Origin of the sequence: Serratia bockelmannii, from assembly GCF_008011855.1 — a bacterium.
Taxonomy (GTDB): Bacteria; Pseudomonadota; Gammaproteobacteria; order Enterobacterales; family Enterobacteriaceae; genus Serratia; species Serratia bockelmannii.
This window is the reverse complement of sequence record NZ_VOUX01000003.1, coordinates 115,344-576,716: the sequence shown is the minus strand read 5'-3', so window position 1 is coordinate 576,716 and position 461,373 is coordinate 115,344. Positions and strand designations below refer to the sequence as shown.

415 protein-coding genes, 6 tRNA genes, 2 other RNA genes, 2 pseudogenes and 1 riboswitch (2 of these 426 running past the window's edge) are annotated in these 461,373 nt (G+C 60.0%); of the genes and pseudogenes, 206 read left to right on the top strand and 219 right to left on the bottom strand.

Annotated elements, in window-relative coordinates:
* The 3 genes from glnD to FOT55_RS07195 form a co-directional block, all read left to right on the top strand.
* Positions 1-1,044, top strand: the end of a protein-coding gene (glnD, locus tag FOT55_RS07205; protein ID WP_147823294.1) for a bifunctional uridylyltransferase/uridylyl-removing protein GlnD. It extends 1,620 nt beyond the left edge of the window; 1,044 of the gene's 2,664 nt are visible here — the last part of the coding sequence; its start codon lies off the left edge, out of view; it ends in the stop codon at positions 1,042-1,044.
* Between the two features lie 42 nt (positions 1,045-1,086).
* Positions 1,087-1,911, top strand: coding sequence for a 2,3,4,5-tetrahydropyridine-2,6-dicarboxylate N-succinyltransferase (gene dapD, locus FOT55_RS07200; RefSeq protein ID WP_025304039.1), 825 nt, complete (start codon positions 1,087-1,089; stop codon positions 1,909-1,911).
* A 129-nt stretch (positions 1,912-2,040) separates the two neighbouring features.
* Positions 2,041-2,430 carry a DUF3461 family protein gene (locus FOT55_RS07195; protein ID WP_004931929.1) on the top strand — a complete coding sequence of 130 codons (390 nt, stop codon included), beginning with the start codon at positions 2,041-2,043 and terminating at the stop codon, positions 2,428-2,430.
* A gap of 57 nt (positions 2,431-2,487) precedes the next feature.
* Here the strand turns inward: FOT55_RS07195 and FOT55_RS07190 are convergent, their stop codons facing one another.
* The 5 genes from FOT55_RS07190 to FOT55_RS07170 form a co-directional block, all read right to left on the bottom strand.
* Positions 2,488-2,940 carry a flavodoxin gene (locus FOT55_RS07190; protein ID WP_033644870.1) on the bottom strand — a complete coding sequence of 151 codons (453 nt, stop codon included), beginning with the start codon at positions 2,938-2,940 and terminating at the stop codon, positions 2,488-2,490.
* 33 nt (positions 2,941-2,973) lie between these two features.
* A complete protein-coding gene (gene truC / locus FOT55_RS07185) occupies positions 2,974-3,744 on the bottom strand; it encodes a tRNA pseudouridine(65) synthase TruC (RefSeq protein ID WP_141998846.1) in 771 nt (256 codons plus the stop codon).
* A gap of 60 nt (positions 3,745-3,804) precedes the next feature.
* Complete coding sequence (gene pbpC, locus FOT55_RS07180; RefSeq protein WP_141998848.1) at positions 3,805-6,153, bottom strand: penicillin-binding protein 1C; 2,349 nt, start codon at positions 6,151-6,153, stop codon at positions 3,805-3,807.
* A gap of 49 nt (positions 6,154-6,202) precedes the next feature.
* On the bottom strand, positions 6,203-12,178 hold the full coding sequence (locus FOT55_RS07175; RefSeq protein ID WP_147823293.1) for an alpha-2-macroglobulin family protein: 5,976 nt from the start codon (positions 12,176-12,178) through the stop codon (positions 6,203-6,205).
* A 146-nt stretch (positions 12,179-12,324) separates the two neighbouring features.
* Positions 12,325-12,651, bottom strand: coding sequence for a YqcC family protein (locus tag FOT55_RS07170; protein WP_025304043.1), 327 nt, complete (start codon positions 12,649-12,651; stop codon positions 12,325-12,327).
* A gap of 178 nt (positions 12,652-12,829) precedes the next feature.
* Between FOT55_RS07170 and FOT55_RS07165 the strand changes: the two genes are divergently transcribed.
* The gene (locus tag FOT55_RS07165) at positions 12,830-14,068 is read left to right on the top strand and encodes an MFS transporter (protein ID WP_147823292.1); all 1,239 of its coding nucleotides are present in this window, start codon (positions 12,830-12,832) and stop codon (positions 14,066-14,068) included.
* Between the two features lie 608 nt (positions 14,069-14,676).
* Here the strand turns inward: FOT55_RS07165 and syd are convergent.
* The gene (gene syd / locus FOT55_RS07160) at positions 14,677-15,225 is read right to left on the bottom strand and encodes a SecY-interacting protein (protein WP_147823291.1); all 549 of its coding nucleotides are present in this window, start codon (positions 15,223-15,225) and stop codon (positions 14,677-14,679) included.
* Between the two features lie 63 nt (positions 15,226-15,288).
* Here syd and queF (FOT55_RS07155) point away from each other — a divergent pair, with 63 nt between their 5' ends.
* The 3 genes from queF (FOT55_RS07155) to xni all read left to right on the top strand — a co-directional run bounded on the left by queF (FOT55_RS07155) (position 15,289) and on the right by xni (position 18,503).
* Positions 15,289-16,134: an NADPH-dependent 7-cyano-7-deazaguanine reductase QueF gene (gene queF, locus FOT55_RS07155; protein WP_147823290.1), complete on the top strand. Its 846-nt coding sequence runs from the start codon at positions 15,289-15,291 to the stop codon at positions 16,132-16,134.
* A 192-nt stretch (positions 16,135-16,326) separates the two neighbouring features.
* Positions 16,327-17,691 carry a nucleotide 5'-monophosphate nucleosidase PpnN gene (gene ppnN / locus FOT55_RS07150; RefSeq protein ID WP_019455737.1) on the top strand — a complete coding sequence of 455 codons (1,365 nt, stop codon included), beginning with the start codon at positions 16,327-16,329 and terminating at the stop codon, positions 17,689-17,691.
* A 53-nt stretch (positions 17,692-17,744) separates the two neighbouring features.
* Entirely contained in the window at positions 17,745-18,503 is a 759-nt protein-coding gene (gene xni / locus FOT55_RS07145; protein WP_147823289.1) for a flap endonuclease Xni, read from the top strand.
* Between the two features lie 39 nt (positions 18,504-18,542).
* Here the strand turns inward: xni and rlmM are convergent, their stop codons facing one another.
* The 4 genes from rlmM to FOT55_RS07125 form a co-directional block, all read right to left on the bottom strand.
* Positions 18,543-19,646 carry a 23S rRNA (cytidine(2498)-2'-O)-methyltransferase RlmM gene (rlmM, locus tag FOT55_RS07140; RefSeq protein WP_019455735.1) on the bottom strand — a complete coding sequence of 368 codons (1,104 nt, stop codon included), beginning with the start codon at positions 19,644-19,646 and terminating at the stop codon, positions 18,543-18,545.
* On the bottom strand, positions 19,639-20,034 hold the full coding sequence (locus FOT55_RS07135) for a DUF423 domain-containing protein (protein ID WP_004931896.1): 396 nt from the start codon (positions 20,032-20,034) through the stop codon (positions 19,639-19,641). The genes rlmM and FOT55_RS07135 overlap by 8 nt, the downstream gene beginning before the upstream one ends.
* Positions 20,035-20,085: 51 nt before the next feature.
* On the bottom strand, positions 20,086-21,003 hold the full coding sequence (locus tag FOT55_RS07130; protein ID WP_025304049.1) for a transcriptional regulator GcvA: 918 nt from the start codon (positions 21,001-21,003) through the stop codon (positions 20,086-20,088).
* 385 nt (positions 21,004-21,388) lie between these two features.
* The gene (locus FOT55_RS07125) at positions 21,389-21,613 is read right to left on the bottom strand and encodes a YgdI/YgdR family lipoprotein (RefSeq protein WP_025304050.1); all 225 of its coding nucleotides are present in this window, start codon (positions 21,611-21,613) and stop codon (positions 21,389-21,391) included.
* A 196-nt stretch (positions 21,614-21,809) separates the two neighbouring features.
* Between FOT55_RS07125 and csdA the strand changes: the two genes are divergently transcribed.
* Together csdA and csdE are read left to right on the top strand one after the other, a co-directional pair.
* Entirely contained in the window at positions 21,810-23,015 is a 1,206-nt protein-coding gene (gene csdA, locus FOT55_RS07120) for a cysteine desulfurase CsdA (RefSeq protein WP_141998858.1), read from the top strand.
* 19 nt (positions 23,016-23,034) lie between these two features.
* On the top strand, positions 23,035-23,469 hold the full coding sequence (csdE, locus tag FOT55_RS07115) for a cysteine desulfurase sulfur acceptor subunit CsdE (RefSeq protein WP_049206161.1): 435 nt from the start codon (positions 23,035-23,037) through the stop codon (positions 23,467-23,469).
* On the opposite strand, the gene tcdA is transcribed toward csdE, so the two are convergent.
* Entirely contained in the window at positions 23,460-24,266 is an 807-nt protein-coding gene (gene tcdA, locus FOT55_RS07110; protein WP_025304053.1) for a tRNA cyclic N6-threonylcarbamoyladenosine(37) synthase TcdA, read from the bottom strand. The genes csdE and tcdA overlap by 10 nt on opposite strands.
* 84 nt (positions 24,267-24,350) lie before the next feature.
* Complete coding sequence (gene mltA / locus FOT55_RS07105; RefSeq protein ID WP_025304054.1) at positions 24,351-25,487, bottom strand: murein transglycosylase A; 1,137 nt, start codon at positions 25,485-25,487, stop codon at positions 24,351-24,353.
* Positions 25,488-25,703: 216 nt separating this feature from the next.
* Between mltA and FOT55_RS07100 the strand changes: the two genes are divergently transcribed.
* From FOT55_RS07100 to FOT55_RS07090, 3 genes are all read left to right on the top strand, one after another.
* Positions 25,704-25,780: transfer RNA gene (locus FOT55_RS07100), tRNA-Met, on the top strand.
* Between the two features lie 57 nt (positions 25,781-25,837).
* Positions 25,838-25,914 (top strand) — tRNA-Met (locus FOT55_RS07095).
* Positions 25,915-25,979: 65 nt separating this feature from the next.
* A tRNA-Met gene (locus FOT55_RS07090) sits at positions 25,980-26,056 on the top strand.
* Between the two features lie 90 nt (positions 26,057-26,146).
* On the opposite strand, the gene amiC is transcribed toward FOT55_RS07090, so the two are convergent.
* Positions 26,147-27,400 carry an N-acetylmuramoyl-L-alanine amidase AmiC gene (gene amiC / locus FOT55_RS07085; protein ID WP_004931882.1) on the bottom strand — a complete coding sequence of 418 codons (1,254 nt, stop codon included), beginning with the start codon at positions 27,398-27,400 and terminating at the stop codon, positions 26,147-26,149.
* Between the two features lie 241 nt (positions 27,401-27,641).
* On the opposite strand from amiC, the gene argA reads away from it, so the two are divergent.
* Entirely contained in the window at positions 27,642-28,967 is a 1,326-nt protein-coding gene (gene argA / locus FOT55_RS07080) for an amino-acid N-acetyltransferase (RefSeq protein ID WP_025304056.1), read from the top strand.
* Positions 28,968-29,005: 38 nt separating this feature from the next.
* Here the strand turns inward: argA and recD are convergent, their stop codons facing one another.
* The 12 genes from recD to rppH form a co-directional block, all read right to left on the bottom strand.
* A complete protein-coding gene (gene recD / locus FOT55_RS07075) occupies positions 29,006-30,856 on the bottom strand; it encodes an exodeoxyribonuclease V subunit alpha (RefSeq protein ID WP_147823288.1) in 1,851 nt (616 codons plus the stop codon).
* On the bottom strand, positions 30,853-34,404 hold the full coding sequence (gene recB, locus FOT55_RS07070) for an exodeoxyribonuclease V subunit beta (protein ID WP_147823287.1): 3,552 nt from the start codon (positions 34,402-34,404) through the stop codon (positions 30,853-30,855). The genes recD and recB overlap by 4 nt, the downstream gene beginning before the upstream one ends.
* On the bottom strand, positions 34,401-37,289 hold the full coding sequence (ptrA, locus tag FOT55_RS07065; RefSeq protein ID WP_049206156.1) for a pitrilysin: 2,889 nt from the start codon (positions 37,287-37,289) through the stop codon (positions 34,401-34,403). Before ptrA ends, recB begins: the two co-directional genes overlap by 4 nt.
* 232 nt (positions 37,290-37,521) lie before the next feature.
* Positions 37,522-40,893, bottom strand: a complete 3,372-nt coding sequence (gene recC, locus FOT55_RS07060) for an exodeoxyribonuclease V subunit gamma (RefSeq protein WP_147823286.1) — start codon at positions 40,891-40,893, stop codon at positions 37,522-37,524.
* A gap of 32 nt (positions 40,894-40,925) precedes the next feature.
* Complete coding sequence (locus tag FOT55_RS07055) at positions 40,926-41,279, bottom strand: prepilin-type N-terminal cleavage/methylation domain-containing protein (RefSeq protein WP_147823285.1); 354 nt, start codon at positions 41,277-41,279, stop codon at positions 40,926-40,928.
* Positions 41,272-41,718, bottom strand: a complete 447-nt coding sequence (locus FOT55_RS07050; RefSeq protein ID WP_147823284.1) for a YgdB family protein — start codon at positions 41,716-41,718, stop codon at positions 41,272-41,274. The genes FOT55_RS07055 and FOT55_RS07050 overlap by 8 nt, the downstream gene beginning before the upstream one ends.
* Positions 41,715-42,293, bottom strand: coding sequence for a prepilin peptidase-dependent protein (locus FOT55_RS07045; RefSeq protein ID WP_147823283.1), 579 nt, complete (start codon positions 42,291-42,293; stop codon positions 41,715-41,717). Before FOT55_RS07045 ends, FOT55_RS07050 begins: the two co-directional genes overlap by 4 nt.
* A complete protein-coding gene (locus FOT55_RS07040) occupies positions 42,287-42,790 on the bottom strand; it encodes a prepilin peptidase-dependent protein (protein ID WP_147823282.1) in 504 nt (167 codons plus the stop codon). The genes FOT55_RS07045 and FOT55_RS07040 overlap by 7 nt, the downstream gene beginning before the upstream one ends.
* A gap of 174 nt (positions 42,791-42,964) precedes the next feature.
* Positions 42,965-43,759 carry a thymidylate synthase gene (gene thyA / locus FOT55_RS07035; RefSeq protein WP_025304065.1) on the bottom strand — a complete coding sequence of 265 codons (795 nt, stop codon included), beginning with the start codon at positions 43,757-43,759 and terminating at the stop codon, positions 42,965-42,967.
* A gap of 7 nt (positions 43,760-43,766) precedes the next feature.
* Positions 43,767-44,639, bottom strand: coding sequence for a prolipoprotein diacylglyceryl transferase (lgt, locus tag FOT55_RS07030; RefSeq protein WP_016929919.1), 873 nt, complete (start codon positions 44,637-44,639; stop codon positions 43,767-43,769).
* A gap of 222 nt (positions 44,640-44,861) precedes the next feature.
* Positions 44,862-47,108, bottom strand: a complete 2,247-nt coding sequence (ptsP, locus tag FOT55_RS07025; RefSeq protein WP_043139841.1) for a phosphoenolpyruvate--protein phosphotransferase — start codon at positions 47,106-47,108, stop codon at positions 44,862-44,864.
* A 12-nt stretch (positions 47,109-47,120) separates the two neighbouring features.
* Positions 47,121-47,648 carry an RNA pyrophosphohydrolase gene (gene rppH, locus FOT55_RS07020; protein WP_147823281.1) on the bottom strand — a complete coding sequence of 176 codons (528 nt, stop codon included), beginning with the start codon at positions 47,646-47,648 and terminating at the stop codon, positions 47,121-47,123.
* A 696-nt stretch (positions 47,649-48,344) separates the two neighbouring features.
* On the opposite strand from rppH, the gene mutH reads away from it, so the two are divergent.
* The 4 genes from mutH to FOT55_RS07000 all read left to right on the top strand — a co-directional run bounded on the left by mutH (position 48,345) and on the right by FOT55_RS07000 (position 51,468).
* Complete coding sequence (gene mutH / locus FOT55_RS07015; protein WP_025304067.1) at positions 48,345-49,031, top strand: DNA mismatch repair endonuclease MutH; 687 nt, start codon at positions 48,345-48,347, stop codon at positions 49,029-49,031.
* 100 nt (positions 49,032-49,131) lie between these two features.
* Positions 49,132-49,848 (top strand): TerC family protein, encoded by a 717-nt coding sequence (locus tag FOT55_RS07010; protein WP_025304068.1) that lies wholly within the window; start codon positions 49,132-49,134, stop codon positions 49,846-49,848.
* Between the two features lie 155 nt (positions 49,849-50,003).
* Positions 50,004-50,222: a YgdI/YgdR family lipoprotein gene (locus FOT55_RS07005; protein ID WP_016929923.1), complete on the top strand. Its 219-nt coding sequence runs from the start codon at positions 50,004-50,006 to the stop codon at positions 50,220-50,222.
* 205 nt (positions 50,223-50,427) lie between these two features.
* Positions 50,428-51,468: an NADP(H)-dependent aldo-keto reductase gene (locus FOT55_RS07000; protein ID WP_060435062.1), complete on the top strand. Its 1,041-nt coding sequence runs from the start codon at positions 50,428-50,430 to the stop codon at positions 51,466-51,468.
* 33 nt (positions 51,469-51,501) lie between these two features.
* Here FOT55_RS07000 and lplT read toward each other — a convergent pair whose 3' ends face one another.
* Positions 51,502-52,686 carry a lysophospholipid transporter LplT gene (gene lplT / locus FOT55_RS06995; protein ID WP_043139832.1) on the bottom strand — a complete coding sequence of 395 codons (1,185 nt, stop codon included), beginning with the start codon at positions 52,684-52,686 and terminating at the stop codon, positions 51,502-51,504.
* Positions 52,686-54,839 carry a bifunctional acyl-ACP--phospholipid O-acyltransferase/long-chain-fatty-acid--ACP ligase gene (gene aas / locus FOT55_RS06990; protein WP_147823280.1) on the bottom strand — a complete coding sequence of 718 codons (2,154 nt, stop codon included), beginning with the start codon at positions 54,837-54,839 and terminating at the stop codon, positions 52,686-52,688. Before aas ends, lplT begins: the two co-directional genes overlap by 1 nt.
* A 929-nt stretch (positions 54,840-55,768) precedes the next feature.
* On the opposite strand from aas, the gene FOT55_RS06985 reads away from it, so the two are divergent.
* From FOT55_RS06985 to FOT55_RS06970, 4 genes are all read left to right on the top strand, one after another.
* The gene (locus FOT55_RS06985; protein WP_141998876.1) at positions 55,769-56,458 is read left to right on the top strand and encodes a fimbrial protein; all 690 of its coding nucleotides are present in this window, start codon (positions 55,769-55,771) and stop codon (positions 56,456-56,458) included.
* Positions 56,459-56,570: 112 nt separating this feature from the next.
* A complete protein-coding gene (locus FOT55_RS06980) occupies positions 56,571-57,281 on the top strand; it encodes a fimbria/pilus periplasmic chaperone (protein ID WP_025304073.1) in 711 nt (236 codons plus the stop codon).
* An 8-nt stretch (positions 57,282-57,289) separates the two neighbouring features.
* Complete coding sequence (locus FOT55_RS06975; protein ID WP_147823279.1) at positions 57,290-59,701, top strand: fimbria/pilus outer membrane usher protein; 2,412 nt, start codon at positions 57,290-57,292, stop codon at positions 59,699-59,701.
* 25 nt (positions 59,702-59,726) lie between these two features.
* Positions 59,727-60,281 carry a hypothetical protein gene (locus FOT55_RS06970; RefSeq protein WP_147823278.1) on the top strand — a complete coding sequence of 185 codons (555 nt, stop codon included), beginning with the start codon at positions 59,727-59,729 and terminating at the stop codon, positions 60,279-60,281.
* Here the strand turns inward: FOT55_RS06970 and FOT55_RS06965 are convergent.
* Positions 60,253-62,535, bottom strand: a complete 2,283-nt coding sequence (locus tag FOT55_RS06965; protein WP_147823277.1) for a molybdopterin guanine dinucleotide-containing S/N-oxide reductase — start codon at positions 62,533-62,535, stop codon at positions 60,253-60,255. The genes FOT55_RS06970 and FOT55_RS06965 overlap by 29 nt on opposite strands.
* 220 nt (positions 62,536-62,755) lie before the next feature.
* On the opposite strand from FOT55_RS06965, the gene galR reads away from it, so the two are divergent.
* The 3 genes from galR (at position 62,756) to FOT55_RS06950 (ending at position 64,586) form a co-directional block, all read left to right on the top strand.
* Entirely contained in the window at positions 62,756-63,775 is a 1,020-nt protein-coding gene (galR, locus tag FOT55_RS06960) for an HTH-type transcriptional regulator GalR (protein ID WP_028127674.1), read from the top strand.
* Between the two features lie 158 nt (positions 63,776-63,933).
* A complete protein-coding gene (locus tag FOT55_RS06955) occupies positions 63,934-64,278 on the top strand; it encodes a type II toxin-antitoxin system RelE/ParE family toxin (protein WP_147823276.1) in 345 nt (114 codons plus the stop codon).
* A 5-nt stretch (positions 64,279-64,283) separates the two neighbouring features.
* Positions 64,284-64,586, top strand: coding sequence for a helix-turn-helix domain-containing protein (locus FOT55_RS06950; RefSeq protein ID WP_025304078.1), 303 nt, complete (start codon positions 64,284-64,286; stop codon positions 64,584-64,586).
* A 27-nt stretch (positions 64,587-64,613) separates the two neighbouring features.
* On the opposite strand, the gene lysA is transcribed toward FOT55_RS06950, so the two are convergent.
* Positions 64,614-65,876: a diaminopimelate decarboxylase gene (gene lysA, locus FOT55_RS06945; protein WP_141998881.1), complete on the bottom strand. Its 1,263-nt coding sequence runs from the start codon at positions 65,874-65,876 to the stop codon at positions 64,614-64,616.
* 133 nt (positions 65,877-66,009) lie between these two features.
* Between lysA and FOT55_RS06940 the strand changes: the two genes are divergently transcribed.
* Positions 66,010-66,933: a LysR family transcriptional regulator gene (locus FOT55_RS06940; RefSeq protein ID WP_060422988.1), complete on the top strand. Its 924-nt coding sequence runs from the start codon at positions 66,010-66,012 to the stop codon at positions 66,931-66,933.
* Positions 66,934-66,960: 27 nt separating this feature from the next.
* On the opposite strand, the gene FOT55_RS06935 is transcribed toward FOT55_RS06940, so the two are convergent.
* Positions 66,961-67,869, bottom strand: coding sequence for a LysR family transcriptional regulator (locus FOT55_RS06935; protein WP_049206124.1), 909 nt, complete (start codon positions 67,867-67,869; stop codon positions 66,961-66,963).
* A gap of 108 nt (positions 67,870-67,977) precedes the next feature.
* Here FOT55_RS06935 and FOT55_RS06930 point away from each other — a divergent pair, with 108 nt between their 5' ends.
* On the top strand, positions 67,978-68,862 hold the full coding sequence (locus FOT55_RS06930; RefSeq protein WP_147823275.1) for an MBL fold metallo-hydrolase: 885 nt from the start codon (positions 67,978-67,980) through the stop codon (positions 68,860-68,862).
* Between the two features lie 68 nt (positions 68,863-68,930).
* On the top strand, positions 68,931-69,578 hold the full coding sequence (locus FOT55_RS06925) for a DsbA family protein (protein WP_038878652.1): 648 nt from the start codon (positions 68,931-68,933) through the stop codon (positions 69,576-69,578).
* 28 nt (positions 69,579-69,606) lie between these two features.
* Here the strand turns inward: FOT55_RS06925 and FOT55_RS06920 are convergent, their stop codons facing one another.
* Positions 69,607-70,314, bottom strand: coding sequence for a hypothetical protein (locus FOT55_RS06920; RefSeq protein WP_060435046.1), 708 nt, complete (start codon positions 70,312-70,314; stop codon positions 69,607-69,609).
* Between the two features lie 205 nt (positions 70,315-70,519).
* Here FOT55_RS06920 and FOT55_RS06915 point away from each other — a divergent pair, with 205 nt between their 5' ends.
* On the top strand, positions 70,520-72,247 hold the full coding sequence (locus FOT55_RS06915) for an ABC transporter ATP-binding protein/permease (protein WP_147823274.1): 1,728 nt from the start codon (positions 70,520-70,522) through the stop codon (positions 72,245-72,247).
* Between the two features lie 36 nt (positions 72,248-72,283).
* Here the strand turns inward: FOT55_RS06915 and agaF are convergent, their stop codons facing one another.
* Genes agaF through agaR form a run of 6 tightly spaced genes read right to left on the bottom strand, consistent with a single transcriptional unit; the run spans position 72,284 to position 76,964 of the window.
* Positions 72,284-72,718 (bottom strand): PTS galactosamine/N-acetylgalactosamine transporter subunit IIA, encoded by a 435-nt coding sequence (agaF, locus tag FOT55_RS06910; RefSeq protein WP_025304086.1) that lies wholly within the window; start codon positions 72,716-72,718, stop codon positions 72,284-72,286.
* Positions 72,719-72,728: 10 nt separating this feature from the next.
* Positions 72,729-73,622, bottom strand: a complete 894-nt coding sequence (locus FOT55_RS06905; protein WP_147823273.1) for a PTS system mannose/fructose/sorbose family transporter subunit IID — start codon at positions 73,620-73,622, stop codon at positions 72,729-72,731.
* A complete protein-coding gene (agaW, locus tag FOT55_RS06900; protein ID WP_019455697.1) occupies positions 73,612-74,391 on the bottom strand; it encodes a PTS N-acetylgalactosamine transporter subunit IIC in 780 nt (259 codons plus the stop codon). Before agaW ends, FOT55_RS06905 begins: the two co-directional genes overlap by 11 nt.
* A 14-nt stretch (positions 74,392-74,405) precedes the next feature.
* Complete coding sequence (agaV, locus tag FOT55_RS06895; RefSeq protein WP_019455696.1) at positions 74,406-74,882, bottom strand: PTS N-acetylgalactosamine transporter subunit IIB; 477 nt, start codon at positions 74,880-74,882, stop codon at positions 74,406-74,408.
* Between the two features lies 1 nt (position 74,883).
* Positions 74,884-76,167 carry a D-tagatose-bisphosphate aldolase, class II, non-catalytic subunit gene (locus FOT55_RS06890; RefSeq protein ID WP_043139785.1) on the bottom strand — a complete coding sequence of 428 codons (1,284 nt, stop codon included), beginning with the start codon at positions 76,165-76,167 and terminating at the stop codon, positions 74,884-74,886.
* 23 nt (positions 76,168-76,190) lie between these two features.
* The gene (agaR, locus tag FOT55_RS06885; RefSeq protein WP_004931804.1) at positions 76,191-76,964 is read right to left on the bottom strand and encodes a transcriptional repressor AgaR; all 774 of its coding nucleotides are present in this window, start codon (positions 76,962-76,964) and stop codon (positions 76,191-76,193) included.
* Positions 76,965-77,467: 503 nt separating this feature from the next.
* Here agaR and FOT55_RS06880 point away from each other — a divergent pair.
* Entirely contained in the window at positions 77,468-78,688 is a 1,221-nt protein-coding gene (locus tag FOT55_RS06880; RefSeq protein ID WP_025304089.1) for a CynX/NimT family MFS transporter, read from the top strand.
* Here FOT55_RS06880 and FOT55_RS25390 read toward each other — a convergent pair.
* The 3 genes from FOT55_RS25390 to FOT55_RS06870 form a co-directional block, all read right to left on the bottom strand.
* The gene (locus FOT55_RS25390; RefSeq protein ID WP_167324577.1) at positions 78,681-78,848 is read right to left on the bottom strand and encodes a hypothetical protein; all 168 of its coding nucleotides are present in this window, start codon (positions 78,846-78,848) and stop codon (positions 78,681-78,683) included. The two genes, FOT55_RS06880 and FOT55_RS25390, sit on opposite strands and share 8 nt — an antisense overlap.
* 23 nt (positions 78,849-78,871) lie before the next feature.
* Entirely contained in the window at positions 78,872-78,985 is a 114-nt protein-coding gene (locus FOT55_RS06875) for a YmiA family putative membrane protein (RefSeq protein WP_049232362.1), read from the bottom strand.
* 388 nt (positions 78,986-79,373) lie between these two features.
* On the bottom strand, positions 79,374-81,026 hold the full coding sequence (locus tag FOT55_RS06870; RefSeq protein ID WP_043139777.1) for a multidrug ABC transporter permease/ATP-binding protein: 1,653 nt from the start codon (positions 81,024-81,026) through the stop codon (positions 79,374-79,376).
* 178 nt (positions 81,027-81,204) lie between these two features.
* Here FOT55_RS06870 and FOT55_RS06865 point away from each other — a divergent pair, with 178 nt between their 5' ends.
* The 3 genes from FOT55_RS06865 to lldD all read left to right on the top strand — a co-directional run bounded on the left by FOT55_RS06865 (position 81,205) and on the right by lldD (position 85,214).
* Positions 81,205-82,125 carry a LysR family transcriptional regulator gene (locus FOT55_RS06865; RefSeq protein ID WP_141998885.1) on the top strand — a complete coding sequence of 307 codons (921 nt, stop codon included), beginning with the start codon at positions 81,205-81,207 and terminating at the stop codon, positions 82,123-82,125.
* A 323-nt stretch (positions 82,126-82,448) separates the two neighbouring features.
* Complete coding sequence (locus FOT55_RS06860; RefSeq protein WP_141998888.1) at positions 82,449-84,032, top strand: L-lactate permease; 1,584 nt, start codon at positions 82,449-82,451, stop codon at positions 84,030-84,032.
* Positions 84,033-84,074: 42 nt separating this feature from the next.
* The gene (gene lldD, locus FOT55_RS06855; protein WP_025304093.1) at positions 84,075-85,214 is read left to right on the top strand and encodes an FMN-dependent L-lactate dehydrogenase LldD; all 1,140 of its coding nucleotides are present in this window, start codon (positions 84,075-84,077) and stop codon (positions 85,212-85,214) included.
* Position 85,215: 1 nt separating this feature from the next.
* Here the strand turns inward: lldD and FOT55_RS06850 are convergent, their stop codons facing one another.
* Together FOT55_RS06850 and FOT55_RS06845 are read right to left on the bottom strand one after the other, a co-directional pair.
* Positions 85,216-86,025, bottom strand: coding sequence for a MoaF C-terminal domain-containing protein (locus FOT55_RS06850; RefSeq protein ID WP_147823271.1), 810 nt, complete (start codon positions 86,023-86,025; stop codon positions 85,216-85,218).
* A 35-nt stretch (positions 86,026-86,060) separates the two neighbouring features.
* A complete protein-coding gene (locus FOT55_RS06845) occupies positions 86,061-87,326 on the bottom strand; it encodes an MFS transporter (protein ID WP_049206126.1) in 1,266 nt (421 codons plus the stop codon).
* Positions 87,327-87,995: 669 nt separating this feature from the next.
* On the opposite strand from FOT55_RS06845, the gene FOT55_RS06840 reads away from it, so the two are divergent.
* Positions 87,996-88,913, top strand: a complete 918-nt coding sequence (locus FOT55_RS06840; protein ID WP_025304096.1) for a TIGR03571 family LLM class oxidoreductase — start codon at positions 87,996-87,998, stop codon at positions 88,911-88,913.
* Between the two features lie 158 nt (positions 88,914-89,071).
* Positions 89,072-89,503, top strand: a complete 432-nt coding sequence (locus FOT55_RS06835) for a VOC family protein (RefSeq protein WP_147823270.1) — start codon at positions 89,072-89,074, stop codon at positions 89,501-89,503.
* 6 nt (positions 89,504-89,509) lie between these two features.
* Here FOT55_RS06835 and FOT55_RS06830 read toward each other — a convergent pair whose 3' ends face one another.
* Positions 89,510-91,054, bottom strand: coding sequence for a BCCT family transporter (locus FOT55_RS06830; RefSeq protein ID WP_147823269.1), 1,545 nt, complete (start codon positions 91,052-91,054; stop codon positions 89,510-89,512).
* Positions 91,055-91,212: 158 nt separating this feature from the next.
* Between FOT55_RS06830 and betI the strand changes: the two genes are divergently transcribed.
* A complete protein-coding gene (gene betI, locus FOT55_RS06825) occupies positions 91,213-91,800 on the top strand; it encodes a transcriptional regulator BetI (RefSeq protein ID WP_147823268.1) in 588 nt (195 codons plus the stop codon).
* A gap of 17 nt (positions 91,801-91,817) precedes the next feature.
* Here the strand turns inward: betI and FOT55_RS06820 are convergent, their stop codons facing one another.
* Positions 91,818-93,587: an ABCB family ABC transporter ATP-binding protein/permease gene (locus tag FOT55_RS06820; RefSeq protein WP_147823308.1), complete on the bottom strand. Its 1,770-nt coding sequence runs from the start codon at positions 93,585-93,587 to the stop codon at positions 91,818-91,820.
* 181 nt (positions 93,588-93,768) lie between these two features.
* On the opposite strand from FOT55_RS06820, the gene FOT55_RS06815 reads away from it, so the two are divergent.
* The gene (locus tag FOT55_RS06815) at positions 93,769-94,626 is read left to right on the top strand and encodes an AraC family transcriptional regulator (RefSeq protein WP_043142553.1); all 858 of its coding nucleotides are present in this window, start codon (positions 93,769-93,771) and stop codon (positions 94,624-94,626) included.
* Positions 94,627-94,660: 34 nt separating this feature from the next.
* Here the strand turns inward: FOT55_RS06815 and actS are convergent, their stop codons facing one another.
* Together actS and ycaC are read right to left on the bottom strand one after the other, a co-directional pair.
* Complete coding sequence (gene actS, locus FOT55_RS06810; protein ID WP_049206129.1) at positions 94,661-95,410, bottom strand: amidase activator ActS; 750 nt, start codon at positions 95,408-95,410, stop codon at positions 94,661-94,663.
* Between the two features lie 188 nt (positions 95,411-95,598).
* Entirely contained in the window at positions 95,599-96,228 is a 630-nt protein-coding gene (gene ycaC, locus FOT55_RS06805) for an isochorismate family cysteine hydrolase YcaC (RefSeq protein WP_147823267.1), read from the bottom strand.
* Positions 96,229-96,417: 189 nt separating this feature from the next.
* Here ycaC and FOT55_RS06800 point away from each other — a divergent pair, with 189 nt between their 5' ends.
* The 3 genes from FOT55_RS06800 (at position 96,418) to FOT55_RS06790 (ending at position 98,455) form a co-directional block, all read left to right on the top strand.
* Positions 96,418-97,284, top strand: a complete 867-nt coding sequence (locus FOT55_RS06800) for a LysR substrate-binding domain-containing protein (protein WP_158523427.1) — start codon at positions 96,418-96,420, stop codon at positions 97,282-97,284.
* 127 nt (positions 97,285-97,411) lie between these two features.
* The gene (locus FOT55_RS06795) at positions 97,412-97,981 is read left to right on the top strand and encodes an HdeD family acid-resistance protein (RefSeq protein ID WP_043142563.1); all 570 of its coding nucleotides are present in this window, start codon (positions 97,412-97,414) and stop codon (positions 97,979-97,981) included.
* A gap of 135 nt (positions 97,982-98,116) precedes the next feature.
* Positions 98,117-98,455: a hypothetical protein gene (locus FOT55_RS06790; RefSeq protein ID WP_025304105.1), complete on the top strand. Its 339-nt coding sequence runs from the start codon at positions 98,117-98,119 to the stop codon at positions 98,453-98,455.
* A 173-nt stretch (positions 98,456-98,628) separates the two neighbouring features.
* On the opposite strand, the gene FOT55_RS06785 is transcribed toward FOT55_RS06790, so the two are convergent.
* A complete protein-coding gene (locus tag FOT55_RS06785; protein WP_043142565.1) occupies positions 98,629-99,237 on the bottom strand; it encodes an OmpA family protein in 609 nt (202 codons plus the stop codon).
* Positions 99,238-99,240: 3 nt separating this feature from the next.
* A complete protein-coding gene (locus FOT55_RS06780) occupies positions 99,241-99,717 on the bottom strand; it encodes a hypothetical protein (protein ID WP_004931717.1) in 477 nt (158 codons plus the stop codon).
* A gap of 389 nt (positions 99,718-100,106) precedes the next feature.
* Here FOT55_RS06780 and FOT55_RS06775 point away from each other — a divergent pair, with 389 nt between their 5' ends.
* From FOT55_RS06775 to FOT55_RS06765, 3 genes are all read left to right on the top strand, one after another.
* On the top strand, positions 100,107-100,721 hold the full coding sequence (locus tag FOT55_RS06775; RefSeq protein ID WP_225735536.1) for a 2OG-Fe dioxygenase family protein: 615 nt from the start codon (positions 100,107-100,109) through the stop codon (positions 100,719-100,721).
* Positions 100,718-101,950: a cysteine desulfurase-like protein gene (locus FOT55_RS06770; protein ID WP_147823265.1), complete on the top strand. Its 1,233-nt coding sequence runs from the start codon at positions 100,718-100,720 to the stop codon at positions 101,948-101,950. Before FOT55_RS06775 ends, FOT55_RS06770 begins: the two co-directional genes overlap by 4 nt.
* Positions 101,951-102,245: 295 nt before the next feature.
* Positions 102,246-103,238 carry a LacI family DNA-binding transcriptional regulator gene (locus tag FOT55_RS06765; RefSeq protein ID WP_043142708.1) on the top strand — a complete coding sequence of 331 codons (993 nt, stop codon included), beginning with the start codon at positions 102,246-102,248 and terminating at the stop codon, positions 103,236-103,238.
* Between the two features lie 120 nt (positions 103,239-103,358).
* On the opposite strand, the gene FOT55_RS06760 is transcribed toward FOT55_RS06765, so the two are convergent.
* The 4 genes from FOT55_RS06760 to FOT55_RS06745 all read right to left on the bottom strand — a co-directional run bounded on the left by FOT55_RS06760 (position 103,359) and on the right by FOT55_RS06745 (position 107,836).
* Positions 103,359-104,756 (bottom strand): c-type cytochrome, encoded by a 1,398-nt coding sequence (locus tag FOT55_RS06760; protein ID WP_147823264.1) that lies wholly within the window; start codon positions 104,754-104,756, stop codon positions 103,359-103,361.
* A complete protein-coding gene (locus FOT55_RS06755) occupies positions 104,753-106,405 on the bottom strand; it encodes a GMC family oxidoreductase (RefSeq protein WP_025304112.1) in 1,653 nt (550 codons plus the stop codon). The genes FOT55_RS06760 and FOT55_RS06755 overlap by 4 nt, the downstream gene beginning before the upstream one ends.
* The gene (locus FOT55_RS06750) at positions 106,402-106,989 is read right to left on the bottom strand and encodes a sugar dehydrogenase complex small subunit (protein WP_147823263.1); all 588 of its coding nucleotides are present in this window, start codon (positions 106,987-106,989) and stop codon (positions 106,402-106,404) included. The genes FOT55_RS06755 and FOT55_RS06750 overlap by 4 nt, the downstream gene beginning before the upstream one ends.
* A 376-nt stretch (positions 106,990-107,365) precedes the next feature.
* Positions 107,366-107,836: a NanQ anomerase/TabA/YiaL family protein gene (locus tag FOT55_RS06745; protein WP_025304114.1), complete on the bottom strand. Its 471-nt coding sequence runs from the start codon at positions 107,834-107,836 to the stop codon at positions 107,366-107,368.
* A gap of 573 nt (positions 107,837-108,409) precedes the next feature.
* Here FOT55_RS06745 and FOT55_RS06740 point away from each other — a divergent pair.
* Positions 108,410-109,360 (top strand): 2-hydroxyacid dehydrogenase, encoded by a 951-nt coding sequence (locus FOT55_RS06740; RefSeq protein ID WP_089196229.1) that lies wholly within the window; start codon positions 108,410-108,412, stop codon positions 109,358-109,360.
* Between the two features lie 87 nt (positions 109,361-109,447).
* Positions 109,448-110,758 carry an MFS transporter gene (locus FOT55_RS06735; protein ID WP_147823262.1) on the top strand — a complete coding sequence of 437 codons (1,311 nt, stop codon included), beginning with the start codon at positions 109,448-109,450 and terminating at the stop codon, positions 110,756-110,758.
* A 202-nt stretch (positions 110,759-110,960) separates the two neighbouring features.
* On the opposite strand, the gene FOT55_RS06730 is transcribed toward FOT55_RS06735, so the two are convergent.
* The 3 genes from FOT55_RS06730 to prfB form a co-directional block, all read right to left on the bottom strand.
* Positions 110,961-111,034 (bottom strand) — tRNA-Gly (locus FOT55_RS06730).
* 147 nt (positions 111,035-111,181) lie between these two features.
* Positions 111,182-112,699, bottom strand: a complete 1,518-nt coding sequence (lysS, locus tag FOT55_RS06725; RefSeq protein ID WP_004931697.1) for a lysine--tRNA ligase — start codon at positions 112,697-112,699, stop codon at positions 111,182-111,184.
* A gap of 9 nt (positions 112,700-112,708) precedes the next feature.
* Positions 112,709-113,807, bottom strand: a protein-coding gene (gene prfB, locus FOT55_RS06720) for a peptide chain release factor 2 (protein ID WP_096242572.1) whose coding sequence is annotated in 2 segments (ribosomal slippage) — positions 112,709-113,731 and positions 113,733-113,807 — 1,098 coding nt in all. Because the reading frame shifts where the segments join, the coding sequence is not laid out codon by codon here.
* A gap of 261 nt (positions 113,808-114,068) precedes the next feature.
* Here prfB and FOT55_RS06715 point away from each other — a divergent pair.
* Positions 114,069-114,455, top strand: a pseudogene (locus FOT55_RS06715) (type II toxin-antitoxin system RelE/ParE family toxin).
* Positions 114,448-114,792 (top strand): helix-turn-helix domain-containing protein, encoded by a 345-nt coding sequence (locus FOT55_RS06710; RefSeq protein WP_025304117.1) that lies wholly within the window; start codon positions 114,448-114,450, stop codon positions 114,790-114,792. The pseudogene FOT55_RS06715 and the gene FOT55_RS06710 overlap by 8 nt, the downstream one beginning before the upstream one ends.
* Positions 114,793-114,842: 50 nt before the next feature.
* On the opposite strand, the gene recJ is transcribed toward FOT55_RS06710, so the two are convergent.
* Genes recJ through xerD form a run of 3 tightly spaced genes read right to left on the bottom strand, consistent with a single transcriptional unit; the run spans position 114,843 to position 118,225 of the window.
* Positions 114,843-116,576, bottom strand: a complete 1,734-nt coding sequence (recJ, locus tag FOT55_RS06705; RefSeq protein ID WP_016929971.1) for a single-stranded-DNA-specific exonuclease RecJ — start codon at positions 116,574-116,576, stop codon at positions 114,843-114,845.
* Positions 116,577-116,582: 6 nt separating this feature from the next.
* Complete coding sequence (gene dsbC / locus FOT55_RS06700) at positions 116,583-117,299, bottom strand: bifunctional protein-disulfide isomerase/oxidoreductase DsbC (RefSeq protein ID WP_025304118.1); 717 nt, start codon at positions 117,297-117,299, stop codon at positions 116,583-116,585.
* A 26-nt stretch (positions 117,300-117,325) separates the two neighbouring features.
* Positions 117,326-118,225, bottom strand: a complete 900-nt coding sequence (xerD, locus tag FOT55_RS06695) for a site-specific tyrosine recombinase XerD (protein WP_147823307.1) — start codon at positions 118,223-118,225, stop codon at positions 117,326-117,328.
* A gap of 106 nt (positions 118,226-118,331) precedes the next feature.
* Between xerD and fldB the strand changes: the two genes are divergently transcribed.
* Entirely contained in the window at positions 118,332-118,850 is a 519-nt protein-coding gene (gene fldB, locus FOT55_RS06690) for a flavodoxin FldB (protein WP_147823261.1), read from the top strand.
* A gap of 37 nt (positions 118,851-118,887) precedes the next feature.
* Here fldB and creD read toward each other — a convergent pair whose 3' ends face one another.
* From creD to sdhE, 5 genes are all read right to left on the bottom strand, one after another.
* On the bottom strand, positions 118,888-120,252 hold the full coding sequence (gene creD / locus FOT55_RS06685) for a cell envelope integrity protein CreD (RefSeq protein WP_147823260.1): 1,365 nt from the start codon (positions 120,250-120,252) through the stop codon (positions 118,888-118,890).
* An 80-nt stretch (positions 120,253-120,332) separates the two neighbouring features.
* Positions 120,333-121,751: a two-component system sensor histidine kinase CreC gene (creC, locus tag FOT55_RS06680; protein WP_147823259.1), complete on the bottom strand. Its 1,419-nt coding sequence runs from the start codon at positions 121,749-121,751 to the stop codon at positions 120,333-120,335.
* Complete coding sequence (creB, locus tag FOT55_RS06675; RefSeq protein WP_025304122.1) at positions 121,748-122,443, bottom strand: two-component system response regulator CreB; 696 nt, start codon at positions 122,441-122,443, stop codon at positions 121,748-121,750. The genes creC and creB overlap by 4 nt, the downstream gene beginning before the upstream one ends.
* A complete protein-coding gene (locus FOT55_RS06670) occupies positions 122,443-122,865 on the bottom strand; it encodes a protein YgfX (protein WP_025304123.1) in 423 nt (140 codons plus the stop codon). The genes creB and FOT55_RS06670 overlap by 1 nt, the downstream gene beginning before the upstream one ends.
* Positions 122,846-123,112, bottom strand: a complete 267-nt coding sequence (sdhE, locus tag FOT55_RS06665; RefSeq protein WP_004931679.1) for an FAD assembly factor SdhE — start codon at positions 123,110-123,112, stop codon at positions 122,846-122,848. Before sdhE ends, FOT55_RS06670 begins: the two co-directional genes overlap by 20 nt.
* Positions 123,113-123,432: 320 nt before the next feature.
* On the opposite strand from sdhE, the gene ygfZ reads away from it, so the two are divergent.
* A complete protein-coding gene (ygfZ, locus tag FOT55_RS06660) occupies positions 123,433-124,425 on the top strand; it encodes a tRNA-modifying protein YgfZ (protein ID WP_049208207.1) in 993 nt (330 codons plus the stop codon).
* A 38-nt stretch (positions 124,426-124,463) separates the two neighbouring features.
* Here ygfZ and FOT55_RS06655 read toward each other — a convergent pair whose 3' ends face one another.
* Together FOT55_RS06655 and trhA are read right to left on the bottom strand one after the other, a co-directional pair.
* Positions 124,464-124,961 carry a DUF2165 family protein gene (locus FOT55_RS06655; protein ID WP_025304125.1) on the bottom strand — a complete coding sequence of 166 codons (498 nt, stop codon included), beginning with the start codon at positions 124,959-124,961 and terminating at the stop codon, positions 124,464-124,466.
* A gap of 150 nt (positions 124,962-125,111) precedes the next feature.
* The gene (trhA, locus tag FOT55_RS06650; protein WP_033639467.1) at positions 125,112-125,786 is read right to left on the bottom strand and encodes a PAQR family membrane homeostasis protein TrhA; all 675 of its coding nucleotides are present in this window, start codon (positions 125,784-125,786) and stop codon (positions 125,112-125,114) included.
* Between the two features lie 183 nt (positions 125,787-125,969).
* On the opposite strand from trhA, the gene FOT55_RS06645 reads away from it, so the two are divergent.
* Positions 125,970-126,578 carry an HD domain-containing protein gene (locus FOT55_RS06645; protein ID WP_147823258.1) on the top strand — a complete coding sequence of 203 codons (609 nt, stop codon included), beginning with the start codon at positions 125,970-125,972 and terminating at the stop codon, positions 126,576-126,578.
* Positions 126,579-126,617: 39 nt separating this feature from the next.
* Here FOT55_RS06645 and rbsK read toward each other — a convergent pair whose 3' ends face one another.
* The 12 genes from rbsK to FOT55_RS06585 all read right to left on the bottom strand — a co-directional run bounded on the left by rbsK (position 126,618) and on the right by FOT55_RS06585 (position 138,953).
* Complete coding sequence (gene rbsK, locus FOT55_RS06640) at positions 126,618-127,544, bottom strand: ribokinase (RefSeq protein ID WP_147823257.1); 927 nt, start codon at positions 127,542-127,544, stop codon at positions 126,618-126,620.
* The gene (gene alsK / locus FOT55_RS06635) at positions 127,541-128,449 is read right to left on the bottom strand and encodes an allose kinase (protein ID WP_141998908.1); all 909 of its coding nucleotides are present in this window, start codon (positions 128,447-128,449) and stop codon (positions 127,541-127,543) included. The genes rbsK and alsK overlap by 4 nt, the downstream gene beginning before the upstream one ends.
* 10 nt (positions 128,450-128,459) lie before the next feature.
* On the bottom strand, positions 128,460-129,131 hold the full coding sequence (gene alsE, locus FOT55_RS06630) for a D-allulose 6-phosphate 3-epimerase (RefSeq protein WP_033639463.1): 672 nt from the start codon (positions 129,129-129,131) through the stop codon (positions 128,460-128,462).
* A gap of 31 nt (positions 129,132-129,162) precedes the next feature.
* Entirely contained in the window at positions 129,163-130,197 is a 1,035-nt protein-coding gene (locus FOT55_RS06625; RefSeq protein WP_147823256.1) for an ABC transporter permease, read from the bottom strand.
* A gap of 10 nt (positions 130,198-130,207) precedes the next feature.
* Positions 130,208-131,194, bottom strand: coding sequence for an ABC transporter permease (locus FOT55_RS06620; protein ID WP_060434989.1), 987 nt, complete (start codon positions 131,192-131,194; stop codon positions 130,208-130,210).
* On the bottom strand, positions 131,187-132,704 hold the full coding sequence (locus tag FOT55_RS06615) for a sugar ABC transporter ATP-binding protein (RefSeq protein ID WP_147823255.1): 1,518 nt from the start codon (positions 132,702-132,704) through the stop codon (positions 131,187-131,189). Before FOT55_RS06615 ends, FOT55_RS06620 begins: the two co-directional genes overlap by 8 nt.
* Before the next feature lie 2 nt (positions 132,705-132,706).
* Complete coding sequence (locus FOT55_RS06610) at positions 132,707-133,690, bottom strand: substrate-binding domain-containing protein (RefSeq protein ID WP_141998910.1); 984 nt, start codon at positions 133,688-133,690, stop codon at positions 132,707-132,709.
* Positions 133,691-133,738: 48 nt separating this feature from the next.
* Complete coding sequence (locus FOT55_RS06605) at positions 133,739-134,557, bottom strand: DeoR/GlpR family DNA-binding transcription regulator (RefSeq protein WP_147823254.1); 819 nt, start codon at positions 134,555-134,557, stop codon at positions 133,739-133,741.
* Between the two features lie 311 nt (positions 134,558-134,868).
* Positions 134,869-136,194 (bottom strand): MFS transporter, encoded by a 1,326-nt coding sequence (locus FOT55_RS06600; RefSeq protein ID WP_043142622.1) that lies wholly within the window; start codon positions 136,192-136,194, stop codon positions 134,869-134,871.
* A complete protein-coding gene (locus tag FOT55_RS06595; protein ID WP_147823253.1) occupies positions 136,191-136,844 on the bottom strand; it encodes a DUF4286 family protein in 654 nt (217 codons plus the stop codon). Before FOT55_RS06595 ends, FOT55_RS06600 begins: the two co-directional genes overlap by 4 nt.
* Before the next feature lie 49 nt (positions 136,845-136,893).
* On the bottom strand, positions 136,894-138,240 hold the full coding sequence (locus FOT55_RS06590; RefSeq protein WP_147823252.1) for an amidase: 1,347 nt from the start codon (positions 138,238-138,240) through the stop codon (positions 136,894-136,896).
* Positions 138,240-138,953: a DUF2848 domain-containing protein gene (locus FOT55_RS06585; protein WP_025304139.1), complete on the bottom strand. Its 714-nt coding sequence runs from the start codon at positions 138,951-138,953 to the stop codon at positions 138,240-138,242. The genes FOT55_RS06590 and FOT55_RS06585 overlap by 1 nt, the downstream gene beginning before the upstream one ends.
* Before the next feature lie 162 nt (positions 138,954-139,115).
* Here FOT55_RS06585 and FOT55_RS06580 point away from each other — a divergent pair, with 162 nt between their 5' ends.
* A complete protein-coding gene (locus FOT55_RS06580) occupies positions 139,116-139,760 on the top strand; it encodes a GntR family transcriptional regulator (RefSeq protein WP_169540627.1) in 645 nt (214 codons plus the stop codon).
* 224 nt (positions 139,761-139,984) lie between these two features.
* On the opposite strand, the gene FOT55_RS06575 is transcribed toward FOT55_RS06580, so the two are convergent.
* The 4 genes from FOT55_RS06575 to FOT55_RS06560 all read right to left on the bottom strand — a co-directional run bounded on the left by FOT55_RS06575 (position 139,985) and on the right by FOT55_RS06560 (position 141,741).
* Positions 139,985-140,302: a BrnA antitoxin family protein gene (locus tag FOT55_RS06575; RefSeq protein WP_033639455.1), complete on the bottom strand. Its 318-nt coding sequence runs from the start codon at positions 140,300-140,302 to the stop codon at positions 139,985-139,987.
* Positions 140,265-140,588, bottom strand: coding sequence for a BrnT family toxin (locus tag FOT55_RS06570; protein ID WP_071845113.1), 324 nt, complete (start codon positions 140,586-140,588; stop codon positions 140,265-140,267). Before FOT55_RS06570 ends, FOT55_RS06575 begins: the two co-directional genes overlap by 38 nt.
* Before the next feature lie 76 nt (positions 140,589-140,664).
* On the bottom strand, positions 140,665-141,411 hold the full coding sequence (locus FOT55_RS06565; RefSeq protein ID WP_025304143.1) for an SDR family oxidoreductase: 747 nt from the start codon (positions 141,409-141,411) through the stop codon (positions 140,665-140,667).
* 96 nt (positions 141,412-141,507) lie between these two features.
* Positions 141,508-141,741 carry a hypothetical protein gene (locus FOT55_RS06560; protein ID WP_025304144.1) on the bottom strand — a complete coding sequence of 78 codons (234 nt, stop codon included), beginning with the start codon at positions 141,739-141,741 and terminating at the stop codon, positions 141,508-141,510.
* A 189-nt stretch (positions 141,742-141,930) separates the two neighbouring features.
* Between FOT55_RS06560 and FOT55_RS06555 the strand changes: the two genes are divergently transcribed.
* The 3 genes from FOT55_RS06555 to FOT55_RS06545 are packed head-to-tail and all read left to right on the top strand — an operon-like array spanning position 141,931 to position 144,540.
* On the top strand, positions 141,931-142,590 hold the full coding sequence (locus FOT55_RS06555; protein WP_025304145.1) for a response regulator: 660 nt from the start codon (positions 141,931-141,933) through the stop codon (positions 142,588-142,590).
* 4 nt (positions 142,591-142,594) lie between these two features.
* Positions 142,595-144,001: an ATP-binding protein gene (locus FOT55_RS06550; RefSeq protein ID WP_043142639.1), complete on the top strand. Its 1,407-nt coding sequence runs from the start codon at positions 142,595-142,597 to the stop codon at positions 143,999-144,001.
* Between the two features lie 11 nt (positions 144,002-144,012).
* Positions 144,013-144,540, top strand: coding sequence for a GNAT family N-acetyltransferase (locus FOT55_RS06545; protein WP_025304147.1), 528 nt, complete (start codon positions 144,013-144,015; stop codon positions 144,538-144,540).
* A 9-nt stretch (positions 144,541-144,549) separates the two neighbouring features.
* On the opposite strand, the gene FOT55_RS06540 is transcribed toward FOT55_RS06545, so the two are convergent.
* The 8 genes from FOT55_RS06540 to FOT55_RS06505 all read right to left on the bottom strand — a co-directional run bounded on the left by FOT55_RS06540 (position 144,550) and on the right by FOT55_RS06505 (position 155,044).
* A complete protein-coding gene (locus FOT55_RS06540) occupies positions 144,550-145,515 on the bottom strand; it encodes a quinone oxidoreductase family protein (protein WP_089181254.1) in 966 nt (321 codons plus the stop codon).
* 108 nt (positions 145,516-145,623) lie between these two features.
* Positions 145,624-148,503, bottom strand: coding sequence for an aminomethyl-transferring glycine dehydrogenase (gcvP, locus tag FOT55_RS06535; protein ID WP_147823251.1), 2,880 nt, complete (start codon positions 148,501-148,503; stop codon positions 145,624-145,626).
* A gap of 92 nt (positions 148,504-148,595) precedes the next feature.
* A complete protein-coding gene (gene gcvH / locus FOT55_RS06530; protein WP_060434977.1) occupies positions 148,596-148,982 on the bottom strand; it encodes a glycine cleavage system protein GcvH in 387 nt (128 codons plus the stop codon).
* 46 nt (positions 148,983-149,028) lie between these two features.
* Positions 149,029-150,126: a glycine cleavage system aminomethyltransferase GcvT gene (gcvT, locus tag FOT55_RS06525; RefSeq protein ID WP_004931631.1), complete on the bottom strand. Its 1,098-nt coding sequence runs from the start codon at positions 150,124-150,126 to the stop codon at positions 149,029-149,031.
* A 506-nt stretch (positions 150,127-150,632) separates the two neighbouring features.
* Positions 150,633-151,835, bottom strand: a complete 1,203-nt coding sequence (gene ubiI / locus FOT55_RS06520) for an FAD-dependent 2-octaprenylphenol hydroxylase (protein WP_147823250.1) — start codon at positions 151,833-151,835, stop codon at positions 150,633-150,635.
* A gap of 78 nt (positions 151,836-151,913) precedes the next feature.
* Positions 151,914-153,092, bottom strand: a complete 1,179-nt coding sequence (gene ubiH, locus FOT55_RS06515) for a 2-octaprenyl-6-methoxyphenyl hydroxylase (protein ID WP_147823249.1) — start codon at positions 153,090-153,092, stop codon at positions 151,914-151,916.
* A 1-nt stretch (position 153,093) separates the two neighbouring features.
* Positions 153,094-154,410 (bottom strand): Xaa-Pro aminopeptidase, encoded by a 1,317-nt coding sequence (pepP, locus tag FOT55_RS06510; protein ID WP_025304153.1) that lies wholly within the window; start codon positions 154,408-154,410, stop codon positions 153,094-153,096.
* Positions 154,411-154,465: 55 nt separating this feature from the next.
* A complete protein-coding gene (locus tag FOT55_RS06505; protein WP_025304154.1) occupies positions 154,466-155,044 on the bottom strand; it encodes a YecA/YgfB family protein in 579 nt (192 codons plus the stop codon).
* 319 nt (positions 155,045-155,363) lie between these two features.
* Here FOT55_RS06505 and zapA point away from each other — a divergent pair, with 319 nt between their 5' ends.
* The 3 genes from zapA to FOT55_RS06490 all read left to right on the top strand — a co-directional run bounded on the left by zapA (position 155,364) and on the right by FOT55_RS06490 (position 156,577).
* Positions 155,364-155,693 carry a cell division protein ZapA gene (gene zapA, locus FOT55_RS06500; RefSeq protein WP_004931621.1) on the top strand — a complete coding sequence of 110 codons (330 nt, stop codon included), beginning with the start codon at positions 155,364-155,366 and terminating at the stop codon, positions 155,691-155,693.
* A 40-nt stretch (positions 155,694-155,733) separates the two neighbouring features.
* Positions 155,734-155,916, top strand: a non-coding RNA gene (ssrS, locus tag FOT55_RS06495) — 6S RNA.
* Positions 155,917-155,968: 52 nt separating this feature from the next.
* Positions 155,969-156,577 (top strand): 5-formyltetrahydrofolate cyclo-ligase, encoded by a 609-nt coding sequence (locus FOT55_RS06490; protein WP_147823248.1) that lies wholly within the window; start codon positions 155,969-155,971, stop codon positions 156,575-156,577.
* A 47-nt stretch (positions 156,578-156,624) separates the two neighbouring features.
* On the opposite strand, the gene serA is transcribed toward FOT55_RS06490, so the two are convergent.
* The gene (gene serA, locus FOT55_RS06485) at positions 156,625-157,863 is read right to left on the bottom strand and encodes a phosphoglycerate dehydrogenase (RefSeq protein WP_025304156.1); all 1,239 of its coding nucleotides are present in this window, start codon (positions 157,861-157,863) and stop codon (positions 156,625-156,627) included.
* Positions 157,864-158,155: 292 nt separating this feature from the next.
* On the bottom strand, positions 158,156-158,812 hold the full coding sequence (gene rpiA / locus FOT55_RS06480) for a ribose-5-phosphate isomerase RpiA (RefSeq protein WP_025304157.1): 657 nt from the start codon (positions 158,810-158,812) through the stop codon (positions 158,156-158,158).
* Positions 158,813-159,016: 204 nt separating this feature from the next.
* Here rpiA and FOT55_RS06475 point away from each other — a divergent pair, with 204 nt between their 5' ends.
* Positions 159,017-159,910, top strand: coding sequence for a LysR family transcriptional regulator ArgP (locus tag FOT55_RS06475; RefSeq protein ID WP_025304158.1), 894 nt, complete (start codon positions 159,017-159,019; stop codon positions 159,908-159,910).
* A gap of 48 nt (positions 159,911-159,958) precedes the next feature.
* Here FOT55_RS06475 and FOT55_RS06470 read toward each other — a convergent pair whose 3' ends face one another.
* From FOT55_RS06470 to FOT55_RS06460, 3 genes are all read right to left on the bottom strand, one after another.
* Positions 159,959-160,690: an oxidative stress defense protein gene (locus tag FOT55_RS06470; RefSeq protein ID WP_025160209.1), complete on the bottom strand. Its 732-nt coding sequence runs from the start codon at positions 160,688-160,690 to the stop codon at positions 159,959-159,961.
* Between the two features lie 121 nt (positions 160,691-160,811).
* Complete coding sequence (argO, locus tag FOT55_RS06465) at positions 160,812-161,429, bottom strand: arginine exporter ArgO (protein ID WP_025304159.1); 618 nt, start codon at positions 161,427-161,429, stop codon at positions 160,812-160,814.
* A 124-nt stretch (positions 161,430-161,553) separates the two neighbouring features.
* Complete coding sequence (locus FOT55_RS06460) at positions 161,554-162,372, bottom strand: IclR family transcriptional regulator (RefSeq protein WP_025304160.1); 819 nt, start codon at positions 162,370-162,372, stop codon at positions 161,554-161,556.
* Positions 162,373-162,746: 374 nt separating this feature from the next.
* On the opposite strand from FOT55_RS06460, the gene FOT55_RS06455 reads away from it, so the two are divergent.
* The 12 genes from FOT55_RS06455 to FOT55_RS06400 all read left to right on the top strand — a co-directional run bounded on the left by FOT55_RS06455 (position 162,747) and on the right by FOT55_RS06400 (position 175,057).
* A complete protein-coding gene (locus FOT55_RS06455) occupies positions 162,747-164,300 on the top strand; it encodes a sugar ABC transporter ATP-binding protein (protein WP_147823247.1) in 1,554 nt (517 codons plus the stop codon).
* Entirely contained in the window at positions 164,293-165,375 is a 1,083-nt protein-coding gene (locus FOT55_RS06450; protein ID WP_016930014.1) for an ABC transporter permease, read from the top strand. Before FOT55_RS06455 ends, FOT55_RS06450 begins: the two co-directional genes overlap by 8 nt.
* 14 nt (positions 165,376-165,389) lie before the next feature.
* Positions 165,390-166,490 (top strand): ABC transporter substrate-binding protein, encoded by a 1,101-nt coding sequence (locus tag FOT55_RS06445; RefSeq protein WP_025304163.1) that lies wholly within the window; start codon positions 165,390-165,392, stop codon positions 166,488-166,490.
* Entirely contained in the window at positions 166,487-167,362 is an 876-nt protein-coding gene (locus FOT55_RS06440) for an SMP-30/gluconolactonase/LRE family protein (protein WP_170311444.1), read from the top strand. The genes FOT55_RS06445 and FOT55_RS06440 overlap by 4 nt, the downstream gene beginning before the upstream one ends.
* Positions 167,363-167,618: 256 nt before the next feature.
* Positions 167,619-168,617 (top strand): 3-dehydro-L-gulonate 2-dehydrogenase, encoded by a 999-nt coding sequence (gene yiaK, locus FOT55_RS06435; RefSeq protein WP_043142670.1) that lies wholly within the window; start codon positions 167,619-167,621, stop codon positions 168,615-168,617.
* Positions 168,618-168,630: 13 nt separating this feature from the next.
* On the top strand, positions 168,631-169,104 hold the full coding sequence (locus tag FOT55_RS06430) for a NanQ anomerase/TabA/YiaL family protein (protein WP_147823246.1): 474 nt from the start codon (positions 168,631-168,633) through the stop codon (positions 169,102-169,104).
* A 122-nt stretch (positions 169,105-169,226) separates the two neighbouring features.
* Positions 169,227-170,522, top strand: coding sequence for an MFS transporter (locus tag FOT55_RS06425; protein ID WP_025304167.1), 1,296 nt, complete (start codon positions 169,227-169,229; stop codon positions 170,520-170,522).
* A complete protein-coding gene (locus FOT55_RS06420; protein WP_089181259.1) occupies positions 170,522-172,012 on the top strand; it encodes an FGGY-family carbohydrate kinase in 1,491 nt (496 codons plus the stop codon). Before FOT55_RS06425 ends, FOT55_RS06420 begins: the two co-directional genes overlap by 1 nt.
* Positions 172,009-172,665 carry a 3-keto-L-gulonate-6-phosphate decarboxylase UlaD gene (gene ulaD / locus FOT55_RS06415; RefSeq protein ID WP_025304169.1) on the top strand — a complete coding sequence of 219 codons (657 nt, stop codon included), beginning with the start codon at positions 172,009-172,011 and terminating at the stop codon, positions 172,663-172,665. The genes FOT55_RS06420 and ulaD overlap by 4 nt, the downstream gene beginning before the upstream one ends.
* A gap of 1 nt (position 172,666) precedes the next feature.
* Positions 172,667-173,527, top strand: a complete 861-nt coding sequence (locus tag FOT55_RS06410; protein ID WP_043142677.1) for an L-ribulose-5-phosphate 3-epimerase — start codon at positions 172,667-172,669, stop codon at positions 173,525-173,527.
* Entirely contained in the window at positions 173,521-174,216 is a 696-nt protein-coding gene (gene araD, locus FOT55_RS06405; RefSeq protein ID WP_043142679.1) for an L-ribulose-5-phosphate 4-epimerase, read from the top strand. Before FOT55_RS06410 ends, araD begins: the two co-directional genes overlap by 7 nt.
* Positions 174,217-174,358: 142 nt before the next feature.
* Entirely contained in the window at positions 174,359-175,057 is a 699-nt protein-coding gene (locus FOT55_RS06400; protein WP_147823245.1) for an RluA family pseudouridine synthase, read from the top strand.
* 7 nt (positions 175,058-175,064) lie between these two features.
* Here FOT55_RS06400 and FOT55_RS06395 read toward each other — a convergent pair whose 3' ends face one another.
* Entirely contained in the window at positions 175,065-175,604 is a 540-nt protein-coding gene (locus FOT55_RS06395; protein ID WP_025304173.1) for a DUF2058 domain-containing protein, read from the bottom strand.
* A 317-nt stretch (positions 175,605-175,921) separates the two neighbouring features.
* Between FOT55_RS06395 and FOT55_RS06390 the strand changes: the two genes are divergently transcribed.
* The 3 genes from FOT55_RS06390 (at position 175,922) to FOT55_RS06380 (ending at position 179,493) form a co-directional block, all read left to right on the top strand.
* Positions 175,922-176,899: a DUF1852 domain-containing protein gene (locus FOT55_RS06390; RefSeq protein ID WP_025304174.1), complete on the top strand. Its 978-nt coding sequence runs from the start codon at positions 175,922-175,924 to the stop codon at positions 176,897-176,899.
* Positions 176,900-176,924: 25 nt separating this feature from the next.
* Complete coding sequence (locus FOT55_RS06385) at positions 176,925-177,956, top strand: methionine synthase (RefSeq protein ID WP_049206152.1); 1,032 nt, start codon at positions 176,925-176,927, stop codon at positions 177,954-177,956.
* A 187-nt stretch (positions 177,957-178,143) separates the two neighbouring features.
* The gene (locus tag FOT55_RS06380) at positions 178,144-179,493 is read left to right on the top strand and encodes an MFS transporter (RefSeq protein ID WP_049206153.1); all 1,350 of its coding nucleotides are present in this window, start codon (positions 178,144-178,146) and stop codon (positions 179,491-179,493) included.
* 82 nt (positions 179,494-179,575) lie between these two features.
* Here FOT55_RS06380 and mscS read toward each other — a convergent pair whose 3' ends face one another.
* On the bottom strand, positions 179,576-180,442 hold the full coding sequence (mscS, locus tag FOT55_RS06375) for a small-conductance mechanosensitive channel MscS (protein ID WP_025304177.1): 867 nt from the start codon (positions 180,440-180,442) through the stop codon (positions 179,576-179,578).
* A gap of 205 nt (positions 180,443-180,647) precedes the next feature.
* Between mscS and FOT55_RS06370 the strand changes: the two genes are divergently transcribed.
* On the top strand, positions 180,648-181,316 hold the full coding sequence (locus FOT55_RS06370; RefSeq protein WP_025304178.1) for a DUF1345 domain-containing protein: 669 nt from the start codon (positions 180,648-180,650) through the stop codon (positions 181,314-181,316).
* 55 nt (positions 181,317-181,371) lie between these two features.
* Here the strand turns inward: FOT55_RS06370 and fbaA are convergent, their stop codons facing one another.
* The 4 genes from fbaA to FOT55_RS06350 all read right to left on the bottom strand — a co-directional run bounded on the left by fbaA (position 181,372) and on the right by FOT55_RS06350 (position 186,089).
* Complete coding sequence (fbaA, locus tag FOT55_RS06365; protein WP_025304179.1) at positions 181,372-182,451, bottom strand: class II fructose-bisphosphate aldolase; 1,080 nt, start codon at positions 182,449-182,451, stop codon at positions 181,372-181,374.
* Positions 182,452-182,567: 116 nt separating this feature from the next.
* Positions 182,568-183,731: a phosphoglycerate kinase gene (gene pgk, locus FOT55_RS06360; RefSeq protein WP_025160206.1), complete on the bottom strand. Its 1,164-nt coding sequence runs from the start codon at positions 183,729-183,731 to the stop codon at positions 182,568-182,570.
* 70 nt (positions 183,732-183,801) lie between these two features.
* Positions 183,802-184,818: an erythrose-4-phosphate dehydrogenase gene (gene epd, locus FOT55_RS06355; protein ID WP_004931582.1), complete on the bottom strand. Its 1,017-nt coding sequence runs from the start codon at positions 184,816-184,818 to the stop codon at positions 183,802-183,804.
* Between the two features lie 311 nt (positions 184,819-185,129).
* Positions 185,130-186,089: a LysR substrate-binding domain-containing protein gene (locus FOT55_RS06350; protein ID WP_269149643.1), complete on the bottom strand. Its 960-nt coding sequence runs from the start codon at positions 186,087-186,089 to the stop codon at positions 185,130-185,132.
* Positions 186,090-186,171: 82 nt separating this feature from the next.
* Between FOT55_RS06350 and FOT55_RS06345 the strand changes: the two genes are divergently transcribed.
* The 5 genes from FOT55_RS06345 (at position 186,172) to FOT55_RS06325 (ending at position 192,885) form a co-directional block, all read left to right on the top strand.
* Positions 186,172-187,257, top strand: a complete 1,086-nt coding sequence (locus FOT55_RS06345) for a tartrate dehydrogenase (protein WP_025304181.1) — start codon at positions 186,172-186,174, stop codon at positions 187,255-187,257.
* 364 nt (positions 187,258-187,621) lie between these two features.
* Entirely contained in the window at positions 187,622-189,232 is a 1,611-nt protein-coding gene (locus tag FOT55_RS06340; protein WP_025304182.1) for a BCCT family transporter, read from the top strand.
* A gap of 26 nt (positions 189,233-189,258) precedes the next feature.
* Positions 189,259-190,383 (top strand): aromatic ring-hydroxylating oxygenase subunit alpha, encoded by a 1,125-nt coding sequence (locus tag FOT55_RS06335; protein WP_025304183.1) that lies wholly within the window; start codon positions 189,259-189,261, stop codon positions 190,381-190,383.
* Between the two features lie 46 nt (positions 190,384-190,429).
* On the top strand, positions 190,430-191,878 hold the full coding sequence (locus tag FOT55_RS06330) for an NAD-dependent succinate-semialdehyde dehydrogenase (protein WP_147823244.1): 1,449 nt from the start codon (positions 190,430-190,432) through the stop codon (positions 191,876-191,878).
* 41 nt (positions 191,879-191,919) lie between these two features.
* A complete protein-coding gene (locus FOT55_RS06325) occupies positions 191,920-192,885 on the top strand; it encodes a PDR/VanB family oxidoreductase (protein WP_147823243.1) in 966 nt (321 codons plus the stop codon).
* A gap of 30 nt (positions 192,886-192,915) precedes the next feature.
* On the opposite strand, the gene FOT55_RS06320 is transcribed toward FOT55_RS06325, so the two are convergent.
* From FOT55_RS06320 to FOT55_RS06305, 4 genes are all read right to left on the bottom strand, one after another.
* Positions 192,916-193,986 (bottom strand): ABC transporter ATP-binding protein, encoded by a 1,071-nt coding sequence (locus FOT55_RS06320; protein ID WP_043142690.1) that lies wholly within the window; start codon positions 193,984-193,986, stop codon positions 192,916-192,918.
* Positions 193,979-195,748 carry an ABC transporter permease gene (locus FOT55_RS06315; RefSeq protein WP_025304187.1) on the bottom strand — a complete coding sequence of 590 codons (1,770 nt, stop codon included), beginning with the start codon at positions 195,746-195,748 and terminating at the stop codon, positions 193,979-193,981. Before FOT55_RS06315 ends, FOT55_RS06320 begins: the two co-directional genes overlap by 8 nt.
* Before the next feature lie 78 nt (positions 195,749-195,826).
* The gene (locus FOT55_RS06310; protein WP_043142713.1) at positions 195,827-196,915 is read right to left on the bottom strand and encodes an ABC transporter substrate-binding protein; all 1,089 of its coding nucleotides are present in this window, start codon (positions 196,913-196,915) and stop codon (positions 195,827-195,829) included.
* A 164-nt stretch (positions 196,916-197,079) separates the two neighbouring features.
* Complete coding sequence (locus tag FOT55_RS06305; RefSeq protein WP_060434959.1) at positions 197,080-197,997, bottom strand: DMT family transporter; 918 nt, start codon at positions 197,995-197,997, stop codon at positions 197,080-197,082.
* A gap of 290 nt (positions 197,998-198,287) precedes the next feature.
* Here FOT55_RS06305 and FOT55_RS06300 point away from each other — a divergent pair, with 290 nt between their 5' ends.
* The 3 genes from FOT55_RS06300 to brnQ all read left to right on the top strand — a co-directional run bounded on the left by FOT55_RS06300 (position 198,288) and on the right by brnQ (position 201,068).
* Positions 198,288-198,620: a tRNA-binding protein gene (locus FOT55_RS06300; protein ID WP_147823242.1), complete on the top strand. Its 333-nt coding sequence runs from the start codon at positions 198,288-198,290 to the stop codon at positions 198,618-198,620.
* 30 nt (positions 198,621-198,650) lie between these two features.
* Positions 198,651-199,532 carry a 2OG-Fe dioxygenase family protein gene (locus FOT55_RS06295; protein WP_025304191.1) on the top strand — a complete coding sequence of 294 codons (882 nt, stop codon included), beginning with the start codon at positions 198,651-198,653 and terminating at the stop codon, positions 199,530-199,532.
* Between the two features lie 213 nt (positions 199,533-199,745).
* A complete protein-coding gene (gene brnQ, locus FOT55_RS06290; RefSeq protein ID WP_147823241.1) occupies positions 199,746-201,068 on the top strand; it encodes a branched-chain amino acid transport system II carrier protein in 1,323 nt (440 codons plus the stop codon).
* Positions 201,069-201,137: 69 nt separating this feature from the next.
* Here the strand turns inward: brnQ and tkt are convergent, their stop codons facing one another.
* Positions 201,138-203,132, bottom strand: coding sequence for a transketolase (tkt, locus tag FOT55_RS06285; protein ID WP_025304193.1), 1,995 nt, complete (start codon positions 203,130-203,132; stop codon positions 201,138-201,140).
* Positions 203,133-203,370: 238 nt separating this feature from the next.
* On the opposite strand from tkt, the gene loiP reads away from it, so the two are divergent.
* Positions 203,371-204,123, top strand: coding sequence for a metalloprotease LoiP (loiP, locus tag FOT55_RS06280; RefSeq protein ID WP_016930039.1), 753 nt, complete (start codon positions 203,371-203,373; stop codon positions 204,121-204,123).
* Between the two features lie 41 nt (positions 204,124-204,164).
* Here loiP and FOT55_RS06275 read toward each other — a convergent pair whose 3' ends face one another.
* The 14 genes from FOT55_RS06275 to FOT55_RS06210 form a co-directional block, all read right to left on the bottom strand.
* Positions 204,165-205,805 carry a thiamine pyrophosphate-binding protein gene (locus FOT55_RS06275; RefSeq protein ID WP_147823306.1) on the bottom strand — a complete coding sequence of 547 codons (1,641 nt, stop codon included), beginning with the start codon at positions 205,803-205,805 and terminating at the stop codon, positions 204,165-204,167.
* Between the two features lie 52 nt (positions 205,806-205,857).
* Complete coding sequence (locus FOT55_RS06270) at positions 205,858-207,327, bottom strand: aldehyde dehydrogenase (RefSeq protein ID WP_049208798.1); 1,470 nt, start codon at positions 207,325-207,327, stop codon at positions 205,858-205,860.
* 16 nt (positions 207,328-207,343) lie between these two features.
* Positions 207,344-208,138 carry an aspartate dehydrogenase gene (locus tag FOT55_RS06265; RefSeq protein WP_025304196.1) on the bottom strand — a complete coding sequence of 265 codons (795 nt, stop codon included), beginning with the start codon at positions 208,136-208,138 and terminating at the stop codon, positions 207,344-207,346.
* A gap of 15 nt (positions 208,139-208,153) precedes the next feature.
* Positions 208,154-208,948: an SDR family oxidoreductase gene (locus FOT55_RS06260; RefSeq protein ID WP_060434492.1), complete on the bottom strand. Its 795-nt coding sequence runs from the start codon at positions 208,946-208,948 to the stop codon at positions 208,154-208,156.
* Positions 208,945-209,763 (bottom strand): alpha/beta fold hydrolase, encoded by an 819-nt coding sequence (locus FOT55_RS06255; protein ID WP_025304198.1) that lies wholly within the window; start codon positions 209,761-209,763, stop codon positions 208,945-208,947. The genes FOT55_RS06260 and FOT55_RS06255 overlap by 4 nt, the downstream gene beginning before the upstream one ends.
* On the bottom strand, positions 209,763-210,287 hold the full coding sequence (locus FOT55_RS06250) for a cupin domain-containing protein (RefSeq protein ID WP_004937634.1): 525 nt from the start codon (positions 210,285-210,287) through the stop codon (positions 209,763-209,765). Before FOT55_RS06250 ends, FOT55_RS06255 begins: the two co-directional genes overlap by 1 nt.
* Before the next feature lie 168 nt (positions 210,288-210,455).
* Positions 210,456-211,712 (bottom strand): MFS transporter, encoded by a 1,257-nt coding sequence (locus tag FOT55_RS06245; RefSeq protein WP_043141251.1) that lies wholly within the window; start codon positions 211,710-211,712, stop codon positions 210,456-210,458.
* Positions 211,713-211,735: 23 nt separating this feature from the next.
* Positions 211,736-212,947 (bottom strand): NAD(P)/FAD-dependent oxidoreductase, encoded by a 1,212-nt coding sequence (locus FOT55_RS06240; protein ID WP_060434493.1) that lies wholly within the window; start codon positions 212,945-212,947, stop codon positions 211,736-211,738.
* Positions 212,944-213,885: a VOC family protein gene (locus FOT55_RS06235; RefSeq protein ID WP_060434495.1), complete on the bottom strand. Its 942-nt coding sequence runs from the start codon at positions 213,883-213,885 to the stop codon at positions 212,944-212,946. The genes FOT55_RS06240 and FOT55_RS06235 overlap by 4 nt, the downstream gene beginning before the upstream one ends.
* A gap of 109 nt (positions 213,886-213,994) precedes the next feature.
* The gene (locus FOT55_RS06230; protein ID WP_025304202.1) at positions 213,995-214,789 is read right to left on the bottom strand and encodes an IclR family transcriptional regulator; all 795 of its coding nucleotides are present in this window, start codon (positions 214,787-214,789) and stop codon (positions 213,995-213,997) included.
* A gap of 37 nt (positions 214,790-214,826) precedes the next feature.
* Positions 214,827-215,582 carry an SDR family oxidoreductase gene (locus FOT55_RS06225; RefSeq protein WP_147823240.1) on the bottom strand — a complete coding sequence of 252 codons (756 nt, stop codon included), beginning with the start codon at positions 215,580-215,582 and terminating at the stop codon, positions 214,827-214,829.
* The gene (locus FOT55_RS06220) at positions 215,579-216,622 is read right to left on the bottom strand and encodes an aromatic ring-hydroxylating oxygenase subunit alpha (RefSeq protein ID WP_147823239.1); all 1,044 of its coding nucleotides are present in this window, start codon (positions 216,620-216,622) and stop codon (positions 215,579-215,581) included. The genes FOT55_RS06225 and FOT55_RS06220 overlap by 4 nt, the downstream gene beginning before the upstream one ends.
* A 20-nt stretch (positions 216,623-216,642) precedes the next feature.
* Positions 216,643-216,951, bottom strand: coding sequence for a recombinase-like helix-turn-helix domain-containing protein (locus FOT55_RS06215; RefSeq protein ID WP_004937617.1), 309 nt, complete (start codon positions 216,949-216,951; stop codon positions 216,643-216,645).
* A gap of 2 nt (positions 216,952-216,953) precedes the next feature.
* Positions 216,954-217,271 carry a non-heme iron oxygenase ferredoxin subunit gene (locus FOT55_RS06210; RefSeq protein ID WP_004937614.1) on the bottom strand — a complete coding sequence of 106 codons (318 nt, stop codon included), beginning with the start codon at positions 217,269-217,271 and terminating at the stop codon, positions 216,954-216,956.
* A 398-nt stretch (positions 217,272-217,669) separates the two neighbouring features.
* Here FOT55_RS06210 and FOT55_RS06205 point away from each other — a divergent pair.
* A pseudogene (locus FOT55_RS06205) lies at positions 217,670-218,805 on the top strand (MFS transporter).
* 109 nt (positions 218,806-218,914) lie between these two features.
* On the opposite strand, the gene FOT55_RS06200 reads toward FOT55_RS06205, so the two are convergent.
* The 3 genes from FOT55_RS06200 to speA form a co-directional block, all read right to left on the bottom strand.
* Positions 218,915-219,067, bottom strand: a complete 153-nt coding sequence (locus FOT55_RS06200; RefSeq protein ID WP_004937610.1) for a Hok/Gef family protein — start codon at positions 219,065-219,067, stop codon at positions 218,915-218,917.
* A 335-nt stretch (positions 219,068-219,402) separates the two neighbouring features.
* On the bottom strand, positions 219,403-220,323 hold the full coding sequence (speB, locus tag FOT55_RS06195) for an agmatinase (RefSeq protein WP_004937606.1): 921 nt from the start codon (positions 220,321-220,323) through the stop codon (positions 219,403-219,405).
* A gap of 194 nt (positions 220,324-220,517) precedes the next feature.
* On the bottom strand, positions 220,518-222,494 hold the full coding sequence (gene speA / locus FOT55_RS06185; protein WP_004937600.1) for a biosynthetic arginine decarboxylase: 1,977 nt from the start codon (positions 222,492-222,494) through the stop codon (positions 220,518-220,520).
* A gap of 898 nt (positions 222,495-223,392) precedes the next feature.
* Here speA and metK point away from each other — a divergent pair.
* Positions 223,393-224,547, top strand: coding sequence for a methionine adenosyltransferase (metK, locus tag FOT55_RS06175; protein WP_016926681.1), 1,155 nt, complete (start codon positions 223,393-223,395; stop codon positions 224,545-224,547).
* Positions 224,548-224,670: 123 nt separating this feature from the next.
* On the opposite strand, the gene FOT55_RS06170 is transcribed toward metK, so the two are convergent.
* The 7 genes from FOT55_RS06170 to hrpB form a co-directional block, all read right to left on the bottom strand.
* Entirely contained in the window at positions 224,671-224,823 is a 153-nt protein-coding gene (locus FOT55_RS06170; RefSeq protein ID WP_004937610.1) for a Hok/Gef family protein, read from the bottom strand.
* Between the two features lie 305 nt (positions 224,824-225,128).
* A complete protein-coding gene (fhuB, locus tag FOT55_RS06165) occupies positions 225,129-227,117 on the bottom strand; it encodes a Fe(3+)-hydroxamate ABC transporter permease FhuB (protein WP_025304214.1) in 1,989 nt (662 codons plus the stop codon).
* Positions 227,114-228,022: a Fe(3+)-hydroxamate ABC transporter substrate-binding protein FhuD gene (fhuD, locus tag FOT55_RS06160; protein WP_147823237.1), complete on the bottom strand. Its 909-nt coding sequence runs from the start codon at positions 228,020-228,022 to the stop codon at positions 227,114-227,116. The genes fhuB and fhuD overlap by 4 nt, the downstream gene beginning before the upstream one ends.
* A complete protein-coding gene (fhuC, locus tag FOT55_RS06155) occupies positions 228,022-228,819 on the bottom strand; it encodes a Fe3+-hydroxamate ABC transporter ATP-binding protein FhuC (RefSeq protein ID WP_099817512.1) in 798 nt (265 codons plus the stop codon). Before fhuC ends, fhuD begins: the two co-directional genes overlap by 1 nt.
* A 47-nt stretch (positions 228,820-228,866) precedes the next feature.
* Positions 228,867-231,059, bottom strand: a complete 2,193-nt coding sequence (gene fhuA, locus FOT55_RS06150; protein ID WP_043141280.1) for a ferrichrome porin FhuA — start codon at positions 231,057-231,059, stop codon at positions 228,867-228,869.
* Between the two features lie 251 nt (positions 231,060-231,310).
* On the bottom strand, positions 231,311-233,803 hold the full coding sequence (gene mrcB / locus FOT55_RS06145; protein WP_025304218.1) for a bifunctional glycosyl transferase/transpeptidase: 2,493 nt from the start codon (positions 233,801-233,803) through the stop codon (positions 231,311-231,313).
* A gap of 118 nt (positions 233,804-233,921) precedes the next feature.
* On the bottom strand, positions 233,922-236,360 hold the full coding sequence (gene hrpB, locus FOT55_RS06140; protein ID WP_187181932.1) for an ATP-dependent helicase HrpB: 2,439 nt from the start codon (positions 236,358-236,360) through the stop codon (positions 233,922-233,924).
* A 189-nt stretch (positions 236,361-236,549) separates the two neighbouring features.
* Here hrpB and thpR point away from each other — a divergent pair, with 189 nt between their 5' ends.
* From thpR to folK, 6 genes are all read left to right on the top strand, one after another.
* Positions 236,550-237,092, top strand: a complete 543-nt coding sequence (gene thpR, locus FOT55_RS06135; RefSeq protein WP_025304220.1) for an RNA 2',3'-cyclic phosphodiesterase — start codon at positions 236,550-236,552, stop codon at positions 237,090-237,092.
* Positions 237,089-237,796 carry a DNA/RNA nuclease SfsA gene (sfsA, locus tag FOT55_RS06130; protein ID WP_004937572.1) on the top strand — a complete coding sequence of 236 codons (708 nt, stop codon included), beginning with the start codon at positions 237,089-237,091 and terminating at the stop codon, positions 237,794-237,796. The genes thpR and sfsA overlap by 4 nt, the downstream gene beginning before the upstream one ends.
* A gap of 183 nt (positions 237,797-237,979) precedes the next feature.
* A complete protein-coding gene (dksA, locus tag FOT55_RS06125) occupies positions 237,980-238,435 on the top strand; it encodes an RNA polymerase-binding protein DksA (protein WP_004937569.1) in 456 nt (151 codons plus the stop codon).
* A 72-nt stretch (positions 238,436-238,507) separates the two neighbouring features.
* Positions 238,508-239,419 (top strand): tRNA glutamyl-Q(34) synthetase GluQRS, encoded by a 912-nt coding sequence (gene gluQRS / locus FOT55_RS06120; RefSeq protein ID WP_147823236.1) that lies wholly within the window; start codon positions 238,508-238,510, stop codon positions 239,417-239,419.
* A gap of 61 nt (positions 239,420-239,480) precedes the next feature.
* Positions 239,481-241,028 (top strand): polynucleotide adenylyltransferase PcnB, encoded by a 1,548-nt coding sequence (gene pcnB / locus FOT55_RS06115; protein WP_071826146.1) that lies wholly within the window; start codon positions 239,481-239,483, stop codon positions 241,026-241,028.
* The gene (gene folK, locus FOT55_RS06110; RefSeq protein WP_019456064.1) at positions 241,028-241,528 is read left to right on the top strand and encodes a 2-amino-4-hydroxy-6-hydroxymethyldihydropteridine diphosphokinase; all 501 of its coding nucleotides are present in this window, start codon (positions 241,028-241,030) and stop codon (positions 241,526-241,528) included. Before pcnB ends, folK begins: the two co-directional genes overlap by 1 nt.
* A gap of 5 nt (positions 241,529-241,533) precedes the next feature.
* Here the strand turns inward: folK and qseC are convergent, their stop codons facing one another.
* Positions 241,534-242,892: a quorum sensing histidine kinase QseC gene (qseC, locus tag FOT55_RS06105; protein ID WP_147823235.1), complete on the bottom strand. Its 1,359-nt coding sequence runs from the start codon at positions 242,890-242,892 to the stop codon at positions 241,534-241,536.
* Positions 242,889-243,551, bottom strand: coding sequence for a quorum sensing response regulator transcription factor QseB (gene qseB, locus FOT55_RS06100; protein ID WP_004937550.1), 663 nt, complete (start codon positions 243,549-243,551; stop codon positions 242,889-242,891). Before qseB ends, qseC begins: the two co-directional genes overlap by 4 nt.
* A gap of 166 nt (positions 243,552-243,717) precedes the next feature.
* Here qseB and panB point away from each other — a divergent pair, with 166 nt between their 5' ends.
* The 3 genes from panB to panD all read left to right on the top strand — a co-directional run bounded on the left by panB (position 243,718) and on the right by panD (position 245,916).
* On the top strand, positions 243,718-244,512 hold the full coding sequence (gene panB / locus FOT55_RS06095) for a 3-methyl-2-oxobutanoate hydroxymethyltransferase (protein WP_004937548.1): 795 nt from the start codon (positions 243,718-243,720) through the stop codon (positions 244,510-244,512).
* Between the two features lie 23 nt (positions 244,513-244,535).
* Positions 244,536-245,390: a pantoate--beta-alanine ligase gene (gene panC / locus FOT55_RS06090; RefSeq protein ID WP_147823234.1), complete on the top strand. Its 855-nt coding sequence runs from the start codon at positions 244,536-244,538 to the stop codon at positions 245,388-245,390.
* A gap of 145 nt (positions 245,391-245,535) precedes the next feature.
* Positions 245,536-245,916 (top strand): aspartate 1-decarboxylase, encoded by a 381-nt coding sequence (gene panD / locus FOT55_RS06085; RefSeq protein ID WP_004937544.1) that lies wholly within the window; start codon positions 245,536-245,538, stop codon positions 245,914-245,916.
* A gap of 34 nt (positions 245,917-245,950) precedes the next feature.
* Here panD and FOT55_RS06080 read toward each other — a convergent pair whose 3' ends face one another.
* From FOT55_RS06080 to FOT55_RS06070, 3 genes are all read right to left on the bottom strand, one after another.
* A complete protein-coding gene (locus FOT55_RS06080) occupies positions 245,951-247,231 on the bottom strand; it encodes a polysaccharide deacetylase family protein (protein ID WP_049208402.1) in 1,281 nt (426 codons plus the stop codon).
* Between the two features lie 177 nt (positions 247,232-247,408).
* A complete protein-coding gene (locus tag FOT55_RS06075; protein WP_004937535.1) occupies positions 247,409-248,179 on the bottom strand; it encodes an ABC transporter permease in 771 nt (256 codons plus the stop codon).
* Entirely contained in the window at positions 248,176-249,099 is a 924-nt protein-coding gene (locus tag FOT55_RS06070; RefSeq protein ID WP_015379030.1) for an ABC transporter ATP-binding protein, read from the bottom strand. The genes FOT55_RS06075 and FOT55_RS06070 overlap by 4 nt, the downstream gene beginning before the upstream one ends.
* A 210-nt stretch (positions 249,100-249,309) precedes the next feature.
* Here FOT55_RS06070 and can point away from each other — a divergent pair, with 210 nt between their 5' ends.
* On the top strand, positions 249,310-249,966 hold the full coding sequence (can, locus tag FOT55_RS06065; protein ID WP_016930066.1) for a carbonate dehydratase: 657 nt from the start codon (positions 249,310-249,312) through the stop codon (positions 249,964-249,966).
* A gap of 38 nt (positions 249,967-250,004) precedes the next feature.
* Here can and hpt read toward each other — a convergent pair whose 3' ends face one another.
* The 4 genes from hpt to cueO form a co-directional block, all read right to left on the bottom strand.
* Complete coding sequence (gene hpt / locus FOT55_RS06060) at positions 250,005-250,541, bottom strand: hypoxanthine phosphoribosyltransferase (RefSeq protein WP_072269872.1); 537 nt, start codon at positions 250,539-250,541, stop codon at positions 250,005-250,007.
* Positions 250,542-250,631: 90 nt separating this feature from the next.
* Positions 250,632-250,907 (bottom strand): type II toxin-antitoxin system RelE/ParE family toxin, encoded by a 276-nt coding sequence (locus FOT55_RS06055; protein ID WP_049208401.1) that lies wholly within the window; start codon positions 250,905-250,907, stop codon positions 250,632-250,634.
* A 5-nt stretch (positions 250,908-250,912) separates the two neighbouring features.
* Positions 250,913-251,104 (bottom strand): type II toxin-antitoxin system RelB family antitoxin, encoded by a 192-nt coding sequence (relB, locus tag FOT55_RS06050; RefSeq protein WP_049208400.1) that lies wholly within the window; start codon positions 251,102-251,104, stop codon positions 250,913-250,915.
* 105 nt (positions 251,105-251,209) lie between these two features.
* Positions 251,210-252,853, bottom strand: a complete 1,644-nt coding sequence (cueO, locus tag FOT55_RS06045) for a multicopper oxidase CueO (protein WP_147823233.1) — start codon at positions 252,851-252,853, stop codon at positions 251,210-251,212.
* Between the two features lie 217 nt (positions 252,854-253,070).
* Between cueO and FOT55_RS06040 the strand changes: the two genes are divergently transcribed.
* The 3 genes from FOT55_RS06040 (at position 253,071) to speD (ending at position 255,229) form a co-directional block, all read left to right on the top strand.
* Positions 253,071-253,418, top strand: coding sequence for a YacC family pilotin-like protein (locus tag FOT55_RS06040; protein WP_004937515.1), 348 nt, complete (start codon positions 253,071-253,073; stop codon positions 253,416-253,418).
* A 125-nt stretch (positions 253,419-253,543) separates the two neighbouring features.
* Positions 253,544-254,407, top strand: a complete 864-nt coding sequence (speE, locus tag FOT55_RS06035) for a polyamine aminopropyltransferase (protein ID WP_060434522.1) — start codon at positions 253,544-253,546, stop codon at positions 254,405-254,407.
* Between the two features lie 27 nt (positions 254,408-254,434).
* Positions 254,435-255,229: an adenosylmethionine decarboxylase gene (gene speD / locus FOT55_RS06030; protein WP_004937510.1), complete on the top strand. Its 795-nt coding sequence runs from the start codon at positions 254,435-254,437 to the stop codon at positions 255,227-255,229.
* 32 nt (positions 255,230-255,261) lie between these two features.
* Here speD and yacL read toward each other — a convergent pair whose 3' ends face one another.
* From yacL to pdhR, 6 genes are all read right to left on the bottom strand, one after another.
* The gene (gene yacL / locus FOT55_RS06025) at positions 255,262-255,624 is read right to left on the bottom strand and encodes a protein YacL (protein ID WP_004937507.1); all 363 of its coding nucleotides are present in this window, start codon (positions 255,622-255,624) and stop codon (positions 255,262-255,264) included.
* Between the two features lie 139 nt (positions 255,625-255,763).
* On the bottom strand, positions 255,764-258,361 hold the full coding sequence (acnB, locus tag FOT55_RS06020) for a bifunctional aconitate hydratase 2/2-methylisocitrate dehydratase (RefSeq protein ID WP_038872455.1): 2,598 nt from the start codon (positions 258,359-258,361) through the stop codon (positions 255,764-255,766).
* Between the two features lie 516 nt (positions 258,362-258,877).
* On the bottom strand, positions 258,878-260,302 hold the full coding sequence (lpdA, locus tag FOT55_RS06015) for a dihydrolipoyl dehydrogenase (protein ID WP_004937500.1): 1,425 nt from the start codon (positions 260,300-260,302) through the stop codon (positions 258,878-258,880).
* 233 nt (positions 260,303-260,535) lie between these two features.
* Positions 260,536-262,419, bottom strand: a complete 1,884-nt coding sequence (gene aceF / locus FOT55_RS06010; protein WP_043141312.1) for a pyruvate dehydrogenase complex dihydrolipoyllysine-residue acetyltransferase — start codon at positions 262,417-262,419, stop codon at positions 260,536-260,538.
* Between the two features lie 13 nt (positions 262,420-262,432).
* A complete protein-coding gene (gene aceE / locus FOT55_RS06005; protein ID WP_025304233.1) occupies positions 262,433-265,096 on the bottom strand; it encodes a pyruvate dehydrogenase (acetyl-transferring), homodimeric type in 2,664 nt (887 codons plus the stop codon).
* 165 nt (positions 265,097-265,261) lie between these two features.
* A complete protein-coding gene (gene pdhR, locus FOT55_RS06000) occupies positions 265,262-266,026 on the bottom strand; it encodes a pyruvate dehydrogenase complex transcriptional repressor PdhR (RefSeq protein WP_004937490.1) in 765 nt (254 codons plus the stop codon).
* Between the two features lie 631 nt (positions 266,027-266,657).
* Here pdhR and FOT55_RS05995 point away from each other — a divergent pair.
* A complete protein-coding gene (locus FOT55_RS05995) occupies positions 266,658-268,034 on the top strand; it encodes an amino acid permease (RefSeq protein ID WP_025304234.1) in 1,377 nt (458 codons plus the stop codon).
* A gap of 63 nt (positions 268,035-268,097) precedes the next feature.
* On the opposite strand, the gene FOT55_RS05990 is transcribed toward FOT55_RS05995, so the two are convergent.
* From FOT55_RS05990 to FOT55_RS05980, 3 genes are read right to left on the bottom strand one after another with little or no spacing between them, the layout of a single operon-like run.
* Positions 268,098-269,333: a cytochrome c gene (locus FOT55_RS05990; protein ID WP_147823232.1), complete on the bottom strand. Its 1,236-nt coding sequence runs from the start codon at positions 269,331-269,333 to the stop codon at positions 268,098-268,100.
* Positions 269,330-269,884: a (2Fe-2S)-binding protein gene (locus FOT55_RS05985; protein ID WP_025304236.1), complete on the bottom strand. Its 555-nt coding sequence runs from the start codon at positions 269,882-269,884 to the stop codon at positions 269,330-269,332. The genes FOT55_RS05990 and FOT55_RS05985 overlap by 4 nt, the downstream gene beginning before the upstream one ends.
* The gene (locus FOT55_RS05980) at positions 269,881-272,670 is read right to left on the bottom strand and encodes a xanthine dehydrogenase family protein molybdopterin-binding subunit (RefSeq protein ID WP_147823231.1); all 2,790 of its coding nucleotides are present in this window, start codon (positions 272,668-272,670) and stop codon (positions 269,881-269,883) included. Before FOT55_RS05980 ends, FOT55_RS05985 begins: the two co-directional genes overlap by 4 nt.
* A 208-nt stretch (positions 272,671-272,878) precedes the next feature.
* On the opposite strand from FOT55_RS05980, the gene FOT55_RS05975 reads away from it, so the two are divergent.
* Both FOT55_RS05975 and FOT55_RS05970 read left to right on the top strand, forming a co-directional pair.
* The gene (locus tag FOT55_RS05975) at positions 272,879-273,463 is read left to right on the top strand and encodes a nucleotidyltransferase family protein (protein ID WP_147823230.1); all 585 of its coding nucleotides are present in this window, start codon (positions 272,879-272,881) and stop codon (positions 273,461-273,463) included.
* A gap of 8 nt (positions 273,464-273,471) precedes the next feature.
* A complete protein-coding gene (locus tag FOT55_RS05970; RefSeq protein WP_147823229.1) occupies positions 273,472-274,524 on the top strand; it encodes an XdhC family protein in 1,053 nt (350 codons plus the stop codon).
* Here FOT55_RS05970 and FOT55_RS05965 read toward each other — a convergent pair.
* Together FOT55_RS05965 and fumA are read right to left on the bottom strand one after the other, a co-directional pair.
* Positions 274,448-275,314, bottom strand: a complete 867-nt coding sequence (locus FOT55_RS05965; RefSeq protein WP_147823228.1) for a helix-turn-helix domain-containing protein — start codon at positions 275,312-275,314, stop codon at positions 274,448-274,450. The two genes, FOT55_RS05970 and FOT55_RS05965, sit on opposite strands and share 77 nt — an antisense overlap.
* A 150-nt stretch (positions 275,315-275,464) precedes the next feature.
* Positions 275,465-277,111, bottom strand: a complete 1,647-nt coding sequence (gene fumA / locus FOT55_RS05960; RefSeq protein WP_025304241.1) for a class I fumarate hydratase FumA — start codon at positions 277,109-277,111, stop codon at positions 275,465-275,467.
* A gap of 349 nt (positions 277,112-277,460) precedes the next feature.
* Here fumA and FOT55_RS05955 point away from each other — a divergent pair, with 349 nt between their 5' ends.
* The 6 genes from FOT55_RS05955 (at position 277,461) to ruvX (ending at position 281,664) form a co-directional block, all read left to right on the top strand.
* Positions 277,461-277,973, top strand: coding sequence for a SprT family zinc-dependent metalloprotease (locus FOT55_RS05955; RefSeq protein ID WP_004937462.1), 513 nt, complete (start codon positions 277,461-277,463; stop codon positions 277,971-277,973).
* 101 nt (positions 277,974-278,074) lie between these two features.
* Positions 278,075-278,770, top strand: coding sequence for a deoxyribonuclease I (gene endA / locus FOT55_RS05950; protein ID WP_025304243.1), 696 nt, complete (start codon positions 278,075-278,077; stop codon positions 278,768-278,770).
* 69 nt (positions 278,771-278,839) lie between these two features.
* Positions 278,840-279,571 (top strand): 16S rRNA (uracil(1498)-N(3))-methyltransferase, encoded by a 732-nt coding sequence (gene rsmE / locus FOT55_RS05945; protein ID WP_049194742.1) that lies wholly within the window; start codon positions 278,840-278,842, stop codon positions 279,569-279,571.
* Positions 279,572-279,581: 10 nt separating this feature from the next.
* Positions 279,582-280,532 carry a glutathione synthase gene (gene gshB / locus FOT55_RS05940; protein WP_147823227.1) on the top strand — a complete coding sequence of 317 codons (951 nt, stop codon included), beginning with the start codon at positions 279,582-279,584 and terminating at the stop codon, positions 280,530-280,532.
* A 146-nt stretch (positions 280,533-280,678) separates the two neighbouring features.
* Positions 280,679-281,242 carry a YqgE/AlgH family protein gene (locus tag FOT55_RS05935; protein ID WP_004937452.1) on the top strand — a complete coding sequence of 188 codons (564 nt, stop codon included), beginning with the start codon at positions 280,679-280,681 and terminating at the stop codon, positions 281,240-281,242.
* Complete coding sequence (gene ruvX, locus FOT55_RS05930) at positions 281,242-281,664, top strand: Holliday junction resolvase RuvX (RefSeq protein WP_025304246.1); 423 nt, start codon at positions 281,242-281,244, stop codon at positions 281,662-281,664. The genes FOT55_RS05935 and ruvX overlap by 1 nt, the downstream gene beginning before the upstream one ends.
* Here the strand turns inward: ruvX and FOT55_RS05925 are convergent.
* A complete protein-coding gene (locus tag FOT55_RS05925; RefSeq protein ID WP_147823226.1) occupies positions 281,661-282,683 on the bottom strand; it encodes a type IV pilus twitching motility protein PilT in 1,023 nt (340 codons plus the stop codon). The two genes, ruvX and FOT55_RS05925, sit on opposite strands and share 4 nt — an antisense overlap.
* Positions 282,684-282,703: 20 nt before the next feature.
* On the opposite strand from FOT55_RS05925, the gene FOT55_RS05920 reads away from it, so the two are divergent.
* From FOT55_RS05920 to hemW, 6 genes are read left to right on the top strand one after another with little or no spacing between them, the layout of a single operon-like run.
* Positions 282,704-283,411: a YggS family pyridoxal phosphate-dependent enzyme gene (locus FOT55_RS05920; RefSeq protein ID WP_025304248.1), complete on the top strand. Its 708-nt coding sequence runs from the start codon at positions 282,704-282,706 to the stop codon at positions 283,409-283,411.
* Between the two features lie 19 nt (positions 283,412-283,430).
* Complete coding sequence (gene proC, locus FOT55_RS05915; protein WP_147823225.1) at positions 283,431-284,252, top strand: pyrroline-5-carboxylate reductase; 822 nt, start codon at positions 283,431-283,433, stop codon at positions 284,250-284,252.
* Positions 284,253-284,283: 31 nt separating this feature from the next.
* Complete coding sequence (locus FOT55_RS05910; protein WP_084827144.1) at positions 284,284-284,838, top strand: YggT family protein; 555 nt, start codon at positions 284,284-284,286, stop codon at positions 284,836-284,838.
* Positions 284,835-285,125, top strand: a complete 291-nt coding sequence (gene yggU / locus FOT55_RS05905) for a DUF167 family protein YggU (protein WP_004948014.1) — start codon at positions 284,835-284,837, stop codon at positions 285,123-285,125. Before FOT55_RS05910 ends, yggU begins: the two co-directional genes overlap by 4 nt.
* Before the next feature lie 17 nt (positions 285,126-285,142).
* Complete coding sequence (locus FOT55_RS05900; RefSeq protein WP_147823224.1) at positions 285,143-285,736, top strand: XTP/dITP diphosphatase; 594 nt, start codon at positions 285,143-285,145, stop codon at positions 285,734-285,736.
* Entirely contained in the window at positions 285,729-286,871 is a 1,143-nt protein-coding gene (hemW, locus tag FOT55_RS05895) for a radical SAM family heme chaperone HemW (protein WP_147823223.1), read from the top strand. The genes FOT55_RS05900 and hemW overlap by 8 nt, the downstream gene beginning before the upstream one ends.
* Positions 286,872-286,908: 37 nt before the next feature.
* Here hemW and FOT55_RS05890 read toward each other — a convergent pair whose 3' ends face one another.
* The 5 genes from FOT55_RS05890 to trmB form a co-directional block, all read right to left on the bottom strand.
* Positions 286,909-287,343, bottom strand: a complete 435-nt coding sequence (locus FOT55_RS05890; protein WP_016930094.1) for a DUF29 domain-containing protein — start codon at positions 287,341-287,343, stop codon at positions 286,909-286,911.
* Positions 287,344-287,443: 100 nt separating this feature from the next.
* Positions 287,444-288,166, bottom strand: a complete 723-nt coding sequence (locus FOT55_RS05885; protein WP_043141352.1) for a YggN family protein — start codon at positions 288,164-288,166, stop codon at positions 287,444-287,446.
* A 30-nt stretch (positions 288,167-288,196) separates the two neighbouring features.
* On the bottom strand, positions 288,197-289,120 hold the full coding sequence (glsB, locus tag FOT55_RS05880; protein ID WP_047575480.1) for a glutaminase B: 924 nt from the start codon (positions 289,118-289,120) through the stop codon (positions 288,197-288,199).
* Positions 289,121-289,409: 289 nt separating this feature from the next.
* Positions 289,410-289,736, bottom strand: a complete 327-nt coding sequence (locus FOT55_RS05875; protein ID WP_019456098.1) for a YggL family protein — start codon at positions 289,734-289,736, stop codon at positions 289,410-289,412.
* The gene (gene trmB, locus FOT55_RS05870; protein ID WP_043141355.1) at positions 289,736-290,455 is read right to left on the bottom strand and encodes a tRNA (guanosine(46)-N7)-methyltransferase TrmB; all 720 of its coding nucleotides are present in this window, start codon (positions 290,453-290,455) and stop codon (positions 289,736-289,738) included. Before trmB ends, FOT55_RS05875 begins: the two co-directional genes overlap by 1 nt.
* A 177-nt stretch (positions 290,456-290,632) precedes the next feature.
* Between trmB and mutY the strand changes: the two genes are divergently transcribed.
* From mutY to mltC, 3 genes are all read left to right on the top strand, one after another.
* On the top strand, positions 290,633-291,733 hold the full coding sequence (gene mutY, locus FOT55_RS05865) for an A/G-specific adenine glycosylase (protein WP_187181931.1): 1,101 nt from the start codon (positions 290,633-290,635) through the stop codon (positions 291,731-291,733).
* Positions 291,730-292,002 (top strand): oxidative damage protection protein, encoded by a 273-nt coding sequence (locus FOT55_RS05860; RefSeq protein ID WP_004937404.1) that lies wholly within the window; start codon positions 291,730-291,732, stop codon positions 292,000-292,002. Before mutY ends, FOT55_RS05860 begins: the two co-directional genes overlap by 4 nt.
* A gap of 63 nt (positions 292,003-292,065) precedes the next feature.
* Positions 292,066-293,142: a membrane-bound lytic murein transglycosylase MltC gene (gene mltC, locus FOT55_RS05855; RefSeq protein WP_004937402.1), complete on the top strand. Its 1,077-nt coding sequence runs from the start codon at positions 292,066-292,068 to the stop codon at positions 293,140-293,142.
* 50 nt (positions 293,143-293,192) lie between these two features.
* On the opposite strand, the gene speF is transcribed toward mltC, so the two are convergent.
* On the bottom strand, positions 293,193-295,358 hold the full coding sequence (gene speF, locus FOT55_RS05850; RefSeq protein ID WP_147823304.1) for an ornithine decarboxylase SpeF: 2,166 nt from the start codon (positions 295,356-295,358) through the stop codon (positions 293,193-293,195).
* Between the two features lie 706 nt (positions 295,359-296,064).
* Between speF and FOT55_RS05845 the strand changes: the two genes are divergently transcribed.
* The 16 genes from FOT55_RS05845 to FOT55_RS05770 all read left to right on the top strand — a co-directional run bounded on the left by FOT55_RS05845 (position 296,065) and on the right by FOT55_RS05770 (position 315,125).
* Positions 296,065-296,140 (top strand) — tRNA-Phe (locus tag FOT55_RS05845).
* Between the two features lie 872 nt (positions 296,141-297,012).
* Positions 297,013-297,495, top strand: a complete 483-nt coding sequence (locus tag FOT55_RS05840; RefSeq protein ID WP_147823221.1) for an Hcp family type VI secretion system effector — start codon at positions 297,013-297,015, stop codon at positions 297,493-297,495.
* Positions 297,496-297,542: 47 nt separating this feature from the next.
* On the top strand, positions 297,543-298,025 hold the full coding sequence (locus tag FOT55_RS05835; protein ID WP_147823220.1) for an Hcp family type VI secretion system effector: 483 nt from the start codon (positions 297,543-297,545) through the stop codon (positions 298,023-298,025).
* Positions 298,026-298,061: 36 nt separating this feature from the next.
* Positions 298,062-298,922: a hypothetical protein gene (locus FOT55_RS25570; RefSeq protein ID WP_238476092.1), complete on the top strand. Its 861-nt coding sequence runs from the start codon at positions 298,062-298,064 to the stop codon at positions 298,920-298,922.
* Between the two features lie 930 nt (positions 298,923-299,852).
* The gene (locus tag FOT55_RS05825) at positions 299,853-301,148 is read left to right on the top strand and encodes a lysine N(6)-hydroxylase/L-ornithine N(5)-oxygenase family protein (RefSeq protein WP_025304263.1); all 1,296 of its coding nucleotides are present in this window, start codon (positions 299,853-299,855) and stop codon (positions 301,146-301,148) included.
* 50 nt (positions 301,149-301,198) lie between these two features.
* The gene (locus FOT55_RS05820; RefSeq protein ID WP_025304264.1) at positions 301,199-302,083 is read left to right on the top strand and encodes an ATP-grasp fold amidoligase family protein; all 885 of its coding nucleotides are present in this window, start codon (positions 301,199-301,201) and stop codon (positions 302,081-302,083) included.
* Between the two features lie 617 nt (positions 302,084-302,700).
* Complete coding sequence (locus tag FOT55_RS05815; protein WP_147823219.1) at positions 302,701-303,615, top strand: alpha/beta hydrolase; 915 nt, start codon at positions 302,701-302,703, stop codon at positions 303,613-303,615.
* A 427-nt stretch (positions 303,616-304,042) separates the two neighbouring features.
* Positions 304,043-304,453 carry a GNAT family N-acetyltransferase gene (locus FOT55_RS05810; RefSeq protein ID WP_019453029.1) on the top strand — a complete coding sequence of 137 codons (411 nt, stop codon included), beginning with the start codon at positions 304,043-304,045 and terminating at the stop codon, positions 304,451-304,453.
* A gap of 27 nt (positions 304,454-304,480) precedes the next feature.
* Entirely contained in the window at positions 304,481-305,170 is a 690-nt protein-coding gene (locus FOT55_RS05805; RefSeq protein ID WP_025304266.1) for a helix-turn-helix transcriptional regulator, read from the top strand.
* 20 nt (positions 305,171-305,190) lie between these two features.
* Positions 305,191-306,492 (top strand): cytosine permease, encoded by a 1,302-nt coding sequence (locus tag FOT55_RS05800; RefSeq protein ID WP_060434746.1) that lies wholly within the window; start codon positions 305,191-305,193, stop codon positions 306,490-306,492.
* A 530-nt stretch (positions 306,493-307,022) separates the two neighbouring features.
* Positions 307,023-307,637: a helix-turn-helix domain-containing protein gene (locus tag FOT55_RS05795; RefSeq protein ID WP_025304268.1), complete on the top strand. Its 615-nt coding sequence runs from the start codon at positions 307,023-307,025 to the stop codon at positions 307,635-307,637.
* Positions 307,638-308,534, top strand: a complete 897-nt coding sequence (locus tag FOT55_RS05790) for a queuosine precursor transporter (protein WP_004937338.1) — start codon at positions 307,638-307,640, stop codon at positions 308,532-308,534.
* A complete protein-coding gene (queF, locus tag FOT55_RS05785) occupies positions 308,512-309,351 on the top strand; it encodes an NADPH-dependent 7-cyano-7-deazaguanine reductase QueF (RefSeq protein ID WP_025304269.1) in 840 nt (279 codons plus the stop codon). The genes FOT55_RS05790 and queF (FOT55_RS05785) overlap by 23 nt, the downstream gene beginning before the upstream one ends.
* A 122-nt stretch (positions 309,352-309,473) precedes the next feature.
* Positions 309,474-311,618: a phosphocholine-specific phospholipase C gene (locus tag FOT55_RS05780; protein ID WP_147823218.1), complete on the top strand. Its 2,145-nt coding sequence runs from the start codon at positions 309,474-309,476 to the stop codon at positions 311,616-311,618.
* An 86-nt stretch (positions 311,619-311,704) separates the two neighbouring features.
* Positions 311,705-312,841 carry an ABC transporter substrate-binding protein gene (locus tag FOT55_RS05775; RefSeq protein WP_147823217.1) on the top strand — a complete coding sequence of 379 codons (1,137 nt, stop codon included), beginning with the start codon at positions 311,705-311,707 and terminating at the stop codon, positions 312,839-312,841.
* Between the two features lie 160 nt (positions 312,842-313,001).
* A complete protein-coding gene (locus FOT55_RS05770) occupies positions 313,002-315,125 on the top strand; it encodes a TonB-dependent receptor family protein (protein WP_049204435.1) in 2,124 nt (707 codons plus the stop codon).
* Positions 315,126-315,153: 28 nt separating this feature from the next.
* Here the strand turns inward: FOT55_RS05770 and FOT55_RS05765 are convergent, their stop codons facing one another.
* Positions 315,154-316,050 (bottom strand): LysR family transcriptional regulator, encoded by an 897-nt coding sequence (locus tag FOT55_RS05765; protein ID WP_025304273.1) that lies wholly within the window; start codon positions 316,048-316,050, stop codon positions 315,154-315,156.
* A gap of 272 nt (positions 316,051-316,322) precedes the next feature.
* Here FOT55_RS05765 and FOT55_RS05760 point away from each other — a divergent pair, with 272 nt between their 5' ends.
* The 8 genes from FOT55_RS05760 (at position 316,323) to FOT55_RS05725 (ending at position 327,331) form a co-directional block, all read left to right on the top strand.
* On the top strand, positions 316,323-317,639 hold the full coding sequence (locus FOT55_RS05760) for a M20 family metallo-hydrolase (protein WP_060434562.1): 1,317 nt from the start codon (positions 316,323-316,325) through the stop codon (positions 317,637-317,639).
* Positions 317,636-319,087, top strand: coding sequence for a M20 family metallopeptidase (locus FOT55_RS05755; RefSeq protein ID WP_025304275.1), 1,452 nt, complete (start codon positions 317,636-317,638; stop codon positions 319,085-319,087). The genes FOT55_RS05760 and FOT55_RS05755 overlap by 4 nt, the downstream gene beginning before the upstream one ends.
* A 100-nt stretch (positions 319,088-319,187) precedes the next feature.
* Complete coding sequence (gene abgT, locus FOT55_RS05750) at positions 319,188-320,714, top strand: p-aminobenzoyl-glutamate transporter (protein WP_025304276.1); 1,527 nt, start codon at positions 319,188-319,190, stop codon at positions 320,712-320,714.
* Between the two features lie 177 nt (positions 320,715-320,891).
* Positions 320,892-321,818, top strand: a complete 927-nt coding sequence (locus FOT55_RS05745) for an aminoimidazole riboside kinase (RefSeq protein ID WP_147823216.1) — start codon at positions 320,892-320,894, stop codon at positions 321,816-321,818.
* Positions 321,819-322,013: 195 nt separating this feature from the next.
* Positions 322,014-323,423 (top strand): carbohydrate porin, encoded by a 1,410-nt coding sequence (locus FOT55_RS05740; protein ID WP_025304278.1) that lies wholly within the window; start codon positions 322,014-322,016, stop codon positions 323,421-323,423.
* A 63-nt stretch (positions 323,424-323,486) separates the two neighbouring features.
* Complete coding sequence (locus FOT55_RS05735; RefSeq protein ID WP_147823215.1) at positions 323,487-324,857, top strand: sucrose-specific PTS transporter subunit IIBC; 1,371 nt, start codon at positions 323,487-323,489, stop codon at positions 324,855-324,857.
* Positions 324,857-326,266 carry a glycoside hydrolase family 32 protein gene (locus FOT55_RS05730; protein ID WP_147823302.1) on the top strand — a complete coding sequence of 470 codons (1,410 nt, stop codon included), beginning with the start codon at positions 324,857-324,859 and terminating at the stop codon, positions 326,264-326,266. Before FOT55_RS05735 ends, FOT55_RS05730 begins: the two co-directional genes overlap by 1 nt.
* A gap of 21 nt (positions 326,267-326,287) precedes the next feature.
* The gene (locus FOT55_RS05725) at positions 326,288-327,331 is read left to right on the top strand and encodes a substrate-binding domain-containing protein (RefSeq protein ID WP_060434570.1); all 1,044 of its coding nucleotides are present in this window, start codon (positions 326,288-326,290) and stop codon (positions 327,329-327,331) included.
* A gap of 55 nt (positions 327,332-327,386) precedes the next feature.
* Here FOT55_RS05725 and exbD read toward each other — a convergent pair whose 3' ends face one another.
* Both exbD and exbB read right to left on the bottom strand, forming a co-directional pair.
* The gene (gene exbD, locus FOT55_RS05720) at positions 327,387-327,809 is read right to left on the bottom strand and encodes a TonB system transport protein ExbD (RefSeq protein ID WP_004937307.1); all 423 of its coding nucleotides are present in this window, start codon (positions 327,807-327,809) and stop codon (positions 327,387-327,389) included.
* A 3-nt stretch (positions 327,810-327,812) separates the two neighbouring features.
* Positions 327,813-328,790 carry a tol-pal system-associated acyl-CoA thioesterase gene (exbB, locus tag FOT55_RS05715; protein WP_072269874.1) on the bottom strand — a complete coding sequence of 326 codons (978 nt, stop codon included), beginning with the start codon at positions 328,788-328,790 and terminating at the stop codon, positions 327,813-327,815.
* A 431-nt stretch (positions 328,791-329,221) separates the two neighbouring features.
* Between exbB and metC the strand changes: the two genes are divergently transcribed.
* Positions 329,222-330,418, top strand: coding sequence for a cystathionine beta-lyase (metC, locus tag FOT55_RS05710; RefSeq protein ID WP_025304284.1), 1,197 nt, complete (start codon positions 329,222-329,224; stop codon positions 330,416-330,418).
* A gap of 145 nt (positions 330,419-330,563) precedes the next feature.
* Positions 330,564-331,226: a DedA family protein gene (locus FOT55_RS05705; protein WP_025304285.1), complete on the top strand. Its 663-nt coding sequence runs from the start codon at positions 330,564-330,566 to the stop codon at positions 331,224-331,226.
* A 10-nt stretch (positions 331,227-331,236) separates the two neighbouring features.
* On the opposite strand, the gene FOT55_RS05700 is transcribed toward FOT55_RS05705, so the two are convergent.
* Positions 331,237-332,157, bottom strand: coding sequence for a LysR family transcriptional regulator (locus FOT55_RS05700; protein WP_025304286.1), 921 nt, complete (start codon positions 332,155-332,157; stop codon positions 331,237-331,239).
* A 107-nt stretch (positions 332,158-332,264) separates the two neighbouring features.
* Here FOT55_RS05700 and FOT55_RS05695 point away from each other — a divergent pair, with 107 nt between their 5' ends.
* Positions 332,265-333,293 (top strand): zinc-dependent alcohol dehydrogenase family protein, encoded by a 1,029-nt coding sequence (locus FOT55_RS05695; protein WP_060448055.1) that lies wholly within the window; start codon positions 332,265-332,267, stop codon positions 333,291-333,293.
* Positions 333,294-333,300: 7 nt separating this feature from the next.
* On the opposite strand, the gene FOT55_RS05690 is transcribed toward FOT55_RS05695, so the two are convergent.
* Positions 333,301-334,188, bottom strand: a complete 888-nt coding sequence (locus tag FOT55_RS05690; RefSeq protein WP_227255625.1) for an AraC family transcriptional regulator — start codon at positions 334,186-334,188, stop codon at positions 333,301-333,303.
* Between the two features lie 226 nt (positions 334,189-334,414).
* Here FOT55_RS05690 and yqhD point away from each other — a divergent pair, with 226 nt between their 5' ends.
* From yqhD to FOT55_RS05675, 3 genes are all read left to right on the top strand, one after another.
* Positions 334,415-335,578, top strand: a complete 1,164-nt coding sequence (yqhD, locus tag FOT55_RS05685) for an alcohol dehydrogenase (RefSeq protein ID WP_089181352.1) — start codon at positions 334,415-334,417, stop codon at positions 335,576-335,578.
* 287 nt (positions 335,579-335,865) lie between these two features.
* Positions 335,866-336,690: a 2,5-didehydrogluconate reductase DkgA gene (gene dkgA, locus FOT55_RS05680; RefSeq protein WP_046687817.1), complete on the top strand. Its 825-nt coding sequence runs from the start codon at positions 335,866-335,868 to the stop codon at positions 336,688-336,690.
* A gap of 143 nt (positions 336,691-336,833) precedes the next feature.
* On the top strand, positions 336,834-337,439 hold the full coding sequence (locus tag FOT55_RS05675) for a transglycosylase SLT domain-containing protein (RefSeq protein ID WP_025304291.1): 606 nt from the start codon (positions 336,834-336,836) through the stop codon (positions 337,437-337,439).
* Between the two features lie 63 nt (positions 337,440-337,502).
* On the opposite strand, the gene FOT55_RS05670 is transcribed toward FOT55_RS05675, so the two are convergent.
* On the bottom strand, positions 337,503-339,671 hold the full coding sequence (locus FOT55_RS05670; RefSeq protein WP_025304292.1) for a YgiQ family radical SAM protein: 2,169 nt from the start codon (positions 339,669-339,671) through the stop codon (positions 337,503-337,505).
* 80 nt (positions 339,672-339,751) lie between these two features.
* The gene (locus tag FOT55_RS05665) at positions 339,752-340,486 is read right to left on the bottom strand and encodes a GntR family transcriptional regulator (protein WP_043142111.1); all 735 of its coding nucleotides are present in this window, start codon (positions 340,484-340,486) and stop codon (positions 339,752-339,754) included.
* Between the two features lie 657 nt (positions 340,487-341,143).
* Here FOT55_RS05665 and FOT55_RS05660 point away from each other — a divergent pair.
* Together FOT55_RS05660 and FOT55_RS05655 are read left to right on the top strand one after the other, a co-directional pair.
* Positions 341,144-342,541, top strand: a complete 1,398-nt coding sequence (locus FOT55_RS05660; protein WP_147823214.1) for a purine-cytosine permease family protein — start codon at positions 341,144-341,146, stop codon at positions 342,539-342,541.
* Positions 342,538-343,470, top strand: coding sequence for a PfkB family carbohydrate kinase (locus FOT55_RS05655; protein WP_147823213.1), 933 nt, complete (start codon positions 342,538-342,540; stop codon positions 343,468-343,470). The genes FOT55_RS05660 and FOT55_RS05655 overlap by 4 nt, the downstream gene beginning before the upstream one ends.
* Positions 343,471-343,504: 34 nt before the next feature.
* Here the strand turns inward: FOT55_RS05655 and FOT55_RS05650 are convergent, their stop codons facing one another.
* Together FOT55_RS05650 and xapA are read right to left on the bottom strand one after the other, a co-directional pair.
* Positions 343,505-344,758 (bottom strand): nucleoside permease, encoded by a 1,254-nt coding sequence (locus FOT55_RS05650; protein WP_147823212.1) that lies wholly within the window; start codon positions 344,756-344,758, stop codon positions 343,505-343,507.
* An 81-nt stretch (positions 344,759-344,839) separates the two neighbouring features.
* On the bottom strand, positions 344,840-345,661 hold the full coding sequence (xapA, locus tag FOT55_RS05645) for a xanthosine phosphorylase (RefSeq protein ID WP_049204424.1): 822 nt from the start codon (positions 345,659-345,661) through the stop codon (positions 344,840-344,842).
* Between the two features lie 136 nt (positions 345,662-345,797).
* On the opposite strand from xapA, the gene FOT55_RS05640 reads away from it, so the two are divergent.
* Positions 345,798-346,709 (top strand): LysR family transcriptional regulator, encoded by a 912-nt coding sequence (locus FOT55_RS05640; RefSeq protein WP_043142098.1) that lies wholly within the window; start codon positions 345,798-345,800, stop codon positions 346,707-346,709.
* Between the two features lie 17 nt (positions 346,710-346,726).
* On the opposite strand, the gene ftsP is transcribed toward FOT55_RS05640, so the two are convergent.
* From ftsP to parC, 3 genes are all read right to left on the bottom strand, one after another.
* Positions 346,727-348,142, bottom strand: coding sequence for a cell division protein FtsP (gene ftsP / locus FOT55_RS05635; RefSeq protein ID WP_147823211.1), 1,416 nt, complete (start codon positions 348,140-348,142; stop codon positions 346,727-346,729).
* Between the two features lie 132 nt (positions 348,143-348,274).
* Entirely contained in the window at positions 348,275-349,009 is a 735-nt protein-coding gene (locus FOT55_RS05630; RefSeq protein ID WP_025304300.1) for a 1-acylglycerol-3-phosphate O-acyltransferase, read from the bottom strand.
* A gap of 246 nt (positions 349,010-349,255) precedes the next feature.
* The gene (gene parC, locus FOT55_RS05625; protein ID WP_147823210.1) at positions 349,256-351,529 is read right to left on the bottom strand and encodes a DNA topoisomerase IV subunit A; all 2,274 of its coding nucleotides are present in this window, start codon (positions 351,527-351,529) and stop codon (positions 349,256-349,258) included.
* 325 nt (positions 351,530-351,854) lie between these two features.
* On the opposite strand from parC, the gene FOT55_RS05620 reads away from it, so the two are divergent.
* Entirely contained in the window at positions 351,855-352,436 is a 582-nt protein-coding gene (locus FOT55_RS05620) for an NAD(P)H-dependent oxidoreductase (RefSeq protein WP_049204421.1), read from the top strand.
* A 33-nt stretch (positions 352,437-352,469) separates the two neighbouring features.
* Positions 352,470-352,778 (top strand): putative quinol monooxygenase, encoded by a 309-nt coding sequence (locus FOT55_RS05615; protein ID WP_025304303.1) that lies wholly within the window; start codon positions 352,470-352,472, stop codon positions 352,776-352,778.
* Positions 352,779-352,786: 8 nt separating this feature from the next.
* Here the strand turns inward: FOT55_RS05615 and FOT55_RS05610 are convergent, their stop codons facing one another.
* The 6 genes from FOT55_RS05610 to nudF form a co-directional block, all read right to left on the bottom strand.
* Positions 352,787-353,683 (bottom strand): LysR substrate-binding domain-containing protein, encoded by an 897-nt coding sequence (locus FOT55_RS05610; protein WP_060448052.1) that lies wholly within the window; start codon positions 353,681-353,683, stop codon positions 352,787-352,789.
* A gap of 81 nt (positions 353,684-353,764) precedes the next feature.
* Entirely contained in the window at positions 353,765-355,660 is a 1,896-nt protein-coding gene (gene parE / locus FOT55_RS05605) for a DNA topoisomerase IV subunit B (RefSeq protein ID WP_025304305.1), read from the bottom strand.
* A gap of 46 nt (positions 355,661-355,706) precedes the next feature.
* Entirely contained in the window at positions 355,707-356,291 is a 585-nt protein-coding gene (gene yqiA, locus FOT55_RS05600; protein WP_025304306.1) for an esterase YqiA, read from the bottom strand.
* Complete coding sequence (gene cpdA / locus FOT55_RS05595) at positions 356,291-357,118, bottom strand: 3',5'-cyclic-AMP phosphodiesterase (RefSeq protein WP_060434581.1); 828 nt, start codon at positions 357,116-357,118, stop codon at positions 356,291-356,293. The genes yqiA and cpdA overlap by 1 nt, the downstream gene beginning before the upstream one ends.
* A 27-nt stretch (positions 357,119-357,145) precedes the next feature.
* The gene (locus FOT55_RS05590; RefSeq protein WP_004937244.1) at positions 357,146-357,571 is read right to left on the bottom strand and encodes a DUF1249 family protein; all 426 of its coding nucleotides are present in this window, start codon (positions 357,569-357,571) and stop codon (positions 357,146-357,148) included.
* Positions 357,571-358,203: an ADP-ribose diphosphatase gene (gene nudF / locus FOT55_RS05585; RefSeq protein WP_043142088.1), complete on the bottom strand. Its 633-nt coding sequence runs from the start codon at positions 358,201-358,203 to the stop codon at positions 357,571-357,573. The genes FOT55_RS05590 and nudF overlap by 1 nt, the downstream gene beginning before the upstream one ends.
* A gap of 347 nt (positions 358,204-358,550) precedes the next feature.
* Between nudF and hasF the strand changes: the two genes are divergently transcribed.
* Together hasF and dhaR are read left to right on the top strand one after the other, a co-directional pair.
* Entirely contained in the window at positions 358,551-360,068 is a 1,518-nt protein-coding gene (gene hasF, locus FOT55_RS05580) for a multidrug efflux transporter outer membrane subunit HasF (RefSeq protein WP_025304309.1), read from the top strand.
* Between the two features lie 152 nt (positions 360,069-360,220).
* Complete coding sequence (dhaR, locus tag FOT55_RS05575; protein WP_147823209.1) at positions 360,221-362,170, top strand: dihydroxyacetone kinase operon transcriptional regulator DhaR; 1,950 nt, start codon at positions 360,221-360,223, stop codon at positions 362,168-362,170.
* Here dhaR and dhaM read toward each other — a convergent pair.
* Genes dhaM through FOT55_RS05555 form a run of 4 tightly spaced genes read right to left on the bottom strand, consistent with a single transcriptional unit; the run spans position 362,167 to position 366,473 of the window.
* Positions 362,167-363,597 carry a dihydroxyacetone kinase phosphoryl donor subunit DhaM gene (gene dhaM, locus FOT55_RS05570; RefSeq protein ID WP_147823208.1) on the bottom strand — a complete coding sequence of 477 codons (1,431 nt, stop codon included), beginning with the start codon at positions 363,595-363,597 and terminating at the stop codon, positions 362,167-362,169. The two genes, dhaR and dhaM, sit on opposite strands and share 4 nt — an antisense overlap.
* An 11-nt stretch (positions 363,598-363,608) precedes the next feature.
* A complete protein-coding gene (gene dhaL / locus FOT55_RS05565; protein WP_025304312.1) occupies positions 363,609-364,241 on the bottom strand; it encodes a dihydroxyacetone kinase subunit DhaL in 633 nt (210 codons plus the stop codon).
* Between the two features lie 9 nt (positions 364,242-364,250).
* Entirely contained in the window at positions 364,251-365,321 is a 1,071-nt protein-coding gene (gene dhaK / locus FOT55_RS05560) for a dihydroxyacetone kinase subunit DhaK (protein ID WP_025304313.1), read from the bottom strand.
* Positions 365,322-365,372: 51 nt separating this feature from the next.
* Positions 365,373-366,473, bottom strand: coding sequence for a glycerol dehydrogenase (locus FOT55_RS05555; protein ID WP_049296259.1), 1,101 nt, complete (start codon positions 366,471-366,473; stop codon positions 365,373-365,375).
* Positions 366,474-366,826: 353 nt separating this feature from the next.
* On the opposite strand from FOT55_RS05555, the gene FOT55_RS05550 reads away from it, so the two are divergent.
* Entirely contained in the window at positions 366,827-367,489 is a 663-nt protein-coding gene (locus FOT55_RS05550) for a DUF1190 family protein (RefSeq protein ID WP_025304315.1), read from the top strand.
* A gap of 3 nt (positions 367,490-367,492) precedes the next feature.
* A complete protein-coding gene (locus tag FOT55_RS05545) occupies positions 367,493-368,653 on the top strand; it encodes a glutathionylspermidine synthase family protein (RefSeq protein WP_025304316.1) in 1,161 nt (386 codons plus the stop codon).
* 48 nt (positions 368,654-368,701) lie between these two features.
* On the opposite strand, the gene ygiD is transcribed toward FOT55_RS05545, so the two are convergent.
* On the bottom strand, positions 368,702-369,484 hold the full coding sequence (gene ygiD / locus FOT55_RS05540; protein ID WP_025304317.1) for a 4,5-DOPA-extradiol-dioxygenase: 783 nt from the start codon (positions 369,482-369,484) through the stop codon (positions 368,702-368,704).
* Between the two features lie 325 nt (positions 369,485-369,809).
* Between ygiD and FOT55_RS05535 the strand changes: the two genes are divergently transcribed.
* Positions 369,810-371,342: an alkaline phosphatase gene (locus tag FOT55_RS05535; protein WP_147823207.1), complete on the top strand. Its 1,533-nt coding sequence runs from the start codon at positions 369,810-369,812 to the stop codon at positions 371,340-371,342.
* A gap of 53 nt (positions 371,343-371,395) precedes the next feature.
* Here the strand turns inward: FOT55_RS05535 and ribB are convergent, their stop codons facing one another.
* Positions 371,396-372,049, bottom strand: coding sequence for a 3,4-dihydroxy-2-butanone-4-phosphate synthase (gene ribB, locus FOT55_RS05530; RefSeq protein ID WP_004937218.1), 654 nt, complete (start codon positions 372,047-372,049; stop codon positions 371,396-371,398).
* A 109-nt stretch (positions 372,050-372,158) separates the two neighbouring features.
* Positions 372,159-372,319: riboswitch (FMN riboswitch) on the bottom strand.
* 145 nt (positions 372,320-372,464) lie between these two features.
* Between ribB and ubiK the strand changes: the two genes are divergently transcribed.
* Complete coding sequence (ubiK, locus tag FOT55_RS05525; RefSeq protein ID WP_004937216.1) at positions 372,465-372,740, top strand: ubiquinone biosynthesis accessory factor UbiK; 276 nt, start codon at positions 372,465-372,467, stop codon at positions 372,738-372,740.
* Between the two features lie 61 nt (positions 372,741-372,801).
* On the opposite strand, the gene hldE is transcribed toward ubiK, so the two are convergent.
* The 3 genes from hldE to FOT55_RS05510 all read right to left on the bottom strand — a co-directional run bounded on the left by hldE (position 372,802) and on the right by FOT55_RS05510 (position 378,500).
* Positions 372,802-374,232: a bifunctional D-glycero-beta-D-manno-heptose-7-phosphate kinase/D-glycero-beta-D-manno-heptose 1-phosphate adenylyltransferase HldE gene (gene hldE / locus FOT55_RS05520; RefSeq protein WP_019453075.1), complete on the bottom strand. Its 1,431-nt coding sequence runs from the start codon at positions 374,230-374,232 to the stop codon at positions 372,802-372,804.
* 77 nt (positions 374,233-374,309) lie between these two features.
* Positions 374,310-377,147 (bottom strand): bifunctional [glutamate--ammonia ligase]-adenylyl-L-tyrosine phosphorylase/[glutamate--ammonia-ligase] adenylyltransferase, encoded by a 2,838-nt coding sequence (glnE, locus tag FOT55_RS05515; RefSeq protein ID WP_147823206.1) that lies wholly within the window; start codon positions 377,145-377,147, stop codon positions 374,310-374,312.
* A gap of 45 nt (positions 377,148-377,192) precedes the next feature.
* Positions 377,193-378,500, bottom strand: coding sequence for a CYTH domain-containing protein (locus tag FOT55_RS05510; RefSeq protein WP_147823205.1), 1,308 nt, complete (start codon positions 378,498-378,500; stop codon positions 377,193-377,195).
* A 278-nt stretch (positions 378,501-378,778) separates the two neighbouring features.
* On the opposite strand from FOT55_RS05510, the gene FOT55_RS05505 reads away from it, so the two are divergent.
* Positions 378,779-379,399: a TIGR04211 family SH3 domain-containing protein gene (locus FOT55_RS05505; protein WP_016930153.1), complete on the top strand. Its 621-nt coding sequence runs from the start codon at positions 378,779-378,781 to the stop codon at positions 379,397-379,399.
* A 122-nt stretch (positions 379,400-379,521) separates the two neighbouring features.
* On the top strand, positions 379,522-380,766 hold the full coding sequence (locus tag FOT55_RS05500) for a multifunctional CCA addition/repair protein (protein ID WP_060448047.1): 1,245 nt from the start codon (positions 379,522-379,524) through the stop codon (positions 380,764-380,766).
* A 39-nt stretch (positions 380,767-380,805) separates the two neighbouring features.
* Here FOT55_RS05500 and bacA read toward each other — a convergent pair whose 3' ends face one another.
* Entirely contained in the window at positions 380,806-381,630 is an 825-nt protein-coding gene (bacA, locus tag FOT55_RS05495) for an undecaprenyl-diphosphate phosphatase (protein WP_147823204.1), read from the bottom strand.
* A 132-nt stretch (positions 381,631-381,762) separates the two neighbouring features.
* Positions 381,763-382,122, bottom strand: coding sequence for a bifunctional dihydroneopterin aldolase/7,8-dihydroneopterin epimerase (gene folB, locus FOT55_RS05490; RefSeq protein WP_004937203.1), 360 nt, complete (start codon positions 382,120-382,122; stop codon positions 381,763-381,765).
* A 107-nt stretch (positions 382,123-382,229) separates the two neighbouring features.
* Between folB and plsY the strand changes: the two genes are divergently transcribed.
* Positions 382,230-382,874 (top strand): glycerol-3-phosphate 1-O-acyltransferase PlsY, encoded by a 645-nt coding sequence (gene plsY / locus FOT55_RS05485; RefSeq protein ID WP_025304323.1) that lies wholly within the window; start codon positions 382,230-382,232, stop codon positions 382,872-382,874.
* A gap of 30 nt (positions 382,875-382,904) precedes the next feature.
* Here the strand turns inward: plsY and tsaD are convergent, their stop codons facing one another.
* Entirely contained in the window at positions 382,905-383,918 is a 1,014-nt protein-coding gene (gene tsaD, locus FOT55_RS05480; RefSeq protein WP_025304324.1) for a tRNA (adenosine(37)-N6)-threonylcarbamoyltransferase complex transferase subunit TsaD, read from the bottom strand.
* Positions 383,919-384,243: 325 nt separating this feature from the next.
* Here tsaD and rpsU point away from each other — a divergent pair, with 325 nt between their 5' ends.
* From rpsU to rpoD, 3 genes are all read left to right on the top strand, one after another.
* Positions 384,244-384,459, top strand: coding sequence for a 30S ribosomal protein S21 (gene rpsU, locus FOT55_RS05475; RefSeq protein WP_001144069.1), 216 nt, complete (start codon positions 384,244-384,246; stop codon positions 384,457-384,459).
* A 136-nt stretch (positions 384,460-384,595) separates the two neighbouring features.
* A complete protein-coding gene (gene dnaG / locus FOT55_RS05470) occupies positions 384,596-386,344 on the top strand; it encodes a DNA primase (protein ID WP_025304325.1) in 1,749 nt (582 codons plus the stop codon).
* 157 nt (positions 386,345-386,501) lie between these two features.
* Positions 386,502-388,343 (top strand): RNA polymerase sigma factor RpoD, encoded by a 1,842-nt coding sequence (rpoD, locus tag FOT55_RS05465; protein WP_043142056.1) that lies wholly within the window; start codon positions 386,502-386,504, stop codon positions 388,341-388,343.
* 55 nt (positions 388,344-388,398) lie between these two features.
* Here the strand turns inward: rpoD and FOT55_RS05460 are convergent, their stop codons facing one another.
* On the bottom strand, positions 388,399-388,842 hold the full coding sequence (locus FOT55_RS05460) for a nuclear transport factor 2 family protein (RefSeq protein ID WP_049204445.1): 444 nt from the start codon (positions 388,840-388,842) through the stop codon (positions 388,399-388,401).
* A 24-nt stretch (positions 388,843-388,866) separates the two neighbouring features.
* Complete coding sequence (gene mug, locus FOT55_RS05455) at positions 388,867-389,355, bottom strand: G/U mismatch-specific DNA glycosylase (RefSeq protein ID WP_147823203.1); 489 nt, start codon at positions 389,353-389,355, stop codon at positions 388,867-388,869.
* A 146-nt stretch (positions 389,356-389,501) separates the two neighbouring features.
* Between mug and FOT55_RS05450 the strand changes: the two genes are divergently transcribed.
* Positions 389,502-389,577 (top strand) — tRNA-Ile (locus tag FOT55_RS05450).
* A 106-nt stretch (positions 389,578-389,683) separates the two neighbouring features.
* Here the strand turns inward: FOT55_RS05450 and FOT55_RS05445 are convergent.
* Both FOT55_RS05445 and FOT55_RS05440 read right to left on the bottom strand, forming a co-directional pair.
* Complete coding sequence (locus FOT55_RS05445; protein ID WP_033651283.1) at positions 389,684-389,905, bottom strand: hypothetical protein; 222 nt, start codon at positions 389,903-389,905, stop codon at positions 389,684-389,686.
* A gap of 265 nt (positions 389,906-390,170) precedes the next feature.
* Positions 390,171-390,806: a hypothetical protein gene (locus FOT55_RS05440; RefSeq protein WP_147823202.1), complete on the bottom strand. Its 636-nt coding sequence runs from the start codon at positions 390,804-390,806 to the stop codon at positions 390,171-390,173.
* Between the two features lie 175 nt (positions 390,807-390,981).
* Between FOT55_RS05440 and aac(6') the strand changes: the two genes are divergently transcribed.
* From aac(6') to FOT55_RS05425, 3 genes are all read left to right on the top strand, one after another.
* Entirely contained in the window at positions 390,982-391,422 is a 441-nt protein-coding gene (gene aac(6') / locus FOT55_RS05435) for an aminoglycoside 6'-N-acetyltransferase (RefSeq protein ID WP_147823201.1), read from the top strand.
* A 290-nt stretch (positions 391,423-391,712) separates the two neighbouring features.
* On the top strand, positions 391,713-392,354 hold the full coding sequence (locus tag FOT55_RS05430; RefSeq protein WP_043142050.1) for a YbhB/YbcL family Raf kinase inhibitor-like protein: 642 nt from the start codon (positions 391,713-391,715) through the stop codon (positions 392,352-392,354).
* Between the two features lie 148 nt (positions 392,355-392,502).
* Positions 392,503-393,252 carry a helix-turn-helix transcriptional regulator gene (locus FOT55_RS05425; RefSeq protein WP_197538603.1) on the top strand — a complete coding sequence of 250 codons (750 nt, stop codon included), beginning with the start codon at positions 392,503-392,505 and terminating at the stop codon, positions 393,250-393,252.
* Positions 393,253-393,265: 13 nt separating this feature from the next.
* Here the strand turns inward: FOT55_RS05425 and FOT55_RS05420 are convergent, their stop codons facing one another.
* Entirely contained in the window at positions 393,266-393,982 is a 717-nt protein-coding gene (locus tag FOT55_RS05420) for an HPP family protein (protein WP_107227067.1), read from the bottom strand.
* A gap of 170 nt (positions 393,983-394,152) precedes the next feature.
* Here FOT55_RS05420 and yfcF point away from each other — a divergent pair, with 170 nt between their 5' ends.
* The gene (gene yfcF / locus FOT55_RS05415) at positions 394,153-394,788 is read left to right on the top strand and encodes a glutathione transferase (protein WP_004937171.1); all 636 of its coding nucleotides are present in this window, start codon (positions 394,153-394,155) and stop codon (positions 394,786-394,788) included.
* A gap of 73 nt (positions 394,789-394,861) precedes the next feature.
* On the opposite strand, the gene FOT55_RS05410 is transcribed toward yfcF, so the two are convergent.
* From FOT55_RS05410 to FOT55_RS05400, 3 genes are read right to left on the bottom strand one after another with little or no spacing between them, the layout of a single operon-like run.
* Positions 394,862-396,103 (bottom strand): aromatic amino acid transport family protein, encoded by a 1,242-nt coding sequence (locus FOT55_RS05410; RefSeq protein ID WP_147823200.1) that lies wholly within the window; start codon positions 396,101-396,103, stop codon positions 394,862-394,864.
* Between the two features lie 57 nt (positions 396,104-396,160).
* Positions 396,161-397,615: an NAD-dependent succinate-semialdehyde dehydrogenase gene (locus FOT55_RS05405; protein WP_038879538.1), complete on the bottom strand. Its 1,455-nt coding sequence runs from the start codon at positions 397,613-397,615 to the stop codon at positions 396,161-396,163.
* Between the two features lie 12 nt (positions 397,616-397,627).
* Entirely contained in the window at positions 397,628-398,893 is a 1,266-nt protein-coding gene (locus FOT55_RS05400; protein ID WP_048321975.1) for a 4-aminobutyrate--2-oxoglutarate transaminase, read from the bottom strand.
* A gap of 121 nt (positions 398,894-399,014) precedes the next feature.
* On the opposite strand from FOT55_RS05400, the gene pdxR reads away from it, so the two are divergent.
* Positions 399,015-400,505 (top strand): MocR-like pyridoxine biosynthesis transcription factor PdxR, encoded by a 1,491-nt coding sequence (gene pdxR, locus FOT55_RS05395; RefSeq protein WP_147823199.1) that lies wholly within the window; start codon positions 399,015-399,017, stop codon positions 400,503-400,505.
* A 15-nt stretch (positions 400,506-400,520) separates the two neighbouring features.
* Here pdxR and FOT55_RS05390 read toward each other — a convergent pair whose 3' ends face one another.
* Positions 400,521-402,140, bottom strand: coding sequence for an ABC-F family ATP-binding cassette domain-containing protein (locus FOT55_RS05390; protein WP_147823198.1), 1,620 nt, complete (start codon positions 402,138-402,140; stop codon positions 400,521-400,523).
* Between the two features lie 307 nt (positions 402,141-402,447).
* Between FOT55_RS05390 and FOT55_RS05385 the strand changes: the two genes are divergently transcribed.
* Positions 402,448-404,469 (top strand): oxidoreductase, encoded by a 2,022-nt coding sequence (locus FOT55_RS05385; RefSeq protein WP_147823197.1) that lies wholly within the window; start codon positions 402,448-402,450, stop codon positions 404,467-404,469.
* Between the two features lie 193 nt (positions 404,470-404,662).
* Here FOT55_RS05385 and rlmG read toward each other — a convergent pair whose 3' ends face one another.
* A complete protein-coding gene (gene rlmG, locus FOT55_RS05380) occupies positions 404,663-405,802 on the bottom strand; it encodes a 23S rRNA (guanine(1835)-N(2))-methyltransferase RlmG (RefSeq protein WP_060434619.1) in 1,140 nt (379 codons plus the stop codon).
* Between the two features lie 149 nt (positions 405,803-405,951).
* On the opposite strand from rlmG, the gene FOT55_RS05375 reads away from it, so the two are divergent.
* The 5 genes from FOT55_RS05375 (at position 405,952) to sstT (ending at position 410,942) form a co-directional block, all read left to right on the top strand.
* Positions 405,952-406,458 carry a M48 metallopeptidase family protein gene (locus FOT55_RS05375; protein ID WP_004937154.1) on the top strand — a complete coding sequence of 169 codons (507 nt, stop codon included), beginning with the start codon at positions 405,952-405,954 and terminating at the stop codon, positions 406,456-406,458.
* Between the two features lie 50 nt (positions 406,459-406,508).
* The gene (locus FOT55_RS05370) at positions 406,509-407,489 is read left to right on the top strand and encodes a Gfo/Idh/MocA family protein (RefSeq protein ID WP_147823196.1); all 981 of its coding nucleotides are present in this window, start codon (positions 406,509-406,511) and stop codon (positions 407,487-407,489) included.
* Between the two features lies 1 nt (position 407,490).
* Positions 407,491-408,222 carry a glutamine amidotransferase gene (locus tag FOT55_RS05365; RefSeq protein WP_060434620.1) on the top strand — a complete coding sequence of 244 codons (732 nt, stop codon included), beginning with the start codon at positions 407,491-407,493 and terminating at the stop codon, positions 408,220-408,222.
* 252 nt (positions 408,223-408,474) lie between these two features.
* Positions 408,475-409,443, top strand: a complete 969-nt coding sequence (locus FOT55_RS05360) for a TerC family protein (RefSeq protein ID WP_060434621.1) — start codon at positions 408,475-408,477, stop codon at positions 409,441-409,443.
* A 263-nt stretch (positions 409,444-409,706) separates the two neighbouring features.
* On the top strand, positions 409,707-410,942 hold the full coding sequence (gene sstT, locus FOT55_RS05355; RefSeq protein WP_141972438.1) for a serine/threonine transporter SstT: 1,236 nt from the start codon (positions 409,707-409,709) through the stop codon (positions 410,940-410,942).
* A 52-nt stretch (positions 410,943-410,994) separates the two neighbouring features.
* Here sstT and FOT55_RS05350 read toward each other — a convergent pair whose 3' ends face one another.
* Positions 410,995-412,482 (bottom strand): UxaA family hydrolase, encoded by a 1,488-nt coding sequence (locus tag FOT55_RS05350; RefSeq protein WP_060434625.1) that lies wholly within the window; start codon positions 412,480-412,482, stop codon positions 410,995-410,997.
* 20 nt (positions 412,483-412,502) lie between these two features.
* Positions 412,503-413,915 carry a glucuronate isomerase gene (uxaC, locus tag FOT55_RS05345; RefSeq protein ID WP_147823195.1) on the bottom strand — a complete coding sequence of 471 codons (1,413 nt, stop codon included), beginning with the start codon at positions 413,913-413,915 and terminating at the stop codon, positions 412,503-412,505.
* A 300-nt stretch (positions 413,916-414,215) separates the two neighbouring features.
* Here uxaC and FOT55_RS05340 point away from each other — a divergent pair, with 300 nt between their 5' ends.
* The 11 genes from FOT55_RS05340 (at position 414,216) to FOT55_RS05290 (ending at position 421,751) form a co-directional block, all read left to right on the top strand.
* Positions 414,216-415,514 (top strand): MFS transporter, encoded by a 1,299-nt coding sequence (locus tag FOT55_RS05340; protein ID WP_107227076.1) that lies wholly within the window; start codon positions 414,216-414,218, stop codon positions 415,512-415,514.
* Positions 415,515-415,632: 118 nt separating this feature from the next.
* Entirely contained in the window at positions 415,633-416,409 is a 777-nt protein-coding gene (gene exuR, locus FOT55_RS05335; RefSeq protein ID WP_025304350.1) for a transcriptional regulator ExuR, read from the top strand.
* A 186-nt stretch (positions 416,410-416,595) separates the two neighbouring features.
* On the top strand, positions 416,596-417,042 hold the full coding sequence (locus FOT55_RS05330; protein ID WP_025304351.1) for a hypothetical protein: 447 nt from the start codon (positions 416,596-416,598) through the stop codon (positions 417,040-417,042).
* 136 nt (positions 417,043-417,178) lie between these two features.
* Positions 417,179-417,859, top strand: coding sequence for a DedA family protein (locus FOT55_RS05325; RefSeq protein WP_025304352.1), 681 nt, complete (start codon positions 417,179-417,181; stop codon positions 417,857-417,859).
* Complete coding sequence (gene mzrA, locus FOT55_RS05320; RefSeq protein WP_147823194.1) at positions 417,856-418,230, top strand: EnvZ/OmpR regulon moderator MzrA; 375 nt, start codon at positions 417,856-417,858, stop codon at positions 418,228-418,230. Before FOT55_RS05325 ends, mzrA begins: the two co-directional genes overlap by 4 nt.
* 242 nt (positions 418,231-418,472) lie before the next feature.
* Positions 418,473-418,844, top strand: coding sequence for a DUF1090 domain-containing protein (locus tag FOT55_RS05315; protein WP_025304353.1), 372 nt, complete (start codon positions 418,473-418,475; stop codon positions 418,842-418,844).
* A gap of 164 nt (positions 418,845-419,008) precedes the next feature.
* Positions 419,009-419,314: an ElaB/YgaM/YqjD family protein gene (locus FOT55_RS05310; RefSeq protein ID WP_004937125.1), complete on the top strand. Its 306-nt coding sequence runs from the start codon at positions 419,009-419,011 to the stop codon at positions 419,312-419,314.
* Between the two features lie 2 nt (positions 419,315-419,316).
* The gene (locus FOT55_RS05305; RefSeq protein WP_015379160.1) at positions 419,317-419,718 is read left to right on the top strand and encodes a phage holin family protein; all 402 of its coding nucleotides are present in this window, start codon (positions 419,317-419,319) and stop codon (positions 419,716-419,718) included.
* A complete protein-coding gene (locus FOT55_RS05300) occupies positions 419,715-420,002 on the top strand; it encodes a YqjK-like family protein (protein ID WP_004937121.1) in 288 nt (95 codons plus the stop codon). Before FOT55_RS05305 ends, FOT55_RS05300 begins: the two co-directional genes overlap by 4 nt.
* A 295-nt stretch (positions 420,003-420,297) precedes the next feature.
* Positions 420,298-420,693: a DoxX family protein gene (locus FOT55_RS05295; RefSeq protein ID WP_025160115.1), complete on the top strand. Its 396-nt coding sequence runs from the start codon at positions 420,298-420,300 to the stop codon at positions 420,691-420,693.
* A gap of 71 nt (positions 420,694-420,764) precedes the next feature.
* Positions 420,765-421,751: a glutathione S-transferase family protein gene (locus FOT55_RS05290; protein WP_049208330.1), complete on the top strand. Its 987-nt coding sequence runs from the start codon at positions 420,765-420,767 to the stop codon at positions 421,749-421,751.
* A gap of 50 nt (positions 421,752-421,801) precedes the next feature.
* Here FOT55_RS05290 and FOT55_RS05285 read toward each other — a convergent pair whose 3' ends face one another.
* A complete protein-coding gene (locus FOT55_RS05285) occupies positions 421,802-422,698 on the bottom strand; it encodes a LysR family transcriptional regulator (protein ID WP_025304355.1) in 897 nt (298 codons plus the stop codon).
* A 107-nt stretch (positions 422,699-422,805) separates the two neighbouring features.
* On the opposite strand from FOT55_RS05285, the gene FOT55_RS05280 reads away from it, so the two are divergent.
* The 4 genes from FOT55_RS05280 (at position 422,806) to FOT55_RS05265 (ending at position 426,318) form a co-directional block, all read left to right on the top strand.
* Complete coding sequence (locus FOT55_RS05280) at positions 422,806-423,507, top strand: pirin family protein (RefSeq protein WP_043141999.1); 702 nt, start codon at positions 422,806-422,808, stop codon at positions 423,505-423,507.
* Between the two features lie 355 nt (positions 423,508-423,862).
* The gene (locus tag FOT55_RS05275) at positions 423,863-424,687 is read left to right on the top strand and encodes an abortive infection family protein (protein WP_142591202.1); all 825 of its coding nucleotides are present in this window, start codon (positions 423,863-423,865) and stop codon (positions 424,685-424,687) included.
* A 33-nt stretch (positions 424,688-424,720) separates the two neighbouring features.
* Entirely contained in the window at positions 424,721-425,161 is a 441-nt protein-coding gene (locus FOT55_RS05270) for a hypothetical protein (RefSeq protein WP_238476091.1), read from the top strand.
* Positions 425,162-425,289: 128 nt separating this feature from the next.
* Positions 425,290-426,318, top strand: a complete 1,029-nt coding sequence (locus FOT55_RS05265) for a hypothetical protein (protein ID WP_142591204.1) — start codon at positions 425,290-425,292, stop codon at positions 426,316-426,318.
* A 31-nt stretch (positions 426,319-426,349) separates the two neighbouring features.
* Here FOT55_RS05265 and FOT55_RS25565 read toward each other — a convergent pair whose 3' ends face one another.
* From FOT55_RS25565 to rsmI, 4 genes are all read right to left on the bottom strand, one after another.
* On the bottom strand, positions 426,350-426,583 hold the full coding sequence (locus tag FOT55_RS25565; RefSeq protein ID WP_238476090.1) for a hypothetical protein: 234 nt from the start codon (positions 426,581-426,583) through the stop codon (positions 426,350-426,352).
* A gap of 63 nt (positions 426,584-426,646) precedes the next feature.
* Complete coding sequence (locus tag FOT55_RS25560; protein WP_238476089.1) at positions 426,647-426,925, bottom strand: hypothetical protein; 279 nt, start codon at positions 426,923-426,925, stop codon at positions 426,647-426,649.
* 316 nt (positions 426,926-427,241) lie between these two features.
* An RNA gene (gene rnpB, locus FOT55_RS05255) (RNase P RNA component class A) lies at positions 427,242-427,619 on the bottom strand.
* A 41-nt stretch (positions 427,620-427,660) separates the two neighbouring features.
* Positions 427,661-428,524 (bottom strand): 16S rRNA (cytidine(1402)-2'-O)-methyltransferase, encoded by an 864-nt coding sequence (gene rsmI, locus FOT55_RS05250; RefSeq protein WP_004937108.1) that lies wholly within the window; start codon positions 428,522-428,524, stop codon positions 427,661-427,663.
* 62 nt (positions 428,525-428,586) lie between these two features.
* On the opposite strand from rsmI, the gene FOT55_RS05245 reads away from it, so the two are divergent.
* The 4 genes from FOT55_RS05245 to dolP are packed head-to-tail and all read left to right on the top strand — an operon-like array spanning position 428,587 to position 432,203.
* A complete protein-coding gene (locus tag FOT55_RS05245) occupies positions 428,587-430,626 on the top strand; it encodes a penicillin-binding protein activator (protein ID WP_043141990.1) in 2,040 nt (679 codons plus the stop codon).
* Entirely contained in the window at positions 430,623-430,976 is a 354-nt protein-coding gene (locus FOT55_RS05240; RefSeq protein ID WP_015379164.1) for a YraN family protein, read from the top strand. Before FOT55_RS05245 ends, FOT55_RS05240 begins: the two co-directional genes overlap by 4 nt.
* Positions 430,977-431,027: 51 nt before the next feature.
* Complete coding sequence (diaA, locus tag FOT55_RS05235) at positions 431,028-431,618, top strand: DnaA initiator-associating protein DiaA (protein ID WP_004937103.1); 591 nt, start codon at positions 431,028-431,030, stop codon at positions 431,616-431,618.
* A 9-nt stretch (positions 431,619-431,627) separates the two neighbouring features.
* Positions 431,628-432,203 (top strand): division/outer membrane stress-associated lipid-binding lipoprotein, encoded by a 576-nt coding sequence (gene dolP, locus FOT55_RS05230; RefSeq protein WP_004937101.1) that lies wholly within the window; start codon positions 431,628-431,630, stop codon positions 432,201-432,203.
* Between the two features lie 39 nt (positions 432,204-432,242).
* Here dolP and mtgA read toward each other — a convergent pair whose 3' ends face one another.
* From mtgA to mnmL, 4 genes are all read right to left on the bottom strand, one after another.
* On the bottom strand, positions 432,243-432,974 hold the full coding sequence (gene mtgA / locus FOT55_RS05225) for a monofunctional biosynthetic peptidoglycan transglycosylase (RefSeq protein ID WP_025304358.1): 732 nt from the start codon (positions 432,972-432,974) through the stop codon (positions 432,243-432,245).
* Positions 432,971-433,624 carry an isoprenoid biosynthesis glyoxalase ElbB gene (gene elbB, locus FOT55_RS05220; protein ID WP_147823193.1) on the bottom strand — a complete coding sequence of 218 codons (654 nt, stop codon included), beginning with the start codon at positions 433,622-433,624 and terminating at the stop codon, positions 432,971-432,973. The genes mtgA and elbB overlap by 4 nt, the downstream gene beginning before the upstream one ends.
* 237 nt (positions 433,625-433,861) lie before the next feature.
* Complete coding sequence (gene arcB / locus FOT55_RS05215; protein ID WP_147823192.1) at positions 433,862-436,201, bottom strand: aerobic respiration two-component sensor histidine kinase ArcB; 2,340 nt, start codon at positions 436,199-436,201, stop codon at positions 433,862-433,864.
* A gap of 92 nt (positions 436,202-436,293) precedes the next feature.
* Positions 436,294-437,232: a tRNA modification radical SAM protein MnmL/YtqA gene (gene mnmL, locus FOT55_RS05210; protein ID WP_089196283.1), complete on the bottom strand. Its 939-nt coding sequence runs from the start codon at positions 437,230-437,232 to the stop codon at positions 436,294-436,296.
* 691 nt (positions 437,233-437,923) lie between these two features.
* On the opposite strand from mnmL, the gene gltB reads away from it, so the two are divergent.
* From gltB to FOT55_RS05195, 3 genes are all read left to right on the top strand, one after another.
* The gene (gene gltB / locus FOT55_RS05205; protein ID WP_060434641.1) at positions 437,924-442,384 is read left to right on the top strand and encodes a glutamate synthase large subunit; all 4,461 of its coding nucleotides are present in this window, start codon (positions 437,924-437,926) and stop codon (positions 442,382-442,384) included.
* Between the two features lie 14 nt (positions 442,385-442,398).
* A complete protein-coding gene (locus FOT55_RS05200; RefSeq protein WP_043141970.1) occupies positions 442,399-443,817 on the top strand; it encodes a glutamate synthase small subunit in 1,419 nt (472 codons plus the stop codon).
* 164 nt (positions 443,818-443,981) lie between these two features.
* A complete protein-coding gene (locus tag FOT55_RS05195; protein WP_025304364.1) occupies positions 443,982-444,461 on the top strand; it encodes a hypothetical protein in 480 nt (159 codons plus the stop codon).
* Between the two features lie 62 nt (positions 444,462-444,523).
* Here FOT55_RS05195 and sspB read toward each other — a convergent pair whose 3' ends face one another.
* The 5 genes from sspB to zapE all read right to left on the bottom strand — a co-directional run bounded on the left by sspB (position 444,524) and on the right by zapE (position 448,236).
* Positions 444,524-445,024: a ClpXP protease specificity-enhancing factor gene (gene sspB, locus FOT55_RS05190; protein WP_025304365.1), complete on the bottom strand. Its 501-nt coding sequence runs from the start codon at positions 445,022-445,024 to the stop codon at positions 444,524-444,526.
* 5 nt (positions 445,025-445,029) lie between these two features.
* A complete protein-coding gene (gene sspA / locus FOT55_RS05185) occupies positions 445,030-445,671 on the bottom strand; it encodes a stringent starvation protein SspA (RefSeq protein WP_025304366.1) in 642 nt (213 codons plus the stop codon).
* Between the two features lie 325 nt (positions 445,672-445,996).
* Positions 445,997-446,389, bottom strand: coding sequence for a 30S ribosomal protein S9 (rpsI, locus tag FOT55_RS05180; protein WP_004937080.1), 393 nt, complete (start codon positions 446,387-446,389; stop codon positions 445,997-445,999).
* A gap of 15 nt (positions 446,390-446,404) precedes the next feature.
* A complete protein-coding gene (gene rplM / locus FOT55_RS05175) occupies positions 446,405-446,833 on the bottom strand; it encodes a 50S ribosomal protein L13 (RefSeq protein ID WP_004937079.1) in 429 nt (142 codons plus the stop codon).
* Positions 446,834-447,108: 275 nt separating this feature from the next.
* Positions 447,109-448,236: a cell division protein ZapE gene (gene zapE, locus FOT55_RS05170; RefSeq protein WP_147823191.1), complete on the bottom strand. Its 1,128-nt coding sequence runs from the start codon at positions 448,234-448,236 to the stop codon at positions 447,109-447,111.
* Between the two features lie 231 nt (positions 448,237-448,467).
* Here zapE and zapG point away from each other — a divergent pair, with 231 nt between their 5' ends.
* The 3 genes from zapG to degS all read left to right on the top strand — a co-directional run bounded on the left by zapG (position 448,468) and on the right by degS (position 451,562).
* Entirely contained in the window at positions 448,468-448,869 is a 402-nt protein-coding gene (gene zapG, locus FOT55_RS05165) for a Z-ring associated protein ZapG (RefSeq protein ID WP_004937074.1), read from the top strand.
* Positions 448,870-449,044: 175 nt separating this feature from the next.
* A complete protein-coding gene (gene degQ, locus FOT55_RS05160; protein WP_142591213.1) occupies positions 449,045-450,415 on the top strand; it encodes a serine endoprotease DegQ in 1,371 nt (456 codons plus the stop codon).
* Positions 450,416-450,503: 88 nt separating this feature from the next.
* Entirely contained in the window at positions 450,504-451,562 is a 1,059-nt protein-coding gene (gene degS, locus FOT55_RS05155) for an outer membrane-stress sensor serine endopeptidase DegS (protein WP_025304369.1), read from the top strand.
* A gap of 71 nt (positions 451,563-451,633) precedes the next feature.
* Here the strand turns inward: degS and murA are convergent, their stop codons facing one another.
* The 7 genes from murA to mlaF all read right to left on the bottom strand — a co-directional run bounded on the left by murA (position 451,634) and on the right by mlaF (position 456,445).
* Complete coding sequence (gene murA / locus FOT55_RS05150) at positions 451,634-452,893, bottom strand: UDP-N-acetylglucosamine 1-carboxyvinyltransferase (protein ID WP_004937068.1); 1,260 nt, start codon at positions 452,891-452,893, stop codon at positions 451,634-451,636.
* 55 nt (positions 452,894-452,948) lie between these two features.
* Positions 452,949-453,203 (bottom strand): BolA family iron metabolism protein IbaG, encoded by a 255-nt coding sequence (gene ibaG / locus FOT55_RS05145; protein ID WP_025304370.1) that lies wholly within the window; start codon positions 453,201-453,203, stop codon positions 452,949-452,951.
* Between the two features lie 140 nt (positions 453,204-453,343).
* Positions 453,344-453,646, bottom strand: coding sequence for a lipid asymmetry maintenance protein MlaB (gene mlaB / locus FOT55_RS05140; RefSeq protein ID WP_025304371.1), 303 nt, complete (start codon positions 453,644-453,646; stop codon positions 453,344-453,346).
* Positions 453,646-454,275 carry a phospholipid-binding protein MlaC gene (gene mlaC / locus FOT55_RS05135; protein WP_025304372.1) on the bottom strand — a complete coding sequence of 210 codons (630 nt, stop codon included), beginning with the start codon at positions 454,273-454,275 and terminating at the stop codon, positions 453,646-453,648. The genes mlaB and mlaC overlap by 1 nt, the downstream gene beginning before the upstream one ends.
* Positions 454,276-454,289: 14 nt before the next feature.
* A complete protein-coding gene (mlaD, locus tag FOT55_RS05130) occupies positions 454,290-454,838 on the bottom strand; it encodes an outer membrane lipid asymmetry maintenance protein MlaD (protein WP_147823190.1) in 549 nt (182 codons plus the stop codon).
* Positions 454,839-454,842: 4 nt separating this feature from the next.
* The gene (mlaE, locus tag FOT55_RS05125; RefSeq protein ID WP_004937059.1) at positions 454,843-455,625 is read right to left on the bottom strand and encodes a lipid asymmetry maintenance ABC transporter permease subunit MlaE; all 783 of its coding nucleotides are present in this window, start codon (positions 455,623-455,625) and stop codon (positions 454,843-454,845) included.
* 4 nt (positions 455,626-455,629) lie between these two features.
* A complete protein-coding gene (mlaF, locus tag FOT55_RS05120; protein ID WP_043141965.1) occupies positions 455,630-456,445 on the bottom strand; it encodes a phospholipid ABC transporter ATP-binding protein MlaF in 816 nt (271 codons plus the stop codon).
* A gap of 303 nt (positions 456,446-456,748) precedes the next feature.
* Here mlaF and FOT55_RS05115 point away from each other — a divergent pair, with 303 nt between their 5' ends.
* The 7 genes in view from FOT55_RS05115 to rpoN are tightly spaced (at most 52 nt apart) and all read left to right on the top strand, a layout consistent with a single transcriptional unit that may run on beyond the window.
* A complete protein-coding gene (locus FOT55_RS05115; RefSeq protein ID WP_033644493.1) occupies positions 456,749-457,726 on the top strand; it encodes a calcium/sodium antiporter in 978 nt (325 codons plus the stop codon).
* A gap of 16 nt (positions 457,727-457,742) precedes the next feature.
* A complete protein-coding gene (gene kdsD / locus FOT55_RS05110; RefSeq protein ID WP_025304376.1) occupies positions 457,743-458,729 on the top strand; it encodes an arabinose-5-phosphate isomerase KdsD in 987 nt (328 codons plus the stop codon).
* A 17-nt stretch (positions 458,730-458,746) separates the two neighbouring features.
* Positions 458,747-459,301, top strand: coding sequence for a 3-deoxy-manno-octulosonate-8-phosphatase KdsC (gene kdsC, locus FOT55_RS05105; protein WP_147823189.1), 555 nt, complete (start codon positions 458,747-458,749; stop codon positions 459,299-459,301).
* Positions 459,298-459,876, top strand: coding sequence for an LPS export ABC transporter periplasmic protein LptC (gene lptC / locus FOT55_RS05100; RefSeq protein WP_004937047.1), 579 nt, complete (start codon positions 459,298-459,300; stop codon positions 459,874-459,876). Before kdsC ends, lptC begins: the two co-directional genes overlap by 4 nt.
* On the top strand, positions 459,845-460,384 hold the full coding sequence (gene lptA / locus FOT55_RS05095; protein ID WP_025304377.1) for a lipopolysaccharide ABC transporter substrate-binding protein LptA: 540 nt from the start codon (positions 459,845-459,847) through the stop codon (positions 460,382-460,384). Before lptC ends, lptA begins: the two co-directional genes overlap by 32 nt.
* 6 nt (positions 460,385-460,390) lie before the next feature.
* A complete protein-coding gene (gene lptB / locus FOT55_RS05090) occupies positions 460,391-461,116 on the top strand; it encodes an LPS export ABC transporter ATP-binding protein (protein ID WP_004937040.1) in 726 nt (241 codons plus the stop codon).
* Between the two features lie 52 nt (positions 461,117-461,168).
* Positions 461,169-461,373 carry the start of an RNA polymerase factor sigma-54 gene (gene rpoN, locus FOT55_RS05085; protein WP_043141961.1) on the top strand. It continues 1,229 nt past the right edge of the window, so only the first 205 of its 1,434 coding nucleotides appear in the window; its start codon is at positions 461,169-461,171; the stop codon falls past the right edge of the window.

The following is a 461,373-nucleotide window of genomic DNA, read 5'->3' as shown; positions in this document are numbered from 1 at the left end:
CGAGAAACCCAACTGGTGGCTTGGCTGGTGCGCTGCCACCTGCTGATGTCGGTCACCGCGCAGCGCCGCGATATCCAGGATCCGACGGTGATCCAGCAGTTCAGCAGCGAAGTGCAGAGCGAAACTCGCCTGCGCTACCTGGTATGCCTGACGGTGGCGGATATCTGCGCCACCAACGAAACCCTGTGGAACAGCTGGAAGCAGAGCCTGTTGCGCGAGCTGTATTTCGCCACCGAGAAACAGCTGCGCCGCGGCATGCAAAACAGCCCGGATCTGCGCGAACGCGTGCGCCACCATCGGCTGCAGGCGCTGGCGCTGCTGCGCATGGACAACATCGACGAAGAGGCGCTGCACCGCATCTGGAGCCGCTGCCGCGCCGACTATTTCCTGCGCCACTCGCCGAATCAGCTGGCCTGGCACGCCCGCCATCTGCTTGCCCACGATTCCACCCAGCCGTTGGTGCTGGTCAGCCGCCAGGCGACGCGCGGCGGCACCGAGATCTTCATCTGGAGCCCGGATCGTCCTTATCTGTTCGCCGCCGTCGCCGGGGAGATGGATCGCCGCAACCTGAGCGTGCACGACGCACAGATCTTCACTAACCGCGACGGTATGGCGATGGACACCTTTATCGTGCTGGAACCGGACGGCAGCCCGCTGGCGCAGGATCGCCACGCGGCGATCCGTCAGGCGCTGCTACAGGCCATCACCCAACGAGAGTATCAGCCGCCGCGTGTGCGCCGCCCCTCTTCCAAGCTGCGCCACTTCAGCGTGCCGACCGAGGTCACCTTCCTGCCGACCCACACCGATCGCCGCAGCTACCTGGAGCTGACGGCGCTCGACCAACCCGGCCTGCTGGCGCGGGTGGGCGAAGTGTTCGCCGACCTGGGGCTGTCGCTGCACGGCGCGCGCATTTCCACCATCGGCGAGCGGGTCGAGGATTTGTTTATCCTGGCTGACGGCGAGCGGCGCGCGCTCGACCAAGAAACGCGCAGAAAGTTGGAGCAACGGTTGACAGAGGCCCTCACCCCGAACGATAAAATGTGATACAAGTAACTTTTTACCGACAACATCAGGAAAGAGAACAGCATGCAGCAATTACAGAACGTTATTGAAAGCGCCTTCGAACGCCGTGCGGACATCACCCCGGTGAACGTAGACACCGTAACGCGCGAAGCGGTAAACCAAGTGATCGGCCTGTTGGACAGCGGCGCCCTGCGCGTTGCCGAGAAGATCGACGGTCAATGGGTCACCCATCAGTGGCTGAAGAAAGCCGTGCTGCTCTCTTTCCGCATCAACGACAATAAGGTAATGGACGGCGCGGAAACCCGCTACTACGACAAAGTGCCGATGAAATTCGCCGACTACGACGAAGCGCGCTTCCAGAAGGAAGGTTTCCGCGTCGTGCCGCCGGCCACCGTGCGCCAGGGCGCGTTCATCGCGCGCAACACCGTGCTGATGCCGTCTTACGTTAACATCGGCGCCTACGTCGACGAAGGCACCATGGTCGACACCTGGGCCACCGTCGGTTCTTGCGCGCAGATCGGCAAGAACGTTCACCTGTCCGGCGGCGTCGGCATCGGCGGCGTGCTGGAGCCGCTGCAGGCCAACCCGACCATCATCGAAGACAACTGCTTCATCGGCGCGCGCTCCGAAGTGGTGGAAGGCGTGATCGTGGAAGAAGGCTCGGTGATTTCGATGGGCGTCTACCTCGGCCAGAGCACCCGCATCTATGACCGCGAGACCGGCGAAATCCATTACGGCCGCGTGCCGGCGGGTTCGGTGGTGGTTTCCGGTAACCTGCCGTCGAAAGACGGTTCTTACAGCCTGTACTGCGCGGTGATCGTCAAGAAAGTCGACGCCAAAACGCGCGGTAAAGTCGGCATTAATGAGTTATTGCGTACTATCGACTAAATTGAAATAGCGGGTGATTCACCCGCTATTTTTTTGTCTGCGTTTCGCTGGCAGTCACAGTCGCAGATCTCGCTTTCCGCCATAATCGCAGTCGTGGAATATAACGATCACATCTAAAGAGGGCGCAGTATGTACGATAACTTGAAGAGTTTGGGCATCAATCAACCGGAAGACGTCGATCGCTATAGCCTGCGTCAAGAGGCCAACAACGACATCCTCAAGATCTATTTCCGCAAGGACAAGGGCGAGTTCTTCGCCAAGAGCGTGAAGTTCAAGTATCCGCGCCAGCGTAAAACCGTGGTGGCGGACAACGCCGGCCAGGGCTACAAGGAAATTCACGAGATCAACCCGAACCTGCGTTACGTGATCGACGAACTGGATCAGCTGTGCCAGCGCGATCAGGTGGAAGTGGATCTGAAGCGTAAAATCCTCGACGACCTGCGCCATCTCGAGGGCGTGGTGTCGCACAAGATTGCCGAGATCGAAGCCGATCTGGAAAAACTCACCCGCGGCAAATAATGCGGATCGGCTGATCCGCATCATCGTTAAGGCGCCCTGTTACGGCGCCTTTTTACGTTATGACTGCAGCAGCGTGCCCCACTGCTCGACCCACGGGCAGGCGGCCACTTCCGGCTCCGGCTGTTCCATCGCATCGATTTCCAGCACTTCGCCAACGCGGGTGGCGCCCTGTTCCTGCAGCAGCGCATCGAACGTGCGCCCGGCGCCGCAGAAGTGGTCATAGCTGCTGTCGCCGAGGGCGATCAGCCCATAGCGCAGCTCCGGCTGATAGCCAACCTGATCGCGGATAGCGTGGAACAGCGGCGCGATGCTGTCCGGCAGATCGCCCTGCCCGGTAGTGGAGGTGATCACCAGCGCGTAGTGCTGACGATAAAACTGCCAGGCCTCCAGCGTGCCCTCTTCGAACAGTTTGACCTCATGGCCCTGCTCGCTGAGGATGTTTTGCGCCTCTTCCGCCACCAGCAGCGAATTGCCGTAGACCGTTCCCACGAAGATACCAACCTGAGCCATGGCTCCTACTCCCTTCATTACCTTTAAAAATTGTCAGCTATCCTGACCGTTAGCCGCGCTAAACTCAACCCCGGCAAGTTCAGGGAATACCCCCGCCCAGCCGAACTGCGCCATCACCCCTTGCCAGGCCTCGTCCCAGCGCGCCGTTACCTGCAGCGGCTCGCCGGTCACCGGGTGCGTCAGCTGCAGATGGCTGGCGTGCAGCATCAGGCGCGGGCAACCGAAATGCTGCGCCACCCCGCGATTCTGCCGCAGATCGCCGTGCTTGCTGTCGCCGATGATCGGGTGGCGCAGGTGTGCCATATGGCGCCGCAGCTGATGTTTGCGGCCGGTTTCCGGCTGCAGTTCCACCAGACTGTAACGCGCGCTGTCGTAGCGGCCGACGGCCACCGGCATCTCTACCTGCACCAACGGCCGGTAGTGCGTGACGGCCGGCTGCGGCCCCTTGTCGGCATCGGCATGTTTATCGGCGATTTTGTCCAGCTCCGCCGTCAGCGGGTAGTCGAGGGTCGCCCCCTCCTGCACGTAACCGCGCACCACCGCATGGTAGGTTTTCTGCACCTGATGCTGCTCGAACTGCTGCGACAGCAGGCGCGCCACCTCGCTGGAAAGCGCCATCAGCAGCACGCCGGAGGTCGGGCGATCGAGACGGTGCACGGTAAAGACGTGCTGCCCGAGCTGATCGCGCACCGTTTGCATCATAAAACGTGTTTCATGACGATCCAGCCAACTGCGGTGTACCAACCAGCCCGACGGTTTGTTCACCGCCACCAGGTGTTCATCCTGATACAAAATCTCAATCACATCGCTTTCCCAGGTCAATAGCCGTTTCGGGCGCGAGTATAACAGGCGTGCGGCTCAGCGCTAGTTTACCCATTCGATGGTCACCAGGCGCGTATCGGCGCGGCCGCGATCGTCCACCGCCCGAATGCGATAACGCCCGTTGTTGATCGGCCGCCAGTCGATCGGCTTTTTGCTGGCGCTGCTACCGAGATAGATATCGTCGACAAACCAGTACACCGTCTTGCTGTCTGCGTCCGTCACCGCATTGAAGGCGATTTTGTCCCGCCCCTGCTGCGACTGGCGCAGGGTATAGGTGGTATTTTTCAGCGGCGAAGTGATGCGCGGTGCGTTGCCGCCGACGGCGATGCCGTTATCCTTGCAGCGGTTAACCGGCGGCGTCCGTTTCGGCAGCCCGGCCTGGGCGAACACGTTGGCCAAATCGGAAGGCCAGAATTCAAAGATTTCGGTACGAGTCTGCGCCGCGTCATACGGCGGGCAAACGACCTCGCCGCTGTGAATATCCAGCACCACAGGCCGATAGACGCTGTCCACCTTGATCGGCGACTTGCCGGGAATGAACCAGGTCTTGCCCTTTTGCTGGCACCACGGCGTCGGCAGATCGCCGCTGGCGAGACAAATCTCCACCCGCCGCAGCCGTTGGGGGAACGGATGTTTCGGTTCCCGCAGGCCAGGGTAGCTGGCGTTGACGCTGTCGATGATATTGAAAAACAGCGGCGCGGCCGCCTCGGCGCCGACCAACGCATTGTTGCCGCGCCCGTCGAAGTTGCCTTCCCACACCACCAGCACGTAAGGGCCGAAGATTCCGACGCTCCAGGCGTCGCGAAAGCCCCATGAAGTCCCGGTCTTCCAATACACCGGCAGCGAAGAAGAACGCTGTGCCAGCGTATCGCCCGGCCGCCGGTGCTGGCGCAGCATATCCAGCGTGATGAAACTGGCCTCCTCACTCAGCAGCCGCACCGGCGTCGATTCGGCCTCGTTCAATCGCATGCGAAGCGGCCGCAGCTCGCCGCGGTTCGCCAGCAGCGCATACAGCTTCGCCAATTCCTGCGCCGTCACCTCACCGCCGCCCAATACCAGCGACAGCCCGTAGTGGCTCTCATTGGCCATATTGGCGACGCCGGTCAGGCGTAAGAACTGATAAAAAGTCGGCTGGCGCAGCTGCGAGGCGACATATACCGCCGGGATGTTACGGCTGAAGTTCAGCGCGTCGGTGGCGGTCACCGGGCCGAGAAAGCGCCGGTCGAAGTTTTCCGGCGCATAGGCGCCGAACGACGAAGGCACGTCTTTCAGGATAGTCATCGGATGCAACACGCCTTGCTCCATGCCCAGCGCGTAGATGAACGGCTTCAGCGTCGAGCCCGGCGAACGTTTGGCGTTGGTGCCGTTCACCTGCCCCTGGATCGGCCGATTGTAATAGTCCGCCGATCCTACCAGCGCGCGCACCCCCATATCGCGGCTGTCCACCAGCAGCACCGCGGCGTTTTGAATGCCGCGGCTGCGGTTGCGGGCGATAAAGGCGTTAACCTGCCGCTCGACCAGCCGCTGCAACCCGACGTCCAGCGTAGTGTCGACGCGAGTGTCGCGCTGCACCAGTTGCTGCGTCTGCAGGCGTAGCTGTTCGATAAAGTGCGGCGCAATATAGGGTACTTGCTCAGGCTGCCGCAGCGCCAGCGGCAGGCGGAACAGCGTTTGCTGGCTGGCGTCGGTCGGGTAAACCTGCTGCCAGCGCTGGAACAGACGGTTGCGCGCCTGCGTCAATGCGGCACCGAGCACGCCGGTTTTTGGCTCCAGACGGTAGCTGGGCGACTGCGGCAGCACCGCCAGCGTCAGCGCCTCCGGCAGGGTCAACGCCTTCGGCGACTTGGCGAAGTAGATCAGGCTGGCGGCGCCGATGCTTTCAATGTTGCGACCGTAGGGCGCGTAATTCAAATAGGCTTCCAGGATATCGCGCTTGGAGTAGCTCAGTTCCAGCTGCACCGCGCGCAGCACCTGCAGCAGCTTGCCGCCCGGCGTGCGGGTATTGAGATGCCAGCGCATCCGCGCCAGCTGCATGCTGATGGTCGATCCGCCCTGCATTTTGCCGCCGGCGACATAGCTGCGCCAGAAGCCGCGCATCAGGCTGACGGGGTTAAAGCCGGGGTTGTAGTAGAACCAGCGATCCTCGTGCAGCAGCAGCCCGCGCACCGCCAGCGGGGACACCTGCTCCAGCGGGGTCCACAGCCGGTAACGATCGTCGTTGGCCAGCGTGATGCGCAGCAGCGCGCCGTGCCTGTCATAATAAACGGAAGACTGCGGCAGCCCCTGCCACAGGGGCGGATGCGGCCACAGCCGAATCGCGGCCAGCAGCAGCGCCAGTAAAAACACCGCCATCAAGCCGTTTTGCAGCACGCGCCCGGTCAGGATCTTCATACGTTCTCAACATATCGGCGCCAGACGCTGGCCTGGCGCCGGATACGGCCTAGTCGTTGCCCGCCGGCACCACCACCAGCTTGCCGCCGCCGGCCGACATGGCCTGCACTTCACGGTCGTACATGGCTTCGCCGTAGGCCGGTGGAACAATAAAGCTGCCGGTATTGGTGGCCTTGATCTGATAGACGAACTCCTGCACCTCGGTGCCGGCGTTGCCGTAGATAATCACCCGATCTTCGCGGATATCGCTGTAATCCGGCGCCCAGGTAGAGCCGGTGGCGGCCAGCGGCGACTGCCAACCGCCGCGATCGTCGCTCTCCTCGCCGGTATCGGCCGGTTCCGGCGGCGTCTGCTGCACCACTTCGAACCCGCCCGGCAGCAGATCGACGATCGCCAGGTTGCTCTGCCCCTCTTTCGAGTTGGCGCGCACCTTCAGATGGACGTTGATCTTCTGCCCCAGCGTCACCTGCGTCACCGCTTTGCCTTGCTCGTCGGTGTACTCGCGGACGATCTCAATCCCGCGCGACAGCGCTTTTTGCGGCGCATTCAGATCGTAACCGGCCTGCGTCACCACATACCAGGCCGGCGCATTGCCGCCGTTGGTGAAGCGCACGGCGGTGGCATCGGCGTTAAACTGCCCCTGAACGAACAGCCCCTGCAGCTCACTGATGCGCTGCGGCTCGCCGCCGCTTTTGCCTACCTGCACGATGCCCAATGCATCCGCATTGGCGGACTGCGCCGCCACCTCAGTCGAATAGCTTTCCAGCGCCAGGATGCTCATTGCAGAGGAGTACGTGGTGTAACGCTCTTCTTTCAGTGCCTTGACCATATTCTCCAGCACCTGCGGCGGAATCGACGCCACCTTCTCAGGGAAGTGACGGGTAATCAAATACAGCCGCGTCGCATCCTGCACCAGCGGATCGAAATAGTTCTGCGTCCACCAGGCGCTGTCATAGGCTTTGCTCAGTTGCTGCCAGCTCGGTTGCAACAGCGCGGCGGCTTCGTCGTCCATCTTCAACAGGCGATAGGAAGAGGCCAGATACAGCGCGCTCAGGTCGGTTTTCCACTCCTCGCCATAGCGTTTTTGCAGCGTATCCTGCACCGCCGCCAGCGAGTTGGTGGTCACTTCGCCCTGCAGCGTCAGCAGGTAAACCGCCCAGCTGCGCAGGCGCAGCAGATACAGATCGTCGAACCCGCTGGCCGCCAGCTCGCGCAACGCGCCGTTGGCTTCATCCAGCATGCCTTCCGGCAGGGCGTAGCCCGCCGCTTTGGCTTCGAGCAGATATTGCACCACATAAGGCGTGACGAAAGGATCGGCATCCGGCGATGAACGCCAGGCGCCGATCGCCCCGCTGTCGTTCTGGCGCGCGCGCAGCACGCCAAGCAGGTTGCGCAGCTGCTTGCTGACTTCCGCCTGGCTCAGGCTGCTTTTCATCTCTGGGTGGCGGCTCTGCAGCATCAGCGGAATGGAACGGCTGACAATCTGCTCGGAACAGTAATACGGATAATCCGCCAGGTATTGCGCCAGCCCATTGGTCAGCACCAGCGGCGAATTCGACACCGCCGCCCGGCGCTGCGCGAAAGCGTCGAACATCTGACGCAGGCCATCGACGTTCTGACTGCTACCGCTCATGCGCCCCATCACCGATTGGGTGCGGTATGGCGCCGCCGGCCGCACCGAGGTGCTGACGGTGCGGCGGCTGGCCTGGTCGCCGTAACGGGCGTCGAATACCAGCGGCGCATCGCCCAGCACGGCTTTGGCGCGCAGACGGAAAGCGATCACGCCTTCGCGTTTTTCCGCCAGCGTCAGGCTTTGCGTCGCGTTGCCCACCACCTCCAACTGCGGCGGCGGCGTCAACAGAACGTTGATGGCCACCGGCTGACCGTTCAGCCCTTCGAGGTTGTTGCTGACACCCACGCTGACGTCAAACTCGTCGCCCGGTGCCACCATCGCCGGCACGTTCGGCGTCATGATGAAGCTGTCGCGCACCGTGGCAGCGGTTTGCGCCTTGCCGATTTTCTCCGGCGTCACCGAAATCGCCATGACGCGGATCTTGCCGTTGAAGTAGTCCGGCACCGGGTAGACGAACTGCTTCTCGCCGCTGACCTCGGTAATGCCGGACCAATAGGCCACCGGCTTGTCACGCTTGCGTTTGAACGGGTTGAGGTTGAGATCCAGCCCTTCGCCCGCGTCGCCGCCCGGCGCCGCGGTCAGCGCCATCAGCTTGCTGAACTCCGGCAGGATCAGATCGAGGATCTGGGAGCTGCTCACGTTCAGTTCGCGCTTGCTGAAGAAGAACTCCAGCGGATCCTTCAGGTGGTAGCGCGCCACCTGCAGAATGCCCTCATCGACGGCGAACAGCGCCACCTGCTGCGGCGCGTCGGTCTTGACCGTCATCGTCAGGTTTTCACCCGGCTTGATGACCGCCGGCGCCGTCACCTCAAGGCTGTTTTGGCGCGCCTTGGTGCTGATCTTGAACGGCATCACGCCGTAGCTCAGCGGGCTCATGAAGATCTCGCTGGAGTTGATGTCGCGCACGAACTGCACGTTGATGTAGCCGTTGCCCTCCATGCCGGCCGGCACGCGGATCGTCTGCACCGAGCTGGTGGTATCGCTGTGGAACCACTGCCAGGCGTAAACCTTGTCCTTCTCGATGGTGATCAAACCGCTGCCGGTATAGGGCGCGTTAATCGCCACCTCGATCTCCTCGCCCGGCTGGTATTCCGCCTGGTTCAGTTTCAGCTTCAGTTCGGCGTTGCGATCCAGCGAACGGCTCAGGTTGGCGTTGCCGGCCACGCTGTAGGCGACGCGGTTGAGCGTCTTGCCCTGCGCATCTTCAATCACCAGCACGAAGTCGCCCGGCTTATCAGTCGTCAGCCGCAGATCCGCGCCCTGCTCGCTCAGCGCCAGCGGCTGTTCCGACAGCTGCACTTCCTTCATCTTCGACTGGTATTTGTAAACGCCCGAATCCTGTTTGGTCAGCACCGAAATGTATTTCTGTTCGATCAGCACCTGCTTCAGATTCGGCATGGCGATCTGTTTCAGGGCCGGATCGATGGCGATCACATTCAGATGCCGCTCCGCGTCGCGATTGATGTAGCCCAGATCGCCGTCGGCCTTCACCCCAATCAGATAATCGTAAGGCGAAACCAGCGTACGGGCGGTAGCCGCCACCGAACGACCGCCGCCGGCGACGAACGCCTCCGACAACAGCTGCAGCTGATAGGTCGCGTCGGCGTAGGATTTCAGATCGAGCGGAATATCGGCCGCGCCATGCTCATCGGTGGTGCAATCTTCCAGCTCGGTTTCGAACCCGTCGCTGTTTTGCCGGTTTTCGTAGAACGCATAATCCGGGAAGCGATCGAAGCTCGGATACATCGGCCGCAGCGTCATCCTGGTGGTCACGCGGCGATCTTGCGCCGGGGTGCCGAACAGGTTCTGCACGTCGATGCTGGCCTTCAGCTCAGACGGTTTTACCCAGCCTTGCTGGCGGTCCGGCGTCAACGCCAGCTTCACTTTCAGCTGATCCGGTTCGAACTCCTTCACATTGACCGCGGTATGGCCGAGCAGCGTGGAGGTATCGTTGTTTTTGCCGATCAGATACAGATAGACGTTCCACTCGCCGGTCGGTGAGTTTTCATCGGTGGTATAGCTCAGCTCGTTGAAACCGCTGGCGCCCAGCGTCAGCGGTACGGTGGACATCAGCTTGTCGCGCGGATCGCGAATTTCGGCACGCACCGGCACGCCGGCCAGGCCAACGCCCCAGTCGGCGGCGCGGGTGATCAGGCCAATATTGAAAGTATCCCCCGGCCGATAAACGCCGCGATCGGAGAATAGATAACTGCTGAGGGTGCGCGGATCGGTCGGCGTTTGTTCACCGGCGACGTCGAAGCGCGAGAAGTCCAGCCCGCGATCGTTATAGCTACCGGTCGGCAGGAAGGAGACATCCCCTTCCTTTTCCACCAGGAACATCACCGGCTGGCGCTCGTTGGTGTATACATCGAGCGCCGGGAAACGCACGTGGCCGTCGGCACCGGTGGTTTGGCTGAGCAGCGTCACGCCGTTTTTGGCCACTACCGACACGGTGGCGCCGCTGACCGGTGCGCCGCTTTGGATCGACTGCACAAAGACATCGCGCGTCTTATCCTGCGAGCTCTTGGCGACGATGCCCAGATCGGTCACCACCACAAAGCGCGAATCGCCGACGTCGGGCTGCTCTTCCCCTTCGCTTTCATCTTGTTCCTGATCCTGCTCGGTGCCCGCCTCTTCCGCCGCCGGTTTTCGGTTCGGCTGCCATTCGGACAGCGTCAGCAGGAATACCCCGCGATGGGAGCTGGCGTTGGTGGAGAGATAACGGGAGAGATCGATGCCCTGATAGTTCACTTCCCCCGGCCGCTCGTTGTTGAGCGCCGTTTGGTATTTGAAATGCTCGGTGAAATATTCGTCGTTGAGACGGTTGAATTCCGTGGACGAGTAGTCCCGACTTTTGAAGGAGACAATGTGCTGCAGCTGGCTCGGGATCACCCGTTTGATGTCCAGCCGCAGGCCCGCCACGTTACGCGCCGCCACGCTGATCTGCTTGTCGCCGTTAACCGACAGCAGCGAGCCCTGCGACATGAACTGCAGCGATTTCGGGAACTCCGGCACTTCGACCACCCGATAAACCTTCTTCGGCATCTTGTAACCGCCGACAGAGACCAGCTGGTTGTCTATCTCGAGCAACACAAAGCGGTGCGCCGGAGCGTCGAAACGGAAGCTGAACTGCGGTTGATAGGCCTCTTCCGCCTCGTTAAGCGTCAACGGCAGTGGCGTCGCCTGCGCCAGCACGTTTTTGCCGACGCTGTCGACCGTCCATTGATAGAAGTCTTCGGCATCGTTGGCGGCCTCGGCATCGCTCGGATCATGCTGCGGCAGCAGCCAGGCTTTGGTGGCCCGCACCAACTCTTTATCCTTCACCGCATCGCTGAAACCGACCACCAGCGCACGCTGCCCTTGGCCGCCGTCGGTGTCCACGACCTGAGCGCTGGCGTCACTCAGCGCCAGGCTGTAGAGGGTGGGTACCTTGACCCAGTTGCTTTTCGCCTCTTCGACAGCGTTGCCGGCCGCCGTCGATTTAACGCCCTTACCGACGGTCAGATGCACCGCGCCGCCCTGATCCAGCGCCTGAAGCGGTTCGGAATGCACCCAGGCGTTCAGTTTTTTCTCGTCATAGACCAGAGAGAAGTTCAGCTTTTTCTCGGAGGACGTGCTGCCTTCCTTCAATCCCAGCGAAATCTGTTTTTCAAAGCTGGCGACGTCAACCGGCGCGTTGAACTGCAGATTGAAAATCGCGCTGCGTTTCTGTGCATTCTGTGGATCGCGGTAATACTCGGCCTGCCCCAGACGGTAATCGAACGCGGGCACGGTGAAGGCATAGCGGGTTTTGGCGAGCTTGACCTGCGGCGCCAGCAAGGTGGCGGGCTCCAGGGCCACCTCATATTTCGCCCCCATCGGCAGCGGTTTTTTCGGCGAGAACACCAGCGTTGATTCATTGCTCCACGCCCACTGCCCTTCCGCCGTCGGTTTGAGGGTGATACCGGCGCTCACGGTTTTACCCACCACGGCGATCGGCGCGACCGAGCCGCTGAAGGTCAGGCTCACCGTTTGCGGCGCCTGCCGGGCGGCGGCGTAATCTATCGGCTCGGGGTTGGCCACCTCGGCGCTGATCTCCTGAACCACCAACGGCGCCGGCTCGATGGGCTGGGGCCGATTTTGCCACCAGTGCCAACCGTAAAACGCGCCGCCCGCGGCCCCCGCCAGCAGCAGCAGGCCCAGACCGATCGCTTTCGGGTGTTTATCCACGCCGCTTTCGAGCCGCAAGAAACCGCGCGGCAGCGCAGCCCACCAGGCCGGCGCGCGCCAGCTGAGGTTGCCGACCAGCGGTCTCAGCAACCGTCCCAACAGCGACAACACCCCACCCAGCAGGCGACAAACGCCCTTAACCAGGGTAAAAGGCAAACGCAGGATAAACCTTAATAAATCCATTATTGCAGCACCTCATCATCCTAATGCAGCCCCCGGTCAACCGTCGCGGTTCAACCGAGCCGAAAGACACCGTCGGCTCTCCTGCCCGGCATCCGCGCGAGTACTCTACACTGCCGGACGGCAAAAATCTGCGCGCCGCCGGCGGATTACGGCTCTTTATTCAACATCAAATCCAGCTGTTGCAGCAGCACCAGCAGCGGCAGGCTGCTCGGCTCACGATCTTTCAGCGCCTCTTCGAAATAAGGCGTGATGGCGAAGCGCGTCGGCAGCGGCGCTTGGGCGTCCAGCAGCGCATACATGCGCGGCAGAAACACCCACTGCAGCCAGGCTTCGGCCGACATGCTGTCGATACAGAACGGCTCGGTGCTGGAAAAAGCCTCATGCTCAGGCGGCGCGGCCTGCCACAGCGCCAGATCGCGCATGGATTGTTCAATCGCCTGCAAACTGCGGCGCACCTGGTTATGTATACTCATCTGCATTCCCGATCTCTTTTCATTATGGTATTCAGCTCGCTGGCTGAAAGGCGGCAAAGCATAGCATTTTTATAGCCCAAATTTGGCGCGCCCGAGACCGGCTGCCGTTTTTATCTGGTGGCGATCGCCGCCGCGCGGCACAATAGGCCCACCGAATACACCACTCAGATAAAGATTCATGTCCGTAATAACAGAGAAAAAAAACCACGCGACGCCCGGTAAAGCCATGCTGGCCTCGGTCACCGGTTATGCCATGGACGGGTTTGACCTGCTGATCCTCGGCTTTATGCTGCCGGCCATCAGCATCGAATTAGGATTAACCTCATCGGCCGCCGGTTCGCTGGTCACCTGGACGCTGATCGGCGCGGTGCTGGGCGGCGTGATCTTCGGCCACCTCAGCGATCGTTTCGGCCGCATCCGGGTGCTGACCATCACCATTCTGATGTTTTCCCTGTTCACCGGCCTGTGCGCCGTGGCGCAAGGGTATTGGGATCTGCTGGCCTATCGCACCCTGGCGGGCATCGGGCTGGGCGGCGAATTCGGCATCGGCATGGCGCTGATCGCCGAAGCCTGGCCGGCGGAGAAACGCAACCGCGCTTCGGCTTACGTCGGCATGGGCTGGCAATTGGGCGTGCTGGCAGCCGCCTTCCTGACGCCGCTGCTGCTGGAACACATCGGCTGGCGCGGTATGTTCCTGGTCGGTCTGCTGCCGGCGCTGGCGTCATTCCTGATCCGCCGCACGCTGGGCGAGCCGGAGGCGTTCGTGCGGCAGAAAGACGCCGGGCGGCCGCTCTCCTTCCTGCAGCGTTTGCGCCTGCTGTTTAAGGATCGCACTACCAGCAAGGCCAGCATCGGCATCTTCATTCTCTGTTCGGTGCAGAACTTCGGTTACTACGGGCTGATGATCTGGATGCCGACTTACCTGGCGAAAAACTTCGGCTTCTCACTCACCAAGTCCGGCCTGTGGACGGCGGTGACGGTGGTCGGCATGACGTTCGGTATCTGGCTGTTTGGCGTGCTGGCCGATCGCTTCGCCCGCTGGAAGATTTTCGTGTTGTATCAGGTAGGCGCGGTAGTGATGGTGATCGGTTACGCCCAGTTGAGCGATCCGATGCTGATGCTGTTCGCCGGCGCCGTGATGGGCATGTTCGTCAACGGCATGATCGGCGGCTACGGCGCATTGATTTCCGATACCTACCCGGTACAGGCGCGCGCCACCGCGCAAAACATCCTGTTCAATCTGGGGCGCGGCGTCGGCGGCCTGGGGCCATTGGTGATCGGTGCGCTGGTGACGCAGGTGTCATTTACCGCCGCCATCAGCCTGCTGGCGGCGATTTACCTGCTGGATATCTACGCCACGCTGTTCCTGCTGCCGAAAAAACAGGGCGCAGGCGATACGCTGGGCGCGATTGGTTAACGCTGGCGATGGATTAAGCAGAGGAGCACGCACGGCGGGAGAGAACAAAAAGTTGGGGGCACTGCGTTAACAGTGCCCCCGGTTCGTTTTATAGCTATCCCGCTACACAGTGTGCTCCCTGCTCAATCCTTGAAAACTTTTCCTGCGGCCATCCTGACCAAGTGATCCTTGCATCATCCTGCAGCATCGTCCTGACGCGGTTCCTCAGCCTTCCTGACCCGCCGACAGTCCTGTGTCGGCTCTCAATCTCCGTCCTGGAGGTGTCCCTGGTTTCTATCCTGAAACATCCTGGGCATCTCCTGACGCCATCCTTCGCTCTGCCTGAGCGCATCCCTTTCTTCTTCCTGAAGCTGCATCATCCTGATGCTTTCCTGCTCCGCCGGTTCCGTTCCGGTAACGATAAGATCGCTTAAATTCCCCGGAATCACAAGGGTTTGGGAGGTGTCTCACACTAAATTAAGACTAAGAGTTATCCTAAAGAAATTCTAACCAATTGATCTGGATAACAATAATCTCATAGCCTGGAAAAAGGTGGGAAAAATTAAGAGCGATATCTCACAGCCCGTGTGAGAGATCTCTCACACGGGCGACGGCGAATCCGTCGCGATTCAGTCCAACACCGGGCGCAGCGCATCGAGGAAATTCCCGAGCGTCGCCGCCAACAAGGTGCGCTTATCGCTGCCGAACTGCTCCAGTACCACGTTGCCGCTGACGTTGCACAGCGACACCATCGTCATCTCGGATTCGGTGGTCGCCAGGAAGAGGGTCGGCGACAATTTGTGGCGCTTTTGCGTCACTAAATGGCCGATGAGGTTTTCCTGCAGGCGGATAAAATCCTCTTCGCTCCAGACCTGCAGCAGGCTCAGGCGATGCTCGCCGAACTGCGCGCTCATGTCGCCGGCGTATTGCTGCGTGTAGAAGCGATGCGCATCCGGCTGCAAACGCAGCTCCAGCGCGGTCTCTACCTTTTCCAGCGTCGCCGCCGGTTCGAAAGGCTGCGGCAACCACAGCACGTCGTCCTCGCGATTCTCCACGATGCAGGGCGACGGCACGCCGTACAGCGCCTCGCTGGCCGGCGCGTGGCCGCGCTCTTGCTGCCACAACTCGACATAGCGTTGAGTGAATTCACGCAGGGCGTGCGATACATCATGGTCCATATTCTTTCTCGCATACGTTAAACTGACGGCCATTGTACCTATCTCTGACCGAGGTGACAGCAGATGTCCTCATATCAAGACCACCAGGCCCTGTCGGGGCTGACGCTGGGCAAACCCACCGCCTACCGCGATCGCTACGACGCCACGCTGCTGCAGGCGGTGCCGCGCAGCATGAACCGCGAGCCGCTGGGGCTGTATCCCGACAACCTGCCCTTCCACGGCGCGGACATCTGGACGCTGTACGAACTCTCCTGGCTGAACGCCAACGGGCTGCCGCAGGTGGCGGTCGGCGAGATCAGCCTCAATGCCGACAGCCTGAACCTGATCGAATCGAAAAGCTTCAAGCTGTATCTCAACAGCTTCAACCAAACGCCGTTCGCCGATTGGGAAACGGTGCGCAGCACCCTGCAGCGCGATCTGTCCGCCTGCGCCCAGGGCGAAGTCAGCGTCACCCTGTTCAGCGTCGAGCAGTTGGAAGGCACGCCGATCGCCCGTCTGGCCGGCGACTGCATCGACCAACAGGATATCCGCATCGACAATTATGAGTTCAACGCCGACTACCTGCTGAACGCCGCCGGTGAAGAAGTAGTGGAAGAGCAATTGGTCAGCCACCTGCTGAAGTCCAACTGCCTGATCACCCATCAACCGGACTGGGGCTCGGTGCAGATAAGCTATCGCGGCGCCAAGATCGATCGCGAAGCGCTCCTGCGCTACCTGGTCTCCTTCCGCCACCACAACGAATTCCACGAACAGTGCGTCGAGCGCATCTTCAATGATTTGATGCGCTACTGCCGGCCGCAGAGCCTGACGGTTTACGCTCGCTACACCCGTCGCGGCGGGCTGGACATCAACCCGTGGCGCAGCAACGTCGCGTTCACTCCCGAGCACGGCCGCCTGGCGCGCCAATAAGTGCGAAACATTGCTCAACAACTGAGCTAACGAGCGGTTTGTGTTGGTAAAAGCGCAGGGACGGCGGTAAGGTTAAAACGAGGCTGCAGCCGGGCAGAACGCCCGTTGCACCGCAGCACGCCAACCATAACGAGATGCTGTTTTGCTGCGTATGGATTACTACCGCCCCGCACCGGGTGCAAAGGAGTTACCTTGATTACACACATCAGCCCGCTTGGCTCTATGGATTTATTGTCGCAGCTGGAAGTAGACATGCTGAAACGCACTGCCAGCAGCGACCTGTACCGCCTGTTCCGCAACTGTTCGCTGGCCGTGTTGAACTCCGGCAGCCAAACCGACAACAGCAAACAGCTACTGTCGCGCTATGAAACCTTCGATATCAACGTGCTGCGCCGCGAGCGTGGCGTGAAACTGGAGCTGGTCAACCCGCCGGAAGAGGCGTTCGTCGACGGCCGCATCATCCGTTCATTGCAGGCCAACCTGTTCGCCGTGTTGCGCGACATCCTGTTCGTGCACGGCCAAATCGCCAGCGCCGGCCGTTTCCAGCATCTGAACCTGGAAAACTCGGCCCACATCACCAACCTGGTGTTCTCGATCCTGCGCAATGCACGCACGCTGCATCTGGATGAAGATCCCAACATGGTGGTGTGCTGGGGCGGCCACTCAATCAACGAGAACGAATACCTGTACGCGCGCAAGGTCGGCAGCCAGCTGGGCCTGCGCGAGTTGAACATCTGCACCGGCTGCGGGCCGGGCGCCATGGAAGCGCCGATGAAAGGCGCAGCGGTCGGTCACGCACAGCAGCGTTACCGCAACAGCCGCTTCATCGGCATGACCGAGCCGTCGATCATCGCCGCCGAGCCGCCTAACCCGCTGGTGAACGAGCTGGTGATCATGCCGGACATCGAAAAACGTCTGGAAGCGTTCGTGCGCATCGCGCATGGCATCATCATCTTCCCTGGCGGCGTCGGCACCGCCGAAGAGCTGCTGTACCTGCTGGGTATCCTGATGAATCCGGAGAACAGCGAACAGGTGCTGCCGCTGATCCTGACCGGGCCGAAAGAGAGCGCCGACTACTTCCGCGTGCTGGACGAGTTCATCATGAACACGCTGGGCGACGCGGCGCGCCGTCACTACACCATTATCATCGACGATCCGGCGGAAGTGGCGCGGCAGATGAAGAAAGCCATGCCGCTGGTGAAGGAAAACCGCCGCAACACCGGCGACGCCTACAGCTTTAACTGGTCGATCCGCATCGCGCCGGATCTGCAGCTGCCGTTCGAGCCGACCCACGAGAACATGGCGAACCTCAATCTGTATCCGAACCAGCCGCCGGAGCAATTGGCCGCCGCGCTGCGCCGCGCCTTCTCCGGCATCGTGGCCGGTAACGTGAAGGAAAACGGCATCCACGCCATTGAACAGTTCGGCCCGTACAAGCTGCACGGCGAACCGCAGATGATGAAGCAGATGGACAGCCTGCTGCAGGGCTTTGTCGCCCAGCACCGCATGAAGCTGCCGGGCAGCGCCTATGTGCCCTGCTACGAAATCGTCGCCTGATCCTCAATCCTGGGCGGCGTAACGGCCGCCCTGTTTTTCTGACCTTGCCGCCCATGATGATACACCTACTGATTGTCGACGCCCTGAACCTCATCCGCCGCATTCACGCCGTACAGGGCTCCCCTTGCGTCAACGCCTGTCGCCACGCGCTGCAGCAGTTGCTTCAGCACAGCCGCCCGACCCACGCGGTGGCGGTATTTGACGAGGACGACCGCAGCGAAAGCTGGCGCCACCAAATTCTGCCGGACTACAAGGCCGGGCGTTCGCCGATGCCGGAAAACCTGCAACAGGAGATGCCGCAGTTGCGTGAGGCCTTCGCCGAACTGGGCGTCGCCAGCTGGCATTCACCCGGCAACGAAGCGGACGATCTGGCGGCCACGCTGGCGGCGAAAGTCGCCGGCGGCGGCCATCAGGTGACCATCGTCTCCACCGACAAAGGCTATTGCCAACTGCTGGCGCCGAACGTACAGATCCGCGATTACTTCCAAAAACGCTGGCTAGATATGCCTTTCGTGCAACAGGAATTCGGCGTACAGCCGCAGCAGCTACCGGACTATTGGGGGCTGGCGGGGATCGGCAGCAGCAAGATCCCCGGCGTGGCCGGCATCGGGCCGAAAACCGCCGTGCTGCTGTTGCAGCAGTCGGGCAGTCTGGACGGGATCTATCAGCACCTGGAGCAGGTGCCGGAGAAATGGCGCGGCAAGCTGGAGCAGCACCACGAGCTGGCCTACGTCAGCAAACAAGTCGCCACGCTGCGCACCGATCTGTCGCTGGACGGCAACCTGCAGCAGCTGCGCCTGCCGATACAATAAGGGCGCTGCAAGCAGCGCCCTTCATCAGGTTTAACGCGATTAATCGCGCTCGTCGCGCCGACCCGGCACCGCCGACCACATGCGGCGCACGTGTACGGTGATCTCTTCGCGGTCGTGATACAGCTGTTTGGCGTGCACTTCGACGCTGATGCCGGCAGCGCCCAGCGCTTCGCGGATGCTCATCAGGTTTTGCGACACTTCCTCATAGCGCTTTTTCATCGGCAGCTTGAGGTTAAAGATCGCTTCGCGGCACCAACCTTTCACCAGCCACTGAATCATCAGGCTGGTCACTTTCGCCGGTTTCTCCACCATGTCGCACACCAGCCAGTAGATTTTGCTGCTGTTCGGCTCGAACTTGAAGCCGTCGGCGCGGTGGTGCGTCACCTGGCCGGTTTCCATCAGGCTCGGCGCCATCGGGCCGTTATCCACCGAATGCACCATCATGCTGCGTTTCACCAGCTGATAGGTCCAGCCGCCCGGGCAGGCGCCCAGATCGACCGCGTGCATGCCGCTGGCCAGGCGTTCGTCCCACTCGTCGGCGGGGATGAACACGTGGAACGCTTCTTCCAGCTTCAGCGTCGAACGGCTCGGCGCATCGGCCGGGAAACGCAGACGCGGAATGCCCATGTAGAACGGCGAGTTGTTGTTGCTGTAGGAGTAACCGACGTAGCAGCAGCCCGGCGCGATAAAGAACACGTGCACCACCGGGCGAGTCGGGTTCTCCCGCGCCATCAGCACCTTCTGCTCGCGCATCGCGGCGCGCAGCGGCACCGTCAATTTGCGGCAGAATTTCATCAGCTCTTTGCTTTCGTTGGTGTCCGGCACTTCCACCCGCAGCTCGCCGCCGCGGTCAACCACGCCGATCAGCATGCCAACGATCGGCGATACCCGATCTTCCGGTGGCAGATCGCGCAGCAGCTCACCTACCACGATCATCTGGCGGGCGAAAATCAGTTCGCGGAACGGAATCTCCCGCGCCAGGCGATCGGCATCGTCCGGCTGATAGCATTCGAACAGCACGTAACCGCTGTGCTCTTTTACTCGTGCAAAGCCGTAAATCTCCAGCTGGGCGGCTTTGTCGGTGATCTCTGCCGCACACTCTTTTTCAAAGCCTGGGCGGCAGTACAACGCAATCTTATTCATGGCGCTCGGCCTTTTTCCTCAGACGCAAAGCGCCAATCAACATCAATATCCAGCCGATCAGGAAGCACACGCCGCCAACCGGCGTGATATATACCCAGACCTTCAGGTGCGACAGCGCCAGGCAATAGAGGCTGCCGCTGAACAACACGGTGCCGAACGCCAACAGCGCTCCGCTCCAGTAAAACCACAGGCTCACGCGGCGCTGCATCGCGACCGCCAGCGCCAGGATGGCCAGGGTGTGGAACCCCTGATACTCCAGCCCGGTACGGATCCAGGCCATTTCATTGGCGCCGAGCGTACCGCTTAACACATGCGCGCCGAATGCGCCCAACGCGACAAACACAAAGCCGCTGATAGCGGCGAAAACCAGCATGGAACGGCTGCTCATCGTGATCTATCCCATTAAAAATTACCGGCCGCGGCAAGGCGGCGGCCGGCCTTATTGTTCGTAGCGGAAGCGGAACTTCTCTTGTTCGCTGGCGGCGCGCGCCAGGATCCACTGCCGGAAGGCGGCTATTTTACCCAGTTCTGCCTGGCTGTCATGACATACCAGATAAAAAGCGTTTTTACTGACCAGCACATCGTTGAACGGGCACACCAGGCGACCGGCTTCAATCTCGGTTTGCGCCATCACGTTGTTCACCAGCGCCACGCCCTGACCGTGCACTGCCGCCTGCACCACCATGGCGCTGTGGCTGAAGATCGGCCCCTGCTGCACGTTGATGTGCTGCAACCCCAGCTGGCGCGTATAGGCCAGCCAGTCGCGGCGTGAAACGTCATGCAGCAACGTATGATAAGCCAGATCCTCTGCGGTTTTCAGCGGATGATCGCCGGTCAGCAGGCTCGGCGAACACACCGGCAGCAAATATTCCGCATACAGGCGCTCGGCGCGCAGTCCCGGCCAGTTGCCGCGGCCGTAGAAAATCGCCACGTCGACGTCGTCCGCCAGCTTGTCCTCTTCGCGGTCCACCGCCTGGATGCGCACGTCGATGCCCGGATAAGCTGAGTTAAAGCCGGACAGCCGTGGCACCAGCCACTGAATGGCGAAGCTCGGCGGCAGACTGACGGTCAATGCCCCCTTGGCGCTACGCGCCTGCAGCTTGCGCGTCGCCTCGTTGATCGAAGAGAAAATCTCCTTGATATCGAGGTAGTAACTTTGGCCCTCTTCGGTCAGCAGCAGCGAGCGATTGCGCCGGCGAAACAGCTTCAGTCCGAGAAAGTCCTCCAGCGACTTGATCTGGTGGCTCACCGCGGCCTGGGTCACGAACAACTCTTCCGCCGCCTTGGTGAAACTCAGGTGGCGAGCGGCCGCATCGAACACGCGCAGCGCATTGAGGGGAGGTAAGCGTTTAGACATTAAATTAGCTACTTTTGTGTAACATTAATCCGAATGATTCGGCGCCGAAAATCGGGCGGCTTTGTGTGGCAAGCCATCGGTAAACGCTAACGGCGTATTGCCATTAGTTTTTTTAATCCGAGCCATTATAATTTGTCCGTTGAGGATGCGCCAGCAAATACCTATAGTGGCGGCACTTCCCGGGCCGGAACGAAAAGGGAGTGGGTGTCGAGGACGCCGATGAACTTTTGGCTTGTGGTTGTGATGTTGTGTTTGCAAATTGTCCGGCGATTCCGGACATGGTAGCTAGGCTACTGTTTTTTCACTTCCTGTACATTTACCCTGTCTGTCCATAGTGATTTTATGCAGCACCGCAAAACTTGCGGTGCTTTTTTTTGCCTGACGGTTACTGGTTGCTTTCAACCATCTCTTTCACATCGGCGCGGTTGATCTGCTGCTCGACGCCGTTAGCGTCTTTATAGCTGATCATGCCGGTATCGTTGTCCACTTTTGGCTTGCCGTCAGCGACAATGGTGCGTCCGTCATTGGTATGCATCACGTAGTTGCTGGAACAGGCGGCCAGGGTGAACGTCAGCATCAGGGCAGAGAGAACTGCGGCTGTTTTCTTCATTGAGGACTCCTTTTTAGTTTTAAATGCTGATAAATACCTTTTATGTGTATAGATGCGATTAATAAGCGCACATTTAATAGCATAACAAACTTTTCCAATTTTGCCAGGCGATAAGTCCTAATAGGCAGGATCGCTTGTCTCCGGCGGCAAAATAGGACAGGATCACCCATCGACTCAAGCCAGTGACAATCAGGGTATGACGCCTTTTAACCCCAGCCTTTTTCGCCAACAGTTTCCCGCGCTCGCGCAGGATGGTATCTATCTGGACAGCGCCGCCACCGCGTTGAAACCGCAGGCGGTCATCGACGCCACGCAGCAATTTTATCGCGATGACGCCGCCACCGTGCACCGCAGCCAGCATCGGGCGGCGCAGGATCTGACTGCCCGCTTCGAGCAGGCACGCGGCCAGGTGGCGAAATTGATCAATGCGCCGTCGGCCGACGACATCGTCTGGACGCGCGGCACCACCGAGGCGATCAACCTGGTGGCGCAGAGCTACCTGCGCCCGCGTCTGCTGCCGGGCGATGAAATCCTGGTGAGCGAAGCGGAACACCACGCTAACCTGATCCCCTGGCTGATGGTGGCGGAACAAACCGGCGCGCGGGTGGTGAAACTGCCCATCGGCGCCGATCGGTTGCCGGATTTGACGCAGCTGCCCGCCCTGCTCAACGACAAAACCCGCCTTTTGGCGTTGGGGCAAATGTCCAACGTCACCGGCGGCTGCCCGGATCTGGCACCGGCAATCGCCATGGCGCATGCCGCCGGCGCGCACGTGATGATTGACGGCGCTCAGGGCGTGGTTCACGGCCCGGCCGACGTACAGCGGCTCGATATCGATTTCTACGCCTTCTCCGGCCACAAGCTGTATGGCCCGACCGGCATCGGCGCGCTGTACGGCAAAGCCGAGCTGCTGGCGCAGATGGCCCCCTGGCAAGGCGGCGGCAAGATGCTGACCCAGGCGTCGTTCGACGGTTTTACCCCACAAAAGCCGCCGCACTGTTTCGAAGCCGGCACGCCAAACATCGCCGGCGTGCTGGGGTTGGCCGCCGCACTCACCTGGCTCAGCGAACAGGACATGGCGGCGGCGGAGCGCTACAGCCGCGAGCTGGCGGATCAGGCCGAACAGCGGTTGGCGCAGCTGCCGGGCTTTCGCAGCTTCCGCAGCTCCGGCTCCAGCCTGCTGGCGTTCGATGTCGCCGGCATACACCACAGCGACATCGTCACGCTGCTGGCGGAGCAAGGCATTGCGCTGCGCGCCGGCCAGCACTGCGCGCAGCCGCTGATGGCGGCATTAGGCGTCAGCGGCACGCTGCGCGCGTCGTTCGCCCCCTACAATACACAACAGGATGTCGATACGCTGGTCAGCGCGTTGACTCACGCCCTCGATCTGCTGGCCGACTGACGTGATTTCCGGAGACACTATGCTCGCCCCCCATCCTTTTGGCCGAGAGATCACCGCCGAAGCCTTGATTGCCACCTTCAGCGCGCTGAAACAGTGGGAAGACCGCTACCGCCAGCTGATCATGCTCGCAAAACGGCTACCGCCGCTGCCGGAGGCCTTGCGCAGTGAAGAAATGGCGTTGAGCGGGTGTGAAAACCGTGTCTGGTTAGGGCACCAATTGCTGGAAGACGGCACGCTGCACTTCTATGGCGACAGCGAGGGCCGCATCGTGCGCGGCCTGCTGGCGGTGCTGCTGACCGAAGTGGAAGGAAAAACGCCGCAGCAGATCGCCGCATTGGATCCGCTGGCGCTGTTCGACCGTCTGGCATTGCGCGCGCAGCTGAGCGCCACCCGCGCCAGCGGCCTGGCGGCCTTGGGCTCCGCCGTCAAGGCGATCGCCGCCCGTTACGCCTGACGCGCCGCCTTCGCCACCATCTTTTTCAGCGCGTGCGATACGGCGACGAAACCGAAGGTGGCGGTAACCATGGTCGCCGCACCGAACCCCGCGCTGCAATCCATTCTTTTTGGCCCTTCCGCCGTGCTGCGCGAAGCGCACACCGAACCGTCCGGCTGCGGGTAAACCAGCGGTTCGCTGGAGAAGACGCAGTCGATGCCCAGCTTACCCTTACCGTTTTTCACCACGTTGAAATCGTGCTTCAACCGCTCGCGCAGCTTGGCGGCCAGCGGATCCTGGATGGTTTTGGCCAGATCGGCCACTTCGATTTTGGTCGGATCGACCTGACCGCCGGCGCCGCCGGTGGTCACCACCGGGATCTTGAAGCGGCGGCAGTATGACAGCAACGCCGCCTTCGGCCGCACGCTGTCGATCGCGTCGATGACGTAGCTGAAGTTATGGTCCAGCAGCTCGGCGACGTTGTCCGGGGTGATGAAATCGTCGATGCAGGTCACCCGGCATTCCGGGTTGATCGCCAGGATACGCTCCGCCATCACCTCGGTTTTCGATTGCCCGACATGCTGGCGCAACGCGTGGATCTGGCGGTTGGTATTGGTAACGCAGACATCATCCATGTCGATCAGGGTGATGGCGCCGATGCCGGTGCGCGCCAGCGCCTCAGCCGCCCAGGAACCCACGCCGCCGATACCGATCACGCAGACGTGCGCCTGCGCGAACACCGCCAGCGCCTGCTGGCCGTACAATCGCGCCGTGCCGCCGAAACGCTGCAGATAGGCTTCCGAATAAGCTGTGCTCATAACGCTTTAATTACCTTCGTAATGCAAATGATAAGGGCCGGAAAATCCGGCCCTTGCGGGTCAATCTTTTCACGTCGTATGCGTTTACCGAGTGGCCAGCAACGAACCGCCGCCGTTTGACTGATTGGCGCTGAACAACTGACCGCCACCGTTGTTCTTCAGCACCCAGACGCGGCCATAGTGGTTGTAGTATCCCGCCGAGTGGCCGGCATCCGGCCCGATGCCCTGATACATGTCAAAATGCTGGCCCTTGATGGCCCCGCCCACGTCGAGTGCGACCATCAGACGCATCTCGTATTTTCCCGTGAATTTACCCTTGTTGTCCAGCAGCGGCACTTCGGCCAGCAGCGTAGTGCCCGCCGGGATCAGCGAACGGTCGGAGGCCACCGAGGCTTTGGCGATCAGCGGCACCGCACTGGCGCCCTTCACCGGCGCAAAAGCTTCCGGACGGAAGAACACGAACGACGGGTTCTGCTCCAGCAGCTCACGCACCTCTGCGGCGCTGTGGGTATCCGCCCACTGACGGATCGCCTGCATCGACATGTCCGCCTTGGCCACTTCACCGCGATCGATCAGCACCTTGCCGATGCTGCGATAGGCGTGGCCGTTCTTGCCGCCGTAGCCGAAGAACACCAGCGGCTGGCCGTTGCCGTAGTCGACATAGCCACTGCCCTGGACTTCCATCATGAAGTTGTCCATCAGCGAGTTGGTGTAAGCGATGATATAGCGATCGTCAAGCGCGCCGGAATAGATGCCCGCGCGATCCGGCAAGCGGCCTCTGCCCTTCGGCGGCATGCGGTACAGCGGATAGCGGAACTCGCCCTGTTGGGTATAGCGCGCCTGCACCACCGGCGTATAGTAGCCGGTAAACTGCACGTTGCCGTAATTGTCGACACCTTCCATCTGGTAAGCGCTGAGGCCGTACTGGCTCAGCATGCGCGTGTCGGCGCCGGACGCCATCCAGCTTTGCACCGCCTGATAGGTGCTGTTGTTGCGGTTAAACAGCGAAGGCGACGCGTACTTGATCTCCATCAGCTGATCCGAATAATCCTTGGCGTTGACCGGCGAACCTTTGGCGTTGGGCTGATTGACCAGCTCCAGCGATTGATCCAGACGGCCGTCTTTATATTGCTGACCCCGATCGGTCGGCTTGGACGAACAGCCCGCCAACACCGCCACCAACAACCCGCCCAGCAGGTATTTGCCCCAACGTCCTTTCATCGCGCACACTCTCAAACTGATATGATCTACCGGCTGAACGATAACAAACGCTCATTGATAAAGGAATCGCTGCAAATAAAAAAAGCCGCACGGAGGATGGTGATGAAAAAGAAGGCAAATTGCGGGCAAATCCAGCAGAAAAACGGGTTTAGGCCAATAAAATGCAAAAAGGGTTTGCAACAAAACGCACGGAGAGTATAGTGCGCATCCATCGGACGCGGGGTGGAGCAGCCTGGTAGCTCGTCGGGCTCATAACCCGAAGGTCGTCGGTTCAAATCCGGCCCCCGCAACCAACCGATGCCGCATTGGCGGTATTTGCGTTTGGCTTCGATAACAAAGTATTATACGGACGCGGGGTGGAGCAGCCTGGTAGCTCGTCGGGCTCATAACCCGAAGGTCGTCGGTTCAAATCCGGCCCCCGCAACCAACCGAATGTCGTACCAGCGGCATAACATGAACGGTGGTTTCGTAGTAATACAGCATCAAGACGGACGCGGGGTGGAGCAGCCTGGTAGCTCGTCGGGCTCATAACCCGAAGGTCGTCGGTTCAAATCCGGCCTCCGCAACCAACTCTTGATGACAACAGATAAGCACCCTTCCGGGTGTTTTTTTGTATCTGCAATCCGCAAAAATAGCCGGACTCGCGCCCGGCCCTGCTTTTATCGGCTCGCCAGCGCGCCGCCGTTGGCGAAATAAGCCTTGATCCCCGCCAGAATCGACTCCGCCACCTGCTGCTGGAAATGGCTGGTGCGCAGCTTGCGCTCCTCTTCGATGTTGCTGATAAATGCCGTCTCTACCAGGATCGACGGGATATCCGGCGCCTTCAACACCGCAAAACCGGCCTGATCGACGCGATTCTTGTGCAACCGGTTGATTTTCCCCATCCGATTCAACACTTCCTTGCCGAACTTCAGGCTGTCGTTGATGGTCGCGGTCTGGATCAGATCGAACATGGTATGGTCGAGATAGCGGTCGCCGCTCTTGCTGACGCCGCCGATTTGGTCCGACGCGTTCTGCGTCTGCGCCAGGAACTTGGCCGCCGAGCTGGTGGCGCCCTTGGTGGACAACGCGAACACCGATGAACCGCGCGCGGCGCGGCTGGTAAAGGCGTCAGCGTGAATCGAAACGAACAGATCGGCGCGCTGCTTGCGCGCCTTGGCGACACGCACCTTGAGCGGGATAAACACATCTTCGTTGCGCGTCATGAACACTTTCATGTTCGGCTCGCGCTTGATCATGGCGCTTAGCTTGCGGGCAATCTGCAGCACGATATCTTTCTCGCGCGTCTTGTACTTGCCAATAGCGCCGGGATCTTCGCCGCCGTGGCCAGGATCCAGCATGATGACGATCGGCCGATCGCGCCCCGCCTTGCCGGCCTGCGGCGCTTCCGGCGGCAGCGTGCGCTCCAGATCGCCCTTGTTGTAATCTTCCAGTAACGCCAGTAGCGGATCATACTCCTCACCGCCGCTGCCGCCCTTGGTCGGGTAGAGATCCATCACCAGACGGTTGCGATACTCCGGTACCGGCGCCAGCGTGAAAATATGCGGGCTGACGCTCTGCTTGAGCTCAAGCACCAGCCGCACGGTATTCTGATCAAACTGGCCGACGCGCGCCTGCTTGAGATACGGATCGTCGGCGCGCACCTGCCCGGCAATACCTTTCAGCACGCTGTTGAGGTGGACGCCTTCGATATCCACCACCACGCGATCGGGATTGGTCAGGGCAAACTGCTTGTATTTCAGCTCGACGTTGGATTCCAGCGTGACGCGGGTATAAGTGGAGGATGGCCAGACGCGCACGGCAATCACGTGCGACGACGCGGCGAAGCCCGTGCGACTCACACTCAGCAACCAGCTGGCGGCAACGCCCTGTAATAAACGACGGCGGCCCAGATTGTGATTAGCGTTTGGCATGCGGCTCCGGCAGTAATAGCTGTTTACAACAGATTAAAAAAACACCAATAAAATGGGGGTGCCGAAAAACTTTAACCAATCATGCCAGCCCTGTCATCAGAAAATCTTTTTATGGTTTTTCAATTTATTAACGATTTAGCGCCCTTAGCTCGCTCTTCATGACGATTTCCCACTTGCCATTAGCGCCATAAAAGAATAAAAATACAAAAATATCGTATAAATATTCACAAGAGGTTTGCCCGTGAAGGAACGTAGTACAGAGCTGGTGCAAGGATTCCGTCACTCAGTCCCTTATATCAATGCCCACCGTGGCAAGACGTTTGTCATCATGCTCGGCGGGGAAGCCATCGAACACGAGAATTTCTCCAACATCGTCAACGATATCGGGCTGTTGCATAGTCTGGGCATCCGCCTGGTAGTGGTTTACGGCGCACGGCCGCAGATCGACGCCAACCTGGCGCAGCATAACTCTGAGCCGATCTACCACAAGCACACGCGCGTAACCGACGCCCATACGCTCGAACTGGTCAAGCAGGCCGCCGGTTTGTTGCAGCTGGACATCACCGCCCGCCTGTCGATGAGCCTCAACAACACGCCGCTGCAGGGCGCGCACATTAACGTGGTCAGCGGCAATTTCATCATCGCTCAGCCGCTGGGTATTGATGACGGCATCGACTATTGCCACAGCGGCCGCATTCGCCGCATCGATGAAGAAGCGATCCATCGCCAACTCGACAGCAACGCCATCGTGCTGATCGGTCCGGTCGCGGTCTCAGTCACCGGCGAGAGTTTCAACCTGACTTCGGAAGAAGTGGCCACCCAGTTGGCGATCAAACTGAAAGCGGAAAAAATGATCGGTTTCTGCTCCTCACAGGGCGTGACCGATGCAGAAGGCAATATCCTTTCCGAACTGTTCCCCAACGACGCGCAAAAGCGCCTTGAAGAACTGGAGGAAGGCGGCGATTACCATTCCGGCACCGTGCGCTTCCTGCGCGGCGCGGTGAAAGGCTGCCGCAGCGGCGTGCGCCGCAGCCACTTGATCAGCTATCAGGAGGATGGCGCGCTGGTGCAAGAGCTGTTCTCGCGCGACGGCATCGGCACCCAAATCGTGATGGAAAGCGCCGAGCAGGTGCGCCGGGCGACGATCAACGACATCGGCGGCATCCTGGAACTGATCCGACCGCTCGAACAACAGGGTATTCTGGTGCGCCGTTCACGTGAACAGCTGGAGATGGAGATCGACAAGTTCACCATTATCGAACGCGACAACCTGACCATCGCCTGTGCGGCACTGTACCCGTTCCTGGAGGAAAAAATCGGTGAGATGGCCTGTGTCGCGGTACATCCCGATTACCGCAGTTCTTCGCGCGGCGAGATGCTGCTGCAGCGGGTGGAAAATCAGGCGCGGCAGATGGGGCTGAAGAAGCTGTTCGTGCTGACCACCCGTAGCATCCACTGGTTCCAGGAACGTGGCTTTACCCCGGCGGAGGTCGACGTGCTGCCGATGCAGAAACAGGCGTTGTACAACTACCAGCGCCGCTCCAAAATTCTGCTGGCGGATCTGTAATCACAGTGGGCGCGGCCGTTGCCGCGCCCGTTCATCGCTTATTCCGTTGCCTGCAACCGTTCAGCCAATCCGCTGCGGCGCTGGGTCGGCGTGCGAATAGCCCGCAGCAGTACCGTCTCCGTAGCGTACAGTGAGAGCTGCTTACGCGCACGAGTGATCGCGGTATAGACCAGCTCACGCGTCAGCACTGGCAGGAAATGGTTCGGCAACACCAGAACCGTATGGTCAAACTCCGATCCCTGTGATTTGTGCACCGTCATGGCATAAGCGGTTTCATGCGCCGGCAAACGGCTTGGCTGTACCGACTTGATGCTGCCGTCGGGCAGTTGGAAATGCACGCGCAGATCGCCGTGCTCATCCGGCAATGTAATGCCGATATCCCCATTGAACAGCCCCAGTGCGCTGTCGTTGCGGCCGATCATCACCGGCCGCCCCCGGTACCAGCGGCCGAGCACGCCCGGTTTGCGGTCGATCAGGCCCGCACGCTGCAGCCTGAGCTCAATGCGCTCGTTCAGGCCGGCGACGCCGAACGGCCCTTCACGCAGCGCGCACAGCACCTGGAAACGGCCAAAAGCCGCCAGCACCGTCGCCGCGTCCGCGCCTTCGGCGGTCAGCCGCAGATAGTCGCGGTAGCCCGCCACGCAGGCATCCAACAGCGCCTGATACTCTTCGCTCGTCGCCAGCGCATAGCCCGCGACATCGCCGAAACTGCCGTTTAGTGCCGCCAGTGCGCGATCCCCCGCGCCGGCGTTGACCGCCAACGCCAGTTGGCCGATGCCGGAACGGGCATCGAAGCGATAGCTCTTGCGCAGCAGACACAGGCTATCGCGCACCACCGCTTCCGCGTCGGCCTGCCGCCCTTCGATCGAACAGCCGGTCAGGCGGCTCAGCTCTGCGGCACGCGCATCGCTGTATCCCTGCTCGGCAAAACGGCAAATATCCCCCAGCACCGCGCCGGCCTCTACCGAAGCCAGCTGATCGCGGTCGCCAAGGAAAATCACCCGCGCCCGATCGGGCAGCGCGGCAATCAGGCGCGCCATCATCGGCAGATCGACCATCGAAGCCTCATCCACCACCAGCACATCCAAATGCAGCCGGTTGCCGCGGTGATAGCGCATGCGCTGACTGTTCGGTTGCGCCCCCAACAGACGGTGCAACGTCGCCGCCTCCGTCGGGAACAACGCCTGCTGCGCCGGGGTCAACGCCAACTGACGGCTGGCGCTGCCAAGCGACTCCGTCAGGCGCGCCGCCGCCTTGCCGGTCGGCGCCGCCAGTTGAATTCGCAAGCGCGCGCTTTCATCCAGCTGCACCAGCGCCGCCAGCAGCTTGGCGACGGTGGTGGTTTTACCGGTGCCCGGCCCGCCGGAAATCACCGCGATACGCCGCGTAGCCGCCACCGCGGCGGCGATCTTCTGCCAGTCGGGTTCGTCACTCGCCGTGCCGAACAAGCGGTCGAGAATGGCGCGCAACGCCTCCTCCGGCACCGCCAGCGATTCACCTTCGCCGCCGATAAACGCCGCTACTTCACCTTCGTTTTGCCACATGCGCTGCAGGTATAAACGCGGCCCGCGCAGTACCAGCGGCGTTGCGCCGCTGCCATCCCCGACCGCCGCACTGGCCGCCAAACGCTGCTGCCAACGCGCGCTATCCGGTCGCCCGACCGCCTCCCACACCGCCAACGCCAGCGCCGGCTGGCGCCCTTCAAACAGCGTGTCCGCCTGCAGTTGCTCCAGCATCAGGCAGACATGACCCGCCCCCGCCTCTGCGCTCAGGCAGGCGGCGGCCAGCAAAATATCAGGCTCGTCTTCGTTCGCCACCACGCGGGCGAACTGCACGTCTAGCGGGCGCAGCGCGCCAAGCGCCACCGCCTGCTCCAGCAGTGCGATCATGATCCTTCCTCCGCCGCCGCAGCCTCGCCACTGAACAAGCGATCCATCCCCTCCACCAACTCAAACTCGGGGAGACAGGTGAAAATGCCATTGCCCGGGTGCGCCGCATCCACGCCGCGCAGGAACAGATAAATCACCCCGCCAAAATGGCGTCGGTAATCATAATCCGGCAACCGATGGCGCAGATAACGATGCAACGCCAGCGTGTACAGCTGGTATTGCAGATCGTAACGATGCTCCGCCATCGCCTGCTCCATCGCCGGCCGGGTATAGGCGCTGCTGTCCTCTCCTAGCCAGTTGGACTTGTAGTCCAGCAGGTAGTATTTGCCCTGCCAGCAGAACACCAGGTCGATAAAGCCTTTCAGCATGCCCTGCACCTGGTGAAAATCCAGCGCCGGACAGCGGGCGGAAAGCGGATCGTAACGCTTCACCAGGGAATCGAGCTCCTTCGCCTGCAACAGCCGATTAATCGGTAAATAGAACTGCAGCTCTGCCTGCTTATGCTGCGGCGTCAGCGCCGCCAGCGTCACGCCGCTGTCATCGAGCGGCGTATTGAGCAGCACCTGCATCCACGCCAGCAGAATCGGTTGCCAGTGTTCGGCGAACCCTTGCTGCTGTAGCTGTTCCAGCAGCCACTGTTCGTCGAGCGGCTGGGTGAAGTCCAGCGTTTCAAACAGGCTGTGCAGGAAGGTGCCGGGCGTTGCGCCGCGCGGGAAGGTATGCGGTGTAAGCGCTGGCTCACTTTCTTCCCCGCGCTCACCGGCCGCGTCGACATCCAGACGCGGCAGCAGATCCTGCATCAGGCTCGCGCCGTGCTGTTGCAAACCGGTATAGCTGGTCACCCGCCAAAAATCCTGGATCCGCCGGGTAAAGCTTTTCGCCTCCAACGCCTCGGTTAGCGAAGCCTGGGGGTGCCAGGGTTCTTCATCCGGCGGTTCAACCAGCGACAGCGCGATACCGCCGCCCGCTAATTGCTGCAGCCGCTCCTGCAGATACACGGCGTCACCGGCTTGCCCGCCCTGCACCAGATAACCCAATGCGCTGCGGTGCAGATCGGTATCGCCCTGTTTCTTGCGCGTGCCCTGGAACAACGGTGCGATGCCGATGCTGCAGTGGTACACCGAGCGGGTCAGCGCCACATACAGCAGACGCAGGTCTTCCGCTAATCGCTCCTCCTCCGCCCAGGCCTGGCTCTCTTCATTGGCGTCGAGATCCAGCAACGCCTGGAAACTGTGGCGATCGTGATACAGCGCCTGTTGCTGCTGGCGGAAGTTGCCGACGAACGGCAGCCACACCAGATCGAACTCCAACCCCTTAGACTTGTGAATCGTGATCACCTGCACCAGATGCCGGTCGCTCTCCAGCCGCAGCTGCTGATTATCGGACTGACGATTAGGCTGGGCGATCTGCTGCGCCAGCCAGCGCACCAGCGCATGCTCGCTGTCGAGCTGCGCCGCCGCCTCTTGCAACAGCTCCCCCAGATGCAGCACGTCGGTCAAGCGACGCTCGCCGCCGGCGCTGGCCAGCAGGTTCTCCGCCAGCTGGCGCGCTTTCATCACCTCGCTCAGCATCGGCAACACGCCGCGGCGCAGCCAGAGCGTGCGGTAACTGTCGAATTCATTAACCAGCGAGTCCCAGGCGCGCTCATCGCGGCTCAGGCCGTCCAACGTCGGCGCGTCCAGCCCCATCAGCCCGGTGGCCATGGCGCTGCGCAGCGTGCGCTCTTGCTCCGGCGCCAACACCGCCTGCAACAACCACAGCAGGTCTTTGGCCTCCGGGGTGTCGAACACGCTATCGCGGTTGGACAGATACACCGACGGAATAGAAAGCGCACTCAGCGCATCGCGCACCAACGCCGCCTCATTGCGGCTGCGCACCAGCACCGTGATATCGGAGGCTTGTACCGGCCTTGGCATCTTGCCGCCCTGCAGCCACGCCTGCCCCTGCTGCCCGGCGCTGAGCCAGTCGCGAATTTGCGTGGCGCACAGGCGCGCCATCAGCTGTTGGTAATCACTTACACCGGCGCCTTCCCCCTGCTGCAGCCAGAACTGCATCGCCGGTTGCGGCTTGCCGTGCAGGTCAAACGCCAGCCCTTGGTTCTTTTCCGCCGCGCTGACCTCGATAAAGGGGATTTGGCCGAACAGGAAAGGCTTTTCTACCTGAGAAAACAGGTGATTAACGCTGGCGACCATCGACGGCGACGAGCGCCAGTTGGTCTCCAGCGTATAGTGGGCGCTCACCTCTGAGCGCGCCCGCATGTAGGTAAAGATGTCGGCACCGCGAAAGGCGTAAATCGCCTGCTTGGGATCGCCGATCAGCAGCAGGCCGCAATCGGGCCGGCCGACGTAAAGTCTTTGGAAAATGCGGTATTGCTGCGGATCGGTATCCTGGAATTCATCGATCATCGCCACCGGGTAACGCTGGCGGATCGCCTGTGCCAGCTGTTCGCCACCACCGCTTTGCAAGGCGCCGTCCAGCCGGCTGAGCAGGTCGTCAAACCCCAGCTCGGCGCGCTGGCGCTTTTCTTGCTGAATGGAAGTGCGGATCTCGCTGAGCGCGCGCGCCATGATCAGGTCGCGCAGCGTCAAGGGTTCATCAAACAGCTCGTCGATCGCCGTGAACAGCGCATGCCGCGGCGGCTCGCCTTTCTTGGTCTTCTCCAGCAGCACCGACTGGCGAAATTTATCCAGTTCCTTCGGCAGCTGGTAGTCCTGAGTCTCCTGCCCGCTCCATTCGCCGACCTTGTTCAGCCAGTTCGGCAGGTGTTTGCTGCTGTAGCTGCGCTTATCGACACCGGACTGGGCGATTAACGCCTCCAGATCGCCCGCCGCCGCCCGCCATTGCGCCTTGATGGCGTCGATGCGCGCGACGATCTGCTCGTGGCGCATCAGGACGGTTTCTTCGTCCTTCGGCGGCCGACGCAGCGCCGGCGCTTCACCGTGCAGATAACCGGAAAGGTCGGCCAGCAACGCTTCCGGGCCGCTCCACTCCTGGCTGACCGCACGCGCCACGCCCAGTGGCAACGGATAGCAGTGGCGACGCCAGAAATCGGCGCAGGCCTGCCGCCGCAGCGGCAGTTCATCCTGCACCAGCGTTTGTTCAAACAGCATGCCGGACTCAAAGGCGTTGTGCGTCAACATTCGTTGGCAAAAGCCGTGGATGGTGTAAATCGCCGCTTCGTCCATCTGCCGCTCCGCCGCCAGCAGCTGCGAGGCGGCGTCGGTCAAATCGTCAATTTCAGCCATCAGCGCCGTAAACAGCGGGTTGGCGCTGATACCGCGCACGCAGGCGATGCGCAGCCCGTGGATATTTTCGCGGATGCGCCCGCGCAGCTCCTCGGTGGCGGCCTCAGTAAAGGTCACCACCAGGATTTCTTCGACCGTCAGCGGCCGGGGAAACGCTGCTTCACCGCCCAACCCCAGCAGCAAACGCAGGTACAGCGCGCCGATGGTAAAGGTTTTGCCGGTGCCCGCCGACGCCTCGATCAGGCGTTCACCAAACAGCGGCAGCGTCAGCGGCTCCAGCCTCTGCGGGGCGACTTCCGTCATGGCGTCGCCACTTTGCGCGGCAGGATCTGCTGCAATGCCGACGCGTTCGGATAGGTAACCCAATCCTTAGGCGCCGCGTAATCCGCCTTGTCTTGCCCGCTGCCGCTCACCTGCGACAGCACCGCCAGCCCCTGCGGTTGGATCACCGCCTGGTGGAAATAATCCGCCAGCTTGGCCGGCGTCAGCTGTTGCACCTGCGCAATCAGCTTCTGACGGGTATCGAAGGCGAAATTGCCGCGATCGAAATCGTTGGCGAACCGGCTGGCTTCTTCGCTCAGGGTTTGCGGCCGCTGCTTCAGCTCATTGATGAGCGCCTGTTTGTACTGCTCAAAGTCCGCCTCGCTCATGTCGCGCAAGCGCTTCTCGGTTTTCGGGTAGAAATCCTGATAGCGCTGGTACAGGTAGGCCGGCTGCTTGCTGTTGCTCTGCAGCAGGAAGCCCACGCCCCACTGGCGCCCCACCGACATCGGGAAGGCGAAGACCGCATACCCCAATTGCTCCTGAGTGCGCAGCTGGCTGTAGAACCACGGCTGAATGATCTGCCCCAGCAGCGAGCTGTAGGCCATGCCGGTCACTTCGTCGTAGCCGGTCGGCACATAGACCGCCGCCAGCGCCGAGTCGGTGCTGCTGCCCACCTGTTGCAGGTTGGCCAGCTGATTCTTGTCCACCACCACGTCTTCGCCGTGCCACCATTCGATGCCGGTACAGCCCAGACGATGTTTCAACGTCGACGCCAACGTGTCGACCTGCTGCTTGCTCATGTTGCCCACCACCAACAGCTCCGGCGTGGCCTCGGCCAGCAGGCTGTCGCGATAGGCCAGCACGTCTTTCAGCGTCAGCGTCTTCAGCACTTCGCGGCGCTCGCTGCGTTCGGAATACGGCACGCGGGAAACCATCTGCACCGGCTGAATGGCCAGCTCAAACGCTTTGCCCTTCTCGGCGGCGTCCAACTGCTCCAGGTACCAGGATTTGGCCTGCGCCAGCTGATCTTCCGTCGGCGTGAAGCTGGAATAGCCCTCGATCAGCGCCGTCAACAACTGCGGCAAACGCTGGGTAAAGCCGTTGGCGTTAAACATCAGGCCGTTGTTCGGCGACGTCGAGAAACTCAACCCGCCGACCGACGCCTGATAGCTCAGTTGATCCAGCGCGAGGCCGGCCAGATAATCCGTCAGCGAGAACAGCACCTGGTTGCGCGCGGAATCCATGGTCTTGGCGTTGCGGAAAGCGACGGTGACGTCGGCCTTCGGCTCGTCGGCGAAATAACGGCTCGGCATATACAGCACGCGCAGGCCGGGTTTATCCACCACCATTTCCGGCTTTTTGAACTCGTGCGACGGTTTGGTCAGGGTGAAATCATCCGGAATGTACGGGTTGAGCGCCGGCAACGACAGAGAAATGCCGCTGCCCAGCTGCTGCCACTGCGTAAAGCGCTGTGGCGTGATTTTGTCGACCTGGTAAGGCGCGTTGACGAAATAGGCCGTCTTGTTGTGCGGCTCATCGGGGCTGACGAACCAGATGCGCGCATTTTGCGGCGTCATGGCATCCAGACGTTCAGCGATCGCCTTGGGATCATAACGATCGGCCAGGTAGGGTGCGTCCAGCGCATGCTCAACCGGCACACGCAGCATCGTGTCCACCAGCCATTCGATGTAGTCCATGTCGCGCGTGATCGACGGATAACGGAAGTCCAGATTCAGAACATGCGAAATTTCGTCGAAATAACTCTGCTTGATGCCTTCGCTGCGCAGCATTTTCAGGTAGTTGAAAATGGCGGCGACGACCTCGTCGCGTTTGGCCAGACCTTTGTCGGTCAGTGAAACGCTGATGGCGAAGACGCCACCGTTGCGATCGACCATCGGATCCGCGCCGGCATTGATGGCGTCCGCCAGCCCCTGCTTCTGCAACCAGTCAGACAGGGTGTTTTTGCTGCGGTTGCCGATCAGGTAGCTGATGTAGGTATCGGTTTTGCTGCGAAACGCGGCGCTGTTGTTATCGATGCGGAACTCGACCTTCAGCTGCTTGCGCGGCTGTGCCGGCACATAGTGAATGATGATACCCTGCTGTTCCGGCGTCACGGCCGGCACGGTGATCGGCGGCACGCTGGCGTCGTGATTCGGCACGCGGCCAAAGGTTTTCGCCGCAATATCCGCCAACTGCGGCAGCGGCTGATTACCGTACAAAACGCCCATCATCAGGTTGGCGGAGTAGTAGCGTTTATAGAAGCCGGTCAGTTCATCATGCAACTTGCTGTCCGGCTTGTCTTTCAGCGTATCGAGATTGCCGCCGGAGAAACGCGCGCTCGGGTGCGCCGGGTTAAGGGTTTCCGCGCCGACCTGCGCCATGCGCATGCCGTCGCGCGAACGCGCCATCGTCAATTCGGCGTTCACCGCGTTGCGCTCACGATCGGCATTGCCCGGATCCAGCAGCGGCTCGGCAATGGCGTCGGCCATGCGATCGACCGCCGGCTCCAGCGCGTCATTCTCCACTTCCAGATAGAAGGCGGTGCGATAAGAGGCCGTGCTGGCGTTATGGCTGCCGCCGTGCTTTTTCAGGAATTCGGACAGGTTTTCCGGCTCTGGATAGCGTTTGGAGCCCATCAGCACCATATGTTCCAGATAGTGCGCCAAGCCAAGTTGGCTGTTCGGATCTTCGAGCGACCCGACCGGCAATGCCAGCGCCGCCAGCGATTTCGGCGCCTGGGCATCGGACACCAGCAACACCGTCATGCCGTTAGCCAACTTGATCGCCTCGTACTGACGCGGATCGTGTTCGCTCTTGTTGATCTTCTCCGCCAGCGGTTGCCATCCTTGCGCGGCCCAACTCAACGGTGCCCAACACATAGCCAATAATACCAGCCCGGCGATACGGGCCAACTGTCTGCGCATATCCAAAATAAACCCCTATTCTGACGTCGCTACGCCCACTCCCTGACGTTGGCGACGTGCATCAAAACCACATAACCAAATCGGTACTCGCCGGGTTCTTCGCCAATGTGGCGGTCCGAAACACGGCGGGTATATGCCTGTACGTTATGTCAGACCGGGAATTACCCCAATGGTTGAATATAACCTTCGTTATTTTTACCACCTCCCGCTGCACAGCACCACCGGGGGATTGTTACCCCAGGTTATGCCGCGCCACCGGCAGCAGATAACGCTCTGTTTCGGCCAGAATTTGCGCCAAGTATTCATTATCCAATTGGCGGAATACTCGCTGCACGTAGGGATCTTCCCCTTCTCCGGGAATGCGCTGATCGCCCTGCCAGGCCTGCAGCAATTTAGCGCGGGCCTTAATTTGCGCGTCTTCCTCCCAGTCGATTTGCTGCGTTTCCGGCAGATAGCACTGGCTCAGCCACGCCCAGCCGCTCTTGTTCAGCAACAGCAGCGGCTCACACAGACCGCGTTGATAGCCCGCCAGCAGCTCCGCCAACTGTGCCTGCGCCTCTTCTGGCGCCAGCGCGGCAAAGCGCCAGGCGGAGTTCTTGCGGCCATACATGCGGCTCTCGCCGGTGCCGCCGGCACAGCAATACACCAGGTGCTCCAGCCACAACAATATGCCGTCCACCGCCGACAGCGTAGCGGGCCGCCAGCGCAACAGGCCGTCATCCTGCACCTGGTGCAGCCAGCCACTGAGGCGCACGCCGGCGATATCGATATCCAGCTCCAGGCTATGGCTCTGCGCCCGTTCCGCACGCACCTGCTCGGCCAGTTCGCTCATTTCTTCCTGCTGCTTTTGCCAATAAATTTCGCCGAAGGCGCCATAGGGCAACCCACCGGCGGCGCGCACCCGCTGGAATAGCCGCTCGGGATCGTCGCCGTCGATAAGCGTATTCAGCAGTTGACTGTTGAACTGGTAACGGCTGAGGTTATCCAGCGTGAAGGGTTCTTCGTCCGGCAACTCGGTCTCTTCCAGGATAAAACTGACGCCCAAGCGCAGCTGGAAGAAGGCACGAATCGGATGGCGATAAAACCGCAGCAGCTCATCCAACGCTATTTGCTGCAGCGCTTCGGCGGGCAGCGGCTGGTTGAACGCCGGATGCGCCGCACCGCGACCATCGGCGGCGGGCAGCCACTCGGCGGCATAGCTTTGCGCCTCCGAGCCCGGCAAGAAATTCTCGGCGGCGAACGGCATGCGCGCATGCCACTTCAGCAAGTGCTCGCCCACTCGGCGGGCGCTGTCGTCTGCACTAAGTTCCTCGTCTCCCGGCAGACAATAGCTTTGCTCCAGGTACTCCAGCAGCTCGGTGACCAGCACCGAAGGATAGCGCGGGCTGTTGTCCTGAATGGAACGGCCGATGAAGCTGATATACAGCCGCTGCTGAGCGGACAAAATCGCTTCCAGGAACAGATAGCGGTCGTCATCCCGCCGGCTACGGTCGCCACGTTTGACCTGCTGCGCCATCAGATCGAACCCCAGCGGCGGCAGCGTGCGCGGATACACGCCGTCGTTCATGCCCAGCAGGCACACCACCTTGAACGGAATGGAACGCATCGGCATCAGCGTACAGAAGTTGATTTGCCCGGCGAGGAAGCGCTGACTGATGCGTTCCTGATCGAGGCGCGCCGCCAGATCGCCACGCAGAATGGTCAACGGCACCTCGTCGGGATAGCGCGCCGCCAGGCCAAAATTGATGGCCTGCTGCCACTGCTGTTCGATCAGCGCCAGCACGACTTCAGTGTCACTGTCCGCGGCGAAGAAGGCATCCAGCAGTTGCCGGCACAACGGCAGCCACGCCTCGAGCGGGCGCGCTTCGCTCAAGATTTGCCGCCAGTGGCTGAGCTGCGCCAGCAGGTCTGCCAACTGCCCCGCCAACTCGGCGGCCAACCCGCTCGATTCGTCGTAAGGTAAAATGCCCTGCCAATCGCCGGCATTGCTGTCCATCGCGTAGCCAAGCAGCATGCGCGTAATGCCGAAGCGCCAGGTATGCTGGCCAGTGGCGGGCAGATCCAGTTCGCGCACGTTATCGTCGTCCAGGCCCCAGCGAACGCCGGATTCACCAACCCAGTGACGCAGCAGGCGCAGCCCCTCTTCGCCGATGGCGAAACGGGTAGCCAGGGCAGGCACCTCCAGCAGCGCCAGCACCTGTTCCGAGGTAAAGCGGCTTTGCGGCAAATCGAGCAGTGAAATGAACGCCTGCAGCGCCGGATGCGCCTGCCGCGCTTTACGGTCAGAAATGGCGAACGGCAGGTAGCGCTCGGCGGGGGCGTTGCCGAACACAGCCTGAATATAAGGCGTGTAGCTGTCGATATCCGCTACCATCACGATGATGTCGCGCGGTGTCAACGACGGATCCTGCGCCAGCATGGTCAGCAGTTGATCGTGCAGCACCTCCACTTCCCGCTGTGGGCTGTGGCAGGCGTGCAGGCTGAGGGAGCGGTCATTCTCATCAAGCGGGCGTTTGCTGACGCTGCTTTCCAGCGTTTCCGCGGTAATACCGATCACCGCATGATCTTCCAACTCCAGCATGTCGCGCTGAACGGCGTGCAGCATGGTATCCGCCGGGATATCGACAAAGGCGTCGACCTCTTGCGCCCCTTCCATCTGCGACAGCAGATAGAGGTGATCGCGCCCCAGCTTGCCCCAGGAGGCCAGCAGCGGGTTGCTGAGCTGCTGCTGACCTTCGGCGTCAAACAGGCGCGCCGCGTCGGCCGGCTCGCGAAACAGCCCTTGCTCACGCGCCTGATGGTAATGACGACGCTTGCGGCTCTGCAAGCGGGCCAGGAAAGCGTAATCCTGAATGTCGCCCCAGTAATAACGACAGGGGTTGGTGAACATCAGGTGGATATCGATATGCCGCCCCAGCGCCTGCAGCGCCTCCAAATAGACCGGCGGCAACGCCGAGATGCCGCAGATAAACACCCGCGGCGGCAAACCGGGCGGGCACGTTTTTGCCTGCTCCAGCGCGTGGATAAAGCGGCTGTACAGATTAGCGCGGTGCCATTCCGGCTGCCCCAGTTCGCGCGTGTACTCTACCAACCGCGCCCAGAGCGGCGCCTGCCATTGCTGAGCCTCCGCCAGACCGTCGATGCGCTCACCGCGCTGCCAACTCTCCAGCCACTGCGGGCGATAAACCAAATATTGGTCGAACAGGTCGGCGACCCGGCCGGCCAGCTGATGAATTTTGCGCTTGTCGCCGTCATCGGTCAGATAGTGCTGCAGCGGCGCAAACGCCGGTTGGGTCAGCATCTCTGGCAGCAACCACATCAGCTTCCAGGTCATGGCGTCCTTGCTGAAGGCGCTCTCTTTCGGGATATCCGGCAGCACCCGGGTGAACATGTCCCAAATAAAGGTCGCTGGCAGCGGAAACGCGACATTGGCGGCGATGCCGAATTGTTCCGCCAGCTGCATCTGCAGCCATTGCGCCATCCCGGGGCTCTGCACCAGTACCACTTCCTGTTGAAAAGGATCGGCCAACGGATCTCTGGCTATCAGCGCGCTGGTCAGCGTCTTCAATAAATCCAGCTGATTGGAATGATAAACCGTGAACATGAACGCTCCTTTAAAACAAAAAACATACCGGCTCAAAAACGGGTGCAATACCAACGGCTCAGCGTTGCCCACTGCCGCTGCGGCGTTTGAACCCTGACCGTCAATCGACGGCAATCACTCTCCGCATCGTCAAGCGCCGCCTCACGTCGCCAGCCTTCCGGCGGTGGTTCGGCATCGAGCCGCCCGGTGACAGCGAACGCTTCCAACTGCTGGTGCGCCAGCGCCCAGGCTTGCCGGTAGTGCCACTGGCGCTGAAACGACTGCAACAGCACCTGATGATACTGTAACAAGCCAAGCAGCGACACCGAGAACAGCAAGGCTGCCACCAATACCTCCGGTAGGCTGAAGCCGTTGCGGGATAGCCGCCCTGCGCGAGCGTTAGCCATCGCAGTCAGCCAGCCTTTTCTCGGGGCAAAAATCCAGCCGCCCCCCTGGCTGCGCTTGCACCTTGCCAGCAGCCTCTGCATCGTCAAACACGCCCCATTGATACAGCCAAAGCGGCTCCCCCCCGTGCATCTCACCAAGGCCGCGTACCGTCACCACCCCCGCTCTGGTAGACAGCCGGGCGCAGGCCGTCAATTCCACGCGCTGCCTGCATAGCCAGGCCGCTGCACTCAGCTCGGCGCGCGGCCAGCGCTGGCTCATCCCCCAACTCAGCGCCGAAGCGGCCTGATTGTAAGCCTGAAGGTAACGCTGCTGATCGGCGGCCAGTAACAGCGTGTTATCCAATTGCCGATGCTGAGCATTGAGCAACATCAGCCCCAGCGCCAGCAGCAACATCACCGCCGCCAGGGTGCTACCGCCTCGCTGGGTGCGCCGCTTCATGGCAGCGCCGCCATTTCGACGCTCCCGCTCAGACTGCGCCTGATACGCGTATCGCTGGCGGAGCGCCCCGTCAGCGTCAGACGAGCCAACGCTGCGCCGTGATCGCCCCGCTCTATCGCCACATGAAACCGCTCAATGCGCACTTCGTCATGATCGAGTAGCCGCTCCCAGCCGCCGCCGTCGCATTGGCTTACGCCGCGCTGCCCTTCCAAGCCGCCATTGCGCAGCCGATAACCGAAATAGCCTACATCCTCGCCCGAGGTGAGCCATTGCCCGCTGCGGGTGATGTCGTAAGCGACGATAACGCAGCTGCCCGCCGCTTCTCCCGATGCCTGGCCGATCAGCAACGGACGGCCTGCGCACTGCCCGGCGCAAAAACCGGCGCGGCGCAGATCTTTCTCAATGCCGAACGCCAGCTGTCGCAGCGTTGACTCCAGCCGAAAGTGCTGACCAACGGCCACGTTCTGCTGGCGTAACAGCGGGTAAGTTTTTGCCGCGCCAAGCGCGATCACGCTGCCGAACACCAGCGCCAACATGACCTCCGGCAGAGTAAAACCGCGTTCGACAGTCAGCATGGCGCGATCCCCCTTATCCGGAGCCCTTCGCTGCATAAACGCAGCCGCCCTCGGGCAGACAGCACTAGCCGCAGGCCGCCTGCCTCATTGCTGAGCTGGATATGCCCCGCCTGCGCAGTATTGCGCAAACCGTAAAACCCGATTTCTTTGTCGGTATAACCGCTCAGCGCAACGTCACGATAAAACGGCAAAAAAACGGAGCCTTCGGCTGAACCGCAATCCGGCGGCGGCACGCCACCGCCCAGACACCAGGGCGTGCCGTTCTTGAACCACAGCAGCGCCGGGCGGTTACGCCAGTTGGCGTCCGCCTGCAGTCGCAGCAAAAACGCCAGCAGCTGTTGGGCCGTGTGTTCCAGCCGCAGCGCTTGCTGATGATAGCGCCATTGCCCGACGCCCCAGCCGGTGAGCATGCCGGCGATCAGGAGCGCCGCCAACAGCTCAATCAGCGTCATACCACGCTGGCGGTCATCGATGTTCGATAGCGTATTTTCGTTCATGCGGCCAGTGTAAGGGCCGTAACAAAGTGGTAAAGCCGCATGCGCAAGCCTTGCGGCAAGCTGCGCAATGTTTTCCCTATAGTGACAAATGGCGACAATAAAATGCGGCGCGGCGCGCAATGCGGATAAAAAAAGGGGCGCAATCGCTGCGCCCCTGGTGTGATGCGGTTAAGGTCAGATCGCGACCGGCGCCTTGATGGCCGGATGCGGATCGTAACCTTCGATCTCGAAGTCTTCGAAACGGTAATCGAACAGCGAAGCCGGCTTGCGTTTGATCACCAGTTTCGGCAACGGACGTGGTTCACGCGTCAGCTGCAGCCGCGTCTGTTCCATGTGGTTGCTGTACAGGTGGGTATCACCACCGGTCCAGACGAAATCACCCACTTCCAGATCGCACTGCTGCGCCATCATGTGCACCAACAGCGCATAGCTGGCGATGTTGAACGGCAGGCCCAGGAACACGTCGCAGGAACGCTGGTACAGCTGGCAAGAGAGCTTGCCGTCCGCCACGTAGAACTGGAAGAACGCGTGGCACGGCGCCAGCGCCATCTGGTCCAGCTCACCGACGTTCCAGGCGGAAACGATGATGCGGCGCGAATCCGGATCCTGCTTCAGCTGTTGGAGCACGTTGCTCAGCTGATCGATCTGACGACCATCCGCCGCCCCCCAGGCGCGCCACTGCTTGCCGTACACCGGGCCGAGATCGCCGTTTTCATCGGCCCACTCGTCCCAAATGGTGACCTTGTTGTCACGCAGGTAGGCGGTGTTGGTATCGCCGTTCAGGAACCACAACAGCTCATGAATGATCGAACGCAGGTGACATTTTTTCGTGGTCACCAACGGAAAGCCATCCTGCAAATTGAAACGCATCTGGTGGCCGAAAATCGACAACGTGCCAGTGCCGGTACGGTCGGCTTTAGGAGTGCCCTCGGCGAGCACCTTGTTCATCAAATCCAGATACTGTTTCATTTGTCCCTCACGACAGTTGTTGCTGCGGGCGACGACGGTACGCCCAAATCATCATAATAATACCGGCCACCACCATCGGGATGGACAGGATCTGCCCCATGCTGATCACGCCGTCGAACAGGCCAAGCTGGGCATCCGGCTGGCGGAACGCTTCGACGATGATGCGGAATGCGCCATAACCGATCAGGAACAGGCCCGATACGGCACCCATCGGCCGCGGCTTGCGGATGAACAGGTTCAGAATGATAAACAGCACCACGCCTTCCAGCAGCAGTTCATACAGCTGGGACGGGTGACGCGGCAGCACGCCGTACTGGTTCAGCAGCGGCAGCAGAGAAGGATCGGCGGCGGCGAGGGCCACGTCTTCGCTGCGCGAGCTTGGGAAAAGCATCGCCCAAGGGGTGTCGGTAGTCACGCGGCCCCACAGTTCACCGTTGATGAAGTTGCCGAGGCGGCCGGCGCCCAAACCGAACGGGATCAATGGCGCGATAAAATCGGAAACCTGGAAGAAGGTGCGTTTGGTACGACGAGCGAACCAGAACATCACCAGAATCACCCCCATCAAACCGCCGTGGAACGACATGCCGCCATCCCAGACCTTGAACAGATAGAGCGGGTTATCCAGGAACAACGGCAGGTTGTAGAACAGCACATAGCCCACGCGGCCGCCGACGAATACGCCCAGGAAACCGGCGTAGAGCAGGTTTTCCACTTCGTCTTTGGTCCAGCCGCTGCCCGGCTTGTTGGCGCGGCGCACCGCCAGCCACATGGCAAAAACGAAGCCGACCAGATACATCAGGCCGTACCAATGCAAAGAAACCGGGCCAATGGAGAAAATGACCGGATCAAATTTAGGAAACGCCAGATAGCTATTGCTCATCTATCACCACAACATGTCTGTTATTTTTCCCCATGCGGGGGCGGCAGGTGCCAAACGGCGACGGACATTACCTCGCGCCTTGCAAACGGCAGCATTGGCCGCTGCGGTTTGCAAGACGACGAACATGCGTCGCGCTGAGGTTGCGCATCATAACATAGGCTTAGCGTGGTCCGGGCCGGCAGCGCGGGAAAAGTTCTGTAAAAAAATCACATCGCGCGGCGATTATCTGCCGCCGCGAATCAACCCGCCCATGCCGCGTCGCTCCATAAACGCCGCCACCAAATGGCGCACTTCCGTGGTCATTTGGGTGTTCAACACCCGGAGCGCCAACACTTCCGCGTCGGCAAGGTCGATATGTCGCAGCAGGTATTTGATGCGCGCCACGCTGCGGCCGTTCATGCTCAGATTGCGATAGCCCATGCCCACCAGCAACAGCGCGCCCATCGGATCGCCGGCCAGTTCACCGCACAGGCTAAGCTGCAGCCCGGCCGCTTTCCCCTGTTCGGCGATCAGCTTCAGCACCTGCAGCATCGCGGGATGCAGACTGTCGTACAGCGAGGCTACCCGCGTGTTGTTGCGATCCACCGCCAGCAGGTACTGGGTCAAATCGTTGGTGCCTACCGAGATGAAGTCGACGCGCCCGGCCAAATGCGGGATCAGGAAAATCATCGACGGCACTTCCAGCATCACGCCGATTTTCGGTTTCGGGATCGCGTAGCCAAGCACCTCTTCCACCTCGCGCCCGGCGCGGTCAATCAGGCGCTTGGCCTCATCGACCTCTTCCAGGCTGGTGACCATCGGCAGCAAAATGCCCAGGTTGCCGGTGCCGGCATTGGCGCGCAGCATGGCGCGCACCTGTATCAAAAAGATCTCCGGCTGGTCCAGAGTGATGCGAATGCCGCGCCAGCCCAGGCAGGGATTTTCTTCGCTGATCGGCATGTAGGGCAGTTGCTTGTCGGCGCCGATGTCTAGCGTGCGCAACGTGACCGGTTTGTTGGGGTAAAGCTGCAACATACCTTGATACTGCGCGACCTGTTCTTCTTCGGAAGGGAAACCGCTTTGCAACATGAACGGAATTTCAGTGCGGTACAATCCCACGCCGTCCACCCGGCCGCCCAACAGCTGTTCATGTTCCGGGCTGAGGCCGGCGTTCAACATCACCTGAACGCGTTCGCCGCTTTTCAACTGCGCCGGCTGTTCGACGTCGTCTTCCGCCAGCTTGCTCAGTTCCTGTTCTTCGCTGATCAGCCGTTGGTATTCCTGCACCAGCACCGGCTCAGGATCGACCAGCAGTTCGCCGCGATACCCATCAACGATCAGCAGCCGCTGGCTGAGCAGAGAAGGCTGGATGTCGGCGCCCATCACCGTCGGCACGCCCATCGCCCGCACCAAAATCGCCGCATGCGAGTTGGCGGCGCCGTCGCGCACCACCACGCCGACCAGGCGATCCTGCGGCACTTCGGCCAGCAATGTCGCGGTCAGTTCATCCGCCACCAGCACAAAGCGCGCCGGCCACTGGGTGGCGCCCTGAGTGGTGTCGTCGAGGTGGAACAGCAGGCGCTGGCCCAGCGCGCGCAGGTCGCTGCCGCGCTCGCGCATATAGGTGTCCTGCAGTTTGGCGAACTGTTCGGCAAAGGCTTCTATCACCTGCTTCACCGCCCATTCCGCCACCGAGCCGTTATCAATTTCGGCGAACAATTCGCGCTTAAGGCGGGCATCGTTTAGCAGGTGAGAATAAAGATCGAAGATCGCCGCGCTCTCTTTTTGCGAGCTGGCGGCAAAACGCTTGCTGAAGCGACGAAATTCGGCGCCGGCCTCTTCCAGCGCCAACGTCAGGCGCTCGCGCTCGCTGGCGGTGTCCAGCGTCGACGCGCGGTAAACCTGATCGAGCGAAGGCTGGCTGCTGTCCTGCCACCCTTCCGCCACCGCCACGCCGGGCGAGGCCGCCAGCGCGCGCACGCGCGTTTGGCGATACTGGCCGAAAATGGCGTTAAGCTGCGACTGTGACAGGATCCCGGCCATCTGCGTGGCCAGGGTGACCATGAAAGACTCTTCGCTTTCGTCGAACTGGCGCAGCTCACGCTGCTGCACCACCAGCACGCCCAACAGCTGGCGCCGGTGAATGATTGGCACCCCGAGGAAGGATCGGAAACGATCCTCTTTCACCTGAGGGACATATTTGAAACTGGGGTGGCTTTGAGCATCGGCCAGGTTGATCGGCTCGGCCCGGCGGCCGACCAACCCGACGACGCCCTCGTCAAACGCCAATGCGATAGTGCGCCCGCGCGGCTTTTTCAGACCGCGCGTGGCCATCAGGTAGTAGCAGCGGCGATCGTTGTCCGCCAGGTAGATGGAACACACTTCGGTGTCCATCGCCAGACAGGTTTCATTGACCAGCAGATCCAGCGCATCCGTCAGACTGGCCGCCGCGGCCACCTTCTCTACAATTTCTCGCAAGCGCGTGAGCATAGTCGGCTTAACTTAACCTCTCTTTCGGCGATAAGCGGGGGCCTGCCGCGGCACCGCCTGCTCTTGCATCGGCATCACGGTCACGGCGAATTCTTTCATCACCCGGCGGTAAACGTCGCGTTTGAACGACACCACCTGGCGCACCGGATACCAGAAGCTCACCCAGCGCCAACCGTCGAACTCCGGCGTGCTGCTGCGCTGCATATTGATATCAGCGTCATTGCACAGTAGCTGCAACAAAAACCATTTTTGCTTTTGGCCGATACAAACCGGCTTTGTGTCCCAACGCACCAAACGTTTCGGCAATTTATAGCGCAACCAGTTGCGGGTCGAAGCCAGGATGCGCACATCCTTTTTACTCAGCCCCACTTCTTCGAACAGCTCACGGTACATCGCCTGCTCCGCAGTTTCGCCAGGGTTAATCCCACCTTGGGGAAACTGCCAGGAGTGCTGACCGTAACGGCGGGCCCATAAGACCTGCCCCTGACGATTACAGATTACGATACCAACATTCGGGCGGTAGCCATCATCATCGATCACCGGACTACCTCGATAAGCTTAAATTCGCATAGATGTCCTGATTGTTTCACACAAGCTACAGGCGGTAAACCACTGCTTTACGGTGCTGCGGGCCGGATAACATTGGGATAACTCACAGATATAGGCAAAGTTATAAACATACCCCAGCCTTTTAAGCCGGTTTTATTCACTTTTTCTGTGGATAGGTGTGTGCAGAACTCGAGGGATAAGCCGGTAAAACTCTCACCCCCTCAAATATCCCCTCATACCGAAAAACACATATTTACTTTAAAAACATATGATTAACCAACAACACGCAATGATGAACAGGTCAAAAATGTGATCTATGCACGGTAAGGATCTTACCCTGGCGAAAGATCCACCAACGCCGTTTTTATCCACAGATTATGCGGGCAAGTTACGCACAAAACGGACAAATTCGTAAAAAACCGCCTGAGTCAAGGCTGTAAATTGAACCAGTGATCGGCAAAAATTTGGGTTATCCCATAAATCTGTGGATAAATAGGTGTAAGATCCTGTTTATTGTCGGTGGCTTCAGGTGAACAAGCCCCGTGAGTGTATTGTCGACCACGTAAGGAAAGAAAAAAAGTCATGTAAAATCATGCTACTATTATTCTTTTCCCCAGGCGACAGCGGTTATCGCTCGCCGTGTATAATTGCAGTACATTTTTCAACCAAATTCGACAGGCTTGATTTATGGCATTTTTATCCCCTTTGCCGCCCCCGCCGGAAAATGAACGGCAGCTGTTCGAGCGCGCTCAGGCGCTGGCCGGCTTCAGCTTTGGTGAACTGGCCGCCCGTGCGCAATTGCCGATCCCCAAGGATCTGAAACGCGATAAGGGTTGGGTGGGCATGCTGCTGGAGCTGTATCTCGGCGCCATGGCCGGCAGCAAACCGGAACAGGATTTTCCCGAGCTGGGCATTGAGCTGAAAACCATTCCTGTCGACGCCGCCGGCAAACCGCTGGAAACCACTTTTGTCTGCGTCGCCCCGCTCACCGGCAACAGCGGCGTCACCTGGGCCAGCAGCCACGTTCGCCACAAGCTGGCGCGCGTGTTATGGATACCGGTAGAAGGCGAACGGCAGATCCCGCTGGCCCAGCGCCGCGTCGGTTCGCCGCTGCTGTGGAGCCCGAGCGCGGCAGAAGAAGAGAGGTTGCGCCGCGATTGGGAAGAACTGATGGATCTGATCGTGCTCGGTCACGTAGAACGCATCACCGCGCGCCACGGCGAAGTGCTGCAACTGCGCCCCAAAGCGGCCAACAACAAGGCGCTCACCGAAGCCATCGGCGAACAGGGGCAACCTATCATGACGCTGCCGCGCGGTTTCTATCTGAAAAAGGGTTTTACCGGCGCGCTGCTGGCAAGACATTTCTCAATCTAGGCGATTTCGTTTAACTCTGGTTTAGCTAACCCTGTCAGCGCCGCGATAAACGCGTATAATTCACACTTTGCATTTATTTAGTATTAAGGTGTGTCGGGCAATGTTCGAATGGATTATGGATCCCAATGCCTGGTTAGCGTTAGGTACGCTAACCATTCTTGAGATCGTACTGGGTATTGATAACATCATTTTTCTGTCGCTGGTGGTGGCCAAGCTGCCCAAAGCGCAACAGAACAAAGCTCGCCGGCTCGGGCTGGCCGCCGCCATGATTATGCGTCTGGCGCTGTTGGCCTCCATAGCCTGGGTGATCCGCTTGACGCACCCGCTGTTCACCGTGCTGGATCACTCTATTTCCGCCCGCGATTTGATCCTGCTGCTGGGGGGATTGTTCCTGATCTGGAAAGCCAGCAAAGAGATCCACGAAACCATCGAGGGGTCGGAAGAAGAGCACCACACCAAGGTGCACAGCTTCTTCGGCGCGATCGTGCAAATCATGCTGTTGGATATCATCTTCAGTCTGGACTCGGTGATTACCGCCGTGGGCCTCTCCGACCATCTGTTCATCATGATGGCGGCGGTGGTGATCGCCGTCGGCGTGATGATGTTCGCCGCCCGGCCGATCGGCGAATTCGTCAATCGCCATCCGTCGGTAAAAATGCTGGCGCTGGCGTTCCTGATCCTGGTGGGCTTCACGCTGATGCTGGAAAGCTTCCAGGTGCACGTGCCGAAAGGCTACATCTACTTCGCCATGTTCTTCTCCATGTCGGTAGAGGCGCTCAATCTGATGCGCAGCAAGAAAAACCGTTCGCCGGAATAACCCTACGCGGAGGCCGCCATAGGCGGCTTCCGCCGTTTCGTTGCCCCCTCATTTCACTTTTTCTTATCAGATAAAGACTTATCTGAGACGCCCCCGGCCAAGAGTTTGCTAATCTTGAAAGAACATTGTTTTCTGCATAATCGAGGATCCGCAGGATGAAAAAGTGGGTAATGGCAGTGTCTGCGCTGGTGATGGCCGCCGGTTTGGCGGGATGTTCCAGCGACTACGTCATGGCGACCAAAGACGGCAACATGATCCTGACGCAAGGCAAACCAGAGATCGACACAGACACCGGACTCATCAGTTATAAAGATGAGAAAGGCAACCACCGCCAGATCAACGGCGACCAGGTTTCCCAGGTTATCGAACGCTAATCACCGCTCGCCGGCTATCGCCCGCTCGAGCGCGGTAGCTCTCATTCGTGTCCGCACGGAATCCGCTTCCCCCATCTTCACCGCTTGGTTATAGTCAGGAAAGGCGACATCGCCGCCCGACGGACTTTGCGCCGTCTTCTGAATTGGGCTCCTGTTTCACCGGGCCGCACGGCCCGTCAGCGCTAACAAGAAAGGAAGGCCGTTAATGCAATACCACCGTATTCCCCACAGTTCTTTAGAAGTGAGCGTGCTGGGACTGGGCACCATGACCTTTGGCGAACAGAACAGCGAAGCCGACGCCCATGCGCAACTGGACTATGCATTGGCCGCAGGCGTGAACCTGATAGACACCGCCGAACTGTATCCGGTGCCGCCCCGCCCGGAAACCCAGGGCCTGACCGAGAGCTATATCGGCAGTTGGATCAAAGCGCGCGGCAATCGCGAAAAAATCGTCCTGGCCAGCAAAGTCTCGGGCCCGGTGCGCGGCACTGACAGCAGCATCCGCCCGCAGCAGGCGCTCGATCGCAAAAACATCCGCGCCGCGCTGGACGCCAGCCTCAAGCGGCTGAACACCGATTATCTCGATCTTTACCAATTGCACTGGCCGCAGCGCGCCACCAACTGCTTTGGCAAACTCAACTATCAATATACCGATGACAAAGCCACGGTCACGCTGCTGGAAACCCTGGAGGCGCTGACCGAGCAGGTGCGCGCCGGTAAAATTCGCTATATCGGGGTCTCCAACGAAACGCCCTGGGGCGTGATGCGCTATCTGCAGCTGGCGGAGAAACACGAGCTGCCGCGCATCGTGTCGATCCAAAACCCGTACAGCCTGCTGAACCGCAGCTTTGAGATTGGCCTGGCCGAAATCAGCCAGCACGAAGGGGTAGAACTGCTGGCCTATTCCAGCCTGGCGTTCGGTACGCTGAGCGGTAAATACCTCAACGGCGCTAAACCGGCCGGTGCGCGCAATACGCTGTTCACCCGCTTCAATCGTTATTCAGGGCAGCAAACCCAGCTGGCGATCGCCGAATACGTGGCGCTGGCCAAAAAACACGGGCTGGACCCTTCGCAGATGGCGCTGGCCTTCGTGCGTCAACAGCCGTTCGTCGCCAGCACCCTGTTGGGCGCCACCTCGGTGGAGCAGTTGAAAATCAACCTCGACAGCCTCGACGTGATTCTGGATGAGGACGTGCTGCAGGCGCTCGAAGAAATCCACACCCGGTTTACCATTCCGGCACCTTAATACCCTGAGGGCGCAGCCAGGCTGCGCCCCGTTTCACCGCCGCTGCGACCACCACAACGCGCAAATCGCCAGCGCAAACACCACGCCAAACCCTACGCCGACGCCCACTACCGGCACGCCCAGCTTCACGACCAAAGAATACAGGCCCAGCATCAGCAACATGGCGGCGTTTTCACCCAGGTTTTGCACCGCGATCGCATTGCCGGCGCCGACCGAATGTTTGCCCCGCTCCTGCAGCAACGCATTGAGCGGTACGACGAAGAAGCCTCCCAGCATGCCGATGATCGCCAGCAAGACGTAGGCATTGAGCATGGTCGTTTGCAGCGCAAATACCGCGACCGCGACGCCGATCAGGATCCCGGCCGGCATACAGCGTTTCACCGTCTTCAGCGTGACGAAGCGCGCGGCGGCACCCGCGCCCACCACGATGCCGACGGCCACCATGGCGTTCAGCAGCGTCGGCGTGGCGTTATCGGCGATACCCAGCGCCACCGGCACCCATAGCACCAGCAGAAAACGCAGCGTCACGCCGGCCCCCCAAAACAGGCTGGTGCCGATCAGGGAGAAACGCGTCTGCCCATCGCGCCACAGCGTAACGCAGGCGGTAAAGAAACTGTTCGTCATGGCCCGCGGCCGCCATGAAGCCCCCGGGCGCGCCGCCGCCAGACGCGGAATATACAGGTTGGCGACCACGGCCCCCGCGTAAACCAAGGCGCAGGCCGCCAGCGCCGCGACCACATGCCAGTCCGCCAGAATACCGCCGGCCACCGAACCGGTCAGAATGGCCGCGATGGTCGAGGCCTCGATCAGGCCGTTAGCCTTGACCAGTTTCTCGCCGCTGGTGATCTCGCCCAGAATGCCGTATTTGGCCGGTGAATATGCGGCGGCCCCCACGCCGACCAGGCTGTAACCCAGGAACGGGTTCCCCCCAAAACAGATCACCAACGCTCCCGCCAATTTTAGGGCGTTGGCGAACATCATCACCCGCCCTTTGGCAAAGCTGTCGGCGATCTGCCCGACGAATGGAGCCAGAATGATATAGGTGGCGACAAAGGCCATCTGCAGGATCGGCTGGCTCCAGTCTGGATACAGCTGCTGCTTGATCAACGCCAGCGTGGCGAACAGCAACGCATTGTCGCCGAACGCCGAGAGGAACTGTGCGCTGATCACCGCGATCATGCCGCGTGACAACAAAGGGGACTCGGTCGAAGGATTCATCAGGCACTCTCCGGCTGTTCGGCCATATGACGCAGGGTGACGAAATCGGGTTTGCCGCTGCCGAGCACCGGCAGCGTTTTCAGCAGGCGAATATCGCGCGGCACCGCCAGCTCCGGGCTGCCCAGTTCGCGCGCCACCCGCAGCAATGCCTCGCGGGTAATAGCGGGATCGGTGGTGAACAGCACCAACGCCTCCCCCTTGCTGCTGTCGCCTTTGACCGTGGCGGCATGCAGTTTTTCCGGCGACAGCCGTTGCGCCAGCAGTTCGACGCTCTCCAGCGACACCATCTCACCCGCCAGCTTGGCGAAGCGTTTCACGCGGCCGCGAATGGTGCAGTAACCCTGCTCATCCAGGCTGACGATATCACCGGTGTCATACCAGCCCGGCTGCAGTACACCATTCGCATCTTCCGCCGCCGGCGGCTCCAGTTCGCCGGGGCGCTCAACCCGCAGATAGCCTTTCATGATATTCGGCCCCCTCAGCTGCAGACGGCCCCCGTTATCAATACCCGGCACCGCGATCAGGCGCGCCTCCATCTGCGGCATGATGCGGCCGACGGTGCCCACCTTGGTCGCCAGCGGCACATTGATCGAGACCACCGGCGCGCACTCGGTCACGCCATAGCCTTCCAGAATGCGGATGCCGTATTTGTCCTGATAGATCTGTTTGGTGCTGTCCGCCAGTTTCTCCGCGCCGGCCACGACATAGCGCAGGCGGGCAAAATCATACGGATGCGCGAAGCGCGCATAGTTGTTAAGGAAGGTCGCCGTGCCGAACAGCACCGTGCAGTTACGGTCATACACCAGCTCCGGCACCACGCGATAGTGCAGCGGGCTGGGGTAGAGGAAAATGCGGCTGCCGGTAATCAGCGGCGTCAGCAGCCCCACCGTCAGGCCGAACGAGTGGAACAGCGGCAGCGACGACATGAAGCGGTCGCGCGGCGTGAAATCGGCGATGGTGCGGATTTGTTCTACGTTGGCCAGCAGACTGGCGTGCGAATGCACCACGCCCTTGGGGTGGCCTTCAGATCCAGACGTGAACAGGAGCAGCGCCGCGTCCTCCGGGCGTTGCGGCAACGCCGCGCGTTGCGGCTGCAGCAAGTGACGCAGGATCCACAGCTTATCCGCCAGCGTGACAGTGTCTTTCAGATCTTCCAGATATACCCAGTTAGCCTGCGGCACCTGTTCCGGCAGGTGGGTCAGCTTGCCCTTCTCCAGAAACTGGCGCGAGGTGACGATGGTCTTGATACCGGCGGCCGTCATCGCGCTGTTCAGTCCCTTGGCGCCGGCGGTGTAGTTGAGCATCGCCGGAATGCGATTGCGCAGCGAAGCGCCGAAGATCGCCGCCGCGGTGATAGTGGCGTTCGGCAACAGCAGCCCGACGTGTTCCCCTTCGGCGGTAAAGCGTTGCAGAATGCGGCTGACACCCAGCGATTTTTTGATCAGCGTCTGGTAGCTGTCTTCTTTGAAAGTGATGTCTTCGATACACGGTTTTCGGCGCCCATAGCGGTGCTGCGCCGCCAGCAAGGCATGGAACAGCGTCTGCGGTTCGCGCGTGTCCATCCGCGCCCGCATCATAATCTGCATCAGCCGATCGCCCGCCAACGCCCGGCGATCGCGCGCACGCGGCGCCTCCGGCATCGGCAGCGTGGTCGGCGGCAAGATGCGAATGTTGATTTGCGGGAACCAGCGGATCTTGAACACCCCAGCCATACGGCCGAACGGGCTGAATTCGGGGCCGTCGATCCGCACCGGCACCACGGTGGCGCCCGATTTGGCGGCGATAAACGCCGCGCCGTCGTAGATTTTCATCAGCGCGCCGGTCACGGTGATGCGCCCTTCAGGGAACACCACGATCGGCCGTCCCTGTTCGACCATCCGCACCAGCTGCTTGATGGCCATCGGCTTGGTAGGATCGAGCGAGACAAAATCGATGTAAGGCCGCAGCCAGCGCATAAACCAGCTCTCGCCGATGCTGGCGTAAACCGCAAACACCGGTTTTATCGGCAGGAATAGCGCCAACAGCACGCCGTCGAGGAAAGAGACGTGGTTCGGCGTAATCAGTAATTTTTGCCGTTCGAAGTGCTGGACGTCCCCTTCGACCCGAACCCGAAACAACAGGCGAAACAGCGCGCGCAGCAGTGAAAAGATCATGCCCTTCTCCCTTGGCCATGGAGGCGTAAATCGTTGTAGGGAAAAGAATACTATATGGCAGGCAAAAAAAAACCTACGCATCCGCGTAGGTTGGTGCAATTGAAAATGGCTTCAACATACAGAGTATGCTGATTTCTCACCAATCAATACCTCTGGGATCACCTACTCTAGAGAGATGTCGTGCAGGAAACTACCGCCGAATCGCAAGAGTTCTGCTCCAAATGCAACCAGCTGTAAATTTCCCGCGTTCTGTTGTAATAACTCAATGAAACTTAAATAATCCTCACGACGGAAAGATCAATAATGATGCGTCATCCGCAGGAAGCGAGTGAGGGGAGCAAAAAGACCATGCGCATATGCAGGTAAGTGCAGCACATGAGGGTTCGGCCTAATCGAGACTGAAGCAGATCCTTTAATCCCTCTTGTATCATCCACGCTAAAGAAATCAATTACGAAAACTATTCTCAAACGCAAGAGCCAAGTTAGACGTGATATCCAACGTGTCATTTTGATCAACGTATGCAATGCGTTTTCTTGCTTTTCAAGCACGGTAACAATAAAAAGACAAAGTCAAAAAGCGCCAGCTAACAACAGAGCCACCTCCAGACCTTGCTGTTATCGTGATCTCACGGTAAAAGTGCGCGCCGAGGATAATTAATTATTAATAATTAAAAGAACCGCAAGCAATAAAACCTATACACTAACAACCAAACAGAATTAATAATTAAAATTGAATAATAAAAACCAATCAATCAGAATATAAATCTATTTTGATGTAAATTTTTAGCAGAATATTGCAAGAATTGAGATTGAAAAATAAAATAACCCTGCATTGAATCGCTAGTAAAAAATTGCGACATCCTTGCTTTATATTTTCAAGCAATACGACTTTTATTTATTTAGTGGCATATTCTCAGAAGGAAACCTGAATGAAGAAATATTTATTTTTAGCCCTGCTACCTCTGTCGTGCACGAGCGTACTGGCCGCAAAAACAGCCAGTACGTCTGTAGATTTCTCCGGAGAAATTTACAATAACACCAGCTGCAGTATTGCTGCCAACACCAATAGCATTGATCTTGGCCGCCATTCCAGCGAAGCTTTTGATAAAGTAAATCCTGTCCAGTTGGAAGGCAACGGCATGGGCAGCATCCCGTTCACCGTAAACTGCACGGCACCGACCAGCATGGGCATTGAAGTTACCAGCGCCAGCGGCGATGCCGATTATCAATATATGGACAGAAGCTTCACCGCATCGCTGGCAAAAGACGCCAGCAATAAAGATATCGCCGTGCTGGGCCTTGCACTGTCAGATATCGCTATGGATGGTGAAACCGTGCGTGCGGCGCTGATTCCTGAAGGCGATGATATTTTTGATTTGACCAATGTAACTGACGGTGCAGATCACGAACAGGCTATTTTCTCTGTTGCCTCAGGTAATCGCTTTGCGGTCACATCAGATGCTAATTACGACAACATGGCGATCGGTCAGAACCTGAGCGGCACATTCAACTACCGTTCATTCCTTACCCCGCTTAGCTACATTGATGATAAAAGCATCCAAATGCAAGATAGCATTGCATTGCAAGCTTCTGTGAATCTTTCGGTTCACTACCTGTAATCACCAGGTGGGGACACTTCGCTGTCCCCACTTATTTCAGCCTCTTTGTTTGGCAAAATACCTTAACGTCCTTTGACTAGAGTTCGTTATTCTCCGCTATTCAGGAAATAAAATGAAAGGTCTCATCCATTATCTCACCGCAATATTTATATTGCTTACTCCATTTTATGGCCAAGCAACCATTAAACTGGAAAAAATAAGCCTTTTGGTCAATCAAGAGAAAGGAGAGACAACGGTAAGAGTCGATAATATCGGTAATTATCCTGTATTGCTATTCTCATCCGTTGTTAAAAATGCATTAAGCAAGCAAGGAGAAGATCCCTTATTCATTCTTTCTCCGCCAGCCGCGCGTATTGATCCGGGTAAATCTCAGCTGGTACGCGTCATGCTTGCCGATCCCTCGGGACTTGATAAAACCCGTCAGCAAATGCGCCATATCTATTTCCAGGAAATTCCCGATATGGGAGAAAAAAGCAACCAGCTTAAGGTGAATACTCGGCATAGGGTCGTCGCTATCGCCACACCCTCCGCGCTGGTGGAAAACAAATCTCCCTGGCAAACCTTGCATTGGCAACAAAATGGGCATTCTATACAAGTCAAAAATCTCAGCCCTTACGTTATCAGGTTAGCCCCTTCCATCACCGTACAACCCAGTAACCAGCAGTTTGTTTTAGAACAACCTTATTTGCTGCCTGGGCAAACGATCGGTACACGTAAGAGCGATAGGCTTACCAGCCCCCCCTCCCGTTTGCACTTCACGCCAATCAGTAACACGGGGCGCGCCATACCCGATATCACGGTCAACCTTGCCCCAATCCAGTGAGGCAGCCTTTGAAATTGCATATACCGCTACGTCTGCTGGCGTTTTGTCTGCCTATAGGCTATGCCTCGACCAGCCTGGCTGACTACGATATTGAAATGATGCGCGCACTTGGATTACCCAGTGAGATTGCTGATTACTTTTCCTCTGGAGCGAAATTCCCCGCAGGAAAACAAGCGCTATTCATCAACGTCAACGGACAAAATCATGGACGACATGAAGTCAACATAGACAAACAAGGCGAATGGCAATACGACGCTGAACTCGTAGAAAGCCTAGGGTTATACCCCTGCAAGCTCAACACTCAGGCAGATATGCTGATGAGCCAATGTTATCAAGGCAGCCGCATCGACAATGAAACCGGTAATAATCAATTGATTTTGCTGTTGCCCGAGCGCTATATCCGTCGACAACCGGCGGACTATGAATTTGGCGGCCATGCCCTGATGCTGAATTATACCGCTAGCCGATTCGACAGCCAAAATCACAGCAGTGATTACGCGGCGTTGGAAACCGGCTTTAACAGCAATAATTGGCTGTTTCGCCATAATGGCACCTATAACAAGTCAGAACGACATCAGGGGTACACGCCTTATAATAGTTATCTGCAGCGGACATTGACGGATCACGACGCCATGATGCGTTTGGGACGAGCGACGTTATCAGATTCGCTTTACAGCGGCATTACCTTAGATGGCCTGCAATGGCTGCCTGACTCGTCGTTGTCATTGAGTCAACGCAGTGATGTGCCGGTAGTCGAAGGTATCGCCGAGAGCCAAGCCAAGGTTGAGATTTTTCAGAATGGCAGATTAGTTTACGCTACGCAGGTGCAGCCGGGCACTTTCCGCCTGACCGATATCCCTGCGCAGTTCGACGCAGTCGATTTGTCCGTCACCGTCACGGAAAGTAACGGTAGCCGCAAACAATTCATCGTCCCTTATCTGACGACCTCAGGACGCTCTACTCCCCGCCAGGGCAGTTACTCCCTTGCTCTCGGGCGCACTCACAGCCTGGAAAAAAGTACAGAAATGCCTTTCATCACTGGCTCATTCTCTTTGCCATGGCTCAACCACCACCAGGTGAGAGGGGGAAGTTTCCTCAGCCGCGATTATCGCGGCATCGCCGCCGGTTATAGCATTGCCAATAGCGATTATCGTTTTACAGCCTTGAGCCACGTGGCGCAGTCGCCAAGTGGAAAGGGCACCAAGCTGCAGCTGAATAGTGCATTGCCCCTGATAAAAAACCTTAAGCTGAAAGCCGGTTACAGCATCCAGTCAGAGCGATACCGTTCGCCCACACAGCTTCGTTCTCCACGTAAAGATGACGGCGAAGGAACTTATTGGCCTGTATCGTACGGTGCATCATCTTCACACCAACGTCAAAGCTACAGCCTGGGCCTAGGCTGGCACCATAAATACATTGGAAATCTATCTTTAGGCGTTACACGCGCTGAAGGGGGAGATAAGCAACAAAATCAACGAGTCTACGCCTTCTGGAACCGTCAATTTGGCGCAACCACCGTTGGCGTTAGCCTGGAAAAAGAGCGCAGCCGCGAGGTTCGCGATAACGATACCAGGGTGTTCGCCACCCTTTCATTGCCTCTGGGAAAAAACCGACGTTATAGCGCCAATATGATAAGCAACGGAAGACATCGTAGCATCAGCAATTCGCTTTCCGGCCAAGCGTTGAATGGCGATCTGGCTTATGGACTCAATGCAACACAGGGCACCCAATCCAACAACGGCACCTACTCAGGCAATGTGAACTATTTGAGTCCGTTCACAACGCTTTCCGGCAGCTATAGCCATCTGTCAGAAAATCAGCAGGCATTTTACTACAGTGCCTCTGGCTCCCTGGTGGCAGACAGCAGCGGGCTAACGCTCTCACCACAGAAAATCGGCGATACCTTCGGCGTCTTGACGATACCGGGCCTCGCCGGAATCAGCGTGTCTACGCCAGGCGGAAAGGTGAAAACCTATGGCAAGCAAGGTAAGGCGGTCATCCCAAGGCTGCGTGAGTATCAACCAAGTCTGATTAACGTAGACACCAGCACCTTACCCCCCGGCGCCGATATCGATAACGGCGTGCGCAAGATCAATCTGGCACGTGGCAGCGTTAAACGTATCAATATCGGTGCCATTAATACATTGCGGGCCATTGTCCAGATTAGCTATGCAGACGGCACAAAACCCGCTATCGGCAGCATGATTTTGGATGAACAACAACGAGTAGTCGCTTTTACCAATGATCAGGGCGCAGCCTTCATTGAACATCAGAAAGCGCACCACGCGAAGAACGATGCGTCTTCACAACGCTTCAGCATGAAACACTCGTCGGGACAGGCATGTTATTTCGCAATTGCTGCCGACACCTCTTCCCGCAATCGTGCCGGCATCAGCCACTCCGAAGCCGTGTGTCGCTAAACGTTCATCGATATCAGGAGAACACATGAAAGTGATTTATTATGGGTTGGCAGCCATAGCCATCAGTTTTGGGGCTAACGCTAACTGCACGCTAACGACCACACAAAACAGCATTTATCTGGGGGAGCACAATATTGGGACACTGTCTCAGCAACCCACTCTGCTGCACAGCGCCCCATTGCAGTATCGGTTGACTTGCGATGAGCCAGTGCAGTTGCAGGGGTTCACTCTGCGGGAGAATAGAAACCTGGCAGAAGGAGGCGGCGCAACCGATGCTTCTAGCTATCTCAGCCTCACGGTTGATGAATTACGCAACGATGATGGTGAGCCCCTTTCCTTTTCACTCGCCCCCGGGCAACCACGCCAAAGACATCTACCCAACTATCGTTTATCCGTCGATCGGGAAGCATTACACATCCTTGTACCGGATAACGAGGTTGGGCAACACTTCACACTGTCATTAACAGTCTCCAGTTTCGCCGCGGCCGCGACACAACTGCGTCAACAGCAACGCGATAACATCCCGCTGTCGACCCAATTGCTGGTCAGCGCTAACTATCTTGATCCCGACGTTCGGTGAATGCGCTGACCTCCACCAGACAGCTCATGGCGTTCGGCCCCTGCGTCAGCGGCGAGGTGCCGATATCGAGCGTCAGCACGTTCGGGTTGCCCGCCTGCTCGACCGGCCGGCGCTGCGCGTCGTAACCCGGCTCGAACCAGGCGCCGGTCGCCATCAGCACCACGCCGCTCGTCACGCCATCGGTGAGCGATACCCCCGCCAGACAGCTGCCGCGTGCGTTGCTAACCAGCACTTCGGCGCCGTCCGCCACGCCGCGCGGCGCCGCATCGTCCGGATGCATGTACAAGGTTTCGCGCCCGGCAGTCTTGTTGTTCTGCGCCAGCGGCGCCGGATCCATCTGGCTATGCAGGCGATCGCTCGGTTGAATGGAGATCAGGTGCAGCGGCCAGTTTTTGGCCTGCGGCGCGCCCAGCCACTCCACCGGCGGCCGCCACTGCGGATGCGGCGCGAAATCTTCGTAGCGATAGCCGGCGATCCGCTCGCTGAACAGCTCTATCTTGCCGCTGGACGTTTGCAGCGGGTTAGCCTGCGGATCGGCGCGGAACGCCTCAAAAAAGACGAACTCTTTGGCCGGCGCGGGCAGTTCGACATAGCCCCGGCGCCAGAAATCCTCAAACTCGGGCCAGGCGACGCCGGCGCGCTGCTGCGCTGCGCCGCATTGCCGGTAGATAGCTTCGATCCAAGCCCGCTCGTCGCGATTCTCGGTAAAGCGCTCACGATAGCCGAGACGCTCCGCCAGATCGGCGAAAATATCGAAATCGTTGCGCGCCTGATGCTGCGGCGCAATGGCCTGATGCATCGCCAACACGTAGCGATCGCGCGACGAGCCGCCGATGTCGTTACGCTCCAGCGAACTGGTGACCGGCAGCACGATGTCCGCCATTTTGGCCGCCGCCGTCCACCAGATATCTTGAACGATCACCGTGTCCGGCTTCTGCCACCCCTCCACCAGCCGATTCAACTGCTGATGATGATGGAACGGGTTGCCGCCGGCCCAGTGCACCAAATGGATATCCGGATAATGCCGCGTCTCGCCGCAAAATTGATAGGCTTCGCCGGGGTGCAACAGCATGTCGCAGATGCGCGCCACCGGGATCGCCAGCCCGGCCGGGTTTTCTCCTACCGGCATGGTCGGCGCGGGGGTATCCACGCGCGGGTTGCCGACGCCGTTCATCGAGCCGTGGCCGAACGAGAAGCCGCCGCCCGGCAGCCCCACCTGGCCCAGCATCGCCGACAGCGCGATCATCATCCAGTACGGTTGTTCCCCCCGATGTGCGCGTTGCACGGAGTAGGAGCAGGTGATGAAACTGCGCACGCCGATCAGTTGCCGCGCCAGCAGCGCAATACGCGCCGCCGGAATGCCGGTAATGGCGCTGGCCCAGTCGGGGGTTTTCGCCACGCCGTCACCGGCGCCGTTCAGGTAATCCGCCAGCTGTTGATAGCCCACGCAGTGGCTGTGCAGGAAGGCTTCATCCTGCGCGCCCAGCCGCTGGATTTCATAAGCCAGCGCCAGCATCAGCGCCACGTCGGTATTCGGCCGGATCGGGATCCATTCCGCGTTGACGAACGCGGGGCAGTCGTCGCGCATCGGGCTAATGTTGATCACCGGCGTGCCCTTATGCGCCAGCTTTTGCAGCCAGGGTTTGAGCGCATGTTCCGCCGCGCCGCCGGAAGAAACCTGAGCGTTTTTCAGCGCCAGCCCGCCAAACGCCACAAACAACTCGCAATGCTCCACCACGCTCGGCCAACTGGTGACGCGCCCGGTCAAGGGCGAGAAAGTGCCGATCACATACGGCAGAAAGAACTGCGCCGCGCCCCAGCTGTAGTTGCCCTGCTGATCGACCCCGCCGCCGCCGCCGAAGTAGAACCGCCGCACCAGCGAGCGTGCATGGTGCAGCCGCCCGGCCGACGACCAGCCATAAGAACCGGTGAACAGCCCGGAGGCGCCGTAGCGATCGCGCACCCGGCGATTCTCTTCCGCCACCAAATCGAGCGCTAACTCCCAGCCCACCTCGACGAAATCTTCCCTGCCGCGCAGCGTACGGTCGCTGCCCTCGCGCTTTTGCAGCCACGAGCGGCGCACCGCCGGTTTGCGAATGCGTTTGTCGGAGTAGACCATCGGGACGATGGAATCGAGCAGCGGCGAAGGGTCGGGATCGTCGACGAAGGGTTCACAACGGATAAGCCGACCGTCTTCAACCACGGCGGTATAAGCGCCCCAATGGGCGAGCTGCGGATAGCGTTTAATGGACATGGCATTCTCGGCGCAAATCGGAATGCACAGACGTTACCTCAGCCCGGCGCCAGTGCCAACGTACAAATTGCGCTATCGTTCGGTCGTCGATGGTTATGCGTACAGACTCGAAGAGATTCTGCAACGGCCGCCACAAGTTGCGCACGAGACCGCTTGCAGCCCCGGTTTTTTTCCGCAAAACTGGGGGATGTAAGCGATTACCCAGGATGTGTTGACTGATATGGCTACGATAAAGGATGTTGCCAGGCTGGCGGGTGTTTCCGTGGCCACGGTATCCCGCGTGATAAACAATTCCCCCAAGGCCAGCGAAGGGTCGCGCACCGCGGTGCTGGCCGCCATGGAACAACTGCAGTATCACCCTAACGCCAACGCACGGGCGCTGGCGCAGCAATCCACCGAGACGCTGGGCCTGATCGTCTCCGACGTTTCCGATCCCTTCTTCGGCGCAATGGTCAAAGCGGTCGAGCAGGTGGCCTATGCCACCCACAATTTTCTGCTGATTGGCAACGGTTACCACGACGCCGAAAAAGAGCGCCAGGCGATTGAACAGCTGGTGCGGCACCGCTGCGAAGCGCTGGTGGTGCACGCCAAAAGGCTGAGCGATCAGGAACTTTGCGGCTGGATGCAACAGATCCCGGGCATGGTGCTGATCAACCGCACGCTGCCGGGCTTCGAAACACGCTGCGTGGCGCTCGACGATCGCTACGGCGCCTGGTTGGCGACCCGTCATCTGATCCAGCAAGGGCACCAGCGCATCGCCATCATCTGCTCCACTCACCAGATTTCCGACGCCACCGACCGGCTGCAGGGCTATCTCGACGCGCTGCGGGAACACGGTATCGCGGTGGATGAAAAGCTGATCGCCTATGGCGAACCGGACGAGATCGGCGGCGAACAGGCGATGACCGAGTTGCTCGGCCGCGGCCGTTCGTTCTCCGCCATTACCTGCTATAACGATCCGATGGCCGCCGGCGCGCTGTCGGTGTTGAGCGATAACAGCGTCGACGTACCGGGGGAAATTTCGCTGATCGGTTTCGACGACGTGTTGATTTCGCGCTACCTGCGCCCACGCCTGACCACCATTCGCTACCCTATCGTCGCGATGGCCACCCAGGCGGCAGAGCTGGCCCTGGCGCTGGCCAACCGGCAACCGCTGCCGGAAATCACCAACATGTTCAGCCCGACGCTGGTGCGCCGCCACTCGGTCGCCACCCTCAACAACGCGCACGAACAGCCGTAATGACATCGCTGCATGGGTGAGCAGTCACCCATGCGTTCATATTGCGTAGCCCGCCGCATTTCCCGCTTTTGGATTTTTTCCGCTCCCTGCGTTCGTGCATATTGTTCGAACAATAACCCTTACACTATATAGCATAAAAGCTATATTCTGAGCGCATCATGTGGCAAGTGGTGACCGTCGAACGGTTCGACGACTGGTTTTTAGCGCTGAACAACGCCCAGCAAACCAGCATCCTGGCGGCGATCTTCAAATTACAGACGTTCGGCCCGCAGTTGGCGCGGCCGCACGCCGATACGCTGCATTTTTCCGACGCGGCCCGGCAGTTGAAGGAGCTGCGCGTTCAACATCGCGGGCGCCCTTTCAGAGGGTTTTTCGCCTTTGACCCACAGCGGCAAGCGGTATTGCTGTGCGGCGGCGATAAAACTGGCGACCAACGCTTTTACCAGCGCATGTTGCCCATCGCCGCCATGGAGTTTTCACATTATCTGGCAACCCGGAGGTAGTGCAGATGGCCAAACCTTTATCCCAACTGATCGATAAACTCGATCCCGCCGTCGTTGCCGCAGCCAGGCAAAAAGCGGACAAGGAAATTTTCGAGCTGCGGCTGGCAATGCTGAGGGAAGAGCTGGCGGTCTCTCAGGTTGAATTGGCGAAGCGGCTCGGCATCAGCCAACCCTCCGTCGCCAATTTGGAAAAGCGCGGCAGCGAAATAAAGCTGTCGTCGCTCAAACGCTATATCGAGGCGATGGGCGGCACGCTGTCGCTGGATGTGCAATTGCCCAATGGCCAGCACCGCCGCATGACGCTGTGAAGCGGGCGCCAGGCGCCCGCCCGCTGATCAGATAAGTTCCAGCGCGATCAGTTCTTCGATGGTTTGGCGGCGGCGGATCAGGCGCGGCTCGCCGTTTTCGAACAGCACTTCAGGCAACAGCGGGCGGCTGTTGTAGTTGGAGGACATCGACGCGCCGTAGGCACCGGTGTCGTGAAACACCAGATAATCGCCGATCTGGACCGGCGGCAGTTCGCGGGTTTCCACGCCGCCGCCCGCCTGCTGGGTGAAGACGTCGCCGGATTCGCACAGCGGCCCGGCGATCACCGTTTCGCGCAGCGGTTGCCCCGAGGTAGCGCGCCCATCGGCCGGCAACAGTGAAATATGGTGATAGCTGCCGTACATTGCCGGGCGCATCAGATCGTTAAAACCGGCGTCCACCAGCACGAAGTGGCGGCTGCCCATGTCTTTCACCGCCCGCACCTCGGCCACCAAGACGCCCGCTTCCGCCATCAGGAAACGCCCGGGTTCAATCTCCAGCTGCACCGGATGCCCCAGATGCGCGGCGATGCGTTCACGCGCCCGGTTCCACAAACCGAAATAGTGTTCGGTATCGATCGCCTCTTCGCCGTACTGATACGGGATAGACAGGCCGCCGCCGGCGGAAATGGCGCTGATGTCATGACCGAGATCGATCACCTGCTGCACCATCGCATCGCAGACGCGCTCCAGGTGCTGGTAATCGACGCCAGAACCGATGTGCATGTGCACGCCGATCAGCTTCAGGCCGTAGCGGCGGATCTTCTCCACCGCCTGCGGCAGGTCGGCATACCAGATACCGTGCTTGCTGTTCTCGCCGCCGGTGTTGGTTTTCTGGCTATGGCCGTGGCCAAACCCCGGGTTAATGCGCAGCCACACCGGGTGCCCTGCGGAAACCTGGCCGAGCTGATCCAGCATGTCGATGGAACCGGCGTTGACCGGAATCTTCAATTCGCTGACGCGCGCCAGCGTGGCGTGATCCAACACGTCCGCAGTAAACACGATCTCGCTCGGTTCGCCGCCCGGCTGAAAACCGGCCCGCAGTGCCCGCTCAATCTCGCCCAGCGACACCGAATCCACCTTCACGCCCTGCTCACGCATCAAGCGCAAAATATGAATGTTCGAACAGGCCTTCTGCGCGAAACGGACGGTATCGAAATGGCGCAGCTGAGCGATGCGCTGGCTGATGATGTCAGCATCATAGGCCCAGACCGGGCAGCCGAAACGCTGCGGCAAGGCCAACAGGTTAGCGGCGTTCAACGCGGTGGAGGTGTCGTGCAACGGGCGTGGCATGGCGATATTCCCAATTCGAAAATGACGGCAGATAGAGCCATAGTGCCGCACGCTGAATCGGGTGGAAAATATCTATTTAGCCATAGTCTATTCATTTATGATATGGCTTTCCCCTTAATCGAGCGGCCTCACCATGCACAGCATCTCTTTGCGGCAGATCGAAATTTTTCGGGCTGTGATGACCACCGGCAACCTGACCGAGGCGGCGGCCCTGCTGCAGACCTCGCAACCGACCGTCAGCCGCGAGCTGGCGCGCTTTGAGAAGCTGATCCGGCTGCAGCTGTTCGACCGGGTGCGCGGTCGCTTGTCCCCCACGGTGCAGGGCCTACGGTTGTTCGAAGAAGTGCAGCGCTCCTATTACGGCCTCGATCGCATCGTCAACGCCGCCGCCGGCATTCGCCAGTTTCAGCAGGCGCAGCTGTCGATCGTGTGCCTGCCGGTATTTTCTCAATCGCTGCTGCCGGCGGTGTGTCGGCCCTTTATCGAACGTTACCCGGAAGTCAGCTTCAGCGTCATCCCGCAAGAGTCGCCGCTGCTGGAAGAGTGGCTGTCTGCCCAGCGTCACGATCTCGGGCTGACGGAAACCACCCTGACGCCGGCGGGCACCGAGCGGGTGACGTTGATGACGTTGAACGAAGTCTGCGTGCTGCCGACGGGCCACCCGCTGCTGGTGAAAGATCGGCTGACGCCGCAGGACTTCGCCGGGCAGAACTTTATCAGCCTGTCGAGCACCGACAGCTATCGCCACCTGCTGGATGCGCTGTTCGGCGAACAGGGCGTCGAGCGCCGCATGGTGATGGAAACGCACAGCGCGGCGTCGGTGTGCGCCATGGTGAGGGCCGGCGTGGGGGTGTCGATCGTCAACCCGCTGACGGCGCTCGACTATGCCGGCAACGGTGTGCACGTGCGGCCGTTCAGCATCGACGTGCCGTTCACCGTCAGCCTGATCCGGCCGCTGCACCGCCCTTCATCGGCGCTGGTCACCGCCTTTATCGACCACCTTCATCAGCAGGCCGCCGCCTTTGCCGCCCGGCTGGCCGCCGCCGTCAGGCGCTGAAAGCGGCGTGGGAATATTGCCGAAGTATCAGCGCAGCGTCGCCTGCCACTGCGGATCGGTGGCGAACCACTCCACCAGAAAGTCCAGCATGGTGCGCAAGGTGGCGGGCATCTGGCGGCGTGAGGTATAGATGCCGTAGATGCCCATCGACTGCGGCCGATAACCCGGCAGCAACTCAACCAGTTCGCCGCTGGCCAGCAGCGGCGCCGCCGAATAATAGGGTTGCATGGAAATGCCCGCCCCCTGCACCGTGCCGGCCATCAGCACCACCGATTCGTTGGCGCTCAGGTTGCCGCTGACCGCCACCGCCGATTTCACGCCCTGAGCATCGAAGTGCCACAGGCTTTTGCCGAAATAGGAGTAGGTCAGGCAGTTGTGCAACGCCAGATCCTGCGGCTGGCGCGGGGTGCCGTGCGCCGCCAGATATGCCGGCGCGGCGCACACCACCGATGCGCAGGTGGACAGCGGCCGGGCGATCAGGTTGGGATCCAGTTCGTTGGTGATGCGCAGCGCCAGATCGATGCGCTCCTCCACCAGGTTCACCGCCCGGTTGTTCATCTGCAGATCGACCGCCACCTGCGGGTGACGCTTCAGATACTGAGCGACGGCCCCCACCAGCGCCGTTTGCCCGAGCGACTGCGAACAGGTAATGCGCAGCAGGCCGCGCAGCTCGTCGCTCTGCCCTTCCTCCACCAGATCGATCTCCCCCGCCAGCGCCAGCATTTGCCGGCAACGTTCCAGAGTACGCTCCCCGGCGTCGGTCAGACTAAGCTTACGGGTAGTGCGGTGCAGTAAACGCGCCCCGGCCCATTGCTCCATCTGCGCCAGGTAGCGCGTCACCATCGCGCGCGACATCTCCAGCGTTTCCGCGGCGGCGATCATGCTGCCGCGATCGACGATGGTGACAAAAACCTCAGCGGCGGTAATGCGATCCATGATTAGTCCGATTTATGCAACGAATAATTGCTTATTATCCGGTTTTTCTATCGCTTTATGCAACCTAACATCATTACAACATTAACTGATACCTAAGGACCTCTGCCCATGTTTAAGAAATCACTGTTAACTCTGGCCTTCACCGGCGTCGCCACCCTGAGCACTTACGCCACCGCTGCCGATACCCTGACCATGGAAGTGTATAACCCGGGCGAGAAAAGCGTGTTCCCGGTGTCTTCCGAAATCGTCAGCGGCAAACACGAAGTGGCGCTGATCGACGCTCAGTTCCAGCGTAACGATGCCGAAGAGCTGGTGAAAAAGATCAAGGCGACCGGCAAGAAACTGACCACCGTTTATATCAGCCACTCAGACCCGGATTTCTATTTCGGTCTGGACGTGATCAAGGCGGCCTTCCCGGAGGCGAAAATCATCGCTTCGCCTGGCACCATCAAAGACATCAATGCGACCAAAGACGGTAAAGTTGCCTACTGGGGCTCGATCCTGAAAGACAACGCGCCGAAAACCGTGATCGTGCCGCAGCCGCTGCAGGGCGACAGCTTCACCATCGACGGCCAGAAAGTGGAAGTGAAAGGCCTGAACGGCCCGACCCCGGATCGCACCTTCGTGTGGATCCCGGCGCTGAAAGCGGTCGTGGGCGGCGTTGCGGTCGCCGGTGACAATATCCATCCGTGGATCGCCGACAACCAGACCGTGGAATCGCGCCAGCACTGGCAGCAGACGCTGAAAAATATCGAAGCGCTGAAGCCGCAGGTCGTCGTGCCGGGCCACTTCCTGCCGGGCGCCGCGCAAACGCTGGCATCGGTGCACTTTACCCAAAAATACCTGACCACGCTGGAAGCCGAGCTGCCGAAAGCCAAGGATTCCGCCGCGCTGATTGAAGCGATGAAAAAACACTACCCGACGCTGAAAGACGAGTCGAGCCTGGAACTGAGCGCGAAAGTGCTGAAAGGCGAGATGAAGTGGCCGCAATAAGCGCCCGTGCGTGATTGAACCAGCCCTGGCGCCGCGGTGAACTGCCGCGCGCCAAGCGAGGAGTAAAAATGACCGAAACCACTCTGCATTATATTTTCGATCCGCTGTGCGGCTGGTGCTACGGCGCCGCGCCGCTGGTGAAAGCGGCTCAGAGCCTCCCCGGGCTGAAGGTGGTGCCGCACGCCGGCGGCATGATGACCGGTAACAACCGCCGCCAAATCACCGACGAATGGCGCAACTACGTCATTCCGCACGACAAACGCATCGCGGAGATGACGGGCCAGCCTTTCGGCGAAGCCTATTTCAACGGACTGCTGCGCGACACCACGGCAGTGATGGATTCCGAGCCGCCGATCACCGCTATCCTGGCGGCGGAGAAACTGGCGGGACGCGGGCTGGACATGCTGCACCGCATTCAGCAGGCACACTATCAGGAAGGCCGGCGCATCGCCGACACGCCGGTGCTGGAAGCGTTGGCGAAAGAGCTGGGGTTGCCTTCGGCGGCGTTTATCGCCGAAATGCGCTTTAGCAGCGGCGCGCCAACCGCGCAACACATCGCGGAAAGCCGGGCGCTGCTGGCCAAAGTGCAAGGCCAGGGCTTCCCGACCTTTGCGCTGCAGGACAGCGAAGGCCGCCTGCATCTGCTGCCGGCCGGCAACTATCTGGGCAATGTGGAAGCCTGGAAAAACCTGCTGGGCGCCGCCGCGCTGGCGTAACCCTTCTCGCCCCGATCGCCGGGGCGGGTCATTCGACCCGCACGAACCGCCCTTCGGCCCGCACGTTGTGACCGAACCCGCAATCCCCCCGCGTGTGCATCTCCAGCGCTTGTTTGCCAAACGCCATTGTCACGTCGCAGACCTGCGCGCTTTCCGCTTCATGCTGGTGGTAGACAGCCTTGCCGTGTTCGATCGGCAGCTCGGCGGTGAAGTCGCCCATGTTCGGCCCGTAATACAGCCCCATCTGCGGCATGGCGTAGCCGGAAAACGCGATCAACCAGCGCTCGCCCTGCGGCTTCACCGTCACTTCGCTCCACACGCCGCGCCCGGCGTATTGCCAATACACGCCGGCCAGCCCCTGCGGCTGTGGCCACTGCGCCAGGCGTTGGCGCAACAGGCTCATGTTGTGCTGCGATTTGTCATCGTGCGGCGCCAGCGCCAGATAGGCCTGCGCCTTGAGCAATTCGCCGGCGTGCATCAGCGACAACGCCACGTTGTTGTAGGCCGTAGCGACAGCCTGCTCGCTCAGGCCGCAAAACTCGCTCCAAGCCGCCTGATCGCGAAAGATGTCGGCGGCTTTAGCGTAATCCTGCCGCTGATAGGCCTTTTTTCCCAGTTCGGCGTAGCTCGCCACCTTTTGGCAGTCGGCGGCGATGTCCGGCTCGTCAATGTGCGCCCAGGCCCGGACGCTGGCGAAGACGCCGCAGGTCAGCAACAGAGGAAACCAAGCCTTCATCGTTTATCCTTTCTGCAAAAATTCGGCGCCAGTATAACCGCCCGGCGCCGGAGTGTATGCCGCAATTGCGCCCAGCTGCACGCTGCCGGCGATTCAGCCGCTTTATTTCAAACGGTTAGCGGAGTTAAAACTGCTTACAGTCACGGTTTGTTTGTTACCGGCCCGCAGCCCATGCTGAACGAAATACCGCAATTATCGAGCCGTTATGAACGCAACCCCCTTGCAGAAACACGCCGTGTGGCAGCTGATCAAACCCTTTTGGGTGTCGGAGGAACGATGGCGCGCCTGGATGATGCTGATCGCCATCGTCATCCTGTCACTCGGCCTGGTCTATATCAGCGTGCTGATCAACCAGTGGAACCAGGTGTTCTACGATGCGTTGCAGAACAAAAATTACCCGGTATTCAAGGCGCAGCTGTGGCGCTTTACCTATCTGGCGCTGATTTTTATCGTGTTGGCGGTCTACAAGATCTACCTCACCCAGGGGCTACAGATGCGCTGGCGGCGCTGGATGACGGAAAAGTTCATGGGGAAGTGGTTGGCGCACCAGGCGTATTATCACACCGAGCAGCAACAGATCGTCGATAACCCCGATCAGCGTATCGCGGAAGATCTCAACGTATTGACCCAATATACCCTGTCGCTGTCACTCGGGCTGCTCTCCAGCCTGGTGACGCTGTTTTCCTTTATCGACATTTTATGGCACGTCAGCGGGCCGATGACCTTCGCGCTCGGTCAGCACGCCATCACGCTGTCCGGCTATATGGTGTGGTTCGCGCTGCTGTATGCGGTGCTGGGATCGCTGCTGATCTGGTGGGTCGGCAAACCGCTGGTCATGCTGGGCTTCAACCAGGAACGGTACGAGGCGAACTTCCGTTTCGGCCTGATCCGCATCCGCGAAAACAACGACGCCATCGCGCTGTACCACGGCGAACCGCGCGAGGCACAGCAGCTAGGCGATCGTTTTGACACCATTCGCAGCAACTGGTGGGCAATTATGCGCATCACCCGGCGGCTGAACATTGCCACCAACTTCTACAGCCAGTTCGCCATCGTGTTTCCCCTGCTGGTGGCCGCGCCGCGCTACTTCTCCGGCGCCATTCAGATGGGCGGCCTGATGCAGATCGCCTCGGCCTTCGGCCAGGTGCAGGGTGCGCTGTCGTGGTTTATCGACGCGTTTAACGATTTGGCGACTTGGAAAGCCTGCGTTAACCGTTTGGCCGGCTTCAACGCCGCCGTCGATCAGGTTCACCATCAGCCGCGCGGCATTCAGCTGCGGAAAGAGACCGCCCACCCGTTAACACTGGATAACCTCAGCCTGAACTTGCCCGATGGTCAGCCGCTGCTGGCCGGCGCCGAGATGACGCTGCAACGCGGCGATCGCCTGCTGATCGTCGGCCCTTCCGGCTGCGGCAAGTCGACGCTGCTGCGGGCCATCGCCGGTATCTGGCCTTACGGCGCGGGCGCCATCGGGGTGGCGGCCAACGCCAACACGCTGTTCCTGCCCCAGCGCAGCTACATTCCGATCGGCACGCTGCGCGAGGCGCTGAGCTACCCGAGCCTGGCGTCAGAATACAGCGACGAACAGCTGATGCGGGTGCTGGAAAACTGCCGCCTGAAGCACCTGCAGCGCTGGCTGGATACCGCCGCCAACTGGAGCCATCGCCTGTCGCCGGGTGAGCAACAGCGGCTGGCGTTCGCCCGCGCCCTGTTGATCCGCCCGAACATCCTGTTCCTCGACGAGGCTACCAGCGCGCTGGACGACGAAACCGAGCAGCTGATGTACTGCCTGCTGGTGGATGAACTGCCGGACGTGACGCTGATCAGCGTGGCGCACCGCAACAGCGTGGCGAAGTACCACCAGACCTGCTGGCGCTTCAGCCGCAGCGAAGATCAACCGGCGCGCCTGGCGCTGAGCCCGCTGCCGGTATAACCCGCAGAGCCGGGCGCTACCGTGCCCGGCGTTCGTTCAGATACCGTCGGTCTGCACGTCTTCGCACTTCACTCGGCGGCGCTCATGCCACAGGCTGGTCAGGCCCCGTTTGCCGCACGCCAGCGCCACCTCGCGAAACTCATCCAGGCTCAACCCGTCGCGCTCCAGCATCATTTCCGCCGCCAGCTGCATATTGACGCCGGTGAGCACTTCGCAATCGCCCTGCTCATCTGCCAGTTCGCAGGCACTGCGAAACGGCGAACCGCCGAGCATATCGGTCAGGAACACCACGCCGTCCGGCTGCATCACCGCAGCCAGCGCCGAGCGTAGGGCGTCCCTGAGCTGCGCGGTACTCATCTGTTCGGGGAAATCAACCGCCGCGCAGTGCCGCTGCGGCCCCACCACCTGTTCCACCGCCTGCAACAGCCCGGTGGCAAAACCGCCGTGGCCGGTAATCACAATGCCTGGCATCGCTCGCTCCTCACAAAATGCCGATAAATTTGCCCACTACGCCAATCGCTACGGTGACGCCTATCAGCTTCACCGGTGAGAATCCGCGCTTCATCAGGAAGAAAATAAGCAGCGTGAAACACAGCGGCAATAAATTGGGCATCAACTTGTCCAGCACGTCGGTCTGCAAGGCCACGCTGGCCTTGCCGGCATGCATTACCAGCGGCGTGGACAGGTGCACATACGACGCCACCAGCGCGCCGATCACCGTCATGCCAACGATCGACGCGGCGTGAGAAATGCGCCGGGTGTGGGTCTTCAGCAGCGCCAGCGCGCTGGTGCCGGCCTGATAGCCGTAGTGCGCCAGCCCAAAACGCAGGCCGAAATGAAACAGGTTGAACAGCAACAGGAAGACGATAGGCCCGAACAAGCTCCCTTCCAACGCTAGCGAAGCGCCTATCCCGGCACAGATCGGCAGCAGCGTCAGCCAAAATAACGCGTCGCCGATACCGCCGAGCGGCCCCATCAGCGCCACTTTCACCGCGCGAATGGTGGAGATTTTCTCCTTGTTCTGCTCCATCGCCAGCACCAGGCCGGACAGGAAGGTGACGTCGAACGGGTGCACGTTGATAAATTCCATGTGCATCCTCATCGAGTTGGCCAGATCCTGCGGGTTGCGGTGGATCTTGCGCAGCCCGGGGATCAGCTGATACAGCCAGCCGCCCGCCTGCATGCGTTCATAGTTGAACGACGCCTGCAGCAGCAGCGAACGCCAGGCCATGCGGTTGATGTCGCCGCGCGTCAGCGCCTCGGCGGGCTGGCTGTCCAGATAATCATCCTGCTCCACCTGGCTGGTGGCCAGCGCCTGCGCCATGCGCTGCTCGGCCTTTTGCGCCAGCAGATCGTCGGAATCGTTAAATGCCATCTTCGGCGTCCTCCTGCGGAGCGGGCCGGGCGGTCGCCTCTGCCGCGCCGCGTTGCGTGTTGAAGAAATCAATCAAAGCGATCGCCAGGGCGCCCAGCGCCACTGCCAGGATCGGCAGCTTGAGGAACGTGACCGAGATGAAACCGAGGATAAAATAAGCCACGTAGGTTTTTTTCATCATCACCTTCATCAGCAGCGAGAAACCGATCGCCGGCATCATGCCGCCCGCCACCGCCAGCCCGTCCAGCAGCCAGCCCGGCGCTTTCTGCACCATGGCGCTGGCCGCGTCGGCGCCGAAGTAAATCGGTAGGAACGCCACCACGAAATAGAAGATGAACAGAATGCTGATGCCGAGATAGTTCACCCGTTCGATGCCGCGCCAGTTCAGCTCTTTCACCATACGATCGCAGCGGTGCATCATCGGTGAGAACAGCGTAAACAGCAGCGTGATGCAGCCCTGCACCGCAATCGAGAACGGCACTGCCACACCGATCGCCACTTTAGGATCGGCCTTGGTCAGAATGGCGAACGCGGTGCCGATCACCCCGCCGATCACCACGTTCGGCGGTTGGGCGCCCGCCAGCGGCACCATCCCCATCCACACCAGCTCCAGCGTCCCGCCCACCAACAAGCCGGTGTAGACGTCACCCAAAATCAGCCCCACCAGCGGCCCCATCACCACCGGCCGGTGGAAGTGGGTTAGACCGTCGAACAGGTCAACCCCCGCCAATCCGGCCAACAGCGCAATCAATAACGCATCCGTCAACATGCTTCCCCCCAGGCTCAAAAGAGCAATTTGCCGATCGCCTCGCCCGCTTCATCCGGCACCCGGCGCACTTCGCACTCCACGCCCAGCGCCGCCAGCGCGCGGAACGCGGCCACGTCGCCGTCGTCCAGCGACACCGTTTTGTGCACCTGCCGCTTCCCCTCGGCGAAGTGCATATTGCCGACGTTGACGAAACGGATCGGCACCCCGCCGCGCACCAGCGTCAACACGTCCTGCGGTGTTTTGCACACCAGAAAAATCTTCTGCCTGTCCGCCGCCTTGTGGATCACGTCGATGGTTTTCTGCAGCGTGAAGTAGCGGGTCTGCACCCCTTCCGCCACCACCATGTCCATCAGGTTCTGCTGCACCGGATCGGCGGCGGCCTCGTCGTTGGCCACCACCACCAGGTTGGCGCCGAGGGTATTGGTCCAGGTCACACCCACCTGGCCGTGCACCAGGCGATTGTCGATGCGGGTCATTAAAATGTTCGGCATGTCAGCGGCCCTCCGGGTAACAGGCGGCGTGGTAATCGTCGAGCACCTGCGTCACTTTATGCAGCACCCACTCCTGCGGATCGGCGCTTAATTCGCCGGCGTTCAGCGCCCGCGCCTGATCCGGCAGGTACTGGCTGAGCAGCGCCAGCGGTGCCGGGCTGCGGCGCAGGTTGTCCAGCAACCCGTCGACGGCCTGCTGCACCTGCGGCTGCGGCCAGTAGTAACGCACCCGATCGCTCAGGCTGTAGTGGCGATCGAGATACTGCTGGTGCGGCGTGCCGTGGTAATAGCGGCTCCACTGCTGCGGCTGCTCGCGCATCACCTGCTCCAGCGTGGCGCACAGCTGCGCCGACTGGCGTTCCCCCAGCCATTCACGCTCGATGCGATCGAGGGCGAACAGCGCTTCGCGCAGCGCGAAGGTCAGCGCCGGCCCCACCTTCAGGATGGCGAAGTGATCGCGCACCAGTTGGCGGTAGGCCTGCGGTGGTTGGTAGTCCGTAGAGTGCGCTTCATAGATCATGCCCGGCTGCCTTTCGATGAAGTGGCTCAATGCGTCGGCGCGCTGCGGTTGGTAATGCTCAACGCTGTGGTGATCGAACTCGACGCCCGGCTGTACCACCAGCGCGATAGTTCGCTGCCAGGCATCGTTCAGCTCGGCTTTTTGCCAGGCGATGCGGTGCGTTTCCAGCGTTTGCGCCACCGCCTGCGGCGTGGTGACCTGCAGACCCGCCAGCGCCTCCTGCGCGCCGCCCGGGACCGGCACTTCGGTGCCGATTACATAGACCGGCGCTTCGCCGCCGCTCTGCGCCCAGGCCCGCTCCGCCACCGCGCACAGGCGCGCCGCACGCTCGGCGACCGTGGCATCCCCCAGGGGCGAGGGATCGCCGGCGCACGACATGGAACAATCGAGGTGAATTTTGCGAAATCCGGCGCGAACGTAATCGTCGATCAAGGTTTCCGCCAGCGCCATCGCCTCCTGAGCCGGGCGATCTTGCCAAGCGTTGGGCCCCAGGTGATCGCCACCCAGCCACACGCGCTCGCGCGCCAGGCCCACTTCATCCGCCAGGCGCCACAGCGCATCGCGGAACTGGGCCGCCGTTTGGCCGGTATAGCCGCCGAATTGATTAACCTGGTTGGACGTCGCCTCCACCAATACCGGCGTGCCGCGCGCTTTGGCCTGCCGCAGCGCGGCCTTCAGAACCCAGGGATGGGCGGAACAGACGGAAAAGATCCCGACCGGCATACCGGCCTTGTGCTGCTCGACAAGCTGTAACAACTGCTGCATGAAGCCCCCATGCAGGCGCCCTGCTACCGATCGGCGATGATGACCTCCACGCCCAGCTCGGTTAACGCCCGCTCGTAATCGTCCGGAAGACGGCTGTCGGTGATCAGCCGATGGATTTGTCCGGCTTCGCGAATCATGCAAAAGCTCTTGCGACCGAATTTGCTGGCATCCGCCACCGCGATAATCTCGCGCGCCACCTCGCACATCACGCGATTGAGGTGCGCCTCACCGGGGTGAGGCGTGGTGATGCCGGCGCTCAGATCGAACCCGTCGACGCCCAAAAACAGTTTGTCGAAGCGGTACTGACGCAATTGCTGCTCGGCAGCCGGACCGTAGAGCGAGTAAGAGTTGCGGCGCACGCTGCCCCCCAGCACCATGACTTCCACCCCGTCGTTTCCCGAAAGCTCGTAGGCAATGTTCAGCGCATTGGTCATCACCACCAGATCGCGCCGCCCCTTCAGGAACGGCACGATCTGCGCGGTGGTGGAACCGGAATCGAGGATCAACGCATCGCCATCGCGCACATAGCCGGCCGCCGCGTTGGCGATCAGCGTTTTGACGTCGCGATTCAACCGCCCTTTGTCCCGTAACGGCCGATCGAAAGCGAATTGCTGATTGAGCATTGCGCCGCCGTAAGCGCGCAGCGCACACCCTTTTCGTTCCAGAAAGCGCAGATCGTTGCGGATCGTCACCGTGGATACCGCAAACTGCTTACTGAGCTGCTCCACGCGCACGCTGCCGTGCTCGCATAACAGATCGATGATGTGTTCACGTCGCTTTGCGGTATTCACTGGCATGAGCTGCGGTCCTCAGGTTTCCGGCATCGCCGGGGAGAAGATGGCTTTCGCTCTACTGCGCTGGCATTACAGCAAAGCGAAAGCAATGAAATTGTGATCGGGCTTACAGCCCCGTTTTAGCAAAAAAACCGCCAAAAAACCTTTCGAATCGAAACGAATCGAAAAGCAAAAAGTGGAATGGGAGAAAAATGAAATGCCATGACGAGCGCTAACCCCCGGAGCGCTGAGACGTGGGCTGCACGGAAAGCGAAAGCGGCGCATGGTGCGCCCCACGCCATGACTTTTAGTTCACTCAGTGACCAGGATCACATAATGATAATTATCCTGCGGCCGGCGGGGATTAACCGCCACCATCCCGCCGGGCCATCCCCTTGTCAGTACGAGCCATCTTCCCTACACTTGCGATCAGATATCGGCCCCTTGTCGGTACGTAAGCGTTAACGTCAATCAACGCATCACGCCATGCAGCGCTGATTGACTGCATGCCCTGGTGCGAGGAACCCATGCCGCAACCCGCTTCATCCCCAGCGTCCACCGCGACCCCGCGTCGCCGGTTACACCGCCCTATTTTGCTGATCGTCGGCATTATGCTGATCGCGGCCAACCTGCGCGCCGCCCTGACCAGCGTCGGCCCGCTGCTGGAGCAGATCCAGCAACAGCTGGCGTTGTCCGCCACCGCCGCCGGCCTGATCAACTCACTGCCGCTGATCCTGTTCGCCATTCTCTCGCCGCTGACCCCAGCGCTGGCGAAACGCATCGGCATCGAGCGCACCCTGGGCCTGGCCCTCGCGCTGCTGGTCTGCGGTATCGTGCTACGTTCCCTGCCGCAAGACGCCATGCTCTGGCCGGGCAGCGTCCTGATCGGCGCCGCCATCGCCTTCGCCAACGTGGTGCTGCCAACGCTGGTGAAAAGAGATTTCCCACATCGCGCCGCCGCGATGATCGCTGCCTATGCGGCGGTGATGTCACTGGTTGCCGCCATCGCTTCCGGCCTGGCCGTGCCACTGGCCTCCCTGGCCAACCTCGGCTGGCGGTTCTCTTTGCTGTGTTGGGGTTTGCCCGCGCTGCTGGCGCTGTTGGTGTGGCTGCCGCAGCTGCGGCGCTCCGCCACCCCCGTCGCCAAAGAGCCGCAGCCAACAGAGCTGCAACGCTATCGCTCTCCCTGGGGCAGCGCACTGGGTTGGCAAGTAGCGATGTTCATGGGGCTGCAATCGATCGCCTTCTACACCATCATCGGCTGGTTCAGCGCCTTTGCCGCCAGCCACGGCACCTCCGCTCAGCAGGCGGGTTTCGAACTGTTCGTTTACCAGGTGGTGGCAATCGTCGCCAACTTTGTCATGGTGGTGATTTTGCCGCGTGCGCGCGATCAGCGGGCAATAGCGTTGGGCAGCTCGCTGCTGATCTTCATCGGCGTCGGGGGATTATTGGTGCAACCCGCCAGTTCACTGGTGTGGCTGACGTTTGCCGGGTTGGGGGCGGGGAGTTCGCTGGTGCTGGCGCTGTCGTTCTTTGGATTGCGCAGTCAGCATCATCATCAGGCGACGCTGCTGTCGGGTATGGCGCAATCCGTCGGTTATCTGTTAGCGGCGCTGGGGCCCACCCTATTTGGCTTACTGCACGATCTGACGGAAGGCTGGCGCTGGCCGTTGATCGCCCTGCTGTGCCTGACCGTCTTGCAAATGCTGTTCGGCGCGTTGGCCGGCCGCAGCCGCGTGATCAGCTAACGCTGCGGCGCGATGGGGGCCGCGCCGCCTCAGAGTCGGTGTCCTGCCATAAATCTTCAATAAAGGCGCGCTGCTCATCGCTCAGCACCCATGACGGCGGAATTTTGGACGGTGCGCGACGCTCAGCGCCCTCACGGTTTTTAGCCTGCTTTTTGTTCACGAATCGCCTTCCTGCTTAACCTGCTAACTCAGTAACCAGTAAATCACGGCGGCGGTTAACAGCCAGAATAGCCCGCTACCGATAAACACACACAGCCATGCTCTACGTTTGATATCAGATCCATCCTTGCTCACCACAGCGCCCCCAACCAATAGATTAAACCATTCAAACATTAATTATCGATCTGTTTTAACGATCAATAAAGTCGTTTTTTCCTATGGAAATTTAAAAAACAGCTGCTAGCCATAGATCTGCATTACCGCCCTGGTAAGAACGGCACCGTGGATATCACTGTTATCGGCAGGCGATAACTTGAATTGATAGGCGAACGAACGTGCAGTGTGTCATACCTTGAAAGGTCAAAATTAAACCACTGGTAAATAATTCAACTATCAATTATTTGACTGGCCGTAAGCCAAATCGACAACAGACAGCGCTAAAGGCGGGGGATAAAATGAAACGACATACTGGGATCATACGAAGAGAAGCACCGGCCCGCTTTGGTCTCGCCCGGGCCGGCGTGAGTTAACCGATTCTGCTGACGGAATCCCGGCTGGCATGTTCACGCTCGCTGCCGGTCAGCTCACGTAAATGACCCGAGCGCATCTCAAGCAACCGATCGGCGTATTCGAAATAGTGATCGTCATGGCTGATGGCAAACACCGTTTTGCCCAGCGCACGCAGTTCTGGCAATAGTTCACGATAGAAAATGCGCCGGAATTGCGGATCCTGATCCGCGGCCCATTCATCCAACAGCAAGATATCGCGCTGTTCCGCCACCGCCAGCAGCAAAGCCAGACGCTTGCGCTGCCCCTGCGACAGTTGCGGATTGGTCACCCTGGTGCCGTCGAACTGCAGTTTGCTTTTCATATTCAACCGCTCGAGCCAGGCGGCGACCAGCTTCGCATCGGGTTCACCGCCTTCCGGCCCTTGTAAACGATCGAACTGATGAAAATCGGTGAAAATCGCCGAAAATAGCCGGCGGTAGTCCGGCATATCCGCCGCGGTCTGGGCGACGCCATCCAGCACGATGTGGCCGCTCACCGGTCGGTACAATCCGGTCAACAGCATCGCCAGCGTTGACTTGCCGCTGCCGTTGCCGCCGATCAAAAAGACCAGCTCGCCACGCCGCAGCGTCAGATTAAGCGGCCCGACGGCAAAACCGGGCTGCTGTTCCTTATCTGCATAGTGAAAAACCACGTCACGCAGCTCCAGCGTCTGCCAGGAACGGCAGGCGGCGACAGGGAACGCCGGTTGGTACTCGGCCAAGTGCAGCGTCTTCAGCTTGTTGAAGGCGACTTCGGCGCTGACCAGCGTCGGAAACGCCCCCACCGCCTGCAGTAATGGCGTGCGCAAGAACAGCAGCGTCAGGGAATAGGTGGCAGCCACCGCCGAGTCCGCCCATCCCAGGCTGTTAGCCATAAAGAACACCAGCCCAATCGCGCCTAACATCATGATATTTGACCAGTTGAGCGCACTCAAATGGAAGGTATCGGCGCGAATGATATGGTGGCGGTAAGTTTGCGCATCGGGTTGATAGGTCTGTTCGTACAGCGCCTGCGCTCGCTTGCGGTTTAACGTCAGTTCCTTGCGACCGTCAATCACCGATTCGTAATGATGATAGAGACGCTCTTCCGACTCGCGCAAACTGGCCATATGGCGATAAACCCGCGAGACCAGGCAGCCGCTGCCCACCACGGTGACGGCGACCCACACCGCCGTCACCGCCAACATTTTCGGCGATAACCACCCCAGATAGGCTGCCGACCCCAAGGTTAAAATCACCCCTTGCACCAGTTCGGGCAAGCGCACGAAGGCGACGGTGATATTGCGGACATCGCTGGACAGGCTCGCCAACAATGAGGCGCTGCCTAACTGTTCAAGGCGTTCAATATCGGTATCCAGGATGCGCTTCACTAACTGCCCGCGCAGGCGGTAGACGAAGTAATGGCCCAATGTCGTCAGCGCCAATTGCGATCCCAGCGTGACCGCCATCAGCAATGCCAGCAGGGCGAGAAACATTGGCAGTACGGCCAACGCATCGCCGCCGGCGTCCATCAGGTATTGATTGATAAACGCAATAATACCGATGCCTAAGCCGGCGCTGGTCATGGTCAATGCCATAACCGCCAGAAATGGCCAACGATACTGGTGATAAACCACCCGTAGCAGTTCCATGAAAAAACCTCTGAAGTCGCGATCTGGCAGGCATTGTAAGCGGCACGAGAATGAGATCAAGACGAATTCTCATTGCTCGCGCAGCCTCTGATTTCGACGCCAAGGGCATTTTGATGATTGCTTATTGAAACGAGAGACTTACACTGACGCCTCTATCCGCTGAAGGGAACAGCCGATTATGCTCGCCACTCACGAATACGCCAACGACCTGATTCTGTTCGCCCTGATTGTCGACTACGGCTCGTTCAGCAAGGCCGCGGAGAGCGCCGGCATCACCAGTTCGGTGGTCAGTAAACGCATCGGGCGGCTGGAGAAATCCCTGGGCGCCCGGCTGCTGTACCGCACCACGCGCAGCCTGACGCTGACCGAAAGCGGCCAGGCGCTCTACCAACAGGCCAAAGAGATCGGCGCCAAAGTGCAGGAGGCACTGTACGCCGTCAGCGAAAAAAGCGAAGAATTAACCGGTACCATCCGCATGTCGGTGCCGACCATTTCGGGCGAGCTGCTGCTGAGCGAGAGCGTGGCGGAGTTTTGCGCACTGCATCCCAGTCTAAAGGTCGAAATGCGGCTGGAAAACCGCTTCGTCGATCTGGTGGAAGAAGGCATCGATCTGGCGATCCGTACCGGCACTATGCCAGATTCGAGCCTGATTGCCCGGCCGATCTTCGATTCCCGCTGGGTGATCGTCTGCTCGCCGGGCTATTTGGAAAGCCACCCGGAACCGCGCAGCGCCGAAGACCTGCTCGGCCACAATTGCCTGACCTACACCTACCAGGAGAGCGGCACCGCCAACTGGCTGATGAAACGGCCGGGGCGCAACGAAATCTACGAGCTGCAGGTTAACGGCAACCTGTCGGCCAACAATGCGCGGGCGATCCGCAAAGCGGTGATCGGCGGCCACGGCATCGCCATGGTGCCGCGCTGCATGGTGTATGAAGATTTGCAGGACGGCAAACTGACGGAGATCCTGGCCGGCCACTGCGGCAAAGTTTTGGGCATTTACGCCGTCTATCCTTACACCCGCAATCTGCCGTTAAAAACCCGTCTGCTGATCGAACATATCATCGGTTCCTACCAAAATATCGGCCATTACTTTTGAGTTTTCTTCTCTGATTATTTCCCCTCGGCCACAAAAGACCGCGGGGATTACGGCATTTTTGGACATAATCTATTGAACATTACGGCTTAATTAATGTGATATCGCGCATTCATCACACATAAAAACCTTCTATCAAACTGATTTTAAAGCAGTTAATTTACCCCCTCCCGTCGACCAATTTCCCGCCGCCAACGCCGTTCGCCGATGTTAAAAAATTACCGCATGGCATCGTCGCCATCGTTGTGATTAGAATGAAAATGTTGCGGTAATTAACCTTTCAGCTACATATCTCTGCCCATAAAAATAATAACCCTGAGGATCTTATGCCCCTGCTTTTTAGTATTGCGCCCATCGTCCTACTGATTTGGATGATGACCAAAAGGAATGGCGTGCCCTCTTACCTCGCCCTGCCGCTGACGGCCGCCGTGGTGTATGCCGTCCAGCTCCTGTGGTTCGATGCCTCGCTGCGGCTGCTGCATGCCAATATCATCACCGCGCTGGTGTCGACGCTGACGCCGATCACCATCATCGCCGGCGCCATCCTGCTCAATAAACTGATGCAGGTAAGCGGCGCGGAAAACGTGGTGCGCCGCTGGCTGGAAACCATCAGCCCCAATCCCGTGGCCCAGCTGATGATTATCGGCTGGGCGTTCGCCTTTATGATTGAGGGCGCCAGCGGCTTCGGCACACCGGCCGCCATCGCCGCGCCGATTCTGGTCGGGCTCGGCTTCAACCCGCTGCGCGTCGCCCTGCTGACGCTGGTGATGAACTCGGTACCGGTCTCCTTCGGCGCCGTGGGCACCCCCACCTGGTTCGGCTTTGCCAATCTCGGCCTGTCGGACGCCAGCCTGCTGGAGATCGGCCGGCAAACCGCGCTGATCCACTTTATCGCCGGCTTCGTTATTCCTCTGCTGGCGCTGCGCTTTATCGTTTCCTGGCAGGATATCCGCCGCAACCTGCCCTTTATCCTGCTCAGCGTGCTGAGCTGCACCGTGCCTTATCTGCTGCTGGCCCAGGTGAACTATGAGTTCCCGGCGCTGGTCGGCGGCGCCATCGGCCTGGCGCTCTCGGTGCTGCTGGCACGCGGCGGCATCGGTCTCGCCCGCAGCGACAAACTGCAGAACGCCGGGCAGGCGGTGCCGTTCTTGCAGGTGGTCAAGGCCATGACCCCGACCCTGCTACTGATTGCTATTCTGATAGTGACGCGCGTGCATCAGTTGGGCCTGAAGGCGCTGCTCAACAACACCACGCTGCTGTGGCAGGAAAACCTCGGCTGGCTCGGGGAGCTGCGCATTAGTCAGGCGCTGATCGTCGAACTGCAGCAGGTACTGGGCACCTCCGCCGCCGCCGGCTACAAAACGCTGTATGTCCCGGCGCTGATCCCGTTCCTGTTGGTGGTGGTGCTGTGTATTCCGCTGTTCCGTCTGAATGGCGGCCAGGTGCGGCAAATGTTCAGCGAAACCGGCGGGCGCATCGCGCGGCCCTTTATCGCGCTTTTCGGCGCGCTGGTGATGGTCAACCTGATGATGCAGGGCGGCGACAACGCGCCGGTGATCCTGATCGGGAAAGCGTTGGCGGCGCTGACCGGCGAGAGCTGGCTGCTGTTCTCTTCGTTCCTCGGTGCGCTGGGCTCGTTCTTCTCCGGTTCCAATACCGTTTCGAACCTGACGTTCGGCGGCATTCAGCAATCGATCGCCCAGAGCAGCGGCCTTGACGTCAATCTGACGCTGGCCCTGCAGTCCGTCGGCGGCGCCATGGGCAACATGGTGTGCCTGAACAACATTATCGCGGTCTGTTCGATCCTCGGGATCGGTAACGCCGAAGGCAAAATCATCAGAAAGACCGTGCTGCCGATGCTGGCGTACGGCGGGATTGCGGCCGGTATGGCAGCGATCCTCACGCTCTGACTGAACACTCGTTATCGCAAGCAAGACAAGAAGGTAAACACTATGATCATCTCCGCGTCAACCGACTACCGGGCCGCCGCCCAGGCCAAACTGCCGCCGTTTCTGTTTCACTACATCGACGGCGGGGCCTACGCGGAGCATACGCTGAAGCGCAATACCGCAGATCTGGCCGATATTGCCCTGCGCCAGCGCGTGCTGCGCAATATGTCCGAACTCAGCCTGGAGACCACGCTGTTCGGCGAGCAGCTGGCGATGCCGGTTGCGCTGGGGCCGGTGGGGCTGACCGGCATGTACGCCCGCCGCGGCGAAGTGCAGGCCGCGCGTGCCGCGGCCAAAAAAGGCATTCCGTTCACGCTGTCCACCGTGTCGGTCTGCCCGATCGAAGAGGTAGCGCCGGCGATCGATCGGCCGATGTGGTTCCAGCTCTACGTGCTGAAAGATCGCGGCTTTATGCGCAACGCACTGGAGCGCGCCAAGGCCGCCGGCGTGAAAACGCTGGTGTTTACCGTCGACATGCCGGTGCCCGGCGCCCGTTACCGCGACGCCCACTCGGGAATGAGCGGCCCTAACGCCGCCCTGCGCCGCGTTCTGCAGGCGTTTACCCATCCGCAGTGGGCCTGGGATGTCGGCCTGTTCGGCAAGCCGCACGATCTGGGCAACGTCTCGGCCTACCGCGGCAAACCGACCAGCCTGGAAGACTACATCGGCTGGCTGGGCGCCAACTTCGATCCGTCGATTTCCTGGAAAGATCTGGAGTGGATCCGCGAATTCTGGGACGGCCCGATGATCATCAAAGGCATTCTGGATCCGGAAGACGCCAAAGACGCGGTGCGCTTCGGCGCCGACGGCATCATCGTCTCCAACCACGGCGGCCGCCAGCTGGACGGCGTGCTGTCGACCGCGCGCGCCATGCCGGCGATCGCCGACGCAGTGAAAGGCGACATTACCCTGTTGGCCGACTCCGGCATCCGCAGCGGCCTGGACGTGGTGCGCATGATCGCGCTGGGCGCCGACAGCGTGCTGCTGGGGCGCGCCTTCGTCTATGCGCTGGCGGCGGCGGGCGAAGCCGGGGTGGCCAACTTGCTGGATCTGATCGACAAGGAAATGCGCGTCGCTATGACGCTCACCGGCGCGAAATCCATCACGGAGATCAACGCCGGATCGCTGGTCAGAAACGCCTGATTCACAGCGGCTGCACGCCCTCCGGGTACGCGTTGTAGCTCATCTTGCTGATGAATGCCCCGGCCGGTGACACCAGCACCCGGCCGGCGGCGTCCAGCCCGAGGAAGGTGCCGGTGCAGCGTCCGGAGATAAAGTCGAGGAAGAACACCGAGCACACCGGGATAATCTTTTCCCGGAAGGTGAACAGGAACATCTCATCCTCAAACTTGTAGTAAGTGGCGTAGTCCATGTCGCCGTGGCCGAACTGTTCGCCGCGCAGGTTTTGCCAGGCGTAGCGCTCGGTGTTGACGTAGAAGTGCTCGTAGTAATGGTTGGGGCTGTAGACGTTCAGCGTGCGATAGCCGATCAGCTCGCGGGTCAAATGCGGTGCGATGCCGCCCGGCGTGACGCCTGCAATCAGCCCAACGTGGAAGCTTTGCTTGAGGCGAGACCCCTTTTCTACCGCATGTTCAGGCAGTAGCGTGCTGCGCACCAGCAGCGCCCGGCCGCTGTCGCGGTTGAGCACCAGCGTCAGGCATTCGTTGCCCGGCGACTGCAGCGGAATATTGAAGAAATAGCGTGCGGCGGAGGTTTGCACCTCTTCGTAAGCGTCCTCGCCGCTCTCCCCGCCCCAGGCCCAGAGCACCCGTTGCCGATCGGCGCTGAAACGCAGCGTGAAGTCCCCGCCGTCTTCAAAGGCGATCTGCAACGTTTTGCCGCGCCAGTCCTGGGTGCCCGGCAGCCGGTTGGTGTCGATGCCGCGTGCGAAATCGTCGTAATTCTTCCAGTCCGGTTCGGCATTTTGATTCAGTACGGATTGTTCTGCTGACATCTTCGCTCTCCTTGATTGAATGGGATAAAACCGTCTTACACGTCGGCGACGCTCGCCGGTTTCACCGTTCTGCGGCTCACCACCGCGGGTGCAGTTTCATCGAGAAAACAGCTCAGTACGCCGGCGCAGACCGCGCCGGCAGCCGCCAGCCACATCACGCTGACCAGGCCATAGCGATCGGCGATCAGCCCGGCGATAAACGGCGCCAGGCAGCCGCCAATCACCTCGCCGATCCCCATCACCAGCCCTAATGCGGTGGCAATACGGGCTGGCGATACCGTTTCAGACGGGATGGTGGCCATAAACAGCGTGAAGCAGCCGAGGCCGGTATAAGACAGGAACACCAGCACGCCCAGCAGCCACGGGTTGTCGACGTAGCTCAGGAACAGCGGGCAGCACACCGCCAGCAGCGAAAAGAAAATCAGCGTCGGTTTGCGCCCAAGGCGATCGGAGATCGCCGGTACCGCCACGCCCCAGAAGACCCAGGCGGCGCCGATGGCGCTCATGATGCCGCCCATCGTGCCTTCACCGAAGCCACGGTCGGTCACCAAAAAGTTAGGGGTGAAGGTAATGATGATCATGAACCAGGTGACGAACACGCAGGAAATCAGAATGCACAGCGCCACGTTCTTGATTTTGAACAGCTCGCCGTAAGCGGCTTTGCCCGCCGCCTTACCGGTCGCCGGCGCGGCGATAAAGGCGGGATCCTTTTTGCCGTTCACATGGCGATAGATCAACCACGCCAGAATGATGCCCGGCACGGCGGTCAGGTGAAACGCCATGCTCCAGCCCCACTTCTGCGCCAGATAGATGATCAGCGGCGGCGCGATAATGCCGCCCAGCAGCCCCGGCGCCGCGCCCTGGATCAATCCCATGTTGAAACCGCGGCGCTGCGGCTGCGATTTTTCCACCATCAACGATTGCGCGATCGGCAAAACCGGCCCTTCGGCGATCCCCATCAGCGCCCGGAAGATCAATAGCATGGCAAACCCGCTGACCAACCCCGACAGCGCGGAGAACAGCGAAAACACCAGGATCGACAGGATCAGCATCGGTTTGCGGATATTAAAGCGATCGGCTATCGCCCCCAGCCCCGCGCCAGACAGCGCCCAAGTCAATGCCAGCACCGCCGACAGCGTGCCGAGATGCACGTTGCTGAGCTTGAGGTCGGCGGCAATCATCGGAAACAGAAACGAGATGGTCAGACGATCGACGAACACGCAGCCGAAGACGAAAAACAAAATAATCAGCAACCGGTTCTCTTCACTTAATGCGCGGCGAGGCCCTGGCGATGTATTCATAGCGTCATTTGTCCATAAGTTAACTTATGAATGGCGACCCGCCATGGCATAAGTGTATTAAGCACTCGGCCAAGAGAAACATTGGCCCTCCGTCACGACAACAACTCATTAACATATTAATGACATAAAATTATCGCAAGCCGGCGGTCTGTCAACCGGCGCTTTCTTAGAGACGAATGAAGTTTTTATCCGGTACTATTTTAAAATAGAATTATCACAATCAGATATTTTATCACTTTGTTTTTACAGACAATAAAATAATAACGAGTATTTTCCCGCGGTTAAAAACGCCTATTTTCACGCCATCTGTGAATAATCTCACCATTAACTCTTCAGGTTTATTAATTTGTCACCCCCTTTCAGTTAACGATAGGCAGCATTCGGATTCGTTTTTATCTATTGAATTATTTCGTTTTATTTCATGACCGCGCAACAAAATAACTCTTACGAGGGAAAGGCTATTGGCAGGGTTACATCATTTCATCTGGACAATAACAAAAGCGCAGAGCGTGACGTAAATCACGGCAATCATGCCGTATCCTGCAAAGTAATTATGCTCGCAACAGCAATTATCTATTGCGATTAGGGCTGTTTATCTCAATTAAGCGCCATGCAACACTTCGTGCCATCGTTCGACACCGCGCCGCAAGGCCAGAGACGGAGTGACACATGAGCATCGAAAAACTAACCCGGGAGCCGCTTTCCATCGGCATCGAGTTGCCGCTGGACAACGATTGGTCCACCAGCGGGCAGCTGAAACGCCAGCAGGATGGGCGACCGTTCGGCGTGCCGGACATGAGCGAACACGCTGCGCGCATCAAGCTGGCCGATGAGCTCGGCTTTCGCGCCGCCTGGGTTCGCGACGTGCCGCTGTACGATCCGGACTTCGGCGACGCCGCGCAGGTGTTTGAGACCTTTACCTACCTCGGCTACCTGTCCAGCCTGACGCGCAATATTCTGCTGGGCACCGCGGCCGTGGTGCTGCCGCTGCGCCAGCCGTGGCTGGTACGCAAAGCGGCTTCCACGCTGCAAACGCTGAGCGGCGATCGTCTGCTGCTCGGCGTCGCCAGCGGCGATCGCCCTGTGGAATACCCGCTGTTCGGCGCCGATTACGCCGCGCGCGGTGAACGCTTTCGCACCAGCGTCGGCATTCTCAAAGGGGAAGCCGACAGCGCGCTCCAGCCTGGATTGCGCCTGCTGCCGGCCACGCCGCCGCCGCCGCTGCTGGTCGCCGGGCTGGCGCAACAAACGCCTGAGTGGGTGGGAAAAAATATGGATGGCTGGCTGTCGTATCCCGGCACGCCTGCGGACCACGTTTCGCGGGTCAAACTCTGGCGTAACGTGGCCGGTGACAAACCCTACGTCAGCTTTATTCATCTCGACCTCACAGATAACGCCGACGCGCCGATTCAGCGCCATCGCTTCGGCATCAAGAGCGGCCGCAATGGGTTGATTCAGGAACTGAGCGCCATGCGTGACGCCGGGGTCAACCACATCGGCCTGCATTTCCGCCGCAACCAGCGGCCGCTGGAAGAGACGATGCAGGAGATCGGCCAACTGGTGTTACCGGAATTCCATCGCGCCTGACGCCCGCTTTAGCCCGCTATTCCGACCTGAGCTGGTCTTTGCCCCGTTACCGGGGCTTTTTTATTTCCGCCGCTGCTAGTTCATAACAACTCAGTCTAATCCCTACGGCCAAACGGCGGCATGATGACGGGGAAACGAGCCACCATGAGGAATGAGCAATGACGGCAAAACTGACAGAAGCGGGCTTTTGGCGCAAAACCGCCGACTCTTCATCGCTGCGCGAGCCGCGCGTGCTGATCCGGGTCTACGTCGACGAAGGCGAGATTGACCGCGCCATCGCGTTTTACGAGCAACTGCACGGCGTGGAAGCGGATATGCGTTTCGACTTTCCCGAGCATCGGTTGGTGCTGGCAGCGGTAGGACCGTTTCTGATCCTGGAAGGCGCGGAAGAAAACCTGCGCCCTTTTCGCAGCACCGTCGGCACGCTGCTGGTCGATGACATTTATCCCTACCACCAGCGGCTGCAGGCCGCCGGAGCCGAGATCTTCTTCGGTCCGGTGGAGGTGCCCACCGGCGCCTGTTTCAATGCGCGCCTGCCGGACGGCACGATTGTCGAATACGTGCATCACCGGCCGCGCACGGACGAATAAACCGCCTCAGGGGATCGCCGGCGTCATGGCGTAACCGCGCAGATCCTTGCGCAGGCTGATCATGTACAGCACGATCACCGCCGAGAACGGCAGGCCGCACAGCACCACCGCGGTCTGCATCGCGCTGAAACTGCCGGCGTACAGCAACCCGGCGCACACCAGCGTGGTGACCGCCGCCCAGAACACCCGCAGCCAGGCCGGCGCGTCATCGTGGGCGGACCCGCCCTGGCAAGAGAGGTTAGCTATCATCAGCGTGCCGGAGTCAACCGGCGTCAGGAACAGCACGAAGCTTATCACCACCACGAAACCGGCGGTCAGCTGGGTATAGGGCAGGTATTCGAACAGCTTGAACACCGCCATCGGCGGATCGCTTTGCGCCACCTGCCCCAGGATCGCCTGCCCGCCTTCCAGCACCAGGCTGATGGCGGTATTGCCGAAGATCGACAGCCACGCCAGCGTAAACCCGAGCGGGATCAGCAACACGCCGAAGATCAGCTCACGGATGGTGCGGCCTTTGGAAATGCGGGCGATAAACAGCCCGACGAACGGCGCCCACGCCACCCACCAGGCCCAATAGAACAGCGTCCAGGCGCCCTGCCATTGGCGCGCCTTGCCGTACAGATACATATCGAAGCTGCGGCTGACGAGCGAGGTCAGATAATCCCCGAGGTTCTGCAACATGCCGTTGAGCAGGTTCAGCGTCGGGCCGGCCAGGAACACGAACAGCAGCAGCAGGCACAGGAAGCCGACGTTGATGTTAGACAGCATGGCAATGCCCTTCTCGACGCCGGTGACCGCCGCCAGCGTGGCCACCACCATCATCACCACGATCAGCGCCAGCAGTACGCCGGTGCTTTGCGGGATGTCGAACAGGTAAAACAGCCCCGAGTTCACCAGCAGCGCGCCGATCCCCAGGTTGGTCACCATCGAGATAACCGTCACCAGAATGCCGAAGCTGTCCACCAGATGGCCGACGCCGCCGTGGATGCGCTCGCCGAAGATCGGGTACAGCGCCGAACGCAGCGCCAGCGGCAAACCGCGACAATAGGCGAAATAGGCAAGCGCGGTGGCGATCAGCGCGTACAGCGCCCAACCGTGCAGCCCCCAGTGCAAAAAGGTGAGCGCCATCGCCTGTCGCGCCGCCTGCACGCTGCCACCGCTGCCTTCCGGTGGCGACAGGAAGTGATCCAGCGGCTCATAGGCACCGTAATACACCAGCGCAATACCGATGCCCGACGAGAACAGCATCGCCACCCACGAGGGATAGCTGAACTGCGGCGGTTCGTCATCCTGGCTCAGGCGAATATGGCCGAAGCGCGACAGCGCCAGCCAGAACACGAACGCCATGCAGGCGACCATCAATAGCATGTAATACCAGCCGAACACGTCGGCCACCCAGCTTTGCGCAACATTCAGCCACTGTTTGCTGGCGGCGGGAAACAGCACGACCAGCGATCCCAGCAGCAGGATCACCGCCGCTGAGCCGAAAAATACCGGGACATTTAATCTGACAGGTTCTTCGTCAAGCGATGGGGGAGTTTTCATTGTCATTGGCAGGCTTCCATGATGCGAAAGACAGACGATTTAAACGTAACTTTTGGTTAACATATTACCGTCATTTATTTGACATTTTCGCAGCATATAGAGTATTGATTGATCGTTCAATCAATCAAATTCAAAGTGTGATTTGCCTATCAGTTGGGGAAAATATGTACCGCAGAGACATTCCTGAGCAGCGCAAGGAGCAGCTGATTAACGCCGCCTTCGAGACCATCAACGTTGTGGGGCTGGCCGGCGTCACCCTCTCTCAGGTGGCGAAAGAAGCCGGGCTGTCGACCGGCATCGTCAGCCACTATTTTGGCGATAAAGAAGGATTATTGAGCGCGACCATGCGCAAGATCCTGCGCGATCTGCGCGACGCGGTGGCCGAGTGCCGCGCTCAGGCGGCAAGCGACAGCCAATCGCAGCTGTGCGCCATCATTCAGGGCAACTTCCACCCCAGCCAAACCAACGCCATTTCCATGCGCGCCTGGCTCGACTTCTGGGCCGCCAGCATGCATCAGCCGGGGCTGCGCCGCCTGCAGCGCGCCAACGATCGGCGGCTCTATTCCAATATTTGCAGCCAGTTCCGCCGCGAGCTGCCGCTGCAACAGGCGCGCGACGCAGCGCGAGGGCTGGCGGCGATGATCGATGGGCTCTGGCTGCGCGGCAGCCTGGCCGGGGATGACACCGACCTGCAGCAGGATTACCGCATCGCCTGCGACTACGTGATACAACGGCTCAAGGCTGCGCCATGACGGAGTGAACGGCAGCGTCAGTGCGGTTCCTGATCTTCGCTGTACTGGGTTTGCCACATGGCGGCGTAGCGACCGTTCGCCGCCAGCAGCGCCTCATGCCCCCCGCGCTCGACGATCTCCCCCGCCTCCAGCACGATGATCTCATCGGCGTCCACCACGGTGGAGAGCCGGTGGGCGATCACCAGCGTGGTGTGGTTGCGGCTCACCTCACGCAGGTGCCCCTGGATTTCGCGCTCGGTCTGGGTATCCAGCGCGCTGGTTGCCTCGTCGAACACCAGGATGGCCGGATTTTTCAGGATGGTGCGCGCGATCGCTACCCGCTGCTTTTCACCGCCCGACAGCTTCAGCCCGCGCTCACCCACCCGGGTGTCATAACCGTCAGGCAGACCGACGATAAAATCATGGATATGCGCCAGCCGCGCCGCCCGCTCGATTTCTTCATCGCTGGAGCCGGTTTTGCCATAGCCGATGTTGTAGCGCAGCGTATCGTTGAACAACACCGTATCCTGCGGCACGATGCCGATCGCCTGCCGCAGGCTGGCCTGGGTCAGTTGGCGAATGTCCTGGCCGTCAAGGGTAATGGCACCGCCCTGCACGTCGTAGAAGCGGAACAGCAGGCGCGACAGCGTGGACTTGCCCGCGCCGGAAGCGCCGACCACCGCCACCGTGTGGCCCGCCGGAATGGTAAAACTCACTAGCTTGAGGATCGGCCGGCGCGTGTCGTAACCGAAGCTGACCGCGTCGAACCGCACTTCGCCGCGCTCGAGGCGCAGCGGCTGCGCATCCGGGCTATCGACGATTTCACGCTTTTCCTGCAGCAGATCGAACATATTCTCCATGTCGATCAGCGCCTGGCGCACCTCGGAATAAATAAAGCCGAAGAAGTTCAGCGGCTGATACAGCTGCAGCAGGTAGGCGTTAACCAACACGAAGTCGCCGACCGTCATCGTCCCCTGCGTAATGCCCTGCGCCGCCATGGCCATCATCACGATCAGCCCGATCGAAATAATGGCGGTTTGCCCCAGGTTGATCGCGGTAAAACTGAATTGGTTCTTGATGGCGGCGTATTCGTACAGCCGCCGCGACAGGTCGAAACGCTCGGCCTCGAACTCTTCATTGCCGAAGTACTTCACGGTCTCATAGTTCAGCAGGCTGTCGATGGATTTGCTGTTGGCGTCGGCGTTGGCCTTGTTGAGCTCGCGGCGAAAACGGGTGCGCCAGCTCACCGCCAGCACGGTAAACAGAATGTAGCAGCCGACCGTCGTCAGGATCGCCAGCGCGAACCAGCCGTTCAGCATATGCCACATGATCGCTGTGACCAGCGCCAGCTCGAACAGGATCGGCACGATGGAGAACAACAGCCGCGACAGCACCGTGGACACCGCCTGGGTGCCGCGCTCGATGGATAGCGACAGCCCGCCGGTCTGGCGCTCCAGATGGAAGCGCAGGCTCAACGCATGCAGCTGGCGGAACACCCGCACGCCCAGCAGGCGCGTGGCGTTCTGGCTGACGTGGATAAACATCACGTTGCGCAGCTCCTCAAACAGCGCGCCGCCCACCCGCGCCACGCCGTAGGCGATAATCAGCCCCAGCGGCACCGCCAGCATTTTCGCCGTCTCGCCGCTCAGCGCATCGACCATCGCTTTGTAGGCCAGCGGCACCAGCGTGGTGCTGACCTTGGCCGCCACCATAAACACGAAGGCCACCACCAGATACCCCCGCAGCCGCGGGTTGTCTTTCGGCCACAGGTAGGGCAGTAGGAATTTCAGCAAACGGGAACGGTCCATCATGTAATATTCATCTTCTCGGTCGGGCTCGCGGCGCATGGCCGCGCGGGGGTTATGAGTTTGGCCTGGCCGGCGGCGAACGCCTCAGCCATTCCGTTTTCCTGCGGTGGCAACTCAGCATCATCCGTCAGGAGAAGCAGCAGCGACTCGGGCAAAGTTCAGGCATGGAGGAGACAATCACATGACCCAGACGTATGCAAAGCGCTTTGCGCAGGTCTTTGACTATATCGACCGCCACCTGGACGAAGCGCTTACCGTCGACACGCTGAGCGAAGTGGCCCATTTTTCGCGCTTTCACTTTCAACGCCAGTTTAGCGCGTATTGCGGCATCTCGGTGTGGCGTTATATCCAGTGGATGAGGCTTAAACGCGCCTCTTACCGCCTGGCGTATAACCCGCTGGAGCCGGTGATTGACATCGCGCTGGACGCCGGTTTTCAAAACCCGGAGTCCTTCAGCCGCGCCTTCAAACAGGCGTTCAGCCAAACGCCGAGCCAGTTTCGCAAACAGCCGGCCTGGATCGATTGGCAGCAGCGCTTTCCCGAGCCGAAACACAAAAGGAAACAACCCATGAAGGTAGACATTGTCGATTTCCCGGCCACGCCAGTGGCGATGATCGAACATAGCGGCCCGCCCGCGCTGGTCAACGAAACCGCCGCACGCTTTATCGAGTGGCGCAAAACCAGCGGCCTGTCGCCGGTCAGAAGCAGCCGCACTTACGGCATCGCACCGCACGATCCGGCCACCACCGACGCGCAAGACTTCCACTTCTTCATTTGCGGCGAGGTCACTGCACCGATCCCGGAGGACAACGCCTCTGGCGTGGTGAACGGCACGCTGCCGGCCGGACGCTGCGCGGTGCTGCGCCATCACGGCTCGCTGGATGGGCTCTCGGAAAGTGCCCACTATCTGTACCGCGAGTGGTTGCCGGCCAGCGGCGAGGAGCTGCGTGACTTTCCGCTCTATTTCCACTACCACAACTTCGTGCACGAGGTGGCGGAATATGAACTGGTGACCGATCTTTATCTGCCACTGAAATAGCTGACATCCGGCCCCGTAAGGAGCCGGATTAATGTTAACAGGACGGCGACGATCCCTGCGGCGGCAGATAGCGCTGTGGATCGAGCGCGGTGGCGCGGTAGCGGATCTGGAAATGCAGGAACACCGAATCGGTGCCGGTGCTGCCCATGGTGCCAATCTTCTGCCCCGCTTTCACATCCTGGCCGTTGCGCACCAGCGTGGTGTCGTTGTGCGCGTAGGCGGTAATAAAGTCTTCACCGTGCTTAATCATGATCAGGTTGCCGTAGCCGCGCAGTTGGTTGCCGACGTACACCACTTTGCCCTTGGCGGAAGCATAGATCGGCTGGCCGCGCTTACCGGCGATGTCGATGCCCTTGTTGCCGCCATCGGCATTGGAGTACGCCTGCACGATCCGGCCGCTGGTCGGCCAGCGCCAGCAACGTGCGGCGCCCGGCGGCGGCGTTTGCTTGGCGATCGCGGAGGAAGACGTTTTACGGCGCGTGGCGGCGGTTTTGGTCGGCGCGCCGCCGCTCAGCCGCAGCTTTTGCCCCACTTCCAGGCTATAAGGCGGGCGTATCTTGTTGATTCTGGCCAGATCGCTGACTTCGCTGTCGGTGATCCAGGCGATGTAGTACAGCGTATCGCCCCGTTTGACGGTGTAAGACTTGCCGGTGTAGCTGCCCTTCGGCAGTTTGTCGTAGTCACGGTTGTAGGTATTTTTACCCGAACACCCAGCCAACAACAGCCCCAATGTCAGACACACCGCGATGCGGCGCCACCTCGCCAGCTTGCTTCCTGTGCTCAAATCCTGTCCCCAATCGTCTTTTCGGTTCTGATACGCGTCAGCCGCACAGTGTAACATTTGCGCCGGGTCAGTCAAAAAGCGGGAAAGAGGCAACTATCGGAAAACAACTGGCACGGAGGCCGCTGCGGCACGATCGGCGGGAGGAAAAATGGCGCCATAAGGCGCCAAATCATGCAGCGATGCCGGGGTTACTGTTTACCTGAGGTCAGAAAACTGAAGCTGGTCATCAGATTGCGATAGTCAGGGATATGTTGAGAGAACAGGTTCCCCAACCCTTCGATATCATTTCGCCAATCGCGGTGCAATTCGCACGCCGCGCCAAACCAACTCATCAGCTGCGCGCCGGCCTGGGACATGCGATCCCAAGCCGCATCGCGCGTAATCGCATTGAACGTGCCGGATGCGTCGGTGATGACGAAAACCTCATACCCCTCTTCCAACGCAGAGAGCGCAGGAAACGCCACGCAAACCTCGGTCACCACGCCGGCGATGATCAGTTGTTTCTTGCCCGTGGCCTTTACCGCCTTGACGAAATCTTCATTATCCCAGGCATTGATATTGCCGGGACGAGCAATATAGGGGGCGTCAGGGAACGTTTGCTTTAGCTCTGGCACCAAAGGGCCGTTCGGTCCGTTTTCAAAACTCGTGGTCAGTATCGTCGGTAAATTGAAGTATTTAGCCAGATCGGCCAGCGCCAAAACATTATTTTTGAATTTATCCGGATCCTGATCTCTAACCAGGGACAGTAGCCCCGTCTGATGATCGACTAATAACACGGCGGCCTGTGCCTTATCTAATCGGTTATATTTAAAAGTCATTCCCTTCTCCTTTATCATCAAAACCATCAAATTCCGATCGCCCCATGCATTCCAAGCATGTAGCATGCTTTCAAACGCTCCGACATCAGGCTAGCAATGAACCAGCCGGGTAAATAGAACGATTATTGGGAATGAGTATCTCACCACTGGGAAGGTCAACTTTATATGGTAGATTTCAATGAGATGGTTATGTTTGCCAGAGTAGTTGAATGCGGTGGATTTCTTTCCGCCAGTAAGAAGTTTGGTATACCCAAATCGACGCTATCAAGACGAATATCCAATTTGGAAAAAAGGCTCAATGTCAGACTTATTCAGCGTTCAACGCGAAACCTCATGGTCACCGATATAGGAAAAGAATATTATCAGTACTGCCTGCAGATGATTAGCACCGCAGAGAAAGCGGAATGCCTCATTATTAACAAAAGCGAAAAACCCACTGGAAAAATAAAACTAACCTGCTCAAACATTCTCCTGGATCTTGGCCTAACGGAAGTCCTGGCGAAATTCATGCTGCAATACCCCAAGGTCAATTTGCATGTGAAAATATTTAATCGCAACGTGGATATTATTTCTGAAGGGTATGACCTCTCATTAAAACTCATCGCCGATGAACCCAAAAACAGCAACTTGGTGATGCGTCGAATTTGCGCTGTGCCCACCGCATTTATGGTCGCCCCCTCTGCAACTATTCAGTACCAAAGTATCAATACGCCCGAAGATCTCTCCAGTTTGCCAACGGTCGGGTGGTTATCGACCCATCTTCAGGCCGCCTGGACGTTTCAACAAGCCGATCGCGAAGTCAAAATAAACAACGAGTCGCGCATGGTGTGCGATGACATTCGCCTGATCAAGGAATCGATCGTAAAAGGCGTCGGTGTTGGCTGCCTGCCGCTGAAATTAGCCCGCCAGGAACTGCTCGACGGCAGCCTGAAAACGCTGCTCGACGACTGGACATTGGAACAACACAAGATTGTCGCGTTTTACCCTTCCAGACAAGGACTCCCCCCTTCGGTAAGGGCGCTGATTGATTTCATCGTTGATGAACTGGCCGAATAACACGCCGCTACCAAGCATAAACGCCACGCCGGATTTACCGCAGTGATTAAAAAGTGACTACTATAATAGAGCGTTCGGAAAAATAGAGTGCCCCCGAGGATCGCAACAAAGAGAATGGAGCTGTAACATGCTAAACCTTGATCGCAATAATCTGCCCCTCCTGAGCGAAGAACTGCTCAAAAAGCAACGCACCACCCTGCTGATCATCGCCTTCCTGCTGCTGGCGGGCGGTATAGTGTGCCTGGTTAATCCTTTCGCCTCCGGCGCGGCGCTGAGCATCGTGGTCGGCGTCCTGCTGCTGTTGAGCGGCGCCGGGCTGATTATCGCCATGATCGCCAACCGAGCGCAGAATACTTGGCCGATGATCGGCGGCATTCTGCTGGGCGTGGCCTACCTGATTATCGGCTATGTGTTCATCACCAGCCCGCTGGCGGGCATTCTGGCGCTGGCAGTGTACCTCGCCGTGCTGTTCGCGCTCGGCGGCATCGCCCGCCTGGCGGCTGGCTATATGCGCCGCGGATTGCCGGGCAACTGGCTGCAGTTCGTTATCGGCGTGCTCGATTTGATCATCGCCTGGATGCTGATCGGTTCAGGCCCGGCGGCGTCGGTCACGCTGGTGACGGCGATCGTCGGCATCGAGATGCTGGTCAGTTCCTTTGCGCTGTTCCAGGCGGCGAATCTGTTTAAACGCGCCTGACTCTACCGGCCCGCCATCGCGGGCCTCATCGCTTTCGTTGCTTCCAGACAAAACAAGGCGATACCCCCTCGGCTTGTCCGTGGTTATCTTCATCGGTAAGTGCCAATATAGGCGCAGACAAGGGAGCTGAAACCGATGACAACCCATTCCAACCCGTTGAACTCGCGGGAAGTCTGCCTGCAATTACGCCATTTTAATCAGGTAATCGGGCAACAATGCCGCAATATGGCGCGCCAAAAAACCACCTGCCCGTGCTGCCTGACGGACATCGCCACCGGCTGCGACGCCGGTATCAAACTGTGTGGACAGCAGTTGGCCAAACCCAACCCGCAAACCCCGTTATTCCGGCAGATTCGCAACTTGCTGCTCGATCTGCGCGCAGAAGCGATAGGAGTTCACAGAATAGACGTCCTGAACCGCACCAATAACGAAATATCCTGGCTGTTGCGCGAGCTGTATTTCGAGACGTTCTGACCCCGCATTTTGTCGGGGTCGCTAAAGCGAAAGCCGAAAGTGGGATACAGGCTTTTGGCGACGCGATTATGTTCATCAATCATTAACGTCACCGGCTCCACGCCCTACAAGCAGTCAGCAGGAGAGCCCGTTTAAAAGCGGCTCTGGCAAAAGAAACGTCCACCGACGCGGGGTTAACCGGCGGCAGCGGTTTTCGGCAACACGAAGTCAACCCGCCGATTCTTGGCCCGGCCCGTCGGCGTGTCGTTGGAAGCCACCGGTTCAGCCTCCCCTTTTCCCCGTTCACTCAGACGAGATTTTTCTACCCCATGTGCGATCAGCCAAACAGCCACCGCACGTGCGCGTCGCAGCGACAGATCCTGATTATATTTATCGCTGCCCACCGCATCGGTGTGCCCCTCGATCACCACGTTCCCTACCGGTTCGGCCGCGATAAATTGCGCCACCTGTTGCAGCGCAGGCTCCGCTTTAGCAGCAATCGCATCGCTGTCGAAAGCGAACAGCACATCGCTGCGCATCGATAACGTTACGGCATTTTTGCTGTCTCTGACGGAAATGTCGGCGGATTGTTTAGCCAAATCCGCTGCCTTACTCTGCAGATCAAGGACGCCGGCATTCAGCCCCGAAGGCAAACCAACCAAATCCAGCCGGGTGGCCTTAAGATCGAGTATCACCGGTTTCCCCACGGATGCCGGCTCTCCGCTGTCAGCCCATGAACCCAATGACACCAACCCAAAGGCTAACATCCCACCCACACAGGCGGCTTTCCTGAGGCCGTTCATCGCTCAACGATCCGTAATGGCTATCGGCCCGAGCGGCTCGACGTTGGCGATCGTCAGGTACACCTCTTTCACATCAGGTGGAGGCGCAGGGAAGCTGCCAAACCAGGTGGCGACATAGGGAATGCCTGAACTTGAGCTGAATGACACGCTGGGAGAGGCCAGTGGGACATTATTGCTATCGGTAAGCAGCAGGTATTTTTTATTACCCACCAGAATATAGAAGGATTTCTCAAGGCTGCTTTTATCCAGACTGCTATACAAGCCTTGCCCATTAAGGTTGTCTTTCAACCCTTTGAAACGCACTTTGATGGTCAGGATTTCACCGTGGCGCACGGCCTCGGTCACTTGCGCTTCGGCTACGCCGCTGCTGACGATCCCGGTAGCCAACGGTGTCACGGGGGGATCTTCCGCGAAGGCCATGCCGGGGAACATTATCGACGCAAACAGGCAGGAAATGACGAATTTTCTGACATGCTGCATGATCGGAGTCCTTATTCAGGGGGAATTGAAGATTGTTCTTTCAACAACCAGGCAATGCCACTGCGGTCACTCTGTCCCGGAATTATAGTAAAGCACCTCATATTCATGAGAGTTATCCCTGAAAGCGTAACCTTGGTCACGTTATGCTTGCGCATGAATTCTCCCCCCGTTAGCGCTTATTTTGCTGAATGACCCGCTTCATACCGGCATTCCCTTTCGCTCATCCTCTCTACTGTTCACCCCACTTTACGACCGCCGTCACACCGCGCCACCGCCAAATTGCGTTGGTTATAGAGTCGTCTACAATTCAATCGAATTACCCCCTACAACATCAGAAATTATTATTATTAGAGGTGATTATGTTACAGAAACACGAAAACGTAATAAGTATGACTGTACTAAGCCCGCAAGCCACCCAACAGCTGATGCCATCGTTCTCCTCCTTGCCCCACACGCAACACGCCGACGGAAAATATCGCCTGCGCCGTTACTCGGTCGTCAAATACCTCAACCCCAACGTCGCCGAAGTGGGGCCGCGCACTTTCATGCAGTCGGATCAGATCAACCACTTTCAGGGCAACGTGGTGCGCCGCTTCGAACCTATCGACAGCGCCGTGTTGCAGAGCGCCGGCATGGCAGAGATGTGCAACCTGTTTGCAGAAAGCAACGAACTGCCGGAAGGCGCCGAGATAGAGATCCACCAGATGCGCGTGGTCGCCATCGAGAAAGACACCCAGGTGGCGCCGGAAGGCATTCACCAGGATGGTTTCGACCACATCGCGATGATCGCCATTCACCGGCACAACATCGTCGGCGGTGAAATCATGCTGTATGACGACAGTCACCACGATCCCTTCTTTAAAAAAGCGCTGGCGGACGGCGAAGCCGTGCTGCTGGCGGACAGCAAACTGTGGCACAACGCCACGCCGATCAACGCCGTGAGCCCAACAGAAGAAGGCCATTTGGACCTCTTCGTCCTCACCGCGCGGGGAGAGAAAGCATGACCTTTACTCCCGAGCTCGCCCGCCGCCAGTTCAGCGCCCTGTCCCAGCACATCGACGGCAAACCGGCGATCTTTTTCGACGGCCCCGGCGGTGCGCAGGTTTCACGGGGCGTGCTGGAAAAAATGACGGATTACCTGGGGGCATACAACGCCAACCTGGGCGGCCACTACTTCTCCAGCCGAGTCACCGGCGAGGTGATGGGCCAGGCGCGGGAATCGGTGCGCGCCTTGTTAAATGCGCCTTCGCCCGACAACATCGTTTTCGGCATGAATATGACCACGCTGACTTTCCATCTCAGCCGCATCATCAGCCGCGACTGGCAGGCCGGCGATGAGGTCATCGTCACCGCGCTGGATCACTACGCCAACGTCTCCAGCTGGCAGCAGGCCGCTGCCGACAGAGGGGCCGTGGTGCATCAGATACCGCTCGAAAGCGCCGACTGCGCATTGGATGCCGCGAAAGTGTGTGAGCGCATCAATGCCAACACCCGCCTGGTGGCGGTCAGCTACGCCTCCAACGTCACCGGCAGCATTGTCGATATCAAAACCATCGTCGAAGCCGCGCATCGGGTCGGTGCGCAGGTGTATGTCGACGCCGTTCATTACGCCCCGCATAACCTGATCGACGTACAGGCGCTGGGCTGTGATTTCCTGGTGTGCTCCGCCTACAAGTTCTTTGGCCCGCACGTCGGCATGGCCTACATCGCGCCGCAGTGGCTGCAGCGCCTGCGTCCGTACAAAGTCGAGCCGGCCACCGACGTCGGCCCCGGCCGTTTCGAGACCGGTACTCAGAGCTTCGAAGCGCTGGCCGGCGTCGCGGCCGCTATCGAGTATCTGGCGCAGTGGGGCTCGCCCGGCGCGCCGTTAAGGCAGCGTTTGCAGGAGAGCTTCGCCGCCTACCACCAGCATGAAGAGGCGCTGTGCCGCCACTTCATGCAGCGGCTGCAGCAGCTCGACGGGGTGCGGCTTTATGGCAATCCCCAGGCGGACAGCGCGCGCCGCACACCGACCTTCGCCCTGACCTTCAGCGGCCATACGCCTGACGCAATCGCCCGCCGCCTGGGGCAGCACAACATCTGCGCCGGCAGCGGGCATTTCTATGCGCTGGGCCTGATCCAGCAGTTGGGGTTACAGGACGGCGGCGTGCTGCGCATCGGCATGATGCACTACAACACCCAAGGCGAAATAGACACGCTGTTTAAGGTGATCGCCGAAGATATCCTCAGTTAACTCGCCACATCGGCCCGCTCACCTTATTGAGCGGGTTGAGCGGACGAAAAGGAATCAAACTGCCCGCCTTTTCTTCCATGAGAGTCCACGGCACGCTGATGCGTGCCTTTCTTTCACTCCGTTACGAAATGCGGGGATAATGAACATACTCATGCTGGAACGGCAAAAGAAGCCGGGATCGGCGCATCGTGCGGTTGTCACCGGATACGCCGGAGGTAGCGCATTGCACGCATTCTCTTTTGACTCAGCAGTGGGCATAATGACAAACACGGTCTGGGTCAGATGAGTATGAATGGTGAAGTCGCAGCGAATTACGTTAAATGACATTGCTGTACTGGCGGGTGTAACCAAAATGACGGTCAGTCGCTATCTGCGCACGCCGGACAGGGTTAAACCGGAAACAGCTGCGCGCATTGCCGCCGTTATCGAGGAAGTCGGCTATCAGGCCGATCCCGACAATCCCGCCCTCTATTCCAATAGCCCTCCCCTCATCGGCGTTCTGGTTCCTTCTTTTAACAATCTGATATTTGCTGATGTCCTCGCCGGCATTGAATCCGTGACGTCTATACAGGGTTATCAGACGCTGGTCGTCAATTATGACTACAACAGCAAACGCGAAGAGGAGCAAATTGCCGCGATCCTGGCTTTTAAGATAAAAGGGCTGCTGCTGACCGAGTCGGTCCATAGTCTGCGGGCGGAAAAATTCCTGAAGACGGCAAAAATACCCGTTGCTGAAATCATGGGGCTGTCAGGCAATACAGATCGAATTAACGTGGGTTTTGATAATGTGAAAGCCGGCTACGATATGACCACCATGCTGCTGGCCAGCGGTAAAAAACGCATTATCTATTTTGGTTCAATGTCTGATATCCGCGATGAACAGCGTTATACGGGATACTGTCAGGCAATGGCTAACCATGATTTACCTACCGGTCGTATCTCCCCCAATAAGATCTCTTCCATTTCGATTGGAACAGGCATGATGACGCTTGCGAGCCAGATGTATCCGGATATGGATGGGATTCTCTGTACCAACGACGATCTGGCCGTGGGCGTGTTACAGGAATGTCTGGCAAACGGTATCAGCGTTCCAGCGCAAATTGCCATTGCCGGATTTCACGGTCTTGAGATCGGGCAGATCATTACCCCTCGGTTAGCCAGCGTATTGACGCCACGGTATGAGATGGGGAAAGTGGCGACAGAAATCATAATAAAAAAAATTAAAGGGCTGCCGACCATTGAACGTGTCGATCTCCACTTCCGCCTGTCGATGGGGGAGACAATATAACTTGCCCCTGCCAGTGACTTTATCACTGGCCATCATTGCCCGCTTAGCCAGAAGAGCATCACTCGTTATCCCGGCCAGAGATTCGGCCAGATGGCGCCACCCACCTGACCGAACGTCTCCTTAACGGGCCTTGCGGCGCCGGAGCCAGAATAGGACCAGCAGAATAATGACGACCGCCGCGACGGCCATGCCAGGCAGAATCATCGGCTGCGCGCGCGCCAACAGCGGTTTCGGGCCCCCGGCGCGGACTTCACTCACGTCCGCCTCAGTCACGCTCAGCGTGCTGTTGCCGTATTTCTGCAGCACGAAGTTAGCGATATCGGCAACCTGCTTATCCGTCAGCTCTCCGACATAGGAACCGGCGCCAAAGCTCGGCATCAGTACGTGCTTACCGTCAACCCGGCGATCAACCCCCTGCAAAATGACGGCAATCAGGTTTGACGGATTGCTCGCGGCCGTGGTGGAGTTGTTGAACAGCGAAGGGTAGGCCTGGTTCAAACTGCCGCTGCCGTCCGGCTGATGGCAACTGGCGCAGTAGCCGCTGTAGAGCGCCTCGCCGCTATTGAGCGTGTGGTTGGCGTTGGGCGAATTGATGCCGCGGAGATGGTGCTCAACGTTGTAATGCGCTTGACTAAAGCTATTGCCCTGGCGCTCATCGCCCTGTGACGGCACGGTCTTCAGGTAAGTCGCTATCGCCTGCAGCTGCCGGTCGGTCAGGTATTGGAAGCTGTGCTCAACGGCTTCAGCCATTGGCCCCGCCGCTTGCGCGCGCCCTTCCGCCCGACCGGTTTTCAGGTAGGCCACTAACTCCTGCTCGCTCCAGCCACCGATCCCTTCTTGGCGATCTGCGGTGATATTCGGCGCGTACCAAGAGCCCAACGATGCCCCCATCAGGAAGCGCGAATTGTCTTCCGCCATCAGCATATTACGCGGCGTATGACAGGTTCCACAGTGAGCCGGGCCCTGCACCAGCGCGGCCCCTTCGTTCCACGCCTCACCTTTCGTCAGATCCGGGGTGAAGCGCCGATTGTCCAAATAAAGCCTGTTCCACACCGCCATGGAGAGGCGGATGTTGAACGGAAACGGCAGATCGGTTTGGTGCTTGGCCGGCTCATCGACCGGGGCAACGCCATACATGAAATAGGTATACAGAGCGTGGATCTCGTCATCACTCAGACGGGTGTAGGCGGTGTAGGGCATGGCCGGATAGAGATACGCCCCATCTTTCCGGATCCCGGCGCGCAGAACGTCGGCAAACGCCGCTTCGGAATAGCCGCCGATGCCGTATTTTACCGATGGAGTAATATTGGTGGCGTAGATAGTGCCCATAGGGGAAGCGATGCCGTACCCCCCGGCAAAAGGTTTACCCTGCTGCTGCGTATTCGTATGGCAGGCCATGCAGTCCGAGGCGATAGCCAGCGCTTGCCCTTTAGCGATCAGATCGCCGTCCTGGGCATGCGCCGCAAAACCGCTTCCCAGCAGCAGCGTCGCTGCCAGCGCGTGGGTGATTTTATTCATTTGCTCTCCAGGGCTCGAAGTACGTCATTGGCCGCCTTGAGTCCAAGCGCCGCCATCGTCAACGTGGTGTTGACAACGCTGGCTGAAACCATGGCGCCTCCACCCGGGATCCAAAGGTTGTCGTGATCGTGAGCACGGCAATTACCGTTCACCACCGAGTTCGTGGGGTCGCTGCCCATGATCGTGCCGCCCATAATGTGGTTGTTGGCATTCAGCTTGTCGTTAATCACAAACTCTTGCGCATCGAACAAGTCGCCAATCTGCCGTAGCTGGGTTTTGACCACTTCCAGCCCTTTGCGCACGTAATCGCCGACGTCGTAGTGGATGTCCGGGCAGGCCAGGCCATGCTTGTCTTTGCGAGTGGGGCTCAGGGTCAGACGGTTGTTCGGGTCCGGCAGCGGTTCCAGGCTGATGGAGAGATCCACCGAGCGGCTGGCGCGATCGCGCACTTCATCCTGCAGCGCCTTGCCGACCTTGCCCGTTTTCAGGACTTCAAGGGCGGAGGGGATCACCCGGTTGATGTTGTTGATGATGATCTTGTTGGCGGAGTGGTCGCTGCGGAACGCGCCGTCACGATACCCCACCATGCAGCTGCTCTGCGCCGGGCCGCGGCCAACCCACAGGGCCTCTCGCGCCAGGAAGGAGCAGTGCAGGCCCGAGTGATCCATCATGTTGCGTCCCACCTGATCCGAGCTGTTCGCGATGCCGTTCGGGTTCTTTTCGTTGGCCGCCAGCAGCAGCAAGCGCGGGTTCTCAATCCCATTGCAGGCCAGAACGAACGTTTTACCGATCGCCCGATGGGAGTTGTGCGCCGTGTCATACCAGTGAACGGCGGTGACGCGGTTATTGTCGTCGGTGTCAATTTTGTACACCACCGCTTCAGGGATCACCTTCGCCCCCTTGTGTTCGGCCCGTTCAACGTGGTGAATACCGTTGTACATCGCCCCGATCGGGCAAATCGGCTGGCAATTGTTATTGCCGCAGCAGGTGGGCCGTCCATTCCAGGGCCGGGTGCTGCGGCCTTGCGGAATGGGCACCGATTTAAAACCGTGAGGATTAACAATCTCAGCAATGCGTCTGTCGCCGTAGGCCCAAGGCACCATGTCCATCGGGTAAGGCCCGCTGCGTTCCGCAGGGGACTGCCACTCCGGATTATTCGGGCCGGCAACGCCTATTTCCTCTTCGGCTTTCGCGTACCACGGTTCGATATCTTCGTAAGAAATAGGCCAGTCTCTCCCCACGCCATAGAGAGATTTCATGCGAAAATCATTGGGATGGTTGCGCCAGCAAGAAGCGGCCCAGTGCCAGGTGGTTCCCCCCACCACACGCAAATAGCCCTGTTTAAAGCCAGAGCCATTGGGGCCGGTCAGTTTGATATAGTCGTTCTCCGGGAAATAGAGCGGCGCGGTGGCGTACTCCGATTGCGGGTAAAGCCCCTGAAAATCCGACCCCGCACGATTGTGCAGTGGCATATTGCGCCAGTTTTCCACAGCCTGTGCGCGCTCAATGCGCGGGCCTGCCTCAAGTACCAGCACCGAGTAGCCCTGGCTCACCAAAGCATCCGCCATCAGACCGCCCACAATACCGGAACCGACAATGACGACATCGGCCTCTGCATCGCCGGAAGCATTAATTATTGGGCTTTTCACACGCGGTCCCCATATTTTTTATCGGCTACGGCAGGCAAATCTGTTGCGGGAATGGAAGGTTGGCGAGTAACGCCCGGCGGCAAGCCGGTCCACCACAGCGGACCAAAATTGCACCAGGTCGGAACAATCAGGGCATCCTGAACCGTGCGATACATCAGCGCCTCTTTATAGGTAATCAACTGACCCTGCTCGGCGCTTGAAGGATCTACGGTTCCGGTATACCACGCGGTCACGATGGCCTGAATAAGCTCCCTCTGCCCCTGTTCAATCGCATGTCGGTTCAAGGTTTCCGCATCGGTAGCTTGCTGGCTCAGGGTGAACAGGGCGTTGAGTTGCGAGTTCAACTGCGGAAAATGTTCGCGCAGTGCGGAAAAAAAGCGGGCGGAGAGGGTGACGTCCAAATCGTCAAACTCGGTAATTTTTCTCGAAATTTGCAAAAATTGCGCGTATTCAACGGGCGAGGCGGCAATTTGTGCCCGTTCGGCATAGGTTATATTTGAATAAGGCAACAGGCTGGCGGCGACGATGACGCCCACCATTTTTCCCAGCGCCTCCCTGCGGGTAAGCACGATTTGCAACGACATTGTTAGCTCCGAAATAATTTATTTTTATATAGTTTTTTTAATATCTATCAGAACGCAGGCAAACCAAAATAAAAAATTGTGCCAATGGGGAGGAACCGCATTAAAAGATCAAGGCGTTATGAGATTGGCTACATCGACTACAGAGGTAAACTCACGGCCTTTAAGGATGTAATGTGAACCTGAAGAAAATATCCCTGTAAATAATACGGCGTAATCTCTGCCGTAAATTTATTCAACCCAACTCAATCTTTAAAAATTAGGGGCTATGGCTTTGACGGGAAAGGCGTATTCTTCGGAATCGCTGCAGACAGCGGATGAGCGAGGCTTTCCGCCGGGCAGCCTGAAGTCGCGATACCAGCCGCCGCTGAACGTCTTGCTACGTCAGCAGGGCGCAGTCGATTTTCGCCACAATTTTACGCAGAGCTGCCGGTGCCGTGCAGGTACTCATCGGGCGGTGCAACTCACCCGGGAAGATAACAGCCAGTTCACCGGGTTGCAGGTGGATGAGAGTCTCACCGGGGATCGCCGGGCTAAACCCAAGATCGTGCGCCTCGTTAAACGGCTCACTCAGGGGCAGAGGTAGCCCCAGAACCCCGGCGCCAATCACTTCTTTCCCTTCCAGGACAAGATGGATATCCAGATACTGGCGATGAAACTCTGGCTTCTGGTCGGCCAATAGTTTGGTTTCCCCTTCAACGACGTTAAAGAACATCTGTTTACCCTGCACCTGATAGTGCCCGACAGGTAAATTGTACGGCTCATTTTCAATAATACTGGCCAGCATTTTACGGATGGCCGCCGGATAGAACCTATTATTTACGGCAGTGGTTAAAGCATCAATAATCATAATATTTTCTCTGGTCAATATCGGCTCGGTATTTCACCGACAAAAACAATGGTTGGATAGTGTTATGGCAACACGCAATCTCGGCGTAATTACGGCAGAATCACTATTAGATCGTTCTACGGGCGCCACTATGAATAAACAACAAAGCAAACCGCTTTGTTTCTAATATTTACAACCTATCACCACTGTGAGTAAACTCCACCTGAAAGGCCATTCGGCATGGTGAAATAAGTCATGGCCTATCTCACGGTTTTTAGCCGTTTAAAACTGTGACAAAAGTCACTTAATTAAGTGTTACGAAACAGCGTTACTTATCCTGTGATCCACGGCAGAAAATCACTGGCTATTCACCCTTTTCACCAGAATCGACCGATTTCACACTCTCCGCCTACGGGCATAACGGGCTATCGCCCCCGATAATAATCGACAGAAGCCACGAAATTGCACACGAGATCACGCCAGCAGTAACATGCTTTTTTAACACTCTTTGGCGTGATGTAGATCGCAATAATAAGCGGTAAAAAAACGTCTGATACAGGATATCCCCTATTGTTTTCAGACAGGATCGCAACGATGCACACTGACACTCAACCTACCATTTTACTTATCGCGCCGGTGATGGATGCTTTACAGGCCGCGTTGGACGCCAGTTACCGGGTATTCCGTCTCTATGAACAATCAGATATTCCAGCCTTCCTGGCTCGCCATGGCGCAGACGTTCAGGCGGTGGTCACCCGTGGCGACGTGGGGGTAACCCGGGAGACGCTGGAGCAGCTGCCGCAGGCGGGCATGATTGCTGTTTTTGGCGTGGGAACCGACGCTATCGACCTCAACTACACCCGGGAACGCCATATCAGCGTCGGGATCACCGCCGGCGTGCTGACCGATGATGTGGCCGATCTGGCGATGGGGCTCTTGCTGTCCGCCAGCCGCCGCCTCTGCCAAGGAGACCGTTTTGTACGCGAAGGCCGCTGGGAAACGACGCCGCCACCGCTGGCGACCAAAGTGAGCGGTAAGCGCATCGGTATTTTTGGCATGGGGAATATTGGCCAAGCCATCGCCCGCCGGGCGAAAGGCTTCGATATGACCATCCTGTATACTGACCGCCGGCGCAAAGACGACCTGGATTACCAGTGGTGCGCCGATCTGCACACGCTCGCAGCGCAGAGTGATTTCCTGGTGATCGCGGCATCTGGCAGTGCGGAAAACCGCGGGATTATTGATGCCAGCGTATTTAACGCCATGCCCGATCGTGCCTGGCTTATCAATATCGCCCGCGGCAGCCTGGTCGATGAGGCGGCGCTGATAAAGGCGTTACAAAATCATGTTATCGCCGGGGCCGCTCTGGATGTGTTTGAAAACGAGCCCCATGTCCCGACAGCGTTTTTTGCGCTCGAGAATGTTTTGCTTCAGCCCCACGTGGCCAGCGCTACCGTAGAAACCCGCCAGGGAATGAGCCAATCCGTTTTGGATAATCTCGCAGGTTATTTTTCCCATCAGGATATTCCTGGCTTAATTCAATAAAAATGATCGCCTGAATGGCGCACCATCATTTTTATTCAGCCTAACAAAATATCCGCTTATCGTGGCGGATATCATCGAGGCATTACTATGACCGATAAAATACCAGGAACTCGCTGGCTGCGGGTTATCGCGCCGATCCTTGTCACCTGCATTATTTCATTTATGGATCGCGTTAATATCAGCTTTGCTCTGCCGGGCGGCATGGAACAGGATTTAGGTATTACCAGCCAAATGGCTGGCGTGGCCAGTGGGATATTTTTTATTGGTTATTTATTTCTGCAAATCCCTGGCGGACGACTTGCGGTTTACGGTAGCGGGAAACGTTTTATCGCCTGGTCGCTCGTGGCCTGGGCGATTGTCTCTATCGCCACCGGCTTTGTCACCCATCAGTATCAGCTGCTCGTGCTGCGTTTTATTCTCGGGATCTCCGAAGGAGGAATGTTGCCCGTCGTGCTGACCATGGTCAGCAATTGGTTCCCGGAAAAAGAACTGGGCCGGGCCAATGCCTTTGTCATGATGTTTGCCCCACTAGGGGGGATGCTGACTGCCCCAGTTTCCGGCGCGATTATTGCCACTCTCGACTGGCGCTGGCTGTTCATTATCGAAGGCTTGTTGTCGGTCGTGGTGCTGGCCATTTGGTGGCTGGTGATCAGTGACCGTCCGGAAGAGGCGCGTTGGCTGCCGGCGAAGGAACGCGACTATTTATTGACCGAACTGGCCCGGGAGCGCAAAGCGCGAGAAGGGATGGTGCCGGCGGCAAAAGCACCGTTAAAATCGGTGTTTCGCAACAAGGGATTGATGCGCCTGGTCGTGCTGAATTTCTTTTACCAGACCGGAGACTATGGATATACGTTGTGGCTGCCCACCATCTTGAAAAACCTGACCGGTGGCAGCATGGCCAATGTTGGGGTATTGGCGATCCTGCCGTTTGTTGCCACTCTGGCGGGGATTTATGTGATTTCGATGTTCAGCGATCGCAGCGGTAAACGCCGTTTGTGGGTCAGGATCTCCCTGTACTGTTTTGCGGCGGCGCTGATAGCCTCGGTGATCCTGCATGAGCACGTGGTGGCCGCCTATATCGCGTTGGTGGTGTGCGGCTTCTTCCTTAAAGCGGCGACCAGCCCCTTCTGGTCAATTCCCGGACGCATTGCGACGGCAGAAGTGGCGGGCAGCGCACGCGGGGTGATCAACGGGCTGGGCAACCTCGGTGGGTTCTGCGGCCCCTATCTGGTAGGCGTCATGATTTATGTGTACGGACAGAACGTCGCGGTTTGCGCGCTGGCGGCATCGCTGCTGCTGGCGGGAAGTATCACCTTCCTGCTGCCGAAAGAATGCGATCGCTCCTGCGAAGAAACGGATAACCGCCTGCCCTCCGGGGCTAAACAGAAATGGAGCTAAGCGGCAATGGCGCGGTGTGGGCAGCAACGGTGGCTCACACCCGCAGCAGGACTGGATGGCGCGTTGTGTTATCGCGGTAAGATGCCAGGCCAGCGGCTTGCTCGTCTCACACGTCAACCCACACCAAACGGTGATGCAATCGTTGAGAATCAGCTTTTCTGAAAACGGTTATAGCTCAATGGGGTGATGTTTACGGAGGTTTTGGAGCGGGTGAAGGGAATCGAACCCTCGTATGCAGCTTGGGAAGCTGCCGTTCTACCATTGAACTACACCCGCATCGGTGTGCGACAGGCATTATAACCGGTTATCGGCGGCGGGCAAGCGGAGATGGCGCGTAACTGTCGATGTTTTAAGCGGTTAAGTCCCGTAGACGAAAAAAAACCGGCGCAGTTTCCCGCACCGGTTGTTTCACGCTAAACGCGATTATTTCTGCGGGCGCATCGCCGGGAACAGAATCACGTCGCGGATGGTGTGGCTGTTGGTGAACAGCATCACCATACGGTCGATACCGATGCCCAGACCGGCGGTCGGCGGCAGGCCGTGCTCCAGCGCGGTAACGTAATCTTCGTCGTAGAACATCGCTTCGTCGTCGCCGGCGTCTTTGGCGTTCACCTGATCGGCGAAGCGCTGCGCCTGGTCTTCGGCGTCGTTCAGCTCGGAGAAGCCGTTGCCGATTTCACGGCCGCCGATGAAGAACTCGAAGCGGTCGGTGATTTCCGGGTTCACGTCGTTGCGGCGCGCCAGCGGCGACACTTCAGCCGGGTACTCGGTGATGAAGGTCGGCTGAATCAGATGGCTTTCCGCCACTTCTTCGAAGATCTCGGTCACGACGCGGCCCAGACCCCAGCTCTTCTCAACCTTGATGCCGATGGATTCGGCGATGGCCACCGCTTTACCCATGTCGGCCAGGTCAGCCAGATCGGTTTCCGGACGGTATTTCTTGATCGCCTCGGTCATGGTCAGCTTCTCGAACGGCTTGCCGAAGTCGAACACTTCGTCGCCGTACTGCACCTGAGAGGTGCCCAGCACTTTCTCGGTCAGGGTGCGGAACAGGGTCTCGGTCAGCTCGATCAGGTCTTTGTAATCCGCGTAAGCCATGTAGAGTTCCATCATGGTGAACTCTGGGTTGTGACGCGGAGAAACGCCTTCGTTGCGGAAGTTGCGGTTGATTTCGAACACGCGTTCGAAGCCACCGACCACCAGGCGCTTCAGATACAGTTCCGGCGCGATGCGCAGGTACATATCGATATCCAGCGCATTGTGGTGCGTGATGAACGGACGCGCGGATGCGCCGCCCGGGATCACCTGCATCATCGGGGTTTCGACTTCCATGAAGCCGCGTTCCACCATGAAGTTACGGATAGCCGACATCACCTGCGAACGCACTTTGAAGGTGTTGCGCGACTCTTCGTTGGCGATCAGATCCAGGTAACGCTGGCGGTAACGGGTTTCCTGATCTGCCAGGCCGTGGAATTTGTCCGGCAGCGGGCGCAGCGCTTTGGTCAGCAGACGCAGCTCGGTGCAGTGGATCGACAGTTCGCCGGTCTTGGTTTTGAACAGCTTGCCGCGCGCGCCGAGGATATCGCCCAGGTCCCACTTCTTGAACTGCTCGTTGTACACGCCTTCAGCCAGATCGTCGCGCGCGACGTACAGCTGAATGCGGCCGCCCACGTCCTGCAGCGTAACGAAGGATGCCTTGCCCATAATGCGGCGGGTCATCATACGGCCGGCGACGGTCACTTCTACGCCCAGCGCTTCCAGCTCTTCGTTGTCTTTATCACCGTACGCGGCGTGCAGTTTGTCGGAGGTGGAATCGCGACGGAAGTCATTCGGGAACGCAATGCCGTTCTCACGCAGGCCGGCCAGCTTCTCGCGGCGGGACTGCAGTTCGTTATTGAGATCCAGCGCCTGATCGGCGCCCTGTACTTGTTGTTCAGACATTTCTATTCCTCATAACCCGGCTTTCAAACTTGCCTCAATGAATTTATCCAGGTCGCCATCCAGTACGGCCTGCGTGTTACGCGTTTCGACGTTGGTGCGCAAATCCTTGATGCGGGAGTCATCCAGCACGTAAGAACGGATTTGGCTGCCCCAGCCGATGTCGGACTTGTTGTCTTCCATCGTCTGCTTATCAGCATTTTTCTTTTGCATCTCAAACTCGTACAGCTTGGCTCGCAGCTGTTTAAACGCTTGATCCTTGTTCTTATGCTGAGAACGATCGTTCTGGCACTGCACCACGATGTTGGTTGGCAGGTGAGTAATACGTACGGCGGATTCGGTCTTGTTGACGTGCTGACCGCCCGCACCGGAGGCGCGGTACACGTCGATACGCAGATCCGCCGGGTTGATTTCGATATCGATATCGTCGTCCACTTCCGGGTAGATGAACACCGAGCTGAACGAGGTGTGGCGACGGCCGCCGGAATCGAACGGGCTCTTGCGCACCAGGCGATGCACGCCGGTTTCAGTGCGCAACCAGCCGAACGCGTAGTCGCCGATGATCTTGATGGTGGCCGATTTCAGGCCCGCGACGTCGCCGTCGGATTCTTCGATCACTTCGGTCTTGAAGCCCTTGGCTTCGGCCCAGCGCAGGTACATGCGCAGCAGCATGCTGGCCCAGTCTTGCGCTTCGGTGCCGCCGGAGCCGGCCTGGATATCCAGGTAGCAGTCGGCGCTGTCGTATTCGCCGGAGAACATGCGGCGGAATTCCAACTGATCCAGCTTGCTCATCAGTTGATCCAGCTCGGCGACCGCTTCGTTGAAGGTTTCTTCGTCGTCGGCTTCCACCGCCAGTTCCAGCAGCCCGCCGACGTCTTCGCCGCCCTGCTCCAGCTGATCGATGGTTTCAACGATGGCTTCCAGCGCGGCGCGCTCTTTGCCGAGCGCCTGTGCGCGTTCCGGCTCGTTCCAAACGTCCGGCTGCTCCAGCTCGGCGTTGACTTCTTCTAGGCGTTCCTTCTTGGCATCATAGTCAAAGATACCCCCTAAGAACCGCAGTCCGCTCGGACAGGTCCTGAATTCGGTTTTTTACCGGATTAATTTCAAACATGGTTTCGTTCTTTTACGTTGATGTCGTCGATGGCGGAATGCCATTGGAACCGCTAATTCTAACGGATCCGGGCGGCAGTTTATAGCGAGTTGGTCAGTTTTTGTGGCGATCGGGCGACAAAGCGGGTGGCAGGAAGAGCAGGAATTTCACCAGCGTTTTATTACCGGTGCCCCTCACGCCGCTAAGCTGTTCAAGTATTGAGCAATGTGGTCATTGAGACTATAGTCGCTATGATGACTCACAGGGACAGGCGGTGCCAAAATGGACATTTTCGTCACGGATGATTTCGACAAATTTATGAAGAAAAATCGCATCGTCGATCAAAAGATTTGCACCGCGGCTCACGAACTCGCACACGGTAACCATGACGGCGATCTGGGCGGCGGCGTCTACAAGAAACGTATTTCGCTCAATCGGGGTAAACGGGGTGGCGCTCGATCCATCGTGGCGTTTAAACGCGGTCGTCATCAGTATTTTATTGATGGATGGCTGAAAAACACCGTAAAACAGAACGGTGCAAAAGAAATCAACGATGATGAATTGGCAACCTAGCGCGAGCTCGCCAGAGATTTTCTTGCCATGCCGCCGGAAATTATCAAACGAGCCATCGATAGCGGCTACTTGCGAGAGGTGAAATGCGATGACTGATAATCGCCTGCTCAGACTGCAAAAAATGGCACAGCGTTTTAATGAGATCGGTGCGGTGTCAGACGATACCGTACGCAACATCGCCACACGAGTACAGGCGCAGGAACAACATGCCCAGCGTGAGCAGCATGATCAAATGGACGGCGCACGCATCAAAATGCTGCGCAGACGGCTCGGCTTGAGCCAGGCCGATTTAGCGGCCGTGGTCAACATGTCGACCACCAGCGTACAAAAATGGGAACGTAACGCGGTAAAACCCCAGGGAGCCGCGCTCAGAATGCTGGAAATTATCGAACAGAAAGGGGTCGCCAGCCTGATCATCTCACCACGAAACTGATGAGCGTTCGTGCACCAGTCACTTACCGATGCACGAACGTCAATTTCGCCTCAGCGCGGCCAAAGATGCTGGATCAGCAGCTGCACGTTGCGGTTGCCGCGAAACTCGTTGACGTCGAGCTTGTAGGCCAGTTCCACCTCGCGCACGCTGCTGTCAGGCCACAGCGTGGTGTCCACGTTGAACGCGATGCCGTCGAGCAACGGGCCGCCGCCGAGCGGCTCCACCATCAGCTTCAGGTGTTTCTCGCCCACCAGCCGCTGCTGCAGGATGCGGAACTTGCCGTCGAAGGTCGGTTCCGGGAACGCCTGGCCCCACGGGCCGCCCTCGCGCAGCAGCTCCGCCGTTGTCAGCGACAGCTCCTGCATCGCCAGTTCGCCGTCGGACCAGATCACCCCTTCCAACATCGCCGGATCGAGCCATTCACCCACCAACTCGCCGAAACGCTGGCGGAACTCGTCGAATTTGGCCTCTTCCAGCGACAATCCGGCCGCCATCGCGTGGCCGCCGAACTTCATCATCAGCCCGGGGTTCAGCATATCCAGCCGCTCCAGCGCATCGCGCATGTGCAGGCCGGGCACCGAACGGCCGGAGCCTTTCAGTATGCCGTCGCCCGCCGGTGCGAACGCGATCACCGGGCGGTGGAAACGCTCTTTGATGCGCGAAGCGAGGATGCCCACCACGCCCTGGTGCCATTCCGGGTGATACATCGCCAGCCCGTAAGGCAGCTCGGTGCTGGTGCGCTCCAGCTGATCGCACAGCTGCAGGGCTTCCACCTGCATGCCTTGCTCTATCTCGCGTCGCGTCTGGTTCAGCGCATCGAGATCGTTGGCCAGCATACGCGCCTGCGCAATGTCGTCGCTCAGCAGCAGCGCCACGCCGATAGACATGTCGTCCAGCCGGCCGGCGGCATTGAGGCGCGGGCCGAGGGCGAAACCGAGATCGTTGGCCGCCAGTTGGCGGGCATCGCGATTAGCCACTTCAAGCAGCGCGCGGATGCCCGGTCGGCATTTGCCGGCGCGGATGCGGTTTAACCCCTGATACACCAGAATACGGTTGTTGGCATCCAGCGGCACCACGTCGGCCACGGTGCCGAGCGCCACCAGGTCCAGCAGCTCCGCCAGATTGGGCATCGCCAGCGCGCGCTGCTCGAACCAGCCGCTGTCCCGCAGGCGGGCGCGCAGCGCCAGCATCAGGTAGAACGCGACACCAACCCCCGCCAGCGATTTGGACGGGAAGGCGCAGCCGCGCAGGTTGGGGTTAACGATCGCTTCGGCCGCCGGCAGGGTCTCGCCCGGCAGGTGATGATCGGTCACCAGCACCTGCATGCCCTTGGCGTGCGCCACGTCGACGCCGGCGTGGGAGGAGATGCCGTTATCGACGGTGACAATGAGTTCTGCGCCGCGTGCCGCCGCCTGCTCCACCACTTCGGGGCTCAGGCCATAACCGTCTTCGAAACGGTTAGGCACCAGATAATCGACGGCTGCGCCGCCCATGCTGCGCAGCGCCAGCACCGTCAGCGCGGTGCTGGTGGCACCGTCGGCGTCGAAATCGCCCACCACCATGATACGGCGACCGTCGGCCAGCGCCTGTTGCAGCAGGCCGACGGCGTCGTCGATGCCGTCCAGCTGTTGCCAGGGCAGCATGCCCTTGACGCCGCGTTCCAGCTCTTGCTCAGCCTGCACGCCGCGCAGGGCGTAAAGCCGACGCAGCAGCGGCGGCAAACTGGCGGGCAAATGCGTGTCGTCCGCCGCCGGGCGGCGGCGTAGTTGCGTTTTAATACTCACCGGCGATTAACCACCGGCTTTGGTGGCGGCCTGGTGCGCATCCAGCATGGCGGCCATCTCTTTCGGCCCCTGATAGCCCGGGATCATCATGCCGTTTTCCAGAATGATGGCCGGCGTGCCCTGAATGCCGAACTGCACGCCCAGCTCGTAATGCTTGCTGATGTCGGTTTTGCAGGTCGCCGGAGAAACGGCATCACCCTTCATGGCGGCGTCGAACGCCTTGGCCTTGTCGGCGGTGCACCAGATCGACTGCATGTCTTTTTCAGCCTGGGAAGCCAGCCCCTGGCGCGGGAATGCCAGGTAACGCACGGTAATGCCCAGATCGTTGTACTCTTTCATCTGCTGATGCAGTTTGTGACAGTAACCGCAGGTGATGTCGGTGAACACGGTGATCACGTGTTTCTCTTTCGGCGCTTTGTAAACGATCATCTGATCTTTCAGCGCGTCCATCTTGGTGCCCAGCAGTTGGTTGGTCACGTTGACCGGCTCTTTGCCGCTGACGTCGAACAGCGGGCCCTGCAGGATGTGCTTGCCGTCTTCGGAGGCGTACAGCACGCCGCTGTCGGTCAGCACGGTTTTCAGGCCGTTGACCGGCGAAGGCTGCACGTCCGCCTGCTGAATGCCCAGGCTGGCGAGCGCTTTTTTGATCGCCGCGTCATCGGCATGGGCGGCGCCGGCCACCGAAGCCACCAGCAGAGAGAGCAGCATTAAACCTTTTTTCATTGTTCCAATCCTTTCGAACCCGCCGCTCAGGCGCGCGGGTGATGCTGTTGATGTAGCTGTTTCAGTCGTTCGGTCGCTACATGTGTATAAATTTGCGTGGTCGAGAGATCGCTGTGCCCTAACAACATCTGTACGACACGGAGATCGGCCCCATGGTTCAGCAAATGGGTGGCGAACGCGTGCCGCAACACGTGCGGCGACAGACGCTCGCTGTCGATGCCCGCAAGGATGGCATAGTGTTTGATGCGATGCCAGAACGTCTGTCGGGTCATTTGCTGGCAACGATTGCTGGGGAACAGCACATCCAGCGTCTGGCCGTTGACCAGCCACGGGCGGCCGTGTTCCAGATAGTTTTCTATCCAGTAGACCGCCTCTTCACCCAGCGGCACCAGCCGCTCCTTGTTGCCCTTGCCGATCACCCGCACCACGCCCTGGCGCAGGCTGACGTCGCTGATGCTCAGCCCCACCAGTTCGGAAACCCGCAGCCCGGTGGCGTACAACACTTCGAGCATCGCCTTGTCGCGCAGCTCCAGCGGTTGATCGACGCAGGGCGCCTGCAGCAGCGCATCGACCTGCGCCTCGCTCAGATCCTTAGGCAAACGCTGCGGCAGCTTGGGAGACGCCAGTTGCGCGGTGGGATCGTCGGCGCGCAGCTTCTCGCGGTACAGGTACTGAAACAGGCGGCGCATGGCGCTCAGCAAGCGCGCGGAGCTGGTAGCCTTGTAGCCGCCGTCCACCCGCTCGGCGAGAAACGCCTGCAGATCCAACGCCTGCGCCTGCAGCAAGGCGGTATTTTGCTGGCCAAGCCAGGTGCCCAGGGCCTGCAAATCCAGCCGGTAGGAGGCCAGCGTATTTTCCGCCAGATTGCGCTCAAGCCACAGCGCATCCAGGAATTGTTCAATCAGCGCATTGTCTTGCTGTTGCACGCGGTCCTCTCTTTGTTGCATTTCCACCCGCGCCATTATGCCTTAAGCCGACGCAAATCAGGTATACTCGCTGCAATTCTCTAAACAGCAACGTAACGGTTTACACATGAAGATTGGTCTGTTTTACGGCTCCAGCACCTGCTACACCGAGATGGCGGCAGAAAAAATCCGTGAGATTCTGGGTGAAGACCTGGTCGACCTGCACAACCTGAAAGACGTCTCGCCCAAGCTGATGGAGGACTATTCCATTCTGATCCTCGGCATCCCGACCTGGGATTTCGGCGAACTGCAGGAAGACTGGGAAGCGATCTGGCCGCAGCTGCAAGAGCTGGATCTGAAAGGCAAGATCGTCGCCATGTACGGCATGGGCGATCAGCTCGGTTACGGTGAGTGGTTCCTTGACGCGCTGGGCATGCTGCACGATCAGATCGCGCCGCTGGGCGTGCAGTTCATCGGCTTCTGGCCAACCGAGGGCTTCGAGTTCACCAGCCCCAAACCGCTGAGTGCCGACGGCAAACACTTTGTCGGCCTGGCGCTCGATGAGGTCAACCAATACGATCTGAGCGAAGAGCGCCTGCAGCAATGGTGCGAACAGATCCTGTTGGAAATGGAACCGCTGCTGTAGCCGCTCTCGGGCGCTGAACGCGCCCGATTTCCCTCGCTTATTTCCACAGACGGAAGCGTGGCTCCTCTTCCCCGGCCGGCGTTTCCTTGGTCAAACGCGCCGGATCGGCCACCTGGTACCAGTCCAGCTTGCGCGTCAACAGCATAATGCCCGCCAGAATGGCAAACAGTAGCCCGGCCCCCAGCACCAACGCATTATCCTCCGACTGCAACAGCAAATAGAGCACGCCGTACAACAGCAATAGGCTCGCAGCGAACAGCGCACCGCGCAGCTTGCCGCGCAGTACGGCGCTCAGATAGAAGCCGATCAGTCCGCTGCAGGCGATGCTGGCCGCCAGGTAAGCGAAAGCGAATCCCAGGTGTTCGGAGAAGGCCAGCAGAATCAGGTAGAACAACACCAGCGCCGCGCCGACCAGCAGGTACTGAATCGGGTGCACCCGCAGCCCGGTCAGGGTTTCGAACAGGAAAAACGCCATAAACGTCAGCCCGATAAACAGCAGCGCGTATTTGACCGCGCGCTCGGTCAGCTGATAGTGATCGACCGGTTCGACCAGGCTGGCGCTGAAGGCCGGCAGCTTGTCCTCGTCGATAATAGCATCGTCGTAATAGAACGCACTGTTGATGTTGTTGGCAAACCAGGTGCTGCGCCAGCGAGCGCTAAACCCCTGCTCCGTTACCTTGCGTTCGTCCGGCAGGAAGTTGCCGAGGAAATTCGGATGCGGCCAGTTGCTTTGCAGCTGCAGCTCGCTGCTGCGCCCCAACGGCACCAGCGACAGGCTGCTGGTGCCCGCCAACGTCAGGGTGAAGTCGGCGTTCAGCCCCTCTTTTTGTTGCAGCATCGCCAGCGTCAGCGGGGCGTGGATCCCCTGGCGCAACGATCCCACGCCGGTGCCCGGCTCAAACGCCACCGGCTGCGGCAATCCCAGCGGGGAAATGCGCTTGATGCCGCGAGAGTCGCTCAGCGCCACCAGCAGGAACGGCTGGCCGACGGTCACGTTGGCACGTTGCAAATCCGTCAGCTCCGGCTGGCCGAAACGCACCTTGAAGCTCAGCGGCCCCTGGTAAACCTGCGTTTGATAAATACCCAGTTTGCGCACCTCTACTTTCGGCGCCCCCTGCACCTGAAGCGACTCAGGCAGCAAATAGCGGTAATGCTGTACCCGCTGCACTACCGTTTGTCCTTTCTCGTCTTTCTTCTCTTCACGTTCGACATAGGGAATGACAATCAACGGGCCGAGCACGCGCTGCGCCCCGCTGGTGCTTTCGCTCACCTGCCCGACCACGCTTTGCCGATAGCCGCTGCGTTCGTCGATCACGCTCATCAGTTGGGCGATGGGGATCAACATCACCACCATCAATCCCAGCAGCGTGGTTATTTTCCAGAAAAGTACCGATTTCATCATGCTCGCTCCTCGTAGGTTATGAGGCCACGATAAAATCCGCAGGTGAAATCAGAATGTGGTTATGTGAAGGGAAGGTGAAGTCACAGCGATAACATAAACGTCGCTTCCACCCCGTGCGGCCGGCGGTTGCACAGGTGAATGCCACCATGATGCAGACGGGCGACCTCCTGCACGAAGTTCAGTCCCAGCCCGCTGCTTTTCGGCCGTTCGGCGCGCGGCAGCGAATAAAAACGCTCGAACACCTTATCGAGCGCATAGTCCGGAATGCCGCTGCCGTCATCGCAAACGCTGATGCAGTAATGCTGTTCCCGCCGTTCGCCTCGCACGCTGACGCAACCGCCCGGCGGGGTAAAGTCGATCGCATTGTCCAGCAGGTTGGTCAGCGCCTGGCTGATTAGCAACGCATCGCCGTTCAGCGTCACCTCCGCCAACGCCTCCAGTTGCAATCTGACGCCGCGTTGCGTCGCCTGCGCCTCTTTGCCCGCCATCGTCTGGCTGACCAGCGCCGCGATCGCAATCGGCGCGGTTTCCATGTCTGGCCGACTCTCCAGCCGCGCCTGCACCAGCAGTTTGTCCACCAGCTGTTGGATGCGTGCGCTTTGCTGCTCGATATTGGTGAGAAAACGCCGGGCGGTCTCCGGCGGTGGCAGCTCCTGCAACAGCTCCGCCGCGCCCCTGATCGCCGCCAGTGGGCTTTTCAGCTCATGCGTCAGGGTATGTGCATACTGTTCGATATAAGCTTTGCCTTCCAGCTTCAGCCGCATGCTCTCCAACGCCTGCGCCAGCTGCGTCAATTCCCGCCCGCCCACTTTGGGCAGCGGCGCGTTTTCCCCTTGCGCCACCCCGTCGGCATAACGCACCAGCCGGCCTATCGAACGGTTGATCCACCAGACGAATACCGCGCCGATCAGCAACGCAATCCCCAGCAGCAACGCGCCGGCCCATAGAATGCGCCGTTCGCTGCGTTTGATCACCGGCGCCATGGTGCTGTTGGGTTTGCCCACGGTGAGCACGCCGATAATACGCCCTTGCTCTATCACCGGCGCGGCCACATACATCACCGAACTGTTTTCATCTTCTGGATCACTACGGGTGCTGCGGGCGCCGTACTGGCCGCGCAGCGTCCGATAAACGTCATTCCAGCGCGAGTAGTCTTGCCCCTGCGCGCGGCCGGCAGAATCGAAAATGACCCGGCCCTGGGCATCGGTCAGATAGACGTGGTATTCACTGCGATCCTTGCGGATGCCGGAGATATTGGCGCCGATCGGCCGCTGGTTCAGCTGCGTGAACGCCTGCGCCAGTTGGCCATGCGCCGCATCGCCGCGCTGCATGTCCTGACGGGCGATTTGCGCCAACAGGTTGGCGGTGTCCACCAGCGTGCCTTCGGTAGCGCGCCGCACGCCGGGCTTCACTTCCTGGACGAAAATGCTCAGCACGAAGTACCCGGCCACCGCCACGATCAGAAAATATCCCAGCAGCAGGCGCAGGCCAATTTTCATGGCTGGCGGCTCACGCTGTAGCCCAATCCGCGGTGGGTGTGGATGGGCGGCTCACCGGGCTCAACCGCACGCAGCTTGGCGCGCAGCGTTTTGATGTGGGTATCGACGGTGCGATCCAGGCTTTCTTCCGCTTGCGCCCAAACGCTTTCCATCAGTTGCTGCCGCGAGAACACCCGTCCAGGCGCCAACAACAGCGTCTTCAGCAGCAGGTATTCGTAACGGGTCAGCGGCAGCGGCCGCTGATGGTAGGAGATGGTGGCCGCGTCTTCGTCGAGCGTGAAAGCGCCGAAATGGTAGCGCGCGCTCTGTTGCAGGCGCTGCTGCTTATGCAGGCGGCGCAAAATGGTGCGCACCCGGGCGCTGACCTCGCGAGGGGAGAACGGCTTGGCGACATAGTCGTCGGCGCCGATCTCCAGCCCGATCAGGCGATCCACTTCATCACTGCGGGCGGTAAGAAACAGAATCGGCAGGTCAGCCGCCTGAGCCAGCAGGCGGCGACACAATTCAAAACCGTTGATATCCGGCAAACCGACATCGAGGATAGCAAGCGCGGGCGCGCCTTGCGCCAGCGCCTGCAACGCCGGTTCCGCACGTTCGAACCAGCGTACTTCGAAGCCTTCGCTCTCCAGCGTGTAAACCAGCGTATCGGCAATGCTGGGTTCATCCTCCACCAACCAGAGCACGGGTTTCATCAGGGTTCCTCGCCGTTACCCGCCGGCGGATACAGCAACAGCTGCCGCAGGTGGCGCCACTCCTCTTTGCTCATGCAGTCGGAAGCCAGCCACAGCCGGCGGCGCTTTTTGCCTTCCATCGGCTGCAGCGTCAGCAGCAGGCCGTAGCCCGGCATCCAGGGCTTTTTCGCCAGCCGCCATTCTCGGCCGTGCCAGCTGAAACGCCGGTCCGCCAGCAGCCGCAGCTCGCCCTGCACTGCGGCGATGCGCTTCTGGCTACGAATGCACTGAAACACCACCAGCGTCAGCAGCACCAGCCAAAGCGGGCCATAACCTTCCGGCCAGGGCGAAATCAGGATCAGCAAGATCAGAACGCCATGAGTCAACAGGGAAAAAAGCTGGGTGCGCCAGGAAATGCGGATATCACATCGCCACTGGGCCACGGTCTTTATTTCGCGTTTGGATCAGGGTCACCATTCTCTGCAGCTCGCCGTCCTGCGGCGCGCCATGATTCATCAGCCAGTTGAACAGATCGGGATCGTCACACTCCAGCAGGCGGATAAACAGCGCCTTGTCCGCGTCATTCAGGCTGTCGTATTCGTATTCGAAGAACGGCATGATGGAGATGTCCAGCTCGCGCATGCCACGACGGCAAGCCCAGTGAATACGTGCTTTGTTGTTAATATCCATGTTGTTATGACTCACCTCTTTTCAGCGCGGCAGCGCCAGCGCAGGGTTCAAATGACACACTGTATGGCAACGCCGTCGCAATATAATTCCATCAGCCGGGGATCTGTCTGCAAGGGTGCCCTGGCCGCAAGCCTATAGAGTAACAATTTGACATACACGCCGGGAAGGCGCTTTGCTGCGGAAAACGTAATAAAGCGCAAAATGCCAAAAAAAGCGCCCCCCGGTCCCACGGCGCGAATAACAGTTTGCAAAGCCCGCCGCCTCTTTTACCATGGGTTCAATACCCTTCAGGTAAGCTAAACGTTGAGCAGGAACTTACTATGGCGCATAACATTCCATTCCCACCCCGTCAGCCCTCCGCTTCCACCCATCTCCCCCTGACGCTGATCTCGCTGGAAGATTGGGCGCTGGTGACGTTGAACGGGCCGGACACAGTGAAATATCTTCAGGGCCAGGTGACGGCGGACATCGACGCGCTGGCGGCCGATCAGCACGTGCTGTGCGCCCACTGTGACGCCAAGGGCAAAATGTGGAGCAACCTGCGTCTGTTCCACCGTGGCGAAGGCTTCGCCTATCTGGAACGCCGCAGCGTGCTGGACAGCCAGCTGGCTGAAATCAAAAAATACGCGGTGTTCTCCAAAGTCACTATCGCCGCCGATAATGACGCGGTGTTGCTGGGCGTCGCCGGTTTCCAGGCGCGCGCCGCGCTGACGGGCCTGTTCGCCACGTTGCCGGACGCCGAGCACCCGGTGGTGCAGGACGGCGAGACCACGATTCTGCACTTCGCTACGCCGGCGGAACGTTTTCTGCTGGTGACCCGCCCCGCCGTGGCCGAACAGCTGATCGGCAAGCTGCATGACCAGGCAGAGCTGAATGACAGCAGCCAATGGCTGGCGCTGGAGATCGAAGCCGGTTATCCGGTTATCGACGCTGCCAACAGCGCACAGCTGATCCCGCAGGCTACCAACCTGCAGGCGCTGGAAGGCATCAGCTTCAGCAAGGGCTGCTATACCGGTCAGGAGATGGTGGCGCGCGCCAAATTCCGCGGTGCCAACAAGCGGGCGCTCTACTGGCTGGAAGGTAAAGCGGCCCGCGCCCCGCAGGCGGCGGAAGATCTGGAGCTCCAACTGGGTGAAAACTGGCGCCGCACCGGCACCGTATTGGCGTCGAGCCAACTGGCCGACGGCACGCTGTGGGTACAGGTGGTGATGAACAACGATTTGGATGCCGACAGCCAGCTGCGGGTGCGCGACGATGCCGCCAGCCAACTGGCGATCAAACCGTTGCCCTACTCGCTGGCCGAAGAGAAATAATCCGTCGGCCGCAGGCGCCCTGCCTGCGGCCATCTTCATTACTCGTCCAATTCCCCGTCGCGCTGCACCAGATAAATCAGCACCAGAATGATGGTGACGAAGAAGCGAAACGCATCCGGCACGCCGTTCCACTGCTTCGACATCCACATGCCAAACCACTCGCCCCCAATCGACATAAAGCCGACCTGCCAGGTGAGAAAGCCCAGCGTCAGCCCCACTACCGCCAGCTTTTTCCGACCGTTAAAGGCGTGCGCAGGCAGTTTCAGGCCGCCCAACAAACGCAGGCCGCCGATCCAGCACAGCAGCGCGGTCAGGCTTTCCAGCGCGATGATGAAAATATAACCGGCGTGATGCAGCCACGGCGTCTGTATCGAGCGGTATCCGATGGTGGCGTCGGGGAAAATCGTGTCCATCATAAAGACGTGGCGCACGAAGGCGAAGTTGGAACCGTAGTCGGTGATGTTGCCGAAGGCGACCAGCGAAGCGAACAAGGCGATAGCGCAGACCAGCAGCGCTTTGGATAAGCGAACGATCATCTTGGTGAGTCCTGAACAGAGGTTAAAGAAACGGTATGCGGGCTCAGAAATGAAGGAACGGGCTTGCTGGATACCCGAAAGAAGCAAGCGCCTCTTTTTTAAAACAAAAGAGGCGCCAGTTCAATACGCATTCAGACGTAGCGGGAACGCTTAGACGTAGAGGTAGATCGCCATGAAATGGCAGGCGCTGCCGCCGAGCACGAAGGCGTGCCAGATGGCGTGGCCAAAGCGAATGCGCTTGGAGGCGTAGAAAATCACGCCCAGGGTATAGACCACCCCGCCGATCGCCAGCAGCGTGACGCCGCCGGCCTCCAGCCGCGTAACCAACTGATAAATTACGATCAGCGACAGCCAGCCCATCGTCAGGTAGGTCACCAGCGACAGGGCTTCAAAACGGTGGGCGAAGGCCAGCTTGAACAGCACGCCGAGCAGCGCCAATCCCCAGATTACCGCCATCAGGCCCTTCGCCAGCGGCGAATCCAGCCCCACGAGTAAAAACGGGGTATAAGTGCCGGCAATCAGGAGATAAATGGCGCAGTGGTCAAATTTTTTCAGCCAATGCTTGGCCTTCTGATGCGGGATCGCATGGTAGAGCGTGGAAGCGAGAAACAGCAGGATCATGCTACCGCCGTACAGGCTGTAACTGGTGATGGCCGTCGCATCGGCGCCGGTATTCACCGCCTGCACCAACAGCAACACCAGGCCGACGATGCCGAACACCAGCCCGATGCCGTGGCTGATGCTGTTGGCGATCTCTTCCGCCCACGGATAAGCCGCGGCGACAATCTTATTGCTCCCGGCTTTCACTACGTCCGTTTTCCCCATAACGCGCAACCCCTCAAAATGCCCTGCTTTGTTCGAAATTAACGCAAAGCAGCTTAACTGAGAATAATTCCAGTGTACACGTGTACGCTAAAATAAAAATGTGAACGCGTGTAACCATCGAAATCCCCCGCCCGGTGGTCTACAATCGTCAGGCTTCAACCCACCCACCTTGAGGTTTACACCATGTCATCCGCTGTACCCGCGTTAGATTTCGGCTCAATGACCCAAGTCATCCAATTCCTGATGGAAATCGATAAGTTGAAAGGTGTTCAACGCCGCACCAAAGTGCTGGGCACCCAGCGCCAGGAAAACTCCGCCGAACACAGTTGGCACTTCGCCATCGCCGCCATGAGCCTGGCGCCCTACGCCGGTGATGACGTAGACATTCAGCGCGTGATCCAGATGGCGCTGCTGCATGACATCGTAGAAATCGACGCCGGCGACGTGCTGGTCTACGATCTGGCGGCCCGCGCAGCGATCCACGATCAGGAAGTGGCGGCGGCACGTCGTCTGTTCGGCATGTTGCCGGAGGCTCAGCGCGAGTATTTCACCGCTTTATGGCAGGAGTATGAAGATGGCGAAAGCGCCGATGCACGCTTCGCTCTGCTGCTGGATCGCACCATGCCGATGCTGATGAACCTGCACAATGAAGGCCAGAGCTGGGTGGAAAACAACATCAGCCTGGAGCAGGTGCTGGCGCGCAATGCATCGATCGCCGACGTACACCCCGAGCTGTGGCACCATATGGAGCAACACCTGCGGGATGCGCAGCGCAAAGGCTGGTTGAAGTAAGGGACCGGGCTGCCGCTTCTTGGCCGCAGCCCGTCTTCGTCAAGCGAACGCCTGCTGGCGTTCCAACGCCTCCTCATAGCTCGGCATCGATCCCGCCGCCCCGGCCCGTTCCACGCAGACCGATGCGTAGGCGGCGGCAAAGCGCACCGCATCGGCTAACGGCACCTGATTTGCCAGCTGCGCCGCCAGGGCGCCGTTAAACGCATCGCCCGCGCCGGTGGTGTCTTTCGGCTGCGCCGGAAACGCCGGGATCAGCTCGCTGTTTTCCCCGTCCGAGAACAACGCCCCCTGCGTGCCCAACGTCACGATCAGCAAACGAATGCCCTTAGCGTGCAACACCTGCGCCGCCTGGCGCGCCGAAGCCACATCGCGCACCGGCACGCCGGTCAGCAACGTGCACTCGGTGGCGTTGGGCGTCAGCAGATCGACCTGAGCCAACAGGCTGTCCGGCACCGGCTGAAACGGCGCCGGATTGAGTATGATGAACGTTTGCGCTTCGCGGGCGATGGCGATCACCTGCTCAATCGCCGGCAGGTTGTTCTCCAACTGGGTCAACAGAATATCCGCCGCGGCGATCGCCGGGCGGCACTGGTGCACCTCGTCTTCGCTGACCGTCAGGTTGGCGCCGGGATCGACGGCGATCATATTCTCCGCCTCCTCGCCGGCAACATAGATAAGCGCATTGCCGGTCGGGCAATCGCCGGTCGAAAACAGCGTCACCGCATCGAAACCGGCGGCGGCGAGGTGGCGCCGGGCGAAGGTGCCGAAGTCGTCGCGCCCCACCTTGCCGATATAATGCACCCGCGCCCCGGCGCGCAGCGCGGCGGTGGCCTGGTTGGCACCCTTACCGCCCGCGCCCATCATGCTGTTGCGGGCGATCAGCGATTCACCGGGCTGCGGAAAGCGCGCCATGCCGGCGACGATATCTAGGTTGAACGAACCGAACACGCAGACTTTGCCTTTCATTGCGGGTACTCCCTGCTCAATTGGAGGTGGCGCCGGGCGGCCAGGCAGGCGCCTTTGCAGCCGGTTTCATCGGTCAGGCGGCTGACGGAGATCGCCAGCCCCTGCGCCGGCTGCGGCCCGCGTAAATGGCGGCGGATCTCTTGCTCAAGGTGCGCCAACGGGAAACCGCTCATGGCGATCACGCCGCCGCCCAGGATCAGCCGCTGGGGATCGAGCACGTTCATTTCGATGGCGATGGTCTGCGCCAATCGTTCGACGAAGCGCCGCAGATCCGGATGATCGCCGTGGCGCTCAAACAGCCGGTCGAACGGCGTTTGTGCCGCGTTGGCGCGCGCCCAGCCGGTCAGCCAATGGCCGGAAGTCAGGCTCTCGACGCAGCCCCGTTTACCGCACGGGCACTCGCCCTGATGGCCGGGCCAGGGAATGTGACCCAGCTCGCCGGCGGCGCCGTGCGCCCCGTGATAAAAGTCGCCGTTCAGCCACAGGCTGTTGCCCATGCCGGTGCCCAGATACAGCCCCACCGCCACCTGCGGCAGCGCCGGCAGCTGCTGCAAATCCCACCACAGCAGATGGTTGACGTCCTTGTCCATTCGCACCGGCAACGCCAACAAATCGGCCAACAGCACCGCCACCGGCTGGGCGTCCAGCGCCGGAATAAACGGCAGCGACAGCACCCGCGAGCGATCGCGACTGAGGATCCCCGGCAGCCCCAGCATCACCTGCGCCACCTGACGATCCTCGCAATGCCCGGCGATCAGGCGGCCCAACGCCGCCAGCGGATCGGCCTGCTGCGCCCAGTCGGCGGTCGCTATCTTGCGGTACCCGCTGAACTCGCCGTCATCATTCATCAACAACAGGCGGGTATTGGTGCCGCCGACGTCAACGCCAAGAAAATGCCGCATCATGTCCCCCGCCTCAGGCCGCCTGCCGCATTTGATCCAGCATTTTTTCCCATGCCGTCTCCAGATCCGGATCGAGGTTGAACAACCCGGAGCTGCCGACGATCAACACCTCCGCGCCGGCGCCCATCAGATCGCGGTAGGTCCGCTGATTGCAGGATCCGTCGATCTCGATCAGATAGCGCAGATTTTGCTGGCGTTTCAGATCGCGCAACTGGCGGATCTTTTCCAGCATTTCGGGAATGAACGGTTGCCCGGCATAGCCCGGATCGACGGTCATCACGGTGACCTTGTCCAGCAGGTGAAGGTAGTGGCGGATAAACTCCACCGGCGTGGCCGGGTTCAGCACCACCCCCACTTTTTTGCCCAGCGCGCGGATTTGATTGATCACCCGAAACGCGTCGCGGTTGATGGTTTCGGCGTGCGGGCAGATAAAATCCGCCCCGGCGCGGGCGATCGGGTCGATGAAATCGGTCGGGTTCTCCACCATCAAATGCACATCCAGCAACAACGAGGTGTGCGGGCGGATCTGTTCGATAAAGAACGGCGACAGCGTGATGTTTTTAACGTAGTGCCCGTCCATGATGTCGATATGCAGCATATCGGCGCGGCGATTCAGCACCGCCAATTGCTGGCGGATATCCATCAGGTTCATGCACATCAGTGAAGGTGAAATCTGGTATTTCATTAGCGTTATCCTGCGCAAAAGGGAAAAGGGATCAGTGGCCCGCCGCGGTTCTGGCCTGGGCCGCGCTGCGGCGCATCGCCCGCCGCTGCCGATAGCGATGCCGGAAAAACTTCATCGCCAGCACCGCGATCAGCACCGCGCCCCACATCGCCAGACTGAAATGCGGGCTGACGTTCATCAGGTTCAAACCGGTCGCGATCACCTGCAGCACGATCAGCGCCAATACCACGCCGCTGACCCGACCAAAACCGCCGAATGGATCGGTGCCACCCAGAATGATCGCCAGCACCGTCAGCAGCAGGTAAGAGTCGCCGTAGCCCATGCGCGCCGAGTTGAAGCGCGCCATCATCACCAGCCCGGCAATGACGCACAGCAGGCTGGAGAGGGTGTAAATGGCGATCAGTACTCGATGGGTATTCACGCCGCTGAAGTGGGTAGCGTTGATGTTGCTGCCGCTCATGTAGATGCATTTGCCGAGCCGGGTTTTCTGCAAGAACAGCGCCAGCAACGCGGCGACCGCCAGGAAGATCCACAGCGGTACCGGCACGCCCAGCACGCTCTCAGCGCCGATAAACCGCACGATATCCGGCATGCCGCTCAGGGCCGCGCCGCGCGTCAGGTAGATGCCGATGCCGTTGACCGTGGTCATGGTCGCCAGCGTCACCAGAATCGGATGCGCGCCGACGTACGCCACCAATGCGCCGGTCGCCGCGCCGATAAGCCCGGCCAGCAGCATCGCCGCCACCAGCGCCAACACCAGCCACACCGTCTGCAATCCCAGCCCGGCGTCCGCCGGCAGATAGCTGATGAACAGCCAGGCCATCAGCAGGCTGGTCAGGTTGGCGCTGGCGATAATGCACAGGTTCAGGCCGCCGCTGAGGATCGGGATGAACATCGCCAGGGTCAGCAGGCCCAGCTCCGGCAGCTGGAACGCCACGCTGGTGAAGGTGGCGCCGCTGAAGAAGCGCCCCGGCATCAGCATGCTGAAGGCCAGCACCACCGCCAGCAACAGCGCCAACAGGCCGACGGCGGTACCGTCTGGACGAAATTTCAGGTAGTTGCCCATCAGGTGCTCCTCAGGCGAAACCGACGTCGGTTTCTTTGCGCTTCTTGTAGTGAGTGACGGTGATCGCCGCGACGATCACCAGACCGATCACCACGTTCATGAAGTAGCTGGACACGCCGATCAGGTTGAGGCCGTTTTTCAGCACGCCGATCAGGAATACGCCCATCAGCGTGCCGATCACGCTGCCCTTGCCGCCGTTGAGGCTGGCGCCACCCAGCACCGCCGCCGCCAGTACATCGAGCTCACCGCCCACCAGCGCATTGGGCACCACCTCCCCCATGCGGTACACCTGTACCAGGCCGCCGATCGCCGCCATCGCGCCCAGATAGCCATAGGCGAACAGATGCAGCAGGCCGACGCGGATGCCGATGCGCCGCGCCGATTCCGCATCGCCACCGACGGCAAACAGCTGGCGCCCGAGGTGCGTTTTGTTCAACAGCAGCCAGGTCAGCAGCGCCACCGCCAGCATCACCAGCGTCGGCAAACCGAGCTGATAGCTCTGCTCACCCACTTGGAACGGCAGCACGCTGCGCGGCAACGTCCACCAGTCCGGCAAGGCGTACACACTGCGGCCGTTGGTCAGCCACATCAGCATGCCGAACAAGAACGCCTGCATGCTGATGGTGACGATGATCGAGACGATACGCAGGCAGTAGATCAGCAGCGCGTTGACCATGCCCAGCGTGGCGCCGATCGCCAACGCCAGCAGAATGCTGCCCGCCGGGCTGGCCAGGCCGTAATGCGTCGCCAGCGTGGCGATCAGGTACTGCACCACCGAGGCGACTGCGGCGAAGGAGATATCGATGCCGCCGGTCACCAGCACCACGAACAGGCCGAGGGCGAAAATGCCGCTCACCGCGTAGCTTTCACTAAGATCGAGCAGGTTCTGCACCGTCAAAAACCGATCGCTGAGCAGCGAAAAGACGATGACCGTCAGCAGCAGTACCCAGGCCAGATAGCCTTCGTTGCCGCGCGGTTTCAGACTGAATCTACGCATTGACCGCCTCCGCCAGCTGCTGCTGGCCCACCTGCCCCGGCAGGTATTCACCGATCACGCTGCCGCCGCTGAAGTGCAACACCCGATCGCAGTTGTAATACACCTCCGGCACTTCATCGGAGATCAGCAGAATGGCGATCCCTTCCTGCGCCAGCAGATGGATCAGTTGGTAGATGCTGGCCTTGGCGCCAACGTCGACGCCAACGGTTGGCGAGTCGAGGATCAGGATCCGCGGCTGGGTCAGCACCCACTTGGCCAGCACGATCTTTTGCTGATTGCCGCCGGACAGCGTCGAAACCGCCTGCTCCGGATCCGCCACCCGCACGCCGAGTTTGGCGATCCACTCTGCGACGATGCGATTCTTGCGGTAGTCGTCGATCAGGCGAAAACGCCCGCGCAGCTTATCGAGAATGGTCAGCACCGCGTTGTCCGCCACCGACTGTTGTTGCACCAGCCCCAGCGTCAGGCGATCCTCCGAGACGTAGCCGATGCCGGCCTTGATGGCGTCCTCATGGCCGCGAAAGCGCACCGGTTTGCTGTCGAGATAAAGCTTGCCGCTGTCCGGGCGGGTCATGCCGAACAGGCTCAGCGCCAGCTCGGTGCGCCCGGAGCCGAGCAATCCGCACAGCCCGAGCACCTCGCCCTGATGCAGCCGGAAGCTCACGTCCTGATACTGCCCGGCGCGGCTGAGACGATCCGCCTCCAGCATCACCCGATCCTTATTCATGCTCGGTGACTTCAGGCGATAATCCAGCTTCAAGCCGGTCATCAGCTCGGTCAGGCGATCGCCGGTGACCGCCGCCGCCGGCCAGGTGCCGATCTTGTTGCCGTCGCGGATCACCGTGACGCGATCCGAGATCTCCAGCACCTCGTCCAGCCGGTGGCTGACGAACACCACGCAGATGCCTTTCGCTTTCAAGTAATTCACCGTACGCAGCAGCTGATTGACCTCGGTGCGGGTCAGCGAGGCGGTCGGCTCATCCATGATCACCAGCCGCGCTTCCGCCACCAGCGCGCGGCAGATCGCCACCTGCTGGCGTTGGGCAATCGGCAGCTCCGCCACCCGTTTGTCGAGATCCAGATTAAAACTCAGCTCCTGCAGCAGGCCCTCGGCGGTACGCCGCAGCCGCGCCGGCCGGTGCCACCTCAACAGCCCGCGCAGGTTGTGCTCGAAGGCGATGTTTTCCGCCACCGTCAGGTTGGGAAACAGCGACAGATCCTGATAGATCACCTGAATGCCGAAGGCGCGCGCCTGATCCGGCGACAGCCGGCCGAAGGTTTGCCCATCGAGGGTAATGCGGCTGCCGTCATCCGGTTGATACACGCCGGCGATCGCCTTGATCAGCGTGCTCTTGCCGCAGCCGTTGGTGCCGGCCAGGCAGTGCACCTCCCCCGGCATCAGCGCCAGTGAGATATCGTTCAGCGCTCGCTGCCCGCCAAAAGTCATCGACAGCTGTTGCAGCGCGATCAGCGGTGCGCCCTGCGTTGCCGTATTGCCGGAAATCGCCATGATTACAGCCCCATTTTCACCAGCTTCGGCAGGTTTTGCTTATCCAGGCTTTCGGTGGCGTTGCCGAGAATGGTGTGCTGCTGCGCATCCACCTGCACCTTGCCCATGCCTTCGATGGTCATGCCATCGGTGATTTTTTCTCCCTTGTGCATCATGTCGGCGATGCGCACGAACACTTCGCCGGCCACCATCGGATTCCAGATATAGCCGCCCTTGATGGCACCGCGATTGACCAGCGAAGCGCCCTGTCCTGGGCTGAACGGCCCGATAACGCAGATATCGTTGCTTTTGCCGCGGTTGAGCACCGCGCGCCCGGCGCCGATCGGCCCCTGCGAACCGAATGCCAGCACGCCTTTCAGATCGGGATATTTGGCCATCAGATCGTTGGTGGTACGCACACTGTCATCCAGCGATTCCCCCACGCCAAACTTGTCGCCCACCAGCTGCATGTTCGGGTAGTGCTGCTTCTGGTAGTTGATCGCCGAGTCAGACCAGGTGATGTGCAGCGGCACCGTCAGGCTGCCGACGTACACCGCGTACTTGCCCTGCTCTTTCATGCAGGCGGCCAGCGCTTTCATGTGGTTGACGCCGTGCTGCGAGGCGTCCACCAGCTCAAAGTCCCAATCGGCGTACTTTTGGCCGGGAGATTCATGCACGATCACCTTGATGCCCGCTTCCTGCGCGCGCTTGAGCACCGGCTCCAGCACCCGGGCGTCGTTCGGCACCACCCCGATGATGTCCACCTTCTGCGCGATCAGATCTTCGATGGCGCGCACCTGCAGCGCCGGGTCCGCCGCCGTCGGCCCGACCATCCAGGCATCGATGCCGCGTTTGGCACCCTCGCTTTTGATGCCGGCCTCCATGGCGTTGAACCACGGAATGCCGCCGATCTTCACCACCACGCCCATTTTCAGCTTGTCCGCCGCCTGCGCGGAGACCGAAAGCAGCAGCGAGGCAAACAGACCGACCAGTACGGATTTTTTCATTGTTCTCTCTCCACAAGTGTTGGCTGTAATAAAGGGTTTTCGTTGTTGTTATCGCGCCGCCCTTTTCGCGGCGGGTGAAACTTCAATCACGTCGACGTTGTTCCAGGCCAGTTCCTGACGAAATTCGTCGTCGCTGAGCCTGTCGGTGATCAGGGTGTCTATTTCCCGGTAGTGGCAGATGCGCGCGAACGAGCGGCGGCCGAACTTGTTGCTGTCCACCAACAGGAACTTGCGTTCCGACGCCAGCAGCATCTGCTGCTTCAACCGCGCATGGTGCTCGTTGCTCTCGCGGATACCGCCGTCCTGGCAGATGCCGTGGCAGGAGAAGAACAGCTTGTTGATCACGAACTCCTTCAACATCTGCTCCGCCAGCACGCCGATAAAATCCTCGTACTTGGCGGAATACTCGCCCCCCAGTCCGATGGTGCGCACGTTGGCCTTGCAGGCCAGCGTCTGGATGATGTGCAGCGAGTTGGTCAGCACCACCAGTGAAATATCCGGCAGCTGGCGCGCCAAAAACCAACTGGTTGAGCTGCTGTCCAGCAGCAGGCAATCCCCCGGCGAGATAAACTCCAGCGCGCGTTTGGCGATACGCGTTTTCTGCTCCGGCGCCTCGTTGCTGCGCTGGCGGAAAGATTCCCCCTGGTCTATCTCGGCGGGCACATAGGTTTTCTCCACCGCCGGTGGCTCGACGAACACCGCGCCGCCGTGGCTGCGCAGCAGCAGGCCGCGCCGTTCAAGCAGGGCCAGATCACGCCGCGCCGTCTCGATAGAGATCTGGCACAGCTGCGCCACCTCCTGCACCATCACGCGGCCGCGCTGGCTCAAGACTTCGGTAATAAAGCGATGACGTTCTACAGGCAGCATGTTTCTTTTCTCCTCCACGACGATGATTACGATATCGATTTGCCGCGCCGCGTTTTGCGCGCAGACGCAAAGCGCATCGCCCCGCGGTCGGTCAACGATCGCGCTGTGATAGTTGTCAAAAAAATCGGGAAGGAAATGAAATGAATAATTACGAAAGTGTGGAGTAACAGACAGTTATGATGCGCGGGCGCCTGAGGCAGACAGGAGAGAAACGGTAAACGGTCACAATTCCACGTTCCGCAGCATGACCGTTAATGACCGTTTGTGTGGTTTTGACCGAGCGCCGGCCCCAAAGTAGCCCGGCGTTCTATTTACAGCGGCTTATGCGCCGTTTCCCGCGCCGCCCATACCGCCCAAAGTGTGATAAGCAGAGCCAACGCAACATAGGCGGAAATCGCCAGCGTGCTGTCGTAAGATTTAAACAGAGAAGTGATGATCAGCGGGGCAAAGCCGCCACCGATAATCCCCGCCAAGGTATAGGCTAACGAAGAGCCGGCATAACGCACCCGTGTCGGGAACTGTTCCGTGATGAATGCCGCCTGTGGCCCATACATCGCCGCATGGATCAACAGCCCAATCACCACAGCCATGCAGATCAACACCGGTTGACTGCTGTCGAGCAGGACGAAGAACGCAAACGCCCACACTATCGCTGCCAATGCACCGCCGATATACACCGGACGACGGCCGAAGCGATCCGACAACGCGCCAAACAGCGGTACTGCGACGGCGTTGCCTATCGCCCCCAGCATGGTGGCACCCAGCGCCAGCGGGCGCGGCAGATTCAGCACGGTGGTGACGTAGGTCAACGTGAACACGACCACCAACGCATAGAGCACGTCAGAGCCGATACGCGATCCGCCGGCGATCAGCAGCGGACGCATGTGCTGCGTGAAGACTTCGCGCACCGGCGACTGCGTAACATCTTTCGACGCCTCCAGTTGCAAAAATGCCGGCGTCTCACCCACACCCCGGCGCAGCCACAAACCGAAGATGACCAGCACCAGACTCAGCAGGAACGGAATCCGCCAGCCCCATTGCTGAAAATCGTCCGCCGACATCGCCAACGTCACCAGCGTAATGAGGCCTGTGCCGATCAACGAACCGCAGGACGGCCCTACCTGAGCAAAGGACGCGTTGCGCCCGCGCTGATGCGGCTTACCGTGTTCCATCGACAACAGTACCGCACCCGCCCATTCTCCGCCCAGCGCAATGCCCTGAATAAAGCGCAGCGTCACCAGCAGCAGTGGGCTCCAAATCCCCCAGCTGGCGTAGCCGGGCAGCAACCCCATCAACGCCGTGGTCACGCCCATGATCACCAGCGTGGTGACCAGTACAAAGCGCCGTCCCAACACATCGCCAAGGTGGCCGAATAAGATGCCACCGATCGGCCGGGAAACATAGCCCACCGCGTAAGTGGAGAAAGCCAGAATCGTGCCCACCAGTGGATCGAACGATGGGAAGAATACATGGTTGAAAATCAACGCGGCCATGATGTTGTAGACGGTGAAATCGTACCATTCCAGCGCCGTACCGATCGAGCTGGCCGCCGCAAGTTTGCCGGTATTGGGCGTTGCGGCGGCACTTTCTGCGGCCGGTGCGGCAACCTGTGCCGTTTCAGTGGTGTATGCATTCATGATGTCAGCTCCTGTGCAGTCAGTTGCCAGCCAAGGGCATAATGCCAGGCATCGGCGGCGGGCATGTTCAGCGCTTCAGCGACCTGCTCGCTTAAACGCAGGCCGGCTTCGGCGTCGCTGCTTTCGATCAATAGCATCGGCAACATTCGGCGGTTTTCTCGCGATTCTTTCGGCAGCGGGGAACTGAGTTCGGCATCCGGCGTCAACAGGCTGCTGCGCACGAATCCAGGCTGTTCAGCCAGCTGCGCGCCCAGTTGCAAGATGCGGGCATGCAGCGCTTCCGATGCCGCCGAAGGCAGCACGAAGATACAGAGATGACTGCCGCACCCTTGGCCAGTGACCGCCTCCACCGCACACACTCTGCGCATTGGATCTCGCATTTTCTCCAGGCTCGCCACCGACCATGGCGTTTGGTGTTGAAACGCGGCGCGATAGGCTTCGGAGGTAAAACTGGCCAACGATTCGGTTTTATACAACCCCAAATATTGACGCCCCCCCTGCAATGCCCGATAGCGTGTGCCGGATAAAAAGCCGGGCACCCGCACTCGCTCCTCCACATGTTCGCGGTCATACCAGCGATTGAAATCCGCATCATCCTGCGTGGCGACATCCGTCGCGACAAACAGCATTCCGTTCTGGGAATCGTTCATGAATATTCTCCTGGTCATCTCAAAAGGCAGGCCTGCGCCCACCGGAAAATCACGCGTCGGCGAGGCAGCGCTCGATCGCCAGCGCCCACCCCAACAACGCCTCATCACGCATCGGCAACCCAGCCAGCATCAGTCCGACCGGCGCCTCCCCTGGCTGTTGGCAAGGCAAGGACAACGCGCAACCGTCGAGGAAATTGATGATCGCGGGATTGCGCAGCATCAGTCCGTTGCAATGGAAGTAGGCATCATCCGCCGCCAGCTCGCCGATAGTTGGCGCAATCAGCGGCACGGTCGGCATCAGCAAAGCGTCAAAACTCTGCAGCGCCGCCGTAACTCGCCGCTGCCAGTCGGCACGTTGTCGCTGCAACAGCTGCAGCTCAGCATCGCCCAAGGATGCACCGCGGCGAATGCGCGACAGCACCCTTGGGTCATAGCCATCGGCCCGTTCAGCGATCAACGCTTGATGCCAGCGCCAGGACTCCAGCGCGGTGAAACCTCCATCGGCATTGATCGCCGCCAGCTCGGCGAACGCCGTGGCGGGGATCAATTCAATACGTGCGCCTGCCTGACTCAGGCATTGCAGGCTGCGCTGGAACGCCCCGGCAACTTCCGGCTGCAGTTCATCCAGCACCACCGCTTGCGGCACGGCAAAATGCGCCTGCGCCAACGTTTTTTGCGGCACCCGCAGCGGACAGTCGGCAATCAGTGCATCCAGCGCAATACAGCTGGCGACGTCATGAGCGATCACGCCGATCGAATCCAGCGAAGGCGACAGCGGCAGTAAGCCAGCGTCATTGATGCGCCGTGCAGTGGGTTTATAACCGGTCAACCCGCACAGCGCGGCGGGAATGCGTACCGACCCGCCGGTATCGCTGCCAATCGCGCCCAGGCACATGCCGTCGGCCACCGCCACCGCCGCACCGGAAGAGGAGCCGCCGGGAATGCGCGCCGCCTGGCGCTCCCAAGGATTGGCCGGCGTCCCGTAATGCGGATTGATGCCCAAACCGGAATAGGCGAACTCCGTCATCGTCGTTTTGCCAACCACCACCGCGCCGGCTTGCAACAGCCGTTCCACTACCGCAGCGTGTTTTTCAGCGGCTGGCGCGTCCGCTAATACGCGCGAACCGGCCGTGGTCACCTCACCGGCCACGTCAAACAGATCCTTGACCGAGATCGGCACGCCATCCAGCGCCGACAGAGGCGAGCCGGCGGCGCGTCGCCGATCGGAGGCCTGCGCTTGCCGTTGCGCCCACTCGGTGTATGTTCGCGTAAACGCGCGCCCCCCCTCTCCCCGCTCATCGACGATCTGCGCCAAAGCGGCGGTGGTGAGTTGCACTGCGGTGAACTCACCGCTAGCCAGCCCGGCGGTGGCCTGCATCAAAGTCAGCTTTTTCATTACGCCACCACCGGCAGTTCGATGCTGCGGTAGCGATGACTGATGGTTCGCCCGAGCACGTCGTCCACCAGTTCCATGCGAAACTCGCCAGCCGGTCGAATGCCGCCGATCGCCGCCACCGTGCCGCAAGTCATCGCCAACCCGTCGGGCGTTTGCGGCTGCGCCAGCCCGCACTCCGGCGGCTGCATACCGGTGAAGTAACGTTCCAGCAAATCACCGGGCGTACGCAACGCGGCAAGGCAGCCCTGTTGATACAATCGCCATTCGCCCTCTTCCCTGATCCACGAACGCAAGATCAAACTGTCCCAATGTTCCAACACCTCCTGGAGCGGCCAGGCGGCTCGCGCCACCGGTTTAACGCAAATCTGTTTCGACAGCGCCACGCTGTGCGCTTCGAGTTGACGATCGGTGTGATCGGACGCCAATGACACGAACAGTTCGCCGCGGTGGGCAAAAATCAGCGGTTCCACTTCGCCGGACGTCGCGTTGCCAATGACTTCAATGGTCTCTTGCTGGCTCAACTGATTGGCGGCAACGCGGTAAAACAGGGGGATTGCACTGGGCTGGGGCACGCCCAGCTCGGCCAATTCACGAATATGGTGCAAGATCGCCTCGCGATCGCGTCCGGTCCAACCGGCGATCACCAGATGATCAATCTCAACATTCAACGTCGCCGCGCCGCAGGATTCAGGTAAAGTGAAGGTCAGTCTCATGGCAGTTTCGCCCCTTTTGTTAAAACACTGTGAAATTTCACTATATCTTTAGTTACCAAATAAGCGATTTCCATGCCATGTTTTTGTGTACTATGTCTAAAAACTTTCTTCTTGCAGGAGCAAAACGTGAAGACTGTTGACGCAGAAAGCCCGCAGCGCCCGATGACGGAAGAAGCCGGCGTGTCACTGAACGAGCTGGCCTACCGGCGTTTCAAACAGGCGCTGGTCACACTCAGCTACAAGCCGGGCGAATATCTCAATACCGCGCAGGTGATGAACGACCTGGATATGGGGAGAACGCCGATCAATCAGGCAATCCACCGCTTGGCCAACGAGGGGTTATTGCAGGTCATCCCGCGCAAGGGCGTGATGGTTTCACCGTTGTCGATGGACGATGCGTTGGAATTGATCGAAGTAAGGCTGGCTAACGAGATGCTGTGTATGCGGCTGGCAAGCCAGAAGATTACCGAGAGGCAGATAGCAACGCTGACCGAACTCAATCGGCAAATCGAAGCCGCGAGCCAGGAGCGAGATAGGGTGCGCATGATGACACTCGATCATGAATTTCACCAGGAACTGGCGCAGATCGCCGGCAATAACATGCTGGCGGATATCCTGAGTGTACTGCACGCCAGGGCGCAGCGTTTTTGGGCCAGCACCCTGTCGCGGGAAGGGCATATGCGCGAAGTGATCGACGAACACCGGGCAATTATCGCCGCGCTGGCCGCACAAGACAGCGCCGCCGCCGCCGAGGCCGCGCAGGCGCATATCCTGTCATTCCGCACTGCGCTGCTGCACGACGGGTAACCCCGCGGCGCAGGATATTACCGGGAATAGTTATGATGACCCTGTTCTGCCGATGAGCAGGAGATAAACGGTAAACGGTCACATTTCACGCTCCGCGGAATGACCGTTTTTATAGTTTTGATCGAGCTCCATCGAGAGGTGGCCGACGTTGGTAGGCGTTGCCTTAAAAAACAGCAAAAAAATCCGGTGAGAATCTCACCGGATCGTTAGCCGCCTGACACACATTATTCTTCGTGCTCATGCTCTTTCAACATCGCCTCACGCAACACGGCGTTCAGGCGTTTCTGATAGCCTTTGCCTGGCCGCTGAAGCCAAGCCAACACATCCGCATCGATTCGGATGGTTTTTGATACTTTCATCGGCTTATAAAAACGCCCCTGAACCGCAGTCTGCCACGTTTCTTCCCCCAGCGCCGGCGCATCGGCATAATCGATGTCCTCGTCCGGCAACGCATTCAGTGAAGCAATTTGCGCTTTCTGCTCCTCCGTCAACGGCGGGAGTACGCTATGGGCCAGATTTTTGGCGGAATTTTTGCGCTTCATATCTTCCCCTCTCTTTGGCATCGGCCTTGCGTGCTGAAATGATACGCACGATCTCGACGGTATCGCCTTCGACATCCGTTTCGATCGTCGTATGTGCCACCAGCAACAGCAAACAGGATCCGACCATACCGATCGTTTGCCAACGTTCTTCTCCATCCTCGATCCTTTCCAGCACAGCCAAATGGTTGGGATCCAGAAAAACCCGTTGCGCTATCTCAAAACTGACACGGTGTTTACGCTGGTTGCTGTGATTTTTATCCTGATTCCATTCAAAATAAACATACATTTTTGTAACTACATTTTGATTGTTATTTAATCAAAATACACTCCGCACGACGGGATGTCAAAACCCCCTCATGCATTCAACGCCCGCCTGCTGCCTCGATAAAAGTACCGGTCACGTAAGACGCAGCGTCAGACAGCAGCCAAGCGATCGCCTCCGCCACTTCCTGCGGCTGCCCGCCGCGCTGCATCGGTAAACTGTCCTTCACGCGATCCACTCGGCCGGGCTCGCCGCCGCTGGCGTGCATCTCGGTATAGATGAATCCGGGCCGTACGCCGTTGACGCGGATGCCCTGCGCCGCCACCTCGCGCGATAACCCGATGGTCAGGGTATCGACGGCGCCTTTCGAGGCGGCGTAATCGACGTATTCCCCCGCGGCCCCCAACCGGGACGCGGCGGAAGACACATTGACGATAGCGCCGCCCTGCCCGCCATGACGCTGCGCCATGCGTTTCACCGCCTCGCGGCAACACAGGAAGTAACCGGTGACGTTGGTGCCGAGCACCTGATTGATGCGCTCGGCGGTCAACTGTTCAATGTTCGCCTGCTGGAACAGAATGCCGGCGTTGTTGACCAGCGCGCTGAGCGTGCCCAGCCCGGCATCCAGCGCCCTGAACATCGCCATCACCTGCGCTTCATCGGCCACATCGGCCTGCAGCGCCAGCGCCTTACCGCCCTGCGCCTCGATCTCCGCCACCACTTGGCGCGCCGCATTTTCGTCACGCAGGTAATTCACACCCACCGCATAGCCCTGCCGGGCCAGCAGCAAGGCGGTCGCGCGGCCAATCCCCCGGCTTGCGCCGGTCACCAATGCCACTTTCGTCATACTGTTTTTTCTCTGGTTAGCGATATCAACACAGCGGCCTGCGCGCAGGCGCCCCGTATGCCCGTCAGAGTATAGAACGGCTCCCTAAAAACCGCTTCAAAGCTGAGCCAGGCGGCGCAGCTGCTTTTTAATGCGCGACTTGGCGCAGCCGTAAGCATCCGTCGCCGCCGCCTGATGCACCCGCTGCAAAGCGGAAGCATGATGGCCGCCGTGGCTATGGCTCTGCGCATCGCCGCGAAAAGACAACAGCAACAGAACGAGCAGCGTCGCCACGCCTACATACATCAGCCGCCGCGAGGCGCCCGCGTTCGGGAAACCTTCAGTCTGCATGTTTTGCTCCCCCAGCCATAATTTCGAATGGCAGCAAAATAACTGAAATTCCCCCCCGCTCCCTTAACGCGAGATTAAAGTCAGATTAAGGTTTGCTTAAGAACGCGCAGGCAGAGCGGTTTTCCCCGTTGTCTTCCCGTCAGCGTTATAGTTAGATAAGCGCGACTCAAGGCTCTCAGCGGAAATAACGTGAACATACTGTTGGTGGAAGACGACCTGCAATTAGGCAAGGCGCTGTGCCGCGCATTGGAGCTGGCCGGCTTTAATTTGTGCTGGGTGCGCCTGCTCACCGACGCGGAAAATAAACTTTCACCCGGCGGGTTCGATTTGATGCTGTTGGATCTCACGCTGCCGGACGGCGACGGTTTGCAGAAGCTGATCGCCTGGCGCGCCGCCGGGCAAAATATTCCGATCATCATCCTGACCGCTCGCGACCGCATTGAAAGCTTGGTGAACAGCCTCGACTCCGGCGCGGACGACTTTCTGGCCAAACCCTTTGCGCTGCCCGAACTCATCTCGCGCGTCAAAGCGGTTAACCGGCGCATGGCGGGCTTCGCTTCTCAAACCTGGAGCCTCGGCGCGCTGTATCTCGATCCGGTCAACCATCAGGTCATGCTGGATAACGAACTGCTGATGCTGTCGAAAAAAGAGTATCACCTGCTGCACGAACTGATGCGCTGCGCCGGCACCGTGGTGCGCAAAGCGGTGTTGGAACAGCGGCTGTTCGGCCACGGCGACAGCGTGGAAAGTAACTCGCTGGAAGTGCACATGCATAATTTACGGCGCAAAATCGGTAAAGAAAGAGTGATTACCGTACGCGGCATTGGCTATTTGCTGAAGAAAGAGTAGCGGAATGATCGGTTTCAAATCCTTCTTTATGCGTACCATTATTTTTCAGGTGCTGGCCATTTTATTATTGTGGGGGATCCTCGTCGCCTGGGTGAAATATTGGTATTACCCCGACATGGAGAAATATTTCGATAACCAGCAACGCATCGTCGCTGCAGGCATCGCCAATATTCTCGACGAAACCGGCACTGACAATATCGATTACCGCGGCATCATCAAGACCATTGAAGGCATGTACATTGATTCCATCAATAACGGCATGCAGGATGAAATCGACTATCACCCGCTGTTTGTGGTTTACGATCGGGACAGCCGGGTGCTTTACAGTTCGCAAACGCAGGGAGAACCGCTGCGCCTGCCGCCTTCGGTGCTGTCCGGCTCCGTCAATTACGCCGGTGCCAACTGGCATCTCGCCGGCAGCTGGAGCGAAAAGCACCAGTACCGGGTGATCGTCGGCGAATCGTTCAACGATCGCACCACGCTGTTCGGCAACCCGGCGGAGAGCACCGCCGTACCGCTGCTGGGCATTCTGGCAGCCATCATCGTTACCTTGCTGTTCACCGCCTATTTCAGCCTGCGGCCGCTGCGCCAGATCGCCCGCACCATCTCCGATCGCCAGCCTGGCAACCTGTCGCCGATCAACGTCAGCGAGCAGTATCAGGAAATCCGGCCGGTGGTGGTGGAGGTCAACAAGCTGATGGCGCGCATCGACGCCGCCAATCAGCGCGAGAAGCGCTTTATGGCCGATGCGGCGCACGAGCTGCGCACGCCGATCGCCGCCGTGCTGGCACAGCTGCACCTGCTGACCCAGGTCGGCGAGCAGCAGGAGCGCCGGGAGATCATCGGCGACATGCAGCAAGGGCTAGATCGCGCGGCATCGCTGTCGCGCCAGCTGATCAACCTGGCCAAGCTGGAGGCGGAAGATTTTCCACTGAAAATTGAGGCGGTGGACATCTACGCAGAGATCGGCAAATGCATCGCGCAGCACGTCCCCTATGCGCTGGAAAAGGATGTGGAACTCTCGCTCGACGGCAGCGAGGACGTGGTGGTGAGTACCGATCGCCATGCGCTGATCGCCATCTTCACCAACCTGCTGGACAATGCGCTCAAGTACGCGCCCCCCGGCAGCCGTATCGAAGCCAATATCCGCTCGCTGGCGCCGCTCGGCTGCTATATTACGTTGCGCGACAACGGCCCGGGAGTGAGCGAAGAACACCGTTCCCGCCTGTTTGAGCGCTTTTACCGCGTGCCCGGTACGCAGCAAACCGGCAGCGGGCTCGGCTTGGCCATCGCCCGAAACCTGGCCGACAAAATCGGCGCGCAGCTGCGCGTCACCGAAGGCCTTGACGATCGCGGCATCGGCTTCATCATCGATTTGCCGGAAAGTTACCGGCCACAGACTGAGAGTTAACAACGACCATGATCGCCCCTGTTCTGCTGCAACGGCAGCAACTCGACCGGCTATGGGATATCGACCGCAGCGAAATTATCGACACTCTGTATCGCCTGCAGGACGGCAAGCTGCAAGCCTACCCGGACTACTACGACGTGCGCGGCTGGGATCCGCACGATCGGGAAACCTATACGCCGATCCACGAAGCCTGCTTCGATCGCGGCGGGACATTCTTCGCGCTGTTCGAAGGCGAGGAGATCGTGGCGGCGGCGGCGCTGGACACCGAACCGCGCGGCCCACAGCGGGATCTGCGCCAGCTGCTGTTCTTTTACGTCAGCGCGCACAAACGCGGCCAGGGGTTAGGCAGGCAGCTGTTCCAGCTCTGCCTGCGTCAGGCGGCGCAAGACGGCGCCGCCGGGCTGTATGTCTCCTCCATTCCCAACAAAAGCACCGTAGACTTCTATCTGGCGCAGGGTTGCCGGCTCATCGAACAACCGGATACCGAATTGTTCGCCCGTGAGCCGGAAGACATTCATCTGGTCTGCCCGTGCCGCTAGCGGCCGGGGTTAACGGGCGATGCGCATCACCGAACGCACGTCGCTTTTCTTGTTCAGATCCCACACCTCGGCGATCTCCGCCAACGCGTGCTCCTGCGTCTCGATAGTGAGCGCTCCGGTCGCCGCCAGCGCCAAAATCTCGGCCGCGTAGCGCTGCATCTCCGGGATCGGCGGGAAGTTGCCGGTGCCGCTGCCGAGGATCTGCAGCTGGTTGCTGCGCAGCACCGCCGCCGGCAGCCGGATGTCCGGCGCGGCCATCGAACCGACGTTGACCAGGCGAATGCCGCGTCCGCCGGCGTAAGACGAGAGATCGTGATTATTGAGCGTTGCGAGCAGCGCTTCGGTCGCCGGCCCCCAGATGTAATCGACGATCACCTGATAACCGCCCGGCCCCGCCGCTGCCGCGAAGGCCTGCGTCAGCGCCTCGCCGTGCAGGCTCAGATCCACCGTGGCATCCACGCCCAATGCCTCCAGCACGCTCAGCCGACGGCCGGCGGCAACGATACGCCCAGCCCCTGCCTGACGCGCCGCGGCAACCGCCAGTTTGCCTGAGGTGCCGGTGGCACCGATGATCAGCACCGTTTCACCGGGCTGCAGATCCGCTCGCCAGCGCAACGGCAGCCAGGCGGCGAAGGCCGGATTGATCAGCGCTGCCGCCGTGGCGTCATCCACCGCCTCCGGTACCGGCACCGTCCATGACGCGACGCTGCGCTCAGCCATCGCACCGTAAGGACGGCGGAAGGAGGCAAAGTACACCCGTTTTCCGTCCGCCGTACGGCCCACGCCGTCGGTACCGGGCACAATTGGCAATTGCTTCGGGCTGGAATAGTGGGTGCCGGCGACGGTGGCGCGATCCAGCTGTTTGATGCCGGCCGCCAGAACGTCGATCGGCACTTCATTCGCCTGCGCCTGGGGCTCCTCAAAAGTGCCGAAAACCGGGGCTTGCCCCAGCGCTGTTACGATTGCCGCTTGCATGGTGACTCCTTAAATCGTGGGAACGTACAGGAAAGAATAGGCCGCTATAAAATAAAAAGGGACACCGCATGATGCGGTGTCCCCCAAACACAAACTTTGCCGAACGTGTTATTCGTAATCGCTCATCGGCACGCAAGAGCAGAACAGGTTACGGTCGCCGTACACGTCGTCCAGACGCTTAACGCTCGGCCAGTACTTGTTCTCGCGCACGCCGGCCACCGGGAACACCGCCAGCTCGCGGCTGTACGGGTGCTGCCAGTCGTTGACCAGCTCCGCCTGCACGTGCGGCGCATTCACCAGCGGGTTGTCTTCCAGCGGCCATTCGCCTTTGGCGACGCGGTCGATCTCGCTGCGGATTGCCAGCATCGCATCGATAAAGCGATCCAGTTCCACTTTGCTTTCCGACTCGGTCGGCTCGACCATCAGCGTGCCCGCTACCGGGAACGACATGGTCGGCGCGTGGAAGCCGAAGTCGATCAGGCGCTTGGCGATGTCCATTTCGCTGATGCCGGTCTCTTCCTTCAGCGGACGAATATCGAGGATACATTCGTGCGCCACGCGGTGATCGCGGCCGGTATACAGGATCGGATACGCGTCTTTCAGACGAGTTGCGATGTAGTTGGCATTCAGGATCGCCATCTGGCTGGCCTGCTTCAGGCCTTCCGCGCCCATCATGCGGATGTACATCCAGCTGATCGGCAGGATGGAGGCGCTGCCGAACGGCGCCGCGGAGACCGCGCCCTGCTGGGTGGTTACGCCGTCGATCTGCACGACACTGTGGCCCGGTACGAACGGCGCCAGGTGCGCTTTCACGCCGATAGGGCCCATGCCCGGGCCGCCGCCGCCGTGCGGGATGCAGAAGGTTTTATGCAGGTTGAGGTGCGAAACGTCCGCACCGATGTAGCCCGGCGTGGTGATGCCCACCTGGGCGTTCATGTTGGCGCCGTCCAGATATACCTGACCGCCGAACTGATGCACGATCTGGCACACTTCACGGATGGTTTCTTCATACACGCCGTGGGTCGACGGGTAGGTCACCATGATGCAAGAGAGTTCTTCACCTGCCTGCTCCGCCTTGACGCGCAGATCGTGCAGATCGATGTTGCCGTTCTTGTCGCAGGCGACCACCACCACGCTCATGCCCGCCATTTGGGCAGAGGCCGGGTTGGTGCCGTGCGCCGAGCTCGGGATCAGGCAGACGTGGCGGCCCGCTTCGTTGCGGCTTTCGTGGTAGCGACGGATCGCCAGCAGGCCGGCGTATTCGCCCTGCGCGCCGGAGTTCGGCTGCATGCACACCGCGTCATAGCCGGTCAGCTGCACCAGCCACTGAGACAGTTGGCCGATCATCTGTTGGTAACCGGCAGCCTGCTCCGGCGGGCAGAACGGGTGCAGTTCGGAGAATTCAGGCCAGGTGATCGGGATCATTTCCGCCGCAGCGTTCAATTTCATGGTGCAAGAGCCCAGCGGGATCATTGCCTGGTTCAGCGCCAAATCCTTACGCTCCAGACGATGCATGTAACGCATCATCTCGGTTTCGCTGTGATAGCGGTTGAATACCGGGTGGGTCAGGATCGGGTCCTGGCGCAACATGGCGGCCGGGATCGATGCGCTGTTCTTGCTCACCGCCGCGTCCAGCGCGTCGATGTCCTGGCCGTGGTTGTCGCCGGCCAACAGTGCAAACAGCGTTTGCACGTCTTCACGCGAGGTGGCTTCATCCAGCGTGATGCCCACGGCGCCGTGAATGTCGGTACGCAGGTTGATGCCGAAGCTCAGCGCACGTTCCAGCACGGCAGCCTTGTCTTTCACTTCAACGGTCAGGGTGTCGAACCAGGTGTTATGACGCAGCGTCAGGCCGGCCTTCTGCAGCCCGGCGGCCAGAATGTCGGTCAGGCGGTGGATACGCCCGGCGATGCGCTGCAGCCCTTGCGGGCCATGGTACACCGCGTACAGGCTGGCGATGTTGGCCAACAGCACCTGCGAGGTACAGATATTCGAGTTGGCCTTCTCGCGGCGGATATGCTGCTCGCGGGTCTGCATCGCCATACGCAGCGCGGTGTTGCCGGCGGCATCGCGGGAAACGCCGATGATGCGGCCCGGCATCGAACGCTTGAACTCGTCGCGGCAGGCGAAGAAGGCGGCGTGCGGGCCGCCGTAGCCCATCGGCACGCCGAAGCGCTGCGCGGAGCCGAACACCACGTCGGCGCCCTGCTTGCCCGGCGCGGTCAGCAGCACCAGGGCCATGATGTCGGCGGCCACGCTGGTGATGATTTTGCGCGATTTCAATTCGGCCAGCAGCGCGCTGTAGTCGTGCAGCTCGCCGGTGGTGCCCACCTGTTGCAACAGCACGCCGAACACGCCGTCCAGCTCCAGCACTTTTTCCGCTTTATCGACGATGACGTCGAAGCCGAAGGTTTCGGCGCGGGTGCGCACTACGTCCAGCGTCTGCGGATGCACGTCGTCAGCCACGAAGAAGCGGTTGGCATCTTTCAGTTTGCTGGCGCGTTTGGCCAACGCCATCGCTTCGGCGGCGGCGGTCGCTTCATCCAACAGCGACGCGGAAGCCAGATCCAGGCCGGTGAGATCGAGGGTCACGGTCTGGAAGTTCAGCAGCGCTTCCAGGCGGCCCTGCGACACTTCCGGCTGATAAGGGGTATAAGCGGTGTACCAGCCCGGGTATTCTAGCATGTTGCGCAGGATCACCGGCGGCGTCAGCACGGCGCTGTAGCCCATGCCGATATAGGATTTGTAGCGCTGATTTTGCGAGGCGATCGCCTTCAGCTCAGCCAGCGCCTGGTGTTCGGTCGCCGCGTCGCCGACCGGCGGCGGCCCCGGCAGCTGAATGTCCGCCGGCACGATCTGTTGGATCAGCGCGCTGAGCGAGCGAGCGCCCACCGCTGCCAGCAACTCCTGGCGTTGTTCCGCAGAAGAGCCGATGTGGCGTTCGATGAACGCTTCGCTGTGTTCGAGTTGGCTGAGTGTCTGAGTCATTGCTACAAATTCCTGAATGCTTGCGTGATACGGGATATAGCTTGAACGGTAACTAAAACGCCCCGGCCGAGAAGCCTGGGGCGTGGTCACGATTACTCGTCGATCGAGGCCTGATAAGCCGCGGCGTCCAGCAGGTTCGCCAGCTCGCCTTCGTCGGAGGCTTTGATCTGGAACAGGAAGCCGTCACCGTAAGGTTCGCTGTTGACCAGCTCCGGGGAGCTTTCCAGCTCGCCGTTCACCGCCACGATTTCGCCGCTGATTGGCGCGTAAATGTCCGACGCCGCCTTGACGGATTCCGCCACGGCGCAATCTTCACCGGCGGCGACTGTGCGGCCCAATTCCGGCAGATCGACAAACACCATATCGCCCAGCAGTTCCTGCGCGTGTTCGGTGATGCCTACGGTGTAAACGCCGTTACCTTCTGCACGAACCCACTCGTGGGAGGATGCGTATTTCAATTCTGTTGGCACATTGCTCATCGCCGGTTACTCCTTCGAAGAAATAAAAGAATCAATCAATAAAAAATCAATTTGTCAGCGGCTTGCCGGCGCGAACGAAACCGGGCTTGGTCACTTTGACCGGCATTTCACGGTTGCGGATCTGCACGATAGCCTGCTCGCCGATGCCTGCCGGCACGCGCGCCAGCGCGATGCTGAAGCCCAGCGTCGGAGAGAACGAGCCGCTGGTGATCACGCCTTCGTGGGTTTGCCCCGCCGCGTCGGTGAAACGCACCGGCAGCTCATTACGTAATACGCCTTTTTCCGTCATGATCAAGCCGACCAGTTGCTCGGTGCCCTGCTCGCGCTGTTGCTCCAGCGCTTCGCGGCCGATGAAACGGCGATCTTCCGGCTGCCAGGCGATGGTCCAGCCCATGTTGGCGGCCAGCGGCGAAACGCCTTCATCCATCTCTTGCCCGTAGAGGTTCATGCCCGCTTCCAGACGCAGCGTGTCGCGCGCGCCCAGACCGGCCGGCTTGACGCCCGCGGCCAGCAATTTTTGCCAGAAATCCGCCGCCTGCTCTTTCGGCAGCGCGATCTCATAGCCGGCCTCGCCGGTGTAACCGGTGGTGGCGATGAACAGCTCGCCGGCCTGCACGCCGAAGAATGGCTTCATGCCTTCGACCGCGCTTTTTTGTTCCGGGGTGAACAGGGTGCCGGCACGCTCTTTGGCCTGCGGGCCCTGCACTGCGATCAGCGCCAGATCGTCGCGCACCGTCAGCGCGACGCCATACGGCGCGGCGTGCTCTTCGATCCAGGCCAGGTCTTTGTCGCGGGTGGCGGAGTTCACCACCAGGCGGAAATAGTCTTCAGTGAGGAAATAAACGATCAGGTCGTCGATCACGCCGCCGGAGGCATTCAGCATGCCGGTGTACAGCGCTTTGCCGGGTTGGGTCAGTTTGGCGACGTCGTTCGCCAGCAGGTAGCGCAGGAACTCGCGGGTGCGGGCGCCGTGCAGATCTACAATGGTCATGTGAGACACGTCGAACATGCCGGCATCCTGACGCACCGCGTGGTGCTCATCGAGCTGCGAGCCGTAGTGCAGCGGCATCATCCAGCCGTGAAAGTCTACCATGCGCGCACCGCACGCCACGTGCTGGTCGTACAGTGGGGTTTGCTTTGCCATCTTTTCCCTCTTTCCACTCGTCGCTAGAAGTTAGGGTGCTGCCACGCAATGCGGCGGAGCCTGGCTCGCGGCCCGATCGCCATGGCGCACTGACTGCTCAACACAAATGCTGCGCCGGGACGGGCGGAAACTGCGTGTAACCGCCGTGACGCAAACGATACCTTTCCCTCGAACTTATCATCGAACGACCACATTAACCATAAGTTAAAATAGGCTCATCGCCGTTCCCGGGCGGTAAAATGCCGGGGTAGTGTGCAGAGTTTTTCACTGGAAAAATGCGCCTTAAGGCACAAAATTAACAATTAAAGCGGTAAAACGCCGAAGTTATATAACAAACAGATGGCCGCGCATGGGATCCCGACTTTTGATAACCGAACATGGAATTAGAAAAAGTAATGATAAAAAGCGGCTGAAATTAGATTATTTCAAATGAAGGGTTATATAAGGAAAAGCGATGGAATAAGGCGAGAAGCGCGAGCCCGGTGCGGGCCCGCAGAAGGAAGGGATCAGGCAAGCCACTCGGGCAGATCGTTCAGGCCCATCGCCTGACGCACCAGCTTAGGCTTGACGCCCGGCAGGCTGTCCGCCAGCCGCAGGCCCACGTCGCGCAGCAGCTTTTTGGCCGGGTGGTTGCCGTCAAACAGTTCGCGGAAACCCTGCATGCTGGCCAGCATCACCGCCGCGCCATGTTTGCGGCGGCGCTCATAGCGGCGCAGATAGAGGTGCTGGCCGATATCCTTGCCCTGCCGCTGCAGGCGGCGCAGTTCGGAAATCAGCTCGGCGGCATCCATAAAGCCCAGGTTCACGCCCTGCCCGGCAAGCGGGTGCACGGTATGCGCCGCATCGCCCACCAGCGCCAGGCGGTGCGCGGCGAAGCTGCGCGCATAGCGGCCGGTCAACGGGAACGCCAGCCGTTCGCTTTCCAGGCTGCAAGCCCCCAGGCGCATGTCGAAGGTCATCGCCAGTTCGCGGTTGAATTGCTCCGGTTCCAGCCGTTTGAGCCGTTCGGCTTCTTCCGGCGTCACCGACCAGACGATAGAGCTCAAATGCGGATCGCTGAACGGCAGGAACGCCAGAATGCCGTCGCCGTGGAAAATTTGCCGCGCCGTCGCCTGATGCGGTTCTTCGGTGCGAACGGTGGCCACCAGCGCGTGGTGACGGTAATCCCAGAAGGTGAGCGGGATATCGGCATGCTGGCGCAGCCACGACTGGGCGCCGTCGGCGCCGATCACCAACCGGGCGGTCAGCATGCGCCCGTCCTCCAGCGTGACGAAGGCGTCATTTTCGCCCCATGCTACCTGCTTGAGCGCGGCCGGGGTAATCAGCGTGATGTCCGACAGGCTTTCGGCGCGTTTCCACAGCGCCTGCTGGATCACCGAATTTTCGATGATGTGGCCGAGATGGCTGAAGCCGCACTCGTCGCCGCGGAAAGCAATCTTGCCGAAGCTGTCGCGATCCCACACTTCCATCGCATTGTAGGAGCTGGCGCGCAGCTGGAGAATGTCGTCCCACACGCCGATGTGCTGCAGCAAACGCTCGCTGGCGGCATTGATGGCGGAGACGCGCAGGGCCGGCTGTTCCGACGGCGGCGCCATCTCCGGCTGGCGCTGCTCCAGCACCGCCACGCGCAGCCCGCTGCCCTGCAGGCCGCAGGCCAACGCCAGCCCCACCATACCGCCACCGGCGATAATCACGTCAAATGATTGCATGCTGCTCGATTTCCTTAAATAACGCGCGACGCCTTGCCGCGCCGCGCTTTGGGCGCGTTAAAGCGCCCGACCATGTCTCTAACGTTCCACCCAGCCCAGCGTACGCTTGGCGAAGGCATCGCGTATCGCCGGCAAACGCGCCATCGCCATCAGCCCCAGATTGCGCCCAATCACCAGCGGGCCATAACGGTTGGCGAACAGATGAATCAACCCGTCGGTCACGCCGATCGTCGCCTGTTGATCGTTTTGCCGCCGCTGCTGATAACGGCTCAGCAGTGCGTAACCGCCGGCGTCTTCGCCGCTGTCTGCCGCTTCCGCCAGCGTTTCCGCCAGCGACATCACGTCGCGCAGGCCAAGGTTGAACCCCTGCCCGGCGATAGGATGCAGCGTTTGCGCCGCGTTGCCCACCAGCGCCAGCCGGTGGCTGACATGGCGATCGGCGGTCAGCAGCCCGAGTGGATAACTGTGCCGTTTACCGGCCTTGAGGATACGCCCCAGCCGCCAGCCGAAAGCTTGTTGCAGCTCGGCGATAAAGCGCTCGTCGTCCCAGGCATCCACCTGGGCGCGATCTTCACGCGCATGGCACCACACCAGTGAACTGCGCCCCTGCGACATCGGCAACAGCGCCAGCGGCCCATAGCGGGTAAAGCGCTCAAAGGCGCGCCCCTGCGGATCTTCCGCCGTGGTGACGTTGGCGATGGTGGCGAACTGCGGATAGTCCTCCTGCCGCCACTGCACATTGCAGGCCTGCGCCAGCGCAGAGCGCGAACCGTCGGCCGCCACCAGCAACTGCCCGCGCAGACGCTGGCCGTTGTCCAGCAGCACTTCCGCCCGCTCTGCGGTGCGGATCACGTCCACCACCCGCGCCGGGCAGTGCAGCGTGACACCCGGCGCCTTGGCCAGCAGCGCGAACAGCCGCTGCCCGGCGTCGTGCAGTTCGATCACCTGGCCGAGCGCATCGACCTGATAATCCTGCGCCTGCAGATTGACGAAGCCGGCATGGCCGCGATCGCTGACGTGCACCTGAGTGATCGGTGTGGCGCAGTCGCGCAGCGCCGGCCAAACGCCGATGCGCGCCAGCTGTTGGCAGGTGCCCTGCGCCAATGCGATGGCGCGGGCGTCAAAGCCTGGGTGGTTGCGGTCATCCGGCCGAGTCGCCTCGACCAGATCTACCGCCATTCTTCCCTGAGTAAGCGACGAAATGGCCAGCGCCAGCGTCGCGCCCGCCATACCGCCACCAACGATAATTACGCTCATTTTATGACCTTGCCGCCGCCATCAAAGCCTCGATGGCATCGGCGTCTTTCACCACGGTGGCGGTCAGGTTTTCGTTGCCGTCGGCGGTGATCACGATGTCGTCCTCGATGCGGATGCCGATGCCGCGGTATTCCGCCGGCACGTCCGCATCCGGCGCAATGTACAGCCCCGGCTCCACGGTCAGCACCATGCCCGGCTCCAGCAGCCGATCGCGGCTCGGCGTGCCGTAGTGGCCAACGTCGTGCACATCGAGACCCAGCCAGTGGCTCAGCCCGTGCATGAAGAACTGACGGTGCGCCTGCTCGGCGATCAGCGAGTCGACTTCACCTTTCAATACGCCCAGCTCCACCAGCCCGACCACCATGATGCGCACCACTTCGTCATTGACTTCGCGAATGCTGGTGCCGGGTTTGAACAGTTCCAAAGCGCGCTGCAGCGACGCCAGCACAATGTCGTACACCGCGCGCTGCGGCCGGCTGAACTTGCCGTTGACCGGGAAGGTGCGGGTGATGTCGCCGGCGTACCCCTGGTACTCGCAGCCGGCGTCGATCAGCACCAGATCGCCGTCGCGCATCTGGCTCTCGTTCTCGGTGTAGTGCAGGATACAGCCGTTTTCGCCGCTGCCGACGATGGTGTTGTAAGACGGGTAACGGGCGCCGAGGCGGGTGAATTCATGATGAATTTCCGCTTCCAGCTGGTATTCGAACATGCCCGGGCGGCATTTTTCCATCGCGCGGGTATGCGCCAACGCGCTGATCTCACCGGCGCGGCGCATCACCGCCAGCTCTTCCGGCGACTTGAACAGCCGCATGTCATGCAGCCACGGCCGCCAGTCGGTAACGGTGGCCGGCGCCTGCAGGCTCTGGCGGAACCCCTTGCGCAGCTTGTCCAGCGCGCCGAACAGGATCTGATCGGCATAGGCGTATTCGCCCTGCGCGTGGTAGACCACGTCCAGGCCGTTGAGCAGCAGGTGCAGCTGGTCATTGATTTCATCGAACGGCAGCGCGCGATCCACGCCCAGCTTCGCCGGCGCGGCGTCTTGCCCCAGGCGGCGGCCAAACCAGATTTCCGCCGTCAGATCGCGCACCCGGTTGAACAACACGCTGTGGTTGTGCGTTTCGTCGCTTTTAATCAGCACCAGCACCGCTTCCGGCTCATTGAAGCCGGTCAGGTACCAAAAGTCGCTGTTCTGCCGATAGGGATAGTCTGAATCTGCACTGCGCGTCGTTTCCGGCGCAGAGAAAATAACCGCCGCGCTGGCCGGCGCCATTTTCGCCAACAGCGCCTGGCGGCGGTTGTTGAATTCCTGCTGAGTCATTACCTTCTCCTGAAATCATGCCATCCGCACCGCCGGCGGAGGGGCGATAGAACGTTTAGTGCAGCGTCGGTTTGATATTTTCCGGCGCCGTCGGTTTTTGACGGGTGAATTCGCCGTGGCACATGATGGCGGCAACCCGCACATACTCCGCTACTTCTTCCAACGACTGTTCCAATTCTTCCTGATCTTCGTCTTCGTCGTAGCCCAGCTGCGCGATGTTGCGCAGATCGTCGATCGCTTCACCGACCTCGTCTTTCACCTGAGCCAGCTTCGGCTGCATCATGCCCAGCCCGAGCAGGAAGTGGTTGACCCAACCGCCCAGCGCGTCGGCGCGATCGAACACGCTGACGATCTCCCCTTCAGGCAGCATCAGTTGGAACAGGAATTCGTCATCTTCCAGCGTGTCACGCGTCACTTCATACAGCTGCTGCAGCGGTTGGCTAAGCGCCTGCGGGAAGGCGACGCCTTCGTTGGTCAGATCGTGCACCAGCGCCTGCCAGCCGGCGTCACGGCTGCCGCCGCACAGCAGGCCGCTGATCAGGCCGTGCATTTCTGCCGCGGTCAGCGCCACCGACTGCTGGTTTAGGGCCACGGTCAAAGATTGGTAACTTGGAAATGTATTCTGTATAGACATGCGCATTCGTCATCGTTGGCAGGATAAGTTCGTGTTATGCTACCACCAAGGTCCGTCGCTATACCAGATAAGCGCGACACCTCAGTGGCTAGTTATAATCGCGATGTGGCAGGTTTCACACTGCGCCGGCGGGTGACGAAAGTGCGGTAAATACGCATTTTGAAACCCTTTTTTGACTGGCAATGTGCGCCACAGTAGATTACAACCAGGTACTGAAAAAGGGGTTGTATCTTGGTACCGAGGTATATATAGTGGCGCCCGCTTTGACGGCCCGGCCAGGGCGGACAAGGCTGGCGCGAAATTTAGGCAGGAAGGTGGCATGTCTGCACAACCGGTAGATATTCAAATTTTTGGCCGCTCGTTAAGAGTCAATTGCCCGCCAGAACAACAAGATGCGTTGAATATGGCGGCGGACGATCTTAACCAACGGTTGCAAGATCTTAAAGTTCGCACTAGAGTCTCCAATACTGAGCAACTGGTTTTCATCGCGGCATTGAACGTCTGTCACGAACTTGCTCAAGAACGGTTGAAAACCCGTGACTATGCGTCCAATATGGAACAACGCATACGGATGCTGCAGCAGACCATTGAACAAGCGCTGCTTGAACAAGGTCGCATCTCTGAACGTCAGGATGCACAATTCGAATAACTTAAGTTGTTGAAATCAAAGTTTCAGCAACGAGTACAAAATTTCTCTGAGATGTTCGCCAGCGGGCCAGTCCCCTGAGCCGATATTTAGTACAAACAGAATGTGTTGCTCCGCGATCGGTGAGCACGCTCGGTGCGCCGAGAAGCCTTAAGATTGCGACGGCACGTTCACCTTGAACCATGGGTTCAAGGGTTACAGCCTGCGACGGCATCTCGGAGATTCCCCTTCTCAGCGGTTTATGTGTGCTGAACGCCACACTGAGCAAGCCTGATACGATGCCTTTTCACCCTCAATTCGCGCAGCAGCGCCAAGCCATTCGTCAACTCATTCGCCAACGTCGGCGCGAGCTTACGCCGGGCCAGCAACGCTTTGCCGCAGACAAGATAACCGAACGCCTCGTCGCGCACACACGTATTCAGGCCTCGCACAACATCGCGGTATTTTTGTCGTTTGACGGCGAACTCGACACCGGGCCGCTGATCGAGCAACTGTGGACGCTCGGCAAACAGGTTTACCTGCCGGTACTGCATCCGTTCAGTTCAGGACACCTGCTGTTTCTGCGCTATGCGCCGGAAACACCGCTGGTGCGCAACCGCTTCAATATTCTCGAGCCGCGGCTCGATGTGCGCCAGGTGTTACCGCTGGGCGAACTGGAGGTGGTGCTGACACCGCTGGTGGCATTCGATCATACCGGACAGCGTCTGGGCATGGGCGGCGGTTTTTACGATCGCACCCTGCAAAACTGGCGCAGCGGCGGCCCCTATCCCATCGGCCTGGCCCATGATTGCCAGCAGGTGGAGCACCTGCCGACCGAGCACTGGGATATCCCGCTGCCGGAAATCCTCACCCCGCTCTGCAGCTGGGCGTGGCACGAGCCCAAATAGAAAAGGCCGGATCGCTCCGGCCTTTTTCGTTGCGGCGAGCCGCCGAATCAGAACAGCAGACGGGCGCGAATGGTGCCGTCGATGGCCTTCATACGCTGCAGCGCGGCGTCGGCGCGCGCGGTTTCCGCTTCGATGTCGATCACCACGTAGCCGATTTCCGGCCCGGTTTGCAGATACTGCGCGGCGATGTTAACCCCCTCTTCGGCGAAGATCTGGTTAATCTGCGTCAGCACGCCCGGACGGTTTTCGTGGATGTGCAGCAGGCGGCTGGCGTTCGGACCATGCGCCGGCAGCGACACTTCCGGGAAGTTGACGGCGGACAGAGTCGAACCGTTGTCGGAGTATTTCGCCAGCTTGCCGGCCACTTCGTCGCCGATGTTCTCCTGCGCTTCCTGCGTGGAACCGCCGATGTGCGGCGTCAGCAGCACGTTATCGAACTCACACAGCGGCGAGTTGAACGGATCGCTGTTGGTCGCCGGCTCTTCCGGGAAGACGTCGATCGCCGCGCCCGCCAGGTGATTGCTGGCCAGCGCGTCGCACAGCGCGGGAATATCCACCACGGTGCCGCGCGAGGCGTTGATCAGAATCGCGCCCGGCTTCATCAGCGCCAGCTCTTCCGCCCCCATCATGTTCTTGGTGGCCAGCGTTTCCGGCACGTGCAGCGTCACCACGTCGCTCATATTGAGCAGATCGGACAGATGACGCACCTGCTGCGCGTTGCCTAACGGCAGTTTGTTCTCGATATCGTAGAAGAACACCTTCATGCCCAGCCCTTCGGCCAGAATGCCCAGCTGGGTGCCGATATGGCCGTAGCCGATGATGCCCAGCTTTTTGCCGCGCGCCTCATAAGAGCCCACGGCCAATTTGTGCCACACGCCGCGGTGCGCCTTGGCGTTGGCGGCCGGAATGCCGCGCAGCATCAACAGCAGCTCGCCCAGCACCATTTCGGCCACGGATCGGGTATTGGAGAAGGGGGCGTTGAAGACCGGAATACCGCGTTTGGTCGCCGCTTTCAGATCAACCTGGTTGGTGCCGATGCAGAAGCAGCCCACCGCCACCAGTTTTTCTGCGGCGGCGAACACCTCTTCGGTCAGATGCGTACGCGATCGGATGCCGACGAAGTGTGCATCGCGGATGGACGCCTTCAGCGATTCGGTGTCTAACGCACCCTTGTGGTATTCGATGTTGGTATAACCGGCGGCACGTAAATTATCGACCGTGCTCTGATGAACCCCTTCCACCAACAGGAATTTAATCCTGTCTTTCTCCAATGATACTTTTGCCATTTACCCGACCCTATGTTCAGACTTCAGAAGCGGCTGTGACGACACAGCTCCCATCCAACATAACAAAAATAACGCGGGCGGCAATACAAACGATTGCCTGCCCGGCAGGACAAGGCGCAGCGTTGATGGCGGTTTACGGCAGAAAATGCCATAGGGAAAGTTTTCAGCAGAAGCTTTGGGGAGTCAGCTTTCACAATGTGACATAAGTCACCAAATTTGCCGTTTTTCAGAAAAGATATTTTAACCGAAGAATTATGCGGCCCGGCACTACCGGGCCACAGACGGCAGAGGCTTATTTGACTACTTTCACGCCTTCCGGGGTGCCGACCAGCGCCACGTCCGCGCCGCGGTTGGCGAACAGCCCCACGGTCACCACGCCGGCGATGCCGTTGATCTTGTTCTCCAGCGCGATGGCGTCGGTGATGCTCAGGTTATGCACATCGAGGATCACGTTGCCGTTGTCGGTCACCACGTTCTGACGATACTCCGGCAGGCCGCCGAGTTTCACCAGCTCGCGCGCCACGTAAGAGCGGGCCATCGGGATCACTTCCACCGGCAGCGGGAACTTGCCCAGCACGTCGACCTGCTTGCTGGCGTCGACGATGCAGATGAATTTCTTGGCGATGGCGGCGATGATCTTCTCGCGCGTCAGCGCAGCGCCGCCGCCCTTAATCATCTGCATATGACCGTTGATTTCGTCCGCGCCGTCCACGTAGATATCGAGCGAGTCCACTTCGTTGCTGTCGAACACGTGGATGCCGAGGCTTTTCAACTTGGCGGTGGAGGCGTCTGAGCTGGACACCGCGCCTTCGATCTGGTGCTTGATGGAGCCCAGCGCGTCAATAAAGTGGGCGGCGGTAGAACCGGTGCCGACCCCGACGATGGTGCCCGGCGTCACGTATTCCAGCGCCGCCCAGCCCACCGCTTTTTTCAGTTCATCCTGCGTCATAATATGTCCCTTGCCTCTGTACGAAAACGTGTGCGTATTATAGGGTAAAACGCTATTTTTCACGCCGGCAGGATCACACTTATTTACCGCAGCCCGCATTTTTACCCGCTTGGCGGCGAGCTGGGGGCGTGATTTTTCCACCTGCGCCGTGCGCAAAATGTGGCATAGTGCCGGTATCATTCTAATTTAAGGGATATCTTTCCGATGAAACGCCCAGACTATCGTACGCTGCAAGCGCTGGACGCGGTGATCCGTGAGCGCGGCTTCGAGCGCGCCGCGCAAAAACTCTGTATCACGCAATCGGCGGTATCCCAACGCATCAAACAGCTGGAAAACCTGTTCGGCCAACCGCTGCTGGTTCGTACCGTGCCGCCGCGCCCGACCGAACAAGGGCAAAAGCTGCTGGCGCTGCTGCATCAGGTGGAGCTGCTGGAGGAAGAGTGGCTCGGCAATGACACCGGCGTCGATACGCCGCTGCTGCTGTCGCTGGCGGTCAACGCCGACAGTCTGGCAACCTGGCTGCTGCCGGCGCTGAAGCCGGTGCTGGCGGACTCCCCCATTCGCCTGAATCTGCAGGTGGAAGATGAAACCCGCACCCAGGAGCGGCTGCGCCGCGGTGAGGTGGTGGGCGCGGTGAGTATTCAGCCGCAGCCGCTGCCGAGCTGCCTGGTGGATCGGCTGGGGGCGCTGGACTACCTGTTCGTGGCCTCCCGCGGCTTCGCCGAGCGCTATTTCCCGAACGGCGTCACCCGCTCCGCGCTGCTGAAAGCGCCGGCGGTGGCCTTCGATCATCTCGACGACATGCATCAGGCATTCCTGCAGCAGAACTTCGATCTGTCGCCGGGCAGCGTGCCCTGCCACATCGTGAACTCATCGGAAGCCTTCGTGCAGCTGGCGCGTCAGGGCACCACCTGCTGTATGATCCCGCATCTGCAGATCGAAAAGGAGCTGGCATCCGGTGAACTGATCGATCTGACGCCCGGGCTATACCAGCGCCGCATGCTGTACTGGCACCGTTTCGCGCCGGAAAGCCGCATGATGCGCAAAGTGACCGACGCGCTGCTGGAACACGGTCATCTGGTGCTGCGTCAGGATTAAAACGAAAAAAGGTTCGCCGCAGCGAACCTTTTCTTCAATACGATAACCTTACTGCGCGGCGTTACGCTGCAGCTCGAACACCACGTCCACCTGATCGTCGAAGTGAATGCTTTGCTGTTCATAGGTTTGCGCCGCGTCGCTTTCCGCCGCCGCACCGGCCGCCTTATACATCCGCGCCACCGGCATCGGCTGGTAGTTGGCGACCCGGTAGCGAATGCTGTACACCGGCCCCAGCTTGGCGTGGAAGCCTTTGGCCAGGGATTCGGCCTGTTGAGTCGCGTTCTCGATCGCTTTTTGCCGCGCCTGCTCGCGATACACGTCCGGCTTGGCGACGCCCAGCTCCACCGCGCGGATCTCGTTCAGGCCGGATTTCAGCGCGCCGTCCAGCAGCTCGTTCAGCTTGTCCAGCTGACGCAGAGTCACCTGCACCTGGCGCACCGCCCGGTAGCCCTTCAACACCGACTCGCCGGTTTTCAGGTAATCGTATTCCGGCTGGGTGCGCAGGTTGGCGGCGCTGATGTCTTTCTTCTCGATGTTGTTTTTCTGCAGGAAATCAAAGTACTGCGCCACGCGCTCGTCTACCTGCTTCTTCGCCTGGGCGGCGTCTTTGGAGGAGACGCTCACTTCGATCGCCAGGGTGGCGATATCCGGCGTGGCGTCCACGCTGGCGGTGCCGGAGGTGACGACGTGCGGCCCTTCAGGCACTTCAGCCGCCTGCAGCGCCATCGGTAACGTCCCTAATCCGACCATTGCGGCCATAGCCAATGCTTTTAGCTTCACAGTGTCTCCTTAATGACAGGCTGTCTCTGATCGCCGGCTTTTCCCTGTGAGAACCGCCGGATTCCTGGCATCAAACGTAGCATATCGCACGGCGTTTTGAATTCGGATTAGTGACAAATTCTTATAAATTTGCCCCCTGCCAGGCCAGCTGCAGCGCGATGCCCCACATCACCAGCCCGACCAGCGCGTTGATGATGCGCTGCGCCCGCTGCGTGTTCAGCCACGGCGCCAGCCAGGAGGCCAGCAGCGCCAGGCCAAAGAACCACACCGCCGACGCGCTGACCGCGCCAAGCGCGAACCAGGAGCGCACGTCCGCCGTCAGCTGCCCGCCCAGGCTGCCGAGCACCACAAAGGTATCCAGATAGACGTGCGGGTTCAGCCAGGTGACCGCCAGCATGGTGACCACGAGGCGCCAGCGGCTCTGCGCCAGCTCCTGCGCCGCGGCCTGCGCAGGTTGCGGGCTGAAGGCGGAACGGAACGCGCCCCAGCCGTACCACAGCAGAAACGCCACCCCGCCCCAGGTGACCAGCGCCAGCAGCAACGGCGAGCGGGTCAGCAATGCGCTGCCGCCGAAAATACCGGCGCAGATCAGCACGATATCGCTCAACGCGCACAACGAGGCAATCATCAAATGATACTGGCGGCGAATGCCCTGGTTCATCACGAATACGTTCTGCGGGCCCAGCGGCAGGATCATGGCGGCGCTCAGGGCAAAGCCCTGCAGGAAGACGGCTAACATGGGGATTCCTCGAATGATAAAAGGCGCCGGACGAGGGCGCGTGTCGGTCAACACGCGCATCATACGAGGAAGCGATCATTAGGTGAAATTGATGTTTCTAATCCAGTATCAGAGATGCTAATACTTAAATCGGCGTGACGAACCCCAGCTCCTGAGAGATGCGTTGCGCGGTGGCCAGCACCGGTTTAATCAAGCTTTTGACGCCGATCTGCTGCAGCTTGGCGGTCGGCAGAGAAACCGACACCGCATAAGGCACGCGCTGTTGAATATCGAACACCGGTGCTGCCACGCAGGAGACCCCCAGCTCGTTTTCCTCGCGATCCATCGCCATGCCGCGCTGGCGAATATCGGCCAGTTCCTCATACATCTTCGGCAGCTCGGTAATGGTATTGCGCGTCAGCGTCTGAATCTCTTGCTGGTGAGTCTGCCAGTAGTGAGCCGGGTAATCATCGTTGCCGTAAGCCATGAAGATTTTACCCATCGCCGAACAGTACAGCGGCATATGCTGGCCGATATAGGCGCGGGTGCGCATCATGCCGGTGGTCGGCTCCAGCTTGTAGATCAGGATGACGTGGTCGTCTTCGCGGCTGGAGAAGTTGACCGTCTCCCCCACTTCCAGATTCAGCTGTTCCAAATGCGGCGCGGCCACGTGAATGATGTTGAGTGACGACAGCGCCTTCTGGCCGATGGAAATGAACTTGGTGGTCAGGCGGTAGCTGCCCGGCGACGGCGCCTGGGTCACATAGCCGCTGGTGTGCAACCCCTGCAGCAGGCGGTGCACCGTGCTCTTGTTCATGCCGGCCAGTTCGGACAAATGCGCCAGCGGACATCCGTTGGGGAAATTACTCAGGATCTCAATCAACTGCAAACCGCGGAACAGGCTTTGGCTGCCCAGCGGTTTGTCTTTCTTGTCATCTTTCTCGTCGACGGCTTTCAGGCTCATAGCGAAAATCTCTCCAGTGTCGAACCGCCAACCGGCGCTGCGGCAAAGTCAGCAGGCTCTTTGCCGGGCATGTTACCCCAAGGCCCGCATCAGGTGAAGACGGAACGCCGTTTCATTGTCCGCAGCGGGATAAAAATCCGCAATATTTCCCCCGTGTTGAAGTGAGCCATCGGTCACACTTCCGTAAAGTAAAAAATAACTCATTGTTTAATAACAATAATTAAAACCTCGCCGCCTTTGATTTAGCGCAACGAACGTCATATTATTTTTGAAATTGAATTTCGCATATTGAAATTTAAAGACCAGATACTCACCAGTAGTTTGGCTAATTTGCCCGACATCTTCGCACGGGCACGACACCAGGGGCGCATCACATGACTATGGATAATGCGGCACAACCCATCCTTACCCTCAGCCACATCGTCAAACGATTTGGCGGCAACGTGGCGGTCAACGACGTCAGCCTGCAGGTGATGCCGGGCGAAGTTCTGGCGTTGCTGGGCGAAAATGGCGCCGGCAAATCGACGCTGATCAAAGTGCTGGCGGGCGTCTACCCGCGCGACGGCGGCGATATTCGCTTTCAGGGCGCAAGCATCGCCTCCGCCGCCGCGATAAAAAGCACCAGCCGCCAGCCGATCGCCTTTATTCATCAGGATCTCGGCCTGATCGAATGGATGACGGTGGCGGAGAACATGGCGCTGGTGATGGGGTTTCCCCGCCGCTTTGGGCTGATCGACTGGCGCGCCATTCGCCGCCGGGCGGCGCAGGCGCTGCAAGACGTCGGCATCGCGCTCGATCCCGATGCGCGCGTCTTCGAACTGTCGCGCACCGAAAAATCGCTGCTGGCGATCGCTCGCGCGGTGGCGGTCAACGCCGAGCTGCTGGTGCTGGATGAACCGACCGCCTCCCTGCCCGCCAACGACGTGCGTCATCTGTTCGCCGTGATCAACCGGCTGCGCACCAAAAAGGTCGGCATGATTTATGTCACCCACCGTCTGGACGAAGTGATCGAAATCGCCGATCGGATCTGCGTGATGCGCGACGGGCGCTATGTCGCCGGCGGTCGCACCGCCGACTACTCGCTGCGCGATCTGGTGCAAACCATCGTCGGCGAAGCGATGGCGGACGATCAGCGCGAACCGCTGCCGGAACATCGTCCGCCGGTGCTGCAGCTCGATAGCGTCACGGTGGGCGACATCGGCCCGGTGAGCTTCGACTTGCAGCCGGGCGAGATGCTGGCGCTGGCCGGCCTGCGCGGGGCCGGGCAAGAAGAGATTGGCCGGCTGCTGTTCGGGTTGCGCCAGGCCGACGGCGGCGCGATTCGGTTTCGCGATCGGCCCTATCTGGCGAGCACCCCGCAGCAGGCGATGGCCTGCGGCGTTTCGCTGGTGGCGGGCGATCGCACCGGCGAAAGCCTGGTGATGTCGATGACCGTGCGTGAAAACCTGTTTATCAACCCCTGCGCCAGCGGCCACCGGCTGCTCTCCCGCTACGGGCGGCGAGCGGAGATCGGCGCCAGTTGGTGGAAGGTGCAGCTGTTCGACGTACGCCCCAAGGACGTCAATATCGATATCAGCGCACTGTCCGGCGGCAACCAGCAAAAGGTGGTGATGGCGCGCTGGATGCATCTGGGGGCGCCGCTGCTGATCCTGGAAGATCCCACCGCCGGCGTGGACGTCGGCGCGCGCGCGGAAATCTACCATCTGCTGAATAAATCCCTGGCGGAAGGCGTGGCGGTGCTGGTTATCTCCAACGATTTCGAGGAGATCGCCCATATTTGCAACCGCGCACTGGTATTCAACCGCGGGAAAGTGGTCGGCGAGCTGAAAAATCAGCAGGTGTCATTCGCCAATTTATTGGAGCTGGCCTCTGCCAGCACCGGGGAAAGCGTCGCAATCACGTCAGAATCCGAGGTAGGCCATGTCTAAAACATCCGTTAAATCAACCGCGCTGGAGCAGCGCGTCAGTCTGGCGCAGGACGGTGCCGGCCCGTGGCTGATGCAGGTTCTCACCCGCTATGGCCTGCTGCTGCTGTGCATCGCGCTGGTCGTGCTGTTCTCACTGCTCACCCCCTCCTTCGCATCGATGCTGACGCTGCAGGCTATCTTGTCGAGCAAGGCCAAAATCGCCCTGTTGGCGCTGGCGGCGACCATCCCGATGATCGTGGGCAAGATCGATCTTAACGTCGGTTTCGGCATTGTGCTGTGGCACATTCTGGCGATCACGCTGCAGGTGGAATACGGCTTCTCCTGGCAGATGGCGGTGCTGACGGTGCTGGCGATCTCGGCGCTGTACGGGTTGCTGAACGGCATTCTGGTGGCGCTGGCCGATATCGACAGCTTCGTCGCCACCCTCGGCTCCGGCACCGTACTGTACGCCATTGCCCTGTGGCACTCCGGTGGGCGGCAGATCGTCGGCGACTTGCCGGATGCCTTCATCGCGCTGCACCACACCGAGATCGCCGGCATTCCGATCGTGGCATTTTACGTGCTGATCGTCGCGGTGGTGCTGTGGCTCATCACCGAACACACCCCGCTCGGCCGCTGCATGTATGCGGTGGGCGGCAACCCGGCGGCGGCGCGCCTGAACGGCATCTCGGTCAACCGCTTTACCATCGGCGCCTTCATCGCCTCCAGCGTGCTCACCGGTTTCAGCGGCGTGTTGATCGCCGCCGAACAGGGCGTCGGCCAGGCCAGCGTCGGCATGGACTATCTGCTGCCGGCGCTGGTCGGCGCCTTCCTCGGCAGCACCACCATTCGCCCAGGGCGCGTCAACGTCTGGGGCACCGTGGTCGGCATCGCCATTCTGGCTATCGGCATCGCCGGCATTCAGCAGTTCGGCGGCGAATTCTGGGTTGAGCCGCTGTTCAACGGCGCGACGCTGTTGCTGTCGATCACTCTGGCCGGCTATGCCCAACGCCGTCGGCTGCTCAATCAGAAAGCGGTACAACGCAGCCAGGCGACGCCGGCTGACAACAACAATCAGACAGCGACCCACCCTTAAACCAGGAGCACACCATGAAACGCATTTGGCTGTTACCGGGGTTCACCACATTCTTGCTCGCCGCATCGCCGGCCTGGGCCGACGCCTATCTCGATCAGGCCACCGCCGCCGTCGCGAAGGCTACCGCCAGCGCCACCCAGTGGGACGGCCCCACCAGCGGCCCGCAGCTGCAGGCCAACAAGAAGATCATTTTTATCGCCTCCGACATGAAGAACGGCGGCGTGCAAGGGGTGCAACAGGGGCTGAGCGAAGCGGCAAAAGCCGCCGGCTGGAAGCTGGAAACGCTCGACGGCGGCGGCTCGGTGAAAGATCAGCTGGCATCGCTCAATCAGGCCATCGCCCAGAAACCGGACGGCATCGTGATCGGCGGCTGGAACCCTAACGTCGCCAAGATCCCGCTGAAAAAGGCCGTACAGCAGGGCATCGTGCTGACCGCCTGGCATGCGGTGCCGGAACCGGGCCCCATCGCCAAATACAACGTGTTCTATAACGTCACGTCGGATTCCAACGAAGTGGCGCGCATCGCCGCGCAATACGCGGTGGTGCAGTCCGGCGGCAAGGCGAGCGTGTTGATCTTCACCGACTCGCTGTACCAAATCGCCTTGGACAAGGCCAACGTCATGAAAGAAGAGATCGCCAAATGCAGCGGCTGTACGCTGCTGGAATTCATCGACACGCCGCTAGCCGATACCGCCAACCGCATGCCGGCGATGACCTTCAGCCTGCTGCAGAAGTACGGCGACAAATTCCAATATGCGCTGGCGATCAACGATCTGTACTTCGACTTTATGGCGCCGGCGCTGAAGACCGCCGGCAAAGGCGGCAAGAACGCGCCTTACAACGTGTCGGCCGGCGACGGTTCAATCTCCGCTTACCAGCGTATCCGCTCGGGCGACAGCCAGTCGGCGACGGTGCCGGAGCCCTTGAAGCTGCACGGTTGGCAACTGCTGGACGAATTCAACCGCGCCTTCGCCAAGCAGCCGCCTTCCGGCTACGTGACCCCGGCGCATCTGGTCACCCGCGACAATATCGCCGCCGACGGCGGCGCCAATAACCTGTATGACCCGCAAAACGATTACCAGGGCCACTACAAAGCGATCTGGGGCGTGAAGTGAACGGCGGCATTCGGCATTCATTGCGCACGCACGCTCAGCTCGAGCGCTTGTGCTCACCGGCGATTTGGGCCGAAGGGCCGGTCTGGCTGCCGCAAGAGGATGCGGTGGTGTTCAGCGACGTGAAAGGCAATCGCATGTTCCGCTGGTCGCGCCGGGGTGAGCTAAGCCTATACCGCTCGCCGTCGCACTACGCCAACGGCAATGCGCGCGACGGCGAGGGGCGTGTGGTCAGCTGTGAACACGGGCGGCGCGGCATCAGCCGCACCGAAAGCGATGGCGAAGTGCGCCTGTTGATCGACCGCGTCGACGGCAAGCGCTTTAACTCGCCGAACGACGTGGCGGTGTGTTCCGACGGCACCCTGTGGTTCACCGATCCGCCCTACGGCATCATCGGCGACGAAGAGGGTTACAAATCGGAAAGCCAGGTGATCGGCTGCTATCTCTACAGCTTCGATCCGCGCGACGGTTCGCTGACCATCGCCGCCTGCGACCTGCAGCGCCCGAACGGCCTGGCGTTTTCACCGGATGAAAAATGGCTGTACGTGGCGGACATGTCGATCGTGGATTTTCCGACGCTGGGCCGCCGCGAGCTGCGCGTCTATGCGGTCAACGGTCGCGAGCTGGAAGCCGGCCGCCGTTTTGCAACCGTGGAACCCGGTTTCCCGGACGGCTTCTGCGTCGATCGGGCCGGCAATCTGTTTTGCAGCTGCGCCGACGGCGTGCTGGTCTTCGATCCAGAGGGGCGACAGATCGACAAAATCAGCGTGCCGGAACGCGTCTCCAATTGTACCTTCGGCGGCCCGAACGGCGATGAACTCTATATTACCGCCACCACCTCGCTCTACCGCATGGTGCTGAACACCCGCGGTTAACCGGGGTCCCGCAAGACGCAGGGTGGGTTTTGATCCGCCCTGCTTTGTCACGTCTGAAGCACGCCATCTCCACCAAAACGTGGCGGCGATCACAAAATCACCACTCAATTTTAACGTCATGTTTTTCATGAATAATTTTACTCCCCCTTGCTTTGACTTCCCTGAATCGCCGGGATAGCATTTATTTGAAATGCAATTTCGCATATTGAAATTTAGCGAACCAAAAACAGACGATTCGCACAGGCGGAGAACCGGCATGAGAGTGAGTTACAGCGAATTAAAACAGCAATTCAAACGCGTGCTGCTGGCGCGCGGCGTGGCGGAACCTATCGCCGACGACTGCGCCGGCATGTTCGCCGACACCACCGCCAGCGGCGTTTACTCCCACGGCGTTAACCGCTTTCCGCGCTTTATTCAGCAGCTGGACGCCGGCGATATCGTGCCGGACGCCGAACCCAGCAAACTGTTGTCTCTGGGGGCGATAGAGCAATGGGATGCGCACCAGGGCATCGGCAACCTTACCGCCCGCCGCATGATGGATCGCGCCATGCAGTTAGCCGACGAGCATGGCATCGGCCTGGTGGCGCTGCGCAACGCCAACCACTGGATGCGCGGCGGCGGTTACGGCTGGCAGGCGGCGGAGAAAGGCTATATCGGCATTTGCTGGACCAACTCGATCGCCGTGATGCCACCGTGGGGCGCCAAAACGTGCCGTATCGGCACCAACCCGCTGATCGTCGCCGTGCCCGGCAACCCGATCACCATGGTGGACATGTCGATGTCGATGTTTTCCTACGGCGCGCTGGAGCTGAACCGGCTGGCGGGCAAAACCCTGCCGGTGGACGGCGGCTTCGACAACGACGGCCGCCTGACCCGCGATCCGGCCACCATCGAAGAGAACCGGCGCATTTTGCCAATGGGGTATTGGAAAGGATCGGCGCTGTCGATCGTGCTGGACATGATCGCCACCCTGCTGTCCGGCGGCGCCTCGGTGGCGGAAGTGACGGAAGATCACCGCGACGAATACGGCGTCTCGCAGGTGTTCATCGCGATTGAGATAGACCGGTTGATCGACGGCGACAGCCGCGATCAAAAACTGCAGCGCATCATGGATTACGTCACCAGCGCCGAACGGGACAACCCCGACGTCGCCATTCGCCTGCCGGGCCACAAGTTCCCGCGCATTCTGGAAGAAAACCTGCGCGACGGCATTCCGGTTGACGAACGAGTCTGGGCGCGCATTCAGGCGCTGTAACGGGAGGATCATCATGATATTCGGCCACATCGCCAACACCGCGCCCGAGCAGTACCCGACGCCGGTCGCCAACGCCGTCGCCTATTTGCAGCGCACCGATTTCAGCGTCTTGCCCGCAGGGCGCTATGAAGATCCCGCCACCGGCTACGTGGTGCAAGTGCTGGATCTGCATACCCAACCACCGGATGCGCTACGCCCGGAAGTCCACCGGCAAAACGTCGACGTGCAGTTTCTGGTCAGCGGTACCGAGCTTATCGGCGTAGCGGCGGACAACGGCGACAACGTCATTCATCAGGAGCTGCTGGCGCAGCGCGACATCCTGTTTTATCAGGACGTGGCCGACGAATCCTGGCTCACGATGCGGCCCGGCAATTTCGCGGTATTTTTTCCGCAGGACGTGCATCGCCCGGCCTGCATTAACCAACGCTCCTGCGCGATACGCAAGGTGGTGGTGAAGATACCGCTGGCGTCGTTTAGCGCCCGATAGACGCAGCACCCGTAACGATAACAACACCGGTCCATGAGGCCTGTGCGGGCGCCCTTGCGCCCAAATTAAGCAAAACAATAACGCCCGACCCTACAAAAAAGTGAACATCGAAAGAGGTCCTTATGAATACAGCCTCCGTTTCCGTCAGCCAAAGCCAGGCTATTCCCAAGCTCCGCTGGCTGAGGATCGTGCCGCCGATCCTCATCACCTGCATCATTTCTTACATGGATCGGGTCAACATCGCCTTCGCCATGCCCGGCGGCATGGATGACGAACTCGGCATCACCGCTTCGATGGCCGGGCTGGCCGGCGGCATCTTCTTTATCGGTTACCTGTTTCTGCAGGTGCCCGGCGGCAAGCTGGCGGTATACGGCAACGGCAAGAAATTCATCGGCTGGTCACTGTTGGCTTGGGCGGTGATCTCGGTGCTGACCGGGCTGGTCACCAACCAGTACCAGCTGCTGTTCCTGCGCTTCGCCCTCGGCGTTTCCGAAGGCGGCATGCTGCCGGTGGTGCTGACCATGATCAGCAACTGGTTCCCGGATAAGGAGCGCGGCCGCGCCAACGCCATCGTCATCATGTTCGTGCCGATCGCCGGCATTCTCACCGCCCCGCTGTCGGGTTGGATCATCACCGCCTGGGACTGGCGCATGCTGTTTCTGGTGGAGGGCGCTCTGTCGCTGGTAGTCATGGCGCTGTGGTACTTCACCATCAGCAACCGGCCGCAGGAAGCCAAATGGATCTCGCAGGCGGAGAAAGAGTATCTGGTGAAGACCCTGCACGACGAACAGCTGCTGATCAAAGGAAAAACGGTGCGCAACGCCTCGCTGCGCCGAGTGCTGGGCGACCGGATCATGTGGCAGCTGATCCTGGTGAATTTCTTCTACCAGACCGGTATCTACGGTTACACCCTGTGGCTGCCGACCATTTTGAAAGGGCTGACCCACGGCGATATGGAGCAAGTGGGCCTGCTGGCTATCTTGCCCTATATCGGCGCCATCTTCGGCATGCTGATCATCTCCACCCTCTCCGATCGCACCGGTAAGCGCAAAGTCTTCGTCGCCCTGCCGCTGGCCTGCTTTGCCGCCTGCATGGCGCTGTCGGTGCTGCTGAAGGATCACATCTGGTGGTCTTACGCTGCGCTGGTCGGCTGCGGCGTATTCATTCAGGCGGCGGCCGGGGTGTTCTGGACCATCCCGCCCAAATTGTTCAACGCCGAAGTGGCCGGCGGCGCACGTGGCGTGATCAATGCGCTGGGCAACCTCGGCGGCTTTTGCGGCCCGTATATGGTCGGCGTCCTGATCAGCCTGTTCAACAAGGATGTCGGCGTCTACAGCCTGGCGGCCTCGTTGGCGATCGCCTCCGTGCTGGCGTTGATGCTGCCCAATAAATGCGACCACAGCGCGAGGAGCGAATGATGGAATATTGGCTGGGGCTCGACTGCGGCGGCACCTTCATCAAGGCGGGATTATACGACCGCAGCGGCCATGAACACGGCGTTGCGCGGCGCAATCTGGCGATCGTCGCGCCGCAGCCCGGCTGGGCCGAGCGCGATATGGCATCGCTGTGGCGCACCGCCGCCGACGTGATCCGTGAAGTGCTGTCCGCCAGCGGCGTCGCTGCCGGCGCCATCCAGGCCATCGGCATCTCGGCGCAGGGTAAGGGGGCGTTTCTGCTGGATAAGCAGGGGCAGCCGCTGGGCAACGCCATGCTCTCTTCCGATCAGCGCGCGCTGGCGCTGGTGCAGGAATGGCAGCGACAGGGCGTGCCGCAGGCGCTGTATCCGCAAACGCGCCAAACGCTGTGGACCGGGCACCCGGTCTCGCTGCTGCGCTGGCTGAAGCGGCATCAGCCGGAACGTTACGCCCGCATCGGGAGCGTGCTGATGGCGCACGACTACCTGCGCTATTGCCTGACCGGCGAGCTGGCCTGCGAAGAAACCAATATCTCCGAATCCAACCTGTATCAGATGCGCAGCGGACGCTATGACCCGGCGCTGGCGCAGCTGCTGGGTATCGGCGACATCATGCCCGCCCTGCCGACGATCGTCGGTTCGGCCGAGATCGCCGGGCGCGTCGAGGCAAACGCCGCGGCCATCACCGGCCTGCAAACCGGCACTCCGGTGGTCGGCGGGTTGTTCGACGTGGTGTCCACCGCGCTGTGCGCCGGCCTGCAGGACGAAACCCGGCTCAACGCGGTGATGGGGACCTGGTCGGTCACCAGCGGCATCACCGACGCCATCATCGAGGGTTTCGATCATCCCTTTGTCTATGGCCGCCACGCCGAAAACGGCCAATACATCGTGCACGAAGCCAGCCCCACTTCCGCCGCCAACCTGGAATGGTTCTGTCACCAATGGGGGCTGCAGGACTACGACCAGCTTAACCGCTGGGTCGCCGCCCTGCCGAAAGCCGCCGGCGATCTGCTGTTCGCCCCTTTCCTGTATGGCTCCAACGCCGGCCTGGGGCTGAGCGCCAGCTTCTACGGCCTGCAGGCCTTCCACCAGCGCGAGCACCTGGTACAGGCGATCTACGAAGGCGTGGTGTTCTGCCACATGACGCACCTTAACCGTATGCGCCGGCGTTTCCCTGAGGCGCAGGCGCTGCGCGTGACCGGCGGCCCCGCCAAATCCCGCCCCTGGATGCAAATGTTCGCCGACGTCAGCGGCCTGCCGGTTGAGCTGCCGCAGGTGGAAGAAACCGGCTGTCTGGGCGCGGCGATGGCGGCCATGGTCGGCAGCGGCGTCTTCAACGATTTCACCGCCGCCCAGCACCGGCTGGCGCCGCGTATCGAGCGGCTGCTGCCTGATGCGGCCGCCGCCGAAGCTTACGACCACAAACACCAACGTTATCAGGCGCTGATTGCTGCATTGCAAAATCTGCAGCCCGCCAACAAGGAGGCCCCATGAGCACGAAACCGCGCCTGCAGCTGGCGCTCGATCAAACCCGTTTGGATACGGCGCTGCGCACCGCCGAGACCCTCAGCCCCCATGTGGACATCATCGAGGCCGGTACCATTTTGTGCATCAGCGCCGGTATTCAGGCGGTTAGCGCGCTGCGTGAGCGCTGTCCGCAGCACACGCTGGTGGCCGATCTCAAGGTGGCCGACGCCGGTGCGACGCTGGCCGATCAGGCCTTCGGCCAGGGCGCGGACTGGATGACGGTGATCTGCGCCGCGCCGTTGGCCACCATGGCCAGCGCGCGGGAGGTCGCCGAGCGTCACGGCGGTGAAATCCAGATCGAACTGTTCGGCCGCTGGACATTGGAGGATGCGCGGCAATGGCGCGGCCTCGGCATTCGTCAGGCGATCTATCACCGCGGCCGCGACGCGCAGGCCAGCGGGCAGACCTGGGGCCGGCAGGATCTGGATCGGATGAAGGCGCTGTCCGATCTGGGCATCGAGCTGTCGGTGACCGGCGGCATCACGCCCGCCGACCTGCCGCTGTTTAAAGAAATCGCCGTCACCGCCTTTATCGCCGGCCGCGCGCTGGCCGAGGCCGGCGATCCGCCGGCCGCCGCCAGGCAGTTCCGCACCGCCATCGATGACATCTGGAGATCATGATATGCGTCAGCACCCGTTGGGAATTTACGAGAAAGCGCTGCCGAAACACCTGAGCTGGCCCGAACGCCTGGCGCTGGCCAAGGCCTGCGGCTTCGACTTCGTCGAAATGTCGGTGGACGAAAGCGATGAACGTCTGGCGCGCCTGAGCTGGAGCAAGGCGCAGCGCCTGGCGCTGGTGGACGCCATGCTGGAAACCGGCATCCGCATTCCGTCGATGTGCCTCTCCGGCCACCGGCGCTTTCCGTTTGGCAGCCACGATCCGGCGCTGCGACAGCGCGCCTTCGACGTGATGGAACAGGCCATTCAGCTGGCCAAAGATGTCGGTATCCGGACGATCCAGCTGGCCGGCTACGACGTGTATTACGAAGAGCAGGACGAGGGGACGCTGGCGCGCTTTAGCGAAGGCATGCAGTGGGCGGTAGACCGTGCCGCCGCCGCCCAGGTGATGCTGGCGGTGGAAATTATGGACACCGCCTTTATGAACTCGATCGCTAAATGGAAAGCCTGGGACGCCCTGCTGGCCTCGCCGTGGTTCTCGGTGTATCCAGACGTCGGCAACCTCAGCGCCTGGGGCAATGACGTGCCGCGCGAGCTGGAGCTGGGCATCGATCGCATCGCCGCCATTCACCTGAAAGACACCTACCCGGTCACCGCCACTTCGCCGGGGCAATTCCGCGACGTGCCGTTTGGCGAAGGCTGCGTCGACTTCGTCGAGGTGTTTCGCACGCTGCAGCGCCTCAATTACCGCGGCGCATTCCTGATTGAGATGTGGACCGAAAAAGCCGAGGAGCCGGTGGCCGAGATCGTTCAGGCCCGCCGCTGGATCGAACAGAAAATGCAACAAGGGGGCATGACATGCTGACTCAGTTAAAACAACAGGTGCTGGAGGCCAATCTCGATCTGCCGCGCCATAAGCTGGTGACCTTTACCTGGGGCAACGTCAGCGCGGTGGATCGCGAACGCGGTCTGGTGGTGATCAAGCCTTCCGGCGTTGAATACGAGCATATGACGGCGGAGGATATGGTGGTGGTCGATCTGGCCAGCGGCCGCACCGTCGAGGGGGCAAAAAAACCGTCGTCGGACACCGCCACCCATCTGGCGCTGTACCGCGAATTTGCCGATATCGGCGGCATCGTCCACACCCATTCGCGCCACGCCACCATCTGGGCGCAGGCCGGGCTGGACATCCCCGCCTGGGGAACCACCCACGCCGACTATTTTTATGGCGCTATCCCCTGCACTCGCCTGATGACCCAGGATGAAATTGAGCACGATTACGAACTGGAAACCGGCAACGTGATTATCGAAACCTTCCGCCGGCGCGATATCAATCCCAACGCGATCCCGGCGGTACTGGTCAATGCCCACGGCCCCTTCGCCTGGGGCAAAGACGCCCACAACGCGGTGCATAATGCGGTGGTGCTAGAAGAGATCGCCTACATGGGCATTTTCTCGCGCCAGCTGACGCCGGGCATTCACAGCATGCAGCGCGAGCTGTTGGACAAACACTACCTGCGCAAACACGGCCAAAACGCCTACTACGGGCAGTAGAGCGCCGGGGACTTAACCGTGGCACCCGATGCTTTGCCGCATCGGGTGCCAACGGGCATGAGCCGCAGTGTAACGAAAACCGCATTCGCTCATCGACGCGAAATTCGCTATCATCCGCCCCCACCCACCAGCCGGCCGCCCGATGTCTACGATCTCCGATACCTTTATTGCCCCGCCATGCCATGACCCAATAGAGATCCTCTATCAGGACGATCATCTGGCGCTGATCAATAAACCGGCCGGGCTGCTCAGCCTCTCGGGCAAGAATCCGCAGAATCTCGATTCGGTACACCACCGGCTGGTACAGATCTTCCCCGGCTGCGCCCTGGTGCACCGCCTGGATTTCGGCACGTCCGGGTTGATGGTGGTGGCCCGCAACAAGGCCGCCAACGCCGCGCTCTGCCGGCAGTTCAGCGAGCGCACCGTCAGCAAAGTGTACAGCGCGCTGCTTTGCGGCCATCTGGCGGATAACGAAGGGGTCATAGACGCGGCGATCGCCAAAGATCCGGCGCTGTTCCCGCTGATGTCGATTTGCGCCCTTCACGGCAAGCCCGCCCGCTCCCGCTATCGGGTCGTCGAGCGTTTTTATCGTGAAACGGAAGGCGGGATCTCGCTGCCGCTGACGCGGGTGCAGCTCACCCCGGAGACCGGGCGCACCCACCAGCTGCGTATTCACAGCCGGCAGTTGGGCCACCCTATTTTAGGCTGCGATCTGTACGGCGGGCGCCTGCTGCCGGGTACCGAGCAGACGCCGCGGCTGATGCTGCACGCCAGCGAGCTGGACTTTATGCACCCCATCAGCGGAGAGCGGATCGCCGCTCGTCACGCCGCGCCGTTCTGAACGCGGATTACCACATCAAATCGTCGGGCACTTTAAAGTCGGCGTACGGATCGTCTTCATCCTGTTCTTCCTGACTCAGCGCGCTGTGCAGCACAATGCTCGCCGCATCGCGCTGCGCGATTTTATCGGCGACGCTCGCGGGGATAATCGCGTATTCACACTCTTCCCGGTTCTCGACCACCAAGCGGGCAATGGCGAGGCGGCCATTGATCAGCTGGGTCTGCGTCGCCTTATCCACCAGGATTTTCTTGATCAGGTTGCCGTCGGTAAAGTTGAAACCGATATCACCTTTCGCCAGAACGATGCGGTTCATCTCGATCAGTTGCTTCACCTGCGCCTTGTATTCTTTGGACAGTGCGGCTTGCTTTTGCTGCTCGTTCAGCGCTTTATCGCGCTCAAGCTGCGCCTTTTTATTCTCTTCCACCGCCTCTCTGGCCTCACGGGCCTGAACGCGTGATTTTTTAGCCGTTCTTTGGACTTTGGCCATTTTCTTGCTGGTTACCAAGCCCGCTTTGAGCATCTGCTCTTGTAAGGTGAGTTTTGTCATGTTCGTGTCTGAAGCCGTGGGATCATGGGGGGATTATACCCGTAATTTTTCAGGCTGCACCAGGTTGCCGGCCCGGTACGTTGGCGGTTTACGCTGCAGAGCAACGGCGATAAACCGACCCGAACGCCAGATCATGAATAGCGCTCATGTGGTAATGAAATTAAGTCTCTTTCACTCCCTGCGGGACTCTGGCAAAAATAGACCTCATTAAAGACAGACAATATGAAATCGGCTGAATGAAAAAAAGATAAAAACAACCCATTGAAAGAAATGGATAAATCCAGCCTTCATATCATATAACAGGATGCTATAAGACGATGAATAGAGACTTTACCTTTACGATTAAGAGCAGTTCTTTCGATGAAGATTATAACCCTTCTGAAAGTACGCGTATCACCACCAACTTCGCCAATTTGGCCAGAGGGGAAAACCGCCGGGAGAACCTGCGCAATACGCTGGTGATGATTAACAACCGCTTCAATACGTTGGCGCATTGGGATAACCCCAAGGCCGATCGCTATTCGGTCGAGCTTGAAATCATCTCGGTTGAGATGCGCGTTGAAGATCAGGGTGCCAGCTTCCCGGTGATCGAAATCCTGAAAACCAACATCATTGATAAAAAAACGCAAAAGCGTATCGAGGGCATCGTTGGGAACAATTTCTCCTCTTACGTGCGCGACTACGACTTTAGCGTCTTGCTGCCGGCGCACAATAAAAACACGGCGGAATTTACCATTCCGGATGATTTCGGCGATTTGCACGGCAATATCTTTAAGCACTTCGTCAATTCAAACGAATACCATGAAAATTTCAGCAAACCGCCGGTGATCTGCCTCAGCGTGTCCAGCAAAGACACCTACCATCGGACGGGCAATCAACACCCGGTGTTGGGCGACGAGTATCGGCAAGACGGCGCTTCGCTGACCGACCGGTATTTTAAAAAAATGGGCCTGCAGGTGCGCTACTTCATGCCGAAAAATAGCGTCGCGCCCCTGGCGTTTTATTTCCCCGGGGATTTGCTGAGCGATTACACCGATCTGGAACTGATCGGCACCATCAGCACGATGGAGACCTTCCAGAAAATTTATCGGCCTGAAATTTACAATGCCAACTCGGCGGCGGGGCAATGCTATCAGCCAAGCCTGAATAACCAGGATCATTCATTAACCAAGATTGTTTACGATCGCGAAGAGCGTAGCCAGTTAGCGATTGAGCAGGGGAAATTTACGGAAGAGCAATTTATCAAACCCTACAAACCTCTTCTTGAGCAATGGTCTGCTCACTACGCGCTTTGATTCACTCAAATACAGGTCATCTATTATGAAAATATTGCTCCCTACGTCGACCGCCGGCAGCTTGCCCAAACCTGTCTGGCTGGCCCAACCGGAAACCCTGTGGTCGCCTTGGAAATTGCAGAATGAAGAATTAATCGAAGGGAAACAGGACGCCTTGCGTTTGTCGCTGGCAGAGCAACAACAGGCCGGCATCGATATCGTCAGCGATGGCGAGCAAACGCGCCAGCACTTCGTCACGACGTTTATCGAACACCTCAGCGGCGTCGATTTCGAGAAACGCGAAGTGGTTAAAATCCGCAATCGCTACGAGGCGAGCGTGCCAACCGTTGTGGGGGCGGTCTCGCGCCAAAAACCCGTTTTCGTTGAAGACGCCAAATTTTTACGCCAGCTGACCAAGCAGCCGATTAAATGGGCCCTGCCGGGGCCGATGACCATGATCGACACGCTTTATGACAACCACTATAAAAGCCGCGAGAAATTGGCCTGGGAGTTCGCCAAGATCCTCAATCAGGAAGCTAAAGAGCTCGAGGCCGCCGGCGTCGACATTATTCAGTTTGATGAGCCCGCATTTAACGTGTTCTTTGACGAGGTGAATGACTGGGGCATTGCCGCCCTGGAAAGAGCCATTGAAGGGCTTAAGTGTGAAACCGCCGTACATATCTGCTATGGATATGGGATTAAAGCCAATACCGACTGGAAAAAGACGCTGGGCTCGGAATGGCGGCAATATGAAGAGGCGTTTCCGAAACTGCAAACGTCCAACATCGATATCATCTCCCTGGAGTGCCATAACTCGCACGTGCCGATGGACCTGCTTGAACTGATCCGCGGCAAAAAGGTGATGGTCGGCGCCATCGACGTAGCGAATCATGCCATTGAGACGCCAGAGGAAGTGGCCGCTACGCTGCGCAAAGCGCTGCAGTTTGTCGATGCCGACAAGCTCTATCCGTCGACCAACTGCGGCATGGCCCCCCTGCCCCGTCAGGTCGCCCGCGGCAAGCTGAATGCGTTAAGCGCAGGTGCCGAGATCGTGCGCCGAGAGCTGTTAGCCAAATAACCTTGCCAGCGCCCGCCACAGACACCTCCTGTGGCGGGCGATTATCATCAATTCCCCCTCCCCGCAACGTCCCCGCTCTGGTGTATACTCGGATTTCTACGCGATGCCAGCCACAGCGGTTTTGGTTCAGGCCTGGCCTGAACAGCCCTCAGCCAGCCCACACCAGCCGAATAACAGTGGAATAACCATGAGCCCAAATACCGCTCGCATCAGCGAAATCATCGATCGCGCCAGGATCTCCCCCTACCAAATCCTGATCCTCACCCTGTGTTTCCTCATTGCCCTGCTGGACGGTTTCGATACCGCCATCATCGGCTATATCGCCCCGGCGCTGCGCGAAGAGTGGGATCTGCTGCCCGCTCAGCTCTCTCCCGCCTTCGGTGCGGGGCTGTTCGGCCTGCTGATCGGCAGCCTGCTGTTCGGGCCGATCGCCGACGCCTTCGGCCGCAAACGCGTGCTGCTCGTCGCGGTGCTGGTGTTTGGCGGCTGCACCCTGGCTTCGGCCTATACGCATTCGATCGAATCCCTGACCCTGCTGCGCTTCATCACCGGCATTGGCCTCGGGGGCGCAATACCAACTTGCATCACCCTCAGCTCGGAGTACTCACCGGCGCGCCGCCGCATGCTGATGGTCACCTTGAGCTGGAGCGGCTTTACCGCTGGGTTAGCCCTGGGCGGCCTGCTGGCCGGGCAGATTATCCCGGCGTTCGGCTGGCGCGGCCTGCTGCTGGTCGGTGGCATCGCGCCGTTGGCGCTGCTGCCGCTGTTGGCCTGGCAGATGCCCGAATCAGTACGCTTTATGGCCGCCAGCGCCAAACATGCCGATCGGCTGCGCCGGGTGGTCGAGCGTATCACCGGCCAGCGTTGGGCCGGTGTGACGATTGTCGATGACGAGCGTCCGGCGCAGATCAAATCACCGATCTCGCATCTGTTTATCGAAGGGCGCGCCGTGCGCACCCTGCTGCTGTGGGCGGCGTTCTTCTGTTCGCTGTTCGTGTTCTACCTGCTCACCAGCTGGTTGCCGACGATACTCAAAGACGCCGGTTTCGATATCGCCCACGCCTCGCGCATCGGCGCGATGGTGCCGCTCGGCGGCACCCTGGGCGCCATTCTGATGGCGCTGCTGATGGATCGGGTCGGGCCCTACCGCGTGCTGGCCGTCTCCTACCTGGGTGCCGCGCTGGTGATTGGCGCCACCGGGTATCTGATGGGCGACGTCTACACGCTGGCCGCCGTCGTGTTCCTTATCGGCTTCGGCGTGGCCGGCGCGCAGAACGGCCTGAACCTGGTTTCCGCCACCCTTTACCCGACCGCAGCCCGCGTGACCGGCGTCAGTTGGGCCATGGCCAATGGCCGCTTTGGTTCGATCGTCGGCTCGATGCTCGGCGCCTGGATGATGACCGCCGCCGGCTCGACGGAGGTGTTCTTCCTCTGGCTGGCGCTGCCGGCGCTGTTGGGCGCCGCCGCCATCTTCCTGCTTTATCGCCTCAGCCTGCGCCGCCGCGTGCCGCTCACGGAGCCGGCAGCGGACATCTGACCGCCCTAAAAGAAAAGGCCGAGACGCCATCGGTAGCGTCTCGGCCTGCAGTAAAAAAAGGGGGCCAAGGCCCCCTTCTGTGTTATTCCGCCTTGGCGGAAGCGTCTTCAGTGCGATACAGGTGCACGTCCATCTGCGGGAACGGAATGCCGATGTTGTGGGCATCCAGCGCGCGCTTGAAGTTTTCCATCAGATCGAAGTACACGTTCCAGTATTCCGCATTGGTGGTCCAGGAACGGGTCACAAAGTTCAGGGAAGATGGCGCCATCTCGTTCAGACGCACAGTCACGCCTTTAGCGTGCATGATGCGCTTGTCGGCGGCGATCACATCGCCCAGCACCTTCTTCACCACGTCGATATCGGCGTTGTAGGCCACGCCTACCACGATATCCACACGGCGGTTCGGCTCGCGGGAGTAGTTGATGATGTTGCCGGCGATGATTTTACCGTTTGGCACCACGATGGTTTTGTTGTCTGCGGTGCGCAGGGTGGTGGAGAAAATCTGCACCTGATCGACGGTACCGGCCACGCCGCCCAGATCGACATATTCACCCACGCGCAGCGGGCGGAAGATCACCAGCAGCACGCCGGCGGCGAAGTTAGACAGCGAGCCTTGCAGCGCCAGACCGACGGCCAAACCGGCGGCACCCAGCACCGCGATCACCGAGGTGGTCTGCACGCCGACGCGCCCCAGCACCGCGATGAAGGTGAACGCCAGCACGCCGTAACGTACGATCGCCGACAGGAAGTCTGCCACCGTGGCGTCGATGCCGCGCAGTTTCATCACGCGGTTCAGCGCATTGCCGACCACGCGGGCCACGATCGAACCGATGATCAGGATAACGATGGCGGCGACGATATTCACCGCGTACTGGATCAACAGATCCTGGTTCTTCACCAACCAGTTGCCGGCACCGTTGATGCCGTCTACTACATTCAAATCTTTCATTCGTGTCGTCCTAACTCAGTCCCTAACGGGAGAAACTCGCAAAAATACACTGGCCTCGGCAGCCAGTAGGAAACCACCGCCTAAGGGTAACCAACATTAAAGGCTCATGCCAACCGTCAGCGTTAAAAATAGCCGAAACCGCCCGCCGCGTCTTCTATGCTGAAAACAGCGCGTTGGCTATTTCACGACAAGGGATCCGTTCTTCATGCACATTCGCTCTTCGCTCAAACACTATTGGCAAGTGCGGCCCAGGCTGCTGTTTTCCGTCGGCGCCGGGCTGCTGTGCTTTCTGCTGCTGCCCGCCCAGCTCTCGTTGCTGCAGCGCCTAATGATCGGCTGGAATACGCTGGCCTGGCTCTATCTGCTGTTTCTCTGGCGGCTGATGCTGGTCAGCACACCGCAGCACATTCGCCAGATCGCTCGGCGACAGGATGAAAGCGCCAGCACGGTGTTGGCGCTGGTCAGTTTCGGTTGTCTGGTAAGCATTCTGGCGATCCTGTTCGAATTGAGCAGCGCCAAACAGGCCAGCGACTCGCTGAAAACGCTACATCTGGCGTTAACCGGCGCAACGCTGGCAGTCTCCTGGCTGCTGCTGCCGACCGCCTTCACCATGCACTATGCCCATCAGTTTTACCGTCAGGGCGCGCAGCAGGATCCTTTGCCGCTGCTGTTTCCCGGCAATCTCACCGAGCCGACCTATCTGGACTTCGCCTACTTCTCCTTCACCATCGCGGTCGCGTCGCAAACGGCCGACGTGGCGGTCGGCGCCGCGGAGGTGCGTAAAATCGCGCTCGTGCAGTCGGTTATTTCGTTCGTGTTCAACATGCTGATCCTGGGCCTGTCGATCAACGTCGGTGCCGGCCTGCTGGGCTGAAAACGAAAAAGGCTCCCCGCAGGGAGCCTTATGCACGTGCAACAGGTGCCGAAGATTACAGAACGTCTACCGCGTTCAGATCTTTGAAAGCCTGCTCCAGACGCGTCACCATGCTGGTCTGCGCTGCGCGCAGCCATACGCGTGGATCGTAGTATTTCTTGTTCGGCTGATCGGCGCCTTTCGGGTTGCCCAGCTGGCCCTGCAGGTAAGCTTCGTTCGCTTTGTAGTACTGCAGGATGCCATCCCAGGTCGCCCATTGGGTGTCGGTGTCGATGTTCATTTTGATCACGCCGTAACCCACAGACTCTTTGATCTCTGCGTCGGTAGAACCGGAACCGCCGTGGAACACGAAGTTCAGGCTGTTGTGCGGCAGGTTGAATTTCTTGGACACGTAGTCCTGAGAATCACGCAGGATGGTCGGAGTCAGCTTGACGTTGCCTGGCTTGTACACGCCGTGCACGTTACCGAAGGAGGCTGCGATGGTGAAGCGCGGGCTGATGGCGTTCAGTTTTTCGTACGCGTAAGCCACGTCTTCCGGCTGGGTGTACAGTGCGGAAGCGTCCATATGGCTGTTGTCCACGCCATCTTCTTCACCGCCGGTGCAGCCCAGTTCGATTTCCAACGTCATGCCGATTTTGGCCATGCGCTTCAGGTAGGCGCTGCAGATCTCGATGTTTTCTTCCAGAGATTCTTCAGACAGATCGATCATGTGGGAAGAGAACAGCGGTTTGCCGGTAGCGGCGAAGTGCTTCTCGCCGGCGTCCAGCAGGCCGTCCAGCCATGGCAGCAGTTTCTTCGCGCAGTGGTCGGTGTGCAGGATCACCGGCACGCCGTAGTGTTCAGCCATCTGGTGAACGTGGTGTGCGCCAGAGATAGCGCCCAGAATCGCTGCACCCTGAGGCACATCGGTCTTCACGCCTTTGCCGGCGATGAACGCGGCGCCGCCGTTGGAGAACTGAACGATAACCGGCGCGCGCACTTTAGCCGCGGCTTCCAGCACTGCGTTGATGGAGTCGGTACCCACGCAGTTTACCGCTGGCAGCGCAAAGTTGTTCTCTTTAGCAACTGCGAAGACTTTCTGAACGTCATCACCCGTGATGACACCCGGTTTTACGAAATCAAAAATTTTAGACATGTTACTTTGTCCTGTTTCGTCGGCCGTAGATGGATGTAAATCGATGTTTTCACGCCGCGCAGCGTGAGCCACGCGGTATAAAACAAACGGGCGGCTTTCGCCTCCCGTTGTCTGAATTACTGCTTAGCGCGCTCTTCCAGCATCACGACTGCAGGCAGCGGTTTCCCTTCAACGAATTCCAGGAATGCGCCACCGCCGGTGGAGATGTAGGAAATTTTGTCAGCGATACCGAACAGATCGATGGCTGCCAGAGTGTCGCCGCCGCCAGCGATAGAGAAAGCGTCGCTATCGGCGATCGCGCGGGCGACAATTTCGGTGCCCTTACGGAAGTTAGGGAACTCGAATACGCCAACCGGGCCATTCCACAGAATGGTCTTGGCGTTCTTCAGGATAACGGCCAGACGCTCGGCAGAGACGTCGCCCATATCCAGAATTTGCTCGTTGTCCTGGATCTCGTTGGCCTGCTTCACGGTCGCGGTCGCGGTTTCAGAGAACTCGGTCGCCACGCGCACGTCGGTCGGAACCGGGATGTCGCAGGTTTCCAGCAGTTTCTGCGCGTTCGGGATCAGATCCGGTTCGTACAGGGACTGGCCCACGTTGTTGCCCTGCGCCGCCACGAAGGTGTTGGCGATGCCGCCGCCGACGATCAGCTGATCGGCGATTTTTGACAGGGAATCCAGCACGGTCAGTTTGGTGGAGACTTTAGAGCCGCCCACGATGGCGACCATCGGACGGGCCGGGTTGCCCAGGGCCTTGCCCAGCGCTTCCAGCTCGGCGGACAGCAGCGGGCCGGCACAGGCGACAGGCGCGAACTTGCCCACGCCGTGGGTGGAAGCCTGCGCGCGGTGCGCGGTGCCGAACGCGTCCATCACGTACACGTCGCACAGCGCCGCGTATTTCTTGGACAGGGTTTCGTCGTCTTTCTTCTCGCCCTTGTTGAAGCGGACGTTTTCCAGCACCACCAGTTCGCCTTCGGCGACGTCGACGCCATCCAGATAATCCTTCGCCAGACGCACTGGGGATTTCAGATGATCTTTCAGGTAGTTGACCACAGGCAGCAGGGAGAATTCTTCGTTGTACTCGCCTTCGGTAGGACGACCCAGGTGGGAGGTTACCATCACGCGGGCGCCTTGCTTCAGCGCAGCTTCGATAGTCGGCAGGGAAGCGCGGATACGCGCGTCGGAAGTCACTTTACCGTCTTTTACCGGCACGTTCAGATCGGAGCGGATCAGTACGCGTTTACCCGCCAGATCCAGATCGGTCATCTTAATTACAGACATGGTGAACCCTCTTTATTGAATCTCTATAAAATTGCCTGAGCAGCGCGCCCATCACGCCGGCGCCGCCGTACTAGAAACCGCTGGCGGCCATTGCCCGTGTTGTATCCAACATCCGATTGGCAAAGCCCCATTCATTGTCGCACCAGACCAAGGTCTTTATCAGGTGCTGCCCGCTGACCCGGGTCTGCGTACCGTCGACGATAGCGCTGTGCGGGTCATGGTTAAAATCAATCGAGACCAATGGTAATTCCGTGTAGTCAACTATACCACGAAATGATTCCCGTGCGGCCTTTTGCAACAGCTGGTTGACCTCCGCCACCTTCACCGCGGCGCTCACGCTGACGCTAAGATCGATAGCCGTCACGTTGATGGTCGGCACGCGCACCGAGATAGCCTCGAAGCGATCGCAAAACTGCGGGAAGATGCGGGTGATGCCCGCGGCCAGCTTGGTATCGACCGGAATGATCGACTGGCTCGCCGCGCGGGTGCGCCGCAAATCCGCGTGATACGCGTCGATCACCGGCTGATCGTTCATCGCCGAGTGAATGGTGGTCACGGTGCCGGACTCGATGCTGTAGGCGTCGTCCAGCAGCTTGATCACCGGAATAATGCAGTTGGTGGTGCACGAGGCGTTGGACACGATGCGGTGTTCCGCCAGCAGCGTCTGATGGTTGACGCCAAACACGATGGTGGCGTCCAGATCGTTGCCGCCCGGATGGGCGAACAGCACTTTCTTCGCCCCCGCCGCCAGATGGGCTTCGCCATCCGCCCGGCTGCCGTACACGCCGCTGCAGTCCAGCACCACGTCGACGCCCAGCTCGCCCCAGGGCAACTGCTCCACCGCCGGCTGGTGCAACAGGCGAATCGCGTCGTCTCCGACGCTCAGCGTGTCGCACTCTTGCCGCACATCCCACGCAAAGCGGCCGTGGCTGGAATCGTACTTCAGCAGATGGGCCATGCCTTCGGCGTTCGCCAGCTCGTTGATCGCCACCACGGAGATTTCCGCCCGTCGTCCCGATTCGTACAGTGCGCGCAATACGCTGCGGCCGATGCGGCCAAAGCCGTTTATCGCTATGCGGATGGTCATGCTGCTCCTGAAAAAGGGCCGTCCACGCCGGGTGACTCACCGGCGCCGCCCGGCGCTGACTGGTTGTCTCACTAACCCGCATAGAGTAGTGGATCGTACCGCCCGCTGTGAATCGCCGAGTTTGCATTATTCCCGCGCTTCAGCGGTTTTTCACCGCCGTCACATCGGCATTTCTGTTGAAGAGTGCTTCAACTGAAACGCTTCAGCTGAGCATAAACCAAAGTTTTGGCAAAAGGAACAGGTGCGACAGTTCCTCAGGTAACGGAGGGGAGTTTTACGAGCATAAGATGATCTGGCGCACATTTTTGGCCTCAAGACCGCGACGAATTTTCGCTCGCCGGCCCCGTTTCGCCGTAGTGCTCACGAAAATAGTCGCGCAAAAATTCGACCGTCACCCGCACTTTCGCCGACGTTGCCAGCCGGGAAACGTACACCGCCCAGATGTTGGCCGGCTGATAATACTCCGGCAGGATGTGCACCAATCTGCCGCTGTCGATGTTCTCTTTTACGTCCCAGGCGGAACGCAGCGCAACGCCCTGCCCGTCCAGACACCACTGGTGCACGATCTCGCCGTGGTTCGACGCCAGCGCCCCCGTCACCTTCACCGTCTCTTCGCCGCCCGGCCCCTGCAGCCGCCACAGCCCGAACGGGTGATCGCGTTCCTTGATCACCAAACAGGTGCGGCCCGCCAGCTCCGCCGGGTTTTTCGGCACGCCGTGGCGCTGCAGGTACGCCGGCGAAGCGCACAAGATGCGCTGATTGTCCGCCAGCTTGCGCGCAATCAGATTGGGAGCGATATCGTCGCCGATGCGGATATCCAGATCGAACCCTTCGCTGACCAGATCCACCAGCCTATCGGACACGTCGAGCCGCAGCTCCAGCTGCGGGTACTGCCGCGCCAGCGCCGACAGCGCCGGCGCCACGAAACGCCGGCCGAAGCCGAAGCTGCTGACCACGCGCAGCATGCCCTGCGGCGCCTGACGCACCTCGGACAGCTCGTCCATCATCTGATCGACGTCGTTGAGAATGCGCTGCGCCCATTCGTAGATGCGTTCGCCGTCTTCGGTGATCGCCACTCGCCGCGTGGTGCGGTGCAGCAACGACACGTCCAGCGCTTTTTCCAGCAACGCAATGCGTTTGCTGATAAAGGCCGGCGACACGCCCAGCTCTTCGGCGGCGGCGGCAAACCCGGCGCGGCGCGCCACCAGCACGAACACCCGCAGGTCACTCAGGATCGGCATATTGTTCATGATTCGTGTTTTATGTTTCACCGTTTTCAGGGTTGATTAACAGTTAGTCAATTATAGGATAAGAGTGTTGTCAATCTCCCCTACCTACAAATGAGACCTCTGTATGAGCAAAACCTATAAAATTGCCGCCATCCCCGGGGACGGTATCGGGCGGGAAGTGTTGCCGGAAGGCATACGAGTGTTGCAAGCGGCGGCGGCGCGCTGGGATCTGTCGCTGGAATTCGACACTTTCGAGTGGGCCAGCTGCGACTACTACCAGCACCACGGCCAGATGATGCCGGACGATTGGTTTGAGCAGCTCAAGGGCTTCGATGCCATCTACTTCGGCGCCGTCGGCTGGCCGGATACGGTGCCCGATCACATTTCGCTGTGGGGGTCGCTGTTGAAATTCCGCCGCGACTTCGAGCAGTACGTCAACCTGCGCCCAGTACGGCTGTTTCCCGGCGTGCCCTGCCCGCTCGCGAACAAACAGCCGGGCGATATCGATTTCTACGTGGTGCGCGAAAATACCGAAGGGGAATACTCCTCGCTCGGCGGACGGATGTTCGAAGGCACTGAACGCGAGATGGTGATCCAGGAATCGGTCTTCACCCGTCAGGGCGTGGACCGCATCCTCAAGTACGCCTTTGAGCTGGCGCAACAGCGCCCGCGCAAGCGCCTGACCGCAGCCACCAAGTCCAACGGCATGGCCATCAGCATGCCGTACTGGGATGAGCGCGTGGCGGAGATGGCGCGCCGGTATCCGGACATCGCCTGGGACAAGCAGCACATAGATATTCTATGCGCGCGCTTCGTGCTGAACCCCGAACGCTTCGACGTGGTGGTGGCCTCCAACCTGTTCGGCGATATTTTGTCTGATCTCGGCCCGGCCTGCACCGGCACTATCGGCATTGCGCCGTCGGCCAACCTGAACCCGGAGCGCAACTTCCCGTCGCTGTTCGAGCCGGTGCACGGCTCGGCGCCGGACATTTTCGGCAAAAACATCGCCAACCCGATCGCCATGATCTGGAGCGGCGCGATGATGCTGGACTTCCTCGGCGACGGCGATGCCCGTTACCGCCAGGCACACGACGGCATCCTGCAGGCGATCGAGCGCATCATCGCCGACGGGCCGCGCACGCCGGATATGCGCGGCGATGCCTCCACTCAGCAAGTCGGCCAGGCGATCGCCGCCCTGCTGCAACGCTAAACACCGCTGATTTTCCTGCGCAGGGCGCGTTTTCGCGCCCTGCTTTGCCATGTCCGCTTTTCCGCTTCGATCGCCGCCGCAAATCCGTTGAAAACCACCGCAGAAAGCACGCCAATACCCCGGCCAAGATCACAACAAATTGTTTACATACTGTGTTTTATCCTTTTACAGATGCCCCAATTGTGGCCCTCCCGTAATTTGTGCACACTCAAAAATGTTAATGAAGAGTAAACATTTCCGGTGGCGTTCTGCCGGGGCGGTTGCTCCTCGCGGTGTAACAAAACAAAGGGTTCAAACCAATAAGGCCCGGGCGCACCCTACTCTTCGCGCACCGGCCCACCACCGATAACAGGAGTTCACTCCCATGCAGAGCACCCCTAAAAAGGATGTCACGCTCATCGCCATCAGCCTGTGCAGTATTGCGCTGATCGCCATTTGCCTGATGCTCTTTCCAGCTCAATCCGCGCTTATCGCCAACACCATTTTCAACGGCGTCACCCGGCTGTTCGGCTCAACCATTCAAATCCTGGTGCTGATCGCCCTGCTGGTGGTGCTGTATCTGGCGTTGAGCAAATACGGCAACATCCGCCTCGGCGAAGGCAAACCGCAGTACTCCACGTTAGCCTGGCTGTTCATGTTCATCTGCGCTGGCCTGGGCTCGTCCACCCTGTACTGGGGGGTGATGGAATGGGCGTATTATTACCAGACGCCGGGGCTGAACATCGCGCCGCGCACCCCGAAGGCGCTGGAATACAGCATCAGCTACTCCTTCTTCCACTGGGGCCTGAGCGCCTGGGCGACCTATGCCCTCGCCTCGCTGATCATGGCCTACCACTTCCACGTGCGTAAGAACAAAGGGCTCAGCCTATCGGGGATCATTTCCGCCATCACCGGTGTGCGCGCCAACGGCCCGATCGGGCGGTTGGTGGATCTGATCTTCCTGGTCGCCACCGTCGGCGCCCTCACCATTTCACTGGTGCTGACGGCCTCTACCTTTACCCGTGGGCTGACGGCACTGACCGGCATCCCGGACAATTTCGTGGTGCAGGCGACGGTGATCCTGCTGGCCGCGGTGATCTTCTGTCTCAGCTCTTACATCGGCATCGACGGCGGCATGCAGCGCCTGAGCAAAATGGTCGGCTGGGGCGCCTTCGCCTTCGCCGGGCTGGTGCTGCTGGTCGGCCCGACCGAGTTCACCATCAACAACACCATCAACGCCATCGGCCTGACGGCGCAAAACTTCCTGCAGATGAGCCTGTTCACCGATCCGATGGGCGACGGCAGCTTCAGCCGCAGTTGGACGGTGTTCTACTGGCTGTGGTGGATATCCTATACCCCGGGCGTGGCGATGTTCGTCACCCGCGTCTCGCGCGGCCGCAAGATTAAAGAAGTGATCTGGGCGTTGTTGCTCGGCAGCACCCTCGGCTGCTGGTTCTTCTTCGGCTCGCTGGAAAGCTATGCCATGCACCAGTTCATCAGCGGGCAGCTCAACGTACCGGAGATCCTCAGCACCCAGGGCGGCGAAACCGCCGTGCAGATGCTGCTGACGGCGCTGCCGCTCGGCAAGCTGTTCCTGGCCGCCTATCTGTTCATCATGATCATTTTCCTGGCCTCGCACATGGACGCGGTGGCCTACACCATGGCCGCCACCAGCACCCGCAACCTGCAGGAGGGGCAAGATCCCAGTCCGATGCTGCGCCTGTTCTGGTGCGTGGTGATCACCCTGATCCCGCTGTCGATCCTGTTTACCGGCGCCTCGCTGGACACCATGAAAACCACGGTGATCCTGACCGCGCTGCCGTTCCTGCTGGTGCTGCTGGTGAAAACCTACGGCTTTGCCCGCTGGCTAAAGCAGGACTACGCGGCCATCCCGGCGCACCTGATCGAAAGCAGCCCGCCGGCGCTGCCCGAAGCACCGGCGGCCGCCGAACTCCCCGCTCCATCGTCGTATCAACCGCGCCCTATGGCGAAATGACAATAAGAAAAGAGGAAGGTTAACTTATGAGCACTCTGATCCCTGAATTTACCTTACCGAAAGATTTCTGCGCCGACGCCCGCGAGGCTTACACCATTCCAGCCCGGTTCTATACCCACCAGGCGGCGTTCGAGCACGAAAAAGAGCAGGTGTTCGCCACCAGCTGGATTTGTGTGGCGCACCGCAGCGAGCTTGCCCAACCGAACGACTACATCACCCGCGAGATCATCGGTGAAAACATTCTGGTGGTGCGCGGCCGCGACAACGTGCTGCGCGCCTTTTACAACGTCTGCCCGCACCGCGGCCACCAACTGCTGGCGGGCGACGGCCGGGCGAAGAACGTCATCACCTGCCCTTATCACGCCTGGGCGTTCAAGCTGGACGGCGAACTGGCGCACGCGCGCAACTGCGAAAACGTGCAGAACTTTGATAAGGAAAACTCGCACCTGATGCCGGTGCGGGTCGAAGAGTACGCCGGGTTTATTTACGTCAATCTGGACTCGCAGGCCGGCACGGTGGAAGACCAGCTGCCGGGCCTCGGCGCCAAAGTGCGCGAGGCCTGCCCGCAGGTCGACGATCTCAAGCTGGCGGCACGCTTCGTCACCCGCACTCCGGCCAACTGGAAGAACATCGTCGACAACTACCTCGAGTGCTACCACTGCGGCCCGGCACACCCCGGCTTCGCCGACTCGGTGCAGGTCGATCGCTACTGGCACACCCTGCACGGCAACTGGACGCTGCAGTTCGGCTACGCCCGCCCTTCCGAGCAGTCGTTCAAGTTTGAAGAGGGCAAAGAATCCAGCTTCCACGGCATCTGGCTGTGGCCGTGCACCATGTTCAACATGCCGCCGCTGGAAGGCATGATGACGGTGATCTATGAGTTCCCGGTCGATGCGGAAACCACCCTGCAGCACTACGACATCTACTTCACCAACACCGATTTGAGCGACGAACAGCTCAAACTGATCGACTGGTACCGCGACGTGTTCCGCCCGGAAGATTTGCGGCTGGTGGAAAGCGTGCAAAAAGGCCTGAAGTCGCGCGGCTATCGCGGCCAGGGGCGCATCATGGCCGACGGCGCCGGCAGCGGCGTCAGCGAACACGGCATCGCCCACTTCCACAACCTGCTGGCGCAGGTTTATCAACCTTGATGCGACGGGGCCCGCGGGCCCCTTTCCCCTGACTTGTGAGGTTCTTGTGAAAATTTCCGATCGGGCGCTATTCCGCCAACAGGCATATATCAACGGCCAATGGCGCGACGCCGACAACCAGGAAACCCTGCCGGTGAGCGATCCCGCCACCGGCCGGCCAATCGGCAGCGTGCCCAACATGGCGACGGCCGAAACCGAACAGGCGATCGACGCCGCCCAGCAGGCGCTGGAAGGCTGGCGCGCGCTGCCGGCGCAACAGCGCGCGCTGCTGTTGCGCCGCTGGTTCGAACTGATGCTGGAGCACCAGCAGGATCTGGCCAACCTGATGACGCTGGAGCAAGGCAAACCGCTGGCGGAATCGCTGGGTGAGATCCGCTACGCAGCCTCCTTTATCGAATGGTTCGCCGAACAGGCCAAGCGCGCCAACGGCGACATCATTCCTTCGCCGAGCAGCGATAAACGCCTGATGGTGCTGAAACAGGGCATCGGCGTGTGCGCGGCGATCACGCCCTGGAACTTTCCGGCGGCGATGATCACCCGCAAGGCCGCGCCGGCGCTGGCGGCCGGCTGTACGCTGGTGGTCAAACCCGCCAACGAAACCCCTTATTCAGCGCTGGCGATGGCCGAACTGGCCGAGCGCGCCGGCATTCCCGCCGGGGTATTCAACGTGGTGACCGGCAACTCGCAGGCGATCGGCGCCGAGCTGACTCGCCACCCGCAGGTGCGCAAACTCAGCTTTACCGGCTCCACGCCGGTGGGCAGGCTGCTGATGCGCCAGAGCGCGGACACCATCAAGAAAGTGTCGCTGGAGCTGGGCGGCAACGCGCCGTTCATCGTGTTTGACGATGCGGACATCGATGCCGCGGTGGAAGGCGCACTGATCGCCAAATACCGTAACGCCGGGCAGACCTGCGTCTGCGTCAATCGGTTCTACGTGCAGCGCGGCGTTTACCCGCAGTTCGCCGAGAAGTTTGTCGCCCGCGTGGCGGCACTGCAAGTCGGCAATGGTTTCGAACCCGGCGTGCAGATCGGCCCGCTGATCAACCGCAAGGCGTGCGACAAGGTGCTGGAGCTGCTCGATGACGCGCTGAGCAAAGGTGCTCAGATGCTGACCGGCGCCACGCCGCACGCGCTGGGCGGCAATTTCTTCACGCCGACGGTGCTGGGGGACGTTCAGCCCGGCTCGCTGCTGCTGGAAGAGGAAATCTTCGGCCCGGTCGCGCCGCTGGTGGTGTTCGATGACGAAGCCGAGGCGATCCGTCAGGCCAACGACACCATCTACGGCTTGGCCGCCTACTTCTACACCCGCGATGCGGCGCGCATCTGGCGCGTTTCGGAACGGCTGGAGTACGGCATGGTCGGCATCAATACCGGGCTTATCTCCAACGAGGTGGCGCCGTTCGGCGGGGTGAAACAGTCGGGGCTGGGGCGTGAAGGCTCCGAATACGGCATCGAAGACTATCTGGAGCTCAAATACCTGTGCCAGGCGGTATAACTTTTTCATGCGCGGGGACGCCCGCGCTTTGGAGCCAATGAATGACCAGCTATCAGATGCTTGATGTCCGCATCGTCGACATCGAAACCGTCACCGCACGGGTCAAGCGCTTTACCCTTGCGGATCCGCAAGGCCGGCCGCTGCCCGCCTTCAGCGGCGGCAGCCACATCATCGTGCAAATGCAGGACGGCGAGCAGCGCTACAGCAACGCCTATTCGCTGCTCAGCTCACCGTTCGAACTCGAGCATTACCAGATCGCCATTCGGCGCGAGTCTCCTTCCAAAGGCGGTTCCGACTTCATGCATGACCGGCTGGCGGTCGGCGATACGCTGACCATCAGCACCCCGAATAACCTGTTCGCGCTGGCGCCGGAAGCGCAACATCACGTGCTGATCGCCGGCGGCATCGGCATCACGCCGTTTATGGCCCATCTGCATGAGCTGCAACGCAGCGGCCAACGCTACCATCTGCACTACTGCTTCCACAGTGAAGAGCACAACGCCTTCCAGCAACAGCTGATGCAAGCGCCGTTCGCCGACAACGTCAGTTGCCATGTCTCCAGCCTTGGCGGCCGGTTGGATCTGGCGCGCACGCTGGCCGATGTGGAACCCGGCGCCCATATCTACGTCTGCGGCCCGGCGGCGCTGAACGAAGCGGTCTACCGGATCGCCGCCGAACGGGGTATCGATGCCGGTCGCTTGCACAGCGAAGCCTTTGCCGCCGAAGACACGGCGGGCGGCGCCTTTACACTGGTGCTGGCTCGATCGGGTATTGAGCTTGAAGTCGCGCAAGACATGACCATCCTGCAGGCGCTGGAAAACAGCAAGGCGGCCAAGGTCGAGTGCCTGTGCCGCGAAGGCATTTGCGGCACCTGCGAAACCCGCATCATCGAAGGGGAAGCCGATCACCGCGATCAATATCTCAGCGAGGAAGAACGCACGGCGCAGCAGACCCTGTTGATCTGCTGCTCGCGCGCCAAAGGCAGCCGGCTGGTGCTGGATTTGTAAAAGGAACGCCCGCATCGGCGGGCGTCCTGATTAGGCTTTCGGGAATATCCACAAATGCTCGGCCGGCAGGGAGAGCCGGCACAGCGTTTGATCGCGCGCCTCGTGGCCATAGGCACGCACCACGAAATCTTCGGCCACGGTGCGGAACAGGTATTCCCAGCGATCGCCGAGATACATGCTGGTCAGCAACGGCAGCTCAAGCTGGTTGCCCTGCGGATCTTCACCCAACCGCACGCGCTCGACGCGGATCACCGCCGTGCCCTCCTGCCCGACCTGCACGCCTTCGCCCGCTTTGCCCCACAGCGCCCAATCCTTACCTTCGATGCGCGCCCGATCGCCTTCCAGCGCGACGACCTTGCCCGGCAACCGGTTGTTGCTGCCCATGAACTCGGCGGTGAACAGCGTGGTGGGCGAACCGTACATCTCCTGCGGCGTGCCCTGCTGTTCGATTTTGCCGTTATTGAGCAGCAGGATGCGATCGGAAATGGCCATCGCCTCGTTCTGATCGTGGGTCACCATCAGCGCCGACAGACCCAGCTTGATGATCAACTCGCGCAGGAATACTCGCGCCTCTTCGCGCAGCTTGGCGTCAAGGTTGGACAGCGGCTCATCCAGCAGGATCACCGGCGGGTTGTAGACCAGCGCGCGCCCGATCGCCACGCGCTGCTGTTGGCCGCCGGAGAGTTGGTGCGGATGGCGTTTGGCCAAATGCCCCAGCCCGAGCTGATCCAGCACCGCCTGCACCCGCTGGGCGATTTCCGCCGAGGCAGTCTTACGCAGTTTCAGCGGGTAAGCGACGTTCTCAAACACCGTTTTATGCGGCCACAGGGCGTAGGACTGAAACACCAGCCCCAGATTGCGCTCTTCGGCGGGAATTTCACTGCGTGCGCTGCCGTTGTACACCGCGCTGTTGCCGATGACGATCCGCCCCTGGCTCGGTTTCTCCAGCCCGGCTACCGCCCGCAGCAGCGTGGTTTTGCCGCTGCCCGACGGGCCCAGCAGCGAGACCACTTCGCCCCGTTTCAGATCCATCGACACCCCTTTCAACACCGGGTTGTCGCCATAGGTCAAATGCAGATTCTCTACCGAAAGTTCAATCATGTAATTTCACTCCAAAGCGCAAGGCGATCCCCAGCCCCAACACCACCAGCAGGATATTGATGAACGACAGCGCGGCGACGATATCGATAGCGCCCGCGGCCCACAGGGAAACCAGCATCGAGCCGATGGTTTCTGTGCCCGGAGACAGCAGATACACCCCGGTGGAATATTCGCGTTCAAAGATCAGGAACATCAGCAACCAGGAGCCGATCAGGCCGTAGCGCGACAGCGGAATGGTGACGTGGCGGGTGATCTGACCGCGGCTGGCGCCGGCGCTGCGCGCCGCCTCCTCCAGCTCCGGTCCCACCTGCAGCAGCGTAGAAGAGATCAGCCGCAGGCCGTAAGCCATCCACACCACGGTGTAGGCCAGCCAGACGCTGAAGATGGTGCTGCGCAGCGAACGCAACCAGACGATCACGTTCTCGCGCAGCCACTCGGCCATCGGCAGCACTGACAGCCAGCCTTCCTTAAGCGATTTGTCCAACCACATCGGCAGGAACAGAAACACCCACAGGAACGCCAGGCCGGCCAACAGCCCCGGCACCGCGCGCGGCACCAGCACGCTGTAGTCGAGGAAGCGCGTGGCGCCATCCGGCTTGCGGTGCATGGCAATGCCGATAAACAGATAGCACGCCACCGCCAGCGCCCCGCCGATCACCCCGATCGCCATCGAGTTGACGATGGCGCGCAGCAGGTTGGGTTGCGCCCAGATGGTGCGGAAGGTGTTGATCGACAGTTCGTCCCAGACAGACACGCCCACGCCCCAGTTGGAGATAAAGGCGCGCAGCACTACGCCGATCAGCGGCACGCCGATGGTCACGGTCAGCCAGAACATCACCACCGCGCCGGCCACCCAGCGCCATTTGCCCAGCGGCAGCGCGCGCGCCTGCGAGGCTTTGCCCTTGACGGTGACGAAACGGTTGGCGGTACGCATCAGCCTGCGCTGCAGCATCACCAATGGAATGGTGATGCAGATCAGCACCACCGCTACCGCCGCCATCAGGTGGTAAGAAGGCGTGCCCAGCTTGTTGGTCAACTGATACAGGTAGGTCGCCAGCACCAGGTTGCCTTCCGGATCGCCCAGCACCAGCATCAGGCCGAACACCTCCAGCCCGAGGAAGAACAGCAGCACCCCGGCGTACAAGATAGACGGCCGCACCATCGGCAGGCTGACGGCGGTCATCACCTGCAGCGGCGTAGCGCCGGCGGTGCGCGCCGCTTCTTCAACGTCGGAGCCCACGCTGCGCAGCGCCGAGGAGATGTACAGATACGCGTGGGGCACGTGCGTCAACCCGGCTATCACCACGATGCTGGCCATCGAATAGATGTTCCACGGCACGAAACCCAGCAACGCTTCCGCCCACAGCGAGAAGAAGCCGACCGGCCCCGCCGCCACCACGTAACCGAAACCCAGCACCATCGGCGACACGAAGATCGGTACCAGAATCAGCGGTTCGATGATCCGCCGCCCCGGCAGATCGGTGCGCACCATCAGAAAGGCCAAAATGCCGCCGAGCGGGATGGCGATAATCACCAGGCCGAATGCCAGAATAAAGCCGCTTTTCAGCGCTTTGTAGAAATCCGGATCGGTAAAGATGAACTCGAAGGCCTCCAGGCTGAAGACCTTGGAGGGAGAGAAAAACGGAGCCGAGAGGAAGCTTTGAATGATGATAAACGACAGGGGGACATAGATAACCAGCGCGGTTATCAACACCACCAGGCCGCGCGGCAGGCTCTGCCACTTTCTGCGCCATGCTTGCATAAATGCTCCCTATGGTTGTAAACGACGACCAAAGGGCGCGCGCCCGTGCGGCAGGCGCGCGTCCGAATGCAGTCCCTGTTATTTCGCCGCGGCGGCGCGCCATTGTTTGATGTAGTCGAGACGTTTGGCCGGCTGCAGATATTCCAGCAGGCTGTCATCGACCGGGATCGGCTTGAGCGCGTTACCCAACAGCTTGGTCATGCCATCGATGTCGTTCTTGCCTTCGATGTCGTTGCGGATCGAGGGGATATCCGCCTGATTGGCGAGAATATTTTGCCCTTTCTCCGACAGCACGTAGTCGAACCACAGCTTGGCGGCATTAGGGTTGCCGGCCTCTTTGCTGATGAAGCTCACGCGCGACAGCACCAGGGTATAGTCTTTCGGATAGACGATGCCGAGCGACGGATCGCTCTTGGCGCGGGCCTCGGCGTATGAACCGAGGATATTGAAGCCGATCAGGTTTTCACCGGAGGAGACGCGCTCCATCATGGTGCCGGTGGAAGATTGCACCGCCAGCCCGCCCTTGGCCACGTCGGCCAGCGTTTTGAAGTAGTTAGGATCGGCCTTGAAGTCCTGCACCGACAGCATGAAGCCGACGCCGGATTTTTCGATGTCGTAGGTGGTGACTTTCTTCTTGAATTTGTCCGTCTGGCCGGCGATCAGTTTAGCCAGCGCCGCGTGTGAATCCGGCACATCGCCCTGCGGGATCAGCCGTTTGTTATAGATAAACACCACCGGCTCATAGGTGGTGCCATACACTTTATCTTGCCATACCGCCCATTTTGGCAGCTGAGCCCGCTCCGGAGAGGCATACTCCTGCGCGTAATCGCCCGCCAGTTTCAAAATGGTGTCCATCGACGAACTCCACACCAGGTCGCCGCTGGTGCCGCCGGCCGCCTGCTCGCTGATAAAGCGGTTATACAGTTCGGTGCTGTTCATGTCGTTGTATTCGACCTTGATGCCCGGATACAACGCCTCGAACCCCTGGATCAGCGGCGCCGCCGCCTTGGTGTCGGTGGTTGAATAAATCACCACCTTGCCTTCTTTCTTCGCGCCGTCGACCAGTTTCTGATAGTCGGCGGGGTAGCCCGCCGGGAAGGCCGCATAGGCGGAAACGGAGCCCAGTAAGGTGATAGCAGCTACGGTCGCGCTGATTTTTTTCATCATCATCCATCCCCTGATCACATTTAATAAACCAAAAATTAACATACAGTTAATATTTATGACGAGGCAACGGCGTTGCTTGTTATCTTTCGGTTTTGTGAGGTTGGACGTTTTTCAGCCAATAAAAAGCCCGGCAGCGCGGGCTTTACAGCACTTCCTATCGCAGACTATTCGGCCAGGTGAGAGCGCCGCAGCAGGCGAATTCGCTGTACGATGGCAACCCCCAGCAGCGTCAGAACAAATCCCGCCAGCTGCACCAGCGACAACGCCTCACCAAACAGCGCGTAAGCCTGCAGCGCCGCCGCCGGCGGCACCAGCAGCATCAGCGCGGTAATGCGAGTCAAATCGCCGTGGCGCACCATCCAAATGAACAGCGCGGTGCCGCCCAGCGACAACACGCCGGCCGACCACAGCAGCGAGAACCACAGCGTTGGCGAATTGTCCCAGGCGCCTGAGCCCATTACGGCCGCCAGTACGCCGGTCACGATCGCCGCGCCGAGGTGCTGAATGGCGCCTGCCGCCCGCAGATCGGCCGCTGCTAGCGAAGACTTCTGCACCATGATGCCTATCGTCAGCGCAACGATGCTGCCAAACCCCATCAGGATCGGCAGCAGCGCCATATTGCCGACGTCGATGCCGGTCAGCCGCGGGGAGAGCACCAGCGCAACGCCGATAAAACCGACCGCCAGCCCGGCCCAGGAACGTAACCCGATCGGCTTACGCAGCACCAGCGCGAAAATCAGCGCGGTAAACAGCGGCTGCAATCCGCCGATCAGCGACATCACTCCGGCTGCCAGGCCGTTCGCCACCGCCCACCAGCTTGCGGCAAGGTAAACACCGTTCATCAACATGCCGGTCAGCAGGTGCATTACGAACTGTCGCCCCTTGGGCCAGGCGCAATGCAGCGCCAGCAGAGCGAATACTGCCGCGGCGATCAAAAAGCGAAAGGTCAGGAAAAGGTTGGGATCGGCATGATCCGCCACCGCCCGCGCGGCAATAAAACCGGTCGACCAAATTAATATCAGGAAAAACGGCGCAATAAATGCCTTTCGCCGATCGCGTTTTTCGCGCTGGGTTATTTCCATATCACTACCTAAAAAATGCCGTTGATGAATTAATGCAGAGCATACTAACCAATTTAACACGGGCTTAACAGTATCGACGCTGGCACCAAGCAGGCGTGGTGAACATAATTGCGGGAAATAATGAAGTTTCAATCTTATATAATTCACCAAGCTTATAATTAATTCCACCACGTTACGATAATGTAAATTAATTGCTACATCCGGTATAACTATTCCCCTCCTGGCGGCATTGTCGGAATAATTCCCCTTTGCTAGCCTTCCTGAAGCCACTTAATTAACTGGACTGACTCATGGCCGAAATCACTGATTTTATGAAACTGGATATGCGTATTGGCGAAATTATTTCCGTGGAATATAACGACAAGGCATTAAAGCCCGCCTATAAGCTGCGCATTGATTTCGGCGAAGAAATTGGCATTAAAAACAGCTCGGCGCAATTATGCGAAAACTATCAGGAAGATGATCTGATTGGAAAAAAAGTCATCTCCGTCGTTAATTTCCCCGCCAGGCGGGTTGCCGGATTTAAATCTGAAGTGCTGGTACTTGCCGCGGTCACCCGGGATCAAGGCACTGTCTTGCTGAAACCCGATGTCGACGTGGAGATCGGCAGCAAGATTTTATAATCGCCACATCATTCGTGAGGCCACCGAGAAATGCGACAGTTATCCCTGCTTGATGAAGTTAAGAAGGCGTACCAGGAACACCGTTCAGCCTTTATCCCCGGCGCCACCATGCAAGCGATCCTGCTGGCGCTGGGCGCGCGGCCGGAAGATTTCGCCAGGCTGCAGCAGGTCAGCGCCAATCTGGCGGACGATCCCACACTGCCTTTCCGCAAGTCCAGAAACGGCCGCTTCTGTTTCGACTTCGATCGCGCCCAGATTGAGCGGCTGGAGTTCCAGCCTTTCGTGCTCTCGGTCGAGGAAGACTTCATCCGCTACGATTCGGGAAAGGTGCGCCATTTCCGCGGCATCAACGACGATCTGCAGTTGAATACGGCATTTCAGGCACTGATGAAATTCAAAGCCTACGTGATCGATGGCGTGAGCGTGACGCCGCGCCCCCGGCTTAATCAGGAAATCAACAAATTCGTCTGCACGGTGTTCAACCTGCGCACCGTCACCACGCCGCAGATGTTGGGCGAACCGGCGCTGGAAGGCGTACACAGCGACGGCGTCGACCACACCATGACGACCTTCCTCGGCTGCGACAACATGACCGACGACAGCGCCAAGACCTTTATTCACGATATGCGCGAAACCAGCGGGATCAAATTCGATCGCGCCCGGCCGGAATGGATTTTGGGCGAAATACAGCATCGGCATTTCCTCGATACCCTGCTGATTGTCGACCATGAGCGCAAACACAGCCTCTCACCGGTGGAAGCGCAGGACAAACGCCGGCATTCGACCCGTGATATGCTGATCTTTTTCACCCGTAAACCGGTCGAAGACGGCCACGTCTCCTTCGCGTATGACTCTTTTAAACCGCATATCGAAATCCCGCTGTCGATAGACATGGTGGCGCGCGCGAGCTAACGCGCTGCCGGGCCGGCCGCCAGGATCCCTCTGTGCGGCCGGTTCACGCCGGGGTAAACAGCGCTGGATTAATCAGGTTTTTGTCGCCGAATTATTATATCCTGCCGGACGAAAATTTTTGCGGGCTTACGCTGCCCCACGCGCCTCCTCCTGCAGTGCTTCATTCTGCAGCCAGGCCGTTTATTTCATGAATACAGGCAGTGCCATACCGTTATGACCAAGAGTTTATCCCCGAAAGACATTATCGCCCTGGGCTTTATGACCTTCGCCCTGTTTGTCGGCGCCGGCAACATCATTTTCCCCCCGCTAGTGGGGCTGCAGTCCGGTGAGCATCTGTGGCCGGCCGCCCTCGGTTTTATGGTGACCGCCGTCGCCCTGCCGGTGATTGCCGTGATCGCGCTGGCGCGCGTCGGCGGCAGCATCAGCCTGCTGACTGGCCCCATCGGCCGCACAGCCGGCCTGCTGTTGGCGACCGTCTGCTATCTGGCGCTCGGCCCACTGTTCGCCACCCCGCGAACCGCCAATGTTTCTTTCGCCCTCGGCATCGCGCCCTTCACCGGCGACGGCGCCCTGCCGCAGTTCATCTACAGCCTGCTGTTCTTTACCCTGGCGATGGTCGTGTCGCTGTATCCCGGCCGCTTGCTCGACAACGTCGGCCATATTCTGGCGCCGCTGAAAATTCTGGCGCTGGCCGCGCTCGGCATCGCCGCCCTGGTCTGGCCCGCCGGTGCGCCGGTCTCCGCCGTCGGCAGCTATCAGGCCGCGGCGTTTTCCACCGGCTTCGTTCAGGGTTATCAAACCATGGACACGCTGTCGGCGTTGATGTTCGGCTCGATTATCGTCACCGCCGCCCGCTCGCGTGGCGTCAGCGACAGCGGCCTGCTGCTGCGCTACACCCTGTGGGCCAGCCTGATCGCCGGCGTCGGCCTGACTCTGGTCTATATCTGCATGTTCAAACTTGGCGCCGGCAGCGGCAGCCTGGTCGAGAGTGGCGCTCAGGATGGCGCGGCAATCCTGCACGCCTATGTGCAGCACACCTTCGGCGATCTGGGCAGCGTCTTTATGGCGGTACTGATGTTCATCGCCTGCCTGGTGACGGCGGTCGGCATGACCTGTGCCTGCGCGGACTTCTTCTCTCGCTACCTGCCGCTCTCTTACCGCACGCTGGTGGTTATCCTCGCGCTCTTCGCCATGCTGGTCTCCAACATGGGGCTGGCCAACCTGATCCGCGTCTCGCTGCCGGTGCTGACGGCGATCTATCCACCCTGCATCGCGCTGGTGTTGCTCAGCTTCAGCCAGAACCGCTGGCGCAGCGCCAAGCGCGTGTTCGCGCCGGTGATCGCCACCAGCCTGGTGTTTGGCCTCGCCGACGGCCTGAAGGCCTCCAGCTTCAGCGGCCTGCTGCCGACCTGGTTCGATAAGTTGCCGCTGGCCGAACAGGGTCTGGTCTGGCTGCAGCCTACGCTGCTGGTGCTGTTGCTGGCGGCGGCTTACGACCGGTTGCGCAGCGCCGAAAGCATCAAGACCGCGTCGTAATCGCGGTTTCCGCCCATAAAAAAAGCCGGTCATAATGACCGGCTTTTTTATCGGCTTGCGCCCGGCCGCTTACTTCAGCAGCGCCTGCGCCTTGGCCACCACGTTGTCCACGGTGAAGCCGAACTCGGCGAACAGCTGCTCCGCCGGCGCCGACTCACCGAAGGTGGTCATGCCCACGATGGCGCCGTTCAGGCCCACGTACTTGTACCAGTAGTCCGCGATACCCGCTTCCACCGCCACGCGCGCCGTCACCGCCGCCGGCAGCACCGACTCGCGGTACGCCGCATCCTGCTTGTCGAACGCGTCGGTCGACGGCATCGACACCACGCGCACCTTGCGGCCCGCTGCGGTCAGCTTGTCCGCCGCTTCCACCGTGATACCCACTTCGGAGCCGGTGGCAATCAGGATGACGTCCGGCGTGCCCGCGCAGTCTTTCAGCACGTAGCCGCCGCGGTACACGTTCGCCAGCTGCTCTGCGCTGCGCGGCTGCTGGGTCAGGTTCTGGCGCGAGAACACCAGCGTGGTCGGGCCGTCGTTGCGCTCGATACCGTACTGCCACGCCACCGCCGATTCCACCTGGTCACACGGGCGCCAGGTGCTCATGTTCGGGGTCACGCGCAGGCTCGCCAGCTGCTCCACCGGCTGGTGGGTCGGGCCGTCTTCGCCCAGACCGATGGAGTCGTGGGTGTAGACGAACACGTTGCGCAGCTTCATCAGCGCCGCCATGCGCACCGCGTTGCGGGCGTATTCCACGAACATCAGGAAGGTCGCCGAGTACGGCAGGAAGCCGCCGTGCAGCGCGATGCCGTTGGTGATGGCGGTCATGCCGAACTCGCGCACGCCGTAATGAATGTAGTTGCCCGCCGGGTCAACGTTCAGCGCTTTCGAGCCGGACCACATGGTCAGGTTGCTCGGCGCCAGGTCGGCAGAGCCGCCCAGGAACTCCGGCAGCACCTTGCCGAACGCTTCCAGCGCGTTCTGCGACGCCTTGCGGCTGGCGATGTTGGCCGGATTGGCCTGCAGTTTTTCCACGAACGCCTTGGCGTCGGCTTTCCAGTCCGCCGGCAGCTCGCCGTTCATGCGGCGCTTGAACTCGGCAGCCAGTTCCGGGAAGGCCTTGGCGTAGGCGGCGAACTTGTCGTTCCAGGCCGCTTCTTTGGCCTGACCGGCTTCTTTGGCGTCCCACTGGGCGTAGATGTCCTGCGGGATTTCAAAGGCGGCGTATTTCCAGCCCAGCGCTTCGCGGGTGGCGGCCACTTCGGCGGCGCCCAGCGCGGCACCGTGCACGTCATGGGTGCCGGCCTTGTTCGGCGAACCGAAGCCGATAACGGTCTTGCACATCAGCAGCGACGGCTTGTCGGTCACCTTGCGGGCTTCTTCAATCGCGGCCTTGATGGCGTCCGGGTTGTGGCCGTCAACGTTGCGCACCACGTGCCAGCCGTAGGCTTCGAAACGCAGGGCGGTGTCGTCGGTGAACCAGCCGTCGACGTGGCCGTCGATGGAGATGCCGTTGTCATCGTAGAAGGCGGTCAGCTTGCCGAGCTTGAGGGTGCCGGCCAGGGAGCAGACTTCGTGCGAGATACCTTCCATCATGCAGCCGTCGCCCATGAAGGCGTAGGTGTGGTGGTCGACGATGTCGTGGCCAGGGCGGTTGAACTGCGCCGCCAGGGTGCGTTCGGCGATGGCGAAGCCGACGGCGTTGGCGATACCCTGGCCCAGCGGACCGGTGGTGGTCTCAACGCCTGGGGTGTAGCCGTACTCCGGGTGCCCCGGGGTTTTGGAATGCAGCTGACGGAAGTTCTCCAGCTCGCGCATCGGCAGGTCGTAGCCGGTGAGGTGCAGGAGGCTGTAAATCAACATGGAGCCGTGGCCGTTGGAGAGCACGAAACGGTCGCGGTCAGCCCAGTGCGGGTTAGTCGGGTTGTGGTTGAGGTAGTCACGCCACAGGACTTCGGCGATGTCCGCCATGCCCATAGGGGCCCCCGGGTGGCCGGAATTTGCTTTTTGTACGGCGTCCATGCTGAGTGCGCGGATGGCGTTGGCAAGCTCTTTACGAGAGGACATGTTTTACTCCAGGTCGGATAAAAAAAGCAGTCAAGTTCCCTATTTTCTCAGACTCCACATCACAACGGCAATCCCTAATGCCAAATGAGAGCGAGTTCACCACTTATTAGCACGATTGGACGCTTTTTCGGAATAACACTATTCTCGCCTTAGCTGGCGTACACTAGGCTCTTGCGACAAGATTTCCTCAAAGCAAAATGACTCTTTTACCTTGTTACCTTCACAGGAAGATGGCGTTATGAAGATCCGTACCTCTTTGATTGCGTTGGGCATTGCCACCTTGGCAACCGGCTGTCAAAACCTGAATACCGAAACCTTGATGCAGTCCGGCGCGCAGGCGTTCCAGGCGGCGACCCTGAGCAACGACGACGTTAAGGCCCTGAGTGATAAATCCTGCGCCGAGATGGACAGCAAGGCACAAATCGCGCCGGCCGGCAGCACCTACGCCAAGCGTCTCAACAAAATCGCTGCGGCGCTGGGCGACAACATCAACGGCACCCCGGCCAACTACAAGGTCTACGTGACCAAAGACGTCAACGCCTGGGCGATGGCCAACGGCTGTATCCGCGTCTACAGCGGCCTGATGGACATGATGAACGACAACGAAGTGGAAGGCGTGCTGGGCCACGAAATGGGCCACGTGGCGCTGGGCCACACCCGTAAAGCGATGCAGGTGGCTTACGGCACCGTGGCGCTGCGCACCGCGGCGTCCTCCGCCGGCGGCGTCATCGGCTCGCTGTCGCAGTCGCAGCTGGCGGATATCGGCGAGAAACTGGTCAGCGCCCAGTTCTCGCAGAAGCAGGAGAGCGAAGCGGATGATTACTCGTTCGATCTGCTGAAAAAGCGCGGCATCGATCCGAACGGCCTGGCCACCAGCTTCGAAAAATTGGCCCAAATGGAAGCCGGCCGTCAGAGCAGCATGTTCGACGATCACCCGTCTTCCCAAGCGCGCGCGCAGCACATTCGCGATCGCATCGCGGCAGAGAAGTAACAACGAGAACGCCCGGCAACCGCCGGGCGTTTTTTATCGTCTCAATACAGGGTTTTCTGCGGCGGCCCGGCGAAGGTCAGCGGCCCGACCTGCTTCATGTCCACCTCGACCACCGACGGCCCCGGGTAGTTGATCGCCTCGGCCAATACGCCGTTGAACTGCGCCGCCGCCTCGACCTTCCAGGCTTTCAGCCCCATCGCTTCGGCTATTTGAGTAAAGGCCGGCGTATGCAGCTCGTTGTAATACTGGCGCCCGGCGAAATACTTGTCCTGAATGCCGCGCATCACGCCATAACCGCCGTCGTTCATGATCAGCAGGGTGATGTTCACCTGTTCCTGCGCCATGGTCGCCAGTTCCCCCAGGCCCAGCGCCAAACCGCCATCGCCCACCAGCCCCACCACCTTGCGCTGCGGGTTGGCGATCGCGGTGCCGATCGCCATCGGCAGCCCCATGCCGATAGCACCGGCCAGCGAGTGAATGTTGCACAGCGGCGAGATCGCGCGGAACAAACGGCTGCCCCAGACGCTGCCGGAAACGGTGATATCGCGCACCAGCAATCCGTCCTGCGGCAACGCGGCGTCGATGGCGTCGTTGAGTTTGGCGTATTCGCCGGACTGTTGACGCAACGCGCTCTCCGCCTGCTGCACCGCCCCCGCGATCTCGGCATCCCACTCGGCGTTAACCTTCTCGCCGGGGCTCAGCCGCGCCGCCAGCGCCGTCAGCAGCGCCGCACAGTCGCCGTTGATCTGCTCATCGGCCAGGTAGTTGCGGTTGGCCGCCGCCGGATCGATGTCAATCTGCACCAGCGGGCGCGGCAGCGGCAGCGTCCAGGTGCGGGTTTCATTACTGCGCAGGCGCGAACCAGCCACCAGCGTCAGGTCGCACTGCGTCAGGATCGCCTCGATGCTCGGCGAGTTGTGGAACGCCCGCAGGCTGCGCGGATGGCTGTCCGGCAGAATGCCGCGCCCGTGGGTGCTGGAGATCACCGCCACGCCGGCGTCCGCCAGCTTGCGCACCGCGTCGCCGCAGGCCAAGGCGCCACCGCCTAACCACAGCAGCGGACGCTTGGCCTGTTTCAGCCGCTGATGCAGCCGCTCCACCGCCGCATCGTCCGCCTTCGGCAGCGGCGCCGGCGCCAACGCTTCGGTCAGCACCGAACGGGAAACCAGGCTGCTTTGAATATCGATCGGGATCTCGACCGCCACCGGGCCACAGGGCACGGTTTGCGCATCCAGGATCGCCCGCTGGATCACCGCCACCGCCTGCTCCGGCGAATTGACCCGGTAAGCGCGCTTGGAGCAGGCGCGCAGGAAGCCGAGCTGATCGCGGGTTTCATGAATAAAACCGGCGTCGGCGTCCAGATAGGCTTTTTCCACCTGGCCGGTGATATGCAGCAGCGGCGTGTTGGCGTTGAGCGCCTCAATCATCGCCCCCACCGCGTTGCCCGCGCCGGCGCCGGTGCTGGTCAACGCCACGCCCAGGCCGGAGAAGCGCCCGTGCGCGTCGGCCATGGTGACCGCGCCCGCTTCGCCGCGCGCCGGCACGAAGCGAATTTTATCGCGCTGCCCCACCGCATCGGCGATCGGCAGATTATGAATCGAAATGATGCCGTACATCGCCGACACCGCGTACTGTTCCAGAGTCCGGGCTATCGCCTCGCCAACCGTGATTTTATCGCTCATCATCTGCCTTCTTAGGGTAGTCGTTATTAGGGTTATGCGTAGAGGTGTCGGCCTAGTCGCTCCAGCGGTTCACCTGATGGCTCAGCGCCAGATACACGCTTTTCTGCTGCATGTAGGCCTTGATGCCGTTCAGGCCCTTTTCGCGGCCCAGCCCGCTTTCCTTGAAACCGCCGAACGGTGTAGAAATCGAGAACGTTTTGTAGGTGTTGATCCAGACGGTGCCGGTTTCCAGCCGCTCCGCCAGCGCCATCGCCCGCGGGAAATCGCGGCTCCAGATGCCGGCCGCCAGGCCGTACACCGAGTCGTTGGCCTGTTCGATCAGCTGTTGCTCGTCGTCGAACGGCAGCGCCACCAGCACCGGGCCGAAGATCTCCTCCTGGCACACGCGGGCGTCATTGTTCAAGCCTTCAATAATGGTCGGCAGGTAATAGCTACCGCTCGCCAGTTGCGGATCGGCCGGCGCTTCGCCGCCGATGATCACCCGGCCACCCTCCTGCCGCGCCAGCGCCACGTAGTCCGCCACGCTTTGCCGATGTTTGGCGCTGATCAGTGGGCCAAGATGCACGCCCGGCACCAGCGGGTTGCCGATGCGCAGCCCCGCCGTCAGTTCGGTCAAGCGCGCCAGCAGCGGCTGATACAGCGAACGATGCACGAACAGCCGCGATCCGGCGATGCACGCCTGGCCGGCGGAGCTGAAAATGCCGTAGCAGATACCGCGCGCCGCCTGTTCCAGATCGGCGTCCTCCAGCACGATGGTCGGTGATTTGCCCCCCAGTTCCAACGAGGTGGGGATCAGCTTGTCGGCGGCGATATGCGCCAAATGGCGCCCGGTACTGGTCCCGCCGGTAAAGGCGATCTTTTTCACCCGCGGATGGCGCGCCAACGCCTCGCCGATCACCGAACCTTTGCCCGGCAGCACGCTGAGCAGCCCGGCCGGCAGGCCCGCCTGTTCGAACAGCTCGGCCAGCTTCAGCGCCATCAGCGGCGTCGCTTCGGCCGGTTTGAGCACCACCGCGTTGCCCGCCGCCAGCGCCGGCGCTACCTTCTGCATTTCACTGGCGATCGGCGAGTTCCACGGCGTAATGGCGGCGATCACCCCCATCGGTTGATACTGGCTGAGCGTCATCACCTCGGCGCTGCGCGGGGTCGGCAGCTCACCTTCCAACACCTCGCAGGCGGCCGCGAAGTAGCGCGCGGTCGCCGCCGCGCTGGCCACCAGCCCGCGGGTCTCCGCCAGCGGCTTGCCGTTGTCGCGGGTCTGCAGCTCGGCCAGCTGTTCCTGCTGCGCCAGGATCAGGTTGCTGACGCGGTAGAGGATCGAGGCGCGTTGGTGCGGCACCAACCCACGCCACTCCGGCGCGCGCCAGGCGCGTTCCGCTGCCTCCACCGCCTCATTCACGTCCTCGACGTTAGCGGCACGCAGCCGCGCGTTGACGCTGCCGTCAGCCGGGAATACCGAAGCCATCTCTTCGCCACGCCCTTCGCGCCAGCGTCCGGCGACAAAAATATTCAATCGTTCCATGCTCCGCTCCTGCCGTTCAGGCAATAAAACCGCCGTCCACCAGACGGCGGCAGGCTTGTACCGCGCTCAGCGCCGCCAGGGTTGATGTTTTGGGATTGCTCGCCAGCGGGGTGCCGCTCAGCTCGATGTGAAACTCGCCAAAATCGCCGCACACTTGCAGGCGATGGGTATTGCGTCGGGTGGCGGGATCGACCTGCAGGCGTACCCGGGTGGCGTCCATCCCCAGGCCGTTGAGCGCAATGGTGGCCGCCACGTTGGCATTAGCCGGGAACAAACGCGCCGCTTCACGCGCCGAACCTTCAAAAAACACCTGCGCTTCACTCACCGCATCGAGATCGATCAACTGTTCCGCCGGGCTGCCGCGCCAGCTGGCCGGGCTTTTACTGGCCTGATAGGTCACGCTCTCCAGCCCGCCTTCGCGCGCCGACGCCAGCCCGTCCATCCCCGCCACCGCGCCGGACAGCACGATCAGCTGCCCGTGATGGCGGCGGCAAACCTGCTGCAGCCGCTGTTGCAATGCGGCGTCCGCCAGCGCGCCGGTCGAGATCAGCGCCAGCGGCCAGCCGCGCTGCAGCACCGCTTCGCCAAACTCCGCCACCGCCTGCTGGCTGGCGCACTCCAGCACCAGATCCGGCCGCTGCGAACACTGCCCAGGATGGGCCAGCGCCTGCACCCGCCCGCCAAAAGCCTCGGCGATCGCCGCATGATGAGCTGCGCGCGCCAGGATCCAACCGACCTCCACGCCTTCCGGCAAACGGGCGATCACTTCCTTCGCCATCGCGCCGTAGCCAATCATCATGATCTTCTTCATCTTTTTCGGCCCCTGCTACACATGGCGGTTAAAGCCGCCGGAAACGTCCAGCGCCGCGCCGGTGGTAAAAGAAGCCAGCGGCGAAGCGAGGAACAGCAGCGCCTGCGCCGGCTCCTGCGGCTTGCCCAGGCGCTTCATCGGGATGCCGCGCCGTTCGGCGATCGCCGCCGTCCACTGCTCCCAACTTTGATCTTTATCGCTGCGATCGTCGAAACGGCGGCGCCATTGACCCGACTCCACCATCCCCAGCAAGATCGAGTTAACGCGAATACCTTTGTCCACCAGCTCTTTCGATAGCGTCAGCGTCATGTTGAGCAGCGCGGCACGCGCCGCCGAGGTGGCGATCATGTGTTCTTCCGGCTGCAGCGCCAGCAGCGAGTTCACGCAGGTGATAGACGCGATCGCCGATCGTTCCAGCGCCGGTAAGAACGCCTGCACCGGGTTGATCACGCCGAACAGCTTCAGCTCGGCCTCATGCAGCCAGGCCTCGCGCGGCGTCTGGTCAAAATGGGCGACGAAGCCCTGACCGGCGTTGTTGATCAGCAGATCCACGCCGCCGAAACGCGCCGTCACCTGAGCGGCGAACTGCGCCACCTGCTGCGCATCCAGCACGTCGCAGCGCAGCGCCAGGATCTCCGCCTGCGGGAAGTCCGCGCGCAGGCTGGCCTCCGCGCCGGCCAGTTTGTCCGGATCGCGGCCGCAGAACGCCACCTTCGCCCCTTCGGCCAGCAGCAGCTTCAGAGTTTCGAAACCGATGCCCGACGAGCCGCCGGTCACCACCGCCACCCGATCCTCAAGCTGAAAATTCATCGTTGGATTGCTCCCGTAAAATCCCGCAGATAGCGGTTGAAACACGCCGGCGCGTCGAGGTAGCTGGCATGACCGGCGGCGGCGATCAGACGCAGCGTCGCGTCTTGCTCACGCGCCAGCTCGGCCGCCTTCTCCGGCGGCGTAATGCGATCCTGTTCACCGCACCACACTTCCAGCGGGCCGCGATAGCGCGCCAGATAGCGACCGATGTCGTCGTTGGCCAGCATCCAGGCGGCACTCAGAAAACCGTCGGGATCGAGCTGTTGCATGCCGTTGCGCACCCAGGCAATGTCCTGCGGATCCGCCTCTTCATGCAGCAAGGCCGCCGCCCGCTGCTCGCCGTAGCCCACCGGCCCCAGCGTCTCTATCATCTGTTGGCGCTGGCCGTATACCTGCCGGCGTTTTTCCTCCGGCGCCGTGGCATAGCCCTGCGCCGGATCCGCCAACACCAGCCCACATAGCCCGTCCGGATAGCCGGCGGCGTAGGCGCTGCCGATCAGCGCCCCCAGTGAATGGCCGACGATCAGCGGCTGCGCCAGCTGCAGCTCAGCAATCAGCGCCGCCAACGCCGCCGCATAACCGGCGGCATCGGCCTGCGGGTCCGCCAACGGCAGGCTGCCGCCGTAGCCCGGCGCGTCCCACGCCAACAGACGGTGACCGTCCGTCAGGCCGCTGTCGTTGAACTGCTTGATCCACGAGGCGGAACCGGAGCTGATGCCGTGCAGCAACACCACCGGCCGCCCCTGCCCGGCCTCGCGCCAGCTCAGGGTGTACGCCCCGCAGCGCGCCCGTTGGCGTTGCGCCAGGCCGTTCATCAGTTGCGCTTCACTTTGGACAGCGGGTGATCCGCCGGATAGGTCGGGATCTCCGGCTTGGCGGTGCCGAGCATCACGCACATCAGCGCCTCTTCCTCGCCGTGGTTGAACAGGCCGCGGTACACGCCCGCCGGCACCGAGATCAGATCGCGCTCTTTCAGCCTGGTTTCGTAATACTCTTCACCATCCTGGATCATCAGCGTGATGCTGCCTTTCAGCATGAAGAACACTTCTTCCACGTCGTCGTGCAGGTGCAACGGGCCCTCGCACTTCGACGGCAGCACCATGGTGGAAAAGGTGAAGTTGCCCGCCGGAATGGTGTTGGCGTCGCTGGCCACGCCGGTGGCGCCGGTGCCGATATAGCGCATCTGCGCGCGGCGGTATTTCGGGTCAAAGTCGGCCTGGAATTTCAGCGCGTTCCAGTCGTATTTGCGGCCCTCGAAACGGGCGATGCGCGACTCTACCCAGTTTTCCATCGACAGATCCTGCGGCTTGACGCCGGCTTTGTTCTCAACCTGAGACATGTTGTCACTCCTCTGTTGAATCAAATGGTTATCCCCTTCGTCTTTCACGCTGTGGCGTTGTTGGCTGCATTCGTTCACACCAGTCACTTACCGCAGTAAGCTCCTGGAGACTCACGAACTTGCCGCCTAGCCACAGCATGAAATCCATTGGGCTTAGCAATTGTTAATTCAGTACTTTCTCAGCAACGGCAGCAGAATGAGGCAGCCGACGAACGCCATCACCACCAGGAACAGCAGGCCGTTATCCATATTGCCGGTGGCGGCGATCAACGCCCCCATCAGCACCGGCGCCAGCGCGCCGGCAAAATTGCCCAGTCCGTTGAAAATGCCGCCGGCGGTGGCGCTGACCTTGCTGCTGGTCGCCTTCGCCAACAGCGCGAAAATATTCGGTGCGCCGGCGCCCCACATAAAGGTGCTGAAGGCCATGGCGGCGATCACGCTGTAGGTGCCCTGCAGGTGCAGCACCACCGCCAGACCGAGACCGGCGCCGCACAGCGACAGGAAGCAGGCCAGCGCGCGCCGATCCAGCTTGTCCGACAGCCAGGCGCCCAGCACTTCGCCGAGCAGCATGGCGATGAACGGCAGCGAAGAGAGGTAACCGGCATGTTCCAGATGAATGCCTTTGCCCTTGATCAGATAGCTCGGCAACCAGCCGTTCATGCCCCACAGGTAGGTCAGGAAGGCGATATTGAACAGGCAAATCATCCAGAAATGCGGGCTGCGCAGCAGCTCGCGGCGGTGCTGTTGGCGTTCGGACACCGCCGGCTTGGCCGCCGCCGCCGGGCGCGAGACGTTCAGGTGGCGCATGCCGAACAGCACCAGCAACATCACCGGCAGCGTCAGAAACGCCATAAAGAAGAAGGTGGTCTGCCAGTCGAAGGTATTGAGGATGTACAGGGTGACCGGGAAGCCGAGCGCGGCCCCGAGCGGCGTGCCGAGCAGCCACAGCATGGTGGCGCGCGCCTGCAGCTGCGGCGGAAAGGCCTGACGAATAATGGCGTAGGCCATCGGCAGCAGCGGCCCTTCGGCGATGCCGAGCAGAATGCGCAGCGTCATCATGGCGTGATAGGAACGCACCAGCCCCATCAATACCATCAGCACGCCCCACACCACCATCATGCCAATCAATACTTTTACCGGGTTAAGCCGATCGCCGATGCCGCTGAGCAGCATCGAGGAGATGCCGTAGGAGAACAGAAACGCGCTCATCAGCAAGCCCAGCCGCGCCGGGTCAAAGCCGATCCCTAACGCCTGCTGAAACTCGGCGTCGGAAAACAGCGCCGCGATGCTGATCTTGTCGAAAAACGCCAGCAGCACGCAGGCGAACAGCGCGATCGGCACCGACCAGCGCACCCGTTGCTGCGGATTTTCGGCAACGGCTTCCCCCGCCCGTCCAGCGCGGGCGTCAATGTCTTGCGTAGTCATAAAACGCTCCCGAGGTTCGGGCGTTATTTCAACGCCATCAAAGAAAACTCCGCATCCGCCAGCTGCTGCGGATCCAGCACCCGGCCGCTCGCCAACCAGCGCTTGCCGAGCTTGATGGTGCGCGCGTCGTTGAACGCCACCATCTGCACCAGCTGCCGATCGGCGTTCAGCGTGAAGAACACCTGCGACTGCGGCGTGCGGCGCACCACATGGTGCACGCCGCCGCTCGGCACGCCGAGGATCTGGATATTGACGTCATATTGATCCGACCACAGCCAGGCCACGTCGTCATACGGAGCGGCAAAGGCGTCGAGCATCGCGCAGGCGGTGCTGATGGCCTGATTTTGCGCGTAGGCCCAGGACTGCAGGCACAGGCCAAGCGTCGGGTGGCGCGCCACGTCGCCGGCGGCGAAGATCGCCGGATGGCTGGTACGCCCTTGGCCGTCGACCACGATGCCGGACTCGATCGCCAGCCCGGCGCTGCGCGCCAGTTCGAGATTCAGCTCGACGCCGATCCCCACCACCACCAGATCGAAGGCCTGCGGATCGCTGACTTCGCTGCCGATCCAGGCGGCGCCGTCGCGATCTTCCAGCGAGATCTCGCCGCAGCCACACAACACCGTAACGCCCTGCCGGCGATGCAGTTCGAGCAACGCCTGCGAGACATCGGCGCCGACGCTGCGCATGCATAGCGCGGGCTGGCGTTCAAACACCGTCACCTCGGCGCCGAGACGGCGCGCAGAAGCGGCGATCTCCAGCCCGATCCAACCGCCGCCGACGATCGCCAGACGGCGGCAACCTTGCAGGCCCTGCCGCAACCGGGCCGCATCGTCCCAGGAACGCAGCGTCATCACGCGCGGATGCTGCGCCCAGGCGGCGCCCGGCACACGCGGCCGCCCGCCGGTGGCGATCAGCAGCTGCTCGAACTGCAGCCGTTGCCCGTCGCTGAGCGTGACGATTTGCTGTTCAGCGTCGATGGACTCGGCGCGCAGCGGGCGACGCCAGTCGATATTCAGCTCCGCCACCGCCTGTTCGCTGAACAGCCGACTGAGGGGAGCCGCGGCATCCAGCAGCGCCGCTTTCGACAGCGGCGGCCGCTCGTAAAAATCGTAGGGCTCGTCGCTGACCACCGTCAGCCGGCCGCTGTAACCGCGGTCGCGCAGCGTCTTGGCCGCCCAGCCGCCGGCCTGGCCGCCGCCGACGATGACGATGCCCGTCTGTTCTGGCCGGTTCATAACGCTTGCGCCTTTTTATGCTGGCGGCGCGTATCGTGATCGATGCCGCCCTCTACCGCCCATTCGGTGAAGGAGACCAGCGAATGCTCCAGCTCGCGCGGCTGCCAGTTTTCCGTCAGATAATCGTCGTTGGTGTAATACTCGAACGCACCGCCGGTCGGGCTGTTGACGTACCAGAAATAGGCCGAGGAAATAGGGTGGCGGCCGGGGCCGATAAAGGTGCTCCACTGCTCTTTGTTCATGGCGATGCCGCCGCCGATCACTTCATGGATATCGCGCACGGTGAACGCCACATGGTTCAGGCCGCGTGGGCGGTTAGGCAGCTTCAGCAGGAACAGGTTATGGTGGCCGCCGCGCGCCTGGGTGCGCAGGAAGACGGCGCGATCGATATAGCGATCGGAAACCTGGAAATCCAACAGCTCGCGATAGAAACGCTCGGTCGCCGCCAGATCTTCAACGAAGAACACTACGTGGCCAATATTGATCGGTTGCGCCTGCGAATAGACCGGGCTGGGTTGATCGATGCGGCGCACGTCGCCCCATTGGTTGATCGGCGTGACCGGCACCTCAACCGCCTGCTGGCGGCTGACGACGAAGCGCAGCGTCATGCCGTTGGGATCGAGGCATTCCAGCTCTTCTCCCACCTGACGGAAGCCGGGCATCAACGCCAAACGCGGCTGCAGGCGCGCCAGATCGGCGGGTGAGCCCACGCCCCAGGTCATGCGGCGCAGGGTAGAACCGCCTTCAAACGCCGCAGGCAGCGCCGCGCTTTGCAACGGGTACAGGACAACCTGCGCCCCGCTCAGGGTGGTGAATTCGCGCTGCGGTTCGCCCCAATGTTGCGTGGCGGGCTGCAGGCCGAAGTCTTGCATGAATTTTTCGCAGGTTGGCAGATTTTCGACGCCAAATTCCAGTTTTTCGATTCCGATTACGCTCATTGTTCAGCCTCACGTTCTCGCTGCATACGGTTTTCAGGCATGAGTGAACCCCGGCCCCTGTTTGCTGTGGGCCTTATCCCTGCCTGAGTGAAAGAGTCGGTCCTGTCGGTTAGCCGACGTTGGCCTGCGGCGGCGCGCCGAGGAAGCCAGAAATTTTCTCCGCCGCATCGCGCACTTCCATGCGCAGCCGCTCGCGATCCGCTTTCGGGATCTCATCGGACGGCACCATGATGCTGACCACCGCCTCGACCCGCTGCTCACGGTTGAAGATCGGGTAGACGATCGAGGAGATGCCGTGGCGGAAGAACGATTCGCCGATCACATAGCCGCGCGCCTTGTCTTGCTGCACCATCTGCCACAGCATTTCGCGATCCGCCGGGGTGCCCGGCGCGTTGCCCGGCAGCTGCGCGTCCGGATAGAGTTGTTCGAACTCGCTGCGGGTAGCGCTGGTCAACAACATGCGGCCGAGCGAGGTTTGGTGCACCGGCAAGCGGGTGCCGACGCTGACCTGATTGATCTGTGAACCGGCGGCGCTGACGCGGGCGATATAGATCACGTCGCGCCCGTCGCGGATCGCCAGATGGCTGCTGCACTGGCTGCGATCGCGCAACTGCTCGATCACCGGCTGGCCGGCCTGCGCGACGTCCAGCGACGCGATGTATTCAAAACCGAGACGCAGCACCTTGATGCCCAGTGCGAAGGTATTGGTGCGCGGATTGCGCTCCAGAAAGCCCAGGTGCTCGAGCGTCTGCACCACGCGGTAGGCGGTGGCCTTCGGCATATCGACCAGGCGATGCAACTCGGCAAAAGTCATTTCCTTATGCTGCTCGCCAAACGCCAGCAGCAACTGCAACCCGCGATCCAGTCCCGGGATCAGATACTTACATGCTTGCTCGTCCGCCATCTCTCGCTCCTGCGCTGTGCGCCTGCCCTGCGGGCCGTCAGTTGAATACGAAGCCGCCGTTGACCGGCAGCAGTTGGCCGGTGACGAAATCCGCCAGCGACGACAGCAGATAAAGTACCGTACCGTTCACATCGTCCGGATGCTGCGCCCCGGCCAGCGCGCGCCCCTGCTCATACAGCTGATGGCGCTCGGCGGGCACATACTCGGTGGCCTCCACCCGCGTCAGGCCCGGTGCGATGGCGTTGACGCAGATGCCCTGCGGGCCCAGCTCGCGCGCCATCGAACGGGTCATTGCAATCACCGCGCCTTTACTGGCGACATAGGCCATCAGGCGCGGCGCGCCCCACAGCGCAGTGTCCGACGCCACGTTGACGATTTTGGCATGCGGGTTGCGTGCCAGCAGCGGCACCGCCGCCTGGCTCACCAGCCAGGTACCGCGCACGTTGACCTGCATCACGCGATCCCACAGATCGATATCGTATTCCATCATGGTTTTGCCACCGACGCCGGTCGCCAGCGCCGCGTTGTTCACCAGGCCGTCGATCCCGCCGCCAGCGGCGATCTTCTCGAACGCCGAACGGATCGAATCCGGTGACGCCAGGTCGATCGTCTGCGTTTCCACCCGAGCGCCCTGCTCGCGCAGCGCGGCGCCGCTCGCGGCCAGCTCATCCGCCAAGATGTCGCACATCACCACCTGCGCGCCGGCGGCGGCGATGGCGGCGGCGAAGCTGTAACCCAGGCCGCGCGCCGCACCGGTGACCACGATACGTTTACCGTTCAACAGGCCGTTCACTGCGCCGCCTCCCGCTCGCGCAACGTCGCCAGCTGTTTCTGCGCCTCTTTCTGCATCAGGCGGCGCAGGCGTGAAAGACCGACGTCGTGCTGGTACAGGTATTCGCGGCCACGGGCGTTAGGTGCCATGTTCTCAAGCACGATGCGATCCTGCTCAAGCACGTCCCAATGCAATGATTCCAGGCGGTTGCGGTACATGAAGCGCCACATGTCGCGCTGCCAGTCCTTGACCTTACGGATGCGCCAGAAGAATACCCGGCAGTGATCCTTGTCTTCCGGCACCACCATGCCGATGATCCAGAAGTGACCACCCGGCCCAAAGCGCTTCTTGTACGGGATCGACAGGCGCATCCAATACGCGCCGCTGCTGCCGAACTCCACCCAGTCGAAGTTGACGCCGATCTGGCCGTTTTTCTTGAAGATAAACCCGCTGTCGGTCGGCTCCAGCGCCATGTCCGCCTTGCGATCGCCTTCCGCCATCGAGTGTGAGGAAGAGTGCAGGTAGGTGCCGTGCATCGGATCCATCACGTTTTCCAATGCGTACTGGTAGTTGCAGTCCCAGCTGGCGGTACACAGAAAATTACTGTACGACGCTTCGTCCGCCAGCTCTTGCGGGAAAGTCAGCGCCGCCGGCGCTTCATCCGCCGTCACGCCGAAATAGAGAAACACTGCGCCGTAGGCTTCTTTGGCCGGGTAAGACCGCAGGCATTTTTGCCCCACCAGCGGGCAGCGATCCACCGCCGGCACGTCTTTCACCGTTCCGTCGCCGCCGACTTCCACCCCGTGATACCAGCAGGCGATGCGATCGCCGAGGTTCCACCCCATGGAAAGCCGCGCGCCGCGGTGCGGGCAGCGATCTTCCAACGCGTGGATCTGGCCTTCACCGTCGCGCCACACCACGATTTGCTGCTCGAGACGGGTGATGCCGACCGGGTTGTTGCCCACTTCCCAACTGGCCAGCACCGGATACCACATGCCGCGCAATCCCTGGTCAAGATAGTCCTGCAGGCTCTGTTCGGAGGATGTTGTGTTTGCTGTCATTGTCTTCTCCCGGATGTGGCTCAGAAACCGTTAACGTGAAGGAATTCGCGGAACGTCGCCTCATTCCACGGTTGGCCGCTGCGATCGAACAGGCGGCGCTGATTCAACGCGCTGACGATCTGCTCCAGCTCTTCCGCCCCCTGATCGAAGATCGTTTCCAGCGCCGCCACCAGCGCGGTTTCGAAACCGTCCGGCACCCGGGCGCGGTTTTGCCAGATGACATTGCGGAACTGGCCCGGCTGATGGATTTGGCCGTTGCCGCCTTCGCGGGCCGGCGTCACCTGTTGGGTGTCCGGCAGCCAGGGATTGAAATCGGTGATGTGCTGCATGATTACTCCTCCGCGATAAAGGTGATCTGGATTTGGTTGTCGACCACCCGGGTGGGATAGGTTTGCAGATCGCGGCCGCCTGGCTCGCGCAGGCACTGGCCGGTGCGCACGTCAAACAGCGCTTCGTGCAGCGGGCACTCAACCTTACCGTCGTCTACAAACCCCTGGCTGAGCAAGGCATAAGCATGCGGGCAGACGTCTTCCAGCGCGTAGTAGTTACCGTCGAGCAGGTACACCCCGATCTCTTTTCCTTCCACTTTGCCGGAGAAAGGAAAATCTTCTTTCACCTGAGACACTTCGCACACATTCTTCCAGCTCATTGCTTTTATCCTCTATCTGATTGTTTCATATATGAAACTCAGTTTCTTATTTAATACAGCCACTATAAGTCTGGCGAAACTTTCGTCAAGCGAGCGGAACGGCAAATGTTAATGAAAGGTTGTTTAAAAATGACAAATGCGGGAGGGATCACGAAATCATGCACCGATATGAAAAACCTATGTCAGTTGTGCGCTCTTCCGCTAATTTATGGCAAAAAATGCGTTGATCCCGGCGGCGCATTGCGCGTAAAAGTGTTTTCTCACTGTCTTTTACACTCAATTTAATAACAATTAATTTACATTGATCAGCCTCGTCCCCCGCGTTTGCGCGTAATGGCCTCCGCGGGCGAGTTTACTGCTGCCTGAATTCGTCAACCGCTCGCATTGAGGAACGCGCCGTGCAACAACGTCAACGCTGGTTTGGGGTGATCGCCCTGCTGTTTCTGATCGTTATCGCCTATGCGGATCGGGTTAATATCGCCGTGATGTTGGTCAATCCCGACTTCCTGCAACACTTTCAACTCGGCGGCGACCGCGCCCATCAGGGCACGCTGATGACGGTGTTTTTACTCGGTTACGGCCTGTCCGCCATGTTGCTGACGCCATTTCTGGAAACGCTGATGGGTTACCGCCGCGCGCTGACGCTGAGCGTCGTGCTGTGGGCGCTGCTCACCGCCGCGTCGCCGCCGACGAGCGTGGCAAACCCAACGCGGTCAGCGCGCTGGGCGTCTCGTTGGGGCTGGTGATCGGCTTTCCGCTGGTGAGTTTTCTGATGGCGCACTTCGGGTGGGCGATGTCGTTTCACCTGCTGGCACTGCTCAACCTGCTGTTGGGCCTGGCGCTGGTGCGGCGGTTCGTTCATCCGCTCGCCTTACCCTCATCTTCACGCCCCGCCGATCCTCAGCCGGTGTTGAGCCGCGTCTGGCACACCTTCGCGCTGGCCTGGCGCACACCGATGCTCGGTTGGATCCTGCTGATCGAGATCGCCACGCTCAGCTACCTGTGGGGATCCAGCGCCTGGCTGCCGGCTTACCTGACTGATGAAAAAGGATTCTCCATCAAGCAGATGGGATGGATGGCCGCACTGCCTTTCATCGTCAGCATCGCCTCAAAATACCTCGGCGGCGTGCTGCTCGATCGTATCCGCCCCTATCAGGCGCCACTGATCTTCGTCTTTGGCGGCGCGGCGACCGCACTGTGCATCTATGTCGTAATGAACAGTCATCAGCTTGGCTGGATCGCCTTCTTCCTGCTGGCGGCCAACGCCTGTTGGGGCGCACAGGGCGCGGCAATCCCCACTCTGCTGCAGCATTATGCGCGGCCGGAGGCGGTCGGCAGCGCCTATGGGCTGATCAACGGCATCGGCAATCTGTTCTCGGCGTTTGTGCCGATGGCGATGGGCATGGTGATGGCCAGCCAGGGCAAGGTGTCCTCGGGCTTTGCGGTACTGATTGCCTCACAGCTGCTGACGCTGCTGGCGGGCGGCGCGCTGTTTAGCCGCATGTTGCTGGCGCGCCAGGTGAAACGGGCATAAATCCGTTTCACCGTGTTCTACGGCGGCAAACCGAAAGCGTTGAGAGGGTGCTCATGGATCTGGACGCCAACAACCAGCAGACGGGGGCCCCCCCCGTCGCCGGGTTGCCTTACCGTTCGGATTCGTAAGCCAAAATGGCCGCAACCTCCGTAGTGCCCGATCGGATCCGCAGCTCGCACAGCGTGCTACGGGTTATCCATGCCAGTGATATTACCGTGGCACAAATAACCACCAGTTTTAACAGGCTCCGTTTGTTCGGCATCATGCCTTCTTCTCCTTGCCTCGCGGCGGGTAAGAGGCTAACTTAACGTTGCTGGCGTTAGAGTAGGCCTCGGGTTGATGAATATCGACTCGGGGCTTTTCTCTTTGTACCTTTCACGCAGGCTCTAGATACAAAGATCCAGAGCACCCGCGCGCAGTATATTCATCCTCCCCGTTATCCCGATTCCTTTTTACTGACTCCGTTTCATTTCTGCGCAAAATTGCGCAAAGGCGTTGCAACAGACTGAAAATCGCCGCTCGGATGGCGAAAAATGAAATAAAAAAAGCGGCCCCCATACGATGGGAGCCGCTTTTTCAGCGAGGCGTGGCCAAGCGTCAGGCGTGTTTCTTGGCCGCCTGCAGGTACAGCATCTCCAGACCCAACGTCGCCGCGGCCAGTGCGGTGATCTCGGACTGGTCATAGGCCGGCGCCACTTCCACTACGTCCATGCCGACGATGTTCAGCGACTGCATGCCGCGTACCAGTTTCAGCGCGCGATCGGAAGTCAGGCCGCCGATCACCGGCGTGCCGGTGCCCGGTGCGAACGCCGGATCCAGGCAGTCGATGTCGAAGGTCAGGTACACCGGCATATCGCCGACGATGCCCTTGATCTGGGTCAGCAGGTCGTCCACGCTGCGATCGTTCACCTGCGCGGCGTCCAGCACGGTAAAGCCGTTGTCGTGATCGAACTCGGTGCGAATGCCGATCTGCACCGAGTGGTGCGGATCGATCAGGCCTTCGTTCGGCGCATGATAGAACATGGTACCGTGGTCGAACTTGCTGCCGTTGGCGTAGGTATCGGTATGGGCGTCGAAGTGCACCAGCGCCAGCTTGCCGAAATGCTTGGCGTGCGCGCGCAGCAGCGGCAGGGTGACAAAGTGGTCGCCGCCGAACGAGAGCATGCGCTTACCGGCTTTCAGCAGTTTCTCCGCGTGCGCCTGCAGCTTGTCGCTCATGTCCTGCGCATCGCCGAAGTTGAACACGATGTCGCCGCAGTCAACCACGTTCAGGCGATCGCGCAGATCGAAGCTCCACGGCCAACGGTTGCCTTCCCAGGCCAGGTTGGTGGACACCTGACGGATGGCCGCCGGGCCATGGCGGCCGCCGGCGCGACCGGAGGTCGCCATGTCAAACGGAATGCCGGTGATGACCCACTCTGCATCGCTGTCGTAAGGCATGAAGTTCAGCGGAAAGCGCAGGAAACCAAAGGCGTTGGACACTAATGAATTATCGGACTGATGGCCTAAGGTGCTCATAGTAAACCCTCGTAGTTCAACAAGTTGCCGGGCGCAGACGCCGGGCCGTTACAAAAAAAAATCCCTCCCGCGTCGTTAGCCCGACGAGAAAGGGATTTATTCGATGTGTGTTTCGGTGCTACCGATACGGCAGATTATGGCCGCATTTTGTTCATGCTTCAAGGGGGTCAACAGCGCCCCCCTGAAGAGGGCGGTTACTCGTCTTCCAGATACGTATAACCGTACAGACCGGCCTCAAACTCTTCCAGGAACTGCGCCTGCAGCTCGCTGTCCAGATCGGTTTCTTTGACCTGATCGCGGAACTTGGACAGCAGCGCGCTCGGATCGAGCTGCACATACTCCAGCATGTCCGCCACGGTATCGCCCTCGTCGGACAGCTCGGTCTCGACGCTGCCGTCCGGGAACACGTACACATCAACCGAGGCGGTGTCGCCGAACAGGTTGTGCATGTTGCCAAGGATCTCCTGGTACGCGCCGACCATGAAGAAGCCCAACGCCGGCGGGTTCTCCGGATCGTACGGCGGCATCGGCATGGTGGTCGCCACGCCGTCGCCGTCGACGTAATGATCGATGGTGCCGTCGGAGTCGCAGGTGATGTCGAGCAGCACCGCACGGCCTTCCGGCGGCTTATCCAGCCCTTCCAGCGGCAGCACCGGGAACAGCTGGTCGATGCCCCATGCATCCGGCATCGACTGGAACAGCGAGAAGTTGACGTAGAACTTGTCCGCCATGCGCTCTTGCAGTTCGTCGATGATAGGACGGTGCGCGCGGTTGCTCGGATCGAGCTGCTGCTGGATCTTGTTGCAGATGTTCAGATACAGCTGCTCGGCCCAGGCGCGCTTGGTCAGGTCCAGCATGCCGTGCGCGTATTGGGTATGCACGTCGTGCAGATCCATCTGGCTGTCGTGCAGCCATTCGCGCAGCGAGCGGCGGTTCTCCGGCTCGTTCATTTCCAGCCAGGTTTCCCACATGCTTTCCAGCGCGCGCGGCGCGTCGGCTTCCGGCGGCTGCGGTTCGCTGAACTCGTTGCGCTCGACGCCAATCACGTTGGAGACCAGCACCGTGTGGTGCGCGGTCACGGCGCGACCGGACTCGGTGATCACCGTCGGGTGCGGCAGGCCGTGTTCGTTACAGGCGTCGCCGATGCCCCAAATCACGTTGTTGGCATATTCGTTCAGGCCGTAGTTGACCGAGCAATCGGACTGCGAACGGGTGCCTTCGTAGTCGACGCCCAAGCCGCCGCCCACGTCGAAGCACTGAATGTTGACGCCCAACTTGTGCAGCTCAACGTAGAAGCGCGCCGATTCGCGCACGCCGGTGGCGATGTCGCGAATATTGGCCAGCTGCGAACCCAAATGGAAGTGCAGCAGCTGCAGGCTGTCGAGGCGGCCCGCTTCACGCAGGGTCTCCACCAGCTTCAGCACCTGCACCGCCGCCAGACCGAACTTGGATTTTTCGCCGCCGCTCGACTGCCATTTGCCGGAGCCTTGCGATGCCAGACGCGCACGCACGCCCAGGCGCGGTATGACGTTCAGCCGCTCGGCCTCTTCCAGCACCAGGTTGATCTCGGACATCTTCTCGATCACCAGGTACACCTTGTGCCCCAGCTTTTCCCCGATCAGCGCCAGACGAATATATTCACGATCTTTATAACCATTACAGACGATCACCGAGCGGGTCATGCCGGCATGCGCCAGCACCGCCATCAGTTCGGCCTTGGAGCCGGCTTCCAGCCCCAGCGGTTCGCCGGAGTTCACCAGCGATTCAATCACGCGGCGGTGTTGGTTCACCTTGATCGGATACACCAGGAAATAACCGCCCTGGTAGCCGAAGGATTCACGCGCGCGTTTGAACGCGGCGTTGATAGAGCGCAGGCGATGCTGAAGGATCTGCGGGAAGCAGAACAGCGCCGGCAGACGTTGGCCGTCTTGCTGGCGCGTTTTCACCAGTTCTGCCAGATCGACGCGCGCCTGCGGGACATCCGGATCCGGGCACACGCTGATATGGCCCAGCTCGTTGACGTCATAGTAATTGTTGCCCCAGTAGGCGACGTTATAAGTACGCAGCATCTTGCTGGCATTACGATCATTCATGGCAACCTCCTGCATGGAGCGCAAAGATAAAGACTCGCCCGCAACCGGCGGACGGTGAATCAACAGATCATCAGACATGGTTCGCCTCACATTCCCTACTGACGAAACCGTCAGCCACTATCGCAGCTACAACCCGCGAGAACAACCCAACAAGCCGCGCCGGCGGCAGCGAAGAGAACTGCCGTTCGCGGTCAGCGATCGGTTTATCACTCATATAATTGTAAGACACCCTGTTCAAACCTCGTGAATCGGGCCAAGAAACATCCCACAGGAAGGCTGCAGGCTACCCTTGTTCAGTTCTTCAGACGACCGTTAGCCGGCCCGAGAATCCTGAGTAGCGGCCAAGTGTTTATCGCACCTGGTAAGTGACAGAGAGACAAGACGGGAAATAGCAGAAGAATGTGCGCCAGAACGGCACTGCTGTTGAGAACCAACAACCGGTAGACAACGGATCATTAATCCAACCACCTCCACGCGCGCCGTTCGGAGTGAACGACCCAGCCTCTAAATATAGTGTAAGAACGTGACCGTTCGATGAAGCGGCGAACGCCCGCGACGGATAATAGCGCAACGCTGGCGAATGCAAAGCGGAAGTTTATCGCTCCTTCCCCCACGCCAGACCGCCGTACTGTGCAGCAAATGAACCGCGCGCGCAGTTTATACCGGTAAGCAGGTGAAAAAGCAAAATGAAAATTCGCCGAAAACTGTTTCAAGCGATGAAAATGGCGCCAACCCGTTTGCGCAAAAGAGCGAAAGCGCAAAAAATTACTGGCAATCTGGCTAAACCCTGACCTAAAATAGACGTCCAGATGTTAATCCATCTATACTGGTTAACTGATAAACTGCTTAACGGCTTTGCCTGAGGGGCGTTGCAGGATGCATCTCGCGCCATCAGCGGAAGACCCTTCGCTTCGATGCCGGATCTCCAGCGCTGTGCAGTAATTTCTAACCCGTCTTATGCAAGGTAAAGAACACAATGGCTAAACACCTCTTCACGTCCGAATCCGTCTCCGAAGGACATCCCGATAAAATCGCCGACCAGATCTCCGATGCCGTCCTCGACGCCATCCTGGAACAAGATCCGAAAGCGCGCGTCGCCTGCGAAACTTACGTGAAAACCGGTATGGTGCTGGTCGGCGGTGAAATCACCACCAGTGCCTGGGTCGATATCGAAGAGATTACCCGCAAGACCGTGCGCGAGATCGGCTACGTTCATTCGGACATGGGCTTTGACGCCAACTCCTGTGCAGTCTTGAGCGCCATCGGCAAACAATCCCCGGACATCAATCAGGGCGTTGACCGTACCGATCCTCTCGAGCAGGGCGCCGGCGATCAGGGCTTGATGTTTGGCTACGCCACCAACGAAACCGACGTGCTGATGCCTGCACCGGTCACCTACGCGCACCGTCTGGTGCAGCGCCAGTCCGAAGTGCGCAAAAACGGCACCCTGCCGTGGCTGCGCCCGGATGCGAAGAGCCAGGTGACCTTCCAGTACGACGACGGCAAAATCGTCGGCATCGACGCCGTGGTGCTGTCCACCCAGCACTCAGAAGACATCTCGCTGAAAGATCTGCAAGAAGCGGTGATGGAAGAGATCATCAAGCCGGTACTGCCGGCGGAATGGCTGACGGCGGGCACCAAATACCACATCAACCCGACCGGCCGTTTCGTTATCGGCGGCCCGATGGGCGACTGCGGCCTGACCGGCCGTAAGATCATCGTCGACACCTACGGCGGCATGGCTCGCCACGGCGGCGGCGCCTTCTCCGGTAAGGATCCGTCCAAGGTTGACCGTTCCGCGGCTTACGCGGCGCGCTACGTGGCGAAAAACATCGTTGCCGCCGGCCTGGCCGATCGCTGCGAGATTCAGGTGTCTTACGCTATCGGCGTAGCGGAACCGACCTCCATCATGGTGGAAACCTTCGGTACCGAGAAAGTGCCAACCGAACAGCTGACGCTGCTGGTGCGCGAATTCTTCGATCTGCGCCCATACGGCCTGATCCAGATGATGGATCTGCTGCAGCCGATCTACCGCGAAACTGCCGCCTACGGCCACTTCGGCCGCGAGCACTTCCCGTGGGAAGCGACCGACAAAGCCGCACTGCTGCGCGATGCCGCCGGCCTGAAATAAGCCCCGACATCAACATGAAAACGGCGAGCCTGGGCTCGCCGTTTTTTTTGAGCAGATGGGTGCTCCTGGATCAACGCATCGACTGCCGGCCAGCGGAGGCAAAGCCCCCGCCGCCGGGTTGCCTTACCGTTCGGATTCGTAAGCCAAAATGGCCGCAACCTCCGTAGTGCCCGATCGGATACGCAGCTCACACAGCGTGCTGCGGGTTATCCATGCCAGTGATATTACCGTGGCACAAATAACCACCAATTTTAACAGGCTCCGTTTGTTCGGCATCATGCCTTCTTCTCCTTGCCTCGCGGCGGGTAAGAGGCTAACTTAACGTTGTCGTGCGTTAGAGTAGGCCTCGGGTTGATGGATATCGACTCGGGGCTTTTCTCTTTGTATCTTTCGCACGGGCTCCAGAGACAAAGATCCAGAGCACCCGCCCGCAGTATATTCACCTCCCCCTCTCTTCCCACGTTCCTTTTCACGTTAAATGTCTTTCTTGCGTAGCGGCACGCAACGCCTTGCAAAGCGTTGAAAAAAGGCCCAGCAACGCAGGGCCATTGAGGGCAGAGAAAGCAAGGTGGGAGCGAGGCTTACGACGTCTGCTTACGCAACAGATAAACGAAGTACGGCGCACCGATAAAGGTCGCCAATAACCCGGCGGGGATCTGATACGGGAACAGCAGCATACGCCCGCACCAGTCGGCAAACACCATCAGCAAGCCGCCCAGCAGCGCGGCGATCACCATCTGCGGCAGCGCGCGGCGGAAGCCCAGCATACGCGCCATATGCGGCGCCATCAGCCCGACAAAGCTCAGCGGCCCGACGGTCAGGGTCGCCATGGCGGTCAGGGTGGCAGCCAGCAACAAAATGGTCAACCGCGCCGGCGTCAGCGCAATGCCCACCGAGCGGGCGGTGGCGCCGCCGAGCGGCAGGATGGTCAACCAACGGCGGCACAGCGGCGCCAATACCATCAGGCCGGCGGCCACCAGAGCGGTACGCAGCGCCTGCGCCGGCTCCACCGAATAGGTCGAACCGGAGAGCCAGGTCAGCAAGCCCCCCATACGCGGATCGCCGCTGGCCAACAGCAGGAAGATGACGGTAGTAAAGGCGGTGCTGAGCGCGATACCGGCGAGCAGCATGCGTTCCGTCGAGAAACCGCCGCGGCCTGCGGCGATCATGATGATCAGCAGCGTAGCGGCCGCTCCCAAACTGCCGGCGGGCAGCAGCCAAACGAAGGCGTCGCCCGGCACCATAAACAGCATCATCACGACGCCAAAAGCGGCGCCGGAGCTGATCCCCAACACTTCCGGGCTGGCCATCGGGTTGCCGGTCAATTTCTGGATCAACGTGCCGGCGACCGCCAGCATCATGCCCGCCGCCAGCGCCGACAGCACCCGCGGCCAGCGCCACGGCAGCAGGGAATCCAGCTCCGCACCCAGGCTCCAGTGCCAACCGCCGGCATTTTTGCCCAGCATCAGCGCCAGCGTCAGACCGATCAGCAATACGAGGCCACCCAGCAGGATCCAGCCGGGCAGATTCCCGCGCTCGGCAGGCACCTTGTCGCCAAGGTTCATCGGCGGCGGCGTGGTGGCGCTGCGCAAACGCGGCAACAGCCACAGCAGCAGCGGTGCGCCGAACAGCGCAGTGGCCGCGCCGGTCGGGATCTCACGCCACACCTGCGTCACCCCGAGCATCACCTGATCGGTCAGCCACAGCAGCAGCGCCCCCAGCAACGGCGCCAACATCATGCGGTGCGCCAGGCGGCGCGCGCCCAGCATCTTCGCCATCAGCGGCGCAAACAGGCCGATAAAGCCGATAATGCCCACCGCACTCACCAACATGGCGCTGAAGATAATGGCCAGCCCCAAGGCGCAGAAGCGCGCCATCGATAGCCCCAACCCCAGGTTGCGCGCCACGCCGTCGTCCAGCCCCAGCAGCGTCAGCGGGCGCAGCAACAGCGCCGCCAGCAGGCCTGCCACCAGCAAACGCGGCAGGAGGAACTGTACGGCGCTCCAATCCTGTTGGTTCAGCGCGCCGGTGCCCCACAGGAACATGCCCTGCAGCTGATCGTAATGAAACAGCGCCAACAAGCTGTTGACCGCGCCGCAGTACAGCCCCAACACCAGCCCGGCCAGAATCAGCGTCACCGGCGACATCCGCTTGCCCCAGGCGACGCCGAACACCAGCCCGCCCACCACAATCGCACCCACCATAGCGGCCAGCTGGCGGGTAAATTCGCCCCCCGGCAGCACCCACAGCGTGGCGATGGTCAGGCCGAGCTGCGCACCGGCGGCCACGCCGAGCGTCGACGGTTCCGCCAACGGATTGCGCAACACCTGCTGGAACAGCACGCCGACCAACCCCAGGCCGGCGCCGGCCAACAGCGACACCGTCAACCGAGGCAGCAGGCTGTAATGGAACAGCATTTGCCGCACGTCGTCGATGTCCGGCGCGCTGAGCGCCCGTGCCCATTGCGCCGGCGGCAGCTGCTGCGTCAGGTTGTATATCGTCAGGCCACCTGCCGCCGCCAGCAACAGCAGGATCAGCGTCAGCGGTAATTTCCGGATGCCAGCATTCATGCCGCACTCTCCTGAGCCTGTGCCAACAGGCGGCAAAACCGCATCGTCGACAGCGTGGCACCGTAGAACCACACCGCCGGCACCTGCCGCAGCTGGTTTTTCCGCACGAAGGGCAATGACTGCCACAGCGGCGTCGCGCTGACCTTGTCCATCATCGCCTGATTGCCGTGATCGAGATAAATGACTCGGGCGTTACGCACCGTGGCCAACCGTTCAATCCCCACCACCGCCGTGCCCCAAAAGTCGGTTGGCTCCTGCCAGGCATTGCGGATGCCCAGTTGGTCCATCGCTTCCTGGAACAGGCTTTTCTGGCCGATGATCAACGCATGGCGGGTGTCTATCAGGGAAAACAGCAGCAACGGTTGGCGGGTGTAGCTTTGCAGGCGCTGACGGGCGTCCTGCATAAAGCGGTCGAACTGCGCCAGGTGGTTTACCGCCCGGCTTTCTATGCCCAACCGCTGGCCCAGCGCCAGCAGCGACTGGCGGGCGACGGTCAGCGGTTTGCCGCTGCCGTCGTTGAAGCCGAAGCTCATGGTTGGCGCGATGGGTTGGATTTTTCGCGGCGTCGGGCCATAGCCCTGCGACAGCAACACCAGCGAAGGCTGGAGCTGCTGCAGCAGTTCGAGATTCGGTTCGGTGCGCTGGCCGACGTCGACCACCGTCGCCGGCAGCTTCGGCTCCGCCACCCACAGGTTGTAGTTATGCACATCGGCCACCGCCAGCGGCGTCACGCCCAATGCCAACAGCAGCTCGATCGGCAGCCATTCCAGCGCCGCAACGCGCGCGATATCCGGCGGCGCCTCCGCCGCCCGCCCGGGCAACGAACCCAACAGCGGCGACAGCGCGAGCGCCATCAACAAACGGCGGCGCAGCGGATCGTGAGAAGAAGTGAATGCAGAGGACATCAGTAGACAAAACTCACCGGCGCGCCGCCGCTCGGATGCGGCAACGTGCCCATAGGAATACCGTAAATTTGCTCCAGCACCGGCCCCTGCATCAGCTCCAGCGGGCCGCCCTGGGCGATCATTTCACCGCCGCGCAGTGCCACCAAATGGTCGCAGTAGCGCGCCGCCATGTTGATGTCGTGCAGTACGGCGATCACCGTGAGATCGCGTTCGCGGCTCAAGCGCTGGATCAGCGCCAGCACCTCGACCTGGTGCGCGATATCCAGCGCCGACGTCGGTTCGTCAAGCAGCAGGCAGCGGCTGTCCTGCGCCACCATCATCGCTAACCAGGCGCGTTGGCGCTCGCCGCCGGACAGGCTGTCCACCAGCCGGTTGGCGAACGGCTTCAAGCCCACCAGCGCGATGGCCTCTTCCACCTGTTGACGATCGTTGGCGCCAAAACGCCCCAGCGCGCCATGCCACGGATAACGGCCGACGGCCACCAGCTCGCGCACCGTCATGCCTTCCGCCGCCGGCAACTGCTGCGGCAGGTAGGCCACCTGGCGGGCGAAGGATTTGCTGTCCCACTGCGCCAACGGCTGCCGATTGAGCAAGACCTGGCCGCCGCTGGGCGCATGGTGCCGCCCGAGCAGTTTCAACAGGGTGGATTTACCGGAACCGTTATGGCCGATCAGGCCGCAGACTTTGCCCTGGGGAAAACTGAGCGACAGCGGTTGCAGCAGCACCCGGCCGGGGACGGCGAAGCTGGCGTTATCCAGCGCAAAGGCCGCGCCGGGATTAAGAAGTTTGTCCTGCATAGATCCTGCTTTGTCCGGGGCGACGCGGCGCCGCCCCGGCTATCCGGTTAGAAACGGAAGGTTGCGGTGGCGACCACCTGGCGTTCTGCGCCCCAGTAGCAGGCGTAGTCGCGGTAGCAGCTCGACACGTAAGTCTTGTCGAACAGGTTGTTGATGTTGACGCCCACGGACGAGCCCGGCAGGCCAAAGCGCGCCAAATCGTATTTAATGGTCGCGTCCACCAGCGTGTAGTCCGGCACCTTGAAGGTGGTGTTATCGCTGTTGAAGCTCGAGCTGGAGCCGACGTAACGCACACCGGAACCCAGCGTCAAACCGCTCACTGCCGTTTCGTGGAAAGTATAATCCGCCCACAGCGACGCCATGTGTTTCGGCACTTCGACGGTCGGTTTGCCCTGATAGGTGTTGTCCTTGGTGTACTTCGCATCGGTATAAGTATAGGAGGCGATCAGGTTGACGTTGGCATTCAACGCCGCCTTGGCTTCCAGCTCCACACCGCGCGAACGGATCTCGCCGCTCTGCACGCTGAACTGCGCGTTATCCGGATCCGGCGTCAGGTTGTTGTTCTTGGTCAGTTGATACAACGCACCAGTCAGCACGATTGGGCGATCCTTCGGCACGTATTTCACACCGGCTTCATACTGCTTGCCGATCGAGGGCTTAAAGGTCTGGCCATTGATTGACGTATCGAGGGTCGGTTCAAACGACTCGCTGTAGCTGAAATACGGCGTCACGCCGTTGTCGAACAGGTAATTCAATCCGCCGCGCCAGGTAAACTGCCCATCGGAGCGTTCGTTGGTGTACCCGAGAACGCGGTTATTGGCCGACGTTTTCGCCCAGTCATAGCGCCCGCCCAGCGTCAACAGCCACTGGTTCCACTCCCCTTGCTCCTGCACATACAAACCGGTTTGCTCCTGACGGTTCAAGTACTTGTATGGGAAGTTGATATTGACCACATCATTGCCATACTGCGGCCGGGTCATGCTCAGGCCGTCTGTGGAACCATAGTCGGAATTGATATCGTTGCGCATACGCGAATAATCTACGCCAAACAACAACGTATGGTCGATATCCCCGGTTTTCACCTTCGCCTGTGCCTGAGTATCAACCGCAAAATTGTTCAGGTGCTCTTTCGACTGAACGTAAGCGCGATTGATCGTCGTCGGTGATGATAAGCCGAATCCGTAGATGCTCTTCATATCGGTGTCCACCTGCATATAACGCAGGTTCTGGCGCACCGCCCAGGTATCGTTGAAGGCGTGTTCGAAACTGTACCCGATCATCCGCTGCTTGCGCGCCATATAGTTGCTGGCTTCGCCTTCGTTGAAATCGGTCGGCAGTTTGCTGCCGTCCGGCAATGGGATCAGCGTGCCCTGCTTCGGCAACCAGCCGTAATAACCGGTATAGGGATCGTTTTGAATGTTGGCCAGCAGCGTGAAGTTGGTTTTGTCATCCGGGCGCCAGCTAAAGGACGGTGCGATCGCATAGCGCTTCTCTTTGCTCATGTTCTGCTGCGTATCGCTGTCTTTCGCCAGGCCGGTCAGGCGATAGGAATAGATGCCCTGATCGTCCAGCGCGTCGCTGAAATCGAAACCGGTCTGGAACAGGTTATCGGTACCCATTTTGAACTGGATTTCGCGCAGCGGCTCGGTGGTTGGCCGCTTGCTGACCATCGAGACCAAACCGCCCGGGTTGCTTTTACCGTACAGCACCGAGACCGGGCCGCGCAGCAGCTCGGCGCGTTCGAGGAAATAAGGATCGATGGACGCTTCGCTGTAGTTGTCGCCCAGCAACCGCAGGCCATCCAGATACTGGGTGGTGTTGGTAGCCGGGAAGCCGCGGATTGCCACCGCGTCATAGGTCGTGGAGCTGCCGCGGCTGGCGAATACGCCCGGCGCATAGGCCAGAGCACTTTTCACCGTATCCGGCTGGCGCATGTCCATCTCTTCACGCGTCACCACGGAAACGGACTGCGGGTTCTTTTCGATCGGCGTATCGGTTTTGGTGCCGGTGGCGCTACGTTTGGCGACATAGGTGCCGACCGGCCCCCAGGCGCTTTCCTGCTGGGCGGAATTGCTGCCGCCCACAACGGTAATCGTGTCTTCCTTGGCGGCCGGCTTGGCGTCGGCGGAAAAAGCCGGCATCGCCAGCGTGCCTAACGCCGCAGCGACGGTGATCGCTAACGCGCTGACGGGGAGACGGCCCTGCTTGGCCGCGGATGATGAAAGACGCTTGGTCGGCATGATTTATTTCTCTGATGAATTATTAAATGACGAATGTAAACGATAATAATTATTATAAGCGTCGCATTTTATGCAGAAGCCAAATTAAACTGCAAGCCGAATTCATAGGGCAAATAGGTTAAGGATTAGGCGCTTAGCCATGTAGTTAACAGGGAAATAAAACGAGCGGAAAAACAAAAAAGCCCGCAACCACGGTTACGGGCCTAATAACAAAGAAAAAATTTTCACCGGGGCCGACGCCCCGGTAGCGATTACTGACCGAACATATCCTTGATCCAGCCGGCGACGCCATCGCCATCTTTTTGCTCACCCGCCGCCGGTTGCTGCTGTTGCTGCACCGCCGCCTGGCTGGCCTGGCACAATCCCTGCGGATTGTCGGTCCAGACCGGGATGGTGCGCCAGCTGCCGCCGCCGCAGATAAAGTTGCCGGCAGAGTCGATGCTCATCTGGTTTATGCCTTCCGGCGGCTGCAGCATCAGCGGCAGCGGCGTCTGGTTTTCCAGATAGCGGCGATACAGGGTCAACGCGCCGTTGGCGCCGGTCAGCTTGGCCGGGCCGTTGTTGTCGCGCCCCACCCAGGCGATCGCCACTTCCTTGCCGTCGATGCCGGCGAACCAGCTGTCACGCAGATCGTTGGTGGTACCGGTTTTCGCCGCCAGGTTGTAGTTCGGGAACTTCACCGACAGCGAGCGGGAGGTCCCGCGCGCCACGCCCTGCTGCATCGCGTACAGCGTCAGGTAAGCGGCCTGCGCCGGCACCATGCGCTCCGCCTGCGGGAAGCTCTGGTACAGCACCGTGCCGTCTTCGGCGATCACCGAACGCACCGCCGACAGTGGCGCACGGTTACCGCCGCTGGCGATGGTCTGGTACTCCTGCGCGACTTCCATCGGCGTCAGGCCGATCGCCCCCAGCAGCATCGAAGGCACCGGATTGATCTCCGCTTTCGGGATCCCCAGGCGTTGCAGCGTGGCGCTGATCTGATCCAGCCCGACCGACAGGCCGAGGTTCACCGTCGGCACGTTCAGCGAGTTGGCCAACGCATCCACCAGCATCACCTGACCGCGGAATTTGCGATCGTAGTTGTTCGGCTGCCAGACGGCGCCGTTCGGCTGTTTCAGCGACAGCGGCGCATCCGCCAGCCAGGTGTTGAGGCGGTATTTGTCCGGCTCGGACAGCGCGGTCAGGTACGTTGGCGGTTTGGCCAGCGAGCCGACCAGGCGTCGCGCCTGCATGGCGCGGTTGAAACCGGCGAACTGCGGGTTGGCGCCGCCGACCATGGCGCGTACTTCACCGCTGAAGCGATCGACGATCACCATCGCCGCTTCCAGATCCTGCAGGTGACGCGCAGCGCGCAGCGCCGGGATGCCGTCTTCGACCGCTTTTTCCGCCGCGTCTTGCGACACCGGATCCAGCGTGGTGAAGATCTTCACGCCGGACAGGTCATTGACCTTATCGCCCAGCTTGGTTTGCAGTTCCTGACGCACCATCTGCATAAACGCCGGCTGTGGCGTAATGACGCCGCCTTTCGGCTGCACGCCCAGCGGACGCGCGCTCAGCATGTCATACAGCTCGCCGTCGATCACGCCCTGGTTCTGCAGCAGTTTGAGCACCAGGTTGCGGCGTTCCAGCGCCAGTTTCGGGTTGCGCCACGGGTTATACAGCGACGCGCCCTTGACCATGCCGACCAGCAACGCCTGCTGATCGAGGCTCAGCTCGTCCACCGGACGGCCGAAGTAATACAGGCTGGCCAGCGGGAAGCCGCGGATCTGGTCGCTACCGCTCTGGCCGAGGTACACCTCGTTCAGATACAGCTCCAGGATGCGGTCTTTGCTGTAACGGTAATCCACCAACAGCGCCATATAGGCTTCGTTGGCCTTACGCCACAGCGAACGTTCGTTGGTCAGGAACAGGTTCTTCACCAGCTGCTGCGTCAGGGTACTGCCGCCCTGCACCGCACGACCGGCGGTCAGGTTGGCCAGCACCGCGCGGCCGATGGAGTACGGGCTGATGCCGTCATGCTCATAGAAATGGCGGTCTTCCGTGGCGATCAGCGTGTCTACCAACAGATCCGGGAAACCGGAACGCGGCACGAACAGGCGCTGTTCACCGTTAGGCGACTGCAGCATGGTGATAAGACGCGGATCGAGGCGGAAGAAGCCGAAGCTGCGGCCGCTGTCCAGATTTTCGATCTTCGCCAGACGGTTGTTCTGGAAATCGAGGCGGGCGCGGATCTGCCCTTCTTTACCATCCGGGAAGTCGAACGGGCGGCGCAGCATTTCGATGCTGTTGGCCTGCACGGTAAACTCGCCTGGTCGCGTCATGCGGCTGACCTGACGGTACTGCATGCCCTCCAGCAGGTTGACCATCTCCTTCTTGCTGTACGGCATGCCCGGTTCCAGGTTGACCATGCGGCCGTACACCGCCGCCGGCAGCTGCCAGACTTTACCGTCGATGCGGCTGCGGATCTGCGAGTCCAGGTAGACGCCATAGATCGCCAACAGGACGGCGATCACCAGGATCAGTTTGATAAACAGGCCAAGCCAACGGCGTTTTTTACGCGGCGGAGTCGCTTTTACCTTACGCGGCATGCGTTCCTCCTCCTCTTCATACTCATCATCGTCATACTCGTCTTCTTCGTAATCGTCATAATCGTCGTCTCGGCGACGGCGCGGCGGCTTGCGCGACGCGGTGCTTTTTGGTTGTTTTCCTTTGCGCCCGATGGGCTCGCGGTCATCCCCAGCCATGGCTGTTGTTCTCCGAGCTTGCCGACACTGCCGGCCATGATTAGTCGCTTAATCTGTGCCTACGCCGCAGCGCTGACCAGAAGAAACATCTGAATTCCAAACCTTAAATGATCGCGACCTACTGATATTTCTTCGTTCGGCGCGTCGGTACCGCCGTGGCCGGATCGTCCGGCCAAACGTGTTTAGGGTAGCGGCCCTTCATCTCTTTTTGCACCTCGCGATAGGCGCCTTGCCAGAAGGCCGCCAGATCGCCGGTGATTTGCAACGGCCGGTGCGCCGGTGAGAGTAACTCAAGCACCACCGGGATGCGACCCTCCGCCAACATCGGGCTGCGCTGCTCGCCGAACACCTCCTGCAAACGCACCGCCAGCGCCGGCGGTTTACCCGCCTCATAACGGATCGGTAAGCGGCTGCCGGTCGGCACAGTGTAATGAGTGGGTAGCGCATTATCCAGCCGCTGCTTTTGCTGCCAGTCCAGCAGACGGGACAGCGCCTCGGCGATGTTGACCTGCTTCAATCCGCGCAGATCGCGCACGCCGTTCAGCGACGGCAACAGCCACTGCTCCAGCGCCGCCAGCAGCGGCTCTTCATCCATCGCCGGCCACTCCGCCTCCGGCAGCCAGGCTTGCGCGCACTGCAGGCGCACCCGCAATTGTTCAGCGGCCCCCTCCCAGTTGAGCACCGCCAACCCCTGTGCGCGCACCCAGTCGAGCAGCGCCTGCTGCAGCTCTTCGTCCGCCGGTTTGGCCAGCGGCTGAGCGCGCAGCGTCAGACGACCGATCTGCTGGCGCTTCCAGGCGCGCAGCGTGCCCTTCTCTTCATCCCATTCCACCGCCGTGCGCTGCGTGACGATCGCCGGCAGCTGCGCCGCCAGGGCTTCGATGTCAGCCGGCAGCGCCAGCAGGATACGCGCATCGGGGCTGTTGTGGCTCTGCAACAGGCTGGGAACGATAAGCCAGGGGGCGCGCGACAGCGCCTCGTCCTGGTTCATCGCCGCGCCCAGGCCGTTGGCCAGCAGGTAGCGGCCGTCCTGGCCACGGCGCTGGGCGATGCGATCGGTAAACGCCTGCGCTAACAGGCGCGGCGCCAGATCGACGTCGACTTGCCCCGCACGTTGCGGCAGGCGTTTGGTCAACTGCGCGGCGCGCTGCCGCCAGTTCGGTTGCGGGCGGCTCAGCCAGTAGCCGATATCCATCTGCCCGCCGCGCGGCGGTTCTTCCAGCAATGCCGCCAGCAACGCCGCCGTCGCCAGGCCGTCGGCGCTCAGTGCCGCCCCGGCGACCAGCATCGCCGCCAGCCGCGGCTCGCACCCCAGCGCGGCCATCTGGCGCCCCGGCGCGGTAAGTTTGCCGCCGTCATCCGTGGCTCCCAGCCGGTGCAACAGTGCCCTGGCCGCTGCCAATGCCGCCGTCGGAGGCGCATCAAGCCAGGTCAGCTGCGCCGGATCATGGCACCCCCACTGCAACAGCTCGAGCCAGAAGCCGGTGAGATCGCTTTGTAAAATTTCCGGTTCGGCATGTTCGGCCGCACGCTCCGCCTGCTCTTTGGCGAACAGGTGCCAGCAAAGGCCCGGCTCCAGGCGCCCGGCGCGCCCGGCGCGCTGCACCATTGAGGCCTGACTGATGCGCTGCGTCGCCAGCCGCGTCAAACCGTTGCGCACGTCGTAACGCGCCACGCGTTCCAGGCCGCTGTCCACCACCAGCCGGATACCCTCGATCGTCAGGCTGGTTTCGGCGATGTTGGTCGCCAGCACCACCTTGCGGCGGCCAGGTGCCGCCGGCTGAATCGCTTTTTGCTGTTGCGCCAAAGGCAGGGCACCATACAGCGGGCAAAGATCGGTATCGCTCGCCACCTCGCCGGTCAATCGCTCCAGCACCCGATTGATCTCCGCTACGCCCGGCAGGAACAGCAGCAAAGACCCCGGCTGTTCGGCCAGCATGCGCTTCACCGCCGCCGCTACGCCATCCTCCAGCCGCTGATGGCTGGCCAACGGCTGATATAAACGTTCAACCGGAAAGCTGCGTCCCTCTGACACCACCACCGGTGCCTGCGGCAACAGCTGCGTCATACGGACGTTGTCCAGCGTGGCCGACATGATCAGCAGTTTCAGATCGTCGCGTAGCCCTTGCTGCACGTCGAGCAGCAGCGCCAGCGCCAAATCGGCCTGCAGACTGCGTTCGTGAAATTCATCGAGGATCACCAGCGACACGCCCTGCAGCTCGGCATCCTGCTGCAGCATGCGGGTGAGAATGCCTTCCGTCACCACTTCCAGCCGGGTCTGCGGCCCGCTTTTACTTTCGGCGCGCATGCGGTAGCCCACGGTCTGGCCGGGCTCCTCCCCCAGTTGCTGTGCCAGGCGGTAAGCGACATTTTTCGCTGCCAGCCGCCGCGGCTCCAGCATGATAATGCGCCCCGGCAATCCGGCCTTAGCCAGGATCTGCAGCGGCAACCAGGTGGATTTACCGGCGCCGGTCGGGGCGTGCAACAGCACCTGAGGAGCGGACTGCAGCGCAGCCAGCAACTCATCAAGCACCGCGCTGACGGGCAATGAAGACACTGTACTCTCCGTGGTGGTTAACGTTAAACGGCGTACAGTGTAGCATTAGCTTTGCCCCCGTAGCCTTTCAAACTGCGGCGTCGTTAGCTATAGTACGGAGCTCATCCATGCGCCCCGCTTCGCGCGAGACCGTTGCAAACCGCATTCAAGTCTGTTCCTGACGGATTTGTCATTATTTACCGAGCCCCCATGTCCAATTCGCGCCGCCTGTTTTTCGCCCTGTCTTTGCCTGATGCCCTGCAACAGCAGGTGATCCGCTGGCGCGCCGAGGCGTTTGCGCCGGAGGCCGGCCGACCGGTGGCGGCGGCCAATTTGCACCTGACGCTGGCGTTTCTTGGCGAGGTCACCGCGCAGAAAGAGCTGGCGCTGCGCAAATTGGCCGGCCGCATCGTTCAACCCGGCTTCAGCATGCGGCTCGACGATCTCGGCCATTGGCCGCGCCCCGGCGTGGTCTGGCTCGGCACCCGCCGCGCACCGCGCGGGCTGCTGCAGCTGGCCGAGCTGCTGCGTTCGCAGGCCGCCCGCAGCGGCTGCCACCAAAGCGCGCTGCCGTTCCATCCGCACATCACGCTGCTGCGCGCCGCCACCCAGCCGGTAGCCATCCCGCCGGCGACGCCGGGCTGGGCGTTCAGCGCCGACGCCTTTTCCTTATATGAGTCGGTGTTCGAAAACGGCCGCACCCGTTATCAACACCTCGAACAGTGGCCGCTGGCCAAGCAGGCATCCGCATGATTTTCTCTCCACCGCTGCGTTCCGCCACGCTGATCAAACGTTACAAGCGCTTTCTGGCGGACGTGATCACCCCGGAAGGGGAAACCTTTACGCTGCACTGCGCCAATACCGGCGCCATGACCGGCTGCGCCACGCCCGGCGATACCGTTTGGTACTCCACCTCGGACAACCCCAAACGTAAATACGCCCACAGCTGGGAGCTGACCCATACCCAACAGGGACACTGGATCTGCGTCAACACCCTGCGCGCCAACGCGCTGGTGCGCGAGGCGATTGAACACAATTTAATCAATGAATTATCCGGTTACAGTAAAATTAGTGGCGAAGTGAAATACGGCGGTGAAAACAGCCGTATCGATTTGTTATTACAGGCAGAAAATCGGGTTAACTGCTATATTGAAGTTAAGTCAGTCACATTACTGCAACAACAACGTGGTTACTTTCCTGATGCGGTAACGCTCAGAGGGCAAAAGCACCTGCGTGAGTTGCTCAGCGTGGTTGAAAGCGGGCAACGGGCGGTGTTGTTCTTTGCCGTGTTACACAGCGGTATTGAGCAGGTCGCACCGGCACATCATATAGATGAGCGCTATGCGGCGCTGTTGGCACAGGTCCGGCAGTTGGGAGTGGAAGTGGTTTGCTATGGGGCAAAATTATCACCTGACGGTATTTATCTCTGCGATAAGCTGCCGTTTTTTATCGATTAGCGCAGTCGGGTCCCTATAAATAGACAACCGGCCAGCACGATCGCCAAATACGCCCTCCTTCACACGATTGTCAAGCGGGCGACAGGAATAATTGCCAACCTACCTTCCTTCTGTTATTTATAGCGGCCTGTTTTTCCCCCGCATTGGGGATTCGATAGTGCGTGTGTATGTAGGAGAAGCAACATGCAAGAAGGGCAAAACCGTAAAACCTCGTCCTTGAGCATTCTCGCCATCGCTGGGGTGGAGCCGTACCAAGAGAAGCCGGGCGAAGAGTACATGAACGACGCCCAGTTGTCGCATTTCAAGCGCATTCTTGAAGCGTGGCGCAACCAGCTCAGGGACGAAGTGGACCGTACTGTATCGCATATGCAAGAAGAGGCAGCCAACTTCCCTGATCCGGCCGACCGCGCTACCCAGGAAGAAGAGTTCAGCCTTGAACTGCGTAACCGTGACCGTGAACGCAAACTGATCAAAAAGATCGAGAAAACGCTGAAGAAAGTGGAAGACGATGATTTCGGCTACTGCGAATCTTGTGGCGTGGAGATCGGCATTCGTCGCCTCGAAGCGCGTCCGACCGCCGATCTGTGCATCGACTGCAAGACACTGGCTGAGATCCGCGAAAAGCAGATGGCCGGCTAATACCGTTGTTACCGCTGCGGCGTGCGCACCTGCGTGCGCCGCACAGAGAAAAGGGAACCTCTCCCCTCTGATATGCAAGAAAGTCATTATGTGGGGCGCTTTGCCCCATCGCCTTCCGGGGATCTGCATTTCGGTTCGCTGATTGCCGCTCTGGGAAGCTACCTTCAGGCTCGCGCCCAACGCGGGCAGTGGCTGGTTCGCATCGAAGATATCGATCCGCCGCGCGAAGTCCCCGGCGCCGCCGCTCGCATCCTGTCCGCGCTGGAACATTATGGTCTCCATTGGGACGGCCAGGTTATCTATCAATCCCAACGTCACGACGCCTATCGCGCCGCGCTGGATCTGTTGCAGCGCCAGGGGCTCAGCTATTACTGCACCTGCACCCGCAGCCGCATCCAGCACATCGGCGGATTGTACGACGGCCACTGCCGCGATTTGCAGCTCGGCCCGCAGGGTGCCGCCATCCGCTTGTGTCAGACCGCCCCCGTTTACCGGTTCCACGATCGCCTGCAGGGAGAATTGCACGCCGATCCGGCGCTGGCGGGGGAAGACTTTATCATTCGCCGCCGCGATGGGCTGTTCGCTTACAATCTGGCGGTGGTGATCGACGACCATTTTCAGGGCGTGACCGAGATTGTCCGCGGCGCCGATCTGATCGAACCGACGGTGCGCCAAATTGCCCTTTACCGCCAGCTGCAGGCGCCGGTGCCCACTTATGTGCATCTGCCGCTGGCGCTGGGTGCCAACGGCATCAAGCTGTCGAAGCAAAACCATGCGCCGGCATTGCCCGCTGGCGATCCGCGGCCGGTGCTGATCGCCGCGCTGAAATTTCTGCGCCAACCGCTGCCGGAAAGCTGGCAAGATCTTGACCTGCCATTATTATTGAGCTGGGCGATCGAACACTGGCGGTTGGAAAACGTGCCGCGTCAGGAGGCTATCCCTCTGGATGAAAACACGCCGGCATTCTCAAAGGAGCCATGGTGAGCTATGATTAGCCGCTATTTTTTGTTAGCTCCATTTTTATCAGTCACTATCGAGGTGTACCATTTTTACCCGAGTAGCCAACTTCTGTCGTAAGGTACTGACCCGCGATGACAAGCTGCCCCGCGACGACGCGGCGGCCGGCGATAAAAACGTAGTCCGCGAAGAGCGTGCCGCGGCGCCAAGCCGCCCTGCGCCGCAGCCGCGCGCCGCCGATAACGGCAGCAACGCCCCTGCCCGCCGCTCAACGCCGCGCAAGCGTCCGCCTTTTCCTATCGCCGAGAGCAACGACTCGATGACCGTGATCCCGCGCGAACAGCACTCGATCTCCCGTAAAGACATCAGCGAAAATGCGCTGAAAGTGCTTTATCGCCTGAACAAGTCCGGCTACGAGGCCTATCTGGTCGGCGGCGGGGTGCGCGATCTGTTGCTCGGCAAAAAGCCGAAAGACTTCGACATCACCACCAACGCCACGCCGGAGCAAGTGCGCAAGCTGTTCCGCAACTGCCGCCTGGTCGGCCGCCGTTTCCGCTTGGCGCACGTGATGTTCGGGCCGGAGATCATCGAAGTGGCCACCTTCCGCGGTCACCACGAACAGAATCAGGAATCCGACAAGAACTCGTCTCAGCAGGCGCAAAACGGCATGCTGCTGCGCGACAACATCTTCGGTTCGATCGAGGAGGACGCCCAGCGCCGTGATTTCACCATCAACAGCCTGTACTACGGCGTGGCGGATTTCACCCTGCGCGATTACGTCGGCGGCCTGAACGATCTGAAGCAAGGCGTGATCCGCCTGATTGGCGATCCAGAAACCCGCTACCGCGAAGATCCGGTGCGCATGCTGCGCGCGGTGCGCTTCGCCGCCAAGCTGGATATGCGCATCAGCGAAGAGACCGCCGAGCCGATCCCGCGCCTGGCCTCGCTGCTGCACGAGATCCCGCCGGCGCGCCTGTTCGAAGAATCCCTCAAGCTGCTGCAGGCGGGTTACGGTTTCCAGACCTACCTGAAGCTGTGCGAATACCAGCTGTTCCAACCGCTGTTCCCGCTGATCGCCCGCAACTTCACGCCGAACCACGATACGCCGATGGAGCGCATTCTGGCGCAGGTGCTGAAGAACACCGATCACCGTCTGCAGAACGACATGCGCGTCAACCCAGCCTTCCTGTTTGCCGCCATGCTGTGGTACCCGCTGCTGGAGCACGCGCAGAAGCTGGCGCAGGAAAGCGGCCTGGCGTACTACGACGCCTTCGCGCTGGCGATGAACGACGTACTCGACGAGCAGTGCCGCTCGCTGGCGATCCCGAAACGCATCACCACGCTGGTGCGCGATATCTGGCAGCTGCAGCTGCGCCTGTCCCGCCGTCAGGGCAAACGCGCGCACAAACTGATGGAACATCCGAAATTCCGCGCCGCCTATGATTTGCTGGCGCTGCGTGCGGAAGTGGAAGACAATCAGGAGATGCTGCGTCTGGCCGAGTGGTGGGGTGAGTTCCAAGACGCCACGCCGGCGCGGCAGAAAGCCATGCTGAGCACCCTGGGTGACGATCCGGCGCCGCGCCGCGCGCGTCAACGCCGTCCTCGTCGCCGGGCACCGCGTAAAGAAGGGGCATAATGATCCGCGTTTATATCGCGCTGGGCAGCAACCTGGCGCAGCCGCTGCAACAGGTTAAAGCCGCACTGGAGGCGCTGGAGCATCTCCCGCGCACCCGGCTGGTCACCTGTTCTTCGTTTTACCGCACCAAGCCGCTGGGGCCGCAAAACCAGCCGGACTTCCTCAACGCGGTGGTGGCGCTGGATACCCTGTTGCCGCCCGAACAGCTGCTCGACCATACCCAGGCGATAGAACGCAATCAGGGGCGCGTGCGCAAGGATGAACGCTGGGGGCCGCGCACGCTCGATTTAGACATCATGCTGTACGGCGACAAGGTGATCCATACCGAGCGCCTGACGGTACCGCATTACGGCCTGAAAGAGCGCGAATTCATGCTCTACCCGCTGGCGGAAATCGCCCCCGATCTGATTTTCCCCGATGGCGAACCGCTCGCCAGCTGCCTCAAGCGCGTGCCGGAAAACGGCATGGCGCTATGGCATCAGCCAAAACCGAAATCCTGACTCACCTACAGTGCCAACCGCGCAACGAATCCCCCCGCCGAGCGATTGGCGAAACTGATCTGTAAACCATGCAAGCCGGCAATACGCTGCACGATCGATAACCCCAGCCCGCTGCCGGTTTGTTCCTGTCCCGGCGGGCGATAGAAACGTTCTCCCAGCCGCGCCAGATGCTCCGCGGTCACCCCCGGGCCGTCATCCTCTACCGTCAGCGAACGTTCGCTCAGCGTCACGGTGACGACGCCGCCCTGCGGGGTATAGCGCACCGCGTTGTCCAGCAAGTTGCGCAATAGCAGCGACAACAGCAAGGTTTCCCCCTGACGCGGCGGTGGCGTTCCCCGATGTTCATAGCGCAGCGTCACACCCGCCGCATGGGCTTGCCGATCCTGTTCCGCCAGGGTCATCGTCACCAGATCGTTCCAGTCGATAGGCGCCAGCTCGGCCAGATCCGACAGCGAATCCAGCCGCGACAGCGTCAGCAGTTGATCCACCAGCCGGGTCGCGCGATCGATGCCGACCGTCAGATTGTCCAGCGCGTGCTCGCGCATCGGCGCATCATCCCCCGCCAACTGCACCACTTCGGTCTGCACCCGCAATGCCGCCAATGGGCTGCGCAATTCGTGCGCGGCATCGGAGGTGAAGCGTCGCTCTCGCACCAGCAAAGCGTTGATGCGAGAGAACAGCGCATTGAGCGCATCCACCAGCGGGCGCACCTCGGTCGGCACCTGGCGCGCATCCAGCGGCGTGGCGTCATCGGGTGCACGCCGACGCAAACCGGCGGCCACCGCACGCAGCGGCCGCAGCTCGCGCCCAACCATCAGCGCGATCAGCAGCATCAGCACTGGCAGCGTCGCCAGCCAGGGCACCAATTGGCCTGTCACCATGCCCAGCGCCATATCGCGCCGGTAATCCCACTCCTGCCCCACGACAATGCGATAGCGCCCGTCGGGGCTGGTCAACCATACCAGGCGCCAGCTGTCATCATCGCCTTTGCGCTCACCGTCGGTAAAACCTTCACGCTCCCCGTCAAACAGGAAATCAGCGCCGTTCTCACCGTCGTTGAGCAGCATCTTGCCATCGCGATCGAAGATGGCGAACGCCAGCGCGTCGTCGTCCTGCTCGCCGCGCTTGCCATGATGCACCAGCTTCTTGGTTTTCGGCAGGCTGCGCGCACTTTCATCGGCCAGCAGATCGCCGAGGTTGGCGGTCGCCAGCCGTTTGGCGAACAGCATCTGTTGGGTGTCGAACACTTCGTTGATGGTGTTGCGCGACATCACCCAGGCCACCATGCTGGCGGTGCTCCAGGTCAGCAGCGCCAGCAGGCTGAAGATCAGGATCAGGCGCAGCCGCAGGCTGAGACGCTTCACGGCGCATCCCCCAGCGTGTAACCCACGCCGTGGATGGTACGGATGAAGCCGTTGCCCAGCTTGCGCCGCAGGTGGTGAATATGTACCTCCACCGCGTTGCTGCTCACCTCGTCATCCCAGTTGTACAGCTTCTCCTGAATTAACGGCCGCGCCAGCACCCGCCCCTTGTTGTGCAGAAACAGCTCCAGTACCGCCAATTCGCGCGGCGTCAGCGTCACCGGCTCGCCGTTGCAGCTCACGCTGCGGGTGGCGCTGTCGAACACCACGTTGCCGTGCGTCAGCTGCGGCATCAGTTGGCCGTGGCGACGGCGGATCAGCGCCTGCAGGCGCGCCGCCACTTCGGCCAGCGCGAACGGCTTGCACAGATAATCGTCGGCACCGCTTTGCAGCCCGCTGACCCGCTGCTCCAGCGCGTCGCGGGCGGTGAGGATCAGGACCGGCACGTCCTGCCCGGCCTGGCGCCACTGGCGCAGCAGATCCAGGCCGTCGAGGCCCGGCAGGCTGAGATCGAGGATCACCGCATCGTACGGCGCACTGTCCAGCGCATTTTTGCCGACGGCGCCGTCGGTGAACCAGTCCAGATTGAAGCCGAGTTTGGTCAGCCCGGCCTTGATGCCGTCCCCGATCAGTTTGTCATCTTCGATCAGCAAAATTCGCATGAGTATCCCTTTTCAGTCATGGCACCATTGCACCACAAGGTTCTTAAGAACCGCTTAAGCATGGCGATCCGCGCTACCCACCCCGATCGGGTTACAGTAGAATGGCTGCACTTTTTTGCAGCCTGGGCCTGCGTAAGCCGCACGGCCCGTTTCAGGAGACGTTGTGATGAAACCCACCACCGTGACCCATTTGCGCCAGTGGAAACAGGAGCAGCGCAAGTTTGCTACCCTTACCGCCTACGATGCCAGCTTTGCCAAACTGTTTGAAGAGCAAGGCATCAAAGTCCTGTTGGTGGGCGATTCGCTGGGCATGACGCTGCAGGGCCACGACTCCACCCTGCCGGTCACCGTCGCCGACGTGGCCTACCACACGCGCGCCGTGCGCCGCGGCGCGCCGGCCTGCCTGCTGCTGGCCGATCTGCCGTTCATGAGTTACGCCACCCCGGAACAGACCTTCGCCAACGCCGCCGAGCTGATGCGCGCCGGCGCCAACATGGTGAAACTGGAAGGTGGCAGCTGGCTGTGCGACACGGTGAAAATGCTCGCTGAGCGCGCCGTGCCGGTGTGCGGCCACCTGGGCCTGACGCCGCAATCGGTCAACGTGTTCGGTGGCTATAAGGTGCAAGGGCGCGACGAACTGGCCGCCAAACAGCTGCTGCAGGACGCGCAGAATCTGGAACTGGCCGGCATTCAGCTGCTGGTGCTGGAATGCGTGCCGACCGAGCTGGCGCGCCAGATCACCGAAGCGTTGTCCATTCCGGTCATCGGCATCGGTGCCGGCAACGGCACCGACGGCCAGATCTTGGTGATGCACGACGCCTTCGGCATCACCGGCGGCCACACGCCGAAGTTCGCCAAGAACTTCCTGGCGCAGAGCGGCGATATCCGCACGGCGGTGCAGCACTACATTCAGGAAGTGGAGCAAGGCCTCTACCCGGCGGCTGAACACTCTTTTAACTAAGCGATGGTTCCAGGAGTCACCCAATGATTATTATCGAAACCCTGCCGATGCTGCGTCAGCAGATCCGCCGCTGGCGCCAGGAAGGCAAACGCATCGCGCTGGTGCCGACCATGGGCAACCTGCACGACGGCCACATGACGCTGGTCGATGAAGCGCGTGCCCGCGCCGACGTGGTGGTGGTGAGCATCTTCGTCAACCCGATGCAGTTCGATCGGCCGGACGATCTGGCGCGCTACCCGCGCACGCTGCAGGAAGACAGCGAGAAGCTGACCCGCCGCGGCGTCGATCTGGTGTTCGCGCCGGCCCCGGCCGCGGTCTATCCGCAGGGGCTGGAGCAGCAGACCTACGTCGACGTGCCCGGCATCTCCAGCATTCTGGAAGGCGCAAGCCGGCCGGGCCACTTCCGCGGCGTTTCCACCATCGTCAGCAAGCTGTTCAACCTGGTACAGCCTGATTTGGCCTGCTTCGGCGAGAAGGATTACCAACAGCTGGCGCTGATCCGCAAAATGGTGGCGGACATGGGTTACGACATCGATATCGTCGGCGTGCCGACCGTGCGCGCCAAAGACGGCCTGGCCCTCAGTTCGCGTAATGGCTACCTGACCGCCGAAGAGCGCAAGATCGCGCCGCAGCTGAGCAAGATCATGAACGCGCTGGCACAGCAGCTGGCCAATGGCGAGCGCCAGGTCGAAACGCTGTTGGAGCAGACCGCCGAGCAGCTTCGCGCCGCCGGCTTTACGCCGGATGAGCTGTTTATTCGCGACGCCGATAGCCTGCAGCCGCTGACGGTAGATAGCCAGCGGGCGGTGGTGCTGATGGCCGCCTGGCTGGGCAAGGCGCGTCTTATCGACAACCAGCAGGTTGACCTGACGCTATAAGCCGTTTTTTATACTATCGTCATCCTGAAGCCTTGACCATTGGTAGACAATGGCGGAGCAATCGGTGACGATAGAGATTGCAGGGATGCAGGAGAGATGTTCAACCCCAGCGCCTGTGAAGGCCGATATTCAGTTAGGTAAAGCTATGATACGTACTATGCTGCAAGGCAAGCTGCATCGCGTCAAAGTCACTCAGGCTGACTTGCACTATGAAGGATCCTGCGCCATCGACCAGGATTTTCTGGAAGCCGCCGGCATTCTGGAATATGAAGCGATCGATATTTACAACGTGGATAACGGCCAGCGCTTCTCCACCTACGCCATTGCCGCCGAGCGCGGTTCGCGCATCATTTCGGTCAACGGCGCCGCCGCGCGCTGCGCCTGCGTGGGCGACAAACTGATCATCTGCTCCTATGTGCAAATGACCGACGCCGACGCCCGCCAGCACCACCCGAAAGTCGCCTATTTCGAAGGTGACAACAACCTGCAGCGCAAGGCGAAAGCCGTGCCGGTTCAGGTCGCCTGACAATAAAACGGGCGCCTTACGCGCCCGTTCTTCCCTACTGCACCACCACCGTACCCGGCTTGTTGGCTATCCGATCCGCCATGGTCTGGATCGAGTCGGTGCGCAGAATATACAGCCGCTTCAGCGTATAGGGGTTATCCCCCGGCTTCACCTTGCCCTGCACCGTGGTCACCGCCAGATGGAACCCGGCGTCCTGCGCCGCCTGAATCGCCCGTTGGTTATAGCCGCCGAACGGATAAGACAGATACAGCACGTGCGGATTGAACTGCGACAGCGCGCGGCGCGAGCGCTCAAAATCGAACTCGATATTGTGCAACGAACGGCTCAGCAAAATCGGCTGGCGGTTGCCGTCGGTGCGGTGCAGAAAATGGGTATGCGACTGCACGTCGAACACGTCCTGAATCTGCTTGAGCTCCGAAACGCTCATAAACTGCAGCGAGTCCGGGTTCCATTTCTGCGGGTGGCGTTTGATGCGCGAAGAGATGATGAACGCCGTGGCGCGGAAACCGTAATCCTTCAGCACCGGGTAAGCGTAGCGATAAACCGACTTCAGCCCGTCGTCGAAGGTCAGCACGATCGCCTTGCCAGGCAGGTTGATCTGATTTTTCAGGTAGGCTTCCAGCTGATACAGCGAAATGGTGTCGTAGCCCGCCTGCTTCAGATAGGTCATTTGGTTGCTGAACGCCACGTCTGAGGTGGTGGTCGAGGTGTGGCGGAAGCGTTTGTTCTCTTCGTTTTTCAGCAGGTGGTGGTAAGTCAGCACCGGTATGCCGTTATCGATCTCGCAGTCCAACTCATTAATGAACCCCAGCCGCTCGCCGATGTTGACCTCGTACCAGGTGTTGTTCAGGCGATCTTTCAGCTTGCCGATGATGGGATAGCGCAGGTTGCCTTCCAGCGTGCCCAAGACCTCGCTGTCCTTGTCCGCTGCGGTGTATACGTCTATCGTTTTTTGCGTGATCAGATTCTGGTTGGTCAGCGGTTTGTTCAGCTCGCCCAAATCGTCTTGCACCTTGCGCGACTTCTTCAATTCACGCACGTCGTCTTTATCGATAAAGCCGGTACCGTGCCCGAATTTGAATTCGTAGTATTCCGCATCCGCCGGGAAGACTTGGATCAGCTGCCCGCGCTTCACTTCCCCTACCGGGATCACATGCTCGCCCACCAACGCATAGACTTCGCTATCGCGCTGCGCTTCCATGTATTCAGATTTAACCGCGCCGTCTTCCGACAGCAGATTAGCCAGGCTCACAGGGGAAACCAACGACATCAGAATGCCGAGTAACCCAGCCGTTAACGTGTATTGAGACCGCATGATGATGTTCTGCTTACGAGTGCGTAATGACAAAAGTGAAGGAAATGTGGAGCGCCAGCATAGCACGATTTGAACAGCGGGGAACTAGCGGTTATTTGAGCAATTCTATTGATTTACGCGCCGCCTGCGCCAAATCAAGAAAGGCGCTCCCGCCGGGAAAGCGGGAGCGTGATATGATCAGCTGCGCAGGCCGCGGCCGCGCTCGATCAGATACCAGGACAGCAGATAGAACACCGCGATAAATGCCACCAGCACCGCCATGGTGAACGCCAGCGGCACATCGTTGATGCCGAGGAAGCCGTAGCGGAAGCCGCTGATCATATAGACGATCGGATTCAGCTTGGACACCGCCTGCCAGAATGGCGGCAGCAGCGACAGCGAGTAGAACACCCCGCCCAAGTAAGTCAGCGGCGTCAGCACGAAGGTCGGGATCAGGCTGATATCATCGAAAGTGGTGGCAAACACCGCGTTGATCAGCCCCGCCAGCGAGAACAAGATCGCCGTCAGCAACAGCGTCAGCGCAATCACCCACCAGGCGTGTACCTGCAGCGGCACGAAGAACAGCGAGATGATGGTCACCAGCACGCCGACGCAGATACCGCGGGCCACGCCGCCGCCGACATAGCCGGCGATCACCACGTGGGTCGGCACCGGCGCCACCAGCAGTTCCTCAATGTTGCGCTGAAACTTGGCGCTGAAGAACGACGAGGCGACGTTGGCATAGGAGTTGGTAATGACCGCCATCATGATAAGGCCGGGCACGATGAACTGCATGTAGCTGAAGCCGTGCATATCACCGATACGCGAACCGATCAGGTTACCGAAGATGATGAAGTACAGCGTCATGGTGATCACCGGCGGCACCAGGGTCTGGATCCAGATGCGCGCGAACCGGTTTACCTCTTTGGCCCAGATGCTTTGTAAGGCCACCCAATACAAACGCGTCATGCTTTTTCTCCATTGCCGTTAACCAGGGTGACAAACAGCTCTTCCAGGCGGTTCGCCTTATTGCGCATGCTCAGCACCTGCACGCCCTGCGCGCTCAGCTGGGCGAACAGGCCGTTCAGCCCCTGCTCGCGCATCACCTCCACTTCCAGCGTCGAGGTATCCGTCAGGCGGCTGTGGTAACCATCCAGCTTCGGCAGCGGGCTCTTCGCCGCCAGATCGAGGATGAAGGTTTCCGACTTCAGCTTGGCCAGCAGCCCCTTCATCGAGGTGTTTTCCACCAGTTCCCCGTTCTGGATGATGCCGATGTTGCGGCACAGCATTTCCGCCTCTTCCAGATAGTGGGTGGTGAGGATAATGGTGGTGCCCTGGGCGTTCAGCTCTTTCAGGAAGCCCCACATCGAGCGACGCAGTTCGATATCCACCCCGGCGGTCGGTTCATCGAGGATCAGCAGCTTCGGTTGGTGCATCAACGCGCGGGCGATCATCAGGCGGCGCTTCATGCCGCCGGACAGCATACGGGCGCGCTCGTTGCGCTTGCCCCACAGATCCAGCTGATTGAGGTATTTCTCGGCGCGCGCCATCGCTTCACGCCGCGTGACGCCGTAGTAACCCGCCTGGTTCACCACGATCTGCAACACGGTCTCGAACGGGTTGAAGTTGAACTCCTGCGGCACCAGGCCGAGCTGGCGCTTGGCGTTGACGATGTCTTTATCGATGTCATAACCGAATACCCGCACGCTGCCGGCGGTTTTGTTCACCAGCGAGCTGATGATGCCGATGGTGGTGGACTTTCCGGCGCCGTTTGGCCCCAGCAGGGCATAAAAGTCCCCCGCTTCGACGCTCAGGTCGATGCCGCGCAGCGCCTTGACGCCACCGGCGTAAGTCTTGGTCAGCTGCGCTAATTCCAGTGCATAATTCATATGTAAAATAGTACCTTATGACGATGAGTATGCCGCCGCGCCCCTGTTTGCGAGGCTTGAAACACTAACGATAATCCTAGCATCGACGGCGTTTTCACTGCGTCGAATCCGTGCGGTAAATGAGGTTGCACCACTGTTCCGATTTCCAAATTGTGACGCTTACCCTATATTACTCCAACGCAATCTGTTCGTTACGGGTCAATCACCTTCATGAAAGAAATCGAAGAGCTTATCGCCAACAACCAGGCCTGGTCGGCCAATATCAGTCAGGAAGACCCGGAATTTTTTGAACGTTTAGCCCAGGCGCAAAAGCCCCGCTTCTTATGGATTGGTTGCTCTGACAGCCGCGTTCCCGCAGAACGCCTGACCGGCCTCGAGCCGGGTGAACTGTTCGTCCATCGCAACGTGGCGAACCTCGTTATCCACACCGATCTTAACTGCCTGTCGGTGGTGCAGTATGCGGTAGATGTGCTGGAAGTCGAACACATCATCATCTGCGGCCACCTGGGCTGCGGCGGCGTGCAGGCGGCGGTGGAAAACCCGGAACTGGGGTTGATCGACAACTGGCTGCTGCACATTCGCGATCTGTGGTACAAGCACAGCTCGCTGCTGGGCGAGCTGCCGCCGGAACAGCGTTTCGACATGCTGTGCGAGATCAACGTCATTGAGCAAGTGTACAACCTGGGCCACTCCACCATCATGCAGTCCGCCTGGAAGCGCGGCCAGAAGGTGATGATCCACGGTTGGGTGTACGGCATTCAGGACGGCCGTCTGCGCGATATGGAAGTGCTGGCGACCAGCCGCGAGAGCCTGGAGATGGGCTACCGCAAAGCGATAGCCAAACTGAAGCAGGATAAAGGCGTATAACCCCGCCGCGGGCGCGGCTTGCCGCGCCCCACATCCAATTACTCGTCCAGCAGCACCACTTTGCCGACGTACGGCAGGTGACGGTAGCGCTGAGCGTAGTCGATGCCATACCCCACCACGAACTCATCCGGGATCGAGAAGCCGACATATTCGACCGGCACCTGCACTTCACGGCGCTCAGGTTTGTCCAGCAAGGTACAAATCGCCAGCGATTTCGGCCCGCGCAGCGCCAAAATCTCGCGCACTTTGTTCAGCGTGTTGCCGGAATCGATGATGTCTTCCACGATCAGCACGTCTTTGCCGCGAATGTCTTCGTCCAGATCCTTGAGGATCTTCACGTCGCGGGTGGTGGACATACCGCTGCCGTAGCTGGAGGCGGTCATAAAGTCGACTTCGTGCGGCACGTCGATCGCGCGGCAGAGATCGGCCATGAACATGAAGGAGCCGCGCAGCAGCCCGACCAGTACCATGTCGCTGCCGCTGTCGCGGTAATGTTCGGTGATCTGGTGGCCAAGTTCGGCGATACGGGTCTTAACTTCCTGCTCGGAAATCATTACGTCTACAGTGTGTTTCATAGTATTCAGGTCAGTTGCCGGAAGAAAGGCGCAGAGTTTAGCATAGGCCGTTACGACTTGCCTCTCTCCCGGACAGGGGAGTTTTCTTTATTAAGGGTATTCCTGACGAGCGTGCAGGACACTCACTATTTCAATATGTGCAGCCAGCACGCGGTAAACCACAATGTAATTAGGATGAACAACCATTTCACGAGTCCCGTTCACCCTGCCAGGCCGGAATAGATAAGGATGTTCCGCTAACGGGATAACCGACTCTTCGATACGTTGCAACAAAGCCTCAGCGGCAAGTGGATTTCGCTCAGCGATAAAAGCCAGCAGCGTATATAAACCCGTTTTTGCTTCGTCAGTCCATTTAACGGTTAACATAAGGGTCAGGCCGATTTTCTTTTGGCTTTCGCCTGCTCGATAATGTGACGAGCACCAGCCATGACTTCATCATGGGGGATACGGGGGGTGTCGCTATTGACAGAAGATTCCACGGTGCTTCTGAACCAACGATCGTAGCTATCAGCCTGTTCTTGAGTCTCAAACTCAGAGACGATGGGATCCAATTTTGTCGGCATGACGCGCTCCTCAACAGCTGATATTTTAATCAGTATAACGGCTTCCTTTCATTGAACCAAGCGGTGGCGACGCGAGCGCACCGCCACCTGAGCGATGAACCGCGATCAGTCGTCGACGGTAAAGCCCATCATCATGCCGGTATCTTCATGCTCCAACAGGTGGCAGTGGGCCATATACGCATGTTCGCTGCTTGCCGGATGATCGAAACGCACCAGCACTTCGCTGCGCCAACCTTCGACGCGCACCGTGTCCTTCCAGCCGCTGCGATGCGCCGCCGGCGGTTTGCCGTTTTCCGAAAGGATACGGAACTGGGTGCCGTGAATGTGGAACGGGTGCAGCATCATGTCGCCCTCACCGGAAATGGTCCATTTTTCATACTGGCCCCGTTTGGCGGCAAACATCGGTTTGTTCATGTCGAAGGCCTTGCCGTTGATCATGTTGCCATGGCTGAAATCGAACGGTTTGGCTTTGCTCTGCGCGCCGCCGTGATCCATCCCGGCCATCTTGCCATGATCCATGCCCTTCATGTTGCCGTGGTCCATGCCCTGCATGCCGCCCTTCTCCATGCCTTTCATGTCTCCAGCACCCGTCGCTCCATGATTCATGCTCATGCCAGCCATCGCCTGGTGACCATAACGATCCATCAGCGCCTGCATGCCGAGCATATCCAGCTGCGGATCCATCATCAGCTGCAGCCAACGCTCCTGGATACCAGTGGTGGCAGGCAATGTCGGCAGCTTCACCAGGCTGTCCGGCATGGTTTTGATACCCTGTGCCAACGACGGCTGAATGCGCAACACCGGCAGCGGCTGATCGAACGGAGCCAGCGTCATGCCCATCTGTTTCACCGGCAGCGTCACGATATCGAACGCTTTCCCGTCGGAGGCATCCACCAGCACTTCAAAGCGTTCGCCCATCAGCATCGGCAGCTCGGTCAGCTTCACCGGCTCAGCCAGGAAACCGCCGTCGCTGGCGATAACATACAGCGGACGGTTGTCACTGGCCGCCAGATTCAACGAGCGGGCGTTGCAACCGTTGAGAAAACGCAGACGCAGCCAGCCGCGCGACGCCAGATGTTGCGGATACTGCGCGCCGTTGGTGAACATGCGATCGCCAAACCAGCCTACCGCCGCGCTCATCACGTCCAGGCGGTATTCGATCTGCGCGTCTTTGCCCAGCCGCTTATCCTGCAGGATCACCGGAATATCATCCTGCCCCCAGGTTTTCGGCAGCGGCAGTTTGGCGCTTTCATCGTCTTCCAGCAGCACCAACCCCGCCAGCCCCATCATCACCTGGCTGCCGGTTTTACCGTGCGTGTGCGGGTGGAACCAGCAGGTAGCGGCCGGTTGTTCGACGGTGAAATTCACCGTGCGCGTCGCGCCGGGGTGGATCAGCGCCTGCGGGCCGCCATCGACGTCGCCGGGAATTTCCAGCCCGTGCCAGTGGACGGTACTGGCCTCCGCCAGGCTGTTTTTGATATCGACCGTCACCGGCTGGCCACGCTGCAGCTTCACCGCCGGCCCGAGCAGCGCGCCGTTGAATCCCCAGGTTTTGGTGGCGGCACCGGGCAACCAGCGGGTTTCACCCGCCTGCAGCGCCAGCGCAATCTTTCCCTGCGCGTCCGGCATCAACAGCGGCGGTACCGGCAAGGCCGGCCGATCGGCCGCCCAAGCGGCCCTGCTCCATAACGGCAATGCGCTCGCCGCGCCCAGCGCAGCGGTTAATTTAATAAAATCACGGCGTAACATCGCTGACTCCCTTTTCTCAGTGACATAACTCAATGCCGTCAGCCTAAACCTTCCCCCAGGCGGAAGGTCAAGCCTTTCCTGGCGGTATTTTAAGCTATGCCTCACAATCAAGAGAGTATGACCGGCACGCGCGACGCCGGCCCGGCAGCAATAAAATTTGGTGCCTTTACAGGCAAGTGTGGTAACGTCAGCAGACGACAAACAGGCCTATTTCATGATGAAAAAAACAACGTTATCGATGCTGTTGCTGGCGATGCTGGGCTTCTCCAACGCCAGTCTGGCGCTGAATGAATCCGAGGCGGAAGATCTGGCCGATCTGACGGCGGTATTTATTTATTTGAAAAATGATTGCGGCTACAACGATTTGCCAAATGCGCAAATCAAACGCGCCATTGTCTATTTCGCGCAACAAAACCGCTGGGATTTGAGCAACTACAACAGCTTTAACATGAAGGCGCTGGGCGAAGACAGCTATCGCGATCTCAGCGGCATCGCCATTCCAACGCCTAAGAAGTGCAAATCGCTGGCGCGCGACTCTTTGAGCCTGCTGGCCTACGCCAACTAATTCCGCCCCTCTCCCCCACCCGCCTTTCGCTCTCTCTGTCTGAAATTCAACCGTGCATCGCCAGACAGAGTTAGCTATGATGTTGCGCCGATTTTTCATGGCTGTTATTACGGAGTTTCCCGCACATGACCCAGAAAGAAATTTGGTACGAAACGCTGCATACGGGCTTCGGCCAGTATTTCTCGGTAGAGAAGGTGCTGTACCGCGAGAAGACCGATCATCAGGATCTGGTGATCTTCGAGAACCCGGTCCTGGGGCGCGTGATGGCGCTCGACGGCGTGGTGCAAACCACCGAGCGTGACGAGTTCATCTATCACGAAATGCTGACCCACGTGCCGCTGCTGGCGCATGGCCAGGCGAAGAAAGTGCTGATCATCGGCGGCGGCGACGGCGGCATGCTGCGCGAAGTCAGCCGGCATCCTGGCGTGGAGCAGATCACCATGGTCGAGATCGACGCCGGTGTCGTCGAGTTCTGCCGCCAATACCTGCCCAACCACAGCGCCGGCGCCTATGACGATCCGCGCTTCAAGTTGGTGATCGACGACGGCGTCAACTTCGTGAATCAAACCGACGAAACGTTCGATGTGATCATCTCCGACTGCACCGATCCGATCGGCCCCGGCGAAAGCCTGTTCACCTCGGCGTTTTATGAAGGCTGCGCCCGCTGCCTGAATGAGGGCGGCATTTTCGTTGCGCAGAACGGCGTCTGCTTCCTGCAACAGGATGAGGCGGTCAACAGCCACGCCAAACTGAACCGCTACTTTACCGACGTCAGCTTCTATCAGGCAGCGATCCCGACCTATTACGGCGGCATCATGACCTTTGCCTGGGCGAGCCAGAACCCGGCACTGCGCCAGCGCGATCTGCCTACCCTGCAACAGCGCTTTAACCAAAGCGGCCTACACTGCCGTTATTACAACCCGGCAATTCACGTCGGCAGCTTTGCCCTGCCGCAATATTTGCTCAATGCCCTGAACGTAACACGTTAAGCGAGAAGATAAAGGAGGTGGCCTAAATTGCATAAGCTAAAACTGCACGGCTTCAACAACCTGACCAAGAGCCTGAGTTTTTGTATTTACGATATTTGTTATGCCAAAACCGCGGACGATCGCGACGGCTATATCGCCTACATAGACGAACAATATAACGCCAACCGGCTGACCGAGATCCTGAGCGAGACCTGCTCGATCATCGGCGCCAATATTCTGAACATCGCGCGTCAGGACTACGAGCCGCAGGGCGCCAGCGTCACCATCCTGGTCAGCGAAGAGCCCATTGATCCGAAAGACGTCGATACGTCGGAACACCCAGGCCCGTTGCCGAATACGGTCGTCGCGCACCTGGACAAAAGCCATATCTGCGTACATACCTACCCGGAAAGCCATCCGGAAGGCGGGCTATGCACCTTTCGCGCCGATATCGAGGTCTCGACCTGCGGCGTCATTTCGCCCCTCAAGGCGCTGAACTACTTAATTCACCAGCTGGAATCCGACATCGTCACCATGGACTATCGCGTGCGCGGTTTTACCCGCGACGTGAACGGCGTGAAACATTACATCGATCACGAGATCAACTCGATCCAGAACTTTATGTCGGAAGACATCAAGGCGCTGTACCACATGATGGACGTGAACGTTTACCAGGAAAATATCTTCCATACCAAGATGTTGCTGAAAGATTTCGATCTGAAGCACTACCTGTTTAACGCGGAGCCGGAGGCGTTGAGCGCAGCCGAACGCAAGCAGATCACCGATCTGTTATGGAAAGAGATGCAGGAAATCTATTACGGCCGCAATATTCCGCATCTGTGATGGAAAGGGCGCGGCACGCCGCGCCCTGATGCTTAGTACTTCAGCATGAAAGAACGATAGGCCTTCAACACCAGCAGGAAGTCCTCAACGCCGCAGAATGAGAGGCTTTCTTCGTCGTAGTAGTTCATCCCCTCTTCCATTTCATCGCCCTCGAACTCCAGCTGATTGGCACGGATCATCACTTCTTCACCATCCATCAGCAGCGTATATTCATGGCCTTCCAGCTGCCATTGACGCTCGCTGCCTTTGACCTCGGCCGCACCGGCTTCAATCCGGTCCAGCAGGTTGAAATCGCCTTTAACTTCTTCGTTGATCCAGTGGCCAATCGCTTCATGCCCCATCGAAAATCTGACGATCACCTGACCGGTGACGTCACGCAGAAATTCGTAATCCATAGCATGCCCTCCTGAGCCCTTTTTCTTAGTGTAAACATAAATGGCGGACTAACTCAGTGAGCGCTCGCAAAGTTGGCAACTGAGCAAAATAAAACGGGAGGCCAAGGCCTCCCGTTAAACAGTTGCGCAATATAGCGGCTTACACGGCGGTTTGGAAGATCACGCCGTCGGCTTTTTCGGTGTACTGCCCCAGCTGGTCAAAGTTCAGGTAGCGGTAGGTATCCGCCGCCGTCTTGTCGACCTGCGCCATATAGGTCTGGTACTCGTCCGGCGTCGGCAGGCGGCCCAACAGGGACGCTACCGCGGCCAGTTCGGCAGACGCCAGATAGACGTTGGCACCGGTGCCCAGACGGTTCGGGAAGTTACGGGTCGAGGTGGAGACCACCGTCGCGCCGTCCGCCACGCGCGCCTGGTTGCCCATGCACAGCGAGCAGCCCGGGATCTCGATACGCGCACCGCTCTTGCCGAAGACGCTGTAGTAGCCTTCTTCGGTCAGCTGAGCCGCATCCATCTTGGTTGGCGGCGCCACCCACAGACGGGTCGGCAGCTGGCCCTTGTGCTGATCCAGCAGCTTGCCGGCCGCGCGGAAGTGGCCGATGTTGGTCATGCAAGAACCGATGAACACTTCATCGATTTTGCTGTTGGCCACGTCGGACAGCAGGCGTGCATCGTCAGGATCGTTCGGCGCGCACAGGATCGGCTCTTTGATCTCGTTCAGATCGATGTCGATCACCGCTGCGTATTCCGCATCCGCATCGCCTTCCAGCAGTTGCGGATCCGCCAGCCATTTTTCCATGCCCTGAATACGGCGCTCCAGCGTACGGCGATCGCCGTAGCCTTCGGAGATCATCCACTTCAGCAGCACGATGTTGGAGTTCAGATACTCTTCGATCGGCGCCTTGTCCAGCTTGATGGTACAACCGGCTGCGGAACGTTCGGCGGACGCATCGGTCAGCTCAAACGCCTGCTCGACCTTCAGGTCCGGCAGGCCTTCGATCTCCAGAATGCGGCCGGAGAAGATGTTTTTCTTGCCCTTCTTCTCGACGGTCAGCAGCCCTTGCTGGATCGCGTAGTAAGGGATGGCGTGCACCAGATCGCGCAGGGTGATGCCCGGCTGCATTTTGCCTTTGAAGCGCACCAGCACCGACTCAGGCATATCCAGCGGCATCACGCCGGTCGCGGCGGCAAACGCCACCAGGCCGGAACCGGCCGGGAAGGAGATGCCGATCGGGAAGCGGGTGTGGGAATCGCCGCCGGTGCCGACGGTGTCAGGCAGCAGCATACGGTTCAGCCAAGAGTGGATCACGCCGTCGCCCGGACGCAGCGAGACGCCGCCGCGGTTCATGATGAAGTCAGGCAGCGTGTGGTGCGTGGTCACGTCGACCGGTTTCGGGTACGCGGCGGTGTGGCAGAACGACTGCATGACCAGATCGGCGGAGAAGCCGAGGCAGGCCAGGTCTTTCAGTTCATCGCGGGTCATCGGGCCGGTGGTGTCCTGAGAACCGACGGAGGTCATCTTCGGTTCGCAGTATTCGCCAGGGCGAATGCCGGCGACGCCGCAGGCGCGGCCGACCATTTTCTGCGCCAGCGAGAAGCCTTTGCTGCTCGCGGCAACCGGTTTGGCGATACGGAACACGTCGCTGTGCGGCAGGCCCAGCGCTTCGCGCGCCTTGGTGGTCAGGCCGCGGCCGATGATCAGCGGGATACGGCCGCCGGCGCGCACTTCATCCAGCAGCACGTCGGTTTTCAGCTCGAAGTTGGCGATCAGCGCACCGGTCTCGTGGTTGCGTACTTCACCTTTGTACGGGTAAACGTCGATCACGTCGCCCATGTTCAGCTCGGACACGTCCACTTCGATCGGCAATGCGCCAGCATCTTCCATGGTGTTGAAGAAGATAGGTGCAATCTTGCCGCCCAGCACCACGCCGCCGCCGCGCTTGTTCGGCACGTGCGGGATGTCATCACCCATGAACCACAGCACCGAGTTGGTGGCGGATTTACGGGAGGAACCGGTGCCGACCACGTCGCCGACGTAGGCCAGCGGGAAGCCTTTCTTGTTCAGCAGCTCGATCTGTTTGATCGGGCCAACGCTGCCCGGCTGATCCGGCACGATGCCTTCACGTTCGTTTTTCAACATCGCCAGCGCGTGCAGCGGGATGTCAGGACGCGACCAGGCGTCCGGCGCCGGAGAAAGGTCATCGGTGTTGGTTTCGCCGGTGACTTTGAACACGGTGACGGTGATCTTTTCCGCCAGCTCAGGGCGCGACAGGTACCATTCGGCATCGGCCCAGGACTGCATGATCTGTTTGGCGTGCGGGTTACCGGCCTTAGCCTTATCTTCCACGTCGTAGAAGTTGTCGAACATCAGCAGCGTGTGGGACAGCGCTTTAGCGGCGATAGGCGCCAGCTTTTCGTTGTCCAGGGCATCGATCAGCGGATGAATGTTATAACCGCCCTGCATGGTGCCTAACAGTTCAATGGCTTTCTCGGGGGTAACCAGGGGGGATGTCGCTTCGCCTTTGGCGATGGCCGCCAGGAAACCTGCTTTGACGTAGGCGGCTTCGTCGACGCCCGGTGGAACACGGTTAATCAGCAGGTCTAACAGGAATTCTTCTTCGCCTTTTGGCGGATTCTTCAGTAGTTCGACCAGCGCGGCCATTTGGGTGGCGTCTAGCGGCTTAGGGGCGATGCCCTCAGCAGCACGCTCGGCTACGTGCTTACGGTATTCTTCTAGCACGACGTTCTCCTCGCTCTCATTGTCATTTATTGTGCCTGGCGTATATGCAAACCGGGTTTATACCCTTGGGGTTTCACTCTGTGGCTAGGCGATCGGCCCGTAAAGGCCCCGAAACGGTGATTGGGGCAAACAAGCACGGTCAAACAGCGTTACAGCATGAAAGACTGATGGGTAGAGCGCACGGCGATATTGATGCCATCTATCCTGACGGGGCACTGCTGTCGATGTCCTGGACTGTAAGGTACAGTGCCCGGTTCCGCTCAGCCAGCATATCAGGATTTGAAACGGTTGTTAATTCGTTCACATAAAAGCAACATTAAATCTTTGCTGAATCGTTGAGCGCAGCGTAATCGGCTGCCGGACTAGCAGGGCATTATATCCATATAGTTAGAGTGGATATAAGCAGGAGGATCGGAATTTGGCGCAGCGGCCACAAAAATACCGCTTGGTGCATCTGAGCAAAAAAAAAACGGCCCCTTCTCAGGAGCCGCTTGTTAACCGGTCAAGCCAGCAGAATTACTTCTTCTTGGCTTTCGGGTTAGGCAGGTCGGTGATGCTGCCTTCGTAGATTTCCGCCGCCAGGCCCACGGATTCGTGCAGGGTCGGGTGAGCGTGGATGGTCAGCGCGATGTCTTCCGCGTCGCAGCCCATCTCGATAGCCAGACCGATTTCACCCAGCAGCTCGCCGCCGTTGGTGCCGACAATCGCGCCACCGATGATGCGGTGAGTTTCTTTGTCGAAGATCAGTTTGGTCATGCCGTCTGCACAGTCGGAAGCGATCGCACGGCCGGAAGCCGCCCACGGGAAGGTGGAGGTTTCGTAGCTGATGCCTTTCTCTTTCGCTTCTTTCTCGGTCAGACCCACCCATGCCACTTCCGGCTCGGTGTAAGCGATGGATGGGATCACTTTCGGATCGAAGTAGTGCTTCATGCCGGCGATAACTTCTGCGGCAACGTGGCCTTCGTGCACGCCTTTGTGCGCCAGCATCGGCTGACCGACGATGTCGCCGATAGCGAAGATGTGCGGCACGTTGGTGCGCAGCTGTTTGTCGACGTTGATGAAGCCACGCTCGTCAACTTCAACACCGGCTTTACCGGCATCCAGCAGTTTGCCGTTCGGCACGCGGCCGATCGCCACCAGCACCGCGTCGTAACGCTGTGGTTCTGCCGGCGCTTTTTTACCTTCCATCGTGACGTAGATGCCGTCTTCTTTGGCTTCTACTGCGGTCACTTTGGTTTCCAGCATCAGGTTGAACTGCTTGCTGATACGTTTGGTGAAGACTTTCACCACGTCTTTATCTGCCGCCGGGATAACCTGATCGAACATTTCAACGACGTCGATCTGTGAACCCAGCGCATGGTATACGGTGCCCATTTCCAGGCCGATGATGCCGCCGCCCATAACCAGCAGACGCTCTGGGACGGTTTTCAGCTCCAGCGCATCGGTGGAATCCCACACGCGTGGATCTTCATGAGGAATGAATGGCAGTTGGATCGGACGAGAACCTGCAGCGATGATGGCGTTGTCGAAGTTGATGGTGGTTGGGCCGTTTTCGCCTTCCACAACCAGGGTGTTAGCGCCGGTGAACTTGCCCAAGCCGTTGACCACTTTCACTTTACGGCCTTTCGCCATGCCAGCCAGACCGCCGGTCAGCTGAGTGATGACTTTTTCTTTCCAGACGCGCACTTTGTCGATGTCGGTTTTCGGCTCGCCGAAAACGATGCCGTGTTCGGCCAGCGCTTTGGCTTCTTCGATCACTTTGGCAACGTGCAGCAGTGCTTTGGAAGGGATACATCCCACGTTCAGGCAAACCCCGCCCAGAGTGGAATAACGTTCAACCAGAACGGTTTCAAGACCTAAGTCAGCGCAACGAAAGGCTGCAGAGTAACCTGCCGGGCCCGCCCCAAGTACCACGACCTGAGTTTTAATTTCAGTACTCATCATGACCTCTTAATTGATTGTCCGGCGGGTCAGACGTCATTTTTATTGCTAATCGATCTCATAACGCCCTTCATCCACCGGGACGCTTACACCGCGAGCAGTTTACAGAATTGTTAATAATCTGCAAAGCGTGTTCGAGTGACCCGTGTCTCAACAATTTTGTCGAGTTGTGCAAAATCCGACAAAACTGCTACAGAATCGTCAGGGGCGCAGCATGCTGCGCCCCTTTTGCATTACATCACCAGACGGCGAATGTCGGACAACATGTTGTTGATGATGGTGATGAAGCGCGCACCATCGGCACCGTCAATAACGCGGTGGTCGAAGGACAGCGACATCGGCATCATCAGGCGCGGCATGAACTCTTTACCGTTCCAGACCGGCTCCATCGCAGACTTGGAGACGCCCAGGATAGCCACTTCCGGCGCGTTGACGATCGGCGCGAAGTGAGTCGTCCCGATGCCGCCCAGGCTGGAGATGGTGAAGCAGCCGCCCTGCATCTCGCCCGCGGTCAACTTGCCGTCGCGCGCTTTCTTGGAGATGGCCATCAGTTCGCGAGACAGCTCAGTGATGCTCTTCTTGTTCACGTCCTTGAACACCGGAACCACCAGGCCGTTCGGGGTATCTACCGCCACGCCGATGTTGATGTATTTCTTCAGCGTCAGCTTCTGGCCATCTTCGGACAGCGAGCTGTTGAAGCGCGGCATCTGCTCCAGAGCGGCAGCAACGGCTTTCATGATGAACACGACAGGCGTGAACTTCACGTCCAGCTTGCGCTTGGCCGCTTCTTCGTTCTGTTGCTTGCGGAACGCTTCCAGATCGGTGATGTCGGTTTTGTCGAAGTGAGTCACGTGCGGGATCATCACCCAGTTGCGGCTCAGGTTCGCGCCAGAGATCTTCTGGATGCGGCCCATTTCAACTTCTTCGATCTCGCCGAACTTGCTGAAGTCCACTTTCGGCCATGGCAACATGCCTGGCAGACCGCCGCCGGCAGCAGCCGGAGCTGCTTCAGCGCGTTTCACCGCGTCTTTCACGTAAGTCTGAACGTCTTCGCGCAGGATGCGGCCTTTACGACCGGTGCCTTTCACTTTCGCCAGGTTAACGCCGAATTCACGCGCCAGACGACGAATGACCGGGGTCGCGTGCACGTATGCCGCGTTCTCGGCGAACTCGCCTTTGTCGTCAGCTTTCGCAGCCGGAGCGGCGGCTTTAGCGGCGGCCGGCGCCGGCGCAGCGTCCGCTTTAGCGGCTGGAGCGGCGGCGGCGGCAGGCGCAGCGCCTTCCACTTCGAACACCATGATCAGGGAGCCGGTTTTCACTTTGTCGCCGGTCGCGATCTTGATCTCTTTCACGGTACCCGCGAACGGAGCAGGCACTTCCATGGAGGCCTTGTCGCCTTCCACGGTGATCAGAGACTGCTCGGCGGCAACCTTGTCGCCCACCTTAACCATCACCTCGGTCACTTCGACTTCGTCACCGCCGATATCCGGCACGGCGACGTCTTTGGCCGCAGAGGCCGCAGGCGCTGCAGCGGCGGCAGGAGCTTCAGCCGCAGCCGGGGCGGCAGCGGAAGCGGCGCCAGCCACTTCGAACACCATGATCAGGGAACCGGTTTTCACTTTGTCGCCGGTCGCGATCTTGATCTCTTTCACGGTGCCCGCGAACGGCGCAGGGACTTCCATGGAAGCCTTGTCGCCTTCCACAGTGATCAGGGACTGCTCGGCTTCCACCTTGTCGCCCACTTTCACCAGGATCTCGGTCACTTCGACTTCGTCGGCGCCGATGTCCGGCACAGCAACGTCTTTGGCCGCAGCGGCAGCCGGGGCAGCTGCTGCTGCCGCCGGTTTTTCTTCCGCTTTCGCCGCCGGTGCAGCTTCCGCTGCGCCTGCCGCTTCGAAGATCATGATCAGTTTGCCGGTTTCGGTTTTATCGCCGACCGCCACTTTAATCTCTTTCACCACGCCCGCCTGAGGGGATGGCACTTCCATGGAAGCCTTGTCGCCTTCCACGGTGATCAGCGATTGTTCCGCTTCAACTTTATCGCCGACCTTCACCAGAATCTCGGTGATTTCGACTTCATCTGCACCGATGTCCGGTACGTTGATTTCGATAGACATTATTCAGTACCTCTTAGGCCAGACGCGGGTTAACTTTTTCCGGGTTGATATCGAATTTCTTGATTGCATCAGCAACCACAGAAGCTTCAATCTCACCGCGTTTAGCCAGTTCCCCCAGAGCAGCAACCACCACGTAAGATGCATCGACTTCGAAGTGGTGACGCAGGTTTTCGCGGCTGTCCGAACGACCGAAGCCGTCGGTGCCCAGTACGCGATAATCGCTGGCCGGCACATAAGTACGAACCTGTTCAGCGAACAGTTTCATGTAGTCGGTAGACGCTACCGCTGGCGCGTCGCTCATCACCTGAGCGATGTAAGGCACGCGTGGCGTTTCGGTTGGGTGCAGCATGTTCCAACGCTCGCAATCCTGGCCGTCGCGCGCCAGTTCGGTGAACGAGGTCACACTGTAGGTGTCGGAACCCACGCCGTAGTCCTTCGCCAGGATCTGCGCAGCTTCGCGCACGTGGCGCAGGATAGCGCCGGAGCCCAGCAGCTGTACCTTGCCTTTGCTGCCTTCCAGCGTTTCCAGCTTGTAGATACCCTTGCGGATACCTTCTTCCGCACCCTGCGGCATCGCAGGCATGTGGTAGTTTTCGTTCAGCGTGGTCAGGTAGTAGTACACGTTTTCTGGGTTGTCGCCATACATGCGCACCAGACCGTCGTGCATGATCACCGCCACTTCGTACGCGTAAGCCGGATCGTAAGAGATGCAGTTAGGGATGGTCAGAGACTGAATGTGACTGTGGCCATCTTCGTGCTGCAGACCTTCGCCGTTCAGGGTAGTACGGCCCGAGGTCCCGCCGATCAGGAAGCCACGCGCCTGTTGGTCGCCCGCTGCCCAGCACAGGTCGCCGATACGTTGGAAACCGAACATCGAGTAGTAGATGTAGAACGGAATCATCGGCAGATCGTTGGTGCTGTAGGAAGTCGCTGCGGCCAGCCAGGAAGAGGCTGCACCCAGTTCGTTGATGCCTTCCTGCAGGATTTGACCTTTCTCGTCTTCTTTGTAGTAAGCAACCTGCTCACGGTCCTGCGGGGTGTACTGCTGGCCGTTCGGGCTGTAGATACCGATCTGACGGAACAGACCTTCCATACCGAAGGTACGCGCTTCGTCGGCGATGATTGGCACCAGGCGATCTTTGATCGACTTGTTCTTCAGCATCACGTTCAGGGCACGCACGAAGGCGATAGTGGTGGAGATCTCTTTGTTCTGCTCTTCCAGCAGCGAGCTGAAATCTTCCAGCGCCGGCATTTCCAGCTTCTGGGTGAACTCCGGCAGACGGGTTGGCACGTAGCCTTTCAGCGCCTGGCGACGTTCGTGCAGGTATTTGTACTCTTCGGATTCTTTCTCGAAGGTGATGTACGGCAGTTTTTCGATGTCAGCATCGGCAACCGGCACATTGAAACGATCGCGGAAGTGGTGAACCCCTTCCATGTTCATTTTCTTCACCTGGTGAGCGATGTTTTTACCTTCCGCGGTTTCACCCATGCCGTAACCTTTGATGGTGTGGGCCAGGATAACGGTCGGTTTGCCTTTGGTGTCCTGCGCTTTTTTCAGTGCAGCGAAGATTTTCTTCGGATCGTGACCACCACGGTTCAGCGCCCAGATTTCGTCGTCGGTCATGTCTTTGACCAGCGCCGCGGTTTCCGGGTAACGGCCGAAGAAGTGCTCGCGCACGTAAGCGCCGTCTTTGGATTTGAAGGTCTGGTAGTCGCCGTCCAGGGTCTCGTTCATCAGCTGAACCAGTTTACCGCTGGTGTCTTTGCGCAGCAGCTCATCCCAACGGCCGCCCCAGATCACTTTCAGCACCTGCCAGCCTGCGCCGGAGAAGATACCTTCCAGTTCGTTGATGATCTTGCCGTTACCAGTGACCGGGCCGTCCAGGCGCTGCAGGTTGCAGTTGATGACGAACACCAGGTTGTCCAGCTTCTCGCGAGTCGCGATGGTGATGGCGCCTTTGGATTCCGGCTCATCCATCTCACCGTCGCCCAGGAAGGCGTAAACGGTCTGCTCAGAGGTGTCTTTCAGGCCGCGGTGTTCCAGGTATTTCAGGAACTTCGCCTGATAGATGGCGCTGATTGGGCCCAGGCCCATGGATACGGTCGGGAACTGCCAGAATTCCGGCATCAGCTTAGGATGCGGGTAAGAGGACAGGCCGTTGCCGTGCACTTCCTGACGGAAGTTGTTCATCTGTTCTTCGGTCAGGCGGCCTTCAAGGAAGGCACGCGCGTAAACGCCCGGAGAGATGTGGCCCTGGAAGTACACCAGGTCGCCGCCGTCTTTCTCGTTGCGTGCGCGGAAGAAGTGGTTAAAGCAGACTTCATAGAAGGTCGCGGAAGACTGGAAGGAAGCCATGTGGCCGCCCAGCTCCAGGTCTTTTTTGGATGCGCGCAGAACGGTCATGATCGCGTTCCAACGGATCGCAGAGCGAATGCGGCGTTCCAGATCCAGGTTGCCTGGGTAGGCCGGTTCGTCTTCTACCGCGATGGTGTTGACGTAGTTGTGCGCTGCAGCACCGGCCGCAACGTTAACGCCGCCTTTGCGGGCTTCTCCCAATACCTGATCAATCAGAAACTGAGCTCGCTCAACACCCTCTTCACGGATGACCGATTCGATCGCCTGCAGCCAGTCGCGGGTTTCGATCGGATCCACGTCATTGTTTAAACGTTCTGACATGGTGGTATTCCTTATCTGTCTAATGGTTTGTTTGGAGCCTGTCTTCCTGTGCTCTGTGCAAAAACACACGAAGACAGGCCCATCAGTTTAGTTGCCGCTTAAGTACTTAACTAAGTACCTCGAACTTAACCCCCGCAGGCTGGTGTACCCTGAAGAGGACAGCTCTTAATCCTTGCGTTGCTGGAGACGCCGTAGCGATCTCTCGCGCCGAGTATGCTCCCGGCTGAGATCCAGCAAGATTTCCTCGATAAACGCCAAGTGGCGATGCGAGGCTTCACGGGCCTTTTCCGGCTCGCGTGCCACAATCGCCTCAAAAATTCCGGCGCGGTGGCTGCTCACTTTTGCCAACATCTCACGGCGCGAGTAGAGCAATTCAAAGTTCTGACGCACGTTCTGTTCCAGCATCGGCCCCATGCAGCGTAGCAGGTGAAGTAACACAACGTTGTGAGCGGCTTCAGTCACGGCTATTTGATACTGCATGACCGCATCGGCCTCGGCGTCGAGATCGCCGCTGTCTTGAGCCTGTTGAATCACGATGTGGCAATCGCGGATGCGCGCCAGATCTTCATCGGTGCCGCGCAGCGCCGCGTAATAGGCGGCAATGCCTTCCAGCGCGTGACGGGTTTCCAGCAGATCGAACTGTGATTCGGGATGGTCGGCCAACAGCTCGGCCAGCGGATCGCTGAAGCTCTGCCACAGATTAGTTTGCACGAAGGTGCCGCCACCCTGACGGCGCAGGAGCAGCCCTTTCGCTTCAAGGCGCTGAATGGCCTCTCTCAGAGAAGGACGGGAGACATCAAATTGTTTCGCCAGCTCGCGCTCCGGAGGCAGTTTTTCGCCTGGGCGCAGTGTCCCCTCGAGGATCAGGTATTCGAGCTGTTGCTCGATAACATCTGACAACTTGGGTTGGCGGATTTTGCTGTAGGCCATGAGTGAATTCTTCTCTGCGAATGGCGCGGAGTCAATTGGTAATACCAATTTCAAAAACGTGACGGTAAAGTAACAAAGTATTCACCTCCTGTCCATACGGGCCTTGATCGAAATCAGGTTACCCGCACATTTTAACACCCCGCTGAAAACCCCGCTGCAAACCGGTAACGCCGTGATGGTATTACCATTTACGCGATGGGTTTGGGATTTAACTTTTACCAAACCTTACGCAAGGCAGAGTGCAAACTTTTTGCCCGAGTTTTATTGCATGGTTATGACGCTTTAATGAATGGCTATTTGGCGAGCAGCGCAACGGCGGTTCGTTCATTATTTGAACGCACCCCACCGTTCAGATCTACGTTATTTTTGCGCATTATGTGATTTGTTGCTTATTTCATGCACTGAATCCCCCCCGCCGTCACACAACCCGCATTTTGTTTCCTAAACTGCTGCAATCTTAATCACTCACACGACAAAGCAGGTGCAAACCGACGCGCATAACATTATTCTCTGCCAAACGGTAGCGGCGCCGTGGAATTAATAGCTATAACGCCGTAAATAAAACAAAACACACATCGTAACCACTGCTTTACAGGCAGGTGGGCATTCACAACGACAGAGGGTTAGATTGATGGATGGTCAACAGCAGGGTGACCAGCTGAAACGCGGCCTGAAAAACCGCCATATTCAGCTCATCGCCTTAGGTGGCGCAATCGGTACCGGGTTATTTCTCGGTATCGCTCAAACAATAAAAATGGCCGGCCCGTCAGTGCTTCTCGGCTACGCCATCGGCGGCTTCATTGCGTTTCTGATCATGCGCCAGCTGGGGGAAATGGTGGTGGAAGAGCCGGTCGCCGGTTCCTTCAGCCACTTCGCCTACAAATACTGGGGCAACTTCGCCGGCTTCGCCTCCGGCTGGAACTACTGGGTGCTGTATGTCCTGGTGGCGATGGCGGAGCTGACCGCGGTCGGCATCTACGTGCAGTACTGGTGGCCGGAGATCCCGACCTGGGTCTCCGCCGCGGTATTCTTCCTGGCGATCAACGCCATCAACCTCGCCAACGTTAAAGTTTACGGCGAGATGGAGTTCTGGTTCGCCATCATCAAGGTGGTGGCGATTATCGGCATGATCGTGTTCGGCGCCTACCTGCTGTTCAGCGGCATGGGCGGCCCGGAAGCCACCGTCACCAACCTGTGGGCGCAGGGCGGGTTCTTCCCGAACGGCGTCATGGGCCTGGTGATGGCGATGGCGGTGATCATGTTCTCCTTCGGCGGCCTCGAACTGGTTGGCATCACCGCCGCCGAAGCCGACAACCCGCAAAAGAGCATTCCGAAAGCCACCAATCAGGTGATCTACCGCATCCTGATCTTCTATATCGGTTCGCTGGCCATTCTGCTGTCGCTGTACCCGTGGGGCAAAGTGGTCGAAGGCGGCAGCCCGTTCGTGCTGATCTTCCACGCGCTGAACAGCAACCTGGTGGCGACCGTGCTGAACGTCGTGGTGCTCACCGCCGCGCTGTCGGTGTACAACAGCTGCGTCTACTGCAACAGCCGCATGCTGTACGGTCTGGCGCAGCAGGGCAACGGCCCGAAAAGCCTGCTGAAGGTCGACGGCCGCGGCGTGCCGGTGGTGGCCATCGGCATCTCCGCCCTCGCCACCGCGCTGTGCGTGCTGATTAACTACCTGATCCCGGGCCGTGCCTTCGAACTGCTGATGGCGTTGGTGGTGTCGGCGCTGGTGATCAACTGGGCGATGATCAGCCTGGCGCACCTGAAGTTCCGCGCCGCCAAAAACCGCGAAGGCGTGGTGCCGAAGTTCAAAGCGTTCTGGTACCCGTTCAGCAACTACCTGTGCCTGCTGTTCATGGCCGGCATCCTGGTGATCATGTACCTGACGCCGGGCATTCAAATCTCGGTGCTGCTGATCCCGGTATGGGTGGCGATCCTGGCCGTCGGTTACGCCATCAAACAGCGCAGCCAACGCGTCGACGGCGTCACCAGCCGTTGAATCCCGTGACCGCGCAATAAAATGGCCCGCAGATGCGGGCCATTTTTTTCGTCTGAACGCCGCTTACTTGCGCAGCGCTTTCACCTGCTCGGCGGTGACGTCCGCCGGCAAACCGCCCCAGGTCACCCGCAGGTAATTTACCAGTTCCGCCACGTCGGCATCGCTCAGACGCTCGCCGAAGCCCGGCATGCTCTGCATGCTTTCACCGTTCGGGAACTGCTGGGCCGGCAGGCCGTCCAGCACCGACACGATCAGGTTCTTGCCGTCCGCCTGGCGCAGCGTGGCGTTATCGCGCATCGCCGGTGCGACGTGCGGTTTGCCTTCGCCTTCGCGCGCATGACAGCCGGCGCACTGATCCAGATAGGTCATGCGCCCGGCATCGCTGCCCTGCCCCATTTTCACCGGCACCGCCGCTGGCGGCTGCTCGCCCATCAGATACAGCGCCAGCGCCTGATGGTCTTCTGGCGTCAAATGACGGGTGCTGAGATCCACCACCATATGCATCTCACTGAAGGCCGAACCCTGCGGCGCGAGGCCGGTGCCGAGGAAGCGGCTGACGTCCTGCGGCGTCCAGCCGCGCTGCGCCAGGCCGTGCGGCGTAATGTCCGGCGCCATGAAGCGGCCGAGATCGCCGCCCTGCATCGGCTTGCCGAGATCCATCTGCCCCAGCGCGCCGCGCGGCGTGTGGCATTCGCCACAGTGGCCCAGCACGTCGGCCAGATAGCGGCCGCGCTGCCATTGCGGCGAGTTGCCCTGCGAACTGGCCGGCAGCGGATCCTGGCTGCGGAACAGCAGGTTCCAGCCGATCAGCGCCATGCGCTGGTTGAACGGGAACGGCATCTCGTTGGCCGGAATGGCCACGTCCACCGCCGGGCGCGTCATCAGGTAAGCGTAGATGTCGTCGGCGTCCTGACGCGACATGCCCTTGTACGAGGTGTAAGGCATCGCCGGGTACAGGTGCCGCCCGCCCGGCGCCACGCCCTGCGTCAGCGCCAGGAAGAAGTCGTCCTTGCTCCAGCGCCCGATGCCGTGGTCGGCCGACGGCGTCAGGTTGCTGCCGTAAATCGTGCCGAACGGCGTGTCCAGCGGATAGCCGCCGGCCAACGGCGCCCCGCCGCTGGCGGTATGGCAGGCGGCGCAGTCGGCGGCCTGCGCCAGATAGCGGCCGCGCGCGATCTGTTCGGCGCTGGCGGTCACCTGCTGCACCGGGCCGTCGTAACGGCGGTTTTCCCGCCACCACAGCAGCGCAATCACCACGATCGCCACCAGCACAATCAACACTGCGAGACGTTTTTTCATTGCGCCGTCTCCTTCAGCAGGCCCGGCGTTTTCAGCACCACGTCGCGCACCGCTTCGTAGTAGCGCACGTAGCCGGTGCAGCGGCAGATGTGGCTGTCCAGCGCCTGCTCGATGGCGTTTTCCAGCTGTTCGCGGGCGATCGGCTCACGCTTGAGCTTTTCCACGAAAATGGTGGCGGCGTTGACGAAGCCCGGCGTGCAGTAGCCGCACTGGAAGCTGTAGTGCTCCAGAAACGCCTGCTGGATCGGCGACAGTTCAACCACCTCGCCCTGCTCGTCCACCTTGGCATGGCCTTCGACGGTACGCACTTTCTTGCCGTTGAAGAAATGCGCGCCGGTGATGCAGGTGCGCACCTCTTCGCTAGTGCCGCTCGGGTGATCGACGATCGCCACGCAGGCGTGGCAAATGCCCTGCCCGCAGCCGAGGCGCGAACCGGTCAGGTCAAGGTACTCGTGCAGGAAATCGATCATCATCAAGCCTTCCGGCACCTCGATCGGGCCGTACTGCTTTTCGTTGATGGTCAGGGAAATCGGCTGGGTTTTAATGCTCATTGTAATACCTCACGAATATTTTCTGCACGAACGGGCAAATCACGGAAACGGTGGCCGGTGGCGTCGGCGATGGCGTTGACCAGCGCGGCCACGATCGGGATCATCACCACCTCCGCCATGCCTTTCGGCGGATCGGTTTCCGACAGCGCCGGCAGGATGTCGCCGCTCTGCTTCCACACCGCCACGTCACTAGCGCGCGGCAGGTGGTAACGGTTGAAGTTCCAGGTGCCGTTGCCCGGGCCGTCTTCGTACAGTGGTAAATATTCGTGCAGCGCATGGCCGATCCCCATCGCCAGCCCGCCCTGCAGTTGGCCGGAAACCAGTTCCGGCACGATCAGGTTGCCACACTCCATGATCGAGTGGTGATTCAGCAATTCCACCTGGCCGGTGGCGATATCCACCGCCACTTCCGCCAGCGTGCCAACGGCGCTGTAGTAGGTCACCGCCGCATTGTTGCGCTGGGTCGGCGGATAATAGACCTGCCCGCGCGCCAGCGGTTTGAATTCGCCGCCGGCGTTGCGCAGCGCCATGCCGTCAACCGGCAGGCGCTCGCTTTTGCCGTTCAACGTGAAATCGGCCTCCGCCCACTGCCAGCGGTTGAACACGTGCACCGCCGCGCCGGTGACGCCGCCCATCTGATAAGCCGTCTTGGCCAGCAGCTCGAGGCTCAGCACCGACATGCCCGCCGCCGTCAGGCCGCCTTCGACCCAACGCGCATCTTCGCGCCGCACCACCAGCGGCGCCGCCTGGCCGCCGCCGATACCGGCCTGCCACAGCGCCATCGCCGCCGGCCACAGGCCGTGATCGAAGATCAGGCGCGCCGCTTCGCGGGTGCTGTGCGAGAAGTAATAGGCCGAATTGCTGGCGCTCGACGGCGAACAGTAGCTCGGCGTCCAGTTGGGGTTGGTTTGCAGCTTGTCCTGCTCTTCTTGCGACATCAGGTAAGGATCGCCGCTGGTGACCATCGGCAGTACCGACCAGTCGGTGACCGAGAAGTGCGCTTCGTCGGCCGGTTTGCCCAGCCACTGCGCGCACAGTACCGACTGCGAGGTCGACATGCCGGTGCCCATCTCCGCGCCGCTGTGATGCAGGGTGATGCGCCCGTCTTCGCTCAGCTCCACCCGGGCGAACGAGGTTTCCGCCCCGGTGCCGAAGTCTTTCTGCACGCAGCCGAAGCCAACGCCATAGCGCTTGCCGGGATAGCGGCTCTCAAACTTGGCCTTGCGTTCGGCGCGCTTGAGCCACATCTCATGCTTCGCCGCCTTCTCCAGCACTTCATCGGCGCGGATCGCACCGGCCGGGATCGCCCCTTGGGTATTTTTCATGCCGGATTTCAGCACGTTGCGCAGGCGGAACTCGATCGGGTCGATCTTCAGCTCGGCGGCCAGCTCATCCACCATCATCTCGGTGGCGGCCATGCTCTGCAGCGTGCCGTAACCGCGCGCCGAACCGGCGTCGATGGCGCGTGAGGCCAGCCCGACCGACGACAGATCGCTTTTTGGGAAGTAGTAAATCGACTGGGCGGCGGTCGCGCCGACCATCACCACCGAAGGGGTAAAGTTGCTGCGGCCGCCGCCGTCCGCCGTCATGTCACCGAGGAACGACTGCATAACGCCGGTCTGGCGATTCACCGCGATGCGATAGTTCATGTCGAACGCGTGGCGCTTCAGCGCCGTCTGGAACTGCTCGAAGCGGTCATTGGCCAGGCGCACCGGGTGGCCGTCGCCGTACATCGCCGCCACTGCGCCGTAATAGGGGAAGTTGTAGTGATCTTTCGAGCCGTAGCCCACGGTGTAGCACGGGTGCAGGATCAGCTGTTTCACCGGCGGGTTGCGCTTGGCCAGCATGCGCGGCATCTCGTCGGCCACTTCCTGCGGCGACTGGGTCGGCACCACCAGATGCAGGGTTTGCGTCTGCGCGTCGAACCAGCCGTTGGCGTTGTCCGGCTCCAGCGCCGAGGTATCGATCGACTGCGTGGTGTAGCGGCGTGACATCACCAGCCAGTCGGCCGGCGGGTTGGCCATCTCGTCGGCGATCTGGCCCGCATAGCGCATGCCTTCCTGATCCAGCTTGCCGCCCTCGCGCCCTTCCGGCCACACCGGCAGGTGCTTTTTCATCGATACCGGGAAGATTGGCGTGTCCTTCAGGCTGGAGAAGCGATCGTCGTCGAACGGTTGATCGCCCCCCACCCGCACATAGCGGAAGCTGCCCCAGGGATCGCGCTCCAGCGGGCCGGTGACCGCGCCGAATTTGATGGTCTCTTCACGGAATTTCAGCTTGTCCTTGGCAAAGCGGAATCGGGCGAAGTCGTGATAGATCAGGATCGCCACCGCCTGGCCGAGGTAGGCCGGGGTTTTGCCGCTCGGCAGCAGCATGTCGTCACCGTAGAACGCCGGGAAGGCCAGGCCATCGCGCGCCAGATCTTCCGCCGTCACCAGGCGATCCGGCTGCAGGTCGTCCCCCAACAGCGACAGATCGACCCCTTCGAACAGCCGGTCGGCTTTGGTGACGCGCAGAATGAAGGCGTGCGCCTGTTTCTGCGGCCAGTGCGGCATGTCCACCGCGCGGATATCGCGCGCGAACACCTTCTGCCCCATGACCTTGGCGCGGCCATCGATGCGGAAACGGACGCGTTTGGTCTGCGGATCCCAGTTGGGCGACTGGAGGATTTTTTGCTCGAACAGCGCGGCGTAGGCGCGGCTGTACAGGGGGGCGAGATACACAGACACCCCCGCAATCACGGCGCTTTTGATAAAGCGGCGCCGCGACGGGTTGAAATTGCTCATAAATAAGTCCTTCACGTCTTTCTTGTAATTGGTTTTTGTTCGCGGTGTTGTTGCGCAAACGCTGACGACCTTGCCGTAGACGTCATAAGCATATGCTTATAACTAAAATTATGTGATGATTAACAGGCTGTTTTCAACAAAAAAACATTTGCAAAACACAGGTAGTTTGTAGGCTAATAAATAATTTGCGCAAACGCGGACTTCAAGCATGACCACGGGCATTGTCATTACCGCCGCCGGACACGGGGAGCGCTTTATCCAGGCCGGCGGCCAGGGCAACAAATTGAACGCCGGATTCGCCGATGCAGCGGGCGAGCAGCGATCGCTGTTCGAACACACTCTGCGCCAGGCGCTGGCTTCCGGCCTGCCGGTACAGGTGGTAACCCGGCCGGATAATCTGCCGGTGCTGGCAGCCTGCGCCGCCAAGCAAGTGCCGGTCACCCTGCTCGCCAGCGCGGGCCTCGGCGACTCGATCGCCGCGGGCGTTGCGGCCACGCCGCACTGGCAGGGCTGGCTGATCCACCTGGCCGATATGCCGTTCGTCGGCGCCGACGTTTTCCGACAGGTGGCGGATGCCTTACGGCAACACGCGATCGTGCGCCCCTGCTATGCGCAACAGCCCGGTCACCCGGTCGGCTTTTCCGCCCGATTGCGCAAACCGCTTTGCCAACTGCGCGGCGATAATGGCGCGCGTGAACTGCTGCAAGGCGCGGCAGTGCACCTGCTGCCGCTTGAGCACCCCGGCGTCGTGCAGGATATTGATCTTCCATCGCAACTCCCGGCCAGCGAGTAAATTCACCTATGCAACATCTTGATGTCACCGTGGTCAGCCAGGCGATAAGCTGGCTGCAGCAACAGCCGGTCTGGTTATGCACCGTGCTCAGTACCTATGGCTCTTCGCCGCGGTCGCCGGGCGCGTTGATGGCCGCGACCCGAGACGGCCGCTACAGCGGTTCATTGTCAGGCGGGTGCGTGGAGGAGGACTTTCTACGGCGCGTAGCCGCCGGGGAGTATCAGGCGGCCAGCCAGGTGATCCGTTATGGCGAAGGCGGCATAACGCCCAACGTGGCGCTGCCCTGCGGCGGCGTGCTGGACGTGCTGATCGAGTATCTGCCGGCGGGAGAAGCCAGCGTCGCTTATATGCAACGCATCGCCGGCGCGCTGGAAGGGCATCACGCGTTGATCAAACACCTGACGCTGCCCCACGCCTGCCACAGCCTTGAGCAGAGCCACTTCACCAGCGCCACCCAGGTCGAACGCCGGCTCGAGCAGATCACCCTGCACATCGCGGCCGCGCCGCGCCTGCTGATCGCCGGGTTGTCCAGCGTGGCGCTGTACTGCGCCGACTTCGCCGTGGCGCTGGGGTTTGAGGTGCTGGTGTGCGAGAGCCGCCCGGAGGCGCTGGATAACTTCGCCGCCGAGCTGAAACCGGGCGTGACGCTGCTGCGCCAGTTTCCGGCCAAGTTCATTGAGGACGGCGGTTGCCACGCCAATACCGCCGTCGTGGCGCTGACCCACGATCCGCGTATGGATGACCTGACGCTGATGGAAGCGATCCACACTCCGGCGTTTTACATCGGCGCCATGGGCTCGCTCAGAAACAGCGCGCGGCGGCGCCAGCGGTTGCAGCAGATTGCCGAATTCACGCCGCAGGAGTTGGAACGCATTCATGCGCCGATCGGCCTGCCGCTGGGCAGCAAAACGCCGGCGGAGATCGCCCTGGCAGTGATGGCGGCGATCGTGCAGCAGAAAAACCGGCGGCCGGCCGCCGACGGGATCAGTGCAACGGCACCACCGGCACCAGATGCTGCAGCTCCAGGTACAGCTCCTCTTTCCCGCTCAGCGAATAGCTGAACACCGTCATGTCTGGCCCGTCACCGCGGGCCAGCCCCATTTCGGGTAGCACCTGCGTGTAAATTTTAATGATGTGGTCGTTGAGCGCCACCGGCTTGCCGGAATAGCGAAAACGGCAAAACTCGCCGTGGATCTCCGGCAGCGGCTCCAGCGCCACGCCTTCGCGCAGCGGGTATTCCGTCGTCACGCCCAGGGTATAATCGACCCTGACCCGCTCGCCGTCCGGCACCAGCTGGGTAAACGAATAGGTTTGTGCCGGGCGCTCACCCAACAAGGTGTAGAACTGCGCCCGAAGCGCGCTGCGCTGCGGCAGGTGCGACTTGTCCAGCTTCTCGATATCCAGATGGTACGCGTAATGTTTGCCGTGAAAGGCATATTGCCCTCTGGCGATGCTGACGCGTTCGACCTGAATATCGCCGGGCTGGCTGGCCGCCAGCGAACGCACCAGATTGCTGAAGTCCTGCTTGCGGGCATGGCGATACACGCTGGGCGATTCGGCGAAGTGCTTTTTGAAACAGCGCGAGAATGTCTGCTGATTATCGAATTGATATTCAACCGAAATGTCTAGAATGCTCTTCTGCGTGAAGCGCAAGGCGAAGGCGGCGAGGTAGAGGCGGCGAGCGCGGATATACGAGGCTAACGATAATCCGGTCTGCTTTTTGAACATGCGCTGCAGGTACCATTTCGTGTAGCCTGACTTGGCAGAAACGATATCCAACGACAGCGGATTGGTCAGGTTATCTTCAATCCAGACCAGCAATTCCTTGATGTGACTTTCCTGCGTTCCCATGTGCTTGCCGAACCTTCTGTTGCCGATATTCCATTAGTCGAATTTTAGTGCTACCCGCGTAGGGTATACAGGTTAAAACTCGACGTCCAGCAAGCTACAGGACTTTACACACTCCCCTTCACCGCCCGCGGGCGGCGAAGGGGGCAGCGATTATTTCAGACAGCTGGAGCACTGACCGGCCTGAATCTTCTGGAAGAAGTCATTGCCTTTGTCATCCACCAGGATAAACGCCGGGAAATCTTCCACTTCGATTTTCCAGATCGCTTCCATGCCCAGCTCAGGGTACTCCACGCACTCCAGGCTCTTGATGCTCTGCTGCGCCAGCACCGCCGCCGGGCCGCCGATGCTGCCGAGGTAAAAGCCGCCGTGCTTGTGGCAGGCATCCGTCACCTGCTGGCTGCGGTTGCCTTTCGCCAGCATGATCATGCTGCCGCCGTGGGATTGCAGCAGATCGACGTAGGAGTCCATACGCCCGGCGGTGGTCGGCCCCAAGGAACCGGACGCATAGCCTTCCGGCGTTTTAGCCGGGCCGGCGTAGTAGATCGGGTGATCCTTGACGTACTGCGGCAGGCCTTCCCCGCGATCCAGGCGCTCTTTCAGCTTGGCGTGCGCGATATCGCGGCCGACGATGATGGTGCCGCTCAACGACAGACGGGTGGAAACCGGGTACTGCGACAGCTGTTTGAGGATCTCGGCCATTGGACGGTTGAGATCGACTTTGATCGCCTCGCCTTCCCCGGCCTGGCGCAGCTCCTGAGGAATGAATTTACCCGGATTGTGCTCCAGTTTTTCCAGCCAGATGCCGTCGCGGTTAATCTTGCCTTTGATGTTGCGGTCTGCCGAGCAGGAGACGCCCATGCCGACCGGGCAGGACGCGCCGTGGCGCGGCAGGCGCACCACGCGGATATCGTGCGCGAAGTATTTGCCGCCGAACTGCGCGCCCAGCCCCAGGTTCTGCGCTTCTTGCAGCAGTTCCGCTTCGAGTTCCAGATCGCGGAACGCCTGACCATGCTCGTTGCCTTCGGTCGGCAGGCCATCGTAATACTTGGTCGAGGCCAGTTTGACGGTTTTCAGCGTCGCTTCCGCCGAGGTGCCGCCGATGACGAACGCCACGTGGTACGGCGGGCAGGCCGCAGTGCCCAGCGTGCGCATCTTGTCGACCAGGTAGTTTTTCAGCTTGCCCGGCGACAGCAGCGCCTTGGTTTCCTGATACAGATAGGTTTTGTTGGCAGAACCACCGCCCTTGGCGATGCACAGGAATTTGTATTCTTCGCCGTCCACGCTGTAGAGATCGATCTGCGCCGGCAGGTTGCTGCCGGTATTGACCTCTTTGTACATATCCAGCGCGGCGTTCTGCGAATAGCGCAGGTTCTCTTCGATGTAGGTGTTGTACACCCCGCGCGACAGCGCTTCTTCATCGCCGCCGCCGGTCCAGACGCGCTGGCCCTTTTTGCCGACGATGATCGCCGTGCCGGTATCCTGGCAGGTCGGTAAAATACCCTTGGCGGCGATTTCTGAGTTACGCAGAAATTGCAGCGCAACGTACTTGTCGTTTTCGCTGGCGTCCGGATCGTCGAGGATATCGGCCACCTGCTGTTGATGCGCCGGGCGCAGCATGAACGAGGCGTCGTGGAACGCATGCTGGGCAAGCAGGGTTAACGCTTCAGGGGCAACTTTCAGTATTTCCTGGCCTTCAAACTCGCTCACGGAAACGTGGTCGCGGCTCAGCAGATAATATTCGGTATCGTCTTTCTTCAGCGGGAACGGATCTTGATAGTGGAACGGTTTATTCGACATTGATCTCTCACTTGCAACATCAGCTGCGTTAAATTCACACTTGTGGCGCGCGAGGCGGCACCTTGTCAAAAAACTGCCTCCACCTTACGTATTTTTAATCAGTCAGTTATTGCGCCAAATCGCAAAATAACCGCTCTTTGCGTAAGGGATTACCACAGGCGGCGTTTCAACCTTGCTCGGTGAGAACTGCGGGTACAGGCTCATCATGCACGCTTTATTATCCCGCAGTTAACACATTGATTACAATCCATCGACGGCGATCGCTTTATCAATGTGGCGAAAAAACGCGGATGCGGATTTGCGTCGGAGCATATTGTCAGCCGCCGTGCCATTGCTTAAGCTAGCCGCAATGAACAAACCAAGAATCCCCATCGCGCTGCAACAAGCGGTGATGCGCTGCCTGCGAGAAAAGCTGCAGTTGGCACGCCAGCATTTTGCCGTCGAGTTCCCCGAACCCAGCATCGTCTATCAGCAACGCGGCACCAGCGCGGGCACCGCCTGGCTGCAAAGCTGGGAAATCCGTCTGAACCCGGTGCTGCTGCTGGAAAACCAACAGCCGTTTATCGATGAGGTGGTGCCGCATGAGTTGGCGCACCTGCTGGTGTTTCGCCAATTCGGCCGTGTGGCGCCGCACGGCCGCGAATGGCGCTGGATGATGGAAAGCGTGCTACTGACCCCCGCCAGCCGCACTCACCGTTTCGAAACCGCCTCGGTGCAAAGCAAAACCTTCCCCTACCGCTGCGGCTGCGGGCAGCACCAGCTCACCATTCGCCGCCATAACCGCGTGCTGCGCGGCGAAAGTGAATACCGCTGCCGCCGGTGCGGCGAAAAACTGAAATTTCTTGCTAGCGAGAACCTTTAGTTAAACGATTTATACGTTAAAACAAGCAAATATCGCCATTTGCCACTGCCGGCAAGTTCCGTTACCCTGCCTGCTTTTCCAATTTTGAGCTGTTTTGGAATATGCTTCGCAGAATTTTGTTTATGGCGGTTTTCGCCGCAGGCGCCGTACAGGCGCACGGCATCAATAACTTCTCTCAGGCCAAAGCGGCGGCGGCCAAGATTAATCAGGATGCGCCGGGCAGCTTTTACTGCGGCTGCCGCATCGACTGGCAGGGCAAGAAGGGCATCCCGGATCTCGCCGGCTGCGGCTATCAAGTGCGTAAAAACGCCCAGCGCGCACAGCGCATCGAATGGGAACACGTAGTGCCGGCCTGGCAGTTCGGTCACCAGCTGCAGTGTTGGCAGGACGGCGGGCGCAAAAATTGCAACAAGGACGCCACCTATCGCCAGATAGAAACCGATCTGCACAACCTGCAGCCGGCGATCGGCGAAGTGAACGGCGACCGCAACAACTTCATGTACAGCCAATGGAACGGCGGCGCAGGCCAGTACGGGCAATGCCCAATGAAGGTGGACTTCAAGAATAAACAGGCGGAGCCGCCCGCCCGCGCCCGCGGCGCCATTGCCCGCACCTACTTCTACATGCGCGATCGCTACCAGCTGCGGCTGTCACGCCAGCAAACCCAGCTGTTCGAGGTGTGGAACCGGCAATATCCTGTGAGCCAATGGGAATGTCAGCGTGAAGCACGTATCGCCAAGGTGCAGGGCAACCACAACCCCTATATTCAACAGGCTTGTCAGCAGCGGAAAAGCTAACCTACTATAGCCTTTATCTTTCATGGCGCCGCCAACCCGCGGCGCCGTTTCGTCAGGATCAGACAACCCATGCGCATACCCCGCATTTACCATCCACAGCCGTTGACCGATCGGGCGGAGATCGCCCTCAGCGAGGACGCCGCCAACCACGTCGGCCGCGTGCTGCGCATGAGCGCCGGCCAGGCGCTGCAGCTGTTCGACGGCAGCAACCAGGTGTTCGACGCCGAGATAGTTCGGGTGGACAAAAAGAGCGTGCTGGTGCGCCTCGGCGACGGCCGCGTGGATGACATCGAATCGCCGCTCAACCTGCATCTGGGCCAGGTGATCTCGCGCGGCGAGAAGATGGAGTTCACCATTCAGAAATCCATAGAGCTGGGCGTCAACGTCATTACCCCGCTATTTTCCGAGCGCTGCGGCGTCAAACTGGACGGCGAGCGTCTGGCGAAGAAAATCCAGCAATGGCAAAAGATCGCCATCGCCGCCTGCGAACAGTGCGGCCGCAACCGCATTCCCGAAATCCGCGAGGCGATGTCGCTGGAGGCCTGGTGCGCCGAGCAGGACGGCAGCCTGAAGCTCAACCTGCATCCGCGCGCCAGCCACAGCATCAACACGCTGCCGCAGCCGGTAGACCGCGTCCGTCTGCTGATCGGCCCGGAAGGCGGTTTGTCCGCCGACGAAATCGCCATGACCACCGACCACGGATTTACTGATATTCTGCTGGGACCACGCGTTCTGCGTACCGAAACCACAGCGCTCACCGCCATTACCGCTCTGCAGGTCCGCTTCGGCGACCTGGGTTAAAGGAGAAAAGATGATTAAGCTCGGCATCGTGATGGACCCTATCGATTCCATCAACATCAAGAAAGACACCAGCTTCGCCATGCTGCTCGAAGCGCAGCGCCGCGGTTACGAATTGCACTACATGGAGATGAACGATCTCTATCTGCAGGCCGGTGACGGGCGCGCCCGCACCCGCCTGCTTAGCGTGAAGGAAGACAAGGAGAACTGGTTCAGCTTCGGCGCCGAGCAGGATCTGGCGCTGCACGATCTGGACGTGATCCTGATGCGCAAGGATCCGCCGTTCGATACCGAATACATCTACGCGACCTACATTCTGGAGCGCGCCGAAGTCAAAGGCACGCTGGTGGTCAACAAGCCGCAAAGCCTGCGCGACTGCAACGAGAAGCTGTTCACCGCCTGGTTCCCTGAGCTGACGCCGGATACGCTGGTCAGCCGCAGCGCCGCGCACATCCGCAAATTCCACCAGCAGCACGGCGACATCATCCTGAAACCGCTGGACGGCATGGGCGGCGCGTCTATCTTCCGCGTGAAGCAGGACGATCCCAACCTGTCGGTGATCATCGAAACCCTGACCGAACACGGCAGCCGTTTCTGCATGGCGCAGAACTTCCTGCCGGCGATCAAGGACGGCGACAAACGCATCCTGGTGGTGGACGGCGAGCCGGTGCCTTACTGCCTGGCGCGCATTCCGGCGCAGGGCGAGACCCGCGGCAATCTGGCGGCCGGCGGCCGTGGCGAAGCGCGTCCGCTGAGCGAAAGCGACTGGAAAATCGCCCGCACCGTCGCCCCGACGCTGAAAGAGAAAGGGCTAATCTTCGTCGGCCTGGACGTGATCGGCGATCGCCTGACCGAGATCAACGTGACCAGCCCAACCTGCGCACGCGAAATTGAGGCGGCATTCCCGATCTCGATTACCGGCATGCTGATGGACGCGATTGAAAAGCGCCTGGCGGCGAAGTAATGCGTCATGCGGGCGGCCTGCCGCCCGCTAACCTGCATCGCGCCCGCCAAAGCGCGCCTTTCGGCAACGGCTTGAAAGGCGGCGGGTATAGCCGCATACTGGCGGCTGTTTATTTTCTCACCCATTGATTACCTTATACTAACGCCATGAATTTACAGCACCATTTTCTGATCGCCATGCCCACCCTGCAGGATCCTCGCTTCAAGCGCTCGGTGATTTACATTTGCGAGCACAATGAAGAAGGCGCCATGGGTTTGGTGATCAATAAACCGGTGGAGCAGTTCACGGTAGCCACGGTGCTGAGCAAGCTGAAGATCATGCCGCCTGCGCGCGATCCGGCCATCAGCCTGGACAAGCCGGTGTTCGCCGGCGGCCCCCTGGCGGACGATCGCGGGTTTATCCTGCATACGCCGCGCCACGGCTTCGGCGCCAGCATTCAAATTTCGCCCAACACCATGATCACCACCTCGAAAGACGTGCTGGAAACGCTCGGCACGCCAGAGCAACCGGACGACGTGCTGGTGGCGCTGGGTTATGCGGGCTGGGAAAAGGGCCAGTTGGAGCAGGAAGTATTGGAAAACGCCTGGCTGACCATCGAAGCCAACACCGACATTTTGTTCCGCACGCCGATCGCCAGCCGCTGGCGCGAGGCGGGGAACCTATTGGGTATCGACATTCGCAGCATCGCCAACCACGCAGGACACGCCTGATGAGCAACCGCACCATTATCGCCTTCGACTTCGGCACCAAAAGCATTGGCGCGGCCATCGGCCAGGAGTTGACCGGCAGCGCCCGCGCTCTGCCGGCCTTCAAAGCGCAGGACGGCTCGCCGGACTGGCTGAAAATTGAAAAACTGCTGAAGGAGTGGCAGCCGGATTTGGTGGTGGTCGGCCTGCCGCTGAACATGGACGGCACCGAACAACCCGTTACCGCCCAGGCGCGCAAGTTCGCCAACCGCCTGCACGGCCGCTTCGGCATCCAGATCGATCTGCATGACGAGCGCCTGAGCACCGTGGAAGCGCGCGCCAACCTGTTCGACCGCGGCGGCTTCCGCGCCCTTGATAAAGGCAGCGTGGATTCCGCCTCCGCGGTAGTGATCCTCGAGAGCTGGTTCGAACGGCAGCTGGGCTAAACACCCGTTCCCTCCCCCGCACAGTCCCCCAACACACCGGCGTCAATCCGCTGCTGCAAACCTTGCTCAAAGGTTTGCATGCCGGACTGTGCGCCGGTTTGCAACACGCTCGCCAACTGATGTGTTTTCCCTTCGCGGATCAGGTTGCTGACCGCCGCCGTCGCCGTCAGCACTTCGAAGATCGCCACGCGTCCGCCGCCGGGCCGCCTCATCAGCTTTTGCGCGATCACCGCCTGCAGACTGCCGGCCAGCTGGGCGCGCACATAGGGTTTTTCTTCCGCCGGAAACACGTCCACTAACCGTTCCACTGCCTGCGACGCGCTGCGGGTGTGCAGCGTCGCCAGCACCAGGTGGCCGGTCTCCGCCGCGGTGAGCGCCAGCCGGATGGTGGTGGTATCGCGCAGCTCGCCCAGCAGGATCACATCCGGATCTTCGCGCAGCGCGGCGCGCAACGCCGCATCAAAGCTGTGGCTGTCGCGGCCGATCTCCCGCTGCTGGATCAGCGATCGCCGGCTGCGGTGCAGGAATTCAATCGGATCCTCCAGCGTCAAAATGTGCCGCTGCTGGTGCCGGTTGATCTCGTCGATCATCGCCGCCAGCGTGGTGGACTTGCCGCTGCCGGTGGCGCCGGTGATCAGGAGAAGCCCATCGTCGCGCCGCAGCAGCGCCGGCACGATGGCCGGCGCTGCCAGCTCGGCAAGCGAGGGCGACTGCCCGGCGATGCGCCGCAACGCGAGAGACATCCCCGCGCTTTGCTGAAAAACGTTGGCACGCAGCCGCTCTCCACTCGGCCTGTGCAGCGCCAGATCGACCTGCCCCAGCCGCCGCAGGCTCTCGCGCTGCTGCGCATTCAGCAATCCGTCGCAGAGGGCCTGCACGCCTTGTGCCGTCAGCGTTGGCGCCGCCGCCAGCGGCTGCAGTTCACCGTCGATGCGCAACATCGGCGGATGACCGGCACAAAGGTGCAGATCGGAAGCATTATGCTTTACACTAAGGGCCACGAATTCATCGATATCCATATCACTCTCCCGGGTCAATAATGAGCACTATCCAACAGAACCTGCAGGATGTCAGAAACCGCATCGCGGCCGCCGCGCAAAACTGCGCGCGGGCGCCAGAAGAAGTTGCTCTGCTTGCAGTCAGCAAAACCAAACCTGTGGCGGCGATCGAAGAAGCCATCGCCGCCGGCCAGCGCGCCTTCGGCGAGAACTACGTGCAGGAAGGGGTAGACAAGATCCGGCATTTCGCCGAGTCGCCTCAGGGCGGTGAGTTGGTGTGGCACTTTATCGGCCCGCTGCAATCCAATAAGAGTCGGCTGGTGGCGGAACATTTCGCCTGGTGTCATACCGTGGATCGGCTGCGCATCGCCCAGCGCCTGAGCGATCAGCGCCCGGCCGACCTGCCGCCGCTCAACGTGCTGATTCAAATCAACATCAGCGATGAGCAGAGCAAATCCGGCATTGCATTAAGCGAACTGCCGGCGCTGGCCGAGGCGCTCGCTGCGCTGCCGAACCTGACGCTGCGCGGCCTGATGGCCATCCCGGCGCCGGAAGCGGATTACCAGCGGCAGTTGGCGGTATTCAACCAGATGAACGACGCCTTTCTCGCCCTGCGCCAGCGTTATCCGCAGGCCGATACGCTGTCGATGGGCATGACGGACGATATGGCGGCAGCGATTGCCGCAGGCAGCACCCTGGTGCGCATCGGCACCGCAATTTTTGGCGCCCGCGACTACTCGCAGGCCTGACAAACAGACGAGGGATTTGATGCAACATCGCAAGATTACCTTTATCGGCGCCGGCAACATGGCGCGTGCAATCATCGCCGGCCTGGTGGCGGGCGGCTATCCGGCCAAATCCATCAGCGTCTGCGCCCCTTCGGCGAAAAACCGTGACGCGCTGGCGGCGGACTACGGCATCGTCAGCAGCGGCGACAACGTCGCCTGCGCGCGTGAAGCCGAGGTGGTGGTGCTGGCGGTCAAACCGCAGATGATGGCCGACGTGTGTCAGCCGCTGCGCGAACAGGTCGATTTCGGCGGCAAACTGGTGCTGTCGATCGCCGCCGGTATTCAGGTCAGCCGTTTCTATCAGCTGCTCGGCGACCAGCTGGACATCGTGCGCATCATGCCCAACACCCCGTCGCTGGTCGGCAAGGGCATGAGCGGGCTGTACGCGCCGGAGCAGGTCAGCCAACAGGATCGCGACTACACCGGCGATTTAATGGCGTCGGTCGGTAAAGTTTGCTGGGTAGATGACGAAAATGGCATCAACGGCGTGATCGCCGCAGCGGGCAGCGCCCCGGCTTATTTCTTCCTGTTTATGGAAGCGATGCAAAAAGAGGCCGAACGCATGGGCTTCGACAGCCAGACCGCGCGCGATCTGGTGCAGCAGGCCGCTTCCGGCGCCGCCGCGCTGGTGGAAGCCAACCCGGATACGCCGCTGGGCACGCTGCGCGAGCAGGTGACTTCCAAAGGCGGCACCACCGCCGAAGCGCTGCGGGTGTTCAACGAACGCCAACTGCCGGAAACCGTGGCGCAAGCGATGCAGGCCGCCGTTTCTCGTGCCCAAGAGATGGAAAAATTATTTTAAATAACCATGAGTTAAGGAGAAGGACCACTTCATGCTAACGCTGACTTTCCTGGTCAAGACCGTTATTGATCTGTACGTGATGGTGCTGTTGCTGCGCATTTGGATGCAATGGACGCGCACCGATTTTTACAACCCGTTCTCGCAGTTTGTGGTGAAGATCACTCAGCCGATCGTCGGCCCGCTGCGCCGCATCATTCCGTCGCTGGGGCCTATCGACAGCGCTTCGCTGCTGCTGGCGTTCCTGCTGATGACCATCAAGTACCCGCTGCTGCTGCTGATCCAGGGCGGTGCGATGTCGCTCAGCCCCTATAACCTGCTGTTTGGCCTGATCTCGCTGGTGAAATCCGCCGGCTACCTGATCTTCTGGGTGATGATCATTCGTGCGCTGATGAGCTGGATCAGTCAGGGCCGCAGCCCGATCGACTACGTGATGTACCAGCTGACCGAACCGTTGATGGCGCCGATCCGTCGCATCATTCCGGCGATGGGCGGTATCGACTTTTCCGCCATGGTGGTGATCCTGATCCTCTATCTGATCAACTACCTGGGCATGGATCTGTTCGGCGAGATCTGGTTCCTGCTGTGAGTGCCGTCACTCCGGTGCTGGACGGGCTGGCGATCAGGCTATATATTCAGCCGAAAGCCAGCCGCGACCAAATTATCGGCTTGCATGGCGACGAACTAAAAGTCGCCATCACCGCCCCGCCGGTCGACGGCCAAGCCAACGCCCATTTGATCAAGTTTATCGCCAAGCAGTTCAAAGTGGCGAAAAGCAACGTCACCATCGAGAAAGGCGAACTGGGGCGGCATAAACAGTTACGCATCGTGAATCCGCAACAGATCCCCGCCGTGGTCGCGGCGCTCATCGAATAATTTTCAAGGTAGTCATTATGCAAAAAGTCGTTCTTGCCACCGGTAACCCGGGCAAAGTGCGCGAACTTGCCGACCTGTTGGCCGATTTCGGCCTGGACGTGGTCGCGCAAACCGATCTGGGCGTGGAATCCGCCGAAGAGACCGGCCTGACGTTTATCGAAAACGCCATTCTGAAAGCGCGCCATGCGGCACAGGTCACCGGCCTGCCGGCGATCGCCGACGACTCCGGTCTGGCGGTCGACGCGCTGGGCGGCGCGCCGGGCATCTACTCCGCACGCTACGCCGGTGAAGACGCCGACGATCGGCAGAACCTCGACAAGCTGCTGGCGGCGATGAAAGACGTGGCGCCGGGCCGGCGCGGCGCGCAATTCCACTGCGTGCTGGTCTATCTGCGCCATGCGGCAGACCCGACGCCGCTGGTGTTCCACGGCAGTTGGGCCGGCGAAATCACCGAACAGGCCGCCGGTGAAGGTGGCTTCGGTTACGATCCGGTCTTCTACGTGCCGGAACTGAGCCGCACCGCCGCCGAGCTGAGCCGCGACGAGAAACGGGCGATTTCGCACCGCGGCAAGGCGCTGAAGCTGATGTTGGAAGCCATGCGCAATGCTTAAACTGCCCCCGCTGAGTCTCTACATCCACATCCCGTGGTGCGTGCAGAAATGCCCGTACTGCGACTTCAACTCCCATGCGCTGAAGGGTGACGTACCGCATCAGGAGTACGTCGATCATCTGTTGGCGGATCTGGATGCCGACCTGCCGCTGGCCGGCGGCCGGGAAATCAGCACTATCTTTATCGGCGGCGGCACCCCCAGCCTGCTGAGCGCCGAGGCGATGCAGGCCTTGCTGGACGGCGTGCGGGCGCGCATTCGCGTCGCCGACGACGCCGAAATCACCATGGAGGCTAACCCCGGCACCGTGGAAGCCGATCGCTTCAGCGGCTACCAGCGCGCCGGCGTCAACCGCATCTCCATTGGGGTGCAAAGCTTCAGCACCGAGAAGCTGACCCGCCTGGGGCGCATCCACGGCCCGGAAGAAGCCAAACGCGCGGCGACGCTGGCGACCGGCCTTGGCCTGCGCAGCTTCAACCTCGATCTGATGCACGGCCTGCCGGATCAGTCGCTGGAAGAGGCGCTGGACGATCTGCGCCAGGCGATCGCCCTCAATCCGCCGCACCTGTCGTGGTATCAGCTGACCATCGAGCCGAACACCCTGTTCAGCTCACGCCCGCCGGTCTTGCCGGACGACGACGCGCTGTGGGACATCTTCGAGCGCGGCCACCAGCTGCTGAGCGCCGCCGGATACCAGCAGTATGAAACCTCGGCCTACGCCAAGCCGGGCTACCAATGCCAGCACAATCTCAACTACTGGCGCTTCGGCGACTATCTGGGGATCGGCTGCGGCGCGCACGGCAAGGTGACCTTCAGCGACGGGCGCATCCTGCGCACCGCCAAGACCAAGCACCCGCGCGGCTTTATGCGCGGCGACTACATGGACAAGCAGCATGAGGTGGCGGCGGCGGATCGGCCGTTCGAGTTCTTCATGAACCGCTTCCGCCTGCTGGAAGCCGCGCCGCGCGCCGACTTCGTCAACTACACCGGGCTGGCGGAAAGCGTCATTCGCCCGCAGCTGGACGAAGCGCTGGCCAAAGGTTATCTGGAGGAAACCGCAGAGCACTGGCAGATCACCGAGAAGGGCAAACTGTTCCTCAACTCGCTGCTGGAACTGTTCCTGGCGGACGACGAGTAAAAAAAAGCGCTGAATGATCAGCGCTTTTTTATTGGTGTTAATCCGGGTAAAACGTCTGAGACAGAATCTGCTGAGTTTCCCAGATGCCGTTTTCCGGATACACATCCAGCCCGGTTTCGGCTGTGGCGAGCGCAACGGCCTTCGACCAGACGACATCCAGCCAATCGGCATCGCTCAGTTTACCTTTTAGGCTGGGCGACTCTTTCAAGCTGTAAAGCACCTCTTTGCGCTGCGCTTTAATCGTTCTTTCCCAGCTGGTTCCGCGCCTGGCCGGCTGATATTTCCATTTAAGCAAATGTGCAATCAGCACCGTCATCCGGCTAGCAAGTTCCCTTTGCTCGCTCTTCCCCACGTCCTCAATCTCCTCGGCGATCTTTTCAATATCGATCTCAGACAATTTTCCGGAGCGCAAAAGAGCGGCCTGTTCATTTGCCCAGGCGACAACATCGGTTTCGTAACGTGTATGGCTCATAGCGTCCTCCGTAAACATCCATAAATCTGTACGTAGTTTGATCAGTCTGTCAGATAAGCTTCAGAAGGTCAAAAAACGATCTACCAAGAAGATTCTTATTTCACTTCAACGCCTTGAGCAGATCCTTGCGCTGGGTTTCCAGTGCGGTGACGCGGTTGCACACATCGTGGCCGAAGTTCTGGAAGTCCTGCTCCTGGTTGTTCCATTCGTTCTGGATCGCCTTCTGCAAGCCGCCCAGGTTGCCCATGATCGCCTGCAGCGGGTTGCCGCCGCTGTTGGCGGCCTGTTTGACGCCCATCTCGTTCAGGCTGTCCTGCAGCACCCCGCCCATGCTCTGCTGCACGATGTTGCGGCCGTCCTGTTCCACCTGGTCAATCGCCTGGTGGTGGAAGGTCAGACCGTCGCTGCGGTGTTCGATGATGCGGTTCATCTGCTGTTTCAGTTGGCCATTCAGGGTGGTCAGCCGGTTGCGCACGTTACTGTTGCTGCCCAGCTCTTTAACGATCACCTTATCCAGCGCCGAGCGGGCTTTCTCCAGGTGTTTCTGCGCGCCGTCGTCGATCCACGGCAGCTGCTTGCGCAAGGCGCTCTGGTAACTGAAGGCTTTCTGCCGCTGGCTGTCGTTCAAGCTTAGCGCCTGGCCGTTGCGGATCACGTCGCCATCCGGCGATATTTGCAGGTCGCCACTGGCGCCTTTCACCTGCACGCTCTGCGGGCTGATGATCACATCATCCTGGGGTTTAACGCTGCATTGGTACTCAGCGTGGGCCTGTGCGGCAGTCGCCGCCAGCAGCAGTAAGGCTAACCCGGTTTTCTTCAACATAGCTTCTCCTGACTCCCATCCAGATTGGGATTAAAAAATCGAACGACCGATACGTTGAGACAACAGTTCCAGCGCCGCAGTTCCCGCCAGTGAGTTGCCGGAGGCATCCAGCTCCGGCGACCAGACGACGATCGACAGCTCGCCCGGCACGATGGCCACGATGCCGCCGCCCACGCCGGACTTGCCCGGCATCCCCACCCGATAGGCGAATTCGCCGGCGCCGTCGTACATGCCGCTGGTCATCATCAGGGCGTTGATCTGCCGGGCCTGCAGCGGGCTGATCACCGCCTCGCCGCTGAGATCGCGGCCGTGATTGGCCAGATAGACGAAGCTGCGCGCCAGCTCCACGCAGCTCATGCGCAGCGCGCAGTAGTGGAAATAGGTTTGCAGCACGGTAATCACATCGTTCTCGAAGTTGCCGAACGACTTCATCAGATAGGCGATGGCCGCATTGCGATCGGAGTGTTCGAACTCGGAGCGCGCCACCCGCAGGTCATAGGCCAGGTCGTCTTCACCGGCCAACTGACGCACCACCTCCAGCATGCGCTGTTTGGGGGCGCTGAGCCGGGTTTGCAGCATGTCGCACACCACCAGCGCGCCGGGGTTGATAAACGGATTGCGCGGTTTGCCCTGCTCCATCTCCAGCTGCAGCAGCGAATTGAACGGCAGGCCAGAAGGCTCTTTGCCGACGCGCCGCCAGATCTCATGCTCCTGATAGCGCGTCAGCGCCAGCGTCAGGCTCAGCACTTTGGAGATCGACTGGATGGAGAAGCGCTCCGCGGCGTCGCCGGCCTGGAACAGTTCGCCATCCACCGTACACACGGCGATCGCCAGCCGATCGGCGGGCACTTCCGCCAACGCCGGGATGTAGTCGGCCACTTTTCCCTGGCCAATCAGCGGGCGCACCTGTTGCAGGATCTCTTCCAGCAACGCGTTATCCAATGTTGTTACCACCTCGGTCACACTCCGGGCAAAACAAAGGCGCCGTTAAGGCACCTTAAATCCATCCCCGTCATACTTGAATCCGCATCTGTGTTGGCTGCGCAGTTACTCGGCCCATCCGTGGGCCTCACCCCTTCGGGGCCGCTGCAAGCAGCGTTTAAATCTGCTCCCGGCAGATTTTTCACCCCAGTCACTTACTGAAGTAAGCTCCTGGGGACTCACACTCTTGCCGCCGTGATGCAAATCCAATTATTTAGGGGGAAATAAGCGGCGCGAAGCCGCGCTCATCGGGCAAGCGCGATCAATCCCACCAGATATCGAACAGATCGCTGACCTTAACGTCGGTCAGTTTGCGCGCTTCCAGCCAGTTTTTCACCAGCTCGCGCTGCTCGTCGGTGCAGTGGCCGATCTTCTGCAGGCAGATCAGACCTTCCCACTGCAGGTAGCCGCTGCCGTCAAACGCCAGGCCGTTCGGCTCGATCACTTCATCGATGAAGGTATCCAGCGTGCTGTCGATGTCTTCCACCGACGTGCCTTCGGCGAAGCGCCAGGCTACGGAGAAACCCAGCTCCTGAAATTCTTCAATGTGCAACTTTTTACGTAAACGACGACTGCGGTTCTTAGCCATTATTCTTTCCTCTCAAACATCAAGTCCCAAACGCCATGTCCCAGGCGCTGGCCGCGTAATTCAAATTTCGTCAGTGGGCGCGAATCCGGACGCGGCACGTAATCATTATCGCTGGAAAGATTACGGTAGCCTGCGACTCCGTTCATAACCTCTAACATATGTTCCGCATAAGGTTGCCAATCGGTGGCCATGTGGAAGACGCCGCCGGTCTTCAGCTTGCGCAGCACCAGTTCGACAAACGGCGTTTGCACGATGCGGCGCTTGTTGTGGCGCGCCTTGTGCCACGGATCGGGGAAGAACAGCTGCACCATGTCCAGCGAGCCGTCCGGGATCATGTTTTCCAGCACTTCAACCGCATCGTGGCACATCACGCGCAGGTTGCTCAGCTTCGCCTCGTGGGCGTCGGCCAGGCAGGCGCCCACGCCCGGCGAGTGCACTTCGATCCCTAAAAAGTTCTGCTGCGGGTTGTTACCCGCCATGGTCACCAGCGAGGCGCCCATGCCAAAACCGATCTCCAGCACCGTCGGCGCTTCGCGGCCAAACAGCGCGGTGAGATCGACAGCGTCAGTCTGATACTCCACGCCCATCACCGGCCAATAGTTCTCCAGCGCGTGCTGCTGGCCTTTGGTCAGCCGCCCCTGGCGGCGAACAAAACTGCGGATACGGCGCATCGCGCGGCCGTTCTCATCAAATTCCGGGGAGATGACGTCATTAATCATAGTGCTTTCTGTCTGTTTGGCTGCCAATTAGGGAAACGCGCATTATGCAAAGATACATTGGTTTAGCAAGTGTTCATCTTCTGTACCCGCCGTGCGGCGTCGGAAAGTTCCGGTTTACAGCACCATGACTCTATGCTGCAATCTCGCTTCATTTTCTGCCGGATAACGACGCTGCCCATGATGCAAGCACAACAATTCGCACAGGTGGTGCTTGACTGGTATCAGCGCTACGGTCGCAAGACTCTGCCGTGGCAGCTGGAAAAAACTGCCTATCAAGTATGGCTCTCCGAGGTGATGTTGCAACAGACCCAGGTTGCCACCGTCATTCCTTATTTTCAGCGCTTTATGGCCCGTTTTCCTAACGTGCGCGCGCTGGCGGAGGCCCCGCTGGACGAAGTGCTGCATCTGTGGACCGGTCTCGGCTATTACGCCCGCGCCCGTAACCTGCACAAGGCTGCGCAGACCATTGTCGCACAGCACGGCGGCGAGTTCCCGACAACCTTCGCAGAAATCGCCGATTTGCCGGGCGTTGGCCGCTCTACCGCCGGCGCGGTGCTGTCGTTGGCGCTGGGCCAACACTATCCGATCCTCGACGGCAACGTGAAGCGCGTGCTGGCCCGCTGCTACGCGGTGGAAGGCTGGCCGGGCAAGAAAGAGGTCGAAAACCGGCTGTGGAAAATCAGCGAAGAAGTCACCCCGGCCCAGGGCGTCGGCCAGTTCAACCAGGCGATGATGGATCTGGGCGCCATGGTCTGCACCCGCTCCAAGCCCAAGTGTGAACTCTGCCCGCTCAACGTCGGCTGCCTGTCTTACGCCAATCACAGCTGGGTCAACTACCCCGGCAAGAAACCCAAGCAGACCCTGCCGGAAAAAACCGCCTACTTCTTATTGCTGCAGCACGGTGACCGCGTGTGGTTGGAACAGCGCCCGGCGGTGGGCCTGTGGGGCGGCCTGTTCTGCTTCCCGCAGTTCAGCGCGCGCGTGGATTTGGAACTCTGGCTGCAGCAGCGCGGTCTGAAAGGCAAGCGCCTGGAACAGCTGACCGCGTTTCGCCACACGTTCAGCCATTTCCATCTCGATATTGTGCCGATGTGGCTGTCGCTCGACGCGGCGGGCAGCGGCATGGATGAGGGCGCGGGTCTCTGGTATAACTTAGCGCAGCCGCCGTCGGTCGGGCTGGCAGCGCCGGTAGATCGCCTGTTGCAACAGCTGGCGAAGCAGCCCCCGATCCAACAAAACTTATATGGCGATAGCGCCATCGATGAGGAATTAGCATGAGCCGCACCATTTTTTGTACTTTCCTGCAGCGCGACGCCGAAGGCCAGGACTTCCAGCTTTATCCCGGCGACGTCGGCAAGCGCATCTACAACGAGATCTCCAAGGAAGCCTGGGGCGAGTGGATGAAGAAGCAGACCATGCTGATCAACGAGAAGAAGCTGAACATGATGAACGTGGATGACCGCAAGCTGCTGGAAGAGGAAATGATCAAGTTCCTGTTCGAAGGGCACGACGTACACATCGAAGGCTATACGCCGCCGAGCGAATAATGCTGTTGGGGCCAGGCGCTGGCCCGCTTCAATCCTCTTATACTTCTTCCAAACGGCTTTAAGATGAAGAAAATTTTAGCTTTGCTCGTAATAGCGCCTTTGCTGATCTCCTGTTCCGGCAAAAAAAGTGAAGAAATCAACGAAGCCTGGATCAAAGATACCAACGGCTTCGACATTCTGATGGGCCAATTTGCCCACAACATCGAGAACATCTGGGGTCTGAATGAAGTTCTGATCGCCGGGCCGAAAGACTACGTTAAATATACCGACCAATACCAAACCCGCAGCCACATCAACTTCGACACCGGCGCCATTACCATCGAGACCATCGCCACCACCGATCCGGCTGCGCACCTGCGCCAGGCGATCATCAGCACGCTGCTGATGGGTGATGATCCGGGTTCGATCGACCTCTATTCCGACGCCAACGATATCCAGATCAGCAAAGAGCCGTTCCTGTACGGCCAGGTGCTGGATAACAAGGGCGCGCCGATCCGCTGGGAATGGCGCGCGGCGCACTTCGCCGATTACCTGCTGCAGACCAAGCTGCAAAAACGCACCTCCGGCCTGCACGTGATCTACTCGGTCACCATCCAGCTGGTGCCGAACCACCTGGACAAACGTGCGCACAAATACCTGCCGATGGTGCGCAAGGCGTCGGAAAAATACGGCGTGGACGAGTCGCTGATCCTGGCTATCATGCAGACCGAATCGAGCTTCAACCCGTATGCGGTGAGCGGTTCGGACGCGCTGGGCCTGATGCAGGTGGTGCAGCACACCGCCGGTAAGGATGTGTTCCAGATGCGCGGCAAATGGGGCACCCCGAGCCGCAGCTACCTGTTCGATCCGGAGAACAACATCGACACCGGCACCGCCTATCTGGCTATCCTGCAGAACAACTACCTGGGCGGCATTCAGAACCCGACCTCGCGCCGCTATGCGGTGATCACCGCTTACAACGGCGGCGCAGGCAGCGTGCTGCGGGTGTTCTCCAGCGACAGAACGCGTGCGGTGGGCATCATCAACGGCATGCAGCCGGGCGACGTGTACCAAACGCTGACCACCAAGCACCCGGCCGCCGAGTCGCGCCGCTATCTGGTGAAAGTAAATACCGCGCAGAAGAGCTACCGCAGAAAGTAACGCTTCCCGCGTGGATAAATGAGAAGGGCCGGTGCGAACCGGCCCTTTTTCTATGGCTTGATCATATAGCCGAAGATGCGCTTCCAGCCGTGATCTTTTTTCTCGATGTAGACCCCCTGCAGCTCCGGCGAGAAGCCCGGCAGGCGGTTGATGCCCTCTTCCAGCGCCAGGAAATAGCGCTGCACCGCGCCGCCCCACACTTCGCCCGGCACCACGCACAGCACGCCCGGCGGGTACGGCAAGGCCCCCTCCGCCGCGATGCGCCCTTCCGCCTGGCCGATCGGCACCAGCTCGACGTTGTCGCGGATAAACTCCACGTTGGCGTCCTGCGGGTTCATCACCACCGGCGGGAAATGATCCTGGCGGAACATCTCTTTTTGCAGCTGCTTGACGTCGAAGCTGACGTACAGATCGTGCATCTCCTGGCACAGCCGGCGAATGCTGTAGCCACGATAGCGCTGCTCGTTCTTGCGGTATACCGTTGGCAGCACCACGCTCAGCGGCGCGTCTTCTGCAACATAGCGCTCGAACTGCGCCAGCATCTCCACCAGCTGTTCCATCTTGGCCGGGTTTTCCGCCGGAGTCAGCAGGAACAGAATCGAGTTGAGATCGCACTTCTCCGGCACGATGCCGTTCTCGCGCAGGAAGTTGGCCAGAATGGTGGCCGGCACGCCGAACTCGGTGTATTGGCCAGTCGCGGCGTCAATCCCCGGCGTGGTCAGCAGCAACTTGCACGGATCCACCAGATACTGATCCTGGGCATAGCCTTCGAAGCCGTGCCACGTTTCCCCCGGTACGAAGGTGAAGAAACGCGCGTCGTTGGCAATCAGATCGGTATCGTAATCCTGCCAGTCCTTGCCCGCCACCTGCAGCGGAATAAACGGCTTCAGCTGCGAGCAGCGCGTGAGCAGCTGTTTACGCGTCTCGATGCCCAGCTTGACGCAGTCCATCCACATGCGACGTCCGGCGGCGCCGGCATGCATCTTGGCGTTGACGTCCAGCGCGGCGAACAGCGGATAGAACGGGCTGGTCGACGCATGCAGCATGAACGCATTGTTCAGATGCTTATGGTTGCAGTGGCGCTTCTGCCCTTTGATATGGTCGTCTTTCTTGTGGATCTGCGAGGTCTGCGAGAACCCCGCCTGCTGTTTATGCACCGACTGGGTGACAAAAATGCCCGGATCGTGCTCGTCCAGCTCCAGCAGCAGCGGCGAGCACTCTTTCAGCATCGGAATAAAGCCTTCGTAGCCCACCCAGGCGGAGTCGAACAGGATGTAATCGCACAGGTGGCCGATGGTGTCGATCACCTGGCGAGCGTTGTAAATCGTGCCGTCGTAGGTACCGAGCTGAATGATCGCCAGCCGGAACGGCCGTGCCGCTGCGACTTTCTCCGGCGCCACTTCGCGGATCTGCTCGCGCAGGTAGCGTTCATCGAAGCAGTGCGCATCGATACCGCCGATAAAGCCGAACGGGTTGCGGGCGGTTTCCAGATAGACCGGCGTAGCGCCGGCCTGGATCAGCGCCCCGTGGTGGTTGGATTTGTGGTTGTTGCGATCGAACAGCACCAGATCGCCACGGGTCAGCAGCGCGTTGGTCACCACCTTGTTGGCCGCCGAGGTGCCGTTGAGCACGAAGTAGGTTTTATCGGCGTTGAACACCCGCGCCGCGTGCTTTTGCGCATCCTTGGCCGATCCTTCGTGGATCAGCAGATCGCCCAGCTTGACGTCGGCGTTGCACATATCGGAACGGAACAGGGTTTCACCGTAGAAATCGAAGAACTGCCGGCCGGCCGGGTGTTTGCGGAAGAACTCTCCGCCCTGATGCCCCGGGCACGCAAAGGTCGAGTTTTCCATTTCGACGTAGGTCTTCAGCGTTTTGAAGAACGGCGGCAGCAGCGCCTGCTCGTAGGCGTCGGCGGCGGCCTCCAGCTGTGCCATGTAGAATGGCTTGCTGGCGCCGGCCAGCAGCGCGAAGACCCCGCTGACAAACGGCAGATAATCCGGGGAAAGATGCTCGTCCCCTTCCACCGCCACGAAGGTCGGAATATCGAACCCCGTCGCCTGCAAGCGCGCCAGAATGCCGGCGTCCACGTCGGCGACCGACACCACCACCGCCGCCACGTCGGTGTAGTCCGTCTGCTCTACGCGCACGATCTGGCGCAGCGTCTCAATGGTGGCGACCAGGCTGGCGCTGGTCGCGATTTTCAATTCTTTCATCATGCTGACTCTCAAACGGTGAAGGATGAGGGTGTGCCACCGGCACGGTAATGAGATAACGCGGTTATCCCGGTAAAAGCGATACCCGGGCACGGCAGCATAAGCGGCGTGCGTGACCGGCTCATGATCGGGGGATCATCAGGCGGCTATCGGGGGAACTGGTCTTGGCAGCATCCGACAGGCATCAGTAAAATCAGGGCAGAAGCGCTGGCTTTACGCATGCCTAACAGCGAGCATCAGGCGGCCTTACCGCATGGCCGGCAGGCGTATTCGGGCGGAGGACGTGCGGAGGAAACAACGACGGAACGGTGACGGCGTCAGATGTCTGGTGCGCAGCAGCGCTTGAGCAACAAAACCAGTCATGCCAATAACCCTCTGGCTTATAAGAAGCGGGAACACCGTCAGGGAACGGAGAGTGCTAAAATTTGCGCAATGATTGCATGATTCGTTGCGGGGTTCAAGCAAGAATCGTCTTGATTGAACGCCTATTAAACCAAGCATAACTAATTGTTATTTAATTTAAAAACAAGAAATCACGCATTTTAAAGTGGTATAAATACACGTTTTATATGCATATTTATTGAGTAGCGTTGGCTCCCTGCGCCACTCCCCTTTTGGTTATCTGCCTGAAAATAGAGCAACCGATCGGCTTTGTGACAGAAAGCGATTGACGCCATCCGGCCAATACGGTTTAATGCGCCCCGTTGCCCGGATAGCTCAGTCGGTAGAGCAGGGGATTGAAAATCCCCGTGTCCTTGGTTCGATTCCGAGTCCGGGCACCATATTCAGAAGAACCCGCCTATGGCGGGTTTTTCGCTTTCTGGGGTACGGACTCTCCATCGAACTGCGTTCGATTATTCGGTCTGAGACCTCACCCTGCGGGCCAGCGCTGAAGCGCTGTTCAACACGGCGCCAGCGCCGGTTGTCCGAGTCCGGGCACCATATTCAGAATAACCCGCCTATGGCGGGTTTTTCGCTTTCTGGGGTGCGGACTCTCCATCGAACTGCGTTCGATTATTCGGCCCAAAGGCCTCACCCTACGGGCCAGCGCTGAAGCGCTGTTCAACGCGGCGCAAGCGCCGGTTGTCCGAGTCCGGGCACCATATTCAGAAGAACCCGCCTATGGCGGGTTTTTCGCTTTCTGGGGTACGGACTCTCCATCGAACTGCGTTCGATTATTCGGTCTAAAGACCTCACCCTGCGGGCCAGCGCTGAAGCGCTGTTCAACGCGGCGCCAGCGCCGGTTGTCCGAGTCCGGTCGCCCTATTCAGAAGAACCCGCCTATGGCGGGTTTTTCGCTTTCTGGGGTACGGATTCCCCATCGCTTCATCCGATGGGGTGTAACTTCGCATTACAGGTGGACTCTCTCGAAAGAGCGCCCCTAATCCCCAACTACCCGAACGTCAAACGAACGCGCTCATATTCCGTGTTTATTGAGTGTTTTATTGTCGAACGGTGATGGGAGACAGTTACGAACATATAACCGCATCCCATTGTTAAATAATAATATATTGCACAAAAACTAGGAACATTCCGAATAAAAACGACATTACTGTCAATTCATTCATATAGGGCTATGCTGAATTTTACCCATTGATAAGGCATTTTTAACCTATTCCGCTGCCAACACGAAATAATGGAGGATCCGGCGACAATGGCCATTGATATGCATATGAAAGTTGAAGGAATGACGGGCGAGTCCCAAGACAGCAATCATAAAGGATGGACCGACGTACTTTCGTTTAACTGGGGCGCTTCACAGCCAGGAAATATGGCTGTTGGCGGCGGGGGTGGCTCCGGAAAAGTGAATTATCAAGACCTCCGTATTCAAGCCCTTATCGACAAATCTACGCCCGCTATTCTCAAATATTGTTCCAGTGGAAAACATGTCGCGAAAATCGAGCTTTCCGTATGCAAAGCGGGCGGCAACCAGGTGGAGTATTCCAAAATCGTTCTCGAAGACGTTCTGGTGACGCAAACCGATTTTAACGGTGTAGGCCAAAATGATGCGATCGTGGTTGATTACGCCTTCCAGGCGTCAAAAGTCACCATGAGTTACTGGGAACAAGGCAGCAGCGGCACTAAAGGCGCGGAAAGCAAATCTGGTTGGGATATCAAGCAGAATAAAGAGAGCTAAGCGCATTCTGGCACCTAACAATACGTTAATGATCGGGTGATAAAATCATGGCAATGGATATATTTTTAAAAGTTGAAGGCATTAATGGTGAATCGAAAAATGCGAATCACAAGCAATGGATCGATGTCTTTTCCTTTAACTGGGGCGCGCGACAGCCTGGCAATATGGCCGTTGGCGGCGGCGGCGGTGCGGGTAAAGTGAACTTTCGCGATCTGACCGTACAGGCTCTGATAGATAAAGCGACACCTGCCTTATTGAAATACTGCTCGGCCGGTAAACATCTCGCCAAGGTGCAGTTGTCTCTTTGCAAAGCCGGTGGGCAGGAAGTGGAATATACCCGCATTACCCTGGAAGATGTATTGGTGACTCATACCGACTTCATCGGTGTCGAGCACGGTTCCACGCTAGGCATTGAGTACTCTTTTCAGGCCGGTAAAGTGTCGATGGAATACTGGGAGCAAGCGAAGCAAGGTAATAAAGGGGCTTCGGTGCAGATGGGCTGGGATATTAAGCAAAATAAAGAAAGCTAATCATATTACGGTGCATATCGTAATGACGGGGGCGTTATGGCATTTCCTAAGTCACATGAAATTCTAGCTCTGACATCGCAACACGAATCGAATAATCGGGTGTCAGCCAACTTTTTGACCCGCGAGATTTTAAATGAGGCGCTGATCCTCGTCAGGTCTCTGTCACCAGAAGAAGTCTTTCGATTAACAAAAACGGAGACCGGCCAGATCGCGTTTACGCTGGGTGAACTCAAAGATGAAAACAACCGCCGGTTGACAGCCAATACTATTGAGTCAGGACAACGACCAGGCGGAAGAATTAATCACCTGGATAACCGAATTAATGTCTCTTTTCCCGGAACCTCATGGCAAATGGGAGCCCGTGTTCAGCATTTTGAGAATATCGCATCGAGTACCGTAGGCGGGGCCGGTCTGGTTTTGATCGCGGGATTATGGACGGGAGCCGGTTCTGGCGTTGGCAGCATTTTAGGCCGAAATGCCGCCCAGCTCGCTGTAGTGACAGGCACTTATTTGGGTAAACGCTTCGTGACCAATAAAACCATGGTCGTGAATCAGATGGCGGCGCATATCAAAAACCTTGCCGATATGTTTAACTCTACCCACAATGCCTTTAATGATTTCAAGTTTGAAAGCACAGCCAAACGCGCACAATACAGCCCCGATCCTCAAGCAGAGTACCCTATTACATTTGAACAAAAAGTCACGGATAATAATGCAGTTCCTGCTAACTATGCCGAGACCATTCAGGCCATCGTGCGCCGTTTTGTAACGGGAACCTACGAGCGTGTAGATATCGTCGGCCAGGGCGATATGTTTATAAAAGTTTTTTTCAGCGATGGGGAACTGGACATTTCGAAAGCCCAGTATGACTATCTCAGCAATTTGAAGCTCCCGTGATTGATCAACCTGGCAGGTCTTCACGCTTGTGGCGCAACGGTAGCCATTCAGTCCAGGGGGGCAAAAATGCCTCGAGCTGACCAAAAGATTTTTATTGTCGGTAAGAATGGTCAATGATGATGACAAGGCAGATTGCCGGATCGGATTCAACCGTTGCGCCAGCGTGGCCAGTTTTTTCACACTCGCCTCGAGCAAGCGTCCTCTCCGGCCAGCCTTTGCCCGGCATTAATTAAACGAACCCTAACACCGGTAGTTAACGCGAACCATCCGCGCCCATAGGGTGATGCAACTCGGGGTAAAATATTGCCATTCGGGGGGCAACAAGAAGAGATAAAGGTACAGAAGTGTGCGTATCACCTTAGTGAAAGAGTGTGATACCCTGCCGCAAAAAACAAAATAACACATTGAATTTAATGATAAAAACTAAATCACAACGCGCAGATTTCATAATTTCACTTCCGATTTCATCTTTGCAAAAAGCATCCTGCCTCTAATATCACGTTATTTCACCTTCCCCGTGCCTATTTTAAGGCTATTCTAAGCAACGAATACACCGATCCCGGCAATGCAATGGCATAGACACCAGATAAGCAGATAAGAACTCATACGGTGGGCATCCTCCCTGGTGGCCGTTTTCATGGCTTGATGAATCAGGGAGAGATCGGATTTTTACTTAGGAATATTCATTAAATACACGCGCAAAACCTTCATAGGAATTTTCATGGAAAGAAATACACCCGTAGCCTTTACCTAATGCGCTACCGAATTCTAAACGGGTATTTAAAAGTGCGGTATTTTTGGCCTGCACACCGTTTAATTACATTTAATTCGTGAAGCTTACTTATAAGAAAAAGGCAGCCTGGTTGCTATAAGCCACCCTATCTGCGGCCGTATTTCTGGGTATTATTCTCATTATACTGGAGCTTATTAATGAATCAGCATTTGGATATCATCGGTATTGGCCTTGGCCCGTCGAATCTTAGCCTGGCAGCCTTAGGAAGTGAAATAGAGGGATTTACGGGACAATTCCTTGAACGCAAACCTCATTTCTCCTGGCACCCAGGGATGATCCTGGCGGACTGCAGTATGCAGACCAACTTTTTAAAAGATTTAGTGAGCGCGGTTGCCCCAACCAATCGCTACAGCTTTCTCAACTATCTGGTAAAAAACAGAAAATTTTATCGTTTCCTGACGACGGAGCAGCGCACCGCATCGCGCGAAGAGTTCGCCGATTACCTCACCTGGGCCGCCGCCGGGATGGGATCATTGGCATTCAATCAAGACGTTCAGCGGGTCGAATTTGACGATCGGCAGCGCCAGTTCGTGGTGACCACCTCGAATAAGGTCTTCCACGCCAGGCACGTAAGTATCGGTATTGGCAAGAAAATAAAGCTGCCTGATTGCGTGACGACGCAAAGCGATCGCTGTTTCCACGCCAGCGAAATGATGCTGCGCAACCCCGATCTGACCGGCAAACGCGTGGCGATCGTCGGTGGCGGCCAGAGCGGCGCAGACCTGTTCCTCAATATTTTTAAAGGGGAATGGGGGCAACCGGAGCAGCTCGACTGGATATCGCGCCGCAACAACTATAATGCGCTCGATGAAGCGGCCTTTGCCAACGAATACTTCACGCCCGATTACGTCGAGAGCTTTTACTCACTGGATAGCGCGGCCAAACGGCATATGCTGGCCGAACAGAAAATGACCTCAGACGGCATCACCAGTGAGTCGCTGCTAGCGATTTATCGCGCCATGTACCACCGCTTCGACGTCCTGCGCGAGAAATTATGGGTGCGCCTGCTGCCCAGCCGTTCGCTGACGGCCGTGAAACACACGCTGGATAACGCCTACCAACTCGAAACGCGTCATCATCTCGATCACGGCGAAGAAGCCTTCAAGGCGGACGTGGTGATCTTTGCCACCGGTTATCAATCGGCCACGCCAGAGTTCCTTGAACCTTTGGCCCACCGCTTACTAACCACTGCGGAGGGCGAATACCGCATCGCCCCAGACTTTACCTTTGAGTGGGAAGGCCCGGCGGAGAACTGCTTATTCGCCATGAACGCCAGTATGCACAATCACGGCATTGCCGATCCGCAGTTGAGCCTGATGGCGTGGCGGTCGGCTCGCATTCTTAATCGGGCGTTAGACCACAAGCCATTTGATCTGGGAACAACGCCGACAGCCATTCAATGGCGCAGTGAAAGCGCACCACCCGCGTTTTAAATACAAGAACGACTTAATCATTGTCACTACGCTTTGATGGAATTACGTATATGAAAAGACAAGTCATTAAATTTATTACGAAGCAGCTGGCCGTATTGGCCCCCGAATTCAAGGCCAGATTGCTCTACAAAAAAGCATTTGGCAAACCGTTAAACTTGCAGGCGCCGTCCACCTGGAATGAAAAGATCAATCACCTGAAATTGAATGGCTATAGTCACAATGCGTTGGTGAAGCAGTGTGCAGATAAATATGCGGTAAGACAGTACATCAAAGATCAAGGGTGCGAAGAGATCCTTAATGAATTGTACTTTGCCTGTGATTCAGTAAACGATATTCCGTGGGACGCATTGCCGGATAAGTTTGTGATCAAAGGGAATCACGGTTCCGGGTATAACCTGATTTGCCAGAATAAAAAATTGCTGAATATCAAGAGCGCAAAAAAATTGATCGACGCTTGGATGAAAGACGATTATTGGAAAACTTATGTAGAGCTCAACTACAAAGGGATACAAAAAAAGATCATTGGGGAGAAATATATCGAATCGGCCAATGGTCACGGACCTGAAGACTATAAAATCTATTGTTTCCGCGGTGTACCTTACTGCACATTGCTGTGTGTCGGCAGAGAAACCGGGTCGCCGAAGTATTACTTCTTTGACAAAGATTTCAAGTTTCTGTGCTACAGCGATGACTGCCTGGCCTTGAGCCAGGAAGAAATAGACGCCTTCGTGAAGCCAGAAGGCTACGATGAGCTGTTTGAGTACGCCTCACGCTTGTCCGCGCCCTTCGAGTTTGTTCGCGTTGATTTCTACATCTCCAAAGGCCAGATCATTTTCGGCGAATTGACCTTTACCCCATCCGCCGGGCTGGATACGGATATTCTGCCGCCAACCGATGTTTTGCTTGGCGAGATGTTGACGTTGCAACAGCACTGATTTTCACCTGGTCCCACATCCCACAGTGAAGATCGGCTGCGCCTGAGGATAAATACCGGCCGGCCTTTTTGCAGCCCGCGGGCCGGTATTGCCCTGAGGGATATCGGGCCGATGACCTCGCCTGTTCATGCCACCGTTACAGCAAAATCTCTGCTGCCTATCCCTGGCAGCCCACACCCGACCCAAGTGCAATACGCCAGTCAGATCACATAACCATTTGAAAAACAATGGTATTAAATGATTAATAAGAATCACTTACATATTTATAATAAAATGTTCTATATGTATAGGAAGCTATAATATAAGATACAGGAAAGTTTCCCTGGTGTTGTTGTGTGTCTTTGCCCTATTTTATAGGGCTTTTTTCGCTAAAAATCGTTGATAACCGTGTGTTTTTACCTACCTTCACCATTTCCCCCTCCATAAAAACCATAACCATTTCTAATTAATTGTAATCCCTCTTATTCCTGACTTACCAATAATAACAATGAGTTGCTATTAACCTGGCAAAGCAACGGCTGGCAGCGCTTCGCGACCGGAATGCCCGCCCTAAAGGTAGGTTTTTACCGGGCGCGAACGGATGCTACTATCGGCCTTTTTCGAGGATGTTGATCCGCATGTTATTGTCCAACCGGCATTTTATCTCCGCGCTTCTGGCGCTCGCCATCGGCCTTTGGCTGCCGGACTCCGTGATGGCCAGGCCCGATTTGGAACGCAAGATCGGCACTACCGTAGCCGATAGCGATACTGCGGATTACCGCTTCAGCGATCTGCGATTCACCTCCGCCGATGGCCAACGGCATTATCGTGTTCGCATCGCCCAACCGCGTCAGGCGCCTGTGCCAGACGGCTATCCAACGGTTTATTTCCTCGACGGCAATGCGGTGCTGATGGAGTTGAACGCCGCCTTACTGGCCAAATTGGCAGCAACGAAGCGGCCACCGGTGCTGGTGATGATCGGCTATGACAACGATCTGCGCATCGATGCCGCCGGCCGCACCTACGACTATACGCTCCCTCTGCCGGCAGGCATGAAGAAACCGCCGCGGGCCGTCGGGGGCGCGGATGCGTTCCTGCAATTGATTGAGACCCAGATCAAACCGGCGATCGCCGCCAAACTGGCGGTCGATCCTCAGCGGCAAACGCTGTGGGGGCACTCCTACGGCGGGCTCTTCGTTCTGCATACGTTGTTCACCCATCCCACCGCCTTTCAGCGCTACATCGCCGTGGAACCCTCGCTGTGGTGGGGCGACGGCATGATCCTGCAAGAAGCACAGCAGATGACAGAACGGCGCGCGGCGCCGGCGGCCAGGTTGCAACTGTGGGTTGGCCTGGCAGAACGCGATCGCGCTGCCCCGCCCGGCGTGAAGAGCCCCGCTCTGCCGGCGGACGCAACGCGTTTATTGGCCGAACACCTGGCACAGCTCGACGGTCTCACCGTCGGCTATCGCGAATGGCCTGCCCTGGGACACGGCGCCATGCTGGGTGCGGCCATCGAGCCGGCGCTGGGCAGCGTCATTGCAGAGGACTAAATCAGCGGATCAGAAGCTATCGGCCATATTTTCATCTGCGGCGCATATCTTCTGATAAGAAGAGTGTTTACTATCTGAGACAGAGAATGGCGGGCGCGGGTGGGGGCGTCAAAAAACAAAGTGGCTCCCCCGTCGGCAAGTGAGCTTGCTCTATCCGGTGGAGCCATACAGTACTGCAGTTTTCCCGGTGGGGCCCTGGTGAGGCGCAAGTAGGAAAAGATGGTGTTAGCAGGGCATTTCAGCGTTTTAATACCGCCTGTTTCACTATTTTCTTCTCCCTGTGGCACCTACTATAAGCGGCCTCTCACCTGGCGGAAAAGGGTGAAAACCACCCTTGAAATACATTAATGAAAGTGATATTAGAAGCGGTTAGGGCGAAAGCGCCTAGTTCAGTTTTGAATAATTAAATCAGGGAATTATATTAAAAATGAATATTAATATCACCGACAAACCCAACCCGCAGGATGAAGAGTTCGTTATCGACAGCCTCTGGGCTCACAACCATAAAACCCAGCCCGTAGACATTCACCCACTGTTCCTGACCGTCACTGACGACAACCAGCAGATCGTCGGTGGCCTGGTCGCACGCACCTGGTGGGGCGGCCTGGAAGTGCAGTATCTGTGGGTCGGCGATCAATGTCGCAAAAGCGGTTACGGCCGCCAGCTGATGCAACTGGCCGAAGAAGAAGCCCGCAAGCGCGGTTGCCATATGGCCTATGTCGATACTTTCGATTTCCAGGCCCGAGGCTTCTACGAAAAACTGGGCTACCGGGTCTACGGCGAGCTGGGCGACTACGCGCATCGCCACACCCGCCATTACCTGGCTAAAAGCCTGTAACGCGGCCTGAGCGGCGCAGAGGTAGGTATGGATTCATCGCATAAAAATAATGAATCTTATTTTAAGGGCCTCATCACCATGATGGAGCACCTGAGCGAGCCCTGGGGCATCAAAGACCAGCTGTCCCGCCACCTCTATATGAACCGTGCCGCTTATCTCTATACCAATACGCCGCTGAATTTCGACGTCGCCGGCAAATATGACCACGAATTCCCCGCCGACTGGGCCGACTCCGCCGCCGACTTTATCGAGCATGACAAGATGACCGAAGCAGCGCGCGATCGGGTCACGGTCATAGAAACCCACTACTGGTACGGCAAAGACAGCCTGACGCCGTTTATCAGCGAAAAGCTACCGGTGTACAACGATGACAAACAGGTGATTGGCGTGATCTGGAACGCCAAGCCGATGAACAGCCTGTCACCGCTGAAATACATCAATCAGCAAAAACCCAGCGTGTTGACCACCGAAGTCAATAACGAGCTGTTCACCCGTGCCGAACTCGATGTCATTTTTCTTATGCTGCAACGATTTACGGTAAAAGAGATCGCAAAAATCTATAACGTCAGCAATAAGACCATCGAAAACCGCATTTATAACATTTACCAGAAGGCCAACGTGCATACTCAGCAACAATTTGAGGAATACTGCAAATACGCCAATCTGGATAACTACATTCCCGATCGCCTGATAACCAAAGGCATTCAGTTTATTTGAACCGCAAGGAAGATCTCACCGTGATAAAGATCGAAGATTATCCGCTCACCCGGGTGCCGCAGGATAAAAGAGTCTCGTTTTTAAGCGTGGCCATCGTGCATATGGGCATGTTGACCGCGCTGGACCAGTTCATGCTCGGCGCCGTACTCGGCAACTCCATGACGCTGATTGACGCTTTCACCGCCATTTTCGTCGGCAGCCTGATCTTCGGCGTGGTGACCTACGGCCTGGGGCTGGCGGGCATGCGTGAAGGCATTTCCGGCAGCCTGCTGGCGCGCTGGTGCGGCTTCGGCCGTCTGGGCTCGGTGCTGATCGGCGTGGTGGTGGCCGTCAGCCTGCTGGGATGGTTCGGCATTCAGAACGCCATTTTCGCCAAGTCGCTCGACTTCGCGCTCGGCAATAAGCTGGGCTTTGGCTTGGCCGCCGGGCTCTCGGGCACGCTGTTGACTATCCTGGTGGCATTCGGTTTCAAGGCGCTGCGCATCGCCGCACGTATCGCGGTGCCGATGTTCATCATGCTGGTGGCCTTTATTTCAGTGACCGCGCTTTCCGGGCATAACCTGCAGGAGATCATCCAGCTGGCGCCGCCGGGTGAACCGCTGACCATCAGCGCCGGCATCACCATCGTCGTCGGCGGCGCCATCGTGGCCAGCCTGATGACCCCCGATCTGACCCGTTACTCCAAAAACGGCAAGCACGTGCTCGGCGTCACGCTCTTCACCATCATCGCCGGCGAGTTCGTGGTAAACGGCCTGGCGATCCTGATCGCCAAAACCCTGGGCACCGCGGATGTAGTCACCATCATGTCACAAGCGGCCGGCGGCGCCGGTTTGCTGGTAGTGGTGTTCTCCACCCTGCGCGTCAACGATCTCAACCTGTATTCCTCTTCGCTGGGCATCGTCAACGCGGTGGAAGGCATCACCGGCAAAAAGCTGAAGTACACCTACACCACGTTGGTGATCGGGATTCTGGGCACTACGCTGTCGGTGCTGGGCATTCTCGACCGCTTCGTCGACTTCCTGACGGTGCTTGGCGTGGTCTTCCCGCCGATTATCGGCATCATGTTGGTGGACTATTACCTGCTGCGCAGCCACCGCAAGATCCTGGACGAGAGCCGCCGCATGGGCCAGTTGCCGAACGAAACGCCAACCATCGGCTGGGCGGCGATCGTCGCCAGCATCGCCGGCGGCGCCGTTGGCCTGGCGACCGAATGGGGCGTACCGACCATCAATTCCCTGGTAGCGGCCAGCCTGCTGTATTGGGTGCTTAAACTGGCCTTCAGTCGGGCGCAAAAACCGCTGGCCTCGCAGAAGTCTCTCTGATTTTCGCGCACGCGGTAATGCACTCCTCCGGTATCGGGGGAGTGTTTGACGCTCGAAAAGGGGATTCAATGCAAAAGATGGGGCCGATCGCGCAGACAAACGGCCGTGGTGTTTAGGGTCCCTGGTGTCGGTAGCAAGCTATCCATTTATGCTCAGAGTGTGGCAATGCCCCCTCTGAGCTTTTTATTATAAAAACTGTCGGCTTCCGTATTTTGATCGTAAAGAAAAACTTCAGCTTGCATGAACAGTAGCCCATGAAATCGGCTTTGGTCAACATAAAAGTAAACATAAAACCGGCTTTTGTGTTCACTTTTCTATAAGTAAAACCTAATCAATTGATTTGCACGGCTTTATCTTTCTCGCAGAGGAAGCAGGCTACCCCCGCTGACATCACTGCGCTAAACGGCTGACGGTAAACAATAATTACCGCTAATAATCAGTTCGTTACCCGCTCGTCTGCGCCTTTTTATCTGGACAACGCCAATGCGTAAGATATAGTGAAGCCTGCGTAATGTTTGTAAGGACAGCCAATGAAAACCACCAACGCACAGCGCAAAATCAACATCATTAAAAATATTGAATATCTGATGCGTACCCGCGGTGAAACCAAGGCTTCCTTTTCCAATCGCAGCGGCCTGACGCGCACTACCCTCTACAAAATTCTTGACGGAAGAGTGAACAACGTTCAGCAATCCACCGTGAATCGGATCTCCGACTTCTTCGGTGTCTCCTGTGAAGAGATCGAAGACTACGATCTGGAAAAACTGGAGCTGCTCAACGAAACGCTGTCCACCGAAGGCAACAAGAACCCTTCCGCCATTCCGGTGATCCCCCAGTCGCGCTATCTGGCCGTCTCGCAGCGCAAGATCGGGCAGCTGGTCACCGAGTTTCCTCTGACTTATTTCTTCGGCGATGAGTCGAACATGTTGGCAATGAAAATAGAGACCGAAATTAAAGGGTCATTTATTCCCGGCGAGGTCATCATCATCAAAAGGCCGCCGGTACTGATTTGCGATTCACCTTTGCTGTATCACTCGGGAAAACGCGGCTTCTTTGTGGTTGACGACAAAGACAGCGAAAGCATGGACAAACGCCCTCAGGACACCGTGCAATTCCTGGGTTACATCGTTGGAGAAAGGTTATAAATGGAACCGAATCAGAAGTTCAAGCTGTTGGGCTTCACCCGGCATGGCACCATCGCGGCCAATGTCATGGTATTGGCCACCGGCAAAACCATTACCATGGGGCTGAATGAGCTGGCCGACAGCGAAATATCAGAAGATCTAAGCCGGCACGAGCTGCAGGCGCTGTACCGCAAACTCTATGGCGATAACCAACAAAAAACCGCCTACGAGCTCAGCGATCGCCACGAACGCTCCTGGTACGCCTACCTGATTATTACCGTGGCGCTCAGCGTGATTTATATTTTCTCAACGCTGTGCGGCGTCAAGCCGATCCAAATCCCGGTGCTGAATCTCATCACGCCGCCGGCGATCTTCATCTACCCGCTCACGTTCATTCTGGTGGACATCCTTAACGAATTCTATGGGTTGCGGCTGGCTCGGCGCACCATCATCATCTCGTTTATCGCCAACCTGACCTTCGTCCTGGGGGTGTGGGTAACAACGCTGGTGCCGAGTATTCCGCAGTGGGAGTACAGCGAGACCTACAACGGCATCGTGCACAGCATCATGGCGGTGCTGGTGGCCTCGTCGGCGGCCTATCTGATCTCCGAGAACGTCAACTCCTACCTGCTCTGCAAAATCAAAGAGTTGACCAACTCCCGCTACCTGTTTGTGCGCGTGATCACCAGTACCGTAGTGGCGTCGGCCATCGACAGCGTGGTGTTCTGTACGCTGGCGTTCTACAACGTGCTGAGCTGGGACATCATCAAAACCATGATCCTGTCGCAGTTCCTGATCAAGGTGGTTTACGCCCTGCTGGGCGTCGGGCCGATCTACGCCACCCGCAGTCTGTTTAACCGCTACATCAATACCGAACAAGCAAAGGGCAATGAATATGCATATCCAAAAGCAAGATAAGATCACCCATCTTGGCGCGAACTCCGATTATCCGGATCAATATGCTCCCGCATTGCTCGAAGCCCTGCCGCGCGCGCGCGGCCGCGATCTGATCGGCGTGGACGAGCAGCAGCTGCCATTTAGCGGCTTCGATCTGTGGACCGCCTTCGAGTTGTCGTGGCTCAACGGCAAGGGCAAACCGGTGGTGGGCATCGGCGAATTTACCTTCCCGCACTCTTCTTCCAACCTGATCGAATCCAAATCGTTCAAGCTGTATCTCAACAGCTTCAACCAAACGCGCTTCGACAGCGTGGAACAGGTGAGCGCCGCCATGCAGAAGGACCTGTCGCAGGCAGCCAATGGCCAGGTCACCGTCAAACTCTATCCGGGGCTGGAAGGTTACCCCGCGCAGATCGATCGCCTGCCGGGCATCAACATCGACGATCTGGATATCGCGGTCGACGACTTCGCCTTCAAACCGGAGTACCTGAGCGGCGCGGCCGATCAAGGGGAACCGGTGTCGGAGACGCTGTCTTCCAATCTGCTGAAATCCAACTGCCTGGTCACCAACCAGCCGGACTGGGGCAGCGTGGTGATCCGCTATGAAGGCCGCAAAATCGATCGCGAAAGCCTGCTGCGCTACCTGATCTCCTTCCGCCAGCACAACGAATTCCACGAGCAGTGCGTCGAGCGCATTTTCAACGACATCAAGCAGAGCTGCCGCCCGGAAAAACTCAGCGTGTTCGCGCGCTACACCCGCCGTGGCGGCCTGGACATCAACCCCTTCCGCAGCGATTTCGAAACGGCGCCAGCGCTCGGCCGCCTGATCAGGCAGTAAGCGTTACCCCCCAATGCTCCCGCCAGGGAGCATTGTTTCCTCGCTTTCATCTCCCTGTTATTTTTCGCCATTATCGTCGTCAGCGGCTATCTTCAAAGCACACTGACGGAGATTAACGACGCATGCCTGACCTTTCTCGCAGAGACCTACTGCGGGCCGCCGCCATTGGATCGGCTTTCACGCTGTTGCCCGCCTCGATTCGCAAAGCGCTGGCCATTCCCGCCAATAACCGCACCGGCACCCTGCGCGACGTCGAACACGTGGTGATCCTGATGCAGGAGAATCGCTCTTTCGACCACTACTTCGGCACCCTGCCGGGTGTACGCGGCTTCAGCGATCGCTTTACCATCCCATTGCCCGGCGATCGCCTCGTCTGGCAGCAGCAGGGCGCCGAGCGGCTGGTGCTGCCCTACCATCTGGACAGCAAACGCGGCAACGCACAGCGCGTCACTGGCACGCCGCACTCGTGGGTGGATGAGCAAGCCGCCTGGGATCACGGCCGCATGAGCGCCTGGCCCACCTACAAAACGCCGGCCTCGATGGGCTACTACCGCCAGCAGGAGCTGCCGTTCCAGTTCGCACTGGCCAACGCCTTTACCCTGTGCGACGCCTATCACTGCGCTATCCACGCCGGCACCAACACCAACCGGCTGTTCCACTGGACCGGCACCAACGGCCCGTCCGCCGCCGACGTGGCGGTGGTGGTCAACGAGTGGGACAGCCCCGGCCCGGCGGAGATCGGCTACCAGTGGACAACCTATCCGGAACGGCTGGAGGCGAGCGGCGTCAGCTGGAAGGTGTACCAATTCCTGCCGGACAACTTTACCGACAACCCGCTGGCGGGCTTCCGCCAATACCGCGCCGCCAGCATTCAGGTGGGCAACCCGGCGCGGCCGCCGAAAGGCTTCAACGCCTTCGTACCTTATCGCGACGAGCTCAACGCGACCGCGCCGCTGTACAAGGGCAACGGCAACACCCTGCCGGCCGCCGACGGCAACGATCTGGACGCCATGCTGGCCGGATTCCGTGCCGACGTGCAGCAGGGCAAACTGCCGCAGGTCAGCTGGATCATCGCGCCGGCGGCCTATTCGGAACATCCCGATCCCTCCAGCCCGGTGCAGGGCGGCTGGTTCACGCAAGAGATCCTCAACGCGCTGACCGATAACCCGGAGGTGTGGAGCAAAACCGTCCTGCTGGTCAACTACGACGAAAACGACGGCTTTTTCGATCATATGCCTTCGCCTTCTGCACCGTCGCTACGTGAAGACGGCAGCTTCGCCGGTAAATCGACCGTGCCGTTCGACACCGAGATCTTCCAGCACGTGGCGCCGCCCGGCTCGCAGGATCAACCGCCGCCGGACGGCCGCATCTACGGCCCCGGCCCGCGGGTGCCGATGCTGGTGCTATCGCCCTGGAGCCGCGGCGGCTGGGTCAATTCTCAGGTCTTCGATCACACCTCGGTGCTGCAATTCCTGGAAAAGCGCTTTCAGGTGCATGAACCCAACATCAGCGCCTGGCGCCGCGCGGTGTGTGGCGATCTCACCTCAGCGTTCAACTTTGTCGACCCTAACGGCGAAGCGCTGCCAAGCCTGCCCGCCACCAGCCGCCACGCCGCCGATGGCCTGCGCCAGCGCCAGGAACAGCTGCCGCAGGTGCCGCTGCCATCGCCCGCCCACCAGCGTTTGCCGCACCAACGCCGCCTGGCGCGCCCTTCCCGCGCACTGCCCTACCAGCTGCACGTCGAGGCCACCGTCGCGACCGAGCAGCGCCGCGTGACGTTGAACCTGTTCAATACCGGCGAGCAGGGAGCGGTATTTCACGTCTACGACCGGCGAGACCTGACGCAAATCCCGCGCCGCTATACCGTCGAGGCCGGCAAGGCGGTCAGCGACGACTGGCAGGCGGACAATGAGTACCATCTATGGCTGCTCGGCCCCAACGGCTTTCATCGCGAGCTGCGCGGCGTCCTGAGTCGGCCGCAGCCGGAAGTGCGTTTGCGCCCAACGGGCCGCAGCCTGCAGCTGCAGTTGAATAATCCGGGCACCGAAGCGATAGCGGTCACCCTCGAACGCTGCCCTTACACTCAGCAAGGCCCGTGGCCTATTACGCTGCCTGCGGGCGGCAGCCACCACCAAACGTTTGACGCCCGCACCAGCGGCGGCTGGTATGATCTTACGCTGCGAGGCCCCGGCTGGCTGCGTCGCCTGGCGGGGCGGCTGGAGGACGGTGAGCACAGCGTCAGCGACCCGCTGATGGGCCAGGGATGATCTATCGGCATCAAGGGAGTTCAAAAAGCGAAAGGATATCGCTTATCATTGCGTTCTCGTTCTTCGCCGATTACCCAAGGATCTTCATGCCCGCTGTTCTTATCGCTAAAGCCGGCCGCTGGTTGGCCGCCTGTGTGTTGCTGTTGGCCGGCACCGCTCAAGCCGCGCCGATCGTCGTCACCGATGTCGCCGGCCGCCAGGTCACCCTGCCGCAACCGGCCAAACGCGTTATCCTGGCCGATGCCCGTGCGCTGCTGGCGCTGAATATTCTGCATCCGCAGGAGCCGCTGAAAAACATCATCGCCTGGGACAACTCGCTGAAGGTCAAAGCGCCGGATCTGGTGGAGGCCTACGCGAAAAAATTCCCGCAGGTCATGCAGATCCCCACCTTCGACAACCCCTACACCAGTGATTTCAGCGTGGAAAGCGCGGTGGTGCGCCAACCGGATCTGATCATTTTCGACATCGGCCTGCTGAGCAAATTGAAAGACAGCGGCGTGCTGACCCAGCTGGAAAAAGTCGGCATCCCAGTGCTGATCATCGATTTTCGCCAGCAGCCGCTGACCAACACCGTCGCCAGCATGGCGCTGTTGGGAAAAGTGTTTGACGAGCAGCCCAACGCCGATGCTTTTATCCGCCTCTATCAGCAACGCCTCGAACTGGTGCGCCAGCGGGTCGCCACGCTGAAACCGGAGCAGCGCCCCAGCGTCTTCATCGAGCGCAGCGCCGGCATCAAAGGCGAACAGTGCTGCAACACCTTCGGCAAAGGCAGCTTCGGCCAGTTCATCGATACCGCCGGCGGCAACAATATCGGCAGCAAGCTGTTTTCAGACATGGGCGGAGAAGTGAACGTCGAGCAGGTGATCAGCAGCAACCCGGATTTCTATCTGCTGACCGGCGCCGACTGGAGCCGTGGCCATCGCGGCACGCTGGCGGTACCGCTGGGTTACACCACCGATATGGCCACCAGCCAAAAGAAACTGGCGCATCTGCTGGATCGTACCGGTATTAACGTGCTGAAAGCGGTGAAAGAAAAACGCGTGATGGCGATTTATCATCAATTTTACGACACACCGCTCAACTTTATCGCGGTTGAAGCGATCGCCAAATTCATGCACCCGGCGCTGTTTAAAGATATTGATCCGCAAGCGGATATCGAAATGGTGCACCAGAAATTCACCGCGCTGGATTACAGCGGCGTCTTCTGGCTTACGCCACAATAACCTCCCGCAGGGCCCGCCAGTCGGGTCCTGTTTCCCGCATTCATTATTTAGTTACCCACTTAACTATCCCGTAACAATTCTATTTACTTGCCAATAATTATCATTAAGATTGTCTTTTCTAAAAAAACACATCCGGGTCTGAAACTCTTAAGGCATTATTATGTCACCTCTTTTTCGGCTTTCCCTGCTGACGGCTTCCATCGCCGTCGCATTCCCTGTCCTTGCTACTGATAACTCATCTCAGAACGATACCGACACCGTGACCGTCGTCGGCAACTGGCTGGACAACCCTGATACCAGTTCGGTGCTGCTCAACCATCCGGGCGCGCGTTCCATCGTCACCCAGCAGCAGATGCACGAACAAGGCGACCAAACCATCGCCGACAGCCTGCGCGGCATACCCGGCGTGCAGGTGCGCGACAGCAACGGCACCGGCGGCAGCGATATTTCGCTCAACGTCGGCGTGCGCGGCCTGACATCGCGTCTTTCTCCGCGCTCCACCATTCTGATGGATGGCGTCCCGCTGGCGGTTGCGCCTTACGGCCAGCCGCAGCTGTCGATGGCGCCGCTATCGATCGGTAACCTGCAATCGGTGGACGTGGTGCGCGGCGGCGGTGCGGTGCGCTACGGGCCGCAAAACGTCGGCGGCGTGATCAACTTCGTTACCCGCGACATTCCCAAAACGTTTGGCGGCACCGCCAGCGTACAAACCCAGGGCGCCAGCCACGGCGGCCTGAAGACCCTGACCAGCGCCTCCGTGGGCGGCACCGCAGACAACGGCCTCGGCGCCGAGCTGCTCTATTCCGGCCTGCACGGCCAGGGCTACCGCGACAACAACGACAACACCGACATCGACGATTTCATGCTGAAAACGCGTTATGCGTTCACCGATCGCGACGAACTGCTGGCCAATTTCCACTACTACGACGCCAAAGCCGGCATGCCGGGCGGGCTGAGCAGCGCGCAATACGCGCAGAACCCGTTCCAGTCCACGCGGCCGTGGGATCAGTTCGAAGGCCGCCGCAAGGATATGTCGTTCAAATACAAACATCAGGAAGACGACAAGCAGTTCGAAGTGTTGACCTACTTCACCGACAGCTACCGCGGCAGCAACATCGAATCGGAAGGCACCGGCAAAAACGCGGGCCAGCGGCGCATGGTCTCCTATCCGCGCCACTATTCAACCTGGGCGATCGAACCAAGCTATTCGCAGCTGTTTCGCTTCTGGAATATGGCGCACGAGATCACCCTCGGTTACCGCTATCTGAATGAAACCATGGACGAAAAAGCATCGCGTTCCGCCTGGTATAATCCGGCGAATATCGGCTCGACGCCGGATACCCCGGACTATTACCAGCATACCTCCGGCGGTACCGCAGCCAACGCGTTCTATATCGACGACACCATTAACGTCGGCAACTGGACGGTCACGCCGGGCCTGCGTTATGAAAGCATTCGCACCCACGTGGACGATTCGTTCAACAACATCAGCCGCGAGAAAAGCTACAGCGAGCCGCTGCCGTCATTGAACGTGATGTACCACCTGTCCGACGCCTGGAAACTGTTCGCCAACGCCAACACCTCGTTCGGCAGCATGCAGTATTTCCAACTGACCAAAGGCGGCAACGGCAACCAGCCGGCGCCGGGGCTGACGGCGGAAAAAGCGCGCACCTATGAGTTCGGCACCCGCTACGACGACACCGTGGTCAAGGCCGAGGCCACGCTGTTCTACATCGACTTCGATAACCAGCTGCAGTACATCAGCAACGACGTGGGCTGGACCAACATGGGCGCCACCAAGCACAAAGGCATCGAGCTGGCGCTCAGCTACGATCTCAGCGAGCTGAATCGGGCGCTCGACGGCGCCAGCGTCTACACCAGCTATACCTACACCAAAGCCAGCACCGACAAGGGCGACTTCGCCGGTAAAGATCTGCCGTTCTACTCGCGCCAGGTCTATACCGTCGGCACGCGTTACGCCACCGGCAGCTGGGTATGGAATCTGGACGGTTATGCGCAGTCGAAACAGCATTCGCCGGGCACCGGGCCGGAGTACATCACGCAGGAAAGCGCCGATGGCCAGTTCGGCAACATCGCCGGTTACATGGTGTGGAATATGCGCGGGGAATATAACTTCGGGCCGCAGCTGTCGAACCTGACGCTGGGCGCCGGGGTAAAAAACCTGTTCGATCAGCGCTACTTTACCCGCTCCAACGACAATAACTTCGGCAAGTACGTCGGCGAACCACGCACCTTCTTCGTGCAGGGGTCGATCGCCTTCTGATACCCAGGCCCCCGATGGGGCTTCGGTATCACCGACAGTAAAGACGAAACAGGCGCGCCAAGTGCGCGCCCATCGGCGTCAAGGTGGTGTCCTTGCGTTGGATAAGATAAAACGTCGCTTTCGGCAAACTCTCTTCCAGCTCAAGCGGCACCAAATGCTTGCCCAGAATCGGATCCGAAATCACGTCCACCGACAGAATGCTGACAAAATCGCTCTGCGCCACCAGGCTGGTACAGGCCATAAAGGTCTCGCAGGTCACGCTGATCGACGGCGCCATGCCCAAGTCCCCGAACAGATCGTGCAATAGCCGGTAATAACTGCCTTTCGGCGTCGGCATGGTCCAGTCGCAGTGCTGCAGCTGTTTCAGCGAGGTTGCCCCTTCCATCGGATGCCCTTTACGTACCACCACCCGATACTCTTTTTCCATCAGCCGTTCGTACTGCAACTCGTTGTCGAGGCTGCTGGGGTAGTAGGTATTGACGGTAAAATCCAGCTCGCCCTGACGCAGTTCAGGGATCATCGACACCAGCTGCCCCTCGACGATGCGCACCTTCACGTTGGGATACTCACGATGAAACTGAGTGACCACCTGCGGCATCACGGTGCGCGCAATGCTGCCACCAACGCCGATATTCACCGTGCCGCCCGCCAACCCCAGCCGCTGCTGGATATCTTCCTGCGCCACCCGCAGCTCCTCAAGGATCAGGCTGGCATGCTGGAAAAAGTTATCGCCACAGTCGGTCAATACCACACCCTGGCTACGGCGAATAAACAACTTGGCGCCCAGCACCTCTTCCAGCTCCTGAATGGCTTTGGTCAGTGCAGGCTGGGAAAGGCGTGAGGTACGGCTAGCGGCGCGGATGCTGCCCTGGCGGCTAACGTCCACAAATGCACGTAATTGGTGCAATTTTATCGAGGCTGGCATAGGCGAAAGGCGATAACCGTTATTTATCAATAGCAAGATATTGGCATCTTATTTAGCCAGATTCCATTGTGTACATTCGGAAAAAACATAATAAATAACCAAATTCTTATTTCGCTTAATTAAGCGCATTTTCTGCGCCAATAAGCGCCATTCACGGCAGTTAGTAACCAAATACACCTTTTTATTTGCAAGAGCATCACCGTCTGATTTCAGTTCAGAGCATAACTGCTGCCTGGAGCAATCCAGCGCGCGATAACTTATGAGATATCACTATGACTAATTCGCTTTCGATGTTGGTGGCCGATCTGTACCCGCAATTGCAGGCCTGGCGCCGCGACTTCCACCGCTATGCCGAATCCGGCTGGTTTGAGTTCCGCACCGCCACCCTGGTGGCGGAAGAACTCGATCGGCTGGGTTACCGCCTGCAGCTAGGCCGCGAGGTCATCAAGGCCGAGGCGCGCATGGGACTACCCTCGTCCGATGAGCTGGAGGCGCAGGAACTGCGCGCCCGCAATCAGGGCGCGTTGGAAAAATGGTTGCCGCATTTTTCCGGCGGCTTCGCCGGCATCGTCGCAACGCTCGATACCGGCCGCCCCGGCCCGACTATCGCCTACCGCGTGGATATGGACGCCCTCGATCTCAACGAATTGCTGGAACCCGAACACCTGCCGTTCAGTGAAGGCTTCGCCTCTTGCAACAGCGGCATGATGCATGCATGCGGTCATGACGGCCATACCACCATCGGCCTGGGGCTGGCGCACGTGTTCAAAAGCCTGGAGTCCCTGCTTAGCGGCACCGTCAAATTGATCTTCCAGCCGGCGGAGGAAGGCACACGCGGCGCAAAATCGATGGTGGAGGCCGGCGTGGTGGACGACGTCGATTTCTTCACCGCGGTGCATATCGGCACCGGCGTGCCGGCCGGTGAGCTGGTATGTGGCAGCGACAGCTTTATGGCCACCAGCAAGCTGGACGTTACCTTCCGCGGCGTCGCCTCCCACGCCGGCGCCAAGCCGGAAGACGGTCGCAACGCACTGCTGGCGGCGGCGCAGGCTGCGCTAGGGCTTTACGCCATCCCGCGCCACAGCGAAGGCAGCTCACGCATCAATGTCGGCGTGCTGCAGGCCGGCACCGGCCGCAACGTGATCGCCGATCGGGCGTTTATGAAGGTGGAGACGCGCGGCGCCACCAATGAGATCAACACGTTCGTCTATCAGCAGGCCCTGAACGCCATCGAAGGCGCCGCCAAAATGCACGGCGTCGCCTGCGACATCGCGCTGATGGGCGCGGCGCAGAGCAGCAAACCGACCCAACCGTGGGTGGATTATATCCGCCGCCAGGCGCAGCAGATAACCGAGCTGACCTCGGTGGTCGATCGCCGCGAACAGGCGGCGGGTTCAGAAGACGCCACCTACATGATGGAACGGGTGAAATCCCGCGGCGGCCAGGCCTCATACGTCATTTTCGGCACCGAGCTGAGCGCCGGGCACCATAACGAGAAATTCGACTTCAACGAACAGGTGATGGCGGTGGCGGTGAAAACGCTGGCGTCGCTGGCGCTGAACCTGCCGACATTCGGGAGCGGAGCATGAGCAACTCAGAACTGCAGGCATTTATCGACGACTACATTGACCAACGTCAACCCCGCTTCAGCACGCTGAGCGACGCGATTTGGGATCACCCGGAAACGCGCTTCAACGAGACCTATTCCGCCACGTTGCTGGCCGATGCGCTGGAACAGGAAGGCTTCTCGGTCGAACGCGGTGTGGGCGACATCGAGACGGCGTTTATCGCCAGCTACGGCAGCGGCCACCCGGTTATCGCGCTGCTGGGCGAGTACGACGCGCTGGCCGGGCTGAGCCAGCGGTCCGGTTGCGCCACGCCGCAGCCGCTGGTGGAAAACGGCAACGGCCATGGCTGCGGCCACAACCTGCTGGGCACCGCCGCGCTGGCGGGCGCCTTCGCTGCCAAGGCGTGGATGCAGCAGAACCGGCTGACCGGCACCCTGCGCTTCTACGGTTGCCCAGGCGAAGAAGGCGGCTCCGGCAAAACCTTTATGGTGCGCGAAGGCCTGTTCGACGACGTCGACGCCGCCCTCACCTGGCACCCGGAAGGCTTCAGCGGCATGTTCAACACCAGCACGCTGGCCAACATTCAGGCGGCGTTTCACTTTAAGGGCGTCGCCGCCCATGCCGCCAACTCGCCACACCTGGGGCGCAGCGCGCTGGACGCGGTGACGCTGATGAATACCGGCGCCAACTTCCTGCGCGAACATATCGTGCAGGAAGCGCGGCTGCACTACGCGGTCACCCACACCGGCGGCAGCTCCCCCAACGTGGTGCAGGCCGACGCCGAGGTGTTGTACCTGATCCGCGCGCCGCAGCTCGACCAGGCGCAGGACATTTACCAACGGGTGATTAACATCGCCAAGGGCGCAGCGCTGATGACTGACACTCAGATGGACGTGCGCTTCGACAAGGCTTGCTCCAACTATGTGCCGAACCGCAGTCTTGAACGCGCGATGTATCAAAACCTGTGTGATTTCGGTCTGCCCGAGTACAGCGACGCCGAACGCCGCTTCGCCGAGGAAATCCGCCAGACGCTGAGCCGCGACGATCTGCGCAACGCCAAACTCAACATAGCCCGCACCGGTGGCGCAGCCGGGCGCGAGTGGGTACAACTGCTGGGAGATAAGGTGCTGATGGACGAGGTCGCTCCTTATGTGGAGTCCGACGACCTGCTGTACGGTTCTACCGACGTTGGCGACGTGAGCTGGGTGGCGCCAACCGCCCAATGCTTTAGCCCCTGTTTCGCACTCGGCACTCCTCTGCACACCTGGCAACTGGTGGCGCAGGGCCGCACCGCTATCGCCCATAAGGGCATGTGCCTGGCCGGCAAGGTGATGGCGGCGACCGCCATCGATCTGCTGAGCGACAGCGCCCTGCTGGCGAGCTGCCGCAGCGAGTTTGAGCACCAACGCGCCGAACAGCCGTATCGATGCCCTATCCCACAGGGGGTAAAACCCTCCCCATTGAAATAGCATGAACAGACAGGGCCCGGTTCACCGGGTCACTAAGAATAATTATAAATAAATCAAATAATAACAATCACACAACAGAGCAAACACAGAGGGTAAAATCATGAGTGAGGCCACAACGCCAATCAATAAAAGCCCCGGACGCGTTTTTTACTGGGTGGAACGCATCGGCAATAAGATCCCTAATCCGTTTTTACTGTTCGTCTATTTGATCCTGGTGCTTATGCTGGCCACCGCGCTATTTTCCTGGCTCGACGTGGCGGTGAAAAATCCGGCCACCGGCGAGCTCATCAAGGTGAATAATCTGATGAGCGTGGCGGGCATGCAGTGGATATTTCCCAACATCATCCATAACTTCAGCAGCTTTGCGCCGCTGGGGGCTATTTTGGCGCTGGTGATAGGCGCCGGCCTGGCGGAAAAGGTCGGCCTGCTGCAGGCGCTGATGTACAAAATGGCCTCGCGCGTCAGCGCCCGCTACGCCAGTTATATGGTGCTGTTTATCGCCTTCTTCAGTCATATATCGTCGGACGCCGCGCTGGTGGTGATGCCGCCCCTTGGCGCACTGATGTTCGTGGCGGTGGGCCGCCACCCAATAGCCGGACTGCTGGCGGCGATCGCCGGCGTCGCCTCCGGCTTTACCGCCAACCTGTTGATCGTCACCACCGACGTATTGCTTTCCGGTATCAGTACCGAAGCCACCAAAGCGGTGGATGGCGCGGTTCACGTCAGCGTGATCGACAACTGGTACTTTATGGCCACCTCAGTGGTCGTGCTGACCATCGCAGGCGCGCTGCTCACCGACAAATTTATCGAGCCCCGTCTGCCGAAGTGGCAAGGCAGCGCCGAAGACAAAATCGCAGCGCTGACCCCGCTGCAAAACCGGGGGCTGATGATGAGCGGTATCGCCGCGCTGGTGTTTATCGCCATCATCGCCGCTCTGGTGGTGCCGGAGGCCGCGCCGCTGCGTGACCCAAACACCGGTTCGGTGATCCCTTCCCCGTTCATCAAGGGTATCGTGCCGATCATCATCCTGTTTTTCTTCACCGTCGCCATTACCTATGGCGTAGTCACCAAACAGATCCGTCGGCCGGACGATATTCCCCATCACTTGCTCGATCCGATGAAAAGCATGGCGGGTTTTATCGTGATGGTATTTCCGCTGTCGCAGTTCGTGGCGTTCTTTAACTGGAGCAACATGGGCAAGTTTATGGCCGTCGGCCTGACCGATATGCTGGAAGCCGCCGGCATGAGTGGCGCACCGGCATTTCTCGGCCTGATGTTCCTCTCCGCCTTCCTGTGCATGTTCATCGCCAGCGGCTCGGCGATCTGGTCAATTTTAGCGCCGATCTTCGTGCCGATGTTTATGCTGCTCGGTTTCCACCCGGCGTTCGCCCAGATGATCTTTCGCATCGCCGACTCTGCGGTGCTGCCGCTGGCGCCGATGTCGCCGTTCCTGCCGCTGTTCCTCGGCTTCCTGCAGCGCTACCGCAAAGACGCGCAGCTCGGCACCTATTACGTGCTGATCCTGCCCTATCCTTTGGTGTTCTTCAGCGTGTGGATTTTGCTGCTGCTGGTCTGGTATGCGCTAGGCTTGCCAATCGGTCCCGGCGTCTATCCGAAGCTGGGCTAAACGCTCTGCTATCTCACCCCGCGCTGGTTCGCGGGGCAGATTCCCTCCCCCCAAGCCCAGTAGAAAGATTGATCTTCCTCACTGCCCAAGCGGCTCTGAGGATTATTTCATTGCCTTGCTAAATCGGTTCTTCTATTTTAGCTAACCATCTGACAACGACAAAAATAGGGATTAAGCATGATGAATCGCGTATGGGTACTGGGCGACGCCGTGATCGACCTGGTGCCGGAAAATGCCAACGGTTATCTCAAATGCCCCGGCGGCGCGCCGGCGAATGTGGCGGTGGGTATCGCCCGGCTCGGTGGCGACAGCGCTTTTATCGGGCGTGTGGGGCAAGACGGCTTCGGCGCCTTTCTGCAGCAGGTACTGAGCGATGAAGGGGTGGATATCGGTCATATGAGACCGGATCCCGACCACCACACTTCCACGGTGGTGGTGGATCTCGATCTGCAGGGTGAGCGCTCATTCACGTTTATGGTGCAGCCCAGCGCCGATCTGTTTTTGCAGCCCGACGATCTGCCGGCTTTCCAACGGGGCGAATGGCTGCACCTCTGCTCCATCGCGCTTTCACAAGAACCCAGCCGCAGCGCGGCCTTTGCGGCGATGGAACGCATTCGGGCGGCCGGTGGCCAGGTCAGTTTCGATCCCAACATCCGCGAAGAGGTCTGGCGCCAGCCGGAAGCGCTGCGCCCCTGCCTGCAAAAGGCGCTGTTGCTGGCGGACGTGGTGAAACTGTCGCGCGAAGAGCTGGCTTTCATCAGCCACCTTGACGATGTAGAGAACGGCATCCGCTGGATGATGCAAACCTACCCGACACGCCTGCTGCTGGTGACGCTGGGCGGCGACGGCGTCTGCGTACACGATGGGCATCGCCTGCGCCATTTCCGCGCGCCGTCGATCGTGCCGGTCGATACCACCGGCGCCGGCGACGCGTTTGTCGCCGGTCTGTTAGCGGCGCTGGCACGCCTTCACGAATTGCCGCAGGAAACGCAGTGGCCGGCGGTTATCGCCCAGGCTCAGGCCTGCGGCGCACTGGCCACCACCGCCAAAGGCGCCATGACCGCCCTGCCCCGCGCCGAAGAGCTCACCGCTTTTCTGCGCTGATCCCTGCATCCACGGCGATCCCCTGGGCGCCGTGGTCTTTTACCCCCACGATTTGCGCACTCGATCACAATAGCTGAATCGGGTTAGCAAACTTGATTGCCAGCCCGCTTCTTGATCGTTATCTTTCGCCTTGAAAAACCGGTTTAGCAATTTAGCAAAAAATAATAACAACCCTTACCCGGATGATAGACGATGATGAAAAAACTCAGCTATTTGGCGATAACAACAGGGCTTTTCCTCTCTGCTTCCAATGCAGCGGCCTCGGGCAGCGGCAGCATCGAGGCGCGCCTCAACGCGCTGGAACAGCGCCTGGCGCAGGCGGAACGGCGCGCCGCACAGGCTGAAACCCGCGCGACGGCGGCGGAACGCCGGGCGCAACAGCTGGAGCAGCGCACCGCCAACACGGAACGGCAAACCGCGCAGATTGCGCAGCATACCGCCGCGCCGCAAACGCCAATTGCCCCGATCAGCGCACTGAAACTGAATGGATTCAATGATCTGAAACTGTACGGCGACGTGGAGTTCAATCTGGACGGCGCCAGCCGCAGCGGCCAGCTGACGTCGCTGAAAGGCAGCGACCACAAAGACTGGAAGCCTGGCAACAAAGAACGCTGGGATATCAACGGCCGCATTCTGGTCGGGCTGGACGGCTACCGCCGCAATCCGGACGGCAACTTCTCCGGCTTCAGCGTGCAACCGCTGGCAGACATGAGCGGCAAAATGAACCTGGATGACGCCGCCTTCTTCTTCGGCAATGAAAAGAACTGGCAAACCAAAATCGGCCGCTTCGAAGCCTACGACATGTTCCCGCTGAATCAGGACACTTTCATTCAATACTCCGGCAATACCGCCAACGATCTGTACGCCGACGGCTTCGGCTATATCTACATGATGAAAGAAGGCCGCGGCCGCAGCAGCAGCGGCGGCAACCTGATGTTGAGCAAATACGCCGGTGATGTCTATTTCGAGCTGAACACGCTGGTGGAGGACGGCACTTCGCTGTTCCAGGACAGCCGCTATCACGGCAACGCCCTGGACAATAAGAAAAACGTCGCCTATTTGCGCCCGGTGATCGCCTGGAAAAAAGACGCCTTCAGCATCGCGGCGGCAATGGAAAGCAACGTGGTAAATAACGCCTACGGGTATCAGGACAGCCAGGGCCGCTTCGTCGATCAGTCCAAGCGCAACGGTTACGGCATGACGATGAGCTGGAACAACAGCGCCGCCAACCCGGATAACGGCGTGGTGGCCAACCTGAGCACCGCCTATCTGGATGCCTCAGGCGAGCAAGACTTCACCGCCGGCGTGAACGTGCTGTGGCGGCGCTTCGAACTGGGTTATATCTATGCCCATAACAATATCAAAGAGTTCAATACCGCCGGGATCGCCGCCGATATCCACAACCCGCTCAGCGAACCGGGCAACTACGACATCCATACCGTTCACGCGTCGTATCAGATACCTAACATTATGAATATGAAGAATTTCAATCTGTATTTAGGCGCCTATGTGTCGCTGCTGGAAGCCAACGCCGACAACAAGATCGCCAACGGCGACAACGATCAACGTTACGGCATGCGCGCCAGATTCAAGTATTTCTTCTGACATCGATTCACGACGCTGCGTCGCAAACTGCGCGGCGGCATTTTTATTTAGCAAGGGGACAACATGGACATTACCGCAACCGCCAACGCGCTGTTGCCGCTGCTCGGCGGTAAAGAGAACATCGCCAGCGCCGCCCACTGCGCCACGCGCCTGCGTCTGGTGCTGGTGGACGACAGCAAGGTGGACAAAGAGGCCATCGGCAAACTGGACGGCGTCAAAGGCTGCTTCAGCAACGCCGGTCAAATCCAGGTAATCTTCGGCACCGGGCTGGTCAACAAGGTGCATGCGGAATTCATCAAGGCGGCGGGCGTCAGCGAATCCAGCAAGGCCGAAGCCGCCGATATCGCGGCGAAAAAGCTCAACCCGCTGCAGCGCATCGCCCGCCTGCTGTCGAACATCTTCGTGCCAATCATCCCGGCGATCGTCGCTTCCGGCCTGTTGATGGGGTTGCTCGGCATGGTGAAAACCTACGGCTGGGCCGATGCCAACAGCGCGCTGTTCATCATGCTGGATATGTTCAGCTCGGCGGCGTTCATTATCCTGCCGATTCTGATCGGCTTCACCGCCGCACGCGAATTCGGCGGTAATCCCTACCTGGGCGCCACGCTCGGCGGCATTTTGACGCATCCGGCGCTGACCAACGCCTGGGGCGTCGCCGGAGGGTTCCACACCATGAACTTCTTCGGGCTGGACATCGCCATGATCGGCTATCAGGGCACCGTATTCCCGGTGCTGCTGACGGTGTGGTTCATGAGCCTGCTGGAGAAACGGCTGCGTAAAGTGATCCCCAACGCGCTCGATCTGATCCTGACGCCGTTCCTGACGGTGGTCATCTCAGGCTTTGTCGCCCTGCTGTTTATCGGCCCCGCCGGCCGCGCGCTGGGTGACGGCATCTCCTTCGTGCTCAGCACGCTGATTGCCCATGCGGGGTGGTTCGCCGGGCTGCTGTTCGGCGGCCTCTATTCCGCTATCGTCATCACCGGCATCCACCACAGTTTCCACGCGGTAGAGGCCGGGCTGCTCGGCAACCCCACTATCGGCGTCAACTTCCTGCTGCCGATCTGGTCGATGGCCAACATCGCTCAGGGCGGCGCCTGCCTGGCGGTGTATTTCAAAACCCGCGACGCCAAAATCAAAGCCATCGCGGTGCCTTCCGCCTTTTCCGCCATGCTCGGCATCACTGAGGCTGCGCTGTTTGGTATCAACCTGCGCTTCGTGAAACCCTTCCTGGCAGCGCTGGCGGGCGGTGCGCTCGGCGGCGCCTGGGTGGTGGCCAATCACGTCGGTATGAACGCGGTCGGGCTGACGGCGATCCCTGGCATGGCGATCGTGCAGGCCAGTTCGTTGGTCAGCTATATCATCGGCCTGGCGATCGCTTTTGGCAGCGCCTTCGTGCTCTCCCTGCTGCTGAAATACAACACGGACGCGCAATGATGGAAGAACTCAGCTTAATCAAACAGGCACTGCGGGCGATCATGAACGGCCAGCCACTCGCGCTGCGCGATCCCCACCGCCCGGCCTGGCATCTGGCGCCCAGCGTTGGCTTGCTGAACGATCCCAACGGCTTTATCCAGCACAACGGCGTTTATCACCTGTTCTATCAGTGGAATCCGCTGGGCTGCGATCATCGCAACAAGTGCTGGGGACACTGGCAGTCGATCGATTTAGTGCGTTGGGAACATCAGCCGCTCGCCCTGGCACCAGGTGCCTGTTACGACAGCCACGGCTGTTATTCCGGCTCGGCGGTGGTGGCAGAAGATAAAATCACGCTGATCTACACCGGCAATGTGAAATTCCCCGACGGCTCACGCACTGCCTATCAATGCCTGGCTCAGGAAAGCGATCGGGGCGAATACCGCAAGCTCGGGCCGGTGCTGCCGCTGCCGGACGGCTACAGCGGGCACGTACGCGATCCCAAAGTGTGGCGTCATCAGAATGCGTGGTACATGGTGCTCGGCGCGCGTGACTTGCAGGATCGCGGCAAGGTGCTGCTGCTTCGTTCCAGCGATCTGCGCGCCTGGCAACCGCTGGGCGAGATCGCCGGTTCCGGCCTGCACGACCTGGGTGAATTCGGCTACATGTGGGAGTGCCCAGACCTGTTCTCGCTGGACGACGCCGACGTGTTGATCTGCTGCCCGCAGGGGCTGGCGCCGCAGCCGGAACGCTATCTCAACCGTTATCAGGCCGGCTATCTGCTCGGCAAGCTGGATTACCTGCAGCCGGCCTTCAGCCACGGCGAATTTCGCGAGCTGGACGCCGGCTTCGAGTTCTATGCACCGCAGACGACGCTGGCGGAAGATGGCCGCCGCCTGCTGTTCGCCTGGATGGGCGTGCCCGAGCAAGATGAAGAAGCCCATCCGACGCGCCGTTACGGCTGGATCCACACCATGACCTGCCCGCGCGAGCTGTCGCTGCGGCATGGCCGCCTCCACCAGCGCCCGGCGCGCGAGCTGCAACAGCTGCGCGGCGAGCGAGCATGCTGGCAAGGCTGTGCCGATGATGCCCCCGCCTATGCGCTGGGGGCTGCGGAGCTGCAGTTGACGCCGCAGGGCGCGTTCAGCGCCGCGTTTGGCGAGGCAATGACGCTGAACTGGGACGGCGAAAGGCTGCAGCTGACGCGCGCTTCCCTGGCCGACGGCCAGCCGGAGCACCGTTACTGGCGCGGCCCGGTCACGCATCTGCAGTTGCTGTTCGATCGTTCCAGCGTGGAGATCTTCATCAACCGCGGCGAGGCGGTGATGAGCGCGCGCTACTTCCCGGCCAGCGAGCCGCAACTGCGGCTGTCCGGAAGCGCGCCGCTGGCGTTGGAATACTGGCCGCTGACGCCATGCATGCTAGAATGACGCATCCTCCGATGACTTCAGATGGCGTCAGTGAAAAAAAATAAACGCATTACCATCAGTGACATCGCCACGCTGGCCGGGGTGTCGAAATCGACCGCCAGCCTGGTGCTGAACGGCCGCAGCAAGGAATATCGGGTGTCCGACGACACCCGCGACCGCGTTCTGGCGCTGGCGCACGAACACCATTATCAGCCCAGCATCCACGCCCGCTCTTTGCGCTCCAACCGCAGCCACACGCTGGGGCTGGTGGTGCCGGAGATGACCAACTACGGCTTTGCGGTGATTTCGCGCGAGCTGGAAACGCTGTGCCGCGAAGCCGGTCTGCAGCTGCTGATCGCCTGCACCGATGAAAACCCGGCGCAGGAGATGATGGCGGTGAACAGTCTGGTACAGCGGCAGGTGGATGGCTTGATCGTCGCCTCCAGCCAGTTGAACGATGCAGAATACCAGAAGATCAACGCCGGGCTACCGGTGGTGCAGATGGACCGCCTGATCGCCGGCTCCGAACTGCCGCTGGTGATCACCGACTCGGTTAATGCGACCGCCGACCTGGTGGAAAAGGTCGCGCGCCAACATCCGGATGAGATCTATTTTCTCGGCGGGCAGCCGCGCATTTCGCCGACCCGCGATCGCCTCGCCGGCTTCCAGCTTGGCCTGGAGCGCGCCGGCATCACGTGCAAACCGGAATGGATCATCAACGGCAACTATCACCCCAGCTCAGGTTACGAGATGTTCGCTCAGCTGTGCGCACAGCTGGGACGTCCGCCCAAAGCGCTGTTTACCGCCGCCTGCGGCCTGCTGGAGGGCGTATTGCGTTATCTGACGCAGCATCAGTTGATGGAGAGCGACATCCACCTGTGCAGCTTCGACGATCACTACCTGTTCGATTGCATGACGCTGAAGATAGATACGGTCGCGCAAGACTGCCGGGCGCTGGCGCAGCATAGCTTCGACCAGGTGACCGCGCTCATCGACGAGCGGCCGCTGGAACAGCATGCGCTTTATCTGCCGGGCCGCATCCACTGGCGCCATGCCGGTTCCCGGGCGTTGTTGGCCGGGGAGTGATATTTCTGAATCAATAAAAAAGGGCGCCTGAGCGCCCTTTATCGTTGTGCTGCCGCTATTTGGCGGCGCCTTCCATGCCCACCAGCCCCACTTTCAGGTAGCCGGCTTTACGCAGAGTGTCCATCACGCTCATCAGCGTTTCATAGTCCACGCTCTTGTCTGCCTGGAAGAAGATGGTGGTTTCTTTGTTCGCCTGAGTGCGTTGATCCAGCACCGAAGTCAACTGATCGGCATTCACCGGCTGATCGCCGACGTAGAGCTGCTTGTCGGCCTTCACCGACAGGAACACCGGTTTTTCCGGCCGCGGCTGCGGTTTGGCGGAGGAGGCCGGCAGATCGACGCGAATATCTACCGTTGCCAGCGGCGCGGCCACCATAAAGATGATCAACAGCACCAACATGACGTCGATAAACGGCGTCACGTTGATTTCATGCAGTTCGCCGCTGTCGTCCAGATCTTCATTTAAGCGCATCGCCATGACTCACCCCGCCCGCAGTTGGTGTGCGTGCTGTGAGCGCTTGGCTTCCGCCGTTGCGGCCAGATCCAGATCGCGGCCCTGCAGCAGCAAGACCTGCGCCGCCACGTCGCCTACCTGGGCGCGATGGCCGCTGATGACGCGGGCGAAGATGTTGTAGATAACGACCGCAGGGATCGCCGCCACCAGGCCCATCGCAGTCGCCAGCAGCGCCTCTGCGATGCCCGGCGCCACGACCGCCAGGTTGGTGGTCTGCGAATGGGCGATGCCGATAAAGCTGTTCATGATGCCCCAGACGGTACCGAACAGGCCGACGAACGGCGAGATGGCACCAATGGTGGCGAGGAAGCCGTTGCCGCGGCCCATGTTACGGCTGTAGGCCGCCACGCGGCGCTCGAGACGGAAACCGGTGCGTTCTTTGATGCCGTTGTTGTCGTTGGATTCCGCAGACAGCTCCAGCTCATTTTGCGCATCGTTCAGCAGTACCGCACTGACGCTCTCCGGGGAGAAGTTTTGCGCCAGCTCGGAAGCTTCATCCAGCGAGCGCGCTTCGGCCAGTGCCAACTGCTCGCGGCGCAGACGGCGCTTGGCGCGCAGCAGTTCACTGCCTTTAGCGAACAAAATGGTCCAGGTCACGATAGACGCCAGCACCAGGCCGATCATCACCGCTTTCACCACCGCGTCGGCGTGCTGGTACATGCCCCAAATGGACAGGTCCATGCCGCGGGTTTCCGGTGGCTGGATCGTCGGTGCCGGGTTCACCGGCGTGATGCTTTCCGGCGCAGCGGCTGCAGGTGCCGGCGCGGTGGTCGGCGCAACGCTTTCGGTAACGGCCGGATTGGCCGCCGGCGCTGCCTGCGCGCTGCCGGCCAGCCCCACGACCAGCACCATAGAAGCCATCAGGCTGCGGCCAAAGGCCTTGCCCCACTGCGCCCGGCCCTGGCCGAACGATCCTTGATTTAAATTCTTGCCAGCCGTTTTCACGCTGTGCCTCCACCCATTACCGATCAAAATTAAGGAATAATTCAGCGTGCGATCATATCAAACCAACCGGGGATTGATAGTAGTTCTCATTATTATTTACCAAATAAACGCGAAAATTTTAGCCAGCCCCGCGGCAAAGCGCCAATCCGCGCCCGTTCACCGCCAAACGCTCCTTTTATGGGGTTATTTCGTTACTTTTCTCCCACAACGGTGCAACAAGACCACCCTGCCGAACGACGTCTCGACCGATGAATGGGCTTCTCTCTCGCCGCTCGGCAGAAGGATGAGGCGAGAAATGCGCCGCTGACAGCCAATTATAGCCGTTTCTATATCCAGAAGTTAAAACGTCTGGATGGCTATATCAACTCATGCTAACGTAAGGGCTATCGTAAACGGGCACGTGCAGAGCAACCAGAGGTGAGCCAGGTACCATGACGTCAAAACACATCGAAACCACGCTGATCGGCGCCGGTCGCGGCAAACGCTACACCCAGGGCTCCGTCAATCCCGTTACGCAACGCGCCTCTTCCTTGGTCTTCGACTCCGTCGCCGCCAAAAAGCACGCCACTGCGCAACGCGCCCATGGCGAGCTGTTTTACGGCCGACGCGGCACGCTGACCCACTTCGCCCTGCAGGATGCGATGGTCGAGCTGGAGGGCGGCGCCGGCTGCGTGCTGTACCCCTGCGGCGCGGCGGCGGTGGCCAATGCGATCCTGTCGTTCGTCGGCGCCGGCGATCACCTGCTGGTCACCGGTTCGGCGTACGAACCGACCCAGGATTTCTGCACTCACATCCTCGGTCGCATGAACGTCAGCACCACCTATTTCGATCCGTTGATCGGCGCCGATATCGCCACGTTGATCCAACCCAATACCCGCGTGGTGTTCCTGGAATCCCCCGGCTCCATCACTCTGGAAGTGCAGGATATCCCGGCCATGGTGCAGGCCATTCGTGCCGTGGCGCCGGAGGTGGTGATCATGATCGACAACACCTGGGCGGCGGGCGTGCTGTTCAAGGCGCTGGATTTCGACATCGATATCTCCATTCAGGCCGGCACCAAATACCTGATCGGCCATTCCGATTACATGCTCGGCACCGCCGTCGCCAACGCGCGCTGTTGGGATCGGCTGCGCGAGTACTCCTATCTGATGGGGCAGATGGTGGATGCCGACACCGCCTACATGGCGAGCCGCGGCCTGCGTACCCTGAGCGTGCGCCTGAAACAGCACGAGCGCAGCAGCATTGAGGTCGCCAACTGGCTGGCCGAACGGCCGGAGGTGGCGACGGTCAATCACCCAGCCCTGCCCAGCTGCAAGGGCCACGAGTTCTACCGCCGCGACTTCAGCGGCTGCAACGGGCTGTTCTCTTTCGTGCTGAAAGAGCGGCTGGATGATGCACAGCTGGCCGCTTACCTGGACAACTTCAGCCACTTCAGCATGGCCTACTCCTGGGGCGGCTTCGAGTCGCTGATCCTGGCCAATCAGCCGGAAGAGCTGGAAGCCATCCGTCCGGCGGGCGGGGTCGATTTCTCCGGCACGCTGGTGCGCATACACATCGGTCTGGAGAACGTCGAAGACCTGATCGCCGATCTGGCGGCCGGTTTCGATCGCCTCAACGGCGTGCGCTAAGGCGGATTCCGGTAATTTTCTTCGTCTCGTTTAATGTCGGCTTAAGCTATTAGCGGTACACTAACCGGATAACTGTCAGATACGGTAACCGCCGCATCCTGGAGAACGTGACCCCGGGCGCAACCGGCATGCAACAGGACATAAAATGGATGTATTACGAGAGATTATTCATGCGCTTTGGCAGCAGGACTTTATCGCCCTCGCCGATCCTAGCGTGATTTGGGTGGTTTATGCCGTGCTTTTCACCACCCTGTTTTTGGAAAACGGACTGCTGCCCGCCTCCTTCCTCCCCGGCGACAGCCTGCTGCTGCTGTCGGGTGCGCTGATCGCCAAAGGCGTGATGGGCTTTGCCCCCACCCTGTTGATTCTGACCGCCGCCGCCGGTCTCGGCTGTTGGCTGAGCTATATCCAGGGCCGCTGGCTGGGCCACACCGGCCTGGTGAAAGGCTGGCTGCTGCAATTGCCGGCGCAATATCACCAGCGCGCTCATAACCTGTTCAATCGCCACGGGCTGACGGCGCTGCTGATCGGCCGTTTCCTCGGCTTCGTGCGCACGCTGCTGCCGACCATGGCCGGCATTTCCGGGCTCAACAGTTCGCGCTTCCAGGTGTTCAACTGGCTGAGTGCGGCGATCTGGGTCTGCGCGCTGGTCGGCCTCGGCTACGCGTTCAGCCAAATCCCTCTGGTGAAACGCTACGAAAGCCAGGTGATGACCGGCCTGATGCTGCTGCCGCTGTTGCTGCTGTTCGTCGGCCTGCTGGGCGCCATGCTGGTGATCTGGCGTAAAAAGCGCGCCTCCTCCTCCTGATCCAGGCGCACTACAGCGCCTTCTCAACCAACGCCAGACTGGCGGGCAACTTGCTCACCAGCGTATCCACCGCCAGCCGCACCTTCAGCGGCAGGTGGGGCGTGTGTGGCCATACCGCATGCGCATCAAAGGCGGCGCCGGGCCGATCGCGCAGTAAGCGCACCAGCGCCCCGCTCAACAGCTGCTCACGCACCAGCCAGCACGGCAGCCAGGCGATGCCGAAACCCGCCGTCGCTGCATCCGCAATCGCCTGCAAATCGTCCATCTGCAACCGGTTATTCGGCATCACGTCCTGCGGTTTGCCGTTCTCGTCCAGCACCCGCCAGCTGCGCCGCGCGCCGGCGCGCATATAGGTCACCGCCTCGTGCTGAGCCAGTTGCTCAATGCTGTGAGGTTCGCCGCACCGCTGCAGATAGGCCGGCGAGGCGCACAGCGTCATGCGGTGATCGCCGATACGACGCGCCACCAGCCCGCTGCTGTTGGCCAGCGTGCCGTTACGGATCGCCATATCGAAACCGTCCTCAATCAGATCCACCACCCGATCGCTGAATGACAGCTCCAGCTCCAGGCCAGGGTGCTCACGCGTCAGATCGGTCAGCAACGGCGCAATACACATGCGGCCAAACAGCACCGGCATCGACACCCGCAGCCGGCCGCTGACCTGCCGCTTGCCCGACTCCAGCAACGTTTCCGCGCTGCGGATCTCCTCCAGCGCCCGCAGGCAGCGCTCATAGAACAACGCACCGTCGTCGGTCAGGCTCTGGCTGCGGGTGGTGCGATGAAACAGCCGCACGCCCAGCCGCTGTTCCAGCCGGGCGATGGTTTTCCCTACCGCCGAACGCGACAGGTGCAACCGACTGGCCGCCAACGCAAAACTGCCCGCCTCCACGGCGGTGACGAATACCGAAATGCCGCTCAATCGATCGCTCATGATTTGTCGCTCTGAAAGAAACAATCTGCGGAAATCTTATCGCCACTGGCGAACCTCTATCAACGATATTATCGACAGGTCGTTAATCGCTGACTTTGGAGAACATCATGACCGACACGATGCAACGCTGGACGATGGACGCCCTGGGGCGTGAACACCTGCAGCTGACCACCGACGCGATCCCGCAGCCGGGGCCACACGAAATCAGAGTGAAAGTGAAGGCGGTAGCGCTCAACTACCGCGACAAAATGATGATTGAAAGCGGCATGGGGCTGACGCTGCCGCAGTCGTTCACCCCCGCCTCTGACATGGCCGGCGAGGTCGACGCTATCGGCCCCGGCGTCAGCCGGTTCCAACCCGGCGCCCGGGTCATCTCCACCTTCAGCCCCGGCTGGCTCGACGGCCGGCAAAAACCGTACGGCGATGCGCGCCAGGTGCCTTACCACACCCTTGGCGGCTTCTATCAGGGCGTACTGGCGGAATACGTGATTTTGCATGAAGACTGGCTGGTGGCGGCGCCGACGTCGCTGGACGACGCGCAGGCCAGCACCCTGCCGTGCGCCGGGCTGACCGCCTGGTTCGCGCTGGTAGAGCAAGGCAAACTGCATGCCGGCGAGACGGTGCTGGTGCAAGGCACCGGTGGCGTGGCGCTGTTCGCGCTGCAGATCGCCAAAGCGCACGGCGCCGAGGTGTACGTGACCTCCGGCAGCGATGAAAAGCTGGCGCGCGCCCGGGCACTGGGCGCCAGTCACGGCATCAACCGGCTGAATGGCGATTGGGTGGAGGCGGTTTATGCGCTGACGCAGGATCGCGGCATCGACCATGTGATCGACACCGTCGGCGGCCCGAATCTCGGCAACTCAGTACGCGCCGTGGCGGTGGGCGGCCGCATCTCGGTGATCGGCGTGCTGGCGGGCGCCGAGATTTCCGCGCCCGCCGGCCTGCTGCTGCTGAAATCGGCGCAGATCCAGGGCATCGGCGTCGGCCATCGCCGCGCGCTGGAAGATCTGGTGCGCGCCGTGGACGCCGTCAACCTGCAGCCGGTGATCGATCAGGTATACCGCTTCGACCAGCTGCCGCAGGCGTTGGATCATCTCGATCGCGGGCCGTTCGGCAAGATCGTTCTGACCCCGTAAACGCGGCTCAGCCCTCCAGCAGCAGCGGATTGGCATCGCGCAGCCGGGCGACTTCATCGCTCGGCGTCATGCCGAACAGCCGTTTGAATTCACGACTGAACTGCGACGCGCTCTCGTAACCGACGCGGATCGCCGCCGTGCTGGCCTTCAGACCGTCATGCACCATCAACAGGCGCGCCTTATGCAGCCGGTACGATTTCACGTACTGCAGCGGAGAGGTGTTGGTCACCGCCTTGAAGTTATGGTGAAACGCCGACACGCTCATGTTGACCTCGCTGGCCAACTGCTCGACGTTGAGATTGTCGGCATACTGATTTTCTATGCGCCGCAGCGCCTTGGCGATCTGGCTGAAGTGGGTATGTCGATTAACCAGCTCCTGCAGCGACGCACCGCAGGTGCCGCGCAGCACATAGTAGAGGATCTCGCGCACGATCTGCGGCCCCAGCACCCGGGCGTCGAGCGGCTTGGCCATCACGTCCAGCAGGCGTTCAGTGGCACACAGCAGCGCTTCCGTCAGCTCGGCCAGATTTACCCCGTTGCTCTCCGCCCGCGGCTGCATCAGGTAGTCGTCGTCGCCGATATCGATCAGCAAATCCTGCAGCATTTGGGTATCGATATTGACCGCCAACCCCACCAGCGGCAACTCCGGGCTGGCGAAGGTTTCGCACTCGAACGGCAGCGGCACCGTCATCAGCAGGTAGTTGCGCGGATCGTATTGGAACACCTTGTTGCCGCAATAGCCGACCTTGTGCCCCTGAAAGATGATGACGATCCCCGGTTCGTACATTACCGGTTGACGCGGGCAGTGGCGATCGACATACAGGATCTTCACCCGCGGCACCGGTGACGGCGTATAGCCGTTGCCGGTGGCGATAGCCATCGCCTGGCGTGCCATGCGGCTGCGCAGCGCATCGATTTCAGTCACGGAAACCCCCTCTTACAGTCAGAACGATTCGGCATAAATCATAATTTAAATCTCTCCATTTCTACAGGCAGTTGTAGAAATAGGCAAGAACCAAACAGGAATGTGCATTGTGCGTTGCCGCCAGGTTCCTGACAATACGGGCCAGACACCTTTGCGCCGCGTTGGCGCCCGCCTGACAGAAAGAGAGAAATCAACCATGCAAAACTTCATTCTGCATACCCCAACCAAAATCCTGTTCGGCAAGGACCAAATTGCCGACGTGGCCGGCCAGATCCCAGCGGACGCACGCATCCTGATCACCTACGGTGGCGGCAGCGTGAAGAAAAACGGCGTGCTGGATCAGGTGTACAGCGCGCTGGCCGGCCGTGACGTGCGTGAGTTCTCCGGCATCGAGCCGAACCCGACCTACGAAACCCTGATGAAAGCGGTCGAGGTGGTGAAAGCGGAAAACATCGATTTCCTGCTGGCGGTCGGCGGCGGTTCGGTGGTTGACGGCACCAAGTTCATCGCCGCCGCGGCCCGTTATACGGCCGACAGCGATGCCTGGCATATTCTGCAGACCGTCGGCAGCCACATCACTGACGCGGTGCCGATGGGCTGCGTGCTGACGCTGCCGGCCACCGGTTCCGAGTCCAACAGCGGCGCGGTGATCACCCGGAAGAGCAGCGGCGACAAACAGCACTTCTTCTCGCCGCTGGTGCAGCCGCGCTTTGCCGTGCTGGATCCGGTCGTGACCTACTCGCTGCCGCCGCGCCAGGTAGCCAACGGCGTGGTCGACGCCTTCGTACACACCCTGGAGCAGTATCTGACCTACCCGGTCGACGCCAAGGTGCAGGATCGCTTCGCCGAAGGCCTGCTGCTGACCCTGCTGGAAGACGGCCCGCGCGCGCTGGCCGAGCCGGAAAACTATGCGGTGCGCGCCAACGTGATGTGGAGCGCTACCATGGCGCTGAACGGCCTGATCGGCGCCGGGGTGCCGCAGGACTGGGCGACCCACATGCTGGGCCATGAACTGACCGCCATGCACGATCTCGACCACGCACAAACGCTGGCCATCGTGCTGCCGGCGCTGCTGCACGAGAAGAAAGCGCAGAAGCGCGAAAAACTGCTGCAGTACGCTGACCGCATCTGGGACCTGCGCGAAGGCAGCGAAGACAGCCGCATCGACGGCGCCATCGCCGCCACCCGCGCCTTCTTCGAACAGATGGGCGTACCGACCCGCATGGCGGATTATCAGCTCGACGGCAGCAGCATTCCGGCGCTGCTCGACAAGCTGCATCAGCACGGCATGACCGCCCTGGGCGAGCATCAAGACATCACCCTGGACGTCAGCCGCCGCATTTATGAAGCGGCGCGTTAATCGCAAAACGGCGATTTTTTGCTAGGCTTTAGTCTCCGTCAGCCATTTTTCGCCGCATCCGGCGCCCGGCCGATCGCCGGGCGTCGTCGGGCGCCTCAGCGCGCCGCCGATCGTTTCGCACCCCTCGTCTTACCGCTCATTCGCAGGGAGAGCGGAGTGAACGTCGCTCTACCGCCACCGCTGAAATTAGGCTGGCAAACCCGGCAACCGCCCACTTTGCCAACTAGAATTTATCTATAGCCGTTTCGGTGCCGCAGGCGCCGCAATCCGTACACAAGGAGATGCGCATGACAACGCAACAACCCATCATCAAACTCCACGATGGTAATCTGATGCCGCAGTTGGGTCTCGGCGTTTGGCAGGCGAGTATTGAAGAGACCACCCACGCGGTCAGCAAAGCGCTGGAGATCGGTTACCGCTCCATCGACACCGCCGCGATCTACAAGAACGAGGAAGGCGTCGGCGCCGCGCTGCAGTCCAGCGCGCTGCCGCGCAGCGACCTGTTCATCACCACCAAACTGTGGAACGACGATCAGGGCGATCCGCTGGCGGCGCTGGAAACCAGTCTGGAAAAGCTCAAGCTGGACTATGTTGATCTGTATCTGATCCACTGGCCGCGCCCACAGCAGGATCAATACGTCTCCGCCTGGCGCGAGCTGATCAAACTGCGCGAACAAGGCCTGGTGAAAAGCATCGGCGTATGCAACTTCCATACGCCGCACCTGCAGCGTCTGTTGGATGAAACCAACGTGGCGCCGGTCGTCAACCAGATCGAGCTGCACCCGCTGCTGCAACAGCGCCAACTGCGCGCCTGGAACGCTACGCACCATATCGCCACCGAATCCTGGAGCCCGCTGGCGCAGGGCGGTGAAGGGGTATTCGACCAGCCGCTGATCAAAGCCCTGGCCGAGAAATACGAGAAAACCCCGGCGCAAATCGTGGTGCGCTGGCACCTGGACAGCGGTCTTATCGTGATCCCGAAATCCGTCACGCCGTCGCGCATTCGCGAAAACTTCGAGGTGTTTGATTTCAAACTCGATAAGGACGAACTGGGCGAGATCGCCAAGCTGGACGTCGGCAACCGCCTGGGGCCGGATCCGGATACCCTGTAAACCCACGCTCAAGCCCTCTCCCGCCGGAGGGGGCTTTTCCTTCCCACACATTGCTCCTTTGCGCCGCCTGACGTTATGATGACGACGCCGGAGGCTCCGGCCACCGGTTAACGCCGTTAAAAAACAGACAAGCACGGAGCACCATGAAATTCTCTTTCTCACACGGGTCACGGCTGGGCATGCTTTGCATCATGCTGGTGCTGGCGGGTTGCGCCGGCAAGAAACAGCGCGTCAGCTACGATCGCCACGCCTTCGATAGCGCCATCAAAGACGCCGCCAGCGAATACGGCGTGGACGCCAAGCTGATCACCGCCATGATCCAGGTGGAGTCCGGCTTCAACCCTTCCGCAGTGAGCAGATCCAATGCGATCGGCCTGATGCAGCTGAAAGCCGATACCGCCGGCTGCGATGCCTACCGCTACAAAGGCAAACGCGGCTGCCCGGACGACGATGACCTGCGGGATCCCGACACCAATATCGATCTCGGCGCCGCCTATCTGGCCACCTTGCAAAAACAACAGCTTAAAGGGATCGCCAATCCCGTCACGCTGCGCTACGCCACCATCATCGCCTACGTCAACGGCACCGGCGCGCTGCTGCGCACCTTCTCCAGTAACCGCCAGCAGGCGATCGCGATGATCAACAACCTGTCGCCAGAAGCCTTTAACTGGCACGTGCGCAAATACCATCCCGCACCGCAGGCGCCGCGCCATTTGATGAAAGTGGAAGCCGCTTACGAACGGTTGTAATTAGCTAAAGTAAAAAGGAGAACCCCCGGGTTCTCCTTTTTGTTTGCGCACGCGGCGTGGTCGTTACGGCTTGGCCTTGCGAATCGGCTTGCGCGGCGGCCGGTTGGACGGCGTGCGCTGCCGATTAATATCGGTATGTTTGGTCAGCGCCGGCCGGGTGTGGCGCTGCAGCCGTTTCGCCTCGCGCTGCTCGTCGATGCTCGGCGCCGGCACCAGACACTCGCGGCGGCTGCCGATCAGGTGCTTCAGCCCCATCTCTTCCAGCGCGGTGCGGATCAGCGCCCAGTTGGCCGGATCGTGGTAACGCAGCAGCGCCTTATGCAGGCGACGCTGGCGCTCGCCGCGCGGCACCACCACGTCTTCGCTCTTGTACCCCACCTTGCTCAGCGGGTTTTTGCCGCTGTAATACATGGTGGTGGAGTTGGCCATCGGCGAAGGATAGAAGTTCTGCACCTGATCGAGGCGGAAACGGTTCTTCTTCAGCCACAGCGCCAGGTTCACCATGTCTTCATCGCGGGTGCCCGGGTGCGACGAGATGAAGTACGGGATCAGGTACTGCTCTTTGCCCGCCTGCTTCGAATAGTGATCAAACAGCTGTTTGAAGCGATCGTAGCTGCCCATGCCCGGTTTCATCATTTTCGACAGCGGGCCTTCTTCGGTGTGCTCCGGCGCGATCTTCAGGTAGCCGCCGACGTGGTGGGTCGCCAGTTCCTTGATATAGCGCGGATCTTCCACCGCCAGATCGTAACGTACCCCGGAGGCGATCAGGATCTTCTTGATGCCCTCCAGCGAACGCGCGCGGCGGTAAAGCTTGATGGTCGGCTCGTGGTTAGTGTCCATATAAGTGCAGATCTCCGGATACACGCACGAGGCGCGGCGGCAGGTCTGCTCGGCGCGCGGGTTAGTGCAGCGCAGCATGTACATGTTGGCGGTCGGGCCGCCCAGATCGGAGATCACGCCGGTAAAGCCCGGCACCTTGTCGCGGATCTCTTCGATTTCGCGAACGATCGAATCTTCCGAACGGCTCTGGATGATGCGCCCTTCATGCTCGGTGATCGAACAGAACGAACAGCCGCCGTAGCAACCGCGCATGATGTTCACCGAGAAACGGATCATGTCATAGGCCGGAATGCGATCCTGGCCATAGGACGGGTGCGGCACACGCTGATAAGGCAGGGCAAAGACGCTGTCCATCTCCGGCGTGGTCAGCGGGATCGCCGGCGGGTTGATCCACACGTAGCGGTCACCGTGTTTCTGCATCAGCGCGCGGGCGCAGCCTGGGTTGGTTTCATGGTGCAAAATGCGCGAGGTGTGCGCATACAGCACCTTGTCGCCCTTCACTTTCTCGAAGGACGGCAGCAGCACGTAGGTCTTCTCCCACGGCTTCGGCTTGGCGGCGCGCACCGTGACAGGCTTGGCTTCCGGCTCTTTCGGTTTGGCGCCGTCGGCGCACGGCAGATCCTCGCCGTACGGGTTCGGGATAGGTTCGATGCGGCCCGGCTTGTCGAGGCGGGTGGAATCCACGCCGCTCCAGCCCGGAAGCGCTTCTTTGCGCATCACCGCGGTATTGCGAATATCGTGGATATCGCCGATTTTCTCGCCGGCGGCCAGACGGTGCGCCACTTCCACCAGCGGGCGTTCGCCGTTGCCGTAGATCAGCATGTCGGCTTTGGAGTCCACCAGCACCGAACGGCGCACGGTATCCGACCAATAATCGTAGTGGGCGATGCGGCGCAGGCTGGCTTCGATGCCGCCCAACACGATCGGCACGTCTTTATAGGCTTCTTTGCAGCGCTGGCTGTAGACCAGGGTAGCGCGATCCGGGCGTTTGCCGCCGACGTTGCCGGCGGTGTAAGCATCGTCGTGGCGCAGTTTGCGATCGGCGGTATAGCGGTTGATCATCGAGTCCATGTTGCCGGCGGTGATGCCGAAGAACAGGTTCGGTTTCCCCAACCGCATGAAGTCTTCTTTGTTGCTCCAGTCCGGCTGCGCGATGATGCCGACGCGGAAGCCCTGCGCTTCCAGCATGCGGCCGATGATCGCCATGCCGAAGCTCGGGTGGTCGACATAGGCGTCGCCGCTGATGATGATCACGTCGCAGCTGTCCCAGCCCAGTTGATCCATCTCGGCTCGCGACATCGGTAAAAACGGCGCGGTGCCATAACATTCCGCCCAATAAGGCTTATAGGAAAACAGTTCACGATCGGGTTGGATCAGGCTGGTGGTGCTCATTCTGCCGCTCTTTTTACAGGTTAATTAATCGCCGGGCGGCGATTATACGCACTAGTGACAAAAAGAGCATGGTTATTTCGCTAACCATTCACCTCGAATTCATAAACATCGCTGCGGCACAAGATATCACTGTACTCCAATGCCTCGCCCCGGGCGTTGCGGCTGGTCTGGATGATGTGCAACAACGGCGCGCCGCACGGTACGTTGAGCAGTTCGGCGACCTCGTCGCTGCAGGATACCGCCTTCAACAGAAAGTGTTTATCTTCAGGCACGATGCCGCGCGATTGCCATAGCGCATACAGCGAATGTTCCAGTTGCCCCGGTTCTGGCAGGAAGCGCGGCGGTATATAGGTAGTTTCCAGCGAGACCGGGCTGCCGTTCAGCAAGCGCAACCGCCGCAGTTTAATCACCTCGTCTCCCTCCGCCAGCCCCAGCGCCGCCGCGGCCTTGGCCGGCGCGCCGACCCGGGTGCGCAGCAGCCATCGATTGCTGACGCGGCTGCCGTGGCGCAGCGCCTGAGCGGTGAAACCGCTGTCCTTATCGAGGGAATAACCAATGTGCATCGCCACGCGGGTACCAACGCCCTGCTGCCGCGAAATCAGCCCCTTCTCCTCCAGCAGCTTCATCGCCTTGCTGACGGTGACGCGCGACAGCGCCAGGCCTTCCGCCATCTGCCGTTCCGGCGGCAAAAACGCCTCCGCCGCCAACACCTGCTGCCTGATTGCAGTTTCTATCGCCGTCGCCAGCTGAATATAACGCGGCGCTACCGCCCCCTGCGCCAGATGGCCACGCAGCCAGGCCATAAAATCCGTCATTCGCCCGCCCTCCTGCTTATGCCATTTGTCTGAATTTCATTTTTATCCTATCGCCTGTCCAGCGATAGGCCCCTCACCTTAACTAAAATATCGCTAATGTTTTCAGAGTGGCATCACAATTTTTGCCTAATGGACTTTCATTGGATCTAGATCGCGCGTAATCTGTGCTTATTGATGTTGATACATCAATAGCACCAACACCAGGGACCCACTTTAAAAACAATAAAAAACCCGCTGCCAGCCCTAAAGGATACCCTTGATGGCCGGCAGCGGGCATATACTGCCAGCACAAACGGCCGATAATAAGCAACGGAGCTAATGGATAGCTTGCTCACGGCTCATAGCCGCGTCACAGGATCCTATCGCGTGAGCGAACCGGACTGATGTCGGCAAATAGAAACGTACCCGCTTCGCCAACCCCCGCTGCAGACCCACTCTTTGGCTACACTCATTGGCGCCGTGCGGCCGACGTGCCTCACCCGATAAGGCGGATACCGCCCTCATTTTGACAGACCTGGCGGTCTCAGCCGCTACACACTGCGCGGAATCGGCGTCGTCCCCCAACAACGGGATAGCCGGCCTCAACCGCGCCAACGGAATCGATTTTCAGTCAACTGCGGCGGCCCTCGCGGCCCTGCGCAACAGGGATCATTTGCTATGACCGATATCAATCGCAATGAAGCATGGAAGGTAGAAAGCACCGGTATCGACCGGGTGCCGGACGCGGAGCAGACCGGCAAGCCCATCGAGCTGTTTTGGATCTGGTCGGCGGCCAATATCGGCATCCTCGGCGTGGTGTACGGCGCCATCATCGTCGGCTTCGGCTTATCCTTTCTGCAATCGGTACTCGCCGCGCTGGTCGGCGTCGCCAGCTTCGTGCTGGTCGGCCTCACCAGCTTCGCCGGCAAGCGCGGGCGCACCTCTACGCTGACGCTGTCGCGAGTGATTTTCGGGCTGAAGGGCAACGTGGCGCCCACCCTGTTCAGTTGGATCAATCTGATGGGCTGGGAAGCGGTCAACGTGATCACCGGCACCCTGACGCTGGCGGCGCTGTTCGAGGCCTTCGGACTGGGGAGCAGTCACCTGCTGACCGCGCTCAGCCTGCTGCTGTTCGGCGGGCTCACTGTCGTCGTCAGCCTGCTGGGGCAAAATACCGTGGTCTGGATGCAAAGCTGGTTCAGCCGCATCTTCGGCACCATGACGCTGATCGTGGTGCTCTATATCCTGTTCAACACCGAGTGGAGCCAGGTGTTGGCGCTGCCTTCCGGCAGCTGGTTGACCGGCTTCCTGCCGGCGGTATCGGTGATCGCCGCCGGCACCGGCATCAGCTGGGCAATCGCCGGCGCCGATTACAGCCGCTATCAAAGCCCGAGCTCGTCGAGCAAAGGCATTTTCGCCGCGGTGATGGGCGGTGCCTGTTTGCCGCTGATGCTGCTGATGCTGGCCGGCATTCTGCTTTCCGTGCAGCTACCCGATCTGGCCAGCGCCGCCAACCCCATCGCGCTGATTGGCTCGGTGCTGCCCGCCTGGATGGCGATCCCTTATCTGCTGGCCGCCACCGCCGGCATCGTCACCATCGCGGTGCTCAGCCTGTATTCCGCCAGCCTTAATCTGCTGACCATCGGCGTGCAGGTCAAACAGTGGTTGGCGGTATCGATCGACGCGGTCGTGGTGCTGGGCATCGCCCTGTATGTGCTGTTCATCTCCGGCGACTTTATGGGGCCGTTCATCTCCTTCCTGGTGTTCTGCGGGGTGTTCCTGGCGGCCTGGGAGGCGATTTTCCTGCTCGATTACCTGTGCCTGCGCCGTCGCCACGGGTATGATGGCAACGCTTTGTACGGCCTGCATGGCCAGAACCGCGGCGTGCGCAAAGCCCCGCTGTTTTGCTGGTTCCTCGGCGCCCTGTGCGGCCTGCTGGTCACTAAAACTGGTTTTATCGACGGCCCGCTGGCCAAAGGCTTGTTTGCCGATTCCAGCCTGGGGCTGTTTGTGTCGTTTGCGGTGAGTCTGATCGCTTACGGTCTGTACCTGACCCAACGCAGAGAACATCAATGAGTGAGTGGGAAGCTGTAACACCTGTCCTGGTGATTGGGGGCGCGGTCGGCGATCTGGTGATGACGCTGCCCCGCCTGCCGACCAGCGGCGAAGATATCGAAGCCCAGCCGCAGGCGCGGCAAATCGGCGGTTGCGCGTTCAACGTGGCGCGCGCGCTGACGCGCCTTGAAGTGCCGGTGATCAACGGCATGCCGGTTGGCAACGGCGAATGGGGCGCGGCTGTCGAAGCCGCCATGGGCGAACTGGGGCTGGAGGTGCTGTTGCGCCATGGCCAGATGGACAATGGCTGGTGCCTGGCGCTGGTGGAGCCGAACGGCGAACGCACCTTCATCACGGTTTCCGGTTGCGAAAGCCAATGGAATAAAGCGCAGCTGGCCACGCTGCCGCTGACGGAACACACCCTGATCTACGCCAGCGGCTACGAGCTGGCGGGCGAAAACGGCGAAGCGCTGCGCGAGTGGCTGACGCGCATGCCGTTCGACCAACCGCGTCTGATCGATCCCGGCCCGCGCATCGCCCAGCTCAGCGAAGATTTCTTCGCCATGCTCAGCGACAGCCACACCCTGCTGACGCTCAACCGCGACGAAGTGGCCGCGCTGTGCGGCGCAGGCGACGCCGTGGAGGCCGCGCAACGCTATGCCGCCGCCCGTAACATGACGCTGATCTGCCGCCTGGATCGCGACGGCGCGTGGATCTGTGACGGCCGCACACCGCCGCTGCACGTTCCCGCCTATCCGGTAGACGTCATCGATACCATCGGCGCGGGCGATGCCCACTGCGCCGGTTTACTGGCGGGCCTGTCCGCCGGCTGGCCGCTGCCGCAGGCGGTCGATCTGGCCAACCGGGTCGCCGCCTGCGTGGTGGCCAGCCTCGGCGCCGCCAATCCGCCGGACCGGCCCCAACTGCAACAGCGCTTCCCGCAGGCCTGACGTTTCAAGGCGCCGCCATCCAGCGCCCTCAGCCTTACTGCGCCGCCGCCGCCGCACTCTCCTGCGGCGAGTGGCGATAGTTGAAGCTCAACGCGAACACAATCCCCAGCACCAGCGTATACAGCGCAAACACCAGCCAGATGCTCTGCCAGTCTTTCACGCCGTCATGGCTGAAGAAATCCACCACTTCGCCGCTGGCGAGCGCACCTACATAGGCGCCCAGGCCGTTGACCATGGTCATGAACAGCCCCTGCGCACTGGCGCGGATGCGGTGGTCGGCCTCTTTCTCAACGAAGATGGCGCCGGAGATATTAAAGAAGTCGAAGGCGCAGCCGTAGACGATCATCGACAGCAGCAGCAGCACGAAACCAAAGCCGACCGGCGTGCCGTAAGCCAGAAACAGGAAACGCAGTGTCCAGGCCGCCATGCTGATCAACATCACCTGCTTGATGCCGTAACGGCGCAGGAAGAAGGGAATGGTGAGGATAAAGAACACTTCGGAGATCTGCGACAGCGACAGCAGCACCGCTGGATACCTGACGCTGAGGCTGTCCTGATACAGCGGATTGAGCGACAGATCGTGCAGGAACGGGTTGCCGAAAGTATTGGTTATTTGCAGCGCCGCGCCAAGCAACATGGCGAACAGGAAAAACAGCGCCATGCGCCGCTGGCGGAACAACACCAGCGCATCCAGCCCCAGCACGCTCACCCAGCTCTTCGACTCGGCCGCGCGGTTGGTCGGGCAGCGCGGCAGCGTCAGCGAATAGGCGGACAGCAGCAGCGACGCCGCAGAAGCCAGATACAGCTGCAGATTGCTGAGCTCGATTTGGCTAAAGCCGACCAGCCACATTGCCAGAATGAATCCCACCGTGCCGTACACCCGCACCGGCGGAAAGTCCTTCACCGTGTCAAAGCCGTGCTTCTCCAGGCAAAAATAGGAAATGGCGTTGGAGAGCGCGATGGTCGGCATATAAACCATGGCGTTGAACAGCATCACCCAGAACATCAGCATCGGTTGCTCGACCTGCGCCGCGCAGTACAGCGCCAGCGCCCCGAACAGGTGGCAAAGCGCATACAGGTAGTTGGCCTTCATCCATCGATCGGCGATGATGCCCGCCAGCCCCGGCATGATCAGCGCGGCGATACCCTTGGCGCTGTAAACCATTCCCACCTGCATACCGCTGAAATGCAGCGTGTTGATCATGTAGGAGCCCAGCGTCACCAGCCAGGCGCCCCAAATAAAGAACTGCAGGAAAATCATGATTTTTAATCGTGTTTTTATCGCCATCGCCATCACCTTGTTATTATGTTTTCAACGATGATTGGTGCAGCAGGCCCCCTGCAGCCCGCCGCCGGTTTGCTTGCGGTCTTACAGCGTTTTGAACAGCTCGCGGATAAGGCGCATGAAATCGTCCGCCGCCAGCGCCGCGCAGCTGAGCGTTTGTTCATGGGAGAGCGGCGTGTCCGACAACCCTTCGGCGTAGTTGGTCATCGCGGACACCACCAACACCTTGAGACCGCAGTGGCGCGCCGCCAGGACTTCCGGCACGATCGACATGCCCACCACGTCGCAGCCCAGGGTCTGCATCATGCGGATCTCCGCCGGCGTTTCGAAATTCGGCCCGGTGTAGGCGGCGAATACCCCTTCCGCCAGCGGGATGCCCGCGCTTTCGGCCACCGCCGCCAGTTGGGCGCGCAGATCGCGATCGTAGGCGTTCGCCAGACTGAAGAAGCGCGGCCCGAAGCGCTCGTCGTTGGCGCCGACCAGCGGCGATTCCGGCATGAAGTTGATGTGATCGGTAATGGCCACCAGGCTGCCCGGCGCCACCGAGCGGCGCAGCGAACCGGCGGCGTTGGTCGCCAGCAGGAATTCGCAGCCCAGCAGTTTGAAGGTGCGCACTGCGGTGGTCATCACCTGCATGCCGCGCCCTTCATAGAAATGACCGCGCCCTTTCATGCACAATACCGGCACGCCCTCCAGCTTGCCGGCGACCAGTTGCCCGGCGTGGCCGGCGACGCCGCTCACCGGGAAACCCGGCAGCTCCGCGTAGTCGAGGGTGACGGTTTCGGTCATCACCTCCGCCAAAGCGCCGAGCCCGGAGCCGAGAATCAAGGCCGCTTTCGGCTGGAAGCCCGGCAAACGGGTGCGGACGACATCGGCGCAGGTAAAAGCATCTTCTTGATTAAACATCGTATTCTCTCTTTCAGCGGGGGATAATAATCCCCATAGTAGAGAGCGAGGCGCGGCCGAGACCAATACATTCTTGGCGGCCGATTTATTCCATTTACCTATAAGTTGAGCTGCGTCACAGGAGGCGTTACCCCGGATGAACCCGCCCCAAGCCCTGCCCGATCCCGGCCGGATTAACTTCCGCCTGCTGCATTATTTCCGCGTGGTGGCGGAAGAGATGAACTTCACCCAAGCGGCGCGACGGCTGAATATGTCACAGCCGCCGCTCAGCAAGCACATCAAGGATCTGGAAAGCCAACTCGGGGTGGTGCTGTTCAAACGCACCACCCGCTCCATGACGCTGACGCCGGCCGGCCGCACGCTGCTGCGCAACGTCGAGCGACTGCTGGATCAGGCCGACAGCGCGCTGCATCAGGTGCAACAGATGGGGCGTGGCGAAGGCGGCCATATGGTGGTCGGTATGGTCGGCACCTCGGCCTGGGGCGGGCTGATCGCGGCGCTGCGGCGATTCAGCGAGCGGAGCGCCGGCGTCACCTGGTCGTTGAACGAGCTGACGCCCAGCCAGCAAATCATCGCGCTGCAAAAGCGGCATATCGACATCGGGGTCTGGCGAGAGGCACAGCAACAGACGCTGCCGGGGTTGACCTGCCAACGGTTGGCAAGCGAAAGCATCGCCGTGGTGCTGCCGCTTGATCATCCGCTGGCGCAGCAGGAAAACATTCCGCTGGCGGCGCTGCAGAACGATAGCTTCATCGTGCTGCCGCCGCATGAGGCCAGCCTGGGGCTGTATCTGCACAATCTGTGCCTGCAGCAGGGATTTTTGCCGGACGTCGCTTATCAGGTTAACGAGCCGCAAACCCTGCTGGCGCTGGTGGCGGAAGGCTGCGGCATTACGCTGCTGCCGGACAGCTACGGCCGCATTCCGTGGCCCGGCGTACGCTTTTGCTCGCTGCAACAGGCGCCGCCGGCGGATCTGTACGCGGTTTACCGCGCAGACAGCGTCACGCCGGTGGTGCAGGCCTTCCTGGAGATGCTGCGGGCGCCCTAAGCGGCCCGCAGAGCGGGTTACATTGTCGGCTGCACCATCAGCTGGCCGGCGGTGCCGCGATCGGCCATCTCCAGCGTCTGGCTGTAATACAGGAACGGGAAGTGTTCGGAGGTAGGTTGGTTGAAATACACCAACAGCTCGACGTCGCCATCGACCCAGACGGTGTCCTTCCAGCCGCGATCTTCCGCCATCGGCTGCGCGCCGTTGACGCGTTTGATCAGGAACTGCACGCCCTGAATATGGAACGACTGCGGCGTATCCGCATGAATGTTCCAACGTTCCCAGGTGCCTTGCTGTGCCTGTACGTCGATGCGGTTCATGTCCCAAATCGCGCCGTTGATGCCGGCGCCGCCGTCGCCCAGGCGGAAATCGCGGGTGCGGCTGGCGCTGCCGTCCAACAGCTGATCCGCCAGCAGGCGCATCGGCAGGTTGTCGGTCACCAGCGGCAGCAGGCCGGTCGGGCGCAGCGTCAGCACCTGGGTGGACACCAGAATGCTCGACGGCTCGAACAGGCCGCGCAGGCGATCCATGATGCCCGCCGCTTCACCGGCGGTGATGGTCACCTCCTCGCCCTTCGACATGTCGATCAGCACTTCCCGGCGTTCGCCCGGCGCCAGCGAAAGCTGTTGCACCGCGACCGGCGCAAGCAAGAAGCCCTGATCGCTGGCGATCACGTTGAACGGCCGCCCGTCGCTGAGCTGCAGGGTATAACGCCGCGCGTTGGAGGCATTTAGAAGGCGCAAACGCACCCAGCCGCGCGATACGTCGACATACGGGTTTTGCACGCCGTTAACCAACAGCGTATCGCCGACGAAGCCGCCCTGCGACGGCGCGTCGTATTGTGGCGTGCCGAAGTTATCGAAGCGTTTGTCTTGAATGATCAACGGGAAATCGTCGACGCCATAGTGGTTGGGCAGCGGCAGCGCTTTGCTGACGGCATCCTCCACCAGCCACAGCCCGGCCAACCCGTTGTAAACGTGCGGCGCCATACGGTTTGGGGTGTTGGCGTGGTACCAGCAGGTAGCCGCCGCCTGACGGATGGGCAGCACCGGCGACCAGTCAACGTTGGGCGACATCATGCGCGGCGCGCCGCCCATCAGGGTGCCCGGCACCTGCAGACCGCTGATGGTCATCGCCACCGGCTCCTGCAGACGGTTGCTGTAAATCAGTTTGACGTCGTCACCGCTGTAAACCCGCACCGTCGGCCCCAGGTACATGCCGTTGATGCCCCACACCGCCGCTTTGCGGTTATCCATAAACGCCCAGTGGGCGCGCTGCAAGGTCAGGAACAGCGGCTGACCGCGGCGAGACTCCAGCAGCGGAGGAATGGGTAACGGGGTCTGCGTTCCGCTCGCTTCAGCCCTCAGCGGCACGGCGCCCGCGCACAGCGCCAGGCCCGATGCCTGTAAAAACTGACGTCGACTGAGTGACATATCTTCTCCATGAAAAGCAATAACTAAACCGTGTGCAAAACCCAAACGCCCGCCAATCAAGATTAGCAGGCGTTCAGGCGTTAACGGCGCTGAACGCCAATTAAAAACGTATTCTTTGAAGCCGGTAGACTCTTATTTTTTGGCGGCGTTGCGCTGGGCGACTTCAGCGTCCAATTCGGCGATTTTCGCCTCCATCAGCTCGCGGCAATGGGCCGCCAGCTCGCGCACGTTTTCTTTGCCGTATTTGCTGGTATCCACCGGCGCCAACATCTCGACGATCACATGCCCGTTATTCCAGCGATTAAGATTTATATTACCGCTGGTGGTGGATACACAGATCGGTACAATCGGCACGCCGGCGGCGATGGCCGCGTGGAACGCGCCGGTTTTAAACGGCATCAGCCCACGGCCACGGCTGCGGGTTCCTTCCGGGAACATCCAGATAGAAATGTCTTTCTTTTTGAACTGCTCCGCCACCTGGGCGATGGTGCCGTGCGCCTTGGCGCGATTATCACGATCTATCAGCAGATTACCGGTCAGCCAATACAGCGGGCCGAAAAACGGGATCCATACCAGACTTTTTTTACCGACGGTCACGGTGCGCGGCTGCACAATATTAGAAGCCGTCACCATGTCGTAGTTATTTTGGTGGTTGGCGATATAGATGCACTTGCCGTTGTTGGCCGCATCGGCCGGCACGCGGGTTTCAACCTTGATGCCGAACAGCGTCGACAGGCGGCCGAAAAGATGGCCGAAGGTCGCCACATGGCGGGGGTTGCGCGGGCTGAACAAGCAATAAATAGAACCGAAAATACACACCAGAATACAGAAGAGAGTGGCGAGAACGGCACGCAAAATCAATAACATAACAACCTCATTAGCACACTGCCAACGCAGTTTACTTCGCTGCGCAGATTCCTTTACTCATTATTTGCCGGCCGGGCGATAAGCACGCCCATGTCGCCCGCATTTCTCGCTATTTTCCTGCCAGGCGGCAGTACGCACAATAATTTTATGCGCAGAAATGTTAACTATTTGGAAAATAAACGCCAGCAAAAATAAATAAGGCGGCCACAGCATGCTGCGACCGCCCGTTAACGCTAGCGCCAACGCTTACTCTTCGCTGTCGCCACCCGACGCCCGCACCGGCGCATCCACTTCGACGCGATCGATGCGCTGCAGGCCACGCGGCAGCTGGGTACCCTTGCGGCCGCGCTCCGCGCGGAACTTCTGCAGATCTTCCGAGCGCAGCGTCAGCTTGCGTTTGCCAACGTGCAACGTGACGGACGCCTGCGGCGGCAGCACGAACAGCCAGGCCAGCTTGTCTTCACCGGTTGCGGCCTGCGCCGCCGGAATGGAGACGATCTTATTGCCCTTGCCCTTCGACAGCTGCGGCAGATCGGCGACCGGGAACATCAGCATGCGCCCGGCGGCGGTGATCGACAGCAGCATATCGTCTGCGCCGTGAATTTCCATCGGCGGCAGCGCTCTGGCGTTGTCCGGCAGCGTGATCATCACCTTGCCGGCGCGGTTGCGCGCCACCAGATCGTTGAAGGTACAGACGAAGCCGTAACCGGCGTCGGACGCCATCAGCAGCTTCTGATCGTCGGCCGCCATCAGCACCTGCTCAATGGTGGCGCCCGGCGGCGGTGTCAGCTTGCCGGTCAACGGCTCGCCCTGCCCGCGTGCCGACGGCAGCGTCATCGGATCGAGCGCATAGCTGCGCCCGGTAGAATCGATGAACACCACCGGCTGGTTGCTCTTGCCGCGTGCCGCACCACGGAAACTGTCGCCGGCCTTGTAGCTCAACCCGGCAGGATCGATATCGTGGCCCTTGGCGCTGCGCACCCAGCCCATTTCCGACAGCACAATGGTCACCGGCTCGGACGGCACGAAGTCATGCTCGCTCATCGCCTTGGCTTCCGCACGCTCGGTCAGCGGTGAACGGCGATCGTCGCCATAGGTTTGCGCATCGGCCTGGATCTCTTTCTTGATCAGCGTATTCAGCTTGCGCTCGGACGCCAGCAGCGCCTGCAGCTGATCGCGCTCTTTCGCCAACTCATCCTGCTCACCGCGGATCTTGACCTCTTCCAGTTTGGCCAGGTGACGCAGTTTCAGCTCGAGGATCGCTTCCGCCTGGGTATCGGAGATGCCGAAACGCTGCATCAGCACCGGCTTCGGCTCATCCTCGCTGCGGATGATGTGGATCACCTCGTCGATGTTGAGGAACGCCACCAGCAAACCTTCGAGGATATGCAGACGCTTGAGCACTTTCTCGAGGCGGTAGTTCAGGCGGCGGCGCACCGTATCGCGACGGTAGGCCAGCCATTCGGTGAGGATCTCCACCAGCCCTTTCACCTGCGGGCGGTTGTCCAGACCGATCATGTTCATGTTGATGCGGTAGCTGCGTTCCAGATCGGTGGTAGCGAACAGGTGATTCATCACCTGCTCCAGATCGATGCGGTTGGAACGCGGCACGATCACCAGACGCGTCGGGTTTTCGTGGTCGGATTCATCGCGCAGATCCTCGACCATCGGCAGCTTCTTGGCGCGCATCTGGCTGGCGATCTGCTCCAGCACCTTGGCGCCGGAAACCTGATGCGGCAAGGCGGTGATCACCGCGCTGCCATCCTCTTTCTTCCACACGGCGCGCATGCGCACCGAGCCGCGGCCACTCTGGTAAATTTTGCGAATCTCATCGCGCGGAGTGATGATCTCGGCTTCGGTCGGGAAGTCCGGCCCCTGCACGAACTCGAGCAGATCATCGAGCGAGGCGCCCGGTTTGTCGAGCAGCGCCACCGCCGCGGCGGCGACTTCACGCACGTTGTGCGGCGGAATGTCGGTCGCCATGCCGACCGCGATGCCGGTGGTGCCGTTCAGCAGGATGTTTGGCAGACGCGCCGGCAGCATCTTCGGCTCTTGCAGCGTGCCGTCAAAGTTCGGGATCCAGTCGACCGTGCCCTGGCCCAGTTCGGCCAGCAAGACTTCGGCGTATTTGGACAGGCGCGATTCGGTATAACGCATCGCCGCGAACGACTTGGGATCGTCCGGCGCCCCCCAGTTCCCCTGGCCGTCCACCAGCGGATAGCGATACGAGAACGGCTGCGCCATCAGCACCATGGCTTCATAACACGCGCTGTCACCGTGCGGGTGATATTTACCCAGCACGTCGCCCACGGTACGGGCGGATTTCTTGAATTTGGCGCTGTTGTTCAGCCCCAGCTCAGACATGGCGTAGATGATACGGCGTTGTACCGGCTTCAAACCGTCGCCAATGTACGGCAACGCCCGATCCATGATGACGTACATGGAATAGTTCAGATAGGCGTTTTCAGTGAATGTGTGCAGCGGTAAACGCTCTACACCGTCATGAGTCAGATCACTCATTACTCAATTATCCTCAGACCGTGGCTTGGCAATCCCTTGGACGACAAAAGGCATCGCTTGTCGATTCTGCCCGCGATAGTAACCCATCTGCGGGGTAGCTGTCACAGTTGGCGCAAGGATCGCCGGCGACGGCCAATTCCGCGATGCGGTTTATGCAAAATTTCGCTACCTGGCGGCTTCTTTATTGACTGGCAGTCAACACTGTTGTGCGCCGGATCGCATTTTTACTTGCCTGACTAACGATTACACTCGTCACCAGCGAGATGGTTTCCGCCTTTTCGGCGGGAAGCATGCCATATCTTAACTCTGACGGGAGCCGCGAAAGATGAGCAATATCCTGATTATCAACGCTAAAAAACAATTCGGCCATTCCAACGGCGAACTCAACCAAACCCTGAGCGACGTGGCGGAAAGCTTCCTGCGCGATCTGCAGCACGATGTGCAGGTCACCGTGGTCGACGACGGCTATGACATCGAAGCCGAAGTACAGAAATACCTGTGGGCCGACGCGGTCATCTATCAGATGCCGGGCTGGTGGATGGGCGAACCCTGGATCCTGAAAAAATACATCGATGAAGTGTTCACCGCCGGCCACGGTAGCCTGTATGCCAACGATGGCCGCTCTCGTTCTGACGAAAGCAAAAAATATGGCTCCGGCGGCCTGATCCAGGGCAAAAAATACCTGCTGAGCCTGACCTGGAACGCCCCGCTGGAGGCCTTCACCGATCCCGATCAGTTCTTCCACGGCGTCGGCGTCGACGGCGTTTACCTGCACTTCCACAAGGCCAACCAGTTCCTGGGGATGGAAGCGCTGCCGACCTTCATCTGCAACAATGTGATCAAAGAGCCGAATATCGCGGACGACATCACGCGTTATCGCGAGCATCTGGCGAAAATTTTTGCTTAACTGGCGCAGAACATTCTCATCAACGAGGTAAGCATGATCACCGTAATCGCAGAAATCAAAGTGAAACCCGGCCACCGCGCCACCGTATTGCAAGCCATTGAAAAACTAGTGCCGCTGGTGCTGGCGGAAGACGGCTGCGGCGAATACACGCCGATGGTCGACAGCAATACCCAGGCGCCGTGGCAGAAGCGGTCGCCGGATTCGGTGTTCATGCTGGAGAAATGGGAAAGCATGGCGCATCTGGAAAAACACCTGGCCATTGAACATATGCTCAAACACCGCGACACCCTCAAAGACAGCGTGCTGGACACCGAGATCTACATCCTGGAAAACGCCCTGTAAGCCCCGCCTTATAACGTCTGCGCGTCGATGTGCGCGCTGACGTAGTCAAGAAAACAGGTGATGCGCGCCGCTAATTGCGTATTGCGGTAATACACCGCATTGATTGGCTGGCGCACGTCCAGCGTCTCCTGCTCCAGCAATGTCACCAACCTGCCGGCTTCCCGATCGCGACGGGTCATAAAGTCTGCCAGCTGTACGATCCCCTCGCCCCGCAGCGCCAATTGCCGCAGCGTTTCACCGCTGGACGCCGAGATCGTTGGCGTGATGGTGAAATGCGGCGCCTGGCGATAGCGCAACGGCCACTGGTTCAGTGATTCCGGCTGGGTAAAACCGAGCAGACAATGCCGATGCAACGCCTCCACGCTCTGCGGCGTGCCGTGCTGCTGCAGATAAGCCGGGCTGGCGAGGATGCGCAGCCGGCTGGCGCCCAGCGCGCGCGCATGAATGGTCGAATCGCGCAACGCACCGATGCGAATGGCAATATCCGTGCGTTTTTCCAGCAGATCGATAACCAGGTTGTCGGTGTTCAGCTCGAGCGAAATTTGCGGATAACGTTCCCTGAACCCCGCTACCAGCGGCACGATGACGTGCTCCATAAAAGGCGCAGCCGCATTTATCCGCAACCGCCCGGCCGGCATCTGCCGACGCACCGCCATTTGTTCTTCGGCATTTTCCACCGAGTTGATGATCGTACGCGCATGGCTCAGGAAGCTTTCCCCCTCTTCGGTCAGCTCCAGGCGACGCGTAGTGCGGCGCATCAGGGTGGTATCGAGCTTGTTCTCCAGGCGGCTGAGCGCGCGGCTGATGCCTGATGTCGTCTGGCCGAGCCGATCGGCAGCGGAGGTGATGGAACCGCTGTCGACCACCGAGGTGAACGCCAGCAATTCTTCGAGCGTGATCTTCATGCATTTCGGCCCAGGTTATCGGGCGCCGCATGAACGCCCTGCGGGAAAGCAGGCCCGGCGTTCACCGGGCTAGGGTCAGGCTCAGACCGCCAATTCGGCCATGTCGCCCTTGTCTTGCAGCCAGTTACGGCGATCTTCCGAACGCTTCTTGGCCAACAGCATGTCCATCACCGCCAGCGTCTGATCGACATCATCTTCCGCTACCGTCAGTTGCACCAGCCGGCGGGTATTCGGATCGAGGGTGGTTTCGCGCAGCTGCAGCGGGTTCATCTCACCCAGCCCTTTAAAGCGCTGGACGTTCGGCTTGCCCTTCTTGCGCTTCAGCTGTTCCAGCACGCCGGCCTTCTCTTCTTCATCCAGCGCGTAGAACACTTCTTTACCGAGATCGATGCGGTACAGCGGCGGCATGGCGACATAAACGTGGCCGCCTTTCACCAGCGAACGGAAGTGGCGCACGAACAGCGCGCACAGCAGCGTGGCGATGTGCAGGCCGTCGGAGTCCGCATCCGCCAGGATGCAGATTTTGCCGTAGCGCAGCTGGCTGAGATCTTCGCTGTCCGGATCGATGCCGATCGCCACGGAAATGTCGTGCACTTCCTGCGAGGCCAGCACTTCGTCCGAGGACACTTCCCAGGTATTCAGGATCTTGCCCTTCAGCGGCATGATCGCCTGATATTCGCGATCGCGCGCCTGCTTGGCCGATCCGCCCGCCGAGTCCCCTTCCACCAGGAACAGTTCGGTCATGGCCAGATCCTGCGAGGTGCAGTCCGCCAGCTTGCCCGGCAGCGCCGGCCCGCTGGTCAGCTTCTTGCGCACCACTTTCTTGGCCGCGCGCAGGCGGCGCTGGGCGCTGGAAATCGCCAGCTCGGCCAGCTGTTCCGCCGCCTGAACGTTCTGGTTCAGCCACAGGCTGAAGGCGTCTTTCACCACGCCGGAAACGAAGGCCGCACACTGACGCGAAGAGAGACGTTCTTTGGTCTGCCCGGCGAACTGCGGATCCTGCATCTTCACCGACAACACGTAGGCGCAGCGATCCCAGATATCCTCCGCCGACAGCTTCACGCCGCGCGGCAGGATGTTGCGGAATTCGCAGAACTCGCGCATCGCGTCCAGCAGCCCCTGACGCAGGCCGTTGACGTGGGTGCCGCCCTGCATGGTTGGGATCAGGTTGACGTAGCTTTCGGTCAGCAGCTCGCCGCCTTCCGGCAGCCACAGCAGCGCCCAGTCCACCGCTTCGGTATCACCGGCGAAATTGCCGACGAACGGCGCTTCCGGCAGGGTGATCAGGCCGTTAACCGCTTCCATCAGGTAGTCGGTCAGGCCGTCCTGGTAGCACCAGCGCTGCTCGGTGTTGTTCACCTTGTCGATGAAATAGATCTCGACGCCGGGGCACAGCACCGCTTTGGCCTTCAGCAGGTGAGTCAGGCGCGATACCGAGAAACGCGGGCTGTCGAAGAACTGTTCGTCCGGCCAGAAGTGCACGCTGGTGCCGGTGTTGCGTTTGCCGCAGGTGCCGGTCACCGTCAGGTCTTGCACTTTGTCGCCGTTTTCGAAGGCGATGCCATAGACGTTGCCGTCGCGGCGCACGTTGACTTCTACCCGCTTCGACAGGGCGTTGACCACCGAGATCCCAACGCCGTGCAGGCCGCCGGAGAACTGGTAGTTTTTATTCGAGAATTTACCGCCGGCGTGCAGCCGGCACAGGATCAACTCAACCGCCGGCACGCCCTCTTCCGGGTGGATGTCCACCGGCATGCCGCGGCCGTCGTCGATCACTTCCAGCGACTGATCGGCGTGCAGGATCACGTCGATACGCTTGGCGTGACCAGCCAACGCTTCGTCGACGCTGTTATCGATCACCTCTTGGCCGAGGTGGTTTGGGCGCGTCGTGTCGGTATACATGCCGGGACGACGGCGCACTGGTTCTAGACCGCTGAGTACTTCAATGGCATCAGCGTTATAGCTGGATTGAGTCATCGTTGATTATTTTTTCGTGGTTAAAGGGAGGTGCCGGAACGGTCCGTCAGACCGCGTTTAGCCCTAAAAAATCCACAATCTGGGGGAAGTAGTGCTCGAAACCGACGAAGGCGTGGTTTCCACCCGACTCCACCGTTTGCCGACACGCGGTGTAATACGCCACTGCCTGGCCGTAATCGAGAATTTCATCGCCCGTTTGCTGCAGCAGCCAGATTAAATCCGGCGACTCCAAGGGATCGATCTGCATCACTTTCAGATCGTAAACGTGCCGAGACTCTAACACATATTGCTGGCCGGTGTAGGGGTTCTCGTTGGCGCCGAGATAGTCCACCAGCAGCTCAAACGGCTTGACCGCCGGGTTGACCACCACCGCCGGCAGGGAAAAACACTGCGACAGCCAGGTGGCATAATAGCCGCCCAGCGATGAGCCGACCAGCCCGAGCGTTTGCCCGGCGCGTTCCAGCACCATATTTTCCAGCATCTCGGCGGCCTCCGCCGGAAAGGCCGGCAGCTGCGGCACCAGCATCTCGATGTCGGGATGGTGCTCGGCCAGCCAGGCCTTGAAGGCCACCGCCTTGGCCGACTGCGGCGAACTATTGAAACCGTGCAGGTAGAGCAGCGTCGAAGGCATCAGTATCCATCCGAGTCCATATCGGGGCGGAAATCGTCGTTTTCCAGGCGGAACACCTGCGTCTCGACGCGGCCGTCCGGCAACAGATCGAGGTAACGCCAGCCGGGGGAGACGTCGTCGATGGTAAAGTTAGTGCAGTGCGGCTTGAATTGCACGCAGGTGGACGGCGTCGCCAACAGGCGCCGGCCCTGCCATTCCAGATCCAGATCCTGATGAATGTGCCCGCACACTACGGTATTCACTTTCGGATAACGCAGCAGGATCGCGCCCAGCATATGCGGGTTGCGCAGGCTGTGCTGATCGAGCCAGGTGCAACCGGACGGCAGCGGATGATGGTGCAGCAGCAACAGCGTATAGCGCTCGGGGTGAGCCTGCAGGCAGCGCTCCATCCACTCGAGCTGATACTCGCTCAATTCGCCGTGCGGCACGCCGAACACCTGGCTGTCCAGCATCAGCACCTGCCAGTCGTCGCCCAGCAACACCTGTTTGGAAGGGGCAATGCCGGCGGCGGCCAACGCGTCGACCATCGCCGGTTGGAAATCGTGGTTACCCGGCAGCCACACGCAGGGGGCCGGCAATTGCGCGATGCCGGCGGCGAAGTGGCGGTACGCCTCTTGCGAATGATCCTGCGCCAAATCTCCCGTGGCGACGATCAAATCAACGTCGCGGCGCTGCGCCTGGATGGCGTCCAGCACCGCGTGATAGCTGCGATAGGTATTGATGCCGAGCAACGTCTCGTGTTCGCCGGCAAAAAGGTGGGTATCTGTTATTTGTAGAATCCTGACCGCGGCCCCACTCGCCACGGGCAGTTTAAACAGGCTTTCCAAATGGTGTCCTTTGTTATTTCAGTCTGTCTAACAAACCGGAACCGCCATCGCTCCATGCGCCAAACAGTAGCGCAGCCAATCAGCAAGAAACTGGTTAATTTGATGCTTTTCGTCGCGTTGATGCAACTTTTTATTAGGATAATCATAACGCGCTTTAAAGCGGTAGATCTGCTGACTGGAACACACTTCCGCAACCATGGCGTCATGGTACAACCGCACCGTCATCGCGGGCAGGCTCCAGTAGCTGACCGCCGGAAAGATCTGCTCGATCTCCACCAGCGACGTGTAACGCGTGGACTCAACGATGGTCAAACGATAGCCGGCGCCGTTCACCTGATAAGTCACCGTTTCGCCCGCTTCATCGTTGCGCGGCAGCAAACGGCGCAATTGCGCGAAGTTGGTTTCGCACAATCTCATCATTTCGGGGAAATCAGGGGTATAGCGCTGTTTCATTAGTTGGCCCACTCTTTTCTCAACGATTCATGGTGCAACGCCAGCCATTGCAATGCAATCACTGATGCGGCGTTATCGATCGCGCCCTCCTCTACCCAGCGGTAAGCCTGCTCGCGGCTGACCACGTGGACGCGGATATCTTCATGCTCTTCCGCCAGACCGTGGATGCCCTCGGCGGTGCGGGCGTCCACTTCGCCGACCATGATCGACAAACGTTCGCTGGTACCGCCGGGGCTGGCCAGGTAGCTCAGCACCGGCTTACAGCGCCCGACCACCACGCCGGCCTCTTCCTGCGCTTCGCGGCGGCACACGTCTTCGACGCTTTCGCCGGTTTCGATCATACCCGCCACCATTTCCAGCAGCCAGGGCGAATTACGGGTATCGACCGCGGCGATGCGCAGTTGTTCAATCAGCACCACTTCATCGCGCACCGGATCATAGGGCAGCAGCACCGCCGCATGGCCGCGCTCGAAAATTTCACGCGTGATTTCAGGGCTCATTTCGCCATTGAACAACCGATGGCGAAACCGGTATAAATTGAGTGAAAAAAAACCACGGTACAGCGTCTCGCGTGCAATAATTTCTACATCTTTTTTATCGAAAGTAACGGGCGATGGCTGCGAACGGTTCATGCGCGAATTCTCCTGCTTGAGTATGCCGATAAAATAAACGGTTTTGATGACAGAAACAGCGGGACTCTCCGCCGCGGCTTTATGTTAGGCTGTTTCTCGCCGCCGGATGCGGCACGTTTGTGCGCTCGCAGGTAATAGCGGGAAACAATCCGGATTGTCAGCCATAATATCAGCTGCAGTCGACCGGGGCAGTACGCCAAGGTAAATGGGCGGTCTGAAAGGTAAAAGTTACGTGAGATGGCACATTCAGCCACCTGATGCGTACCGCAGACTCTGCTAGAATCGGCAACTATTTCGTCTATCGTCAGCGCTAACATAGCAATATTGCTGCACAACAAGGAATGCAAATGAAGAAACTGCTCCCCCTTCTTATCGGACTGAGCCTGGGCGGCTTCAGTGCAATGAGCCAGGCAGAGAACCTGCTGCAGGTCTACAAACAGGCCAGGGAAAGTAACCCGGATCTGCGCAAAAGTGCTGCTGACCGCGACGCCGCATTCGAAAAGATCAATGAAGCGCGCAGCCCGCTGTTGCCGCAGCTCGGTTTAACCGCAGGTTACGATTACACCAACGGTTATCGTGACAGCAATGGCGTTAACAGCAACGTGACCAGCGGTTCGCTGGCATTGACGCAAACCCTCTTCGACATGTCGAAATGGCGCCAGCTGACGCTGCAGGAAAAGACCGCCGGCATCTCCGACGTCACCTTCCAAACCGCAGAGCAGTCGCTGATTCTCAACACCGCCACCGCTTACTTCAACGTGCTGAAAGCGATCGACACGCTGTCCTATACCCAGGCGCAGAAAGACGCGGTCTACCGCACGCTGGATCAAACCACCCAACGCTTCAACGTGGGCCTGGTGGCGATCACCGATGTGCAGAATGCCCGTTCGAACTATGACACCGTGCTGGCGGCCGAAGTCTCCGCCCGCAACGATCTGGATAACGCGCTGGAAACGCTGCGCCAGGTGACCGGGGCCTTCTACCCGGAGCTGGCCTCGTTGAATACCGATCGCTTCAGTACCCAGCGCCCGGAAGCGGTGAACAACCTGCTGAAAGAAGCGGAAGCGCGCAACCTGAGCCTGCTGTCCGCCCGTCTGAGCCAGGATCTGGCGCGTGAGCAAATCCGTGCAGCCCAAACTGGCTATATGCCGACGATTGACGTCAGCGCGTCGACCGGCATCAGCAATACCAAATACAACGGCTCCAACACCGGCGGCGCGAATGCCGCACGCTACAGCGACTCCGATGCGGGCCAAAATAAGGTCGGCATCAGCTTCAACCTGCCGCTATACAGCGGCGGCGCGACCAACTCGCAGGTCAAACAAGCGCAGTACGGCTTCGTCGGCGCCAGTGAGCAGTTGGAAAGCTCCCACCGCAGCGTGGTGCAGACCGTGCGTTCGTCGTTCAACAACGTTAACGCCTCGATCAGCAGCATTAACGCCTACAAACAGGCGGTGATCTCCGCGCAGAGCTCCCTGGACGCGATGGAAGCCGGTTATCAGGTCGGTACCCGCACCATCGTCGATGTGCTGGACGCCACCACCACCCTGTATAACGCCAAACGTCAACTGTCCGACGCGCGTTATACCTATCTGATCAACCAGCTGAACATCAAGTCGGCGCTCGGCACGCTGAACCAGAACGATCTGCTGCTGCTGAATGGCGCGTTGGGCAAACCGGTGTCGACCGCGCCTGACGCCGTCGCACCGCAAAACCGCGCGCAGGACGCCTATGCGGACGGTTATCAGGACAATGCGCCGATGCAACAAACCGCGGCGCCGGCACCGGCGGCCACTCGCGTATCCGCGCCGGCCGTTACCACCAGCCAACCGGCTCGCAACAGCGGCAACCCATTCCGTAACTGATGCGCGCACGTTGATAAACACGGGGTCCGGCCTACGCCGCGCCCCGTTTTTTTTTTGCCCCGATTTCCCCGCTTCTGCCCACCGCCTCACAGCCGCCGCTACACCAGGTGGTATCATCTTCACTCTCGTTTTCGCAGTCTGGATGAGGTTCGATGGACAACGATTCACGCTGGCAGCGGCTGATTAACGACGGTGAACTGCCGCCGCCGCTGCGCCCGACACAAGCCGTTTACGCCTCCTGGCTACGCTGCCGCAGCCTGATGCAGCCAGACGTTTGGCAGGCACCGCACCGCGCTCAGGGCGCCACCTTCGAATCGATTTGCCGCCGCAAGAACGATCTGCTGACGCTTGGCCAGGCGGCGCTGGAAGACGCCTGCGAATACATGGAGCCGCGACGTTGTCTGTTGCTGATCCTCGACGAAAGCGGCTGCACGCTGTGGCATTGCGGCGACGCCCAAACCTGGGAGCATTTGCAGCAACTGGGATTCGCCCCCGGCGCTTACTGGGCCGAGGGACAGATCGGCACCAATGCTCCGGCGCTGGCGGCGGCGGAAGGCCACCCGGTACGGGTGAGCGGTGAAGAGCATGTGCGCCGGGCGCTGCACGGCTGGTCGTTCTGCGCCACGCCGGTCTACGACAACAGCGGCCGCCAGCGCGGCTCGATCGCCCTGGGTTGCCTGCTGGCCGATTGCGCCGCCGGCGATCTGTCGCTGACGCTGGCCATCGCCCGCGAAATCGGTAACTCGCTGAACGCCGACGGCCTGCTGGCGGAATCCAACCGCCATCTGAATCAGCTTTACGGCCTGCTGGACGGCGTGGACGACGGCGTCATGGCCTGGGATCACCGCGGCTACCTGCAATACATCAACCAGCGCGCCGCCGGCCTGCTGAAGCTGGACGAACAGCAGAGCCAGGGCAAGCCGCTGACGCAGCTGTTGACGCTGCCCGCGCTGCTCAAGCGCGCCATCGCCGATCGCCAACCGCTGCAACACGTCGAAGTCACCTTCGAAAGTCAGCGACAATTTATCGCCGCATTGCTGACGCTCAAGCCGATTTTCGACGGCGATCGCTGCAGTTTCATCGCCCTGCTGCACCCGCTCGAACGGCTGCGCCAGTATGTCAGCAGCCAGCTGGGGCGCGTCAGCCACAGCTTCGAACAGATGCCCTCCACTTCGCTGGAAATGCGGCGACTGATCCGTTACGGGCAGCAGGCGGCCAAAGGCCAGCATCCGATCCTGTTGCGCGGGGAAGAAGGCGTTGGCAAAGAGCTGCTCAGCCAGGCTATCCACAACGCCGGCGAACGCGCCGCCGGGCCGTATATCGCCCTCAACTGCCAGCTGCTGACGCAGGCGCAGGGGCTGCGTGAGCTGCTGGGCAACGACGCCAGCGAAGAAGAGGCGGGCCAGCTCAGTAAATTCGAATTGGCCAACGGCGGCACGCTGTACCTCGAACAGATCGAATACCTGCCGGCGGAGATGCAGTCGGCGCTACTGCAGGTGTTGAAAACCGGCGTGGTGATCCGCCTCAATTCCAGCCGGGTGATCCCGGTCGATGTGCGTGTGATCGCCGGCAGCGCCGCCGATCTGCCGCTGCTGGTGCAGCAAAACCGTTTCCGCCGCCAGCTATTTTACAGCCTGCAGGCGTTCGAAATCCTGATCCCGCCGCTGCGCCAGCGGCTGAGCGATATTCCGCTGCTGGTCAAACACCATTTGCGCACGCTGGAGCTGCATTTTCAGTGTCGCTTCCGGGTCGATGACGAGGTGATGACCCAGTTGGCGCTTTATCTGTGGCCGGGCAACGATTTGGAACTGAAAGGGGTGGTGGAGCGCGCGGCAATGATTTGCCACGGTCACCACATCCAGTTGGCGGATCTGCCGGCGCACCTGCTCGGCCAGCCGTCGCTGCTGGAAAGCGATCCGCAGCCCGGCGCACCGCTGTTGACGCTGACGGACATGGAACGCCAGGCGATCCTGCGCGCGGCGACCGTCAGCCGTGGCCAGGTGACGGAGATGGCGCAGCTGCTGGGCATCGGCCGCACCACGCTGTGGCGGAAGATCAAACAGCACGGGATCGACATCCGCCAGTTCAAGCTGCGTGCCTAGTGGCTGAGCTGCAATACCCCGCGCGCGGCGTCCAGCATCGCCTTCTGCCCGCTGCGGGTTTTGCTCAGGCAATCCTGCATGCCGACCACCATCGGAATGCCCATCGCCTTCGCCAGAATGGCGCTGTGCGACAGGGCATTGCCGCCGCTCAGGCAGATGCCGAGCACCAGCCGCCTGTCGAGCATCACCACCTCCGAGGGCATCAGCTCGTCCATCACCAAGATTGACGGTTCTGCGAGCGCCATGGCCGGCAGCGGCAGCCCCTGCAGATGGCACAGCGTGCGGCGCAGCATGTCGCGCACGTCCAATTCGCGCGCCCGCATGTAGTCGTCATCCAGCTCACGGTACTCTTCGGCGATCGCCCCCAGCACCTGCCGCCAGGCCTGCTCGGCGCAGCACAGCTGCTGCGCGATGCGGGTGTAAGCCGCCTGCTGCAGATCCGGATCGTCCAGCAGCATGCTGTGGGCGCCGAAGATCGCCGCCTGCGGCTTGCCGATCAGCGTGCCGGTACGCTCCGCCAGCCGGTTCAGATCGCTCAGCGTGTGCTGTAGTGCCTCCCGCAGGCGTTGCTGTTCGCCCAACACCTCGTCCGCACCAATCCGTCGATCGACGGTTGGCGGCCAGAAGCTGTGGGCCTGGAACACGGGTCCGCTGGTGACGCTTTCCGCCACCGGGATACCGTGCAGCGAAGGCTGCTGCCGCTCGGAGACCGTCTCGCCGAAATGTTGTTCCGCCAGCGCTTTGAACGCCGCCAGCGCCTCGTCCGCCTGCGCACCGTCGGCAATCAGGCGAACGGTGTCGCCGTGACGCACCTGCAGCAGCGCCAGCTGATTGAGGCTGCGCGGATCGACGCACTGCCCCTGCTTCTCCAGTACCAGCTCGGCCTTGAACGGCGCCAGCGTCTCGACCAGCCGCGCCGCCGGGCGCGCATGCAGCCCGTGCGGGTTCTGCACCGTCCAGGTTACGCTTTTGCCCTGCGCCAGCGGCAAGGCCACGCTTTTCGCCGTCGGTGAAGCCTCACCCAGCTGTGCCTGCTTGGCCTGCAGCGCCCCCTGCGCCTCCGCCACCACCTGTTCCAGCGAAGCACCGGAGTTGGAGGCCACCACCGCCGCCAGGGTGCCTTCAACCAGCGGCGCCGCGCACAGCCGCACTTTGGCGGCCAGGTCCGGGTCCAGCAGATCGAGCGCGGTTTCGGCACTGAGCAGCGCGCTGCCCAGATCCATCAGCACCAGAACGCCGTCGCCGCCGGCGACCGCTTCGATCGCCTCCATCACTTTGACCGCGTCGGTACCGATCGGGTGCTGCTCGTCATCCACGCCCGCCGCCAGCGCCAATTTGCAGCCGTCACCGCGCATCATCTGCCGCGCCAACTGCTCAACGCCGCGCGCCAGCAACGCGCTGTGCGAAACCACCACGATATTAATCATCTCGCCTCCTGCTAACTGCCGGCGACCTCGGCCAGCGTTTTCATCATCAACATCACCGAAGTGGCGCCGGGATCCTGGTGGCCGATGCTACGCTCGCCCAGGTAACTGGCCCGCCCTTTACGCGCCTGCATGGTAATGGTGCTCTCCACCGCCCGCTCGGCGCTGTCGGCGGCGCGCTGCAGCGCCTCCGCCACGCTCAGGTTCTGCTGCGCGGACTGGCCGAGGCTTTCCACCACCGGCCACCAGACGTCGCACATGGTCTTGTCGCCCGGCTCCGCCTTACCGCGCATCACCACGCCTTCCACCCCTTCCTGCATCACCTGATGCAGCTCCACCAGATCCAGGCTTTGCTTGGCGTTCGCCGCCTGCGCCGCGCGGATGAAGAAGGTGCCGAACAGCGGACCGCTGGCGCCGCCCACGCTCGACAGCAGCGTCATACCGGTGTTTTTCAGGATAAAGCCGATATCCTTGTCCGCCACCGACGGCAGCTTTTCCACCACCTTATTGAAACCGCGATTCATGTTCAGACCGTGGTCGGCATCGCCGATCTCGGTGTCCAGTTGGGTGAGAAAATCGCGCTCCCGGCTGAATACTTCGCCGCAACGCATCAGCCAATCGACGACCTGTTGTTTGGTCAACGCCATAATTCCTCCTCAGCAACCCCAACGCAGCGCAGGCGTTTTCACCGGCGCATCCCACAAGGACAACAGCTCGTCGTCCACGTTCAACAACGTGATGGACACACCCTGCATATCAAGCGAGGTGCAATAAGAACCCACCAGGTTGCGTTCGATAATGATGCCCGCCTCGGCGCAACGCTCCGCCAATCGATGGTAGACGCCATACAGCTCGGACAGCGGCGTGGCACCCAGGTTATTGACCAACGCGATCACCCGATCGCCGCGCGTCAGCGGCTGCTTGGTCTGCATCTCGTCGCGCCACTCGCCCTGCTGACGATCCCAGACGCGGATCGTGCGCTGATAGTGGCCGTGGTCGATCAACGTATGGAACATGTCGTCCACCGCCGCGTTGAGCGTGGTGAACGTGCGGCGCGCAATGCCCGGCTCGCCGTGAATGCCGACGCCGAACTCCATCTCGTTCTCCGCCAGGGTGAACGACGGTTTGCCGGCGGCGGGGACGGTACAGGCACCCAGCGCAATGCCAATCGAATGCCCGTGGTTGTTGATGCGATGTCCCAGCGTCACCACGCTGTCCAGATCGTCGCCGCGCGCTGCGGCGGCGCCCAGCAGTTTCTCCATCAGCACGGTGTTGGCCACCCCGCGTCGCCCAGCAGTGAACAGGCTGTCTTTGACCGCCACGTCGTCATCCACCAGCACCGTCGCCACCGCGACGCCGCTGTCGTGCAGCAGTTCGGTGGCGGTTTCGAAGTTGAGCACGTCGCCGGTGTAGTTCTTAATCAGCAGCAACACGCCGGCGCCGCCGTCGATCGCCTGACCGCACTCGTACATTTTATCCGGCGTCGGCGAGGTGAAAATCTCGCCCGGACAGGCGCCGTCGAGCATCCCTTCGCCGACGAAACCGCAGTGCATCGGCTCGTGGCCGCTACCGCCGCCGGACAGGATCGCCACCTTGCCCGCCACCGGCGCGTCGGCGCGGGTCACGAACACCGGATCCGCGTGCACCAGCAACTCGGGATGGGCCTCCGCCAGCCCCTGCAACTGCTCTTCCAACACCGACTCGACCTGATTAATCAGTTTTTTCACGATGATTTCCTCTGTAAGCCCAGGGGCGCGGCGCACCGCGCCCCAACGGTATCAATGACGCTGCAGCCAGGCGGCGCCCAGCCTGTCCGCCGTCAGGATCGCCGCCTGCACGCCCGCAGGGGTGACCTTGAACGGCATGTTGTGAATGGTTTCGCCGGCGGCGCAACTGGCCTCGGCCACCGCCATCATCTTCGCCGTCGCGTCGCCGGTGACGCCCATCTGCGCCAGCGTGATCGGCAGGCCGATGTCATGGCAAAACGCCAACACGGTTTCAATCTGCGCCATCGGGCTGTTCTGCAATACCAGCTGCGCCAAGGTGCCGAACGCCACTTTTTCGCCGTGATACAGGTGGTGGCACTCTTCCAGCACGGTGAAACCGTTGTGAATGGCGTGCGCCGCCGCCAGCCCGCTACTCTCGAAGCCGATGCCGCTCAAATACGTATTGGCCTCAATAATGCGCTCCACCGCTTCCGTTACCACGCCGGCCTCGACCGCCAGCTTGGCCTTCACCCCTTCGGCCAGCAGCGTGTCATAGCACAGCCGCGCCAGACTGAGCGCCGCCAGCGTCGATTTGCCGCCGGCCATGCTGGTGGCCTGAGCGTCGAAGCAGGCCTGCGCCTCGAAATAGGTGGAAAGCGCGTCGCCCATGCCGGCCACCAGCAGGCGCACCGGCGCGTTGGCGATGATGGAACTGTCCATCACCACCATATCTGGGTTGCGCGGGTAGATCAGGTATTCGGCGAATTCGCCCTGTTCGGTGTAGAGAACCGACAGCGCGCTGGTCGGCGCATCGGTGGAAGCAATGGTGGGAATGAGCACCACCGGCAGCTGTTGGTAGTGGGCGACGGCCTTGGCGGTGTCGAGCGTCTTACCACCGCCGACGCCGATCACTCCGCGGCAACCGTGGGCCTGCAGCTCGCGGCCGAGCCGGTCTATCTCTTTGCGGCAGCACTCGCCGTTGAAGCGGGCCGCGTGATGTTTCACGCCGTGCTGCTGCAGGCTGCCCATCAGGGTGTCGCCCGCCAGCTGCATCACGAAGTCGTCGGCGATCACCAGGTAATGATCGGCGAGGGATTTGGCGTATTCGCCGACGACGGCTAGCGCATTGGCGCCCTGAATGTATTTACCTGGTGACTGGATGATTCTCAACATAACCGGATCCTTGTAGGGAGTTGGCGATGGTAACGTTCAGATATCAGGTGATGACGCGCCGACTTCGCCGTCGGCTTGTTGTTGTGCTTCGACTATGAGCGCCTGCCATCCGCCTGGCGAGCTTCGCGATTTTTGTTCCATTATGGAACATCATCATAGCGATAACGTTTCATGATGAAACGCCAACGCGCGTTTTTTCGCCGCGAAAGCGAACTGGCGCACACCCCAACGTATAACTGCGTAAAGAGTGGATTCTACGGGCGTTTCAGCTTTAATTTTGACCATGTTTCCCCTATCCTTAGCGCCACTACTGGGAAAGGGCGAAAACAGCCCGCATGATGGGATTGATAACGATGAAACGGACAAAAAACATCAACCAAGAGACGTTCCGCAAATCCTGGCGCAGCTACCGTGTCGCGCCCGTGGCCTTGGCGATCAGCGCCGTCTTTATGCTGGCCGGCTGCGAGAAGAGCGATGAAACGGTCTCCCTGTATCAGAATGCCGATGACTGTTCGCGCGCCAATCCTTCGATGAGCGAGCAGTGCACCACCTCCTACAACAACGCCCTGCAAGAAGCGGCGAAAACCGCGCCGAAATACGCCACCCGCGAAGACTGCGTCGCCGAGTTCGGCGAAGCGCAGTGCACCCAGGCGCCGGCACAGGCCGGCATGGCGGCGGAATCGCAAAGCAGCGGCAGCTTCTGGATGCCGCTGATGGCGGGCTACATGATGGGCCGCCTGATGGGCGGTTCCGGCTTCGCGCAGCAGCCACTGTTCACTTCCAAGAACGCCGCCAGCCCGGCGAACGGCAAGTTTGTCGACGCCAGCGGCAAGAGCTACGGCCCGGCCACCGCCGGCGGCCGCACCATGACGGTGCCGAAAACCGCCATGGCGCCAAAGCCTGCGGTCACCAACACCGTGACTCGCGGTGGTTTCGGCGAGACCGTGGCCAAGCAGACCAGCATGCAGCGCAGCAGCGCCACTTCCAACTCCGGCTCTCGCAGCATGGGCGGTTGATGCATGAAACGTATTGCTATTACCGAGCGCCCGGACTGGCGTGAAAAAGCGACCGAGTTCGGTTTCCGTTTCCACACCATGTACGGCGAGCCGTACTGGTGTGAAGACGCCTATTACCAGTTCACGCTGGCGCAGATTGAAGAGATCGAAAACGCCACCGCCGAGCTGCACCAGATGTGCCTGCAGGTGGTGGAAAAGGTGGTCGGCAGCGATGAGCTGATGGCCAAGTTCTGCATTCCGAAACACACCTGGGAGTTCGTGCGCAGTTCCTGGCGCACCAACCAGCCGTCGCTGTATTCGCGTCTCGATCTGGCCTACGACGGCGTCAACCCGCCGAAGCTGCTGGAGAACAACGCCGATACGCCAACCTCGCTGTATGAGGCGGCCTTCTTCCAGTGGCTGTGGCTGGAAGACCAGATCAACGCCGGCAAGCTGGATCCGGAATCGGATCAGTACAACAGCCTGCAGGAGAAGCTGATCGAGCGTTTCGCCGAGCTGAAAGCGCATCACGGCTTCGGCCTGTTGCACCTGGCCTGCTGCCAGGACAGCGAAGAAGATCGCGGCACGGTGCAATATCTGCAGGACTGCGCGCAGGAAGCCGGTCTGCCGACCGAGTTCCTGTTCATGGAAGAGATTGGTCTTGGCGAGAAAGGTCAGTTCACCGATCTGCAGGATCAGGTGATCGGCAACCTGTTCAAGCTCTACCCGTGGGAATTCATGCTGCGCGAGATGTTCTCCACCAAGCTCGAAGACGCCGGCGTGCGTTGGCTGGAGCCGGCCTGGAAGAGCATCATCTCCAACAAGGCGCTGCTGCCGCTGCTGTGGGAAATGTTCCCTAACCACCCTAACCTGTTGCCGGCTTATTTCGCGCAAGACGATCATCCGCCGATGGATCATTACGTCACCAAACCGCTGTTCTCACGCGAAGGCGCCAATATCCAGATCGTCGAAAACGGTCAGGAAGTGGCGCGCGTCGATGGGCCGTACGGTGAAGAAGGCATGATCGTGCAGCAGTTCCATCCGCTGCCAAAGTTCGAAGACAGCTACACGCTGATCGGCAGCTGGCTGGTGAACGATCAACCCTGCGGCATCGGCCTGCGCGAAGATCGCGAACTGATCACGCAGGATCTGTCGCGCTTCTATCCGCACACCATCCTCGGCTGATCGCCCCGCTGAAGACAAAAACGCCAGTCTCTGACTGGCGTTTTTTCTTTACCCCACCTGCACCGACAGCATGCTCAGCGCCCCCATTTCGATACCGTCGATCGGCACGCTGATGGCTTCTTTTCCATCCCAGCCGCCGAGCACGTACAGCAACGGCAGATAGTGTTCCGGCGTCGGATTCGACAACGCCGCGCCCTCATGGCGCATGAAATCCACCAGCGGGTGGTTGTCGCCCCGATAGCGCAGGTTATCCCGGACAAAGTTATTGAACGATTCCGCCCACGGGTAGGCGCTGGTATCGCCCTGCCATTTCACCATGCGCAGGTTGTGTACCACGTTGCCGCTGGCGACGATCATCACACCCTCATCCCGCAGCGCCGCCAGTTTACGACCCAGCTCATAGTGATAGGCTGCCGGCTGCGTGCCGTCGACGCTGAGCTGCACCACCGGGATATCGGCATTGGGATACATCTTGATCAATACGCCCCAAGTACCGTGATCCAACCCCCACTCACCGAGATCGGCCGTCACCGGCACCGGCGCCAGAATGTGCTGCAGCTGCGTGGCCAGCGCGGGAGAGCCCGGCGCCGGATAACGGGTATCAAACAGCGCCTGCGGGAACCCGCCGAAGTCGTGAATGGTTTTGGGCTTTTCCATCGCAGTGACCGCAGTGCCGCGGGTATACCAATGCGCAGAAACCGCCACGATCGCCTTCGGCCGCGGCAATGACTCACCCAACGCACGCCATGCCCGGGTGTAACGGTTGTCTTCCAGCACGTTCATCGGGCTACCGTGGCCAAGAAACAGTGCCGGCATACGAGAGGTGTTCATAGTGGGATCCTCAGTTCAAATTGTGCTATGCCGCTACATTACGCGCTTTGACGCAGCAACACAGCCGGATAACCGTGATGAAGATATTCAATAAATTTGAAATAAAAGCCGGAAAAATAGACTGGCAAACAAAAAGTTAAAAAATGCATATTTTTCAAATAATTAATAATCAACGTGAATACCATGACATTACTGCCACACAGATCTAATTTGTGAACAATTTATGTACTCTTTGTTAACGCAATCTATACACTCCTCCTTCAGTCGACAGGGTGTTGGCAGCCCGTCGGCGCTACGGGAATCACGTCTCACCAAGGAGGAATTCATGTTCAGACTCACACTGGCAACCCGCCTGGCGCTTTCCATGACCTTGTTCGCCACGGGGGCAGTCGCCGCCGACGCGGTGGACAACGCGCCGCTGACGCAGCGCGAAGACCCTTACTTCCTTCAGGCGCAAGCTCAGCTGCAACAGCGGCTGAAGCAGACACCAAACACCAACCGCGCCAAAAACGTCATTCTGGTGGTCGGTGACGGCATGGGATTTTCCACCGTGACCGCCGCCCGCATTTTTGAAGGGCAGCAGCGCGGCGTGGATGGCGAGTCCAACGTGCTGGCCTGGGAAGCCTTCCCCTATTTGGCGGCGGCCAAAACCTATTCCGCCGACGCCCAAATCACCGATTCCGCACCCAGCGCGGTGGCAATGACCACCGGCGTCAAAACCATCAACGATCTGATGGGCCTCAACCATACGGCCGCCCTCAACAATTGCGAGGATCAGCAAACCAAGGCCGTCACCACGCTGTGGGAGATGGCCGCAACGCTCGGCATGGCCACCGGCGCCGTGACAACCGCGACCATTACCCACGCCACGCCGGGCGCCACCTATGCCCATATCGCCAACCGCGACTGGGAGTCTGACGCCAAAATGCCGGCGGACGCCCTGGCCGCAGGCTGCCGCGACATCGCGCGCCAGCTGGTGGAAATGAAATACGGCAACGGCCTGAACGTGGCGATGGGCGGTGGGCGCGCCAACTTCCTGCCCGACAGCGTGAGCGATCCGGAATATCCCAGCAAAACAGGCGCCAGAAAGGATGGCCGCGACCTGACGCAGGCCTGGCTGCAGCGCTACGGCGAGCGTGGGCAATACGTATGGAATCAGGCACAGTTCGATAAAATCGAGCCGGGTAAGGTCGACCACCTGTTGGCCCTGTTCGAGCCATCACACATGAACTTCGAGCACGATCGACGGCAAGACGCGGCGGGAGAACCTTCACTGGCAGAGATGACCGGCAAGGCCATCGATATTCTGGCCAGGAATCCCGAAGGCTATCTGTTGCTGGTAGAAGGCGGGCGCGTCGATCACGGCAGCCATAACGGCAACGCCTACCGCACGCTGAGCGACGCGGTCGCCCTGAACGAGGCGGTGAAAACCATCGTCGGCAAGGTCAACCTGGACGAAACGCTGGTGATCGTGACCGGCGATCACAGCCACACGCTGACCATCGCCGGCTATGCCAAGCGCGGCAATCCTATCCTCGGCATTTCCGTCGGCGTCGACGGTAAACCTCGGCTGGGCAGCGACGGCAAGCCCTACACCACCCTCGGTTTCGCCAACGGTCCCGGCGGCACAATCCCGCTGGCCGAGCGCCCGGCATTGACCATGGAGCAAACCACCGCGCCCGACTTTATTCAGCCGGCGCTGGTGCCGCTGAAAAGCGAGACGCACGGCGGGGAAGATCTCGGCATCTACGCCATCGGCCCCTGGGCGCATCTGTTCCAGGGTACGGTTGAGGAGAACTACACCTTCCACGTGATGAATTACGCCAGCCGCATCGGCGAACGCCTGTCAGAGCGGTAGCCACAAAAAAAGCCGCGTAACGCGGCTTTTTTATCGTTGAAAGCGGCCGGCTATCAGCTGGCTTTTTTCTCGTGCGCCTGGCGGTAGGCCACCAGATCTTCGATGGTCAGCACTACCATGTCGTGCTGTTTGGCGAAGGTAATCACTTCCGGCGCATGCGCCATGCTGCCATCGTCGTTGGTCAGTTCACACAGCACGCCGGCAGGTTTGAAACCGGCCATGGAGACCAGATCGATGGTCGCTTCGGTGTGGCCGCGACGGCTCAGCACGCCGCCCGGCTGCGCACGCAGCGGGAACACGTGGCCCGGACGGTTCAGGTCGCTCGGCTTGGCGCTGTCTGCCACCGCCGCGCGGATGGTGGTCAGGCGATCGGAAGCGGAAACCCCAGTGGTCACGCCCTGCGCCGCTTCGATGGTCACGGTGAAGGCGGTCTGGAACTGGCTGGAGTTGTTGGTCACCATCATCGGCAGCTCAAGCTGCTGACGGCGTTCTTCGGTGATGCACAGGCACACGATACCGCTGCCGTGGCGGATGGTCAGCGCCATCTGCTCAACGGTCATGGTTTCCGCGGCGAAGATCATGTCACCTTCGTTTTCACGATTTTCATCATCGAGCACCATTACGCCGCGCCCGTTGCGCAGTGCGTCAATCGCGCGTTCAACGCGTTCTGTCGGCGTGCCGAAGTCTGAAAGTAGCGTCTGATTCATGGTAAAAAACCTCATTAAAAATTATGGATTACCAGAACCAGGGCGATCTTGAGGAGTAGCTAGCAATAGCTAAAAAAATAACGCAAGCGGGCGCATGCCCGGCAGATACCGTTACTCTCTCCCATCCGGACTATAACCGTCGGCCCCGGAATTACACCGGATCTGCTGACCTCTAACCGGCCTTTACAGGCTGGCTGAGCGCTCGCGGGCTTTCACCGTAGAAGGTGATTTACCGCCGGTGGGGACTTTCACCCCGCCCTGAGAATAAGCAAGATGACTATAACGCTAATGGGTAGGCAGGGCAATTGGCAAAAGCACAATTCGGCCACGTACGGCGAATGCGCTTAATGGTTTATCCGACGGGCAACTCGCATTACACTAAGCGGCAGCTATTAAACTCTGAAAGGGATACGCCATGATTGACCCGAAAAAAATCGAACAAATCGCACGCCAGGTTCATGAGTCCATGCCTAAAGGCGTTCGTGAATTCGGGGAAGACGTTGAGAAAAAAATCCGTCAGGTCCTGCAATCGCAGTTGACCCGCCTGGATTTGGTTAACCGCGAAGAGTTCGACGTGCAGACTCAGGTGCTGTTGCGCACCCGCGAGAAGCTGGCGCTGTTGGAACAGCGCATGGCCGAGCTGGAAAGCAAACTGAGCGCGGCGCCGGCAGCCAAGCAGGAAGACGAATAATTCCCGCGAAGGGCGCGCACCTGTATGAACCGCGCGCCCTTGTTCTTTAGATTACCCGGCGTTAGCCGCGCCCGTCTTTAATCGCTTTGATGATGTTGGTGGTCGACAGGCCGTCTTCAAAGTTCAACACTTTGACATCGCCGCCGTTGGCCCACACTTCCGCACTGCCGGCAATCTCTTCCGGTTTGTAATCGCCGCCTTTCACCAGCAGATCCGGCAGAATGTCGGCGATCAAGCGCTGCGGCGTGTCCTCTTCGAACGGCACCACCCAATCCACCGCTTCCAGCGCACCCAGCACGATCATGCGGTTCTCCAGCGCGTTGACCGGGCGTGTTTCCCCTTTCAGGCGCTTGGTCGACGCATCGCTGTTCACCGCCACGATCAGGCGATCGCCCAGCTTGCGGGCGTTGGCCAGATAAGAGACGTGGCCGGCATGCAAAATGTCGAAGATGCCGTTGGTCATCACCACTTTTTCGCCGCGCTGACGCGCCTGCGCGACGGCATGCTTCAACTGCGCTTCGGTCATCACGCCAAAACCGGTCTCGGCGCGGCCGCGCACCGCGTTTTCCAGCTCGATCGGCGACACGGTGGAGGTACCGAGCTTGCCCACCACCACGCCGGCGGCAGCGTTGGCCAGGAAACAGGACTCTTCCAGCGAGTTACCGGCGGCCAGCGAGGCGGCCAGCACGCCGATCACGGTGTCGCCGGCGCCGGTCACATCAAACACTTCCTGCGCCTGGGTCGGCAAGTGCAGCGGTTCAACGCCCGGCTGCAACAGCGTCATGCCGTGTTCTGAACGGGTAACAAGCAGCGCCGACAGCTCGAAATCCGCCACCAGCTTCATGCCGCGTTCCACCAATTCCGCTTCATCCTTGCAGTGGCCCACCACCGCTTCGAACTCGGACAGGTTCGGCGTCAGCAGCGTCGCGCCGCGATAGCGCTCGAAATCGGACCCTTTCGGATCGATCAGCACCGGCACCTTGGCGGCACGCGCCAGTTGGATCATGCCCTGCACCTGGCTGAGCGCGCCCTTGGCGTAATCGGACAGCACCAGCGCGCCGATCTGCGGCAGCGCCTGCTGAATACGCTCCAGCATCGGCTGTGGATCAACGTTGGAGAAGCCTTCTTCGAAGTCGAGACGGATCAGTTGCTGGTTGCGGGACAGCACGCGCAGCTTGGTGATGGTCGGATGGGTCGGCACCGAGACGAAGTCGCAGCGCACGTTGACTTCATTCAGCTTGGCGCTCAGCGCCCGCGCCGCATCGTCGATGCCGGTCAGGCCCACCAGACGGGAAGTGGCGCCCAGCGAAGCGATGTTCATCGCCACGTTAGCCGCGCCGCCGGGACGCTCTTCGATGGTATCGACCTTGACCACCGGCACCGGGGCTTCCGGTGAAATGCGGCTGGTCGGCCCATACCAATAGCGATCCAACATGACGTCACCGACCACCAGCACACCGGCGCGGCGAAAATCAGGCAGCGTAACTTTCATCCGATAACTCCAAAAAAGAACAAAATTTTAGTGGCGCAGATATTACCACAGACCGCCGGAATACCCGCAAAAAGGTATTAATCCAGCCATTTGGCCCAGCTGGCGCGTACCTGTTCGCGCTCGGCGGCAAACAGCCCGCTGCCGACCTTGCCGGAATGTTCCTGCAGCGCCAGGTGGTGGATCTCGTCGCGCATGGTGACATAGGCCTGGGTCAGCGCGCGCGCCTCCTCTTCCGGCATGATGTCGTAATTGGCCATCAGCTCGAAGATGCGCACGTTGTCCGACCAACGCGTCAGCCGCGGTTCACCCGGCGCATAGCGTAAGACCAGATATTGGGCGATAAATTCGATGTCGGTAATGCCGCCCTCATCGGTTTTGATATCAAACAGATCGCGCTGCTTGCTGCCGAGATGGTTGCGCATCTTTTCGCGCATCTCGCGCACTTCGCGCTTCAGGGTCTGCGCATCGCGCATTTTGCACAGGATCTCGCGCCGGATTGCGTCAAACTGCTGATGCAGCGCCGGATCGCCATGCACGATGCGCGCACGCACCAGGGCCTGATGCTCCCAGGTCCAGGCTTCGTTTTGCTGGTAGTCGGCGAACGCCTCGACGGTGCTGACCAGCATCCCCGCCGCACCGGAAGGCCGCAGACGCGCGTCAACCTCATACAGAATGCCGGAGGAGGTGCGGGTGCTGAACAGATGCATCACCCGCTGCGCCAGCCGCAGGTAGAACTGACGGCCGTCGATGCAGCGATCGCCGTCGGTCATCACCTCCGGCGGGCAATCCAACAAGAACACCAGATCGAGGTCGGAACTGTACCCCAGCTCCCAGCCGCCCAGCTTGCCGTAGCCGATCACCGCAAAGCCGCGCCCTTCGCGTTCCTGCAGATGGGTCGGCTGGCCGTAGCGCGCCACCATGTCGCTCCAGGCCTGTTGCACCACCGCGTCGATGATCGCCTCCGCCAAATAAGTCAGATGGTCGCTCACTTTCATCACCGGCAGCGCGCCGGCGATATCCGCAGCGGCGATGCGCAGCTGCTGTGCCTGTTTGAACTGACGCAGCGCCTCCAGCTTTTGCTCTTCGTCGTCTTCCGGCACCCGCAGCAGATACTGGCGCAGTTCGCTGCGGTAGGCGTCCAGCGCCACCGGCTGATACAGCGTGGCCGGATCCAGCAGCTCGTCCAGCAGCAGCGGGTAACGAGACAGCTGGTTGGCGACCATCGGCGACGCGGCGCACAGGCGGATCAGATGGCTGAGCGCCGCGTGGTACTCCACCAACAATTCGAGGTAGGTGGTACGGGTGACGATGCTGAGCAGCAGCTGTGCCAGCCGCACCAGCGCGGTCGGCGCGTCCTGCCGCGGGCATACCTCCGCCAGCAGGCGCGGCATCAGCTGATCGAGCACGTCGCGGCCGCGCGGGCCGATGGTGCGCTTGTCGACGTCGTGACGAAAATCGGCGATGGTGCGCAGCATCTGTCGGCGCCCCTCTTCATCGAGGTGCGGCGTCAGCGGCGCCAGCTCGTTCTCCTCCAGCGCGTCCTGCCACAGGCTGTGGTAGTGCTGGTAATCGGGATCTTCGCCGACATCCGGGCTATCGTCGCCGATCAGGTCGTCGAACACCGCGCGCACCGCCTGCATGTGCGCGTCCAGCGCCGCCATCAGCGCCGGCCAATCCGCCAATCCCATGCCGTAGGCCAACCGCGCCTGATCGAGTGCCTCCTGCGGCAGCGTCTGGGTTTGCTGATCGCCGATCGCCTGCAGCAAGTTCTCCAACCGCCGCAGGAACAGGTAGGCGGCGCTCAGCGCCCGCACCTGCTCGGCCTCCAGCAGCCCCAGCTCACCCACCGCCTGCAGCGTCGGCAGCAGCGAACGCCCCTGCAGCGCCGGCTCGCGGCCGCCGCGGATCAGCTGGAATACCTGGGTGATGAATTCGATTTCGCGAATGCCGCCGGCGCCCAGCTTGATGTTGTCCTTCAGGCCGCGACGCCGTACTTCACGGGCGATCATGCCCTTCATGTTGCGCAGCGACTGGATGACGCTGAAATCGATGTAGCGGCGGAACACGAACGGCCGCAGGGTTTTGCGCAGCTCCTGGCTGTAGGCGTCTTCCGCCCCGCCCATCAGGCGCGCCTTCACCATCGCATAGCGCTCCCAGTCGCGCCCCTGCTCTTGATAATAATCTTCCAGCGCCGCGAAGCTCATCACCAACGGGCCGCTGTCGCCGAACGGCCGCAGCCGCATGTCGACGCGATAGACGAAGCCGTCGATGGTCTGTTGATCCAGCGCCTTGATCAGCCGCTGGCCGAGACGGGTGAAGAACTGGGCATTGTCCAGCTCGCGCCGCCCGCCCTGGGTTTGACCATTTTCCGGGTAAGCGAAGATCAGATCGATGTCCGACGAGAAGTTCAGTTCGCCGCCGCCCAGCTTGCCCATGCCGAGGATCAGCAGCGGCTGCGGTTCGCCGGCGGCATTGCACGGCGTGCCCCACTCGCGGCAGCAGGTTTGGTACAGCCAGTCGCGGGCGCTGACGATCAGCGTCTCCGCCAGCCCGCTCAGCTGCAGCAGCGTTTCTTCGGTCGAACACAGCCCCTGCGCCTGCGCCCAGGCGATACGCACCAGCGTCTCGCGGCGAAACAGGCGCAGCGTGCGCATCAGCTGCGCTTCGTCACGCACCTCTTCCAGCTCGTCCTGCAGCCAGGCGGCATAGTGTTGCCACTCGCCGGGCGCCGGCGGCTGCTCGCGCAGCGTCGCGAGCCAGGCCGGCTGGGCGAGCAGCGCGTCGCTGACGAAGTCGCTCGACGCCAGCACCCACTGCTCCTGCTCGCTAAAGGCGCTGTCCGCGCCGTGAACTTCCTGAAAACGCTGCACAACCTGCTGTGCCTGAGCCTGTAACGCGGCTGAAAGTGGCGACATAGTGTATGACCCGTTCTGCGGCCCACGGCTGGCGGGCCGACTGGATTAACGAAGCGCGCCGTTTAACCAGAATGGCGCATGCGATAAGGCCTGTTTGCGGCTGGCTTCATACCAGCCCTGGCGGCGCTCGCTCAGCGCCGCCTGCAACTCGCGCCAGGCGTCGATATAAGGCCCGGTCTGCTCGTCGGGGTAAGCGCCCGACAGCAGGATCAGCGTCGAAATCTGACGCGTCAGGCGCGGCAATTGTTCCTGATATTCATCTTCGTTCAGCGTACGGCTGAAGGCTTCTTTCAGCTCCGCGCCGCTGCGCCCCAGCATGATGTCGCTAAAGCGTTTGAAAGAACCGTCCAGCTTGGTCTGCCCTTTGGCATCGATAAACGGCCTCCAGGCGCCGCTCACCAGCCATGATGTGAGCGCCAACTTACACTGCAGGTAAGCTGTGCTGTAGCACAGGGTCTCTGGTTGCGCGGCTTTATCCGCCAACAATGGTTCGAGTTCGGTCAAACGGGCGCGCAGATCGGCGCTGGCCTTGCGCGGCACCAGGCCGCCGAAGATCACCAGCGCCTGGCGGATCGTGCCGACCGCTTCGATGACCGCCCCGCGCGCCTGCGCGTCGCCGCGCAGCCACAGCTCTTCATGGTACTGCCAGTGGTTCAGCGCCAGTTCGAAGGCGGCGATCATCCCCTGCTCCACGGTCGCCTTCGCCGCCGGCTTCAGCACCTGCAGCGAGCGCACCTCGCGCGGCGGATTGCCCTGCGCCAGGTGGTAACCACGCGCCGCCTTGCTCAGGCTGCCCTGACGCAGCCCATCGTGCGCCGCCAGCTCACCGGCCAATGCCAGCAGATCGGCGGTGTTGCCTTTCAGCAACTCCAGTTCTATCTCGCTCAGGGCTTCGCTGAGATCACCGGCGCGCACCTCACCCTGATCCAGGCCAATCTCTATCTCACTTTGGCCGTAAGTAACCACCCACTTCTCACGCACAAAATCGGTACGGAACAGCGGTTGCAACTCCTGCTGCAGCGCCGCGATATCGCAATCCTGCGGCCAGATGTCGGCAGGAAACTGCGCCAGCGCCAGCTGCGGTTCGGCGATGGCGACATTGTATTCCGGGCGCTGGTGCAGGCCGGCCACCACTTTACCTGCGGTTTTGATGGTCATCTCATAGCGATCGTCGAAACCGCGAATGCGCAGCCCCATGTCGTGACGGCGCAGGAAATTGTCGGCCGTTTCGAAGTAAATGTTGGTCAGTTTTTGCGGCGCGGAATGCTGATGCGGCCAGGCGGCGAGCCAGTGTGGCAGTGCGGCCACCGCTTGCGGCGCGGCGATGAATTTCAGTTCAATTTCAACGGTCATAATTCTTTAACACCAATAAGTTACGCATTCACGTCGGTTTCAGCTCGGCGCGCTCGGCCCGCCGTATGCTGCCCACTGACGCACAGTTGCCGTTATCTTACCGCGATTCCCGGCGCCTTAACCCTGCTAACTGTAGAAAAAACCTGTTACGTTATAAAACGCTGCGCAACTCACAGAATCAGCCACAGTAAGATAGTTCTCATTCCGGTTTTGGCGTTGCGTCGTCAGACTGAACCCTCTACTATCGTTCCATAAATTCACCCAGAAACGATGAACTAATGCAGAAATTACGCCTGATTTTCCTTGCCGCGCTGAGCTTCAGCATCACTTGGGCCGCACATGCCGAAGATAAACGCTATATCTCCGATGAGTTAAGCACTTATGTCCATAGCGGCCCAGGTAATCAGTACCGTATTGTCGGCACTCTGAACGCCGGTGAAGAAGTGACCCTGCTGAGCGTCAACGACAGCACCAATTACGGCCAGATCCGCGATCCCAAAGGCCGCACCACCTGGATCCCGCTCGATCAGCTCAGCCAGACGCCAAGCCTGCGCACCCGCGTGCCCGAGCTGGAACAGCAGGTGAAAACCCTGACCGACAAACTGGCCAACATCGATAACACCTGGAACCAGCGCACCTCGGAAATGCAGGAAAAAGTCGCGGGCAGCGACAGCACCATCAGCAGCCTGCAGAAGGAAAACCAGGATCTGAAAAACCAGCTGGTGGTGGCGCAGAAGAAGGTCAACGCCGTTAACCTGCAGCTCGACGATAAACAGCGCACCATTATTCTGCAGTGGTTCATGTACGGCGGCGGCGTTGCCGGCGTCGGTTTGCTGTTGGGTCTGCTGTTGCCGCACCTGATCCCGCGCCGCAAGAACAACAATCGCTGGATGAACTGATCTCAGTATCGTTCAGTTTGAGTATGGGCGCCTGCGGGCGCCCTTTTCATTGGCGCCGACATCCCGCGGCCAATTCATGTAATCTGATAGACAGAGCCTTACACGATATTCAGGAGTCAACAGTGCAGATTTATCTGGTCGGCGGCGCCGTTCGCGACAGCCTGCTCAATATTCCGGTGGTCGATCATGATTGGGTGGTAGTGGGCGCCACGCCGGCAGAGCTGCTGGCATTGGGTTACCAACAGGTCGGCAAAGATTTCCCGGTGTTCCTCAACCCCGATTCTCATGAGGAATACGCGCTGGCGCGCACCGAGCGCAAATCCGGCCAAGGGTACACCGGTTTTACCTGCTATGCCGCGCCGGACGTCACGCTGGAGGAAGATCTGCTGCGGCGCGATCTGACCATCAACGCCATCGCCCGTTCCGCCGAAGGGGAGCTGATTGACCCTTACGGCGGCGTGGCCGATCTGCAGGCGCGCGTGCTGCGCCACGTTTCCGACGCGTTCGGCGAAGATCCGCTGCGAGTACTGCGCGTGGCGCGTTTCAATGCCCGCTTCGCCCACCTGGGTTTTCGCATCGCCGACGAAACGCTCGCCCTGATGCGCCAAATGGCGCACGGCGGTGAACTGGCTGCGCTGACCGCCGAACGCGTCTGGAAGGAAACCGAAAAGGCGCTGCAAAGCCAGAGCCCGCAGGTCTATTTTCAGGTGCTGCGCGATTGCGATGCGCTGGCGGTGCTGTTCCCGGAAATCGACGCGCTGTTCGGCGTGCCGGCCCCCGCCAAGTGGCACCCGGAGATCGACACCGGCGTGCACACGCTGATGGCGCTGGCGATCGCCGCCCGCCTCACGCCGGAGGTGGACGTGCGCTTCGCCACCCTGTGCCATGACCTCGGCAAAGGGTTGACGCCAAAAGAGTTCTGGCCGCATCACCACGGCCACGGCCCGGCGGGCGTACGGCTGGTCGAGGCGCTGTGCCAGCGGCTGCGGGTGCCTAACCCGGTGCGCGATCTGAGCAAGCTGGTGGCCGAGTACCATGATCTGATCCACACCGTGAACAAGCTGCGGCCGGAGACCCTATTGAAGCTGTTCGACGCCATCGACGTCTGGCGCAAGCCCCAGAGGCTGGAGCAGATGATCCTGACCAGCGAAGCGGACGCGCGCGGACGCACCGGCTTTGAGAAAAATCCCTATCCGCAGGGCGACTATCTGCGCCAGGCGTATCAGGTGGCGAGCGCGGTATCGATTAAAGAGGTGGTAGCCAGCGGGCTGCAGGGCACCGCGATCCGCGACGAGCTCAAACGCCGCCGCCAGCAGGCGCTGGCCGAGTGGAAGCTCACCCAAACGATTATCAACGATCAGGCATAAAAAAACCCCGCAGAGCGGGGTTTTTTCTTGGTATCGGGCTTACAGGAACACCATGTAAACCACGGCCGCCACGATAAAGCGGTAGATGGCGAACGGCACGAACGAGATGCGTTTGATCAGCGACAGGAAGGTCTTGATCGCAATCAGCGCCACCACGAAGGCAGTAACGAAGCCGACGGCAAACATCGGCAGATCGCCCCAGGTCAGGAAGTGCAGGCTCTTGTACAGATCCAGGCCGCTGGCACCAATCATCATCGGCACCGCCAAAATGAAGGAGAACTCGGACGCCGCATAGCGGTTCACGCCCACCAGCATACCGCCGGCGATAGTGGAACCCGAACGGGAGAAGCCCGGCCACAGCGCCAGGCACTGGAAGCAGCCGATCATGAACGCCTGGCGGTAGGTGATGTCATCCAGCCCTTCCGCGCTCGGTTTCTTCGGCTTCAGCCATTCCGCCGCCAGCAGCAGCAGACCGCCGACCACCAACGCATACATCACGTTTTTCGGCGCGAACAGCGACTTGATGAAATCATGGAAGGCCAGGCCCAGCGCCACCGCCGGGATCATCGCCAGCAGGATGTGCCCCAGCTTCAGCTGACCGCTGGTTTTACCCTCGTGCTCCACCGGCTTGCCGCCGAAATGGATGCCGATCAGGCCGAACAACCTGCGCCAGAACATCACGACGACGGCCAGGATCGACCCCAGCTGGATGATGACTTCAAAGGTTTTGGCTTTGTCGCCGGTAAAGCCCAGCCACTCGCCAACGATAATCATATGCCCGGTGGAAGACACCGGCAGAAATTCGGTTAACCCCTCGACAACCCCAAGAACAAACGCAATAAACAGTGAATGCATGTCAGCCATGTGCTTCGCTCACCCTATAAAATAACGGCTTTCACATAAAAAAGCGGCAATGCTTAAAGACAATGCCGCTAAAACAATTCTCAGGATTAAGACCAGCTTAACGGTCTTTCGTTGCAAGCAGATGACATAAAATCATGCGGGACGAGTGCCGCGCTCAATGATCACGCCGACCCGATTGGCATGTGCTACAGCGCCCGGTTTGCTGACCTTAATACGGACCCACGGGGAATTGAAGCGCTGAAGCAAAATTTCAGATATTTCCTCCGCCACGCGTTCCACCAGGGCGAAGCGGTTCGACTCCACGTGTTGGATCACGGCATCGCTGACGTCGGCATAGCTCAGACAGTCAGTTACGTCGTCGCTGGCGGCGGCCGGCCGGTTATCCCAGCCCATTTCGATATCGAACACCAGCTTCTGACGAATGCCCTGTTCCCACTCATAAACGCCAATGGTGGTAATTACGGTAAGCTCTTCAATAAATACGATATCCATCACGTCATTCTCTGTTTTTGGCCTTGCCGGATACCACTTCCAGCGGAATGTGCGTATTATCCATAGATGTTGCGAGTAAAACGACCATTATTAAACGGAACCGCGTTATGAGTGCTACCGCGCTTGGCATGATTATCTTCGCGTATCTGTGCGGCTCGATTTCGAGCGCGATCCTGGTTTGCCGGATCGCCAGGCTGCCGGACCCGCGTGAGCATGGCTCAGGAAATCCCGGGGCGACCAACGTCCTGCGCATCGGCGGCCGGCTGGCGGCGGCGGCGGTGCTGGTGTTCGATATTCTGAAAGGGATGTTGCCGGTCTGGCTGGCCTACAAACTCGATGTGCCGCCGCTGTACCTAGGCCTGACGGCGATCGCCGCCTGTCTGGGGCACATCTACCCGGTGTTCTTCCACTTCCGCGGCGGTAAAGGCGTGGCGACGGCGTTTGGCGCCATCGCGCCTATCGGCTGGGATCTGACCGGCCTGATGACCGGCACCTGGCTGCTGACGGTGCTGCTCAGCGGCTACTCTTCGCTCGGCGCCATCGTCAGCGCGCTTATCGCCCCGTTCTACGTCTGGTGGTTCAAACCGCAGTTCACCTTCCCGGTAGCGATGCTCTCCTGCCTGATCCTGATGCGGCATCACGACAATATCCAGCGCCTGTGGCGCGGCCAGGAAGGCAAGATTTGGGGCAAGTTCCGCAAGAAGAAAAACGACGCGGATGAGGATAACGGCGACCAGCCGAAAGACGAATAACAGAAGGGCCGGATTATCCGGCCCTTTGCTTTATACCGCAGGTAGTTCCGCCAGCGGCCAGCGCGGCCGCACCGAAACGCTCAGCTCCGGGTTGGCGCCGCTCTTCAGCCGCACCATGCCGGCATAGGCGATCATCGCGCCGTTGTCGGTGCAAAATTCCGGGCGGGCATAGAACACTTCCCCGCCGCGTTTCTGCATCATCTCCGCCAGCTTGGCACGCAATGTGCGGTTGGCGCTCACGCCGCCGGCCATCACCAGGCGTTTGAAGCCGGTTTGCTCGAGGGCACGTTTGCATTTGATCGCCAGCGTATCCACCACCGCATCCTCGAAGGCGCGGGCGATGTCGGCACGCGTCTGATCGTCGTTGCCGTTGGAGCGAATGGTGTTGGCGGCGAAGGTTTTCAGCCCGGAGAAGCTGAAGTCCAGCCCCGGACGATCGGTCATCGGCCGCGGGAAGGTGAAACGCCCCGCCGTGCCCTGCTGCGCCATCTTCGACAGCATCGGCCCGCCGGGATAATCCAGGCCGAGCAGCTTGGCGGTTTTGTCGAACGCTTCGCCGGCGGCATCGTCGATCGACTCGCCCAGCAGTGCATACTCACCGATGCCGGTGACGCTGATCAGCTGAGTGTGGCCACCGGAGACCAGCAGCGCGACGAACGGGAACGCCGGCGGGTTATCTTCCAGCATCGGCGCCAGCAAGTGGCCTTCCATGTGGTGTACCGGCACCGCCGGCACGTTCCAGGCGAACGCCAGCGCACGCCCGACGGTAGCGCCGACCAGCAGCGCGCCTACCAGGCCCGGCCCGGCGGTATAAGCCACGCCGTCGATATCGGCCGGAGTCAGGTTGGCCTCTTTCAGCGCCGCCTGAATCAGCGGCACGGTTTTGCGCACGTGATCGCGGGAGGCCAGTTCCGGCACCACGCCGCCGTAGTCGGCGTGCAGCTTCACCTGGCTGTATAATTGGTTGGCCAACAAACCGGTTTGATCGTCATACACTGCAATTCCGGTTTCATCGCAGGACGTTTCTATACCCAGTACTCGCATTACATTTCCCATCATTCACGTGCGGCCGCCAGTCTACCACATTCCGCCGCATTTACCGCCGATGCGGCGCATCTTGTCACCGGCTTGCGCCTATGTCGATGATTCATCCAGAAAATGCCCGAGCGATTAAATACGAGCATTTTTTTCTGATTAGTCTATAATCAGCGCCCGGTGCAAAATTGCGCACGTTGCGGCAGAGCGACGCGGGTTTCAATTTGCTGTGATGCTTTACAAAGCAGCATCCATTGGAGTAAAATTCCGCACCATTTTGAAAAGGCTGGCGCTTGGCCAGCAGCAAACCGAATTTTATTGAGGTGAGAGGCACATGCCGGTAATTAAAGTACGTGAAAACGAGCCATTTGACGTTGCTCTGCGTCGTTTCAAACGCTCTTGCGAAAAAGCGGGTGTTTTAGCTGAAGTTCGTCGTCGTGAGTTTTATGAAAAACCAACTACCGAACGTAAACGCGCTAAAGCTTCTGCTGTGAAACGTCACGCGAAGAAACTGGCTCGCGAAAACGCACGCCGCACTCGTCTGTATTAATTCTTCGGGGGCAACCCCACCGCGTGAATTTCTGATTTTCAAAATCGCGCAGACCGAGTAGTTGCATACGAAGGCCGTGCTTTCCGAAAGGAATGCGCGGCTTGTTCTCGTTTATAGGCTAATGAAGTAAGGGCTTATGGCTGGACGAATTCCGCGCGTATTTATCAATGACTTGCTGGCTCGCACCGACATCGTCGATTTGATCGACGCCCGCGTGAAGCTCAAGAAGCAAGGCAAGAACTACCACGCGTGCTGTCCGTTCCACCACGAAAAGACGCCTTCCTTTACCGTTAATGGCGAAAAGCAGTTTTATCACTGTTTTGGGTGTGGTGCGCACGGCAACGCCGTCGACTTTTTGATGAATTACGACCGACTCGAGTTTGTCGAAACCATCGAAGAGCTGGCGACCATGCACGGGCTGGAAGTGCCTTACGAAGCGGGCACCGGGCCGACCCAGATCGAACGCCATCAGCGCCAGAGCCTGTACCAACTGATGGAGCAGCTCAGCGCGTTCTATCAACAGTCACTGCAGCAGTCCTCCGGGGCACCGGCGCGCAGCTATTTGCAGCAGCGCGGATTAAGTGACGACGTTATTCGCCATTTCGCCATCGGCTTCGCGCCGGCGGGATGGGACAACGCCCTGAAGCGTTTCGGCCGCGACGCCGACTCGCGCCGCGCATTGAACGATGCCGGCATGCTGGTGACTAACGATCAGGGGCGTTCGTACGACCGTTTCCGCGAACGGGTGATGTTCCCCATCCGCGACAAGCGCGGGCGCGTGATCGCCTTCGGCGGCCGCGTGCTGGGCGACGGTATGCCGAAGTACCTGAACTCGCCGGAAACCGAAGTTTTCCATAAGGGCCGCCAGCTGTACGGCCTGTATGAAGCACAGCAGAACCACCCTACCCTCCAGCGGCTGCTGGTGGTGGAAGGGTATATGGACGTGGTGGCGTTGGCGCAATTCGGCATCGATTATGCCGTCGCCTCGCTCGGGACCTCGACGACGGCTGAACACATTCAGCTGCTGTTCCGCGCTACCGACAACGTCGTTTGCTGCTACGACGGCGACCGCGCCGGCCGCGAAGCGGCCTGGCGGGCGCTGGAAACCGCGCTGCCGTACCTGAACGACGGGCGCCAGCTGCGGTTCATGTTTTTGCCCGACGGTGAAGACCCGGACACCCTGGTGCGCAAAGAAGGCAAAGAAGCCTTCGAACAGCGAATGGAGCAGGCGCAGCCGCTGTCCACTTTCCTGTTCGAAAGCCTGCTGCCGCAGGTGGATTTGAGCAGCCCGGACGGGCGCGCCAAGCTGAGCACGCTGGCGCTGCCGCTGATTACTCAGGTGCCGGGCGAAACGTTGCGCTTGTACCTGCGTCAGGAGCTCGGCAACAAGCTGGGGCTGCTGGACGACAGCCAGCTCGACAAGCTGATGCCCAAGCAGGCGGAAAATGCGAATCCTTATCAGGCGCCCCAGCTAAAACGCACAACCATGCGTATACTGATAGGGTTACTGGTGCAAAATCCGCAGTTGGCTACACTTATCCCTTCGCTGGAAGGGTTGGAGCAGACCAAACAGGCGGGATTGCCGCTGTTCGTCGAACTGGTGCAGACCTGTTTGGCGCAGCCGGGCCTGACAACCGGGCAATTGCTGGAGCTGTATCGCGACAACAAATTCAGCCAGCAGCTTGAAACCTTGGCGACATGGAACCATATGATCGTTGAGGACATGGTCGAACAGACCTTTTTGGATACGTTGGCCAGCCTGTACGACTCGGTGCTCGAGCAACGGCTGGAAACGCTGATCGCCCAGGCCAGAACGCGCGGCCTGAGCCCGGAGGAACGTGAGGAAGTCCGTTCTCTCAACCAGGTTTTAGCGAAGAAAAACTGAATACCAAACGGCTTAAGTGCCGATAATTGCGAGGGCAGAGCCCTGCACAGTGCCGCCATAGTGGGCCGCGGCGATAACGAAAACGCCCCAAATGCTATTGTTGGCGGTTTCGCCGACCGACACCAACCTAAATACTCTGAAGTGTGGATACCGTCTTATGGAGCAAAACCCGCAGTCACAGCTGAAGCTACTTGTCACCCGTGGTAAGGAGCAAGGCTATCTGACCTATGCTGAGGTCAATGACCATCTGCCGGAAGATATCGTCGACTCCGATCAGATCGAAGACATCATCCAGATGATTAACGACATGGGCATCCAGGTGATGGAAGAAGCACCGGACGCCGATGACCTGCTGCTCGCCGAAAACTCGAACAGCACGGACGAAGATGCGGAAGAAGCCGCCGCACAGGTTCTGTCCAGCGTGGAATCCGAAATCGGCCGCACCACCGACCCGGTGCGCATGTACATGCGCGAAATGGGTACCGTCGAACTGCTGACGCGCGAAGGCGAAATCGACATCGCCAAGCGCATCGAAGACGGCATCAACCAGGTGCAGTGCTCGGTTGCCGAATACCCGGAAGCCATCACCTACCTGCTTGAGCAGTACGATCGCGTCGAAGCGGGCGAAGCGCGCCTGTCCGATCTGATCACCGGCTTCGTCGATCCTAACGCGGAAGAGGACATCGCCCCAACCGCGACCCACATCGGTTCTGAACTGTCGAGCGAAGAGCAAGACGACGACGAAGAAGATGAGGACGCCGAAGACGACGACACCGAAGACGACAACAGCATCGATCCGGAGCTGGCGCGTCAGAAGTTCGCCGAGCTGCGCGATCAGTATGAAGCGACACGTCTGGTGATCAAGAAGAACGGCCGCAGCCACGCCAGCGCAGCGGACGAGATCCTGAAGCTGTCTGAAGTGTTCAAGCAGTTCCGCCTGGTGCCGAAACAGTTCGACTTCCTGGTCAACAGCATGCGCACTATGATGGACCGCGTTCGCACCCAGGAACGCATCATCATGAAGCTGTGCGTTGAACAGTGCAAAATGCCGAAGAAAAACTTCGTCACCCTGTTCGCCGGCAACGAAACCAGCGATTCCTGGTTCGAAGCCGCAGTGGCGATGGCCAAGCCATGGTCGGAAAAGCTGAAAGACGTTGCCGAAGACGTGCAGCGCAGCCTGCAGAAACTGCGTCAGATCGAAGAAGAAACCGGCCTGACCATCGAGCAGGTCAAAGACATCAACCGTCGCATGTCGATCGGTGAAGCGAAAGCCCGCCGCGCGAAGAAAGAGATGGTTGAGGCCAACCTGCGTCTGGTTATTTCCATCGCCAAGAAATACACCAACCGCGGCCTGCAGTTCCTGGATCTGATCCAGGAAGGCAACATCGGCCTGATGAAAGCGGTAGACAAGTTCGAATATCGCCGCGGCTACAAGTTCTCGACGTACGCCACCTGGTGGATCCGTCAGGCTATCACCCGCTCCATCGCCGATCAGGCGCGCACCATCCGTATTCCGGTGCATATGATTGAGACCATCAACAAGCTCAACCGTATTTCGCGCCAGATGCTGCAAGAGATGGGCCGCGAGCCGACGCCGGAAGAGCTGGCCGAGCGCATGCTGATGCCGGAAGACAAGATCCGCAAGGTGCTGAAGATCGCCAAAGAGCCAATCTCGATGGAAACGCCGATCGGCGACGACGAAGATTCGCATCTGGGCGACTTCATCGAGGATACCACCCTCGAGCTGCCGCTGGATTCCGCGACCTCAGAGAGCCTGCGTTCCGCTACCCACGATGTGCTGGCCGGCCTGACCGCGCGCGAAGCGAAAGTGCTGCGCATGCGTTTCGGTATCGACATGAACACCGACCACACGCTGGAAGAGGTAGGCAAGCAGTTTGACGTTACCCGTGAGCGTATTCGTCAGATCGAAGCCAAGGCGCTGCGCAAGCTGCGTCACCCGAGCCGTTCCGAAGTGCTGCGCAGCTTCCTGGACGATTAAGTCCGGCTGCCGCACCAAAAGCAAAAACCCCGGCTTGCCGGGGTTTTTTTATGCCTCAGAACATGCTGTTGCCGCTGGCGGTCTTCTCCGGCACCGGCTGCGTTACATCCCAATGCTCGACGATCTTCCCGGCGCTGTCGAGACGGAAGATATCGACGATCGCCGCGGTCTTGCCGGCCTCGCGCCCGCTGACTTCCACATGCAAAATCACGAAGTCGCCGTCGACAAACGCCTGTTTCACCTCACTGTGCGAATTGGGGTAACGCGTTTTCAGCAGCTCGACAAATTGACGAAAGCCCGCCACGCCGTCTTTAGCGTTGGGGTTATGCTGCTTGTACTGCTCGCCCAAAAACGGCCGCGCCGCCGCAAAATCCTTGTTGTTCAGCCCCTGCCGATAAAACTCCAGCACGTTCTGCTTGTTGCGCGCCTCCTGTGGCGAATGCCCCGCCTGTGCAGTGCCGGTCACCAATAACAGCGCCATCACACAACCTTTCATCATCGATGTCATCGCAACTCCCTTATGTCATTGCAGCGCCAGGAACAGCTCGCGATAGCTGGCAGTCAGCTGCTCCAGCGTGGCGCGGTTCAATCCGCTGGGGTTGGGCAATACCCACACCTCGGTTTGCCCCAGCACCATCGTCTGCTTGCCCCAGGGCGCGTTTTTCACCCCGAAGGCGGTGGTGAACGCCTGCTTGCCCAAAATCGCCAACGCGCGCGGCTGGTAGCGCAGGATCTTCTCTTGCAGCGCCTCGCCGCCGCTGCGCAACTCGTCGCGCGACAGCTCGCTGGCCGCCACCGTCGGGCGCGCCACCAGCGCGGTAATGCCACAGCCGTTATCCTTCAACTGCTGCCACTGCTCCGGCGCCAGCTGGCTCTCGGTAAAACAGGCCTGATGGATCACCTTCCAGAAGCGGTTGCTGCCGTTGGCGAAAGGGTAGCCCTGGTGGGCGGAAGAAAGGCCGGGGTTGATGCCGCAAAACACCACCCGCAGATTGGGCGCCAGAAGTTCCATGAGTGTCGTGAGTCCATTGCAGGGATTTACTGCGGTTATCGCAAAATCCGCCAGCAATTACAACAGGCTAGAACTGTGCAGAAAAGCAACATACGGGCGGGTAACAGTAGACCGCCGCTTAAGGATTCCCTATAATCTCGCGGCTTGGCCCCTTAGCTCAGTGGTTAGAGCAGGCGACTCATAATCGCTTGGTCGTTGGTTCAAACCCAACAGGGGCCACCAAATTTTAGCTTTAAAATCATATAAAAAAGCCACTTCCCTCGAAGTGGCTTTTTTATTTCTTGCTCACAGTGGCGGCAAAATGGCGGCGGTATGCCGGCACTCTCAGCTATCTTTCCCCTCTTAACCAGCCTATAGCCAGACTTACCAGGAAGCCGGCAAAGAAGATCGCGACAGCCGCAGCGATAGATTTCCACCACTCATCAAACCAGAACAAGGCAACAAATGCCGCTATAGAGAACAGGCCAATGACTATGGACTCAGCCAAGTCAGCAGTTTGCCGGCCAACAAATTTAACGAACTTCACAAGAAAGGATTTTAGCCAGTTCATTGATTTTCTTACTTAACGATAGGAAGTCATCATCACTTGATCATTAGTTAAAATCCAACCGCTGGCTTTTGATTGATTTATCCGCTATCGCTCGCCTCTCACAAGGCTACACAAAGCAATAGTGACAAACACCAGCAACAGGAATATTGCCGCGCTTAGAATTCGTTGCCACCATTCGTCGAACCAGAACAGTGAGCCAAACGCAGCGATAGAAAATATCCCGCCCAAAATCGCTTCCACAAGGTGCGACAATCCTTTACCGAGCTTACTGCCCCAAGACTTTAGATAGCTCATGATTCACACCTTCACAGAACATTTTCGATTTGCTGGTATAGGCAACAAAGGGTTCAAGATACTCCTCCGCCAGAAAGTAGATCATGTCCAAATTTCGTGGCGTGAGCTTATGGTACGTTGAGGGATATTGTTCCCGCAAACGACGCGAAGAAACGGCGGCCTTTTCAATAATTCCTTGTAAAAGAATGATGTTTAGCCCAGCAATGGTGACACCTTTGAATACCCATTTGAAAAGTGTGCTGCCGATAACCTTTTTCAAAATATGGTGTGTGATTTGCTGAACCAGAATGAACTGCGTCCCCATACGTCCTGTAAGATAACCCTCTGCATGGTTAAATTTTTGGCTTAGCGCGGTTTGTGTTTGCAGATCCATCCGCTGATAGCAGTCACGGATAATCACCACTATCAGCTCACGTAGCGGGGTTTCGATACCATAACCGGCACGAACGACCTTAATAAATCGTTCCGTTTCAATTTCATTGCGGTGCCTAAGCTCTCGGCCGCCGAGCCCTGCTCCCTGCCATGTCCTACGAGCACTATAGGCAATGCCCCTTGGTAAAGACTCTATTCCCTCAAGAATTCCTTGAGCTACGGCTTTCGCATCCATAACAATCCCTTATCAGCGCCCTGGCCGTACCCTATACTAACTTCGCTTAAAATATCAACATCCCTTTCATCCTAATGAAGGGCGCCCCTCGGCATAATGGCTTTTTTGTTTCCCGCCGCCGTGCCACACTTCCCTCTCGGCATTCCTGATTTATTCCGACTCATAAGGCCCCTGCATGATCGTCAACTGCGACCACGACAACCTTGATGCCTGGCTGGCTCTGCGCTCGGCGCTGTGGCCCACCTGCCCGCGGGAAGAACACCGCGCGGAAATGCGCGAGATATTGGCTTCGCCGCACCACACCGCGTTTATGGCGCGGGGGCTGGACGGCGCTTTCGTTGGCTTTGCCGAGGTCGCGCTGCGCTACGATTATGTCAACGGCTGCGAATCGTCGCCGGTGGCGTTTTTGGAAGGGATTTATACCGCCGAACGCGCCCGCCGCCAGGGCTGGGCCGCGCGCCTGATCGCGCAGGTGCAGGAGTGGGCGAAGCAACAGGGGTGCAGCGAGCTGGCGTCGGATACCGACATCGCTAATCTGGATTCCCAACGCCTGCATGCGGCGCTGGGCTTTGCCGAAACGGAGCGGGTGGTGTTTTACCGCAAAACGCTGGGCTGATCAGGCACCTTGCGTTGCCGCTGATGCGTCAACGGCTCGGCGCGCAGCAGTCTCTTCCCCACCAATATTAACCAACCCCCCTTCCTCATCCAGCGTTTTCGCCGTGGCACTCTCATCGGCACAGCAATCGTATCGGTCGCCCATCAATATAATGCCATCAAATACAATCACAATGAGCGTAATTGGTTCTATTTTGATTGGATTTGTCGCCTTGTTTTATTTTGAAAAACTTATAATGGGGACATCACATACCCGCAGATACCGCTCAATAGAACAGGAGATTGGCATTTATGAAACTGACCAGCCAAAGCTTTAAAGAAGGAGAGTTCATTCCCGGTGAGTTCGCCTTCGCTATCCCCGATGCCGCCAACCATGTCGCTTTATCGAGAAATCGCAACCCCCATCTGGCCTGGAGTGAAGTGCCTGCAGGCACGCAGTCTTTCGTGATCGTTTGCCATGATCCCGACGTGCCAAGCCGTGGTGATGATGTGAATCAAGAGGGTCGGGTTGTGCCCGCATCGTTGCCGCGCGTTGATTTCTTTCACTGGCTGCTGCTGGATATTCCGGCCAGTACCGTGGAAATTGCGGCGGGCTCTCAATCGGACGGCGTAACGCCGCGTGGCAAATCCGGGCCAAACGCCCCTTCGGCCTATCGCCACGGCATCAATGACTATACCGGTTGGTTTGCCGCCGATGAGCAGATGAAGGGGGAATACTACGGTTACGATGGCCCATGCCCACCGTGGAACGATACGTTAGTTCATCATTATATTTTCACGGTTTATGCGCTTGCTACCCCCGGTTTGGATGTACAAGGGCCTTGGACAGGGGCTAATGTGAATGCTGCCCTGGCGGAAGCGCCGGTGTTAGCCCAGGCGAGCCTGACAGGCCTTTACAGCCTGAACCCTAACGTAGCATCAACGGCGAAATAATCGCATAAAGGAGTCGAATATGAGCCGGACCGGTTCCTTCGGATCAGTGCGAACCAGACGCGAGCCGGGCGCGAAACTTTTGCACTGGCACTCTCCGTCGGGGGCTCCGGTGTTGAGGCGCCGCTTGTGCGGGGTGTGCCAGCCGACATTGAAACGTCAGCTACACACGCCGCAGTTCGTCTTCCATGAAGCGACGGTCTTGCTGATCGTGGCGGGCCAACTCGGTATCACATCGGCTTCACAACATTTGTCTCTGGAGACCCCCGGCGAACTGCTCCTGGTCCCCCCCAACACCCGCGCAGATTTAGTCAAAACGCCGGGCGATATCGATCGGCCTTTTCGCTCGATACTCCTGACGCTGTCGGCAGAACTGCTGGATGTCTTTCACCGAACCCGGCAGGCTTCACCCCCTATTCCCCCTAAAGATGACGCGTGGAAAACGCTGCCTCTGGACGAAGACCTGTCGGCGACGTTTTATCACGTGATTGAAAGCGTGGAAAAACAGGAAATCAGTGATATTCGCCTGCAATACCGCCTTCTGGACTTTTTGACCGCGCTGGCCGAACGGGGACATGTTTTTACGCATTTGCCATTGGATAGCCCATCACAGCGCCTGCGCACTTTGATTTTTGAGGCTCCGGAACAAAACTGGACGGCAGAAACGGCGGGAAAAACGTTAGCGATGAGCCCGGCAACGTTGCGGCGGCGCCTTGCCGCCGAACAGACGCGCTTCGAAGACTTGCTGATAGACGTCCGTATGCATCACGCCATGATGTTGCTTCAAACCACCCGATGGGATATGACCCGCATTGCAGAGGCCTGCGGTTACAAATCCAGAGCGCGTTTTAGCGAACGCTTTCAAAAGCGTTTTGGTTACGCGCCTTCCGCCATCCGATAAAACGCTGGGCTGATCAGGCGATCTTGCTTTGCCGCTGATGCGCCAACTGCTCGGCGCGCAGCAGGATCTCCTGCAGATCGTCCTCGTCGATATCGAACAGATCCCCCTCCATCAGCGCCTCGTGCAGATCGGCGCGGGTGATGGAAACGGCATCGATCGGCAAATTGGCCGGCTTGGCCTCCGCCGGCGCCAGCGCGTGCGGGTAGCGTCGCCCGGCCAGGTTATTGAACAGAATGGCCAGCGCCGCCAGCAGCACCGAGTTCAGCAGCACCGGATACAGTACGAAGTCATAGCCCATCTGGTGAATACCGGGGCCGCCGAGGATGGCGGTCAGCGCCACCGCGCCGCCGGGTGGATGCAAGCAACGCAGCTTGAACATCAGGCCGATGGCCACCGCCGCCGCCGCGCCGCAGGCCAGGCCCGGATCGGGGATCAGCAGACCGGCGCTGACGCCCACCGTCGCCGCCAGCGCATTGCCGCCGACGATCGACCAGGGCTGCGCCAACGGGCTGTTGGGCACGCCGAACAGCAGCACCGCCGAAGCGCCCATCGGCGCGATAAACCAGAGGTTCACCTCACCCAAAATAAAGTGGCTGATCCAACCGGCGAGCATCAGCCCCAAACCGGCACCGACGCTGGAAATCAGCATCTCTCGCTTGCCTACCGCCAGCGGGTGCGGCCACAGGCGCGCGCATCCCACTTTTACTCGTTCTATCCACTGCGTCTTCATGTTACCCAATACGGCTCAATTCACGTGTTGGCAACAAATATATCACATCATCCTGAAGGAACTCACGGCGCCGTAAACCGCGCCGCCCAAGAACTTTTAGCTAACAGATTGATTTTTAGCCTCCCCTCGACAATGATGAATGTTCCCCCTTTAACCCCGAGGAACCGCCGATGTCTCAACCGATCACCGAGCTTTACACCGACAGTGAATTTTTCAGCCCGTACGCCATGTCCGCCTTTGTCGTGCTGACGGAAAAAGGCATTCCGTTCACCGTGAAGCCGGTGGATCTGGCGAAGGAAGAGAACAAAGAGGCGGCCTACGCGGCGCTGTCGCTCACCCGCCGGGTGCCGACGCTGGCGATCGGCGAGTTCCAGCTCTCGGAGTCTTCAGCGATCGCCGAATACCTGGAAGACATCCACCCGGCCCACGCCGTGTACCCGCGCGACGTGAAGCTACGTGCCAAAGCGCGCGAGATCCAGGCCTGGCTGCGCAGCGATCTGCTGCCGATCCGCGCCGAGCGTTCGACCGAGGTGGTGTTCAACAACGGCAAGTTCCCGCCGCTGTCCGAAGCCGCGCAAGAGGCCGCGCGCAAGCTAATCGCCGCCGTGGAAAAGCTGCTGAGCCACGGGCAGGATAATCTGTTCAGGGAGTGGTGCATCGCCGACACCGATCTGGCGCTGATGCTCAACCGGCTGGTGATGCACGGCGATCCGGTGCCGGAGCGCGTGCGCCACTATGCGCACAAGCAGTGGCAGCGCCCGTCGGTGCAGGCCTGGCTGGCATTGTCGGAAAAACGGCGCGCCTGAGAAAAAAATCGGCGGCCACGACGCCGCCGTTCTCAATGCCGAGAAACAACATCACTGCTTGAGGGAAGGCAAATCACCATCCAGAGGGCAGATAGCCTAACAATGAAGCGATGGCGTACACCGCACTGGCCAGATACAGCAACACAATGCTGATCTGCAGCAACGGGTGCGTGATCCAGTTGCACTGCCAGCGCGGGGTCTGGTCGCCCTGTTTGCGCGCGCCGCGCAGGATCAGCATCGGCATGATCGACAGGATCACCCCGCTGAACACCCCGGCGAAGTAGAGCGCGTTGACGAACGACACCAGGCCGCTGTAGGCCAACGCGAACGGCGGCACCACCACCAGCAGCAGCACGCCGAAGCGGCGCAGCGGCAGCTCGTCGTTGCCCAACCTAAACTTGTCGAAAATATTGGTCAGGAAGCTGCCGCCCAATCCCCAGTACGAGGTCAGCATCGCGCACAGCGCGAAGATGTTGGCGGAGAAGAACGCCCACTGCCCCAGCGCCTGGCCCCAGGAAATGGTGGCCACGTCGGAGATGTCATCCAGCCCGCTGAGCGCGATCACCGACATCGGCACCGCCGCCAGCAAAATGAAGGTCACCACCATGCCGACGATGATCGCCTTCGGCAGTTGCTCCGGCTTGTCGGCGAAGCCGCGCGCCATCTCCGGCACGATGTACTGCGCCGAGAAGCAGAACACCACCACGTTGAACACCGGCACCATATAGCGCCAGTCGCCGTCCAGCAGGTTGCGCATCTGGGTGGTGTCTTTCAGCAGCGTCGCCGCCACCAGCGCGGTCAACATCACCACCATGCCGATGCTGATAAACTTCTCGCCGCGGCCGATCGCTTTCAAACCGAGGTACAGCACGCCGGCGGCGGGCACGAAGAACAGCAGGCTGCCCAGCGCCGGCGAGATGCCGAACAGCGATTGCAGCAGCTTGCCGCTGCCGGTCATGTAGGCGGTAAGCGCCCCGACGCTGTTGACGCACACCGAAGCGAACATCAGCCAGGCGCCCAGGCCGCCGACATAGCGCTTCGCCAGCCCGCTCAGCTGCAGATGTGCGCGGGTGCGCAGCGTGGATTCAGCGACGTACAGCATGGTGATGGTGGTCAGGCTCCCCACCAGCACCAGCCAGAACAGCAGCGGCAGGAAACCGGCCTTGCTGGAGGCGTAGGCGATGGAGAGCACCCCGGCGCCGATGTTGGTGCCGACGATCATCGCCACCCCTTCGAGGAAACTTAACGATTTGGCGGGTGCAGGTGCTCGCACCCCGGCGGCAAGCACCGGAGAAACAGAGATATTATCAGACATGCATCATCCTTATCGCCCGGCGACGCTGGCCGCCGGGATGGGTTAACGTCCTGACGCTCAACAGCTCACATCGATACACAAGTATTTCAGCTCCAGATATTCTTCTATCCCGTAGCGCGATCCTTCACGCCCGAGCCCTGACTGTTTCACGCCGCCGAACGGCGCCACTTCGTTGGAAATCAGCCCGGTGTTGATGCCGACCATGCCGTACTCCAGCGCTTCCGGCACGCGCCACTGGCGCGCGGCGTTCTGCGTGAACAGGTAGGCGGCCAGGCCGAATTCGGTGTCGTTGGCCATGGCGATGGCTTCCGCTTCATCATGGAAGCGAAACAGCGGCGCCACCGGCCCGAAGGTTTCTTCTTTGGCGAAGCGCATCTTCTGCGTTACGCCGGTCACCACCGTCGGCTGGAAGAAAGTGCCGCCGAGCGCGTGCGGCTGGCCGCCGGTGGCGATCTGTGCCCCTTTGATCAGCGCGTCGTCGATATGGCTCTGCACCTTCGCTACCGCATCGCTGTCGATCAGCGGCCCCTGGGTGGTGCCTTCCTGGCTGCCGTCGCCGACTTTCAACTGCTCGACCGCCGCCACCAGTTTCTCCGCCAGCCGCTCGTAGATGCCGTCCTGCACGTAGATGCGGTTGGCGCAGACGCAGGTCTGGCCGCTGTTGCGGAACTTGGAGGCCATGATGCCCGCCACCGCCGCGTCCAGATTGGCGTCGTCGAACACGATGACGGGCGCGTTACCGCCCAGCTCCAGCGACAGTTTCTTGATGCTCGGCGCGCACTGCGCCATCAGGATGCGGCCGACCTCGGTCGAGCCGGTAAAGCTCAGCTTGCGCACCACCGGGCTGTCGCACAGCACCTTGCCCACCTGCGCCGCTTCGCCAGTCACCACCTGCAACACGCCGGCGGGAATACCGGCGTCCTGCGCCAGCTTGGCCAGCGCCAGCGCGGTCAGCGGCGTTTGCTCGGCCGGTTTGACGATGATGGCGCAACCAGCCGCCAGCGCCGGCGCCACCTTGCGGGTGATCATCGCCGCCGGGAAATTCCACGGGGTGATGGCCGCGCACACGCCGATCGGCTGCTTCACCACCACCAGACGCTGCGAAGCCTGCGGCGCCTGCAATACCGCGCCGTCCACCCGCTTGGCCTCTTCGGCGAACCAGGTGATGAACGACGCGGCGTAGGCCACTTCGCCGCGTGCTTCCGCCAGCGATTTGCCCTGCTCGGCGGTCATCAGCTGCGCCAGATCTTCCTGTGCGGCCAGCACCTTGTCGGCCCAGGCCAACAGCAGCGCGGAACGCTGCTTGGCGGTCAGCTGTTTCCACTCGTTTTGCGCCCGCTGCGCCGCCGCGATCGCCTGCTGGGTTTCCTCTTCGCTGACCAGCGGAATGCTGGCCAGTTCGGCGCCGGTGGCCGGGTTGATCACCGCTTCGCGCTTGCCGCTCAGGGCATCGCACCATTCGCCGTTGATCAGACACTGGCTGCGCAACAGCTCAGGATTATTCAATTTCATGCCGTTCGCTCCTTAGTGAGCCAGCGCGCGGGACAGGATGCCCATCGCCTTGGTGAACTGATCGTCCGGGATGGTCAGCGGGTACAGGAAGCGGATCACGTTGCCGTTCACGCCGCAGCTCAGCAGCAGCAGCCCTTCCTCCATCGCCTTCTGCTGCACCTGACGGGTGATATCGGCTGAAGGTTTACCGGTAGCCGGATCGTTGAACTCCACCGCCACCATCGAGCCTTGCGCGCGCACATCGGCGATCGCCGGGCTGGTTTTGCGCGCCTGCTGCAACACTTCCACCAGGTGCTGCCCCAAGCGCTGGGCGCGCTGACACAGCTGCTCTTCGTCGATCACGTCCAGCACCGCGTGCGCCGCGGCCACCGCCAGCGGGTTACCGGCGTAGGTGCCGCCCAGCCCGCCCGGCGCCGGCGCGTCCATCACCTCGGCGCGGCCCGCCACCGCCGACAGCGGCATGCCGCCCGCCAGGCTTTTCGCCATGGTGATCAGATCCGGTTTAACGCTGTAGTGTTCCATGGCGAACAGCTTGCCGGTACGGGCGAAGCCGGTCTGCACTTCGTCGGCGATCAGCAGGATGCCGTGCTGGTCGCACAGCGCGCGCAGCGCCTGCATGAAATCGGCCGGCGCCACGTTGAAACCGCCCTCGCCCTGCACCGGCTCCAGCACAATGGCCGCCACCTGCTTGGGATCGATATCCGCTTTAAACAGGCGATCCAGGCTGTTCATCGCGTCTTCGGTGGTCACGCCGTACAGCGCGTTCGGGTACTGGCCGTGGAACACCGAGCCGGGGAATGGGCCAAAGCCCAGTTTGTAAGGCGCCACTTTGCCGGTCAGCGCCATGGTCATATAGGTGCGGCCGTGGAAGCCGCCGCCGAAGGTGATCAAGCCCGGACGGCCGGTGTAAGCGCGGGCGATCTTCACCGCGTTTTCCACCGCTTCCGCGCCGGTGGTGAAGAAAGCGGTTTTACACGGACCGGCGATCGGCGCGCGCTGGTTGATGCGCTCCGCCAACGAGACATAGCTTTCGTAAGGAACGATCTGATAGGCGGTGTGGGTGAAGGCCTGCAGCTGCTTTTCAATTGCGGCGATCACTTTCGGGTGGCGGTGGCCGGTGTTCAGCACGGCGATCCCCGAGGCGAAGTCGATCACTTCTTTGCCTTCCACATCCCACAGCGTGGCGTTCTCTGCGCGCTCGGCGTAAAAACCACACATCACGCCCACTCCGCGCGGGGTGGCGTCCTGACGGCGTTGGTTCAATTCTGCGTTTTTCATGCTGTTCTCTCCGGTCGGTGCCAGTTACACGTTTCGTTCACATTCGTGAAACAATGCCGTTTATTTACACAGGATGTGGCCCTATAATCGAGTGCCAGTTACGAATAATTGAGGGATCCAATTGCGCTCATTGAGTGGTGATCTGTTGCTGCAGCGCCTCGGCGAACAGCCCGATGACAAGCTGCACAAGCGGCTTTACAACGCGATCCGCACCAGCATTCTCGACGGCAGCCTGCCGCCCTCCAGCCGCCTACCCGCCTCGCGCGATCTGGCGCAGGAGCTCAGCCTGTCCCGCAACACCGTATTAACCGTTTATGAACAACTGCTGGCGGAAGGCTACGTGTCGGCGCGCGCCGGCAGCGGCACCTTCGTCGCCGACACGCTGCCGGACAGCTGCCTCTCCACCGGCGGCGCTCCGGCGGACGGCAGCGGGCAACCGCGGCGCGTCGAACTGTCGGAGCGCGGCGCCACGCTGCTGCACCACGCCAGCGCCAGCCCCAAACAGTGGGGGGCATTCATTCCCGGCGTCCCCGACGTCAACGCCTTTCCCCATCAGCTGTTCAGCAAGATCCAGGCGCGCCTCAGCCGCCGCCCGGCGCCGCAGCGGCTGACCTACAGCAATCAGGGCGGCAGCCCGGAGCTGCAGCATGCGTTGGTGGAGTATTTACGGGTGGCGCGCTCGGTGCGCTGCTCGCCGGAACAGATCCTGATCACTGAAGGCATCCATCAGGCGATCGATCTGGTGACGCGCATGTTGTGCAATCCGGGGGATGACGCCTGGATCGAAGAACCGGGCTATTGGGGGATCCGCAATATCCTGCGCATCAATGCGTTGAACATCTGCCCGCTGGCGGTGGACGAGGCCGGGCTGGTGCCGCCGGAGCAGCCAACGACGCCACCCCGCCTGATTTTCGTCACCCCGTCGCACCAGTATCCGCTCGGCTCGGTGATGAGCCTGGCGCGCCGCCAACGGCTGCTGGCGCTGGCGCGCAACGCCGGCGGTTGGATCGTCGAGGACGACTACGACAGCGAATTCCGCTTTTCCGGCCAACCGATCCCAGCGCTGCAAGGGCTGGAGGCCGACGCGCCGGTGATCTACATCGGCACCTTCAGCAAAACGCTCTACCCGGCGCTGCGCCTCGGCTATGTGGTATTGCCGCCGCCGCTGGTGCAGCCGCTGAAAACCGCCCACGCCGAGCTGTATCGCGGCGGGCACCTGCTGATCCAGAGCGCGCTGGCGGAATTCATCCAAGAGGGGCACTACACCGCGCACATCCGTCGCATGCGGCTGCTGTACGCCCGGCGGCGCGCCTTCCTGACCGGCCTGATCGTACAGCACCTCGGCAAACAGGCGCTCAGCGAATTCAACAGCAACGCCGGATTGCACCTGATCCTCAACCTGCCGGACGAGGCCGACGACGTGGCGATCGCCGCCGCCGCCGGCGCGCAGGGGGTGCTGGTGCGGCCGCTGTCGCGCTACTACATGCTGCCCAACCGCCGGCGCGGCCTGCTGATGGGGTTTGCCTGCGTGCCGGAAGAACAGATGGCCGCGGCCTTCACCCAGCTGCTGGCGTGCATCAACACGCCCGAGGTGAAAAAGGCGGCCCCCTAGGGCCGCCTTCGCGCGTTACCAGGCCTGAAGCCGCCAGCCGTCCATCTGTCGCTGCAGACGGTGTGTCGGCCGCAGCGCCTGCAGGAAGTCTTCGTCGTGCGACACCACCAGCATCGCGCCGGGGAAATCCGCCAGGGCGGTTTCGATCGCCAGCGACGACGCCAGATCCAGGTGGTTGGTCGGCTCGTCCAGCAACAGCAGCTGCGCCGGTTGTCGCCGCCACAGCGCACAGGCCAACGCCGCCTTGAGCCGTTCGCCGCCGCTCAGCGAGCCCAGCGGCAGCGCGATGCGATCCGCGCCAAGCTGCAACTGCGCCAACCGGGTGCGCAACGCGCCTTCCGCCAACGGTGAATCCTGCAGCCCCAGATGCTCCATCACCGACAGATTCGGGTCGAGCTGCGACAGGGTTTGATCGAGGTAGGCCGTCGACAGCGGGCAATGACAATGGCCGGAAAGCGCCGTCAGCTGACCGAGAACGGTCTTCAGCAAGGTGGACTTGCCACAGCCGTTGGGGCCGGTCAACGCCACGCGCATCGGGCCGTCGATACGCAGATCCAGCGGCGGCGCGCTGACGAACGGCAGCTGCAGCTGCTCGAGCACCAGCACCTGCTTGTTCGCGCTCACTTCGCTGCCCGGCAGCGCCAGCAACACCGGCTGCTCCTCTTCCACCCGCTGATAGGCTTCGCGCACCGCCGCATCGAGGCTGTCGCGCTGATCCTGATGCTGTTTACGCAGCGTGCCAAGGCTCTCCTTCGCCGCCGACTTGTAGGCCACCCGCTCAAAAGAGGCGATATTCAGCGTATCGACGACGCGCAGCGTTTGCGCCGAGCGCCGCTGGCTCATGTCGTGCTCTTTCTGCTGGCGAGCGCGGGTGCGGCGACGCTCCTCGCGCGCATGCTCCAGATCGGCGCGCGCCGCCTGCTGTTCCGTGTCGCGCTGGCGCCGGTAGTCATCGTAGTTGCCGCCGTAGCTGCGCAGCGCGCCGGGTGTCAGTTCGACAATGCGCTCCATGCGCGCCAGCAGCTGCCGGTCATGGCTGGCGATCAGCAGCCCGCCGCGCCACTGATCCAGCTGCTGATAAAGCCAGGCGCGCCCGACGCTGTCGAGGTGGTTGGTCGGTTCGTCCAGCAGCAGAAAATCCGCCTCGCCCAGCAACGCGCCGCACAGCGCCGCGCGCATCCGCTCGCCGCCGCTCAGAGAGCTTGCGGATCGCAACGGATCGAAGGCCGGCAGCCCGGCGGCGACAAAGGCGTTTTGCAGACGATCGTTGAGATCCCAGCGCCCTTCCAGACGATCGATATCGTCCGCCAGCGGCTGCCCCTGCTCGAGACGCGCCAGCGCGGCGAACACCTCACCATAGCCCAGCAGCTGGGCCAGCGTGGTGTCCGCGGCGATCTCCGGCTGCTGCGCAACGTAAGCCAACGCGGCATGGGATTCGACGTGCCCGTTGCCCGGCCGATCCAACCCGGCGATCAGGCGCAGCAGCTGGGTTTTACCGACGCCGTTGCGCCCCACCAGGCCGCAGCGCTGCCGATCGAAAGCGAGATCCAGCGGGCCGAACAGCGTTTCGCCGTCAGCAAATTGGCAGGTCAGTTGATGTAAAACGAAATAAGGGGACTGCGCAAAATGAGCCATAAGCACTCCTGAATGAGATCAAAACATCCCCACAGGGCGCAAGAGCGCACAGCGTGGGACCAGATATCAACAGGTGTGGGTGTTCATTTTCGGTAGTGGCTCCGCAGAGAGAAGGAATTTACAACGCGCAAAGGTTAACCGATCTTTTGTTCGTTATGCAAACAGAGTCTGAGATTCATGACGTCTATCACATTCGGCGCAACGCAGATTCCCAAGCGGCATGACAACGGCTAGATTTATCTCATCCGACCACTTGTGTTCACATAATTATAACAACGGGCCCCGATTTCACCCGATGGAGAGTGCAATGAGCAATTACCCTCACCTGCTGGCGCCGCTGGATCTCGGCTTCACCACCCTGAAAAACCGGGTGCTGATGGGATCGATGCATACCGGCCTGGAAGAGCTGCCCGACGGCCCGCAGCGCCTGGCCGCGTTCTATGCCGAGCGCGCCGCCGCCGGCGTGGCGCTGATCGTCACCGGCGGCATTGCCCCGAACGAACAGGGCGTGGTGTTTCGCGGCGGTTCGATCCTCAACAGCGAGGCGCAATTGCCTCACCACCGCCCGGTAACCGAGGCCGTCCACCGGGCGGGCGGCAAAATTGCGCTGCAGATCCTGCACACCGGCCGCTACAGCTATCAACCTAAGCTGGTGGCCCCTTCCGCGCTGCAGGCGCCGATCAACCCGTTTACGCCGAGCGCGCTCAGCGCAGCGGAGATCGAGCAGACTATCGCCGACTTCGCCCGCTGCGCGGCGCTGGCGCAGCAGGCCGGCTATGACGGCGTTGAGGTGATGGGATCCGAGGGCTATCTGATCAACCAATTCTTGACGACGCGCACCAACCAACGCGACGACCAATGGGGCGGCAGCTTCACCAACCGCATGCGGTTCGCCGTCGAGACCGTCAGGGCGGTGCGCCAGGCCGTGGGCCCGGCATTCATTCTGATCTACCGGCTGTCGATGCTCGATCTGGTGGAGGACGGCTCCAGCTGGCAGGAGATCGAACAGCTGGCGCTGGCGGTCGAACAGGCGGGCGCCACGATCATCAATACCGGCATCGGCTGGCACGAAGCGCGCATCCCGACCATCGCCACCATGGTGCCGCGCGCCGGATTCAGCTGGGTAACCCGCAAGCTGATGGGCAAGGTCAGCATCCCGCTGATCACCACCAACCGCATCAACGATCCGGCGGTGGCCGAGCAGGTGCTGGCGGACGGCTGCGCCGACATGGTGTCAATGGCGCGCCCGTTCCTTGCCGACGCCGCCTTTGTGCAGAAAGCCGCCGAGGGGCGCGCCGACGAGATCAATACCTGCATCGGCTGCAACCAGGCCTGCCTCGACCAGATATTTGAAGGCAAGCTGACCTCCTGCCTGGTCAACCCGCGCGCCTGCCGCGAAACCGAAATGCCGCTGACGATGGCGGAGAAACCGAAAAAGCTGGCGGTGATCGGCGCCGGCCCCGCCGGGCTGGCGTTTGCCACCACCGCCGCCAGCCGTGGCCATCAGGTGACGCTGTTCGACGCCGCCGAACAGATCGGCGGCCAGTTCAACATCGCCAAACAAATCCCCGGCAAGGAAGAATTCCATGAAACCCTGCGTTACTTCCGCCGCCAGCTGGCGCTGCGCGAAGTGACGGTCAAGTTGGGCGTCAAGGTCGAGGCGGCGGATTTAAGCGAATTCGACGAAGTGATCCTCGCCTGCGGCATCGTGCCGCGCACCCCGGACATCCCCGGCATCGGGCACGCCAAGGTGCTGAGCTATCTGGACGTGCTGCGCGATAAAAAACCGGTCGGCCAGCGGGTGGCGATCATCGGCGCCGGCGGCATCGGCTTCGACACCGCCGAGTACCTCAGCCAGCACGGCGTATCCAGCAGTCTGGACCAGGCGGAATTCAACCGCGAATGGGGCATCGATGGTCGCCTTGAGCAACGCGGCGGGCTTGCAGCGCAAGGCCCTCAGGCGCCACGCGCCGCGCGGCAGATCTACCTGTTGCAACGTAAAACCAGCAAGGTAGGCGAAGGCCTGGGGAAAACCACCGGTTGGATCCACCGCGCCAGCCTGGCGATGCGCGGCGTGAAGATGCTCAATAGCGTCAGCTATCGGCTGATCGACGATGAAGGGCTGCACATCACCCGCGCCGAGCAGGAAAGTTGCCTGCCGGTGGACACGGTGATCGTCTGCGCCGGGCAGGAACCGCGCCGCGAGCTGCAGCAGCCGCTGCTGGCGATGGGGAAAATCGTGCACCTGATCGGCGGCGCCGACGTGGCTGCCGAGCTGGACGCCCGCCGTGCGATCGATCAGGGCACGCGGCTGGCGATGTCACTGTAAAAAAGGGGCGCCCGGCGCCCCTGATATTGATGACAAACCTCATCCCCATGCCGGGTAGGCAGAGACCAGCGAAAAGAAAACAAGGAAAATCAATTTATTGATTTTCGGCTGATAACCACAAAGGGGGAAAAACCACGCTTTTTCCCCTTTGTCTACAGACTGAGGGGCGCCCGGCGCCCCTGGTTATTCACGCTCAGCGACGCGCGCCGGATTTCACCGCTTTCAGGATCACGAACTTCTTGTTCGAGGCCACCAGCGTGCAGTTGCCGAACAGGCGCTTGAGTTTCTGATGGTAGTCGAGGTGACGGTTGCCGACGATGCGCAATTCGCCGCCCACCTGCAGGCAGCGCTTGGCGTCGCAGAACATCTGCCAGGCGGTGTGATCGGTAATGGCGTGCTGCTGGTGGAACGGCGGGTTACACAGCACCGCCTGCACGCTTTCGCGCTCGATGCCCGCCAGCGCGTTGTTCACCTCAAACTGACAGCGATCCAGCTCTTGCGGCAGGTTGTGCTCCACATTCAGCTCGCTGGAAGCCACCGCCATGTAAGATTCATCGACGAAGGTCATCTGCGCTTCCGGGTTTTGCGCCAGCGCCGCCAGGCCAATCACGCCGTTGCCGCAGCCCAGATCGATGATATGGCCGTTCAGGCCACGCGGCAGATGATCCAGGAACAGGCGCGCGCCGATATCCAGGCTGCCACGCGAGAAGACGTTGGCGTGGTTGTGGATCAGCCAATCGGTGCCGTCCAGCGTCCAGTTGGTGGTTTCCGCTGCCGCCGGCGGGACGATGTCCGCCGCCTGACAGAAGATCAGGCGCGCCTTCTTCCACGCCAGGCTGGTGCGCGTCGGGCCCAGCACCTTTTCAAACAGCTGCATCGTCGAGGTATGCACGTCCCGCGCCTTGGCGCCGGCGACGATCAGCGTGTCTTCGGTCACGACGTGGCGCAGCGCGCGCAGCTGCTGTTCCAGCAACGCCAGCGCTTTCGGCACGCGAATCAGCACCACCGCCGGCGCTGCCGGCAGCTCGGCCAGGCTGTCCAACAGCGTGACCTGCTCAGGATCCAATCCGTTGAGTTTCAGGTTGTGACGCGTCGCCAGCTGGCTCATGTACGAGTCGCTGACGCTGTAAGGGCGATGCGCGTGCAGCGCACAGGCCAGGGTGCCGAAGTTATCGTTGAAAATCAGCACCGGGCGGCCGCCGATATCTACGTTTTCAAGCTGTTGCAGCAGATATTCGTCCGCCGCTTCCCACGCCTGCAGCTGGGTGGATTCTTCCTGTTGGGGATAACGCTCCAGCTCAAGTTGCTGTGTTCCCAGATCGAGTTGGCTCATTGCCCCTCCTGACTGATAAAATTTGGGCTGTTTATCCCCTAAAAACGCCCGTCAGTAAAATGTTTTTTCGGATAAATTGCGTATGTCAGGATTTGAGCGAAAAAACAGCATAGAATGACCGGCTGAATGGCCGTTGATACGGAACAAGAATGTCTGAATTGACCTACCTGCAAGGCTACCCAACGCATCTGCAAAGCCAGGTGCAGCAACTGATCCATCAGAATCGGCTGGGGGACGTGCTGCTGCAGCGCTATCCGCAGGTGCACGACTGCACGACCGACAAATCGCTGTATCAGTTTACCGTCGATCTGAAAAACCAGTATCTGCGCAACGCCCAGCCGCTGAGCAAGGTGGCCTACGACAGCAAGATCCACGTCATGAAGCACGCGCTCGGCCTGCATACCGCTATCTCGCGCGTGCAGGGCGGCAAGCTGAAGGCCAAGGCGGAAATCCGCGTGGCGACGGTGTTCAAGGTCGCGCCCGAACCGTTCCTGCGCATGATCGTGGTGCATGAGCTGGCGCACCTGAAAGAGAAAGATCACAACAAGGCATTCTACAGTCTGTGCTGCCATATGGAGCCGGATTACCACCAGTTGGAATTCGATACCCGGCTGTATCTGACGCACCTTTCGCTGTTCGGCGAGCTGTATGCATAGCGCGTGAGGGCGTGATAATCTGCGGTTTTAAGCCTGGACCGGAGCTCGCCATGATTCGCTTTGCCGTCGTCGGCACCAACTGGATTACGGAACGTTTTATCGATGCCGCCCATGAAAGCGGCAAACTTAAGTTGAGCGCCGTGTATTCACGCTCGCTGGAACAGGCGCAGGCGTTTGGCGCCAACTATCAGGTCACGCAGTTTTTCGACTCTCTCGAGGCGATGGCCCAGTCCGACGCCATAGACGCGGTGTATATCGCCAGCCCCAATTCCCTGCACTGCCCGCAATCGCTGCTGTTCCTGCGCCATAAAAAGCACGTGATCTGCGAAAAACCGCTGGCCTCCAACCAGCGCGAAGCGGAACAGCTGGTAGCCTGCGCGCGGGAAAATCAGGTGGTGCTGTTCGAGGCGTTCAAAAGCGCCTATCTGCCGAATTTTCTGGCGCTGCAACAGGCATTGGCGAAAATCGGCCGGCTGCGCAAAGCCTTCATCAACTACTGCCAATACTCTTCGCGCTACCCGCGCTACCTGGCCGGCGAGAACCCCAACACCTTTAATCCACAGTTCTCCAACGGCTCCATCATGGACATCGGCTACTACTGCCTGGCCAGCGCGGTGGCGCTGTTCGGCGCGCCGCAGTCGGTGCTCGCCAGCGCCACGCTGCTCGATACCGGCGTGGACGCCCACGGCACCGTCTGCCTGAACTACGGCGATTTCGACGTCACGCTTTCCCATTCCAAGGTCAGCGACTCGGCGATCCCCAGCGAGATCCAGGGGGAGGAAGGCACGCTGGTTATCGACAAGATTTCCGAGTGCCGGGGCGTGGCGCTGACGCCGCGCGGCGGCAACCGCCAGGATCTGAGCCAGCCGCAGCACATCAACACCATGTTGTATGAGGCGCTGGCCTTCGCCGAGTTGGTTGAGAAGCGTCAGGTGGAACATCCAGGGCTGGAGAATTCGCTGATCGTCGCCCGCCTGCTGACCGACATCCGCCGCCAGACCGGCGTCGTTTTCCCCGCCGACGGAGAATGAGATGAAACCGCTGCTCGTGATGCAAACCGGCGACGCGCCGCAGGCCATTCGTCAGGAATTGGCCAACTTTGAAGGCATGTTTCTGCAACAGGGCAACATCGACGCCGAACGCGCGCACATCGTGCATCTGCCCGCCGGCGAGCGGCCGTTGCCGCCGGCCGCCTATTGCGGCGTGGTCATCACCGGCTCGCCGGCGATGGTGACCGAACGGCTGCCGTGGAGCGAGGAGGCCGCCGAATGGCTGCGCCAGGCAATGGCGATCAAACTGCCGCTGTTCGGCGTCTGCTACGGCCACCAGCTGTTGGCCTACGCGCTCGGCGGCGAAGTGGGTTACCACCCGCAGGGCATGGAGGTCGGCACGCTGGAGATCGAACTGCTGCCCGCCGCGGCCGAAGACCGGCGGCTCACCCTGCTGCCGCCGCGCTTCAAAGCCAACCTGATCCACTCGCAGAGCGTGCTGACGCCGCCCGCCGGCGCGCAGACGCTGGCGCGTTCGCAGCAGGATGCGCACCAGATCCTGCGCTATGGCGATCATGCCCTGACCACCCAGTTCCACCCGGAATTCAACGGCGCGGTGATGAGCCAGTATCTGCAGTGGCTCGGCGAGCTGCATCCCGAGCAGCAGGCCCGCTATCAGCAGCAACAACAACAGGTTAGCGACACGCCGTTCAGCCGCCTGCTGCTGCAGGGATTCGTCGTCAGCCTCGGCGCGCAAAAAGCGATGGCCGGCTAACGCGATTCACGTTGACCGCCGACACATTTTGCATTACTTTCTGCTCTGCAAAGGGGAGTAACTTCATTGCCGGTCAATCGTCATTACGATGCGCAAGCATCCGGTTACCGGGCAACCTGATGTCAAAGGTGTAATCACCTTCATCAACGTTGTAAGTGAGACCTTGCCGGAAGGCGAGGTTTGCTTGCAGCGTTCACAGAGCGGCTGGCGTCTTCCGACGTTGGCCGTTTTTGTTTTTGAAGGATACCTCTGATGATGAATTCCGTTGGCACACCGTGGTTATGGGGCAGCTTCGCCGCCGTCATAGTCGTGATGCTCGCAATCGATCTCCTGTTGCAGGGCCGTAAAGGCGCGCACACCATGACCCTGAAGCAGGCCGCCAGCTGGTCGCTGGTGTGGGTCAGCCTCTCTCTGCTGTTCAATTTCGGTTTCTGGTACTACCTGAATGAAACCGCCGGGCGCGCCGTCGCCGATACCCAGGCGCTGGCCTTCCTGACCGGCTACCTGATCGAAAAAGCGCTGGCGGTGGATAACGTGTTCGTCTGGCTGATGCTGTTCAGCTACTTCGCCGTGCCGGCCAACCTGCAGCGGCGGGTGCTGATCTACGGCGTGCTGGGGGCGATCGTGCTACGCACCATCATGATCTTCGCCGGCAGCTGGCTGGTCAGCCAGTTCCAGTGGCTGCTGTATCTGTTCGGCGCTTTCCTGCTGTTCACCGGTATCAAGATGGCGCTGGCGAAGGAAGATGATTCGGCGATCGGCGACAAGCCGCTGGTGAAATGGCTGCGCAGCCGCCTGCGCATGACCGACAGCCTGGAAGGCGAGCGTTTCTTCGTGCGCCACAACGGCATCCTGTTCGCCACCCCGCTGGTGCTGGTGCTGATCCTGGTGGAACTGAGCGACGTGATTTTCGCGGTGGACAGCATCCCGGCGATTTTCGCCGTGACCACTGACCCGTTCATCGTGCTGACCTCTAACCTGTTCGCCATCATGGGCCTGCGCGCCATGTACTTCCTGCTGGCCAACGTGGCGGAACGTTTCTCGATGCTGAAATACGGCCTGTCGGTGATCCTGGTGTTTATCGGTATCAAGATGCTGATAATCGACTTCTTCCACATCCCGATCGGCCTATCGCTCGGCGTGGTGGCGGGCATCCTGACGCTCACTTTGGTGATCAACGCCTGGGTCAATCATCGCAACGATCGTCTGGCCAAGAAATAACCACAATCTGTTATCCGGGGCGCTAGTCGCCCCGCGATTGTTTGGCAATTCCCCCAAAACGCCAAACGTTATTGCGATCACACAAATGTAAACAGTATGTTATCAAGTGTTGATCCGCGCTCAGAATTTCACCCTAGCCTCTTTCCAACCTCATTCGATTACTGAATACTGATTCGGCAAACACACTTAGTTACAGAATCATATAAAGCTGCCCGGCGTCGTTCCCGCCGCGGCGGCCAGATAACATCAGGAAGAGAAGCACTATGCAAAAACTACTACAAAGGATTACTCAGGGCAGCCTGGTCAAACAAATCATGGTCGGCCTGGTGGCCGGCATTCTGGTGGCGCTGGTTTCGCCGGCGGCCGCAGCGGCCGTCGGCCTGCTCGGCACCCTGTTCGTCGGCGCGCTGAAAGCGGTAGCGCCGCTGCTGGTGCTGATACTGGTGATGGCATCGATCGCCAACCATAAGCAGGGACAGAAAACCAACATTCGCCCCATTCTGTTCCTCTACCTGCTGGGCACCTTCGCCGCGGCGCTGGTGGCGGTCGTCGTCAGCTTTATCTTCCCTTCCACGCTGGCGCTGACCACCGGCGCGACCGACATCACCCCGCCAGGCGGCATCGTGGACGTGATGAAAGGCCTGCTGCTGAGCGTAGTGGCCAACCCGTTCCATGCGCTGATTAACGCCAACTACATTGGCATTCTGGCGTGGGCCGTCGGACTGGGGCTGGCGCTGCGCCACGCTTCCGACACCACCAAGGGGCTGATCAACGACATGTCCCATGCGGTTACGCTGGTGGTGCGCGCGGTGATCCGCTGTGCGCCGCTCGGCATCTTCGGCCTGGTGGCTTCCACGCTGGCGGAAACCGGCTTCGGCGTGCTGTGGGGCTACGCCCAGTTGCTGATGGTGCTGCTCGGCTGCATGCTGCTGGTGGCGCTGGTACTCAACCCGCTGATCGTTTACTGGAAAATCCGCCGCAATCCGTATCCGCTGGTGTTCGCCTGCCTGCGCGAGAGCGGCGTGACCGCCTTCTTCACCCGCAGTTCAGCCGCCAACATTCCGGTGAACATGGAGCTGTGCAAGAAGCTGAACCTGAATGAGGACACCTACTCGGTTTCTATCCCGCTGGGCGCCACCATCAACATGGCCGGCGCGGCGATCACCATCACCGTGCTGACGCTGGCGGCGGTGAACACGCTGGGCATCGCGGTGGACGTCCCGACCGCCCTGCTGCTGAGCGTGGTGGCCGCCCTGTGCGCCTGCGGCGCCTCCGGCGTGGCCGGCGGCTCGCTGCTGCTGATTCCGCTGGCGTGCAACATGTTCGGCATTCCGAACGACGTGGCGATGCAGGTGGTGGCGGTCGGCTTTATTATCGGCGTGCTGCAGGATTCGGCGGAAACCGCCCTCAACTCCTCCACCGACGTGCTGTTCACCGCCGCGGCCTGCCAGGCGGAAGATCAACGGCTGGCGAACGAGGACCCGCTGAAGGTGCGTTAATCGCGCGTTGCTTCATAAAAAGGCGCTCCCTCGAGCGCCTTTTTTGTCAGCTTTAGAGCGTCACCCCGCTTTTAAAGATCGCCAGCTCGCGGAAATCGTTGGCTTCATTGCGCGCCGGGCGGCCGTTGGCGATCTCGACGATCAGATCGACGAAGCAGCCGAGCAAGGTCTCCATCGCCACGCCGTGGATCAGGCCGCCGGCGTCGAAATCGATCCAATGCGGTTTCTTCGCCGCCAGCTCGCTGTTGGTCGCCAGCTTCACCGTCGGCACAAAGCCGCCGTACGGCGTGCCGCGCCCGGTGCTGAACAGCACCATATGGCAGCCGGCGCCGGCCAGCGCGCTGGTCGCCACCGCATCGTTGCCCGGCGCGCTGAGCAGATTCAGCCCCGGCACACGCAGCCGCTCGCCGTATTTCAGCACGTCTACCACCTGGCTTAGCCCCGCTTTTTGGGTGCAGCCGAGCGATTTCTCCTCCAGCGTAGTGATGCCGCCGGCCTTGTTGCCCGGCGACGGATTCTCATAAATTGGCTGTTGATGGGCGATGAAATAGCGTTTGAAATCGTTGATCATATCGACGGTTTTTTCGAAGGTCTCCCCATCGCGGCAGCGGCTCATCAGAATGCGCTCGGCACCGAACATCTCCGGCACTTCGGTCAGCACCGTGGTGCCGCCGTTGGCTATCACATAGTCGGAAAAGCGCCCCAGCAGCGGGTTGGCGGTGATACCCGACAATCCGTCCGAACCGCCGCACTCCAGGCCGAACTTCAACTCGCTCAGGCGGCCCGGCTCGCGGCGATCGTGGCGCATCTCCCGGTACAGCTCGTGCAACAGCGCCAGCCCGGCTTCCACCTCGTCGTCCTGTTGTTGGCACACCATAAAGCGCAGCCGCCGCTCGTCCGCCATCCCCAGCGTGGCGCGAAAAGCATCTACCTGATTGTTCTCGCACCCCAACCCGATCACCAGCACCGCGCCGGCATTGGGATGGCGCGCCATGTTCTGCAGCATGATGCGGGTGTTGGCATGATCCTGCCCCAGCTGCGAGCAGCCGAACGGATGGCTGAACAGATGCACGCCGTCGATCCCCTCCGCCTGCGTTTGCTGCAAAAAGCGCTGCTGGATCTGGCGGGCGATGCCGTTGACGCAGCCGACGGTCGGCACGATCCACAGCTCGTTGCGGATCCCCACGTCGCCGCCGGCCCGGCGGTACAGCTGCACCTCGCGATCCGCCGCCTGCGGCGGCAACGCCGGGAACTGCGGCTGGTAACGGTAGCTGTCCAGATCGCTCAGGTTGGTTTTGGCGTTTTGCGAATGAATGTGCTCCCCAGGCGCAATGGCCGCGAGCGCATGGCCGATCGGCTGGCCGTATTTGATGATGTCTTCGCCCTCGGCGATCGGGCCGAGCGCAAACTTGTGCCCGCGCGCCACCGGCTGCGCCAGCTGAATACGCTCCCCGCCCAACTCAAGCATTTCTCCGGCGGCCAGATCGCGCAGCGCCACCGCCACGTTATCCTGCTCGTGAATCTTTATCGTACTTTGCATAAACCAGTCCCGGATAACGGCTACGCCAGTTCGATGGCGAAATAGTTTTTGGCGTTGTCGAAGCAGATGTTTTTCACCATCTCGCCCAGCAGCGCGATATCCGCCGGCGCTTCGCCGTCCGCCACCCAACGGCCGATCATCTGGCAAAGGATGCGGCGGAAGTATTCATGCCGCGTATACGACAGGAAGCTGCGACTGTCGGTCAGCATGCCGACGAAGCGGCTCAGCAACCCGAGCTGGGCCAGCTGCGTCATTTGGCGCTGCATGCCGTCCTTCTGATCGTTGAACCACCAACCGGAACCGAACTGCATCTTGCCCGGCGTGCCTTCCCCCTGAAAATTGCCGATCATGGTGCCGATCACTTCGTTATCGCGCGGATTGAGGCAATAGAGAATGGTTTTTGGCAGACCGCCCTGCCGCGCCTGAGCATCCAGCAGCCGCGACAGCGGTTCCGCCAGCGGCCGGTCGTTGATCGAGTCGAAGCCGATATCCGGCCCGACGGCGGCCAACATGCGGCTGTTGTTATTGCGCAGCGCGCCAATGTGATACTGCTGCACCCAGCCTCGGCGCCGGTATTCGCCAGCCAAAAACAGCAGCACAGCGCTTTTGAACTGGGCGCTCTGTTCCGGCGTCGGCAGCTCGCCGTTCAGGCGGCGCAGCAGGATCGCATCCAGCGCCGCTTCATCGGCCTCGCCGAACACCACCACGTCCAGCGCATGATCGGCCACTTTGCAACCGTGAGTGGCGAAGTGATCCATGCGCTTGTACAGGGCGTCGCACAGCGCGCTGAAGCGGCCGATGGCGGTGTCCGCCGCCGCCTCCAGCTGCCGCAGATAGTCGTTGAAGCCGGGCGCATCGATGGTGAAAGCTTTGTCCGGCCGCCAGCTCGGCAGCACCTTGATATCGAAGCTATGATCGTCGGCGATCGCCCGATGATGGCGCAGATCGTCGATCGGATCGTCGGTGGTGCCGACCATTTTCACATTCATCTGCTGCATGATGCCACGTGCGCGAAACTCATCCTGCGCCAGCAGCGCATTGCCGCGCTGCCAGATTTCATCCGCCGTGGCCGGCGACAACAGCGTATCCGTGATGCCGAACGGCCGGCGCAGCTCCAGATGCGTCCAGTGATAGAGCGGGTTGCCGATGGTGTGCGGCACCGTGGCGGCCCAGGCGTCGAATTTCTCGCGATCGCCCGCATCGCCGGTGCACAGCCGCTCTGCCACGCCGTTGGTGCGCATCGCCCGCCATTTGTAGTGATCGCCCCGCAGCCAGATATCGTACAGGTTGCTGAAGCGGGTATTCTCCGCAATCTGCTGCGGCGGCAAATGGCAGTGGTAGTCGAAAATCGGCTGCTGCGCCGCGTAGTCATGGTACAAACGCCGGGCAAATTCGCTGTCCAGCAGGAAATCTTCGCTCAAAAACGTCGCCATCTCGGGCTCCTTACCTTACTTGCCGTGCGGCACAGGGATCGAATCACAAAAGTTATCACACCAATTTTAGCGAGCGTCCAGCAAATTTTTCCCGCCATCTGCCGTTCTGCTATCCTTCAATCCCTTTTTAGCTCGTTTTTACGGCAAATGTGCGGCATAAACGCCCTATTTCACCGGCGACAGTATCGCTCAGGCGAATAATTCCTTTTGTGATATCACTCAACTTTTAAACCTGTATGACAGGTTATTGTCTCGCCAGCCGCATCGCCGGCCATACCTTCAAACGGGGAGACATTTCGGATGCGTAAAATTAAAGGGTTACGCTGGTACATGATCGGGCTGGTGACCGTCGGCACCGTGCTGGGTTACCTGACCCGCAACGCCATTGCCGTGGCGGCGCCGACGCTGGAAGATACGCTGCACATCACCACCCAACAGTATTCCTATATCGTCGCCGCCTACTCCGCGTGCTACACCGTGATGCAACCGGTGGCGGGCTACGTGCTGGACGTGCTGGGCACCAAGGTCGGCTACGCCATGTTCGCCATTCTGTGGGCGCTGTTCTGCATGGGCACCGCGCTGGCCAACAGTTGGGGCGGGCTGGCGTTGGCGCGCGGCGCGGTCGGCATGGCGGAAGCGGCAATGATCCCCGCCGGGCTGAAGGCCAGCAGCGAATGGTTTCCGGCCAAAGAGCGTTCGATCGCCGTCGGCTATTTCAACGTGGGCTCGTCGATCGGCGGCATGATCGCCCCGCCGCTGGTGGTATGGGCCATCGTCGCGCACAGCTGGGAGATGGCGTTCATTATCACCGGCGTGCTGAGCCTGATCTGGGCCATCTGCTGGCTGCTGTTCTACAAACACCCGAAAGATCAGAAGAAACTGAGCCAGGAAGAACGCCGTTACATCCTCGAAGGCCAGGAAGCGCAGCACCAGACCTCTAACGCCAAAAAGATGTCCGCCTGGCAGATCGTGCGCAATCGCCAGTTCTGGGGCATCGCGTTGCCGCGCTTTCTCGCGGAGCCGGCGTGGGGCACCTTCAACGCCTGGATCCCGCTGTTCATGTTCAAGGCCTACGGCTTTAACCTGAAAGAGATCGCCATGTTCGCCTGGATGCCGATGCTGTTTGCCGATCTCGGCTGCATCGTCGGCGGTTATCTGCCACCGCTGTTCCAGAAGTATTTCAAGGTCAACCTGATCGTCTCACGCAAGCTGGTGGTGACGATGGGGGCGGTGTTGATGATCGGCCCCGGCATGATCGGCCTGTTCACCAGCCCTTACGCGGCTATCGCGCTGCTGTGCGTCGGGGGCTTCGCCCATCAGGCGCTGTCCGGCGCGTTGATCACCCTCTCTTCCGACGTGTTCGGCCGCAATGAGGTGGCGACCGCCAACGGGCTGACCGGCATGGCGGCCTGGACCGCCAGCACGCTGTTCGCCCTGGTGGTCGGCGCCCTGGCGGACACCCTCGGCTTCAGCCCGCTGTTCGCCGCGCTGTCGGTCTTCGACATTCTCGGCGCCATCGTCATCTGGACGGTGTTGCAAAACCGCCCGGCCGCCGAACCGCAACCCGCCGCGCTGCAGCCCACCCCGGCGCGCAGCTGATCCCCCGCCCGGCCGCTGCGCCGGGCCCCTTGCTCCTCTGGCAGCGGTGCCGAATAAGTGGTATAACAAATCCGATGGCCACGCGCCCCTTCCCACCGCACCGTATAGAGCATTCACTATGGAATTCACTGAAACCAGACGCCTGTATCAGCAACTGGCCGCCGAGCTTAAGCAACGTATCGAAAGCGGCCGCTACCCGGTAGGCGACAAACTGCCGGCCGAGCGATACATCGCCGAAGAGATGAATGTCAGCCGCACCGTGGTGCGCGAGGCGATCATCATGCTGGAAGTCGAAGGCTATGTGGACGTGCGCAAGGGATCCGGGATCCACGTGGTGTCCAACCAGCAAAAACACCTGGTGGTGCCGGGCGACAGCATCGAGTTCGCCACCGCCGGCCCGTTTGAACTGCTGCAGGCGCGCCAACTGATAGAAAGCAACATCGCCGAATTTGCCGCCACCCAGGTGACCAAGCAGGATATCGTGCAACTGATGGAGATCCAGGAGCATGCCCGCAAAGAGGATCGTTTCCGCGACTCGCAGTGGGATCTGAAGTTCCACGTGCAGGTGGCGCTGGCCACCCAGAACACCGCCATGGCCACCATCGTGGAAAAAATGTGGGTGCAGCGGGTCAACAACCCTTACTGGAAGAAACTGCACGAGCATATCGACGAACGTTCGATCGCCAGCTGGTGCGACGATCACGATCAGATCCTCAAGGCGCTGATGCGCAAAGATCCTTACGCCGCCAAACTGGCGATGTGGCAGCACCTGGAAAACACCAAGCAGATGCTGTTCAACGCCACCAGCGACGACTTCGAATACAACGCCGATCGCTACCTGTTCGCCGAGAATCCGGTGGTGCATCTGGATGGCGTGGGCCACGAGCCGAAATAGCCACGGCGGTCAAAAACCGTCGGCTTATGTCAGGTAATGTAAAATCCGCTGAATCGATGCCGGAACCGCCGTTTGCCGTGTACTATTTCACCGTCGGCAACGTAGATTTCCCTGTTGCCAATCGTGCTATTTTGGTAGAGTTAGCCCACTTTTTTACCCATTGCTGCGGGGGCGGGACGCGAATAAATGCGCTGGTTGTTTGCCATGCTGATTGCTGTTTTCTGCTGGACCGGTTCGGTCTCCGGCCCACAGCTATGCGTGGCGTCACCCAAGCCCACCCCCAGCGCGCTGAGCAGCCTGCCGCTGTTGGCGGAGCCGGCGCTTTCCCCCTATGATCAGGTGTATCGGGCGCCGGCCGAAGCGCGCCGCAAAGCCCCCGGCAAGTTGCCGCTGCTGCTGCCCAGAGCGCACTCTTTCTCCGGCTCGCTGCTCGCCTCCTCCCTGCCGGTGCCGGTCTATACCCTGGCCGCAGAGCCGGGCTACCGAATTCGCTTCCCCCGCCAGGACACGCCGGCCCCCAACCGGCTTGCCCAGGTCGACGGGATGCTGGACGCCTCCAGGCAACAGAGTCGGCAGGCCGGATGGAAAGAAAGTAACATGCAGTACCGTGGCACGCTGACTTACCACCTATGACCGGTGTCGCACCGCTTAGAAACCTTAAAGCAACGCCGTTTCATCGTTATCAGCATTCAGGATCGCCGCGCGTTTTCAGCCCACGCCCGTTCCACCGCTGAGATAAAAATAAACAATGACGTTTTAGGAACACCGGATGGATATCATTAAAGAACTGATACATGCCTTATGGCAGCAGGATTTTGAGACGCTGGCGAACCCTTCGCTGGTGTGGACCCTCTACATCCTGCTGTTCATGATCCTGTTTTTGGAAAACGGGCTGCTGCCGGCCGCTTTCCTGCCGGGCGACAGCCTGCTGATCCTGGTCGGCGTGCTGATCGCCAAAGGCACCATGGGCTTCCCATTGACCATCGTTATCCTGACCGTCGCCGCCAGCCTGGGCTGCTGGGTCAGCTATATACAGGGCCGGTGGCTCGGCAATACGCGAACGGTGCAAGGCTGGCTTTCGCATCTGCCGGCCCACTACCATCAGCGTGCGCATAACCTGTTCCACCGCCACGGCCTTTCCGCCCTGCTGGTCGGCCGCTTCCTGGCCTTCGTGCGCACCCTGCTGCCAACCATCGCTGGCCTGTCCGGCCTGAACAACGCGCGCTTCCAGTTCTTCAACTGGATGAGCGGCCTGCTGTGGGTCTTGATCCTGACGACGCTGGGCTTCGCCCTCGGGAAAACCCCGGTGTTCCGCAAGTATGAAGATCAACTGATGTTCTGCCTGATGATGTTGCCGCTGGTATTGCTGGTGGTTGGGCTGGTCGGCTCACTGATCGTGCTGTGGCGCAAGAAACGCGCCAGCGGCCAGAACCCGGGGAAAGGGGCGTGACAGCAAAGCGCCCGCGCTGGCAATACGTCTTGATGATCGCGCTCGCCCTACTGGCGTTGGCGACGCTGCTGGTGCCCTGTATGGTGCGCACCGAGAGCGAGCTGCGCATTCGCGCCAGCCAGCAAGGGCTGTCGCTGCCCGACGGCTTTTACGTCTACCAGCGCCTGGATGAGCGCGGCATCCGCATCAAAAGCATCACGCCGGAAGGTGATGGCCTGGTCGTCCGTCTGGATTCGCCGGAGCAGCAGTTGCTGGCGCGCGAAGCGCTGCAAACCATCCTGCCGCCCGGTTACCACATCGCGTTGAGCGAATCCCCCGTGCCATCGCATTGGGTGCGCGAATTTGCGCGTTCCCCACTCAATCTGGGATAATCCCCCTTCAGATGAAGGGGTTTCCTTTCACTGCCATTATCTTCATTTTCATTCGCACCGATTAGCTCAAGAATTAATCAGTCAGCACTGAGTCACGGCTGATTCTTTGGGGGCACGCCGGTTTCATGACTATGCTGAAGGATAACTTCAGCCGGCGATGAACGCCCTCCTCTCGCGCTGCCGCCTTCGGCAGCCAGGAAAGCGGGTGCCTGTTCAGGTACCCCATGAAAAGGAACTGAAAGATGAAATTACGCCACTCCCTGTTACTGCTGTTGCCTCTCTGCACACTGCCGGCCCTCGCTGCGGCCGCTGAGGGCGGTTGTGCCGCCAAAGCGCAAAACATCCAACAGCAAATCGACTACGCCACCCAGCACGGTAACACCCACCGCGTGGACGGGCTAAAAAAAGCGCTGAGCGAAGTGCAGACTCACTGCACCGAAGCCGGCCTGCAAGCCGAACGCCAAAAAAACATCGCAGAGAAACAGCGCAAGGTCGACGAGCGCCGGCAGGAACTGAAAGAAACGCAGCAAACCGGCAAGCTGGACAAGGTCGCCAAGAAGCAGCAAAAGCTGGCGGAAGCGCAGGCTGAGTTGAAACGCGCCCAGGCGGAATAATTTTTTCACACCAGCGGATTTATCGATGAGAGCCCCATCACACGGGATTTCTTAAGCATATGAAATTGATGTCTGGTGTTATCTGCTGGCCATCACCCCTTTGCTCCGGCGAAAAAATCCGCTATGTTAAAAGTCTGTCGAAATAAACGTTAAGGAATAATCACATGGCACATGATTCAAATGCAGAAAACTTACGCGCTGAACTGAAGTCCTTAGCCGATACGCTGGAGGAAGTGCTGAACTCCTCCACCGACAAGCCGAAAGCCGAGCTGGAGAAGCTGCGCTCGAAAGCGGAAGGCGCGCTGAAAGAGACCCGCGCTCGCCTGAGCGACGCCGGTGACAAGCTGGCTTCGCAAACCAAGCAGATCGCCGGCCAGGCCGACGACTACGTGCGCGACAACCCGTGGACCGGCATCGGTATCGGCGCGGCGGTCGGCGTCGTGTTGGGCGTGCTGCTCGCGCGTCGTTAATCATGGCTGAACAACCGCAAGTGCGCGCGCAGGGCCCCGCTAAAGGGGTCCTGGATATCGGTCAGCGCATCATCACGATCCTGGTCGGCATGGTGGAAACCCGCGTCCGGCTGGCAGTGGTCGAGCTGGAAGAGGAGAAAGCCAACCTCATTCAGCTGCTGATCATGGCCGGCATGACGCTGCTGTTCACCGCCTTCGGTTTGATGAGCCTGCTGATCCTGATCTTCTGGGCCATCGATCCGGTCTACCGGCTGGTGGCGCTGGGCGCGACAACCGGCGTGCTGCTGTTCCTCGCCGTGGTCGGCACCATCTGGACGCTGGTCAAGGCCCGTCGCACCACGCTGCTCGGTGCCACGCGCAAACAGCTGGAACTCGACCGCGCCGAACTGGAGCGCGAGCCATGAGCCGCCGCCGCTATCTGGAATGGAAAAAAGAGAGGCTGATTCGGCAGATCCAGCAACAGCGTCTGGATCTGGCCGAACACAAGTCTCTGTGGCTGGAAAAGACCGAACGCATCGACCGCGGCTGGCAAACGGTGTTTGGCCTGCGCCGCTATCTGGTGCTCGGTTCCAGCGTCATGGCGCTGTACGGCATCCGCCATCCCAGCAAGATGATCCGCTGGTCGCGTCGCGCTTTCGGCGCATGGAGCGCTATCCGTCTGTTTAAAAAGACGTTTTCCGCCAAGTAAGCCGCTTAGTCTTTCCTTCAAACCTCCTGTTGCTCTGCCCGCATTTTCTCCCTTGATACAACGCGTCCAACCCCGGGGCCGGGCAACCTGCTGATCGGCGGCATTTTATTAGCACGCTAAAGATTCAGATTTTTTGAAAAATTACGACAGTTTTACTTGCTAACAACCTGAGCACTTCCCGCTTAACATTCACTCCATCAATACGATACGGAGCGGACAGGGTCAGAGACCCGCTACGCCGCCCGTTGATATGACTACCGCCGAACAGGCGCACAAAAACACTTTGGAGTAGATGATGAAAAAATTAGAAGATACAGGTTTGTTGGTTGCTCGTATTCTGATGCCAATCCTGTTTATCGTGGCAGGCTACGGCAAAATGGGTGACGCATATGCCGGTACCCAACAGTACATGCAATCGATGGGCGTGCCTGGCTTCTTGCTGCCGCTGACCATCCTGCTGGAATTTGGCGGCGGTCTGGCGATCCTGTTCGGTTTCCTGACCCGCACCGTGGCGCTGTTCACTGCCGGTTTCACCATCCTGACCGCGCTGCTGTTCCACACTGACTTTGCGGAAGGCGTAAACCAGCTGATGTTCATGAAAAACCTGACCATCGCCGGCGGCTTCATCGTGTTGGCGGTCGCAGGCCCGGGCGGCTTCAGCATCGACCGTATTCTGAACAAGAAATGGTAATCTAAACTGTCATTCAGGGCCCGGCATGCCGGGCTCTGTCGTTTTTTAACTCGGACACCAAGGAGATTCCCATGGGACAACTCGTCGATGGCGTTTGGCAAGACATCTGGTATGACACCAAATCTACCGGCGGCCGTTTCAAACGTTCAACCGCTCAGTTTCGCAATTGGGTGACCGCCGACGGTCAGCCGGGCGAACACGGCGTGGGCGGCTTCCAGGCCGAAGCGGGCCGTTATCACCTTTATGTTTCTCTCGCCTGCCCCTGGGCGCATCGCACGCTGCTGATGCGCAAACTGAAAGGGCTGGAGCAGATCATTCCGGTCTCGGTGGTGCACCCGCTGATGCTGGAAAACGGCTGGACCTTCGGCCAGGATTTTCCGGAAACCACCGGCGATCCGCTGTATCACGCCGACTTCCTGTACCAGATCTACCTGCGGGCCGATCCGCACTACAGCGGACGCGTGACCGTGCCGGTGCTGTGGGATAAACAGCGGCAAACCATCGTCAGCAACGAATCCGCCGACATCATTCGCATGTTCAACAGCGCATTTGACGGCGTCGGCGCTCGGGCAGGCGACTACTACCCGACCGCGCTGCGCGGCAAGATCGATGAGCTGAACGGTTGGATTTACGATCAAGTGAACAACGGCGTGTACAAAGCCGGTTTTGCCACCAGCCAGGAAGCCTATGACGAAGCGGTCAACGGGGTATTCAACGCGCTGGAGCGCCTGGAGCAGATCCTGGGGCAGCATCGCTACCTGACCGGCGATCGGCTGACCGAAGCCGACCTGCGTCTGTGGACCACGCTGGTGCGTTTCGATCCGGTGTACGTCACCCACTTCAAGTGCGATAAACACCGCATCAGCGACTACCTCAACCTGTACGGCTTCCTGCGCGACATCTACCAGATGCCGGGCATCGACGAGACGGTCAGCCTGCCGCACATTCGCAACCACTACTACCGCAGCCACGCCACCATCAACCCGCACGGCATCATTTCCATCGGGCCGGCGCAGGATCTGGACGAGCCGCACGGCCGCGACCAGCGCTTCGGTTAAGGCGAAAAAAATCCCCTTGCCGCCCGGCAAGGGGATGTCATCCAACCGACTTAACGCTGCGCGAACAGGCGCGGAATTTCGCGCAGGAACCAGGCTTTCGCCTCCCCCATGCTGTCGCGCCGCCAGGCCATGATGATATCGGCTTCGCGGCTGTATTCCGGCCCCACCACGCGCAGCCGCCCGGCCTCGATATCTTTCTCCACCATCGGATACGGCATGGTCGCCACCCCCAACCCGGCCAGCAGCGCCAGACGCTTGTCTTCAATGGTGCTCACCGTCAGACGCTGCTGCTTATCCAGCAGCTGTACGGTCAACACCGGGCGCTCGCGAGCGGTATCCGCCACCGCGATGCCGCGGTATTTCACGCGGGTCACTTCGGAAAGCGGCTCCGGCTCCAGGTGGATAGGATGATCCGGCGCGGCGACATAAACGCTCATCACCTTATACAGTTTGCGGGTGTTGATCTCGGACGACGCGCGAAAATGCATGTCCGGCGCGATCACGATGTCGGCGCGCCCCTGCTCCAGCCGCTCCCAGGCGCCCGCCAGCACCTCGGTGAAAATCGACACCTGGGTGTTGGCCTTCAGCGCCAGCTTGTCCACCAGCGGGAACAGCAGGCTCGGCGGCGACAGCGCTTCGCTGACGATGGTCAGGTGAGTTTCCCAACCGCGCGCCAGCGCCTCGGCGTCGGTGGTCAGCTTGTCGGCCGCTTCCAGCAGCACCCGCCCGCGTTCCAGCAACATGCGTCCCACGTTGGTGAACTTGGTGCGGTGGCCCGAACGGTCGAACAGCACCACGTCCAATTCTTCTTCCAATTTTTGCATGGTGTAGCTGAGTGCCGACGGCACCCGGCCCAATTCGTCGGCGGCCGCGGCGAAACTGCCGCGCCGGTCGATTGCATCCATCACCCTTAGTGCCTCAAGCGTGAGCGCCCGATCTCTGGCCATCGCATCCCTCTGTCAGGAAATTTGAATATGCCGACCAGATTAACTGGCTAACAATCCGACGTCCAGATGCTTACCATTTGGATAATGAATTTAGAGAGCCGATTGCCATGATTACATGCAGAACAGCACAACAATGCGGGCAAGCTGACTTTGGTTGGCTGCAGGCTCGCTACACCTTTTCCTTTGGTCACTACTTCGATCCCAAACTGATGGGCTACGCGTCGCTGCGGGTGCTGAATCAGGAGGTGCTGGCGCCGGGCGCGTCGTTCCAGCCGCGCACCTATCCCAGCGTCGATATCCTGAACCTGATCCTGCAGGGCGAGGCGGAATACCGCGACAGCGACGGCAACACCGCACGCGCCAAAGCCGGCGAAGCGCTGCTGTTGGCCACCCAGCCAAGCCTGAGCTACAGCGAACAGAACGTCAGCAGCGATACGCCACTGACTCGTCTGCAGCTGTGGCTGGATGCCTGCCCGGAACGCAACAACGAGCGGGTGCAGCGTCTGACGCTGCCGACTGCAGGCAACCTGCTGCTGGCCTCGCCTGACGGCGCGCAGGGCAGCCTGCAGCTGCGCCAGCAGGTCTGGATCCATCATCTCGATCTGCAGCCGGGCGAAGAACACACGCTGACGATTAATGGGCCGCGCGCTTATCTGCAGTCGATACACGGTACCATCGCCGCCACCGGCGAGCGCCACGAGGAACAGCGCCTGACCTGCGGCGACGGCGCCTTCGTGCGTGAGGAGAATCGCCTGACGATCCGCGCCGAGACGCCGCTGCGCGCGCTGCTGATTGACCTGCCGGTGTAAGCCGGGCCGAAAAACGAAAAACCCCGCGCAACGCCAGTTGCGCGGGGTTTTCTTTTGTCGAGGGAGTTGACCGGTAAGGCAACTAGCCAAATCCAAGAGGCTGATTCCCACCGCATTTACATGTGGTTAAACATTCATATGTATCTCGGTTTGTATCCCATTCTATCAGCTTTGGCTGTGTTATTAACACCTGAACTTTTTCTCTCTAATAGCGCGGAACTCTCACTTATGGGGAGTAATTTGTTATGGACTACTGGTTGTTGATCACAGTGCTAGGAGATAAAGTTAGTATCATTAACAGCCTCTAGCATTCCCCCGCCCGGTTTACAGGATGGTTACGCAAGGAAGAAAAGTAATGAAAGTACCTTTGACTGAAATGACCATAGCCGCCATTACCAAAATGATAGACGATGCACAGGCAGATAATCGAAGGGAGCCAAGCCATTCGGATTTAGAATTCGCAATAGCTCGAGCAGGGCTTGCAATAGCTGATCCTAAGTCTCAAGGGCAAACAGTCGGGAAAGCGAAGCGAGTTCGGGCTGTACTCTATTGGGCTTTAGAGCATGATCTTATGGCCGGTGAGAAGCTTTTCGAAACCATCTTCACCAAAGTCAAAGTTTTGGGTGGCTTTCGTGAACATTCACCCAATTATGTTGGACAAGATGCTATCAAAGGCGCTATCGAAGCCTTCAAAGTAGAAGGTTTAATCTTAGCAATAGATGGGAGCATACAAACCCAGAGCTTGGATTCGTTACACGGGCGAGCGTTAACGGATGCTCTTCGCATCTATTCGAACAGAGCAAGAAAGGGGGCTGAAGATGCCGCATTACTATCAGGGACTAGCAAAGACCTCCTAGAAGCAACCGCAGCCCATGTTTTAACTCAAAAGTATGGCTCTTACCCACAACAATCCAACTTTCAAGCGCTTATGGGACAAGCATTCATTGCACTCGGTCTAGCAACCCCGGAAGAAGAGTATAAATCTTCTGAGGCTCCTCAAAGAAGCATGGAGCGGGGATTGTATCACTCAGCGATAGGGATAAATCGGTTAAGGAATAAACAAGGCACTGGACATGGAAGACCATGGATTCCCTCAATAACCGAGACAGAAGCAAAAGCTGCAATTGAAATGGCAGGTATCATCGCTGGGTATATGCTGGATAAACTTGAAAACAAATAGCGACTTCGTGACTAGATGCTTCGGAGAATAAAAATGAGCAGTGTTAGTGTGTTAGCTAGTACAGCAGCAGCTGTTGGCATCATTGATAAAGCTGTAGGGATAGCGAAAAAGCTTGCAAACGATAGCGAGGATCTTGATAAGGCGACACTCAAACTTGAGCTTGTCGAGTTGATGAGTGAACTTGCTAGCGCCAAAATGGAAGTGATAACAACGCAAGCTTTGCTCTTTGCTTCAGAGCAAAAGAATAAGCAACTTGAAGAACAGTTAAAAGATAAAGCTGCTTTCTCCTTTAATTCAGGTGTTTATTGGAAAGCAGGTGATGATATTGCCTTTTGTCCTAAGTGTTTCGAAGGTTTAGGGAAAGCGGTTCATATGCGTTCACAATTTTACGAAGCCGAACCTGAATATGGCATACAATCCAGAACTTGCTGGCAATGTTTCCACTGCCATTTTGAAGAAAAAAGAGTGGTATAGAACTGGCTGCTTATCAATCGTGTGAAAACTGAAATATCATACATTTTGCTAGTTAATGGTTGAAATTCAAACAACCATAACCATTAGCGCCTTAATCATTAAAATGCAATGTACGGGGAAATTTGCTTATGCCTAATCTGTTGGAAACAAAAAGTGCTCGTGATTGGGTAAGCAGCGCCATTGAGCGCCACTCAAAAGGTCTTTATGGAAAACTTGTACCGGCAGTGCTTTGGACAGACGCTAGAGGTGATGATGGTGAACTCATCGTGCCAGCAGATCCTACTGAGCTTGTAGCAAAAATCAATCGAAATCCCTTCATCCTCTTGCATAACCATGATCCGGGAAGACCAAAAGGGCAAACTATTGAAAGTGCAAACTTCGTACATGAAGATGGCTCAAAATTCGTTGTTGCTATTTTAGGGTTTTATGCTGGTGGAGATATTTTAGAATTCAATCAATTAGGTATCGACACTCGTAAATTAGAGCCATCCCCCGAGGAACTTCCAGAGATACCAGATAGCGCTTGGATTGAATTTGCAACTGATCCGAGAGAAGTTGATTCGAAGTGGTTAGAACAGGTTACCGACAGTGCCCCAATACAAATAAAATACGCAGAGCTTTCACATAACACAGCGGAAGTCACACAGGAACTGATCAGAATCGGCATTAGTTTTCTGGCGATAGTATGGAATCCATTCACAACATCAATTGCTTCTGAAGCTGGCAAACGTACCTATATAGCACTTCATGAATGGGTTCGTAAGTTACTCACAAAGTTAGCTGATAGAAAGAATCCATTGCTCGACATCAGCTCATATCAAGACGGTTGTCAGGTTTCTTTCCTGTTTAGGGGAAAAAATGTGAAGCTTCTCTATGCAGCTCATGACGCCCTCCCAGAAGCCGCTGCACAAGCAAAACAGCTAATTGGAACGTTGAGAACTAGAGGTAATCCACCACGACAGCTAACATATGAATGGGATCAAGAGTCCCTTCGATGGTATCCCACTTATACAGTTTTGGATGACAAAAGGATCATTGTAGACAGTGGGACATTGATTGCTCTCGAGAAACTTCCATCAGGATTAAGTCTTGGCATACGTAAAGGGAAAACAACAACGCCTGTATTAAAGTCTGCTCCTGATGAGGAAGAAAAGTAACTATATGGCAGGATCGTCTACCGGGGCGAGGTCAGTCCATATCTAGTTTAGACACATCTACAATAGGGGTGTCTTTCCATAGAACTATTGAGATTGCCTCAAAGTACTTTTCATTTATCTGACGGGTTTTATCCGTCCAACTTGATTTATATTTTACGAAATCAGACCACGTATCAGTTAAAGTAACTTGCTTACCAACTTGAAATTCATCTTCAGGAGAAACCGTAGTCAGCAAAGCATTAGTGTTTTTTTGAATAGGTTTCAAATACTCAACTATATCGCCATAATCTTTAAAACGTTTACTAAAGAAAGCTTTTCTGGCATCTTGTCATAGCTTAGGGAAGTAATCATACTGAATCGAAGCCTCCATAAGTTGATTTTCCATTCCAACAACATCAAATTGGGAGCTTAGGCATGTTGTTATATAATCCTCAGAGAATGGTCTGGCACCATTGTAAAATCCCTCATCGAGATGCTGCCCAATAAACTCAGAAAATAGCAAACCTTCATTGATAGAAATAGCCTTACTTCCTGAAATTACTGCCGTCCTTGATTCCGATTTTTTCTTGTATGCCTCTTCGTAAATTTCCTGCTGAAGTTCTAGCAAAAAAAAATATCAATATCGTTTTGAGTTAACCGTCTTATTTTTCTCACAATCATTTTAGCTGATTGCTATCTATCCTACCAAGTTTCAGCAACGAAACGTAAAACATTAATCTGGTGATTAAGAACTTAGCTCGCTTAGCATCATGGCAACCTAAAGAAGACTTGAAAAAGTGTTTATCAGATAATCGAAAGTAAAGGTAGAACGTACCGTTCCGACGAAGAGTACAAGGAAGTGAACAACGGTTGGTGTATCCCATAATGTATCTCACTCTAACGTGAAATGCAGGCGGGACACACCAACCCATGTTTTTGAAGAGGAGTGGAGTTGACCGGTAAGCCGGGTTCTGTCGTGGACAGTCATTCCTCTAGGCCAGCAATCGCTCACTGGCTCAAGCAGCCTACCCGGGTTCAGTACGGGCCGTACCATGTGAACCCCTATTTGGCCTTGCTCCGGGTGGAGTTTACCGTGCCACGAACTGTTGCCAGCCGCGCGGTGCGCTCTTACCGCACCCTTTCACCCTTACCTGATCCCGCTTGCGCGGGCCATCGGCGGTTTGCTCTCTGTTGCACTAGTCGTAGGCTTGCGCCTCCCAGGCGTTACCTGGCACCCTGCCCTATGGAGCCCGGACTTTCCTCCCCTCCATCTGTCTCCCCGAAGAGGACGGCAATGAAGCGGCGACTGTCTGGTCAACTCCGGCGCGGATAGTAGCGTTGCGGCGGCGGCAGGTCAACCGCTTTACGGCTGTTGTTGCTCCAGCGCGTGCTTATACAACGCATTTTTCTTCACGCCGTGGATTTCCGCCGCCAGCGCCGCCGCCTTTTTCAACGGCAGCTCTTTTTGCAGCAGCGCCAGCGTGCGCAGCGCCTCGAGCGGCAACGCATCCTCCTGCGCTTTGTGGCCTTCGACGATCAGCACCATCTCACCGCGGCGGCGCACTTCATCTTCCTGCACCCACGCCAGCAGCTCGCCCACCGGCGCGCCGTGGATAGATTCCCAGGTTTTGGTCAGCTCGCGCGCCAGCACGACATAACGCTGCGGGCCCCAAACGGTGACCATGTCCTGCAGACTTTCCAGCAGACGGTGAGTGGATTCATAGAAAATCAGCGTGCGCGGTTCCTCCGCCAGCGCCATCAGCGTATCCTTGCGCCCCTTGGTTTTCGCCGGCAGAAAACCTTCGTAGCAGAAACGGTCGGAAGCGACGCCCGCGGCGCACAGCGCGGTAGTGGCGGCGCAGGCGCCCGGCAGCGGCACCACGCGAATGCCGGCCTCGCGGCAGCGGCGCACCAGGTGATAACCGGGATCGTTGATCAGCGGCGTGCCGGCGTCGGACACCAGCGCGATGCTCTGGCCTTCCTGCAGTTTCGCCAGCAGCTGATCGGCCTTTTGCTGTTCGTTGTGGTCATGCAGCGCGAACAGACGCGCGTTGATCGCGAAGTGTTGCAACAGCAATCCGGTATGGCGCGTGTCTTCCGCCGCGATCAGATCAACGCTTTTCAGTACCTCTAACGCGCGGTGGGTAATATCGCCCAGATTGCCGATGGGGGTGGGCACCACATACAGCGTTGATGCAGAAATGACTGATTGTTGGTGTTGATTCATTGTTTCATCCGGGTTGCCGATTTAATATTGAGCATCTTGAAAAAAACATCACTGGATACAGTATGCTTTCCTCAACATTCGTTCGTACCAAAGCAGGGCGTTCCAAGCCTGTCCGACTTACCGCAGTCATCGCGGCCGCCCTTTTCCTGGCAGGCTGTCCAAGTCGGGCCCCGCAAACGCCGCCCGCCAATATACAGGACGAAGCGAGCGCCAGCTCCGATTACTACCTGCAGCAGTTGCAGCAAAGCAGCGATGATAACAAGGCTGACTGGCAATTACTTGCTATTCGCGCCTTGCTGCGCGAAGGAAAACTGCCGCAGGCCGGCGACCAGTTGAATCAGTTGCCGAAAAACCTCAGCGGCGCACAGCAGACTGAGCGCCAGTTGCTGACCGCCGAACTGCAGATCGCCAACAAGAGCTACGTCAGCGCCCGCAGCACGCTGGGCCACCTGGACAGCGGTGCGCTGTCGCCGAATCAGAAGGTGCGCTACTACCAGGCGCAGATCGCCGCCAATCAAGGCAAAGCGTCGCTGCCATTGATCCGCGCCTATATCGCTCAGGAGCCGTTGCTGACCGGCAAACCGCACCAGGACAATCTGGATCAAACCTGGCAGGCCCTGCTGCAGCTGACGCCGCAGGAGATGAACAGCCTGGTGATCAACGCCGACGAGAACGTGCTGCAAGGCTGGCTGGATCTGCTGCGCGTCTATCAGGACAACAAGCAGGATCCCGATCTGCTGAAGGCCGGCATCAAAGATTGGCAGAACCGTTATCCGAAGAACCCGGCAGCCAAAACGCTGCCGGCTCGCCTGAACCAGGTGCTGAACTTCACTCAGGCCTCCACCTCGAAAATCGCCCTGCTGCTGCCGTTGAACGGCCAGGCGAAAGTGTTCGCCGACGCCATCCAGCAAGGCTTCGAAGCGGCGAAAAACGGCGGTTCCATGCCGGCGCCGCAACCTCAAGCCGCGCAACCTGCCAGCGCACCGGCCCAAACGGCGCCGGCCGATCAGGCCGCAGCGGGTGACATCAACGCCAACGGCGCGGTCAGCCCTTCGGCGCAAGAGAGCCAGCCGGCCGTGACCGCCGCGCAACCCGCTGCACCGTCCAGCGCGCCGATAACGCCGCTGCAGGCCGCTAATGCGCAGGTCAAAGTGTACGACACCACCAGCCAGCCGCTGGCCGCCTTGCTGAGCCAGGCGCAGCAGGATGGCGCTACTCTGGTGGTCGGGCCGCTGCTCAAAGAGAACGTCGATCAGCTGTCCGCCAGCACCACCACGCTGAACGTGCTGGCGCTCAACCAGCCGGAAACGCCGAAGGACAACCTGAACATCTGTTACTTCGCCCTGTCGCCGGAAGATGAAGCGCGCGACGCCGCCCGCCACATCTGGGAACAGCAGAAGCGTCAACCGCTGCTGCTGGTGCCGCGCGGCGCCTTCGGCGATCGCGTCGCCAAGGCCTTTAACCAGGAATGGCAGAAACAAGGCGGGCAAACCGTGCTGCGTCAGGACATCGGCTCTGCCGGCGAGCTGCGCCAGATGGTGAACAGCGGCGGCATCCGCATGACCGGCACGCCGATGTCGAGCGCCCCGGCGCCGCAGAGCGTCACCATCGCCGGGCTGACCATTCCTGCGCCGCCGAGCGACGTGCCCGCCGCCACCGGCGGCAGCGTCGACGCGGTGTATATCGTCGCTACCCAGTCCCAACTGACGCTGATCAAACCGATGATCGACATGGCCACCAGCTCGCGCGGCAAACCGGCGATGTACGCCAGCTCGCGCAGCTACCAGGCCGGCGCCGGCCCGGACTTCCGTCTGGAAATGGAAGGCCTGCAGTTCAGCGATATCCCGCTGCTGGCCGGCTCAAACCCTCAGCTGCTGCAGCAGGCCAGCGCGCGCTTCCGCAACGATTACTCGCTGGTGCGCCTGTATGCAATGGGGATGGATGCCTGGACATTGGCCAACCACTTTGCTGAAATGCGCCAGCTGCCGGGTTTCCAGGTTTCCGGCACCACCGGTACGCTGAGCGCATCGCCGAACTGCGTGATCAACCGCAAGCTGCCTTGGCTGCAATACCGTCAGGGTACGGTCGTTCCGGTCTCTTGAACCCACGCGCCTCCGGGGCGGGCTACGAGTTACTGGCCCGCCGTCACCTGGAACACGCCGGGCTCACCTTCTGCGCCGCCAACGTCGCGGTGCGCGGCGGTGAGCTCGACCTCATCATGCGCGACGGCACTACCTGGGTATTCGTCGAAGTGCGCTACCGCCGCAACGACGCCTTCGGCGGCGCGGCCGCCAGCGTCACCTTTCGCAAACAACAGCGGTTGCTGCACGCCGCCGCCGTCTGGCTGGCGGGGCGCGGAGCCAGTTTTGACACATCATCTTGCCGTTTTGATGTTTTGGCCATTACCGGTAGCCAGTTAGAATGGATACCCAACGCCTTCAATGCGGATTAATTGGGGTTTTGCGGCGCAGACCGGCCCTTTGACTTAGTGGATTAATACAACGTGCTGGATAGAATTAAAGTCTGTTTTACCGAAAGCATCCAAACCCAGATCGCGGCGGCGGAAGCACTGCCGGACGCCATTTCCCGCGCTGCGATGACGCTGGTTCAATCCTTACTCAACGGCAACAAAATCCTGTGCTGCGGCAACGGCACCTCGGCGGCCAACGCGCAGCACTTCGCCGCCAGCATGATCAACCGTTTTGAAACCGAGCGCCCCAGCCTGCCAGCCATCGCCCTCAACGCCGACAACGTGGTGCTGACGGCGATCAGCAACGATCGGTTGCACGACGAAGTGTACGCCAAGCAGGTGCGCGCACTTGGGCACACCGGTGACGTGCTGCTGGCGATTTCCACCCGCGGCAACAGCCGTGATATTGTGAAAGCGGTCGAGGCGGCCGTGACCCGCGATATGACCATCGTCGCGCTCACCGGCTACGACGGTGGCGAACTGGCCGGGTTGCTCGGCCAGCAGGATGTCGAGATCCGCATCCCGTCGCACCGCAGCTCGCGCATTCAGGAAATGCATATGCTGACCGTAAACTGCCTGTGCGACCTGATAGACAATACGTTATTCCCCCACCAGGACGATTAAGGAACTGAGATGAAGCTAAAAGCCACATTTGCAGTGCTGTCCAGCGCCCTGCTGTTGCAAGGCTGTATCGCCGGCGTCGTCGTCGGCAGTGCGGCCGTCGCGACCAAAACCGCCACCGACCCGCGCAGCGTCGGGACCCAGGTGGATGACGGCACGCTGGAAGCCAGGGTCGAAAGCGCCCTGAGCAAAGACCAGCAGTTGAAGAAAGATGCCCGGGTGGTCGCCACCGCCTATCAGGGCAAGGTGCTGTTGACCGGCCAGTCGCCTAACGCCGATCTCACCGCGCGCGCCAAGCAGATCGCCATGGGCGTGGAAGGCACGACCGAAGTGTATAACGAGATCCGTCAGGGCACGCCGGTCAGCCTGAGCACCGCGTCCTCCGACACCTGGATCACCACCAAGGTGCGTTCGCAGCTGCTCACCAGCGATACGGTGAAATCGTCCAACGTGAAGGTTACTACCGAAAACGGCGAAGTGTTCTTGCTGGGCCTGGTCACGCAGCAGGAAGGGCAGTCAGCGGCGCAGATTGCTAGCCAGGTCAGCGGCGTGAAGCACGTCACTACCGCCTTTACCTATGTGAAATAAACCGCTTGGCGGGAGCGGCACCGTGCCGCTCCCGCACGTTTAATCCAGCTTGTTCTCGCGTAAAAACGCTTCCCCGCCCAGTTGCCGCATTTGGCGCATAATCCATTGTTGACGCTGCACCACATAGCCGGACGGCGCATCGGCCCTGAAGCGGTGCGGATTCGGCAATACCGCCGCCAGCAGCGCCGCTTCGGCCGCGCTCAGACGTTTGGCCGGCTTATGGAAAAAGCGCTGTGAAGCCTCTTCCACGCCGAACACCCCGTCGCCGAACTCGACGATGTTCAGATACACCGTCAGAATACGTCGCTTGGTCCACACCAGCTCGATGCCCGACGTCAGCCCGGCCTCCAGCCCTTTGCGCAGCCAGCTGCGGCCATCCCACAGAAACAGGTTTTTAGCGGTCTGCTGCGACAGCGTGGATGCGCCGCGGATGCGCGTCGGGCGTTTCTCGTTGTGGCTGAGCGCCTTTTCAATGGCCGCCACATCGAAGCCCCAATGGTCTGGAAACTTCTGATCCTCCGCCGCCATCACCGCCAGCGCCATTTGCGGCGAGATATCGTCCATCGACACCCAGTCCGAATGGGCGACGTAGCCGAAGTCGCCGCTCAGCCAGGCGCTGACTTGCCTCTCCACCATCACGGCGGAAAACGGCACCGGCAGGAAGGCAAAGAGCACAATGCCCAACACCCACAGGCCGATAATCGCGATGACACCGCGCTTCAGCCAATACCACGGGCGCAGCCGCCGCCATCCGCCGAGCGATTTTCTCATTCAGACAGTTCCAGCACCCGCGCCACCAGCTTATCGATGCCGAGGGCCGCCTGCGCGATCGACGGCGCCAGCATATAGGCTGGCGTAGTCACGATCTTGTGCTCGCTGTCCACCACGATGTCGTCCACCGGACAAATCACCGGCTCGCCGCCCATGGCGTCAATCACTTCCCCCAGGTCCGGATCGTTGCCAATGGTGAGCCGCGCTTGTTGATCCAGCAGTTTCGGCAACAGCGCCGGCGCGATGCACATCAGGCCAATTGGTTTGTTGGCCTTATGCATCTCGCACGTCAGACGCGCCAAATCTTCATCGACCCAACATTCCGCGCCGGCTTCGGCGAAATTGCTGAGATTCTTGGCGGCACCAAAGCCACCGGGCACGATCAGCGCATCCAGCTGGGCGGCTTCCGCCAGCGCCAGCGGCTGCACTGCGCCACGGGCAATGCGCGCCGATTCAATCAGGACATTGCGCGACTCCGCCATCTCCTCACCTGATAAGTGATTAATAACATGGCATTGTGGTTTATCAGGCGCAAAGCACACCGCCTGGGCGCCGGCACGGTCCAACGCCAGCAGCGTCAGCACCGCCTCATGGATCTCCGTACCGTCATAAACGCCGCTGCCGCTGAGGACTACACCCACCTTTTTCATCACTCTTACTCCTGTCTCTGCTGTCAACTGGTTCGTGCTCTGAGTTGACAAACACTAATCTACATCACACATTTTAATGAATCTTCTAACAAGAGCGCTTACATTTGCTATGTTGTTGGCTGTATGATGTTTAGGAATTCGCAACAACCTGCTCGACCAGAACACTGAAACCAATACGCAGGTTCACAATTTCCCTGGTGTTGGCGCAATATTCGCGCACCCCGGCTTAGGTCGGGGTCATTTTTTTTCAGCGTTCTCAACCCAAGCTCTCAATACCTGCACGTCGTTGCGCCACTCTTGTTTCAACTCATCCACCCAATCCTGCACGTTATCCCACCAGGCCGGCAGCGTCGGCGTTTGAATTTGCTGCGCCAGCTGCTGCAGGTGACGCAGACCGACCGAGCCGGCGGCTCCCTTGATCTTGTGCCCTTCCTCGGTGATGCCTTTCTGATCGCGTGCCGTCATGTTGGAATCCAGTACCGCCAGGTAGCCCGGCATCATCTGTTCGAACATCTCCAGGCTTTGGTGGATCAGCTGCGGGCCAACCAGATCCATGTACTGTTCCAGCATCGCGGTATCGAGTAACGACTCATTAATCTGCATCGCCTTGTGCTCCGTTTTCTTTGAAGTGTGAGAAGGTTGATGATCCCAATAGTGTTTGATGACCTGGGTCAGCGCCGGCACCGACAACGGCTTGCTCAGCACATCGTCCATGCCCGCCTCGAGATACTCTTTTTTGTCTTTCAGCACGTTGGCGGTCAAAGCCACCAGCGGCGGCAGCGCCTGCCCGGCATAGCGTTCGCGCAGCGCCCGGGCGATATCCAGCCCGGTCATGTCCGGCAGTTGGATGTCCAGCAGTACCAGATCGAACTCGTCCGGGTCGAACATCGCCAGCGCATCGTGGCCGTTCATCGCCACATCGACGCTGTTGCCCAATTTCTCCAGCACCGATCGCGCCACGATCACGTTCAGTTCGATATCCTCCACCAGCAGGATGTGCAGCGCCGGCAACGGCAGCTCCTCTTCCTCCGATACCTCGCTGACGGCTTCCTGCACCGCCGGCGCCTGGATGGTCAGAGTGAAGCAAGAACCGTGCCCCTGTTCGCTGCGCACGGTGATGTCACCCCCCATGCTCTGCGCCAGCCGCTTGGAGACCGCCAGCCCGATGCCGGTGCCGGTGGCCGGACGGCCGCCGCGCTGATCTTTCACCTGGTAATACATGGCGAAGATCTTGTCCTGCTCGTCCTGCGGGATGCCCATGCCCGAATCTTCCACCTCGAACACCAACTTCTCCTGCGCCTCGCGCCGCACGCGCACCACGATTTTCCCCTGTTGGGTAAATTTCACCGCGTTGCCGATCAGGTTCCACAAGATCTGCCGCAGGCGCGTGCCGTCGGTCACGATCTGCTGCGGCAGCGGCGTCTGCGGCTCCATGATGAACTGCAGCCCTTTCGGCTGTGCCAACAGGCCGGAGAGGTTCTCCAGATCTGCCAGGAAACCGGTGAAGTCCACCGGCTGGTTGTCGAGCTGCACCTTGCGCCGCTCGAGCTTATCCATTTCGATAATGTCGTTGAAGATATTGCCGAGGGTGATGGCGCTGACGTGGATGGTCTTCAGGTATTTCAGTTGCTCGTCATTCAGCTCGGTATCGAGCAGGATGCGGCTCAGGCCGACGATGCCGTTAAGCGGCGTACGCAGCTCGTGGCTGATGGTGGAGATAAAGGTGGTCTTCTCCCTGCTGGCGTTCTCTAGCGCGTCCTGGTAGCGCTTACGCTCGGTAATATCGCGGCCGAAGCCCATCAGCCCGTGGCGTTTGCCCACCCGGTCGTAAAACGGGACCTTGCGCAGCTCGAAACAGGCTTTGCGGCCGTCGGGATACACCAGCCATTGTTCGTAGGTCAGCGAGACGTTGTGGCGGAACACCTTCTCGTCGGTCTCAATGACCTTTTCGGCGATCTCCTGGCCGTAGACGTCGAACGGCGTCAGGCCGATCAGCTGCTTCTCGCTTTTGCCGGTCAGCAGCTCCATCGCGCGGTTGCAGCCGGAGAACTCTTTGTCTTCGTTGCGGTAGTAGACCAGATCCGGCGAGGCATCGAGGAAGGAACGCAACAGCGCCGATTGCTGGCCCAGCTCAATCTGCGCCAGCTCGCGCTGTTCCATCTCTTCCGTCAGCTTCTCCATCACCTGCAGGCGCTCTTCTTCCGCCTTGATGCGATCGGCGATCTCCTGGTTCAGCTGGCTGATATTGTCTTTGAGCTGCTGATTGAGCTCCAGATCGCGGTGGCGCATCTCTTCCAGCTTGTCCACCAGCCGTGCCAGCCGCTGGCGCGACTCCTCCAGCTGCTCCACTACCACCGAGAGGAAGTAGACCGCCCACGGGGTGATCAACAGGCCGAAGAAGATCGAACGCACCACGTCGATGCTTTCCACTTCGCCGCGCAGCAGCATGGTCACCGCCATCTGCACCACCATCGCCAGCACCACCAGCGCCGAGGCCAGCAGCAGCGAGAAGCGTACCAACCCCAGTTTCACCATTAAATCAACGTAGTACTGGGCCAACACCCGGATTTGCTTCATAGCGGCTCCCATCAGACACAATCTTTTGAATCATACCGTAAAACCGCGGTGAGATAAGGCGGCAAACGCCGAAGTGTGGCAAAGATTGCACTTCAGAACGGCATTCCAGGGCGGTAGCGCCACTTTTCATCCAGCGCGCTGCCCTGCCCACCGCGCTGTTGCAGATAAGCACCGACCGCCTGCATGCCACTCCAGCGGTTTTCGCACCACAGCGGCGCCAGCAGCGTCGGCCGACGGGCGCTGGCGGAAAGACGGTGATACACCACCTCGCCCGGCGTGTGGCGGATCATCTCCCCGGCGCTGACGGCGTAGTCCTCCAACGCCAGTTCGGACAAGCGCCCGGCGCGCCACGCTCGTGCCAGGGTACTGCCGGTCACGACGTGCAGCGGATGCAGTTTGATGCCATCCACGCCAGTCTCCACCACCCGCTGCAGCGTGAGCAGATGATCGCGCTGAGTTTCTCCCGGCAGCCCGACGATCAGATGGCAGCACACCTTCAGCCCGCGCTGCCGGGCCAGCCGCGCCGTCTGCTGATAACAGCGAAAATCATGGCCGCGATTGATGCGCTTCAGCGTTTTATCGTGCGCCGTCTGCAGCCCCAGCTCCAGCCACACTTCATAGCCTTGCTCGCGGTATCCCGCCAGCAGATCCAGCGCGGCGGGCGGCACGCAGTCCGGCCGGGTGCCGACGCACAGGCCGACCATGGCGCTCTGCGCCAACGCCTGCCGATACATCGACGCCAGCCGTTCGATCTGCGCATAGGTGCTGGTATAGGCCTGGAAATAGGCCAGATAGCGCCGCGCCCGATCGACCCGCGCGGCCTGCTGCGCCAGCTGTTCGTCGATGCTCTGGCGCTGCATCGCTTCATCGGCGAACGAGGCGACATTGCAGAACGTACAGCCGCCGCGCCCCAACGTGCCGTCGCGGTTAGGGCAGCTGAATCCGCCGTGCAGCGTGAGTTTATGGATCTTTTCGCCATAGCGGTGCTGGAGATCTGCGCCAAACATATTGACTAATTGCGGCAACTGCATAATCTTGGTGATTCTCTGTGTTCAAAGCCGCGATGCTAATAAGAAACGGCTTTTCCCGCGATGACAGAGATCAACGCTTTCCCCGCAAGGCGCCACCAGGCATAACTATTCATCATAAACGCAAATCAATTCACTATAATTCTGATGAATTATTCTAATCGTCACGCAACCGTTAACGGCAATATGACAACACGGTGAAAAATAGTCATAAACATCAGCCAAGCAATATCTTATAGAATAAAATTCTGGCATTAACCCCCGCACTAGCATGGTGCAGAGATTAAGGGGTTGCACTATAGTGAGACAGCTCACACTTCTGCGGGGATCGGTGTTGCCCCACGACAGTGCAAAAATGCATTAAATTACTTATTTATCAAATAAATAAACATCATTAATTCGATAAGAATCTATCTTAAGCCCACATTTGACCTGCGAATTCTTTCTCGCTAAGTTGGAAGTCCGCTGGAAGCTTTCTGGACGGGCAAACGTCTCGTCATATTTATGCAGTAATTGAAGACTCCCTCTTAAAACAAGTCCTATACCACTTGTGAGACCGTCACGAGAGGCCATTGATGGAGGGCGGAAAAGCAGATTGGCGGGGTTAACTTGCTGATTGGACTTCTGCCTGAAATTGGGAAGCCCCCTCGCAGTAGGTTGTGAGAGTCACGCAGAGCCTGGGGAGGTTCACGATATGTTGTACGATAAATCCCAAGAGAGGGACAACTGTGGTTTCGGCCTGATCGCCCACATAGAAGGCGAACCTAGCCACAAGGTGGTGCGCACCGCCATTCACGCGCTGGCCCGCATGCAGCACCGCGGCGCGATCCTGGCCGACGGCAAGACCGGCGACGGCTGCGGCCTGTTGCTGCAAAAACCCGATCGCTTCTTCCGCATGGTGGCGGAAGAGCGCGGCTGGCGTTTGGCCAAGAACTACGCCGTCGGTATGATGTTCCTCAGCCAGAATGAAGAGGAAGCGCGCCTCAGCCGCCGCATCGTGGAAGAAGAGCTGCAAAACGAAACGCTGTCGATCGTCGGCTGGCGTGAAGTGCCGACTAACCCGGACGTGCTGGGTGAAATCGCCCTCTCCTCCCTGCCGCGCATCGAGCAAATCTTCGTTAATGCCCCGGCCGGCTGGCGCCCGCGCGATATGGAGCGCCGCCTGTTCGTGGCGCGTCGCCGCATCGAGAAACGCGTGCAGGACGACAGTTTCTACGTCTGCAGCTTCTCCAACCTGGTGACGATCTATAAAGGCCTGTGCATGCCTGCGGATCTGCCGCGCTTCTATCTCGATCTGGCGGACCTGCGCCTGGAGTCGGCCATTTGCCTGTTCCACCAGCGCTTCTCCACCAACACCGTGCCGCGCTGGCCGCTGGCGCAGCCGTTCCGTTACCTGGCGCACAACGGCGAAATCAATACCATCACCGGCAACCGCCAATGGGCGCGTGCCCGTACCTACAAATTCCAAACGCCACTGATCCCGGATCTGCAGGCCGCCGCGCCGTTCGTCAACGAAACCGGCTCCGACTCCAGTTCGCTGGACAACATGCTGGAGCTGCTGCTGGCGGGCGGGATGGATCTCATCCGCGCCATGCGCCTGCTGGTGCCGCCGGCCTGGCAAAACAACCCGGACATGGACGGCGATCTGCGCGCCTTCTTCGACTTCAACTCGATGCACATGGAGCCGTGGGACGGCCCGGCCGGCATCGTGATGTCCGACGGCCGCTACGCCGCCTGTAACCTCGATCGCAACGGCCTGCGCCCGGCGCGCTACGTGATCACCAAAGACAAGCTGATCACCTGCGCCTCCGAAGTCGGCATCTGGGATTACCAGCCGGATGAAGTGGTGGAAAAAGGCCGCGTCGGCCCCGGCGAGCTGATGGTGATCGACACCCGCAGCGGCCGCATCCTGCACTCAGCGGAAACCGACAACGATCTGAAAAGCCGCCACCCGTATAAAGAGTGGATGGAGAAAAACGTCAAACGCCTGGTGCCGTTCGAAGATCTGCCGGACGATCAGGTCGGCAGCCGCGAGCTCGACGACGCGCAGCTCGAAACCTACCAGAAACAGTTCGGCTACAGCAGCGAAGAGCTGGATCAGGTGATCCGCGTGCTGGGCGAGATTGGCCAGGAAGCCACCGGTTCGATGGGCGACGATACCCCGTTCGCCGTGCTCTCCAGCCGGCCGCGCATCGTTTACGACTACTTCCGCCAGCAGTTCGCGCAGGTCACCAACCCGCCGATCGATCCGCTGCGCGAAGCGCACGTCATGTCGCTGGCCACCAGCATCGGGCGTGAAATGAACGTGTTCTGCGAAGCCGAAGGCCAGGCGCACCGCCTGAGCTTCAAATCGCCGATCCTGCTGTACTCCGATTTCAAACAGCTCACCACGCTAGAAGGCGAATACTATCGCGCCGAGACGCTCGATCTGACCTTCGATCCGCAGCAGCAGGATCTGGAGCAGACCATTCGCGCCCTGTGCGACGAAGCGGAACGCAAGGTGCGCGAAGGCGCAGTGCTGTTGGTGCTGTCCGACCGCGCCATCGCGCCCGGCCGCCTGCCGGTACCGGCTCCAATGGCCGTGGGCGCCGTGCAAACCCGCCTGGTGGAGAAAAGCCTGCGCTGCGACGCCAACCTGATCGTTGAAACCGCCAGCGCCCGCGATCCGCACCACTTCGCCGTGCTACTCGGCTTCGGCGCGACCGCCATCTACCCGTATCTGGCCTATGAAACCCTGGCCAAGCTGGTGGACAGCCAGGCGATCGACAAGAAATACCGCGACGTGATGCTGAACTACCGCAACGGCATCAACAAAGGCCTGTACAAGATCATGTCCAAGATGGGCATCTCGACCATCGCCTCTTACCGCTGCTCCAAGCTGTTCGAAGCGGTCGGCCTGCACCGCGATCTGGCGGATCTGTGCTTCCAGGGCGTGGTCAGCCGCATCGGCGGTGCCAGCTTCAGCGACTTCCAGCAGGATCTGCAGAACCTCTCCAAGCGCGCCTGGCTGAAACGCAAGCCGCTGGAGCAAGGCGGCCTGCTGAAGTTCGTACACGGCGGCGAATACCACGCCTACAACCCGGACGTGGTGAACTCGTTGCAAAAAGCGGTGCACAGCGGCGAGTACAGCGACTACCAGGCCTACGCCAAGCTGGTGAACGAGCGGCCGGTCGCCATGCTGCGCGATCTGCTGGCCATCACGCCGAAAGGCGAACCGATCCCGGTCGATCAGGTTGAACCGGCGGAGTCGCTGTTCAAACGCTTCGACACGGCGGCGATGTCGATCGGCGCACTGAGCCCGGAAGCGCACGAGTCGCTGGCGATCGCCATGAACGGTCTCGGCGGCTTCTCCAACTCTGGCGAAGGCGGCGAAGATCCGGCGCGCTACCGCACCAACAAGGTGTCGCGCATCAAACAGGTGGCCTCCGGCCGCTTCGGCGTGACGCCGGCCTACCTGGTGAACGCCGACGTGATCCAAATTAAGGTCGCGCAAGGCGCCAAGCCGGGCGAAGGCGGCCAGCTACCGGGCGACAAAGTCACTCCGTACATCGCCAGATTGCGTTATTCAGTGCCGGGCGTGACGCTGATCTCCCCGCCGCCGCACCACGACATCTACTCGATCGAAGATCTGGCGCAGCTGATCTTCGACCTGAAGCAGGTCAACCCGAAGGCGGTGATCTCGGTGAAACTGGTGTCCGAGCCGGGCGTGGGCACCATCGCCACCGGCGTGGCGAAAGCCTATGCCGATCTGATCACCATCGCCGGTTACGACGGCGGCACCGGCGCCAGCCCGCTGTCCTCGGTGAAATATGCCGGCTGTCCGTGGGAACTGGGCCTGGTGGAAACCCAGCAGGCGCTGGTGGCCAACGGCCTGCGCCACAAGATCCGCCTGCAGGTGGACGGCGGCCTGAAAACCGGCGTGGACATCGTCAAAGCGGCGATCCTGGGCGCGGAAAGCTTCGGCTTCGGCACCGGGCCGATGGTGGCGCTGGGCTGCAAATACCTGCGCATCTGCCACCTCAACAACTGCGCGACCGGCGTCGCGACTCAGGACGACAAGCTGCGCCGCGATCACTACCACGGCCTGCCGGAACGCGTGACGAATTACTTCCAGTTTATCGCGCGTGAAACCCGCGAGATCATGGCCCAACTGGGCGTGAGCCAACTGGTGGATCTGATCGGCCGCACCGAGTTCCTGACCGAGCTGGACGGCATCTCCGCCAAGCAGAACAAGCTGGATCTGTCGCCGCTGCTGAAAACCGCCACGCCGCATCCGGGCAAAGCGGTGTACTGCACCGAAAGCAGCAACCCGGCGTTCGACAAGGGCCTGCTGAACAAAGAGCTGCTGGCGCAGGCGCAGCCGTACATCGAAGCGAAGCAGGGTAAAACCTTCTACTTCGACATTCGCAACACCGACCGCTCCGTGGGCGCCATGCTGTCCGGCGCGATCGCCGACGTGCACGGCGATCAGGGCATGGCGGCCGATCCTATTAAGGCGCACTTCTCCGGCACCGCCGGGCAGAGCTTCGGCGTTTGGAACGCCGGCGGCGTCGAGCTGACCCTGACCGGCGATGCCAACGACTATGTCGGCAAAGGCATGGCCGGCGGCAGCATCGCAGTGCGTCCGCCGATCGGCTCCGCCTTCCGCAGCCATGAAGCCAGTATCGTCGGCAACACCTGCCTGTACGGCGCCACCGGCGGCAAGCTGTTCGCTGCCGGCCGCGCGGGCGAACGCTTCGCGGTGCGCAACTCCGGCGCCATCACCGTGGTGGAAGGCATCGGCGACAACGGCTGCGAATACATGACCGGCGGCATCGTCTGTGTGCTGGGTAAAACCGGCATCAACTTCGGTGCCGGCATGACCGGCGGCTTTGCCTACGTGTTGGACGAAGATGGCGAGTTCCGCAAGCGCGTGAATCCGGAGCTGGTGGAAGTGCTGGATGTCGATCAGCTGGCGATCCATGAGGAGCACCTGCGCGGCCTGATCACCGAACACGTGCAGGCGACCGGCTCTTCCCGCGCGGAAGAGATCCTGGCCAACTGGCCGGAGTGGGCGCCAAAGTTCGCCCTGGTCAAACCGAAGTCCAGCGATGTCAAAGCGCTGTTGGGTCACCGTAGCCGCTCCGCAGCCGAGCTGCGGGTGCAGGCGCAGTAAGAGGTAGGTCATTAATGAGCCAGAACGTTTATCAATTTATCGACCTGCAGCGTGTTGATCCGCCAAAGAAACCGCTGAAGATCCGCAAAATCGAGTTCGTCGAGATCTACGAACCGTTTTCGGAAACCCAGGCCAAGGCCCAGGCGGACCGCTGTCTGTCCTGCGGCAACCCGTATTGCGAGTGGAAGTGCCCGGTGCACAACTACATCCCGAATTGGCTGAAACTGGCCAACGAAGGCCGCATCATGGAAGCGGCGGACCTGGCGCATCAGACCAACAGCCTGCCGGAAGTGTGCGGCCGCGTGTGCCCGCAGGATCGCCTGTGCGAAGGCTCCTGCACCCTGAACGACGAGTTCGGCGCGGTCACCATCGGCAATATCGAGCGCTACATCAGCGATAAGGCCATCGAAATGGGCTGGAAGCCGGACATGTCGCACGTGCAGCCGACCGGCAAGCGCGTGGCGATCGTCGGTGCCGGCCCTGCCGGGCTGGCCTGCGCCGACGTGCTGACCCGCAACGGCGTCAAAGCGGTGGTGTATGACCGTCATCCTGAGATCGGCGGCCTGCTGACCTTCGGTATCCCGGCCTTCAAGCTGGAAAAGGAAGTGATGGTCAAACGCCGCGGCATCTTCAGCGAGATGGGCATCGAGTTCCAGCTGAACACCGAAGTGGGCAAAGACATCAGCATGGAGACCTTGCTGAGCGAGTACGATGCGGTGTTCCTCGGCGTCGGTACCTATCAGTCGATGCGCGGCGGCCTGGAGAATGAGGAAGCGCAGGGCGTGTACGACGCGCTGCCGTTCCTGATCGCCAACACCAAGCAGCTGATGGGCTATGAAACCGAGCAGCACGAGCCTTACGTCAGCATGGAAGGCAAGCGGGTAGTGGTGCTGGGCGGCGGCGATACCGCCATGGACTGTGTGCGTACCTCGGTGCGTCAGGGCGCGACGCAGGTCGTCTGCGCCTACCGCCGCGACGAGGCCAACATGCCGGGCTCCAAGCGCGAAGTGAAGAACGCGCGGGAAGAAGGGGTGGACTTCCAGTTCAACCTGCAGCCGCTGAGCATCGAACTGAACAGCGCCGGCCGCGTGGCCGGGGTGAAAATGGTGCGCACTCAGCTGGGCGCACCGGATGCCAACGGCCGTCAGGCGGCGGAGCAGGTACCGGGTTCCGAACACGTTATCGACGCCGACGCGGTGGTGATGGCGTTCGGCTTCCGCCCACACCGTATGGACTGGCTGGCGGCGCACGACGTGCAGCTCGATAAACAGGGCCGCATCGTGGCGCCGGAAGGCAGCGACAACGCATTCCAGACCAGCAACCCGAAAATCTTCGCCGGTGGCGACGCGGTCCGCGGCTCCGACCTGGTGGTGACGGCGATCGCCGAAGGCCGCAAAGCGGCAGACGGCATCATGAACTACCTGGAAGTGTAAACCTTCCGTACCGCCAAAGGCCCGGCACGTTGCCGGGCCTTTGTTTTAACCGGCCACGCTTTGTAACAACCGCCCCTCTCCTCACTGCCTCAACGCGCTATAGTATTGAGTTAGCACCATTGCAGGGCGCGGCTGCGCCTGACACCGAGATAAGGATAGCGAACATGAAATGCTCCATTTCCCTGTTGGCCGGCGCGCTGCTGGCCGTCAGTTTCAGCGCCTCAGCCCTGGCGCTGGATTCGCAGGAGGTCGGTTACAATATCGAAGCGCGCGGCGCGCGGCCGGTCGTGGCGCAGTTGGGCAAGGCCGGGCAGTTCAGCGCCGTGGAAAACAGCATCCGGTTGGGGGACGACAACTGGATTGCTCTGGCGCCCAAGCTGGCCGGCGGCGGCAATGCCGGATTTACCGCCGGCATTAAATCTGCCCTCTCCGCGGCCCTGATCTACAACCCGGCGGCGGTATTGCAGGCGCTCAACAAAGGCAACGATCTGCCGCTCAATGACATCTGCACCGCGCCACCGGAAGTGCAAGGCGACACCGCCATCACCAGCTTCCGTGAGCGTGCAGCCCACGCGCTGTCCACCGTGCGCGTAGGCGATCTCAGCGCGCCGCGCGATGCCTGCATTGCCGCCTTGAAAGGCTGATCCGCTTCGTCCGGGCAAAAAAAAGCACCCCACGGGGTGCTTTTTCGTTTGTTCACGCGGGCTTATTTCACCACACGCAGCGCCGGGCGGCCACCGCGCGGCGGCTGCGGCGGTTCGTCGTCCGGGCCGTCATCTTCCGCGGTATCCGGGCGATCGCCGTCGATCACCGACATCAAGGTTTCCGAAGGGATCGTCTCATTGTCCAGACCTTCGAACACGCCTTCGCTCTCGTCGTAGGCGGCTTCCGGTTCGAACATCGTGCCGGCGCCGTTTTCACGCGCATAAATCGCCAGTACGGCTGCCATCGGCACCGAAACCTGACGCGGCACGCCGCCGAAACGTGCGTTAAACTGCACGTCTTCGTTGCCCAACGCCAGGTTGCCTACCGCGCGCGGCGCGATATTCAACACGATCTGGCCATCACGCGCGAACTCCATCGGCACCTGAACATCCGGGCGAGTCACGTCGACCACCAGGTGCGGCGTCAGCTGGTTATCCAGCAGCCAGTCGTAGAACGCCCGCAGCAGATACGGGCGACGCGGCGTCATCTGAGACATGTCCATCGCGCTTAGCCCCGGGTTTGCAGGCGCATTTCACGCTCGGCTTCGGTCAGGGAAGCCAGGAAAGCGTCGCGTTCGAAGACGCGGGTCATGTAGCCTTTCAGCTCTTTAGAGCCGGCGCCGCTCAATTCGATGCCCAGCTGCGGCAGACGCCACAACAGCGGTGCCAGGTAGCAATCCACCAGGCTGAACTCTTCGCTCATGAAATACGGCGTCTGGCCGAAGATAGGCGCGATCGCCAACAGCTCTTCACGCAGCTGACGACGGGCGGATTCCGCTTCCTGACCGCTGCTCTTCTCGATCTTGTCCATCAGCGAGTACCAGTTCTTCTCGATGCGCAGCATCATCAGACGGCTCTCACCACGGGCAACCGGGTAAACCGGCATCAGCGGCGGGTGCGGGAAGCGCTCATCCAGATATTCCATGATGATGCGGGATTCATACAGGGTCAGTTCGCGATCGACCAGCGTAGGCACCGTCTGGTAAGGGTTGAGGTCAATCAGATCTTGCGGCAGGTTATCCATTTCGACCTGCTCGATCTCGACGCTGACACCTTTCTCCGCCAGTACGATACGTACTTGATGGCTAAAAATGTCGGTCGGGCCAGAGAACAGCGTCATTACCGAACGTTTGTTGGCAGCGACAGCCATGAAAACCTCCAAGTTATCTAGAAAATACTGCGAATAGCCAACTGACAGGCTGCTATCCTGAATAATCTTGCCGCAGGCCGGCAGCACGCAGCGCGACCCGAACCCATAAAAAACCGGCCCAGGAGGTCAACTGCACGGCGAACAGGCGCAAAAGTGGGTGATAGTTTACCAGATTTTGCTTGTTTTGTGGGGGCGCTGCGGCGAATTCATGTTGAATTGTCTGATATGCCACAGATTTTAGTCGGGGACGGCGGATTTCAGGCATAAAAAAACCCGGTGAAGCACCGGGTTTTTTGCGTAAATCGCACTGCCGAAGCAGCGAAAATTAACGCTTGGAGAACTGCGGACGACGACGTGCTTTACGCAGACCGACTTTCTTACGTTCAACCTGACGAGCGTCACGGGTGACGAAGCCAGCTTTACGCAGTTCAGAACGCAGAGTCTCATCGTACTCCATCAGTGCACGGGTGATACCGTGACGGATAGCGCCAGCTTGACCGGAGATACCACCACCTTTAACGGTGATGTACAGATCCAGTTTGCCAACCATGTCGACCAGTTCCAGCGGCTGACGAACTACCATGCGGGCAGTTTCGCGACCGAAGTACTGTTCCAGGCTGCGCTGGTTGATAACGATGTTACCGTTGCCCGGCTTGATGAAGACGCGAGCGGCGGAGCTTTTGCGGCGACCAGTGCCGTAGTATTGATTTTCAGCCATTGCCATTAATCCCGATTAAATGTCCAGAACTTGCGGTTGCTGTGCCGCGTGATTGTGCTCGGTGCCCGCGTAAACTTTCAGTTTACGGAACATAGCACGACCCAGCGGGCCCTTTGGCAGCATGCCTTTAACCGCGATTTCAATCACGCGCTCAGGACGGCGGGCAATCATCTCTTCAAAGGTCGCTTGCTTGATACCACCGATGTGGCCGGTGTGGTGGTAGTACACTTTGTCTGTACGCTTGTTGCCGGTTACAGCAACTTTGTCAGCGTTCAGAACGATGATGTAATCACCGGTATCCACGTGCGGGGTGTATTCCGCTTTATGCTTGCCGCGCAGGCGACGAGCCAGTTCAGTAGCGAGACGGCCTAAAGTTTTACCATCTGCATCAACAACGTACCAGTCGCGTTTTACGGTTTCTGGTTTAGCTGTAAAAGTTTTCATTAGAAAGCTTACCCAATAATTAGTTACACGTTGGTGAACACCCAAACGCTCGAAAACAGTTGAGGCTCACACGACCATACAAGTCCAGCAAACCTACCCCTTCGAATAGCCATTGCCGGCACTATAAAGTTTTTGGGAAAAAAAACTTTGTTGTAACGTGGGGTCGCAAGATTATAGAGAAGTCGCTCACAAAGATCGAACGGTTTTTGAATGGAAAATAAATTTATCGCCGGCGGCGGACAACCGGCGATATGGCGGCGGCAAGCCCGGCAGATTCAGGGCAGATGCGGCAGCTTGAGGTACTCTTCGCTCTGCATTTCCTGCAGGCGCGACAGGCAGCGCTGGAATTCAAATTTCAGCTGCACCCCCTGATAGATCTCGAACATCGACGCTTCGGCGCCGATCACCAGCTTGATGTGCCGTTCGTAGAATTCGTCCACCAACGCCAGGAAACGGCGCGCGGTATTCTCTTTCAGCGGCCCCATTACCCGCACATTATACAGGATCACGCTGTGATACAGCCGCGACAGCGCGATGTAGTCTAGTTGGCTGCGCGCCTCTTCGCACAACGTGTGGAAATCCACCGCCAGCACGCCGTCCACCGAACGGATCGCCTGCAGCGGCCGATGGTTGATCTGCAGCACCGGCGCGTCCTCCCCCGCCTTGCCCGCCAGCTTGACGAACATCCGATCCAGCGTCTCGCGCGTCTGGTCGCTCAGCGGCGTCAGGTAGAGGTGCGCCTGGGTCAGGGTACGCAGACGATAGTCGATGCCGGCGTCGACGTTCATCACGTCGCAGTACTCGTTGATCAGATCGATGGCCGGCAGGAAACGCGCCCGCTGCAGACCGTTGCGGTACAGATCGTCCGGCGGGATGTTCGACGTGGCCACCAGCGTGATGCCGCGCGCGAACAGCGCCTGCAGCAGCGTGGCCAGCAGCATGGCGTCGGTGATGTCGGACACGAAGAATTCGTCGAAGCACAACACATCGGTCTCGGCCTTGAAGCCGTCGGCGACGATTTCCAGCGGGTTTTCCCGCCCTTGCAACTCGGTCAGCTCTTCATGCACCCGCAGCATGAAGCGATGGAAGTGCAGACGCATTTTGCGATCGCCCGGCAGGCTGTGGAAGAACATGTCCATCAACCAGGTTTTGCCGCGCCCGACGCCGCCCCACATATACAGCCCCTGCACCGGACGCTGCGGCGCCGTTTCGCCGCCCTTGCCCAGCAAGCGATTGAGCTTGCCGCGCAGCCCGCCGGTCGGCGCGCTCGCCGCAGGCTTTTGCAGCAGGGCCTGATAAATGCGATCCAGTTGAGTAACGGCCCGACGTTGAACCTCATCGGCCTGATATTCCCCCGCGTCCAGCGCCTGCTGGTAGCGAGATAACGGTGATAGTGCCTGCATCTGTTCGATGTTCCCTAAGAACGCTTAGAAATTATTTAGCCAACGTTGGCGGCAAGTTGATGCCGATTCGCACCGTTATCGCCACAAATGCCCACTGCGGGCGCCGCTGAAAACCCTGTAAAAATTAGGTGGAAGCGCATCAGGATTCCACTCGGACAAGGTTAACGGTTATAGTGGATATTATTAAGTGAAAAATCCCTGCGGAACAACGAAGTCAAAATAGGAGTCATCATGACCTGGGAGTATGCGCTGATTGGTTTGGTCGTCGGTATCGTGATTGGTGCGGTGGCGATGCGTTTTGGCAACCGTAAATTACGTCAACAACAAGTCCTGCAGAACGAATTGGACAAGAGCAAAACCGAGCTGGAAGAGTACCGTCAGGAGCTGGTCGGCCACTTTGCCCGCAGCGCCGAGCTGCTGGACAACATGGCACGCGATTATCGTCAGCTGTATCAGCACATGGCGAAAAGCTCCAACAACCTGCTGCCGGACCTGCCGATGCAGGAAAATCCGTTCCGCTATCGCCTGACCGAAGCGGAAGCAGACAACGATCAGGCGCCGGTGGAAATGCCGCGCGACTATTCGGAAGGCGCCTCCGGCCTGCTGCGCGGCCAAAGCGCGCGCCGCGACTAATATCCCTTCGCCCGCGGGGCCACCCGCGGGTTTTCCCCCGTTTACCGTCTTGACCTTCCCTCGCATTACCTTTACTGAACTTTGCACGCAAATTCACGGTCTTACCCTTCACTATGACAAGGTGATTGCCTTATCATCAAATTTTCATCGGCAGGTATTGAGAGAGTTATCATCAATGAAGAAAAAGTCTTTAATTCTTAGTGCATTGGCAATTAGCCTCGGCCTGACGCTCAGCTCCGTACCGGTGGCCAACGCGGCCCTGCCCGTCGCCGTTCAGGGGCAGCCGCTGCCGAGCCTGGCACCGATGCTGGAAAAAGTCCTGCCCGCCGTAGTGAGCGTGCATGTCGCTGGCACTCAGGTGCAGCGTCAACAGCTGCCGGAAGAGTTCAAACGCTTCTTCGGCCCTAACTTCCCCGGTCAACAGCAGAGCTCCCGCCCGTTTGAAGGGCTGGGTTCCGGCGTCATCATCGACGCCACCAAAGGCTATGTGCTGACCAACAACCACGTCATCAACAACGCCGATAAAATCCGCGTGCAGTTGAACGACGGGCGCGAGCTGGACGCCAAGCTGGTTGGCCGCGATGAGCAATCCGATATCGCCTTGCTGCAGCTCAGCGACACCAAAAACCTGACCGCCATCAAGATGGCCGACTCCGATCAGCTGCGCGTCGGCGACTTTGCCGTCGCGGTCGGCAACCCGTTCGGCCTGGGCCAAACCGCTACCTCCGGCATTATCTCGGCGTTGGGGCGTTCCGGCCTGAATCTGGAAGGGCTGGAAAACTTCATTCAGACCGACGCCTCGATCAACCGCGGTAACTCCGGCGGCGCGCTGGTTAATCTGAATGGTGAGCTGATCGGCATCAATACCGCCATTTTGGCGCCGAGCGGCGGCAACGTCGGCATCGGCTTCGCTATTCCGAGCAATATGGCGCAGAACCTGAGCCAGCAGCTGATTGAATTCGGCGAAGTGAAACGCGGCCTGCTGGGCATCAAGGGCAGCGAAATGACTCCGGATATGGCCAAAGCCTTCAACACCGACGCACAGCGCGGCGCCTTCGTCAGCGAAGTGTTGCCGAAATCCGCCGCCGCCAAGGCCGGCATCAAGGCCGGCGATATTCTGGTTTCCGTCGACGGTAAACCGGTGAGCAGCTTCGCTGAGCTGCGCGCCAAGGTGGGCACCACCGCGCCGGGCAAAACCCTCAAAGTGGGCCTGCTGCGCGACGGCAAACCGCAGGAAGTCTCGGTCACGCTGGACAACAGCGAGAGCGCCTCGACCAATGCCGAAACGCTGTCGCCGGCGCTGCAGGGCGTCTCCCTCAGTAACGGCGCGTTGCCGAGCGGTGACAAGGGTGTGAAGGTGGAGAACGTGGATAAAGGGTCAACGGCGGCGCAGATCGGCCTGCAGAAAGGCGACGTGATCATCGGCGTCAACCGTCAGCGCGTGGACAACATCACTACGCTGCGCAAAGTGCTGGAGGCCAAGCCACCGGTGATGGCGCTCAATATCGTGCGCGGTAACGAAACCATTTATCTGCTACTGCGTTAATTTGTGCAAAAACCGGGCTCGGTGACATACTGCGCCCGGTTAACTCATGCTATCCTCCGAACATCGTTCACCACACCACGAAAACTCCATGTTTGCTAAGCTCTTGCGTTCTGTCGTTATCGGTCTCATCGTTGCCGGCCTGCTGTTGGTCGCTCTGCCCATGCTGCGCTCTTCCAACGGCCTGTTTGCAGAGAAAACCGAGAATACCAGCGACGAAACGCCGGTGAGCTACAACAAGGCGGTGCGCCGCGCCGCCCCCGCCGTGGTGAACATCTACAACCGCAACCTGAACGGCGCCGCCAATGTGCTGTCGCTCGGTTCCGGCGTGATCATGAACGAACGCGGCTATATCATCACCAACCGCCACGTGATCAAAGACGCTCAGCAGATCACCGTGGTGTTGCAGGATGGCCGCCGCTACGAAGCACTGTTGGTCGGCTCCGACGGCCTGACCGATTTGGCGGTGCTGAAGATCGATCCCGGCAATTTACCGGTGATCCCGACCAATAAAAATCGCGTTGCCCACGTCGGCGACGTGGTGCTGGCAATCGGCAACCCGTATAACCTGGGGCAAACCGTGACTCAGGGCATTCTCAGCGCTACCGGGCGCATCAGTATGAGCACCACCGGCCGCCAGACGTTCCTGCAGACCGACGCATCAATCAACCGCGGCAACTCCGGCGGCGCGCTGGTCAACTCGCTGGGTGAGCTGATCGGCATCAATACCCTGACCTATGACAAAATCACCGACGGCGAAACGCCGGAGGGTCTCGGTTTTGCCATTCCGATCGAGCTGGCCACCAAAATCATGGACAAGCTGATCCGCGACGGCCGCGTGATCCGTGGCTATTTCGGCATTCAGGGCAAAGAGATCATTCCGCTGCGCTCCTCCAATTCCGGCATCGATCGCCTGCAGGGCATCATCGTGACCGAAATTACGCCGAACGGCCCGGCGAGCAGCGCCGGTTTCCAGATCAACGACATCATCATCAACGTGGATAACAAACCGGCGGTGTCCGTGCTGGAAACCATGGATCAGGTAGCGGAGATCAGACCGGGCACCGAGATACCGGTCATCGTGCTGCGCGACGGCAAACGCATTACGCTGAAAATGACGGTGGGTGAATTCCCGGAAGACAGCAATTAAAAAAGGGCCGGCATTGATAGCCGGCCCTTTGATTTTCATCCTGCCGACGCAGCCGCGCCGGCGCTAATGCCTTACTCGCCTTTCACACGCTCGATGTTCGCACCCAGCGCGCGCAGCTTGTCTTCAATACGCTCATAGCCGCGATCGATGTGATAGATGCGATCGACGACGGTCACGCCGTCGGCGATACAGCCGGCGATCACCAGGCTAGCGGAAGCGCGCAGATCGGTCGCCATCACCTGAGCGCCGGACAGCTGCTCAACGCCATGGCAGATCACGGTATTGCTCTCGATTTCCGCGTGTGCGCCCATGCGGATCAATTCCGGCACGTGCATGAAGCGGTTTTCGAAGATGGTCTCGGTGATAACGCCGGTGCCTTCCGCCACCAGGTTCAACAGGCTGAACTGGGCCTGCATGTCGGTCGGGAAGCCCGGGTGCGGCGCGGTGCGCACGGTGACCGCTTTCGGGCGTTTACCGTGCATGTCCAGGCTGATCCAGTCTTCACCCACTTCGATATCGGCACCGGCTTCGCGCAGCTTGGCCAGCACCGCATCCAGCGTATCCGGGCGGGTGTTGCGGCACATCACTTTGCCACCGGAAACCGCGGCGGCGATCAGGAAGGTCCCGGTCTCGATGCGGTCAGGCAGCACGCGATACACGCCGCCGCCCAGACGCTCGACGCCTTCGATGGTGATCTTGTCGCTACCGGCGCCGCTGATCTTCGCGCCCAGCGTATTGAGGAAGTTGGCGGTATCGACAATTTCCGGCTCACGTGCGGCGTTCTCGATAACGGTGGTGCCGGTCGCCAGAGTCGCGGCGCTCATGATGGTTACGGTCGCGCCCACGCTCACCTTGTCCATGACGATGTGCGCGCCCTTCAGACGGCCCTCGACGGACGCCTTAACGTAGCCTTCTTCCAGCTTGATCTCGGCACCCAGTTGCTCCAGGCCGGTGATGTGCAGATCGACCGGACGCGCGCCGATCGCGCAGCCCCCCGGCAGGGAAACCTGACCGCGGCCGAAGCGCGCCACCAGCGGCCCCAGCGCCCAGATGGAAGCGCGCATGGTTTTCACCAGATCGTAAGGGGCGCAGAACTCGTTCACGCCGCTGGCGTCCACGAAGACCGAACCGTTGCGCTCAATCTTGGTACCCAACTGGTTGAGTAGTTTAATGGTGGTGTCGATGTCCTTCAGCTTAGGGACATTCTGCAGCTCGACCGGCTCTTCCGCCAACAGGGCGGCGAACAGGATCGGCAGGGCGGCGTTTTTGGCCCCGGAAATAGACACTTCACCGCTCAGGCGGGTCCGACCCTGCACACGAAATTTATCCATCTGACTACTCTCTGTTATCTAATCTGAAGCTGCCCGCCCAGCAGGGCAAACAGCCTTAAAATCCGTTGAGTTTGCGGTCTCGCTGCCACTCTTCAGGGGTGTACGCCTTGATAGACAAGGCATGAATGCGGTTGTCAGCAATGTATTCCATCAGCGGTGCGTAAACCGTCTGCTGTTTTTTGACGCGGCTCATGCCGGCGAACAGTTCACCGACCACGATCGCTTGAAAATGGCTGCCGTCGCCCGTCACATGTGCTTCATCCAGTGCCAATGCCTGCATCAGCACGTCTTTAATCTCGTTGGTTTCCATAGTATCCAGTTCTGCCGCTAAAGGATCATAAACAGCCTAGTATCTTAGTGGAATACGATGTTTTCTTAAACTAAAGAAAAAGCCCCTGCATAACAGGGGCTTTGTATCGTTTTACCACGCAATGGCGGCGTAAAACGCCGCTAACCGACGGTATCGACAGGCATTATCGCCTGCAGGTTGTAGAGCGCGATCAGCGTTTTCAGGCGCTCGGTGGCGCCGAAAATTTTCAGCGCTACGCCGCGTTGGCGCTGCTCTTCCTGCAGATGCAGCAACAGCGCCAGCCCGGCGGAGTCCACGCGCTGCAGTTGCGCCACGTCGATCGCGGTTTTATCCGCCATCAGCGCGTCGCGCTGCCGCCACAGCGGCTGCAGCGTTTCCCGATCCAGTTCACCGCGCAGGATCAGCGTCTGCTGCTCTGATTCGAAGCTGAGCGCTGCCGACATCAGTTTTTCTTGTCCAGCGTGATAGGCTGCGCGGCGGCGGCCTGCAGCTGTTTGGTCAGGCCGTCGATGCCCTGAGTACGCAGCGTAGACGCCCACTCGTTCTGCTTGGTGGTGATCATGCTGACGCCTTCGGCGATCATGTCATACGCCTGCCAGTAGCCGGTTTTGCTGTTCTTGCGCCATTGGAAATCCAGACGCACCGGCGGACGGCCGCCGTTGTCGATGATGGTGACGCGAATAGCCACGATATCGGCATTGCCCAGCGGCTGTTCAGGCGCGATCTGGTAAGTCTGGCCGTGATACATCGCCAGCGCCTGGCCGTAAGCCTGCTCCAGGTAAGCCTGGAAGGCGGTGAAGTAAGCTTCGCGCTGCGCAGGCGTTGCCTCTTTGTAGTAACGCCCCAGCACCAGCGCGCCGGCGTATTTCACCTGCACGAACGGCATCAGTTCCTGATGCACGATGGCACGCAGGTAGTTCGGGTCCTGCTTGATCTTCGGCTGTTCGTTCTTCAAACGGCTGAAAGTCTTCTGCGCCGCGTCTTGCATCATGCTGTAAGGATTGGTTTGGTCGGCTGCGCTCGCCAGCGGTGCAACCACCAGCAGAGCCACCATCAGTAAACGTTTAAACATGCAGGTATCCTCTCTTAATGATTTGGAACAGCGGGTTGCGGTGCGGCGCCGGCAGCCGGCTCAGCGGCCGCGTCTCCCGATTTGGCGCTGTCCTGACCGCCGCTTTTATACAGGAACTGGCCGATCAGGTCTTCCAGAACCATGGCTGATTTGGTGTCCTGAATGGTACCCCCGTCTTTCAGGATGGTGGTACCCATCTCAGGATCTTCAAAGCCCACGTTAAGCGCCAGGTATTGCTCGCCCAGCAGGCCGGAGGTGCGGATCGCCAGCGAGCTGGTATCTGGGATTTGGTCGTACCTTTTCTGGATATCCAGCGCCACGCGCGGCGTGTAGGTTTTCGAATCGAGTTCGATGTCAGCCACGCGGCCGATCACCACGCCGCCAATCTTCACCGGCGAACGCGGTTTCAGGCCGCCGATGTTGTCGAACGTTGCGTAAATGCGGTAGGTCGGCTCGCTGCCGATCGATTTAAGGTTCGCCACCTGCAGGCAGATAAACACGATGGCGCACAGCGCGATCAGCATAAATGCCCCAACCCAGATTTCACTCTTCTTCGTTTGCATCGAATCAATTCCCAAACATCAGTGCTGTCAGCACGAAATCCAATCCCAACACCGCCAGTGACGAATGCACCACGGTACGCGTCGTCGCCCGGCTAATCCCTTCAGAGGTAGGCACGGCGTCGTACCCGTTGAAAATGGCAATCCAGGTTACGGTAATGGCGAATACCACGCTCTTGATCAGGCAGTTGAGCAGATCTTTTTTCCACTCCACGGCGCCCTGCATCGCCGACCAGAAGAAGCCGCTGTCGATGCCTTTCCAGTCCACGCCGACCACCGAGCCGCCCCAAATGCCGATCGCCACGAAAATGATGGTCAACAGCGGCATGCTGATCAGCCCCGCCCAGAAGCGCGGCGCCACGATGCGCCGCAGCGGATCGACCGCCATCATTTCCAGGCTGGAGATCTGCTCCGTCGCCTTCATCAGGCCGATTTCCGCCGTGAGCGCGGAACCGGCGCGGCCGGCGAACAGCAGCGCCGTGACCACCGGCCCCAGTTCGCGCAGCAGCGACAGCGCCACCATCATGCCGAGGCTGGCCTCGGCGCTGTAGGTGGTGAGCACGATATAGCCCTGCAGGCCCAGCACCATGCCGATAAACAGCCCGGAAACCATGATGATCAGCAGCGACTGCACGCCGACGCTGTAGAGCTGTTTCAACAACAGCGGCCACTGCTTGCCGGGTTCCGGCCGGCCAATCAACGCGTTGAACAGCATCAACCCGGCGCGGCCGAAGCTGGCGCTGGTGTTGATGCCACTGCGCCCCAACGACGCTAACGCTCTTAATAACATGAGCTTATTTACTCCCTAAGCCTAGCAGTTCGGCCTGATAATCCCCGGCCGGATAGCGGAACGGCACCGGCCCATCCGCTATACCATCCAGGAACTGGCGCACGCGCGCATCAGGATTGTTCTGCAATTGCTGCGTGGTGCCTTCAGCGATCACCCGGTGATCGGCCACGATGTAAGCGTAGTCAGCGATGCTCAGCACCTCCGGTACGTCGTGCGACACCACGATGCAGGTAATGCCCAGCGCATGGTTCAGCTCGTCGATCAGCTTGACCAGCACCCCCATGGTGATCGGATCCTGGCCAACGAAAGGTTCGTCGAACATGATCATTTCCGGGTCCAGCGCGATCGCACGCGCCAACGCCGCCCGGCGCGCCATACCGCCGGAAAGCTCATTGGGCATCAGCTGAGCCGCGCCGCGCAGCCCCACGGCTTCCAGCTTCATCAGCACCGTGCTGCGCAACAAAGGCTCCGGCAGGTTGCTGTGCTCGCGCAGCGGGTAAGCCACGTTTTCGAATACGGTCAAATCGGTAAACAGCGCGCCCGACTGGAACAGCATGCTCATCTTTTTGCGCGCGTCGTATAACTGACGGCGGGACAACGCGGGAATGTTGTCGCCGTCGAACCAAATCTCCCCGCTGTCCGGCGCCAGCTGGCCGCCTATCAGGCGCAGCAGCGTGGTTTTGCCGATGCCCGATGGCCCCATGATCGCCGTGACCTTACCGCGAGGCACTGTCAGGTTGATGTCTTCAAATATCCGTCGGTCGCCGCGCGAGAAGCTCATGTCGCGCACTTCGACCAAATTATCTGCCTTTTGGAGCATGTTAATGGACCCTTTACGACTCATCTTTTGCTGAATCTACCCGTGATGTTAAAGCAATGGGCGCAATCCGTCTCATCTTTACAAAAACTTACTGCCATTTCGCAACCAATGGTGCCATTGGTTTTACTTTTCCGCGCCACCCGGTCAAAATTGGCGCCATAACGAAAAAAAACGAAACTGTTCAACAATTAGCCGGGAAAAACCGTTGCTGCGGCTCAAACGCGCGCAACGGAGGGCAAGCAATACCGCCGCATTGACGGCTTTAACCAACGAACCGGGATAATACCCGACAAAGGACCCTGCATGTTTCTCGCGATAGCATTATTAATCGTTGGTTTATTTCTACTGGTGTATGGTGCAGACCGCTTAGTTTATGGTGCTGCCGTGATTTCCCGCTCGCTCGGCGTACCGCCGTTGATCATCGGCATGACCATCGTCGGCATCGGCACGTCGCTGCCGGAGCTGATCGTGTCCACCACCGCCGCGTTGAACGGGCAGATAGATATGGCCGTTGGCAACGTATTAGGGTCCAACATCACCAACATCTTATTGATCCTGGGGGTGGCGGCGCTGATTCACCCGCTGGCCGCGCGCTCCGAGATACTGCGGCGCGAACTGCCGCTGATGTTAGCGGTCACAGTATTGTGCGGTTTCGTGTTGATGGACGGTACCCTGAGCAGGCTGGACGGCGTGCTGCTGCTGACCGCCGCCGCCGGCTTCATCTTGTTGATGCTGAAAATCGCGCGGCTGGCGCAGCGCGAGGGCAGTGACAGCCTGACTATGGAGCAGATCGCCGAACTGCCGCAGGACAGCAGCAATACCGTGGCGGTGCTGTGGCTGGTGCTGGCGTTTATCATTCTGCCGCTCTCTTCCAGAATGGTGGTCGATAATGCGACGGTGATTGCACACTATTTCGGCCTGAGCGAACTGGTGGTCGGTTTGACCATTATCGCCATCGGCACCAGCCTGCCCGAACTGGCCACCTCCATCGCCGGGGCGCTGAAGGGCGAGGATGATATGGCGATTGGGAATATCATCGGCTCCAATATTTTCAACACGGTTATCGTGCTGGGCGTACCCGCCCTGCTGTCGCCGGGCAGCGTGGATGCCGCCGCCTTCCAGCGCGATTACTGGGTGATGCTGGCGGCCAGCGTGCTGCTGAGCGTGCTGTGCATCGGCCGCAAACATCGCATCGGCCACCTGGCGGGCGCGCTGTTATTATGCGGCTTTATTGCGTATCTTGCGGTGCTGTTCTTTAACCCTTTCAGTACTTTCGGCTAAACCGACGGGAATGAGTATGTCGAACATTGAGTTGCAACCGGGCTTCGATTTTCAACAGGCCGGCAAAGAAGTGCTTCAGATAGAGCGTGAAGGGCTGGCTCAGCTCGACAGCTACATCAACGCGGACTTCACTCGCGCCTGCGAAACGATCGCCGCCTGCGGCGGCAAAGTGGTGGTGATGGGCATGGGCAAATCCGGCCATATCGGCTGCAAGATCGCCGCGACCTTCGCCAGCACCGGCACCCCCTCATTCTTCGTTCACCCGGCGGAAGCCAGCCATGGCGATTTGGGCATGGTCACCCCGCAGGACATCGTGCTCGCCATCTCCAACTCTGGCGAGTCCAGTGAGATCCTGGCGCTGATCCCGGTGTTGAAACGCCAACAGATCACCCTCATCTGCATGACCAACAATCCGGAAAGTTCGATGGGCAAAGCGGCGGATATCCACCTGTGCATCAAGGTGCCGCAGGAGGCCTGCCCGCTGGGGCTGGCGCCGACCACCAGCACCACCGCCACGCTGGTGATGGGCGATGCGCTGGCCGTCGCGCTGCTGAAGGCGCGCGGTTTCACGCCGGAAGATTTCGCGCTGTCGCATCCGGGCGGCGCACTCGGCCGCAAACTGCTGCTGCGGGTTAGCGATATCATGCACAGCGGCGACGAAATGCCCCACGTCAGCGCCGACGCCTCGTTGCGCGACGCGCTGCTGGAAATCACCCGCAAAAATCTGGGCCTGACGGTTGTCTGCGACGACCTGATGAAAATCGCCGGCATCTTCACCGACGGCGACCTGCGCCGGGTGTTCGACATGGGCATCAACCTGCACGAGGCGAAGATCGCCGATGTCATGACGCCGGGCGGCGTGCGGGTGCGCCCCAACATCCTGGCGGTCGATGCATTGAACCTGATGCAACAACGCCACATCACCGCGCTGCTGGTTGCCGATGGCGACCAACTGCTGGGTGTGGTACATATGCATGACATGCTGCGCGCCGGCGTCGTTTAATTAAGGAATAGAACGGAATGGGTATGGTAGAAACCTGCTACGGGCCGGTAGAACAAGAGGTTATGGCGCGTGCCGGTAACATCCGCCTGTTGATTTGCGACGTTGACGGCGTGCTGTCGGACGGCCTGATCTTCATGGGCAACAACGGTGAAGAACTGAAGGCGTTCAACGTGCGCGATGGCTACGGCATCCGCTGCTTGAAAACCTCGGACATCGAGGTGGCGATCATTACCGGACGCTCCGCCAAGCTGCTGGAAGACCGTGCGCAAACGCTCGGTATCACCCATCTGTATCAGGGGCAGTCCGATAAGCTTTTGGCCTTCCGTGTACTGTTGGATAAACTGTCGTTAACGGCGGATCAGGTCGCCTATATCGGCGATGACCTGATCGACTGGCCGGTGATGGCGCAGGTCGGCCTGGCGGTCGCGGTGGCGGACGCCCACCCGCTGCTGACGCCGCGCGCCCACTACGTCACCCGCATTGCCGGCGGCCGCGGCGCGGTACGCGAACTGTGCGACATCATTCTTTTGGCTCAAAATAAGCTGGAGGACGCCAAAGGGCTGTCGATATGAGTAAAACCAAACTGTGGATCACCATCCTGTTGACGGTGATCGTTCTGGCGCTGATCGGCTGGAACATGACGGACTTCAGCGACGACACGGCCCCGGGCCCGGTCAACGATCAGGATCCGACTTACCAGAGCCAGCACACGGTCACCGTGGTGTACAACCCAGCCGGCAAGCTGAATTATAAACTGGTGGCGGAAGATGCGAAGTATTACACCGCCGGCGAGCTGAGCTGGTTCACCCAGCCGGTGATGACGCTGTTCGATGAGAATGCGGTGGCCACCTGGTCAGTTCGCGCCGATCGCGCCAAACTGACTAAAGACCGGATGCTGTATCTGTATGGTCACGTCGAGGTTAACAGCCTGACCACCACCTCGCAGCTGGAAAAAATTAAGACGGACAACGCTCAGGTAAACCTGGTCACCCAGGACGTCACCTCCGATGACGAAGTCACGCTTTACGGGACCAATTTTACCTCTAACGGCATGAAAATGCGTGGGAACCTGCGGACCAAAACCGCTGAGCTGATTGATAAGGTTAAGACCAACTATGAAATTCAGAACCAAAAACCAACTCCGTAACCTGTTGCTCGGCAGCTTAGTTTTGGCCGCCAGCGCCCCCGCTCTGGCGCTGAAATCCGACTCCAGCCAGCCGGTCAGCATCGACTCGCTCAAGCAGTCGTTGGACATGCAAAGCAACGTCAGCACCTTCACTGACAACGTGGTGATCAAACAGGGCACCATCGATATTCGCGCCGACAAGGTGGTCGTCACCCGCCCGGGCGGAGATCAGAATAAGACCTATATTGAAGCGTTCGGCAACCCGGTAACCTTCTACCAGATGCAGGACAGCGGCAAGCCGGTCAAAGGCCACGCGCAAAAAGTGCGCTACGACGTGGCGACCCAGCTGGTGACCCTGACGGGCAACGCCTATCTGGAGCAGCTCGACAGCAACGTGAAAGGCGATCGCATCACCTATCTGGTGCAACAGCAGCAAATGCAGGCGTTTAGCGACAAAGGCAAACGCGTGACAACGGTTCTGGTACCGTCGCAGTTGCAAGACAAAAACGGGCAAAAAAAGAGTAACTAATCACTTATGGCAACACTCATCGCAGAAAACCTGGCGAAAGCCTACAAGGGCCGTAAAGTTGTCGAAGACGTCAGCCTGAAAGTGAAATCCGGCGAGATCGTCGGCCTGCTCGGGCCGAACGGCGCCGGTAAAACCACCACCTTCTACATGGTGGTCGGCATCGTGCCGCGCGACGCCGGGCGCATCGTGATCGACGAAGAAGACATCAGCCTGCTGCCGCTGCACGCCCGCGCGCGCCGCGGCATCGGCTATCTGCCGCAGGAAGCGTCGATCTTCCGCCGCCTGAGCGTGTACGACAACCTGATGGCGGTGCTGGAGATCCGTCCCGATCTCACCAGCGAACAGCGCGAAGACCGCGCCAAAGAGCTGATGGAAGAGTTCCATATCTCCCATCTGCGCGACAGCCTCGGCCAGGCGCTGTCCGGCGGCGAACGCCGCCGCGTCGAAATCGCCCGCGCGCTGGCGGCCAACCCGAAATTCATTCTGCTGGACGAACCCTTTGCCGGGGTGGATCCGATTTCCGTTATCGATATCAAGAAAATCATCGAGCACCTGCGTGACAGCGGCCTGGGCGTGCTGATCACCGACCACAACGTGCGCGAGACGCTGGACGTGTGTGAACGCGCCTACATCGTCAGCCAGGGCAAACTGATTGCCCACGGCACGCCGGATGCTATTCTGGCCGACGAGCAGGTTAAACGCGTTTATCTGGGCGAAGAGTTCCGCCTCTAAGCGCCGGCGCGCCCTGCGGGGCGACACCGTTAACGGAAGTAGACAGAAAACTATGAAGCAAGGTTTGCAACTCAGGCTCAGCCAACAGCTGGCCATGACACCTCAGCTCCAGCAGGCGATCCGCCTGCTGCAGTTGTCCACGCTTGAGCTTCAGCAAGAGATCCAGCTGGCGCTGGAGAGCAATCCGCTGCTTGAACAGACCGATCTGCACGACGAAATCGACGCCAAAGAAACCCAGGAGACCGAGGGGCTCGATA

Coding starts and splice junctions, on each gene's coding strand:
- FOT55_RS05370 (WP_147823196.1), top strand. CDS start 406,509: ATGATTCGCTTTGCCGTCGTCGGCACCAACTGGATTACGGAACGTTTT.
- FOT55_RS06235 (WP_060434495.1), bottom strand. CDS start 213,885: ATGAGCGTAATCGGAATCGAAAAACTGGAATTTGGCGTCGAAAATCTG.
- FOT55_RS05325 (WP_025304352.1), top strand. CDS start 417,179: ATGGATATCATTAAAGAACTGATACATGCCTTATGGCAGCAGGATTTT.
- recD (WP_147823288.1), bottom strand. CDS start 30,856: ATGATCGCACTGCTGGAGCAGGCGGTGGCGCTTGGCGCGCTGCGCCCG.
- FOT55_RS07040 (WP_147823282.1), bottom strand. CDS start 42,790: ATGAACGAAAATACGCTATCGAACATCGATGACCGCCAGCGTGGTATG.
- ygfZ (WP_049208207.1), top strand. CDS start 123,433: ATGGCGCATAACATTCCATTCCCACCCCGTCAGCCCTCCGCTTCCACC.
- FOT55_RS05860 (WP_004937404.1), top strand. CDS start 291,730: ATGAGCCGCACCATTTTTTGTACTTTCCTGCAGCGCGACGCCGAAGGC.
- FOT55_RS05775 (WP_147823217.1), top strand. CDS start 311,705: ATGCCCGCTGTTCTTATCGCTAAAGCCGGCCGCTGGTTGGCCGCCTGT.
- FOT55_RS05725 (WP_060434570.1), top strand. CDS start 326,288: ATGGCGTCAGTGAAAAAAAATAAACGCATTACCATCAGTGACATCGCC.
- FOT55_RS06835 (WP_147823270.1), top strand. CDS start 89,072: ATGACGGCAAAACTGACAGAAGCGGGCTTTTGGCGCAAAACCGCCGAC.
- FOT55_RS06550 (WP_043142639.1), top strand. CDS start 142,595: ATGATCGGTTTCAAATCCTTCTTTATGCGTACCATTATTTTTCAGGTG.
- agaR (WP_004931804.1), bottom strand. CDS start 76,964: ATGCCAGTGAATACCGCAAAGCGACGTGAACACATCATCGATCTGTTA.
- FOT55_RS05805 (WP_025304266.1), top strand. CDS start 304,481: ATGGATTCATCGCATAAAAATAATGAATCTTATTTTAAGGGCCTCATC.
- speE (WP_060434522.1), top strand. CDS start 253,544: ATGACCCAGAAAGAAATTTGGTACGAAACGCTGCATACGGGCTTCGGC.
- serA (WP_025304156.1), bottom strand. CDS start 157,863: ATGGCAAAAGTATCATTGGAGAAAGACAGGATTAAATTCCTGTTGGTG.
- FOT55_RS05900 (WP_147823224.1), top strand. CDS start 285,143: ATGCAAAAAGTCGTTCTTGCCACCGGTAACCCGGGCAAAGTGCGCGAA.
- FOT55_RS06780 (WP_004931717.1), bottom strand. CDS start 99,717: ATGCAGCATGTCAGAAAATTCGTCATTTCCTGCCTGTTTGCGTCGATA.
- tsaD (WP_025304324.1), bottom strand. CDS start 383,918: ATGCGAGTACTGGGTATAGAAACGTCCTGCGATGAAACCGGAATTGCA.
- rbsK (WP_147823257.1), bottom strand. CDS start 127,544: ATGAAAGGCAAAGTCTGCGTGTTCGGTTCGTTCAACCTAGATATCGTC.
- FOT55_RS06590 (WP_147823252.1), bottom strand. CDS start 138,240: ATGAAAAAGCTGACTTTGATGCAGGCCACCGCCGGGCTGGCTAGCGGT.
- betI (WP_147823268.1), top strand. CDS start 91,213: ATGTACCGCAGAGACATTCCTGAGCAGCGCAAGGAGCAGCTGATTAAC.
- FOT55_RS05285 (WP_025304355.1), bottom strand. CDS start 422,698: ATGGCCAGAGATCGGGCGCTCACGCTTGAGGCACTAAGGGTGATGGAT.
- gcvP (WP_147823251.1), bottom strand. CDS start 148,503: ATGACTCAGACACTCAGCCAACTCGAACACAGCGAAGCGTTCATCGAA.
- FOT55_RS06850 (WP_147823271.1), bottom strand. CDS start 86,025: ATGTCAGCAGAACAATCCGTACTGAATCAAAATGCCGAACCGGACTGG.
- fhuA (WP_043141280.1), bottom strand. CDS start 231,059: ATGCCGACCAAGCGTCTTTCATCATCCGCGGCCAAGCAGGGCCGTCTC.
- recC (WP_147823286.1), bottom strand. CDS start 40,893: ATGTTCACGGTTTATCATTCCAATCAGCTGGATTTATTGAAGACGCTG.
- panC (WP_147823234.1), top strand. CDS start 244,536: ATGATTATTATCGAAACCCTGCCGATGCTGCGTCAGCAGATCCGCCGC.
- FOT55_RS06315 (WP_025304187.1), bottom strand. CDS start 195,748: ATGCAAGCATGGCGCAGAAAGTGGCAGAGCCTGCCGCGCGGCCTGGTG.
- argO (WP_025304159.1), bottom strand. CDS start 161,429: ATGTTAGCCGTCTTCCTGCAGGGCTTTGCCCTGAGCGCCGCCATGATC.
- nudF (WP_043142088.1), bottom strand. CDS start 358,203: ATGAACCGTTCGCAGCCATCGCCCGTTACTTTCGATAAAAAAGATGTA.
- creB (WP_025304122.1), bottom strand. CDS start 122,443: ATGAAACCCGTGCTCTGGTTGGTGGAGGATGAACCCAGCATTGCCGAT.
- xni (WP_147823289.1), top strand. CDS start 17,745: ATGATGATACACCTACTGATTGTCGACGCCCTGAACCTCATCCGCCGC.
- FOT55_RS06340 (WP_025304182.1), top strand. CDS start 187,622: ATGCAGAGCACCCCTAAAAAGGATGTCACGCTCATCGCCATCAGCCTG.
- FOT55_RS06750 (WP_147823263.1), bottom strand. CDS start 106,989: ATGTCGTTGCAAATCGTGCTTACCCGCAGGGAGGCGCTGGGAAAAATG.
- FOT55_RS05705 (WP_025304285.1), top strand. CDS start 330,564: ATGGATGTATTACGAGAGATTATTCATGCGCTTTGGCAGCAGGACTTT.
- FOT55_RS05590 (WP_004937244.1), bottom strand. CDS start 357,571: ATGAAACAGCGCTATACCCCTGATTTCCCCGAAATGATGAGATTGTGC.
- FOT55_RS06300 (WP_147823242.1), top strand. CDS start 198,288: ATGGCCGAAATCACTGATTTTATGAAACTGGATATGCGTATTGGCGAA.
- rlmM (WP_019455735.1), bottom strand. CDS start 19,646: ATGAATAAGATTGCGTTGTACTGCCGCCCAGGCTTTGAAAAAGAGTGT.
- pepP (WP_025304153.1), bottom strand. CDS start 154,410: ATGACTCAGCAGGAATTCAACAACCGCCGCCAGGCGCTGTTGGCGAAA.
- FOT55_RS05965 (WP_147823228.1), bottom strand. CDS start 275,314: ATGGGAACGCAGGAAAGTCACATCAAGGAATTGCTGGTCTGGATTGAA.
- FOT55_RS06795 (WP_043142563.1), top strand. CDS start 97,412: ATGCTAAACCTTGATCGCAATAATCTGCCCCTCCTGAGCGAAGAACTG.
- FOT55_RS06915 (WP_147823274.1), top strand. CDS start 70,520: ATGAACGCAACCCCCTTGCAGAAACACGCCGTGTGGCAGCTGATCAAA.
- yqhD (WP_089181352.1), top strand. CDS start 334,415: ATGCAAAACTTCATTCTGCATACCCCAACCAAAATCCTGTTCGGCAAG.
- FOT55_RS06265 (WP_025304196.1), bottom strand. CDS start 208,138: ATGAAGAAGATCATGATGATTGGCTACGGCGCGATGGCGAAGGAAGTG.
- dhaR (WP_147823209.1), top strand. CDS start 360,221: ATGGACAACGATTCACGCTGGCAGCGGCTGATTAACGACGGTGAACTG.
- FOT55_RS06245 (WP_043141251.1), bottom strand. CDS start 211,712: ATGACTACGCAAGACATTGACGCCCGCGCTGGACGGGCGGGGGAAGCC.
- FOT55_RS06815 (WP_043142553.1), top strand. CDS start 93,769: ATGACCCAGACGTATGCAAAGCGCTTTGCGCAGGTCTTTGACTATATC.
- gshB (WP_147823227.1), top strand. CDS start 279,582: ATGATTAAGCTCGGCATCGTGATGGACCCTATCGATTCCATCAACATC.
- FOT55_RS05970 (WP_147823229.1), top strand. CDS start 273,472: ATGCAACATCTTGATGTCACCGTGGTCAGCCAGGCGATAAGCTGGCTG.
- FOT55_RS06295 (WP_025304191.1), top strand. CDS start 198,651: ATGCGACAGTTATCCCTGCTTGATGAAGTTAAGAAGGCGTACCAGGAA.
- FOT55_RS06800 (WP_158523427.1), top strand. CDS start 96,418: ATGTTTGCCAGAGTAGTTGAATGCGGTGGATTTCTTTCCGCCAGTAAG.
- FOT55_RS06255 (WP_025304198.1), bottom strand. CDS start 209,763: ATGAACGGCCTGGCGCAACGCCAACGGGCGCGCTGCGGGGCGTACACC.
- FOT55_RS06940 (WP_060422988.1), top strand. CDS start 66,010: ATGCACAGCATCTCTTTGCGGCAGATCGAAATTTTTCGGGCTGTGATG.
- qseB (WP_004937550.1), bottom strand. CDS start 243,551: ATGCGAATTTTGCTGATCGAAGATGACAAACTGATCGGGGACGGCATC.
- alsK (WP_141998908.1), bottom strand. CDS start 128,449: ATGATGCGGCATTTTCTTGGCGTTGACGTCGGCGGCACCAATACCCGC.
- FOT55_RS05760 (WP_060434562.1), top strand. CDS start 316,323: ATGACTAATTCGCTTTCGATGTTGGTGGCCGATCTGTACCCGCAATTG.
- lysS (WP_004931697.1), bottom strand. CDS start 112,699: ATGTCTGAACAACAAGTACAGGGCGCCGATCAGGCGCTGGATCTCAAT.
- FOT55_RS05925 (WP_147823226.1), bottom strand. CDS start 282,683: ATGGATATCGATGAATTCGTGGCCCTTAGTGTAAAGCATAATGCTTCC.
- FOT55_RS06040 (WP_004937515.1), top strand. CDS start 253,071: ATGAAAAAAACAACGTTATCGATGCTGTTGCTGGCGATGCTGGGCTTC.
- araD (WP_043142679.1), top strand. CDS start 173,521: ATGCTGACTCAGTTAAAACAACAGGTGCTGGAGGCCAATCTCGATCTG.
- mrcB (WP_025304218.1), bottom strand. CDS start 233,803: ATGGCTGGGGATGACCGCGAGCCCATCGGGCGCAAAGGAAAACAACCA.
- folK (WP_019456064.1), top strand. CDS start 241,028: ATGATCCGCGTTTATATCGCGCTGGGCAGCAACCTGGCGCAGCCGCTG.
- FOT55_RS06170 (WP_004937610.1), bottom strand. CDS start 224,823: ATGCCGAACAAACGGAGCCTGTTAAAATTGGTGGTTATTTGTGCCACG.
- uxaC (WP_147823195.1), bottom strand. CDS start 413,915: ATGGCGACGTTTTTGAGCGAAGATTTCCTGCTGGACAGCGAATTTGCC.
- FOT55_RS05440 (WP_147823202.1), bottom strand. CDS start 390,806: ATGGATGCGAAAGCCGTAGCTCAAGGAATTCTTGAGGGAATAGAGTCT.
- FOT55_RS05420 (WP_107227067.1), bottom strand. CDS start 393,982: ATGAAGACGCAGTGGATAGAACGAGTAAAAGTGGGATGCGCGCGCCTG.
- FOT55_RS05265 (WP_142591204.1), top strand. CDS start 425,290: ATGCCTAATCTGTTGGAAACAAAAAGTGCTCGTGATTGGGTAAGCAGC.
- lgt (WP_016929919.1), bottom strand. CDS start 44,639: ATGAGCAATAGCTATCTGGCGTTTCCTAAATTTGATCCGGTCATTTTC.
- FOT55_RS05820 (WP_025304264.1), top strand. CDS start 301,199: ATGAAAAGACAAGTCATTAAATTTATTACGAAGCAGCTGGCCGTATTG.
- mltC (WP_004937402.1), top strand. CDS start 292,066: ATGAAGAAAATTTTAGCTTTGCTCGTAATAGCGCCTTTGCTGATCTCC.
- arcB (WP_147823192.1), bottom strand. CDS start 436,201: ATGAAGCAAATCCGGGTGTTGGCCCAGTACTACGTTGATTTAATGGTG.
- FOT55_RS06740 (WP_089196229.1), top strand. CDS start 108,410: ATGCACACTGACACTCAACCTACCATTTTACTTATCGCGCCGGTGATG.
- fumA (WP_025304241.1), bottom strand. CDS start 277,111: ATGTCGAATAAACCGTTCCACTATCAAGATCCGTTCCCGCTGAAGAAA.
- FOT55_RS05740 (WP_025304278.1), top strand. CDS start 322,014: ATGAAAAAACTCAGCTATTTGGCGATAACAACAGGGCTTTTCCTCTCT.
- FOT55_RS05350 (WP_060434625.1), bottom strand. CDS start 412,482: ATGCAAAGTACGATAAAGATTCACGAGCAGGATAACGTGGCGGTGGCG.
- mutY (WP_187181931.1), top strand. CDS start 290,633: ATGATGCAAGCACAACAATTCGCACAGGTGGTGCTTGACTGGTATCAG.
- relB (WP_049208400.1), bottom strand. CDS start 251,104: ATGCCGACAAAATTGGATCCCATCGTCTCTGAGTTTGAGACTCAAGAA.
- FOT55_RS05610 (WP_060448052.1), bottom strand. CDS start 353,683: ATGAAGATCACGCTCGAAGAATTGCTGGCGTTCACCTCGGTGGTCGAC.
- FOT55_RS07190 (WP_033644870.1), bottom strand. CDS start 2,940: ATGGCTCAGGTTGGTATCTTCGTGGGAACGGTCTACGGCAATTCGCTG.
- yqiA (WP_025304306.1), bottom strand. CDS start 356,291: ATGCCTTCGACGCTGCTCTACCTGCACGGTTTCAATAGTTCGCCGCAG.
- FOT55_RS06860 (WP_141998888.1), top strand. CDS start 82,449: ATGCCCCTGCTTTTTAGTATTGCGCCCATCGTCCTACTGATTTGGATG.
- FOT55_RS06585 (WP_025304139.1), bottom strand. CDS start 138,953: ATGAGACTGACCTTCACTTTACCTGAATCCTGCGGCGCGGCGACGTTG.
- FOT55_RS06760 (WP_147823264.1), bottom strand. CDS start 104,756: ATGAATAAAATCACCCACGCGCTGGCAGCGACGCTGCTGCTGGGAAGC.
- FOT55_RS06710 (WP_025304117.1), top strand. CDS start 114,448: ATGACTGATAATCGCCTGCTCAGACTGCAAAAAATGGCACAGCGTTTT.
- FOT55_RS06270 (WP_049208798.1), bottom strand. CDS start 207,327: ATGGAACGATTGAATATTTTTGTCGCCGGACGCTGGCGCGAAGGGCGT.
- zapE (WP_147823191.1), bottom strand. CDS start 448,236: ATGCAGGCACTATCACCGTTATCTCGCTACCAGCAGGCGCTGGACGCG.
- sspA (WP_025304366.1), bottom strand. CDS start 445,671: ATGGCTGTCGCTGCCAACAAACGTTCGGTAATGACGCTGTTCTCTGGC.
- FOT55_RS06890 (WP_043139785.1), bottom strand. CDS start 76,167: ATGCAGCAGTTGTTACAGCTTGTCGAGCAGCACAAGGCCGGTATGCCG.
- glnE (WP_147823206.1), bottom strand. CDS start 377,147: ATGTCGCCACTTTCAGCCGCGTTACAGGCTCAGGCACAGCAGGTTGTG.
- pbpC (WP_141998848.1), bottom strand. CDS start 6,153: ATGAAGATCCTGACCGGGCGCGTGCTGCAAAACGGCTTGATGGCGGTG.
- FOT55_RS05340 (WP_107227076.1), top strand. CDS start 414,216: ATGCGTAAAATTAAAGGGTTACGCTGGTACATGATCGGGCTGGTGACC.
- FOT55_RS06775 (WP_225735536.1), top strand. CDS start 100,107: ATGACTGTACTAAGCCCGCAAGCCACCCAACAGCTGATGCCATCGTTC.
- FOT55_RS06985 (WP_141998876.1), top strand. CDS start 55,769: ATGAAGAAATATTTATTTTTAGCCCTGCTACCTCTGTCGTGCACGAGC.
- FOT55_RS06505 (WP_025304154.1), bottom strand. CDS start 155,044: ATGTCTATACAGAATACATTTCCAAGTTACCAATCTTTGACCGTGGCC.
- speA (WP_004937600.1), bottom strand. CDS start 222,494: ATGTCTGATGATCTGTTGATTCACCGTCCGCCGGTTGCGGGCGAGTCT.
- FOT55_RS05815 (WP_147823219.1), top strand. CDS start 302,701: ATGTTATTGTCCAACCGGCATTTTATCTCCGCGCTTCTGGCGCTCGCC.
- murA (WP_004937068.1), bottom strand. CDS start 452,893: ATGGATAAATTTCGTGTGCAGGGTCGGACCCGCCTGAGCGGTGAAGTG.
- FOT55_RS05555 (WP_049296259.1), bottom strand. CDS start 366,473: ATGTTGAGAATCATCCAGTCACCAGGTAAATACATTCAGGGCGCCAAT.
- loiP (WP_016930039.1), top strand. CDS start 203,371: ATGAAGATCCGTACCTCTTTGATTGCGTTGGGCATTGCCACCTTGGCA.
- aceE (WP_025304233.1), bottom strand. CDS start 265,096: ATGTCAGAACGTTTAAACAATGACGTGGATCCGATCGAAACCCGCGAC.
- FOT55_RS05735 (WP_147823215.1), top strand. CDS start 323,487: ATGGACATTACCGCAACCGCCAACGCGCTGTTGCCGCTGCTCGGCGGT.
- FOT55_RS05985 (WP_025304236.1), bottom strand. CDS start 269,884: ATGAGCATTAAAACCCAGCCGATTTCCCTGACCATCAACGAAAAGCAG.
- FOT55_RS06080 (WP_049208402.1), bottom strand. CDS start 247,231: ATGCGGTCTCAATACACGTTAACGGCTGGGTTACTCGGCATTCTGATG.
- mlaB (WP_025304371.1), bottom strand. CDS start 453,646: ATGTCGGCAGCGCTCAGCTTCGAATCAGAGCAGCAGACGCTGATCCTG.
- FOT55_RS05670 (WP_025304292.1), bottom strand. CDS start 339,671: ATGAGCACCACCAGCCTGATCCAACCCGATCGTGAACTGTTTTCCTAT.
- ptsP (WP_043139841.1), bottom strand. CDS start 47,108: ATGCTCACGCGCTTGCGAGAAATTGTAGAGAAGGTGGCCGCGGCGGCC.
- kdsC (WP_147823189.1), top strand. CDS start 458,747: ATGGGTATGGTAGAAACCTGCTACGGGCCGGTAGAACAAGAGGTTATG.
- metK (WP_016926681.1), top strand. CDS start 223,393: ATGGCTAAACACCTCTTCACGTCCGAATCCGTCTCCGAAGGACATCCC.
- FOT55_RS05510 (WP_147823205.1), bottom strand. CDS start 378,500: ATGACCGTTGAAATTGAACTGAAATTCATCGCCGCGCCGCAAGCGGTG.
- endA (WP_025304243.1), top strand. CDS start 278,075: ATGCTTCGCAGAATTTTGTTTATGGCGGTTTTCGCCGCAGGCGCCGTA.
- gcvH (WP_060434977.1), bottom strand. CDS start 148,982: ATGAGCAATGTGCCAACAGAATTGAAATACGCATCCTCCCACGAGTGG.
- agaV (WP_019455696.1), bottom strand. CDS start 74,882: ATGCCGAACATTTTAATGACCCGCATCGACAATCGCCTGGTGCACGGC.
- brnQ (WP_147823241.1), top strand. CDS start 199,746: ATGACCAAGAGTTTATCCCCGAAAGACATTATCGCCCTGGGCTTTATG.
- ribB (WP_004937218.1), bottom strand. CDS start 372,049: ATGAATCAGACGCTACTTTCAGACTTCGGCACGCCGACAGAACGCGTT.
- xapA (WP_049204424.1), bottom strand. CDS start 345,661: ATGTTTAATCAAGAAGATGCTTTTACCTGCGCCGATGTCGTCCGCACC.
- FOT55_RS05935 (WP_004937452.1), top strand. CDS start 280,679: ATGAATTTACAGCACCATTTTCTGATCGCCATGCCCACCCTGCAGGAT.
- FOT55_RS06645 (WP_147823258.1), top strand. CDS start 125,970: ATGTCATCCGCTGTACCCGCGTTAGATTTCGGCTCAATGACCCAAGTC.
- FOT55_RS06055 (WP_049208401.1), bottom strand. CDS start 250,907: ATGTTAACCGTTAAATGGACTGACGAAGCAAAAACGGGTTTATATACG.
- FOT55_RS06230 (WP_025304202.1), bottom strand. CDS start 214,789: ATGGCGGACGAGCAAGCATGTAAGTATCTGATCCCGGGACTGGATCGC.
- ycaC (WP_147823267.1), bottom strand. CDS start 96,228: ATGACTTTTAAATATAACCGATTAGATAAGGCACAGGCCGCCGTGTTA.
- mutH (WP_025304067.1), top strand. CDS start 48,345: ATGGCATTTTTATCCCCTTTGCCGCCCCCGCCGGAAAATGAACGGCAG.
- FOT55_RS06335 (WP_025304183.1), top strand. CDS start 189,259: ATGAGCACTCTGATCCCTGAATTTACCTTACCGAAAGATTTCTGCGCC.
- lptA (WP_025304377.1), top strand. CDS start 459,845: ATGAAATTCAGAACCAAAAACCAACTCCGTAACCTGTTGCTCGGCAGC.
- ftsP (WP_147823211.1), bottom strand. CDS start 348,142: ATGTCACTCAGTCGACGTCAGTTTTTACAGGCATCGGGCCTGGCGCTG.
- FOT55_RS05755 (WP_025304275.1), top strand. CDS start 317,636: ATGAGCAACTCAGAACTGCAGGCATTTATCGACGACTACATTGACCAA.
- ruvX (WP_025304246.1), top strand. CDS start 281,242: ATGAGCAACCGCACCATTATCGCCTTCGACTTCGGCACCAAAAGCATT.
- FOT55_RS06955 (WP_147823276.1), top strand. CDS start 63,934: ATGTGGCAAGTGGTGACCGTCGAACGGTTCGACGACTGGTTTTTAGCG.
- FOT55_RS07175 (WP_147823293.1), bottom strand. CDS start 12,178: ATGGATTTATTAAGGTTTATCCTGCGTTTGCCTTTTACCCTGGTTAAG.
- FOT55_RS06735 (WP_147823262.1), top strand. CDS start 109,448: ATGACCGATAAAATACCAGGAACTCGCTGGCTGCGGGTTATCGCGCCG.
- FOT55_RS06425 (WP_025304167.1), top strand. CDS start 169,227: ATGAATACAGCCTCCGTTTCCGTCAGCCAAAGCCAGGCTATTCCCAAG.
- FOT55_RS05840 (WP_147823221.1), top strand. CDS start 297,013: ATGGCCATTGATATGCATATGAAAGTTGAAGGAATGACGGGCGAGTCC.
- FOT55_RS06565 (WP_025304143.1), bottom strand. CDS start 141,411: ATGACGAAAGTGGCATTGGTGACCGGCGCAAGCCGGGGGATTGGCCGC.
- mtgA (WP_025304358.1), bottom strand. CDS start 432,974: ATGAGAAAATCGCTCGGCGGATGGCGGCGGCTGCGCCCGTGGTATTGG.
- FOT55_RS05700 (WP_025304286.1), bottom strand. CDS start 332,157: ATGAGCGATCGATTGAGCGGCATTTCGGTATTCGTCACCGCCGTGGAG.
- FOT55_RS06305 (WP_060434959.1), bottom strand. CDS start 197,997: ATGGAAATAACCCAGCGCGAAAAACGCGATCGGCGAAAGGCATTTATT.
- FOT55_RS05460 (WP_049204445.1), bottom strand. CDS start 388,842: ATGATGAAAGGTTGTGTGATGGCGCTGTTATTGGTGACCGGCACTGCA.
- FOT55_RS07045 (WP_147823283.1), bottom strand. CDS start 42,293: ATGCTGACTGTCGAACGCGGTTTTACTCTGCCGGAGGTCATGTTGGCG.
- FOT55_RS05535 (WP_147823207.1), top strand. CDS start 369,810: ATGTTCAGACTCACACTGGCAACCCGCCTGGCGCTTTCCATGACCTTG.
- lptB (WP_004937040.1), top strand. CDS start 460,391: ATGGCAACACTCATCGCAGAAAACCTGGCGAAAGCCTACAAGGGCCGT.
- fbaA (WP_025304179.1), bottom strand. CDS start 182,451: ATGTCTAAAATTTTTGATTTCGTAAAACCGGGTGTCATCACGGGTGAT.
- mnmL (WP_089196283.1), bottom strand. CDS start 437,232: ATGCAGTTGCCGCAATTAGTCAATATGTTTGGCGCAGATCTCCAGCAC.
- thyA (WP_025304065.1), bottom strand. CDS start 43,759: ATGAAACAGTATCTGGATTTGATGAACAAGGTGCTCGCCGAGGGCACT.
- ptrA (WP_049206156.1), bottom strand. CDS start 37,289: ATGCGCAGACAGTTGGCCCGTATCGCCGGGCTGGTATTATTGGCTATG.
- speF (WP_147823304.1), bottom strand. CDS start 295,358: ATGAAAGAATTGAAAATCGCGACCAGCGCCAGCCTGGTCGCCACCATT.
- parE (WP_025304305.1), bottom strand. CDS start 355,660: ATGACTCAATCCAGCTATAACGCTGATGCCATTGAAGTACTCAGCGGT.
- speB (WP_004937606.1), bottom strand. CDS start 220,323: ATGAGCACCTTAGGCCATCAGTCCGATAATTCATTAGTGTCCAACGCC.
- panD (WP_004937544.1), top strand. CDS start 245,536: ATGATACGTACTATGCTGCAAGGCAAGCTGCATCGCGTCAAAGTCACT.
- FOT55_RS05795 (WP_025304268.1), top strand. CDS start 307,023: ATGAAAACCACCAACGCACAGCGCAAAATCAACATCATTAAAAATATT.
- mlaF (WP_043141965.1), bottom strand. CDS start 456,445: ATGCTCCAAAAGGCAGATAATTTGGTCGAAGTGCGCGACATGAGCTTC.
- FOT55_RS05410 (WP_147823200.1), bottom strand. CDS start 396,103: ATGTCTGATAATATCTCTGTTTCTCCGGTGCTTGCCGCCGGGGTGCGA.
- FOT55_RS06220 (WP_147823239.1), bottom strand. CDS start 216,622: ATGACAGCAAACACAACATCCTCCGAACAGAGCCTGCAGGACTATCTT.
- FOT55_RS06250 (WP_004937634.1), bottom strand. CDS start 210,287: ATGTCTCAGGTTGAGAACAAAGCCGGCGTCAAGCCGCAGGATCTGTCG.
- mscS (WP_025304177.1), bottom strand. CDS start 180,442: ATGAAAGATTTGAATGTAGTAGACGGCATCAACGGTGCCGGCAACTGG.
- FOT55_RS05745 (WP_147823216.1), top strand. CDS start 320,892: ATGATGAATCGCGTATGGGTACTGGGCGACGCCGTGATCGACCTGGTG.
- FOT55_RS05675 (WP_025304291.1), top strand. CDS start 336,834: ATGAAATTCTCTTTCTCACACGGGTCACGGCTGGGCATGCTTTGCATC.
- bacA (WP_147823204.1), bottom strand. CDS start 381,630: ATGGCTGACATGCATTCACTGTTTATTGCGTTTGTTCTTGGGGTTGTC.
- FOT55_RS06600 (WP_043142622.1), bottom strand. CDS start 136,194: ATGAATGCATACACCACTGAAACGGCACAGGTTGCCGCACCGGCCGCA.
- ubiH (WP_147823249.1), bottom strand. CDS start 153,092: ATGAGCGTAATTATCGTTGGTGGCGGTATGGCGGGCGCGACGCTGGCG.
- FOT55_RS05920 (WP_025304248.1), top strand. CDS start 282,704: ATGAGCACTATCCAACAGAACCTGCAGGATGTCAGAAACCGCATCGCG.
- lpdA (WP_004937500.1), bottom strand. CDS start 260,302: ATGAGTACTGAAATTAAAACTCAGGTCGTGGTACTTGGGGCGGGCCCG.
- FOT55_RS05665 (WP_043142111.1), bottom strand. CDS start 340,486: ATGACGGATTTTATGGCCTGGCTGCGTGGCCATCTGGCGCAGGGGGCG.
- FOT55_RS06400 (WP_147823245.1), top strand. CDS start 174,359: ATGTCTACGATCTCCGATACCTTTATTGCCCCGCCATGCCATGACCCA.
- FOT55_RS05365 (WP_060434620.1), top strand. CDS start 407,491: ATGAAACCGCTGCTCGTGATGCAAACCGGCGACGCGCCGCAGGCCATT.
- FOT55_RS05640 (WP_043142098.1), top strand. CDS start 345,798: ATGAACCCGCCCCAAGCCCTGCCCGATCCCGGCCGGATTAACTTCCGC.
- FOT55_RS06905 (WP_147823273.1), bottom strand. CDS start 73,622: ATGGCATTTAACGATTCCGACGATCTGCTGGCGCAAAAGGCCGAGCAG.
- FOT55_RS06970 (WP_147823278.1), top strand. CDS start 59,727: ATGAAAGTGATTTATTATGGGTTGGCAGCCATAGCCATCAGTTTTGGG.
- FOT55_RS05770 (WP_049204435.1), top strand. CDS start 313,002: ATGTCACCTCTTTTTCGGCTTTCCCTGCTGACGGCTTCCATCGCCGTC.
- gltB (WP_060434641.1), top strand. CDS start 437,924: ATGTTGTACGATAAATCCCAAGAGAGGGACAACTGTGGTTTCGGCCTG.
- lldD (WP_025304093.1), top strand. CDS start 84,075: ATGATCATCTCCGCGTCAACCGACTACCGGGCCGCCGCCCAGGCCAAA.
- FOT55_RS05980 (WP_147823231.1), bottom strand. CDS start 272,670: ATGAGCAATTTCAACCCGTCGCGGCGCCGCTTTATCAAAAGCGCCGTG.
- csdA (WP_141998858.1), top strand. CDS start 21,810: ATGACGCCTTTTAACCCCAGCCTTTTTCGCCAACAGTTTCCCGCGCTC.
- rplM (WP_004937079.1), bottom strand. CDS start 446,833: ATGAAAACTTTTACAGCTAAACCAGAAACCGTAAAACGCGACTGGTAC.
- FOT55_RS05505 (WP_016930153.1), top strand. CDS start 378,779: ATGCAGAAATTACGCCTGATTTTCCTTGCCGCGCTGAGCTTCAGCATC.
- rpiA (WP_025304157.1), bottom strand. CDS start 158,812: ATGACGCAGGATGAACTGAAAAAAGCGGTGGGCTGGGCGGCGCTGGAA.
- ygiD (WP_025304317.1), bottom strand. CDS start 369,484: ATGAACACCTCTCGTATGCCGGCACTGTTTCTTGGCCACGGTAGCCCG.
- sfsA (WP_004937572.1), top strand. CDS start 237,089: ATGATTTTCTCTCCACCGCTGCGTTCCGCCACGCTGATCAAACGTTAC.
- dhaL (WP_025304312.1), bottom strand. CDS start 364,241: ATGGCGTTGACCAAACAACAGGTCGTCGATTGGCTGATGCGTTGCGGC.
- FOT55_RS06655 (WP_025304125.1), bottom strand. CDS start 124,961: ATGATCGTTCGCTTATCCAAAGCGCTGCTGGTCTGCGCTATCGCCTTG.
- FOT55_RS06580 (WP_169540627.1), top strand. CDS start 139,116: ATGACGGAAGAAGCCGGCGTGTCACTGAACGAGCTGGCCTACCGGCGT.
- rpsI (WP_004937080.1), bottom strand. CDS start 446,389: ATGGCTGAAAATCAATACTACGGCACTGGTCGCCGCAAAAGCTCCGCC.
- FOT55_RS06950 (WP_025304078.1), top strand. CDS start 64,284: ATGGCCAAACCTTTATCCCAACTGATCGATAAACTCGATCCCGCCGTC.
- ibaG (WP_025304370.1), bottom strand. CDS start 453,203: ATGGAAACCAACGAGATTAAAGACGTGCTGATGCAGGCATTGGCACTG.
- FOT55_RS06610 (WP_141998910.1), bottom strand. CDS start 133,690: ATGAAAAAATCCGTACTGGTCGGTCTGTTTGCCTCGCTGCTGCTTTCG.
- FOT55_RS06745 (WP_025304114.1), bottom strand. CDS start 107,836: ATGATTATTGATGCTTTAACCACTGCCGTAAATAATAGGTTCTATCCG.
- FOT55_RS06625 (WP_147823256.1), bottom strand. CDS start 130,197: ATGGGCAACTACCTGAAATTTCGTCCAGACGGTACCGCCGTCGGCCTG.
- FOT55_RS07055 (WP_147823285.1), bottom strand. CDS start 41,279: ATGGCTAACGCTCGCGCAGGGCGGCTATCCCGCAACGGCTTCAGCCTA.
- FOT55_RS06370 (WP_025304178.1), top strand. CDS start 180,648: ATGCACATTCGCTCTTCGCTCAAACACTATTGGCAAGTGCGGCCCAGG.
- FOT55_RS05385 (WP_147823197.1), top strand. CDS start 402,448: ATGAGCAATTACCCTCACCTGCTGGCGCCGCTGGATCTCGGCTTCACC.
- parC (WP_147823210.1), bottom strand. CDS start 351,529: ATGAGTGATCTGACTCATGACGGTGTAGAGCGTTTACCGCTGCACACA.
- FOT55_RS05660 (WP_147823214.1), top strand. CDS start 341,144: ATGACCGATATCAATCGCAATGAAGCATGGAAGGTAGAAAGCACCGGT.
- FOT55_RS07135 (WP_004931896.1), bottom strand. CDS start 20,034: ATGAGCAGCCGTTCCATGCTGGTTTTCGCCGCTATCAGCGGCTTTGTG.
- FOT55_RS06980 (WP_025304073.1), top strand. CDS start 56,571: ATGAAAGGTCTCATCCATTATCTCACCGCAATATTTATATTGCTTACT.
- FOT55_RS06380 (WP_049206153.1), top strand. CDS start 178,144: ATGAGCCCAAATACCGCTCGCATCAGCGAAATCATCGATCGCGCCAGG.
- FOT55_RS06830 (WP_147823269.1), bottom strand. CDS start 91,054: ATGACAATGAAAACTCCCCCATCGCTTGACGAAGAACCTGTCAGATTA.
- FOT55_RS06930 (WP_147823275.1), top strand. CDS start 67,978: ATGTTTAAGAAATCACTGTTAACTCTGGCCTTCACCGGCGTCGCCACC.
- kdsD (WP_025304376.1), top strand. CDS start 457,743: ATGTCGAACATTGAGTTGCAACCGGGCTTCGATTTTCAACAGGCCGGC.
- sspB (WP_025304365.1), bottom strand. CDS start 445,024: ATGGACATGTCTCAGATGACGCCGCGTCGCCCGTATCTGCTGCGGGCG.
- sstT (WP_141972438.1), top strand. CDS start 409,707: ATGCAAAAACTACTACAAAGGATTACTCAGGGCAGCCTGGTCAAACAA.
- FOT55_RS05300 (WP_004937121.1), top strand. CDS start 419,715: ATGAGCCGCCGCCGCTATCTGGAATGGAAAAAAGAGAGGCTGATTCGG.
- zapA (WP_004931621.1), top strand. CDS start 155,364: ATGTCTGCACAACCGGTAGATATTCAAATTTTTGGCCGCTCGTTAAGA.
- FOT55_RS05360 (WP_060434621.1), top strand. CDS start 408,475: ATGATGAATTCCGTTGGCACACCGTGGTTATGGGGCAGCTTCGCCGCC.
- FOT55_RS07130 (WP_025304049.1), bottom strand. CDS start 21,003: ATGTCTAAACGCTTACCTCCCCTCAATGCGCTGCGCGTGTTCGATGCG.
- aceF (WP_043141312.1), bottom strand. CDS start 262,419: ATGTCTATCGAAATCAACGTACCGGACATCGGTGCAGATGAAGTCGAA.
- FOT55_RS07125 (WP_025304050.1), bottom strand. CDS start 21,613: ATGAAGAAAACAGCCGCAGTTCTCTCTGCCCTGATGCTGACGTTCACC.
- FOT55_RS06215 (WP_004937617.1), bottom strand. CDS start 216,951: ATGCAGCACATCACCGATTTCAATCCCTGGCTGCCGGACACCCAACAG.
- sdhE (WP_004931679.1), bottom strand. CDS start 123,112: ATGGATATTAACAACAAAGCACGTATTCACTGGGCTTGCCGTCGTGGC.
- FOT55_RS05890 (WP_016930094.1), bottom strand. CDS start 287,343: ATGAGCCATACACGTTACGAAACCGATGTTGTCGCCTGGGCAAATGAA.
- rsmI (WP_004937108.1), bottom strand. CDS start 428,524: ATGAATCAACACCAACAATCAGTCATTTCTGCATCAACGCTGTATGTG.
- fhuD (WP_147823237.1), bottom strand. CDS start 228,022: ATGTCCTCTGCATTCACTTCTTCTCACGATCCGCTGCGCCGCCGTTTG.
- FOT55_RS06785 (WP_043142565.1), bottom strand. CDS start 99,237: ATGAACGGCCTCAGGAAAGCCGCCTGTGTGGGTGGGATGTTAGCCTTT.
- FOT55_RS06320 (WP_043142690.1), bottom strand. CDS start 193,986: ATGATTGAACTTTCGGTAGAGAATCTGCATTTGACCTATGGCGACAAC.
- FOT55_RS06820 (WP_147823308.1), bottom strand. CDS start 93,587: ATGGACCGTTCCCGTTTGCTGAAATTCCTACTGCCCTACCTGTGGCCG.
- yfcF (WP_004937171.1), top strand. CDS start 394,153: ATGTCTCAACCGATCACCGAGCTTTACACCGACAGTGAATTTTTCAGC.
- rpoD (WP_043142056.1), top strand. CDS start 386,502: ATGGAGCAAAACCCGCAGTCACAGCTGAAGCTACTTGTCACCCGTGGT.
- queF (WP_025304269.1), top strand. CDS start 308,512: ATGCATATCCAAAAGCAAGATAAGATCACCCATCTTGGCGCGAACTCC.
- FOT55_RS05810 (WP_019453029.1), top strand. CDS start 304,043: ATGAATATTAATATCACCGACAAACCCAACCCGCAGGATGAAGAGTTC.
- FOT55_RS05825 (WP_025304263.1), top strand. CDS start 299,853: ATGAATCAGCATTTGGATATCATCGGTATTGGCCTTGGCCCGTCGAAT.
- FOT55_RS05765 (WP_025304273.1), bottom strand. CDS start 316,050: ATGCCAGCCTCGATAAAATTGCACCAATTACGTGCATTTGTGGACGTT.
- lysA (WP_141998881.1), bottom strand. CDS start 65,876: ATGCCACGCCCGTTGCACGACACCTCCACCGCGTTGAACGCCGCTAAC.
- FOT55_RS06570 (WP_071845113.1), bottom strand. CDS start 140,588: ATGTATGTTTATTTTGAATGGAATCAGGATAAAAATCACAGCAACCAG.
- FOT55_RS05615 (WP_025304303.1), top strand. CDS start 352,470: ATGATCACCGTAATCGCAGAAATCAAAGTGAAACCCGGCCACCGCGCC.
- FOT55_RS05245 (WP_043141990.1), top strand. CDS start 428,587: ATGCTTTCCTCAACATTCGTTCGTACCAAAGCAGGGCGTTCCAAGCCT.
- FOT55_RS05550 (WP_025304315.1), top strand. CDS start 366,827: ATGAAACGGACAAAAAACATCAACCAAGAGACGTTCCGCAAATCCTGG.
- FOT55_RS05200 (WP_043141970.1), top strand. CDS start 442,399: ATGAGCCAGAACGTTTATCAATTTATCGACCTGCAGCGTGTTGATCCG.
- hasF (WP_025304309.1), top strand. CDS start 358,551: ATGAAGAAACTGCTCCCCCTTCTTATCGGACTGAGCCTGGGCGGCTTC.
- FOT55_RS06450 (WP_016930014.1), top strand. CDS start 164,293: ATGTCTAAAACATCCGTTAAATCAACCGCGCTGGAGCAGCGCGTCAGT.
- FOT55_RS06605 (WP_147823254.1), bottom strand. CDS start 134,557: ATGCTGCCTGTAGAACGTCATCGCTTTATTACCGAAGTCTTGAGCCAG.
- FOT55_RS05270 (WP_238476091.1), top strand. CDS start 424,721: ATGAGCAGTGTTAGTGTGTTAGCTAGTACAGCAGCAGCTGTTGGCATC.
- FOT55_RS06345 (WP_025304181.1), top strand. CDS start 186,172: ATGAGCAAAACCTATAAAATTGCCGCCATCCCCGGGGACGGTATCGGG.
- gluQRS (WP_147823236.1), top strand. CDS start 238,508: ATGCAAGAAAGTCATTATGTGGGGCGCTTTGCCCCATCGCCTTCCGGG.
- FOT55_RS06275 (WP_147823306.1), bottom strand. CDS start 205,805: ATGAGCGATAAAATCACGGTTGGCGAGGCGATAGCCCGGACTCTGGAA.
- FOT55_RS06240 (WP_060434493.1), bottom strand. CDS start 212,947: ATGAACCGGCCAGAACAGACGGGCATCGTCATCGTCGGCGGCGGCCAG.
- rsmE (WP_049194742.1), top strand. CDS start 278,840: ATGCGCATACCCCGCATTTACCATCCACAGCCGTTGACCGATCGGGCG.
- thpR (WP_025304220.1), top strand. CDS start 236,550: ATGTCCAATTCGCGCCGCCTGTTTTTCGCCCTGTCTTTGCCTGATGCC.
- FOT55_RS06880 (WP_025304089.1), top strand. CDS start 77,468: ATGCCGCAACCCGCTTCATCCCCAGCGTCCACCGCGACCCCGCGTCGC.
- recB (WP_147823287.1), bottom strand. CDS start 34,404: ATGACGGAAGTCGCCCCGCAGAGGCTGGAGCCGCTGACGCTGCCGCTG.
- alsE (WP_033639463.1), bottom strand. CDS start 129,131: ATGAAATACCAGATTTCACCTTCACTGATGTGCATGAACCTGATGGAT.
- FOT55_RS05655 (WP_147823213.1), top strand. CDS start 342,538: ATGAGTGAGTGGGAAGCTGTAACACCTGTCCTGGTGATTGGGGGCGCG.
- queF (WP_147823290.1), top strand. CDS start 15,289: ATGTCCTCATATCAAGACCACCAGGCCCTGTCGGGGCTGACGCTGGGC.
- FOT55_RS05115 (WP_033644493.1), top strand. CDS start 456,749: ATGTTTCTCGCGATAGCATTATTAATCGTTGGTTTATTTCTACTGGTG.
- FOT55_RS06200 (WP_004937610.1), bottom strand. CDS start 219,067: ATGCCGAACAAACGGAGCCTGTTAAAACTGGTGGTTATTTGTGCCACG.
- FOT55_RS05995 (WP_025304234.1), top strand. CDS start 266,658: ATGGATGGTCAACAGCAGGGTGACCAGCTGAAACGCGGCCTGAAAAAC.
- FOT55_RS06210 (WP_004937614.1), bottom strand. CDS start 217,271: ATGAGCTGGAAGAATGTGTGCGAAGTGTCTCAGGTGAAAGAAGATTTT.
- pgk (WP_025160206.1), bottom strand. CDS start 183,731: ATGTCTGTAATTAAGATGACCGATCTGGATCTGGCGGGTAAACGCGTA.
- FOT55_RS05990 (WP_147823232.1), bottom strand. CDS start 269,333: ATGAAAAAACGTCTCGCAGTGTTGATTGTGCTGGTGGCGATCGTGGTG.
- ulaD (WP_025304169.1), top strand. CDS start 172,009: ATGAGCACGAAACCGCGCCTGCAGCTGGCGCTCGATCAAACCCGTTTG.
- FOT55_RS05310 (WP_004937125.1), top strand. CDS start 419,009: ATGGCACATGATTCAAATGCAGAAAACTTACGCGCTGAACTGAAGTCC.
- FOT55_RS06390 (WP_025304174.1), top strand. CDS start 175,922: ATGAATAGAGACTTTACCTTTACGATTAAGAGCAGTTCTTTCGATGAA.
- trmB (WP_043141355.1), bottom strand. CDS start 290,455: ATGATTAATGACGTCATCTCCCCGGAATTTGATGAGAACGGCCGCGCG.
- FOT55_RS07170 (WP_025304043.1), bottom strand. CDS start 12,651: ATGAGTATACATAACCAGGTGCGCCGCAGTTTGCAGGCGATTGAACAA.
- ubiI (WP_147823250.1), bottom strand. CDS start 151,835: ATGCAATCATTTGACGTGATTATCGCCGGTGGCGGTATGGTGGGGCTG.
- agaW (WP_019455697.1), bottom strand. CDS start 74,391: ATGTTGACGGATGCGTTATTGATTGCGCTGTTGGCCGGATTGGCGGGG.
- FOT55_RS06540 (WP_089181254.1), bottom strand. CDS start 145,515: ATGCAAGCGGCAATCGTAACAGCGCTGGGGCAAGCCCCGGTTTTCGGC.
- FOT55_RS06075 (WP_004937535.1), bottom strand. CDS start 248,179: ATGACGCGTTTGTATTGGGTGGCCTTACAAAGCATCTGGGCCAAAGAG.
- FOT55_RS07165 (WP_147823292.1), top strand. CDS start 12,830: ATGTCCGTAATAACAGAGAAAAAAAACCACGCGACGCCCGGTAAAGCC.
- FOT55_RS07005 (WP_016929923.1), top strand. CDS start 50,004: ATGAAAAAGTGGGTAATGGCAGTGTCTGCGCTGGTGATGGCCGCCGGT.
- dksA (WP_004937569.1), top strand. CDS start 237,980: ATGCAAGAAGGGCAAAACCGTAAAACCTCGTCCTTGAGCATTCTCGCC.
- ubiK (WP_004937216.1), top strand. CDS start 372,465: ATGATTGACCCGAAAAAAATCGAACAAATCGCACGCCAGGTTCATGAG.
- FOT55_RS05290 (WP_049208330.1), top strand. CDS start 420,765: ATGGGACAACTCGTCGATGGCGTTTGGCAAGACATCTGGTATGACACC.
- FOT55_RS07050 (WP_147823284.1), bottom strand. CDS start 41,718: ATGAAGCGGCGCACCCAGCGAGGCGGTAGCACCCTGGCGGCGGTGATG.
- FOT55_RS06325 (WP_147823243.1), top strand. CDS start 191,920: ATGACCAGCTATCAGATGCTTGATGTCCGCATCGTCGACATCGAAACC.
- tkt (WP_025304193.1), bottom strand. CDS start 203,132: ATGTCCTCTCGTAAAGAGCTTGCCAACGCCATCCGCGCACTCAGCATG.
- FOT55_RS05445 (WP_033651283.1), bottom strand. CDS start 389,905: ATGAACTGGCTAAAATCCTTTCTTGTGAAGTTCGTTAAATTTGTTGGC.
- FOT55_RS05630 (WP_025304300.1), bottom strand. CDS start 349,009: ATGTTATTGATTTTGCGTGCCGTTCTCGCCACTCTCTTCTGTATTCTG.
- hemW (WP_147823223.1), top strand. CDS start 285,729: ATGCTTAAACTGCCCCCGCTGAGTCTCTACATCCACATCCCGTGGTGC.
- FOT55_RS05280 (WP_043141999.1), top strand. CDS start 422,806: ATGATTACATGCAGAACAGCACAACAATGCGGGCAAGCTGACTTTGGT.
- trhA (WP_033639467.1), bottom strand. CDS start 125,786: ATGGGGAAAACGGACGTAGTGAAAGCCGGGAGCAATAAGATTGTCGCC.
- fhuB (WP_025304214.1), bottom strand. CDS start 227,117: ATGAATGCTGGCATCCGGAAATTACCGCTGACGCTGATCCTGCTGTTG.
- FOT55_RS05790 (WP_004937338.1), top strand. CDS start 307,638: ATGGAACCGAATCAGAAGTTCAAGCTGTTGGGCTTCACCCGGCATGGC.
- FOT55_RS25570 (WP_238476092.1), top strand. CDS start 298,062: ATGGCATTTCCTAAGTCACATGAAATTCTAGCTCTGACATCGCAACAC.
- FOT55_RS07000 (WP_060435062.1), top strand. CDS start 50,428: ATGCAATACCACCGTATTCCCCACAGTTCTTTAGAAGTGAGCGTGCTG.
- dapD (WP_025304039.1), top strand. CDS start 1,087: ATGCAGCAATTACAGAACGTTATTGAAAGCGCCTTCGAACGCCGTGCG.
- abgT (WP_025304276.1), top strand. CDS start 319,188: ATGAGTGAGGCCACAACGCCAATCAATAAAAGCCCCGGACGCGTTTTT.
- FOT55_RS06620 (WP_060434989.1), bottom strand. CDS start 131,194: ATGCGTAGATTCAGTCTGAAACCGCGCGGCAACGAAGGCTATCTGGCC.
- FOT55_RS06460 (WP_025304160.1), bottom strand. CDS start 162,372: ATGAGCCTGAAAGCCGTCGACGAGAAAGATGACAAGAAAGACAAACCG.
- creC (WP_147823259.1), bottom strand. CDS start 121,751: ATGAAAATTGGCCTGCGCCTGCTGCTGGGATATTTTCTGATCGTGGCG.
- FOT55_RS05835 (WP_147823220.1), top strand. CDS start 297,543: ATGGCAATGGATATATTTTTAAAAGTTGAAGGCATTAATGGTGAATCG.
- fhuC (WP_099817512.1), bottom strand. CDS start 228,819: ATGCAGGACAAACTTCTTAATCCCGGCGCGGCCTTTGCGCTGGATAAC.
- FOT55_RS06430 (WP_147823246.1), top strand. CDS start 168,631: ATGATATTCGGCCACATCGCCAACACCGCGCCCGAGCAGTACCCGACG.
- FOT55_RS05195 (WP_025304364.1), top strand. CDS start 443,982: ATGAAATGCTCCATTTCCCTGTTGGCCGGCGCGCTGCTGGCCGTCAGT.
- FOT55_RS06475 (WP_025304158.1), top strand. CDS start 159,017: ATGAAACGCCCAGACTATCGTACGCTGCAAGCGCTGGACGCGGTGATC.
- epd (WP_004931582.1), bottom strand. CDS start 184,818: ATGACCATCCGCATAGCGATAAACGGCTTTGGCCGCATCGGCCGCAGC.
- plsY (WP_025304323.1), top strand. CDS start 382,230: ATGAGTGCTACCGCGCTTGGCATGATTATCTTCGCGTATCTGTGCGGC.
- rlmG (WP_060434619.1), bottom strand. CDS start 405,802: ATGAGCCAACTCGATCTGGGAACACAGCAACTTGAGCTGGAGCGTTAT.
- mltA (WP_025304054.1), bottom strand. CDS start 25,487: ATGAAAGGACGTTGGGGCAAATACCTGCTGGGCGGGTTGTTGGTGGCG.
- dolP (WP_004937101.1), top strand. CDS start 431,628: ATGAAGCTAAAAGCCACATTTGCAGTGCTGTCCAGCGCCCTGCTGTTG.
- metC (WP_025304284.1), top strand. CDS start 329,222: ATGACGTCAAAACACATCGAAACCACGCTGATCGGCGCCGGTCGCGGC.
- FOT55_RS06395 (WP_025304173.1), bottom strand. CDS start 175,604: ATGACAAAACTCACCTTACAAGAGCAGATGCTCAAAGCGGGCTTGGTA.
- mlaD (WP_147823190.1), bottom strand. CDS start 454,838: ATGCAAACGAAGAAGAGTGAAATCTGGGTTGGGGCATTTATGCTGATC.
- FOT55_RS05620 (WP_049204421.1), top strand. CDS start 351,855: ATGAGCAATATCCTGATTATCAACGCTAAAAAACAATTCGGCCATTCC.
- tcdA (WP_025304053.1), bottom strand. CDS start 24,266: ATGAGCACAGCTTATTCGGAAGCCTATCTGCAGCGTTTCGGCGGCACG.
- degS (WP_025304369.1), top strand. CDS start 450,504: ATGTTTGCTAAGCTCTTGCGTTCTGTCGTTATCGGTCTCATCGTTGCC.
- FOT55_RS06575 (WP_033639455.1), bottom strand. CDS start 140,302: ATGAAGCGCAAAAATTCCGCCAAAAATCTGGCCCATAGCGTACTCCCG.
- FOT55_RS05275 (WP_142591202.1), top strand. CDS start 423,863: ATGAAAGTACCTTTGACTGAAATGACCATAGCCGCCATTACCAAAATG.
- pdhR (WP_004937490.1), bottom strand. CDS start 266,026: ATGGCCTACAGCAAAATCCGCCAACCCAAGTTGTCAGATGTTATCGAG.
- mlaE (WP_004937059.1), bottom strand. CDS start 455,625: ATGTTATTAAGAGCGTTAGCGTCGTTGGGGCGCAGTGGCATCAACACC.
- FOT55_RS06870 (WP_043139777.1), bottom strand. CDS start 81,026: ATGGAACTGCTACGGGTGGTTTATCACCAGTATCGTTGGCCATTTCTG.
- amiC (WP_004931882.1), bottom strand. CDS start 27,400: ATGCCAAACGCTAATCACAATCTGGGCCGCCGTCGTTTATTACAGGGC.
- FOT55_RS05400 (WP_048321975.1), bottom strand. CDS start 398,893: ATGAAAAACGCAGAATTGAACCAACGCCGTCAGGACGCCACCCCGCGC.
- syd (WP_147823291.1), bottom strand. CDS start 15,225: ATGGACCATGATGTATCGCACGCCCTGCGTGAATTCACTCAACGCTAT.
- FOT55_RS05405 (WP_038879538.1), bottom strand. CDS start 397,615: ATGAAATTGAATAATCCTGAGCTGTTGCGCAGCCAGTGTCTGATCAAC.
- mlaC (WP_025304372.1), bottom strand. CDS start 454,275: ATGTTTAAACGTTTACTGATGGTGGCTCTGCTGGTGGTTGCACCGCTG.
- FOT55_RS05885 (WP_043141352.1), bottom strand. CDS start 288,166: ATGTTGAAGAAAACCGGGTTAGCCTTACTGCTGCTGGCGGCGACTGCC.
- FOT55_RS05315 (WP_025304353.1), top strand. CDS start 418,473: ATGAAATTACGCCACTCCCTGTTACTGCTGTTGCCTCTCTGCACACTG.
- csdE (WP_049206161.1), top strand. CDS start 23,035: ATGCTCGCCCCCCATCCTTTTGGCCGAGAGATCACCGCCGAAGCCTTG.
- exuR (WP_025304350.1), top strand. CDS start 415,633: ATGGAATTCACTGAAACCAGACGCCTGTATCAGCAACTGGCCGCCGAG.
- dkgA (WP_046687817.1), top strand. CDS start 335,866: ATGACAACGCAACAACCCATCATCAAACTCCACGATGGTAATCTGATG.
- FOT55_RS06445 (WP_025304163.1), top strand. CDS start 165,390: ATGAAACGCATTTGGCTGTTACCGGGGTTCACCACATTCTTGCTCGCC.
- FOT55_RS06595 (WP_147823253.1), bottom strand. CDS start 136,844: ATGAACGATTCCCAGAACGGAATGCTGTTTGTCGCGACGGATGTCGCC.
- FOT55_RS05910 (WP_084827144.1), top strand. CDS start 284,284: ATGCTAACGCTGACTTTCCTGGTCAAGACCGTTATTGATCTGTACGTG.
- creD (WP_147823260.1), bottom strand. CDS start 120,252: ATGATGAAATCGGTACTTTTCTGGAAAATAACCACGCTGCTGGGATTG.
- FOT55_RS06420 (WP_089181259.1), top strand. CDS start 170,522: ATGGAATATTGGCTGGGGCTCGACTGCGGCGGCACCTTCATCAAGGCG.
- FOT55_RS07010 (WP_025304068.1), top strand. CDS start 49,132: ATGTTCGAATGGATTATGGATCCCAATGCCTGGTTAGCGTTAGGTACG.
- folB (WP_004937203.1), bottom strand. CDS start 382,122: ATGGATATCGTATTTATTGAAGAGCTTACCGTAATTACCACCATTGGC.
- FOT55_RS06455 (WP_147823247.1), top strand. CDS start 162,747: ATGACTATGGATAATGCGGCACAACCCATCCTTACCCTCAGCCACATC.
- lplT (WP_043139832.1), bottom strand. CDS start 52,686: ATGAATCCTTCGACCGAGTCCCCTTTGTTGTCACGCGGCATGATCGCG.
- FOT55_RS05295 (WP_025160115.1), top strand. CDS start 420,298: ATGAAAAAATTAGAAGATACAGGTTTGTTGGTTGCTCGTATTCTGATG.
- FOT55_RS05695 (WP_060448055.1), top strand. CDS start 332,265: ATGACCGACACGATGCAACGCTGGACGATGGACGCCCTGGGGCGTGAA.
- yacL (WP_004937507.1), bottom strand. CDS start 255,624: ATGGATTACGAATTTCTGCGTGACGTCACCGGTCAGGTGATCGTCAGA.
- yiaK (WP_043142670.1), top strand. CDS start 167,619: ATGAGAGTGAGTTACAGCGAATTAAAACAGCAATTCAAACGCGTGCTG.
- FOT55_RS06935 (WP_049206124.1), bottom strand. CDS start 67,869: ATGGATCGCATTACCGCCGCTGAGGTTTTTGTCACCATCGTCGATCGC.
- FOT55_RS05330 (WP_025304351.1), top strand. CDS start 416,596: ATGCGCTGGTTGTTTGCCATGCTGATTGCTGTTTTCTGCTGGACCGGT.
- mug (WP_147823203.1), bottom strand. CDS start 389,355: ATGGAACTTCTGGCGCCCAATCTGCGGGTGGTGTTTTGCGGCATCAAC.
- FOT55_RS05650 (WP_147823212.1), bottom strand. CDS start 344,758: ATGGCGATAAAAACACGATTAAAAATCATGATTTTCCTGCAGTTCTTT.
- FOT55_RS06865 (WP_141998885.1), top strand. CDS start 81,205: ATGCTCGCCACTCACGAATACGCCAACGACCTGATTCTGTTCGCCCTG.
- FOT55_RS05390 (WP_147823198.1), bottom strand. CDS start 402,140: ATGGCTCATTTTGCGCAGTCCCCTTATTTCGTTTTACATCAACTGACC.
- FOT55_RS05730 (WP_147823302.1), top strand. CDS start 324,857: ATGGAAGAACTCAGCTTAATCAAACAGGCACTGCGGGCGATCATGAAC.
- cueO (WP_147823233.1), bottom strand. CDS start 252,853: ATGTTACGCCGTGATTTTATTAAATTAACCGCTGCGCTGGGCGCGGCG.
- FOT55_RS06770 (WP_147823265.1), top strand. CDS start 100,718: ATGACCTTTACTCCCGAGCTCGCCCGCCGCCAGTTCAGCGCCCTGTCC.
- gcvT (WP_004931631.1), bottom strand. CDS start 150,126: ATGGCAAAGCAAACCCCACTGTACGACCAGCACGTGGCGTGCGGTGCG.
- FOT55_RS06070 (WP_015379030.1), bottom strand. CDS start 249,099: ATGAATTATGCACTGGAATTAGCGCAGCTGACCAAGACTTACGCCGGT.
- degQ (WP_142591213.1), top strand. CDS start 449,045: ATGAAGAAAAAGTCTTTAATTCTTAGTGCATTGGCAATTAGCCTCGGC.
- FOT55_RS06920 (WP_060435046.1), bottom strand. CDS start 70,314: ATGAAGGCTTGGTTTCCTCTGTTGCTGACCTGCGGCGTCTTCGCCAGC.
- FOT55_RS06965 (WP_147823277.1), bottom strand. CDS start 62,535: ATGTCCATTAAACGCTATCCGCAGCTCGCCCATTGGGGCGCTTATACC.
- panB (WP_004937548.1), top strand. CDS start 243,718: ATGAAACCCACCACCGTGACCCATTTGCGCCAGTGGAAACAGGAGCAG.
- FOT55_RS06385 (WP_049206152.1), top strand. CDS start 176,925: ATGAAAATATTGCTCCCTACGTCGACCGCCGGCAGCTTGCCCAAACCT.
- FOT55_RS06410 (WP_043142677.1), top strand. CDS start 172,667: ATGCGTCAGCACCCGTTGGGAATTTACGAGAAAGCGCTGCCGAAACAC.
- FOT55_RS05690 (WP_227255625.1), bottom strand. CDS start 334,188: ATGGCACGCCAGGCGATGGCTATCGCCACCGGCAACGGCTATACGCCG.
- FOT55_RS06925 (WP_038878652.1), top strand. CDS start 68,931: ATGACCGAAACCACTCTGCATTATATTTTCGATCCGCTGTGCGGCTGG.
- FOT55_RS05430 (WP_043142050.1), top strand. CDS start 391,713: ATGAAACTGACCAGCCAAAGCTTTAAAGAAGGAGAGTTCATTCCCGGT.
- FOT55_RS05375 (WP_004937154.1), top strand. CDS start 405,952: ATGTCTGAATTGACCTACCTGCAAGGCTACCCAACGCATCTGCAAAGC.
- dhaM (WP_147823208.1), bottom strand. CDS start 363,597: ATGATTAATATCGTGGTGGTTTCGCACAGCGCGTTGCTGGCGCGCGGC.
- zapG (WP_004937074.1), top strand. CDS start 448,468: ATGACCTGGGAGTATGCGCTGATTGGTTTGGTCGTCGGTATCGTGATT.
- agaF (WP_025304086.1), bottom strand. CDS start 72,718: ATGCCAGGCATTGTGATTACCGGCCACGGCGGTTTTGCCACCGGGCTG.
- rpsU (WP_001144069.1), top strand. CDS start 384,244: ATGCCGGTAATTAAAGTACGTGAAAACGAGCCATTTGACGTTGCTCTG.
- dnaG (WP_025304325.1), top strand. CDS start 384,596: ATGGCTGGACGAATTCCGCGCGTATTTATCAATGACTTGCTGGCTCGC.
- FOT55_RS06260 (WP_060434492.1), bottom strand. CDS start 208,948: ATGAATTTTCAGCTTGAGGATCGGGTGGCGGTGGTGACCGGCGGCTCG.
- FOT55_RS06310 (WP_043142713.1), bottom strand. CDS start 196,915: ATGATGAAAAAAATCAGCGCGACCGTAGCTGCTATCACCTTACTGGGC.
- proC (WP_147823225.1), top strand. CDS start 283,431: ATGCAACATCGCAAGATTACCTTTATCGGCGCCGGCAACATGGCGCGT.
- FOT55_RS05875 (WP_019456098.1), bottom strand. CDS start 289,736: ATGGCTAAGAACCGCAGTCGTCGTTTACGTAAAAAGTTGCACATTGAA.
- elbB (WP_147823193.1), bottom strand. CDS start 433,624: ATGAAAAAGGTGGGTGTAGTCCTCAGCGGCAGCGGCGTTTATGACGGT.
- hldE (WP_019453075.1), bottom strand. CDS start 374,232: ATGAAAGTTACGCTGCCTGATTTTCGCCGCGCCGGTGTGCTGGTGGTC.
- FOT55_RS05305 (WP_015379160.1), top strand. CDS start 419,317: ATGGCTGAACAACCGCAAGTGCGCGCGCAGGGCCCCGCTAAAGGGGTC.
- aas (WP_147823280.1), bottom strand. CDS start 54,839: ATGATCTTTTCACTGCTGCGCGCGCTGTTTCGCCTGTTGTTTCGGGTT.
- FOT55_RS07195 (WP_004931929.1), top strand. CDS start 2,041: ATGTACGATAACTTGAAGAGTTTGGGCATCAATCAACCGGAAGACGTC.
- FOT55_RS06490 (WP_147823248.1), top strand. CDS start 155,969: ATGCCTTTTCACCCTCAATTCGCGCAGCAGCGCCAAGCCATTCGTCAA.
- dsbC (WP_025304118.1), bottom strand. CDS start 117,299: ATGAAAAAAGGTTTAATGCTGCTCTCTCTGCTGGTGGCTTCGGTGGCC.
- FOT55_RS06845 (WP_049206126.1), bottom strand. CDS start 87,326: ATGAATACATCGCCAGGGCCTCGCCGCGCATTAAGTGAAGAGAACCGG.
- FOT55_RS05955 (WP_004937462.1), top strand. CDS start 277,461: ATGAACAAACCAAGAATCCCCATCGCGCTGCAACAAGCGGTGATGCGC.
- FOT55_RS06840 (WP_025304096.1), top strand. CDS start 87,996: ATGAGCATCGAAAAACTAACCCGGGAGCCGCTTTCCATCGGCATCGAG.
- FOT55_RS06560 (WP_025304144.1), bottom strand. CDS start 141,741: ATGCAGACTGAAGGTTTCCCGAACGCGGGCGCCTCGCGGCGGCTGATG.
- FOT55_RS06615 (WP_147823255.1), bottom strand. CDS start 132,704: ATGGCGATTTCCGGCAATACGGCAACGCAGGGCGCACCGCTGATCGCG.
- FOT55_RS05545 (WP_025304316.1), top strand. CDS start 367,493: ATGAAACGTATTGCTATTACCGAGCGCCCGGACTGGCGTGAAAAAGCG.
- lptC (WP_004937047.1), top strand. CDS start 459,298: ATGAGTAAAACCAAACTGTGGATCACCATCCTGTTGACGGTGATCGTT.
- FOT55_RS05975 (WP_147823230.1), top strand. CDS start 272,879: ATGACCACGGGCATTGTCATTACCGCCGCCGGACACGGGGAGCGCTTT.
- hpt (WP_072269872.1), bottom strand. CDS start 250,541: ATGAAACACACTGTAGACGTAATGATTTCCGAGCAGGAAGTTAAGACC.
- fldB (WP_147823261.1), top strand. CDS start 118,332: ATGAAGATTGGTCTGTTTTACGGCTCCAGCACCTGCTACACCGAGATG.
- exbD (WP_004937307.1), bottom strand. CDS start 327,809: ATGGCGATGCGCTTAAATGAAGATCTGGACGACAGCGGCGAACTGCAT.
- galR (WP_028127674.1), top strand. CDS start 62,756: ATGGCTACGATAAAGGATGTTGCCAGGCTGGCGGGTGTTTCCGTGGCC.
- FOT55_RS06790 (WP_025304105.1), top strand. CDS start 98,117: ATGACAACCCATTCCAACCCGTTGAACTCGCGGGAAGTCTGCCTGCAA.
- can (WP_016930066.1), top strand. CDS start 249,310: ATGAAAGAAATCGAAGAGCTTATCGCCAACAACCAGGCCTGGTCGGCC.
- FOT55_RS05780 (WP_147823218.1), top strand. CDS start 309,474: ATGCCTGACCTTTCTCGCAGAGACCTACTGCGGGCCGCCGCCATTGGA.